Origin of the sequence: Massilia sp. NP310 (assembly GCF_019443485.1) — a bacterium.
GTDB lineage: Bacteria > Pseudomonadota > Gammaproteobacteria > Burkholderiales > Burkholderiaceae_D > Telluria > Telluria timonae.
Genome location: NZ_CP080379.1, coordinates 57,672 through 513,060 on the forward strand (window position 1 = coordinate 57,672; position 455,389 = coordinate 513,060).

The following is a 455,389-nucleotide window of genomic DNA, read 5'->3' on the forward strand; positions in this document are numbered from 1 at the left end:
AACTCGGCAAAAGCAGCAAAAAAACTGCATTGTATTGACAAGAAGGTATGCGACAATCGGCGGTATGGTTCCGCTCCCGCATACCGCTTTTTCGAGTGACAGCCAGGTGGCGGCGCGCATGCGCGGCCACGACTGGCACACTTCCAGCCTCGGCCCTCCCGAGGGCTGGCCACCGTCGCTGCGCACGGCAGTGGACATGATGCTGCATTCGTCCTTCCCGATGTTCATCGCGTGGGGGCCGCAGTTCGCTTTCCTGTTCAACGACGCCTACATCCCCATCCTGGGAGAGCGCTATCCGTGCGCGCCCGGCCTGCCGTTCGCCGAGGTGTGGCCCGAAGCCTGGCCCGAGCTGCGGCCGCTGGTCGAGCGCACGGTGGCGGGCGAGACGGTGTTCTTCGAAGACCTCGAGCTGAGCCTGCTGCGCAACGGTTATCCCGAGCGTGCCTGGTTCACGTTCTCGTATGCCCCGCTGGTCGATGCGGCCGGCCACGTCGGCGGCCTGCTCTGCACCTGCATGGAAACCACCGGCCGCGTGCTGGCCGAGCGGCGCGCCGCCTTCCAGCTCAGGGTGTCCGATGCGCTCGGCCCGATCGAGGATCCGGGCGAGGTGATCGCCACCGCCAGCGCCTTGCTGGGCGTGGAGCTCGGCGCCGCGCGCGTGCTGTACGCCGAGATCGATCCGCTCAGCGGCCGCCTGGAGGTGCCGCGCCTGTGGTCCCAGGATGGCGCCGCGCCGGCGGCCTTGCGCTCGCCGCTGCACGACTTCAGTCCGGCGGTGGTGGACGAGCTGCGCAGCGGCGCCGTGGTGCAGATCCACGATGCCGCCAACGACCCGCGCACGCAAGACCTGCGCGCCGCCTGGCGCGACGAGCGCATCGGCGCCTTGCTGGTGGTGCCGCTGGTAAAATCCGGCCGCCTGATCGCCTGCCTGGGCGTCGATGCGCCGACGCCGCGCTCCTGGACCGGCCACGACGTCCAGCTCGCGCGCGACGTGGCCGAGCGCACCTGGGCCGCGGCCGAGACCGCGCGCGCCCAGGCGCTGCTGCGCGAAGAGCGCGACCGCAGCCGCGACATCTTCGACAATATCTCCGAAGGCTTCGCCCTGTTCGACCGCAACTGGATCATGCAGCGCATGAACGCCGAGGGCCTGCGCATCTGCGCCGTCACGCGCGAGGAAGTCATCGGCCGCAACCACTGGGAAGTGTTCACCGCCATGGCCGACAGCGAGGCCGGCCGCATGTACCACCGCGTGATGGACACGCGCCGCGCCGGCGCCGCCGAGCAGTGCCACGTGTTCCCCGACGGGCGCCGCATCTGGACCGACATCCGCGCCTATCCGACCCAGGACGGCGGCATCGCCAGCTTCTTCCGCGACATCACCGACCGCAAGCTGGCCGAAGAAAAACTGATGGACGCCGACCGCCGCAAGGACGAATTCCTGGCCATGCTGGCGCACGAGCTGCGCAACCCGCTGGCGCCGATCAGCGCCGCCGCCGAGCTGCTCCGGCTGGGCAATATGGACGAGCGCCGGGTGCACCAGAGCAGCACCATTATCGGACGCCAGGTGCGCCACATGACGCGCCTGGTGGACGACCTGCTCGACGTCTCGCGCGTCACGCGCGGCCTGATCACCCTGGGCCAGGCGCGGGTGGCGGCGCGCGCCGTCGTCGAAGAGGCGGTGGAGCAGGTGCGGCCGACGATCGACGCGCGCTCGCAGCAGCTCAGCGTGCGCCTGCCGTCCGAACACGCCGCGGTGCGCGGCGACAAGGCGCGCCTGGTGCAGGTGGTGGCCAATGTGCTGGGCAACGCCGCCAAGTACACGCCCCCGGGGCGCGGCATCGACCTGCGCGCCGAGGTGCTCGGCACGCGCCTGGTGCTGAGCGTGCGCGACGAGGGCATCGGCATGGACCGCGAACTCACCGGCCGCGTGTTCGACCTGTTCACCCAGGCCGAGCGCTCGTCCGACCGCTCGCAGGGCGGGCTCGGACTGGGCCTGGCCCTGGTCAAGCACCTGGTCGAGCTGCACGGCGGCACGGTGGGCTGTTCCAGCCCGGGCCTGGGCAAGGGCAGCACCTTCGTGATCAGCCTGCCGCTGCTGCAGGAAGAAGAAACGCCGGTTCCCGCGCCGGGCGCCGCCGGTCCGGCCGGCGCCGCGCCCTTGCGCATCCTGGTGGTGGACGACAACCACGACGCCGCCGAGACGCTGGGCCTGTTGCTGTCGGCCCAGGGGCATGAGGTGGCGATCGAGCACGCCTCGCTGCCGGCGCTCGAGCGCGCGCGCGGCATGCGGCCCGACGTCTGCCTGCTCGACATCGGCCTGCCGGAGATGGATGGGCGCGAACTGGCGCGGCGGCTGAAGGCCGATCCGGCGACGGGCGGCGCGGTCCTGATCGCCGTCACCGGCTATGGCCAGCAGCAGGATCGCGATGCCGCGCTGGCCGCGGGCTTCGCGCATCATCTGGTCAAGCCGGTCAATGTCGACGTGTTGTTGCGCGTGCTCGATGGTGTACGCGGCGGTGCAGGGGAGGCGGAAGCAGGGGCAGGAGTCACCCAGGACCCGGACCAGCAAACCGTCGCACCCGCGTAGGCGGGTGCCCAAGTTCATGGAGCAGCCACAAAAATAAACCCGTTTTCACGGAGGAGACCCGATGCAGAGAAAACCACGCTTCATCGCAAGAACGCTGGCACTTGCAGTCCTCGGCGCCATCAGCCTGTCCGCTCATGCCGCCAACCCGATCGTCCCCGGCTGGTACGCCGACCCCGAAATCCGCATCTACGGCAACAAGTACTGGATCTATCCCACCTATTCGGACCACGACGGCACGCCGCGCACCTCGCGCGCCTTCACCCCCGAACAGGAGCGCATGCGCGCCAAGTCCGACCTGATCTGGGAACCCTACCTGAAGCAGACCTTCCTCGACGCCTTCTCATCGACCGACCTGGTCAACTGGACGAAGCACACCCACGTGCTCGACGTCGAGAACGTCGCGTGGGCGGCGTATGCGGTGTGGGCGCCGTCCGCGATTGAGCACAACGGCAAGTACTACCTGTTCTTCGGCGCCAACGACATCAAGGCCAACGGCCAGTTGGGCGGCATTGGCGTGGCGGTCAGCGACCGTCCCGAAGGGCCGTTCAAGGATGCGCTCGGCCGTCCGCTGATCGACAAGATCCACAACGGCGCCCAGCCGATCGACCAGATGGTGTTCAAGGACGACGACGGCCAGGTGTATATGTATTACGGCGGCTGGAAGCACGCCAACGTCGTCAAGCTGGCGCCGGACCTGCTGAGCATCGTGCCGTTCCCGGACGGGACCACCTACAAGGAAATCACGCCCGACCCGGCCTATGTGGAAGGCTCGTTCATGGCCAAGCGCAATGGCGTGTATTACTTCATGTGGTCGGAAGGAGGGTGGACGGGGCCGGATTATCGCGTTGCGTATGCCATGAGCAAGTCGCCGTTAGGGCCGTTCAAGCGCATTGGGACCATCCTGCAGCAGGATACGACCATCGCCAATGGGGCGGGGCATCACTCGGTGGCCAATATTCCTGGCACCGACGACTGGGTTATTGTGTATCACCGGCGGCCGTTGAATGACAAGGATGGGCATCATCGTGAGATGGCCATCGAGCACTTGTACTTCAATGCGGATGGCACGATCAAGCCGGTTGCGATGACCACGGAGGGCGTGGCGTCGCGGCAGATTCGTCCCGGCGGATGAAGGTGTCGAGCGGTTGGTAAGACCGCTCGACGGTTCGACTCGACATGAAGAAGCAGCCGTGCAATGGCGTCAGTTTGCCAGGAGCATGCTGGCGTTGGACGCTTTGTATGACGGGTTCCGACCCATTTCAGACGTTCTTCATATGAGGTACAGCAGGCTTTTTGCTATCCGATCAGGGACCAATTTCACCACGCAATGGGTACTTTTGCAGGATTCGTTCGTGTTCCATTTTTAGCCTTACTCCCCAAGATGGTTTCAACCCTGCCATTAATTTCTCTTGATATGGGAACCAGACGACCCTGCCATCGCCAGATGGCTTTCGATTGCGTAGCTCGTACGAGGTGGCCATGACAGAGGTGACTCCCTTAAAAAGGAGGTACAGGACCTCATCATTATCAAGCCCTGAAATTCTTTCGAGTTCTGATCCACGCTCAGTTACCACGAATTCAAACTTCCCCGAGATCAACTCAACATGGGGCGCGCCATCCTGCTGCGGGGAAGTGTGGAATGTCTTGTAGTACGGCTCTACATCCAGGTGCTCAGCCATTGAGCTAAACTCGGCGGCAAGTCCGGATAGCGACAGCTTCTCCATCGTAAGTTCCAGTTAACAGGTCTATTTCGATGATCGTGGGACGCCTGCGTGTGGCCGATAGCAGCCATTCTGGAAGGTAGTGTATGCGGTTGTTGCTTGCGGAGCAATTTGGACTTGAAGCTATGCGCACAGCACTTGATCGCCTGCACTATTTTTGGGTGATTTCGCACTCATTTCGTGCAAATGTGCTGTAATGACGCTCTCTGCGCTCAACCTTGGTGCAATGCCATCTTTTCTTCTATCCATCCTCCGGCGACCGCACCCGGTCGCCTTGCCACCGATCGGCCAGGCGCGGGCCGCGTTCGGCGCACTGTTCGGCCTGGCTCTGTCCGGCATCCTGAGCCAGGTCGTGCTGGCCTGGACCGCCCCCGGCGCCCACGTCGCCTGGCTCGTTGCCCCCATGGCAGCCTCCGCCGTATTGCTGTTCTGCGTCCCCGCCAGCCCCCTGGCCCAGCCCTGGCCCGTCATCGGCGGCAATGTGGTCTCGGCTCTGGTCGGCGCCGCCTGCGCCCAGCTGCTGCCCGATCCGATGTTCGCCGCGCCACTGGCCGGCGGATTGTCGATCGCCATGATGTTCCTGCTGCGTTGCCTGCATCCGCCGGGCGGGGCGGTGGCGATGACGGCGGTGCTGGGCGGGCCGGCGGTGCATGAAGCCGGCCTGTCGTTCGCGCTGGCGCCGGTGGGCCTGAATACCGTGCTGCTGGTGCTGGCGGCGCTGCTGTACAACCGGGTGACGGGCGCCCATCACGCGCACAAACCTGTTCCGGCGCCGACCGCCGTGGCGGCCGAGGACATCGACGCCGCGCTGGAGCATTTTGGCGAAGCGGTCGACGTCTCGCGCGAAGACCTGGCCGTCATCGTCAACGATGCCGAGCACCATGCGGCCGAGCGGCGCGTGCGTCACCTGCACGCTGGCGACGTCGTGGTGCCGCCGCTGGCGCGGCTCGCACCCGATATGCCGCTGGCGACGGCGCGCGCCATCCTGCTCGAACATGGCTTGCCTTCGCTGCCGGTGGTGGATGGGGAAGGGCGGCTGCTTGGCGTGCTGACGCTGAAATCCCTGCTGCGGGCGGCGGCCGAGGCCGAAGCGTGGAACATCAAGGCGCGGGCGCTGATCGTGCTGCGCGGCCGCAGGCAAGCCGAGCGGGTGGCCGAGCTGATGATGACCGGGATCGCGGTGCAGGCGGCGCAGCCGGCGAGCGCCGTGGCCGCGCTGGCGGGCCGCCATGGCCTGGCGCGGGTGCCGGTGGTCGATGCGGCGGGCATGCTGGTGGGGATGGCAGGGCCGGTCGAAGTGCTCGACGCCCTGCATGGGGTGACGTTGGCGACGGAGGGGTGGCGGTTGCGGCGCCGGCGCGACGATTGATGCTTGTTTCGGCGCCGATTTCGTCTGCGATGATCTCGCTGCCAACGATCACCGCGTCGGCGGCCTGACCGCCGACCCTACGGGTGAATCAGGCCGATTCCGCCCCGCAGCACTTCTTGTACTTCTTGCCGCTGCCGCAAGGGCAATCGTCGTTGCGGCCGACCTTCGGCTCCTCGCGCACCACGGTCTCGACCGCGGCCTTGCGCAGTGGCAGCCAGTAACGGTACAGGGCCGGCACATTCGCTTCGATCTCCAGCGCCAGGGCGTGGATCTTGTGCGGGTTGTCGACCAGGGCCAGTTCCTCCTCTTCGATCTCGTCGGCGCCGAGCAGGTAGATCGGGCGAATGAGTTCGGCCACGTCGGAGGTCCAGATCGGTTCCCAGGAGTCGGCGCACAGTTCGACGCCTTCCCAGAAGCCCCAGCACCAGGCTTCCGGATCGATCAGGGTCTTGCCTTCGAATTCATGTTCGACGAACAGCGGCTCGAACTCCTTCGGCGAGACTTCGAAGGTGATCAGCACTTCGTTCATGAAGCGCATGATCAGGTTGATGATCTTTTCTTCTTCGCGCTTGTTCTTCCATTTCGGGGCGGCCGCCTCGTCCTGGCCCCAGACCAGCGGCAGCCATTCGGCCGGCATGATGGTTTCCGGACCGATCGCGATCGCGGTCAGGTAGCCGTGCAGGGTGTCCATCGTCATCGCGTCGTCGGAGCAACGGTCGGACAAGAGGAACTGGTCGAGTTCGTCGAATTCTTTTTCGGAGAGGGGCTGTTCGAGATGCATGGGAGTGTCTGGTGACGGCGCCCGGGCGCCGGTTTTGCGTAAAGGCGCCAGTGTAACGCCTGCGCCGCCAGGCGGCAGCAAAAACCTCGATCAGGTATGGCAAACGGCGGGGAGATGGCGCCGCGGCGCAACGGCCGCGGCGCCGGGATGGCATCAACGCTTGGCGTTGAACGCCTTGGTCAGCTCGTCGGCCGCGAACTGCTGCGCTTCCCTGGCTTTGGGCACCACCGCGCCCATGCCGAAGAATTCATGGGTCACGCCCGTGTAGTGACGGTAGTTGACGGCCACGCCTTCCTTCTCGAGGCGGTCGGCGTAGGCCTTGCCCTCGGTCATCAGCGGGTCGATCTCGGCCGTGATCACGGTCGCCGGCGGCAGGCCCTTGAGCGAGGTCGCCTTCAGCGGCAGGGCGTACGGGCTCTTCGGATCGGCGCCGTAGTGCTTGAAGAACCAGCCCATCATCGCCTTGTTGAGCGGCTTGGCGTTGGCATTCTTCTTGTACGACGCATTGTTCATGTCGTTGTCGACCACCGGATACACCAGCAGCTGGTGCACCGGCAGCTGGGCTTTCTGGTCGCGCGCCATCATCGAGACCACGGTCGCCAGGTTGCCGCCGGCCGATTCGCCGGCCACCGCCACGCGGGTCGGGTCGCCATTGAACTGGCTGGCGTTGTCGATTGCCCATTTATAGGCGGCGAAGGCGTCCTCGGGCTGGGTCGGGAACTTGTGTTCCGGCGCCCGGCGGTAGTCGGCCGAGACGACGATGGCCTTGGCCCCCTTGGCCAGCGCGCGCACCGACGCTTCATAGACCTTGGTATCGGCGATCACGAAGCCGCCGCCGTGGTAGTAGACGATGATCGGGAACGGACCCTTGCCCTCAGGGGTGAAGATGTGGACCGGGAAGCTGCCGCCCTTGCCCTGCACCGTCTGCGTCTTCATCGTCACGCCGGGTTCCGGCGCCGTGCTCTGGCCGGCATCCGACAGCACTTTCTTGACCGCGTCGGCGGCGCTCGGCTGCTTGCGCGCTTCTTCCGGGCTCAGGTTCTCGATCGGCTTCGGTTTGAGCGACGCCATGGCGTCGAGCACTTTCTGCATATTCGGCTCGGCCTTCGGCGGCTGGGCGTTCTGGGCGATGGCGGCGCCTGCAGCCATGCCGGCGGCGAGAGCGACGAGGGTCAGGGTCATCTTCTTCATGGTGTTCCAATCAGGTTGGCGCTCCGACGCGGGCTGCGTCTGGATGCGTTTGTGACATGGAACCTTGGAACAACACCGCCGCTCAGTACGCGAACGAACCCAGCCAGCCAAAAGCGGGACGATTTCCGCTTCCTCGTGCGCCGCCGTACAATGGGCACATGGAAAAGCCGAACCTCGATACTCCCGCACACCCCTTTGCCCGCCTCGATCCCGCCATGGTGCTCGATGCGCTCGATAGCGTCGGCCTGCACGGCGATGGCCGCCTGCTGGCGCTGAACAGCTACGAGAACCGGGTCTACCAGGCAGGCCGCGAGGAGGGCGCGCCGGTGGTGGTCAAGTTCTATCGGCCGCAGCGCTGGAGCGATGCCGCCATCCTCGAAGAGCATGCTTTTGTCGCCGAGCTGGTGGAGCAGGAGATTCCGGTGGTGCCGGCCCTGGCCATCGACGGCAGGACCCTGCATGCCTTCGAGGGCTTTCGCTTCGCCGTGTTCCCGCGCCGCGGCGGGCGCGCGCCCGAGCTGGGCGACCCGGCCGTGCTGGAATGGACCGGCCGCTTCATCGGCCGCATCCACGCCCAGGGCGCGGTCAAGGCCTATGCGCAGCGGCCGGCGCTCGATCCGGTCACGTTCGGCCGCCAGCCTTATGACTGGCTGCGCAGCCATGATTTCGTCCCGCCCGAGCTGATGGCCGCGTGGTCGAGCGTGGTCGAGCAGGCCCTGGAGGGCGTCGCGCGCTGCTACGAGCGGGCCGGCGAGCTGCCGCTGCTGCGCCTGCACGGCGACTGCCACGGCGGCAACGTGCTGTGGACGCCCGACGGCCCCCATTTCGTCGACTTCGACGACAGCCGCATGGGCCCGGCGGTGCAGGACCTGTGGATGCTGCTGTCGGGCGAGCGCCACGAGATGGTGCGCCAGATGGGCGATGTGCTGGCCGGCTACGAGGATTTTTGCGAGTTCCATCCGCGCCAGCTGTACCTGGTCGAAGCCTTGCGCACCCTGCGCCTGATCCATTATGCAGCGTGGCTGGCGATGCGCTGGGACGATCCGGCCTTTCCCGCCGCCTTCCCCTGGTTCAATACCCAGCGCTACTGGCAAGACCGTATCCTGGAGCTGCGCGAGCAGGTGGCGCTGATGGACGAACCGCCCTTGTGGCCGGTGTGATGGCCGAATGGATGAGCTGAGCCAATATTGCCGCCCAGTTCCGCGTAGCGTACTGAACGGATTTACCGGATAATCGAACCGACCGCCGCTATTGAGACCTCGCATGGAACCAAACCCAGCCAAGCAAGACGACGCCGACTTCTCGATCGACCTGTCGCAGGCCGCCGGCATGGCGCCGGCCGAGGCGCCGCCCGACTCGGGGCCTGAAGCGGCTGCCGCCGCGCCTGAGGTCCCTGCGGCCGCCCCGGCGCCGGCCGCGCGCAAGCCCCTCGAGATGCGCGAAATCCAGGAAGCGATCGCGCGGGTGGAAGCCGAGGCCAAGGCGAATGTTGCTGCAGAAAGCCGCCAGACCGCCGAATCGCGCGCACGCGCGCTGGCGGACGAACGCGCCGCCATTGACGCCGCCGCCGCCGCCGCCGCGCTGGCCAATTCGCAGGCATCCGAAGACGCGATCGCGGCCAACCGCGACCGCCTCGAATCCCTGCGCGCCGCCGCCAAGGCCTCCGCCGAGCGCCTGGAAGCGATCCGGCAAGAGACCGCCGAGCTGCGCGCGCGGGTCAAGAGCGACACCGAGATCCGCCTGGCGCTGGAAGCCCGTGCGCGCTCCGAAGAAGAAGCGCGGCGCCGCGCCGCGCTCCAGATGGAAGCCGAGGCCGAACTGGCGGCCAAGGCCGCGCGCGCCGCCGACGAGCTGGTGGCGCATACCGAACAGGCCAGGCTGCAGGCCGCCGAGCGCATGGCGGCGGTGGAAGCGGCCAAGGAAGAAGTGCTGCACAACGCCAGCGCCGACGCCCGCATCGCCATTTTGGCGCGCGAGCGCGAGCGCGCCGAAAAAGCCGCGCGCCAGACCGCCGAGAAGCTGGCCGAGGCCGAAGCCGAGGCGCTCGACCTGACCCAGCAGCGCGAACGCGCCGACCAGGTAGCCCTGGCCTCGGCGTTCGCGCGCGCGGCGGCCGAGGCGCGCGCGCTGGAAGAAGCGCGCGCGCTGGCCCACATCGAACAGGAACGCGAGGCGATCGCGCTGGCCCAGGCCGAGTCCGAGCGCGTCGCGGCCCAGTCGCTGCGCCTGCGCCTGCAGACCGAAAAGGAATTGCGCGACGCCGCCACCCACCGCGAGCGGCTGGAACAGATGGCCGCCGCCAGCGCCGAGGCGCGGCGCGAGGCCGAAGCCCGCATCCTGGCCGCGACCGAGGCCCGGATCGAAACCGACCGCAAGCTGCAGCTGGTGGCCGAAGACCGCGTCCGCGCCGAGGAAGAAGCGGACGAGCAGGTGCAAGCCCGGCTCGAGGCCGAGGCCGAGGCGGCGCTGGACGCGCGCGCGCGCCGCGCGGCCGACGAGGCGGCGGTGGCGGCGGCCCAGCGCGAGGCCGAGGAGCACCAGCGCGAGCAAGCCTTGGCCGACGAAAAAGCGGCGCTGGCCCAGGCCGCGGCCGAGGTCCAGGCCAAGCGCAACGCCGACGAAGCGGAGGCGGTCGCGTTCGAGGCCGAGCTGGTCGAACTGCAGCGCCAGGCCGCGCAACTGGCTGCGCAAAAACGCGAAGAAGCCGAGCGCCTTGCCCAGCTCGAGCGCGAGCGGGTGGCGGCCGAGACCCAGGCCCTGGCGGACCTCGAGCGGAAAGTGGCGGCCGAGCAGGAGTTGATGCTGGCGGCCCAGGCGCGCAGCGAAGCCGAGGCGGCCGCGGCGGCGGCGCTGGCCGCCAGGGCGCAGGCCGAGCGCCGTCTCGAAGAAGCCCAGCGCGCGACCTTCGAAGCGCAGCAGGCCCAGGCGGACGCGGTGGCGGAAGAAGCGGCGCAAGCCGAGGCGACGCGCGACGCCCAGCAGGCGCATGCGCGCCGGGCGCAAGAGCTGGCCCAGGCCCAGCACGAACGCACCGAGGTCGAGCGCCAGCAGGTGGCGCTGACCGAGCAGGCGATCGGCGCCGAGCGCGAAGCCACGCAAGCCGCGCGCGAGTCGCTGGCCCTGGTCGAGCGCAAGCTGGCCGCCCAGCGCGCCCAGGCCGCGGCCGACGCCCGCGCCAACGAGGCGCAGGCGGCGCGGCTGGCGTCGGAACATGCCGCCGCCCAAGCCGCCGAGGCGCGCGCCGAGGCCGAGGAAACGCAAGCCCGGCTGGCGCGCGAGCGCGAGCTGGTCGAGCAGGCCGCCGTGCAGTCGGCGGTCGAGAAACGCGAAGCCCAGCGCGCCCTGCTGGAACACGCCCAGGCGCACGCCGAGATGCAGCGCAAGGCGGCGCAGGCGACCCTGCAGATGGCCGATGCGCGCAAGCACCTGGTGAACCTGGAAAGCAAGCGCCAGGACGAGCAGGCCGCCGAACTGGCGGCCACCGAGCGCGTCATCGGCGAACGCAAGGTCGAAGCCGGCCAGCGCTCGGTGTCGGCCGACCTGACGCGCGAGGTATTGGGACGGTTCAAGCAGTCGCAGGCCCGGGCCGGCGACACCTCAGCCGCGCAGGCGGCGGCGCGGTTGGCGGAAGTGATCGCGGCCCAGCGCGAACTGGACCGCGACAAGGAGTAGGGCGGACGGCCGAGCCGGCTGCGCCCAGGTGCTTATTGCGCGGGCGCCGCCGGCGCCGGCGCCCCCTGCGCCTGGCTCGGCGACACCGGATCGACCGGCCCCGTCACCGCACGCTTGACGAAATACTCGGTATCGCCAAAGCAGCTGGTCGGCACGCCCTTGTGCTGCTCGTAGCTGATCTGCACGCGGCGGCCGATATTATTATTAAGCTGCTGCACCACCGCCTCATCGCGCACGGTGAAGGCGAAGCGCTCGGGAATCGCGCCCGGCATGCTCGACAGCAGGATCTCGCCTTCCCAGGTCTTGCACAGCCAGCCTTTCTTGGAGAACGTCTGCAGATAGCCGGCGCGGTCGCCTTCGGAATAGGCCCAGGTCAGGGTGAACCAGGTGTACAGGGAACCGAGCACGGCGACGGCGGCGATGACGGACAGCAGGATGGCGGTGGCGCGGGCTTTGGGCATGGTCGGGCAGGGCGATCGAAAAAAGTTGGCACGGGTTGTCAATATGGCAGCGCAAACGCGATGCGCGCTCATTCTGCCATGCCTTGCCGTAATCGCAAACCGCAATTCTCAGCCGTTACCGATTCACCCGGTCCGCGCCGCCACCTCGGCCTCCTGGGCCGCGATCCTCCTGCGGTAGCGTATGGACGACCACAGCGACACCAGGATGAACGCCAGCCCGGACAGCCCGGTGAACCATTCCGGGATGTGATAGTGCACGCTGGCGAACATGATCAGGGCCAGGATGCCGATCGCATAGTGGGCCCCGTGCTCGAGGAAGACAAATTCTTGCAACGTGCCCTTGTAGACCAGGAACACGGTCATCGAGCGCACGAACATGGCGCCGATGGCCAGGCCCAGCATGATGATGACGACGTCGTTGGTAATGGCGAAGGCCCCGATCACGCCGTCGAAGCTGAACGAGGCGTCCAGCACTTCCAGGTAGAGAAAGCCGCCGATGCTGCCCTGCGAGATCATGGCGCCGACCGACGGGTCTTCTTCCTTTTCTTCGAGCAGGCCGCTCAGCCACTTGACGCCGATATAGATCAGCACCCCGGTCACGCCGGCGATCAGCACCGCCAGCTTGCGTTCTTCCGGCATCAGGTTCATGGCGCCGATCACGCTGAGCAGGGCCAGCAGCACGGCCAGTCCCTCGGAGCCGTACTGGCCGACTTTTTCCTCGAACCAAGTGATCCAATGCAGTTCTTTTTCCGTGTCAAAGAGGAAATTCAGGAATACCAGCAACAGGAAGGCGCCGCCGAAGGCCGCGACTTCGGCGTGGTGTTCGGTCAGGTGGCGCGAATACTCGTTGGGGTTGTCGATCGCCATGTGCCAGACGTCGAGCAGGCCGAGGCCGGTGGCGGCGGCGACGATCACCAGCGGGAACAGCAGGCGCATGCCGAACACGGCCACCAGGATGCCGACGGTCAGGAACAGCTTGCGCCAGAATTCGTTCCAGTGCTTGAGCACCGAGGCGTTGACGACGGCATTGTCGAAAGAAAGCGACACTTCCAGCACGCCGAGGATGGCCGTGATCCACAGGGCCTGCAGCAGGCCGGGCAGGCCCCGGTGCTCGTAGCCCCACCAGCCGGCCAGGGCCATCAGGACTGCCGTGACGATGAACGACCAGCGGAAGTGCCGCATACATACCCCTTGTCTGTATTGACTGCCTGGGTCAATATTACCGTTTCCCGGGTTGCTGCGTCCGTTCCAAAAGTCGCCCACCGCGCCTTGCTTCTGAGATAATTCCGCCCAGCATTTTCACCTATAAGACATCATGGAAATTATCTACCTCGTGACGCCCATACTGACCTGGATGGTGGTCGGTCCGATCAAGTTTCTCATTTCCAGCGTCCGCCTGCGGCGCTGGGCCTTCGACCTGGTCGGCAATGGCGGCTTCCCCAGCAACCATAGCGCGGTCGTGTCCAGCATGGCCACCCTGATCGCCCTGCGCGAAGGCATGGGCCATCCGGCCTTCGGCGTGGCCTGCACGCTCGCCTTCATCGTCATGATCGACGCCAACAGCCTGCGCCAGCACGTCGGCCGCCACGCGGTGTCGCTCAACCGCCTGCACGACGGCAAGGCCGACTACGTGATCCTGCGCGAACGCATGGGCCATACCAAGATCGAGATCGCCGGCGGGGTCCTGACCGGCATCGGCATGGGCTTCCTGATCAACGCCGTCCTCGGCGGTTTCTGATCGTGTCCATATGGCGGCGTCCATCCCCCGGACGTCCGCCTGTCCGTTTTACCCCGCATCTCGTCCGGGCTGGAATGCAGCTCATCGCCAAAAAACGCAGTTCATCCATCGAATTCGGCGTTATACAGGTTCGTCAATTGACGCCATCAGGGCCCTCCTGAATACTTCGCGCTGGCTGTATCTATTCTCATTTTTATAAAAAAGACCAAGTCCTTCTCTGGAGAACCACAATGCTGCGCAAAACCCTCCTCGTTCTAGCCATCGCTTCAAGCCTCGTCGCCTGCGGCAAGGATTCCGCCACGGCCCCCGGCCAGGCCAAGGACAACAAGCCGACGCAGCTGACGGTGGCGCCCGAGGATGTATTGACGATCCAGAGCGACGCCATTTCGTCCGGCCCGGTCATCACCGGCTCGATCCAGCCCGAACGCAAGGCCGACCTGCGCGCCGAAGTCTCGGCCATCGTGCTGCAGGTGCTCAAGGAGAACGGCGAACCGGTCAAGCGCGGCGACGTGCTGGTGCGCCTCGATGAAACCTCGATCCGCGACAGCCTGATGTCGGCCGAGGATGCGCAGCGCGCCGCCAGCCTGGCGCTGGAGCAGGCCAACCGCCAGCTCGAACGCCTGAAAACCCTGAGCGCCTCCGGCATGACCTCGGCCAAGGCCCTGGACGACGCCGAGATGGCGCGCAACAACGCCATGAGCGAGCTGTCGGGCGCCAGGAGCCGCGTCGCCACCGCGCGCCAGCAACTGGCCCGCACCACGGTGCGCGCGCCGTTCGACGGCATCGTCTCCGAGCGCAAGGTCTCCAATGGCGACACCGCCACCATCGGCAAGGAACTCGTGAAAGTCATCGATCCGACCAGCATGCGCTTCGAAGGCGCGGTGTCGGCCGATTCGGTCAGCACCGTCAAGGTCGGCCAGAAAGTCAATTTCCGCGTCAACGGCTATGGCGAGCAGCAGTTCGCCGGCATCGTCAGGAGGATCGATCCGGCGGCCAACCCGGTCACGCGCCAGGTCGAGGTGCTGGTGGGCTTCGCCGACAAGGCCCAGCCGCGCGTGGCCGGCCTGTACGCCGAAGGCCGCGTCGACGCTTCCGCCACCGACGCCCTGATGCTGCCCGAGTCGGCCCTGGTGCGGGTCGGCGACAACAGCCATACCTGGCGCATCAAGGATAAAACCCTGTCCAAGGTCAATCTGGTGGTCGGCGCGCGCGACCCGCGCACCGGCAACTTCGAAGTCAAGCAGGGCCTGGCCGCCGGCGACGTCGTGCTGCGCGCCCCGACCTCGAACCTGAAGGATGGCCAGAAGGTCGACATGCCGGCCGCGCGCGTCGCCAGCGCCGCCGGCTCGGCCGCCGGCGCGGCGCCGGTCCAGGGCAAGTAATACGGGAAAAATAAAAGGAAAACAACGATGTTCCTGTCCAATTTCAGTGTCAAAAAACCGGTCGCGACGGTGGTGATCATCGTCGCGATGATGGCCATCGGCCTGCTCGCGCTGTCCAAGCTGCGGGTCAACCAGAACCCCGACGTCGACATCCCCGTCATCGTGGTCGACATCCCGTATCCGGGCGCCTCGCCCGAGACCTCGGAACGCGAGATCACCAACCGCCTCGAGAAGCAGATGCAGGCGATCCAGGGCGTCACCGAAGTCAATTCCAACTCCTATGAGGGCGGCGCCACGATCTGGATGGAGTTCGACTTCGACCGCAACCTGATCGAAGCCTCGGACGACGTGCGCAACGCCATCGCCGCGGTGCGCTACAAGCTGCCGATCGAGATGCGCGAGCCGGTGCTGCGCCGCATCGATCCGGCCGCCGAGCCGGTGATGTCGCTGGCGCTGTCGTCGAGCACCCAGAGCCATGCCGAGATCTCGCGCTATGCCGAGGACGTGCTGGCCGACCAGTTCCGCGCCATCGACGGCGTCTCGACGGTGGCCGTCAACGGCGCCCTGCGGCGCGAGCTGTCGGTGCTGCTGCGCGCCGAGAAGCTGCGTGAATTCAATGTGTCGGTGACGGAGGTGACCAATGCCCTGCGCAGCGGCAATACCAATGCGCCGGTCGGCAAGCTGCGCGACGAGCTGGACGAGAAGGGTATCCGCCTGATCGGCCGCATCGAGCGTCCCGAAGACTTTTCGCAGATCGTGGTCAAGCGCAACGACGACACCATCGTGCGCCTGAACCAGGTGGCCGAGATCCAGGACGGCTTCGCCGACATCAACAGCCTGTCCATGCGCAGCGGCAAGCCGAACGTCGGCCTGCAGATTTCCCGCTCGCGTGACGCCTCGACCGTGGCGCTGGCCAAGAAGGTCCACGAAGTCGTCAAGGAAGCGAGCAAGCACCTGCCGGAAGGCACCAAGCTGGAAGTGACCCGCGACGGCGGCGAGGATGCGCAATCGAGCCTGAACAACGTGATCGAGGCGCTGGTGCTGGGCGCCGTGCTGACCGTGTTCGTGGTGTACGCCTTCCTCAATTCCTGGCGCTCGACCCTGATCACCGCGCTGGCCCTGCCGACCTCGGTGCTGGCGGCCTTCATCGCGGTCTGGCTGTGCGGCTTCACGCTGAACTTCATGACCCTGCTGGGCCTGTCGCTGGCGATCGGCGTGCTGATCGACGATGCGATCGTGGTGCGTGAAAACATCGTGCGCCATATGGAAATGGGTTCCGACCGCCGCACCGCGGCCCTCGAAGGCACCGCCGAGATCGGCATGGCCGTGGCCGCCACGACCTTCTCGATCATGGCCGTGTTCGTGCCGGTGGCCTTCATGCCGGGCGTCTCCGGCGAGTGGTTCCGCCCGTTCGCGCTCACCGTGACCTGCTCGGTGATCGTCTCGCTGTTCATCTCGTTCACGCTCGACCCGATGCTGTCGGCCTACTGGGGCGACCCGCCGGACCACCACAGCGCGCCCAAGAAGGGCATCGGCCGCGTGCTGGACCGCTTCAATCACTGGTTCGACCGCCAGGCCGACCGCTACGGCCGCGTGATCGCCTGGGCGCTGCACCACCGCCGCTGGATGGGTTTCATCGCCCTGGCGAGCTTCGTCGGCGCCATCGCCCTGCATTCGAGCTTTGGCGGCTCCAGCTTCCTGCCGAAGATGGACTCGGGCACGATCATGATCGAGGTGCGCGTGCCGGCATCGTCGAGCATCGAATACGCCCGCCGCAAGGTGGAAGCGGCGGCCGAGCTGGCGCGCACCCTGCCCGAGACCGAGGACACCAACAGCAACGCCAACCTGAACGGCGGCCGGGTCTACGTCGACATCGGCAAGCGCCGCCAGCGCGACCGCAGCGCTTCCGAGGTCGCGGTGGAACTGCGCCAGAAGATCAGCCGCCTGGTCGGCGCCGAGTACACGGTCATGGATGACCTGAGCGGCAACGGCAAGCCGGTGCAGATCGAATTCAGCGGCCCCGATTCGCGCCGCCTGATGGAACTGACCAACGCCTACATGGCCAAGCTGCGCGAAGTGCCGGGTGCGGTCGACGTCACCCTGTCGGAACAGGATCCCAAGAACGAGCTGCAGATCGTGCTCGACCGCGGCCTGGCGAATATGATGGGCATTTCGGTGGGCGACGCCGCCCAGTCGCTGCGCGTGGCCTTCGCCGGCATCGAGGTGGGCGACTGGGTCGACCCGACCAGCGAGACCCGCGACGTCGCCGTGCGCCTGCACCCGGATGACCGCGTCAATACCGAGAGCATCGAGCGCCTGCCGATCTCGGTCGGCGGCACCGGCATGATGGTGCCCCTCGAGCAGATCGCCTCGATCACCATGGGCAAGGGCCCGTCGGGCATCCGCCACAAGAACGGCGAGCGCATGATCACGGTCTCGGCCAATGCCCAGGGCCGCTCGCCGGGCGAGGTCACGGCCGACGCCATGCGCCTGGCGCGCACCTTCGACTTCCCGCCGGGCTATGGCCTGGCGCTGGGCGGCTCGGGTGAAGACCAGCAGGAGCTGTTCACCGAGATGATCATCGCGCTGCTGTCGGGCATCGCCCTGATGTACCTGATCCTGGTGATGCAGTTCGGTTCCTTCACCGCGCCGATCGGCGTGATGATGTCGCTGCCGCTGTCGCTGATCGGCGTGGTCGTGGCGCTGATCATCACGGGGCATACGCTCAACCTGATGAGCATGATCGGCATCATCATGCTGATGGGCCTGGTGGCCAAGAACGCGATCCTGCTGCTGGACGCCGCCCGCGCCCTGGAGCACGAAGGCATGGACCGCGAAGAAGCGCTGATGGCGGCCGGCCGCAAGCGCCTGCGTCCGATCCTGATGACCACCTTCGCGCTGATCGCCGGCATGCTGCCGGTGGCGCTGGCCTTCGGCGACGCGGGCGAGTTCTACCAGCCGCTGGCGATCGCCATCATCGGCGGCACGATCACCTCGACCGTGCTGACCCTGCTGGTGGTGCCGACCTTCTACGACAGCATCGAGATCGCCCGCGACCGCATGCTGGCCAAGTATGGCCGCCGCGCCGAGCGCTGGAACGCGCTGCCGGCCTTCCTGATGACCTTCGTGGAAGCGATCCTGACCCTGACCTTCGTGCGCTTGGTCTATCGCGTGATCGTCCGCATCGGCCGCCTGGTGACCGGCCGCGGCAAGGCCGTGCCGGCCTGATCCTTACCTGCGGGCGGCGCCAGCCGCCCTTGCCCCGACACGGCCAGCCATGCGCTGGCCGTGTCTTTTCGACGACCGGCCGCATGAGCTTGCCACGGAATTGCCACGCAGCCCCCACGCTTGCCATATTGCGACAGCATTTCTTCTTGTTATGGTCTAATAGCGGATGCCTTGTGGATAATTAGATACTGAACTGCTTGCGCCACAGTGGACAGTATTTCAAGAATCCCGTCTTCCATCCATCCCGCCGTTAGGTTCCGTGCCCATGTCAGCAATCCCATCATCCTCCACACCAGCCGGTTCCGACCTGAACTGGCTCGCCGGCGGCGGCGAGATGGGCGAACTGATCCGCAGCATGGACTGGTCGAAGACGCCGCTCGGGCCGCTGTCCGAATGGCCGCAGAGCCTGCGCACCTCGGTCAGCCTGTGCCTGTCGTCGACCTTCCCGATCCTGGTGTGCTGGGGGCCGGACGACATCCAGATCTATAACGACGCCTACCGCCCGATCTGCGGCGACCTGCATCCGGCGTCGATGGGGGCGCCGTTCAAGGTCATCTGGGCCTCGGCCCTGCCGGTGGTGGGGGCTGCCTTCGAACGCGCCCACCAGGGCGAGGGCGCCTATATCAAGGACCAGCAGATGTTCCTCGACCGCAGCGGCTATCTCGAGGAAGCGAACATGACCTTCTCGTTCTCGCCGATCCGCGACGAGTCGGGGGCGGTGGGCGGCGTCTTCCACCCGATCACCGAGACCACGGCCCAGGTGCTGGGCGCGCGCCGCACCCAGGGCCTGCGCGACCTGACCGCCGGCCTGGCCTCGACCCGTTCGATGGCCGAGATCGGCCAGCAGCTGACGGTCCACGTCGAGCGCATGCAGGCCGACGTGCCTTTCCTGCTGTTCTACCAGATCGACCAGGACAGCGGAAACCTGGAACTGCGCGGCGGCGGCGGCTTGCCGGCGCACTGCGCGCTGGCGCCGCAGTCGGCGCGTCTGGACGACGCCTGCTGGCCGTTCGCGCGCTGCGCCGCCACCGGCGCGGCGGCGCAGGTCGACGACGTCGCCGAACGGCTCGGCGGCGCGGCCTGCGGACCCTACGACGATCCGCCGCGCTCGGCCCTGGTGCTGCCGCTTTCCCTGCCGGGCCAGCAAGAGCTGTTCGGCTTCGTGGTCGCCGGCGTGAGCGTGCGCCGCGCGCTCGACGCCGACTATCGCAACTTCTACGAATTGCTGGGGGCGGCGGTGAACACCGCGGTCGGCAACGTCATCGCCTACGAGCAGGAACAGCGCCGGGCCGAAGAACTGGCCAAGATCGACCGCGCCAAGACCGCCTTCTTCTCGAACGTGTCGCATGAATTCCGCACCCCGCTGACCCTGATCCTGGGTCCGCTCGACGACGCCCTGGCGGACGCCGCGGACAGCATGAGCGCGGCCCAGAGGAAGCGCATCGAGGTCACCCACCGCAATGCGCTGCGCCTGCTCAAGCTGGTCAACTCGCTGCTCGACTTCTCGCGCATCGAGGCCGGCCGGGTGCAGGCCAGCTACGTGCCGGTGGACCTGGCGCACCTGACGCTCGACCTGGCCGGCGTGTTCGAGTCGGCCATGGTCAAGGGCGGCCTGGCATACCGGATCGCGTTGCAGGACCTGGGGCGGCCGGTCTACGTCGACCGCGACATGTGGGAAAAAATCGTCTTCAACCTGCTGTCGAACGCCTTCAAGTTCACCCTGCACGGCAGCGTCACGATCAGCCTGCGCGAGCACGCCGGCATGGCGCGGCTGTCGGTGCAGGACACCGGCACCGGCATCCCCGGGCACGAGCTGCCGCGCATGTTCGAACGCTTCCACCGCATCGAGGGCGCGCCGGGACGCACCTATGAAGGCACCGGCATCGGCCTGGCCCTGATCCAGGAACTGGTGCGCCTGCACGGCGGCACGATCGCCGTCTCGAGCGTGTTCGGCGAAGGCACGCGCTTCGACGTCGACCTGCCGTTTGGCCAGGCCCACCTGCCGCAAGACCGCATCCTGCACGCGCCGGACGCGATGGAAGACCGCCAGCGCATGGGCTCCGCCTTCGTCGAGGAAGCGCTGCGCTGGCTGCCGGACGCCGAAGCCGAACCCCACGAGGAGGAGCAGGCGGCGCCGGTCGACATGGCCGGCCAGGCGCGCCCGCGCATCCTGATCGCCGACGACAACAACGATATGCGGGCCTACCTCAAGGCGCTGCTCGAGCCGCACGCCGAGGTGCGCGCCTGCGCCGACGGCCAGGCCGCCTTCGAACTCGCGCTGGCCGACCCGCCCGACCTGCTGCTGAGCGACGTGATGATGCCGAAGCTCGACGGCTTCGGCCTGATCGCGCAGATCCGCGCCAGCGAGGAGCTGCGCCTGCTGCCGGTGATGCTGCTGTCGGCGCGCGCCGGCGAGGAAGCCAAGGTCGAGGGCCTGCAGGCCGGCGCCGACGACTACCTGGTCAAGCCGTTCTCGGCCAACGAGCTGCTGGCGCGGGTGCGCACCCAGGTGGCGCTGGGCCGCGAGCGCAGCCAGATGGAGCGCGATGCGCGGGCGCGCGAAGCCCATGTGCGGGCGCTGGTCGACGCCTCGCCGGCCATGCTGTGGACCACCGACAACGAGGGCCAGTGCACCTATCTCAGCCGGCGCTGGTACGACTACACCGGCCGCACGCCGGAACAGGACCTGGGCCTGGGCTGGCTCGACAATACCCACCCCGACGACCGCCAGCGCGCGGGCGAGATCTTCCTGGCCGCGAGCGCGGCGCGCGAGCCGTTCTCGATCGACTACCGCCTGCGCTGCCACGACGGCAGCTACCGTTGGTTCATCGACGCCGGCCTGCCGCGCGCGAACGCGGCGGGCGAGCCGGACGGCTACGTCGGCACGGTGATCGACGTTCATGCGCGCAAGATGCTGCAGGAGCGCTTCGAGCGGGTGTCCGAGGCGGGCGACATCGGCGTCTGGTATGCCGACGCGCCGTTCACCGAGTTCCAGCTCAATGCCGAGATGGCGGTGCACTTCGGCCTGGACGGCGCGCGCGCGGCCTCGGTCGACACGCTGCTGGCGGCGGTCGACCCGGAAGACCGCGAGCGGCTGGCCGGCAGCGTGGCGCACGCGGTGCGCGCCGGCGCGCCGCTCGACCTCGAGTTCCGCACCGTGGCGGGCGACGCGCCGCGCTGGCTGCGGGCGATCGGCTGGTGCGGCCTGGACAAGCACGGCCAGCCGGAGCGCTTCGACGGCGTGACCCTCGACATCGACAGCCAGAAGTACGCCGAGCAGGAGTTGCAGCGCCTGGCCAACGAGCTGGGACAGAAGAACCGCGCGCAGAGCGACTTCCTGTTCACGCTGGCGCACGAGCTGCGCAACCCGCTGGCCCCGATCCGTTCGGGGCTGGAACTGATGCGCATCGGCGCCGCCGGCGGCGACGTCCAGACGATCATGCGGCGCCAGGTCGACCACATGGTGCACCTGGTCGACGACCTGCTCGACATGGCGCGCCTGGCCGAGGGCAAGGTGACCCTGCGCCTGGAACGGGTGCGGCTGGACGACGTGGTGCGCGAGGCGGTCGACATGAGCATGCCGCTGGTGGAAGCCGGCAAGCACGCGTTGTCCGTGCGCCTGCCGCAGGAACCGCTGGCGCTGCACGCCGACCGCCACCGCGTGGCCCAGGTGCTGAGCAACCTGCTCAACAACGCGGCCAAGTACACGCCGCAGGGCGGGGCGATCGAGCTGGTGGTGCGCGTCGAGGCGAACGAGGTGGCGCTCACGGTGTCGGACAACGGCATCGGCATCGCCGCGCCGGCGCTGGAGACGGTATTCGACATGTATGCCCAGGCCCATCTCGGCAGCGGGATGGCGCAGGGCGGCCTGGGCGTGGGCCTTAACCTGGTCCAGCGCCTGGTCAAGCTGCACGGCGGCCGCGTGGCCGCCAGCAGCGCCGGCGCCGGCATGGGCAGCCGGTTCACGGTGTGGCTACCGTTGCCGCAGGGTGCGCTGGCTGGGCTGCCCTCCGCAGCCGCGCCCGAACCGGTGACCGCGCCGGTCTCCGCCACACCGGGCGGCATGCTGCGCATCCTCGTGGTGGACGACAATGTCGACGCGGCCGAGACCTTGCAAGCCCTGCTCGAAATGAACGACCACACCGTCAGCGTCGCCAACGACGGCGCCGCGGCATTGCGCCTCGCCGGCGAAGACCTGCCGCAGGTGGTGTTCCTGGACATCGGCCTGCCCGACATGAGCGGCCACGAGGCGGCCGAGGCGATGCGACGCATTCCGGGCATGGAAGACGCGACGCTGGTGGCGCTGACGGGATGGGGAGCGGAGCAGGACCGGCGACGTTCGAGCGAGGCGGGGTTCGATCATCACCTGACCAAGCCGGCCGATTTCACGATGGTGGAGAATCTGATCCGCGACGTCGCAGTAAAGCTGCGCACGACGGACTAGCCGACTGCGGCAGGTGCGGGCCTGAAAAAAAAACAACCCGGCCGTGAGGGGCCGGGTGCTGGTATGAGGTAGAGCGCTACCCCGAGCGCTGCCCCGAGCGCGCCCCGCGTGCAGGGCGTCGTTCGGTGCGTTGGCCAATCGATTACTGGCCGGTGGTGCCGGTCGGCGGCGTGGTGGTGGTCTGCGGATCGGTGGTGGTGGTGCCGGTGGCGCCTTCGGCGGTGCCGGTGCCGGTGGTGCCGGTCGCGCCGGTGGTGCCTGCCGCGCCGCTGGTGTCGCCGGCGGTGCCGGTCGCGCCGGTGGTGCCGCTGGTGCCCATGTCGGTGGTGCCGGTGCCGGTGGTGCCGGTGCCGGTTGCGCCGGTGCCGACGTCACCCGTGGTGCCGGTGGCGCCCGAGGTGCTGCTTGGCATGGTCGCCGAGGTGTCGGCCGGGGTGGTGGTGGTCGCTGCGTCATCCTTCTTGCAGGCGCCCAGCAGGGTGGCCAGAACCGCGGCGGTCAGCAGGATTTTTGGTGCTTTGGTCATTGCATTCATTTTTAAACTCCTCGTTTACGTCTATCTTTGTGCCGCAGCTTCCAGCTCATTGGTGAGGCGCTGGAAGAACAACGGCGCCAGTTAGTTCCACCCCTTTGCAATTCAAGGGCGGAACACTCAGGGAACCGACGCAATACGCGGCCCCGGTGCGTACTTCAATCCAACTGTGCCCATTAGACCGGATGCCCGGCTGCCGGTTCGTTAGATACCGCACTCTTGCGAAACTCCGTAACATTTTTTACAGAGTTTTCTTTCACCGGGCGTCAGGCACCCAGCTGTTCGTCTCCCGGCACGGGCCGGATGTTCCGGTCATCGGCGCTGCGCTTGATATGGTCGGTGTGAGCAAGCTGTTCCAGCAGCGCGGGAACTTCCATAGAAATTTCTCGCGCCAAATATCCCAGGGTGCCCAGCCGTTGCGCCAGGCGGTCGCCGGCGCGGGCGTGCAAGGCCACGCCCCAGCAGGCCGCCTGTTCCGGCGCGGCGCCACGCGCCAGGAGGCCGGCGATGATGCCGGCCAGTACGTCGCCCGAGCCAGAAATGGCCAGGCCAATATTGCCTGCGCCTTCGTGTTGCCATAGCGTGCCGTCCGGCGCCGCGATCACCGTGCGTGCGCCCTTGAGCGCGATCACGGCATTCCAGTCGCGCGCCGCCTGCAGCGCCGGCGCGTCCGGCGCGCCGACGAGGCATTCTTTCTCGAGGCCGGTCAGGTGGGCCATCTCGCCGCAATGCGGGGTCATGATCACGGGCCGCTCGAAGCGCATCGGCTTGCCCTCGGGCCAGTCGTGCGGCATGTGCAGCATGACGTCCATGGCGCAGGCATCGAGCACCAGGCCGACGCCGGCTGCGTCCAGGCGCGGCAGCAGCGCGTGCACCAGGCGCGCGGTGCAGGGGGCGTCGCGCATGCCGGGGCCGACCAGCACCGCGTCGACCTTGTCGGCCAGCGGATCGAGGCTGCCTAGTGCGTCCAGGTGGAAACCGTCGGTGTCGTTCTCGAGCAGGCCGATCACGCGCGCCTCGGGCATCGCCAGCGCCACCAGCTGGGCCACGCTGGCCCCGGTGGCGATGGTCAGCTTGCCGGCGCCGGCGCGCAGGGCCGCGGTGGCGGCCAGGATGATGGCGCCCGGCATCTCGCGCGAGCCGCCCAGCACCAGGACGTGGCCGCGCAATTCCTTGTCGCCCTCGGCCTGTGGTTGCGGCAGCGGCCATGCCGCCAGAAAGTCGGCATCGACGTCATGCACGGTGTGATTGGTGGAATCCATGGTGCGGCCTCAGGCCTTGGGCGAGGTGGGCAAGTCCTTGGCGACGGTGACCGGGGTGCCGGTCGCTTCCAGCGGCGCCACGAAGTTCACCAGGCGCAGCGCCAGGTCGCCGCGCTTGCCCTGGTTGGGGTCGAACTCGTAGGACGTGACCGAGCAGTTGGGCACGTCGCCGGCGCGGTCGAAATCCAGGATCTGCGCCTCGTTCAGGTGCTCGAACAGGTAGCGGAAGCAATTCACGGTGACCTGGTGCGCGACGATCAGCACGCGCTCGCCGCAAAAGTCGCGCTCGAGCGTGTCCATCACGCTGCGCAGGCGCAGGATGACGTCGCACCAGCTTTCGCCGCCCGGCGGGCGGAAATAGAACTTGCCGACGTGGTGCCGTTGTTCGTACAGATCGGGGAAGTGGTGGGCGATGCCGTGCGTGGTGAGACGGTCGAGCACACCGAATTCTTTCTCGCGCAGGCGCTCGTCGGACCGCACGCACAACAGCTCGTCGCGCTCCAGGCGCTGCATCAGGATGTTGGCGGTCTCGGTCGCGCGGACGTAGGGCGAATGCAGCACCACGTTGGGACGCTGGTGCGGCGGCAGGGCGGCGAACCAGGCGCCCAGGGCTTCGGACTGGCGCTCGCCCAGGTCGGACAGCGGCACGTCGACGTCGCGGTCGGCGATGTCGATGCGGTGCCCGGCGGCGGCTTCGGCCAGGTCACGCGCAACATTGCCCGCGCTTTGTCCATGCCTGACCAGCCAGATCTCCTGTGGCCATTTCTGCTCCATCGCCGTCCGCCGAAAAGTTAACATGGCGTCATCATGACGGATTCGGCAAGGCGTCAGCGCACGATTGCTGCCGCCCGCGGCGATGTTTACGCGTGCTTACACGGCTTGTTCCTCGCCGTCGAGGTTGACGTCGGCATCGTCCTGGAACACCCGCATATCGGTCTGGCCCAGCACCCGGCTGGTGACGCTGCCGGCCGCGATCGAACCGCTGACGTTCAGCGCCGTGCGGCCCATGTCGATCAGTGGCTCCACCGAGATCAGGAGGCCCGCCAGCGCCACCGGCAAGTCCATCGCCGACAGCACGATCAGGGCCGCGAAGGTGGCGCCGCCGCCGACGCCGGCCACGCCGATCGAGCCGAAGGCGACGATCGCCAGCAGAGGTAAAAGGAAAGCAACGGTGAACGGATCGATGCCGACCGTCGGCGCGATCATCACCGCCAGCATCGCCGGATAGATGCCGGCGCAGCCATTCTGGCCGATGGTGGCGCCGAACGAGGCGGCGAAATTGGCCGTGCCTTCCGGCGTGCCCAGGCGCGCGGTCTGGGTCGCCACGCTCATCGGGATCGAGCCGGCGCTGGTGCGCGAGGTGAAGGCGAACACCAGCACCGGGAAGATCTTCTTCAGGTAGCGCAGCGGATTGAGTCCGACGCCGGCCACCATCGCCAGGTGCACGCAGAACATCAACGCCAGCGCCGCATACGAGGCGACCACGAAGTTGAGCAGGCCCAGGATGTCCTGCAGGCTCGAACCGGCCACCATCTTGGCCATCAGCGCGAACACGCCGAACGGGGTCAGGCGCAGCACCAGGGTCACCATCCGCATCACGATCACGTGGGCCACGTGCACGAAGCCGCTGAAGGACTGGAACACTTCCGGCTTCTTGCCGGCGATGCCGACGGCCGAGATGCCGATGAAGACCGCGAACACCACCACCGCGATGGTCGAGGTCTTGCGCGCGCCCGTCATGTCGAGGAAGGGATTGGCCGGGATGAAGGACAGCAGCAGCGACGGCAGCGACAGTTGCTGCGCCGTGGCCAGGTTGCCCTGCAGGTATTCGCCGCGCGCGACTTCGGCGCTCGACGCGGTCAGGCCCACGGCCGACAGGCCGAACAGCTTGGCCATCGCGATGCCGATGCAGGCCGCGACCACGGTCGTGACGAGCAGGATGCCGATGGTGAGGGTGCTGATCTTGCCGAGCGACGCCGCGTCGCGCAGCTTGAGGATGGCCTGCACGATCGAGACCATGATCAGCGGGATGACGATCATCTGCAGCAACTTGACGTAGCCGCTGCCAATCACGTCGAGCCAGGCATTGGTGGCCACGATGTCGCTCGCGCCGGCGCCGTACACGGCCTGCAGGCCGGCGCCGAACACGACGCCCAGCCCGAGGCCGGTGAACACGCGCTTGGTGAACGAGGCGTGGCGGGCCTGCATGCCATACAGGAGTGCGCAGATGGCCAGGGCGAGGGCCAGGTTCAGGAGGACGGGGAAGGTCATAACACTCGGGTTGAAGCAAGGAATCGCGCCATTCTATCGGCAAAGTTGCCTTGACGTAGTGTTAATGTCACCTTTGCTTATGCGCTCAGAGCATATTGACGGAGGAATATCGTGCGGTCGCGCTAGATGTGTGTATCTGTTGCTGCACTGCGACGGAAGATAAGTCATAACGCAAGGAAATACTCAATGCTTCCCATAAAGGGAACAATGTTTCTATAATCCAATGGATACCACATTTTTTTATCCATGGGCTTAGGCCAGCGAATCATGTTCAAACATCTCAGCATCAAGTCGCGCCTCATCTTCGTCATCGCCTTCCTGGCCGTCGAACTGGTCGCCGGCGCGGTCATCGGCATCTACAACCTCGGCGTCGCCAACACCGAACTCAAGCAGATGTACGACCACCGCCTGGTGGGCCTGAGCCAGGTGGGCCAGGTCACCCAGCTGATCACCACCAACCAGCTCGCCGTCGCCAAGGCCGTCAACCTGGAAGACAGCGGCCAGCGCAATGCCGCGCTCGAGTCGGTCGACGCGAACATCGCGGTGATCAGCAAGATCCTCGACAGCTACCGCCAGCTGCCGATGACTGCCGGCGAGAAGGCCCTGTACGAACAGTTCACCGAGGCGCGCAAGGTATTCGCCGAGCAGGGCATCCGCCCGGCCATGGCCGCGATCCGTGCCGGCGACAACGCCGGCGCCGTGGCCCAGCTCAACGGCAAGATGACCACGCTGTACCTGCCGGTGGCCGATCTCGGCGCCAGGCTGGTCAAGGAGCAGCAGGACGCGGCGCTGAAGGAATACCAGGCCTCGCAATCGACCTTCGAGATCGTGCGCGCGGTCTGCCTGGCCGGCCTGGTGTTCGGCCTGATCATGGCCGCCTTCGTCGGATGGGTGCTGGTGCGCGCCATCGTGCGTCCGCTGGAGCAGGCGGTCGCGATCGCCGGCGCGGTGGCCCAGGGCGACCTGACCCAGACCATCGAAGTGACTTCGAAGGACGAGACCGGCCGCCTGCTGCAGGCGCTGAAGGACATGAACGATTCGCTGGTGAAGATCGTGAGCCAGGTCCGCACCGGCACCGACAACATCGCCACCGCCTCGAGCCAGATCGCGGCCGGCAACCTGGATCTGTCGTCGCGCACCGAGCAGCAGGCCGGTTCGCTGGAAGAAACCGCTTCGTCGATGGAAGAACTGACCTCGACCGTGAAGCAGAACGCCGATAACGCACGCCAGGCCAACGCGCTGGCCACCTCGGCCTCGGAAGTGGCGGGCAAGGGCGGCGCGGTGGTCGAGCAGGTGGTGCAGACCATGGGCGCGATCAATGCCTCGTCGACCCGCATCGTGGACATCATCGCCGTCATCGACGGCATCGCCTTCCAGACCAATATCCTGGCGCTGAACGCGGCCGTGGAAGCGGCGCGCGCCGGCGAGCAGGGCCGCGGCTTCGCGGTCGTGGCGGGCGAGGTGCGCAGCCTGGCGCAACGTTCCGCGGCGGCGGCCAAGGAAATCAAGCTCTTGATCGACGACTCGGTCGACAAGGTGCACCACGGCTCCGAGCTGGTCGAGCGCGCCGGCGCCACGATGCAGGAAATCGTGCAGAGCGTGAACCGCGTGACCGACATCATGTCCGAGATCACCGCCGCCAGCCAGGAACAGACCGCCGGCATCGAACAGATCAACGGCGCCGTGGCCCAGATGGACCAGGTGACCACGCAGAACGCGGCGCTGGTGGAAGAAGCGTCGGCCGCAGCGGCCTCGCTGCAGGAAGAAGCGACTGCGCTGGCGCAGACCGTGGGCGCATTCAAGCTGAATCAGGCCGGCACCAGTCGCGTCAGCGCGGCGGCGCCGCGCGTGACCACGACCTTGCCGGCGGTGGTGGCGAAGGCGCCGGTGAAGGCGCCCGCCAAGCCAGGCAAGGCCGCGGCGCCGGCCAAGCCCAAGGCGCAAGCCGCGCCGGCTGCCGCTGCGAAGCCGAAGAAAGCCGAAACCGCGGACGTCGGCGACGGTTGGGAAGAGTTCTGATTCCAGCTTGAAGCCAAACGGCACGAAGAAGCCAACCCGAGGGTTGGCTTCTGTCGTTTACACCACCTTACGTGCGCAGCTTGCGTAGTCCAATCGCGAGCAGCGCGAGCGCCACCACCCCCAGCGCCAGCAACTGGCCTGTCGGCAGGCGGCCGGGCGCCGCCACATGTTCATAGCGCGGCAGCCGCGCCAGGTCGGCCTGCGTCATCGCCCGCTCCTCGAACAGATACGGATAGAAGAAGCGCCGCAACTGCGCGTGATACGCCGCGATACGGTCCTGGTAGGCCAACTGCGCCGCCAGGTCGGTATCGGCCAGCCGGTGCAGCAGCACCTGCACGTTCACCGACGCCAGCACCAGGCCGACGCGCGCCGTCCAGCTTTCCCTTGCCTGCCTGGTGCATCGCGTAATACCACTTCCAGTGAAAGCGTCCTTCGACCGGCGGCGTGTCCTTCCACTCGGGGTGGGCGCGGAAGAATTTTTCGAAGGTCTCCGGCTTGGGGATGTCCCAGCCCGAGTGCACGGCCTGGCGCTGGGCCAGCGCCAGCTCGACGCCTTTCGACACCGGCGACAGGCGCGCGATCGCGGCGTCGGCCAGGGTCGGCAGGATCATCGTCAAGCCGACCAGGCAGGCCAGCAGGATCGCGGCGCTGCTGCTCGAGGTGCGGGCGCGCGCCGCGACCCAGCTCGCCAGCCCGAACCAGAAGGCGAGATAGAGCGTGGCCACCAGCGCGATCGCCGCGAAGTCCGCCACAGCGGCGCCGGCCACCAGCGCGCCACAGGCCAGCGGCAGCAGGGTGGCCAGCCACACCAGGCCATAGCGCAGGCCGACCCGGCGGCGCCAGGTGTCGGCGGCGGCGGCAGGTAGCGACGCCAGCAGCCGCAGGCGGCCGGCTTCGCGCTCGCTCGAGACCAGGTCGTGCATCAGCGCGATCACGAACAGCGGCGCCAGGAACACCAGCACGAAGGCGAAGTCGAAGCGGCCCGGCATGGCCAGCTCGGGGTTGATGGCCTCGGACTCGTACAGCTGCGAGTGCAGGCCGAGCAGGCGCACGCGCAGGGCCTGCGGCTGCAGGTCGCGCTGGCCGATCGCCGCGAAGGCCAGCGGCGACGGCGGGTTCAGCGTCAGGTGCGGCAGGTAGTAGCCGACCGAGCCGGCTTCGGCCACGCCACCCTTGAGCTGCCTGGCGGCGATGGCGGCATGGTCCTGCGCGTGGCTGGCGGCGATGCGCTCGAGCGCGGCGCGCTGCTGGCTCACGGTCTGCAGGCCGGTCCAGACCGACAGCGCGCACAACAGCGCCAGCAGCACGACGGCGCCGACGGCCAGTCGCGAATGCGCGACCTGGCGCAGTTCAAATGTCAGCGTTTTCATTTGGCCTTCCTTTCCAGGCGTTTCGCGATGGGATAAGCAGCGCCCAGCAGGGCCAGCAACCAGCCGCCCAGCAGGGCGAAGGCTGGCCAGGCATGGCGCGCCGCCACCTCGGCATAGGGCGCGGGCGGATAGCCGAAGCGCGGCGTGTCGTCCCAGTGGTGCTTGTCGATGCGTTCGTCGCCCGCGCCCTGCGGCGAGACCACGTTGGCGTGCAGGCCGTTGAGCGCCTGGACGAAGGCGTAGCGGTATTTTTCTCCCTCGACCAGGAAGCGCGCGTGGCTGTCGAGGTTGGTGCCGGCCAGTGCGGTCGACATGCGCCGCAGCGCGATCACGGGGCTGAACAGGCTGGCCGAATGCACGATCGCGTTCTCTTCGCGTTGGCGCGCGAAGTCGGCGCGCATGAATTCGTCGAACAGTTCGCTCGTCAGGCGTTCGCCTTCGGCCATCAACAGGCCGCCGTAGTTCACCGGCAGGTCTTCGACCCGCTGCACGCCGTATTTCTCGAGGGTGCGCGCGCGGAAGGCGTTGAAATAGGGGTCGTCGGGATTGTGGCTGTCGCCGATCGCGGCCAGCCGCTCGTGGATCGCGACTTCGGTTTCGATGCGGCTCGGCCGGCCGACGTCGCCGGCGGCGAAGTCGGGCATCACGCGCGGCAGCAGGATTGCGGTGACGATCCAGCCGGCCACCAGGGCCAGCAGCGCGTCGCGCGCGCGCGGCAGCGTCGCCGACACCAGCACCGCCGCCACCACCCACAGCAGCAGGTAGAGCGCATACCCGAGCAGCATCGTCAGCGCCTGCGGCGCCGCCGCCGGATGCAGCAGCGCGATCGCGGCAAGCGCGATGAAGGCGGGAGCACCGAGCAGCAGCGCCACGCCGGCATGCGCGGCCAGCTTGCCGAGCAATAGGGTCGCGCCGGGGATGCCCTGCACGATCTGCAGGCGCAGCTGGCCGCGCTCGCGCTCGCGCGCCACGCTGCCGAAGGCCAGGAACACGATCAGCAAGGGCGTCAGCACCTGCAGCACGAAGGCCGGGGTGAGCTGGCCGAAGCGCAGCAGCACCGAGGACTGGCCCGCATCGCTGAAGTTGGCGCTGTTCTGGCGGTGGCCTTCGAGGAACAGCGTGTTGCCGGTGAACGGATCGACGCCGAAGTCGAAGAAGGCGAGGGGACTCAGCGGACGGAACACGTAGTGCCCGTAGTGCACCACGCGGTGGGGATGACGATCCGGCTGGTTGTGCCACTGTGCGTCGGCCGTGCCTTGAAAGCGCGCGCGCTCGGCGTCGACGGCTTGCACGCGTTCGTGGCTGACCAGGATCGCGGCCAGGGTCAGCGCCAGCATCAGGATGCCGGCGGCCACCGCCACCCGGTTGCGCAGCATGGCGCGCCATTCGCTGCGGGCGATGGCGGGCAGCGCTTGCCTGATGGTGGCGCTCATGCCGGTTCCTTTGCCTGCGTCGTTCCGGCATAGCGCCGGTACAGGTCGCGCACGTCATAGCGTTCGTCCCCGCCGGCCGCGACTTCATGGCTGATGTGGCCGCGCTCCAGGAAGCCGATGCGGTCGGCCACCTCGGCCGCCCCCAGCAGGTCGTGGGTGACCATGAAGATCGCGCTGCCGCGCCCGCGCAGGCCCTGCAGCAGGGCGTTGAACTCGCTGGTGGCCTGCGGATCGAGGCCGGTGGTGGGCTCGTCCAGCAGCAGCACCGGCACCTGGCGCGCCACGGCCAGCGCGATCGCGACCTTCTGGCGCATGCCTTTCGAATAGCCGCCAAGGCGGCGTTTCCAGGCCGAGGCGTCCAGGCGCACGGCGTCCAGGGCCGCGTCGATGCCGGCCTTGCTCCAGCTGCTGCCCGCCAGGCGCAGGAAGTATTCGATGTTCTCGCGGGCGTCCAGATGCTCGTACAAGGCCACGTTCTCGGGCACATAGGCCAGTTGGCCGCGCGCGGCCAGCGGGTCGGCGGCGACGTCGATGCCGCACACGCGTACGCTGCCGGAGCGGGGCGCCGTGAAGCCGAGGAAGGTGTTCATGGTGGTCGACTTGCCGGCGCCGTTGCCGCCCAGGAGGGCATAGATCTCGCCGCGCGCAACGCGCAGGGACAGGTCGCGCAGCACGGGCGCGGACTGGTAGGCGACGGTCACGCCGTTCGCCTCCAGGGCAGGGGTATTCATGGTCATCGTGGTCCTTTGTGGTGAAGCGGGAGCGACAGGCCACACGCGCGTCGCGGCGTGAAAGCCGGCGGCGGCGCGCGCGGGATGCACGCAGTGCGCGAAAGCGCATGCGCGCCCGCAAGCCGGCGCGGGCCGGCCTGCACGGGTTCTGGAGGCGGATCAGTGGCGCGGAGGCGCCTGGCGGGAAGGAATCAGGTAGCGGCGCAGGACGACCGGCGCGGGGCGCGGCAGGCGTGCGAGGACGTAGGCGATGACGAGGAAGATCGCCAGCAGTTGTGGCGATGCCGCGGGAAGGTCGGCTGTGGAATGGGAAGCGAGCTGGCAGCTGACGCAGTCGGACAGCTGTTCGGACAGGTCATGGTCGTGGAACGAGGCGCCCACGAGTTGCAGGGCAAGGATCAGCGCGCACAGGCAGGCCAGCACCCGGCGCAGGGGTGCGCTCATCTGCTGAAAGCTGGCGGCCTGGAACTGCATGCGATCCCGATTGACGTTGATGCGGGGCAGTATAGCCCAGCGGACATCGAGCCGACAACCGGGTCGCACCAATCGAGGCTTACTCGAAAGCGATCAGCAGCGCGGTCAGGCCGATGCAGGCGGCGGCGATGACGCCGATGCGGGTGCGCAGGCGGCGGCCGTTGGAGACGATGTCCTTGGCGATGCCGCGTTTCGGCGCCTGTGGGTTGCTGCGGTCGACCGCGGTCGCGGCATGGATGGAAGAATGGTGGCGTTCGGTATGTTCGGTGTTCATGGTTGACTCCAGCGCCGTCTCGAATGAAGACTGGCAAGTAGATGATGAATGGCCGGCGTGAGCCGGGCGTAATACGAAGATGGTGTGCCGTTCAGGCGCGCGGGGCGCGCTGGGCAGGAAGAAGGGCTGTCTGGCAACTGTGGCAACTGGGCCGCACCGCCACGTCGTTGGGATAACGCGGGCTGGGGTAGGGCGGACAGTGAATGCGTGACATGCGGATGCCAGTACAAAGCGTCGAATTCGGGACCCGGGACGGGAGCAAGACCTTCAAGTCGGGCTGCGTTCGGGACGTTATTTATTTTACATGCATGCCACGTATAGACAAGGGCCGCACGATTGACAACTGGTGTTTTCTTATAGAAACAGTCCATCCTAGCATGCCGTGCCAGCGAGTTGAAGGGTGTATTTGCAGCTTCGCTGAGCGGACGCAACAGCTCGTCCAAAATGATGCGATGCGCAATCGCAGTGCGCCATTCTCGCCATCGTACGGTGCGCTGGCGGTGCAGTTTTGGGCGCGTCCCTCTGCGCGCTTCCTGGCATGAAGATTGCGTAATCAGCATCAGCGCAACGGAGCGCTGCGTGTGCCGCCAACGAAGGCAGCACCCACAAGACAATGACGTCTACCGGAACATGAATGCGTTCATGTCGGTACGCGTCTTTTTTTTTGCCTGACCACATTGGGATTGCGATGAAAAATCAGAAGCTTGAAGCGAAGAGCGTAGCGACGACGGGCGTCGGCGAAGTCGATGTCACGCGCAGGAAAGTCATTCATGGCGCAGGTCTGGTAGCGGGAGGAAGCTTGATGGGGCTGGCAACGGGCGGCGTGTGGGCGGCGGGGTCGGACAAGCCGGAAAAGACCGAGATCAGGATCGGCTTCATTCCACTGACCGATTGCGCGTCGGTGGTCATGGCGTCAGTGCTGGGCTTCGACAAGAAGTACGGCGTCAAATTCGTGCTGAGCAAGGAAGCGTCGTGGGCCGGCGTGCGCGACAAGCTGGCCAACGGCGACCTGGACGCGGCCCACGTGCTGTACGGCTTGCTGTATGGCGTCCAGATGGGCATCGGAGGGCAGCGCAAGGACATGGCGGTGCTGATGGGCCTGAACAACAACGGCCAGGCGATCACGCTCTCCAAGCAGCTGGCTAACAAGGGCGCGGTCGACGGCCAGTCGCTGGCCAGGCTAATGCGCGCCGAAAAACGCGACTTCACCTTCGCCCAGACCTTCCCGACCGGCACCCATGCGATGTGGCTGTATTACTGGCTGGCGGCCAACGGCGTCAACCCGATGAAGGAAGCCAAGGTGATCACGGTGCCGCCGCCGCAGATGGTGGCCAATATGCGGGTCGGGAACATGGACGGCTTCTGCGTGGGCGAACCCTGGGGGCACCGCGCCATCATGGACGGCATCGGCATCACCGCCATCACGACCCAGGACATCTGGCGCGACCACCCGGAAAAGGTGCTGGGCTCGACGCTGGAGTTCGCGAAGAAGCACCCGAATACCTGCCGCGCCATGATGGCCGCGATCATCGAGGCCAGCCGCTGGATCGACGCCTCGATGGCCAACAAGAACAAGATGGCCGAGGTCATCGCCGCCAAATCGTACGTCAACACCAGCAAGGACGCGATCGACCAGCGCATCCTGGGCCGCTACCAGAACGGCCTGGGCAAGACCTGGGACGACCAGAACTACATGAAGTTCTACAACGACGGCGCGGTCAACTTCCCGTATCTGTCGGACGGCATGTGGTTCATGACCCAGCATCGCCGCTGGGGCCTGCTCAAGCAGGACCCCGACTACCTGGCCGTGGCCAGCGCGGTCAACCAGATCGCGCTGTACAAGGACGCGGCGACCCTTGCCAAGGCGCCGGTGCCATCCAGCCCGATGCGCAGCTCGAAGCTGATGGACGGCAGCGTCTGGGACGGCAAGGACCCGAAAGCCTATGCCGCTTCGTTCAAGGTCAGGGTCTGATTTTCATCTTGTTTGAATGGGGGAATGCCATGAACGCTATCCTGAAATCCGAACACCATGCATCGACCGGTGGCGGCGCGACTGTCGTGACGCTGCCGCTTGCGGCGGATGTGCCTCTCGCCGCGTCTCCGGTCCGCAAGCCGGCGCCCGTTGTGCGCGGCGCGCAGCCGTTCGCCCGAGCGGTGAAGGCGGTCCTGCCGCCGCTGGTAGGCATCGCCTTCGTGGTGCTGGTGTGGCAGCTGATCGCCACCCGCAACGAGACCTTCCCGTCGCCGCTGGCGACCTTGCAGGAGGCGCTGAAGCTGTTCGCCGATCCGTTCTACCACAACAGCCCGAACGACCAGGGCATTGGCTGGAATGTGCTGGCCTCGCTCAAGCGGGTCGCGGTGGGTTTTGGACTGGCGGCGCTGGTGGGCATTCCGCTGGGTTTCATCATAGGGCGGGTGCGTTTTGTGAGCGGCATGTTCGGCCCGATCATCAGCCTGCTGAAACCCGTCTCGCCGCTGGCCTGGCTGCCGATCGGCCTGCTGGTGTTCAAGTCGGCCGACCCGGCGGCGATCTGGTCGATCTTCATCTGCTCGATCTGGCCGATGATCATCAACACGGCGGTCGGCGTGCAGCGCGTGCCGCAGGACTACATGAACGTGGCGCGCGTGCTGAACCTGTCGGAGTGGAAGATCCTGACCAAGATCCTGCTGCCGTCGGCGCTGCCCTACATCCTGACCGGCGTGCGCCTCGCCATCGGCACCGCATGGCTGGTGATCGTGGCGGCCGAGATGCTGACCGGCGGCGTGGGCATCGGCTTCTGGGTGTGGGACGAGTGGAACAACCTGAACGTGGCGAACATCATCATCGCGATCGTCGTCATCGGCGTGGTGGGGCTGCTGCTCGAGCAGGCGCTGGTGGCGCTGGCGCGGGCGCTGACGCACGAACAAGTGGCTAACTGATTAAGGAGCGCGATCATGGAAGACCTTCAAACCAGGTTCATCGACATCACCGGCGTGGAGATGGCGTTTCATACGAAGAAGGGCGTGTTCCAGGCGTTGCAGGGGATTGACCTGGCGGTGCGCAAGGGGGAGTTCATCACGCTGATCGGGCACTCGGGCTGCGGCAAGTCGACCTTGCTGAACCTGATTGCCGGCTTGTTGAAACCGACGGCGGGCGTGCTGTTGTGCGCCAATCGCGAGATCGCGGGGCCGTCGCCGGAGAGGGCGGTGGTGTTCCAGAATCATTCGCTGCTGCCGTGGTTGACGTGTTACGAGAACATTCATCTCGGGGTCGAGCGGGTGTTTGGCGCCAGTGACACCCGTGCCCAGCTGCGCGAACGGACGCTGGCTGCGCTGGCGCTGGTGGGGTTGTCGAGCGCGGAGGGCAAGCGGCCGCACGAGATCTCGGGCGGCATGAAGCAGCGGGTCGGCATCGCGCGGGCGCTGGCGATGGAGCCGAAGGTGCTTCTGATGGACGAGCCGTTCGGCGCGCTCGATGCGCTCACCCGAGCCCATTTGCAGGACGAGCTGCTCAAGATCGTGGCGGCGACCAGATCCACGGTCGTGATGGTGACGCACGATGTGGACGAGGCGGTGTTGCTGTCGGATCGGATCGTGATGCTGACCAATGGGCCGGCGGCGACCATTGGCGAGATCGTCGAGGTGGGCTTGGCGCGGCCGCGTGATCGGGTCGCGTTGGCGCAGGATGCGCGCTATACGGAGCATCGCAAGGCGGTGCTGGAGTTCTTGTATCGCAAGCAGGCGCATCCGGCGGTGGAAGCGGCGTAAGCGGCGGCCTCAGGCAGGGAATTAGGCGGGTTTTTTCTTCTGCACCTGGCGCTGCTGCTGCTTGCGCTGGGTTTGATTCCGGTTCTGCTTGGCCTCGTACAGTGCGACAGCGTCGCGCTTGGCCTGGGCGACGGTGCGCAGTTCTTCTTTGTCGTCGTGCGTGACGAAGTAGTCGTTGGCCTGTGCGTCGACCACCAGCTTGATCGCGGCTTCGTCGCTCAGGTTGTAGATTTCAGTGAGGAGGGTTGTTACTTCGTCGAGGAAGTCTTCGTAGGTCATGGCGCGGTCGTCGTTGTGCGAGTGGGGGGGATGACAGGATAAGCTGAAAGAAAAAACGCCAGCCCGAAGGCTGACGTTTCTACTGAATCCTCGGTGGGCAGTGTGCTGGGCTTGAACCAGCGCTAAGCCAAGGGGAGGGAATAGTAGCTTATCGGGAGTCACATAACAAGTGCGTCACATGGTGAGTTGGTCATGTCTGCCCATGGCCTGCAGCGATTGGCGCTACATAGAGCGGCTGGTATGGCCGTCATCTGCTTGGCAAGGTAGTCTTTGATTGACAAGCCAAGACCTCGCAAGGCCTTCAACCGACCGTTGCAGGCAGGCTGCCGATCAGCTTGCATCCGCATTCCGTCGTGCATCCTTCGACCGCAACCGGTACCCCGTCGATTGTCAGTGTGTCGTGGGCGGTAATGATCTTGTTGCCACCGTGCGGTTTGCCACCGGGGTAGGGCTGCGGGCAATTAACTTTGTCACCCAGTCGGGCGATCGCTCTTCCCCTGATGTCGTGATTGGGCGAACCGCTAACAACTGTGCCGCCATGGTCGGTTTTGTCTCCGACTGTAATGACCTTTAATGACATTTGGCTCTCCAGTGGAATCGGTCACGTGAGTAGAGCAGTGGGTATCTGGCACAAGCTCAGCTGCGTCCTGAACGCCTTGCCATAGCAGCCATATATGCTTCTTTTCTGGCCTAGCAGGTGGTAGCTGAACCGGGGCAAACTTTCCGAATTGAGGGGTCATGCGTTTGAATCAGTCTGCATGAGTGATCTGCAACACTCGAAGCAACTGCTCGTCCCTAGCCCCAGCTCTTCCCGCATCAACATCAACGGAGACATTTCTGCAGAGGCAGTACTCATTATCCGAAGGGTTCGACCGGAGAATGCTCCAGCAGTTAATACACTGGTAGAACGTCCGGTCCGAGACTGGTAACGCCGCCCCGACGACATGGTTCAAGTCTACGATGACCAAGTTGTTCGTCAACATAAATCATTTATTAGCCGTTATGTAGCATGCGCGGTCCGGCTAGTAATGCCGATGCCAGTTGTATAGAGCCTTGTCTCTTTATCCTCATGCTGCCCTTTGACTAACAAATAGATCGCATGTGCTTCTTGGTTAACCTGCTAAGTTTTTCTAGCCTTCCCCACCAATCTTTTTGTGATAAATGAGGCAAGTAAAAGTCCCCGAGCGACTTCACATGGCAACGCATTTCTATCTGCTTCAATGCATCTTTCCGAGTGTCTGCCGACAGAGTTCGGTCTAACGCTAAATCAGCCAGATGCTGCAAATCATCAGCATCTTTAAAAACCACCTTGATGTAAATCGGTAACGATGCTAGAAATTGATTCTGAAAAGGTCGTCATCGTCTGATTGCTTCTGTATATTCGCGTTCTGCCGGTATGACTTGCCATCCCCCTTCCGGATTTTAAGCATCTACTGTGCTGAGATGGACAGCTTATGGTTGACTTAATTTATTAAGATTCAGTATAAATTTTAGCACTTGACCAGCCGGTTAACACGTCGCGAAAGCACATATTGGGTCGCATTCCTAGACTGATCGACCAAGGTTCTGCTGATCCATCCCGGAACGTGTGCCAGATCTCCTACCTGTACCGCCCGCATATCTCGCTCGCACGTTCAATCCCGTTGTATTGCCGCTTGGAGATCTAACTGACAACATGATTATCGGTTTGGATTGATTTTGGAAATCGTGCCGTCAATTTCATTTATTGATAATCGAAAGTCACCTGATGATCCCGATAAGAAGAAACAAAGCTCGCCGGAGACATAATAAACATCGGAAAATGACGAGGTGGTTAATTCTCTTGGCTTATTTATTTCAAAGCGAATGCTTCCGTCCGTATTCATGACGTAAGCATGATTTTTTTGTCCCGTTTCGAATGGTCCCTCCACTATGGCAATACTGCGGAAATCGTTTAACGGCACTGCGAGAACTCCCCACGGTTTCAACAATTCATATTTTTGCCCATTGTGTTCCCATGATGCTCCAATTGGCAGTAGTTCCCTCGCTGTTAATCGCTTCGGGTTCTGTATTTTATCGTAGTACGGGTCCAGTTCGATATTTCTGAAGTTTTGTAATTTAGTCATTGCCTGTCTCTGTTATTCAATAGGCCTTGGCGCCCAACGGGAACGAGTTTGGCACGGTCCGCGTAATTCAGAATCTGTACTTGGCTGCCTCCACCGGGATAAGTTGCGCAGCCATGCGTCTGAGGCCCAACCATTCCGTGCTGGAGCTGCACTCCTTCAGGAATGTGAAATGTTTGTACATGCGACACTTCAGGTTTGAATTGTGGTGTCACAGCTAAATTTTTTCGTACATAGGCCACATTGGGGATGTGGTCTTGTGTCGCCCATCCACCTGGTAGAGTTTGTCCAGGCGCCATCGCCATTTGAACCTCCAATCCGCCTGCTGGAGCGGGAGCCGATTCCATAGGAGTATTCGGCATCCAGGGATTTGATGCTGTCGGAGCAGGAAGCGCAAGAGGCCGTTTTGGCAAGTTCGGCAGTTTACAAGAAAGCCCAAGCGGATCAGTTAGATTAACTGGGTTCCCAACGTAGCGGTACAAATTGAATCCACCCGCCAACCCAATCGGATCCAGTTCCTAAAAAGGGTCAGGTCTGACATTCGTACACGAGCTGAGCGCGAACACACGCTAACTGTCGAGGTTGTGTCTAGATATCAGACCTGGCCCCATTGGTGCTTGACCATAGAGACATTCTCGCAGAAGCAATACTCATTGTCAGAAGGGTTCGACCGGAGAATGGTCCAACAGTTAACGCACTGGTAGAACGTCCGGTCCAAGACTGGTAGCGCGGCTCTGACGATATGGTTTAAATCTACGATCGCCAACTTGTTCTTCAACATAATTTATCTCCGTGATGGTTGGCAACGATTTGGGATTTCGACTAATTCTCCCGCATCTAAGTGCGATTGAACGCTTCGCGGAAGCTGATATTGAGTGCCATTTCTGGCTGATTCAAGGGGCAGTAAAAGGGTCAGGTCTGACATTCGGGCACGAGTTCAGCCCCAACACATGCTAACTGTCGAGGTTGTATCTAAATGTCAGACCTGACCTCCGCTGTGATCAGTCCGCAATTTGGTAACTTCAGCGAGTTGCCATAAAGATGTCCACCTGAAAGGCACGTGGTTCATAGCTCACTTCAACTTGCCCCCACTTGAAATGCCACATACGCTGTCTATTTTTCTTATTATCAGGTGGACGTCCGATTTTCTGTTCTACGAAATTCGATAGTAGACGATATTCGTCCTTTACGGACTTTTCACTTACGTCATCCCACCCTTTCATGGAGCTGTCTAGCCACTGCAATCGAAGCCACTCAATCCTTGTCTCTCGTAACCTAATAAAAACGCCGAACCTCATACCATCCGTCACAGCTTCTACGTAGTAGTAAGTTCTGCCCCCGCCAGTTTCTCGCTTTTCAATTAAACCTTCTTTGGTGAGCGCATTTAAGTCTTCGTCATCAGAGGAGGCGAGAATATTTTTTGTACCGAGACTGATTTTTCCTTCGAGAAAGTTAATCATGGATTTGTTAACTCCATTATTGGGCCTTTTTCCATGCTCATACGATCTCTTGCAGTAATGTAATATTGCGTTCCGCCGCCTGCTCCATAGTCGTTATTGGCAAGGGCATAAGCTTTCCCAACACAAAGGTCTTCTTTTAGTGTAAATGCCTGGACCTTTTGCCTTGCACCGAATTTGAAGTTGTCAGAATTTCCAGAGTGTCCGACTTGTGTCGCCTCATGATATGCCCTGATTGAACCTTTTGATGCAGCAAGAGTGGACTCGTCAGCAAAGAAGCCGCCCGGCTTCGTTCCGTAAGGGTACAGTGTATACACAGTAGTTCCTTTAGGTAATGTCACGTTTGACCAGCGGTCTTTATTAGGGTACGCGCGCGAGCTCTGGAATCCTGCTGCACCACGCGCCGGATTTTTCTTGCCCCGACATGGCGTCCCCGTACATATAGGGCAAGATATTTTCGTTTTCTTTGATCGCAGACCCAAAGGGTCTATCCAGCTCGTCGGATTTGGTGCGTACTGATAAGCGTTCATCCCACCGAGCAGGCCAATAGGATCAGCCGTTATGTAACGTGCGCCTTCCGGGTCGTAGTACCGATACCGGTTGTAATGCAGTCCCGTTTCTTCATCGAAGTACTGTCCCTGAAACCGGATTGGATTCCATATTCCAGCCGTGCGCGCCGCTTCGCTGATCGCCTCCTTCGCTTGCCCCCACGCTTTGTACTGCGCCGACCACACAACCTTACCATCATGGTCGGTTAACTCCTGTGGCGTACCAAGATGATCGCATTGATAGAATGCGATCTCCTCCTTACCGAACGGCTCGGCTTCTTGCTCGAACTCGCCGTTCCATAGCGGATCGAGCGCGATGTCATACTTGCCGTCGTTGCCCGCCATCAGCGTCTTGACATCGGTCGTGGGCGCCAGTCGAAGCATTCGGTTCCGGGTAGCCTGCATCAGCGGCACGAAGCTATCGCGCTCGTACACGTAGTGCACTGTCCGTTCCCCCGCCGCATAGCCCTGGTGCACGCTGCTTTCCAACGCCAGCGTGTCGCCATCCCAGCCGTACATGGTCCGGGTCGTCTCCCGGAAAGCAGCGCCATCCATCGCCCCGCTGCGTTTGACGATGCGCCGCCCCAGTGGATCGTAGGCATAGGTGGTAACGCCATGCCAGGTCGTGGCGCGGATCATCCGATTGAACGCATCCCATTCATACCCGGACCGCAGGCCGTCCTGGGTTCGTTCCACGACGTTGCCGCGTTCGTCGTAGCGGTAGCGCACGCCGGCATATTCCTTGAGCAGGTTGTCCAGTAGTTTCGGCAGTGGGACACGGCGGCTAATGGGCTCCTGCTGCGCAGTATCGGGTGCCTGGATGTTCCCGGCCGGATCGAACGCGAAGGTTTCACGACCCAGTGCGCTGTTTGCCGCCAGCAGGCGTCCAACCGGGTCGTAGCGGTATTCGATGCGGCCGCGCCGGTTGTCTTCGAGGCTGATCAGTTGGCCGGCCGGGTCGTAGCGGTAGCGCCGCAGGATTGCGGCTTGCATGCCGACCTGGACCTCGGGACGGTAAGTGTCGGCGTAAGCGTAGCGGTCCTTCCGGCCGATCTGCGCGATGGCGCCGAGCTGCTGTTCGATCAGACGCCCGGCCGGGTCGTATTTCATCGTTTGCAGCAGGCCGTTGGCCTGCGTGCGGCCGGTTTCCTGATACAGCGTGTCGCGCTCGAATGATACAAGGTCCTGCCCATCGAGCAGCAGGCCATGCACATGGCCTGCACCGTAGGTCAGCCAATCGATGCGGTGGCCGTCGGGCCGGGTAGTGCCGATGCGCTGATTGAGTTCGTCATGGTGGTGGCGCCAGACGGCAGTGCGCTTGTCGGGATGGAACGGGCCATGGTAGTGCTGGTGTTCGCGCACCAGGTTGCCGGCGTCGTCGTAGAACCATTGCAATCTGGCGTGCTCGTTTTTCGCTTCGGCCAGCTGGCCGTTGGCGTTATAGGCGAAGGTCTCGACTTGTTCTGCCTGGCCAGGCGCGGCGGCCCGGCGTTGCACGAGTCGACCCATGGGGTCGAAGTCGAGCCGCGTGGTCACGCCGGCTTCGACGGTTTCCGCCAGTACACCACTGGCTTCATCGTAGCGGTACCCGGTGGTCTTGCCGTCGAAGCCCTGTTCCTGCAGCAGGCGCCCGACGGGATCGTATTGGAAGCGGTAGACACTGTCGTTTTCGTTTTCCAGTGCGGTCAAGCGACCGAGCGCGTCCCACCTGTATTGCAGGCTGTGTCCCAGCGCGTCGATGCGCTTGGCGATTAGACCGCCTGCGGTGTAGCGGTAGGCGGTGACGCGTTGCAGTGCGTCGATATGCGCCAGCAGCCGGCCTTCGGCGTCGTGGCGCAGTTGCTCCTGGCTGCCGTCGGGATGGATGACAGCTTCGAGCTGGCCGGGATGATTGCCTCTGTCGGCGCCTTCGCTGTGCGCTAGAGTCAGCGTTTCGCTACTTACCGGCGTGTAGCGGTAGCGGGTCACATTGCCGGCGGCGTCGACGCGCTTGACCAAGCGCTTGCGGTCGTCGTATTCCCATTGGCTGCTGTGGCCAGAACAGTCGGTGTAGCCGGCGAGCTGGCCATCCGGGGAGTAGACGAGTTTCGTGACGCCGCCTTTGGCATCGATGACTTCGACGGACCTGCCGGCCTTGTCGTACGCGTATTGGGTCTTGTTACCGCGCGGGTCGGTTTCCTCGACCAAGTGGCCTTGGGCGTTGTATTCGCGCCTCCAAATGCCGCCTTCGGCATCGCGGATGCCGGTGACGCGGTGTTGGGCGTCATACTCGAAGTGGACCTGGCTGCCATCGGCGCGGGTGTGGGTGAGCAGGTTGCCGTGGTCGTCGTAACGGTAATGCTCGCTGCTACCATCGGTGCGGATATGGCGGACGACGTTCTTGGCGTCGTCGCGGAACAGCCATTCCTCGAGTCCGTCCGGATACACAACACGGTAGGTATAGCCGGCGATGTCGTAGTAGTAGCGCGTCTCGTGGCCGAGTGCATCAAGGACATAGGTCAGGCGGATATTCTTGTCCCACTCGAGCCGGGTGTCGTCGCTGCCGTCGTCCGCCCACTCGCGGATCGCCCTGGCATGAAGCCCGCTGTCGATGCTGGTGTCGTAGGCGAGGTTCATGCCACGCCCGGTGCGGTCGGTGTAACGTGTGATGAGGTGGCGGTCGTACTGGTACTGCCAGGCGGCGCCGTTTTCGTCCTGGGCGCGGATCAGGTCGCCGTGGTTGTCGTAGTCGTACGCCGCAAGCTGGCGCACCAGCTTGCCGTCCCGGATTTCCCACAACGCGCGGATGTGGCCGGTATCAAGGTCGACCCGGGCGCCAACATGGGCGACGATGGTCTCGCCTTGCTTGCTGATGATGTCACTGAGCACCTCCTCGCCGGCATAGGGGCCATTGGCGACGACATGGTCGTAGCGCAGGCCGAGGGCGGCGCCGTCGCGGGCATGCAGCGCGATCAGCCGGAAATGCTCCTTGCCCAGGTCGGCTATCTTGGCGCGCACGGTGTCGACCAGCTCGTAGGTTTCGCGCCACGGGCTGGGTTCTCCATCGGGCAGCGGCTTGCCGAAGTCGAGCGTGAGCAGGGTGGGACTCATGCGGGTGAGCGTGATGTGCTCGACCGGGTCGTAGTGCCGCTGGCCGATGCCAAGGTACGGGTAGCGGTGGCTGCGGCCGTCGGCGGCGTGATAGAGCAGGGCGGCGGGCTTGCCTTTGCCTACAACGTCGATCCGGGTGCTGTAGGGGGTAAGCCAGCGCGCGCCGAGGTTGCCGCGGTCATAGGCGATCAGCTGGCTACGATAGGTGCGGCTCCATTCGATCGGGAGCGGCGCATCCAATACAAAGTCGGTGTGGGTGAAGGTTTCGGCGCCGGTGGCAAAGCTGATCGACTTCGCGGTGCCGCCTTTTGCGGGGCACAGCTTGCAGGCATTGGCGTCGCCCGTGGCCCGGCCTTGCTTGCTGCTGGCGCCCAGCTCGTGGTCGGGCTTGGTCTTCCTGTGGTCTGCGCCCTTGCTCGAGGGGACCAGCGCCGGGTAGCGCCGCTTGTGTTTGGTGACTGCCTCGCGCAGCCGCATCAGGATCCAGCGGATGCTCATCTTCGCGTTTTCGTCGGCCAGGGCGCCAAGCTTGCCGCGAAACGCCGGCTTGAAGTCGGTCAGGTTGTCGATGATGCCCGTCACGCCCGCTACTGCGCTCTGCGGCAGGTGGCTGGCTGCCATGGCGACAACGTAGTTCGCGCTCATCTTGTACTGCCGGCCGAGGGCGCCAAGCATGCGGCGCCAACTGCTTTGCGCCTTTGGGTCGTGCAGCTTGTTTTCCACTTCCGCCGGGGTGGCCACGTCGAACAGCGGTTCCTTGCCGATGCAGCGATTGAGTATCTTGGTCAAGTCGTCGGCGATGCCGTCGGCAGTATTGGCGCAATCGTCCAGGATACCGGGCAGCTTGCCCATCGCGCTGTCGACAAAGGTGTCGATTTCTCCGGCCAGCCTGGCGTTCAGGTGCACGACCAGCACCTCGACCAGCGCAGCGCCGAGATCCTTGGCGCCCAAGGCCAGCTTTTGCCTGACCAGGTGCAGTGCAGGCCGCAGGCTCATGCGCGCCGCGTTGCCAGCTCCCGGGGCCACGCCGATCAGGTTGATGCCAAGGCTCACCCATTGCAAGAAATCGATGTCCTTTTCCTTCTTGGCGAGGTACTTCTGGATGATCGCCACGATATCCATGATGGCGTCGATCAGCGCCATGATGTTGCCGATCACCGGCAGGCTGCCGGCCACCGTGCTCAGGCGCTCCAGCGTGACATAGTCGCCGCTGATCTTGCGCAGCCACTTGTCGAAGGCGGCAGCGCCGGCGCCGACGTCCTGCTGGCTGATGGTGTTGAGCGGGGCAACTGCGACTTCGGGCGCACGTTCGGCGGACTTGGACGGGGCCTGCGTGGTCTCGGTCATGGTGGCTTTTATAGGACGGATTGTTTCGGGATCGCGGGTGGTGCTTCGGCGCCGTAGGTATGCAGGGCCGTTGCGCTTCCCGCGAATTTGCCCACAGCATTGGCCATGCCCGCCTGTCCGACCGACGCCAGCAATGCTTGCGCGCCGCCTTTGGGCAGCGACTGCACCGCGCTTGCCGCCTGTTCCGCGGCCTGCGCAATGGCGCCGACCTTGTCGGCTGCACCTTTGAGTGCGCCTGCCGCCGCCCCGGCGCCAGCCTCGGGCAGCGCCACGGCCGGCCATTCGGTTCCCTGGCCGAAGTAGCTGCCTTCATCCCACGGGTCGCGCGGGTCCTTGCCATAGCTGACCGTGGCCATGCCCATCGGCAGGCCGGCCACGCTGGCAAAGCCGTCGCCATCGAGCGTTCCCTGGTGAACGCCCCCTTCGGCGTCGACGATGGTGTAGTCGCCTCCCTGGATGCCTTGCTTCTTGCCGCCTTCCTGATTCACATAGTGGTGATACAGGTCGAGCTGCCCCGGCGCCAGTTGCACGGTCTGCGGCAAGGTCGGCGTGCCTTCGCTCTTGCCGGGAACGAAGCTGTGTTGGGCCGCGTGCTGGCGCCAGTTACCGCTGGTGCCATGGACGATCCCCGATGCGTTCCAGCGGCTGAAGCTGGTGCCGCCGTTGATCACCACTTCTTCCTTTGCCGTGATCGTGATCCGGTTGGCGGTATGGGTGATGTTGAGCTTGGCCAGGATGTTGACGCTGTCCTTCAAGGCAGTGATGTCAATGTCGGCGCCGGCCGCCACCAGCTTCATGCCGGCCTTGTAGGCAAACATGCGCACCGCTTCCTTGACGCTCACGAGCAAGCTCTTGCCCGCGCTCACGCTGGCATGGCCGCCGCTGGTCAGGGCGGTGTGCTCCACGCTCATCAGGTGGGTGGAACCCTGCGAGCTGGTTTCGATGCCGGCAGGGCTGGCCAGAAGCAGGTGCGGAGCCTGGAACTCCGGGAATTCGCCTTGGCTAGGCGTGCCGCCCTGACCTTTGATGGCGTCGACCTGCGCCTGCAGCGCGGCGACGACCTGGTCCTGGTCGCCCGGCTGGTGCGCCTGCGCCTGTTGCGCGGTTTGCGACAAGCTGTCGTGCAATTCCTGGCCTTGCGCCATACGCGCCAGCGTCTCGGCCATGTCGGTGATGTGCGCGCGGGCGTTCGGCCGACCTTCGGTGCTGAGCAGCAGGCCGCGCTGCGCCCGCACCGCACCAATGCCGTCGGTGCGCAGCTCGAAACCCTGGCCGCGCGCATCCTTGCGTCCGGCGTTGTCGTCGATGCGGTTGATATGGCCGAGGCTGAGCTGGCTGGCCAGATGGTCGCTCTTGAGCTGCGCCTGGATTTTCCCCTGTGTATCATCCAGTACCAGATGGTTGCTGCGTCCGCCGGGTGTGTTGCCGCCCTCGGCGGTCAGTTCCCGGCTTCTGAGCCCCATCAGCGCCTGCTGTTCGGGCAGCTTCCACGGCGGCATATAGCGCTGGTTGTACATGGAGCCGGTCACGATCGGATGGTCGGGATTGCCATCAAGCCACTGCACGATCACTTCCGATCCAACCCGCGGATGACTGCTCAACCCTTTCTCGCCGCCGGCCCAGTTGCTGCTTACCCGTACCCAGCAGCTACCACTTTCGTCGCGGTCCCAGTGAAACTTGACCTGGATGCGTCCGTACTGGTCCACGTTCAGGCTGCCCTGACCCTGCGGACCGACCACGGTAGCGGTCTGCAGGGCCAGCAGCCTGGTGTCGGTACTGTTGAAGCCGCGTCCGGGACGCCAGGGCAAGGCCTTGCTCTGGCAGATCAGGCGGTTCTTGTACTCCGCCACCGCGTCCTTGCCTTGCAGGTAGTTGTTGCTGGCCTGGTGGTGCACTTCCAGGACCAGGAATTCGCTGGCCTCGCTTTCACTGAAATGGTCGAGCAGCTTGAACCATCTGCCCGCTGCGACCCGCCGATTATTCCCTTGTGCTTCGACCGTCTTGCCGCGGGCTTCGATTTCTTCCATGCGCAGCCGTGCGAGCTGGTCGGCGCCGGGCTGGTGCTTGAAGCCGTAATGACCTTCATAGCTGTGGACCTCCAACCGCGGTATATCTCCCTGTTCGTCGACGGTGACGATGTCCGCATGGACCGGACGTGGATTCTTGAAGTCGAAGCCGCTCACTGCCGCTTTCCCGGACGCCCACTGGCGCAGCGGGCTCCAATCGCCGATCGCGTCTTCTTCGGCGGAGCCGCCTGCGCGCTGGAAGCGAATGCCTGGCGATGCGCCGTCGATCGGCGCTGCGTTGCGCGTGTCGTCGCAGACCTTCAGCACATGACCTTCGTTGGCGTGCTCGTACCAATAGCTGTAGCCGGCCGCCTCCCAGTGCCGGCACAGGTAATTGTGGTCGGTCTCGTCCCACTGCGTGGACATCGTGCGCTGCGGCTGTTCGCCGGCGACCGTCCACTCCCACACAGGCAGGCTGCCGTAGCCGGCGAAGATCGTCTCGGCCTGTTGGCTCAGGCTTTGTGCATGGAATAAGCGGTTATTCCGGCGCAGGCGCGCGTATGCCAACCATGGCACCAGCACGGCTTCATAGAAAGCCAGGCCGCCATCCGTCTTGACCAGCTTGAACGAAGCGACATAACCGGTGAATGGGCGCAGGCTGCCGTCGTGCTGCACCAGCGAGATGCACAGCAGCTTGCCATGCATCGCCTCGAGTTCGATGCAGGCATCGTCGCTCAGTAGTTCAACTCTGAACTCGAAGTCGCGCGACAGGTATTCCGCGCCTTCGAACTGGTTCACCATCAGCCTGACCGGCGGCCTGTCGTTCCGCGGGAACGCCAGGCGTAACAGGCGGGTGCTTTGGTGGGATTCCAGCAGCGATTGCAGGGCAGTCATCGTAGGTGCGCATCGGTTAATCTGGTCACAGTCCGTTGACTGTAGTAATTAATCGAGAGCGACCAATGACAAAACGCAATTTATCGCAAAGTCGTGCCTTGCGGCGAAGCGGATGGGCTACCATGCGTCGCAAGTACGGCACAGTAGGTAAAAGAGGGAGGAGACGCGGAAAAAACAAAAAAGGCGTCACGATCACTCGCAACGCCTTCTTTGCTACAACATATTCTGGTAGGCCGTGCGTGGCTCGAACACGCGACCAACGGATTAAAAGTCCGCTGCTCTACCAACTGAGCTAACGACCCGAAGAAGCAAGATTATAGGGCCAGGTCATGAATCTGTCAATTGCCGAGCCCGATCAAACCGCGCTTGAAGCCCGCTGCTTACTTCAGCGACGCCAGCCGATCCCGCGCCGTCTGCGCCGCGCTCGAGTCCGGATACTTGGACACCAGCGTCTGCAGCGACTTCTTCGCGTTCTTGTTGTCCTTCAGCAGGGCGTAGCTGCTGGCGATGTTCAGCATGGCGTCCGGCACCTTGGCGCTGTCGGCGTAGGTGGTGGTCACGACCTGCTGGGCCGCGATGGCCTTCTTGTAGTCGCCCAGTGCGTAATAGGTGTTGCCCAGCCAGTACTGCGCGTTCGACGCATACGCCGATTGCGGATACTGCTTGACGAATTCCTGCAGCGCGACCGAGGCCCCCTTGTAATCGCCCGACTGGAACAGCGCGGTGGCGGCCTCGTAGGCGGTTTTCTCGGTCGGCATCACTTCGGCGGTCTGGCCGTCGATGACTTCCTGGCGCGGCTCGAAGCGTTTCATGCGCGCGTCGAGGTCGGCGTACAGCTGCTTCTGGCTTTCCTGGGCCTTCGACAATTCGTTCTGCAGCACTTCGATCTGGCCGCGCAGGCGGGCGATCTCGCGCATGGTCTGCTCGTGCTGGTTCAGCATCTCGATCTGGACCGTCTTGTCCGACTTGCCGTCGATGCGCGCGGTCAGGTCGCGCGTGATGTTGTCGACCTTGGTGCGCAGGTCCAGGATGGCCTTGCGCGCTTCGTCGTCATCGAACGGGCCGGCCGCGGCATGCAGCGGCATCCACAGGGCCAGGACGAGGCAGGCGAGGCGGGACGGAGACAGTTTGATCATAAGCGTTGCTCTTTCTAAACCGGTTGCTGAGATAAAACGGGGCGGGTAGCAGTCTGCACTGCGTCCCGCCCCCTGTCAATCAACGCTGATCGGCCCGATCAGCCGGATTGATTACTGATAAACGATGTCAGCGCGGCGGTTTTCAGCCCAGGCTTCTTCGTTGCTGCCGGTTGCTTTTGGCTTCTCTTCGCCCAGCGAGACGGCTTCCATCTGGCCTTCCGACACGCCCAGCGACGCCATCGAGCGACGGACGGCTTCGGCACGCTTCTGGCCCAGGGCCAGGTTGTACTCGGTGCCGCCGCGTTCGTCGGTGTTGCCCTGGATCAGGACTTTACGCGAGGTGTTCTTGGTCAGGTAGCCCGAGTGGTTCTGCACCACTGGCTGGCCGTCGGCGCGGACCACGAAGCTGTCGTAGTCGAAGTAGACGCTACGGTTGGCCAGGACGCCTTTTGGATCGTTCAGTGGATCGACGGTGCCGGTTTCCACTGGACGGATGTCACGGCTGTCAGCCACTGGTGCTGCTGGCTCTGGCGACTTTTCAACGACTGGAGTTTCTTCCAGTTTGGTTGGCGACGAGCAAGCGGCCAGCAGGGCGGCAGCGGAAGCGATGAAAGCGAGACTCTTGAAGTTGCGCATGGATTTTCTCCTGTTCTGGTTAAGGTTTTACTTCTTACTTCATGAAAGGACCCCAGCTGGGCTCCCGAATGTTTCCCGCTTTGGTCGTCAAGCGTTGCTTGACCCGTCCATCCACTGACACCACTGCAAGCGAGACGCGCCCGCCGCCCTTGGTTGCATACATGATGTACTTGCCGTTAGGCGAAAAACTCGGTTCGGTGGCCCCATCGGCCAGGCGAAGTTCCCGGCCGCTTGCCAGGTCCATCGCATATAAGGAGAAAGCGCCGCCGCGCTGCGAAATCCAGGCCAGCGTCTTGCCGTCCGACGAGACGCGTGGGCTGATATTGTAATTGCCATTGAAGGTCACACGGGTCGCATTGCCGCCCGAGACGCTCATCTTGTAGATCTGAGGACCGCCGCTGCGGTCGCTCGTGAAGTAAATGGTCTGGCCGTCGGCCGAGAATTGCGGCTCGGTGTCGATTGCCGGATTGTTGGTCAGGCGGCGATGGCCGCTGCCGCTCGAATTGACGGTATAGATTTCCGTATTGCCGTCCTGCGACAGGGCGACGGCCAGGGTGGAGCCGTCCGGCGACCATGCAGGCGCGGAGTTGTTGCCTTTTTGGTTCGAAACAACGTTGCGGCGACCGGTCATCAGGTCTTGCAGATAGACCACCGGCTTGCGGTTCTCCATCGAAACGTAGGCGACCTTCATGCCGTCCGGCGACCAGGCCGGCGAGATGATCGGTTCCTTGCCCTGGGTGGCGATGATCTCGTTCTCGCCGTCGGCGTCGGCCACGGCCAGCGCGAAGCGGTTGGCTGCGCGGTCTTCCTTCACATAGGCGATGCGGGTCGAGAAGATGCCGCGCACGCCGGTCAGCTTTTCATAGACGTCGTCGGCGATGCGGTGCGCCTGCAGGCGGGTGTAGCGGGGCTGGACTTCGCCGCCCAGCTGCGAGATTTCGCCGCCCTTGACGGTGTCGAGCAGCTTGTAGCGGATCGCGAAGCGGCCGTCCGGCTGGCGTGCCACGCTGCCGACCACCAGCGCGTCGGCGCCGCTGGCCTTGAAGGCGCCCAGGTTCACCTGGCCGGCGTCGGCGTCGCTGATCACCTGGCCGGCGTCGATGACCTTGAACACGCCGCTGCGCTCGAGGTCGGCGCGGATGACGGCCGAGACTTTATCCGGCGCGACGGATTCGTCCGCGAAGGCGGCGATGGCCACCGGAATCTGGTTGCTGCCGACGCCGGCGATTTCGATCTGGATCTGCGCATTGGCTGTTGTCCCGATTGCGAGGGAAACGCTGAACAGCAAAATGTGAATTTTTTTCATGGTGTCTCTAGTAAAACTGGTTCGAACCGAATCAATCGTAATCTTTCATCGAGAAATTCACGTCAAGCGTACGCTCCACGGTCCCGTCCTTCTTCTTGGGAAGCGGAGATGCTTTCTTGATACCATTTTCCACTGCCCTGTCAAATTCTGGCACACCGCTGCTTTTCACAAGGCGCACCGACATGATTTCGCCGGTTGGCAACTGCTCCACCCGGAACGTAGCGCGCGGATTGCCGGCCACGTCGGTATTGCCCGGATAGGCGGTCGCGCTCTTGATCGCCGCCGTGATCGCGGCGATATAACCGCCATCGCTGCGCGGGCCGGTCGATTTCGCGGCGGTGCCGGTGCTGCCCATGGCGCCGGCCATGCGCTGCAGTTCTTCCTTGCGCAACTTGTCGAGTCGAGCGTCTTCCGCTTTGGCGGCAGCCTCGGCCTTTTTCTTCTTCTCGGCAGCGGCAGCGTCCGCTTTTTTCTTCTCCGCGAGCTCTTTCTTCTTGCGTTCGGCTTCCTCGAGTTTCTTCTTCTCGGCTTCGTCGCGCTTCTTCTGTTCCGCTTCCTCGCGCTTCTTCTGCTCGGCTTCTTCGCGCTTGCGCTCCTCGGCTTCCTTGCGCTTCTTCTCTTCGGCGGCAGCCTTCTTCGCTTCTTCTTCCTTGCGTTTCTTTTCTTCGCGCAGCGCGATCTCGGGATCGGGCGTCGGCGCAGGGCGCTCCACCGCCGGCTCCGGTGGAGTAGGTGGCGGCGGTTCCGGCGCGGGCTCGGGTTCCGGTTCGGGTTCTGGTTCCGGCGCGGGCTCGGGCGGCAATTCGGGCGCCGCGGCGGTCTGCGCCGACATGTCCCACACCTCGGCCTCGACCGAGACCGGATTGACCTTCTGCCAGCTCACGCCGATCGCCAGGAAGGCCAGCAACGCCGCGTGCACCGCCACCGCCAGCAGGAACGATGGCAGCGGTTTCGGTTCAGGCGGCACGTGGTAGGGCGTGCCGTGGTTGGCGGACTTCGGTGCGGTCATGGCGTCGGCGTCACTGGGTGGCCAGGCCGACCCGGTTGATGCCCATCTTCTTGGCTTCCGAAATCAGCTGGATCACGTCGTCGTACTTGCTGTCGCGGTCGCCCGCGATCAGGACCGGAAAGTCCGGATTCTCGTCGTGCAATGCCTGCAGGCGCTGCAGCAGGGCGGAGCGGTCGGCCACTTCGTCCTGGGCGACTTTTACTTTTCCGTGCACGCCGATCGAGAGCTTGTTGCCCGGCTCGATGGAGATCTGGATATACGTGTCCGGCGGCAGCGCGGATTTCTCGGCGCGTGGCAAATTGACAACACTAGGCGCCTCATTCGCAGGCACCGCCATGAAAATGATGAGCAGCACCAGCATCACGTCGATATACGGCACGACGTTGATCTCGGACTTGAATTTGCGGCGACGTCCGCCGCGCATGCTGCTGGAAAATGCCATCCCGATGCTCTCCCGGTTCTCGTGGGCGGATCAGCGCGACTGGCGCTGGAGGATGTTCGAGAATTCTTCGACGAAGCTCTCGAAGCGGTTCGCCAGGCGGTCGATGTCGTGGGTGAAGTGGTTGTACGCGACCACGGCAGGGATTGCGGCGAACAGGCCGATCGCGGTCGCGATCAGCGCTTCGGCGATGCCGGGAGCGACCACCGCCAGGGTGGCTTGCTCGACGCTGGCCAGGCCGCGGAACGAGTTCATGATGCCCCACACGGTGCCCAGCAGGCCGATGTACGGCGAGACCGAACCGACCGACGCCAGGAAGTTCAGGTGGGTGTCGAGTGAATCGAGTTCGCGCTGGAACGAGGCGCGCATGGCGCGGCGGGCGCCGTCGAGCACCGAGTTCATGTCCAGGGCTTCGCGCGAAGCCTGCTTGCCCTTGATGAACTCGCCCATGCCGGCCTCGAAGATGCGGGCCAGGGGGCCGCTCTGGTCGCGCTGGCTGCTGGCGCTCTGGTGCAGGGTGTGCAGGTTGCCGCCGGCCCAGAAGCTGCGCTCGAACTGCTCGGTCTGCGCGCGCGCGGCGCGGATCGCGAACACCTTGCGGAAGATATAAGTCCAGCTCACGATCGACAGCAGCAAGAGCAAGGCCATGATCAGCTGCACCAGCACGTGGGCATTGGCGATCAGGGATACAAACGAGAGGTCGTGGGTTGCGGTCATGGCTTAACTTATATGATTTTTCAGGCGGCACGCATTTTAGCAGCCACGTCGTCGGGCAGGGAACGGGGACGCGTGGTTCGTACGTCAACGCAGCCGATCTTCACGTTGGCCGAATTGAGCAGCACCTCGCCGCACCATGCTTCCTGGAGAAACTGAACCGAGGCGCCGCCCACTTTCGTCACGCTGGTGCGGATGCTCAGTTCATCGTCGAGACGGGCGGCGAAGCGGTAATCGAGGGTCATGCTCCTGACGACGAAGGCCGTATGCTCGGCGTCGATCAGCGTTTGTTGTTCGATGCCGAGCGCGCGCAGGAACTCGGTACGGCCGCGCTCGAAGAACTTCAGGTAGTTGGCATGATAGACAATGCCTCCGGCGTCGGTATCCTCGTAATAAACCCTGACTGGCCAGTTATACACTGAAGGCATTCTTTGTTGCCGAATTAATGAAAACGGGAAATATTTTACGCGACTTTCCACTTTAATATGTACGCTGACGTACGTTGAAAGCGGAAAAGTTTTGCGGTCTGATAGCACGGGGGCGTGCTTTTGAGCAGTAGTAGACTTGAAACGTGGTTAAAAGACCAATCACTGTAACACTTTCTCACAAATGATAGGTGCGTGATTGGTCTTGCTGGGCAGGGTGGTGAATGCGTAGGGTTGGCAGCGGCGCCGCCGACCCTACCGAGATCGCGGGCCTTTTCAGCCGCGGCGCACGTTGAATGGCGAGAATCCCTGGCAGGTCGGCATCAGCTCGATGCTGTTGACGTTGACGTGCGGCGGCAGCGTCGCGATCCAGAAAGCGGTGTCGGCGATGTCCTTCGCGGTCAGCGGTTGCGTGCCCTCGTAGACTTTGGCCGCGGCCGCGTCGTCGCCCTTGAAGCGCACGTTCGAGAATTCGGTGCCGCCGCACAGGCCTGGCGCGATATTGGTGGCGCGCACACCGGTGCCGACCAGGTCGGCGCGCAGGTTCAGCGTGAACTGCTCGACGAAGGCTTTGGTTGCGCCATACACATTGCCACCCGGGTAAGGGTAGTGGCCGGCCACCGAGCCGATATTGATCACCAGGCCGCTGCCGCGCGCCACCATGTCCGGCAGCACGGCGCGGGTCATGGTCACCAGGCCCTGGCAGTTGGTGGCGATCATGGTTTCCCAGTCTTCCAGCGGCACTTGGTGGGCCGGCGCCGTGTTCAGCGCCAGGCCGGCATTGTTCACCAGCACGTCGATCGGTTTCCATTCCGGCGGCAGGCCGGACAGGGCGGCCTCGATCGAGGCGCGGCTGGTGACGTCGAGCGTCACGGCCAGGGCATTGGCGCCCAGTTCGCGCGCCAGGTCGGCGATGCGGTCGGTGCGGCGCGCGGCCAGGACGACGCGGTGGCCGTGGGAGACAAAGGTGCGCGCCATTTCGGCGCCGAAGCCGGCCGATGCGCCGGTGATGAAGACGATCATGATGGGTCCTTGGATGGCAACAGGATGACAGGCGAGAAAGGCGAGGCGCGCTGCCGAACCGTAAAATTGTAGCCGAAACGACCACGGGTCCGCTGGGCGCCGTGCATTCCCGGCCGGCACAGCGGTTTCCTTGCCCTACGATGGGGAGTTCAGTACAATTTGGAGTCCTTACGTCTCACGTAACTGGCGAAACACCGCGTGCGCGCACCATTCGGATGCGCGGCGCGGCAAAGGTGGGCACCCACCGGGGAACGTGAGACGCCATACGCCGTTCGCCTGGGCAGCCATCAACCGGTACGCGTTCGATCGCGGCTGCCTGCGCCCGTGCCTACGGCCCGCCCCGGCTCCCGCCTGTCAATGCCACCAGTTGCCTGGATTACTATCGATTGGAGTTTTACATGTTTGCCAAAGACCATACGCTCGCCAATATCGACCCGGAACTGTGGGATGCAATTCAAAAAGAAAACGCTCGCCAGCAAGACCACATCGAGCTGATCGCCTCCGAGAACTACACCTCGCCGGCCGTGATGGAAGCGCAGGGCTCGCAGCTGACCAACAAGTATGCCGAAGGCTATCCGGGCAAGCGCTACTACGGCGGTTGCGAATATGTCGACGTCGCCGAGCAGCTGGCGATCGACCGCCTCAAGGAGTTGTTCGGCGCCGAAGCCGCCAACGTCCAGCCGAACTCGGGTTCGCAGGCCAACCAGGGCGTGTTCTTCGCCATGCTCAAGCCGGGCGACACCATCATGGGCATGTCGCTGGCCGAAGGCGGCCACCTGACCCATGGCATGGCGCTGAACATGTCGGGCAAATGGTTCAACGTCGTCTCGTACGGCCTGACCCCTGAAGAAGACATCGACTACGAAGCGCTCGAGAAGCAGGCGCACGAGCACAAGCCGAAGATGATCATCGCCGGCGCGTCGGCATTCGCCCTGCGCATCGATTTCGAGCGCATCGCCAAGGTGGCCAAGGACGTCGGCGCCTACTTCATGGTCGACATGGCGCACTACGCCGGCCTGATTGCCGCCGGTGAATACCCGAACCCGGTGCCGCACGCCGACTTCGTCACCTCGACCACCCACAAATCGCTGCGCGGTCCGCGCGGCGGCATCATCCTGATGAAGGCCGAGCACGAGAAGGCCATCAACTCGGCGATCTTCCCGGGCATCCAGGGCGGTCCGCTGATGCACGTGATCGCCGGCAAGGCCGTCGCGTTCAAGGAAGCGCTGTCGCCGGAGTTCAAGGAATACCAGAAACAGGTCGTCAAGAACGCGAAAGCACTTGCTGAGACGCTTATTGCACGCGGCCTGCGCATCGTGTCGGGCCGTACCGAATCGCACGTGATGCTGGTCGACCTGCGCGCCAAGGGCCTCACCGGCAAGGAAGCGGAAGCCATCCTGGGCCAGGCTCACATGACCTGCAACAAGAACGGCATCCCGAACGACCCGCAGAAGCCGTTCGTCACCTCGGGCATCCGCCTGGGCAGCCCGGCCTTCACCACCCGCGGCTTCAAGGAAGAAGACGCGGTCACCGTGGGCAACCTGATCGCCGACGTGCTGGACAACCCGCACGACGCCGCGACCATCGAGCGCGTGAAGGGCGAAGTCAAGAAGCTGACCGACAAGTACCCGGTGTACGCCCGATAAGCCCTCGCTGACCATCGCGATGTACGGGCCGGTTCGCCGGCCCGCTCAGTATCCATGTAGTACCTGCAGCCCCGGCGCCATGAAATGTCCCTTTTGCCAGCATGAAGAAACACAAGTCCTCGATACCCGCGTATCCGAGGAAGGGGACGCCATCCGGCGCCGGCGCCGCTGCGGCAAGTGCGACAAGCGCTTCACCACCTATGAGCGCATCGAGCTGTCGATGCCGATCATCGTCAAGAAGAACGGCAGCCGCACCGAGTTCGCGTCAAACAAGCTGCGCGGCAGCCTGATGCTGGCATTGCGCAAGCGTCCGGTGGCGGCCGAGGCGATCGACCGCGCCGTCGCGTCGATCGAGGAAAAGCTGCTCACCAGCGGCCGGCGCGAAGTCGAGAGCGTGTACGTCGGCGAACTCGTGATGGAAGAGCTCAAGCGGCTCGACAAGATCGCCTATATCCGCTTCGCTTCCGTCTACAAGAATTTCGAGGACCTGGATTCCTTCCAGGCGGCGCTGGCCGAAGTCGGGCATCAGCGCAAGCTCGACAACTGACGTCGTTTCCAAGTTCCGTTTATTGCCGGACGCATGCTTGCGTCGACGCATGGGCGCTTGAACCCTGCCTGATAACGTCTCTGCTCACACATCGTTAGCGGAGGATGTCATGCAGGTGCGTCTCCCCGGTAGCCCGGGCGGTTTCACCATGATCGAAGTCCTGGTGGCCTTGTTCGTGCTCGCGGTCGGCGTGGTCGGCGCCAGCGCGGCGCAGCTGGCCGCGCAGCGCACGCGCCAGCAGGCCGCACTGACCTCCGAAGCGGCGCTGCTGGCCACGTCACTGGCCGCGCGCATGCAGGCCAACGCCCAGGTGGCGAGCCTGCCGGACGGCGCCAATCCCTATGTTCCGCTCGATTACAAGGCGCTCGGCGCCGGCCCGCCGGCGGGCGGCGCCCCGTGCTTCGGCGCGGGCGCCTGCGATCCGCTGGCGCTGGCCGCCTTCGACCTGCGCGAGACGCGCCTGGCGCTGCACCGCGGCTTTCCATCGGGCCGCATCGCGGTCTGCCGCGACGACGCGCCATGGGATGACGAGCACGGCCGCTACCGCTGGGCGTGCAGCGGGGAAGCAACTGCGCCGGTGGCGATCAAGATCGGCTGGCATGGCACGCAGGACGGGCCGGGCTACGTGCTGCTGGTGGCGCGATGACGTTCTTCAACCCGCGCCGGCGCCAGGCCGGCTTGACCATTGCCGAACTGATGGTGGCGATGGCGCTCGGCCTGGCGGTGCTGCTGGCCAGCGGCTCGCTGCTGATCACCAGCGTGCGGTCGCATGCCGCCGTCATGGAAGCGTCCGAGATGGACGACAGCGGCCGCTACGCCGTGGATGCGCTGGCGCGCGCCATCCGCCTCGCGGCGCACGTCGACTGGGCGGCGCATCCGGCCTCCGATCCGGCGGCGCCGGCACGGCTGGCCGGCCTGGATGCCAGTTCACTGGAGCGCACCGGCGCCGGCATCGATGTGACCTTGCCGGACGAAGCCAATGGCAGCGACGTGCTGGCCCTGCGCTTTCCCGGCAGCGGCGCGCCGCCCAATGGCGACGGCGCCACCCTCGATTGCGCCGGCTTTCCCGTGCACCGCGACGAAGAGGGCTGGAGCATCTTTTACGTCGCGCGCAATGCCCAGGGCGATGCCGAGCTGCGTTGCAAGTACCGGGGCGCGAGCAGCTGGTCGTCCGATGCGGTGGCGGGGCGGGTCGAAGGCTTCCAGGTGCTGTACGGCCTGGATGCCGACGGCGACCGCGTGCCGGAGCGCTACGTCAATGCGACCGAGCTGGGCGCGCTCGATGCGGCGCTGGCGCCGGTCGGGGCCACGCCCGACGAACGCGCGGCCGACTTGCGCAAGCGCACGCACTGGAAGCGGGTGGCGCTGGTCCGGGTCGCGCTGCTGCTGCACGGCGCGCGCCTCGATCCGGGCGCGGATGCCGGCATCGTCTACGACTTGTTCGGGCCAGACCATGGCGCCGCATTTTCCGCTGGCGACCAGGGCACGCGGCTGGCGGGAGCGGCGCTCGACGACGCAGGCGAGCCGCGCATGCGCAAGGTCTATGGCGCGACCATCGCGTTGCCGGTGGCGCCGGATTGAACGTCATATGCGCATCCTCCACTCAGCGCCACCCCGGCGAGAAGGCGGCGTCGCGCTCCTGACCGCCCTGGTACTGATGCTGGCGGTGCTCATGACCGGCATCGCGTCCACCCGCGGCGCCTTGCAGGGCGCGCGCGCCGCCGCGCACGAACGCGACCGCCTGCTGGCGCTGCAGATGGCCGATGCCGCGCTGCTCGATGCCGAGCGCGACATCGAAGGCGGCGCCGAACCCGGTTCGGCGCGCGCCAACGCCATCGCCGGCGGCAGCGCGGACGCCTTCGTCGCCGGCTGCGGTGGCGGGCGACCCTATAACGGCTTGTGCGCCTACACGGCCAATCCCGACCAGCTATCCGAACTGCTGGCCGAAGACGAAGGCCCGGCGATCCTGTTCGGCAGCATGACGGGGCTGCGCATGCCGGACGGCGAGGGCGCGCTGGCGCTCGCGGCGCCACGCTACCTGATCGAGCTGATGCCGGCGACGCCCGACGGCCAGCTGTATCGCATCACGGCGCGCGGCGCCGGCAGCATGCCCGGCACCCATGCCGCGCTGCAGGCCTATTACCGCAAGCCGCCCGACGGTGCGCGCGGGCGGCGCGTGGGCTGGCGTGAGCTGGGCAACTGGAGCGAGGCGTTCGCGCTGCCGGCCGCCAGCGCGGCTGGCCACCCGACTGGAAAGGACAGACGATGACGAACGGCAGCAAGGGATTCACCTTGGTCGAACTGATGGCCGTGCTGGCCATCCTCGCCATCCTCGCCGCGCTAGTCTATCCTTCGTACACGCAGCAGATGGTGAAGGCGCGCCGCCTCGAGGCCCAGCTGGCGCTGCTGGACATCATGCAGCGCCAGGAGCAATACCGCGCGCTGCATCATGCCTACCTGGCGTTCTCGCTCGACGCCGAAGACGCCGACACCGGCCGGTTCCCGACCTGGACCGGCAACAGCGCAGCCGCCAGCGCCCATGAGCTGGACGGCTACGCTTGCCCCGGCCAGGAGATCGCCCACTGCATCGAGCTGCGCGCCCGGCCCGGCACCGCCAATGTCGACGCCGGATTCGCCGACCCCGATTGCGGCGTCCTGACGCTCGACAGCAGCGGCCGGCAAACGGCCAGCGGGCCGTCGGCGCGCTGTTGGCCATGAGGCCGGCCATGAGGCTCGCCATGATGCGGGCGATGCGGCAGCGCTACTGCGCCGGCCTGTCCCTGGCCGAGCTGGTGGTGGTGCTGGGCATGGTCGCGGTGACGGCGGCGGTGGCGGCCCCCAGTCTGCACGACCTGGTGCGCAGCCAGCAGTTGCGCGCTGCGTCGGGCGACCTGCATGGGGCGATCCAGCTCACCCGTTCGCAGGCGATCGCGCGCAACGAGCGGGTCAAGCTCACGCCCAACGACGCCGCTGGCCGCGACTGGTCGCGCGGCTGGACCGTCTACGTCGACCGCGACGACGACCGCCGGCCGGGCGAGGGCGACGAGATCCTGGCCGTGCGCTCGCCTCTGCCGGACGGCATGCAGGTCAGCTATTCCTTCACCAGCCCTGCGCCGCCGCAATACATCGCCTACAATGGCGCGGGACGCAGCTGCAGCGACACGAACAGCGCCGCATCGCGCCTCGGCACGCTGTCGCTGTTCCATGGCGGCGGGGTGCGCCGTATTAAAATCAATATGCTCGGGCGTGCGCGTCTGTGCAACCCCGCCCGCGAAGACGGGTGCGACGGCGCCGCGGCGCCGCCCTGAAGGAAAAAGATGGCGACCAAGGATATGGCGACAAGCTACAGCGAACTGATCCTGAACGATACCGACGGCATGGCCCTGGCCCTGGACTGGGCGGCGCGCGGCATGTACATCACCGCGCCGAACCCGCGCATCGGCTGCGTGATCGTCAAGGACGGCGTCGTGATCGGCGCCGGCCACACCCAGCCGGCCGGCCAGGCGCACGCCGAGATCCAGGCGCTGCGCGACGCCGCGGCGCGCGGCAACGACGTGCGCGGCGCCACCGCCTACGTGACGCTGGAACCATGCAGCCACCACGGCCGCACGCCGCCCTGCTCGAACGCCCTGGTGCAGGCCGGGTTCAAGCGGGTGGTGGCGGCCATGGTCGACCCGAATCCGCTGGTGGCGGGGCGCGGCCTGGCCCAGCTCGAAGCGGCCGGCATCGAGGTCAAGGCCGGCGTGCTGGCCGAGGCGGCGCAAGAACTGAATGTCGGCTTCTTCTCGCGCATGGTGCGCGGCCTGCCGTGGGTGCGCCTGAAGGTCGCGGCGAGCCTGGATGGCGCCACCGCCCTGGCCGGCGGCGAAAGCCAGTGGATCACGGGCGAGCAGGCGCGCGCCGACGGCCATGCCTGGCGCGCACGCGCCAGCGCGATCGTCACCGGCATCGGCACCGTCAAGGCCGACAATCCCCAGCTGACCGTACGCGGCGTCGACACGCCGTTGCAGCCGCGCCGCGTGATCGTCGACAGTCGCCTCGAGATCGACCTGAACGCCCGCATCCTGCAGGGCGAGCCATGCTGGATCGTGGCCGCCGCCGGGAACACGGAAAAAGCCGCCGCCCTGGCGGCGGCCGGCCATGAGGTCTTGACGCTGCCGAATGCGCGCGGCAAGGTCGACCTGCCGGCCCTGATGCGCGAGCTGGGCCGGCGCGAGATCAACGAAGTGCACGTCGAGGCCGGTTCCAGGCTGAACGCCTCGATGGTGCGCGAAGGCTGCGTCGACGAGCTGCTGGCCTACCTGGCGCCGAGCCTGATCGGGCCGGGGCAGGGCATGTTCGACCTGCCCGCGCTCGAGCGCCTGGCGGACCGTCGCCAGATGCGCTTCCACGACGTGGCGCGCGTGGGCGACGACCTGCGCATCCTGGCCCGATTCGTCGAACCGGCCGCCTGACACTGAACTAGAACCAACACGAAGGAATCACATGTTTACTGGAATCGTCGCCGCCGTCGGCAACATCACTTCCGTCTCGCCCCTGGCGGGCGGCCTGGACGCGGGCGTGCGCCTGGTCGTCGACGCCGGCCCGCTGCCGCTGGCCGACGTCGCCCTGGGCGACTCGATCGCCATCAACGGCGCCTGCATGACCGTGGTCGAGAAGACCGACCGGGCCTTCACCGTCGACGTCTCGCGCGAGAGCCTGAACAAGACCGTGGGCCTGGAAGCAACTGGCGAAGTCAATCTCGAAAAGGCGTTGACCCTGGCCGAGCGCCTGGGCGGCCACCTGGTCTCGGGCCACGTCGATGGCCTGGGCGTGGTGCACAGCTTCGCGCCGGTCGGCGAGTCGTTCGAGCTGATCGTCGATGCGCCCCACGAGCTGGGCAAGTTTTTGGCGTACAAGGGCTCGGTCGTGGTCAACGGCGTGTCGCTGACCGTCAACCGGGTCGAAGACCTGGAAGCCGACGGCAACAAGGTCTGCCGCTTCTCGATCAATCTGATCCCGCACACGATCGAGGTCACCACCCTCAAGCACCTGAAGGCCGGTTCGCAGGTCAATCTCGAGATCGACCTGATCGCGCGCTACGTCGAGCGCATGCTGTCGGCCGCGCGCTGACGCACTAGCGGCCTGCAGTGCGCCAGGTGATGGTGAAGGCGACGGCGATCGACGCCGCCGAGATCAGCACGATCCACAACAGGCTGCCGAAGCTGGCACCGTCACGCCAGACGCACAGGCCGTAGGCCAGCAGCAGCAGGCACGGGCCGGCGCGGCGCAGCCAGCGCGGCGCCGCAGAGCCGTCGCGCCGCCATCCCATCCGTTCCCAGTGTTCCTGCATCGCCAGCGCCAGGCAGGCGAAACCGGCGTAGCTCGCCAGGCAGGCGGACAGCAGCAGCGTCGCGTTGAAGGCCATGCTCATGACCGCGCCTCCGCCCCCGGCACGCGGGCCTGGGCCTGGGCCGGCTTGCCGGCCAGCCGGCGCGCGCTCCATGCCGCCAGCAGTGCCAGCGCCAGCAACATCAGGTCCACGCCGGCCACTGACCATTTCCCGTCCGCGAGCGCCCTGGCGACATGGTCGCCTGTCGTCGCCGCGTTGAGCAGCACGCAGGCGACGGCGAGCAGGCAGGCAGTCCAGGCCTGTTCGCGCCACGCCGCCTTGCCGCGCCACCAGGCGTGGGCGAAGCTGGCCAGCCAGGCGAGATAAAACGTCCAGACCTCCAGCGCGGCGCGCTGCTGCCCATCCGGCAGCAGGCGATTCGCCGCCAGGAAGGCGAGCGTCGCGATGACGATCCCGGTCACGCTGCCGACCGTCAAACCTTCCACCGCGCGCACCCCGGCCAGCCCCTTCGCGGCATGGCGCGCGCGGCGCGCCTCGAGCCAGAACAAGAAGCCGGTGGCGATCAGCACGCAGCCGGCCAGCCCGGCCAGGAAGTACAGCCAGCGCAAGGTCCAGTGCTCGAACTGGATGAAGTGGATGCCCGAGATGAAGCGCTGGGCCGACATCACGGGCGCCGCCTGGAAGCGGTGCAGCACCTCGCCGCTGGCCGCGTCGAAGAACATCTGGTCCACGTTCATCGTGACCTCGCGCGCGTAGGAGCGGCGCAGCTCGACGTAGCTGTTGGCGTCGCCCGGGTGCCAGACCCGCACGAAATATGGCTGAGATTCTGGCTGCGCGCCGCCCCATTCGCGCCGCGCGACGTCGGCCATCGTATCGAGCGAGGCCAGGGGGCCGGGCGCGTTGGCCCTGGGCCGGCTGTACTTGCCGTAGGCATCGGCAAAGAACGCGGCCTTGGCCGCCTTGCCTTCGCCATAGGCGCCGGTGTACGCCTGGGGAAAATAAATCATCATGAAGATGACCATGCCGGACAGTGTGATGATGAAGTGGAAGGGCAGGCCCAGCACGCCGACCAGGTTGTGCAGATCGAGGCTGCTGCGCTGCAGGGATTTGCGCGGCCGGAAGGTGAAGAACTGGCTGAAGATCTTGCGATGGATGATCACCCCCGATACCAGCAACAGCAGCATGCCCATCGCCGCCACGCCGACGATCCACTTGCCGATCTCCAGCCACTGCAGGTGCAGGCCGTAGTGGAAGGGGAAAAAGAAGCCACTGCCGCCCAGCGTGCCTTGCTCAGGGAGGAAGGCGAGCCGCTGCGGGTCCAGCTGGCGCGGCGCCGGTTCCTCATCCGCCGCCTTGTAGGTGAAGCGCAGCACCGGGGTGCGCTGGGTCGGCAGGTCGACCCGCCACTGGCTGGCGCCGGCGGGAACCTCCGGCAGCACGGCGCGCGCGACGGCGTCGAGCGATATGGGCGCGGTTGCGGGCGCGAGCCGCGTGGCCGGCATCATCCAGCGGTCGATCTCGCGGTCGAACACGCTCAGGGTGCCCATCCAGAACACGGCGAACAGCACGCTGCCCAGAACGACGCCGGCCCAGGTATGCAGCCACGCCATCGATTTGCGGAAGGTGTCTTTCATATTGGCTTCCTAGCCCGCCAGGTGGATCACGGCGGCCATCATGACCGCACCCGCCGCCAGAACGGCCAGTTGCCGCGCGATGCTGCGCACGGTGAAGGCCCACACCAGCAGCGCGAGATAGAACACGAAACCCAGCATCGACGACAGCGCGACGGCTTCCGAGCGCGCCATCCCGAAGCGCGCCAGCACGGCGCCGGCCGCGATCACCGTCAGGGCGGTGAGCAGGTAGCCACCCGCCACCGCGCCGGCGATCCTGAGTCCGCGTTCAGAAGCCGAGCGCATAACCGACGGTCACGGTGCGTCCACGGCCGGCGAAGTAGCGCGACGGCTCGACCAGCGCGCTCTGCGAGTAATACGTGATGTAGTCCTTGTCGAGCAGGTTGGCGACGCCGAAGCGCAGGTCGCCCTTGGCGAGCTTGTAGCTCAGGGCCGCATCGACCAGCGTGTATCCCGAGAAGCGCTTCGCCGGCTCGTCGAAGTCCTGCGAGAACGCATGCTGGGCCTGCACCAGCGACGACAGGCGGTCGGTCCAGTTCGCGCTCCAGCTGGCCAGCACGCGGTCCGGCGCCACGTTCAGGCCATCGAGCTTCGCGTCCAGGCTGCCGTCGTTATCGCTGTCGTAGCGGCCCTTGGTGCGCGCATACGACAGGCTGGCGCGGTGGATGGCGTTGAAGCGGTGCGCGATCTTGGCCTCGACGCCTTCCAGCCGCGTCTTTTCGCGCGCCATCATGAACACGCCGCCGACCGAGACGACGCGGGCGCCGAAGTCGGAATCGGAACGATAATAACTGGCGTCGAATTCCCAGTCGCCCTTGCGCACGCGGGTGCCGGCTTCCACGCCGTCGGTCAGGATCGGCTCCAGGTTGCGCAGGCTGCCGATGCTCTGGCCCGGCGTGTTGATCGAGCGGAGCGTGCGACCGATGTCCGGCAGGCCGAAGCCTTCCGAGTAATTGGCATACAGGGTGACGTCCTTGAGCGGCTCCAGCACCAGGCCCGCATTGAGCAGCGTTTCGTTGAACTTGATCTTGCCGCCTTCGACGAAGGTGTTGTTGTAGGCGGCCAGCGTGCGGTAGCTGTCCACTTCGAGGTCGGCGTTCTCGCGCCGCGCGCCGGCGTGCAGCGTCAGGTTATCGAGCAGCTTGAATTCGCCCTGGGTGAACAGCGACAGGTTGCGGTACTTTGACTCAGGAACGAAGGTGCGCTTGGTGCCGTACATGTCCTGCTTGCCCTCGTCGACCAGGGTGTCGAAGCCGAAGGTGAGCTTCAGGCGTCCGTCCAGCAGTCCCTCTCTCGTCAGGCCGACCCTGCTACCGTACTTCGAGGCGACCGAACGCGACTGGTCGTACAGGGTGCCGCGCGGCGCGATCGTCACGTCCTGGAAGGTGGCCGAGTTGTCGGCGCCGAACAGGCCGACGAATTCCTGGCTGTAGGCCATCGCCGACAGTTCCATGCCGGCCAGGCTGGTGTGGGTGTAGCTGGCGCTGGTGGTCCAGACGTCGTTCCAGGCCGGCGTGCCCGGCGGCGTGCCTTCGATCGAAGTGGATGGAATGCTGCGCGCGCGGTCGCCCGGCACGCCGAGGTAGCTGGCCTTCGACTTGATCCGGTAGCGGTTGACCGAGAACTGCAGGCGCTGGTGTTCGTCCGGCCGGTAGCCGATCTTGGCCAGCACGTCGTAGCTGCGCGAATCCATCAGGTCGCCCTGGGTCACGTCGACGCCGATCGAACGGCCGGCGCCGTCCAGGTACAGCCCCTGGTCCTCGTAGCCGACCGAGAACAGGTATTCGAGCTTGTCCCCTCGGCCGTCGAGCCGGTAGGTGGTCTTGTAGCCGAGCAGGTCGCCGTTCACGTCAGACGTTGGCGTCGTCACCTGCACGTCGACGTGCTGGTTGAAGCTGCCCGGAGCAGGGCGGCGCGTGATGATGTTGATGGTGCCGCCGGTCGCGCCGAGGCCGTTGATGGCGTTCGGGCCCTGGACGATCTCGATGCGGTCGACCATCGCATAGTCGATGGTGTGGGCCTCGCGTCCGGTAGGTCGCACCGGATTCGATTGCGGCACGCCGTCGACCAGGATCAGTGGGGTGCGCCCGCGCAGCGTCTCGCCCGAGCCGTTCATCTTGCCGCGGCTGGGCGTGTACGAGGGCAGCAGGTTGCTGAGGACGTCGGACGTGTTGGTGGAGATGGTCAGCTGGCGCGCGATGTCTTCCTTGCGGATCAGGACCACCGTCTGCGGCGCCTTGTCGACTTCGACGTTGGAGCGGGAGGCGGCGATGACGACCACGGCGCCGTCGCCATCGGCCGGCTGGGCCTGGGCGGCGAACGCCAGCAAGGCGAGTGGAATGAACGCTGCGAGTGGATGACGCGGGAAAGGGAAGGTCTGCGAGAACTGCACGAACGGCTCCGATCTACTTGATAATGAGAATTATTATCAAGTAGATCAGAGGCCGATGTCAATCGCCACTGGCAATCGGTGGATGGGATGGCGCGTCGTCAGCTTCCCGCAGCGCGCGTTGTTCCTGCCTTGGCTACCTTGGCCGCCGCCTGCGTCTCCGGATTGAGCACCACCTGCACATAGTTCCTGGTGTCGAAATAGCGCCGCGCGGCCATCTTTATGTCGTTCGCGGTCAAGGCCTGCACCTGTTTTTCCACGGAGAGGATCGAGGCCGGATCGGTGCCCTCGGTCAACGCCGACTGCAGGTTCGCCACCCAGTAGCCGTTCTCGCGCAGCGAGCGGCGGTGATTCTGGATCCAGCCGGTCTTGACCTTGTCCAGCTCCGCCGCGTCCGGACCGTCCTGCTGCAGGCGCGCGATCTCGGCGAAGGTCGTGGCGATCACCTTGTCCACGTTTTCCGGTCCGGTCGGCAGGCTGATGCCGACCGAGTAGTTCCCGTAAGGGATCTTGCTCAAGGTGCCGCTGGCGCCGCCGCCGTAGATCATCGCCATCTTTTCGCGCAGCACCTCGATGATGCGCAGATTGGTCACTTCGATCAGCGCCGACAGGCGCAGCTGCTCGGCTTCGGAGAATTCGGCCTGGCCGGTGAAGTTGAGTGCGATGCTGCTCTTCGGCTCGGAGCCGCTGCGCACCTCGCGTTTCACGATGCCGGTGGCCGGGCGCAGGCCCACGTCGCGGTAGGCGACCGGGATGTCCGGCGTCGGCAGGGTGCCGAGATAGGTCGCCAGCAGCGGCCGGATCTGGCGCTCGTCGAAGCTGCCGACCAGGATGAAGGTCAGGTCCTTGGCGCTCGAGAAGCGCTGGCGGAAGATGTCGATGCTGCGATCCAGGTCGATCTTGGCGTATTCCTCGGCATCGAGCGTGCGCGGCGCGCGCGGGTGATTGTTGTACAGGGCCGCGACCAGCGCGTCGTTGAAGTAGCGTCCCGGCAGGCCGCTCTGGTTGCGCGCGATCTCGGCCTGCTTGTCGATATAGGCGTGGAACAGGCCTTCGTCGCGGCGCACGCCGGCGAACTTCAGCCACAAGAGCTGCAGCATGGTCTCGATGTCGGTGGCGCCCGAAGCGCCCGCGATCACGTCGGTGTAACTCCCCAGCCCCACGGTCACGCCGGCCGCCTTGCCGGCCAGGATCTTGCGCATGTCGAGCGGAGTAAAGTCCTTCACGCCCATGCTGGCCACGATCGCGTTCGAGAAGCGCGCATTGAGGATGTCGCCGTCGGGGAACAGGCTCTGGCCGCCGGGACGGGCGGCGCTCAGCATCACCTGGTCGTTGCGGAAGTCGGTCGGCTTGAGGATGACTTTCACGCCGTTGGACAGGGTCAGGCGGGTCAGGCCCAGCGCCTTGTCGTGTTCCTCGGCGGTGATCTTTCCAGGCTGCGCCGGGCGCTCCATCAGGCGCGTCGCCAGCAGTTTCTCGTCGTGCCGTTCAACCGGCGTGCGCGCGGCCTCGCTGACGGCGGCCAGCAGCTGCGCACCGGTCGGCGCGTCGGGTTGATTGTCCCCTTTGCTCACGCCCGTGTACAGCACCAGCTTGCCGGAATCCGCCGGAATGGTGCGCCGCGCGTAGTCGTTCATCTCGGCGAGCGAAATGCCGGGCACCAGCTGCTGCACGTAGCGCCACTCGGTGTCGATGCCGGGGATCGCCTCGTCCTGCAGGAAGTTGCGGATGTATTCGGCGGCGTAGGTCGCTGAGTCGCTCTTGGCGCGCTCGTTCCATGCCTGCTCGTAGGTGCGCATCAGGTTCTTCTTGGCGCGCTCCAGCTCCTGCTCGCCGAAGCCGTGCTGGCGCGCGCGCTCGTTTTCCTGGACCAGGGCGGTGATGGCCGGCAGGGCGCCGCGCGGGCCGATGGCGGCCGACGAATTATAGGAGTGATAGCGCGGCGTCAGCTTGCCGAGCGAGCTGCTCGCGCCCAGGTAGGGCGCGTCGGGCAGCTGCGCCAGTTCGGCCAGGCGCTGGTTGAGCATGGTGCCGAACAGCGATTGCACCAGTTCGTCGCGGTAGGCGCCGATGGTGCCCAGCTCGCGCACCGGCTGCACCGGGTAGCGGATCAGCACCGCGTTGCCATTGGCTTCCGGGTCGGTGACGACCAGCGCCTCGGTGTCGGCGCGCGCCGGAATCGCGGCGTAGTCGCGTGGCCGCGGATTGGCCGGGTTCTTCAGGTGCGCGAAATGCTGTTTGACGAGCTTCTCGGCGCGCGCCGGGTCGACGTCGCCGACCACCACCACCGCCATCAGGTCGGGGCGGTACCAGTCGCGGTAGAAGCGGGTCAAGGCATCGGGTTTAAAATTTCTTAATACGTCTTCGCGCCCGATCGGCAGCCGTTCGGCATATTTCGAGCCGTTGAACAGGCGCGGATAGATCTGCTTGCCCATGCGGTCCGAGGCGCCTTTGCCGAGGCGCAGCTCTTCGAGCACGATGCCGCGCTCCTTTTCGATGGCGTCGGCATCGAAGCGCACGCCATGAGCCCAGTCTTCCAGCACCTGGAACGCCTTGCTCACGTGTTCCGGCTTGTCGGTCGGGATCGGGAGGATATAGACGGTTTCGTCGAACGAGGTGTACGCGTTCAGGTCGGCGCCGAAGCCCACGCCGATCGACTGCAGATAGGACACCAGCTCGTGCTTGCGGAAATTGGTGGTGCCGTTGAAGGCCATGTGCTCGACAAAGTGGGCCAGGCCGCGCTGGTCTTCATCCTCGAGGATGGAACCGGCCTTGACCACCAGGCGCAGTTCGAGCTTGCGTTCAGGGCGCGCATTGCGCTGGATGTAGTAGGTGAGGCCATTGTCCAGCTTTCCGACCTTGACTTGCGGGCCGACCGGGATGGGCGATTCCATCTGCAGCGCAGGCGCCTGCGCTGCCTGCGGCGCCGGCGCCTGGCCTGCCTGCGGCGCGCCATGCGCCAGCGGGGACAGGCCCAGGACCGCGGCCAGCGCCATCGACGGCAGGCCGCGTACGAAGTTGTTGCTCATTCAATGGTTCCTGGGTGACTTGTTTATTGCATTCTACATGGCGCACAGGCAGGCACGGATGGGCTTAAGACTGCCCTAAACATCGTCGCCGGTTCACAGCACGACCCGTCCTTTGGCCAGCAGCTCGGCCATCTCGAAGGCCGGCACCGGCCGCCCGTACAGGTAGCCCTGCAGGACGTCACAGCCGAGGGAGCCGAGGAAATCGCGCTGGCCGACCGTTTCCACGCCTTCGGCCACCACCGCCAGCGACAGGCCCTGGGCCAGGGCGATCGTGGCCTGGGCGATGGCGGCGCTGCGCTGTTCGGTGGCGATGTTGCGCACGAAGGTCTGGTCGATCTTGAGCTTGTCGAGCGGGAAGCGCGACAGGTAGCCGAGCGACGAGTAGCCAGTGCCGAAGTCGTCCAGCGACAGCGAGACCCCCAGCGCGCGCAGCTCGGCCATCTGGGCCTCGGCCGCCGCGCTGTCGCCCAGCATCACGCTTTCGGTCAGCTCGACCTCGAGCCATTGCGCTTCGAGACCGCTGTCGTGCAGGGCGGTGCGCACCACCTGGGCTACGCTGCCGGCCTTGAACTGGCTGGCCGAGACGTTGACCGCCACCCGCACCGGCGCCAGGCCGGCGTTTTGCCAGGCCTTGTTCTGGAAACAGGCCTGGCGGATCACCCATTCGCCGATCGGGTGGATCAGGCCGGTGTCTTCGGCCAGCGGAATGAAGTCGGCCGGCGACACCGGCCCGATCTCTTCGCTGCGCCAGCGCAGCAGCGCTTCCATGCCGACCACGCGGCCATCCAGACGCGAGACCTGCGGCTGATAGTGCAGCGACAATTCGTCGCGCTCGATCGCGCGCCGCAGGCGCGTCTCCAGCGCCAGCCAGCGCAGCGCCTCGGCGTTCATCTCGCCCTTGAAGAACCGGAAGCCGTTGCGGCCCGACTCCTTCACGTGGGCCAGCGCGGCGTCGGCCGCCTTGAGCAGGTCGCCGGGGGCGTCGCCGTCGCGCGGATAGACGCTGATGCCGATGCTGCCGGTGACCACCACGTCGTGTTCGCCGACCAGCAGCGGCTGCGAAACGGCTTCCATCAGGCGCCGGGCGCAATAGATCACGTCGTCGGTGTCCTCGAAGCTGGTCAGCAGCAGCACGAATTCGTCGCCCGACAGGCGCGCTACGGTGTCGGTCGGGCCGGCCACCTCGCCGGCGCGGCGCGCCACCTCGCGCAGCACGGCGTCGCCGGCCGCGTGGCCCAGGCTATCGTTGATGCGCGACAGGCGGTCGATGTTAAACAGCAGCAGCGCCACCTGGCTCGCATCCTGGCGCGCGGCGGCCAGGGCCTGCTGCATGCGGTCGTTGAACAGCGAGCGGTTCGGGAGCAGGGTGAGCGCATCGTGGCTGGACAGGAAGTCGAGCTGGTGGTGGGCGGCCTTCAGCGCCGACAGGTCGGTCGACACCGACACGTAGGCGGTGCGCCGGCCCTGTTCGTCGTGGACCGCGCTGATGCTCATGCTGGCGGGGTAGATCTCGCCGTTCTTGCGCCGGTTCCAGATCTCGCCGCGCCACTGGCCGTCGTGTTCCAGGCAGCTCCACATGGCGGCGAAGAACGCGGCGTCGTGGCGCCCGGATTTCAACGAGCTCGGATTCTGGCCCATGACTTCCGCTTCACGGTAGCCCGTGATCTCTTCGAAGGCCGGGTTGGCGGCGACGATGTTGGCGTCGGCGTCGGTCATCAGGATTGCTTCTTGCGTGCTGTCGAACACCTGGCGCGCCAGTTCCAGCCGGTGTTCGCTGTCGCGCAGGGCGGCGTCGGCGTCGGCGCGCGCCAGCGCCTCGAGCTGCAGCTGGGCCGCGTGGCGCTGCACGACTTCGTACAGGTTCAGGTTTTCGTAGGCCACCGCCAGCTGGGCCGCCAGGGCCGTGGCCCAGCGCTCCTCTTCGTCCGAGAATGGGGCGGCGCCGACGCGGCGCGTGCAATACAGCCAGCCGAGCGGATGCTGCAGGTCGTGCACCTGCAGGCCGAGCAGGTTGCCGACTTCGGGGTGGTGCTGGGGCAGGGTGGCCAGCAGGGCGTCGTCGCCGCTAAGTCGCAGCGGGGCGCGCGCACGCAGCAGCACGCCGGGCAGGTCTTGCTCGTTCAGCGCGTAGGCTTCGAGCAGGCCGCCTTCCACGCCATGGGTGGCCAGGTGGCGCACGGTGCGTTCGGTGCTGTCCAGCAGGCACAGGGCGACGCAATCGGCGTCCAGCACGCGCCGCGCGGCGTCGACGAAGGCATCGGCCAGGGCCTCGACGCGGCGCTCGCCCACCAGCATCATGCACATGCGCTCCAGTTCGGACAGGCGCGCGCACAGGTCGAACGGCAGGTCGCGGTCGTGTTCGCGGCTTGAGGGCAGCGCCGGCGCCGGTGCGCCGTGCACCACGCCCAGCTCGGCCGCCACGGCCGCGAGGATGCGCTGCGGCTCGGACGGCTTGCCCAATACCGTGGTCACGCCGCAGCGCGCTGCCATGGCCATCGTCTCGCGCTCCGAATAGACGGCCGAGAAGAAGATGACGCGGGTCGCGCGCAAAGCGGGCTCGGCGCGCAGCTGCTGGACGAACTCGTAGCCGTCCATGGTCGGCATCAGGATGTCGGTGATGATCAGGTCGGGGCGCTCGGCGCGCGTGATGGCGAGCGCCCGGGCGCCGTCCTCGGCCTCGATGATCCGGTGTTCGGTATACCCGAGGAGGGCCGCGAGATAGCTGCGGTTGCTCGGCCGGTCGTCGACGATCAGGATCGTGGCCATCAGCGCCGCCCTTTGCACGGGGCGGCGCCTGGATGGCTGACGTGGACGGCTACCGGCATGGCAACTCCGAAAAGTGGGGCGCACCCTCTGGATGGGCACGGTAAAGATGTCTTAATAATAATCCAGTCGGGCGTAGGCACGGTACGATGTTGCGCGTGAAAATAGCGAGCTTAACAATTTAAAGCCGCAAAATCACTAGTTGTTGCTCATTGGTAACACCGGCTGGCGCGACAAGGCGGCCGTGCCGCCGATTTGGAGGCAGGCAGGGGCCGACAATGCGGTTGAAAGCCTGTAAATCCATTAAAATAGCGGATTACGCATAACACCCCCGTTTCAAGGAATCCCGTATGTCTATTTCCAGCACCGAGGACATCGTTGCCGAACTGCGCGCCGGCCGCATGGTCATCCTGGTCGACGAGGAGGATCGCGAGAACGAAGGCGACCTCGTGCTTGCCGCCGACTTCGTCACGCCCGAGGCGATCAACTTCATGATCCGTCACGCGCGCGGCCTGGTCTGCCTGACCCTGTCCGAGGAAATCTGCGACCGCCTGGCCCTGCCGATGATGACCTCGCGTAACGGCACCTCGTTCGGCACCAATTTCACCGTGTCGATCGAAGCGGCCGAAGGCGTCACCACCGGCATCTCGGCGGCCGACCGCGCGCGCACCATCCAGGTGGCGGTGAACAAGGGCACGACGCCGGACGACCTGGTGCAGCCGGGCCACATCTTCCCGCTGCGCGCCCAGAAGGGCGGCGTCCTGATGCGCGCCGGGCATACCGAAGCGGGGTGCGACCTGACGCAGATGGCGGGCCTGACCCCGGCCTCGGTGATCTGCGAGATCATCAAGGAAGACGGCACCATGGCGCGCCTGCCCGACCTGATCGAGTTCGCCAGGGAGCACAACCTCAAGATCGGCACCATCGCCGACCTGATCCACTACCGCAGCCAGAACGAATGCCTGGTCGAGCGCGTGGCCGAGCGCACGCTGTCGACCGAGGCCGGCGAATTCCAGCTGGTCGCCTTCCGTGACGCCCCGAGCGGCTCGGCCCACCTGGCCCTGGTCCACGGCGAACTGTCGCCCGAGAAAGAAGCGCTGGTGCGCGTGCACCAGCCGGTGTCGATCCTCGACCTGCTCGAGAACCGCGCCACCACCCACTCGTGGGACATGGCCTCGGCCATGAAGACGATCAAGGCCAGCGACGCCGGCGTGATCGTGCTGCTCAATTGCGGCGAAAGCGCAGATCAATTGTTCGCCCAGCTGGCGCCGCAGGACGGCAAGGCCAGCCGCGCCGGCGCCCGCGCCGCGTCGATGGACTTGCGCACCTACGGCATCGGCGCCCAGATCCTGCGCGCCCTGGGCGTGGGCAAGATGCAGCTGCTGGCCAATCCGCGCAAGATGCCGTCGATGACCGGTTTCGACCTGGAAGTCACCGGCTACGTGCCGCGCCTTGACGCCTGAACAATCAACCAATCAACAAGAAGAGGTCAGCCATGACGGTAGGAACTTTTGAAAGCAATCTGCAGGGCGAAGACCTGCGTATCGGTATCGTGCAGGCCCGTTTCAACGCCGACGTCGGCCACGGCCTGCTGTCGTCCTGCCTGGCCGAACTCAAGCGCCTGGGCGTGGCCGACGAAGACATCCTGCACGTGACCGTGCCGGGCGCGCTCGAAGTGCCGCTGGCGCTGCAGCGCATGGCCGTGACCGAACAATTCGACGCGCTGATCGCCCTGGGCGCGGTGATCCGCGGCGAAACCTACCACTTCGAGCTGGTGTCGAACGAATCGGGCGCCGGCATCACCCGCATCGGCCTCGACTACGGCATCCCGATCGCCAACGCGATCCTGACCACCGAGACCGACGAGCAGGCCGAGGTCCGCATGGCCGAGAAGGGCGGCGACGCCGCACGCGTCGCGGTCGAGATGGCCAATCTCCTGATGGCGCTGGACGAGCTGGTGCCAGAGGACGAATAACAGTAAAGGCAAGAAAACAATGACTGACAAGAGTACGCACGCCAACCCGAGCAAGAACCGCACGCCGCGCCACCGCGCGCGCGAGTTCGCGCTCCAGGGTCTGTACCAATGGCTGCTGAACAATGAATCGGCGCGGGTGGTCTCGACCAATATCCGCGGCGCCCACGGCTTCGACAAGGCCGACAGCGAGTTCTTCTCGGCGCTGCTCAATGGCGCGATCAGCACCTCGGTCGAGCTGCGCGAGTCGATCGCTCCGCTGATCGACCGCGCGATCACCGAGCTGTCGCCGATCGAGCACGCGGTGCTGCTGCTGGGCGCCTACGAGCTGAAGAACCATCCCGAGATTCCCTACCGCGTCGTGATCAACGAAGCGGTCGAGCTGACCAAGTCGTTCGGCGGCATCGATGGGCACAAGTACGTCAACGGCGTGCTGGATAAATTGGCGTCGCGCATGCGGCCGGACGAAGTGGCGGCGAACGAGCGTCGTTGATCGTTCCGCTTCCTGACGAGAAAAAGCCACCGTGCGCGAGCCGGTGGCTTTTTCGTTGGTAGGTGGTCCGCCAGCGAATTGGATTCCCGCCTGCGCGGGAATGACGTGCTTGGGTACGTGTGCAAAGCCGCGTTGGTGGTGTTCGGGCGGAGAGATTACACGTCGTTCCCGCGCAGGCGGGAACCCAATTCGTCCGAGCAGCCGAAACAACATCTATATAGAACAGACGCAAAAAAGCCACCGCCGCAGCGGTGGCATCCAAGGACTTCCCTCGTGATCTTACAGGCCGGCCAGCGGCTCGACGTTCGGCACCTGCGCGCCGGTGGTGGAGGCGGTGGTGGTTTCCTGCATCGGCTTCGCTTCCGGCTTGGCCGTATCCGATTCAGGCTGCTTGGCGGCGACGATGGTCACCGGCGCCGGCGAGATGCGCGGGGTGCGCACCGGGACGTTCTGGCCTTTCGAGACCTTCTTCAGCAGCTTGTACTCGGCCAGCACCTTGTTGCCATAGCCCGAATCGGTTTCCAGGTCGGCCGCGCCGACATAGGTCTTCAGGCCGCCTTCGATCGAGCCGGTACGCTTGACGTAATCCTTCAGGATCAGGGCGCCGACACGGATGTTGGCGACCGGGTTCAGGGCCGCTTGCGGGCCGCCCACGTTCTCGAACTTGTCGTGGTGGACCTTGGCCATGACCTGCATCAGGCCCTTGGCGCCCATCGGGCTTTCGGCGAACGGGTTCAGGCCCGATTCGATCGCCATCACCGCCAGGATCAGGAGCGGATCGAGTTTCAGCTCGTGCGCCGTCAGGTAGGCGGTCGAAACCAGCATATTGGCGGCGTCGCCGGCCACGCGATAACGCTTGGACAGCCAGTTGGTGACGTATTGCTGCTGCTTGCTGTTGCCCAGCATCGTGTGCGAATCGCGCAGGTGCGTCGTTTCGACGGCCACCGCCTCGACCACCGCCTTGGGCGTCGGCGCGACTGGCGCTACCGGTTCGGCCACGGCAACGACGACTGGCTGCGGATGCAGCATTTCAGAGACGCGTTTGGCGAAACTGTCATTGGTGTACAGCAGCGCCAGCATGGCGACTGCGGTCAGACCGAATACGGTCAGGGTAGTGCGTGCGGTTTTCAACAATCCGCTTGCCGTTTTGCTCACGGAAGACCACGTGATTGGCTGGCTGGCCATGGATTGCACGAGCCTTGCGCTCGTGATAAAACGATGAAACATCGAATTTTCCCCTTGTCGCGGCAAAAGAGATCCCGTCGTGTCGCTCTAAGCGAAACGCAGAATGTGTTTTGCCGTGCATCAGAAAATCGTTTGTCGCCGCGACGCGGCCGACTAACGCCGTCATTGCTTTGCTTCAGCTGGCTGCTAACCCGTAGGGCAGGGACCAGTGGCTCAACAACTGTCTCGGGGGTTTGGGCAGACGCCCAAGAGAAAACACTCCTTAAAATGTCATATGGGGCCCCGACCCCGTGAATGCATGAGAACGGCTAAAATTGTGGCAAAAAAAGTAAGGCCGTCTCATCAAGTAGGACGGATTGTAGGGGCGGAGCTTATATCAAGTCAACCCTAGCACGTTCGGCTCTTATAACTTTTGGTTCTGATGAGGTGGCCTTCCAAATGGAAAGACTTGACGAATCAATCACTTGGCACCACCCTCTCACTTACGTTCTGCAATCGAAGAAATGCACAAAACTTGATGAAATATACAGACTTGCGAGATTTTTTGGCCCAGCTCGAACGCATGGGCGAGCTCAAACATATTGATATTCCGGTATCGCCCAACCTCGAAATGACCGAGATCTGCGACCGCACCCTGCGCGCCGAAGGTCCGGCGCTGCTGTTCCGGCAGCCGACCGGGCACACGATCCCGGTCCTCGGCAACCTGTTCGGCACCCCGAAGCGGGTGGCGCTGGGCATGGGGGCGGAAGATTTAAGCGAGCTGCGCCAGATTGGCCACGTGCTGGCGCGCCTGAAAGAGCCCGAGCCGCCCAAGGGTTTCAAGGACATCATGGGCATGGGTTCGCTCGTCAAGGCCGTATGGGACATGGCGCCGAAAGAAGTAAAAGGCGCTCCCTGCCAGGAAATCGTGTGGGAGGGCAAGGATGTCGACCTCGGCCGCCTGCCGATCCAGCACTGCTGGCCGGGCGACGTCGCGCCCCTGATCACCTGGGGTCTGGTGATCACCAAGGGCCCGAACAAGAAGCGCCAGAACCTGGGCATCTATCGCCAGCAGGTGCTGGGGCCCAACAAGGTGATCATGCGCTGGCTGGCGCACCGCGGCGGCGCGCTCGATTTCCGCGAGCACGCGCTGGCCAATCCGGGCAAGCCGTATCCGATCGCGGTAGCGCTGGGCGCCGACCCGGCCACCATCCTGGGCGCCGTGACGCCGGTGCCGGACACGCTGTCCGAATACCAGTTCGCCGGCCTGCTGCGCGGTAGTCGCACCTCGCTGACCAAGGCGATCGGCAGCGAATTGATGGTGCCTGCCTCCGCCGAGATCGTGCTCGAAGGGCATATCTACCCGGATGAGAACCACCCGTCCGGCTTCGAGCACGCGCTCGAGGGGCCGTATGGCGACCACACCGGCTACTATAATGAACAGGACAGTTTCCCGGTGTTTACCATCGACCGCATCACGATGCGGCGCGATCCGATCTATCACTCGACCTATACCGGCAAGCCGCCGGATGAGCCGGCCGTGCTGGGCGTGGCGCTGAACGAAGTCTTCATCCCGCTGCTGCAGAAGCAATTCACCGAGATCACCGACTTCTACCTGCCGCCGGAAGGCTGCAGCTACCGCATGGCGGTGGTGCAGATGAAGAAGCAGTACGCGGGCCACGCCAAGCGGGTGATGTTCGGCGTCTGGAGTTTCCTGCGCCAGTTCATGTATACCAAGTTCATCGTCGTGGTCGACGAGGACGTCAATGTGCGCGACTGGAAAGAGGTGATCTGGGCCATCACGACCCGCGTCGATCCGACCCGCGACACGGTCATGGTCGACAACACCCCGATCGATTACCTCGACTTCGCTTCGCCGATCAGCGGCCTGGGCAGCAAGATGGGTATCGATGCCACTAATAAATGGCCGGGTGAAACCAATCGCGAGTGGGGCACGCCGATCGTGATGGCGCCTGCGGTCAAGCAGAAGGTGGACGAGATCTGGGGGCAGTTGGGGCTCTGACACGAGAAGGCCGGCGCTGCGGCGCCGGCCATATTTCCCCAATCGTTCGCGGTCAGGTATAATGGGTGCTGGCGGGCCCCTGCGCATTGTGGCATGGTTTACCTGGTCAGGTCGGGAACGAAGCAGCCAAAGCCGTTCACCGCAAGTGCCGCAGATCAGGCTCGCCTCTTATCTTCTCTCTTCCGCAGCAATTCCCTTTCTGTAATTCTCTTTCTGCAGTTCTCTTTCTGTTTGCGTGCCGCATTGGCGTTCGCTTGCCCATCGCCGCCGTTTTTCATTCCCGTTACACAAGAGCCTGCCCGCGGATTGTTCGCGACGACCGCCATCTGCGGTAAAATCGTGGCATGTCCTATCAAGTCCTCGCCCGCAAATACCGTCCCAAGAACTTCGAAACGCTGGTTGGCCAGGAGCACGTCGTCCGTGCGCTGACCCATGCCTTGCGCACGGAGCGGCTGCACCATGCCTATCTGTTCACGGGCACGCGCGGGGTCGGCAAGACCACCCTGTCGCGCATCCTGGCCAAGTCGCTCAATTGCACCGGGCCGGACGGGCAGGGCGGCATCACCGCCGAGCCGTGCGGGCAATGCGAGGCTTGCCGCGCGATCGACGCCGGCCGCTTCGTCGACTACATCGAGATGGACGCGGCGTCCAACCGCGGCGTGGACGAGATGGCCCAGCTGCTGGAACAGGCGGTCTATGCGCCGAGCAATGCGCGCTTCAAGGTCTATATGATCGACGAGGTGCACATGCTCACCAACCACGCGTTCAACGCGATGCTCAAGACGCTCGAGGAACCGCCGCCGCACGTCAAGTTCATCCTGGCGACCACCGATCCGCAAAAGATTCCGGTGACGGTGCTGTCGCGCTGCCTCCAGTTCAATCTCAAGCAAATGCCGCCAGGCCATATCGTCGGCCACCTCGAGAACATCCTGGGCCAGGAGGGCGTGAGCTTCGAGCAGCCCGCGCTGCGCCTGCTGGCGCAAGGCGCGCACGGCTCGATGCGCGACGCGCTCTCGCTCACCGACCAGGCGATCGCCTATGCGGCCGGCCAGGTCACGCTCGATGCGGTGCAGGGCATGCTCGGCGCGCTCGACCAATCCTATCTGGTGCGCCTGCTCGACGCCCTGGCGGCGCAAGATGGCGCCGACCTGATGGCGGTGGCCGACGAGATGGCCAGCCGCAGCCTGTCGTACAACGGCGCGCTGCAAGACCTGGGCACCTTGCTGCACCGGATCGCGCTGGCGCAGTCGGTGCCCGGCGCCGTGCCGCAAGACTTGCCCGAGCTGGCCGACATCATGCGCCTGGCCGGCGTCTTCGAGCCGCAGGAAGTGCAGCTGTATTACCAGATCGCCGTGCATGGCCGCAACGAGATCGGCCTGGCGCCGGACGAATATGCGGGCTTCACCATGACCCTGCTGCGCATGCTGGCCTTTCGCCCCGGACAGGGCGGAGCCGAAGCATCGGCCGCGCCGCCCGCCGCCGCTCCGTTAGGCGCGTCGCCAGCGCGCGCCGCCGCGGCGGCCGCGGCCAGCCATGCGGCGGTGACGCCGCGTTCGGCCGCACCGCCTTCCGCACCCGCGGCGCCTGCGCCTGCGCAGCCCAATGCCCCGACGGCCGCCCCCGGCGCGCCGGCGATGACGTCGGCGCGCGCCGCGATCAATGCGGCGCTGGAGGCGGCGCGCGCCGCGTCGGGCATCCGTACCCCACCCAAGCGTCCGACGGCCGAACCGGTGACGCCGGCGCCGGCGCCGGCGGCGTCGCCATCGGCGCCCGGACCGTCGGCCGCGTTGCCGCCCCATGGCGCCGGCATGCAGGCACGGGCCGCTTCCGCACCGCCGCCATGGGATGGCGCTCAGCCGCAAGCCATGGCCCAGCAGCAGCCGGCCATGCAGGCGCGCCAGCCAGCAGCGCAACTGGACGACGACGTGCCGTCCTGGGTCACCGATTTTTCCGATGACACCGCCGTCGCCGCCGAGGCGCCGACCGTGGTCGCGCCCGCGCCCCAGGTGCGGGCCCCGGCCGCGCCGCCGCACGCCTATGTCGTCACGCCCGTGCCAGAGATCGCCTGGGACGGCAACTGGCCGGCGCTGGCCGGCAGCCTGCCGCTGCGCGGCGTGGCCCAGCAGCTGGCGCTGCAGACCGAACTGGTCGCCTGCGTCGTGCACGACCGCGCGGTTACCTTCAAGCTGCGCGTGCCGGTCGATACGCTGCGCGCCAGCGGCAATAGCGAAAAGCTGGCGGCTGCGCTGCAAGAACATTTCCCCGACTTCCGCGTGAACGTGGAGTCCGAGATCGGCCCGGTGTGGTATACAGCCGGGGCCGAACAGAAAGCGGCGCGCGAAGAGCGCCAGCGCCTGGCCGAATCCATCGTCGCCGCCGATCCTTTCGTGCAGGAACTCGAGCGACGCTTCGACGCGTTCGTCGTGCCCGGCTCGGTCAAGGTCGCCTGAGCGTTTCGCTGCCGATCAATCACCCATCCGACTTTTGGAGAAACCCACCATGATGAAAAACCAGCTCGCAGGCTTGATGAAACAGGCGCAAGCCATGCAGGACAATATGAAGAAGGCGCAGGAGCAGCTGGCTCAGATCGAAGTCGAAGGCCAGTCGGGCGCCGGCCTGGTGAAGGTCGTCATGACCTGCAAGAACGACGTCAAGCGCGTCACCATCGACCCGTCGCTGCTGGGCGACGACCGCGACATGCTGGAAGACCTGGTCGCGGCCGCGTTCAACGACGCCGTGCGCAAGGCCGAGGCGACCGCCGCCGAGAAGATGAGCGGCCTGACCGCCGGCATGCCGGGCCTGCCGCCTGGCTTCAAGATGCCTTTCTGATCCACGCAATCACTCACTGATGCCAGTCCCGGCCGGCGCCTGCCGGCGGGACGCCCCACATGTCGACCTCGCTCGAATTTCTCATCGAATCGCTGCGCCGCCTGCCGGGCGTGGGCCCCAAGTCGGCCCAGCGCATGGCATTCCACCTGCTGCAGCACGACCGCGAGGGCGCCGCGCAACTGTCGCGCGCGCTCTACCAGGCGGTCGACACGGTGCACCACTGCGCCAAGTGCAATACCTTCTCCGACATCGACATTTGCGAGCTGTGCGCCGACCCGGAGCGAGACCACACCCTGCTGTGCGTGGTCGAGACCCCGGCCGACCAGATCATGATCGAGCAGACGCTCACCTGGCGCGGCCTGTACTTCGTGCTGATGGGCCGGCTGTCGCCGCTGGACGGCATCGGCCCGCGCGACCTCGCCCTGGACAAGCTCGTCAACCGCGCCACCGATGGCGTCGTCGGCGAAGTGGTGCTCGCGACTAATTTCACCAATGAAGGCGAAGCCACCGCCCACTACATCAGCGAGATGCTCAAGGCGCGCGGCCTGAAGGTCAGCCGCCTGGCGCGCGGCGTGCCGGTGGGAGGCGAACTCGAGTACGTCGACGCCGGCACGATCGCGCGCGCCATGCTCGACCGCCGCAGCGCATAATGTTCGCAATCTCGATCCGGTAGCGCGGTCCCTGGCGCGCGTGCTGCGTGCGCGCAAGCCTGCTTGGTGGGCCGCTGCTATCGTGGATTTTTCTGCGAGCCGGCCATGCACCTCGTCGACCTCACGATGTTCTATGCCGCGCAAGGCGGCGGCGTCAGCACCTACCTGAACGCCAAGTCGCGCTGGCTGCGGCGCCGTGCGCGGGCGCGGCATACCATCCTCAGCCCCAATATCGCCGCCGAGGCCTCGGCCACGCGCCAGCGCGTGCCCGGCCTGGCCTTGCCCGGCTTTCACGGCTACCGCATGCCGGTGTCGGTGGCCGCGATCGAACGCCGCCTGTGCCGGCTGCGGCCCGACCTGGTCGAAGTCGGCGACGCCGGGCACTGCGCCTGGGCCGCGCTGCGCGCGCGCGACCGGCTGGGCATCCCGGCCATCGCCTTCTATCACTCCGACCTGCCGCGCCTGGTCGAGAACCGCTTCGGCCCGCAGGCGGCCCAGCTCGTCCGGCGCTATCTTGCACGTCTTTACGGCCAGTTCGACCTGGTGCTGGCGCCGAGCCGGCTGATGGTCGGGCAACTGCGCGCGATGGGGGTGGCGGGAGCGCTGCACCAGCCGCTGGGCATCGATTGCGGCGTCTTCCATCCGGGCCTGCGCGATGGCGCCTTGCGCCGGCAACTGGGGTTGGCGCCCGGGGTGCGGCTGCTGGTCTATGCCGGGCGCTTCACGGCGGACAAGAAACTGGATGTGCTGATCGCGGCGATGCGCCGGCTCGGCCCCGGTTTCCACCTGCTGATGGTGGGGGCCGGCGAGACCGCGCTGGACGGCGCGCCGGGCGCGCGCATCAGCCGCCTGCCGTTCCAGCGCGACCAGCGCGCGCTGGCGCGCATCCTGGCCGGCTGCGACCTGCTGGTGCATCCGGGCGATTGCGAAACCTTTGGATTGATCGTGCTCGAGGCCATGGGGTGCGGACTGCCGGTGGTGGCGGCCGGCGCCGGCGGGCTTGCCGAACTGGTCGACGACGACACCGGCATGCTGGCGCGGCCCAATTGCCCCGACAGCCTGGCCGAGGCGATCAGGCAGGTGGCGAACCGCGACCTGGCGGCGCTCGGCGCCAACGCGCGGCGCAAGGTCGAATCGTCATTCGACTGGGAAGCGGTGTTCTCCCAGCTGCAGATGCATTACTGCAATTTACTACCGCAAGACGCACCGGACTGCGCGCCCTGGAGCCAGGCGCAGGGCGTGCAGTCCTATGCGCGGGCTGGATACTACCAGTAGGGACCCCAGTAACCGCCGCGATAGCGCGGACCCCAGGCGCCATAGGCGCCGACGCCCGTGCCCACGCGCTGCAGTTCTTCGCGCGTGCCCAGGTGCAGCACGCATTCGCGCCAGGGATCGGTGTTCGCGCTATAGCCGAGCTGGCTGCACGCCGGACCGTAGATACTCATGAGTTGCGCCATGTCGGCCTGCGCGCGCGCCGCTTTTTCTTGCGGCGTCGAACAGGCCGCGGCCAGCAGGGCCAGGCCGATGGCGGCGGATGTGCGCACGATGGCAGGCATCCTTGTGCCTTTGATGACGTTTTGCATGACAGTTCCTCCCGCCGCGTCGCGCGGCATGATTCCAGAATAGCATCGCCGGCACGTACCGCGTGTGATGGCAAACGCATTTGTGAGATTTCTTCACGCGCTTCAGGTTCGGATATTGGGGCGGATGTGGCCGCCTTCAACGACAGCAGCAGGTACGGCGCCGCCGACGTCCTGGATGCGCCCGTTCAGCGACCTGCGCCCGGGTATTTTTATCTCGCCAATCCGCATCGGCCGTGATTTTTCTGGCAAGATACGCCCCCAAAACAAGGAGGAGACGTATGAGCGGTTCCCTGGGCAAGTCCCGATGGAAGACCTGGACCCTGCGCACAGTCGGGGCGCTGCTGGCGCTCGTGCTGCTGGCCTTGCTGGCGGCCTGGCTGTTCCTGCGCGCCAGCCTGGCCCAGCTCGACGGCGAGCGCAGGGTGGCCGGCCTGGCGGGCCAGGTCAAGGTCGAGCGCGACGCCGCCGGGGTGCCCCTGATCAGCGGCGCCAGCCGGCTCGACGTCGCCTATGCGACCGGCTTCGTGCATGGCCAGGAGCGCTTCTTCCAGATGGACTTGCTGCGCCGCACGGCGGCCGGCGAGCTGGCCGAGCTGTTCGGCGCGGCGGCGCTGGCCACCGACCGCACGCACCGCCTGCACCGCTTCCGTGCCCGCGCGCTGGACACGCTGGCGCGCCTGCCGGCGCCGGAACGTGCGCTGCTGGAACGCTATGCGCAAGGCGTCAACGAGGGCCTCGGCGCGCTCGGCGCGCGGCCCTTCGAATACGCGCTGACCGGCGCGGCGCCGCGGCCGTGGACGGCGCCCGATTCGCTGCTGGTGGTGTGGGCCATGTACATCGACCTGCAAGGCGCCCAGCAGGCGCGCGAACTGGCGCGCGGCTGGCTGCGCGCGCACAGCGACGCGGCGCAGCTGGCCTTCCTGTTGCCCGAAGAGACGCGTTACGACGCGACCCTCGACGCCACGGACCAGGGCGCGGCAAAGGCGGCCGGCCCCTTGCCGCCGCGGGCGCCGGCCTGGTGGGGCGCGGCGCCAAAGGAACCGGGCGCGCCGGTCAGGCTGGCCGGCCTGGAGGTCACCGATTCGGTCGGCAGCAACAACTATGCGCTGGCCGGCAGCCGCAGCAGCACCGGCGCGGCGATCGTGGCCGACGACATGCACCTGGGCCTGCGGCTGCCGAACATCTGGTATCGCCTCGCGCTGCGCTTTCCCGATCCGGGCGCGCCCGGCGGCCAGCGCCGCCTGGCCGGCGTCAGCCTGCCCGGCGCGCCGCCGTCCGTCATCGTCGGCAGCAACGGCCAGGTGGCCTGGGCCTTCACCAACAGCTATGCCGATTCGCTCGACCTGGTCGAACTGCGGATCGACCCGGCGCGTCCGAACCAGGTCGGCCTGCCGGGCGGCTGGGAGACGCCGCGTGAGCACGTCGAGGCGATCGCCGTGAAAGGCGCCGCGGCCGAGCGCATGGTCGTGCGCGAGACGTCGCTCGGCCCGATCCGCGAGGTGGCGGGGCGCAGCTATGCGCTGCACTGGATCGCCCACGATCCGGCCGCGCTGAACATGAATCACCTGAAGCTCGAGACGGTGGCCAACGTCGGGGAAGCGCTGGCCGCCGCCGCCAGCAACGGCATCCCGGCCCAGAACTTCGTCGCCGGCGACGTGCACGGAAACATCGGCTGGACGGTCGCCGGCATGCTGCCGCGCCGCGCCGCCGAAGGCCAGGCGGCCGGCATTGCAGCAGGCATTGCGGCCGGCTTTCCGCTCGCCGCCGGCAGCGCGGCGCAGACCTGGAGCGAGGCGCTGCCGTACGCGGACTACCCGCGCATCGTGAACCCCGCCGATGGCCAGATCACGACCGCCAACAGCCGCCAGCTATCCGGCGCCGGCTACGCGCTGCTGGGCGACGGCGGCTACGACCTGGGCCAGCGCAACCGCCAGCTGCACGAGGGCTTGCAAGCCATGGGCGACCAGGTCGACGTGCGCCGCGCCTTCGACGGCGCCCTGGACGACCGCGCGATCCTGGTCGGCCAGTGGCGCCAGCGCGCGCTGGCCGCGCTTGACGCGCAGGCGCTCGCGGGTCACCCGCAGCGCGCCGAGTTCCGGCGCCTGCTCGAGACCAGCTGGAGCGGGCGCGCCAGCGTGGAGTCGATCGGTTATCGCCTGGCGCGCGACTTCATGTGGTCCGTGCACGACCTGCTGTACGGCGGCGTCAACGCGGCGCTGAAGGAGATCGATCCGAAGGCCAGCGCGGCCGCGGCCAGCGCGCGCTGGCCGGCGGTGGCGGCGCGCCTGCTGGACGAACGGCCGCAGGGCTGGTTGCCGGCCGGCCATGCTTCGTGGCGCGACCTGCAACTGGCGGCGGTGGACCGCGCCATCGCGGCCCTGGTCGATGCCGGCACGCCGCTGGCCGAGGCCACCTGGGGCCGGCGCAACACCGCCGACATCGCCCATCCGATCAGCATGGCCGTGCCCGCGCTGCGCCCCTGGCTCGCCGCGCCGGGCCAGCCGCTGGCGGGCGACGCCCACATGCCGCGCGTGGCCGGCCCCAAGTTCGGCCAGTCGGAGCGGCTGACCGTGTCGCCGGGGCGCGAAGAGGAGGGCTTGTACAATATGCCGGGCGGGCAGAGCGGCCATCCGCTGTCGCCGTTCTTCCTGCTGGACCACGCGGCCTGGATCGAGGGCAAGCCGGCGCCGTTGCTGCCGGGGGCGGTGAAGCACACCCTGCGCTTCGTGCCCTGAGGCCGCGCCCTACTTGGCCGGCAAGGCCTGCTGCGCATGCTGCAGCATCTCGGTGATCTTCTCGGCGCTGGAAGGGTGGCCGAGGTAGTAGCCCTGCACCATGTCGCAGCCCAGCTCCTCGAGCAGCAGCAGCTGCTCGCCGGTCTCGACGCCCTCGGCCACCACCACCATCTTGAGGCCGTGGGCCATGGCGATGATGGCGCGCGTGATGGCCGCGTTTTCCGAATCCTGGGGCAGGCCGGCGATGAAGCTGCGGTCGATCTTGAGGGCCCGCACGTCGAAGCGCTTCAGGTAGTTCATCGATGAATAGCCGGTGCCGAAGTCGTCGATCGACAGGTGCACGCCGATGCCGCGCAGCTGCTCGAGCGTGACCAGCGTGGCGCGGGCATCGTCCATCAGGGTGCCTTCGGTCAGCTCCAGTTCCAGCAGGCGCGGCTCTAACCCGGTCTCGTTCAGGGCCGACAGCACGATCTGCGACAGGTTCTCGTCCTTGAACTGCTTGGCCGACAGGTTGACCGCGATGCGCAGCAGGCGCCGCGTCAGGCGCTGCCAGGCGCGCGCCTGGCGGCAGGCGGTGCGCAGCACCCATTCGCCGATCGGGACGATCAGGCCGGTCTCTTCGGCCAGCGGGATGAATTCGGTCGGCGGCACCAGTCCGCGTTCGGGATGGCGCCAGCGCACCAGGGCCTCGACCCCGACGATCTCGGACGTGCGCACGTCGCGCTGCGGCTGGTAGACCAGGTACAGCTCGTCGTTCTGCAGCGCGCGCCGCAGGCCCACCTCGAGCTTCACGTGGCTCATGATCTGCATCGTCAGCGAAGAGCTGTACAGCTTGGCGTTGTTCTTGCCGCAGTTCTTGGCATGATACATCGCGGTGTCGGCGAACTTGAGCAGTGATCCACAATCATCGCCATCCTCGGGGAACAAAGAGATGCCGATGCTGGCGGTGACGAAGATCTCGTTGCCCTCGATGAGGAAGGGGCGCCGCATCGCTTCCTTGACGCGGGTGGCGACGTTCAGCGCATGCTCGACCCGCTCCAGGTCGGGCAACAGGATGGTGAATTCGTCGCCGCCCAGGCGCGCCAGGCTGGCGGCATCGCGCTCGACGCCTTCCCCGCGCGACACCAGGTCGCTGGGCCGGGTGGTCTCGCGCAGCCGTTCCGAGACCATCTTGAGCAGCTGGTCGCCGGCGTTGTGGCCCAGCGTGTCGTTGATGCGCTTGAAGGCGTCGAGGTCCATGAACAGCACCGCGAACTTCTTGTTGCCGATCTTGGCGCGCTGCAGCTCGCGCTCCAGCGTCTCGAGGAAGGCTTGCCGGTTGGGGATGCCGGTCAGGCCGTCGCAATAGGCCAGGCGCCGGATCTGTTCCTCGGCGCGCTTGCGTTCGCTGATGTCGCGCACCAGGCCCAGCACCTCGGACGGGCTGGTCGCCACCAGGCGCGCCTCGAAGTGCAGCACCTCGCCGCATTCGATCAGTTCGTATTCGACCGAGCGCACCTGCTGGGAGGCGAGCACGGTCCTCATCTGCTCCAGCATGCGCGCCGCGATCTCGGGCGGCAGCGTGTCGGACAGGTGCTTGCCGATGAAGCGCGCGCTGGTCGGGGGCGCGCCGGTCGGCCGTCCCGGACACGCCTGGCCTGGCCGCTCCTGGCCGGGCTCATAGTCGAGATAGAAGCCGTCCGCGTTCAGGCGAAAGAAGGTGTCGGGAATGGCTTCGAGCACGGCGCGGTTCTGGGCGTCGGCGATGCGCAGGCGGGCGATGGCGTCGCTGGCGCGCAGCACGTACAGCACGCGGTGGCCGAGGATCGGCCAGTTGATCGGCTTGGACACGAAGTCGGTGGCGCCGACCTCGTAGGCCTGGGTCACGGCCTCGACGTCGTCGCTGCCGGTGACCATGACGATCGGGACGCAGGCGCCGTCCTTCTCGGCGGCGCGGATCGCGCGGCAGGCCGTGAAGCCGTCCATGCGCGGCATGTCGACGTCCATCAGGATCAGGTCGGGCAGGCGTTCGCGCGCCAGCTCGACCGCTTCCTGGCCGTCGCCGGCCTCGATGCCTTCCATTCCGACCTGGGCCAGCATCTCGAGCATCAGGAGGCGCATGACGGGATCGTCGTCGGCGACGAGCACCGTCCCGCGCTGGGTGGAGGCAAAGGCTGGCATGTCAGGATTCCTTTTCAAGCATGGCGTGGAGCGACTGGCGCACCGAGTGGAATTCGCGCTCCATCTCGGCCAGCAGGGGCGCGGCGCCGTCGACGCTGCCGCCGCGGCCGAGCTGTTCGAGGTCGCGGCAGGCCGCGGCCAGGCGCGCCGCCCCGATGTTGGCGCTGGCCGACTTGAGGCCGTGGGCGATGCGGCGCAGGCTTTCGGCGTCGCGCGTGGTCAATGCCTGGCGCAGCGCCTGCAGGTGGCGCGGGGTGTCGCCCACGTAGGCGTTGATCACCTTCTGCACCAGGACGTCGCCGGCGTCGCGGCTCAGCGCGCGGATATTCTCGAGGGCGGCGCGGTCGACCGGGTCATTCTGCGGCGGCGGAAGGGGAGGAGGTGGAGGTGGCGCGGGCGCAAAGTCCAGCGCCAGCTCGGCTTCGTCGTCGTGGTGGCGCTCGGCCAGCACCGGCAGCGCCACCCAGCGCCCGATCACGGCCGCCAGCTGCTGCTGGGTGAAGGGCTTGGACAGGTAGTCGTCCATGCCGGCCGCGAGGCAGGCTTCGCGGTCGCCCTGCAGCGCGTTGGCGGTGATCGCGATCACGGGCAAGGCGCGCGCGCGGCCCATCTCGCGCTCGTGGCGCCGGATTTCGCCGGTCGCCGCGAAGCCGTCCATCACCGGCATCTGGCAATCCATCAGCACCGCGTCCCAGCCGCCTTCGTGCACCGCATGCAGCGCTTCCTGGCCATTGGTGGCGCAGTGGGTTTCCAGGCCCAGGCTCTCCAGCATGGCCCTGGCCACTTCGACGTTGACCGGATTGTCCTCGGCCAGCAGCACGCGCCGCGCGCGCCGCGCCGGCTGCGCGCGCGCCATCGGCGCCTGACGGGGAGCGTCGAACGGCGCCGCTGCCGCTGCTGCAGCGGCGGCGGCCGGATGATGCAGCCGCGCCGCGCGCGCCGTCAGGCAGGCATACAGGTCGGCCGCGCGCGCCGGCTTGACCAGCTGGTAGGCCACGCCGGCCTCGCGCCGCTGGACCGGATCGGCGGCCAGCTTTTCGGGGCTGAGCAAAACGATGTGGGTCGAGCGGGCCACCGGCTCGGCGCGCACCGAGGCCGCCAGCGCCAGGCCGCTGGTCTGGGTCAGCTCCATGTCGAGCACCGCCGCGTCATAGGGCCGGCCGGCGCGCGCCGCGCTCACCAGGTGCTCGAAGGCGGCTGCGGCGCTGCCCACGCCCTCGCAGGTCGCGCGCCAGGCTTCCAGCTGCTGCACCAGTTCATTGCGGCTGGCCTCCTGTTCGTCCACCACCAGCACCCGCAGGCTGTCCAGCGTGTGCTGGCGGTGGCCGGGCGCGTCGGGATCGACGCGGCGCTTGTCGAAGCCGAGCGTGAACCAGAAGATCGAGCCCTGCCGCGGCGCGTTCTCGACGCCGATCGTGCCCTTCATGAGTTCGACCAGCTGCTTCGAGATGGCCAGCCCCAGGCCGGTGCCGCCGTACTTGCGGGTGGTGGAATCGTCGGCCTGCGAGAAGGCGTTGAAGATGCGTGCGCGCGCCTCGCGCGAGATGCCGATGCCGGTGTCGTGCACCTCGAAGCGCAGCGCCACCCGCTGCGCGTCCTCGCCGGCCACCCGCACCCGCGCCATGATGCGGCCCTCGGTGGTGAACTTGATCGCATTGCCGATCAGGTTGGCCATGATCTGGCGCAGCCGGTTCGGGTCGCCGCAGATCGCCACCGGGATGTCGTTGGCGATGTCGAAGTCGCAGCCCAGGCCCTTGGCCGCCGCCTGCGGGGTGTAGACGTTGTGGATGTCGTCCAGCAGATCCCACAGGTTGAAGTTGATGTATTCGATGGTCAGCTTGCCGGCCTCGATCTTCGAGAAATCGAGGATGTCGTTGATGATCACCAGCAGGTGCTCTCCCGAGCGCTTGACCAGCTGCGTGTAGCTGCGCTGCGCCTCGGTCAGCTCGGTGGCCAGCAGCATCTCGGTCATGCCCAGCACCCCGTTCATCGGGGTGCGGATCTCGTGGCTCATGGTGGCCAGGAAACCGCTCTTGGCGCGGCTGGCCGCTTCGGCCGCGTTCTTGGCCTTTTCCAGCTGCTCGGTGCGCACGCCGACCTGGCGTTCCAGTTCGTCGCGGTGGTGCAGCAGGGCGGCGCCGCGGTCCTCGATCTGGGCCAGCATGGTGTTGAAGCTGTCGATCAGCACGCCCAGTTCGTCGTTGCGCTTGTGCTGCACGCGCAGTCCGTAGTTCTGGCTGGCCGAGACCTTTTGCGCGGCCTGGATCAGCTTGGCGATCGGCTCGGCGATGCTGCGCTTGAGCGGTCGCGCCAGTCCCAGCGAGACCAGCAGCGCGGCGCCCATCGCCAGCCCGATCACGACCAGGCTGGCCAGGATGTCGAGCCACATCGGCAGCAGGTCGGCCTCGATCATGATCGCGCCGACCGCCAGCTCGCCATGGCGCACCTCCTGCACCACGCGCATGTGGCGCGACAGCAGGAAGCGGCCGGCGCGGTTGGCGTCGTTCAGCGTGTCGAGCTCGAGGTCGTCGAGCGAGGGCAGTTCGGCGCCCAGGCGCGACGGCGCGCGGTACTCGGCCAGCGGGCGGCCGACACGGTCGTACAGCACCGCCGCCGAGATGTCCTGCTGCGCTTCCAGCGCCGCCAGGGTGGCGCCGGCCTGGCGCCGGTCGACCAGCATCAGGTCGCCGGAGGTGGCGGCGCCGATCACGCGCGCGAAGGCGGCCAGTTGCAGGCTCTCGGCCTGGCGGTGATTGATGATGGAAGTGACGGCGAAGGCGCAGAACACGAACAGCAGCGCGGTCGCCGTCGAGAGCAGCGAGAGGATGTTCAACTTCCGGTTCAGGCTCGAGCGCTCGAAATTCTGCATCGTGGTTCCCGCAAACGGCACAGCGCAGCGGATCCGGCAATGGTGCAGATCCTCCTAGCGAGCAAGAGCCCGCAGGAAAAAAATATACGGGTTAGGTGAGGGGGTAGTTTTGCGAATCCGCAAATGTGGCAAACGGAACAATTCCGTGTCGCAATTCAAATGCGCAAAATCGTCGGCGACAAAAAAAAAGGGACGCCGCGGCGTCCCTTCGTTCAAGCGCACGCGCCGCCCGTCAGCAGCACGACGCCCGGCTTCCCCCATACCGCGCATCCTGGCGCTCGCGGAAGAATTCCTCGTACGTCATCGGCGGCTGGTCCGGATGGGTACGCTCCATATGCGCCAGGTAGGTGTCGTATTCGGGCAGGCCGACCATCAACCGCAGGCTCTGCCCGAGGTAGTTGCCGGCCTGTTTCAGGGCGCCGAACATCACTGCACCTGCGCGGCCGGCATGGCGACGTACGCGGACTCCTTCGCGGTCGGCGCGTTCGATGCGCGCGCCGCCATCACGGTGCGCACGCCGTAGAACAGCACCGCCAGCACCACGAAGATGAAGAAGCCGGCCAGGCTGGCGTTGACGTAGTCGTTGAAGATGATGCGCTCCATGTCGAGGATCGACTTGGCCGGCGCCAGGATCTCGCCCGCGTCGTGCGCCGCCTGGTACTTGTTGGCGTGCGCGACGAAGCCGATGCGCGGATCGTCGTGGAAGATCTTCTGCCAGCCGGCGGTGAGGGTGCAGGCCAGCAGCCACAAGGTGGGCAGCGCGGTGACCCAGGCGTATTTGGCGCGCTTCATCTTGAACAGCACGCAGGTGCCCAGCATCAGCGCGATACCGGCCAGCATCTGGTTGGCGATGCCGAACAGCGGCCACAGGGTGTTGATCCCGCCCAGCGGATCGACCACGCCCTGGTACAGGAAGTAGCCCCAGGCGGCGACGCACAGGCCGGTGGCCAGCAGGTTGGCCGGGAGGGAATCGGTGCGCTTGAGCGACGGGGCGAAGGCGCCCAGCAGGTCTTGCAGCATGAAGCGGCCGGCGCGGGTGCCCGCGTCCACCGCGGTCAGGATGAACAGCGCCTCGAACAGGATCGCGAAGTGGTACCAGAAGGCCATCATGGCCGGGCCGCCCACGACGTTGGACAGGATGTGCGCCATGCCGACCGCCAGGGTCGGGGCGCCGCCGGCGCGCGAGATGATGGTGTGCTCGCCGACGTCCCGGGCCATCTGTTCGAGTTCGGCCGGCGTGATCACGAAGCCCATCTGCGACACGGCGTGCGCCGCCGATTGCGCGGTGGTGCCGAGCAGCGCGGCCGGGCTGTTCATGGCGAAGTAGATGCCCGGGTCGATGGTCGACGCGGCGATCAGCGCCATGATGGCGACGAAGGACTCCATCAGCATGCCGCCGTAACCGATGAAGCGGGCCTGGGTTTCGTTCTCGAGCATCTTGGGCGTGGTGCCCGACGAGATCAGCGCGTGGAAGCCCGAGACGGCGCCGCAGGCGATGGTGATGAACAGGAAGGGGAACACATTGCCCGACCACACCGGGCCGGTGCCGTCGATGAACTTGGTCACGGCCGGCATCTGCAGGTCGGGAGCGACCACGATGATGCCGATGGCCAGCGCCAGGATGGTGCCGATCTTGAGGAAGGTGGACAGGTAGTCGCGCGGCGCCAGCAGCAGCCACACGGGGATCACTGCCGCTACAAAGCCATACCCGATCAGCATCCAGGTCAGTTCGGTGCCGGTGAAGGTGAACATCGGGCCCCAGGTCGGCGAATCGTGCACCCACTGGCCGCCGATGATGGCCAGCATCAGCAGCACGAAGCCGATGGCCGAGATCTCGCCGATGCGGCCCACGCGCACGTAGCGCGAGTAGATCCCCATGAACAGCGCGATCGGGATCGTCGCCATCACGGTGAAGGTGCCCCACGGCGAACCGGTGAGGGCCTTCACGACGATCAGCGCCAGCACCGCCAGGATGATCACCATGATCATGAAGGTGCCCAGCAGCGCGATCATGCCGGGGATCTCGCCCATCTCGGACTTGATCAGGTCGCCGAGCGAGCGGCCGTCGCGGCGGGTGGACATGAACAGCACCATGAAATCCTGCACCGCGCCGGCGAACACGACGCCGGCCAGGATCCACATCATGCCGGGCAGGTAGCCCATCTGCGCCGCCAGCACGGGGCCGACCAGCGGGCCGGCGCCGGCGATCGCGGCGAAGTGGTGGCCGAACAGGACGTTCTTGTTGGTGGGGACGTAGTCGAGGCCGTCGTTGTATTTCCAGGCCGGGGTCTGGCGCGTGGGGTCGAGGCCCATCACCTTGGTGGCGATGTACAGCGAATAGAAGCGGTAGGCGATCAGGTAGACGCAGCCGGCGGCCGCGACGATCCAGATGGCGTTGATGGTTTCACCGCGCTTGAGCCCGATGTAGCCGAGCGCAAACGCGCCCACGATGGACAGGACGATCCATCCGAGCATGCTCGTGATACGTTTCATTGGGTGACTCCTCCGATGTGGATTGATGCTTGTGCGTCAGTACGTGCCGACGCCAATTATTTGCAGCATGCTAATGAGTATCTTGCACTATTGTCAGTACCGCAAGCGCAAGATTACGCAGTATCTACGTAATGCTACGTAGATCGACCCCAGCCGGCGGACGTAGAATGCAGGCCTTCGAATGAAACCATGCGGAACAAGCCTATGCGGCTAAGGCAAAAAGTGATCGTGCTGGCAGTCGTGCCACTGGTGGTGGCGCTGTGCGCGATCGCGCTCTACGTGCGCCAGCAGGGCGTGACCCTGGCGGCCGAGCAGCGCGCCACCATCCAGCACGCCTACCTGGCGAGCAAGGAGGCCGAGCTGCGCCACTACGTCGAGCTGGCGACGCGCTCGATCGCCCACCTTACACGCACCGGGGACAGCGGCCCGGCCACCCAGCGCGAAGCGATCCGCATCCTGTCGAGCCTGAGCTACGGCGAGGACGGCTACTTCTTCGTCTACGACACCCGGGGCAACAACCTGATGCACCCGCGCCAGCCGGAGCTGGTCGGCACCGATATGTGGGACTGGCGCGACTCGACCGGCGCGCCGACCATCCAGCGCCTGATCGCGCTGGCCGGCGAGGGCGGCGGCTTCCTGCGCTATACCTGGGCCAAGCCCTCGAGCAACCGGCCGGCGCCCAAGCTGGGCTACGTGGTGCCGGTCGCGCACTGGAACTGGGTGATGGGCACCGGGATCTATCTCGACGACGTCGAATCGGCGCTGGCGCTGGTCGACGCCCAGCAGTCGCGCAATATCGAAGAGACGCTGTTGTGGATGGCGGTGCTGGCCACGGTGGCGGCGGTGGGCGTGGCCGGCGGCGGTCTGGCCCTGAACATCAGCGAGGGGCGCGTGGCCGACGCCAAACTGAAGGCGCTGGCCCAGCGCGTGGTGGAGTCGCAGGAAGAAGAACGGGCGCGCCTGTCGCGCGACCTGCACGACGGGATCAGCCAGGCCCTGGTCTCGGTCAAGCTGCAGCTGGAAGCCGGCATCATCCGCATCGACGGCGACGAGGCGCGCCGCGAGCAGGGGCGCGCGGGTCTCGAGCGCACCGTCGAGCAGGTAAAAACGCTGCTGGGCGAGGTGCGCCGCATCTCGCACGACCTGCGGCCGACCCTGCTGGACGATATGGGCCTGGCGCCGGCGCTGGACCACCTGGCGAGCGAATTCGGCGAGCACGCGGGCGCGCCGGTGCGCTTTCGCGCGGCCGGCGCGGTGGACGCGCTCCCCGAGATCGTGGGTACGGTGTTGTTCAGGATCGCCCAGGAAGCGCTGACCAACGTCGAGCGCCACGCACAGGCGCGGCATATCGACATGGTGCTCGAACGCGTGGGCGACCTGGTGAGCCTGAGCATCGCCGACGATGGCGTGGGCTTCGATACCGACGGCGTGGCCGTGCATCCCAAGCGCGGCATCGGGCTAAGGAATATGATGGAGCGCATGGAGGCGATCGGCGGCCGGTTCGAGATCGTGTCGTCCTCCACCGGCACCCGGGTGGTGGCCAGCATCGATTTGAAGGAGCAAGGCAGTGACTGGTGAAGTAAACGATGAAGTAAATGAGGTGAAAATCCTGTTGGTCGACGATCACCCGCTGGTGCGCGACGGTCTGCGCGCGCGGCTCGAGTCGGCGCCGCGTCTGGCGGTGGTGGCCGAAGCCGGCTCGGGCGAGGAAGCCCTGACGCGCGCCGGCGAATTCCACCCCGACCTGGTGCTGATGGACGTGAACATGCGCGGCGGGAGCGGCATCGAGGCGACCTACCAGCTCACCGCGCGCTACCCCGGCATCGCGGTGCTCATGTTGTCGATGCACGACAAACCCGAATACGTGAGCCAGGCCATGGCGGCCGGCGCGCGCGGCTACGTGCTGAAGGACGCGCCGGGCAAGGACATCGTGCTGGCCATCGAAACCGTGATGGGCGGCGGCATCTACTACAGCGCCGCGCTGGCGCGCCAGCTGGCCAATCCGGCCACGCCGGGCGACCAGCTGACGGCGCGCGAACAGGAAGTGCTCAAGCATATCGCGGCCGGCCAGTCGAACAAGCAGATCGCGCGCGACCTCGATCTGTCCGTGCGCACGGTGGAGACCCACCGCCTGAACATCAAGCGCAAACTCGGCATCGAAGGGCAGGCGGAACTGATCCGTTTTGCGGTCCAGCGCGCCGGCAGCAACTGACCGGGTAACCGAGAGTATTTTCTCGATATCCACCGGGAAACATTACGGTTGCTTTATAGTATTCGGTGCAATAAGATTGCCTGAATAATATTGAGAAATATCATATGGCCGAGCAGGGACATTTTCCGCTGGTAGCAATCGATCCGGTCGCCAATGCCCAGAACGAATGGGTGGCGCTGAGCTTGCGGCTGGCGCCTGGGGCCGACCTGCCGCAACGGCTGCAAGCGGTATTCGCCGGCGCCGACCTGCTCACGGCGATCGCGCCGCTCGACTGCCTGCTGCACCTGGATGGCCCGGAGGCCCTGACGGTGCCGGTGCTGACGCTGCTGCCGCCCAATCGCATCGGCCTGGTGATCAAGTCCGAAGCGCTGGCGTCCGGCGGCGCCGCGCGCCAGCTGGCCGAGCTGCACGCCGGTGGCTACCGCATCTGGCTCGACGGCGATGTCCCGGAAGGCGCCAAGGCGCCGGCGGCGCTGCGCTCCGCGGCGCGCGACTGCCGCGCGCATCACGATGCCGCGCTGGCGCCGGGCTGCCTGGTCTCGTTGTTCGGACCGCACCTGGCGCACGGCGTCGACGGCGCGCGCCGCTTTTCCGACTGCGAGAACGCGGGCTTCGACTGGTTCAGCGGCGACTATTCCCTGGACCCGGATGCCGCGCCGGCGCCGGACGACGACGGCAGCTCGCGCCGCCGCATACTGACCTTGCTGGGCCTGTTGGCGCGCGACGCCGACTCGCGCGAGCTCGAAGACCAGATCCGGCAAGACCCGGCGCTCGCCTACCACCTGCTCAAGCTGGTGAACTCGGCCGCCTTCGCGGTGAGCACCCAGGTCACGAGCTTCTCCCAGGCGATCACGGTGCTCGGCCGGCGCCAGCTGCAGCGCTGGCTGCAACTGCTGCTGTACGCGCGCCAGCAGCCGGACGGCTTGCCGAACCTGCTGCTGCCGCTGGCGGCGCGCCGCGGCGCGCAACTGGAATCCTTGAGCCGCCAGGCGGGGGGCGAGCGCGACGCGCAAGACCTGGCCTTCATGACCGGCGTGTTCTCGCTGCTCGACCGCCTGCTGCACATGCCGATGGCGGCGATCGCGGACGAGCTGTACCTGCCGGAGCACGTCGCAGCCGCCCTGGTCGAACGGCGCGGCCGGCTGGGCGCCTGGCTGCGGCTGACCGAGGCGCATCCGACCGAAGCGGCGCTGGAGGCGGCGGGGGTGAGCCCCGGGGCCTGGTGGAACAGCCAGCTGCACGCCTACCACTGGGCGATCCAGGTGGGCCGGAATGTCTGACCTGCGCGAACTGGACTTCGACTTCGTCGGCGGCACGACCGCTGTCTGTGACGCCATCCTCCGCCTGCGCGGCGAGGCCCTGCACCTGGAGCTGGGACGCCTGGCGGCCCGGCTGACGGGCAGTCCGGAGGGGCGTTTCGTGCCGGGCGCCGGCCTGATCGACCCGAACGAGGCGGGCGCGCGCATCCTGCGCCACGCGGTGGCGGCCGGCATCGAGCAGTTCGGCTGGTACGAAGTGAGCGGCGGCGAGGGTTATTGTCCCGAGACCGAGCGCAAGCTGGTGGCGCTGTCGCACCTGACCGCGAGCCTGATGCAGATGCACACGCTGGCGCAGCGCTCCACCCACGCCTATGCGCAGATGGAAGCGCAGCTGGCGCACCAGTCGCAGATCCTCGACCAGATCCACGAATCGGTGCTGACGATGGACCAGATGGGCTACATCACCAGCTGGAACCGCGGCGCCGAGCAACTGTTCGGCTATACCGCGCTGGAAGCGATCGGGCGCAACATCCTGTTCCTATATGCCGACGAGGACGACGGCGGCGACGGCAACGACATGCAACCCGACTTGTTCGCGGAGCAGGGCGGACGCATGATGGAAGTGCGGCGCCGGAAAAAATCGGGCGAGGTGTTCTGGGCCAGCCTGTCGCTGTCGCCGCTGCGCGACCTGGCCGACCGGCCGACGGGCCTGATCGCCTATCTCACCGACATCACCGAGCGCAAGCAGGCCGAGGAACAGCTGCACCACCTGGCCTATTACGACGAGCTGACCGGCCTGCCCAACCGCACGCTGTTCGCGCGCCTGGTCGACCAGGCGCTGGCGGTGTCGCAGCGCAACGAGACGGCGGGCAGCGTGCTGTTCGTGGACCTGAACCGCTTCAAGCGCATCAACGACACGCTCGGGCGCCGCATCGGCGACGAGCTGCTGCGCCAGGTGGCGCAGCGCTTCAAGGACGCCCTGCGCGACGAAGACGTGGTGGCGCGCCTCTCGGGCGACGAATTCGCCGTCGGGCTGTCGGACATCCGCCAGCACTTCGAGGCGACCACGGTGGCGCAAAAGCTGCAGGCTTCGCTCGATGCGCCTTTCTTCATCGCCGGGCACGACCTGCGCGTGGGCGCCAGCATCGGCATCAGCGTGTACCCGCAGGACGGCAACGATGCCGAGACCCTGCTCGGACTGGCCGATATCGCGATGGAGCGCGCGAAGAGGGCGGAAGCGAATCCGGACCGCAGCGTGGCGTTCTACAGCCAGGACATGAACAAGGGCATGCAGGAGCGCATGCGCATCGAATCGGGCCTGCGCCATGCGCTGGGCAACGGTGAATTGATCCTGTATTACCAGCCCAAGTTCGAGATCGCCAGCGGTCGCATCGTCGGCGCCGAGGCCCTGGTGCGCTGGGTGCATCCGCAGCGCGGCATCGTGCCGCCGTCGGAATTCATTCCGCTGGCCGAGACCACGGGCCTGATCGTGCAGGTGGGCGAGTGGGTGCTGGAGCAGGCCTGCGCGCAGGCGGCGATCTGGCAGCGGTCGGGGATCGCGCCGTTCAGGCTGGCGGTGAACGTGTCGGCGCGGGAGTTTACGCCGTCCTTGCCGTCGCGGGTGGCCGATACCTTGCGGCGCTACCAGCTCGATCCGTCGTGGCTGGAGCTGGAGATCACCGAGAGCACGCTGATGCACGACTTCGAGCGCGTGACGGCCATCATGGACCGGATCACGGCGCTGGGGGTGTCGTTGTCGCTGGACGATTTCGGGACCGGGTATTCGAGCTTGTCGTATCTGAAGCGCTTCCCGATCCAGACCCTCAAGATCGACCGCTCGTTCACCACCGGGATTCCGCGGGATGCGAGCGATTGCGCGATCGCGGGGACGATTGTCAGCATGGCGCGGCAGCTGTGCCTGCGCGTGATCGCGGAAGGGGTGGAGACGCTCGATCAGCTGGAGTTCCTGCGCGAGGCGGGGTGCGATGAGGTGCAGGGGTATTTGTATGCGGCGCCGTTGCCGGCGTATGAGTTCGAGCGGTGTTTGCGGGATAACTGGTTGTTGATCGCCTGAACGTTGGTGAACAGCCTCACCGGCCCTGATGATTTATGTATAATGCCGGTTCCCTAAGGAAGCGTGGCCGAGTGGTTGAAGGCAGCAGTCTTGAAAACTGCCGACGGGTGAAACCGTTCGTGAGTTCGAATCTCACCGCTTCCGCCAAGCATACTGAACAAGAGCCCCACACGTTGGGGCTTTTTTCATCATGCATCGTGCATTCCTGCCCGAACAGCGAGGAAGCTCCACACTCCGCGCAAGTAGCAATGACTCCGAACGACAAGAAAACACATGGACCAATCCCGTCACGAGCGCAATAATCGTGTCGGACCATCCATCTTTTCTCTGCTACATGACCGACATCGACGTTACCCAGCCAGGCCCGCCGCTCAGCGCCGAGCACCGCAGCGAACTGGAGTCGCTCCTCCAGCCGATCAGGGAGGACCTGCCCACCGGACCGCCAATCCGCTTCGATCCCATCTTTGACCAATTACGCGAGGCGCGCCGGGAAGACGATCCTAGTCTGCCGATGGGCGTATGGGAGCAGCCGCTGAAGCGCGCCGATTGGGCCCGAATCGAGGTGCGCTGCAAGGTGACATTGAGCGGATACGCCAAAGATCTGCAGATCGCCGCCTGGCTCACCGAAGCCTGGACGCGCCAGCATGGCTTCGAAGGGCTCTTGCGCGGTCTGCTGCTGGTAGAGGGTCTGCTCGTGCGCTTCTGGGAGACCGTGCATCCGCAGGTGGACGAGGATGGCGACCCCGGATTGCGCGTGGCGCCGCTGGAGTGGATGAACAGCGCATTGGCGACGACGATCAGGATTCACGTTCCAGTGCTGGGCCAATCCGGCGAGCAGCCCGGCCGATTCACCCTGACGGATTGGGAACGTATGTCGGGCGACGCTTCGTCGCCGGCCGCGCAAGAGAGGGCGCGCAGGGCAGCGGACGAAAGCGGCCAGCCGCTGCAGGCGCGTGCCGACGTCATCGACCATGTCAAGGCCCGTCGGGGCGCGGATGCCGAGCGCAGCCTTCAACAGGTTCGCCATTGCGTCGGCGCCGTGCTGTCGATCGCCAGCGTGACCGAAGCGCGCCTGGGTGAGGATGCGCCGGACATGTCGAGGCTGCGCGACACGCTGCGCGCGGTCGAGCGCCTATTGCTCCAACTGGGTGCCATTGGAGAACCCGGCGCCGTCTCTCAGGATGCGGCGCAGGCGCAGCCCGGCGCGGTCGCGGGCAAGATCCTGCAGAAGGAAGCAATGCCCGGCGATGCTGCCCGGACGAGCGACGCGTCGGCAGGCGAGGCTTCGCCGCCCGATGCGGCGGAACTGCTCGGCCGGCGCATCGACGCCATCTGCAAGGCGGCGGGAATCCATGCGCCAGGCAATGCCGAGCGACTGATGGCGATGCAGATCGGACTGCTGCATGACCAGAATATGATCCTGCAAGGCGCCATGAGGGACGCGGCGCGCCAGGTGGGCGCGGATGCCGCCTGCGGTGACCTTACCGCGCTCGTTGGCGCCGTGCTGTCCGGCAGGGAGCCGACCCGGTAGACCGGCGCCGTCCGATTCGATGCGAGGAAGCTGGTGCGCTCACTGCGCGGACTGCATGGCGGTGTCCGGTTTCCAGACATAGATGCCGCCATCGGCCATCAAGCTCAAGGACAGCGTGTCGCCCTGCATCGTGTATGAGCGAACATACCCCATGTCCCTGGCGATGCGGCTGTCGAGCGATCCTGGCGGGCACATCGCCCGGGTCATTGCCACGTTGCCAAAAGTAATTGCGCCGCGGCCCGGCTCGCCTGCCCCAACGGTGTACGAGGTCGAGCCCCGGTTGCAGTCCAGCTGGAACGCGGCGCGGCCGTCCGGCGTCAGCCGCATGGTATAGACCCGGTCCGGCTGCGGGCGGGTCGTGCCCTGGGCATCGTCCATTGACTGGATTTCATGCAGGCGCCAGGTCGTGGCGGTCAAGCCGATGGCCTGGGTGTCCCGTGCGGCGGGAGCGGTCGTCGGCGTCGTGCCGGTGCTGCAGGCGGCGCACAAGACGGTCGCGAGCGCGATGGCGATGCGCGATGGTTTTAACATGGCTGGTTTCCTCATGCGTGTCCGGGGAGCGTCCCGGTTTATTTTCGGGATGTGTATTCTTATCATCATCCCATGCTAGAGTCGATCACAGGTGCACAGTTGAGTCATCCAATCAACACATGAATGTTGGACGCGTCGACCAGATGCTGGAACGCGTTCCCTGGAGCCGAGGAAGTCACCATGAAACTTGCCATCCTGATCGCCGCCTTGTTCTCCACCGCGGCATATGCCCAACAGTACGATCGCAATGCACCGCGTGGCGGTCCCGACGAGCGCAACTGGGATGAAGACATCCAGTTGGTCTGCTTCGGCCAGGCGGAACGGACGGTGGCCGAAACCCACTCCGGCTACCAATGGAATCAGGAGACGCACAAATACGAGCCGAAGTCCGAAGTAACGACCGGCAAGCAGGACTTCGACAGCGCACTCAACGTCTCCATCCATGACGACCAGGGCCGGATCCGGATCCCCAAGCAGCTGATCCCGCCCATGCATTCCGGCGGCCGCGATGGCTGGTGGGATCTCGAAGACCTGATCGTCGGTCACAACGACATCCGCGGACGTTTCCGCCTGAATGCGCTGAACCGGCCGACGGTGGCGATCGACCGCCGCAACGGCACCATCACCGTCGATGGCATGATCAAGTTCAATGGCCGGTGCGATCCCGACAGCGGGCATCGACGGTTCTGAGCGCCGCCCCGGCGCATTACTCGGCGCCGCTCAGCACGGTCAACGGCGTGCCGGTCGCGCCCTCGCTCAGCGGCGACTGCGTGACCAGCAGCGTCGCGCCCGGGGCCAGCAGGGCCGCCAGCTTGTCGTGGAAGGCTTGCGGCAGCTGCACGCGGTTGCGTGTGGCTTCGTCGACCGTGCGGCCGTCCTCGTCGGCGTGGCCGGCCACTCCCGCATAGATCCACACCGGCTTGCCGTCCGCGCCCGTGCCCAGCGTCAGGACGTGGGTCGCCTCGTCGGACGAGGTATTGACCGCCGCCGAGCGCCCGATCTCGATCCCATTGCGCAAGACCGACACCGCCTGGTCGCTGCGCGACATCACGATGGTGATCGGGCCGGCGGGCGCGCGCTCGGGCGCCCAGAATTCGCCCGTCGGCGCCGCGATGGTCGTCGGCGCCAGCACCTGGCCGCTCCCGGTCTGTATCGGATGGCTGGCGTTGCCGGCGATGACGACGGTGGTCGAGAAGTCGGTCGCCGTGAACAACGCCTTGGCGAAGGCATAAGGAAGATGCACGCAACCATGGCTTTCCGGATAGCCGGGCAGGCCGCCGGCGTGCAGGGCGATGCCATCCCAGGTCAGGCGCTGCTGGAAGGGCATGGGCGCGTTGTTGTAGGTGCTGGAACGGTGCCGGGCATCCTTTTGCAGGATGGTGAAGACGCCGGTGGGCGTTTCGTGGCCGGGCTTGCCGGTCGATACCGTACTGACGCCAATCCGCACGCCGTTGCGGTAGACCGTGGCGGTCTGGCGCGACAGGTCGACGAAGACCAGCATCGGACCGCGCGGCGCGATCTGCGGCGCCCACACCCATTGTCCCGCCTCGAGCCGGGCCGCCTCGCGCGCCAGTTCCACTGGCGACGAAGCGCTGGCTCCCTGCGCCAGGATAGCCGGCGACCACAGGCAGGCGATGAGCAGTAGCCCTGCCGATCCAAGTTGCTGTACAGAGATTGACCAGGTGTAGCGCATTGCGTGCTTCTCCTCGTTCCTTGTCTCAAGTGTATGATGAATCTGCAGTGAAGGGGGCCATCCCGGCCGTCCGCGTGATCTTTGTGTCGAAAGAAAGGTGCAGCGAATGCGTGCAACAATCATGATCGGTCTCGCGGCCGTCACGGCGCCGGCCATCGCCCAACCGGTGGCGGCGCAGGAGCAGACGAAGGAAACCGCGATCGCGCTGCCGGGGGAGGGCCGGAGCGTCTCGTTCAAGGGGACGATACGCGGCTACGGCGCCGCCGACTATGTGTTCAGGGCGCCGGCGGGGCGAGTGCTACGCGTCGAGCTCGAAACTGCCAGCAAGTCCACGTACTTCAACATCATTCAGGACGGCAAGGACGACGCGCTGTTCGTCGGCTCGCTCGGCGGCAACCGGTTCGATGCGGCGCTGCCTGAGCAGGGAACGTACCGCGTCAAGGTGTACCAAATGCGTAATGCCGCCCGCAAGGGGGCGACGGCGCACTACGAACTCAGGGTCCGCTGATGCACTGACACGGCCGGCCGCGAGCATGGCCGCCGTACTATTGTCCGGTATAGGGCCGGGAATCGACCGGGAGGCTGACGGTGAGCGTCGTTCCGCGTTGTTCCGCGCTGTCCACCACCACCGAGCCGCCATGGCTTTCGGCGACGTGCCGAACGTAGGGCAGACCCAGGCCCCATCCCTTGACCTTCACGTCTTCGATGCGATGGAGGGCCTGGAACAGGCGTTCGAGTTCGGGTTCGGGAATTGGGTTGCCCTCGTTATGCACCGCCAGCAACATCTGGGAATCGCTCTGGCTGACCCGCACAGTGATCGGTCGCGCCGGATCCCCGTATTTCCTCGCGTTCGATACCAGGTTTTCGAGAACGCGCTTGAGCGACACGCGGCACCTGATGGTCGACACGGTCGTCATTCCCGATGACAAGGTAGAGGAAGTCGACTATGCGATGCTGCTGTCGGCCATGCGGCTGATCGCACTCGCATCGACCTTGATCTGCCTGCCTCGCGGCTAGACCGTTCTCTGGCGATCGCGGTCGGGTCCTAGGCCGACCTGCGCTTCTTGCCTCCCGCGGCGAACATCTCGATCTTCTTGGTCGGCCCCGACACGATCAACAGGTCGGCCGAGCGGATCGTCGTATCCGCCAGCGCGTGCTGGAAATCCTCGTTGGCGCGCTTGACGCCCACCACGGTCACGCCGAAGCGGCTGCGCACATGGGCTTCGGCCAGCGTCCGGTTATGCGTCTCTGCAGGCGCATGGATCTTGGCGATCGCAAAGCCGTCCTCGAACTCGATGAAGTCCATCATGCGCCCCGTGATCAGGTGCGCCACGCGCGCGCCCATGTCGGCCTCGGGGTAGATCACGTGGTGGGCGCCGATGCGCTGGGCGATCTGGCCGTGCTCCGGCGTCATCGCCTTGACCCAGATGTCCTTGATCCCCAGTTCGGTCAACACCATCAGGGTCATCAGGCTGGCCGCCAGGTCCGAGCCGATGCCGACGATCGCGTGCGAAAAATCGGCCACGCCCAGCTGCAGCATCACGTTCTCGTTGGTCGAGTCGGCCTGCACGGCGTGGGTCAGGCGGTCGCCCCAGATCTGCACCAGGTCTTCGCGCGTGTCGATGCCCATGACGTCGTGGCCCAGGCGCATCAGCGACTGCGCCACCGCGCCCCCGAAGCGCCCCAAGCCGATGACGACTACGCTGTCGCCGGCGGAAAACGCGAACTGCTCTGTGAAAATTCTACCCAACAATTGGATGCTCCTCAGGATAACGGTAAGGCATGCGCCGCTCGCCCAGCACCAGCGAGGTCGCGAAGGTGATCGTGCCCACCCGGCCGACGAACATCAGCAGGGCCAGCACCAGCTGGCCCGAGGGCGGCAGGTCGTCGGTGATGCCGGTCGACAGGCCGGCGCTGCCGAAGGCCGCGATGACCTCGAAAATGACCTGGTCGGTCGGGAAGTGCGAGATGCGCAGCAGGGCCACCGTGCCGAAGGCAACGATGACGCTGCCCAGCACCAGCACCGTGATCGCCTGGCGCTGGGCGGACGTGCCGACGCGGCGCCCGAACGCCTCGGTGTCGGTGTGGCCCTTCGCCTCGGCGATCACCAGCAGCACCAGCACCGCCACGGTGCCCACCTTGACCCCGCCCGCGGTGCCCGCGCTGCCGCCGCCGATGAACATCAAAAAATAATGCAGGGCCCAGGTTTCGCGGGTCAGCGCCGCCACGTCGACGGTGTTGAAGCCCGAGGTGCGCGCCGCCGCCGACATGAACATGCCGTTCATGAGCTTGTCGAACAGGCCGAAGGCGCCCAGGGTCTGGGGATTCTTCCATTCGAACAGCAGGATGGCGACGTAGCCCAGCAACAGCAGGATCAGGGTGCCGGACAGGGTCAGCTTGGTGTGCAGCGACCAGTGGCGCGGATCGCGGAAGCGGTGGCGCAGGTCGTGCAGCACCGGAAAGCCCACGCCGCCGATGATGGCGGCCAGCATCACCGGCAGCAGGATGCCGGCGTCGCCCGCGTAGCGCACCATGCTGTCGGGGTGGATCGAGAAGCCGGCGTTGTTGAAGGCCGACACCGCGTGGAACAGGCCTACCCAGCCGGCGTCGTTCCAGGCCAGGCCGTAGTCGGCGCGCAGCCTGAGCGTCAGGATCGCCGCGATCGCCAGCTGGAACAGCACCGACACCACCAGCACCACCCGCGCAACGCTCGAGATGTCGCCCATGCCGATCGAGCGCGTTTCGGTCTGGGTCATCAGGCGCGTGCGCAGCTTGGGCGAGCGGTTCACCATCAGGCCGAGCAGCGTGGCGGCGGTCATCATGCCCAGGCCGCCCAGCAGGAACAGCACCATGATGGTCGCCTGGCCGAAGCCGGACCAGTAGGTGCCGGTGTCGACCAGCACCAGCCCGGTCACGCACACCGCCGACACCGCCGTGAAGAAGGCGACCATCAGCGGCGCGGCGCTGCCGTCGGGGCGCGCCAGCGGCAGCATCAGCATGGCGGTGCCCGCGAGGATCGCCAGCAGGAAGCCCAGCGCGACGGCGCGCGCGGGATGGATGACCTTGTTCATCGGCAGTGTCGTTTATTGCGTTTGCGCGGGCGGATCCTGGTCGAAGTCCATGGTGTCGAGGTCGGGGTCGGACGCCAGCGGCGCGCCCATGAACTTGAGCCAGATGAAGCCGATCGTGCCGGCGATCACCGACGCGGCCAGGATCGACATCTTCGAGGCGTTGATGATATCCGCATGTCCCACGAAGGCGAGGTTCGTGATGAAGATCGACATCGTGAAGCCGATCCCGCCCAGCATGCCGGCGCCCAGCACGTGGCGCCAGGCCAGGTCGAGCGGCAGGCGGCAGATGCCGATTGCCACCGCCGCAAAGCTGAACAGCAGGATGCCGACCGGCTTGCCGAGCACCAGGCCGACCAGGATGCCGAGGCTGTTGAGCGAACTCAGTTCGCCGGCCCAGTCGGCGCCGATCACGATGCCGGTATTGGCCAGCGCGAAGATCGGCAGGATCAGGAAGGCCACCGGCTTGTGCAGCACGTGTTCCAGGCGGTGCGACGGCGAAGCGGCGTCGTCCTCCTGCGCCGAATAGGGGATGGTGAAGGCCAGCAGCACCCCGGCGATGGTGGCGTGCACGCCCGACTTGAGCATCAGGAACCACATCAGCGCCCCGCCCAGCAGATACGGCCACAACGCCGGCACGCGCAGGCGGGTATTCATCAGGCGCAGCGCCACGAAGACTGCGAGCGCACCCACCAGGTAGGCGACCGATAATTGCGCGGTATAGAACACGGCGATGACGATGATGGCGCCCAGGTCGTCCATCACGGCCAGCGCGGCCAGGAACACCTTGAGCGAGGCCGGCACCCGGTTGCCCAGCAGCGCCAGCACGCCGAGCGCGAAGGCGATGTCGGTGGCCATTGGGATGCCCACGCCGGCTTGCGTCGGCGTGCCGCCGTTGAGGGCGAAGTGGATCCCGGCCGGCACGGCGATGCCGCCGGCCGCCGCCAGGATCGGCAGCATGGCATTGCGCAGGTCGGACAGCTCGCCGTTGTACAGCTCGCGCTTGAGTTCCAGGCCGACCAGCAGGAAGAAGATCGCCATCAGGGCGTCGTTGATCCACAGTTCGACCGTGAGGCCGCCGAGCGGGATGTGCCAGAAGCCCAGGTAGGAGGAACCCCAGGCCGAATTGGCGATGGCCAGGGAAACGAGGGTGCACAGGATCAGGATGGCGCCGCCGGCCTTGCCCGATGCAATGAATTCTTGAAATGTTTTGGAGAGTCGTCGTTCAATGCGCATAAATGTTTTCCAGCCGCGACGGCGTGCATGCCGTCCGGTATGTCTCATGAATTGGCGGCCCACGGGCCGGCATGGCCTGCGGTGACTGAAGGTGGAAAGCGATGCGGCCACGATATGGCCGACATGATGAGAGGATGCGTGACAGGTGACATGATGACGTGCGTAAGCGAGCCGCGTGGCGGCCCGACCAGCGCAAATCCTGTCATACCAGCAGCGGTATGATCACCCAGACAATATTATAGACGATGGCGCCGCCGCTGCGGCGCCCCGGAGGCTCTGGTATCCGCGCGGCGCAGGTTCAACGACGGGTCGCGGCCGCCGCGTCGATTTCGGCGCCCCATGGATCCTTGAGCGCCACCGGCTTGCCCGATGCCGAGAAGTCCATGATCCGATCGCTCGAACGCGCGTAGCGCGGCCATGCCGGCAAGCCCGCGCCATTCGGATCGCCGCGCCTGGCGAAGTTCACCATATATGTGCTCATCGCCTTGCCGACGGCGATGTCCTTGCCGGTCGCCTGCGCGCCGTACTTGATCGCCACGGTATCGAAGAAGAAGGGGATGTCGGTCGCATGGCCGGCGCCGGCGCCGGGCTTGGCGATCGCGTCGGCCACGTAGGAGAAGCGGTAGGCGTACACCGGCACGCCGTGGTCGGCCAGGGTCGCCGCCAGGCTGCGCGCGCCGGCGACCATATAACCGGTCTTGCCGCCGATGTCGGCGCTGGTGGCGCCGATCATCACCGGCACCTCGTGCATGCGGCCGGCGCCGAAGGCGGCGCCGGAGTCGATCGCCAGCCTGCCGTCGGCGAACGGCCCGGCATAGGTCGGCATGCCCTGCATCCTGAAGTTGGCCAGGTTCATCCCATCCACCACCTGTTCGGCCGGCAGCGCGCGCAGTTTCTCGAGCGCCTTCGGATCGTCGGCGGCGATGCCCTTGCCGGCGGCGAAGTTCACGCCCGTCTTTTCGGCGCCCGCCAGCGGCGTCCGCGCGGTGCCGCCGTCGCCGCCCGACATCACCACCGCCTTGGCGAACAGCCCCCGGCTCTGTGGCGACGTGAGCAGGAAATTGACCGACATGCCGCCGGCCGATTCGCCGCTGATGGTGACGTTGTCGGGATCGCCGCCAAAGGCCGCCACGTTGCGCTTGACCCACTGCAGCGCCGCGATCTGGTCCATGAAGCCGTAGTTGCCGAGTGCGGCCGTCTGACCGGCTTCCTGCGTCAGTTGCGGATGGGCGAAGAAGCCGAAGCGGCCGATCCGGTAATTGAAGCTGACCACCACCACGTCCTGTTTCGCCAGCTCCGCGCCGGAATACGTCGGCGGCGACGAGCCGCCGTTGACGAAGCCGCCGCCATAGATCCAGACCAGCACCGGCAGTTTGCCCTCGCTGTTACCCTTGTCCTCGGCCGGCTTCCAGACATTCAGGTACAGGCAGTCTTCGTCGGGTTTGGTGCCGAGCGGCGCGGCGTCGCTGGGGAAGGGCAGTTGCATGCAGTCCGCCGCGTAGCTGCTTGCCTGGCGCACTCCGGCCCAGGGCTGCACCGGTTGCGGCGCGCGCCAGCGCAGCTTGCCCACCGGCGGGGCGGCGAAGGGGATGCCTTTCCAGCTGGCGATGCCGGCGTCGACCTTGCCTTCCACCTTGCCGCTGTCGGTCGTCGCCACCGGACCTGCGAGGGACAATGGTGCGGTCATGGCCAGTGCGGCGGCGAGCAGGGGGTAGAAGGCGGAACGCGGCATCGGGGTCTCCTGTGAAGTAGCGCATGTATTATCTTGTCTCCATGGTAACCGAATCGCTCAGCCGAAGCCGGCGAACGCCTCTTTCAGAAAATCGACGAAGACCCGCACCCGCGGCGACAGCTGGCGGCTCTGCGGATACAGCACATACACGGGCAGGGCCGGCGGCGCGAGCTCGGGCAGCAGGACCTCGAGTTCGCCCCGGGTCAATTCGTGCTCGACGCGGTAGCGCGGCACTTGCACGATGCCAAGGCCGGCGAGCGCGCCCGCCGTGTACATATCGGCGCCGCTGACCGAGACCGGGCCGGGCAGGGTCAGTTGCCGCAGCGCGCCGTCGACCAGGAATTCGAGCGGATACGGCCGACCGGTGGCGGACGAGATGAAGTTGACGGCCTGGTGCCGGTCCAGTTCATCGAGCGTGGCGGGCCGGCCATGGCGCGCCAGGTAGGCCGGGCTGGCGCAGGTCACCTGCGCGATCTGCGTGATTTGCCGGGCCACCATCGATGAATCCTGCAGATTGCCGACGCGCAGCACGCAATCGATGCCTTCGCGCACCAGGTCGACCAGCCGGTCGCCTTCGCCGATCTGCAGTTCGATACCGGGATAACGCGCCAGGAAGGCGGGCAGGCGCGGCGCCACGACCCGGCGCGCCAGCGTCGCTTGCAGGTTCACGCGCAGCAAGCCGGTCGGGGTGGAGCGGGTGAAGACGCTTTCCATCTCGCCGAGGTCGGCCAGCAGGCGCACGCAGCGCTCGTAGTACGCCGCGCCGTCGAGCGTCGGCGCGACCACCCGTGTGGTGCGATCCAGCAGTCGGGTGGCAAGCCGCGCCTCCAGGCGCTTGATCGCATTCGTCACGGTCGCGCGCGGCAGCGACAGCTCCTGGGCCGCCAGCGTAGAGCTGCGCCGCTCCACGATGCGGGTGAAAATCTGCATCTCCTGGAAGCGGTCCATATGCGTGGTCATCGATATCGTCCTTGTGCCAGTCGATAAAGCCGAATAAGTGACATGGGAGAATGTCTTATTCTCATATTCGATTTTTCCGAAAATGCTTGTACTAGAATGGCGAAAAATGAATACAATTTTTTGCTAAAAGAAATGCTACAGCGCCTGCAGCTTGCGTTAAAGTGTTGCGTTCTGTTCAAAATCTTCGGCGATTAATAAATTTCCCTTCTGCATTCTTTCCAGTGGTGAACTCACTGGTGGTTTCAGCGCTATCATGACGGGTTGTTACGTTTCCGCAAATCTTCTATGCAAGGCCTGCTCTGCAAATTTCGCCTGTCTACCCTGATGACGCTGGCAGTGTGCGTCACCGTGGCATTGACCGTGGCGTTGCAACTGACCGTGGTGAACCATTTCGCCGTACGCCAGGCGAATGCCGAAGCCGAGTTGCGCCTGCAACAACTGTCGTGGCAGATGCGCGATGCGCTCAATCGGGTCGTGGAGCAGGCCGTCGGCGATGCCCGCCTGCTGGCCGCGTTGCCGTCGGTGCGCCAGGCGCGCAATCCCCCGGTAGCGCGCGTCACGCTCGAGAGCCTGCAGCAGACCTTCCCCGACTACGCCTGGATCGGCATGGCCGACGCCAGCGGCAGGGTGGTCGCCTCGACCATGGGGCTGCTGGAGGGGAACGACGTCAGCATGCGTCCCTGGTTCCAGGTCGGTCGCGACGGCGTGCGCGTCACCGACTACCATCCGGCGCTGCTGCTGGAAAAACTGATGCCGCAACGCCCCGACCCCTGGCGTTTCGTCGACGTGTCGACGCCCGTGTTCAGCCAGGACGGCGAGCTGTTCGCCGTGTTGGGCCTGCACCTGAGCTGGGAATGGGCGCGCAGCCAGGCGCGCATGCTGCTGACGCCAGCGCTGCGCGAGTATGGCGCCGAGATCCTGGTCGTGCGCGCCGACGGCGCCGTCATGCTCGGGCCACAGGAGTTGCTCGAGCAAAAGATCGACACCGCCAGCCTGCGTCGCGCCAGGCTGGGCGACACCGGCGCGCTGCGCGAAGCGTGGCCGGACGGGCGCACCTATCTCACCGGTTTCAGCCAGACCGGCCACGCCGCCAACCCGGCGACGCTGCAATGGTCGGTGCTGGTGCGGCAGGATGAAGAAAAAGCCCTCCAGGGCGCCAGCGAGCTGAAGCGCCGCATGCTGGCCTGGAGCACCTTGCTGGGCCTGTTGCTGGCGCTCGCGGCCGCGTTGCTGGCGCGCCGCCTGGCGCAGCCGATGGCCCAGCTGGGCCAGGCGATCGAACGGGTGACCGAGGCCACTGCCAGCGGAAAAGACTTGCCGGCGATTCCACAGATCAGCGGCTTTCATGAAGCAAATATGTTGTCGGGTACGATGCGCGACCTGGTCAGCAGCGAAGCGCAGGTGCGGCGCGCGCTGCAGCAGATGAACGAGCATCTCGAATCGAAGGTGGCCGAGCGCACCGCCGAACTCAATGCGCTGCTGCTGCGCGACGTGCTGACCGGCTTGCCGAACCGGCGCGCGCTGATGGAGAGCTTGCCCGAAGCCATGGCGCGGGCCGCGCGCAGCGCGATGCCGGCGGCGCTGCTGTTCATCGACATGGACGGATTCAAGGCGGTCAACGACACCCACGGCCACGAGGAGGGCGACGAACTGCTGCGCCAGTTCGGCGCGCGCCTGGCCGCCGGCGCGCGCCTGGCCGCCGGCGTGCGCATGACCGACCTCGTGGCGCGTCTGGCCGGCGACGAGTTCGTGGTGGTGCTCGAGATGCTGGCCAGCCCTGGCGACGCCGAGGATACCGCGCACAAGTTGCTTGCCTGCATTCGCGCGCCCTACACCTTGCGCACCACGGTCGTCACGGTGGGCGCCAGCATCGGCGTGGCGCTGTTCGCGCCCGACGACAAGCCCGACCTGGACGCCTGGCTGGCGCGCGCCGACCATGCCATGTACGCCGCCAAGCGTGGCGGCAAGAACGCCGTCAGGCTGGCCGCGGCGCCGGTCTGGCATGCCGCGGTGAGCGGCGCCGTTTCCTGATCGTTCCCCGAGTTCCCATCATGACCCAAATCAGCCAGATCATCGCCACCATCAAGCGCCAGCTGAAGCTGCAAGGCTTGACCTACCGCGACGTCGCCGTCGCGCTCGACCTGTCCGAGCCGAGCATCAAGCGCCTGTTTGCCAGCGAGCAGTTTACGCTCGAGCGCATCGTGGAAATCTGCAGCCTGCTCGGCTTCACCCTGGCCGAGATCGCGCAGGAAGCCCAGAACGGCCAGCGCCGCCTGCGCACACTGAGCGCCGAGCAGGAAAGCGAGCTGGTGCAGGACGACAAGCTGTTGCTGGTGGCGGTGTGCGCGCTGAACCACTGGCGCATGCTCGACATGCTCAATGTCTACCGGCTGAGCGAGGCCGAATGCCTGCAATACCTGCTGCGCCTGGACCGCCTGCAACTGATCACGCTGCTGCCCGGCAACCGCATCCGGGTCAACGTGGCGCGCGACTTCGACTGGCTGGCCGACGGCCCGATCCGGCGCTATTTCAATGGCCAGGGCATGCCCGAGTTCGTGGCGGGCGGTTTCGACGGCAGCGGCGAGACGCTCGACTTCGCGCACGGCATGCTCACCGACAGCGCGCGCGCCAAGCTGCAGCACGAGCTGCGCCTGATGCGCGCCCGCTTCGCCCAGCTGCACGAGGAAAGCCTGGCCGCGCCGTTGGCGCAGCGGCGCGGCAGCGGCCTGCTGCTGGCGCTGCGCGAATGGGAACCGGCGGCCTTCGCCGCCCTGCGCCGTTGACGGCGATACTTCCGGAATCGTCGTAAAGGTTGCTCCGGTTCACGGTTCGGTGTACGGTAGACAGCAATGCATGACCGTGCGCCGGATCAACAACGGCCATCGGGCCACGCGCTGGGTTATAAGCGCATCAAACGCGAACCGAAACGCGCTCCGAAACTCTCGGTTATGTGAGGTATTAGACAGATCAGGTTGCCATAACAGGCGGATAGTAGGTGTCAGGGAGAGATTGACGCCATGAGAATGTCCATCGTCGCATTGGCCGTGCTCGGAGGGAGCGCGGCGTGTGCTTCGGCGCAGAACGAACCGGTCCGTCCGTACGCGGAGGGCGCCGGCGCCGGGGCGATCCAGGAAGCCGTCTGCGGGCCAGACTGCCTGGGTGAGCTGCAACTGGCCGCGCGCGCCGAGACGGTGCCGGCCGAGTCATCCATCTTCATGCTGGAGACCGAATCTGCCATTGCGCGTTCGTCCGAGCGCGAGTGGCGCAGCAATGTGACCGCCGGGCGCCAGTACAACGTCGACTACACCGCCCTGAATGAAGTCGGCGATCCCTTCCAGGGCGGCCTGGCCGCGCAGTCGGCGCCGCGCGGGATGCGCGCCGACGACAGCGAGGGCTTCGAGGGCCGCTTCGCCGGCGTCAGCGCCGGCGCCAAGTGGCGCAAGGGCGACGTCGACGGCTCGCCGTCGGGACGCGCCTGGGGCATGACGGTCGGCGTCAACCTGGGGCCGCTGAACATCCGCGCCGCCCACCAGAACCGCAACGTGGCCAAGGTCACCCGCTACAACGAGGTCGACATCACGATGGCGGCCCGCAATTCCATTGTTGCCGCCAATATGCGCTTCGACTGGGGCACGGCCTATACCGCCTACAGCGCCAACCGCGGCTGGGGCAATTCGCCGCTGTTCAACCCCGACAATCCCTATGGCGCCAGCGTCGCCGCCACGCGCTCGACCGACAGCCGCGACGTGCTGATGGGCGTGGCGGTGCCGGTATCGCGCCAGACCACGCTGCTGGCGTCCTTCGTGCGCCGCAACGACCGCGATCCGGCCAACAACGATGCGCGCCAGCTCGCCGTCGGCGCCACCTATGCGATGTCGCGCCGCATGGACTTCTATGCCGCCTACTCGCACATCCAGCACCTCGCTGGCGTGCACCTGGGCGTCAAGCCCGGCAACGGGTCCTCGCTCAACGTGGGCATGCGGCGCGCGTTCTGAGCGCGGGCGTGCGGCCCTGCGCTGCGACACCGTACGGCGAAATTCAGTACGCTGTCTCCATGGTTCATCAACACATATGGAGGCAATATGACTGGCACCAGCACACTCGACCCGGACAACTTCCCGGAACGCCCTGACCGCAACCTGGGCAAGGGCCATGGCATCGACGCGCTCGGCCCGAGCGACATCTCGGACACCGGCAGCGACGTCGTCGGCGGCCCCGGTTTCGCCGGCAATCTCGATCCCGACCAGGTGCTCGATTTCGACGAAGGCACGACTTCCGACCTCGAAGCCAGCCACGCCGGCGACACCGCCGGACCCGACGTCGGCGACGCCGATTTCTCGGGCGACAGCGACATGGGCGGCACCGGCGAACGCGCCGCGGCCGGCCGTGATGCGGTGGCCAAGGATGGCGCCGACATCGATACCGACCGCATCGAGTCCATCCCCGACCTGCCGCTGACCGAGGAGGACACCGAGTTCTTAACGAGCCGTCCGCCGACTCAGGGCGAAGGCCGCTAACAGGGCGCCGCCGCCCAGCAGGGCGGTGGTGATCTGCTTCGAGCGCAGCTGGGCCGCAGTGTACGGGCTGCGCTCATGGGTTTGATAGATGCCCTGGCGTTCGCGCAGCTCGCGCGTGTGATCGGGCTTGTGCAGGGCGTCGCGGCGGCCCGGATCGGTCGGCGCCTCCGATTTCTGGTTCCGGAACATGGTCGCCGTCACGTACTTGTCGAAGGCGCGCGGCAGGAAGCGGGCGCCCGACGAATTCATCTTGGCCGCGCCGCCGACGAACACGTCGCGCTTCGGATGCTGGGCCGCATACAGGATGGCGTCGGCCACCAGTTCCGGCGCGTACACCGGCGACGGCAGCTTCGGTTCCTTTTCCATATAGTTCTTGGCATGCACCGCGAACATGGTGTCGATGCCCGATGGCTTGACCAGGGTGATCGACATCGGCGCGCCTTCCTTTTCGAGTTCCATGCGCAGCGAGTCGGTGAAGCCTTTCACCGCATGCTTGGACGCCGCGTACATGCCCTGCAGCGGAATGCCGTGGTCGGACAGTTCGCTGCCCAGGTTGATCAGGGCGCCGCCGCCGCGCTGCTTCATGCGCTTGACCGCTTCCAGCGAGCCGTTCACGACGCCCCAGAAATTGGTCTGGAACAGGCGGTGATGGTCTTCGGGCGAGATGTCCTCGATGCGGCCGAAGATCGAAATGCCGGCATTGTTGACCCAGGTGTCGATGCGGCCGAATTCGCGGATGGCGGCCTCGCCGATGCGCTCGACGTCCTCGATCTTGCCGACGTCGGCGGTGACCGCGATGACGTCGGTGCCGCGCGCGCGCAGTTCGTGGACGAGTTCGTCCAGCGCGTCGTCGGCGCGCGCCGCCAGTACCAGGCGGGCGCCGCGCTCGGCGGCCATGCGCGCGGTCGACAGGCCGATGCCGCTGGTGGCGCCGGTGATGACCATGACTTGCTCGTTGATCTTGCGGAGTTTGACTGACATTGCGTGATCCTTTCCGTGTTCGTGGTGTGCGGGGAAGGACCGCCGCGTTCGCGAGCGCGATGCGCGGCAGCCACGAGTTAGTGAATTGTTCACTTCGTGACCGAGTTTGCTATTTCAAGGGATTTTTTGGCGCGCGGGTGAGATCCGCGCGCGCCGGCGAGGCGCCGGACAAAAAAACGCCGCCCCACCAGCGGCGGGAACGGCGTCCAGGAGACAGGGATGGTGCGGTGTGGCGCTTACTTCTTGGTGTAGATCTGGTCGAAGATCCCGCCGTCGGCGAAGTGCGTCTTCTGGGCCACGGTCCAGCCGCCCAGCTCGCTGATCTGGAACAGCTTGATCTGCGGGAACTGCGAAGCGTACTTCCTGGCGAACTTGTCGACCGCCGGGCGATAGTAGTTCTTGGCGATGATGTCCTGGCCTTCGTCGCTGTACAGGTATTCCAGGTAGGCCTGGGCCACCTTGCGGGTGCCTTTCTTGTCGACGTTCTTGTCGACCACGGCGACCGGCGGCTCGGCCAGGATGCTCAGCGACGGCGCGACGATCTCGAATTTATCGGGACCGAGTTCGCGCAGCGCGAGCAGCGCCTCGTTTTCCCAGGCCAGCAGCACGTCGCCGATGCCGCGCTCGACGAAGGTGGTGGTCGAACCGCGCGCGCCCGAATCGAGCACCGGCACGTTCTTGTACAGGGCGCCCAGGAACTCGGCCGCCCTTTGCGGATTGCCGCCCGGCTGGCGCAGCGCGTAGCCATAGGCCGCGAGGTGGTTCCAGCGCGCGCCGCCCGACGTCTTCGGATTCGGCGTGATCACCGAGACGCCCGGCTTGACCAGGTCGTTCCAGTCCTTGATCTTCTTCGGATTGCCCTTGCGCACCAGGAACACGATGGTCGAAGTGTAGGGTGAGCTGCGGTATTGCAGCTTCTGTTCCCAGCCCGGATTGATCAGGCCCCTGTCGCGGATGGCGTCGATGTCGTAGGCCAGGGCCAGGGTGACGACGTCGGCCTGCAGGCCGTCGATCACCGAACGCGCCTGCTTGCCCGAACCGCCGTGCGATTGCTTCACGTTGACGTTGTCGCCCGTCCTGGCCTTCCAGTGCTTGGCGAAGGCCGCGTCGAACTCATGGTACAGCTCGCGGGTTGGGTCGTACGACACGTTGAGCAGGTTGACGTCGGCGGCAAAGGCCGAGGTCTGCACCAGCAGGGTCAGTGCTGCCAGCGAACGGATGAAGGTTTTGCGAAGCATTTATTATCTTTCTGGAGGGTGGGAAACCGTAGCGTACGGTCTCAACCCACAGAAAGAAAACGAATAAATTCACGCAACCATATGCATTTTTCGGGCGTAGATCCAGGATGGATCAGTGTGCCTTGGAAAGAATGAGCAGCCAGCGGCGGAACAGCAGGATCTCGACATGGCCGGCCTCGACGCCGGTATCGCACTCGATGACCGGATTGACCGCATAGAAGCGCTTGCGGAAATCGCGGGTGACGAGGATTTCGCGGCGGCCGATGCGCGCCAGGAAAGGGACGGGTGCGTGTTCCAGGCCGAAGGAGCTGTTCAGAGTGGTCATGTTCGTTTCCTTTAATCGAAGTGGTTGTGCAGTAAGGAAAGAATAACACAACTACTGTACAAATCCACAGCTACTGTTCAGATATACAGTAATTTTTCGCGTGTGTGGTTTTTTCGCCAAGTCGGTCATAATCAATGTCATGAGCAATGTCCTGCCCCGTCTTCACCGTTTCGCCGCCGCCCGCTTCTCGCCGGAAGGTGAATATGGCCTCCATCTCACCGTCGGCATCGTGTTCCTGCTGCTGGCGATGGCGGGCTTCGCCCACCTCGCGGGCGCCGTGGTCGCCGGCGCCCCGATCACCCGACTCGACCTGGTGGTGGCCGACTGGCTGCACGCCCATGCGAGCCAGGGCGGCCTGCTGCGCGATGCACTGCTGGTGCTGACCCACCTCCACAGCACGCCCGGCGTGCTCGCGATCGCCTTCGGCGTCGGCGTCTGGTTCTACCGGCGCGGGCATCGCTACTGGATCGTGGCGCTGGTCTCGAGCGTGCCGGGCGGGATGCTGCTCAATGTGGCGCTCAAGCATACCTTCGAGCGCGCGCGTCCCCATTTCGCGGAACCCATCCTCACCCTCACCACCTATAGTTTCCCGAGCGGGCACACGATGGCCGCCACCGTGCTGTACGGCCTGCTGGCCTGCTACTTCGCGCGCCATGCACGGTCATGGATCGGGCGGGTGCTGCCCTTCGTGCTGGCAGGGCTGATGATCGGCCTGGTCGCGTTCTCGCGCATGTACCTCGGCGCGCACTACCTGACCGACATCCTGGCCGCGCTGGCCGAGGGCTGCGGCTGGCTGGCGATCTGCATCGGCGGCGCCGCCACCCTCAACCGGCGCCGGGCCGCGCGCGAGCGGCGCGCGTCCGGCGGGGCGCCGCGCCAAGAGATATAAGCGTCGTAAAAAAGGAGATTCCCGCATGCGCACCCTCGTTCACCTGTCCGACCTGCATTTCGGCCGCGTCGACCAGGCGCTGCTCGGCCCCTTGCGCGAACTGGTCGAGCGCATCGCGGCCGACGTGGTCGTGATCTCGGGCGACCTGACCCAGCGCGCCAAGGTCGAGGAATTCGAAGAGGCGCGCGCCTTCCTCGATTCGCTGCCCGGCCCGCAGATCATCGTGCCCGGCAACCACGACATCTCGCTGTACAACGTGTTCCGCCGCTTCATGCGGCCGCTGGCGCGCTACAAGCGCTACATCACCGACGAGCTCGAGCCCGTGTTCATCGACGACGAGATCGCCGTGGTGGGCGTCAACACCGCGCGCTCGCTGACCATCAAGGATGGCCGCATCAGCCACGAGCAGGTGGCGGGGCTGCGCGCGCGCCTGGCGGGCCTGCCGCCGCAGGTCACGCGCATCGTCGTTACCCATCACCCCTTCGATCTGCCGGAACACTTCGAGAAGCGCGACCTCGTGGTGCGCGCGCCGATGGCGATGGAGGTGTTCGCCGAGACCAACGTCGACATCCTGATGGCCGGCCACATGCATGCCAGCCACGCCGGCAGCACGGCGGCGCGCTACCAGATCGCGGAGTACGCGGCGCTCGTGGTCCAGGCCGGCACCGCCACCTCCACCCGCGGGCGCGGCGAGGTCAATTCGTTCAACGTGGTGCGGGTCGAGCCGCAGCGGGTCGAGATCGACCGCTATGGCTGGGACTTGGTGGGGGGACGGTTCGCGCTGGTCACGACCGAGAAGTTCGTGCGCGCCGGGAGCATCTGGTCGCCGCACAGCGACGGGATGCTGGCGGCCGGTCTCTGAACCGGCCGCGGTATGTCGGATTCCGCAGCTAGATCCAGTATTCGGTCAGGCGCGACATCATCTCGCGCAGCCGATCACCCCAGGGCCGCCGCTTCCAGTCGTCGAGCTTGATCTCCTTCGAGTGGCGCAGGTCTTCCCTGAACGCCGCTTCCATGTCGCGTCCGAAGTGCGGATCGAGCACCACCACATTGACCTCGTAGTTGTGGATGAAGCTGCGGCGGTCGATATTGGCCGAGCCGATCGACGACCACATGCCGTCGATGACCGTGGTCTTGGCGTGCAATACCGCCACCTGCAGCTGGAAGATGCGCACGCCGCCCTCCAGCAGCTCGTGGTAGAACGACTCGCCCGCATACTTGATGAAGTCATGGTCCGACACGCCCGGCAGCACCAGCTGCACGTCGACCCCGCGCTTGGCCGCCGCGATCAGGCCGTCGACGATCTGCCGGTCCGGCACGAAATAGGCGGCCGTCAGGTGGATCGATTTCTTCGCTTCGCCGATCGCCAGCACCAGCGACTTGTAGATTTCCGAATCGCGGTCGGGCGAGGTCGCCAGCACCCGCACCACTTTCTCGCCCACCGGGGCGAGCTTGGGGAAGTACTCGACCTGCGGCAGCTCGCCCGCGTCCTGGTGCACCCAGTTGTCGATGAAGGCCCACTGCAGGGCGCCGACCGCCGGTCCCTCGATCTTGATGTGGGTGTCGCGCCAGCCGACGTCTTCCTCGTTGACCTTGCTGGCGCGCTTGTTCGAGCGGAACAGCGAGCTGTTGGCATAGGTGCTGCTGATGTTGATGCCGCCGGTGAAGGCGACCTTGCCGTCGACGATCATGATCTTGCGATGGTCGCGGTTGTTCAGCGCCCATTTGCCGGGCCGCTTGGTAGGATTCACCGGATTGAACACCAGCACATTGATGCCGGCCTGTTGCAGGCGCTCGAAGAATTCCTTCGGCGTGGCCAGCGTGCCGACGCCGTCGACGATGATGTTGACGGTCACGCCCTCGGCGCGCTTCTGCATCAGGATTTCGGCGAACTGGGCGCCGATCTCGTCATGGTCGAAGATATAGGTCTCGAGGTTGATCGAACTCTTCGCGTTCTTGGCCGCCTCCATCATGGCGCGCATGGTGGCCGGGCCGTCGAACAGCAGCGAGACCTGGTTGCCGGCGATGAGCGGCACCCCGGTGGCCTGCTCTTCGAGCACCGCCAGCTGCTTGAGGTCGGGCGAGGCGCGCGCCCAGCGCCGCTTGAGCAGCGCCGCTGCCTGCCCGTCCTTCAGTTCGCCGCGTTGCGTGGCGACGGTGGGCACGGCCTTGTCGGGCGCTCCGGCGATGGTGCTGCGGTCGGGCAGGGCCTTGCATGAGGCGACCACGCAGACGAAAGCAATGAAGCCGAACCAGGCGGCGAAGCGCTTCTTGTTCATTTTGTTCCCCTCGAGGACTCGGTATCGGGCGGCGGCAACTGGCGATGCCGCGGGCCCAGGAAGAATTCGACCGGCGAATAGGCGAAGCGCCGGCCCAGCGCCTGTACCAGCAGGATCCAGCGCTTGAAGACGATCTTGCGTGCGCGCAGCGCCACCCACAGCGCCAGCCCGAAGCTCACCAGCAGGTTGACGGTGCCGATCAGCAGCACGCCGGCGGTGGCGTTGGCGATCTGGGCCCAGCTCATGCCGTAGTCCAGGGCCACCAGGGCGGTCGCGAAATTGGCGGCCGAGAAGGTGATGTGGCGGATGTCGATCGGCAGGCCGAGCAGGAAGCCGATGGTGCCGGTGGTGCCGAGCAGGATGCCGAAGAAGAAGTTACCCATCAGGCCGCCGAGATTGTCCTCGACATAGCGGCCCAGGCGCGCCACGCGCTCGGCGCCCAGCAGGCGGCGCAGGCCGCGGATCTGCTGCACGCGCTGGCCCATGCGCGTGTACAGCGCCTTGTTGTCGTAGTAGCCCGAGATCAGGCCGGCCACGAACAGCCAGACGCCGGCGACGGCGGCGTAGAACAGGGCCGGGCTGTGCAGCGGGTCGATGTCGTTCAGCAGGTGCAGCGCCTTGATCGGGTCGACCAGGTGGTGGCCGGTGTGCCAGCGCACGAACTCGGCGATGCCCAGGGCCACCGGAAAGGCCACCAGCACGTTGCCGAGCACCGCCACCATCTGGGTGCGGAACACTTTGTTGACCAGTTCGGCCAGCTTGTCGACGTCGATGCCGCGCCCGCTGGCGGAGCGGTGCAGCGAGGCCGCGATGCGCTGCGCCGTCATGGCCGGCTGCTTGGTGGCCACCGTGAAGTGCAGCATGTGGATCAGCACGAAGCCGAGCGAGTAGTTCATGCTGAACAGGAAAGCCTCGACCAGCGGCGGCGTCCTCAGGTACCCCAGCAGGATCTTGAACAGCGCCATGAAGCCGACGATGAAGCCGGCGCCGGACGAGGACCACAGCATCTTGCGCAAGTCCTTGCGGTCTTCGGCGATGTAGTGCTCGCCGGTGCGGCTGGCGTTCTCGGTGACATTGCGCGCCAACAGGTGCACGTTGTCGCGCACCAGGCCGCTGACCTGGTACTTGGTGTTGTGGGCCTCGATCAACTCCTCGGCCAGCGAGATCGCGGCGCGCTGGCGCGGGCTGAGCAGCGCCGCGTCGGGGACCGCCAGCTGGCCCGGCTTGTCAGGTTGCGGCGCCACCGGCAGCAGCACCTCGCCGTCGACCACCAGTTCGTCCATCACTTCCAGCACCGGCGCCGGTGTCGAACCCTTCTCGTCGACGTCGACCAGGAACAGCAGCTTTTGCAGGCGGTCGATGCTCTGCTGCACCGCCACCAGCAGGTAGGTGAGGGCGATGCTGGTGCCGTTCGACAGCGCCAGGCGCCGGATCTTGAGCACCACGTCCTCGCACTGGTCGAGCATCACCAGCAGGTGGCGCGCGTCGTCTGGATGCTCGCGCTCGCCGGCCAGATAGCGCGCGTATTCGTCGAGGTAGCGGTTGGCCTCGATGTTCTGCATCAGGAAGGGCGAATCGAAATTCTCGATCTGGCTGTAGCTGTGCACCAGGCGCGGCTCGAGGCCGAGCGCGCAGATGCGGCAGGACAGGGTGCGGATCGCGTCCAGCAGGCCCTTGAGCGTGACCAGGCGCGCGCGGCCGGGCGCGCTGTCGTCCGGCGGCGGGGCATTGGCGATCACGTCGAACAGCTGCATCCAGTCGCTGTCGGGCACCGCACGGATCCATTCGAAGTCGTCCTCGCGGTACAGCACCTGGTCGAGCGCGTCCGATAAATACAGGTTGTCGAGCGCGGGCGGCAGGAAGCGGTAGGTGATGCGGCTCTTGAGTTCGGTGACGAAGCCGTCGTTCGACAGGATCCCGATATCGCTGTAAAGACTGGTGTGCCGCCGCTTCTCGAGCAGGGTCGTGAGGTAGCGGCGCAGCGCCCAGGCCTGGGCCGGATTGCCCTTCAGGAGTTGGGTCAGCGTGCGCACCGCCTGGGCCGGATCGTCGCCGTCCTGCCACACCCAGCGCTGGCGCGGGCGCAGGTGGCAGACCAACTCGACCAGCAGGTCGATGTCGTCGCTGTAAGGATCGATCCGTTCGAGAGTAGCAAGCATGAAAACAATTTTTACCGGAAAGCCATAGTGTACGCGACGAGGCCGGTAAATATGGTGTGGCAGCGAACAGTAGGTCGGTGGGTGAGCCATCCTCGAGGCGGTCCTGCAATAAAAGTCTTGCTCTTTCAGGAAGTTCCCTGGAGTATCTATCGTCACGCCACGCGTACTCCGGCGCCTGGCGGGGTATTGACGGGGCGGTAACGTCAATATGGAGATAGGACGGTATGACTGGACAGTTTGAGATGGCAGATGTCAGCTTCGTTGCCCGTATCGTGGTGGGCAACGATGACCCGCGGAATATGCGTACCGAAGAAGAAATTCGGCAGCAGATGGAACAGGTCAATCGATGCCTGACCGGAACACCACGCGGCCATATTATTGGCATGGAAAGGGGCGGCGTCTCACATATGCTCGGTGAGCAGCAGGTGGTGTTGCAGTATTCGGTGTATCACATAGGTTTTGCGCGCAAACCGTTGTTCATGGACGAGCAGGCGCACTCGGCGCATGCCGAAACGGCATCGACGGCGCATGTCCCCGTTGCTCAGCCTGCGGGTGTGTCTGCACCTACCGTCGAGCCGACCAGACCACCTGAGCCAGTCAGGCAGCCCCCGACGGCGAACGAAGCAGCCGTGCAGCAACCACATGACACGAGCGCAGAGGTATCGGGCAATGGCATTACGCTTGACCAGTTGAAGGCAATCCTGACTGGCAGCGACGGCGATGCACTTGCAAAAATATGGCTGGAACCGTTGAATGCGGCGATGCAGGCCTGCGACATCAACACCCCTGTGCGCCGGTCGGCCTTTCTTGCCCAGGTGCTGGCCGAGTCGGATGAGTTGCAACACGTCGAAGAGCCGTTGAACTATCGCCCCGAGCGCCTGCTTCAAGTCTGGCCACAACGTTTTCCCGACGTACAGACAGCCGCCGCATATGGTCACAACCCCCAGGCGATCGCGAATAGACTTTACGCCGATCGCATGGGTAACGGCGACGAAGCCAGTGGAGACGGCTGGCGCTACAGGGGCCGTGGCCTGATCGCGATAACCGGACGCCAGAATTATGCCGCGTTCGCTCAGAGGGCAGGTCTGGACGCTCTGGCGCAGCCGGACCTGTTGTTGGCGCCCGAAGGCGCCGCCCTGTCGGCGGCATGGTTCTGGCGTGATTGCAGGCTCAACGAGCTTGCCGATCACACTGCCAGGCCCGACGGGAGCGCGCGGTTCGATGAGATATCCCGGCGTATTAGTGGGGGAGCCAGTGGATTGGATCGACGCAGGAGCTACTGGCAGCGTACACGTGGCGCGCTCGGCGTGGGGTGAATCATCGAGATCCTTTCGGTTTGCCGGTCCATACAGCCTACTGGACGCAGGCACACCAGTGCCGATACACTGGAGTGCTCTGCACTGGAAGGAAGCCATGTACCTCACTTATTACAACGGCCAATGGGCTGAAGGTAACACCCCCCTGTATGGCGCGATGGACCACAGCCTGTGGCTCGGTTCGTCCGTGTTCGACGGCGCGCGCGCGATCCGCGGCAAGCTGCCCGACCTGCGTCCGCACCTGGAGCGCGTCATCGCGTCCGCCGAAAAACTGGGCCTGCGCTGCCCGCTGACGGTCGAAGAAATGGAAGCCCTGGTGCGCGAAGGCGTGGCCAAATTCCCGCATGATGCCGAACTCTATATTCGTCCGCTGGTGTTCGGCTCCGAGGGCTTCCTGATCCCGGTCGCCGAAAAAAGCCAGTTCGCGCTGACCCTGTTCGATGCGCCGCTGCCGCCGTTCACCGGTTTCTCGGCCTGCCTGTCGACCCTGCGCCGTCCGCAGCCGAACATGGCGCCGACCGACGCCAAGGCCTCGGCCCTGTACGCCAATTCGACCCGCGCCATGCGCGAAGCGAAAGAGCGCGGCTTCGACCAGGCCATCATGCTCGACGCCGAAGGCCACGTGGCCGAATTCGCGGCGTCGAACCTGTTCCTGGTGACGGAGGATGGCAAGGTGGTGACGCCGGCGTTGAACGGCACCTTCCTGGCGGGGATCACCCGTGCGCGCGTGATGGCGCTGCTGGCCGAGGCCGGCGTGCAGGTCGAAGAGCGCAGCGTCAAGGCCACCGAACTGAATACCGCGCGCGAGATCTTCAGCACCGGTAACTACGGCAAGGTCACGCCGTGCACCCGTTATGAGGAGCGCACGCTCGAAGCCGGCCCGGTCGCGCGCCAGGCGCGCGAGCTGTACCTGGCGTTCACCGAAGCGGCGTGATATCGCCGCATCGGGAATGAAAAAGGCCGGCATCGCCGGCCTTTGTCGTTGATGGGGGGGCGATCAGCCGCGCGCCGGTTCGGCGACGTAGATCTCGACGCGGCGGTTGCGCGCCTTGCCCGCGTTGTCGTTGTTCGAGGCGATCGGTTCGCGCGAGCCGCGGCCTTCGATGGTGATGCGGTTCGGGTTCACGCCGCGGCCGGCCAGGTAGTCGCGGGTGCGCGAGGCGCGGTCGACCGACAGCGGCTGGTTGATCGAATCGCTGCCGGTGCTGTCGGTGTGGCCGATGATGACGACGTTGGTGTTCGGGTTCTCCTGCAGGGTCTGCGCGAAGCGCTGCAGGATCGGCTGGAAGTTGCCCTTGATGTCGGAGCGGCCCGTGTCGAACGAGATGTCGCTCGGGATTTCCAGTTTCAGGCGGTTGTCCTGGGTCTGGGTCACTTGCACGCCGGTGCCTTGCGTGGCTTGTTCCATCTGCTGCTTCTGCGCTTCCATGCGCTTGGACCAGATGTTGCCGATCACGGCGCCCGCGGCCGCGCCGATGGCGGCGCCGCCGGCAACGCGGCCGCCGCCGCCGCCGCTGGTGGTGCCGCCGATCAGGCCGCCCAGGCCGGCGCCGATGCCGGCGCCGGTCGCGGTGCCGCGCTGGGTGGCGCTCATGTCGGCGCAACCGGTGGCGGTCAGGGCCACCATGGCGATGGCGGCGGTGGTTTTGATGAAGTTTTTCTGCATCGTGGAACTCCTTAAGTAAAAAATCCGTTTCGTCGTCACGCCCGAATCAGGCGCGACCGCGAAACGGATTGGGTCTTGCGACAAGCGTCACTTGTCATTTTACTGCTATATGCCGCGTCCGCTGATCAGGCGAACCAGGATCATGATGACGGCGACGACGAGCAGGATGTGGATGAAGCCGCCGATGGTGTACGAGGTCACCAGGCCGAGCAGCCACAGGATAACGAGAACGACAGCGATGGTATATAACATGGTGGATTCTCCTCTACTGTTTGCGCTGGTTGCGCTGTGATTCCAGTATGTACTTGCACACCGTTGCGTACCGTTCGATGGCGTACATTATGCGCAACTTTTTCGCTTTCGCAAGCCGGGAATCCAGCCCATCATGCCCACCAGGCCGGTGCAGCCGATCAGGCAGGTGAGCAGGCCGCCCGCGATCAGGAACACGATGTCCTGCGGCTGCAGGTGCCCGTTGCCATCGGGCGCTGGTCCGGCCGACAACAGGCCGAACAGAGTGAGTACGATTCCCCAGACGATGATGCCGATCCATGCCATGCTGTTCATGCGCTTCTCCCACGATTGATGGTGTCCCGCTTTTCATTGCAGCGTGATTCGATTGTCGGGTCAGCTCATCCATAATTCCGTGCGTTGGCGCACATTGCATTCAGGAAAAAGTTTGGCCGGGACGCTTGCGCAATCCCGGCCATGTGCTAGCCATGCAGCCTGCCTGAGATCAGGCCATCCCGCTTATGCCACCGAGCGCAGCCGTCCTTTGACGATGCGCACGCGGTCGCCGCTGCGCCATTGCGGCTGGCTGTTCTGGCGGAAGGTGCGCAGGGTGCCGTCGTCCAGGCGCACCCGGATCTCGTAGCTGGTGGTGGCCTTCATATTGCCTTCGACCTGGTTGCCGACCACGGCGCCGCCGATCGCGCCGGCCGCGGTGGCCAGGGTGCGGCCAGTGCCGCCGCCGACCTGGTTGCCCAGCAGGCCGCCGATGACGGCGCCGCCGGCCGCGCCCAGGCCGCTGCCTTCGGCGCGCTGGGTGATGGTGCGGACCGATTCCACGTTGCCGCAGTTCGAGCACCAGTCGCGCTCATTGGCGGCGACCTGGGTCGGCTTGCTTTCCTTGACCGGCGTTGCCGCGACCGGGGCGGCGGCCGGCGCAAGCTGCTGCACCGGGGCCGCGGGGACGGCCTGGGCCGGCGCCGGCGCATAGGCCTGCTGCTGCGCCTGCTGTGCCGGCGCGAGCGGCGCGCCCGGATAGGCGGCATAGCCCGGCTGCTCGGGGACATCCTGCGGCAGGGTGGACGCCAGGGCCTGGCGGTCGGCTTCGGTCAGCTGGCGGTTGGCGGTGCCGCCAACCGACGAGGGCAGCCAGCCCATGATGGCGGCGGTGCCGACCAGGCAGAACAGCACGACCGCAGCCGCCGCCAGCAGCAGCAAGGGATGGGTACGGTTCTTGACGGGATTGTGTGGGGGCGTATTCATCTTTATTCCTTTCGTATGGCGTTGACGCCTCGGTACGATGATTGTCTTCAGGAACAACCCAAGGTTCCGTGCGTCACCGTACATACTCGCTCATGGGGCGGCGGTTACGCTGACTGAAATTGTTTGCAAATGTATCTGGAACGGGGCGTATCCGGCTTGCGCTGCGTACTGATCCTTACAATTTTTTCCTGAGGAAAGAATGAACTCTGCCGTCCACCCGCCCGTCGCGGAGTGCCACAGCAATCTGCTGCTGGCGGCTTTGCCGTCGCAAGAAATCGCGCGCATGTTGCCGATGCTGGACCAGGTCAGGGTGGAGGCGGGGCAGGTGCTGTGCGAAGCCGGCGATCCGATCGAGCACATTTATTTTCCGCACGATTGCCTGGTGTCCCTGCTGGGCGTGGCCGAAGGACGCATGACGCTCGAGGTCGGCCAGGTGGGGCGCGAAGGCATGCTGGGCGTGACCAGCGCGCTGGGCCACGACACGACCCAGGTGCGCGCCGTGGTCCAGCGCGCCGGCAACGCCAGCCGCATGGAGGGCGCGCGTTTTCGCAGCGAGGTTGAGCGCAATCCGGCGCTGCAGAAGGTGCTGTACCGGTATACCGACGCGCTGCTGGCGCAGGCGATCCAGATCGCCGTCTGCAGCCGCTTCCACGTGCTCGAGGCGCGCCTGGCGCGCTCGCTGCTGGTCACGCGTGACCGCCTGCAATCCAACAAATTCCACCTGACCCATGAATTCCTTGCGCATTCGCTCGGCGTGCGCCGCGTCGGCGTCACCAAGGCCGCCAGCGCGCTGCAGCAGCAAGGCCTGATCGACTACAGCCGCGGCAATATCGAGATCCTCGATCCCGAAGGCCTAGCGGCGGCGGCCTGCAGCTGCTATGCGATCGTCAGGGAAGCCGGCGCCATGCCGGTGGCGGACGTGCCGGTCCCGGACGTGCCGGTACCGGACGGTCATGCCGGTTGAGCCGGCGGGGACGCTGCGTTCCTGTAATCAACCCTGCCCGGTTCTCCCTCGAGGACACGTTAAAACACAAACGCCCGGCAAGCCGGGCGTTTGGTGTCGGACGAGGACGTCGATCAGTTGGTGGTCTTGACCTGGTTGCCGATCACGCCGCCGACGGCCGCGCCGCCCACGGTGCCGAGCGCGCTACCGCCAGTCACGGCGCCACCCAGCACGGCGCCGGCGCCGGCGCCGATGGCGGTGTTACGGTCTTGCTTCGACATGTTCGAGCAGCCGACCATGCCGAAGGCGGCGGTTGCCAGGGTTGCGGTCACTACCAGCGATTTGATGTTTTTCATGATGATCTCCTTTGATGGGGTTACTTCAGGCGCAAGTCATTTCTGACCGATTTGACGCCCTTGACGGTTCGCGCGACCGAGGCCGCCGCTGCTACGCTGTCGGCCGAGCTCACGAAGCCGCTAAGCCGGACAATGCCTTGATACGTGTCGACATCGAGATCGGAAACCGTCAGTTCAGGATCGAGCTTGATGGCGCTGCGCACGCCGGCACTGATGGCATCGTCATCGACGGTCTCGACGCTGCCGAAACCGGGAATGCCTGAGGCACAACCTGCCAGCGGTCCGCAAGCCAGGAAGGCCAGCAGGACTGGAATGCTTGCATAACGCTTGATGCTCGATTCGTTCATTCGGGTATATCGTTTCTCGGTGACTTGGTCCAAGACTAGAGTCCGTTGCCAATTTGATCTGTTCGGCAACACACAATCGGCATGCCGTGTTGTTACAGGGTGTTTCAGCGGCGCGTGTCGCCGCCTTCATGGATGCGCTGTTCGGCCGCCGTGAAATGGGGGCGCTGTCGAAGATGCCGGGCGCCGCGCTCGGTTGAACCTCCCCAGTTATTGCGGAAGGCGTCGGTGGTATCCATCGATGTTTCATACGTGTACGCCGCCGCTTTCAGCGCCCGCGCCGTGCCAGTCACGATACTGCTCAGGCCATCGGCACACTCGGCAGTTCGGGCAACTCCACGCGAAACGATGACAGCGCCGGCATCAATGTGCGTCAACGAACTGAGTGCCGGGCATAACAGGTTTATAACGTTCTCTACAACACTTCCCCAGGAGAATATGCGATGAATAAACATCAAACGATGACCGGGCTTCGCCTCAGCTGCGCCGCTGTTGTGCTGACACTGACCGCGTGCGCGAGCCCCGACCAGGCCCCGGCGACGGCCGACGTGGCGGTCTCGCGCCACGCGGTCGAGAACGCCGTGTCGGCGGGCGCCGCCGAACTGGCGCCGGCCGAGATCAGCGCCGCGCGCGACAAGATGGGCCGCGCCAACCAGGCCCTGGCCGCGCGCGACTACAAGCTGGCGCGCGAGCTGGCGATCCAGGCCCAGGCCGACGCCAAGCTGGCCCAGAGCAAGGCCGTGTCGGCCAAGGCGACCGCCGCCTCGACCCAGCTGAACGAAGACCTGCGCGTGCTGCGCGAGGAAGTCGATCGCGCCAACAGCCAGTGAGATGAACCCTTGAGGTCCGCATTGAACGCATGAGTCCGCGCCGTCGAACGGCGCTTCAACAAGAAGAGGAACAAGAACATGAAAAACCGTAAATCCGCCGTTTCGATCCTGGCCGCCGCCGTGCTGGCCGCCGCCTGCGCCAGCGCCCCGATGACCACCGCGACCCTGGACCAGGCACGCGCCGACTTCGTCAGCGCCAACAACAATCCGCAGGTGTCGACCTATGCGCCGATGGAGTTCAAGCAGGCCAGCGAAGCGCTCGACCAGGCCAACCAGGCCGCGCATCGCCGCGAAAGCCTGGAAGACATCGACCGCCTGGCCTACGTCGCCAAGCAGCGCATCGCCACCGCGCAGGAAGTCGCCAAGGCCAAGGCCGCCGAAGCCGACATCGCCGACGCCGCGCGCCAGCGCGACCAGGTGCGCCTCGAAGCGCGCACCGCCGAAGCCGAACGCGCCAAGCGCGAGGCCGAAGCCGCCACCGCCGCGGCCCAGCAGGCGCAGGCCCAGGCCCAGGCCGCCCAGCAGCAGAACGCCGCCCTGTCCGAGCGCGCCGCCCACCTGGAAGCCTTGCTGAACGACATCCAGGCCGTCAAGACCGAGCGCGGCTATGTGGTGACGATCGGCGACGTGCTGTTCGCCACCAACCAGGCGACCCTGAATCCGAACGGAATGTCGACCCTGCGCAAGCTGGCCGACGTGATGCGCGAGAACCCGGACCGTACGGTGTTGGTCGAAGGGTTTACGGATAGTACCGGCAGCGCGAGCTACAACCAGGACCTGTCGCAGCGCCGCGCCAACGCGGTCGCCAGCGCCCTGGGCGAGATGGGCGTGCCGCGCGACCGCATTTCGATGAAGGCTTACGGCCAGGCATTCCCGGTGGCGTCGAACGACAACGCATCCGGCCGCCAGCAGAACCGCCGCGTCGAGATCGTGCTGTCCAACGATGGCGCGCAGATTCCGCCACGCGCCGCAATGCGTTGAACCACGCCGAACACTGATTGAGGGAACACCATGGAACAGACGAACAACCTGGCACACGGCTTCGACATCGCGGCGATCCGCCGCGCGGCGGCCAACCTCGATGACGGCGCCGTCACCGAGGGTTACCAGGCCGACCGCGAAGCGGTCATCGCGATGCTCAACGACGCCCTGGCCACCGAACTGCTGTGCGTGATGCGCTACAAGCGCCATTACTACACGGTGGCCGGCCCCAACACGGGTCACATCAAGGCCGAGTTCCTCGAGCACGCCCAGCAAGAGCAGGACCACGCCGACCGTATCGCCGAACGCATCGTGCAGCTCAACGGCTCGCCGAACTTCAACCCGGCCACGTTCACCGCGCGCAGCCACGCCGAGTACGACGAGTCCGACGACGTGCAGGCGATGGTGCGGGCCGACCTGATCGCCGAGCGGGTGGCGATCGAGTCCTACCGCCAGATGATCGCGGCAATCGGCGACAAGGATCCGACCACGCGCAATATGCTCATCGACATCATGGCGGTCGAAGAAGAGCATGCCGACGATTTGCGCGACTTGCTGGCCTGAGGCGTCAGGCTGGTGCGGACCCTGGCCAGGCCCGGGCCCGTGCCGGGTTGTTCGCATCCGGTTTTTTCAATGATTTTCAGTGACAGGAGTAGAACATGCTAGAAACTTCCCGCAATACCAACGGCAGCATGCACCCGATCAGCGGCAGCACCTACGCCACCCAGTCCGACATGAAGGCGCTGGTGCGCGATGCCCAGTCGATGCTGACCGCGGCCGCTTCGCTGACCGGCGAAAAGGCCGAGGAGCTGCGCGCACGCGGCATGGAGCTGCTCGACCGCGCCCTGGGTGGCGCCAGCCTGCTGCCGACCCAGGCCGTGGAAAAGGGCAAGGAACTGGCCCACACGGCCGATGTCTACGTTAAGGACAATCCGTGGCGCACGATGGCGATCGCGGCCGGCGTCGGTGTGCTGCTCGGCGTCCTGCTGAGCCGCAAGCAATAAGGCCGGGGGACTGACGTGGATAAACAAGACGCGATCGTACATAACCCTGGTGTCATCAGCGGCATTTCCAGCCTGTTCAAGAGCCTGTTCGGGCTGGCGGTCTCGCGCGTCGAACTGGCGGCGCTCGAGCTGTCCGAGATCCGCAACCACGTGATCGAGCTGCTGGCCATCTTCGCGGCGGCGGTGCTGGCGGTCTGGTTCGCCATCGCCTTCGGCGCCATGACGGTGGTGGCGCTGGCGTGGGACTCGATGGGCTGGACCATCCTGCTGATCATGTTCGCGGTCTTCGCCCTGATCACGGCGGTGCTGGTGACGAAGGGACTGGCGCTGCTCAAGCAGAACAAGCTGGCCTTCCCGGCGACGATGAAAGAACTCAAGAACGACCGCGAAATGCTGTTGTAAACGGCTGTGATGAGCGCCTGCCTCGACGGGCGATCGCAAGCGGCGAAAACAAGCGGTGTCACCAAGGGAGAAAGTATGCAGAATCAAAACGGAACGACAGGATTGGCCGGTCACCAGCACAGCCTCGATCCGGCGGTGCGCAAGGCGGAGCTATTGCGTGAAGGTGAGTTCTTCCGTGCAGGCGTGGCGCACGCCAAGGCCAGCATCCAGTACGGCATCAAGCCCGAAGTCATGCTGCACTCGGCAATGGATCACGCGACCTGGGCCTTGCGTGCCCGGGCCGATGCCTTGCTGAAGCCAACCGGAACCAATGTGTCGGTGCTGTTGCCCTATGCGCTGGGCGTGGTCAATTTCGTGCGCCAGCGCCGGCTGGGCAAGCAAGCGGCGGGCGCCGCCCTGGTGCTGGGCGCACTGGGCTGGTACGTCAATCGCAAACGGGCGCAGCAAATACCAGAATAAGGGTAAGCTGTCTTCGAAACGTTGCCGCGAGGAGTTTTGCGGCAACCGCCAGCCGGAACGCCGGTTGGAACGTGTGGTTGAAACGTGCAGTTGAAACATGAGCGATCGCGCCGCCATCAAGAACGACAGGGCGGATCGTGTTCTACAGAATATGGTGGGGCTTGAGCGGCGTCGCAATCGGGGATTGGACGCCGTCTTTTTTTGTCCTTTGCAGATCATTTCCCGCTTGTCGCACTGGGCATCGCACTGGGCATATAACGCACGCCACGGCCGGCGGTTGACGTATGGCGTGCCTCTTCTTCGACATCTTTCCCTGCGCAGGGACCTGTTCGAGGGCTGCACGACTTGCGCTCGGCGGACGCTCAGAAGCAGGCTCATACGGTATGCTGGGGTCAACACCGATCCCCGAGGCGCAGCATGCATCCGTCCAATATCGTCCTGCTCGAATTCCATCCTGAACGCGATGACCTCAGCCCCGGCAAGGAGCTGCGCAACGGCCTGTCGGTGGCCCTGCGCATGGGTGACACCTTATGGGTGGCCAACGACGAGTCGCTCACCATCGAGCGCCTGACCCTGGCGGCCGAGGACAGCCGCGGCAAGACCAGTTTTGCGCGCGCGCACCACCAGTTCGCGCTGCACGACTTCCTGCAGCTGCCCTTGCCACCGCATGACGAGGAAGGCAAGCGCATCAACGAAGCCGATATCGAGGGCCTGGCCAGCGACGGTGACTACCTGTGGCTGACCGGCTCGCACAGCCTGCGTCGCAAGCAGCCGGACGCGGGCGATGGCGTGCGGCGCACGCACAAGCGCCTGGCCAGCGTCAGCGCCGATGGCAACCGCTACTTGCTGGCGCGCATTCCCCTTGTCAGGCAGGACGGCGGCTTCACGCTGCAGAAGGAAGCCGCGCACAAGGGCAAGCGGCGCACCGCGGCGCTGCTGCGCGGCGACGAGCACGGCAACGAATTGACGGGGCTGCTGCGCCAGGACGAGCACTTTGGTCCCTTCCTGGCCATTCCCGGCAAGGACAACGGTTTCGATATCGAGGGCATCGCCCTGGCCGGCGAGCGCGTGTTGCTGGGCTTGCGTGGCCCGGTGCTGCGCGGCTGGGCCGCGATCGTCGAGGTGGCGCCGGTCGACGATGGCGAAGAAGGCTGGCTGCGGCTGGCGCCGCTCGACGACGAGGGCGCCCTGTACCGCAAGCATTTCCTCGACCTGAACGGCCTGGGCATCCGCGACCTGTGTGTGCAAGGGAAGGATCTCCTGATCCTGGCCGGGCCGACGATGGATCTCGACGGGCCCGTGGCGCTGCTGCGCTGGCCGGGCGGGGCGCGGCCGGACAAGGCCTCGGTGGTGGGTCAGGACACGCTGGAACACGTGCTGGCGCTGCCGTTCGGGCAGGGCGTCGACCACCCCGAAGGCATCTCGCTGTTTTCGAGCCAGGACGGGCGCGAAGAGGGACTGCTGGTGGTGCACGACTCGGCGTCGCCCAGCCGCCAGATCGGCGACAGCACCCTGGTGGCGGACGTGTATCCGCTGCCGCCGCGGCGCAAGAAGAAGTAGGCGAAAAAAAGCGGCCACCGGGATGGCCGCTTCGTCGATGCGCCGATTGTCCCTATTGCCGTGGCATCGGCTTGCCGAGCTGGGCGGTCTCGCGCTGCCAGGTGGCGCGCGCCTCGTCCATGCACGACTTGCGTTCGGCCGCCGGCGCCTTGCGGCAGGCGTTCTGCGCCTCCTGCAGCGCCGCGCCGAGTTCCTTGCGCAGCGTCTGCTGCTGGGGATCGTTGCGATACCAGCGCTGCGGGTCGCCTTGCGCGATCTCCCGCGCCTGCTGGCGGGCGACGGTCGGGTTGACGGTCGCGTCGGTGCCGGCCTCCAAGGTATCCTGGGCCGATGCCGCGAAGGCGACGCCGGCCAGTGCGCAGGCGCAGGCGCCACGCGCGATGCGGGTGAGAATGGTCATGGTTGCCTCCAGCTGTTCGATGGCCGGTGCGCCGGCCGGATGTGCGTGAGGAGGGCGGGAGGCATGCTCCCGTCCGCCTCGTGCCGGTGGATCAGTAGCGGTAGACGCGGCCGTCGACGATGCGCACGCGGTTGCCCACGCGCAGATCGTAGGCGCTGTCCTGGGTCACGGCGCGGTATTCGCCGTTATCCATGCGCATATTGATCTGGTACATCTCCGGACCCGCGGCATTGCGGTTCTTCTCAACGTTGTTGCCGACGACGGCGCCAGCCAGGCCGCCGGCCACCGTTGCCGCCGTACGGCCGCTGCCGCTGCCGATCTGGCTGCCGGCCAGTGCGCCGACCACGCCGCCCAGCACGCCGCCGGCGCCGCTGGTGCGGTTCTCGCCCTGGACCACCTGGATCGATTCGATCACGCCATAGCCGGCAGAGGCGGTGCTGCTGCCCGAGCCGTATCCATTGTTGTAGCCGTAAGGCTGGGAGCTGTTGCTGGCGCAGCCAGTGAGAAGCGCGCCGGTCGCGAGCAGGGCGACGATAAATTTGCGGTTAGCATTCATGTTGTTCTCCTGACAAAAGTATGAATCCAGAATAGTCAGGTGACCAGAGAGGGTCTGTGCGTTGCCGCACCCACCTTGTTCCGAGGGTAGAGCCTGCCGCTATCACTATGCTGGAGGTGGCCGATCGGCTCGCGCAATCCCGCTTCCAGCGTTTGGCTTGTTCTATGTCTACCCATCTATAGGCGTGCGCCAAGAGTCTGTTAGTTGTGTTCGGCATCGAACAGAAACCCGCTGCACGGCATGTAAAGATGTCTCCAATGTTGACAAATGGAGAACAAAAACAATGAAGACGTCGCATGCGCTCCTTCTGATCGGTGCAGCTCTCGGCTGGGCTGGCCAGGCTGCCGCCCAGCAGCCGGAAGCGAAGACCGTCTACCAACAGGCGATGGACGCCGCCGAAGCCGCTTACGACGCCGCCAAGGCGCGCTGCGACGTGATGGCCGGCGTCCCGCACGAGATCTGCGTCGCCGACGCCCGCGCCGCCCGCGTGCGCGTCGAGGAAGAAGCGGGCGCCGCCTACAAGAACACGCTGGCGGCCTATACCCAGGCGCGCATGCGCATCGCCTCGGCCTATTACGAGCGCGACAAGACGCGCTGCGGCGCCGCAGTCGGCAACGACCGCGACGTGTGCCAGCGCCAGGCCAAGGCGACCCTGGTGGCCAGCCAGGCCGACGCCCGGGCCGACCGCAAGGCGATCGAGGCGCGCCTCGAAGCGCAGGGCGCCAAGATCGACGCCGAATACCGCGTCGCACTGCAGAAGTGCGATGCCTTCGCCGGTGACGTCAAGGAAGGGTGCATCAGCACCACCCGGACGGCCTACGGCAAATGAAAGAACCTGCGGGCCGGATTGCCGGCGCCGCCCAACCCGCCCGCAAGGGTATTGCACCACCATGACTATCAATAAGGAGCCATCATGAAAATCGCCAAGAACCTCATCTCCGCCGCTTTCGTCGCCACCGTCGCCATCACCGCCGTCGGCTGCTCGTCGACCAACCAGCAAGCCAGCACCGGCGAGTACATCGACGACGCCGTGATCACCACCAAGGTCAAGGCCGCCCTGGTCAATGACCCGAACGTGAAGGCACGCGAAGTCAACGTCGAAACCTTCAAGGGCGACGTCCAGCTGTCGGGCTTCGTGGCCGATCCACGCGACGCGCAGCGCGCGGTCGAGATCGCCCGTGGCGTCAAAGGCGTGACTTCGGTCAAGAACGACATCCGTGTGAAATAATATGCGGATAACCGGGGCGGCCCGGCATCTCGTTCAGGCATACCATGCAGCTAGCACCAACCGATCCGGCCACGCCGGCAGCATCCAACCCTTCGCCTGAACCAGCCGCCCCCGACGCCGCGCGCGCGGACACGCGCGCGGCCGGCGACGACATCGCCTTGCACATCGGCGGCATGCGCGTGCCGCTGCACGTCAATGCGCGCGGATTGTCGCTCGGCATCCTCGCCACCATCGCCTTCGTGTTCGCGCTCCAGTGGGCGCAGAAATTCTTCGTGCCGCTGCTGCTCGGCATCCTGATCGCCTATACCCTGAATCCCGTCGTGCGCTGGCTCGAGCGCTGGCACGTCAAGCGCATCATCGGCGCCACCCTAGTCACGGCCGTGATCGTGGGCGCGATGGCGGGCACCCTGTACCGGCTGCAGGGCGAATTCTTCAACATCCTCGATGAATTGCCGACGCTGACCCACAAGGTCACGCGCATCCTCACCAATACCAGCGGCCAGCGCTCGACCCTGCAGCAGATGCAGGCGGCGGCGGCCGAGATCGAGCGCGCCGCGAGCAACGTCGGCGCCGACGCCAAGCGCCTGGCGCAGCAGCGGCGCCAGTATCCGCCGCCGGCCGCCGCGGCCAGTTCGCCGATCCGCGTGATGGACTGGGTGCTGGCCGGCTCGATGAGCCTGGCCGCCTTCATGTCGCAGGCGACCATGGTGGTGTTCCTGGTGTTCTTCCTGCTGCTGGCGGGCGACACCTTCAAGCGCAAGCTGGTCAAGCTCACCGGCCCGTCGCTCACACGCAAGAAAGTCACGGTCCATATCCTGGACGACATCAATACCTCGATCCAGAGCTATATGTTCATGCTCCTGGTGACCAATATCCTGCTCGCCCTCTTGATGTGGGGCGCGCTGCGCCTGATCGGGCTCGAGAACGCCGGCGCCTGGGCCGCCTTCGCCGGCGTGGCCCACCTGATGCCGTATTTCGGCCCGCTCGTCATCACGGTCGCGACCGGGCTGGCGGCTTTCCTGCAGTTCGAGACCCTGAGCATGGTAATGCTGGTGGGCGGCGCCTCGATGGCGATCGCGACCCTGGTCGGCATGGTCGTCGCCACTTGGATGACCGGCAAGATCGCGCGCATGAACCCGGCGGCGGTCTTCGTCAGCCTGCTGTTCTGGGGCTGGTTGTGGGGCGTCTGGGGTTTGCTGCTCGGTGTGCCGGTGGTGATGGTGCTGAAGGTGGTGGCCGAGCGGGTCGAGGGGATGGAAGTGGTGTCGGAGCTGCTGGGCGAATAAGCGCCGCAGCCGCCGCGCGGGCATGCCGGGCCGGCCGGCCCGGCATGGTTTTTTACGCGGTGTTGGCTTTCGGTTCCACGCCCGTCACTTCCTTCGGCTTGTTGTGCAAGCTGCCCATCTGCAGGGCATACTGGCGCGCGAACTCGGCGCCCAGGAAGAAGATCTGCGCCGAGTAATACACCCACAGCAGCAGCGCGATCAGCGAACCGGCGGCGCCGAAGCTGTCAGTGGTGCCGCTGTTGCCGATGTACAGCCCGATCCCGAATTTGCCCAGCGTGAACATCGCCGCCGTGCCGAGCGCGCCGATGGTGACGTCCTTCCACGACAGCCGCACGCGCGGCAGCAGCTTGTAGATCACGCCGAACAGGGTGGCGATGACCAGGAAGCCGATGCCCGAGGCGATCCAGCCCATGATGATGGCGGCTTCCTGCCACACACCGGTAATGAACTTCTCGGCCACCGTGGTGGCGGCGCTGACGACCAGGGACACCATCAGCAGGAAACCCAGCACCAGGACCATGCCGAACGACAGCAGACGGGTGCGGATCGTGTTCCAGATGCCGGCGTCGGCCGGCGCCGGGAGGCCCCAGATCTCGTCCAGGCTGTCCTTCAGCTCGGAAAACACGGTGGTGGCGCCGACGATCAGCAGCACGGTGGCGACGATCGTGGCGAAGCGGCCCGTCTCCTTGTTCTGGGCGCCGGCCAGGATGGCCTGGATCGTGTCCGCCCCCTGCGCCCCCAGCAGCCCGCGCAGCTCGGCCAGCAACTGGCCTTGCGCGGCTTCCTCGCCATAGAAGAAGCCGGCGACGGCGATCACCAGCACCAGGATCGGCGCCAGCGAAAACAGGGTGTAGAAGGCCAAGGCTGCGCCCTTGCTGGAGGCACGGTGGTCCAGCCATTCCGTTACCGCGCAGCGCAGGACTTTCAGAATCTGGTGCGTGTAAGGGAACCATTTCTTAACTGCCATATCCCATCCTCCAAATGAAAAGGGGGCCGAAGCCCCCTGATTCAGCGTCGCCGCGACCATCCGCTTTCCCGGCTGCCGTACGGGACGGCGCGCGGGAAGGCGAGTGCGTCGGGGCGGTGTCGCCTACCGTATTACTGCTGCACTGGCACTTCGACCGTGATCTGGTCGACTTCAACGCGGCGGTTTGGCTCCAGGCAAGCGATCAGCTGAGCGCGGTTCTTCTGGTTGCACTCGACCAGCGGGTTGGCTTCGCCCTTGCCGATGGCGCGCAGACGGTTGCCGTCGATGCCCTTGCCGATCAGGTATTCACGCACGGCGTTGGCGCGGCGCTCCGACAGCTTCTGGTTGTACGATTCCTTGCCCAGACGGTCGGTGTAGCCGGTGATTTCGACGTTGGTGACCGAGGTGTCGGCCTGCAGGGCAGCGGCGATCTCGTCCAGCTTCGGCGCCGGGGTGATCACTTCAGCCTTGTCGAAGGCGAACAGCTTGGTGGCTTCCAGGGTCACTTTCTGGAAGCGCGGTGCTGGTGGTGGTGGCGGTTCGACTGGCGCCGGTGCTGGAGGCGGAGCCTCGACCACTGGGGCTGGAGCCGGTGCCGGTGGCGCTGGCGGCGGGTTGAACGCGTAGTTCAGGCCGACGGTCAGCATCTTGTTGTTGCTGCGCTTGAAGCCGAATTCTTCGTCATCACGCAGGAAGCCGCGCACGGTGCGCAGGTCAGCCTGCAGCGACCATTGCGGGGTCAGGCTGGCCTGGAAACCGATACCGACGGTAGCGTACGGCGAGTTTTTCTCGACGTTGCGCAGTGGGTTGTTCACCTTGTCACGCTCGGCGCCCAGGCCGAACAGGACGAACGGACGGAAGCGATCGCGGCTCAGCATCAGCAGGGCGTCGACGCCCAGCAGGGTCTGACGATACTCGCTTTGGCCTTGCTCGAAGCGGGTCTGGCTGGCGCCGATCTGGATGTCCCAGTTCTGGTGCACCGCCTTACCGAACTTCAGGCCGCCACCGGTGTCGCGATCGTCCACGCCGAAGTCGGCATCCGGCTTCACGTGGTTGACGCTTGGCTGGATGTACCACGACGGGTTGATCTCTTGGGCGAGGGTGGCGCCGGATGCGCACAGCAGTGCGGCAGCCAGGGCGATCTTCTTGGTATTGTTCACAGGTAACTCCCGTAGGTTAAAGTTGATGACAACGCATACGTCAGCAGCGATGTTGGATAAAGCATAACAGTGCAAGTTCCGTCAGCTCGGTGCGGTAGCGCACCCAACGTGGAAAGGCTGTGCGATTTTACAACAGTAGTAAAAACTCCACATTTCCAAGATGAAACGAACTGTAACGACACTGTCATGTACAGAGCGTACGTGCGGCGCGCGCGCACTGTCATCCGGCTGTCATGCCGACATATTTATATTAGGGGTGTGACATGACGTCCTGACATGCCGCGACGTGCGCGCATGCATGCCAAAAGAGCGCTTGCGGTTTCCGTGCTGGTCCGCGCTGGAAGGGGGCGACAAAAAATGCTTTCAGGAATGTTGTCGAATGTTGGATGGCGCACAGACCATGGTGTCTGATGCAGGCAATCTTGAGTCCAGTTAAGCGGAACCGAGATGTTGTCAGGGTGTCATACGACACACAGCGACCCGGACCACACAGTCTCACTCTCTATATTGGAGCTCATCGATATGCATGCAACGACTCAGCACAACGCGGTCCCAGGCGAAACCGGCGCAGTGCACACTTCCAGCAATTCGGCGCTGATCGAGCGCGTCCCACCACAACCGACCGAGCGCGCCCCGATTTCGCTGGCCCCGATCGAGCGTGTGCGTTCGACCTCGGCCACCCAGCGTCGCATCGAAAACATGCAAAAGCTGATCAACGAGTTGTCGAACCACGAAATGCTGGCCGACGAGATCGCATGGTTCCTCAAATTCTCGCCATCGGGCGCCCGCAAGTACATCCGCGACCTGCGCGAAGCCGGCGTGATCGAACTGGCGCGCTATATCGAAGGCACCGCCACCTACCTGGGCAAGGCCGTGTACCAGATCTCGCCAGATCCGGAGCGCGTCAAGGCCTTCCTGGCCGCCATCTGCCAGCCGAAGCGCGAAGGCGCCGCCCCACGCAAGGAGCGTCCAGGCCTGCGCGAACAGAATATGGCAGGCAGCGGCCGCCATTTCCACATCCTGGCCGATGACACCCACTACGCGATCCGCGTAAACCGCAGCCCGGTCGCCCGCGACCCGCTGGTGGCGGCCCTGTTCGGCCCGGCGCCAGGCCAGAACGCCCCCGCCGCCAAGGAACGCGCCTGAGTGCGCGCCCGGGGCCGCTGCGGTAGAGACCCGCAACGGCTTCGGTTCGACGATCGCTGTCGTCATTTTTGCCGCGCTTCATGCGCGGCTTTGTTTTTTCTGCGCCCGCTTTTCACACGGGCTGCCGCGCAGGGCGATCCTGGTGACCAACTTATTGCAACTCCCGTGTTGAAAACCGGTCAATAATCCTCACTTGTCTGCCATGCCGCCGCTCAGCCGGCAGGATCAACCAGATAGGAGTGACGATGTTACCGAGTGCCGAATCGCTGGAAGGCAAAGCAGTCCCGAACGTGGTCTTCAAGGCCAGGCCCGACGACCAATGGCGTGACCTCAGTTCCGACGAGCTGTTCAAGGGGCGCACGGTCGTCGTGTTTTCCCTGCCGGGCGCCTTCACGCCAACCTGTTCCTCGACCCATTTGCCGCGCTATAACGAACTGGCGCCAGTGCTGCGTTCGCATGGCGTGGACGACATCCTGTGCGTCTCGGTCAACGATGCCTTCGTGATGAACCAGTGGAAGGCTGGCCAGGACGCGGCCAACATCACCGTCATCCCGGATGGCAACGGCGACTTCACCGAAGGCATGGGCATGCTGGTCGACAAGCGCGAACTGGGCTTCGGCCGCCGTTCGTGGCGTTATTCGATGCTGGTGCGCGACGGCGTGATCGACAAAATCTTCATCGAGCCGGAGCGTGACGGCGACCCGTTCGAGGTATCGGACGCCGATACGATGCTGGCCTATCTGGCGCCGGATGCCGAAGTGCCGGAACCGGTCGTCATGTTCTCGCGTCCCGGCTGCCCCCATTGCGCCCGCGCCAAGCAGGCGCTGCGCGACAACGACATCCACTACACCGATATCTCCGAAGACCAGAAGATCAACACCATCGTCCTGCGCGGCCTCACCGGCCGCATGACCTGGCCGCAAGTCTTCGTCGGCGGCGAGCTGATCGGCGGCGCCGACGAGGTGCAGGCCTGGCTGGCCGGCAAGGCTTGACCATGGAAGCCATCGCAGCCGGCGCGCTGGGCCTGGCCGTGCTGGCCGCGTGGCTGTGGCCGAAGTGGCGCCTGCGGCAGGCGCTGGCGCGGCCCTTGCCGGCCTCGCATGCGGCCATCCTGGCGCGTAATCTCGCCCAGTATGGGGCGATGGACGAGGGGCAGCGCCAGCGCCTGCAGCGCATGGTCCAGCAATTTCTCTACGAGAAGAAATTCGTCGGCTGCGCCGGCCTGGACGTCACCGACGAGATGCGGGTGACGATCGCGGGCCAGGCCTGCCTGCTGTTGCTGGGGCGGGTCGGCGATACGGGCAAGCCCGACATCTATCCCACGCTGGACCTGATCCTGGTCTATCCCGGCGCCTTCCTGGTACCGCGCAAGCAGGTCGACGTGTCCGGCGTGGTGACCGAGGAGCGCCAGGACTTGCTGGGCGAATCCTGGGGCGATGGCCGCGTGATCCTGTCCTGGGACCATGTGCGGCGCGCCGGCCATGCCGAATCGGCCGGCCACAACGTCGTGCTGCACGAATTCGCCCACCAGCTCGACAGCGAGTCGGGCAATACGAATGGCGCTCCCTACCTGGGTAGCAGCGAGCGCTACCGCAGCTGGTCCGAAGTGCTGTCGCGCGACTATGCCAACCTGCGCCAGGAGGCGATGTGGGGCACGCAGGGCGTGCTCGACCATTATGGCGCGACCAATCCGGCCGAGTTCTTCGCCGTGGCCACCGAGAGCTTCTTCGAGCAGCCGCACCAGCTGGCGGCGCAGCATCCGGCCCTGTACCAGGAATTCCTCAAGTATTACCGGATCGATCCACGTCAATGGCAGGGCGCTCCGCCGCCGCCGGCGCTGGAACCGCCGAGCTATGGGGTGGTCTATGGGCAGTGGCGCTAGCCGTGGCTGCGGGAGTGCTGTGTCGGTGGCAATGAGCAGCGTGCGATCGCGTACAGATCGGCGGGCGCGGGCCGCGTACGCTCGAGCTACTGTATTTGCCACTTGGTCGCCACTTATTGCCACTTATTGCCACTTACTTGCCACTTACTTGCCACGTTAATGGGGAGGAATCGCCGATGTCCACCATCATCGCAGGACGTTTCCAGCTTCAGGACGAGGTCGACCGTGCGCGCGACGCCCTGGTCGACGCCGGATTCGATGCCGACCGCATCAGCGGGTTCTACCTGAGCCAGCCTGGCCAGCACGATATGACGCCGATCGGCGGCGACCACATCCAGTCGCCCGGCGCCAAGGAAGCGCCCGAGGGCGTGGTAAAGGGCGTGGCCACCGGCGGCGCCGTCGGTGTGGCCGTGGGCGCCGCCACCTCACCCGTCACCGGGCCCCTAGGTCCGGTCGTCGGCGGGCTGGTGGGCGGCCACGTCGGCTCGCTGTTCAGCTTCAGCAAGATGAAAGAGCGGGGCGAACCCGAAGAGGGCGGCGAGAACGCCGTGCCGCCGCGTCCGGCGGGCATGCTGGTGGCGGTCGCCTTCGACGATGCCACGCTGCAGGCACGCGCCGTCGACTTGCTGCGCCAGCTGGGCGCCCACCACATCGAGCGCGCCCAGGGCAATATCGTCGGCGGCGATTGGGCCGATTTCGATCCCAGCAGCAGGCCCGACGTCATCGCCTGAACCTTGCGGAGCGGCGCACGGCGTTTGCCGTGCTGGTCGTTGCACAGGGGCTTTGCCCCATTCACACTTGATCCTAATCAACAACCTACTGTTGTCATATCCCTACACTCGGATGCTCGCAGTCGCGCCATCGGCGCCAACGAGAATAGGAGGACGACATGGCAGGAGACACGGTAGTACATGACACGCGGGTAGCCCTGGTGACGGGGGCGATGGGCGGGCTGGGCACGGCGCTGTGCCGGCGCCTGCATGCGGAAGGCTTCCTGGTGGCGGCGACCCATTCGCCGCAGAACGCGCGCCGCGACGCCTGGCTGGCTGGCCAGGAAGCGGACGGCATCAAGGTGCGGGCCTATGAGCTCGATGTCTCCAACGGCAATGCCTGCGAGAACGTCGTGCACCGGGTGCTGGGCGACCTCGGCCGCATCGACGTCCTGGTGAACAACGCCGGTATCACGCGCGACCGCAGCATGCGCAAGATGAGCCAGGAAGACTGGCATACGGTGATGGGCACCAATCTCGACAGCGTGTTCAATATGACCCGGCCGGTGCTCGAGGCGATGATCGCGCAGCGCTGGGGGCGCATCATCAATATCTCTTCGGTCAATGGCCAGCAAGGTGCTTTCGGCCAGGCCAATTACGCCGCGGCCAAGGCTGGCATGCATGGCTTCACCAAGTCACTGGCGCTGGAAATGGCGCGCCACGGCATCACGGTCAACACGGTCTCGCCCGGCTACCTGGACACCGCCATGGTCGAGAAAGTGCCGCAGGATGTGCTGCGCGAGCGCATCCTGCCGCAGATTCCCGTCGGCAGGCTCGGCAAGCCGGCGGAAGTGGCGGGGCTGGTGGCCTATCTGGCGTCGGACCTGGCGGGGTATCTGACCGGCGCCAATATTGCCATCAATGGCGGGCAGCATATGTATTGAAGTCAGGGTGGCCGCTCGTGGCGGCCACCTTGGCCGGCTGCCGCGGATCAGGCCGCGGCCGTCGGCGGCGTGAGCGCATCGAGGGTGGTGCTGTGCAGCTGGATTTTCTCGAGGGCCAGCACGATCGGCGTCGGCTGGCCGGCGGCGACGGCGCCGGCCAGCGACAGCAGGCCGCCGACGAGGCCGGTGACTTCGCCGATCACGCCGATGCGCCGGATCTTTTCGGCGGCCGCGGCGGTGAGGGCATTGAGCCGGCTTTGGGGCTGGTCCAGGCCCTGGATGACGAAGGCGGCGGCGTCGGCATACAAGGTGTTGGCGCGCTGGCGCAGCACCATTTCATCGTCCAATAAGCGGCGCATGGCGTCCTGCACCGGGGCGGGAACGCCGCGGTCGTCGTAGCTGCGGATTTCGCGCAGGATGCGTTCGTGCAGGCGGTCGGCGATGGTCGACAGGCCATCGGCCAGTTCGACCACCTGCTGCATGCTGGACAGGCCGCCGCCGGCACCGGGGGCAGTCTTGACGGCGGCGTCCCTGGCCTTGGCGGGTGGGGCGGCCTGGGCGCTTGCGGCCTGAGGTGGCATCGCGCCGTCCTGCGCGGCGCCCGCAGCCGACGGGCTGGTCTTGTCGTGTGATGGGTCCTGCATGACGTCCTCCTCAATCCCCGTTCAGCCCGTCGCGGATCGCGCGCAGGTCGCGCGCATAGTTGGCGAGCATGCGCCGCGTCTCGTCGCCTGTCAGCCTGTTCATGTTCTCGCGCATCTTCTGGTGGCCGAGCGCCACCTTGGTGAGTCCCTGCAGCGCCAGTTCATAGCGGCGGTCGATCAGCTTGTACTCGGTGGACTTGTTCAGGTAATGCACCTTGGCCAAGGTGACGAGCATGCGATCGGTATTGCGGTTCGAAAACGGCAGCTCTACATCGAAGATGCCGAGCACGGTCTTCTTCTCATTCTCGTTGGTCTTGTAATAGAGGCGGGTGAGCGAGATCATGGCATCGAGCAGCACCTGCACATCCGCATCGCCGTCGCGCACCATGGTCTCGACGCTGCGGTTCTGGTAACCCGAGGCGATCACGCGCGTGAGCAACCGGGTCATCCCCGTATACGCCGCCACATGCCGTTGCTGCAAGCCGGATTCGGCATTCGCCTTTAGCCCATTGCCCAGGTCATCGATCCGCTCCGACAAGTCGTAGCGCCCTTCGCCCGCGAGCAGGCTGAGCGTTTGCATGTACAAGACCAGCGTCTTCTGGATGGCGACGAAGTCGTCATAGACGGCGCGCCGCCGCACATCGTTCTCGCGCGCGATGCGTTCGGCCTGCGGCGACAGATAGGGCTGCTCGCGCTCGTAGGTATCGCGATACCGCCGCGACAATTCCGCATATCCACCCAGCTTGGCCGAGGCGTCCGCGAATTCGCGCACCTCCTGCAAGCTGACCGACCCATGCGAAGCGCAGCCACCGAGCAGCACGCCAAGCCCCAACACCAGCCCCACCGCAAGTCGACGCAGCATCGCGTATCCTCCCCGCCCGCCAGCCCGAAAACCCCATTCTTCCAAACCCGCACCTTCTCACCTTGCCAATTATCAATTCCCTCTCGTAATCCGACGGCCACCGCGCACAATGAGGGTCAGAGTCGAATTAAATGACAACTTCTAAAGTTATCAAACAATTCAACTCTCGTATATTGAAGGTGCCGCGGCGGAGCTGGTCTATGATGGCGACGAAGCGGTCGGGCGGAGTGATGCCGAACGACTCGAGTGCCGTTGAGCACGTGGGTCAGATAGGTGCCTCTGCCCGTTTCATTTTGTTAGTCCGAACGGTATCTTGGGCCATCGCACACGGCGTGGAGCCCGCATACGAGAGAGGCCAAAAATGAACACGACACGTAATGACGTGCTGGGAATCGATGTCAGCAAGAAGAAGCTAGACTTGGCCTTGCTGATCAATGGGAAGTTGAAGGCGAAGGTATTCGATAACACATCCGCAGGGCATCGTGCGCTGGTGGAGTGGTTACGTGACTCCAAAGCATCGCTGGCGACGCTGCACATCTGTATGGAGGCGACAGGTGTGTACTACGAGGCGATCGCCACGACGCTCCACGCTGAGGGATTCAAGGTCAGCGTGGTTAATCCAGCCTGTATCAAGGGCTTTGGATCGGGCGAGAACATCCGCAACAAGAATGACGAAATCGACGCTGCCTTGATCGCGCGTTATTGCGCGGCGATGAATCCGGAGCCTTGGGTTGCGCCGCCGCTTGAGCAGCGCCAGCTGCGTGCATGGACCTTGCGCGTGCAGTCCCTGAAGGACATTCGGCAGCAGGAACAGAACCGCATAGAAGCGCACATCGTGGCAGGCTTACAAGACGTTGCCGACAACGTCGCTGAGCACATCAAATGGCTTGATGCCGAGATTCGAAAGCTGCAGGATGATATCGACGATCACATTGATCGCCATCCAGGATTGAAGAACGATGCCGCACTCATCGCCAGTATCCCTGGGCTGGGGATGACGACGGTTGCCCGCATACTTGGCCATCTTGGCGACATTCGTCGCTTCAAAAACGCGAAAGCCTTCGCTGCCTTCCTGGGCGTCACACCCAAACAGCGAACCTCGGGCACGTCGCTCAAAGGCCGCACAATGCTCTGCAAAACCGGCAGCACATCGCTACGGGCAGCGCTTTTCATGCCCAGTATGGTCGCACGCCGACACAATCCAATCCTGCATCAATTCGCCGAACGCCTATTAGCGAACGGCATGGCCAAGCGAGCAGTGATCAGCGCTGTTACCCATAAGCTAGCGCATCTGATCTACGGCGTCGTTCGAACCGGCAAGCCATTTGACGCCAATTACCTTCACAAAAACCTTGCAATCCAAGACGGTATCTGACCCTAATGCCGCTAAGTTAACGATCTTTGCGGCATTTTTTCGTTGTAAACGTGGCTCAGAAATGTTAACTTTCGGCCATGCTTTCTGATGCCATCCCCCTCGTCATTGACCTACCTAATCCTCTTGAGTGGAGCCGCCTTGGCGAACATCTGCCCTACGAATGGGTGGAAGCTGCGTTAGTAGCGAACGATAAAGCGACTATCCGCTCTCGGCGGTTACCCGCGCAGCAGGTCGTCTGGCTAGTCATTGCTCTGGCGATCTATCGACACCGTTCCGTCAAGGACATTGTCGACTCGCTCGACCTGGCATTGCCCGAGTTGGCAGACCGTTGCATCACCTCCAGCGCGACAACGCAAGCTCGACAACGCTTGGGCTCCGAGCCGCTTGAATGGTTGTTTCACAAGTCGTCGCGGCAGTGGATTGCGCACGATGAAGCGCATTATCTGTTCAAGGGCTTGCATCTGCTTGCCATGGATGGCACGACATTGCGCCTGGCAGATAGCCCAGACAATCGCGAGCACTTTGGTTCTCAAATCTACCCCAACAACAAGGTTGCCAGCTATCCACAAGCACGCGGCGTGACCCTGATGATGATGGAAACCCAACTGATCCGTGATGCCCGTTTTGGACGCTACGACATCAGCGAAACGACGCATGCCCACTCTCTGCTCGAGAGCATTCCTGACGACTCGCTCACTGTGTTTGACCGAGGCTTTCTGTCAGCGCAACTACTATGCAATCTCGTCAACCATGGAACGAATCGACACTTCCTTGTTCCCGCCAAGAGCAACACCAAATGGACTCTAATCCTAGGCACGGACGACGATGGCATCGTGGAAATGATTGTCTCGCCTGCTGCACGCAAAAAAGATCCCGCTCTGCCAGAGACTTGGCGCGTGCGCGCCGTAAGAACACCGGATGACGGATCGGGAAAACAGCGGTACCTGCTTACGTCGCTGATGGATAGCAAGAAGTTCAAGGCGGTTGACTTGATTGCTTGTTATCTCCGACGCTGGCGTATCGAAACAAGTTATAGGGAACTGAAGCAGTCAATGATGGGCTCGGAGTTGACCCTGCGCAGCATGACGGTCAGCGGTACCGAGCAGGAAATCTGGGGGGCGATGATCGCTTATAACCTGATTCGCGTTGAGATCGCCAAGGCCGCGCTGGAAGCGAAATGCGAACCGACGAGCATCAGTTTTACTACTGCCCTGATGACCATCCAGAACGAGTTGATGATGACGGGCCCAGCAACAGCACAAGGGAGGATACCGGAGATGCTTAAGCGCTTACGTGGACGGTTGGTACTCGAACTGAAAGCGCAACGACCCGGACGAAAATTTGACCGCGTCGTTAAGGCAGTAGCTCAACGGTATCCAGAAAAACGGCTATCGAGAAAACCTTAACTTAGCGGCATTAAACTCTGACCCTCATTGTTGAGTAAGTTACTGATGGAATGCCTGCCCCAATACCTCTCTACCAGTAAATTTGATTAGGGCTATTGGTCAATAATTTGACTCTGACCCTCATTAATTCGAAGGCTGAAAATGATGCGGGGATAAGGTTTTAATGAAAACTGGCAGAAAAATTGGCGAGGTGAAGCGATATTCCCGAAAAGCGGGCGACTCAAGAGATTCTGGAGAACAAATTAATGAGGGTCAGAGTCGAATTAAATGACAACATTCGAAAGTTGTCACTTAATTCGACTCTGACCCTCATTATTGGGTAATAACTTGGATGAAACAAGTTGAGGGTTAAGTCGGAGAATTGGGTGGTGTGACAATCTTTCCCAATAATTCGACTCTCGTATATTGAAGGTGCCGCGGCGGAGCTGGTCTATGATGGCGACGAAGCGGTCGGGCGGAGTGATGCCGAACGACTCGAGTGCCGTTGAGCACGTGGGTCAGATAGGTGCCTCTGCCCGTTTCATTTTGTTAGTCCGAACGGTATCTTGGGCCATCGCACACGGCGTGGAGCCCGCATACGAGAGAGGCCAAAAATGAACACGACACGTAATGACGTGCTGGGAATCGATGTCAGCAAGAAGAAGCTAGACTTGGCCTTGCTGATCAATGGGAAGTTGAAGGCGAAGGTATTCGATAACACATCCGCAGGGCATCGTGCGCTGGTGGAGTGGTTACGTGACTCCAAAGCATCGCTGGCGACGCTGCACATCTGTATGGAGGCGACAGGTGTGTACTACGAGGCGATCGCCACGACGCTCCACGCTGAGGGATTCAAGGTCAGCGTGGTTAATCCAGCCTGTATCAAGGGCTTTGGATCGGGCGAGAACATCCGCAACAAGAATGACGAAATCGACGCTGCCTTGATCGCGCGTTATTGCGCGGCGATGAATCCGGAGCCTTGGGTTGCGCCGCCGCTTGAGCAGCGCCAGCTGCGTGCATGGACCTTGCGCGTGCAGTCCCTGAAGGACATTCGGCAGCAGGAACAGAACCGCATAGAAGCGCACATCGTGGCAGGCTTACAAGACGTTGCCGACAACGTCGCTGAGCACATCAAATGGCTTGATGCCGAGATTCGAAAGCTGCAGGATGATATCGACGATCACATTGATCGCCATCCAGGATTGAAGAACGATGCCGCACTCATCGCCAGTATCCCTGGGCTGGGGATGACGACGGTTGCCCGCATACTTGGCCATCTTGGCGACATTCGTCGCTTCAAAAACGCGAAAGCCTTCGCTGCCTTCCTGGGCGTCACACCCAAACAGCGAACCTCGGGCACGTCGCTCAAAGGCCGCACAATGCTCTGCAAAACCGGCAGCACATCGCTACGGGCAGCGCTTTTCATGCCCAGTATGGTCGCACGCCGACACAATCCAATCCTGCATCAATTCGCCGAACGCCTATTAGCGAACGGCATGGCCAAGCGAGCAGTGATCAGCGCTGTTACCCATAAGCTAGCGCATCTGATCTACGGCGTCGTTCGAACCGGCAAGCCATTTGACGCCAATTACCTTCACAAAAACCTTGCAATCCAAGACGGTATCTGACCCTCGGTGGGATTAGCGGTCGCGGCGGACGGCGGAGGCGGGGCGGGGGCCGCTGTGGCGCTTCGCGGCGGCGGCGGGGGCGCCGGTGCCGGGAGTGCGCGGTTTGCCGCCACCACTGCCGCCGCCACCACCACCGTGGCCACGGCCGCCGCCTGGACGGCCGCCGCGGTTCGCATGGCCCGGGGCGCCGCTGCGCAGCTGGATCGGTTGCGGCTTGGCGTTCAGGTCGGGCTCGAAGCCAGGGATCACTGCGCGCGGCAGGGTCTGCTTGATCAGCTTCTCGATGTCCTTCAGCATCTGGTGCTCGTCCACGCAGACCAGCGACACCGCCTCGCCCGTCGCGCCCGCACGGCCGGTACGGCCGATACGGTGCACATAGTCTTCCGGCACGTTCGGCAGGTCATAGTTCACCACGTGCGGCAGTTGGTCGATGTCGATGCCGCGCGCCGCGATGTCGGTGGCCACCAGCACTTGCAGGCTGCCATCCTTGAATTCCGACAGCGCCTTGGTGCGCGCCGACTGGCTCTTGTTGCCGTGGATCGCCATCGCGCCGATGCCGTCCTTGCCCAACTGTTCCACCAGCTTGTTGGCGCCATGCTTGGTGCGCGTAAATACCAGCACCTGGTGCCAGTTGTTCGACTTGATCAGGTGCGCCAGCATCGGGTGCTTCTTGTCGCGGTCCACCGGGTGGATTTTTTGCGCGATCACTTCCACGGTCGAGTTGCGGCGTGCGACCTCGATCGATTGCGGATTGTTCAGCAGGCGGTCGGCCAGCGCCTTGATGTCGTCCGAGAAGGTGGCCGAGAACAGCAGGTTCTGGCGCTTCGGCGGCAGCAGGGCCAGCACCTTGCGGATGTCGTGGATGAAGCCCATGTCCAGCATGCGGTCGGCTTCGTCCAGGATCAGGATTTCGATCTTCGACAGGTCGACCGTGCCCTGGCCCGCGTGGTCCAGCAGGCGGCCCGGGGTGGCGACCAGGATGTCGACGCCGTGCTTGAGCAGCTTGATCTGCGGATTGATGCCGACGCCGCCGAAAATCACGGCCGAATTCAGGTTCGTGTACTTGCCGTACAGGCGCACGCTTTCCTCGACCTGGGCCGCGAGTTCGCGGGTCGGGGTCAGCACCAGGGCGCGGATGGCGCGCGGCGCGGTCTTGTTGCGCTGGGCGGCGCCCACCGCGTCGTTCGACAGGCGGTGCAGGATCGGCAGGGTGAAGCCGGCGGTCTTGCCGGTGCCGGTCTGTGCGCCGGCCAGCAGGTCGCCGCCGTTCAGGACGGCGGGAATGGCCTGGCTCTGGATCGGCGTCGGGGCGGTATAACCTTGTTCGGTCACCGCGCGCACGATCGCGTCAGAGAGACCAAGTGAAGAGAATGACATAGATTTTTTCAGTAAAAAACGGCCCGTCGCCACAGTGGCGGCAAGTCCTGGAAATCGGATTGATGCGGGCGCGCAATCAAGCGCTCGCCCGGACGCTGCCGCGCGAGGCGGTCAGCAAGGATTATAGTGAAATTAGTTTCACCATAGAAAGTTTTTGCGCCATTACTATGTAATGTTTTGTAAGACGCCTGGAAAAGCAAACGGGCCACTGGCAAGCGCAGCCTGCCAGTGGCCCGACTAGTACGGCCGTTATTTTACGCGAAAGGCGAAAGCAGCGGGACCAGCGCGCCGAAAACCTTCGGGCCGGCGGCGATCACGTCGCCCTTGTTCAGGTATTCGGACTCGCCATTGAATTCGCCGACGATGCCGCCGGCTTCGGTCACCAGCAGGGCGCCGGCCGCGATATCCCAGACCTTGAGGCCTTTTTCGAAATAACCGTCGATGCGGCCGGCCGCGACGTTCGCCAGTTCCAGCGCCGCCGAACCGCCGCTGCGCACGCCGTGGCTGCGCGAGGCGACCACTTCGTACATGCGCAGGTATTCGGCCAGCGCGCGTGGGTCGGGACCGTGGCCCGCCGACAGCAGGGCGCGGCCGATGCGCTCGGTGCCGCGCACGCGGATGCGCTTGTCGTTGAGGTAGGCGCCGGCGCCCTTGGTTGCGGTGAACAGGTCGTTGCGGACCGGGTCGTAGACCAGACCGTTGGTGATCACGCCGCGCTGCTTGAGCGCGATCGAGATGCAGTAGTTGGGATAGCCGTGCAGGAAGTTGGTGGTGCCATCGATCGGGTCGATGATCCACACGAATTCACTCTCGTCGTTCAGGTTGCCGGATGCGCCGCTTTCTTCCGCCAGGATGGCGTGGGTCGGATAAGCCTTGAGCAGGGTCTCGACGATCGCTTGTTCCGCCGCCTGGTCGACGTCGGTGACGAAATCGTTGTGTTGCTTCTCAGAGACGACGATGCGATCGATATCGAAGGACGCGCGGTTGATGACGGTGGCGGCGCGGCGGGCGGCCTTGATGGCCGTGTTGAGCATTGGGTGCATGGAGGCTTTTCCGTGAAAAACGCGAACGCCCACTCACGCACCTGGGGGCGTCGTGAACGATCAGCTATTGAAGAGTGATTAAAGAGCAGGGCAGTGCCGAAACGGCTACAATCGCGGGCTTGTTCCCGTTATCACAAAAAACCGTCCGCACTGCGCGATGGTCGCTATTGTAAATGAACCCGACCCAAACCGACACTTCTCTTTTCAATCGCCTTCGCTTCGTGCTGGTCGAGACCAGCCGCGCCGGCAACGTCGGCTCGGTGGCGCGCGCCATGAAGACGATGGGGTTCAGCGACCTGGTGCTGGTCGCCCCCAGGTGCGAGAACCCGCTGACCGACCCGGAAGCGGTGGCCTTCGCCAGCGGCGCCATCGACGTCCTGGGCCAGGCCCGCATCGTCGCCGACGTCCAGCAGGCGCTGGACGGCTGCAACTTCGCCGCCGCCGTCTCGGCCCGCCTGCGTGAATTCTCGCCGCCGGTCTGGACCCCGCGCGCCTTCGCCGCGCACGCGGGCAGCCAGCCGGACCTGCGCCCGGCCATCGTGTTCGGCAACGAGCGGGTCGGCCTGCCGAACGGGATCGTCGAAGGCTGCAACGTCCTGATCAACATCCCGGCCAATCCCGATTACTCGTCGCTCAACCTGTCGCAGGCTGCCCAGGTGCTGGCCTATGAAGCGCGGCTGGCGGCGGTGGGCGACGGCGTCGAGGCGCGCGGCGTGGGCTTTCAGGGCGAGAGCGCCAGCGTCACGCAGGTGGACGGCATGTTCGCGCACCTGGAACAGGCCCTGGTGGCGATCGACTTCCTCGACGCCGACAACCCAAAGAAACTGATGCCGCGCCTGAAACGCCTGTTCGCGCGCTCCGGCCTCGAGACCGAAGAAGTCAACATCCTGCGCGGCATCGCCAGCGCGATCCTGAAGGCCAGGCCGCCTCGCTGAACCGTATCGTCCCGGTCCCTGCTTGGTGCATGTCGTACACTAGGGCCATGGCGAATCTTCCCCGCACCTCTCGCAGGACCTTCCTGGCCGTGGGTGGCCTGGCCGCGCTGGCGCTGGGCGCCGGCGGCGCCTGGTACCGCGCCACGCACACACCGGCAGCGCACCGCTTCGCCCTCGACGGCGAGGCGCGCGCCGCGCTGCACGCGATCGCGCCGGCCATCCTCGACGGCGCGCTGGCCCACGATCCCGGCCGCCGCGCGCGGCAGCTGACGAGCGCCATCGACGCCGTCGAAGCCGCCATCCGCGGCCTGCCGCAAGCCACGCAACAAGAGGTGCAGGATTTGTTCGGCCTGCTGGCCCTGCGCCCGGCGCGGCGCCTGCTCACCGGCGTGCCGACCGGCTGGGAGAGCGCCGACATCGGCCACGTCAGCGCCTTCCTGCAAGACTGGCGCGTGCACCGCTTTGGCATGATGCGCAGCGCCTACGGCGCGCTGCACGACCTGGTGCTGGGCGCCTGGTATGCCCAGCCGGCCAGCTGGGACGCCATCGGCTATCCCGGTCCGCCACGGGTGCCGGCATGACGGCCCGGATTCCCGATCCGATCGAGGCCGGCGTCAAGCGCGGCTGGCGCACGCTCGACGCCTCGACGCTCGAGCACGACCGCACGCTGGAAGCCGACGTGGTCATCGTCGGCAGCGGCGCCGGCGGCGCCATCAGCGCCGAGATCCTGGCCAGATCGGGCCTGTCGGTGATCGTGGTGGAAGAGGGGCCCCTCAAATCCTCGCGCGATTTCCGGATGCGCGAAGCCGACGCCTATCCCGACCTGTACCAGGAATCGGCCGCGCGCAAGACGGCCGACAAGGCCATCAACATCCTGCAGGGCCGCGCCGTCGGCGGCTCGACCACGGTCAACTGGACCTCGAGCTTTCGCACGCCCGAACCGACCCTGGCCTGGTGGCGCCGCCACTACGCCCTGGACCACGCCACGCCGGACGAGCTGGCGCCATGGTTCGCCATGGCCGAGCGCCGCACCGGCGTGGTCGACTGGCTGGTCGGTCCGAACGAGAACAACGACATCCTGCGCCGCGGCGCGGCAAAGCTCGGGATTGCGAGCGCCGCCATCCGCCGCAACGTGCAGGGCTGCTGGAACCTGGGCTACTGCGGCATGGGTTGTCCGACCAATGCCAAGCAGTCGATGCTGGTCACCAGCATCCCGGCGGCGCTCGACCACGGCGCCACCCTCGTCACGCGCGCCCGCGCCGAGCGCCTGCGGCTGCGCGGCGAGCAGGCCGAGGAACTGGTCTGCGCCGCGCTCGGCGCGGACGGCGTGCTGCCGAACGGGCGCCAGCTGCGCCTGCGCGCGCGCCACTTCGTGGTCGCGGGCGGCGCCATCAACACCCCGGCGCTGCTGCTGCGCTCGAAGGCGCCCGATCCCAGCGGCCAGCTGGGCAAGCGCACCTTCCTGCACCCGACCTTGATCTCGGCCGCCTTTTACGAAAAGCGGGTCGAGGGCTGGGCCGGGGCGCCGCAGAGCGTGTATTCCGACCACTTCCTGTCGCAGGGCCCGATCGACGGCCCGATGGGCTACAAGCTCGAGACACCGCCGTTGCACCCGCTGCTGGTGGCCACCATGATGAGCGGTTTCGGCGAGCAGCACGCGGCGGCGATGCGCGACTTCGCCCACCTGGGAGGCATGCTGGCGCTGCTGCGCGACGGCTTCCATGACGAGTCGCCGGGCGGCGTCGTGCGCCTGCGCGCAGACGGCAGCGGCGAGCTCGATTACGGCCTGAACGACTACCTGTGGGATGGCGCGCGCCGCGCGCTGCTGTCCATGGCCGAGATCCAGTTCGCGGCCGGCGCCCGCGCCGTGCAGCCGGCGCACGAGAAGGCCCAGCGCTACCGTTCCTGGGCCGAGGCGCGGCGCGAGATCGCGGCCCTGCCGCAGCGCGCCCACGTCACGCGCGTGGTCTCGGCCCATGCGATGGGCGGCTGCGCCATGAGCGGCGACGAGCGCCGCGGCGCGGTCGATCCCGCCGGCCGTTACCGTGGATTGGCGAACGTGTCGGTGCACGACGGCTCGCTGTTCCCGACCTCGCTCGGCGCCAATCCGCAGCTGACCATCTACGCCATCACGGCGCGCCTGGCGAGCGGCCTGGCGGCCAGCCTGACGGGCCGCCCGGCGGCGGCGCTGGCATGAGCTCGCGCACCCTGCTGCGGCTGATCCTGCTGGCGCAGGCGCTGGCGGCGTTCGCCATCGGCGCGGCCGGCATGCGTTGGCTCGGGTTGAAAGGCTGGCAGGCCGCCGCGCTGGGGCTGGGCAGCGTGGCGCTGGTGCGCCTGCTGATCAATGCCAACAACTTCCTGCTGGCGGCGCGCGCCGCCAGCCCGACGCCGCCCGCGTTCATGGTCGCGCCGGGCGCCGCCTTGCGCATGTTTTGGGAAGAGTTCAGCACCAGCATGCTGATGACCTCCTGGCACATGCCGCGCGCGCGGGCGTACACCCGCATCCATCCCGGCGGGGCGGCGCCGCCGGTGCTGCTGGTGCACGGCTACGGCTGCAACAGCGGCTACTGGGACCATCTGACGCCGCTGCTGGTTGCGGCGCGCATCAGCCACGCCACGCTCGACCTGGAGCCGCTGACCGGCGACATCGACGGCTATGCCGCGCGCATCGAAGAGGCGGCGCAGCGGCTGTGCGCGCAGGCCGGCGCGGCGCAACTGGTCGTGGTCGCGCACAGCATGGGCGGGCTGGCGGCGCGCGCCTGGATGCGCACCCATGGCGCGCAGCAGGTGGCGCGCCTGGTCACGCTCGGCACGCCGCACCACGGCACCTGCCTGGCCGCCTTTGGGCTGGGCATCAATGCGGGCCAGATGCGGCGCATGGGCGTGGCCGGGCCCGAATGCGCGTGGCTCGCCGCGCTTGCGGCTGGCGAAGCGCCCGAGGTGCGCGCGCGGATCGTCTCGATCTACAGCCACCACGACAACATCATCGCGCCGCAGACCTCGAGCGAACTGCCGGGCGCGCGCAACCTGGCGCTGGGTGGCGTGGGCCACGTGGCGCTCGGCCGCAACCCGCGCGTGCTGGCCATGGTCATGCGCGAAATCGAGGCCTTGCGTAGCGACCGTGTGGCGCCTGCCGCAACGCACCATCAGCATGGCATCCCTTAGCTGGCTCACGACTGGCTCACGGCGCCGCCGCCGCGTGGTAAAGTGGTCACAACATCGCATTCCCGGAGCGCCATCGTGGCCCGTATCCTCATCATCGAAGACAACCCAGCGAATATCGAGCTGATGTCGTTCCTGCTCGGCGCCTATGGACACACGCCGCTTTCCGCCGCCGACGGCCCGCGTGGCGTGGCCGCCGCGCGCAGCGAGCGCCCCGACCTGATCGCCTGCGATGTCAACCTGCCCGGCATGGATGGCTTCGCGGTGCTGGCCGCGCTCAAGACCGAGCCTTCGCTTGCCGGCGTGCCGATCCTGGCCGTGACCGCGCTGGCGATGGCGGGCGACCGCGAAAAGGTGCTGGCCGCCGGCTTCGACGGCTACGTCAGCAAGCCGATCGAACCGGAGAGCTTCGTCGCCGAGCTCGAAGCCTTCCTGGCTGCCGCGCCGGCCGCCGCGAGCGCGCCCGCAGTGCAGCCCGCAGTGCAGCCCGCAGTGCAGCCCGCGGCGGCGGCCCAGTCCGCGCCCGCGCCCAAGCCCGGCGCCGCGCCGGCGGAGCGCACGCTGCTGCTGGTCGACGACGACCGCTTCATGCTGGGCGTGCTGAACGACATGCTGGCCGGCCAGCCCTACCGCGTGCTGAGCGCCTGTTCGGGCGAAGAAGCGCTCGAGGTGCTCGACCACGAAGCGGTCGAGGTGATCCTGTGCGACCAGGCCATGCCCGGCATGCGCGGCACCGAAGTGCTGGCGCGCGCCGCCGAGCGTTATCCCAAGACCGTGCGCCTGATGCTGTCCGGCCAGCCCGACCTCACCGAGATCGAGGCGGCGATCGCGAGCGGCGTGGCCGACGACCACTACGTCAAGCCGCTGGGCGCGCGCACCCTGCGCGAACGGATCGACGAGGCCTTCCGCCTGCAGAGCCAGCGCGGCGCCGCCTGAACGGGGCGGGGCGATCGGGCCGATCGAAAGATTCATCGAACGACCGTTCGATGTTATCCTTGCGGGAATGCACTATTAACTTCGGCCTACATGCAACAAAAAGCCCCGCGCCGCACCCGTGAACGCATCCTCGAGCTCTCGCTCAAGCTGTTCAACGAGTTCGGCGAGCCCAATATCACGACGACCGTCATTGCCGAGGAGATGAATATCTCGCCCGGCAATCTGTATTACCATTTCCGCAACAAGGACGACATCGTCAATTCGATCTTCGTCCAGTTCGAAGCGGAGATCGAGCGCGTGCTCGCGGTGCCGGCCGGGCGTCGCTCGAACATGGAAGACGTGTGGCTGTACCTGCACCATATGTTCAAGCTGATCTGGCGCTACCGCTTCTTCTACCGCGACCTGAACGACCTGCTGTCGCGCAACCGCAAGCTCGAACTGCACTTCAAGGCCATCCACGCCCACAAGATCAAGGTCGCGCGCCAGCTGTGCGAAGACCTGCGCAGCGAAGGCTCGCTCGAGGCGTCCGACCAGCAGATCGGCGCGATGGCGACCAATATGGTGGTGGTGGCGACCTACTGGCTGTCGTTCGAGTACGTGCGCAATCCACGCAAGTACAGCGAGCAGCAGGCGATCGCCGACGCGCTCGCGCGCGGCTGCTACCAGGTGCTGTCGATGGTCGGCCCCTACCTGCGCGGCGAGACCCGGGTGCTGTTCGAAAAGCTGTCCGACGACTATCTCCAAAAACTGTCGGCCGACGCCAAGCCGGGCGCCGACTTCTTCTGAGGCTGACACGATGAAAACCCTGGCCGTGTATTGCGGCGCCGCGCATGGCGCCAACCCATTCTACGCCGACGCCGCGCGCGCCCTCGCGCGCGCCATGGTCGAGCACAATATCGCCCTGGTCTACGGTGGCGGCAAGGTCGGCCTGATGGGCGTGATCGCCGACGAAGTGCTGCGCCTCGGCGGAGAAGCCACCGGCGTGATCCCGCGCGCGCTGGTCGAGCGCGAGGTCGGCCACGCCGGCCTGACCCGCCTGTTCGTGGTCAAGGACATGCACGAGCGCAAGGCGATGATGTCGGACCTGTCGGAAGGCTTCATCGCCATGCCGGGCGGGATGGGCACCCTGGAAGAGCTGTTCGAGATGGTGACCTGGGCCCAGCTGGGCATCCATGCCAAGCCGATCGGCCTGCTGAACGTGAACGGCTTCTACGACGGCCTGCGCGCCTTCGTGCGCCACCAGGTGCAGGAAGGCTTCGTGCGGCCCGAGCACGAAGGCCTGATGGTGGCCGAGAGCGATCCCGATGAGTTGATCCGGCGCCTGCGCGCGGCGGCGCCGGCGCCGGCCGTTCAGGCCGCGGTCGAGGCCGACGCCGAGGCCAGGGGATTGCGCGGGTAAGCGCCGTAGCCGGCCAGCTCGCTCAGGAAGCCGCGCTCGAGATAGCCGGGAATCTTGTCGTACTCGGCCAGCACGCGGGCGCGGAACTCGGCGTGTTCATGCCAGCGCTCTGCCTCGATGCCGAAATGATTGACCGGGCAGCCCGACAGCGCCAGGCCCGGCCAGTGGCGCTCGAGCGTCATCAGGTAGCGCCGCATGGCGCAAGCCTTGCCGATCGCCAGCACGCTGCGCACGCTCGCCAGGTCCAGCTGCGCAGCCAGCGCGGCGCGGCCGAGCACCACGTTCTCTCCCGTATTGGTGGCCGCCGTTTCCAGCACCAGGGCCGACCGTGGCATCCCCAGTTCGACCAGGCGCGCGACACCAGCAGCACGCGGAACATGCCGCGCTCCCACAGGTCGTGGGCGGCGAGGCAGAATTCTTCCACGCCGTGGCGAGTGCCGAACAGCAGGCCGACGTCGCAGGCGCGCAGCGGCAGCTCGGGCATGACGTAGGCGGCGATGGCGGACAGGTCGGGGTGCATGCCCCGATTCTACCCCGACTTCAGCCCGTCCTTTGCGCGCAATTCAGGCCACCTCGATCCGGTCGCGTCCCGCGGCCTTGGCCCGGTACAGCGCCTTGTCGGCGCGGCTGATCGCGTCGGTGAACGGTTCGCCGGTGCGCCGTTCGGCCAGGCCCGCCGAAAAACTGATGCGGCGCTGCGGATCGAGTCCCTCGACCCGCAGCGCGTGCACGTGGTCGGCCATGCGCTCGAGCACCTGGCGCGCGTCGTGCGGCGCGGCGTCCGGCAACAGCAGCAGGAATTCCTCGCCGCCCCAGCGCGCCAGCGTGTCGTTCGCGCGCAGCGCGCCGCGCGCGGCGCCGGCGAATTCGCGCAGCACGGCGTCGCCCAGCGCGTGGCCGTGACGGTCGTTGACCTGCTTGAAGAAATCGATGTCGAGCAGGGCCACGCAGCTGCGCGCGCCGGGCGGCTGGCGCCGTTCCTCGGCGCTCAGGAGTTCGTTCATGTGGCGGCGGTTGGCCAGGGCCGTCAGTTCGTCGATCGTGGCCAGGGTGCGGATGGTCTCCAGGGCTTTTTCGAGTTCCTGCTTCTTGCGCTTCATGCGCCGGCGTAGCTTGGTCATTTCGCTTGACAGCAGGGCGGTGGACAGCAGGGCCGCCGCCATGTAGCCGAAGTTCATGGCCTCGACCTCGGGCGGGTGGCGCAGCGGGTCGGCGGCCTGCAGCCACCACATGACGGCGCCCATGCCGGCCAGCGCGACGGCCGACAGGAACATGGTCTGGCGCGGGCGCAGGGCGATGGCGCAGAAGGCGACGATCACCACCGTCATGCACAGCAGGGCGGCGCGCATCGGCCCGGCGATCGCATACGAGGCCATGCCGCAGCCGATCGCGAACAGCGACTGCAGCATCGCCAGCACCCCGGGCGCCAGGCGCAGCGCCGCGCTGAAGCGGATCAGCGCATAGAAGACCAGCGTGCCGCCGGCGGCGGCGATGGCCAGCGCCAGGGCCGGCGCCTGCGGCGTGTGGCCGGCCGCCACCTGGCAGGCCAGCAGCAGGATCCCGGCCAGGTACAGCAGGCTGGTGGCGATCCAGTAATTGAGCATGCGCCGCAGCGTGGGCTCGGCGCCGAGCAGGACGCTGGTGGTGTCGCGCACCGGCTTCATGCCGCGCTCCCGTGACTGTCGGCCAGCAGGCGCGCCAGCGCCTGGGCGGGCAGCGGGCGGCTGAACAGATAGCCCTGCATCTCGTCGCAGTCGTTGGCGCGCAGGAAGTCGCGCTGCTGCTCGGTCTCGACGCCCTCGGCGATCACGCGCAGGTTCAGTTTATGGCCGAGCGAGATCACGGCCAGCGCGATCGCCTGGTCGTCGGCGCGCTCGGCCAGGTCGGCCACGAACGACTTGTCGATCTTGAGGCGGCTGATCGGGAACGATTTCAGCGCCGACAGGCTCGAGTAGCCGGTGCCGAAATCGTCGATCGAGAGCGACACGCCCATGGCCTTCAGCTCGCGCATCTTGTCCACCGAGCGGCCCAGGTCGCGCATGATCAGGCTTTCGGTCACCTCGACCTCGAGGCCTTCGGGCGGCAGGCCGCTCGCGCGCAACGCGTCGGCGACGCGCTCGACCAGGCGCTTGTCCTCGAACTGGCGCGCCGAGACGTTGACCGACATGCTCACCGGCGGCAGGCCGGCGGCGCGCCAGGCGACGCTCTGGGCGCAGGCGGTGCGCAGCACCCATTCGCCGATCGGGACGATCAGGCCGCTCTCTTCGGCCAGGCCGATGAAGCGCTCGGGCGAGACCTGGCCCTGTTCCGGATGGCGCCAGCGGATCAGCGCCTCGACGCCGAACAGGCGCCCCGTGCGCAGGTCGACCTTGGGCTGGTACAGCAGCTCGAACTGGCAGGGGCCGGCGTGATCGGCGGCGCAGGTGTCGAGCGCGTCGCGCAAGCCTTCCAGCAGCACCAGCTTCTCGTCGATGCTGGCGTTCATCTCGCTGGCGTAGAACTGGACGTTGTCGTTGCCCAGCTCCTTGGCGCGGTACATGGCGACGTCGGCGTGCATCATGAGGGCGTTGGCGTCGACGCCGTCGCGCGGATAGAAGGTCACGCCGATGCTGCAGCTGACCTGCACTTCCTGGCCCTCGACCAGCACCGGCTCGGTGACCGCCTGGCGCACCCGTTCCAGCAGCGGCGCGATGGACGCCGGCTCGCCCGCCAGGGCCGGCAGCAGGATCACGAACTCGTCGCCGCCGAAGCGCGCCAGCGTGTCGCCCGCGCCCAGGCAGCGCGCCATGCGCGCGCCGACCACCTTCAGCAGGGCGTCGCCGGCGTTGTGGCCGAGGGCGTCGTTGACCAGCTTGAAGCCGTCGAGGTCGATGAAGGCCAGGCCCACCGCGCCGCCGTCGCTGGCGGCGGCGCCGATCGCCTGTTCCAGGCGCTCGCGCAGCAGGCTGCGGTTGGGCAGGCCGGTCAGGTCGTCATGGTGGGCCAGGTGGCGGATGCGTCCTTCGGCCAGCTTGCGTTCGGTGATGTCGCGCACGATCACCACCACGCCGCCCTCGACCGCGACCGCCTGGCGGTACAGCCAGCGCTCGCCTTGCGGGAGCGCGCGCGCCAGCCATTCGGTTTCGTGCGTGACGCCGCTCAGCGCCACCGCGGCCAGGTCGGCGAAGATGCCGGCGCTGAAGGCCCCGGGCAGCATCACCGACATGCGCTGGCCGGCGAGCTGCTCCTTGCCGAGGCCGGTGAGCTGCTCGGCGCGGCTGTTGGTGGTGACGATGGTGAAGTCGGCCACGCGTCCGCGCGGATCCATGATGCTGCGCAGGACGAAGAAGGCGTCCGGGCTGGCCTCGGACGCGGCGGCATAGGTTTCATGGGCCTGGCGCTCGCGCCGGCGCGCCTTGGCCAGCTGCCAGGACCAGGCGCTGACCAGGATCACCACGGCCACCAGCAGGGCGCTGCCGGCGCCGACGCCCAGCAGCCAGGCGCGCCGCTGCTGGCGAAAGCGCGCCATCTGTTCGCTTTCCGACAGGCCGGCCACCGCCAGCAGCGGGAAGCCGCCCAGCGGCCGGCTGGTGGTGTAGCGCGTCTCGCCATCGATGCGGCAGGCGCGCAGGCCGACCATGTCGGTGGGGCCGGGCGCGTACGACTGGCCCCACGAGACCTGTTCGCCGACGCGCAGCGCGCGCACCACGCCGTCGTTGCCGACCAGGCCGAGCAGGCCGCGTTCGCCCTGGCGCGAGCGTTCGTACGAGCTGGTGAAATAGGCCGGGTCGACCGCGACCACCGCCACGCCGGCGAAGCGGCCGGCGGCGTCGTCGATGCGGCGCGTGAAATGCAGGTGCGGCTCGGCGGCGCCGGGATGGGTGATGGCCTGGCTCACATAGGCTTGGTCGTGCCGGCTGTGGCGGTGGAACTCGAAGTAGCTGGCGCCGGCCAGGTCGCGCGGGCCGACGTCCGGATTGCTGGCCACCACGCGCCCGTGGCTGTCGGTGATCTCGACCTGGAACACCAGTCCGGGCGGCAGCAGGCCCTTGGCCGCCAGCGCCGGCAGCGCGCCGGCCGGTCCGTTCTGCTCGACCGCGTATTTCAGCACGCGCAGGGTCTGGTCGATGTTGCTCAGGCTGCGCGCCATCTGCGCCTCGTAGGTGTCGAGCAGCTCGTGGGTGGCGTCGCGCGCCGCGGCGGCGGCGGCGCGGCGCTCGGCCTCGATCACGTGCAGGGTGCCGAACCACATGGCGCCGAGCAGGCACAGGGCGAACAGCGGCAGCGAGATGTGGGTCTCGAGCGCGAGGGCGAGCCAGCGCGCGGGCGCGCCGCGCCGCGCCTGCGCGCGGGGAGCGGCAGATGCAGCCGGCGCGGCCGGCGTGGTGGAGGCGAGCGTGTTCATCGCGACCTCACGGCAGCACCAGCACGGCGCGCACCGAGGCGTCGAGCGCATCGCGCCCGATATAGCCGATCATTGCCGGATTCTCGGCCACCAGGCGGCGCACGCCGGCGTCGCCGCTGGCTTCGCGCGGCGGCTGGCCGCGGCCGGTGAACACCATCTTCGACCAGTGCGCCTTGAGCAGGGCCGGCGTCTTGCCGGTGAGTTCACGGTAGAAGCTGTCGCGCTGCGACGCGCCGAGCTGCTGGTCGACGGCGACCGCCTGGGTGCCGTCCGGGAAGCGGCTGGCATGGCCGAGGAAGATCGCGGCCACCTGGTCGGCATTGATGGCCGCCACCTGGCTGCGGCTGGAGACCACCACCACCAGTTCGGCCGACGCGTTGGCGCAGGCCAGGCCGAGGACGAGGCCGAGGGTGGCGGGCAGGCGCCGCCAGGATGGCAGGGAGCGGGAAAGCGCGCGCATCAGAACACGAAGTCCATGGCCACGCTGCCGACGTGCAGCGCACGGTCGGGACGCAGGTCGGGCTGGTTGTTGATCAGGGTGCCGCGCGAGCCTTCGCGCGGACGCACCCGCTCGAGCTGCAGCTTGAGCGCGATATTGGTCGCCGCATCCCAGCGCAGTCCCGCGCTCCAGGTGGACTGCACCGGGATCGCCGCCAGGAAGCCGTTCAGGCCGGCGTTGATCCGGCCAGCCGCCGCGGCCAGCGGCGGCGCCAAGCCTTCCAGCGGCAGTCCGGGATCGCGGGTCGGGACGTCGGCGCGCACCTGGGCGTAGCCGGCATACGGCGTCAGCGCGCCGCGGCGCAGGCCCGCGCCGACATACATCGAGGTGCCGCCGCCCAGCAGCGAATCGGTGCGGGTGCGCCCGCACTCGGCCGTCACGAACCACGCGCCCGGATCGACACTGACGCCGATGCTGACCATGGAGACGCGCTTGTTCCTGATCTCGTAGCGGTCGGCCAGCGCTTCGCCGGCCGGCCCGAAGCCCCGCAGCACCGCGAACAGGTCTTCTCCGATGGCGGTGTTCAGGCGCCCGCTGGCGGCCGACAGGCGCGCGCTGAGGGCGCCGCGTTCGATGCTGTGCGACAGGCCGACGATGTCCTCGGCCTTGATGCGCAGCCCGTTGCGCAGGTCCTGGTTGGTGCGGCCGGCGAATACCTGGGTGGCGTGCAGCACCGGGCCCGTGCTCCAGCGCCAGGTGGCGTCGAGGCCGTCGCTGCTGGAAATCGGCAGGGAACCGTAGACTTCGACCGGGGTGCGCACCCAGGGGATCGTGTAGCCGACCTTGCGCGATTCGGCGCCGAGGAAGACGGGCAGGGCGATGCGGCCGGCGCGCACTGCCAGGTCGGGCGTGAGCTGGTATTTCACATTCGCCCATTCGAGCTGGGGCGTATAGCTGCCGTCCAGCCGCTGCTCGCTGATCACCTGCAGCACGCCCGACCAGGCGCCAAGATTGACGTCGAGCTGGGCGCCGAGGCGGCTGTCGACGTCGGGACTCCAGGCCCGCGTATGGCCGGCGCCGTGGGCGCGCAGCACCGAGGCGGTGAAGTCGGCGCTGCGCGAGCTCGAATACACCGCGCCCAGCGTGCCGAAGCCGGACAGCCTCCATACGGGCGCGGCCGGCTCGCCCGGCGCGTCGGCGCCGCTGGCGTGGGAGGACAGGATGGCGAGCGCGCACGTTGCGAACGCGGCGGACAGGCGCTTGGTATGTTGCTGAACCATGTGATATGAGTGGCCGGAGGCGGAGGAAGGCCTCGGGATGCGGCAATTCCGAGTGTGATGACTGTATCGGAGCCGGTGCGTGAAGTCGAGTGACCGGCGGTTTGAAATGTGTTTGGACGAAACGTTCGTTGTTGCAGGGCAACGATGGCGGCTGGCTGCGGTCGCCATGGTCATCGGGAAGGCATGCTGTGTAAAAACAGGCTACGATGACAGGATGGCATGTCGCCACGCTTTCCTGAAAGGTTGGTATGAAGCGTCTATCGATCATCCTCGCAACCCTGGTCGTGACCGCATCCGCGGCGACACCGGCGCTGGCCGCGGACGAGGCGTTCTGCACCTCGATGTGCGCCTCCGAGCAGCGCGAATGCCGCGCCAGCGCCCAGGCGCTGCCGCTGGAGCAGCGGCTGACCGGGTCGACTGCGGAATACCGCAACCCGTTGGCGCGCACCGCTCAGGGCGCGGTGCCGGGCCAGGCGACCCGCGCGCTCGATGCCGCCGGCGACAACGGGCGCCGGATGGCGCGCCTTGGCGCCTGCGACACGGCGCTCCAGCGCTGCACGCGCAGTTGCGCCGCGCAGCCGGATGGCGCGCAGAGGTCGCCGCTGCGGCAGCCGCCGGTGTCGCCAGCGCAGTCGAGCTAGTCGCCGCTCCACAAGCGCTCGCCGGACAGGTCGAGCCAGGTCAGGTACAGGCGCACGTCGAACTCGAGCTGGTGGTAGTCCGGCTCCATCCAGCAGCACAATTTGTAGAACGCCTTGTCGTGTTCTTTTTCTTTCAGGTGCGCCAGTTCGTGCACGGCGATCATGCGCAGGAAGGGCAGCGGCGCGTCGCGGAACAGGCTGGCAATGCGGATCTCGTGCTTGGCCTTCAGGCGCGAACCCTGGACCCGCGAAATGGCGGTGTGCAGGCCCAGCGCGTGCTGGATCACCTGGATCTTGCTGTCGAAAGCGACTTTCGAGACCGGCGCGGCCTGGCGCAGGTAATCGTCCTTGAGATCTTGCACATAGTCGTACAGGGCGCGGTCGGTGCGGATGCCGTGCGGCTCGGGATAGCGCCTGCGCAAGGTGTCGCCAAGGCGGTTCTGTTCGATCAGCCCGCTGACCTGGGCTTGCAGGGTGTCCGGGTAGGCGGTCAGGTATTTCAGGGTAGGCATAAGCCCGGCAATGTACCACAGGGGCAGGCCCGTCGCTTGGGCCGCGCCGGGACCGCCCCGTAGTCGACAGCCAGCCGCGCTAGCTTTCTTCTCCCTGGCGATTGCCCTTTTGCGACGAGGCAGCCGCCGCGGCCGCGGCGGCTGCCGCGCGCTGGGCCGATTGCCGGCTTTCGCCGCCCTTGCGGCCGATGTCGGCCATATGGGCCCGGTTGCGGCTCACGGCTTCGCCGCCCTTCTGGCCGGCGCGGCGCGCTTCTTCGGAATCGAATTCGTGCGCCGTGCCTTTCTGGTGGGCCGCCTGGCCCCCCTTGCTGGCGATCTCGCGCTGCTGGTTCTGGTCCATCGCCGCGAAGCCGCGCTTGGCGGGCGGCCCGCTCTTCTGGGCACTGCCCTGACTGCTGCTGCTCTTTCCTCCGTTCTCCTTGCTGGTCGCCATGTCGATCTCCTTGTGCCCGTGGGGCTGTCAGTTGTAGAGGCCGTACGCTATGCATGAACGCACTTGGAGCCATCTCAGGCTGCGCTCGTGCGTTTAGAGAAACGTGGTGAGCGTTAGTTCCGCCCCGTCGCCATACGGCGCGCCGGCCCGCTCAGGCGGCGCGTTTCGCGGGCGCCGGGGCCAGCGCGGCCGCGTGGCCGAGGCCGGTCTGGGCCTCGGCCATCACGCCCATCAGGCCCTGCTGCCATGCGCGCACGTGTTCGCCCAGCGGCTGCCAGCCGCGCATCGCGGTGGGGGCCAGTTGCAGGGGATCGGTGCAGGCGGCGAGTTGGCGGCCGGTGTCGAGCGCGGTCTCGACGAAGTGGCGCGCCATCTGCAGGTTAAGGTCGGTCAGGCGCGCCAGCATTTCATGGCTGCGCTGCGACAGCGTGGCCAGCAGGCTTGCCTGCGCGCCCAGCTGCGCGGCCAGTTGCGTATTCAGCGGCGTGCCCGCCTGCGTGCCGAACTGGCCCTGCAGCGCCGGGTTGGCGAAGAAACTCTCGAAAGGTGACAGCATGGCGGCTCCATGGAGGAAGGGCGGGGCGCCCTGACCTGTACGACCGTGGAGCCGGCGACAAGTTCTAGGCGTCCGCCACTTTCAGCACCAGCTTGCCGAGGTTGCGGCCTTCGAACAGCATCAGGAGCGCTTGCGGGAACTGCTCGAAGCCATCGACCACGTGTTCATGGCTCTGGATCGCGTCCGCCTTGAGCCATTCGCCGAGCTGGGCCACGGCCTCGGGATAGCGCGCCGCGTAGTCGAACACGATCATGCCTTCCATGCGCGCGCGGTTGACCAGCAGCGCCAGGTAGTTGGCCGGACCCTTGACCGGCTCCGTCACGTTGTACTGCGAGATCGCGCCGCAGATCACGATGCGCGCCTTCATGTTGATGCGGGTGAGGACGGTGTCGAGGATGTCGCCGCCGACGTTGTCGAAATAGACGTCGACGCCCTGCGGGCAATGCTGCTTGAGCGCGGCGCCGACCTGGCCGGCCTTGTAGTCGATGCAGGCGTCGAAGCCGAGGCGGTCGACGACGAAGGCGCATTTGTCAAACCCGCCGGCGATGCCGACCACGCGGCAGCCCATCTGCCTGGCGACCTGGCCCACGGTCATGCCGACCGCGCCGGCCGCGCCCGACACCACCACCGTCTCGCCGGCCTTGGCCTGGCCGACTTCGCGCAGGCCGAAGTACGCCGTCATGCCGGGCATGCCCAGCAGGTTCAGCCAGGCCGTCAGGGGGGCCACGTGCGGATCGATCCTGGCCAGGTTGGCGGTCTTGTCGTCGGCCGGGCCGGACCAGTAGCGCTGCACGCCGGTGCCGCCCATCACGTAATCGCCCACTTTGAAGCGCGCCGAGCGCGATGCCACCACCACGCCGACGCCGCCGGCGCGCATGATTTCGCCGATCGCCACCGGACGGATATACGATTTGCCTTCGTTCATCCAGCCGCGCATGGCGGGGTCGAGCGACAGGTACAGGACCTTGACCACGACCTCGCCTTCGCCCGGGTCAAGCACGGCCTGTTCGTGGAACTGCCAGTCTTCGCGCCTGGGCAGCCCGACCGGGCGCGCGGCGAGCAGGAACTGCTGGTTCGGAGGGAAAGCATTGGTCATCGCGGTCTCCATGTTCGGTGAGATCGCCAGTCTATACCGGCTGGGAACCCGGCAGTCGCCGCGCATGCGACAATAGCGGGTTTTCATCCTCCAGCACACACAAGCGCACGCAACAATGGCTCTCAAAGCGACCATCTACAAGGCCGACCTGTCGATCGCCGACATGGACCGGAACTACTATCAGGAACACAGCCTGACCATCGCCCGGCATCCGTCCGAGACCGATGAACGCGTGATGATCCGCCTGCTGGCCTTCGCCGTGCACGCCGATCCGGCGCTCGCCTATGGCAAGGATTTGTTCGACGTCGAGGAGCCGGCGCTGTGGCTGAAGGACCTGACCGGCGCCATCCAGACGTGGATCGAGGTCGGCCAGCCGGACGAGAAGCGCCTGCTGAAGGCGGCCGGCCGCGCCGAGAAGGTGGTGGTGTACAGCTATAGCGCGACCAGCAGCATCTGGTTCAAGGGCCTGGCCAACAAGATCGAGCGCGCCAGGAATGTCAGCGTGATCAACATCCCCTCTTCGACGAGCGCGCAACTGGAAAAGATGGCGCAGCGCTCGATGCAGCTGCAGTGCACGATCCAGGACGGCCAGGTGTGGCTGACCGACGGCACGGACACGGTGCAGGTCGAGCGCGAAGTGCTGCGCGGCGCCCTGTAAGCGCCGCTGCCGGATCAGTTCGGGGCGTCGCCCAGTCGGCGCGACTTGCCCGAGCCGGCGACCGAGCTGCGCAGCTGCGGGTCGCCATAGTACTTGACGTCCCCCGAGCCGGCGATCGACATGCTCAGTTCGCGCCGGGCCCAGACCGTCACGTCGCCCGAACCGGCGACGCTGATGCTGGCGCTGTCGGCGGCAACCTTGCCCAGGTCGACATTGCCGGAACCCCCGATCGACACCGACACGTCGCGCGCCTTGCCGCCATTGGCGCGGAAGTCGCCGCTGCCGCCGACGCTGACCGACACTTTTTCGGCGGCGATGCTCGCGACCCGGATCTTGCCCGAGCCGCCCAGGTTCACGCGCAGGGTCTGGGCGCGCAGCGCCTCGGCATCGATGGTGCCGGAGCCGCCCAGGGACAGACGCTCGATCTGGCGCGCGTTGACGACGATCTTCATGGTGCGCGCGCGCAGGTTCATATTGCGCTTGGTCGGGCGGATGCGCAGCACGCCGTCGTCGACCTCGGTCTCGATCAGGCGCTGCAGGTTGTCGTCGGTCTCGATCGTGATGCCTTCGGTATTGCCCATGCGCAGTTCGAGCTGGGCCGGCAGCTCGAGCGCGATGCCGGTGAAGCGCTCGACCTGGCGCGCCTGGCGCGTCACGCTGCCGCTGCCTTCGACTTTTTCGCCGCCGAAGGGCCAGGCCATGACGGGCGTCGGCGCGGCGAGGCAGGCGAGGGTGGCGGCCAGCAGCAGGGTGCGCGCGGCAAAGGAGGGTGTGAAGGCTGGCATGGGTGGACTCCGTGATTCGTTGGTATTGCAGCCATCCTAGCCAGCCGGGCGCATCCGGAAGAGCCGTTTGCGACGAATTGCAGCTTGCCGGGGATGAAATGCATGAACACGCGACGGGGCGTGCCGACGCGCCGGCCCGGAATGCACTAAAATCGTGCGTTTTTTTTGCCAGGACGTACGGAGATGAACCTGATTTTATTGGCGGCGGCATTCTGCATCGGCGTCGCGATGTCGGCGCAGGCCGCGGTGAACAGCCAGTTGGCCCACTCGATCGGGACCAATTCGATCATGGCGGCGCTGATCTCATTCAGCTGCGGCACGGTGGCGCTGCTGGTGATGGCGCTGGCCAAGGGCGGCGTGGCAGGCCTGGGGACGACCTTGACCGCCTTGCCTTCCCAGCCGGCCTGGAAATTCCTGGGCGGCTTCATGGGCGCGGCCTTCGTGCTCGGCACCGTGTTCCTGGCGCCGCGCATCGGCCTCTTGACCCTGGTGGTGCTGGTGATCGCCGGTCAGCTGCTCAGTTCGATGGCGATCGACCATTTTGGCCTGATCAATATGGCCAGGCGCGAGGTGTCGCCGGTGCGCTTGACCGGGGCGCTGGTCGTGGCCCTGGGGGTGACGATCACGGTGTTTGGCGATCGCATTGTTGCGAGTTTGTCACGCTGACGATATTTTTACTCTGGTGCAACATTCCAGTTCTATAATGACTGGAAATCGTTTTTTCTCCAACACCAGATGGAATACCACCAGTCCTCGCAGATCCCGACCCTTTCGTACATCGAAAACGAAGACCACCCGGTGTTCGAGACCCTGGTGCAGCAGATCCTGCACCTGCTGAACTCGAAGCTGGTGTTTTCGGACATCATCATCCATCAAAACAGCCCGCTGATGCTGCGCCAGCCGAAAGGCCTGGTGGCGGTGACCGATTCGCCGATCACGAAGGAAGAGCTGGAAGAATTCTTCGACGTGATCGAGCCGAACTGGCCGCAACGCATCGCCTCGCGCGCCTTCGACCGCTCGATCGACCTGCATACGGCGCGCATACGCGCCAACTGCTTTCGCTTCCAGGGCGGCAAGCGCATCGGCTGCGTGATCCGGCGCTTTCCGAAGGAGCCGATCGCATTGTCCGACCTGGGCCTGTGGGACGACGAGCGCGAGTTTGCGCGGCTGACCAGCGGGCTGGTGCTGATCATCGGCGACACCTGCCAGGGCAAGTCGACCACGATTGCATCGATCCTGGACGAGATCAATCGCCAGCGTTCCGGCCACATCATCACCATCGAAGATCCGGTCGAGACCCTGATCCCTCAGCGCAAGTGCATCATCACGCAGCGCGAGGTGGGGGAGGATGGCGACGTCGAGAGCTATTACCTGGGGGCGCTCGATGCGCTGCGCGAGCGGCCGGACGTCATCGTGATCGGAGAAATTCGCGATGCGCAGACGGCGCAGGAGGCGCTGGCGCTGGCCGAGTCGGGGCCGCTGGTGCTGGCAACCCTGCATGCGCGCTCGACCGAGCTCGGGCTGCAAAAGATGTTGCGCCTGCTGGGTAATTCGGAGGCGCAGGCGCAGGCATTGGCGCATGCCTTGCGCGGCATCCTGTGCCAGGCGCTGCTGCCGTCGGTCGAAGGGAATCGCTACTATCTTGCGACCGAGTGTCTGACGCCGAGTCCGGCGGTCGTGCGCATGCTCGAGGCGGGGGACCTGGGCGGCATTCGGGCGCAGATGAACAAGGGGATCGATGCCGGGTGCCACACGATGAATGCGTCGCTCGAGGGGCTGTTGGCGGCGCACAAGGTGCGGGTCGAGGATGCGCGCAATGCGACCACCGACCGCGTGGCGTTCGCCGACATGGTCTGATCGACGAGCGGAAATGTCATTGACGACCAGAAAAGCCCGGTGACGTACTCCCGCTTCGTGTCCAGTATCCTGGCCGGTCTGGCGCTGGCGGGGACCGTGCAAGCTTCGCCTTTGGTCAGCTTTTTTCCTCGTGAGAACCTGGGGCAGTTCCTGGCCGAGAAATTCGACCTGGCCACCATTCGGAGCTCATTCGGACCGCGCCGCACTCCCGGGTTACGTACGTTCGCCGACTTTGGCATGAGGCCGAGCAAGGCGACGGACGACACGCTTGTGTTCGATACTGCGGGGGATTGGTATTACGAACTGAAAATCCTGTCTCGACGGGATGTCAACAAGGACGGGATCGAGGATCTGGAAGTGTGTTTTATCGATCGCGCCATGAATGGCGGAACCTATCAGGCATCGTCAGCACTGTTGATCACGCGTTATTCGGCAGATGGCTATGCGGTGGCCTTGAGCTATCGTGTCGGCGACGATGCCTGCCTTGATCAAGCCAGATAAGGCCTTGAGTGGCGTGCGCCATCGGATGGCTGGCGCCCACCGCATATTGTCCGGCGAGAGCGGGATTTCTGGACCGATGCTTACTGCGGCGGCTGTCCGTTGGAAGCCATCAACCCAGCATCCACCGGCAGATTCACCCCGGTGATCAGGCGCGCATCCTCGCTCGCCAGGAACGCCATCGCCGCCGCAACGCCTTCCGGATCTTCCGGCGCGCCGAGCGGCATGCGTTCCTTGAACTTGGCGACCAGCTCGGGATCGGCCAGCATATCCTCGGTCATCCTGCTCACCGTGAAGCTCGGATTGACCGCGTTCACCCGCACGCCATCCTTCGCCGCATCCATCGCCATCGCCCGCACCATATTGCTGACGGCGCCCTTCGAGGTGTTGTAGGCAAACAGATTCCAGTCGCCGCCAAGGCCGGACACGGACGAGGTCATGACGATCGACCCGTGCACCTTCACCAGCTCGGGCATCGCCGCCTTGGCCATGTGATAGTAGCCGCCGACATTGACCGCCATGACGCGCTCGAAGTCTTCCTCGCTCGTCTGCGTGATGTCGCCTTCGGTCGCCATGCCGGCGTTGTTGATGAGGATATGCAGCCCGCCGAAGCGGTCGACCGCCGCCTTGACGGCGGCGCTCGCGGTGTCCTTGTCGGCGGTATCGCCGACCTGCACGAGCACGCGGTCCTGGGGCAGGCTGGAGGCGGCCTTCTTCAGCGTGTCGCCATCGATGTCGAGCATCACGACGCGGGCGCCTTCGTCGAGGAAGCGGCGGGCAGCCGCCAGGCCGATGCCGGAGGCCGCACCGGTGACCAGCACGGTTTTTTCGTTAAAACGGTTCATCCTTGTCCTTTCGGGCCGGCTCACGGGGGCGCAATTTGCGCGCAGGCCGCCAAAGTGAGCCTGATCAGTTCACGGAAATGTGGTCAGGACGATAGCACGCCCATACGTGCACAGCCGTTCGGTTCTGGCAGGCAACGGTGGAGGACGTCGCTACACGCTTCAGTCGCCGGTAACCGCCCGATACCGGTTGACTTCGACCGCGGTCACGGGCGGCGCCGCATTGCCCCAGCTGGACCGAATCCAACTGAGCACCGCCGCCACCTGGGAATCGTCCAGTTCATGGCCGAACGGCGGCATGCCGTAGGGGCGCGGATTGCCCTCCGTCCCGGGCGGGAACCCGCCATTGACCGTCATGCGGATCGCGTTCACGGCCGGGCTCAAGGTCACGGCGCGGTTTCCCGCCAGCGGCGGATAAGCCGGCAGCTTGCCCCGTCCATCGTCGCCATGGCATTGCGCGCAACTGGCCTCGTAGATGCGGCGGCCCTCGAGCAGCACCTGCTCGTCCGCCGGGGGCGCGCGATCCGGCCGCTGCGCAGGCGTCGCCGGCAGTGATTTCAGATAGCTCGCCATCGCCCCCAGATCGTCCGGCGTCAGGTGCTGCAAGCTGCGCGCCACCACTTCGGCCATCGGCCCGGTGGCCGAGCCGCGCGGCGAGATGCCGGCGCCGAGCAGCGCCACGATGTGTTCCCTGTCCCAATCGCCCAGTCCAGCCTCGCTGCCGGACGTGAGCGACGGCGCATACCAGCCCAGCGTCGGAATCAGGCCGCCATCGAGCCCTTCCTTGTTGGCGCCAAACCGGTTGCGCGTGCTGTGGCAGGCGCTGCAATGTCCCAGGCCCTCGACCAGGTAGGCGCCACGATTCCACTCGACGCCGCGCGCCGGTCGCTCCTCATGCACGCCGGGCCGGAAGTACAGCAGGCGCCAGCCGGCCAGCAGCACCTGGCTGTCGTAGGGGAAGCCGAGTTCGTGCGGCCGGTTCGGCTGGCGCTGTGGCGCCAGGCTGCGGAAGTAGGCGAACAGGGCGTCCGAATCGGCGCGCGTGACCTTCGTGTAGTTCGTGTAGGGGAAGGCCGGGTAGAGCAGGCGGCCATCCCTGCCGATGCCGTTGTGCAGCGCGTTCCAGAAGTCGTCCGCGCTCCAGTCGCCGATGCCGGTTTCAGTGTCCGGCGTGAGGTTCGGTCCATAAAAACGGCCGAACGGCGTATCGAGCGCGCGGCCGCCGGCGTAGGCCACGCCGCCGCGCGCCGTGTGGCAGGCGATGCAGTCCCCGGCCCGCGCCAGGTAGGCGCCGCGTTCGATATTGGCTGGGTTCAAAGCATAGGCGGCCGGAGAACTCGATGGAATATGCTCGGCGCGCGGCCAGGCCAGCGCCACCGCGGCCACGACGAGAACGACGATAAGGAGGAGGGCAATCCGCAAGGTCTTCATCGCGCCTCCGGATCACTGCCGCAGGCCAGCGGCAAGGGACGCGCGATGGCGTCGGCCGGGCGCGGGTCAGGCGGCATCGGCTGCGCCGCCAGCCAGCCCGAAATGGCAGAGACATCCTCCAGCGACAGGCGGGCCGTGATGTCGGCCATGCAGTCCGGTGCGTGCGCGCGCCGCACCTTGTTGCGCCAGGCGCCGAACTGCGCGTTGACGTAGTCGCGCGGCAGGCCGAGCAGGCCCGGGATGTTCGGTTGCACGCCGGTCAGGCGCGCGCCGTGGCAGGCGACGCAGGCCGGGATCTTGCGCGCGGCGTCACCGTCGACCACGAGCCGGCGCCCGCGTTCGAGCGCAGCGGCCGACAAACCGGATGGTTGTGGGGGCAGCACGGTCGGCGGCAGGGCCGCGAAGTGCTGGGCGATCTCGCGCAGATAGGCGTCGGGCAGGTGGTCGACCAGGTAGGTCATCAAGGGATACTGGCGCCGGCCGTCGCGAAAGTTCAGCAGCTGGTGATACAGGTAGCCGGCCGGCTTGCCCTGCAAGCGCGGATAGAAGCTGTCGTTGACCGGGTTGCCGCGCCCATCGACCCGCGCATGACAGGTCGCGCAGGCCAGCAGGCGCTGGTCGAGGGTGTCGGGGACGGTGTGCGGCGCCGCCCTGGCCGTGCAGGCCAGCGCGCCGAACAGGGAGGCGAAGAAGAGGCGCAGGCTTCGTGATCTCATGGGCTCCCACCGGCATCGAAGATGGTGAGAATGATATCGCGAATTGCCGAGTCCGGACTCCCTCTTTTGGTGCGCGGCCTTCGATGAGCGTCAGGCCGGCGGATTCGCCTTCCATTGGCGGTAGATCTTCAGCGCCGCATGCGCATCGTCGGCCGCATACTGCAACTGCTTGTCCGACAGCCGGGGCAGGGCCCAGTTGGTGGTGGTGATGCGCTTGGATTTTTGCAGGCGCTGGCCGAAGAAGCGCTCGACGGCGCTCCTCGCGCCGAGCGGATTCTTTTCACCGCGCCGGCGCAGCGCCGTCGACAGGTCGAGCACATTGCGCAGCCCGATGCCGAACTTGGACTTCAGGCGCTTGACGTCGTCGCCCAGGCCGAAACCCACCTTCAGCACGCGTTCGTCCTCGAGCACGGGCTTGAGCACGGTGACCGCCAGCGCTATGCCGGCCGGGGTCGCGGTCTGGAACAGCCAGGCCGTGTCCAGGGTCGCGAGCTGCACCAGGTGCGGCCCGGTCGAGACTTCTCCCTTGGCGAAGGTCGGCTTGGATTCGGTGTCGAAGCCGATCGCGTCGCCGGCCAGCAGCTCGGCCAGCGCCTCGCGCGCGTCCTGCTCGCTGCGCACCAGGCGCACCCGGGCCAGATCGATGCCGACGTATGGCGGCAGATCGGGCGGCAGGTCGTCTTCGAGGATCCCGGGCTCCGCGCTCAATTCTTCGAGAATTTGGACGCCAGCGCCTGCAGTTTTTCCTGGCGCTTGCGGTTGTTTTCTTCTTCTTGTGCGGCTTCGCGTTCGGCCTTCTTGCGCTCGGCTTCCTTCTTGAAGCGCTGCTGCAGCTGTTCCTTGGCGTGCAGGCGGTGCGCTTCGGGCACTTCGGCGCCCGCGGTGCCGTCCAGGTCGTGGCGCACTTTCGCCTTTTCCATCGCACGCAGGTAGCGCATCGAACCGGTATGGATGCCCAGGGCGGCGCGCATCACCTTCTTGTCCAGGCCGGGCATGCGGGCCAGCAGTTGCTTGTCGATGCCGATCGACAGCGGCAGGCAGTCGCGGAAGGCTGGATACTCCTGCTGGAGTTGCTTGAGCAGCGCGCGCGCCGACAGGCCCTGCGCCGGCGCGGCGGCCGGCGCTGCGGTAGCTGGCGCTTGCGGCTGCTGCGCCTCCGGAGTGGTGGCCGGATTGGCGTTCGTGTCGACGGACTCTGCAGGGGTATTGGTATTCATTGACTTCATGGTAAGAACAGGATTGCGAAGGATAGCACGGCGCTCGGGCGCGCATTGTACTAGTTCTAATTATAAATGTTGGGAAACTTATAGCAGGGGGAAGCGCCGGCGCATGAAATCGTGTATCATCCGCCTCTTGCCTTGAGTCCGGCTTGCGCCGGCGCAGACACGCCCACCAGCTTGCACGGACGGCATGTCAGGGTGGCGCTATGTGAATTGTGTATATCCCTTATCGGATCTATCAATTATCACCAAAACTTGCATTGGGGCATAATAACCCCTTCCCCTATTCTTCTAGAAAAATAGATGCAAGCCCGTGTTAGCGGGCTTTTTTTCGTTCCGACATGCACAGCACGATTTTGAACATCGACCATCGCCTATCTGTCCGCAGCCCAGAATCGAGTTGGCGCGCGCAAAACCCGGTAAGTCGTGCTTGAAACCTGGCATGTCCGCCCCTAGGTAGGGCCACTTCCGTTCCCCCTTTCCCAGGATCCGTACGCGGGTCCCGCTGGATTATTGACTTCGCAGGCGCGCACCTCGCCTCGACTGGAGAGTTTTAAGTATGAAAAACACCGCCAAGACATTGACACTGACAGCGAAAAAAGCGCCGGCCAAGGCTTCGGCGCCGCTGGCAGTGCCGAAAACCGCGACCTCCTACTTCCTCGAAACGGAAGCGGCGGCCAAGGTGACGGTGGTCAAGACCCGTTCGCGCCTGGCCACGCTCAAGGCGCAGGCCGACGCCATCCTGGCCGCCGGCGGCCCGGTGGCGGCCGAGCCGGTCGCTGCGCCAGTCGTGGAAGAGACGCCTGCCGCGGCCCCGATCGCCGCCGCGGTAGAAGAGGTGGTGGCCGAAGCCGCCGCACCGGTGCTGGCCGAATCCGCTCCTGCCGCTGCCGCTGCCGAAGCCGACGTGGACGCCGGCATCGACCTGGCCGCCGAATACATGCAGGCGCAGGCCAAGCCGGCCGTGGCGCCGGTCATCGTGCGCAAGCGCGGCAAGCTGGCCGCGCTGAAGGCAGCCGAGCCGGAAGTCCCGGCCGCAGCTTCTGCTCCGACCGCTGCTCCGATCGTGGCGCCGGTGGCCCAGGCCGCCGAGGAAGCGCCGAAAGTCGTGCGCACCCGCGCCGTGCGCCGCGTCGAGACCAGCCCGGCAGCCCCGGTGAGCGCCGTCGGCGCCGTCAGCAAGACCACCGACGCCGCCGCGCTGGCCGCGATCGACACCTCGGGCTACCTGCTGCCGCAGGTGAAGGTCCCGGGCCGCCGCGGCCGCAAGCCGAGCGAATTCGTGCCGGAGAACGATGAAGTCGCGGCGCTGAACGCCGTCGAGCGCGCCGAACTGAAGGCCGCCTCGAAGGCGCGCGAGCGCAAGGCCAAGGGCCTCGGCATGCTGAACGAAGCCGGTTTCTCGGAAGCCGAACTCGAAAAGCGCCGCCAGCAGCTGAAGAACCTGATCAATATGGGCAAGGAGCGCGGCTACCTGACCCATGCCGAGATCAACGACCACCTGCCGGAAAACATCATCGATCCGGAAGCGATCGAAGGCATCATCGCGACCTTCAACGACATGGGCATCGCCGTCTACGAGCGCGCCCCTGAAGCCGAAATGATGCTGCTGTCGGACCAGGCCGTGACCCCGACCAGCGAAGACGAAGTCGAGGCCGCCGCCGCGACCGCGCTGTCGACCGTCGACTCCGACTTCGGCCGCACCACCGACCCGGTCCGCATGTACATGCGCGAGATGGGCGCGGTGTCGCTGCTGACGCGCGAAGGCGAGATCGAGATCGCCAAGCGCATCGAGCAGGGCTTGAAGGACATGGTGCAGGCCATCTCGGCGTGCCCGACCACGATCTCGGAAATCATCGCGCTGTCGCACAAGATCGCCAGCGACGAGCTGAAGATCGACGACGTGGTGGATGGCTTCGTCGACCTCGAAGACACCCCGGCGCCGGCCGCCTCGGTGGCCCACGCCGCCGCTGCCGCGGAAGAGGACGAAGAGGAAGAAGAAGAGGTCGAGGACGAGGAAGAAGAGGGCGAAGGCGGCAGCGCCGGCGGCGCCGCGGCCGGCTACTCGGCCGAGCAACTGGCCCAGCTGCGCAAGGGCGCGCTGGAGAAGTTCGCGCTGATCGAGCAGCAGTTCGACCTGATGGGCCACGCCTTCAAGAACGAGGGCTATGGTTCGCCGGCCTACGAAGAAGCGCAGGCCGTGATCTCGTACGAGCTGCTGGGCATCCGCTTCACCGCCAAGGTGGTCGAGAAGCTGTGCGACACGCTGCGCGGCCAGATGGACGAAGTGCGTTCGATCGAGCGCGCCGTGCTGGACATCTGCGTGAACCGCTGCGGCATGCCGCGCGCCCACTTCATCAAGGTCTTCCCGGGCAACGAGACCGACCTGCAATGGGGCGACCGCGAAGTCGACTGCGCCTATCCGTACAGCGCGGTGCTGAGCCGGAATCTGCCGGCCATTAAAGAGCTGCAGCAGCGCATGATCGACCTGCAGGCGCGCGTGGCGCTGCCGCTGGCCGACCTGCGCAAGATCAACAAGCAGATGGCGGCCGGCGAGAAGCGCGCACGCCAGGCCAAGCGTGAAATGACGGTGGCCAACCTGCGCCTGGTGATCTCGATCGCGAAGAAATACATCAATCGCGGCCTGCAATTCCTGGACCTGATCCAGGAAGGCAATATCGGCCTGCTGAAGGCGGTCGACAAGTTCGAATACCGTCGCGGTTATAAATTCTCGACCTATGCGACCTGGTGGATCCGCCAGGCGATCACGCGCTCGATCGCCGACATGGCGCGCACGATCCGCGTGCCGGTGCACATGATCGAGACGATCAACAAGATGAACCGCATCTCGCGCCAGATCATGCAGGAAACCGGCAGCGAGCCGGATCTGCCGACCCTGGCCGCCAAGATGGAGATGCCGGAGAATAAGGTTCGCGAGATCATGAAGATCGCGAAGGAACCGATTTCGATGGAAACCCCGATGGGCGAGGACGGCGATTCGCAGCTGGGCGACTTCATCGAGGACAATGCGACCCTGGCCCCGCTGGACGCCGCGCTGCACGCCTCGATGCGCAACGTGATCAAGGAAGTGCTGGACTCGCTGACCCCGCGCGAAGCAAAGGTGCTGCGCATGCGCTACGGCGTCGAGATGTCGAACGACCACACGCTGGAAGAAGTGGGCAAGCAGTTCGACGTGACCCGCGAGCGTATCCGCCAGATCGAAGCCAAGGCGATGAGCAAGCTGCGCCAGCCGTCGCGTTCGGACAAGCTCAAGACCTTCCTGCACAACCAGTAATTCATCGGTGGTGTGGATGTAAAAAAGCCGCCCGGTTTGCGCCGGGCGGCTTTTGTTTTTTCGAGCGCTACGCGCTCAACCGGTGTTGCGCAGCCCCGCCGCCACCCCGTTGATCGACAAATGAATCCCGCGATGCACGCGCGGGTCGGCATTGTCGGCCAGCTTGCGGCGGCGATGGATCAGCTCCACCTGCAAGTGGTTCAGCGGATCGAGATAGGCGAAGCGGTTCTGGATCGAGCGGGCAAGCAGCGGGTTGCCGGCCAGCCGTTCGCTGGCGCCGGTGATCGCTTCCAGGGTGCGGATCGTCTCGCCATGCTCGGCCGCGATGCGGCGGAAGATGCGCTCGCGCAGGCCGGCGTCGCTCACCAGGCCGGCGTAGCGCGAGGCGATCGCCAGGTCGGTCTTGGCCAGCACCATGTCCATGTTCGACAGCAGGGTGGCGAAGAACGGCCAGTCGCGGTACATCGCGCGCAGCTCTTCCAGTTTCGCGTCGCGATCGGCGCCGACGTTGGCATCGTCGAGCCAGCTCGTCACGCTCGACGCGAACCCGAACCAGCCCGGCAGCAGCAGGCGGCACTGGCCCCACGAGAAGCCCCAGGGAATCGCGCGCAGGTCTTCGATGCGGCGGGTCGACTTGCGCGAGGCTGGGCGCGAACCGAGGTTCAATTCCGCGATCTCGGCGATCGGCGTGCCTTCGAAGAAGTAGTCGGTGAAGCCCGGCGTTTCGTACACGAGGTTGCGGTAGGCCTTGTAGGCGCGGTTCGACAGCTCGGCCATGACCGACTCGAAACGCTGCAGGCGCCCGGCGTCGACGCCGCTGGCGCCGTCTTTCACACCGTGCGGCGTCAGGCTCGCTTCCAGCGTCGCCGCCACCAGCAGCTCCAGGTTGCGGCGCCCGATCTCGGGGTTCGAGAATTTCGAGGCGATGATCTCGCCCTGTTCGGTCAGGCGGATCTGGCCGTTGACGGTGCCGGGCGGCTGGGCGCGGATCGCGTCGTAGCTCGGGCCGCCGCCGCGGCCGACGGTGCCGCCGCGGCCGTGGAACAGGCGCAGCTTCACCTGGCGCTGCTCGAACACCTCGACCAGTTTCAACTCGGCCTGGTACAGCTCCCAGTTCGAAGTCAGGAAGCCGCCGTCCTTGTTCGAGTCGGAGTAGCCGAGCATGACTTCCTGCAGGCGGCCCTGTTTCTCGATGATGCCGGCCACTAGCGGAATCGCCATCCACTCGTCCATGATGCCGGCGGCGCGCTGCAGGTCAGGGATGGTTTCGAACAGCGGGATCACCATCACGTCGCTGAGCCCCGCGCTCACGCGCATCAGCCCCGTCTCCTTCTGCAGCAGCAGCACTTCGAGCAGGTCGGACACGGTCTCGGTGTGCGAGATGATGTAGTTGCGGATCGCGCGCGGGCCGTAGCGCAGGCGGATCTCGCGCGCGCAGCGCAAAATCGCCAGCTCGGAATTGGTCTCGTCGCCATAGCTTTCGTACGGCGAGAACAGGGGCCGCGGCTGCGCCAGCTCGCGCAGGATGAGCGCGCGCTTGTCCTCTTCTTCCATCCCCGCATAGTCGGCTTCGACGCCGGCGCGCGCGAACAGCTCGGCCAGCACGCGCTCGTGGATGTCCGAGCTCTGGCGCATGTCGAGCGAAGCGAGATGGAAGCCGAAGATGCGCGCGGCGCGCAGCAGGCCGGCCAGGCGCGGCTGGATCAGCATGGCGCCGTGGTTCTGGCGCAGCGAGTCGGCCAGCACCTCGAGGTCGGCCGCGAACAGTTCCGGGTCGAGATAGGGCGCGGCATGGCCGACTTCCTTGCGCAGGATGTGGCCCACGCCCAGCTCGCGCGCGGTGGCGGCCAGGCGCGCATAGATGCCGATCAGGGCGCGGCGGTAGGGTTCGTCGCTGCGGTGCGGCGAGGCGTCGGGCGAGGCGTCGGCCAGCTGTTCCAGCGCCGGCGACACCTTGACCAGCAGGGTGGAGGCCGACAGCTCGGCGCCCAGCGCGTGCACCTCGTCGAGGTAGAAGTCGAGGATGGTGGTCGACTGGCGCGTCAGCGCGTGGCGCATGGTGTCGGCGTTGACGTTCGGGTTGCCGTCGCGGTCGCCGCCGATCCAGCTGCCCATCTGCAGGAACGAGGCGTGGGCGGCGGCGGCCGACCCATCGCCGCCATACTGTTCGGCGAGCTCGAGTTCAATGTCGTCGTACAGGGCCGGGACTTCGCGCAGGAAGGTGATGCGGTAGTAGGACAGGGCGTTCTCGATCTCGTCGGCCACGGTCAGCTTGGAGTAGCGCAGCATGCGCGTCTGCCACAGGGTGGCGATGCGGGCGTGCAGCAGCTGCTCGTTGCGGCGGCGTTCCTTCGGCGTCTGCGGCGCGTCGCGCTCGGCCAGCAGGCGCGCGATGTCGTGCTCGGCGTCGAGGATGCTCTTGCGCTGGACTTCGGTCGGGTGCGCGGTCAGCACCGGCGAGATCAGGGCGTCGCGGAAGAACGCGTCCACGGTATCGCGCCCGATGCCCGCCTCGGCCAGCTTGCCCAGCGCGTAGCCGATGCTGCCCGAGCGCGGCGCCGAACCTTGCAACAGGTGCGCGCGGCGGCGCCGGTTGTGGTGCTGGTCTTCGGCGATATTGGCCAGGTGCGAGAAGTACGAGAAGGCGCGCACCACCGAAATCGTCTGGTCGCGGGTGAGCTTGTGCAGCAGGGTGGCCAGCTCTTCGCCGGCGTCCGGATCGTCGTCGCGGCGGAAGCGCACCGCGGTTTGGCGGATGGTTTCCACGATGTCGAACACCGCGTCGCCTTCCTGGTCGCGCAGCACGTCGCCCAGCAGGCGTCCGAGCAGGCGGATGTCTTCTTTGAGCGGCGCGTCCTTGTCGGCGCCGGCTTGTACTACGGGTGCAGCAGGATTGTCCATGTCGACCACAAGTAATAGATTGTGCGATGGCGGTGGGCCATGATCTGCAAGATGCCCCCATGATAAAATTTATGATCTTATGCAGGGAGCGGCTACTGGCATCGTCCGGGTCGGCCCAATGACAGTGAAAGAACTCGAGTGTTAAACGCTATACAGCAGGAATCCAACGTGACGCCCCAGGCGCCAGCCAAATTGATTATCGCATCCCGCGAGAGCCGCCTCGCCATGTGGCAGGCGGAGCACGTGCGCGACCGGCTCGCCGCATTATATCCAGAATGTAGCGTCGAAATTCTCGGAATGACAACACGCGGCGACCAGATCCTCGACCGCACCCTGTCCAAGGTCGGCGGCAAGGGCCTGTTCGTCAAGGAACTCGAGGTCGCGATGGCCGAAGGCCGCGCCGACCTGGCCGTGCATTCGCTCAAGGACGTGCCGATGGAGCTGCCCGAAGGCTTCGAGCTGGCTGCCGTGCTCGAGCGCGAAGACCCGCGCGACGCCTTCGTCTCGAACGACTACGCCAGCCTGGATGAGCTGCCGCCCGGCGCCGTGGTCGGCACCAGCAGCCTGCGCCGCCAGTCGCTGATCGCGGCGCGCTACCCGCACCTGGTGATCCAGCCGCTGCGTGGCAATCTCGACACCCGCCTGGGTAAACTCGACCGCGGCGACTACGCAGCCATCATCCTGGCTGCTGCCGGCCTCAAGCGCCTCGGCCTGCCGCAGCGCATCAAGGCCTTGCTCGAGCCCGAGCTGAGCCTGCCGGCGGCCGGCCAGGGCGCGATGGCGATCGAGATCCTGAGCGGCGCACGCAGCGACGGCGTCGACCTGCGCGCCGTGCTGGCCCCGCTCAACCACGTCGAGACCGCCCAGGCGGTGCTGGCCGAGCGCAAGGTGTCGCGCATCTTCGGCGGCAGCTGCCAGATCCCGCTGGCGGCCTACGCCACCGTGCAGGACGGCCAGATGCGCCTGCGCGCCATGGTCGCGACCCCGGACGGCAAGCGCAGCGCGCACGCCGAGGTGGCGGGCGCCGCCGGCCAGCCGGAATACCTGGGAGAGCAGGTGTCCGAGCTGCTGGCGCAGCAGGACGCCAGCGCGATCCTGGCCGCCTGCAGCGTCGATGCGGCCGAGGATGCCTGAACTGGACCCGGCGCCGAGCGACCGCGTGGTCGTGGTCACCCGGCCGCGCGCCCAGGCCGATGGCCTGGCGCAGGCGGTGCGGGCGCTCGGCCGCACGGCCGAGGTCTTGCCGCTGCTCGAGATCGCCCCGGTCGACGATCCGGCGCCGCTGCGCGCGGCGCTGGCCGCCCTGCATGAGTATGCGCTGGCGGTGTTCGTCTCGCCGAATGCGGTCGATGCGGCGTTTGCCCACCTGGAGGCATGGCCGCCGGCCGTGCCGCTGGCGGTCGTGGGCGAGGGCAGCCGCGCCGCGCTGGCGCGCCATGGCGTGGCGGCGCCCGCCCATACGATCCACAGTCCGCTCGACCCCGCCCACGCCGATTCGGAACACCTGCTCCAGAGCCTGGACCTGGCCCTGTTTGCCGGCCGGCGCGTGTTGATCGTGCGCGGCGACGGCGGGCGCGAGCTGCTGGCCGACGCCCTGCGCGCGGCCGGCGCCACGGTCGAGGCGGTGGCGGCCTACCGCCGCGCGACCCCTGTATTGACGGACGAGCTGGGCGCACGATTGCGCGCCTTGCTGGCGCAGCCAAACGACTGGATAATCACGAGCTCGGAAGCCTTGCGCGGCCTGGCCGGCCTGGTGGCGGCGCTGGGGCAGGCACAGTACCAGGAACGGTTCGAGCGCCAGCGCCTGGTGGTGCCCCATGCGCGGATTGCCGAGACGGCGCATGCGCTGGGCCTGCGCCAGGTGACCCTGACGGGATCCGGAGATGCCCGCATACTAGCAGCGTTACAATCACAATAATGAACGAATTGCCGAACAATCCAGATCAGCCGCAGGCCAATGTGCCCGCACCGAGTCTCCACAAGCCCGAGGGCGTCCAGAGCGGCGTGCCGGAGGGCGCGGCCGGCGGCGCCGGCATGCCCCCTCCGGGCGGCACGCCACCGGCGGGTGGCGTGCCCCCGGCCGGAGGCGTGCCCGTCCTGCCGCGCATGGGCGAGCCGGGCGGCCCGGGCCTGTTCGACCGCCTGGCGCGCCCGCTGCCGCTGGCCGTGATCGCGCTGGCCGTGCTGCTGGCGCTGCAGACGTATTCGTCGCACAACCGCATCAACGCGCTGCGCCAGGACATGGCGCGCAGCCTCCAAAAGGGCAATGCGGTCAATGCCGAGACGGCGGCGCTGGCGCGCGACGTGGCGGACCAGTCGAAGGAGCTCCAGATCAAGGTCGGCGTGCTCGAAAGCCGCCAGAGCGAGGCCCAGAGCCAGCAGGTGGCGCTCGAGCAACTCTATAAAGACCTGTCGCAGAACCGCGACGAGTGGGCGCTGACCGAGATCGAGCAGGTCCTGTCGACCGCCAGCCAGCAGCTGCAACTGGCCGGCAACGTGCAGGGCGCCCTGATCGCGCTGCAGAACGCCGACCGCGCGGTGTCGCGCTCCGATACCCCGCAGTTCCTCACCATCCGGCGCGCCATCGCGGGCGACATCGAGAAGCTCAAGGCCTTGCCGGCGGTGGACCTGGCCGGCGTCGCCGTGCGCCTCGACCACGTGATCGGGCAGGTCGATTCGCTGCCGATGCTGTCGAGCGAAAAGCCGCTGCTGCCGGTGGCGCCGGTGCGCGCCGCGCGCAAGGGCGAGGCCGCTGTCTCCGCAGCCGGCGCCGGAGCGAATGCGGCGGGCGCCGATGCGGCGCAGCCGCTGGGCGTGGGCCAGCGCATGCTCCAGACCTGGACCTTGTGGAGCCAGGAGATGTGGGACGACGTGCGCCAGCTGATCCGGGTGCGCAGCGTCGAGTCGCCCGAGGCGCTGATGCTGTCGCCGAGCGAATCGTTCTTCGTGCGCGAGAACCTCAAGCTGCGCCTGCTGAACGCGCGCCTGGCGCTGTTGTCGCGCAACGAAGCGACCTTCCGCGACGACCTGGCCACGGCCCAGGCCATGCTGCTCAAGTATTTCGACACGCGCGCGCGCGTGACGCAGTCGGCCCAGGCCGCGCTGCGCCAGGTCCAGGCCAACAACCTGACGATCGAGATGCCGACGCTGGCCGACAGCCTGAACGCCGTGCGCAACTACAAAGCGAAACAATAAGCTATGCGTTTACTTCTCTGGTTAGTCGCGCTGATGGCCGCCGCCATCGGCATCGCCGTGACGGCGCGCTTCAATCCGGGCAATGTGGTGCTGTTCTATCCGCCGCACCGGATCGACATGTCGCTCAACCTGTTCGTGGTGCTGCTGGTGGCGTCCTTCCTGGCGCTCTACGGCCTGGTGCGCGCCATCAACGCCACCCTCAGGATGCCGCAGCGCGTGGCCGCCTATCGTCAGCGCCGCGCCGAACGCGAAGGCAACAAGGGCATGCGCGACGCGCTCAAGACCCTGTTCGAAGGCCGCTTCGGCCACGCCGAGAAAGCCGCGATGCGCGCCGCCGAGCTGCCCGAGAACGCCGGCCTGGCGGCCCTGATCGGCGCGCGCGCCGCGCACCGCATGCGCGAGCCGGCGCGGCGCGACGCCTGGCTGGCCGGGATCGCCCACGACAACACCCTCAAGACCGCGCGTCTGATGACGGTCACCGAACTGCTGGTCGACGACCATCAGCCCGAAGCCGCGCTCGAAGCGGTCGCCGAACTCAATGCCAGCGGCCAGCGCCACATCCACGCGCTGCAGTGGGCGATGAAGGCCAACCAGCAGGCGCGCAACTGGCCCGAGGTGCTGCGCCTGGTGCGCATCCTCGACAAACGCCGCGCGCTGCATCCGGCCCTGTCGAGCCGCCTGCGCGAGCTGTCCTACGAGGCGCTGCTGGGCGGCGACGGGCACGACGCCGAATCGCTGCGCCGCATCTGGGCCACGGTGCCGGCGCAAGACCGCACCGTGCCTTATATCGCGGCGCGCGCGGCCAGCGCCTTCAATGCGCGCGGCCTGCACGACGAGGCGCGCGCGATCGCCGAAGAGTCGCTCAAGGCAGGCTGGGACGAGCGCGTGGTGCGCGCCTACCGCGACGCCGCCAGCCCGTTCGGATCGCCTTCGCTGCTGGCCCAGATCGAGGCCTGCGAATCCTGGCGCCGCGAGCGCCCGACGGACGCCGAGCTGGCCCTGACCCTCGGTTCGCTGTGCCTGAAGCAGAAATTGTGGGGCAAGGCCCAGCGCTACCTGGAGCAGGCGCTGTCGGACGCCCTCGATGCGTCGATGGTGCGCGAGGCGCACCTCAAGCTGGCGCAAATGCACGAGGCGCTGGGGCAGGAGCAGGAGGCGGCGAGCCATTACCGGCAGTGCGCCCTCGCCAGTATTCTGTAGCGTCCGGCCGGCGCCGCGCTTCGGCATGGCTCAGCCGGGCCAGATCATCTGCTCGGACAGCGCGTCCGACTCCGCCGGGACGAAGCCGCATGCGCGATAGAGCCGGCGCGCGCCGGGATTGTCGAGTCTTACCGTGAGCGCCAATGCGGCGCCTTCCGCCGCCGCGTGTTCTTGCAGCGCCCCGAGCACGGCGGCGCCATGACCCAGGCCGCGCGCGGCCGGCAACAGCGCGATATCGACGATGCGCCACGGCCGCGTGCCGCGGTCGACCAGCAGGCGGCCCAGCGGCGCGCCGCCAGCCTCGATGATCGTGTCGTCGGCGCCAGGAAAGCCCTGGCGGTAGCCGGCGCGCTGGGCGCGCCATTGCATGTCGAGCAGCATGTCCAGCAAGGGCGGTTCGGCCGCCAGGCGCAGGTCGTCACGGGTCGATGCGTACAGCGTCTTCAGGAAGTCTTCGTCGTCGGGCAGTGCGGGGCGCAAGCGCAGGTGGGCGAGTTCGAGGTTCAGCATGGATCGGCAAGAATGATTGAGGTTGACGGCGCCATTGAGCATAATGCAATGATGAATCCTACATCCAATCGTATGAGCGCCGGTAGCGACGATCGCGCCGGCTTGCAGGCGCTGGCGCGCGACATCGTCAGCCGGGAAAGGGAGCGCGACAGCCTGTTCGGCGAAGTGGGTGACCTGGGCCGGTTGCTGGAGCGGCTGTCTGGCGTGACGCAGGACGTGCACGCTCCCCTCGACGCCAACGAGACGGTCACCGCCGCCGGCCTGGCGATTTCCCCCGTCAAGGCGGCGCTGTGCGCGCGCGAACCGCTACGCACCATCGTCTTCATCCGCGGGCTCGCCGCCGCCATCGAACAGGCGCGGCGACCGGACCGCCCGGTACGCGTCCTGTATGCCGGCTGCGGCCCGCTTGCCACGCTGGCATTGCCCCTGATGACGCTGTTCGATCCGGAACAGGCGTCGTTCACCCTGGTCGACATTCACGCCGCCTCGCTCGGTAGCGCACGCGGGCTGGTGAGCCGCCTCGGCCTGGAAGCCCATGTCGCCGGCTACATGCTGGCCGATGCCTGCAGCCTGCGGCTCGATCCGGCCGCGCTGCCCGACGTGATCGTGTCGGAAACGATGAATGCGGCGCTGCGCAGCGAGCCGCAAGTAGCCATCATGCGGCACCTCGCCATGCAGGCGCCGCAAGCGCTGCTGGTGCCGGAGTCCGTGACAGTGGAAGCCTGTCTGCTGCGCTTGGGCAGGGAGCTGTCGCCGCCCCTGGATGATGGGGGCGCGCCGCAACCGCCGCGCCGCGAGCGTGTCGAACTGGGGCCGGTATTCCGTCTGGACGCCGCCGCGATTCGCGCCTGGAGCGGATTGGATGCCGCATTGCCTGCAGGTGTAGTGCGGGTGCCCCCGACGGTGCCCGCCGGAATGCAGCCGCGCTTGCTGACGAAGATCGTCAGCTTCGGCAGCCACCGACTGCAGGACTGGGAATCCAGCCTGAACATGCCCCAGCACTTTCCTGGCCGTCCGGCATTGCAGGGCGGGGAAACCCTGCAGTTTGCGTATCGTATCGGGGAGCAGCCCGGCCTGGTCCTGCTGTAAAGATACCAGGGCTTCGCCGGGTAGTTCATTGAGCGAGGCCGCCGGTTGCGCTGGCTGACCGCCGCCGCTGCCGGTGACGGTCGCAGAAGCGCTCACGCTTTTCGATATCGATACAGCCTTGAAAAGGCCTTGCAGCAGGCCGAAGCCGATCCCGGCCTGCTGCAGTGACGCGCGCGGCCGGTTACGGACGCGGCGGGAAGATGCCCGACCAGCAGATCGCGTAATACATCCCCAGCGCCGGAGGCACCGACGCCGGGATTTGGGCGACGACCGTCACCGGAATGGCCTCGGGGTTGTTCGAACCGGTGTTGCCGGTGCTGACGGCGGCGGCATTCAGCGTGGAAGTGCCGTCCGTGGTCGTGGAAACATAGGCACTTGGCGCCGTGCCAAAGCCAGCGACCTTGACCGCGCCGAGATAACCGCCGTCCAGCGGGGCCGCGCTGGTGCCCCCATCCTTGCTGACCGTCAGGGTCGCAGTATGGTTGTGGGCAGGCAGCTGAGTCACCTTGGTGATCTGCACCGAGCCGGCGGCGGTGATCGGGGTTGGCATGTCGCCGCCCTTGGTTCCCAGATTGAAGGTGCCAAACTCCGACTCGCCGACCTGCATCGGCACCCGCCCGCGCAGGTCGGGCAGGTTGAACGTGGTGCGACCGTCGCCGCCGTAATTGGTGCCGATCAGCGCATACAGTGCACTGTACTGGTTGATCGACAGTTGCTGCCCCACGCACGCCAGCCAGCCAGCTGGCACAAAGGTTGCAGCAAACAGACGCACTTCACCAACATAGGCTTCCGCCATGGTTTCTCCTCATTGATTGGACAGTTCATCGATCGGCCCGCGCTGTCCGAGGCGCGGGCCAAGGTACATCACAACAGGTCGATGCTCGTGTTGATGGCGCCGACGATGACGATGCTCTCTTCCGATTCCGACACGTCCAGCAGCACCTGGCCACGGTCGTAGACGCCGTTCTGCAGTTGTTCCAGCAACAGCGTCCTCTCTTCCGACGAAGGCGCGCGGTTGAGCGCCGTCGCAAACAGCTGGTCGATAAAGGCGGCGTCGCTGCCGTGGCCGGCCAGTCCCTGGGCTTCGGCCGACACGATGAACTCGTCGGCGATGGCGCCCAGCGACACGCCGTCCTCGTGGCGCTCGAGCCAGAAGTTCAGGCCGCCCTCATCCGGCGCGCGGCCGAACATGGCATGGTACATCCGCGTCAGCACCGCGACGTCGCTGTGGTTGAAGTCGACGTCGAGCGAGGAAGCCAGCTTCTCGGCCGAGTTCACGAAGCCCAGTGCGACCGTGGCCCGGTCGACGCCGTCCGCCAGCAGGTCAGTCCAGAAAGCGCTTTCCGCCGACGGCGCCGTGCGGCCCAGCACGGACTGGTACAGGCCGGCGACGAAGGCGTCGTCATCGGCCCGGCCCATCGCCTGGGCGGCTTCGGGCGAATCGATGATGGCGGCGGCGATCTGCTGCAGCGACGCGCCGCGCACATGCACGTCCTGCCACCAGGCGACTTCGGCGGCCGAGGCCTGGCGGCCCAGCACGCCTTCATACAGGCGCGCCAGCACGGCATCGTCCGCCATGCTCTGGCCGCCGGTGAAGCGCAGGACTTCCACTACCGCCACCGTGTCGACGCCATCGTTGCCCGCGCGGTCCGTCATCACCAGGAGGCCATCCTTGAGGCGCAGCGAGTAGCCGTCGACGGCGCCGGAGAAGCGCGCTGTATCGTGCCCGGCGCCGCCGTCCAGGTAGTCGTTGCCTTCTCCGCCGAAGATGAGATCGTCGCCTTCGTCGCCATGGATCATGTCGTCGCCAGCGCCGCTGCCGATGATGTCGTCACCTGCGCCGCCATGCAGCACGTCGTCGCCTTCGCCGAGGATGATGGTCTGGCTGGAGCCGTCGCCCCAGACGTGCTGGTTGCCGGCGCCGCCGGTCACGGTCGCTGCGCCGATGATCGCGGCGAAACTCACGTGCTGCAGTTCGATGGTCGCGGCGGACGACAGCGAACGCGCGTCGATCACGAGCGCCGACTGCACGGCGCCGGCTTGCTGCGGCTGGCCGATGATGCCCAGCGGGACGTCGGCGGTGCCGCCAGTGCCGCCCAGGACGATGGTCTGCACCAGCAGCTGCGTATCGGCGTCGACGATGTCGAGGAAGCCGCCGCCACCGCCGGTCAGCTGGTTCTGGTCATGCGAGCCGCTGGCGGTATGCGCCTGGATTTCGCGGATCAGGTCGGTGAGCGAGTCGCCGGCCCGCTTGGGAGCGCCGTTGCCGATCGACTGCAGGCCGGCGCCGGTCGGCACTTGCACGGCCAGCAGGCTGCTGCCGTCCGCCGCTTTCACGAGCGGGATGTCGGCCACGTCGTTGTTGCCCACCTGTTCCTGGCGCGACGGGGTCACGATCGGCACCGTGACGACCTGGGCCACGGTGCCGTCGCTGCGCACGACGGTGCCGATCTGCAGGGTCACGCCATCGACCGTGTTGCCCGTCGCTGGCGGATTGGTTGGTGGATTGGTCGGCAGCGCCGGCGTGTTGTTGACGACCGGCGTGACGCCGAAGCTGGCGGCATCGTTGCCGACCGCATCCTGGATGGCATCGGCATCGTTCGGGGTCAGGTCGTCGTAGGCCACCGTGACCGCCTGCCCATTGCGCACGGCGGTCGACAGGGTCAGGGTGACGGTCTTGGCGCTTGCGTCGACCGTCACGCCAGTCACCGTGACGGTTTCACCCGCGACCGTTACCGTGAAGTCCCCCAGGGCGGGAGGATGCGTCGCGTCCAGTGCGCCGACGTCGGCGAAACTCAGCATCATGCTGTTGCCGTCGACCGTGGCGGTGGTCAGGACCGGACCCGCGGTATCGACACGCACGGCGTCCAGCGGGGGCAGGTGCCCTGCCAGCGCCAGGTCGGCATTGTTGCCTGCGGCATCGCGAATCTCGCCGCCGTTCAGCGCCAGTCCGGTGATCTCGATGCCGTCGGTATCGTTGTCGCCGGCCTGCACGGTGTAGCTGTAGGTGATGCTGTTGGCGGACTTCGAGTCGTAGACGGCGCTGCGCGCTGCGCCGCCGATGTCGAGGCCGAGCGTGCTACCGGTGCCGGTGACGGTCACGTTCTCGCTGAACGTCACCGTGAACGTCAGCGTTTCGCCGACCGTGTACGTCTTGTCGGCGGGCGCCGCGATCGTGCCGCTCACGACAGGCACGGTGCCGTCGACCAGGATGGCGCCGGTGGGCGGCACGTGACCGGCGCGCTCGATGACCGCGTCGTTGCCGGCGGCGTCGCGGATGGCGCTGGAACCAAGGGCGATGGCGCCGACCTCGATGCCGTTGGCATCGAGGTCACCGGTCTGCACGATGTAGCGGTAGGTGATGCTGTTGCCGTTGGCCGACTGGAAGACGGCGCTGCGCGCGGTGCTGCCGACCGTCAGGCCGAGGGTGCTGTCGCTGCCGCTGACGGTGACGTTCTCGTCGAAGGTGACGGTGAAGTCGAGCTGCGCGCCGGCCACGTAGGTGGCGTTGGCCGGCACCGCGACATTGCCGGAGACGGCCGGCGCGGTGGTGTCGACCAGGACGGCAGCGGTGGAGGGCAGGTGGCCGGTCAGCGACAGCACGGCGTCGTTGCCGGCCGCGTCGCGGATCGTCATGCCGCCCAGGGCGATGCTGCCGATGTCGATGCCGTCGGTATCGTTGTCGCCGGCCTGCACGGTGTAGACGTAGGTGATGCTGTTGGCGGTCTTCGAGTCGTAGGTCGCGTTGCGCGCCACGCCGCCGATGTCCAGGCCGAGCGTGCTGTCGGCGCCGCTGACGGTGACGTTCTCGTCGAAGGTAATCGTGAAACTCAGGACCTCGCCGGCGCGGTAGCTGTCGGCTGCCGGCACGGCGATGTTGCCGGCGATGGACGGTGGGCCGCCATCGACCAGCACGCCAGCCAGCGAGGGGACGTGGCCGCCGAGCGCCAGGTTGGCGTTGTTGCCGGCGGCATCGCGAATGGTGCCGCCGTTCAGCGCCAGGCTGGTGACGGCGATGCCGTCGGCGTCGTTGTCGCCGTTCTGCACGATGTAGATGTAGGTGATGCTGTTGGCGGTTTTCGAATCATAGACCGCGCTGCGCGCTGCGCCGCCGATGTCGAGGCCGAGCGTGCTGGCGGTGCCGGTGACGGTCACGTTCTCGTCGAAGGTGACCGTGAACTCCAGCACCTGGCCGACGCTGTACATGCCGTCGCCCGGCACCGAGATCGCGCCGCTCACGACAGGCACGGTGCCGTCCACCAGGATGCCGCTGGTGGAGGGCACGTGGTTGGACAGCGAAAGGTTCGCATCGTTGCCGGCGGCGTCGCGAATGGCGCTGGAACCGAGGGCGATGGCGCCGACCTCGATGCCGTTGGCATCGAGGTCGCCGGCCTGCACGATGTAGCGGTAGGTGATGCTGTTGCCGTTGGCCGACAGGAACACGGCGCTGCGCGCGGTGCTGCCGACCGTCAGGCCGAGGGTGCTGTCGCTGCCGCTGACGGTGACGTTCTCGTCGAAGGTGACGGTGAAGTCGAGCTGCGCGCCGGCCACGTAGGTGGCGTTGGCAGGCACCGCGACATTGCCGGAGACGGCCGGCGCGGTGGTGTCGACCAGGACGGCAGCGGTCGAGGGCAGGTGGCCGGTGAGCGACAGCACGGCGTCGTTACCGGCCGCGTCGCGGACCGTGGTCGCGCCCAGGGCGATGGCGCCGACCGTAATGCCGTTGGCGTCGTTGTCGCCGGCCTGCACGGTGTAGACGTAGGTGATGCTGTTGGCGGTCTTCGAGTCGTAGATCGCGTTGCGCGCCACGCCGCCGACGTCCAGGCCGAGCGTGCTGTCGGCGCCGCTGACGGTGACGTTCTCGTCGAAGGTGATCGTGAAACTCAGGACCTCGCCGGCGCGGTAGCTGTCGGCTGCCGGCACGGCGATGTTGCCGGCGACGGACGGTGGGCCGCCATCGACCAGCACGCCAGCCAGCGAGGGCACGTGGCCGCCGAGCGCCAGGTTGGCGTTGTTGCCGGCGGCATCGCGAATGGTGCCGCCGTTCAGCGCCAGGCCGGTGATCTCGATGCCGTCGGCATCGTTGTCGCCGTTCTGCACGATGTAGATGTAGGTGATGCTGTTGGCGGTCTTCGAGTCATAGATCGCGCTGCGCGCTGCGCCGCCGATGTCGAGGCCGAGCGTGCTGGCGGTGCCGGTGACGGTCACGTTCTCGTCGAAGGTGACCGTGAACTCCAGCACCTGGCCGACGCTGTACATGCCGTCGCCCGGCACCGAGATCGCGCCGCTCACGACAGGCACGGTGCCGTCCACCAGGATGCCGCTGGTGGACGGCACGTGGTTGGACAGCGAAAGGTTCGCATCGTTGCCGGCGGCGTCGCGGATGGCGCTGGAACCGAGGGCGATGGCGCCGACCTCGATGCCGTTGGCATCGAGGTCACCAGCCTGCACGATGTAGCGGTAGGTGATGCTGTTGCCGTCGGCCGACTGGAAGACGGCGCTGCGCGCGGTGCTGCCGACCGTCAGGCCGAGGGTGCTGTCGCTGCCGCTGACGGTGACGTTCTCGTCGAAGGTGACGGTGAAGTCGAGCTGCGCGCCGGCCACGTAGGTGGCGTTGGCAGGCACCGCGACATTGCCGGAGACGGCCGGCGCGGTGGTGTCGACCAGGACGGCAGCGGTCGAGGGCAGGTGGCCGGTGAGCGACAGCACGGCGTCGTTGCCGGCCGCGTCGCGGATCGTCATGCCGCCCAGGGCGATGCTGCCGATGTCGATGCCGTCGGTATCGTTGTCGCCGGCCTGCACGGTGTAGCTGTAGGTGACCGAGTTGGCGTCGCTCGAGACATAGCTGGCGCTGCGCGCGGTGCTGCCGATGGTCAGGCCCAGCGTGCTGGGCGCGCCGCCGACCGTGACGACGATGTTCTCGTTGAACGTCACCTTGAAGGTCAGGACTTCACCCGCGCGGTAGCTGTCGCCGATCGGCGCGGTGATGTTGCCGAGAACGGCTGGCGCGACCGCATCGACTCGCACGCCTTCCAGTGACGGCAGGTGACCGGTCAGGCTCACATCGGCATTGTTGCCCGCGGCATCCCTGATGGCGTTACCGGTAGGGAGCGTCAAGCCCCTGATGGCGATGCCGTCGATGTCGAGGTTGCCTGCCTGGACGACGTGGCGATAGGTGATGCTGTTTGCGGTCTGGGAGAGATGGGTCGCGGAGACCGGTGTGGTGCCGATCGTCAGCTCGAGTGTGCTGCTGGTCCCGGTGATGGTCACGTTGTCGTCGAACGTGACCGTGAAGTCCAGGTGGCTGCCTGCCACATAGGTGCCGTTGCTTGGGGGCGTGATGGTGCCGGTGATCGCGGGAGCCACGCCGTCGACGCGGACTCCGGCAGTGGCTGCCACGTTGTTGAGCGTGAGGTCGGCGGGGTTGCCGGCGGCATCGCGGATGGTGCTGGTGCCGAGCGACAGTCCGTTGATCGTGATGCCGTTGGCATCGAGATCGCCGCTTTGCACCGTGTAGCTGTAAACGATGGTTCTGTCGGTAGGCGCTGACTGGAATGCGGCGTTGCGGGTGACGCTGCCGACGTCCAGCGTCAGACTGCTGCCCGTGCCGGAGACGATGATGTCTTCGTCGAAGGTGACCGTGAACAGCAGCGTTTCGCCGATGGCGTAGGTCTTGTTTGGCGGCACGGATACGGAAGTAATGAGTGGATCCCTCTCATCCGCCACTGCCGGGGTCACGATGATGTTGTCGATGAAGAAGTCGGCCGGGTTGCTGAAGATATATTCGATCTCGTCGATATCCGCATAGTCCGAACTGAATGTCAGCGTACCGTAGCGCCCGAGACCAGGATCGTTGGCGCTCATGGCATAAGTAATGCCGCCGCTGGAAGAGGAGTTGGCCAGATCGATGGGCACGCCAGGCAAGGCCACGCCATTCGAATACGCCACGATGGTCAGTGCCGATGCTGAATACGGGAGTTGACCGACCACGACGGACTGCAGGCTGAAATTGGTGCCATCGGTGGACTTCATCGTAAACCTCGGCGCCGCGACATTCCCGCCGAAGTTCAAGGCAACGGCACGATCACCCGTCGGATCGCCCTCGTCGTTGTTCAGGTAGGATGGCACTTCCTGACCATTCGCGATCGCCATGTCGGTTGGAAGATTTGACCTGAATGTCCAATCTCCCGCGGTCATGCTGGTTCCAAAAAGCTGGGTAGATCCCAGACCGTCGAAGTCTTCGCTGGTGATGCCGAGCAGACCGCCAAAGGTGGTCGAGCCAGAGTTCGTCAGCGCCGAATGGGCTTCGATGTCGCCGGTAGCCGCTTCCAGTTCCCAATCGCCGCCCAGCAGCGCGCTGCCGCTCGGATCGACGGACGCGGCCACGTCCGCGCCGGTCGCCGCCGACAGGGCTTGCAGGAAGCTTTCGCCCCCATCGCCTGCCGCCACGTCGCAGCCATAGAGCAGCAGGTCGGCGCCTTCCGCCAGTGCGCTGCGCAGCACGCCCAGGTCGGCTGCATGATCGGCCAGGCTGGATTCGGTCAGGCGGGTCGCGCCAAGTTGCAGCATGCCGGGTGCGCCGTGCGTAAATACATGGACCGCCTCGATTCCGCTGCGGCCGGCCAGCGCCGCGGCGATCTGCGCCACGCCGTCGTGGGCGCCGTCGATCAACACCGCCTCCACGCCCTCGCGCAAGCCCTCCAGGAGCGTCTGGTAGCCGGCGATGGACGTATCGATGAAGGCGATTTCACCGTTGCGGGTGCCAGGCAGGACGTTTGTTGTTGTAGTCATAAGACGCTCCGTTATTTTTGAGAAAGATGCGAAATCGGCAAAGCTCGTGTTTACCAAAAGTAGCTCGAGAAATTTGCCGGATTTCATAGCAAGAAACTCTCTCACGGACCGCTAGATGATGCAAAGAAATATGCTCAAAAGTAAGCTTTTTTGTAAAGGAGTGTGGTTAATTGGGATATTTCCATATCAGAAAAAGCGGAAAGCATGAGTTCGTTTCCGTAGTGCAACAATCCAAAGTGAAAGAGGGGTGGTGGGACAACATTGGGAGAGCCGCCGTGCAGGTGCACGCTCCGATCGATGACGACACGGTTGACCGCTGCCGGGCCGCACAGGCCAGATCCGATTCGCTATAATGACGGCCTATTATTGACTCTCCAGCAACCAAGGACCATCCATGAGCCTGAATAACGTCCCAGCCGGCAAAGACGTGCCGAACGATTTCAACGTCATCATCGAAATCCCGATGAACGCCGATCCGGTCAAGTACGAGGTCGACAAGGACAGCGGCGCGATCTTCGTCGACCGTTTCATGGGGACGGCCATGCACTATCCGTGCAACTACGGCTACGTGCCGCAGACCATCGCCGACGACGGCGACCCATGCGACGTGCTGGTCATTACCCCGTTCCCGCTGCCGCCGGGCGTCGTGGTGCGCTGCCGTGCGCTGGGCGTGCTGAAGATGACCGATGACGGCGGCGGCGACGCCAAGGTGATCGCGGTGCCGGTCGAAAAAGTGCTGCCGATGTACAAGAAAATCCAGTCGCTGGAAGACCTGGAAGAGCTGCGCCTGAAGCAGATCCAGCACTTCTTCGAGCACTACAAGGATCTGGAACCGGGCAAGTGGGTCAAGATCGAAGGCTGGGCCGGCATCGAGGAGGCCAAGGCCGAGCTGGTCAATGGCGTGGAAGCGTACAAGAAGGGCGCCCAGGCTTAATCGCCCAGGCTCGAATTTGTCGCTGAACGAGCCGGCGCCCGTGAGGGCGCCGGCTTTCTTTTTGCCGGCGGCGGCATGCTGCCGCCGCTCTGTGGGCTCCGCTTACCAGCCGAGGTCGCGCAGCAGCGGCAGCGTCAGGTCGAGCGGCGGCATGAGCACGTAGCGCAGGTCACTGTTGATCGACGGCTCCATCAGGAGGTTGCGCGTGGCCTCGGTCGTGAAGTGCGAGACCGAGGAGCCGGGCGCGTTCACGCCCGGCGTATACATGAGCATGCGCCGGCGGGTGTCGGTGCCGGCCAGGCGCACCGGATCGGACTGCAGCCGCGCCACCACGCCGGAGCGGGTGGCCGAGCGCTTCTGGAGGGCCAGCTTGAGCGCCCGTCCATCGGCGCGCGTGATGCGGGCCGACGGAATCGCGATGCTCGCATCGACCCCCGGCATGCCGGCCACTTCGCCCGCCGCGCTGTCGGCCACGATCATGCCGATCGCACCCGCGACCTGCACATTGCGCGCCTTGACCACGTAGTCGCAGCCGCCGCGGTCGACCAGGGCAATATTGCCGCGCACCGCCAGCGCATTGGTGGCGCTCAACGCAGAGCAGGCCAGGCCGTTGCCGTTCGACTGGTCGACCACCGGCATCAGTTGTCCCCTGACCGGCGCGTTGCGGATCCGCGGGCCGAAGCTGGCGTCGCCCACCGCGTATTCGCCCGCGGCGGCAGCGGCATTCTCGCCGCTGATCGCCAGCACCGACGCCGGGCTCAGCACGGCCGGCGTGGACCCGGTGACATGCCAGCCGTTCCAGGACAGGCCACGCCAGGTGGTGGCGCTGGCGACCCGCTCGGCGTTCGTCATCTGCACCCACAGGCGCTCCCGGCGGTTGTCGATCAGGTGGAAATCCCAGGCCGAGGGCCGGCCGAGCATGAAGGCGCCGGTCTCGTTGTCGGTAAAGGTCTGGAAACCGAGACCGTGGGCGATCTCGTGCAGCAGGGTGGCCACCAGGTCGATCTGGCTGCCGGCCTTGCGGTCGAGCCCGAGGTAGAAGGTGAGGCCGGGAACGCAATCGGGGAACAGGCCGAGCCGCGAATTGAAGCGCGCGATGATGTGCGGGTCGCCGGGCGCGGCGAAATCCATGCCGGCCAGCTTGCCGGCCAGGGCGGTCGGATACCAGGTGCCATTGATCGGGGCGGACGGGAAGTTGGCGACTACCTGGTAGGCGCCGGCCGCGCCGAGCACGGCGCCGGTGGCGTTGCAGTCGAGCGGCAGGAAGGCGGCGCCGATGCGGATCGGCACGTTGCTGACCAGGTGCGCGGCCCAGATGTCGGCGGCGTAGCGAAAGGCGTTCAGGCGCTGCTCGCCCAGGGTGGTGCCGGGGTTGTCGCCGACCGGCGCGACCGGGGTCGGATCGTTGAAACCGACGCCGGGTGCGTTCTGGTTGATGATCTCGATGGTGGCCGCGCGCGCGCCGCCGATGGCGGCAAAGCCGGCCACGGCCAGCAGGGCGATGGCGGCGAATCGGGCGAGATGGCCAAGGCGGCGTGGATGGGCGCCGGCAGCGAGGCCGGCATGGCGTTCAGCGATGGTCATGACGGGATGCTCCCTGCGCGGCCGGCGCGGATTGGTCGAGGACGCGGGTGGCGGCGTGGGCGCCGTCGACGCAGTGGTGGTCGAGCTTGCCATCGGCGCCGCGCTTGACGACGGCGTAGACGAGGCCGCGCTCGCCCAGTACGGCGCTGCTTTCGCCGCGGGTGCCGGTCACCGCCTGCGGCTGCGCCGGCGCCGCGCGCGTGGTGGTGGCGGAAGAGGCGCGCAGGGCGCGCAGTTCGGTCGCGGTCGGCGCCCGCAGTTCACCGGTCTCGGCGTCGCGTACGACGCTCAGGCCCTGGGCAGCCGGCGCCTGGGGAGCGGCGCCGGCGACGCCGCACAGCGCCATGAGCGCAGTTGGAGCGAGGAAGGAAAGTGTGGTTCGCATGGAATTCTCCGGGTTTCAATAGCGCTCGCGGCGCTGCATCAGGCCAATCACGCCCAGCCCGCTGGCCAGTACCAGCAGGCCGGCCGGCTCGGGCACGGCGGTGACGACGCGCACGGTGTCCAGACCGACATAGCCGGGCGTGGCGGGGTCGCCCAGGTAGCGGAAGGCGAAGCGTCCTTCTCCTTCGACCGTCAGGCCCGCGTTCCATTGCCGCCATTCGGCGGGAAAGGCGTCGCCGCCGATGGTGGCGAGCAAGGTGTCGAAGCCGGATGCGGCGGTGCCGCGGCCGGCGCCGAAGCGCACTTCGATCCGGTCGGCGAAGCCGTCGACCAGCTTGCGGCTGGTGAAGAACGACAGCGTGGTCAGGCCGCTGAGCGTGAGCGTGGGCGTGATCAGCCAGTCGTCGACACTGCCCATGCCGTTGGCGGCGCCGAGGGCACTGGCGGCGGCATAGGAATCGGGGGCGCCGGAGTGGGCGCGGAAGACGTCGGGATCGCCCTGGAACCAGCCGGCGCCGGGCGGGAAGCTGCGGTTGAGGCGGTCCCAGCCGGACAGGCCGGCCAGGTTGCCGAAGCCCTCATTGAGCACCTCGACCTTGGCCTGAGCGGCCAGGGACGAGGATGCGGCGGCGGTGACTGCCGCTGTCGCAATCAGGATGTTGAGTCGTTTCATGTGGTATGTGTGCTTGTGCCAGAAGGATGGGACTCCTCGCGCTGGCTGACGACGAGGCCATTTGCCTATTCATGATAAAAATGGCAACCTCGGCGTTGTTGATATGCATTCAGGGTGACGAGCGGGACGTGCCGTGTCCGTCAAACGCAGCACGGGAACTTGACGAAATCGCTTGCATTCGCGCAAGTCTATGCTGGGAGGCAAGCGCGACAGGGAAAGCAGGAGCAAGACTCCAGCCCATCCCCGGTGGCTGATGCCGTGTATGGCGGCAAGGAAGCGCGCCATCGCCTGACTTGCAGCGAGAGCGGCGCTACCGTGGCGAATGTGGCGGTGACGTCAGGCACGGCTGCCGAACTTTGCCGGCGCAAGGCAGGAAAGTCACGCCTGTCAGATACGAACACGGTCGACAGGACGGCTCGGGACAGGAAGAGGACGCTGAGCACCTGTGCTCACGTCCTCGACAGCAGGTGAAAGGCCGCTTCAGGCGGCAGGCGCGCGGCGCCGCGCCAGCCACGCCCGCACGCGCAGCTTGCCGACGATCCCGATCGGGAAGAAGTAGATCGACAGGATGAACAGCACGCCCAGCCACAGCAGCCAGCGGTCCGGATGCAATGCGGCCGCCAGAATGGGCACGCCTTCGAGCGCGGTCGCGCCGTGCGCCATCAGTTCCTTCAGGTAGTTCTGGGCCAGGATGAACAGGGTGGCGCCGATCACCGCGCCATACATGGTGCCCATGCCGCCGATGACGACGATCAGCAGGATGTCGGTCATCACTTCGAAGCCGAGCGAAGTCTTGGGCCCCACGTAGCGCAGCCACAGCGCCATCAGGGCGCCGGCCAGCGCCGCCACCAGCGCGGCCAGGCAGTTGGCCCAGATGCGGTAGACCATGGTGCGGTAGCCGAGCGCCTCGGCGCGGAACTCGTTCTCGCGGATCGCCTGCAGCACGCGGCCGAACGGCGAGTTCACCAGCCGCAGCAGGAACAGGAACAGCAGCACGCTGCCGGCGAACACCAGGTAATAGGTGATCACCTTGCCGTCGACGTAGCGGCCGAAGACCTCGTTCTCGAACAGCAGGTAGCTGGGCGACAGCAGCTCCGGCACGCTGAAGGTCACGCCATCTTCGCCCCCGGTCAGGTCGGACAGCTGCGAGGCCAGCACCGCAAACGAAGATGCAACGGCCAGCGTGATCATGGCGTAGAAGATGGCGCGCACGCGCAGCGCGAACAGGCCGACCACCAGGGCCAGGGCCAGCGCCAGCAGCAGCGCCAGCACCAGGCCCGTGACCATCACGCCCCAGGTCGGTTCGTCGACGCGGGCCAGGGCCAGGCCGATGCCATAGGCGCCGATGCCATAGAACATGGTATGGGCAAACGAGACGATGCCGGTGTACCCCAGCAGCAGGTCGTAGGACGCCACCAGCACGATGTAGACGCAGATCGTGGCCGCCGTGTTGAGCGGGCGTGCGCCGGAAAACAGGAAAGGCGCGAGCAGGAGTCCCAGCAGGATCACGAGCAGCAGCGCGGTCAGGATGCGGCTGCGCGGCAGGTCGCCGGAAAGAAGTTTGTGCAGCATAAGGTCAGCTCCGCGACGTCGAATACAGGCCGGCCGGACGCCACAGCAGGACCGAGATCATCAGGATGATGCTCGACACCAGGGCGATCTTCGGCGCCAGGAAGCCGGCGTAGTTGGCCACCAGCGCCATCAGGAGGGCGCCGATGAAGCAGCCGCCCACCGAACCCAGGCCGCCGATGATGATGACGATGAAGATCATCACCATGATCTCGCTGCCCATCGCGGCGGTGAGCGTTTCCTTGTACAGGCCCCACATCACGCCGCCCAGGCCGGCCAGGCTTGATCCGGCCGCGAACACGGCCACGAACAGGCGCCGGATGCGGTAGCCGAGGGCCTCGACCATCTCGCCGTTCTCGACCCCGGCGCGCACCAGCAGGCCGACCTTGGTGCGATTGAGCACCAGGAACATGGCGATGAACACCACCAGACCGACCACCACCGCGACCAGGCGGTATTTTTCCACTGCCGCGTCGCCCATCAGGATGGCGCCGCGCAGCGCGGTCGGCAGCGGCAAGGCGATCGTCTCGGCGCCCCAGATCACGTGGATCAGCTGTTCGGCCACGATCATGCCGCCCATCGTGATCAGGATCTGCTTGAGGTGCTGGCCATAGACCGGCTTGACGATGATGCGCTCGAAGGCCCAGCCCAACAGGCCCGTGACGACCATCGCGAGGGTCACGGCCAGGGCCAGCACGCCCAGGTTGATCAACAGCGAGTCCATCTCGAGCCAGCCGCGCATGGGCAGCAGGACCAGCGTGGCGGAGAACGCCCCGACGGCGACGAAGGCGCCGTGGCCGAAGTTCAGCACGCTCATCAGGCCGAACACGAGGGTCAGGCCGCTGGCCATGATGAAGATCATCATGCCCATCGCCAGGCCGGCGACGGTGAGGGTGAGCCAGGTGGGGAAGCTGCCGACCAGCGGCAGCATGGCCAGCATCAGCGCGGGCACCAGCAGCAGCGGCGCGATGTCGCGCCTGGCCGCCGGCAGGGGCGCATCGGCTTGCGTCTCGGTGTTGGAAACAGGGAGGATTGCACTCATGTCGGGTCCTATTGGTGGGAGTCGAGCGACAGCCCGAGGAGGCGCTGCTGCAGCGCGGCGTCGCCGGCCAGCGCCGCCATCTTGCCGGCATGGGCCACGCGCCCGTCGTCCATCACGCTGACACTGTCGCCCAGCGAGCGCACGAAGTTGAAGTTCTGCTCGACCAGCAGGATCGTGGTCTCGCGCTCCTTGAGTTCGCGAAAGGCCGCGATCAGGCTTTGCACGATGCTCGGCGCCAGGCCCTTGGTCGGTTCGTCGACCAGCAGCAGCTTCTTCGGCTCGACGATCGCGCGCGCGATCGCCACCATCTGCTTCTGGCCGCCCGACAGGTTCCCGGCCGGGTAGTGCCAGAACTTGCGCAGGGCCGGGAAGAAGCCGCAGATCCAGTCCACGCGGGCCGCGTCCAGCGGGCCGTTGCGGGCGGCCAGCACCATGTTTTCGCGCACCGTCAGTTCGGAAAATACGGCCATGTTCTCGGGCACGTAGGCGATGCCGGCGCGGGCGATGTCGGGCGTGGTCAGTTGGGTGATGTCGCGGCCGTCGAAGTGGATGCTGCCGGCGCTGGCACGCCAACAGCCCATGATGGTGCGCAGGGTGGTGGTCTTGCCGGCGCCATTGCGGCCCAGCAGCACGGCCAGTTCGCCGCGCGGCACCGCCAGGTCGACGCCCTGCAGGATGTGGTACTGGCCGATGTGGGTGTGCACGCCGGACAGCCGCAGCAGCGGAGCGTCGTGGGCCGGATCAGGCGTGAGCATGTTCGGGTTCGGGTGTTCCAAGATAGGCTTCCTGTACGATCTTCGATTCCATCACTTCGCGCGGATCGCCGTCCGCCACCAGCGTGCCGTTGTGCAGCACGACGATGCGGTCGGCCAGCTGGCGCACCACGTCCATCTTGTGCTCGACCAGCAGCACGGTCTTGTCGCGTTCCTGCTTCACCTGGCGGATCAGGTCGAGCACCACGGGCACCTCGTCCACGCTCATGCCGGCCGTGGGTTCGTCGAACATCATCACCGAGGGCTCGAGCGCCAGCAGGATCGCCACTTCGAGCTTGCGCTGGTCGCCGTGCGACAGGGCGCCGACGAACATGTCGCGCCGGGGCATGAGGGCGACGCGCTCCAGGTAGTGTTCGGCGCGCGCGATCAGCTCCTTGTGGCTCGACCAGATCGAGAAGAAGTTCAGGCCCATGCCGGCGCGGCTCTGCACCGCCAGGCGCACGTTCTCGACCACGGTCAGGTGCGGGAACAGGTTGGTCAGCTGGAACGCGCGGCCGATGCCCAAGCGGGTACGGCGCGCCGCGCCGTCGCGCGTCACGTCGCGCCCGTGCAGCGCGACCGTGCCCCCGGTCGCCGCCAGCTGGCCCGAGACCAGGTTGAAATACGTGGTCTTGCCGGCGCCGTTGGGGCCGACGATCACGGTCAGGGTGCCGGGGTAGAAGTCCGCCGTCACCGCGTTCACCGCGACGTGGCCGCCGAAGCGGACGGTCAGGTCGCGCGTCGACAGCGCCGGCCGGCGCGGGTCAGGAACAGGGGGCGCCGTCATGTCAGCGCTTGTTCTTCACCGGCAGCGGCAGTTCGCTGGCCGGGATTTCGCGCACCAGTTCCAGCAAGTCCCATTCGTTCTTCTGGTCCTTCTTGATGCAGAAGTGGTACATCGGCTGGATCGCCTGGTGGTCTTCCTTGCGGAAGGTCATCGTGCCTTTCGGGGTCTCGAAGCTCATGCCTTCCATCGCCGCCACCATCTTGTCGCCATTGCCGTCCGGGACCTTGGTCAGCGCCGCCACCACCGCGCCCGCCGCCGCCATGCCCCCGGCCGTGAACATGTCGGGCGGGGCCTTGAAGCGCTTCAGGTGTTCGGCGACGAACCAGTCGTTCATCTTGTTCTTCGGGAAGCCGTAGTAATAATAGATCGTGCCTTCGGTGCCGGCGAAGTTCTTCCAGGTCTTCATCACCGGCAGGATGTTGCCGCCGGGGGAAAGCACGATGCCATGGCGTTCCGGCTTGAGGTCGGCGATCTTGTTCATCGGATTGGGGCCGGCCCAGACGATCTGCAGGATGCGTGGCTGCGGCTTGTCCTTCAGTGCGTCGAACAGGCGCTGCGACGAGGCGGTGAAGTCGGTCGTCGCCAGCGGCGCGTATTCTTCGTGGATCACCCTGGCCTTGCTGCCGGTGGCGGCCAGCGCTTCCTTGCCGGCCTTGATCGCATCGCGCCCGAAGGCGTAGTCCTGGGTCAGGAAGCCGACGCTGCCGCCCTTGAGCGTGCTGGCGGCGGCCAATGCATCCTGCATCGAGCTGCGCGCGGTGCGGAAGATGTACTTGTTCCACTTGTCGCCGGTGATGGCGTCGGCCACCGCCGGTTCGATGATCAGGACTTTCTTGTATTCCTTGGCCACCGGCAGCATGGCCAGCGCCGAGCCGGACGAAGTGGTGCCGACGGCGATGTCGACCCGGTCGTCGCCATAGGCCTCGGCCAGCAGGGTGCGTCCGAGATCCGGTTTGCTCTGGTCGTCCTTGACGATCACCTTGATCTTGCGGCCATTGATCGTCATGGTGCCGCCGGTCAGGTATTCGAGGCCGAGCATGAAGCCGGCCTCGGTCTCGCGCGCATAGGATTCCATGATGCCGGTCTTGCCGGCGATGAGGGCGACCTTGAATTCCTTGCCTTGCGCCAGCGCGCCAGGGGCGGCGCCGGCCGCGAAGGCGAGCGCCAGGGAGAGTGCGAGGGGTTTGATCAGGTGCTGCATCGTGTGTCTCCTTGTTTTAATTAAGGGACCCGCGCCAGGAAAGCGCCGATCGCCTCGAAGGCTTCCGGTTCGGTGAGCATCGGCGCATGGCCGACGTTCGGCACTTCGGTATAGGCCAGGCTGGGGGCCGCCTTGCGCATCCAGGCCGCCTGCTCGAGCTCGACCAGGTCGGACAATTCGCCCCGGATCATCAGGGTGGGGCGATGCCGCGTCAGGCGCCGGAAGGCCATGCGCAAGGCCAGCGAGGTTGGAGGAAGTCTACCGTTTTGCAGGCTGTGGGCGATACCGGGATCGTAGCGGGCGCACAACAGGCCGTCGTCGCGCTGCTCGAAGGCGCGCTGGGCCCACTTGTTCCATTCGGTGTCCGGATTGGCGGGGAAGGCGCAGGCATTGATGTCACGGACATAGCAGGTGGCCTCGTCCCAGTTGGCGAACGTGGCCGGCTTGCCGACGTAGCCGGCGATGCGCTCCAGGCCGCGCGGGGACAGCACCGGGCCGATGTCGTTCAGCACCGCGCCGGCCACCAGGTCGAGGCGCTGCGCGGCCAGGGTCATCGTGATCAGGCCGCCCATCGAGGTGCCGATGAAGACGGCGCGCGCGATGCCCAGCGCATGCATCAGGGCCACCACGTCGGCGGCGTACACCAGCGGCGTGTAGTTGGCCGGGTTCGGGTCGCGCGCCGAGTGGCCGCGGCCGCGCACGTCGACCGCCAGCACGCGGCGTCCGAGTCCGGCCACCTGCGGGGCCAGTTCGTCGAAGTCGAGCGAGTTGCGGGTGAGGCCGTGGATGCAGATCACGGGCAGGCGGGCCGGGCCGCCTGCGCCGTGGTAATCGCGTGCGTAGAGGGCGAGGCCGTCGCTGCTGGTGTAGCGGATGGGAGAAAAGATTGACACGCTCGATGGATCCTTCAGGTGGTTCGTGGCACGGGCGTTCCCGCCCGTGCCTTTTCCTTCGTCAGAAGCGCAGCTCCAGCGTCGCCGACACCGTGCGCGGGTTGCCGTAGAAGGCGGTGACCGTGCCTTCGTTGCCCAGGGTCGGGAACAGGTAGCCGGCGGTCTTGTAGTGCTCGTCGCCCAGGTTCTTGCCATGCAGGCCGGCGCGCACCTTGCCATCTAGACGGGTCCACACGATCGATGCATCCCAGATCCGGTACGACTCCTGGTCGAGGATCGACGGCGTCTCGAACTGGGCGGTGGCGCCCTTGTACGAATAGCTGCCGATCAGCGAGATGCGGCCGTTGTGGCCCATGAGCGGCAGCGGAATGTCGTAGTTGGCGCGCAGGTTGGCCGAGTTCTTCGGCGTGTTCTGGAAGATGCGCTGGCCGGCCACGTTCACGCCCGCCACGATGTATTCCTTGTACTTGGCGTCGATGTAGCTGACCATGCCGGCGACCATGAAGTTGGGCGTGATGTTGGCGATCGCTTCCAGCTCGGCGCCCTTGATCTCGGCCTTGCCGGCATTGGTCGTCACGCCGGCGAAGCTGTCGTCGCGGCCGTCGCCGTTGGTGTCGACCGCGATCGAGCCGGGAATCTGCACGTCCTGGTAGTCGCTGTAGAACAGCGCGGCGTTGGTGGTGATGCGTCCGCCGTTGAAGGCCGACTTGAGACCCAGCTCATAGGTCTCGATGGTTTCGGGCGCATAGCCGGCGCGGGCGACGTCGAGCGGAATGCGGGTGCCGACCACGTTCAGGCGCGGATCGAAGCCGCCGCCCTTGAAGCCTTCGGAATACGAGGCGTAGACGTTGTGGTCGGGGTTCATCTTCCAGTTGACGGCCACGCGCGGGGTGAATTTCTTGTCTTCGCGCTCCAGCAGGCCATTGCGCAGGTCGGTGTCGGTGCGGAACAGGAGCGCGCCCGGGTTGCCCATCTGGGGCGAGCCGGCCAGGCCGAAGTAGATCTGGCGCAGCACGTCGGCTTCGCGCTTGTCGACCGTGTAGCGCCCGCCCAGCGACAGGCTCAGGGTGTCGGTGAGGTTGTAGCTGCCGTCGAAGTAGGCGGCCCAGGCCTTGGTGTCGATGTCGCCCATGGTATAGGTGGACGTCGGCACGGCGCCGGCCAGGATGGTGTCGAACTCGTTGAAGGCATTGGCGTCCATGTAGTAGACGCCGGCCACGCCCTGCAGGCGCGGGCCGTTGTAGGTCACCTGCAGCTCCTGGCTGAACTGGCGGTTGGTGTACAGCGCCGGCACCTCCATGTCCACAACGGGCAGGGCGTCGAAGTCGATCGGCGCCCACGACTTGTCTTCGCGCGCGGCGGTGATCGACTTCACGCTCCATTCGTCGTTGACGTGGTATTCGATGGTGGCCGAGCCGCCGTAGGCGCGCACTTCCTGGTCGCGGCCCAGCGCCTTGGTGAGGTTGGCGCGCGTGTCGAACACGTCCGGCAGGATCGGCGCCCCGCTGGTGCGGCCCACGATCAGGCGATGGCCGTTCTTGGGATTGGAGTCGTCCTGCGTGAAGTCGCCGGCCAGGCGGATGAACAGGTCCTGGCTGGGCGTGAACTCGGCCGAGACGCGGCCGGCGGTGACGTCCTTGTCGTAGTTGCCCTTGCCGGTAAACAGGTTGTCGCCGAAGCCGTCGCGCTTGAAGCGGGCGACGGTGGCGCCCAGGCGGGCGGTGTCGGTGAGCGGGGTGCTGGCGGTGACCACGGCTTCTTTCTGGCCGTACTCGCCGACGGTGGCGCGCACGCGCACGTCGCGCTGCGGCCCGAGCTTGCGGGTCACATACTTGACGGCGCCGCCGATGGTGTTGCGGCCGTACAGCGTGCCCTGCGGGCCGCGCAGCACCTCGATGCGCTCGACGTCGTAGATGTCGGCCACGGCGGCCTGCGGGCGGGCCAGGTAGATGTCGTCGATATAGATGCCGACGCCGGATTCGAAGCCGGCCAGCGGGTCGGCCTGGCCGACGCCGCGAATGAAGGCGGTGAGCGTGGTGTTGGTGGCGCGCGACGCCTTCAGGGTGGTGTTCGGCAGCGCCAGGGCCAGGGCGGTCACGTCGGGCACGGCCTGCTTGGACAGCTGGTCGGCGCTGAATGCGGTGACCGAGACCGGGACGTCCTGCAGGGTCTCCTCGCGCCGGCGCGCGGTGACCACCACTTTCGAGACGTTTTCCTCGGTTGGCGAAGCGGCCGGCGTGCCGGCCGCATCCTGGGCCTGGGCCACGCCCATCGATCCGCCGGACAGCACCAGCAGGGCGGCGGCGGACTGATTCAGCAGCTTCATCTTGTTCCTGGTCAGACGCATTCTAGTCTCCTCATTTTTGGTATGGCATGCAATCGAGCATGCGTGCGATCGAGCGCATGCCAGGCAGTGTGCCAAGGTCGGGTTTGGTTGAATAGTCAACAATCGCCCACCCCGTTGTGCATGAATGCACAGCCCGCTTGCCGGCCCGCGTTGTGAGCTTTCCTAGGGACAGATGCCGCAGCGCACCATTTCTGTGCCACTGCAGACATCGTCGGTAAATTGCTTGCAGAGGGAATGTGCACGAGCGCACAATGTGTCATCTTGATATCTGACAAGCGATCTCATGAGTACCTCGAAAAACCGTAGCGAGCGGCAGCCAGGGCGGCCGAGAAGCGCAGCCGTACGAGCAGTACGGCGAGCATCGCAGGCCGCCCTGGCAACGCGCAGTAGGTTTGTCGAGGTACTCTCATGAATACGCTTCCGGAGTGGACGGACTTACGATTCTTTCTCGAGCTGGCCCGCGCCGGCACCCTGTCGGGCGCCTCGCGCCGCCTCGACGTCGAGCACACGACCGTCGCGCGCCGCATCGACCGGCTCGAGACCCAGCTCGGCGCGACCCTGTTCGACCGCTCGCGCGAGGGTTATGAGCTGACCGAGGTCGGCCTGGCCCTGCTGCCGCACGCCGAGGCGATGGAAGGGGCGGCGCTGGCGGCGGCCGAGCAGATCGGCGGGGCCGAGGTGGCGGCCCACGGCGTGGTGCGGCTCGGAGTGCCCGAAGTATTCGGCGTGAAGGTCGTGGCACCGCTATTGGTCGGCCTGCTGGACCAGCACCCGGACCTGCAGATCGACCTGCTGGCGCTGCCGCGCTTCGCCAACCTGGCCAACCGCGAGGCCGATCTCGGCGTGATGCTCGATCCGCCCACCACCGGCCGCTACGTGGTCACGCGCCTGGCCTCGTTCCACTTCTACCTGTATGCGGCCCCGAGCTACCTGGCGCGCCATCCGGCCATCCGCACCCAGGCCGACCTGGCGCGCCACGACTTCGTCGACTACGTGCAGGACCGTCTCGCCAGCCGCGAGCTGTCGTACCTGAACGAGCTGGGTTTCACGCCGCGCCGGCGCATGTGCTGCTCGGGCATGACGGCGCAGATCGAGGCGGCCTCGCTGGGCATGGGCCTCATGATGGCGCCGCCCTATGCGGTGCCGGACGATGGCCGGCTGGTGCCGGTGCTGCCGGGTTTTTCGGCCGAGCGCTCGTTCTGGCTGGCGGCGCCGACCGACCTGTATCGCCTGCGCCGCGTGAAGGTGGTGTGGGACGTGCTGCGCGAGTACGCCGACAGCTCGCCGAGCCTGTTCGTCCAGGGCGGCATGCAGCCTGCATTGGCGCCGGATTGAAGAGCGCGGTATCCTCGCAAGGTTCACATTCAAGGTTCATCTTCATAAGGGCCCCCATGCGCAGCCAGATCAGCGACGACATCACCTTCCGCAAACTCGAGATCCTGCTGGCCTATATGGAAGGCGGCAACCTGAACGCCGCCGCGCGCATGCTCGACATCAGCGCGGTGAGCGTGCACCGCGCGCTGCACTCGCTCGAGGAGGGCATGAGCTGCCAGCTGTTCAGCCTGCAGGGCCGCAACCTGATCCCGAACGAGGCGGCCCAGGTGCTGGCCGATGTCAGCCGCGAAGTGGTCAAGCTGATGGCGGACGGGATCGCCGCCACGCGCTCGGCGGCCGGCTATTCGGCCGACCATCTCAGGATCGGCTCGCTGTATTCGTTGACGACGGGGGCGATCCCCGAGGTCATCATCGGCATCAAGCTGCGCAAGCAGGAAATCGAGACCGAACTGGTGCTGGGCTCGAACGCCGAGCTGCTGCATAAACTGAAGCAGAACGCGATCGACGCGGCGCTGATGGGGATGCCCGACCCCGATCCCGAGATCGAATCGATCCCGCTGTTCGAGGACGACGTGTTCTTCGCCGCGCCGGCCGGCTCGCCCTACGCGAAGATGAAGGAAGTCGACCTGCGCGCCTGCGCGTCCGAGAAATTCGTGTGCCTGAAGGATGGCTTCGTGACCCTCAGCGGTTTCCAGGAAGCCTTCCGCATCGCCGGCTATGCGCCGACCATCGTCACCCGCGTGGGCGACATCTTCTCGCTGATGAACCTGGTGGCGGCCGGCATCGGCTACACCCTGCTGCCGGGCCGGGTGCGCAATGCCTTCGGCGACAAGGTGCAGCTGATCCCCCTGAAAGCCGACTACCACATGCAGCAGACCATCGGCCTGAGCTTTTTGCGGGTGCGGGAACGCGACCCCAATTTGCTGGCGCTGGCGGCCGTGTGCCGCATGCTCAAGCACAGGAGCGCCTGATACCGCAGCGCAGCATCCGGGCCGGCTTACAGGTCGACAGTTTCGCTGACAGTAAACGTTTCCGACCGGGCGTAATTGATCTCGTCGCCAATCGCGGTTAACTTGGCAGCACAAATAGCTCACCACGAGCCCGACTCAAGAGCATAACTAAGAGCATGGCCCGCACGGGATCATGTATTGGAGACGTACCACCCGCGGTCACACCGGTTGGAGCCGGCGCCGCACCTCGAAGGAGCCTCGCCGTGTCCTCTCATGTCATTGCAATCTGCGTCCTGGCGCTGATGTTCATCGTCGCCACCGCCATGCCCATCAATATGGGCGTCATCGCCTTCGTCGGCGCCTTCCTGGTCGGCACCCTGATCGCCGGCATGGAAACCAAGGCCATCATGTCCGGCTATCCGGCCGAACTGTTCCTGACCCTGGTCGGCATCACCTTCCTGTTCGCCCAGGCCCAGAACAACGGCACCATCGACTGGCTGGTGCGGCTCGCGGTGCGCGCCGTCGGCGGGCGCATCGCGGCCATCCCCTGGGTCATGTTCGCGATCACCGCCTTGCTCACCTCGGTGGGCGCGGTCAGCCCGGCGGCGGTGGCGATCATCGCGCCGATCGCGCTCGGCTTCGCGGCCAAGTACAAGATCAATCCCCTCATGATGGGCCTCCTGGTGATCCACGGCGCCCAGGGCGGCGGCTTCTCGCCGATCAGCATCTACGGGGGCATCACCAACAAGGTCGTGATGGAAGCGGGGTTGCCGATCTCGCCGCTGACCACCGCCTTCACCAGCCTGGGCGTCAACCTGGCGGTGTCGGTGCTGCTGTTCTTCGCCTTCGGCGGCGCCAAGCTGATGCGCCAGCAAGTGCCGAAGGCCGAGCGCTCGGGCAAGGGCCTGCCGGTCTCGCCGTTCGGTCCGCCGGTGGCGGTGGCGGCCCAGGGCCCGCAGATCTATGGCGACGCCGAGAATGAATCGGCCAGCGAGGAACGCCTGACCAAGGAACGTTCGAGCGCGGCCGTCGGCGCCGTGGGCGCCACCGGCTCGGGCAGCGCCGCCGGCCATGCCGGCGTCGACCTGAACGAAGGCCCGACCTTCCACCAGATGTTCACCGTGGTCGGCCTGATCGCGCTGGCCGTGCTGACCCTGCTGTACAAGCTCGACATCGGTTTCGTCGCCATCACCATCGGCCTGCTCATCTCGATCCTGTCGCCGCAGGTGCAGAAACGCGCCATCGGCCAGGTGTCGTGGCCCGAGATCATGCTGATCGTCGGCGTCAGCACTTATGTCGGTGTGATGCAGAAGATGGGCACCATCACCTGGGTCGGCGACAGCGCCGCCAGCCTGGCTTCGCCGCTGACCGTGGCCTTGCTGCTGCTGTTCGTCGGCGCGATCGTCTCGGCCTTCGCTTCCTCGACCGCGGTGCTGGGCTCCCTGATTCCGCTGGCCGTGCCGTTCCTGGCCTCGGGCACCGGCGTCGATCCGATCGGCTTCATCGCCGCCATGGCGGTGGCATCGACCATCGTCGACGTCAGCCCGTTCTCGACCAACGGCGCGCTGGTCCTGGCCAGCGCCCAGCACATCGATCGCGACGTCTTTCTACGGCAGCTGATGATCTATGGCGGCATCGTCACCCTGGTGGCGCCGCTCGTGCTGTGGGTGCTGTTCGTGGTGTTCTAAAGTAGCAATTACAGGAAATCTCATGAATCAAGCTGAAGGCCGCTGGACTACCCAGCAACGCAACCGCGGCGATCGCCTGGCACGGGTCCAGGCGGCGCTCGGCGGGGCGCTGGACGGCAAGATCGTCCAGGCCGCGCACATCGTCGACCTGCTCAATGCCGTGCTGGAGCCGGGCGACCGGGTCTGCCTGGAGGGGAACAACCAGAAGCAGGCCGATTTCCTGGGCAAGGCATTGACGAAGGTCGACACCAGCCGCGTGCATGACCTGCATATGCTGCTGTCGGTGCTGTCGCTGCCGGAGCACCTCGACGTGTTCGACAAGGGAATCGCCTCGAAGCTGGACTTTTCGTTCTCCGGCCCGCAGGCCGGCCGCCTGGCCAAGCTGGCCCAAAGCGGCAAGCTCAATATCGGCGCGATCCACACCTACCTGGAGCTGTTCGCGCGCTACTTCATCGACCTTACGCCGCGCGTGGCGCTGGTGGCGGCCGAGATGGCCGACCGCGAGGGCAATCTGTACACCGGCCCGAACACCGAGGACACGCCGGCCATCGCCGAAGCGACCGCCTTCAAGAGCGGCATCGTGATCGCCCAGGTCAACCAGATCGTCGACAAGCTGCCGCGCGTCGACATCCCGGGCGACTGGGTCGGCTACGTGGTGCAGTCGCCGACTCCGTACTACATCGAGCCGCTGTTCACGCGCGATCCGGCCCTGATCTCCGAGATCCAGGTCTTGATGGCGATGATGGCGATCAAGGGCATCTATGCCGAGTACGAAATCGAGCGCCTGAACCACGGCATCGGCTTCGACACCGCCGCCATCGAGCTGCTGTTGCCGACCTATGCCGCCGATCTTGGCTTGAAGGGGAAGATCGCGCGCCACTGGGCCCTGAATCCGCACCCGGCGCTGATCCCCGCGATCGAAGCCGGCTTCGTGGAATCAGTGCACTCCTTCGGCTCCGAGCTGGGCATGGAAAAATACATCAGCGCGCGGCCGGACGTATTCTTCGTCGGGCCGGACGGCTCGATGCGCAGCAACCGCGCGTTCTCCCAGGCGGCCGGCCACTACGCCTGCGACATGTTCATCGGCTCGACCCTGCAGATCGACTTGCAGGGCAATTCGTCGACCGCGACCCTGGGCCGCATCGCCGGCTTCGGCGGCGCGCCGAACATGGGTGCCGATGCGCGCGGCCGGCGCCACCCGAGCAAGGCCTGGCTCAAGGCCGGCGAGCAGGCGCGCGCGGGCCGCAACGTGATCCCGCGCGGGCAGAAGCTGGTGGTGCAGATGGTCGAGACCTTCCGCGAGCACATGGCGCCGGCGTTCGTGGAAAAGCTCGACGCCTGGCAGCTGGCCGAGCAGGCGAACATGGCGATCCCGCCGGTGATGATCTATGGTGACGACGTCACCCACATCCTGACCGAAGAGGGCATCGCCAACCTGCTGCTGTGCCGCACCGAGGAAGAACGCGAGCAGGCGATCCGCGGCGTGGCCGGCTACACGCCGGTGGGCATGGGCCGAGACAAGCGCATGGTCGAGAACCTGCGCGACCGCGGCATCGTCCAGCGCCCCGAAGACCTCGGCATCGACAAACGGATGGCGACCCGCGACCTGCTGGCCGCCAAGAACATGAAGGGCCTGGTGCGCGCGTCCGGCGGCCTGTACGACCCGCCGAAGCGCTTCAGGAATTGGTGAGGAAACAACCATGGAAACGTTGAAATACCGTTTCGAGCAGGGCAGGCGTTCCCTGGCCGGCATGCCGCAGCTGGTGGGCGTGGTCGGCTCGGGCAATCTCGAGGTGCTGATCGAGCCGTCGCCCTTGCAGGGCGCGTGCGAGATCGAGGTGCGCACCGCGGCCGTCGGCTTCGGCGCCACCTGGCAGGCCGTGATGGCCGATTTTCACGATCGCTGGAGTCTCGCCGACGCGCGCATCAGCATCAACGACATGGGGGCCACGCCGGCCGTGGTCAGCCTGCGGCTCGACCAGGCGGTGGAGTCCCTGACCGGAGGCGCAGTATGAGCAGCTACCAGGAATTGACGGCGCGCCAGCGCATCCCGGCGGTCTTCGACCCCGGCAGCTTCGAGGAATTCCTGCCGCCGGGCGAACGGGTGGCGAGTCCGCACCTGGCCCAGCTCGATGCGCCGGTATCGTTCGACGACGGCGTCGTCGTCGGCCGCGGCAAGCTCGATGGCAAGCTGGTGTTCGGGGCCGCGCAAGAGGGCGGCTTCATGGGCGGCGCGGTGGGCGAGGTCCACGGCGCCAAGCTGGTGGGCATGCTGCGCCGCGCGATCGACGAGCATGCGCACGCGGTGCTGCTGCTGCTGGAATCGGGCGGGGTGCGCCTGCACGAGGCCAATGCCGGCCTGATCGCGGTGTCGGAAGTGATGCGCGCCATGCTGGATGTGCGCGCGGCCGGCATCCCGGTGGTGGCGGTGGTGGGCGGCGCCAACGGCTGCTTCGGCGGCATGGGCATCGCGGCGCGCTGCGCCAACACCGTCATCATGTCCGAGGAAGGGCGGCTGGCGATGTCCGGCCCCGAGGTGATCGAGACCGCCAACGGGGTCGAGGAATTCGATTCGCGCGACCGCGCGCTGGTCTGGCGCACCACGGGCGGCAAGCACCGCTACCTGCTGGGCGATTGCCAGGTGCTGGTGGCGGACGATTCAAGCGCCTTCCGCGCGGCCGCCATCGCGGCGATCGCCGAGCTGCGTGGCGGCGAAGTGCGCCTGACCCTCGAAGGCCTGCTGGCCGAGCAGGCCATGCTGGCGCGGCGCCTGCGCGACGCCGACGGGCTGAAAGAACCGATGGAAGTATGGCGGCAGCTCGGCGTGCCGGAACCCGCCAGGGTGCCGATGCTGGAAGCCGATGCCTTCCTCGACATGGCGGCGCAATACCGCGCCACAAGCGGAGATTGACGATGGATTGGCAACTACTTACAACCCAGCTTTTCCCGGGCGGTCATGAGATCGTCGAACGCGACAACTTTTTATCGGGCACGGCGCAGGTCGACGGCCAGCCGGTCGCCGTGATCGGCACCACCGGCCACACGCCGATCGGCATCGAGATCGCGCTGGCCCAGGCGCAGGCGATCCTCCAGACCGTGCGGGAGCATCCGGGACGGCCGATCCTGATCCTGGTCGATACGCAGGGGCAGCGCCTGCGCCATCGCGACGAGATGTTGGGCATTAACAGCTTCATGGCCCACCTGGGCAAGTGCGTCGACCTGGCGCGCCGCCAGGGGCATACGGTGATCGGCCTGGTGTACGACCAGGCGCTGTCGGGCGGTTTCATCACCAGCGGCCTGATCGCGAGCGCCTGCTATGCGCTGCCGCAGTCGACCATCCGCGTGATGGGTCTCCCGGCGATGGCGCGCATCACCAAGGTGCCCGAAGAACGCCTGACCGAGCTGGCTCGGGACAATCCGGTGTTCGCGCCGGGCCCCGAAAACTACCTGCGCATGGGCGGCCTGCACGGCATTTGGGAAGACGATCTTGCCGCGCAGCTGGTGCGCGCGCTGCGCGACGCCACGGATGAAGACCGGCGCATGGCGCTGGGACGCGAGCGCGGCGGGCGCCTGATGGCGCAGCCGGTGGCCGAGGCGGTCAGGAGTGGCGGCCATGTTCGCGCGGCATGACCTGGTGTGGCTGACGCACCGCGGCTGGCAGCGCGTGCGCGCCGGCGCGCCGGAGGCGGCGCTGGCCGCGCTCGAGCGCTGGCGCGACGGCGGCTGGCCGGCCGTGGTGCGGCGCGCCGAGGCCGGGATGGCGGCGAACGAGGTGGCGATCGGCTTTCCGCTGCCGCCGCGCCTTGAAGAGGGCGGCAAGCTGAAGTTCGGCTGCCGGGTCGAGCTGTCCGATATTGGCCGGCGCACGCGCGCCTTGCCGCTGGTCGCGGCCCTGGACGCGGTGCCGGAGCAGTGGCGCGACAGCCTGGCCCTGCTCGAAAGCCAGGCCGCCGACGCCGGCGTGAGCCTGGCGGTGTATGGCTCGGTGGCGCTGGCGGCGCTGACCGGCCAGTACTACCTGACGCCGCATTCCGACATCGACGTGCTGCTGCAGCCCACCAGCCGGCGCCAGCTGATGAAGGGGCTGGACCTGCTGGCCTGGCACGCGGGCATCCTGCCGCTCGATGGCGAAGTGGTGTTTCCCGACGGCCGCGCGGTGGCCTGGAAGGAGCTGCGCGCGGCGTTTGCCGGCGCCCCCGGCACGCGGGTGCTGACCAAGGGACTGCACCGGATCGCGCTGGTGCTGCCCGAAGAACTGATCGCGACGCTGGAGGAAGAGACGTGCCCGAACTGATCGCCCTGCACCCGACGCCGGCGCCGCACTTGCCGGTTGCCGCCGGCGCGCGCACCTTTGCCCAGGGCCTGGCGCGCCTGGCCGTGCGCAGCCTGTACGCCGAACTGGTCCTGTATCCGAAACCGGGCCTGGTCTCTCTCGTCGACAACGGCAGCCACGCCGACATGACGGCCGCGACCTTCATGCGCAGCATGTTCGCGCTGCGCCGCTATTTTTTGGACATCACCCGGGCCGGCGTGGATGACGCGCCGTTCCACGCGCTCAAGCGGCTCGGCATCGATGCCGAAGCGCGCATGCTGCGCGCCACCGCCGGCATCAACACCCACCGCGGCGCCATCTTCTGTCTCGGCATGCTGTGCGCCGCGATCGGGCGCTGTCGTGCGCGCGGCGTCCCGCTGACGGCGGCCGCGGTGCAGGCCATGCTGCTGCAATGCTGGGGCCGTGAGCTCGGCGCCCACAGCATCGACGCCGGCGCCGCCTCGAACGGCGCCCAGGCGCGGCTGGCCTACGCCGCCAGCGGCGCGCGCGAGGAGGGCGCGCGCGGCTTTCCCTCGGTGTTCGCGGTCGGCCTGCCGGCGCTGCGCCGCACGCTGGCCGAGGGCCGCGGCATGCGCGAGGCGCGCATCGATGCGCTGTTCGCCCTGATGGCCCACATCAGCGACACCAATGTCTATCACCGCGGCGGGATCGAAGGCGCCCTGGGCGTGCGGCGCCGCGCGCGCGCCTTTGTCGCATGCGGCGGCACCGCGAGCCCCGACTGGGAAGCGCGGGCGCTGGCCTGTCACCGCGCCTTCGTCGCCAGCCGCCTGTCGCCGGGCGGCGCGGCCGACCTGCTGGGCGCCGCCTGCCTGCTGCAGGCCGTGACGGTGAACTAGCATGGCGGGACGGCTCGCCATCCTGTGCCCGGGGCAGGGCGCCCAGCATGCCGGCATGTTCGAGCTGGCGCGCCTGGACCCTGGCGCCAGCCGCCTGCTGGACGCATGGTTCGGCGACCCGCAGCTGGCGCCGCTGCTGCGCGCTGCGGTGGAGAGCGAAGAACGGTTTACCAACCGCGTCGCGCAGCCGTCCATCGTCGCGGCGACCCTGGCGATGTGGACCGCCTTGCGCGCCCGGCTGCCGGAACCGGCGCTGGTGGCCGGCTACAGCATCGGCGAATTGTCGGCCTATGGCGTCGCCGGCGCGCTCGATCCGGTTGAGGCGGTGACGCTGGCGATCGAGCGCGCGCGCGTGATGGACGCCTGCCTGGAAGGCGGGGCGGCGCAGGCGATGGTCGCGCTGTCCGGCATGCCGGATGGGAGCGTGGCGGATCTGCTGGCCCGTTTCGGCTTTTATCCCGCGATCGTGACCGGTGACGATGCGCTGGTGGCGGGCGGCCCCGCCGCCCAGGGCGAGGCGCTGGCGGGGGCTGCCCTGGCGTCCGGCGGGCGCGCCACCTTGCTGCCGGTGGCAGTAGCCTCGCATACGCCGCTGCTGCGGGATGCCGTGGCGCCGTTCGCGGCGCTGCTGGAAAGCCAGCGCTGGGCGGCGCCCGCCTGTCCGGTCCTGTCCGGCATCTCGGCCGAACCGGTCATCGACGTGAAAAAGGCGATGCGAGAGCTGCCGCGCCAGATCGCCGAGCCGATCCGCTGGAAGGATTGCATGGATGCCTGCCAGGAAGCGGGGGTGACGGTCGCGCTCGAACTGGGGCCGGGCGCCGCGCTGGCGCGCATGTTGCAAGCGCGCCACCCTGGTATCGCCTGCCGCTCCGTGTCCGAATTCCGCTCGCTCGATGGGATCCATAGTTGGCTATGGAGGCAACTCGATTAACATTCACGAAGCTGATGTCTGATATTGCTACTCAGAATTGGAAGTTCCGCTGGGTCGCCTATATAACGCTTGCATAGCCATCGTTATCGTAGGCGCCGTCGTTGCCGGCGGTGCAATCCAGGAGTCAGAACGTGAAAAAGATCGTCAATGCCCTCGTCGCTGCCGCCGGCAGCCGCGCCAGGAGCATCATTCGCAAGCAGGCTGAGGCCGGCAAGCCGTTCCAGGAAAATTTCCGCAGCAATGCGGGAGGCTGGAACTAAATACGACTGCCGCGAGATCGTCGGCGGCATGCATGAAAAGCTGGATCCGTACCGCGGACCAGCTTTTTTTTCATCGGTATCATTTATCGCAACCCCGACGTATTTGTATAGACGAATGTGCATCGTATTGGAATACTTCGCCGTTTGATGACACAGGTAGTGCACTGCCATAGTGCGTTTTCCGCAAGAAAGCTCTGAAATGGTTTGGCATGATTGTTGCTGTTTAGCAGGTTCTTGCTAAACAGTTCTACTTTGGAGCCACCATGAAGTTTCGCACCACCTTCCTTCTGACCGCACTCGCCATCGCAGGCATGGCCCCGCTTGCCGCATCCGCACAAGCGGCCGATGCGGGCTTCCCCTTGCAACCGCTGGCCGACAAGCCCGGCCGCATCGTCCTGCCCGGCACGCAGCATGAGGTCTATTACGTGCCGTCGACCGTGGAAACGATCCAGTGGGGCTATCTGCCGAATGCGGCGACCAAGCCGGTGCTGTCGATTCCATCGGGCGCCACGATCGTGTTCGATACGCTGTCGCACGAGGGCCTGGTGGAAGACCAGGGCCGCGATCCGGTCAAGTATTTCGGCAGCAAGGGCATTCCGGCGAATATGGTGCTCAAGGACGCGGTCGCCATCACCGGCTCGAACATGGCCCATGATTTCTACAAGGACGGCCCGCACATCGTGACCGGACCGGTCGAGATCCAGGGCGCCGAACCGGGCGACGTGCTGAAGGTGGAACTGCTGTCGGCGGTGCCGCGCGTGCCGTATGGCGTCGTGTCGAACCGCCACGGCAAGGGCGCGCTGCCGGGCGAGTTCCCCGAGACGCCGAAGCCGCTGGCGAACGCCTCGGCGGCCAACCCGTCCGCCTACCACAACGTGTCGGTGTTCACCCCGATCCGCCGCGACAAGGACGGCAAATGGGAGGGCGTGATGAAGACCAAGGACGGCACCGAGGTGACGTTCCCGACCGCGCCGTTCATGGGCACGATGGGCGTGGCCGCGGCGACCACCGACAAGGTGCATTCGGTTCCGCCGGGTCTGCACGGCGGCAATATGGACATCAACGACCTGGGCGTCGGCACCACCGTCTACTTCCCGGTGCTGGTCAAGGGCGCCAACTTCTATACGGGCGACCCGCACATGGTGCAGGGCGACGGCGAAGTCGCGCTGACCGCGCTCGAGCATTCGCTGCGTCCGACCTTCCGCATCACCCTGCTCAAGAAGGGCGACGCCGACATTCCGTCGAGCTCCGGCAGCCTGACCCGTCCGATGGGCGAGACGCCGGAGCACTGGGTGACCATCGGCCTGAATCCCGACCTCGACGAAGCGATGAAGGACGCGGTGCGCGAATCGATCCGCTTCCTGACCGAGGTGCTGGGCATGGACCGCGCCACCGCCTTCGCCTACCTGAGCGCCGCCTCGGACTTCCAGGTGAGCCAGGTCGTCGACGGCACCAAGGGCGTGCACGGGATGATCCGCAAGTCGGACTTCATCAACGTCACCAACAAGCAGCGCTAAGCCGGGCTTCCCGGTCCGGCGAACGGGCTCAGTCGCGCGCCATGGCGGCGACCAGGTGCGTCTCGACGTCGACGTACAGGTCGGCGCCGACGTCGAACACGACCTTGTTGATCTTGCCGCCCGAGAATGCGAACTTGGGCCGGTAATCGTTCGACACGCCGTCGCCCGAATCGTAGCCGATGCACAGGCCCTCGCCGGTGATGGCGAAGTGGCCCGTCATCGTGCGGATCGGCGCTTCGGCCACGATCCGTTCGTCGACGTACAGGCGCGCCGGGCCATACGATTCCTTGTATTCGCCCATCCTCTCCTTGATGAACTCGACGCCGACCACGTGCTTGCCGGAGCGGGGCGCGTCGCCGACCAGGCGCTGCTCGGGAGGGATGCCGAGGAAGTTGTAGACATAGATGAGCTTACCGTTCTTGACGTACAGCGCATGCCCGCCGAAGCGTGAACCGTGGGCGAACAGGATGCCCTGGCTGTCGGCGGTGAACTCGACATCCGCCAGCACCTTGAACGAGACGCCGTGGGTATTGGCGGCGGAGTGTTCCGGCACGGTGCTGGTGCCCGGGTAATAGGCATACTGCCGGCTGGGCGGCACGGGCGGCTTGAATTCCATCTTGAGGATGCCCATGACGCCCAGGTCGGACAGCGGCAGCACATGGTATTTCTTCGCCTCGCTCATCCAGAGCGCGGCCATCTCCCCGACTTTTTCCGGGTGCTGGTCGGCCAGGTCGTGCGCTTCGGAGCGGTCTTCGTCCGTGTGGAAAAGCTGCCAGCGATCCTGGTCAAACTTGCCGATGTCGGTGAACGGGCCGTGTTCGGTGACCGCCTTCCAGCCCTGGTGCCAGATGCCGCGGGTGCCCAGCATCTCGTAATACTGGGTTTCCTTGTGTGTCGGAGCATCGACGTCATCGAATGAGTAGCGCATCGAGACGCCCGGCAGCGGCGTCTGCGGCACGCCGTCGACCGTGTCAGGCATCGTCACGCCGCAGCATTCGAGGATGGTCGGCACGATGTCGGTGCAGTGATGGTACTGGTGGCGCACCTCGCCGCGCGCGCGGATGCCCTTGGGCCAGCAGATGACGAGCGGGTCGGCGACGCCGCCCTGGTAGGAGTAGCGCTTGAACATCCGGAACGGGGTCGAGAATGCCGCCGCCCAGCCGGTCGGATAATGGTTGTAGGTCGCCGGGGTGCCCAGTTGGTCCAGCATCGCCAGGTTCTGGCCGATGTCGTCTGGGAAGCCGTTGGCGAACTTGCCCTCGTTGATCGAGCCGTTCGGCGATCCCTCGCCGGAAGCCCCGTTGTCCGCGCAATACATGACCAGGGTATTGTCGAGCTGTCCCGATTCCTCGAGGTAGTCGACGATGCGGCCGATCTGCACGTCGGTGTACTCGGACATGGCGGCGTACACTTCGGCCATGCGGCTGAACAGCGCTTGTTCGTCGGCGCTCAGCGTGTCCCACGGACGCACCGCGTCGAGCTGGCTGAACGTGTCTTCACGCATCGGGTTGAGCGGCGTGAGTGCGGTGCCCTGCGGCAGGATGCCCTTGTCGATCATGCGCGCGAGCGCCCATTCGCGATAGGCTTCGCAGCCGTCGTCGAACCGGCCCTTGTACTTGTCGATGTATTCCCTGGGCGCGTGGTGCGGCGCGTGGTTGGCGCCCGGGCAGAACCACAGGTACCAGGGCTTGTCCGGCTCGGTCTGGCGCGAGTCGCGGATGAATTCGAGCGCCTTGTCGGCCAGGTCCTTCGACAGGTGGTAGCCTTCCTCCGGCGAGTAGGGCGGCTCGACGTAGTGGTTGTCCTCGGCCAGGTCGGGATACCACTGGTTGGTTTCGCCGCCGATGAAGCCGTAGTAGCGGTCGTAGCCCATCGCCAGCGGCCAGCGCTTCTTGGACGCGCCCATGGTCCATTCGTCGACCGGCACGTTGTGGTTCTTGCCGACCCAGAAGGTGCTCCAGCCGGCCTCGCGCAGCACCGTGGCCATGGTGGCGCACTCCGGCGGCACGTGCGAGTGATAGCCGGGGAAGCCGCTGGCGGCCTCGGAAATCGTGGCGAAGCCGTTCTGGTGGTGGTTGCGTCCGGTCAGGAAGCACGAGCGCGTCGGCGAACACAGCGCCGTCGTATGCCATTGCGAGTACGTCAGACCGGCGTCGGCAAGGCGCTTGAGCGCCGGCATCTCGATGCGCCCGCCGAAGGGCTCCCATGCCGCCAGACCGGTGTCGTCGTACAGGATGACCAGCACGTTGGGCGCGCCCTGCGGCGCGCGCCGGGCCAGGAACGGTTCCCAGTCCGGCGTGGAGTCGCGCACGTCGAGTTCGATCACACCGTTGAATTCGGGGTTCATGTGGGCTCCTTTCGCGCTTCGTCCGCTGGCGAGGCATTTCCGCAGAATAGGCGCGCAGGGCGCGCGCCGCCATTGGACCTTCGCCGCACGCGGCCAGCGCGCTCGCCCGTCAGCGCGCCCGGAACGGATTGCGCTCGTTCAGCTCATCCATGTAGTCGTCGATCCCGTCCGCCTCGCGCTCCAGGAAGCGCTCGACCGCATCCGCGAACGACGGATGCGCCAGCCAGTGCGCCGACCAGGTGCGGGTGGGCAGGAAGCCGCGCGCCATCTTGTGCTCGCCCTGGGCGCCGCCCTCGAAGGTGGCGATGCCCTGCTCGATGCAGAATTCCAGCGGTTGATAGTAGGCCGTCTCGAAGTGCAGGCAAGCCACATGCTCGAGCGCGCCCCAGTAGCGTCCATACAGCGTGTCCGCGTCGTGGATCACCAGCGAGGCCGCGATCGCGCGGCCTTCCTTCTGCGCGATCACGAGCAGGATATTGTCGGGCATCGTTTCCCCGATGCGCAGGAAGAAATCCAGGTTGAGGTAGGGCGTTGAGTGGTGTTCGCGGTAGGTGTTGCGGTAACAGCGGTTGAACAGCATCCAATCCTCGCGCGTGGCGTCGACGCCGCGCACCCGGCGCAGCGTCACGCCGGCTTCGGCCACCTTGCGCCGCTCGGCGCGGATGTTCTTGCGCTTCTTCTGCTCGAGGGTGGCGAGAAAATCGTCGAAGCTGCGGTAGCCCCCGTTGAGCCAATGGAACTGCACGCCGCTGCGCAGCAGGAAGCCGGCGTCGCGCAGCTGTTGCGCCTCATCCTCGGGAGGGAACAGCACATGGGTCGACGAAACCTCGGTCGCCCGCTGGGTGGCGCACAACACGTCGACCAGGGCCGCGCGCGCATCGGCATCGCGCGCCATCAGGCGTGCGCCCGCCACCGGCGTGAACGGGATCGCGCTCAGGAGCTTGGGGTAATAGTCGAGCCCATGGCGCTGATAAGCGTCGGCCCAGGCCCAGTCGAACACGTATTCGCCATACGAGTGGCCCTTGACGTACAGGGGCAGGGCGGCGGCCAGCGCATCCTGCTCGTCGAACAGCAGCAGGAATTGCGGCTGCCAGCCGGTGTCGGGCGAGGCGCTGCCGGAGGCGTGCAGCGCATGCAGGAAGGCGTAGGAGAGAAACGGCGTCGGCGCCGCCTGGGCCTGGACCAGTGCGTCCCAGGAGGCCTGGCCTACTTCGGACAGATCGGAAACGATATGCGTGCGATAATTCAAAATTGCTTCCATTGACGAGGTGAGTGACGACAGGCACTGATGCAGCCTCGACCTGTCTCACTGCGAAGATCATTTTATGAACAGCCCATTCTTCAATCTCTATTCGCACCATTTCGCCCGCGTCGCGGTGGCCATCCCGCGCGTGCGGATCGCCGACCCGGCATACAACGCCCTGCAGACCATCCTGCTCGCGCGCCAGGCAGCAAGCCAGGGTGCGGCGCTGGTCGCCTTCCCCGAGCTCGGCCTGTCCGCCTATACCTGCGACGACCTGTTCCACCAGCGCGCGCTGCTCGATGCCTGCCTCGAGGGCCTGGCGGCCATCGTCGAGGAGTCAAGGACGCTGCCGCTGGCCATGGTCATCGGCATGCCGCTGCGGGTCAACCACATGCTGTTCAACTGCGGCGTGGTGGTCGCCAATGGCAAGGTGCAAGGCGTGGTGCCAAAGAGTTTCTTGCCTAATTATGGCGAGTTTTACGAATCCCGGCAGTTCACCCCCGCGGATTGCGCGGCGGTGGACCAGATCGACCTGTTCGGCGCGCTGGTGCCGTTCGGCCCGAACCTGCTGTTCGAGGTGGCCAACCTGCCGCTGCTGCGCTTCCACGTCGAGATCTGCGAGGACGTCTGGGTGCCGGTGCCGCCATCCTCGTTCGCGGCGATGGCCGGCGCCACGGTGCTGGTCAACCTGTCGGCCTCGAATGTCGTGGTGGGCAAGAGCGGCTACCGCCACCAGTTGGTCGGCCAGCAGTCGGCGCGCTGCATGGCGGCCTATCTGTACACCTCGGCCGGGCGCGGCGAATCGACCACCGACATGGCCTGGGACGGCCAGTCGCTGATCTACGAAAAAGGCGAGCTGCTGGCCGAGTCCGAGCGCTTCGCCGACGATTCGCACATCATCTACGCCGACGTGGACCTGGACCGCCTGTCGACCGAGCGCATGAAGGCGACCACCTTCGCCCAGTCGGTGCGGCGCCATGCCGCCGAGGTCGCGAACTTCCGCGTCATCGGCTTCGAGCTCCAGTTGCCGTTGGAGCGCACCCTGCCGTTGATGCGCACGATCGAGCGCTTCCCCTACGTGCCGGCCGACCGCGCGCGGCGCGACGAGCGCTGCACGGAGGTCTACAACATCCAGGTGCAGGCCCTGATCCAGCGCCTGTCCTCGAGCGGCATCCAGAAGGTGGTGATCGGCGTCTCGGGCGGGCTGGACTCGACCCATGCGCTGCTGGTGTGCGCGAAAGCCATGGACCGTCTCGGCCTGCCGCGCACGAACATCCTGGCCTATACGATGCCGGGCTTCGCCACCAGCGGCCGCACGCTCAGGCAGGCGCGCGACCTGATGGCGGCGGTGGGCTGCAGCGCGCAGGAGATCGACATCCGCCCGAGCTGCATCCAGATGCTGAAGGACCTCGGCCACCCTTATGTGGAGGGCAAGGCGGAGTACGACATCACGTTCGAGAACGTGCAGGCGGGCGAGCGCACCAACCACCTGTTCCGCCTGGCGAACTTCCACAATGGGATCGTGATCGGCACCGGCGACCTGTCCGAGCTGGCGCTGGGCTGGTGCACCTATGGCGTGGGCGACCATATGTCGCACTACAACGTCAACGCCAGCGTGCCCAAGACCCTGATCTCCTACCTGGTGCGCTGGGTGGCCGACACCGGCAGTGTGGTCGGCGACCGCGCGCAGGTGCTGCTCGACATCCTCGACACCGAGATCAGCCCCGAGCTGGTGCCCGGAGGAGAAAATGACGACAAGCCTGCGCAAAGCACGCAGGACCGGATCGGCCCCTACGAGCTGCAGGACTTCAACCTGTTCTACACACTGCGCTACGGCTACAAGCCGAGCAAGACGGCCTTCCTCGCGTATTCGGCCTGGCAGGACAGGGAGCTTGGGCGCTGGCCCGAGGAACTGGGCACGCGCAACCAGTATGACCTGGGCGCCATCAAGCGGAACCTGGGGATCTTCCTGTTCCGCTTCTTCAAGACCAGCCAGTTCAAGCGTTCCTGCGTGCCGAACGGGCCGAAGGTCGGCAACGGCGGCTCGCTGTCGCCGCGCGGCGACTGGCGCGCGCCGTCCGATTCCGAGGCCACCGTGTGGCTGGACGACCTGGCGAACATCCCCGATTAACCCTGGTATTTGAAAGGACCAACACCATGAAACAGATTACCTGCGTGATCAAGCCGTTCAAGCTCGACGAAGTGCGCGAAGCGCTGGCCGAGGTGAACGTGACCGGCCTGACCGTCACCGAAGTGAAGGGTTTCGGCCGCCAGAAGGGCCATACCGAGCTGTATCGCGGCGCCGAATACGTGGTCGACTTCCTGCCGAAGGTGAAGATCGAGGTGGTGGTGGACGATCCGATGGCAGAGCAGGTGGTCGACGCCATCATCAAGGCCGCGCGCACCGGCAAGATCGGCGACGGCAAAATTTTCGTGCAGAACGTGGAGCAGGTGATTCGTATTCGTACCGGCGAGACGGGCGCGGACGCGGTGTAAGCTGGCTGGTCGGCCGCGGACGGACAAGCGGTGCAGGGTGTCGCTTGTCTATCTGGTGCCGGTCGAGGGTTGGCGGGGGAGGGTAGTTGGTCCCGGCCACTTTTTACGAATGGCGTCGAAGAAGACACCGTTCCAGGCCAGGACGATCCTGTTCTTGTTCCTGATGTAGGCGTAGGCGCAACTCAGCTCCACGACGGTAACGGGATTGGGCAAGCGCAGTCTATCGTTGTTTGTACGCGCATTTTCCCGGAGCTCGATATTCGTTTCCACGCTCTCGGCAAGGAAGCTCGATTCGGAGCAAACCCGACTGCCGAGTTCGATCTTTTCCCTACTGATAATCAGGTCCTTGCCGATCAAGGACCTTGCCTGATCTTCGCCGACGGAGATAGTCGCATAATCTAGCACGGATTTTATTTCCCACTCTCCGATGATGCTGGTGTCTCTTCCTGGTTCGCGAATGTCGCTTGCCACAGCCGGAATCGTGGACAGCAGATTGATGAAGACGAGCAAGATCCGATGGAGGTGCCGTAGGGTGAAAGAGCGACTCATGATCGGTGTCGAGCCCTTGTTTGCTCGTCGCACGAGTTTCTTCCGTGCGGAACGGGGCGCGCGCTCCTCCTCATTGGCAGAGCGCGAATATAGCACTGTGGTATTGGTAGTGATTGAGCTGAATTAACTCACGTAACTACCCGGGCGGCAGTGTCGTCAACGTCCCATCCGCATATCGAACTTCCACGTCAGCAGCCTGAGCCCACTGATGAACAGGCAGCTCGACCACAGCGCGAAGTCGTGCGACATGCCGTATTTACCCATCAACAGGAACAGCCAGTTGCCGAGGAAGGCGCAGATCGCATACGGTTTGCCGTCGCGGAACACCATCGGCACTTCGTTGCAGACGATGTCGCGCAGCACGCCGCCGAAGATCCCGGTGATCACGCCCATCATCGAGGCGATGAAGATCGGCATCTCGGCCGCCAGCGCCGCCGAGGTCCCGGCGATCGAGAACAGTCCCAGTCCCACCGCGTCGGCCACCACGATCAGGCGTTCCGACACGATCTGGCGCAGCGTGCGGATCAGCGGCGAGGCCACCAGCGCCAGCACGAAGATCGCGATCGCATACTCCTGGTGGGTGACCCAGAACAGGGGACGCTTGTCGAGCAGGATGTCGCGCAGTGTGCCGCCGCCGAAAGCCGTGATGAAGGCGACCGTGAACACCCCGACCAGGTCCATGCGCTTGCGTCGCGCCTCGATGAAGCCGGAAAACGCGCCGACCAGGATCGCCATGATTTCGATGAACTTGATGAGGGTCATGCAGCAGCAGGAAGCGGGAAGTGTTGTTAGACTACCATGCGCCCGCAGAGTTACGTAAGGTAAATCTGCGCCCCTGCCAACGACGACAGAAAGACGCTTCGCGCATGCGCCTCGCCTTGATCCCGATGGCGGCCCTGGCCGCCGCCAACTGCGCCATGCCGCTGCATGCGGCCGGCCTGCCGCAACTGTCCTTCCAGCACCACGACTGGGAACTCGTCTGCGACAATACCCGCACCTGCCGCGCCGCCGGTTACCACGCGGAGGACGGCCGCCATCCTCCGCTGTCCGTCCTGCTCGAACGCAGGTCCGGCCCGGGCGCGCCATTCGTCGGCAGGTTGCGGCTCGGCGAGGCCGATGACGGCATCGACCTGCCCGCGACGCTGGCGATGCAGGTCGACGGCCGCGCGCTCGGCACGGTCGAGCTCAAAGGCGACGAGTCGATCGGCAGCCTGAGCGCCTCCCAGACCGAGGCGCTGCTGCGCGCGGTGGCTGGCAGCGGCAAGGTCGCCTGGCGCGCGGGCGGACGCACCTGGAGCTTGTCGGGCAAGGGCGCGTCGGCGGTCCTGCTCAAGATGGATGAATTCCAGGGGCGTCTGGGCACGCCGGGCGCGGCCATGCGCAAGGGCGGCAGGCCGGAACGCGATGTATTGCCGCCGCTGCCGGCGCCGGTCGTCACGGCGGCGCCGGTCCCGGCTGGCGAACTGGCGCCGCCAGGCAAGGAAGACGAACGGATCCTGCTGGCGACGTTGCGCAAGACCGCCGGCAATGAGGACTGTGGCGACCTCGAGGCAATCGCCACCGGCGTGAGCAAGTTCGCTTACGCGCCGCTCACGTCGACGACGATGCTGGTCTCGGCGCGCTGCTGGCGCGGCGCCTACAACGAAGGGCACGGCTACTGGGTCGCCAATCGCAAGCCACCGTTCTCCCCGCAACTGGTGACGCAATCGGGCACCGACTACGACAAGGGCGTCATCGGCGCGGCGCACAAGGGGCGCGGCATCGGCGACTGCTGGGGCCACGACGAATGGGTGTGGGACGGCCGGCGTTTCGTGCACACGGCGTCAAGCACGACCGGCATGTGCCGTGGCATCGCCGCTGGTGGCGGCTGGACCTTGCCGACGCTGGTCAAGGAGGTGCGGCGCTGATCAGGCGCCGGCCAGCGGCAGGCGCAGGGTAAATACCACCCGTCCGTCCTCGTGGCGGTAGGCGATCTCGCCGCTGTGCTCGCGCACGATCTGCTGCGCGATGTACAGCCCCAGGCCCATGCCGGTGCGGTTGCGCGGATTGTTCAGCGAGGCGCGCTTGAAGGGATTGAACAGCGTCGCCACCGTCTCGGGCGGGAGCGGCGCGCCCGCATTGCTCACCGCGACCGAGGCTTCGCCATCGCGCGCCCTCAGGCAGACGGTCACCGGCTTGCCCGGCTCGCCATGGTGGCGCGCATTGCTCAGCAGGTTGGACAGCACCTGCGCCAGGCGGCCGCTGTCGGCGTTCACCGTCGCGGCGTCGTCGCAGATCAGGTCGAGCGGGATCGTGGGATAGGCCAGGCGCGCCTCGTCCATCAGGTCGACCAGCAGGGCCTTGAGGTCGACCGGCTCGAGCGTCACGCCCAGGCCCATGCCGCGGTCGATGCGGCTCATGTCCAGCACCTGGCTGATCATGCGCTGCATGCGGTTGGTCGACGACTGGATGCGCTTGGCCAGCGTGGGCTGGTTGCCGCTGCCGGCGGAGCCGGTGCGTTCGAGCACCATGCCGGCCATATTGATCGAATGGAGCGGGTCGCGCAGGTCGTGGCCGAGCATGGCCAGCAGCTGCGCGCGCGTGGCCTCGGTCTGCGAGCGGTGCGCATTCACCGCGCGCACCAGTTCGGCCAGGGTCAGGCGCGCATTGGCAAGCACGTTCGTTTCCCATGGATGGGCGCAGCCGCGCACGGTCTCGTGCCAGGCGTCGAACGAGCCGCGCGGCGTCAGGCGCTCGCCCAGCGGGCCGAGCGCCACGATCTTGTCGGGGCGGCCGCCCCAGGCCACGGTGTCGATCTGTTCGACGCGCAACATGATGCACCAACCCTGGCCCAGCGGATCGAAGGGCAGGGCCAGCATGCCGGCCCATTTGCCGAGCCGCTCCCGCAGCGCCGGCGCCCAATCGGCCACCATTTCGCGCACCACCAGGTCGTGCTCGTTCTCGGGCAGCGAATCGACGATGGCCCGCGCCAGCTCCTCCGGCAGCTCGCCGTAGGCGGCGATCTTGCCGTGCTGGGTGGCGATCATCGCCTGCGATCCGGATGCCGCCATCAGCGCGCCGGCGTGCCGGCCCAGGGCGTCGAGCGGATCGTCGTCGAGCAGCAGCGATTCGACCAGGGCCGTGCGCACCCGGGCCGACTGCTCGGCCAGCGTCGCGTCCTCGCGCGCTTCGATGCTGTGGATGGTCGAGGCCATCACCTGGGCCAGCACGTCGGCCGCCATGCGCACCGCATAGGGCACCAGCTTGGGCGACATGTGATGACAGGCGATCAGGCCCCACAGGCGGCCGTTGATCACGATCGACACGCTCATCGACGCGCGCACATGCATGTTCTTGAGGTACTCGACGTGCACCGGCGACACGCTGCGCAGCACCGCGAAGCTCATGTCGAGCGGCGCGGCGCCCGGCGCGCCGTGCAGCGGCACCGCGTTGTAGTCCATGTCGGCGATCACGCGCAGGGTGTTGAGCGTGTACAGGCGGCGCGCCTGGGCGGGGATATCCCCGGCAGGGTATCGTTGGCCGAGATACGGCACCAGGTCGTCGCGCCGGCTCTCGGCCACCACGTCGCCGCTGTCGTCGGGGCGGAAACGGTAGGCCATCACGCGGTCGAAACCGGTGAATTCGCGCACCTGCTGGACGGCGGATGCGAGCAGGGCGTCGATGGTCTTCTGGCGGCGCAGGCGGTCGATCAGGCCATGCGCCTTGATGGCGAAGCGCGACACTTCCTCGCTCGACGTCTCGCGCAGCTCGAATTCGGCGAGGATGCGCCCGTGCTGCGCGTGCACAACGCAGTCGTATTCAGCCTCGCCGATGGTGAGGCCGGCGGCCAGCGGCGCGGCGTCTTCGTCGTCGCGCGCGGCGATGCAGTCGGCGATCGCTTCGACCGCCGCCTGCGGCAGCGCCAGCGCGGTATACGACGCGCCCAGCTGGGGGACGACACCGAGCAAGGCCGGAACGTTCCCGCTCCAGCCTTCGAGCTGACCATCATCCTGGAAGAACAGCAGCGCGCCGTGCGGCTGGATCGAGCCGGGAATATGGATAGGCTCGTCAGCACAGGATGACAGGTCGACCTGCCGTCCATGTTCCATTGGAACTGCTTGCGTTGCCTTCAATACACATCCCCTTTGTCGATCGGCCGGCATGTCCGGCGTCGAGGCATTCTACAATTAACGGACGAGTTCTGGACAAATTGCAACTGTGAAACGGCTGATTGTCACACGAGCCGGTCGCCAGCGTCTATCTGGCGCAACATCAATCGTGCAGGGCAGGGCGCAGCAGGGCGATCAGGGCGCCATGGCCGCCGTCGGTGCGGCCGGCGGCGCAGAAGGCGATGACTTCGTTTTTCTGCACCAGCCAGCTGTGCACGATGCTGCGCAGCACCGGCTCGCCCTTGGGCGAACCGTAGCCGATGCCGTGGATGATGCGCACGCAGCGCACCCCGCGCCGATTGGCGCGGTGCAGGAAATCGGTGAGGGCGTCGCGCGCGCCGTCGCGGGTCAGGCCGTGCAGGTCGAGTTCGTCCTGGATCGGCCAGTGGCGCTTGCGCAGCTTTTTCACGACGTCGGGGCCGACGCCGTCGCGCGCATAGCTCATGGACGGGTCTTCGTCGAGCATGCCCTCGACGTCGAACAGGTCCGACAGTTCATCCGACATCGAGGCGCGCAGCACGTCCGCCGTTTCTTCCTCGGGGGAGAGTTGCGCGCGCGCCCGAGCGGCGCTGGGCGCCACGTACACCGGGCGGTGCACGTAGCGGTCGGATTCGGGCAGCTTGTGCACTCCTTCCATCGACGTACGGAATTCGACCGCCCGCTCGCGCGCGATGCGCTCGCGCTTCTCGCGTTCGGCCTGCTCGATGGCGCGCACGCGCTCTTCTTCCTTGAGCCGGTCGCGCAAGCCTTTCAGCTCGCCGAAATCCTTCATGCCCGCCATCGCTTTGCTACCTTCTTGTTGCGTTGATTACTTAACGTCGCTTATTTGGGATCGTCCTCCAGCGCTTCCAGGTAGCGCTGGGCATCGAGCGCGGCCATGCAGCCGGTGCCCGAGCTGGTGATCGCCTGGCGATAGATGTGATCCTGCACGTCGCCGGCGGCGAACACGCCCGGCACGCTGGTCGCCGTCGCCATGCCTTCCAGGCCCGACTTGGTCACCAGGTAGCCGCCGCTGTGCATCTCGAGCTGGCCTTCGAAGATGCCGGTGTTCGGCTTGTGGCCGATCGCCACGAACAGGCCGTGCACGTTCAGTTCCTTGGTGGCGCCGTCGACCGCCGACTTCAGGCGCAGCGAGGTCACGCCGCTCTGGTCGCCCAGGACTTCGTCCAGGGTCTGGTTCAGCTCCAGCACGATCTTGCCTTCGCTGACTTTGTGCATCAGGCGGTCGACCAGGATCGGCTCGGCGCGGAACTTGTCGCGGCGGTGGATCAGGGTGACTTTCGAGGCGATGCCGGCCAGGTACAGGGCTTCCTCGACCGCGGTATTGCCGCCGCCGATGACCGCGACTTCCTGGTTGCGGTAGAAGAAACCGTCGCAGGTGGCGCAGGCCGACACGCCGCGGCCCATGAAGGCCTGTTCCGACGGCAGGCCCAGGTACTGGGCCGAGGCGCCGGTGGCGATGATCAGGGCGTCGCAGGTGAAGGTGTGGCTGTCGCCCACCAGGCGAATCGGCTTTTCGTTCAAATAGGTCGTGTGGATGTGGTCGAACACGATCTCGGTGTTGAAGCGCTCGGCATGCTGCAGCAGGCGCTGCATCAGTTCCGGACCTTGCACGCCCAGCGGATCGCCCGGCCAGTTCTCGACGTCGGTGGTGGTCATCAGCTGGCCGCCCTGTTCGACGCCGGTCACCAGCATCGGCTTCAGGTTGGCGCGGGCGGCGTACACCGCGGCGCTGTAGCCGGCCGGACCGGAACCGAGGATGAGGACTTTGGCGTGTTTGGTAGTAGTCATGGCGGCGCTCTTTGCTTCACGTGGTTGTTATATGGACACACGGCAATTGGGGGCGGCCTGACAGGAATCAAGGGCCACCAGGGTCTGCCAGAGGGTGTCCGAAGAGCGCCGATTATAGTCGATCATGCAGATGTGCATGAATCGTAGGGGCAACACGGCCGTATATCGCTTAGAATGGGCGGATCGTCGATAGTACTTACTTCCGCAGTACCTGTAATGAGCAAGAATAGCCAAGCCAGCACCTCCGGATACACCCGCACCCAGGCCAGCGCCGCCGCCCGCCGTCCGCTGCCGGGCCGCCTCGCGCGCCTGCTGTCCGAGGCGCGCTGGATCGCCGGCGCCGTCGCCTTCCTGTATTTCGTCCTGATCCTGCTCAGCTACAGCAAGCTCGATCCCGGCTGGTCGCACGCCAACGTCGTGCCGCGCATCGCCAACCTGGGCGGGCGCGCCGGCGCCTGGTTGTCCGACCTGTTGCTGTTCATATTCGGTTTCTCGGCCTGGTGGTGGGGCGTGATCTTCCTGCGCCAGGTCTGGCGCGGCTGGCGCCGGCTCACCGACAAGCTCGGCGCCAAGGTGGAGGAACCGCACCACGGCGAGATGTACGTGCGCTGGATCGGCTTCGCCCTGATGTTCGCCGGCAGCGTCGGCCTGGAATACCTGCGCATGTGGTCGTGGGACGTCGAGCTGCCGCGCGCCCCGGGCGGAGTGCTGGGCCAGCTGATCGGCCACGCCAGTCACGTCGCCTTCGGCTCGACCGGCGCGACCCTGCTCCTGCTGCTGCTGTTCTTCCTGGGCTTTTCGCTGTTCTTCCAGGTGTCGTGGCTGAACGTGGCCGAGCGCATCGGCGCCGTGTTCGATGGCACCATCGACTGGTTCCGCCTGCGCATGGAAGACATCGAGGACCGCCGCCACGGCGAAGCCGCCGCCGTCAAGCGCGACGAAGTGGTGGTCAACGAGCGCGCCAAGTTCACCGAAAAGCATGCGGACAAGCCGATCCCGGTCGTGAAGACCGAGCCGTCGCTGGAGATCACGCCGCCGGCGCCAAAGCCGGCTGCTGCTCCAGCGCCGCTGGCATCGGCCCAGGCGGTGGCGCCCACCATCAAGATCGAGCCGCAGATGGTCAGCGTGCCGAAATCCGAGCGCGCCGAGAAGGAGCGCCAGTCGCCGCTGTTCCAGGACATCAACGGCGACACCGGCCTGCCGCCGCTGGCCCTGCTGGACGATGCGCCGGCGGCGCAAGAGACGGTGGCGGTCGAGACGCTGGAATTCACCAGCCGCCTGATCGAGAAGAAGCTGTCCGACTTCGGCGTCGAAGCCAAGGTCGTGGCCGCCTATCCGGGCCCGGTCGTCACTCGCTACGAGATCGAGCCGGCCACCGGCGTCAAGGGCAGCCAGATCGTCAACCTGGCGCGCGACCTGGCGCGTTCGCTGTCGCTGACCTCGATCCGCGTGGTCGAGACCATCCCCGGCAAGAACTATATGGCCCTCGAATTGCCGAATCCGAAGCGGCAGATCGTGCGCCTGACCGAGATCCTCGGTTCCAAGGTGTATGGCGATAGCGCCTCGAGCCTGACCGTGGCCCTGGGCAAGGACATCGCCGGCAAGCCGGTGGTGGCCGACCTGGCCAAGATGCCGCACCTGCTGGTGGCGGGCACGACCGGTTCGGGTAAATCGGTTGGCATCAACGCCACCATCCTGTCGCTGCTGTATAAAGCCGATCCGGCCGATGTGCGCCTGATCCTGATCGACCCGAAGATGCTGGAGATGTCGGTCTACGAAGGTATTCCGCACCTGCTGGCGCCGGTGGTGACCGATATGCGCCAGGCCGGCCACGCGCTGAACTGGGCGGTCAACGAAATGGAACGCCGCTACAAGCTCATGAGCAAGCTGGGCGTGCGTAACCTGGCCGGCTACAACGGCAAGATCCTCGACGCCGCCAAGCGCGAGGAACACATCCCGAACCCGTTCTCGATCACGCCGGACGCGCCCGAGCCGCTGGAAAAACTGCCGACCATCGTCATCATCATCGACGAACTGGCCGACCTGATGATGGTCGTCGGCAAGAAGGTGGAAGAGCTGATCGCGCGTATTGCCCAGAAGGCGCGCGCTGCCGGCATCCACCTGATTCTCGCGACCCAGCGCCCGTCGGTCGACGTGATCACCGGCCTGATCAAGGCCAACATTCCGACCCGCATCGCGTTCCAGGTCTCGTCCAAGATCGACTCGCGCACGATTCTCGACCAGATGGGCGCCGAGACCTTGCTGGGCATGGGCGACATGCTCTATATGCCGCCCGGCACCGGCCTGCCGATCCGCGTGCACGGCGCCTTCGTGTCGGACGACGAAGTGCATCGAGTTGTAAAACATCTGCAGGAGCAGGGCGAACCCAATTATATTGAAGGCATCCTCGAAGGCGGCACCCTGGAAGAAGGGGGCGCCGACGGCGCGGTGGCGGGCGAGGGCGGCGGCGAATCCGACGCCATGTACGACCAGGCGGTGCAGGTCGTGCTCAAGAACCGCAAGGCCTCGATCTCGCTGGTGCAGCGTCACCTGCGCATCGGCTACAACCGGGCCGCCCGCCTGATCGAGCAAATGGAGCAGAACGGCATGGTGTCGCCGATGCAGTCGAACGGCAACCGCGACATCCTGGTGCCGACTGCAAGCGCCGAATAACAATAAAGGAACGCTGAATGCAATCAATGACCAAATTCACTTTTGCCGCGCTGGTGGCTGCGAGCGCCTTCGCTTTGCCGGGCCTGGCGAGCGCCGCCGCCCTCGACCAGTTCAAATCCTTCGTCGCCTCGACCCAGTCGGCCAAGGGCGAATTCACCCAGCAGCAGCTGGGCAAATCGAAGAGCGGCAAGGCCACGCCGGCCTCGAGCGGCAGCTTCGTGTTCGCCCGCCCCGGCAAGTTCATCTGGACCTACCAGAAGCCCTACGAGCAGGTGCTGCAGGCCGACGGCGAAACCCTGTACATCTACGACAAGGACCTGAACCAGGTCACCACCCGCAAGCTCGGCAATGCGCTGGGCAGCTCGCCGGCCGCGATCCTGTTCGGCAGCAACAAGCTGGAAGAGAACTTCACGCTGAGCGAAGCCGGCGCGCGCGACGGCATGGAGTGGCTGAACGCGGTGCCGAAGGCCAAGGACACTTCGTTCGAGCAGATCAGCATCGGCCTCAAGGGCGGCGTGCCGATGGCGATGGAATTGAAGGATACCTTCGGCCAGACTTCGCGCCTGACCTTCACCAATTTCCAGCGCAACCCGCAACTGGGTGCGCAGCAGTTCAAGTTCACGGCGCCGCAGGGCGCCGACGTCGTGAACCAGTAAGCCATCAACGGGGCGTGCGCGCCGCGCGGCCCCGTCGTGCATCGGATACACTACGCCCCATGCACAACCATTCGCCTATCCGCATCCATGGCCACGGATGACCTGTTCAAGACCGAGCCGGCCGCGCCGCTGGCCGAAGCCCTGCGTCCGCGCACCATCGACGAGGTGGTCGGCCAGAGCCACCTGCTGGGCCCGGGCAAGCCGCTGAACCTGGTCTTCAAGTCCGGCAAGCCGCATTCGATGATCCTGTGGGGCCCGCCGGGCGTGGGCAAGACCACGCTGGCGCGCCTGACCGCCTACGCCTTCGACTGCGAATTCATCGCGCTGTCGGCGGTCCTGTCGGGCGTCAAGGACATCCGCGCGGCGATCGAGCAGGCCGAGCAGTACCTGGCCCGCGGCAAGCACACGATCCTGTTCATCGACGAGATCCACCGCTTCAATAAATCGCAGCAGGACGCCTTGCTGCCGTTCGTGGAAAGCGGCCTGGTGACACTGATCGGTGCCACCACCGAGAACCCGTCGTTCGAAGTCAATTCGGCGCTGCTGTCGCGCTCGCAGGTCTACGTGCTCAAGGCATTGACCGACGCCGAGATGCGCCAGCTGCTGGCGCGCGCCCGCGAACAGGCCCTGCAGCACCTGGAATTCGACGAACTGGCGATCGACACCCTGGTCGGCTATGCCGACGGCGATGCGCGCCGCTTCCTGAACCTGCTCGAGCAGACCAGCACCTCGGCCAATACCGCCGGCACCAACCGCATCACCGCCGAGTTCGTCGAGAACGCGCTGACGCTCAATGCGCGCCGCTTCGACAAGGGCGGTGACAATTTCTACGACCAGATCTCGGCCCTGCACAAATCGGTGCGCGGCTCGCACCCCGATGCCGCCCTGTACTGGCTGTGCCGGATGCTCGACGGCGGCGCCGACGCCAAGTACCTGTCGCGCCGCATCGTGCGCATGGCCTGGGAAGACATCGGCATCGCCGATCCGCGCGCGATCCAGTTGGCCAACGACGCCGCCGCGACCTACGAGCGGCTCGGTTCGCCCGAAGGCGAGCTGGCGCTGGGCCAGGCCGTGGTCTACCTGGCGGTCGCATCCAAGAGCAATGCCGGCTACAACGCCTTCAATGCGGCGATGGCCTTCGTGCGCAAGGACAAGTCGCGCGAGGTGCCGGTCCACTTGCGCAATGCGCCGACCAAGCTCATGAAAGAGCTGGGCTACGGTCACGAGTACCGCTATGCGCATGACGAGCCGAACGCGTATGCGGCCGGCGAAACCTATCTGCCGGATGGAATGCCCGAGCCGGGCTGGTACCAGCCGGTGCCGCGCGGGATCGAATCGAAGATCGCCGAAAAGCTGGCATGGCTGCGCAGCCTCGACGACGAGGCGCGCGCGAACGGGGACGGTTCGTAGCCTTGTTCATGGCGCCGCTGGGTACGGCGCCTGTCCTTCTTCCTTCAACGGCGCGCAACGCGCCGGCATTGCGCGCCTGGTCCCGCATTGCTGCATTCTGCGCCGCGTTTCATGCGCTTCGTCGCAAGTCGATGGCGATTCCAGGGGCTGGTGGCTAAAGTACCACCATCGCAAAGCAATTCGCGAATCACCCAACCCCTGAAGGAGCCATCATGAACATCCGTAAAAACTTCGAAGCCCTGTTCCTCGCCGTCGCCGCCCTTGGCCTGGTCGTCAGCTTCGCCACCGCCAACGAGCGTCCGGTCGAGATCGCCGAAAGCACCGTGCCTGCCATCGACATGGCCAGCATCCAGACCGTGATCGTCAGCGCGCCGCGCCTGGCAGTCCGCTGAAACCGGCGCAAGCCGGTTTCAGGGGCGGCTTGACGAGGCCCCGGCAGCATGGTTGCCGAATCTCGCAAATAATGTTGGTCGGCTTGGTACAATTGTGTTTTCGATACACAGCCCAGTCCAACCAGACATGATTGACATCCAACTTCTCCGCAAAGACATCGACAACGTCGCCGCCCGCCTGGCGACCCGCAAGTACCAGCTCGATGTGGCCAGTTTCAATGCGCTGGAGGCCGAACGCAAGGCGATCCAGACGCGCACCGAAGAACTGCAGGGCAAGCGCAATTCGCTGTCGAAGCAGATCGGCATGCTGAAGGGCAAAGGCGAAGACACGACGGCCGTGATGGCCGAGGTCGCCGGACTGGGCGACGAGCTCAAGGCCAACGAAGTGGCGCTGGGCGAGGTCCAGGCCAAGCTGGCGAGCTTCATTGCCGCGCTGCCCAACCTGCCGCACGAGAGCACCCCGGAAGGCAAGGACGAAAGCGCCAACCTCGAAGTGCGCAAGGTCGGCACGCCGACGGCGTTCGACTTCGAGGTGCGCGACCACGTCGACATCGGCGAGCGCCTGGGCCTGGACTTCGAGACCGCGACCAAGGTCACCGGCTCGCGCTTCTCGATGATGAAGGGCGGCATGGCACGTCTGCACCGCGCGCTGGCGCAGTTCATGCTCGACACCCACACCGGCCAGCACGGCTATCTTGAATGCTACACCCCGTACATGGTCAACGCCGATTCGCTGCGCGGCACCGGCCAGCTGCCGAAGTTCGAGGCCGACCTGTTCTCGGTGAAGAAGGGCGGCGCGGAAGGCGAGGGCGAGAACTTCTACCTGATCCCGACCTCGGAAGTCTCGCTGACCAACGTCGTGCGCGACGAGATCGTGGCGCTGGACGAACTGCCGATCAAGATGACCGCGCACACCCCGTGCTTCCGTTCCGAAGCCGGCAGCTATGGCCGCGACACCCGCGGCATGATCCGCCAGCACCAGTTCGACAAGGTCGAGCTGGTCCAGGTGGTGCATCCGGAGCAGTCGTACGCGGCGCTGGAAGAGATGGTCGGCCAGGCCGAATTCATCCTGACCTCGCTCGGCCTGCCATACCGCGTGATGCAGCTGTGCACCGGCGACATGGGCTTCTCGGCCGCCAAGACCTACGACCTCGAGGTATGGCTGCCGGCGCAGAACACCTACCGCGAGATCTCGTCGCTGTCGAACTGCGAAGCCTTCCAGGCGCGCCGCATGCAGGCCCGCTTCCGCAATGCGGCCGGCAAGCCGGAACTGGTGCATACCCTGAACGGCTCGGGCCTGGCCGTGGGGCGCACCCTGGTGGCGGTGCTGGAGAACTACCAGCAGGCCGACGGCAGCGTCGTCATTCCTGAAGTGCTGCGTCCGTATATGGGCGGGCTGGAGCGCCTGGCGCCGGCTGCCTGAATGCTGGCGGAGGGGAATCGTGCTTGCATGCACATTTTCCCCTTCCATTTTTCTTGAATGCGTCTATAATGGCGGTCTCTTGCAGCCCACTGCAAGGATCGACCAAAGCCGGAGAGGTGGCAGAGTGGTCGAATGTACCTGACTCGAAATCAGGCGTACGGGTGACCGTACCGTGGGTTCGAATCCCACCCTCTCCGCCAAGTATCATGAAAACAGCCACCGCGAGGTGGCTTTTTTCATTTCCGAGGTTGATTCGCGCAAAGCCTTCTATTCTCAGGGAAGATTTCCTCACCCGCAAACTGACAACATATAATGTCGCTGGCGCTAGGGCGAATTGGTCGCAGGCGTAATCCTTAAGGGTCAGTGACCATGGCAAGTCCAGTTGACGAACATCGCGAGAAATGCCGTACAAATAATTCGGCGTTGAGCAAACTCTTTGACGAAACCCGTAAGCGTCTGGTTGAGACCGGGACACGAAATCGACTGGTGCACGTCAACCGCAAGAATTCGCGCTCAACGGTTGTCAACGTCGTCAACGAGCGTTCGGAGGATGTTTACGGCATCCTTGGAAATGGCAAGGCCATGCGTTTCCTTGCCATAGGCAAGGACCATGAAAGTGAAAGCGACGATATCAAGCTTGCAGATTCTATCGAGCTGACTTTTTCGGTCGATCGATATACGGATGCCCAGCTAGAGACGCGAATGGGGCCCGACAATCTGCAAAAGCGCCTCCTCAAGATCGCGCGTGAGGCCCAGACTGCAGAAGAAGAATCCGGCGTAAATATTCTGTATCTCGCAATGGGTTTCATGTCGTGGTTTGAAGCGAAGGCTTCTGCGGTTCAACGCGAAGCGCCGCTTATCTTGCTGCCCGTGCAGATTACGCGAAACCAGCGGACCTCTAGCTTCGAAATTCGCATGCGTGACGAAGATGTTGTTACCAATCTTCCGCTCCAGCAAAGGCTGAACGAGGATTTCGGCATAGTGTTGCCGGAGCTTGATATCGACGAGGAATGGAGTCCGGCCAGTTATTTTGAACAGGTCGAGGCCGCGGTTGCCTCGCAGGTGAATTGGCGTGTGGACCGCGATGGCATCCAGCTCGGGTTCTTCTCATTCTCGAAGCTGCTGATGTATCGCGACCTGGCGCCGGAGGCTTGGCCCGACGGCGCTATTGCCGGACACGCCCTGACCCGCGGCCTCCTGTACGAAGGGTTCCAGCCCGAGCCACCCATGATCGGGCCGAATGAACGTCTTGATGCCATTCTTCCGCCTGCAAACATCTTCCATGTGGTCGATGCCGACGCATCGCAGGCGATCGTTATCGAAGAGGTACGCAAGGGACGCAACCTCGTCGTGCAGGGGCCGCCCGGCACGGGAAAGTCGCAGACAATCACCAATATTATTGCTGCCGCAGTAAAGGAGGGGAAGACTGTCTTGTTCGTGGCGGAGAAGATGGCGGCGTTGTCGGTCGTCCATGATCGCTTGGTGAAGGTAGGGCTGCGCGACGTCTGCCTCGAACTGCATTCGCGCACCGCAAACAAGAAGGATGTCCTTGCCGAGCTGGCGCGGACGATCGCGCGGTCAATGACAGTTCCTTCCATTCCTGGCGGCCCGGCGGCACTGACCGAGGTGCGCGATAAGTTGAACGTGCTTGCCGAAATACTGCACCGGCCCATTGGGAATTCGGGAGAAACTCCGTATTCCGTGCTGGGTGCCCAGGCCCGCTTCATCGGCCTGTCGATCCCAGCACCAGTGCTGGCCGGCACCGTGTTGGCGTCGCTATCGCGCGAGCAGATGGATAAATTGCTGCGCGTGCTTGGCTGTTATGGCGCGCTGGTCGCCAGCGAAGGCTCGCCGGCATCGCATCCACTTGCCGGTATCCGTAATGTGACACTGCAGCCGGTCGAGCTTTCCCGTCTGTCCAGCCTGTTCACAAAGGCAGCCGAGTCGGCTGCAGCGCTTGCGGGCCTCGTGCAGGAGGTAGCGGCATTGCTTGCCATTGAATTACCGGCGACTCGCGCGACATCGCGTGACCTGCGGCACACGTTGGAATGCGTCGGGGAACTGCCGCAGCAGATGGAAGATGTCGCGTCCAAGATGATGTCGGCGACCGATCTCAGCAGCCTCGTCAGCGTGATGCGGCTCGGCGCTGTATGGCGTGAGGCCAGGGATGGCGCGAGAAGCCAGTTTATCGACGTGGCGTTCGATGCACCACCGCTTGCTTTGCGCGGCGCTCTGGCGGCAGGTACGCAGTCCTTCCTGGCCCGTTGGGGCCGGGCCTACCGCGAAGCATCACGCGATCTTGCCGGCAAGCTGCGTGGACCCTTGCCCAAGAAAGCGCAGGACCGTCTCGACCTCGTCGACGCCTTGATCGACATCGATGAAAAAAAGAAGGCCTGGACAGTGGGCGAGTCCTGCTGCGCGCAATCGCTTGGAGACAGCTGGCGCGGCGAGCAGACCGATTTTGCGCGACTGCTGCCGGTGGCGGCGTGGTGCGAGAAAGCGCGTCAGGCACCACTGGTATGTCCACCAGCCGCACTAGTCGCCCTGGGGCGCGATCCGGTGCGCGTCGCGGACCTCGTGCAAAAACTGGCGCGACTGGAACCCGTAGCCAAGCAGACGGTCGGTGAGGTGTTCGACGTACTTCAGTTCGCGCCTGCGGCGCTTGGGCACGAGGAATCGGAATATCATGCATTGACGCGTGTCGTCGATTGGGTTGAACAGGTCGCGTCATCGATGGACAGGTATCCGGGTTGGGTCGCCCTGATCCAGGCCCATGCCGATCTGGCGGCAGCGGGATTGCACGACATTGCGACCGGGATCCAGGCCGGTACGTTGCGCGCGGACGAGGCAGCGAACGAGTTGATGTTCGCCCGTGCCGAGCAGTTGTGGAATCTGGCGCGTGATGCCTCCCCAGAGCTGAAGGGGATTTCTAACCTCGATCGGCACGGGCTGGTCGCCGAGTTTGCGGCGCTCGAACGCTCGCGCCTGAAGGAAAACGTTGCTAGCATCGTTGCCGAGCATTTGGGGCAAGTACCGCAAGGAGCGATGGGCGAGATGAGGATCATCCGCGGCGAGATCGGCAAGAAGCGTGGCCATATTGCGTTGCGCAAACTGTTTTCCAGCGCGGGGAATGCGCTACAGCGTATTAAGCCCGTAATGTTGATGAGCCCCATTTCTGTTGCTCAGTTTGTCCCCCCAGGTGCGCTGAACTTCGACCTGCTGGTCATTGACGAGGCGTCGCAGGTAAGGCCCGAGGATGCCCTCGGTGCCATCGCGCGTGCGCATCAGATCGTTGTCGTGGGAGACCAGAAGCAGCTACCGCCGTCATCCTTCTTCGCCCGCCTGCTCAGCGACGACGAGGTAGAATTCGATGAAGACAGCGAAGACGACGAAGACGATTTGCTCGGCAATGCTGCGAAGGCCGGTGACATGGAAAGTATCCTCAGCCTGTGCGAGGCGCGTGGGCTGAATTCGCGCATGCTGCAGTGGCACTATCGTTCGCGCGACCCATCGCTGATCCAGGTATCCAACCGCGAGTTCTACGATGACAAGCTGATCTTGCCGCCATCGCCGCAGCAGAGAAGCGAGAATGCTGGATTGACGTTCACCCGCGTGCCCGGGGTCTATGCCAAGGGCGGGAAGCGTGACAACCGGATAGAAGGCGAGGCCATTGTCACTCGTGTGGCCGAGCATGCCCGTCTGTATCCGGATGTGTCGGTCGGCATCGTAACCTTTTCATCCGCACAGAAGAACCTGATCACCGAGCTGTTGGAGCTCCGTCGGCGAACTGATCCGGTCCTGAACGAGTTCCTGCGCGACGGCGATGCCGAATCGGTGTTTGTCAAGAATATCGAGAATGTGCAGGGCGATGAACGTGATGTCATTTTCGTGAGCGTTTGCTACGGCCCGACCACTGCTAACGGGAAGCTGACTAGTATGGCATTTGGTCCGGTAAACGGCGAAGGCGGCGAGCGCCGGCTGAATGTTCTGTTTACTCGCGCCAGGTTGAAATGCGAAGTATTCGCTTCATTCCACCCGGCCGATATCGATCCGAGCCGCAGCGCCCGCGAAGGCGTACGTATTCTCAAACACTATCTGGAGTTTGCCAACGGCGCAGCGCTCGGCGGAGTTGACGCGGTTGGCGGCGTTGCGGACTCGCCATTTGAAGATGATGTTGCAGGTGTGATCCGAGGTCTGGGCTATATGGCCGATCTGCAGATCGGCACTGCGGGCTTCCGCATCGATCTCGGTATCCGGCATCCAGACCGGCCCGGAGCTTACCTGCTTGCGGTCGAATGCGATGGCGCGACCTACCACAGCGCGCTCTGGGCGCGCGAGCGGGATCGGTTGCGTCAGGATGTACTGGAACACCTGGGATGGCGCTTCCATCGTATTTGGAGCACTGACTGGTTCTATAACCGCAAGACGGAAATCGAGCGCTTGAAATTGGCGCTCGATGCTGCACGCCAGGCCGCCGAGCATGCGATATCAATGGAAGGCGCTAACAGGCAGCGCTTCATCCCACCAGCGGATGATGTAGTCCTGCCGATGCTCGATCTTCCAGAAGTGGCACCGCGCCAGATGCCACACTACAAACGATCGTACTTTCCTATGGTGGGGAAGGAGTTGCTCGATACTCCGATCGGTATCCTGGCCAATCTGGTGACACGTATCGTCGAGGAAGAAGGTCCTATCCATGTCGACGAAGTTGCGCGGCGTTTGGCGTCTTGCTTCGGAAAGGAAAAGGCTGGAAGCAGGATTCTTGCTGCATCCAGAGAGGCGCTCGGCACGGCACAGTCGCGCGGGACCGCGCTTCTTACCGACGGCATCTTCTGGTTCACGCGCGCGCAGGTAGAGGATACGCCTGTGCGGGACCGCTCCAACGAGACCGGTGCGACTCTCAAAGCGGCCAGCTTGTCCATGCTGGAAATCGGAGCTGCACTGCGAATCGCACGCACGGACAACGCTGGCGGAGACGCATCCGAATTGATGCGTTCAGCAGCACGCCTGCTTGGCTTCAAGCGCGTCGGAGCCGAACTGCAGGAACGGCTAGCAGCTGGCCTTGAGGCGCTTGACAAGAGCACGGTTTGAGCCAATCCAATGCAGCGGACGCCATGCGCTGCTGTCGCTCGAGCTACTGCTGGTGGCGATCGCCATCCTCGACGATATGGATGGGGCGTGATCGTCGCCATCTTCTGTACGTCGAGCATCGATGGCGGTGCGCTGGGCGCCGGCGCCATCGCCCCGGCCCTGGTTGCGCTGACCCGGCTGCGCGAGATGTCGCTGCGGTATCACCTGATCAGTCTTGCCGTGCTGCGGTACGCGACTCTGCCACTGGCGAGCAGGATGCGAGCTGACCCTGGCTAGCCGGATGTGAGTGCAGGCTGCGGCGTCAACAGCAGCTGCCAATAGCCGACGTCCAGCCGGCGCCCGAACTTCAGGCCTACCTCGGCGAATTGGGCGACCTTGCAAAAGCCCAGGCGCTCGTGCAGCGCCACGCTGCGCTCGTTGGGCTGGGCGATGCCCGCGATGACCGTATGCAGTCCGCGGGTGCGCAGCTCGGCGAGCAGCCGTTCGTAGAGGCGCCGGCCGTGCCCGCGGCCCGCCAGCGCGGGATCCAGATAGACGCTGCTTTCCACCGCATGGCGATAGGCCGGCCTGGCGCGCCATTTGGTGGCGTATGCATAGCCGGCCACCACGCCGTCGACCTCCAGCACCAGCCACGGCAGGCCGCCCTTGGTGACGTCCGCGACGCGTTCGGCCATGTCGGAATCAAGCACCGGCGCCTCCTCGAACGAGATCGTGGTGGTGGCGACGTAGTGGTTGTAGATGGCGCAGATGCGCGCGGCGTCCAGGCTGGAAGCAGTGCGGATGTCGGTCATGGCTTCATGGTAGCAGCGTGGCGCGCCGGCTCACAAGCGCGCGATCTGGCGGTCGATCGCCTGGTTGGCGCGCTCGCTGCGTTCGCTGTAGCGGTCCGTCAGGTAATCGCTGCTGCCGCGCATCAGTAGCGTGATCTTGTAGAGCTCCTCCATGACGTCGACCACGCGCTCGTAGTAGGCGGACGGGCGCATGCGGTCGTCGTCGCCGAATTCCTTGTAGGCCATCGGCACCGACGACTGGTTCGGAATCGTGAACATGCGCATCCAGCGGCCCAGCAGGCGCAGGGTATTGACCACGTTGAAGGACTGCGAGCCGCCGCAGACCTGCATCACGGCCAGCGTCTTGCCCTGGCTGGGACGCACCGAGCCCTGTTCGAGCGGGATCCAGTCGATCTGGTTCTTGAATACCGCCGTCACCGCACCGTGGCGTTCGGGGCTGCACCACACCTGGCCCTCGGACCAGATGCATAGTTCACGCAGCTCGGCCACCTTCGGGTGGGTATCGGGCGCGCCGCCCACCATCGGCAACCCGGCCGGATCGAAGATCTTCACTTCGGCGCCGAAGTGGCGCAGGATGCGCGCCGCTTCTTCCGTCAGCAGGCGGCTGAACGAGCGCTCGCGCAGCGAGCCGTACAGCATCAGGATGCGCGGCGGATGGTCGACGCCGTCCGCGGGAGCGAGCCGCTTGGCGGCCGGCAGGTCGAGGCGCGCCGGATCGATATTGGGAAGGTCGGGTATCTTGTCCATGTTCGCTTTCAGTGTTCAGCCCAGGCGCAGCGCGAGCGCGCACAGCGTGAGCAGGAGGATCGGCAAGGTCAGCACCACGCCGACGCGCAGGTAATAGCCCCACGAGATGCGGATGCCCTTGCTCGACAGGACGTGCAGCCAGAGCAGGGTGGCAAGGCTGCCGATCGGGGTGATCTTGGGACCGAGGTCGCTGCCGATCGCGTTCGCATAGATCATCGCCTCGCGCACGGCGCCTCCCGTGGCGCTGGCGTCGATCGCCAGCGCGCCGACCAGCACCGTCGGCATATTGTTCATGATGGACGAGAGGGCCGCGGCGATGAAGCCGGTGCCCAGCGCCGCGCCCCAGACGCCGTAGGCGGCGCAGCGTTCGAACAGGACGGCCAGGCCGTCGGTCAGGCCGGCGTTGCGCAGGCCGTACACCACCAGGTACATCCCGAGCGAAAACACCACGACCTGCCACGGCGCGCCGCGCAGCACTTCGCGCGTCGGGATGCGGTGGCCGCGCGCGGCGACGGCGAGCAGGATGGCGGCGCCGCCGGCCGCGACGGCGCTGATCGGCACGCCGGCGTCGTCCAGCCAGAAGAAGCCGGCCAGCAGCAGCGCCAGCACCCACCAGCCGGCATGGAAGGTGGCGCGATCGACGATCGCGTCGCCCGGCGCGCGCAGCTGGGCGAGGTCGTAGTCGCGCGGGATGTCCTTGCGGAAGAACAGGTACAGGACCGCCAGTGTCGACGCCACCGAGACCAGGTTGACCGGGACCATGACCGCGGCGAAGCGCGCGAAGCCGATGCCGAAGTAGTCGGCCGAGACGATGTTGACCAGGTTCGACACCACCAGCGGCAGGCTGGCGGTGTCGGCGACGAAGCCGGCCGCCATCACGAAGGTCAGCGTCGCGCGCGGCGGGAAGCGCAGCGCGGCCAGCATGGCGATCACGATCGGCGTCAGGATCAGCGCCGCGCCGTCGTTGGCGAACAGCGCCGCCACCGCGGCGCCGAGCAGCACCAGCAGCACGAACAGGCGCCGGCCGTCGCCCTTGCCCCAGCGCGCCACGTGCAGCGCGGCCCACTCGAACGAACCGGCGCGGTCGAGCAGCAGGCTGATGACGATCACGGCGACGAAGGCGCCGGTGGCGTTCCAGACGATGTTCCACACCACGGGGACGTCGGACAGCCCGATGACGCCGGTGAGCAGGGCGGCGAGGCCGCCGGCGGCCGCGCTCCAGCCGATGCCCAGGCCGCGCGGCTGCCAGATCACCAGCGCCAGCGTGGCGACGAAGATGAGCGAGGCGGTCAGCATGCGCCGACGCGGTCCAGCGCTTCCTTCAGCGCTGCGCGCTCGCCGGCCAGCTCGGCCAGCGGCAAGGCGAACAGCGCCTGGACGCGGGCCAGCACGATCGCGTAGGTCGCTTCGAAGGCGGCCGCGATGTCCGCGGGCGTTCCCTGCACCTCGCTCGGGTCGGCCAGTCCCCAGTGCGTGCGCACGACGTCGCCCAGGTAGGCCGGGCAGGTCTCGCCGGCGGCATTGCCGCATACGGTCACCACCACGTCCGGCGTGAGCGGCAGGTCGTGCCACGACTTGCTGGCATGGCCGTCCATTGCAATGCCGTGGCGGCGCAGCAGCGCGATCGCGTCCGGATTGATCCGGCCGCTCGGATGGCTGCCTGCGCTGATGGCCTTGAAGCCCGGCGGCGCGAGATGGTTGAACACGGCTTCGCTCAGGATCGAACGGCAGGAGTTGCCAGTACAGAGGAACAGGAAGTTCATGGGTAAGAAGGTATCGGGTTAATCTCAACATTTCAATAGATATTGAGACGATGGGCCGACTATAATCGAGGCACTGAAATTCTTCAACTGGAACATCGAGGATGGAAACGAAACAGGTACTGGCGGCGCTCGCCGCCCTGGCCCAGGAGTCGCGGCTGGCGATCTTCCGCCTGCTGATCCAGGCTGGCCCATCGGGACTGCCGGCCGGGAAGATCGGCGAGGAACTGGGCATTGCCTCGTCGGCGCTGTCCTTCCACCTGAAGGAGCTAAGCCATGCCGGCCTGGTGACGGCGCGCCAGGAAGGGAGATTCGTCATCTACACAGCGCAGTTCGACACCATGAGCGAGCTGGTCGGCTTCCTCACCGAGAATTGCTGCGCCGGCGTTCCCTGCGGGATCGATGCGCCGGGCGGGGCGTGCCTGCCCGCGGCAGGCAATCGCTGAATACCTTCGCGGTTCCCGACCGCCATGGTCAACAATTGATGCATTGCAACATTCCTCTGCTAACATGTTAACCAGTAGTTGTTATCTGGTTACATCGTCAGAAGGAATCGTCATGCTGTCGCAATTGCAGGCCATGTTTCGTTACTTTAACCAGGCCGTGCCGTTCCGCCTGGTTCCCGCACTCGTCACCACCGCCGTCCTCCTCACGCTGCTCGCGCTGCCCCATCCCGAGGGACTGGATCCCGATTCCTGGGGCCTGGTCGCCATCTTCCTCACCACCATCATCGCCATCATCCTGAAGGTGATGCCGATCGGCGTCATGGCCCTGATGGCCATCGTCATCGTCTCGCTGTCGCAAGTGACTTCCGGTTCGTCCAAGGGCGCCATGGCCGACGCCCTGGGCAGCTTTTCGAGTCCGCTCATCTGGCTGATCGTGGTCGCCGTGCTGATCTCGCGCGGTCTCAAGAAGACGGGGCTGGGCGCCCGCATCGGCCTGCAGTTCATCGCGCTGCTGGGCAAGCGCACGGTCGGCATCGGCTACGGGCTGGCCGTGTGCGAACTGGTGCTGGCGCCGTTTACGCCCAGTAATACCGCGCGCGGCGGCGGCATCGTGCACCCGATCATGAAGTCGATCGCCAGCGCCTTCGACTCCGATCCGGCCAAGGGCACGCAGGGCAAGGTGGGCACCTACCTGGCGCTGGTCAACTACCACGCCAATCCGATTACCTCGGCGATGTTCCTGACCGCCACCGCGCCCAATCCGCTGGTGGTCGACTTCGTCGCCCGCGCCAGCGGCCAGGGCTTTCACTTGAGCTGGACCACCTGGGCCCTGTGCATGGTGCTGCCGGGCCTGGTCTGCCTGTTCCTGATGCCGCTCGTCGTCTACCTGCTGGCGCCGCCCGAGCTCAAGCGGACGCCGGATGCGGTGCAGTTCGCGCGCAGCGAGCTGGCGCGCATGGGGCCGTTGTCGGCCAGCGAAAAAGTCATGCTCGGCACCTTTGGGCTGCTGCTGGTGCTGTGGGCGAACGTGCCGGCCATGCTGTTCGGGCCGGCGTTTACGCTCGACCCCACCGTGGTCGCCTTCCTCGGCCTGTTCACCCTGATCATCACCGGCACCCTCGACTGGGATGATGTGCTGTCCGAGAAAAGCGCCTGGGATACCCTGATCTGGTTCGGTGCGCTGGTGATGCTGGCCGAGCAGCTCAATCAACTGGGCGTCATCGCCTGGGCCTCGGACGGCATGCGCGACGCGATCGTCGCCAGCGGCATGGGGTGGGAGGCGGCGGCGACCGTGCTGGTGCTGGCCTTCGTGTTCTCGCACTATCTGTTCGCCAGCACCACGGCCCATATCAGCGCCATGATGTTCGCTTTTCTTTCGGTCGGGGCCGCGCTGGTGCCGGGGGAATACCTGATGCTGTTCCTGCTCATGATGACCGCCGCCTCGGCCATCATGATGACCCTGACCCACTACGCCACCGGCACCTCGCCGATCATCTTCGGCAGCGGTTACGTGACGATGGGGGCGTGGTGGCGCATCGGCTTCATCATGTGCGTGTTCGAGCTGGCGGTGTTCGCCCTGGTGGGCGGCGCCTGGTGGAAGATCCTCGGTTACTGGTGACGAAGACATACCGGAGAACATATCTGGCCTGGATCAGCACTGGCACCTCGGGAATTCGGGAGCGCCAGCATCAGCCAGTTACGGAAGGATGTCGGAGCGCGAGTGTGGCAGCGAAGGCGCCACATATTGTCATGTGAAAAATCCTGATAACCCTGCTAGGTGCGGTCTTTCTTGCGTTCTATACACTAATCGGATTTCAGGGTAAACATCATGAGCGAGACAGGTGATTCACCGGCTATTCAGTTAGCGAAATTCTCCGAAATCGTTGGGCAGGATGATGCAGATGAACTCTTGCTGCAACTCACCGACGACATGCTTATCGACTTCGCCGCCAAGCTGGATCAGTCCGAAGCTGATTCGATTTGGGCAGCCGCAAGCGATTTTGGTATTCAGTTTTATTCCGGGCCAGACTGCCTGATCCATCGGTTGGCCCAACTGACAGCGTCACGGCACCCAGGCGCCTGGAAGAAATTTCATTCGGCGTTAATTCAGCTGTCTTCTGCACGCTACATCGAATGGTGCCTGGCCCGTATCGAATCCATCGATATTAGCCAGACCGGAAATGACGCAGTGATAGAGTTGCTGGACGAGGTGCTTCCATTGCTGGTCGCCACCGCAGCTCACGATGAAGCATGCAAGTTGGTGAACGCGGTGCTGGACCTCAAATGTATCGACACCAAGTTCAAGTTTCTGAACCTGATCGCAGGAATAACGCTGGCCGATGGCCGTACCAACCCGATCGTCGCTTTCGCACGCGATGGCGATCCCCGGCTCGCGCATGCGATTGCATATTTGTGGGAGAGCAGCTTTAACAGGACAGGAACGAAAACCTCTGGTCTGTGGACTGATAATATCGATTGGGGCTATCTGCGTGTGCTCCCGCCAGCCATCAAGCTGGTCGGTTCGCATTGTCCAGGCATGACCATGCTCGGGGCAGGCTATTCAGCAGGTATCCGCGCTTCCACGATTGGAGATGTTCAGGATGTATTGGACCGTTTGCATGGTGGAAGCCGGCATCCCGAATTCGCACCAATGGGGACACTGTGGTATTTCCTGAAACAACTGAGTGTACTGCGCGGGAGCGACAATGATACTGAACGCAGCGGTGTGCGTGCAGGGCTTTTAGCGCTGGTAAAGCGTGACCCGGAATTGTGGGTAAAAGCATTACGGTGGATATTGCTGCACGCAGAAGCGATCAAACAGGACGTGACCCTCATTAGCTGCGAACTCGCCCAGACCAACGAAGAAGTCAGGAATGGGTTACAGGTGTTGCAGGCAGATCCTGCCGTGTCAACGCTTGCCATGGGAATCCGTGCACTGGCCGAAGGCATCGTGGATCCGGCGGACAAGCATTCATTGGCATTGGCCGATTCACTGGCGCATTACTTCGACGGGACGCCGAAGTTTCCTTCGCCTTTGGCACTACGGTCTTCGACCTGGGTAGGCTCTGATCGGCTGGAAAAATATTTGCGCGACGGGGTGGCGCGGGCCTGTCACAAGTTTGCTGTCGATGTTCCCAATCAGTGGAAGAGCCAGGAAGAGGCGCTCACCGCTACTCTGATGACTTTACTTGTCGAACAATTCGGCGAGAGCCGGAAGCTGTCAACCTATGCTCGTTCTGAGGCTTTTGGCATTCCTACCTTGAGATTGTCGCAGCGTGAGATATCCAAATCCGCGGAAGAGCCGACGTATGGTTGTGATCTCGCCTTCGTGGTAAGGGCTAGAGCGCAGGGAATCTACGCGCTTGACTGGGCCGGGCTCGTACAGGTGAAAAAGACATTGGCAGGTAATGAGAATGCCGCGATCGCAGATAGCTGGAAAATCGAAATCGCCCAGTTGAAGACATTGATTGGAAAGTGCGCTAGTGCGGTGTATTTTCTCATCTGCGGACACGGTGAAGTGCTTGTCGTGCCGGCACGCCATCTACTGGGTTACGTAGCCGGAAGTTCGAAGAAAGGAGCCAAATCGCGCACGGTGGGGTACAACGAAATTCGGTCGGCAGCCATCCCGCTTGATCAATACCTGGTCGATCTGTTGATAGGGCAGTGGACCGGCAATGCGTCCGATGCGATCATGGAGTTTATTGACGGCAATTCAGGACTGCGACCGAAGCATGTGGTGCAGGTCGAGATCCATTTTTCGCCCCGCCAGTGACGTTCAGGAGCCCTTGTCCTAAACAGGCTTTGGGGGGCCTTGTTTGACCAGCGCCAGCACCTCGCGAAAGCGCGGGTGGCGGCAATCGTGCAGCCACTCGAACAGCACCATCTCGTGCGTCACGATCGTCGCGCCGGCATGCCGCAGGCGGCGCATGGCGGCGGCGTGGTCGGACGGCCGGCGCGAGCCGCTCGCGTTCTCCACCACATATACATCGCGGCCGGCGCGCAGCAGGCCGAGCGCCGTCTGCAGCAGGCAGACGTGGGCTTCGCAACCGGCGAGCACCACTTGCCGGCGCCCAGGGCCCTGCGCGTCGAGCGCCGCCAGCAGGCCATCCTCGCAGGCATCGAAATGCGTCTTCGGCACCGTCTGCACGCACAAGCGCGCCAGCGCCTCGGCGTTCGAGCCGAGACGTTCGGGGTTCTGCTCGGTCCCCAGCACCGGCACCTCCAGCAGCGCGGCCGCGCGCGCCAACAGCAGCGCCCTGGCGACGACATCGTCCGCGCCATGGATCGCCGGCATCATCCGCGCCTGATAGTCGACCAGCACCACACTGCTCGCCCGCGCATCGATTGCATTCATGCTCGTCCTCGTCGATTTTCTTAAACCAGATCAAGTCATGCTGCGCCGCAGCATAAAACTGTTGCTTTGCTATCATCCAATGCTACCATCTACCGGTCATGCAATGAGGAGGAGGCCATGGAGCCGGTGAACACCACGCATCCCTATTATGACCACCTGATCGCCGCCGCGCGCGAGCAGGGGCCAGTCACGGTGGCGGTGGCCCATGCCTGCGACCGCTACGCGATCGAGGCGGCGCTCGACGCCGCCCGCATCGGCCTGATCGCGCCGCTGCTGGTCGGACCCGTGGCGCGCATCCACGGCGCGGCCGACGCGGCCGGCCTCGATATCGGCGCGCTGGCCCTGGTCGACACGGAGCACAGCCATGCCTCGGCCGCACGCGCGGTGGAGCTGGTGCGCGAGGGCAGGGCGGCGGCCCTGATGAAAGGCAGCCTGCACACCGACGAGTTGATGGGCGCCGTGGTGTCCGGCGCCACCGGCCTGCGCACGGCGCGGCGCCTCTCCCACTGCTTCGTGATGGACGTGCCGGGCCGCAGCGAACCCCTGATCATCACCGACGCCGCCATCAACATCATTCCCGACCTGGCGGCCAAGCGCGACATCGTGCAGAACGCGATCGACCTGGCCCGGGTGCTCGGCTTCGAGGGCGTGCGGGTGGCGATCCTGGCGGCGGTGGAAACCGTGAGCGACAAGATGCCGTCGACGATCGACGCCGCGGCCCTGTGCAAGATGGCCGACCGCGGCCAGATCACGGGCGGCATCCTGGACGGCCCGCTGGCGATGGACAATGCGATCGACCTGCAGGCCGCCGCCGTCAAGGGCCTGGTGTCGCCGGTCGCGGGCCGCGCCAACGTGCTGGTGGCGCCGGACCTCGAAGCCGGCAATATGCTGGCCAAGAGCCTGAGCTTCATGGCCGGCGCGGCGGCGGCCGGCATCGTGCTCGGCGCGCGCGTGCCGCTGATCCTGACCAGCCGCGCCGACACGGTCGCGGCGCGCCTGGCCTCGTGCGCGGTGGCGGTGCTGCTGGCGCGCCACCAGTTGGCCAGCGCCCGGCTGGCGGGGCGTTGAGATGCAGCCGCACGCCACGGACTGCGTCGCCGTCATCAATGCCGGCTCGTCCAGCATCAAGTTCTCGGTGCACCGCCTGCCCGACCTGGCGCTGGCATTCAAGGGCCGGATCGAGAACCTGTACCGCGGCGCGACGCGCTTTATCGCGCAGGACGCCGACGCGGCCACGGTCGGCGAACGGAGCTGGCCCGACGCGCTCGACCACCACGCCGGCATGGCCTTCCTGATCGACTTCGCCGAGCGTGAACTCGCTGGCTACCGGGTGCGCGCGGTGGGCCACCGCATCGTGCACGGCGGCGTCGACTACAGCGGTCCGCAACGCCTGATCGAGCCCGTGCTCGAACGCCTGGAGCGGCTGGTGCCGCTCGCGCCGCTGCACCTGCCGCACAACCTGGCGCCGGTGCGCGCCCTGATGGCGCTGGCGCCCGGGCTGCCGCAGGTCGGCTGCTTCGACACCGCCTTCCATACGGCGCAGCCGGCGTTGGCCCAGGCCTTCGCGCTGCCGCCGGCGATCACCGACCTCGGCATCCGCCGCTACGGTTTCCACGGCCTGTCCTACGAATACATCGCGGCCACCTTGCCGCAGCATGAGCCGGCGCTGGCCGGCGCGCGGGTGGTCGCGGCCCACCTCGGCAACGGCGCCAGCATGTGCGCCATGCGCGGCGGGCGCAGCGTGGCCAGCACCATGGGCTTCACCGCCGTCGACGGCCTGCCGATGGGCACGCGCTGCGGCGCGCTCGATCCGGGCGTGGTGATCTACCTGATCGAGGAACTGGGCATGGAAGTGTCGAGCGTGCAGCGCCTGATGTACCAGGAGTCGGGGCTGCTGGGCGTCTCGGGCCTGTCGTCCGACATGCGCACGCTGGAGGCCAGCAGCGATCCGCGCGCGCAGCTGGCGATCGACTTGCTGGTCTACCGGATCGGCCGCGAGCTCGGTTCGCTGGCGGCCTCGCTGGGCGGCCTGGATGCGCTGGTGTTCTCGGGCGGGATCGGCGAGAACAGCGCGCGCCTGCGCGCCGCCGTCTGCCGCGACGCCGCCTGGCTCGGCGCCGAGCTCGATCCAGGCCTGAACGCCGCGCCGCCGCCCGGCGTCGCCCGCATCAGCGCGCCCGCCAGCCGGATGTCGATATGGCTGGTGCCGGCCAACGAAGAACTCATGATCGCCCGCCATACCCGCGATCTGCTGGAGGCAGCATGAACCATCATCCCATCCTGGAAGGCAAGCGCGCGCTGGTGGTCGGCGTCGCCAACGAGCACTCGATCGCCTGGGGCTGCGCCAAGGCCTTTCATGCGCTCGGCGCCGAGCTGGTGCTGACCTACCTGAACGACAAGGCGCGCCCGCACGTCGAACCGCTGGCCGCGCAACTCGGGGCGCGTTTGCTGCCGCTCGACGTGCGCGAACCGGGACAGCTGGAGGCGCTGTTCGCCGAACTGCAGCAATCCGGCCGCCTCGACATCCTGGTGCATTCGATCGCCTTCGCGCCGAAGGCCGACCTGCAGGGCGGCCTGCTCGACTGCTCGCTGGACGGCTTCCTGCAGGCGATGGACGTGTCGTGCCATTCCTTCGTGCGCATGGCGAAGCTGGCCGCGCCGCTCATGACGCAGGGCGGCAGCATGTTCGCGATGAGCTACCACGGCGCCGACAAGGTGGTGCCCAACTATAACGTGATGGGGCCGGTGAAGGCGGCGCTGGAATCGTGCTGCCGCTACCTGGCCTACGAACTCGGGCCGCGCGACATCCGCGTGCATGCCATCTCGCCCGGGCCGCTCAAGACGCGCGCCGCCTCGGGGCTGAAGGATTTCGACCTGCTGCTGAGCGATGCGGTGGCGCGCTCGCCGCTGGGGGAGCTGGTCGACATCGACGACGTCGGCCAGGTGTGCGCCTATCTCGCCTCGGACTTCGCGCGCCGCCTGACGGGCAGCACCGTCTACGTCGACGGTGGCCTGAACATCATCGCCTGAACCCTGGAGCAACCATGAAAGTCATCCTGTCCGGCCTGCACGGCGACGCCTGCGAGAGCGCCATCGTCGAGAGCTTCGCGCCGTTCTTCCACATCCGCCGCGTCGAGATGATCCGCGAAGGCTCGCCCGACAGCCCGTGGGCCGTGCTGCACATCGCCGATTCCTACGAGCGCGCCTGGGAGGCGTGCAATACGCTGCGCGGCGTCTTCCACCGCGGCAAACGCCTGCACATGTACATTCCGCTGCACCAGAGCGACATCTACCACGAGTTCGAGCCGCACCAGCGGGTCGACATCCGCTAGTTCCCCAGCTGCGCGCCTGCCTGTCGTGCCGACACTTCGAGGCCAACAAATATCCGCGCGCCGAGGTGCCGCACCATTGCGAGCTGGTCGGTGCGCCGCTGCCGATCTCCTTCCTGCGCATCGATTGCGCGGAGCATGAGCCGACCGACCCTGTCACGCAGCAGCGCAACTGGGCCATCTTCGCCTGAACGGCGCCCATATGGAGCCATTCCAGGCGCGCCCGGTCGAGGCGCTGGCGCACGACCTCCGAGCGACGCTTGGCGAGCGGGCAGATCGAGAACTGATGCCTGCGGCTGAACGGTCCGCCGGCATGAAAATTTACCTGGCGCGCATGCCTTGCAACTTTCGCCAGGCGTCCGCTATAATGCGGCCTCGCTTACGCGACCACGCAGCACCGATTCAGGAGAGGTGGCAGAGTGGTCGAATGTACCTGACTCGAAATCAGGCGTACGGGTGACCGTACCGTGGGTTCGAATCCCACCCTCTCCGCCAAGTAGCATGAAAACAGCCACCGCAAGGTGGCTTTTTTCATTCCGGGGCGTCACAGAGGAGTAGGGCGCCTGCGCGCCCTACGGGTGTCCCCAAGGGGGGAGATTCGAAGGGCATCGCGTACTCGCGATGCCGCGGCCTGCAGGATGTAGGCGAATCCCACCCTCTCCGCCAAGTAGCATGAAAAAAGCCACCGCAAGGTGGCTTTTTTCATTCCGGAACGTCACAGAGGAGTAGGGCGCCTGCGCGCCCTACGTGTGTCCCCAAGGGGGGAGATTCGAAGGGCATCGCGTATTCGCGATGCCGCGGCCTGCAGGATGTAGGCGAATCCCACCCTCTCCGCCAAGTAGCATGAAAACAGCCACCGCAAGGTGGCTTTTCCTTTTCTGGCCCGCGCATGCGTCGCGCATCGATGGTGTCGAACCACGGGAAGTTATAGACAATCTAATCTAGATCATTTAGTCTACGTCGGAAAGATAAGCGAGGTATCTGTAATGAGATGTCGGAGCGCCGTTTTTTTCCTGGGTATTCTGTCGGCGTTTGAAGCACATGCGGGACAAGGCGATTCGCCGACCAGTCAGGTGGCAACGGTTGCGGTTCGTGGCAGTGCCGATTCGGAGCGTCGCAACGAAACGACGACGCGCATCGTCGTGGACCGCGATGACCTGCTCAAATATGGGGATCGCACCGTGCTCGATGTGTTGAAGCGCCAGCCTGGCGTGACGGTCGTGAACAACGAGATACGGATGCGTGGACTGGGCAGCGGCTATACCCAGGTGCTGATCAACGGCGATCGGCCTCCCACCGGATTTTCATTGGACAGCCTGGCGCCGGGGTCGATTGCCAGGATCGAGATCATGCGCGCGGCAACGGCGGAATTCAGCACGCAGGCCATCGCGAGGACGATCAACGTGATCCTCAGGAGGGATGCCTCGAAAGCCAGCCGCGAGCTCATCGCCGGTTTCGGCGGCGCGGCCAGTGCCCGGTATCCCGGCTTGACCCTGAATGCGTCCGACAAGCTGGAAGAGTATGCGTACAGCGTCGGGGCCGGCATCAACCACAGCGATGTAGGCCAGGGCATGCATGAACGGGTCCGCGAGCGTCACCACGGCGCGGACGCCGACCAGGTGCGCGCCACGGTTAGCCGCAACGATAACCGCTTTACCGGCCTGAACGCGAATGCACGCATCCAGTGGGACTCCGAGCGCGGCGACAAGTTGGCATGGCAAACGTTCGTCAACGCTTCGCGCTCCGCCGGCACGAGCCACCAGACGACGGTCGTCGAATCGGGTCCGCTTTATCCCTATCCTTTATTGCTGCTGGACTATGATGGAAAGAATGCCAGTATCCGGTCCGACCTGAACTGGGCCAGGGATCTGGGCGAGCGGGGCAAGCTCGACAGCAAGCTGGGGCTGTATCGCTCCCGTACGGAGCGCGGGATGTTCCGGCTGGGGCTGACCGACAGCGCGCTGAGCGCGCTGGACCGGCGTTACGATACCGACGTCGCGGACCAGGGCGGCACATGGACGGGAAAGGTGTCGGCGGACTGGGCTGACAAGCACGCGATCGCCTTCGGCTGGGACGCGGGGTACAGCCGGTACCAGGAACACGAAGTCCAGCGCGAAGCCCTCGCGTCGACCGCGTCTTCCCCGGTCAATTTTGACAATACCTATCACGCCAGGATTTCCCGGCTGGCCTTGTACGTGCAGGACGAGTGGGATGTCGCTCCCGGTTGGTCGATTTACCTGGGCATGCGCTGGGAAGCGCTGGAAACCCGGACCGGTGGCGACGCCGAAGGCGTCGAGCGCCGTTCCAGCGTGTTCAGTCCATTGGTCCAGACCGTATGGAAGATCCCGGGCAGTCACAACGATCAGATCCGGCTTGCGCTGACGCGGACCTATAAGGCCCCGGAACTGCGGCAGCTGATCCCACGCCATTTTTATACCTCGTACAATTCCGCCGTGTCGCCGGACCAGACCGGCAATCCGCAGCTGGAACCGGAACTCGCCACCGGCGTCGATGCGGCCTTCGAGCATTACTGGACGAACAAGGCGATGGCATCGGTGAGCGCCGGCCTGCGCAAGGTAACAGGCTTGATCAGGAATGCGATCAGGTATGACGGCGAGCGCTGGCTCGCATATCCGGAGAATTCCGGCGAGGCCACGGTGCGCACGCTGGAGCTCGAAGCCAAAGTGCCGCTCACCGCGCTGTTCGCCGCGGCGCCGCCAATCGACCTGCGCGCCAATATCGCACGCAACTGGTCACGGGTCGATGCCGTGCCAGGGCCGGACAACCGCCTCGACCGCCAACCGAGATGGTCCGCCAATCTCGGCGCCGACTACAAACGCGACGCCATCACCGTCGGCGCAAGCTTGTCGATGGTCGCGGGCGGCTGGACCCGGCTGTCGCACGAAGAATCCAGCTTCGTCTCGCAACGACGCGATCTGCAAGCGTATGCCTTGTACCAGCTCGACGCCGGACGCCAGGTGCGATTCTCGCTCTTCAATGTTCTCAGGAACGATAGCGAGCGCGCCGACGCCTATGCCGACCCTGGACGCGCGCTCGAAAGCCGGATCTTCGTCGAAGGCTATCTCGGCTGGCGTGTGCAGTATGAGCAGAAATTCTGAACCAGATTCCTCCCGATACCTGAATCATCGGTCCAGCATCCCGCGCCGCTCAGCGCTTGACCGCGTGCAGCCACACCGCCGCGATCCGTTCCACGTCCTCGTAGCCCGGTTCGCCCAGCTGGCCGCCGAAGATGTCCGGATCGAGTTCCTCGTAGGTCCAGGTGTCGCATTGCGCTTCCAGGGTCGGGCGCAGGCTTTCCAGGAAGTGGTCGCGCTGGCCGCACAGGGCCACGCCGGTGTAGAGCATCAGGCTGCCGCCGCGGCGCAGGCGTCCGAGGCCCTGTTCGGCGATGCGGCGCGACAGTTCGGCGCCGAGTTCGCCGCCGCCATGGCGGTAGCGGCGCGCATCCGGATCGACCACGAAGGGCGGGTTCGACACCACCAGGTCGAAGTCGCCCTGCAGGCCGTCGAACAGGTCGCACTGGGCCAGCGCCAGGTTGGACGCTCCGTTCAGGCGGGCGTTGACCATCGCCAGCTCGAGCGCCTTCGGGTTGATGTCGGCGCCGATCACTTCGGCGTGCGGGAATGTGCGGGCGATGGTGAGCGCGCCGGCGCCGCCGCCGCAGCCGATGTCCACTGCGCGCTCCGGCCCGGCGCCGACGAAGGCGAAGCCGCGCCGCATGGCGTTCACGAAGCGGTAGGTGTCGGGGCCGAAGAACACGGCGTCGTCGTCGCGCGTCGGCCACGCCGAGTGGAACAGCAGCATGTCGTCCAGGGTCGACGCCCGGACCAGCGAACGCAACCCATCCCCTGTTTCTTCCAGCACGCCGGCATCCACCATCAACTGCAGCACGCTGGCCGGCAGCAGCTCACGGCCGAACGGCCGGCTCCAGCCGAACACGCCGCGCAGGTCGTGCGCGCGTTCGTTGCCGGGCCGGTTGTTGATGCGGCGATGGGTCGAGGGCGTGACCGTCATGAAGCGGTAACCGGCCTGGCGCAGGGCCGTGCCGAGGGCGAGGAGGGCGTTGGCGTTGGATGGGTTCATTGCGCCAGCGTGGCACAGGCGGGGCGGCCGCTCCGTGCGCGCACGCACGTAGCATGTGTTCGTGCGCGGGCCGGATTTGGTGCATTATGTGATCAACCGGGGCAGCCAAAAAAATCGACCGGAAAATCGAGAGCGAGAGAGAAATCATGACGCGCATGGAACTGGACGAAGTGCCGCGCAGCCGCATGGCGCGCGAGATCGCACGCGAGCGCCGCGAGCGCGCGCTGCACGACGAATTGCGCGCCGGCCTGGGCGCGCTGGACGACCTGCGCGGCAAGGACGCGCGCGAACGCGCCGACACCTGCAATCTCAGGCGCGGCGGTAACTGAAAACGAAAACTGAACACAAGGAGAACAGATGCGTTGGGAAGGCGACCGTGAAAGCGACAATGTAGAAGACCGGCGTGGCGATGGCGGCGGCGGGGGTGGCGGTTTCGGCTTCGGAGGCCGCTCGATCGGCATCGGCACCATCGTCGTCGCCGTGGTCGCCTCCTATTTCCTGGGTGTCTCGCCGGCCACCATCCTTGGACTGCTGTCGGGCGGTGCGCCGCCGCAGCAGCAGGCGCAGGTGGAGCAGCCGCGCGCCGAGCGTGCCGACGATCGCGAGACACGCTTCGTGCGCACCACGCTGGCCTATACCGAGGATGCCTGGGCCCAGCTGTTCAGCGAACAGGGCGCGCAGTACACGCCGGCCCGACTGGTGCTGTTCGAAGGCCGCACCAGCACCGCCTGCGGCACCGGCGAAAGCGCGACCGGCCCATTCTATTGCCCGGCCGATGGCAGGGTGTATATCGACCTGGGCTTCTTCCGCACCATGCAGCAACGCTTCAACGTCGAGGGCGAATTCGCCCAGGCTTATGTGATCGCGCACGAAGTCGGCCACCACGTGCAGAACCTGCTGGGCATTTCCAATAAGGTGCATGCGGCCCAGCAGCGGGCCAGCGAAACCCAGGGCAATGCCCTGTCGGTGCGCCTGGAATTGCAGGCCGACTGCTTCGCCGGCGTGTGGGCCAACCGCACCAACCAGCGCGAGAAAATCCTGGAGCAGGGCGACGTCGAGACGGCCCTGAACGCGGCCAGCGCCATCGGCGACGACGCCTTGCAGAAGCAGGCGCGTGGCGTCGTGGTGCCCGATTCGTTTACCCACGGCAGCTCGGCCCAGCGGGTGCGCTGGTTCCAGCGTGGCCTGGAAAGCGGGCAGGTGGCGTCCTGCAATACATTTGATGCCAAAAGTCTATAATTGGCATCGATTTGTTGCCAATTTTAAATAATTCACTGATTTTATTCGATAAAATTACGTAAAATTTGCGTTCGTTTCCGTGCGCCTATCGCAATTCGTGACGTTTTGACATAAGTTTGTGTCACATCAACTCGTATCCATACGAGCCGCGACCAACCGAATTGTGAAGGAGTACTCATGCTGGCAATGAACTACCGCGGGCCATACCGGGTCCGCGCCGATCACAAGCCCGATCCCGTCATCGAGCATCCCGGCGACGCCATCGTGCGCGTCACCCGGGCCTGCATCTGCGGCTCGGACCTGCACCTGTACCACGGCCTGGTGCCCGACACCCGCGTCGGCCACACCTTCGGCCATGAGTTCATCGGCGTGGTCGAAGAGGTCGGGTCGAGCGTGCAGCACCTGAAGGTCGGCGACAAGGTCCTGGTGCCGTTCAACCTGTTTTGTGGCTCCTGCTTCTTTTGCCAGCACGAGTTGTTCGGCAATTGCCACAACACGAATGCGCAAGCCACGGCGGTGGGCGGCATCTATGGCTACTCGCACACGGCGGGCGGCTACGACGGCGGCCAGGCCGAATACGTGCGGGTGCCGATGGCCGACGTCGGCCCGATGGTGATTCCCGACGATATCCATGACGACGACGCCGTCCTCATGACCGACGCGCTGCCCACCGGCTACCAGGCGGCCGAGATGGGCGACATCAAGGAGGGCGACACCGTGGTCGTGTTCGGCGCCGGACCGGTCGGCATCTTCGCCGCCAAGTCGGCCTGGCTGATGGGGGCGGGACGGGTGATCGTGGTCGACCACGTGGAGTACCGTCTCGAATTCGTCAAGCGCTACGCCCAGTGCGAGGTCGTGAACTTCAGGGAAGTGAAGGACATGGCGCTGCACATCAAGAAGATGACCGACTGGATGGGCGCCGACGTCTGCATCGACGCGGTCGGCTGCGAAGCGGCCGGCAACACCATGCAGACCATCACCGGCGTCTACACGATGATGCAGGCCGGCGCCGCCACCGTGCTGCACTGGTGCATCAACTCGGTGCGCAAGGGCGGCAACGTCTCGATCGTCGGCGTGTATGGCCCGACCTTCAACGCGGTCCCGATCGGCAATGCGCTGAACAAGGGCTTGACCCTGCGCATGAACCAGGCCAGCGTGCGGCGCCACCTGCCGCGCCTGATCGAGCACATCCGCGCCGGCCGCATCGATCCGAAACAGATCATCACCCACCGGATTCCGCTGGAAGAAGTATCGGATGCCTATCACATCTTCTCGAGCAAGCTGGACGAGTGCATCAAGACTGTCCTGATCCCGCCGCGCGCCAACGAAGTGCGCGCCGTCAAGGCCAGCGCCGGCCATTGAGCGCGGCAATCGATCATAGGAGAAACCATGGAAACACGACACGATATCGTTGCCGCCAACGACCAGCACGACGGCCACCACGCCCCGGGCGAACATGACGGCGAAGGCCATGTGGGCCACGTGCACGGCGCCATCGCGCCGCGCCGTCCCACCCGCGAGCAACTGCAGCACATCCAGGGCTGGGGCGCCGACCTCGACCGCAAGAACCGGCCCGCCGTGCCGATGGAGCGCACCCCGCCGCGCTTCATCCACATCCCCGACGGCGATCCGGTGCCGCAGGAGCAGCATGTGGAGGTGCTGGTCTCGACCGAGCGTCCCGGCCGTACGCCGCTGTTCGGCTCGGCGCAACCGCCATCCGGCCTGTCGGGCGCGATCCGGCGCCTGGCCTTCAAGAGCACCGAGAACGACCTGCGCCACTGGCTGTTGCTGCTGCTGGCCGACCGCGTCAACGTGGTCGAGGGCATCGGCGACGACCTGGCCAAGGGCAAGGTGCCGAACATCCTGGCCGAGATGGGCATCAAGTCCGAGCTCAAGCACAATCCGGCCGGGCTGGTGAAGAAAGTGGCGATCGGCGCGGCCGTGATCGGCGCCGCCTGCTACCTGATGAAACGGCGCGACGGTCGCTATCGCTGACCCGGCCTGTCTGGCCGCACGCCATGACCGCGTTGTCAACATTGACAACGCGGTCATTGTTTTTGAGCAAACCAACCTTTACGAGCTCGTCCATCATGGTCGATGACCGGCGCCCCCCGGCCCGGCATACCGGATGGAGACGAGATGATCCCGCAACCGCTTCTCAAGGCAGCCCTGCTGGCGGCTGCCGTCCTGTTCGCGCCCGCGTTTGTGCCCGCGTTCGTGCCCGCTGCCCTGGCCGCGCCGATGATGGGGCCGCCGCTCAAGCTGGACAGCAAGGCCCAGGCCCAGGTCGTCAACCAGCTGGCGGCGCGCCGCCCGGCGGTCGGCCTCGACGCCGACCACGGCTACAAGGTGATGGCCCAGCACCCGGGCGTGCAGGGCACCCATGTGGTGCGCGCCGCCCACCTGTACAAGGGTCTCAGGATTTTCGGCTCGGAATCCGTGGTGGTGCTCGACGCGCGCCGCCAGATCGTGTCCGAGAGCGCCTCGCCACGGCGCCTGCACCTTGGCCGCGGCGCCGCCAACCGCATGCAGGGCGCCACCGGCGGCTTCAATATCAAGCCCACCATCAACCGCAAGGCCGCGATCGCCGTCGCGCTGCGCGACATGCCGGACGGCGTCGTCAACGTGGTGGCGCCGACCGCCGAACTGCTGATCTATCCGATGATGCGCGACGAACGCGCGCCCGGCGCCGAGGGCAAGCTCGAGTCCGAGCTGAACGCGGTCGACCTGGTCGAGACGGTCGATCGCTACGAGCTGGCCTGGCTGGTGCGGCTGCGCATGCGCAGCGGTGAACAACCCTTGTACTACGACGTGGTCGTGAACGCCCGCGACGGCGAGATCATCGACCGCTGGAACATGCTGCAGACCGTCGAGGGCATCGGCAACAGCCAGTACAACGGCCAGGTCCCGCTCAGCACCACCTTCGCCAACAACGTCTACCAGATGCTCGACCCCGAACGCGGCAAGGGCGGGTCGTTCGGCGCGATGGCGATCACCAACGCCAACCACGGCACCTCGAGCGGCCGGGTGTATACCAACACCGTCAACACCTGGGGCGACGGCAAGCAGTTCGTCGAGGGCGGCAGCACCACGGGACCGAACGGCCAGACCGCCGCCGTCAACGCCATGTGGGGCCTGAAGAACACCTATGACATGCACAAGAACGTGCTGGGCTGGCTGGCGCTGGACGGCCAGGACACGGCCACCCACATCGCGGTGCACGTCAACCGCGGCTACGACAACGCCTATTACAGCGATACCTGCCGCTGCATGTTCATCGGCGACGGCACGTTCTTCACGAACCTGGGGTCGATCGACGTGGTCGGCCATGAGATGGGCCACGGCATCACGGCCGCCACCTCGAACCTGGTGTACTCGGGCGAGCCGGGTGGCCTGAACGAATCGAGTTCGGACATCGCGGGCGAGGTGGTCGAAGCCTATGCGCGCGGCGGCGGCGCCGGCGACGTGATCCCCGACACCGGCAATGACTGGATGCTGGGCAGCGAGATCAGCCGCACCGGCACGCCACTGCGCTGGATGATCAAGCCGAGCAAGGACGGCAATAGTCACGACGCCTGGAGCACGGGCCTGCGCCGGCTGGACGTCCATTACAGCAGCGGCCCGAACAACCGCATGTTCTATTTCCTGGCGAAGGGTTCGAGCGCGGACAACGCTAACGATGCCTGGAGCCGCTTCCTGGTCAAGCAGCCGCTGGCGATGACGGGCATCGGCATCGACAAGGCCTTCCGTATCTGGTTCCGCGCCAACACGACCAAGTTCACGTCCAGCACCAACTACGCCGACGCGCGCGTCAAGATGATCGAGGCGGCCGGCGAGCTGTATGGCGCAGGCGGACGCGAGGCGATCGCGGTGCAGCGCGCCTACGCCGCGATCAATGTGGGGGCGGACGTCGACGAGCCGGTGCCCGAGCCGTCGAGAGCCCCGGCTACTGGTCGGACATTAGTGGAAACGGATTGAGCGGCGTGCCTTTCCACCACTGCTTCTCGGGCGTCAGCGCGACGACGGCGAAGTGCAGGTGCGGCGCGGCTGGATCGGCATTGCCGGTCGCGCCGACATAGCCCACGATGTCGCCGCGCTTGACGTCCATGCCTTCCTTGATATTGTCGGCGTAGCGGTCGAGGTGGGCATAGTAATAGGCATACTGCTCGCTCGGATCGAACTGGTAGACCGTCAGGCCGCCCGGTTTGCTCTGGAACAGCTTGACCACCTTGCCGTCGGCCGCCGCGCGCACCGGCGTGCCGGTCGGCGCCATGATGTCGAGCGCTTCGTGCTGGCGCTGCTCGCCACGCGGCTGGTAATACGTGTCGGTCAGCTGGTTCGACGCGATGCCCTGGACCGGCACCAGCAGCTTGCCGGGAACGGTGGCCGGGGCCATGGGCGCGGCGCCGTCGGCGTGTTCCGGACGCAGCGGCAGGTCGGCGTCAAGCAGGTTCGGTTCGACCACCGGCGCGGGCGGCAGCTGGCCCTCGATCTGCGCCGCGGGCACGCCGCCCGGGTTCGAGCTCGGGGGCGCGGTGGCGACGACCTCCGGCGCCGGCGAGCCCGAATCGTCGCTCAGCAGCACGAACAACACCCCGGCGCCCAACAGCGCGCCAACGATCAGGGTCATCAGCCATTTCATCGCGTTCTCCGTCCGGCGCCTCCCGCGCCGCTGGTTTGTTGATATGAAGATTATTTGACGAGCTCGACGTCGGTGTCTTCGCCGACGACGGCGCCCACTTCCGCGGCGCTCCAGTTGGTCAGGCGGATGCAGCCATGCGACTCGGTCTTGCCCACGTGGCCGGGCACCGGGGTGCCGTGGATGCCGTAGTGCGGCTTGGACAGGTCGATCCACATCACGCCGACCGGGTTGTTCGGGCCAGGCTTGATCTGGGTCTTGCTGTCGCCGGGCTTGGCGTCCCAGAACAGTTTCGGGTTGTAGTTGTAGACCGGATTGGCATGCACGCCATTGATCTTCCAATTGCCGATCGGCAGTGGATCGCGCTTGCTGCCGGTCGACACCGGATACTGGGCCAGCAACTGGCCGCCGGCGTCATACAACTGCAGGGTCTTGGTCGAATCGCGCACCACGACCTTCGCTGCCGGCGCCAGCGGCTGCTTGCCGCTCACATGCGGCACCATGATGCGTTCGCCTGCCTGCGCCAGGGACTTGCCCGGGTTCAGGCGCTGCAGCAGGGCCGGGCTCGCATGGAATTTTTCTCCCAGCCCTTCGAGCGCCGTGGCGTAGCCGAGCGCCGGCAGCTTGGCCTTGCCCATCATGGTGTCCGGGATCGGCTGGAAGGGGCCGGCGACGTCTTCCGCGGCGATCGTGTATTCGGCCAGGGTCGGGCTGGCGTCGGCGTTCAGTGCGTTCCAGGTGGCTTCGTCGAGCTTGCCCGTGACCGGGAGATTGCGCTGGGCCTGGAAGGTGTTCAGGGCCTGGCGCATGTTCGAGCCATAGGCGCCGTCGATCTCGCCCGGCGACAGGTACTGGCGCTCGAGCAGCACCTGGGCCCGCAGCAGGCGTTCGAACTCGGCCTGTTCGGCGATGGCGGGATCCTGGACCGCGCCGGCCGGCGCAGGCGCGGCCTGCATGGGCGTGCCCGGTGCGGCTTGCTGCTGCAGCGGCTGCTGGACAGGAGCTGGCTGGCCAACCGGCTGCTGCGCGAAGGCATGAGGGAAGACGCCTCCAAGGGCGGCGATCAGGGTCAGTGCGGTGGCTTTCTTCATACGGTCTCCTGCAATATGCTTCTGGAAACCTTAGCGTAATGACATGAATCAAGCGGGTCTGTGCGTGAACGAACTCTTCAATCTTGTCCAGTTTGTTCCACCAGGCGCTACAATCCATGCACCATGCCGACCCGTCATACCGTCATCCTCGAACCCCTCGGCGCCGGCTTTTCCGCGCAGGAAGACACGACCCTGCTGCAGGCGCTCGAGGCGGCCGGCTTCGACGCCCCCAGTTCTTGCCGCAACGGCACCTGCCGCACCTGCATCTGCCGCCTGCGGCAAGGCACGGTGGCCTACACCATCGAGTGGCCCGGCCTGTCGTTCGACGAGAAGCGGGAAGGCTATATTTTGCCTTGTGTGGCGCTGGCGCGCAGCGATTTGGTGGTCGATCTGCCGCTGGCGCGGCGGGTTCGGTTCGACTGACGCGCCAGGCGGCGCTCATGCGGCGCTGTCGAGTCCGGTCGTTGCAAAGCGTTCGCGGTACAGCTTCGGGGTAATGCCCAGCTTCTTCATGAACACCCGCCGCATATGCGCCTCGTCGCTGAAGCAGGCGCGCGCCGCCACCGTCTTCAGGGGCAGCGCAATGTCGGCCAGCAGGTGGGTGGCCCGTTCGAAGCGGCTGGCCTCGATGAATTCCTGGGCGCTCAGGCCCACCTCTTGCTGGAACACGCGGGCGAAGTGGCGCTCGCTCATCATCGCCCTGGCGGCCAGCTGCGCCGTCGTGAAGCGTTCGTGCAGATTGTCCAGGATCCAGTTCTGCAATTCGCGGATGTTCGGGCGCGCGGTGCGTTCGCTCTTGAGGTAGGAGCTGAATTGCGACTGGCCGCCGGGACGCTTCAGGTAGACCACCATTTCGGTGGCCACCTCGAGCGCCAGGTCGCGCCCGAAATCTTCCTCGACCAGGGCCAGCGCCAGGTCCATGCCGGCGGTGACGCCGGCCGAGGTCCACAGCTTGCCGTCGCGGATGAAGATCGCGTCGGCCTCGACCGCGATGGCGGGGTGAAACGCCTGCAGGCGCTCGGCCACGCTCCAGTGGGTGGTGGCGCGCTTGCCGTCGAGTACTCCGGCGGCGGCGAGAAAGAAGGCGCCCGAACAGAGCGACGCCAGGCGTTCGATGCGGGGGCAGGCCGCCGCCACCCAGTCGACGATCGCGGCGCCGTCCGCCAGGGCCGCCTCGATGTGGCGGGCGCCGACCACGATCGCGCTGTGGGGCAGGGACAGCGTGTTCAATACCTTGGTCGCCTCGAGCGACATCAGGGTGTCCGACGGCACCGGGCCGAGACGGTATGAGGCAATGCGCACGTCGTAGCCGGGCGGCCGCTGACGGCGTGCGAGATGCAGGTTGGCGTACTCGAACACCGACATCGGCCCGATCGCCTCCATTGCCTTGAAGCCGGGGTAGACCACGATGTCGACGGTCCGGGTGCGCTCCGCGATGGCGTCGGTGGCGGGTGGGGGCGTGCTGGTCATGCGCCATTGTCGCCGCAGCCAGCGGCAAAATCCAGTCTTCATGCGGCAAAATCCTGCCATTCTCGCGTCCTGCGGTCCAGGGCGCGGGTCCGGGCGCGCATACTGTCGGCCAATCAAATCAAACGAGGATCACCATGAAAACCAAAGCAGCCGTCGCATGGCAGGCGGGCCAGCCGCTGACGATCGAGGAAGTGGACCTGCAAGGCCCGCGCGCAGGCGAGGTGCTGGTCGAGCTGAAGGCCACCGGCATCTGCCACACCGATTACTACACGCTGTCGGGCGCCGATCCGGAAGGCCTGTTCCCGGCGATCCTGGGCCACGAGGGCGCCGGCGTCGTGGTCGACGTCGGCCCGGGCGTGACCACCCTCAGGAAGGACGACCACGTCATCCCGCTGTACACGCCGGAGTGCCGCCAGTGCAAATTCTGCCTGTCGCGCAAGACCAATCTGTGCCAGGCGATCCGATCGACCCAGGGGCGCGGCCTGATGCCCGACGCCACCTCGCGCTTCTCGCTGGACGGCAAGCCGCTGTTCCACTACATGGGCACGTCGACCTTTTCGAACTACATCGTGGTGCCCGAGATCGCGCTGGCGAAGATCCGCAGCGATGCGCCGTTCGACAAGGTCTGCTACATCGGCTGCGGCGTCACCACCGGCGTCGGCGCGGTGCTGTTCTCGGCCAAGGTGGAGGCCGGGGCCAATGTGGTCGTGTTCGGGCTCGGCGGCATCGGCCTGAACGTGATCCAGGCCGCGAAGATGGTCGGCGCCGACAAGATCATCGGCGTCGACATCAATCCGGCGCGCGAAGCCATGGCCCGCAAGTTCGGCATGACCGATTTCATCAATCCGAACGAGGTCGCGAACGTGGTCGACCACATCGTGCAGCTGACCGACGGCGGCGCCGACTACAGCTTCGAGTGCGTCGGCAACACCACGCTGATGCGCCAGGCGCTCGAATGCACCCATAAAGGCTGGGGCCAGTCCTTCATCATCGGCGTGGCCGCCGCCGGCCAGGAAATCGCGACCCGGCCGTTCCAGCTGGTGACCGGGCGCGAGTGGAAGGGCTCGGCCTTCGGCGGCGCCCGCGGCCGCACCGACGTGCCGAAGATCGTCGACTGGTACATGGAAGGCAAGCTCAATATCGACGACCTGATCACCCACCGCCTGCCGCTCGAACGCATCAACGAAGGCTTCGACCTGATGAAAAGCGGCGAATCGATCCGCTCGGTGGTGCTCTACTGACGAATGGTCGCGTAGCGCCCCGGCTTACCTGGCCGGCAGCGCGAGCGCTTCGTGCGCGGCGCTGGCGGCGACCCCGACCTTCTCGCCGCCGCCCATCAGGTAGACGCGGTTGCCGACCACCGCCGCGCCATGTCCATGGCGCGGCGTCGGCATGGCCGGCAGCGCCGACCAGCGGTCCAGTGCCGGGTCGTACACCCAGGATTCGGCGAACACCCTGGCTTGCGGGACGAACTGCTCGCCGCCGAACACGTACAGTTTTCCATCATGGGCGGCCGCCGCCAGGCCGCCCTGGGCCAGCGGCATCGGCGCGCGGGTCTCCCAGCGATCGCCGGCTGGGTCATATACCTCCAGCGTCGCCACGTTGACCGGACGCGACCTGCCGTCGGCCTGCTTGACCATCTGCCGTCCGCCCACGACGTAGATCTTGTCGCCGATCGCGGCGCCGGCCGCGCTGTTGCGCGCGCTGGGGGCGTCCGCGATGCGCGACCAGCGGCCCGAGCGTGGGTCCAGGACCTCGGCGCGGTTGGTGTCGGCGTGTTCGCTGACGTGCTTCGCATCGGGGTTGGTCGGCATGCGTCCGCCGATGAAGTAGATCTTGCCGCCGCTCGTTGCCACTACGCCTTCGGCCCGGGGCTGCGGCAGGGCGGGGCCGTTCGACCAGCGGTCGGCCTTCGGGTCGTAGATGAAGACCGAGGCGTGGGCGCGCCAGTCGGGAATCGCGCCGGAGAAGCCGCCGATGCCGTAGATCTTGCCGCCGGCCGCGGCCAGGGCGATGTGGTGGCGGCCTTCGGGCAGCGGCGCCAGCCTGGTCCAGCGATCCGCTCCCGCGTCATAGGCTTCGAACAGGTCTGTGAAGCCCGGCGCCGCGCTCAGGATGCCGCCGGCGACGTAGACCTTGTCGTCCAGCACGGTCGGATAGATTTCCTGGCGCGCCAGCGAGGCGTCGGCCACGCGCGACCAGGATTGCGCCAGCGCGGCAGCCGAAGTGGCGAGCAAGCTCATCGCCAGCAGTGCCGGCGCGATCGGTTTCAAGATGGAGACTCCTTCGTGTTTCATTGAATGTCCAGCGCCTGTTCGATCACCCGCAGCACGTGCGGCCAGGCGGGCGAGGTCGCGGCCACTTCGTCGTAGTGGCTGGCGTCCGGCAGGATCACGACCTCGGCCGCGTCGCCGGCGGCCTTCGCCCGCATCGCGTAGTCGTGGGCCACCTGTGGCGGCGAAATCGTGTCGAGCGCCCCGGTCACGAGCCAGGTGCGGCTGCCGTTGGGCATCAGGTCGGCGGCGTTGGTGTCGACCAGCACGTCCGGCCGTTCGGGGCTCGGCGTGCCGGCCAGTTGCGCGATGTCGCGATCGCAGCTGGACTTGATCAGCGCCGCTTCATGGCGCAGGTCGGCCAGGCCGCCCAGGCTGACGATGCGGTCGACCTTCAGGCCATCGGAGTGGTAGAGGGGGCTGCCGGCCGGGATGCGCGCCCGGCCCGCGATCCACTGCACCAGCTGGCCACCGGCCGAATGGCCCACCGCGACGATGCGTTCCAGGTCGAGCTTGTGCGCCGCCGCATTGGCTGCGAGCAGGTCGAGCGCCGCATGCATGTCGAGGTACATGCCGGGATAGCCGCCGCCTTCCTCGTCCACGCGCCGGTATTCGACGTTCCAGACGGCGATGCCGCGCGCGGCCAGGGCGCCGGCCATGTTGCGAAACTGGCGGATGCCGCCGAATTTGCTGGTCCAGCAGCCGCCATGCACCAGCACCGCCACCGGGAACGGCCCCGCGCCCTGCGGCACGAACAGTTCGGCATATTGCGAGGGGGCGGGGCCATAGGCGAGCCTGGCGGTGGGGGCGGGGCCGGTCAGGGCCAGGTATTCATCGAGTTTCATGGGACTGGGATGCGTTGGCGCGGCGTGGGCGTTCAGGAGCGCGCCGAACAGGAGGGCTGGAAGCAGGCTGGACAGGCGCATGGGCAGGATGACAATGACAGGACAGCCGCCACTATAGCCGAGTTGCAGCGCGTGGAACATGGCGGCAAGGGCCGCCCAATCGAAAATCCCGGCGCCGGGATACGTGCTAGGCTGGTGTCGACTTCATCCACTGATCGGGAGGGGAAACATGAGCAACTCCAAGTCGAGCGGCGCCCAGAACAAGCAGTCGGGCGCACCGGGCAACCTGTCCGAGGAAGACCAGGCCAAACAGCGCGCCGGCAAGTCGGACAAGAGCAGCCACAATGCCAAGTCGCGCATCAAGGCCGGCACCGGCGAAGGCGCCGGCGGCGGCGCCAAGCAGAAGGCCAGGCGCTGAGAGAAGTGATGAGTGGTTTTGCCGGTGGTGCGCCACCGGCGCGGCGGGTGCCTGCCCGCCGCGGTAACAGGCAACAGCAGGCAACAACGTTGCCTTCCATGTCCTCGCGCGCCAGCATCCAGGCAAGTCCGGCGCGCGTCCAACCTGAGAGGCCCATATGAGCGAACTGCAATCGTTTGAATCCTGGCGCGAGCGCGTCAGCCAGCACTTCCATTCCACGCCCGACCCGGAATTTCCCGGCGAACCGCCGGCGCCGCCCGCGCCGCCGCCGGTGCCGGACGACGTTCCCGACCCGGTCAATGCCCCGGTCGAGGAACCGCGCCTGCCCGAACCGCCGATCCGGGCACACTAGTCGGCCTGGAGCTCAGACTCCGGGCGTTCCCTGGCGGTTGCCTTCCGGCGCACCGCCGCCTTCTTTGTCTTCTTTGCCGCCGTGCGGCGCGCCTTCGTCGGCCTGCCGGTTCGATGGCAATGGAGGAATTCCGCGAATCATTTCATCGGTTTCGTGCTGTCCCGGAGAACGTTCGCCGCTACCGATGTCCGCTTCGTCGTACATCGCGCGGCCCTTGTTTTTAGGATCGATACTGGGCGTCGGGTCGTTCATGCTGTGCTCCGCTAAAGTTGTCAATGTCGTACGATCCTAACAGGCCGCCCGCAGTCCCGGCGCGCGGCAGGACGGCGCATGCGGTGTTGCTTTTTCGTCGTCCGTGACGCGGGTGTGCTCGCTGTCACATAGCGGCAACAATGCGGTTTCTATAATGAGCTTGTAACAATAAAAAGCAGGAGGAGATGATGGGTTCGACCTTGTACAACAAGATTTACCTGGGCCGCCGCCCGCTGCTGGATTCCACCCACGCCCGGCTGGCGCTGCTGCTCGGGGTGATTGCCGGCGCCGGGATCGGCTGGTACGCGCTGCGTTCGCTGCGCTGAAGGTTGCCGCCATGGGCCGAGGCGCGTACCATGCGCCCTTTGCTTAATTGAATGCGGTAATGAAAAACGAAAAGCTGACGACGGACGAATACGATGCGCTGGAACTGGTGCGCCGTGGTGGCAAGCAGAACCTGGCGACGGCCTGCGTCGGGCGCAACACCAAGCGCCTGTGCGGCATCAAGCTGATGTCCTTCGGCCGCGACAAGCGGCTGGCGCTCACCGACAAAGGCGAAGAAGTGCTGTTCCTGCGCCGCTGCGTGCTGGGCCTGCGCGCGCTCGCCGCCGACCCGATGGCGGCGGTCGACGAAGACGTGCTGCGCTTCCTGGGCCGCAAATCGCACATCCTGCCGCTCGAGGCGGGCGGCCATGCGCTCAGCGAGCGCGGCCGCGAATCGCTGGCCGACATCGACCAGCAGGAAGAACGCCGCTGATACCCAGCGGTGGCGCCGGCGGCTAGCTGGCGCGGCGCAGCTTCGGATAGACCAGCGCCCGCACCGCCACCTCGGCCGGCACGTTCATCGTGGCCAGGAATTCCGCTGCGCGCGCCAGGCCGAGCGTCGGGATCGACGCCACCGCCTGGTTCACCAGGTCGCGCGTTCGGTCGTCCACGCGCTGTCTGCGGCCCGCCTGCACGCCGGACGCGCTTGCCGCGTCAGGCGTTTCGTTGATCATCATGGTCGTACTCCGTCAATGCAATATAAGCACGGTGATTGTACGTCTACCGATCATCAAATGGCTATGGAAATGTTTTCGAGAAGACAATTCTCATGCTTGCCGGATAGGGGCGTTGCGGCGCCGCCTCAGCGTCGATTTAAACGGGCAATGATGCTTCCTGCTCGAGCTGCGGCGCCGGCAGCGCGCGGCGCTGGCGCAGCAACTGCTCGAAGTCATCGGCTGGCAGCGGCTTGCTGAAGTAATAGCCCTGCATTTCGTCGCAGCCGTGGCTGCGCAGGTAGTCGAGCTGTTCCGCCGTTTCCACGCCCTCGGCGATCACCGCCAGCTTCAGGTTGTGGGCCAGGGCGATGATCGAGGTCACGATCGCGGCGTCGTTGGCATCATGCGTGATGTCGGCCACGAAGGAGCGGTCGATCTTGAGCACGTCGATCGGGAAGCGCGACAGGTAGGAGAAGCTCGAGTAGCCGGTGCCGAAGTCGTCGATGGACAGGTTCACCCCGAGCGCCTTCATCCGGTGCAGCAGCTCCACCGCCGGCGTGACGTCGCTCATGAACAGGCTTTCGGTCAGCTCGATCTCGAGGCAGGCCGGGTCCAGCCCGGTGTCGTACAGGGCCGACTCCAGGCTTTCCAGCAGGTCGGGGGCGCCGAACTGGCGCGCCGACAGGTTCACCGCCACCCGCAGGCGCGGCAAGCCCGCATCCTGCCAGGCCTTGTTCTGGGCGCAGGCAGTGCGCATCACCCAGGCCCCGATCTGGACGATCAGGCCGGTCTCCTCGGCCACGCCGACGAAGCGGCCCGGCGGCACCATGCCCAGCTCCGGATGGTTCCAGCGGATCAGCGCTTCCATGCCCACGATCTGGCCGCTCTTGAGGTCGACCTGCGGCTGGTAGTGCAGCACGAACTCGTTGCGCTCGAGGGCATTCCTCAGCGCGCTTTCGATGCGCACCCGCTCCAGCGATTCCTCGTTCATGGCCGGGGTATAGAACTGGAAATTGTTGCGGCCCAGCTTCTTGGCGCGGTACATGGCGATATCGGCATGTTCGATCAGGTTCTCGCTCGACGTGCCTTCGCTCGGATACACGGCCACGCCGATCGAGCAGGTGACGAAGAATTCCTTGTTGCCGAGCATGACCGGCTGCGCCACCGCATCCATCACCCGCTGCACGATGGCCGGATTGAGCGGCTCGTCGGCATGTTCGCCCAGGATGGCCACGAATTCGTCGCCCGACAGGCGCGCCACGGTGTCGGCATCGCGCAGCGACGAGCGCAGGCGCGCCGCCACCGTCACCAGCAGCACGTCGCCGGCCTTGTGGCCCATGCTGTCGTTGACGAACTTGAAGCGGTCCAGGTCGATCAGCATCACCCATACCGGCCGGCCGCTGTGGTTGGCGTAGGCGAGCGCCTGGCCCAGGCGGTCCTGCAGCAGCGAGCGGTTGGGCAGGCCGGTCAGCACGTCGTGCTGGGCCACGTGGTGCACGCGCTGCTCGGTGAGCTTGCGTTCGGTGATGTCGCTGCCGGTGCCGCGGTAGCCCTGCAGCGCGCCCTGGTCGTCGAAGATCGGCTGGCCGTTGACCAGGAACCAGCGCGTGTCGCCGCGGTCGTCGACGATCTGGTATTCGAGATTCGTGAATGCCTCGTGGGCCTGCATCCTGGCCAGGTGCTCGCGCCCGCCCTCGCTGTCGAGCAGGCCCGGCACGTATTCCCAGCGCGTCTTGCCGAGCAGGCCCTCGACCGCAACGCCCGATTTCTCGGTGAAGCCGCCGGTGATCATCGTGAAGCGGAAATCCTTGTCCTGCTCCCAGTACCAGTCAGACGACATCGCGACCAGCTGGCGGAAGCGCTGCTCGCTTTGCAGCAGCGCCTTTTCGGCGCGCTCGCGCGCGGCCATGTCCTCGATCAGGCGGCGGTTGCTGCGGCGCAGGTCCGAGGTGCGCTGGCGTACCAGCTGCTGGACCTTGCGCGCGCGCATCCCCGCCGACTGGACGAAGGCGGTGCCGAGCAGGGTCACCAGGATGCCGCCCACCAGCAGCGCCACCGAGGCCATGTGGTCGGCCAGGAAGGGGCGCGGCGCGGCAGCGACCTCGACCCGCCATGGGCGCCCGCCGGCCTGCAGCACGGTGGCGCGGATGCCATGGTCCGGCCGCAGCCAGCCGGCCAGCGCCGGGCGCGCGCGGGGCGCGGTGGGTCCGGTCGACAGCAGCAGCGCCGCTGGATCGGCCTGTTCGCCGGCATACACCGATACGAAGATGTCGTCGCGGTCCAGCAGGCCGGCCCCGAGCAGTGACTCGTGCACCAGCTGCTTGCCCCGGACGACGGCCGCGGTATTGCCGAGCAGCTCGCCGCGCTTGCCGAACACCGGCATGACCAGGTCGAAGGCGACGGTCCCGGTCCGCACCAGCGTGAACAGGCTGGTCGCGGTGGGCTGGCCGCTGCTCTTCGCCCCGTCGAGCGCGGTCATGAGGGATGCGTCGCGGCCCAGGTCCAGGCCGAAGGCGCCTTCGTTGCCCTGCATCGGCTCGACGTACTCGATCACGTGGTAGCGGCCGCGCGGCGCCGCCGGCGCCAGGCCGCCCGGTGTCTTTTCGGTCAGGACGGCGCCCGGCCGCACGTGCTGCAGCTCGGCCTCGACCGCCGCGCGCTCGTCGGCCCGCACCACCCGGTGGTAATGGAAGGCCTGGATGAACTGGTGCCGCTCCAGCAGGCGCGCGGTGAAGTCGGCGAAGCGTTCGCGGCTGACCGGCTCGCCGTTCGAGAACAGCTGGTTGGTCACCGCCAGCACTTCGATCGCCCCATTCATCCCCTGGCGCACCGCCGCCACCCGCTCGTCGGCGCGCTGGGCGAAGGCGAGCGCCATATTGTCGTATTCGAGGTGGCTGACGCCCACGAACAGGCCGAGGGAAGCCGCCAGGCCGCCCCCCAGGGTGAGGGCCGCCGCGAGTGTCAGTGAACGGATCGGTCGGCGCGGCATCGGGTCGTGTTCCTGGACTATGGTCTGACGATGTAGGTGGATTGAAGGAAAACTGCTTGCTGGTAGGCATTAATCCGCGCAAGTGTGTCATAAACGCGGTGGGCTCGCAAACGAATCCTATCGTGCGAGACAATTCGTCCACATGCTCACGCCCGGCGCCGCGCCAGCCAGGCCACCAGCATGCGCGCCAGCAGGCGGTTGCTCCAGCCCAGGCCGCGGCCTTCCTTGCGCGCCATCCAGGCCAGCAGGCGCTCGCCGCGGCCCGGCCGCGCGCCCGGATGGCCGGGGCGCGCCGCGAACAGGATCCGGTTATTGCCGGCGATGCGCGCGAACCAGGCCAGGCGGCCGTCGAAGGCGGCGCGCAGCCGCTGCAGCGCGCTCGCATACTGGGGATCGTAGGTAAAGATGTTCGCCACCAGCACGCCGCCCGGATGCAGGGCGCGCCGGCAGGCGCCATAGAAGGCGCTGCTTGCCAGGTCGGACGGCAGGCCCTGGGTGTCGAAGCCGTCGACCAGCAGCACGTCGCAGCAGCCCGGCATGCGCGCCAGGTAATCGGCCGCGTCGCAGTGCAGGATGCGCAGGCGGGCGTCGTCGGGCGGCAGGCAGAACTGGTCGCGCAGGGCGATCACGTCATCCCGGATCTCGAGCACGGTGATGCGGGCGCGCGGAAAATGGCGGTGGCAAAACTTGGCCAGCGAGCCGCCGCCCAGGCCGACCATCACGATGTGGCGCGGGTCGGGCACGAACAGCGCGAAGCACATCATGGCGCGCGTGTATTCCAGCACCAGCGCGTCGGGCTGCGAGACCAGCATTTCGCTCTGGACGTCGCCGGGCGTGAATTCGAGGGTGCGGCGGTCGCCGTCGGTGCGCACCAGGGGCGGGCGGGTGGCGTCAGTGGCGGGGCGGGGGAGCGGAGCGGGCATGGAAGCAGTATATGCGAGCAATGCGCCTCGCCGGCGCAGTGTGAGATGTCAGCTGCGCGCGTAGGTTTCCCAACTCCCCGGAAGCAACGCAGCCCCAATCAGCGACGATCCTGCGGTAATCAGGAAGAACGCGATTGCGGCCAGCACCCCGACCTCCGATCCCAGGCCGAGCAGGCGCAGCCCATAAACAAACGTCAGCTCGCGCATGCCCAGGCCGCCAATGGTGACGGGCAGGACTGCGGCGATCGAAGATGCAAGGAACACAGCCAGATACTGCGGATACTGGCCGAGCGGCACGCCTAATCCGGCAATGATGGCCGCCATGCAGGCAAGTTGGAGAGTCTGGACCACGAGAGCGCCGCAGCAGGCGCAGAAAATCGCGGGCCACCGCATCTTCAACCAGCAACGGTGGGCCAGGACCAGGGCCACGACGATCATCAGGCCGCCCGCCACCCAGGCGTGCACCGTGTGACTCAGCCAGCCGAGACCAAGGAATGGCACGAAAGCACAGCCAAGGAGCAGAAGGGCCAGCAGGCCGCTGAAACGGTCGAACAAGGTGATCCCGACCAGCACTTTTCCCGATGCCGCGCCGTGACGGCGCAATACCAGTATCTTGTATCCGTCGCCGCCGATGCCGCCAGGCAGCGCAAGATTAAGGTACATGCCGGCGTAATACAGCTTCAGGTTATCGATTTCGCCGATGCGCAGTCCAACGTGGCGCTGGTAGATGTTGAGCCGCAAAGCGCCGGCAATCTTCGACAGGTTGAACAACAGGACGCCAAGCAGCAGTCCGGCCAGGACAGGCCCTGTCAGCGACAGATGCCGGTACTGGGTCATGTCAAGCTGCCGCAATACTAATCCTCCCAGGATCGCAGTGATCATGAACTGCAGTGCGAGCTTTTTGCGGCCGCTAAACACAAATTTCTTTCTTGATCGTATAGGGCTTTTTCTTCTGCGACTCGTAATAAGTCCGCATCACCAGGTCGGCAACGAAGCCGGTCGTGATCAATTGGATGCCGGCCACCGTGAGCAGCACGCCCAATATCAGCAGTGGCCGGCCGCCGATGGATTCCCCCATCAGCTTTTGCAGCAGCAGCCAGAGGTTGACCAGGCAGCCCGCCAACAACAGGAACAGGCCGGCGCCGCCGAAAAAATGCATCGGGCGCTGGCCATACTTCTTGAGGAACAGCATCAGCAGCAGATCGCTGGCGACTTTGAGGGTACGACCAAGTCCATATTTCGACACACCCGCGTGTCGCGCGTGGTGGCGCACCTCCATCTCGGTCATGCGGGCGCCGTACATGCTCGCCAGTACCGGCATGTAGCGATGCAGCTCACCGTACAGGCTCAGGCCCTTGGCGACGTCCGCCTTCAACAGCTTCAGCGTGCAGCCATAGTCGCGGATGAACACACCTGTCGAGTTGCGGATGAGCCAATTCGCAATCTTGCTCGGGACCTTGCGAAGCAAAAGACCATCCTTGCGCCTGGCGCGGATACCGGCAACCACGTCCCAGTTCTCCAGCGCCAATTTTTCCATCATCAGCGGTATGTCGCAGGGATCATTCTGCAGATCGCCGTCGAGCATGACGATCAATTCGCCGCGCGCTGCATCGATGCCGGCAGCCATCGCTGTCGTCTGCCCGTAATTGCGGTTGAAAACCAGGATCCGGGTGTTGGGCCGCGCGTACCGCTCGATTTCACCGATTGTGTCGTCGTGCGAGCCATCGTCGACGAAAATCACCTCATGCTCGATGCCGGACAGGGCGGCGGCAATGCACTCTACCAGCGGCGCGATGTTACCCTGTTCGTTCATTACCGGAACCACGACTGACAGCAGCATTTTTGTCCTCCACGTTGAGATGGACATAGTCGAAGGTCATGCTTCCCTTGCCCCCGAAACGGTAGCCGAGACGGATCCGGCCTTGCTCCGTGACTTTGGCTTGCGGGTAGGCCGAGCGGAAGCGGTCAAGCCAGCCAATTGTTGCGTCCTCGTCCATGACCAGCAGAACCTGCCCGGCAAGTCGCTCCTCGCTACGGATGGCATGCTCCAGCAGCAGGGTCCGCAGGCGGGGTTGTTCAAAATGAAGATTCCCGGCGATGAGCGTTCCTTCGGTCACCACCGTGGTCGTCGCCGGAAAACGGCGCACGAGTTCCGAGGCCAGCTCCGGATAGGGGTGATGCGGTGGGGCGACCTTGCCAAGCGCCGGTCCGAACCAGGTGCGCATCGGCAGCAGTATCAGAACGAGCAAGCCGACCGCGACGACGACCGGGCGAAGGCGTTCGAACGCGGCCTGGCGCGACAACCTGGGCGCGACGGCAAACAATGCCAGCGGCAGCGAGAACAGCAGCGGCATCATCCACCGATCCTTGATCTTCCCCACCTCGCCTGTGAAGACAATCGCGACCAGCAGCGCGAGAAAGCTGGCGTACAGGCAGAGGAAAAAGCGACTTTCCGGCGCGCGGACATCGAATGCGATCTGCTTGCGCAGGCGGCGCAAGGCAAGCAGGTAGACGAGCACCGGCAGCACCGCGAATGCCAGGATTGCCGACAACAGGCTTGCCAGCCCGGCGCCAACGTTGTTCAGGTAGCCGGCTTTTCCAGTGCCTTCCGCCAGCTTGCGCACCGTGCCGGCGGCCGCGGCGTCCAGGTTCTGCATCAACCACGCGCCATGTGGCAGGAACACCAGGAACGCCGCCCCCGCCGCGATCACGACTTTGCGGTTCCAGAGGACGTCCCGATGCTCGCGCACGAGGAGGCTGGCACAGACAAGTCCGGCCAAGAAAATGCCGAAGTTGTATTTCGTCTGCAGGCCGAGTCCGACCAGCAGGCCGAACAAGGCGTAGCGTCCTGCACCAGGTTTACGCAGCACGGCGAAATAACACCACAGCGTGGCGCAGGCGATGCTGGTCAGGAGCACGGAGTGGGTCAGGTCGCGCAGCGATTCCCAGCCTATTTGCGGGAAAAGCACGAGCGAGGCGGCGGCGGCCAGCGCGCCATGGACGCCGATCAGCGGCCGCGCCGCCCGGTACATGCCGAGGTGCAGGGCAAGGAGGATCAGCACCTTGAGCAGTGCCAGTGCAAAGAGGTTCAGACCGAACATCGAGAATGCCAGCCACTGCAACCATGCGTACAGCGGCGGCTGGGTTCCGTAACCAAGCTGCAGTCGCTGCGTAAGGTACACGATCTCGGCCTCGTCCCGCTCCAGCGAGCCAGTGACCGTCATCTGGATCAATAGGTGCGCAGCAAAGTAGGCTAACAGTACAGCAAGGAGATGGCCTTGTTCGCCGCGAATCGTTGGCGCCGCGTCACGGGCATCAATCCGGATTCCTTCTGTCATGGTCGTCCTCGACGCTGATATGCTCAGTATTGCGTGTTCCAAGCGATTGCAGCAGCGAACGCCGAGGCGAGGGACGCGAACGATCAAACATCGACCGGATTGAAGGCGTTTGAGAAGATCGAGGATGCACAAGCCGTCGCCTGCCCGGGCACATTAGCCATCGCATCCTTCTCGGAAAATGACCTCAGGCTCCTGATCCCATCAGTGGCACCACGCCGAAGATGACGGCGGCGACCAGCATCACCAGCGAGGCCGAGATCGACCAGATCAGGGTATAGCGTTGATGGTCGCCGAATTCGACCTTGCACATCCCGACCAGCAGGTAGGTGGAGGCGACCAGGGGGCTGAGCAGGTGCACCGGCTGGCCGATGACCGAGGCGCGGCCGATCTCCGCCGCCGTGATGCCATACACCTCGGCGGCCTTGGCCAGCACCGGCACCACGCCGAAATAGAAGGCGTCGTTCGAGATGAAGAAGGTGAATGGAATGCTCAGGATGCCGGTGACGATCGCAAGATACGGCCCCATCCACTCCGGCACCGCCGCGATCACGCTCAGGGCGATGGCGTCGACCATCTTGGTGCCCTGCAGGATGCCGACGAAGATGCCGGCCGCGAAGATCAGCGACACCACCGGCAGCACGTTCGCCGCATGCGCCTCGATGCGCGCCTTTTGCGCTTCCAGGCTCGGATAGTTTACGGTGATGGCGATCGCGAAGAAAATCATGAACAGCACCGGCAGCGGCAGGGCGCCCAGCACCAGCAGCACCAGCAGCGCCACGGTCAGCAGGAAGTTCACCCAGATCAGCCTGGGGCGCGCGGTGTCGGGCGAGGACACGCCGACCGGCGGTTCGTCGCCACCGCCCGAGCCGCCCGATCCGGCCGGGCTTTGCAGCCCGCCGCCATCGGCTTCGATGCGGCCGGCGGCAAAGGCGTGCACATTGCCCCCGAGCGATGCGGCGCCTGGCGCGGCGCTCCACTCGCCGGTGGTGCCGTTCATGGCGCCGGCCACCGCGAGTTCCGGGAAGGCCGGTTGCAGCTTGGCCACCGGCGCCGGCTTCTTGATATTTGCCTGGCCCGGCAGGCTCACGGTGCCCAGGCGCTTGCGTTCGCGCATGCCCAGCACCCAGGCCACGAACATCACCCACACGGCGGTGACCGCCATCGGCAGGATCATCGGCACGAAGATGTCGCTCACGTCCACGCCCAGCGCGGTGGCGGCGCGCGCCGTCGGGCCGCCCCAGGGCAGGATGTTCATCACGCCGCCGGCCAGCATGATGACGCAGGCCATCGTCAGGCGGCTCATCCCCAGGCGCATGTACAGCGGCAGCATGGCCGACACCGTGATCATATAGGTGGTGGCGCCGTCGCCGTCGAGCGAGATGAACATCGCCAGCGCCGCGGTGCCGACCACGATCTTCATCGGGTCGCCCTGCACGAGCTTGAGGATGATGCGCACGATCGGGTCGAACAGGCCGGCGTCGATCATCACGCCGAAATACAGGATGGCGAACATCAGCATGACGCCGGTGGGGGCCAGCGAGCGGATCCCTTCCAGCATCATCGGGCCGAGGCCGGCGCCGAAGCCGCCGATCAGGCCGAAGGCGATCGGCACGACGATCAGCGCGACCAGCGCCGGCAGGCGCTTGGTCATGATCAGGAACATGAAGACGACGACCATCGAATAGGCGAGGATGGTCAGCATGTCATGCTCCGCGGAGGATAAGGGATGGCGTGGCCAGGACGGCGCGCGCGAAAGCCGGCTGCTTCATGATGTCTCCGATCGTTGTCGTGAATGGGGTAGTGCCCCGTTTTCGCCAACTATAGGCCGCGCAAGCTTTCAATCAGCTTTCAGCGCGCGGCGCACCGAAGATCACCTCGACTTTCAAGCCGCCGGCGTCCGCGCGCCCGAGCGCCAGGGTGGCGCCATGCAGGCTGGCGACGTCGCGCACGATCGCCAGGCCCAGCCCGGTGCCGCCGGGATTGGCTTCCAGCGTGGACTGGGCGCGGTAGAACGGCATCAGGACGTTGTCGTATTCGGCGTCAGGAATGCCGGGACCACTGTCGCTCACCGCCAGCACGACACGTTCGTCGCGCCGTCCCACCCACAGCAGCACGCTGCCGCCGGCGGGCGTGTAGCGGATCGCGTTGTCGACCAGGTTCGCCACCAGTTCGTGCAGCAGCAATTCCCGGCCGACGACCGTGGTGTCGGCGTTGGCTTCGACGTCGAGCGCCAGGTCGATGTCCTTCTGCACCGCCGGCAGGGCCAGCTCCAGTCCCACCTGGCGCGCCACGAGCGCCAGCGTCACCGGCTGCGCCTGTTCTCCGCCGCCGCCATGCTCGATGCGCGCCAGCACCAGGAGGCGGTTGGCCAGGTGGATCGCCGAGTCGGTGGTGCCGGCGATCGAAGCGACGATGGCGCGCATCGCGGCCGGATCGTTCTCGCGCAGGGCCAGCGCGGCCTGGGTCTTGAGCACCGCGAGCGGGGTGCGCAGCTGGTGCGAGGCGTCGGCGATGAAGCGGCGCTGGCTGGCGATCAGGTCCTGCATGCGCGCCATGGTGCCGTTCATGGCCGCCACCAGCGGCCGCACCTCCTTGTGCACCAGGGCCTGGTCGATGGTCGACAGGTCGGACAGCGGGCGCGTCTCGACCTCGTTCTTGAGCCGCATCAGGGGCCGCAGCACCAGCCGCACTGCGAACCACACCAGCGCCGCCACCGCCAGCACCAGCACGGCCTGGCGCAGCAGGGTATTGAGGAGGATGTCGCGCGACAGGGCGTTGCGCGCGTCGAGGGTTTCGCCGACCTGGATCAGGGCGATGCCGCGCATCGAATCGTCGTAGACCGGCTGCAGCAGGGCCGCGATGCGCACCGGTTCGCCGTTGTAGCTGGCGTGGTAGAAGCGCACCAGGGCCGGATACAGGTCGCTGCGCGGCACGCCCGCCGGCACCGGCGGCAGGTCGTCGTAGCCGCTGACCGTCTCGCCATCCAGGCCGGTGACCTTGTAGTAGATGCGGCCCAGGGTGTCGGTCTCGAAGCTGTCCAGCGCCACATAGGGAACGTTGGCCACCACCTTGCCATCCTTGACCGTCACGCGCTCGGCCAGCGCGCGCGTGGAAGACAGCAGCGAGCGGTCGTAGGCCACGTCGGCCGCTTCCAGCGCGTCGCGGTACAGCGACACCGCATTGAGCGCGACCAGCGCCACCAGCGGCAGGATCAGCCAGCGCAGCAGCTGCTGGCGCAGGCTGCCGAGCGGCCGGGCCGCGGCCCGTTGCAGCAGGGAGATGCGCTGGGCCATGGCCTCAGGCGGGTTTTTCTTGCATCAGGTAGCCGATGCCGCGCAGGGTCACGATGGCGGCGTCGCCCCCGGGCCGCTCGAGCTTCTTGCGGATGCGGTGGATGTACAGCTCGATGGCGTCGAGATTGGCGTCGTCGCTCAGTGCGAACACTTCCTGGAACAGTTTTTCCTTCGATAGCGCGCGGCCCGGCCTGGCGATCAGCGCTTCGAGCACCGCGTGCTCGCGCGGCGTCAGCGCCAGCGGCTCGCCGCAGTAGGAAAACATGCGCGAAACGGTGTCGAAGGCGAGCTGGCCGCAGCGGTGCACCAGCGCCTCGTTGCCGCTGCGCCGGCGCAGCAGCGCCTTCACGCGCGCTTCGAGTTCGGCCAGCTCGAACGGTTTGGCCAGGTAGTCGTCGGCGCCCAGGTTCAGCCCCTGCACCTTGTCTTCCAGGCCGCCGCGCGCGGTCAGGATCAGCACCGGCGTGTTTGCGCGCGCGCCGCCGCGGGCGCGCAGGCGGCGCAGCACGTCCAGGCCGTCCATGCGCGGCAGGGTCAGGTCCAGGATCACCAGCGCATAGTCCTGGGTGTGCAGCAGGGCGTCGGCATCGGCGCCGGTGCTGGCGCATTCGACGGTGAGGTGGGCGTCGCGCAGCGCCTTCGACACCCAGTGCGACAGCTCGACGTGATCTTCAACTAGCAGGATTCTCATCGCGCCAGTGTAAGCGCAAAGGCCCGGCGGCGGTAGGGGGGACGGGGACGCCGAGTCGGCTCCGCCGTCCACGCGGTGATGGTTGGCAGCTGGTTCATCCGGTACGAAAGCGGAGCCGGGACTGAAAGCGAACTGAAAGGTAGCCGCGCATATAGTCGGTCGAATAAAGCAATACAAACATATAAGATTCGGAGACACCATGAAGCAGTCGGCCCTCGCGCTCGCCGTCCTGGCAGCGCTTTCCCTGAACCATTCCGTCCACGCCCAGAGCAACGTCGAGGTCTACGGCCTGATCGACGCCGGCGTCGAATACGTCAACCATGCCGCCGAGGATGGCGGAAACATGGTGCGCGTGATCTCGGGAGGCAAGAACACCTCGCGCTGGGGCTTTCGCGGCAGCGAAGACCTCGGCGGCGGCCTGAAAGCGATCTGGCAGCTCGAAGGCGGCCTCCTGATGGATACCGGCGAAAGCGATGGCGCCGTGTTCAAGCGCCAGGCCTGGGTCGGCCTGGACGGCTCGCTCGGCCGCCTCGTCATCGGCCGCTCGTTCACTACCACCTATGAACTGGTGATCAAGTTCGATCCGCTGGGCTTCGCCCCCAATTATTCCTGGGCCACCGGCGCCAGCGCCACCGGGCCGTCGAAATACGGCATGACGACCCAGTTCGACAACCTGGTCAAGTACACCGGCAAGAGCGGCGGCTTCACCTATGGCGCCACGGTCGGCCTGGGCGAGCGCTCGGGCAGCCTGGCCGAAGGCCGCAAGCTGGCGCTGGGCGGGTCGTGGTTCGGCGAAGGCGGCCTTGGCTTGATGGCCGCCTATGAGCAGATCAACGGCAACGCGGTCGCCGGCGTGCCCGCGCGCGACGAGACCACCGCCTACCACCTGGCGGCGGATTACCAGACGGGCAAATGGCGCTACACGGCCGGCATGCGCGGTTTCGAGTTCGACGCGGGAAGGGCGGGCGCCGACCTGCGCGCCGACACCTATTGGGGCGGGATCTCGCGCACGATCGATAACGTGACCCTGACCGGCGCCGTCTACCACGTCAACACGAAGGACGTGCCGGCCATCGAGGACGCCGACCCGACGATGTTCGTCGTGCGCGGCATGCTGGCGCTGTCCAAGCGCACCACGCTCTACCTGTCGGCCGCGCATGCGAAAGCCGACCACGGCCAACTGGTCGGCCTGTCGCGCGACGACCCCGGTTTCGGCTCGACCCAGACCGGCATCACGGCCGGCATGCAGCACCGTTTCTGAGCCGGTCCGCCACTGCCGCCGGCATGGCGCTATCATGCGTCCCATGAGATTCGTGCACACTTTCCTCGCCATCCTGGGCCTGGCGCTCGCCGCGCCCGGCGGCGCCCAGCCGCGCAAGGCCGAATGCCTGATCCCGTCCAAGCCCGGGGGCGGGATGGACCTGACCTGCAAGCTGGCCCAGAAGGCTTTGCACGGCCAGGGCGGCGCGCCCGAGCTGCAGCTGAGCTACTTGCCGGGCGGCGTCGGCGCCGTGGCCTGGCACACGATGGTGTCGCAGCGCCGCGCCGAAGCGAACACCCTGGTCACCTTTTCCGGCGGTTCGGTGCTCAACCTCGCGCTGGGCAAGTTCGGCGACGCCGACGTCGACGACGTGCGCTGGGTGGCGGCCTTCGGCGCCGACTACGGCATGATCGCGGTGCGCGCCGATTCGCCCTGGCAGTCGCTCGACGACCTGTTGCACGCGCTGAAGCGCGATCCTAAAAAAGTCTTGATCGGCATGTCCGGCACGGTCGGGAGCCAGGACTGGATCAAGATGGCGCTGCTGGCGCAGATGGCCGGCATCGATCCGCGCAAGATGCGCTTCGTCGCGCTCGAGGGCGGCGGCGAGCAGTTCATCGCGATGCAGGAAAACCACGTGCAGGCGGTGTCGGGCGACACCTCCGAGGCCTTGCTCTATACCGGCGACGGCCGTGTGAGGGTGCTGGCGGTGCTGTCCGAGCGGCGCCTGCCGGGCGCGCTGTCCGGCGTGAAGACCGCGCGCGAGCAGGGTTATGACGTGGTCTGGCCCGTGATCCGCGGCGTGTGGATGGGGCCGGACGTGCGCGAGGCCGACTACCGGCGCTGGGTGAAGGCGTTCGACAATATGGAGGCCAGCCCGGAGTTCGCCGAAAAACGGGCGCGCGCCGGCCTGTATCCGTTCTCGCTCACCGGCGACGCGCTGACGCGGTACATCAAGCAGTCGGTCGCCGGCCATCACCGCCAGGCGCGGCAGTTCAAGCTCTTGCGCGAGCGTTAGCCGCCTGGGTCGGGCCCGGCTATACTGTCGCACCGACGCGCTGGCCCGGCCCAGGCGTCGTTCCGCACAACCCAAGATTTCAGGACGACATGAACACAATGTATAGTGAACCGGTTTCCCAGCGCCTGCGCTCCCTGGTGCGCGACATGCCGCGCACCGGCATCACGCTCAGCGAATTGATCCACCGCGTCGGCAACGACGGCTTGCTGATCCTGGTAACCCTGCTGACCCTGGTGTTCCTGATCCCGATCTCGATTCCCGGCGTGAGCACCGTGTTCGGCGCCGCCATCCTGCTCATCAGCGTCAGCCGCCTGTTCGGGCGCGACCTGTGGATCCCGTCGACACTGTCGCACCGCGTGATCGGCACCCGCAAGCTGCGCCCGCTGCTGCGCAAGGCGCTGTCCTGGCTCAAGAAGCTCGAGCGCGTCAGCCGTCCAAACCGCATCCAGTGGCTGGTGGCGGCCGGCCCGGTCGCCTTCTTCAATAATGCGGCCCTGATCCTGGGCGCCGTGCTGCTGATGATGCCGTTCGGTCTGATTCCTTTCAGCAATACCTTCCCGGCGGTGGCCATCCTGTTCCTCGCCATCGGCCTGCTGCAGCGCGACGGCCTGTGCATCCTGCTGGGCCACGTCAGCAATGTCCTGACGATCCTGTATTTCGCCGTCCTGATCGGCGGCGGCGGCCTGGCCATCCGCGAGGTATTCAGCCGCTTCGCCGGCTGACGCCGGCAAACGCATTGATGTCCAGGAGCAACGTCGAGGCAGAAGAGTTGGCTTGTTGCAAAGCATCTTCTTCTGATAAGCTGGCCGCTTCGATGGAGAGCCCATGTTCCTGGACCATCCCACCATGACCGCGACCAATGCCGTGGCCGAGCCGGACCGGCTCGAACGGCTGCAGCGCGTGTATGGCTACGCGACGGCGCTGGCCGAGGGATCGGGCAATGGCGGCTTCGTCGATAAAGTCACGCAGCTGCACGATCACAAGGGCACCCTGATCGTGTTCTGGCACGAACCGCCCCTGGAAGCGGAGCGGGACTATTTCACCCGCGCCTGGGCCAGCAAGGTCGGCGACGGCACCCTGAACGTCGAACATGAGTACTGACACAATGATGCTGGACGCGTCGACCATGGTCCTGGTACTGGCATTGGGCAACCTGACCCTGTGCGCGCTGCTGACCTTCTTCAATCACGGACCGAACCGCTCGCCAGCGCTGGTGCTGTGGAGCCTGTCGAAACAGATCCAGGGCGGCGCCTGGCTGCTGCTGGCCCTGGGCGACGCCGGCGTGGTGCCGGCTGCGATCGCGGTGCCGGGCGGCTACGCCTTGCTGTTCGCCGGCGTGGCGGTCGAGGGCGGCGCCTCGTGGGAGGCGGCGCGGCGGCGTGCCTGGCGCACCCCGACCATGATCGCCGGCGGCCTCGCGATCCTGGCTTTCTTCCTGTGCTACCTGATCGACGAGGAAGCCTTGCGCGCCGTGGCGGCCTCGCTGCTGCTGGGCGGCTTCTATTTCTCGGGCGCGCTGGCATTGAGCTGGCGCTGGCGCGACGTCAGCCTGCTGCAGCGCTTCCTGGCGCTGGCCAGCATGGCGCTGGCCCTGGTGGTGGCCGCGCGCGGCCTGTCGGTGCTGCTGCTGCCGGGCGGCTGGGGCTGGCTGACGAGCGAGCTGCTGGGTCAGTTGTCCAGCGGCGCCCTGTACCTGCTCATGCTCGGCAATGCCTTCGGCGTGCTGCTGCTGACGCGTGAGCGCCTGCAGGACGCGCTCGAGCGCGCCGAGGTGATCGATCCGCTGACCGATGCGCCGAACCGGCGCGGCTTCTTCCAGCTGCTGGCGCCGTGGATGGCGCTGGCGCGCCGTCCGGGCCTGCCGACCGCGCTGGTGGTGTTCGATCCGGACGGTTTCAAGCGCGTCAACGACAGCTACGGCCACCCGGCCGGCGACGTCGTGCTGCGCCAGATGGTCGAGCTGTGCCGGCGCCAGCTGCGCGACAGCGACCAGCTGGGGCGCGTGGTCGGCGTCGAGTTCGCGCTCCTGCTGCCGCGCACCAACCTGTCGGAGGCCGCGCTGGTGGCCGAGCGCATCCGCGCCGCGATCGAGTCGACCCCGTTCAAGGGCGAGCGCGCGATGATCAAGCTGACCGCCAGCTTCGGCGTCACCACCATCCGCCCCGAGGACAGCACCACGACCCTGTTCCAGCGCGCCGACGAGGCCTTGCAGCAGGCTAGGGCAGCGGGACGCAACCGGGTGGAGCTGGCCAGCGAGACGCTGGCCGAGGTGTGAGTCGCCTCGCGTAAGTGCGCGCGCGCCGCGATGCGGCGCGCCGTCACGCGCATGTCACGCACGAGGCTTATGCTGCGGCCTGTTCAAAGGACGCGCCATGCAAGCCTCAACGATCGAATCACCCATCTACGCCGCCGTCGAGCTGGGCTCGGACAGCTTCCGCCTGCATGTCGGGCATGTCGAGGACGGCGTGCTGCGCCTGGTCGCCAGCATGGCGGAGCCGGTCCGGCTGGCCGCGACGCTCGACGAGGACGGCATGCTCTGCACGTCCGCGATGCGCCGCGCACTGGCATGCCTGGAGGGGTTCCGCGGTGTGCTCGACGCCTGGCATCCGCAGGCGGTGCGCGTGGTGGCGACCTCGGCCCTGCGCATGGCGCGCAATGCGGCCTTGTTCCTGCCGGCGGCCGGCAAGGCGCTGGGCCGGCCGGTCGAGCTGATCGCCGGCGACGAGGTCGGCCGCCTGGTGTACCTGGGCGTGGCGACCACCCTCGGGGAGCAGGACGTTGCGCGCCTGGTGGTGGATGTCGGCAGCGGCGCCACCGAGCTGGTGCTGGGCCAGGGCGCCGCCATCCGGCGCATCGAAACCTTCGCCATTGGCGCCGTGCGCCAGAGCCTGACCTTTTTTGCCGACGGCCGGCTCGACAGCGCCGCCTTCGACGCCGCGGTGCGCTCCAGCCGGAGCCGCTTCGCCGAGGCCAGGCTGGGCGCCCAGCGTTGGGAGCGGGCCTACGGCGCCTGCGGCACCGTGCGCGCGCTGGCCGAGATCGCCCAACTGAGGGGCGAGCCGGAAGGCGTATTGTCCCGGTCCGGCCTCGAGCGCCTGCGCGCGGACTTCATCGAACTCGGCCAGGTGGCGCGGGTGCGCCTGGCCTATGCGCCGGCGGAACGCGTGTCGCACTTGCCGGGAGGGCTGGCGATCCTGATCGGATTGATGGAAGAACTCGACATCGCCGAGCTGGTCGCGGTGCAGGCCGGCCTGCGCGTGGGCGCGCTGTGGGACCTGCACCTGCGCGCCGCGGCGATGAATTCGCTAACCCACCCGCTCGGCGTCGCCTGACCCGGCTGCCGCCGGGGGCGCGGGTGGCGCCACCAGGTGCGCCGTGCCCGGCGGCTCGTCGCGCAGCCAGCCGAACAGGATCGCCATCATCAGCGGGCCGACGAACAGGCCGATCACGCCCAAGGTCGAGACGCCGCCCAGGAGGCCGAACAGCACCGCCAGGAAGGGCAGGTTGACGCGCTGCCCGATCAGTTTCGGGCGGATGAATTTATCGACCAGGAACAGCTCGACCGCGCCCCAGGTGAACAGGCCCAGCGCCTCGGCCGAATGGCCCTGGCCGAACAGCAGCAGCGAGACCATCGTGAACGACAGCGGCGCGCCGCCCGGGATCAGGGCCAGGTAGCCGGTGATCACGCCCAGCAGCACCGGGGCCGGGGCGCCCGCCACCCAGTAGGCCACGCCCAGCACGATGCCTTCCAGGATCGCAATCGAACCCAGTCCCAGCGCGGTGCCGCGCACCGACAGCGGCAGCACGCGCCGCAGCTTGGTGTACTGGTCGGGCAGCAGGCGCGCGCCGGCGCGGTCGATGTAGTGCATGACGCTTGAACCGTGCACGTACAGCACGAACAGCGTGAGCAGGGTGAGGAACAGGTACAGGGCGTTGGCCAGGATCGTGGAGCCCCAGACGCGCGCGGTATCGGTCAGGTGCGGCATGAAGTCGCCCACCGTGGTGCGCACCAGGGCGTTCAGCCCGCCCGGTACGGCGAGGTGCTCGAGCCACCACTTGACGGCGGGTTCGGCCACCAGCGGCAGATTGGCCAGCCAGCCTGGCACCGGCACCCCGGTCTGGTTGAAGCTGATGAGCATGCGCTGCAGGCTGGCCAGCTCGTAAGTGAGGGTGTGGAACAGCAGCACCGACGGCCCGACGAAGCTGACCACCAGGAGCAGCAGCATGAAGCTGGCGCTGGCCAGCGGCGCCCAGCCGCGCCGCAGCAGGCGCTGGTGCAACGGCCAGGTGATCACCGCCAGCAGGCCGGCCCAGGCGATCGAGCCGAGAAAATGTTGCAACAAGAAGGCCAGGGCGATGGCGAACAGCACCGGCAGGATCAAATGAGCTTTGTTGCGCATACTGGCCCGGGTTGAATCACGTTTTCCTCAAAAAATTTCTACGTCGCGCGGAGTTTACAGCAGAGTTGTCCGCTCGAAAGAATAATACAGGATGCATTCCCATAAAAGCGGAGTTTGCAGAATGAATACTTCTAAAAAACAGAAGGCCGCTCCTGTGGAGGCCGTATTGTGACACCGATCGGCGCCGGCGGCAGCAAGCGCGCGGTATGTACGGCATCCTGCGGGAAGCGGCTAAATCGTTTATACTATTTGCCCTTTCAACGATGGAGCAGCACCCATGCCACGCAAGCCGGCGGCCGCGCCCGAACCAGCGGCAGCGCGCGCGCAGCGCCCCAGGGCGAAGAGCGCCAGTCCAACAACGGCGGCCAAGACCATCGCAAAGACCGCGGCCAAGACCGTGGTCAAGTCCGCAGCCAAGGCCGCAACGGCAAAGGGCGGGCTCAGGACGGCGGTCAAGTCGGCCGCCAGGGCGCTCGCGCACCCGCCGGCCAGGAAGCCGGCCGCCAAGGCGCCCAGGCCGGCGCCCAGGTCGGCGCTGCGCGCGCCGGTCCAGGATGCGCGTCCGGTGCTGGTGCGCGACAGCTTCACCATGCCCGAGCGCGAATACGCGGTGCTGCTCGAAGTCAAGCAGGCCTGCTTGCGGGCCGGCATCGACGTCAAGAAGAGCGAACTGCTGCGCATTGGTGTGGCCCTGCTGGGCCAGCTCGACGTGGCCACCCTGCAGAGCGTGCTGGGCGCGCTGCCACAGCTCAAGACCGGGCGTCCGCCGGCCCAGGACTGAGCGCTAGTGGATCGCCGACGCGCTCGTCAATTCCTTGAGTTCGCGGATCGGGATGTTCGACTTCTCGTGCATGCGCAGCAGGATGGTTGCGCCGACGTTGAGTTTGCGGTGGCGGATCTTGCTGATGATCGGCGGCTGCACTTCGAGCACGCGGCACAGCTCCGCGTCGTTCTTCAGCTGCAGGCGCTCGATTAGCGTGTCGAGCAATTTGTTGGGCACGAAACTCGAGGGCTCGAGTGCCCGCGCTCGATGCATGGCCTCGAGCATTTCCTGTTTTTTCTGTCGTACGCTCATGTCGATTCTCCAATATGAAAACATGATTCAAGACAGATCGACCGTTCTGGAAAAGTAGCCCCGCCTGTTGTATTCGCTTTATCGCGGCGGGTCGTTGTGATATTACTACGATTATGTTGCGCACGATTCGCGAAATTTAACTAAAAATGGCGCAATTGTGCGTTTCTTCCAGGAACTTATGCTAATTTCAGGCCGGAATGGGTGAGCAACAGCACCTTGTCGGCCATGGCGGCCGCGGCGTGGGAGTGGGTGACCATGATGGCGCCGGCGCCGTGGGCGCGCGTTTCATGGCGCAAGAGCTGGAGGATCACGTCGGCCGTTTCCGGGTCAAGATTGCCGGTCGGCTCGTCCGCCAGCAGCAGGGCCGGGCGGTGCACCAGGGCGCGCGCGATCGCCACCCGCTGCAGTTCGCCGCCCGACAGCTGGCGCGGGAAATCGCCGCCCCGTCCTCCTAGCCCGACGGCTTCCAGCATCGCGGTGACGCGTTCCTCCGCGCGCGCGCCGGACTCCTTGTTGAGCAGGAGCGGCAGCGCCACGTTCTGGCGCAGGGTCAGGTGCGGCAGCACGTGGAAGGCCTGGAAGATGAAGCCCATGCGGGTGCGCCGCAGGCGGGTGGCGGCGTCGTCGTCGAGGCTGGACATCGGCGCGCCGTCCACGATCACCTGGCCGGCATCCGGCATGTCGAGCCCCGCGATGAGGTTGAGCAGGGTCGATTTGCCGACGCCCGATTCGCCCATGATCGCCACGAACTCGCCGGCCTGGAACACATGCGACAGCTGGGCGAGCACCGCGCGGCCGCCGTAGGATTTGGTGAGCTGGTCGAGTTCGAGCATGCAGGCGATATGGATCTAGCGAGGGTCTAGCGGGTGAGGGCACGCCGCAGCAGGTAGCTGGCCGCATCGACCAGGGCCACCAGCACCAGCATCGCGATCACCACGGTGGCCGCGCTGGGCATCTGGAACAGCGACAGGTGGTACTTCAGCATCTGGCCCAGGCCGCCTGCCCCGACCACGCCCAGCACCGCCGCCGCGCGAATATTGTTCTCCCAGCGGTACAGCGTATACGACAGCATCTGCGGCAGCGCCTGGGGCAGCGTAGCGTACAGGAAGGCCGCCAGCGGCCGCGCGCCGTTGGTGCGCAGGCTCTGCTCGGCATGCGGCTCGACGTTTTCCAGGGCGTCGGCGAATAGGCGTCCCAGCACCCCGGCCGTGTGCGCGGCCAGCGCCAGGGTGCCGGCCATCGGCCCCAGGCCGGCCAGCACCAGCAGCACCGCGGCCCACACCAGTTCGGGAATCGAGCGCAGCACATTGAGCACCAGGCGCGTCACGAGCCGCGCCGCGCGGCCCAGGCGTCCGGCGCCGGCCAGCGCCAGCGGCAGGCCGACGGCGGCGGCGAGCAGGGTGCCGATGGCCGACATGGCCAGCGTCTCCCACAACGCGCCCAGGGTCTTGAGCAGGAAGGGCGTGCCGGTCTCGGGCGGCGCGAAGCCGGCCAGGAATTCGCGGGCTGAATCGATCGCCTCGGCGGTGAAGAAGGCGCTCCACTGCAGCGGCAGCGAGGCGAAGCTGGCCACGACCAGGGCCAGCAGGCCAAGCAGGATCAGCCAGGTCCTGAGGTCGCGTGGAGGCGCTGGAGGCAAGGTCGATGGCTTCATCCCAGCCTCCGGCGCAGCATCTTCGACACCAGGTCGGCCGCCGCCACCAGCAGCACGAACACGATCAGCATGGTGGCGACTTCGGCGCCGGCCATCATCTTGGTCGATTCGTCCAGGCGCTGGCCCAGGCCGCCGGCGCCGACGAAGCCCATCACCGCCGAGCCGCGGATCGCGCACTCCCAGCGGTACACGGTGTACGACACCAGTTCGGCGCTCGAATCGGGCAGGGCGCCGTACAGCAGCGCCGGCAGGCGGCCGGCGCCGTTGGCGAGCAGGACGTCGGTGGCATGGGCGTCGCTCGACTCGAGGATCTCGGCATACACCTTGGCCAGCATGCCGCTGTACGACAGGGCGATCGCCAGCACGCCGGCGGTCGGCCCCAGGCCGACGATGCGCACGAACAGCAGCGCCCATACGAGTTCGGGCACCGAGCGCAAGACCATCAGGATCCAGCGCAGGCCCTGGCGCACGAGCGCCGCGAACGGATGCACGCGGCCGGTGCCCAGGCGCGAGATCGACAGGCGCTCGGTGATGACGAAGGTGGCGGGAATCGCCACCAGCAAGGCCAGCGTGAGGCCGGCGGTGGCGATCGCCACCGTCTGCCAGGTCTCGCGCAGCACCATCGCCAGGAAGTCGGGTTCGACGGCGGGGACGAGGAAATCGGACAGGAACATCCCGGCCGCGCGCAGGCTTTGCGCGTCGAACAGCAGCCAGGGCTTGAATTCGGCGCCGGCCAGCAGCGGGTACAGCAGGACGACGAAGATCGCGGCCCAGGTGACGCGCGTGCGCCACGCGGGATCGCGGTGAAGAACTGCAGCGGCGCTCATCAGAAGCAGGCGCCGACGGCGATCTGGCCGGGTGTCTCGTGCAGGGTGGCGGGCGCCGGCTCGACCGTTTCATTGGCGTACAGCTCGGCGATCATGGCGTCGCTGACGTCTTCGCGCGGCGCATCGAACACGATGCGGCCGTCGCGCAGTCCGACCAGGCGCGGGAACTGTTCGCGCGCCAGTTCGACCTGGTGCAGGCTGCACACCAGGGTCGCGTTGCGCCCCTGCGCTTCCTGGCGCAGCGTGGCCAGGGTGTGGCGCGCGAGCGCCGGGTCGAGCGCCGAGATCGGCTCGTCGACCAGCAGCGCTTCGGCGTTCGAGAGCAGCAGGCGCGCCAGGCCGCAGCGCTGGCGTTCGCCGCCGGACAGGCGGTCGACCCGCGCATACAGCTTGTCGCCCAGCGAAAAACGCGCCAGCGCGGCATGCGCGGCGTCGGGATCCTGCGGGCGCACCAGCGAGGCCAGGGCCTGCCACAGCGACCAGTGCGGCAGGCGGGCGGCCAGCACCGCCGTCACCACGCGCTGGCGCGGCGGCAGGGGCGGCGCCTGCGGCGCCAGGAACAGGCGCGAGCGCAGGTGGTGGCGCTCGGCCCCGTTCAGCCGCCACGGGTCCTGGCCGAAGATCTCCAGGGCGCCCTCGGCCGGCCGGTGGGCGCAGGCGAGGGTGGACAGCAGGGTGGTCTTGCCGGCCCCGGAAGGGCCGATCAGGGCGACCTGCTCGCCGGCGCGGATCGTGAGGTCGAGCGCGTGCAGGGCCGGCGCGCGGCTGCCGGCCAGGTGGCGCACGGTCAGGCCGCGCAGGCGGTAGGTCGCCATGGTGAATCGCTTTCCCGGATTACTTCAGCAGGCCCGCATTGCGTGCGGCGGCTTCGATCGCGCCATAGTTGGCGGTTCTGGTCGGCACGAATTTCGTCGCGCGCTGCAGGTCGAGGATCTGCTTGCCTTCGGCGGTCGAGCCGTCCAGCGCCAGGAAGGCGTCGGTGATCTTCTTCTTGACCGCCGGATCCATGTCGGTGCGCACGGTCCAGTTGTAGTCGAAATAGCCCGGGGTGGTGTAGAACACGCGCACCTGCTTCGGATCGACCTTCTTGCTCTCGACCAGCTTTTCCCAGACCGAGATGTTCAGCGCGCCGGCATCGACCTTGCCGCCGGCCACGGCCGCCACGGTCGCGTCATGCGCGCCCGAGAAGGCGATGCGCTTCAGGTCGGTGTCCGGGTTGATCTTGGCTTGCAACAGGAAGGAGCGCGGCATCAGGTGGCCCGAGGTCGACGATTCCGAACCGAAGGCCAGGGTCTTGCCCTTCAGGTCTTCCAGCTTGGTGATGCCAGGCACGGTGGTGATGAAGACCGAGCGGAATTTCTCGTCTTCCTCGCGCTGCACCAGCGGGGTCACCTGGCCCTTGCTGCGCACGTTGGCTTGCACGAAGGTGAAGCCGCCGAACCAGACCATGTCGATCTTGCGGTTGATCAGACCTTCGACCGAGGCGGCGTAGTCGGTCACCGGGGTGAACTCGACCTTCAGGCCGGTGGCCTTGGCCAGGTATTCGCCCAGCGGCTTGAACTTGCGCTGCAGTTCGGTCGGCGATTCGTCGGGGATGGCCGAGACGCGCAGCACGCCATTGCTCTGGGCGCTCGCGGCGCCTGCGATCAGCATTGTGCCGGCAACAGCTGCGCACAGGGTTTTCAGGACGTGACGGCGAAGGGACATGGTCATGGTGTTCTTCATTGATGGTTAATCGGGACGGAATACGAATTATAAAGGCCGATCATTCCACCCGGCAAAAACAATAGACGAATTGCTGTGTCGTGCCGAACGGCGTCCGGTGCAGTTCGGTGCGGCTTTCGACCAGGCGGAAGGCCGGGCCGAACTCGTCGTGCAAGCCTTCGGCGTCATAGCGCACGATGTCCAGGCCGCTGCATTTGGTGGGTCCTTCGGGGCCGAAGGTGGCGACGATCACGCTGCCGCCCGGGCGCATGGCGCGCGCCACCTGGCGCACGTAGGCCGCCCTGTGCGCGGGTTCGAGCAGGAAGTGGAACACGGCGCGGTCGTGCCAGACGTCGTAGCGCCGTTCCGGCAGCTCGGCCTTCGTGATGTCTCCCACCAGCCACTGGGCCCGCCCGGCCCGGGCGCCCAGGCGCGCGCGGGCGACGCGGATCGCCTCGGCCGAGATGTCCAGCACGGACACGTCGGTGTAGCCGCGCGCCAGCAGGTCGTCGACCAGCGTGGCTTCGCCGCCGCCGACGTCGATGATGGCGGCCGAGGGCGCGCCGGCGCTGCGCCCGATCAGGGCGAGCGAGGTGTCCAGGTGCGGGGCGTACCAGCTCACCGCATCCGGCGCCTTGGTGCGGTACACGGTCTCCCAATGAAGTCGCTGATCCATATTTCAACTTAGAAATGTCGCAGGGCAAACCCTGCACGCTTGAATTGTCGCGCGCACAGCGAATCGGGGGAATCCGCTATGATGGTAAAAACAGCAACGATAGAAGACATCCTCATATGCCATCTCGCATGGTGCGGCGTGGCGGCACGAATGATAAACCTTATGCTGACAACCTGCACATCCGACGAGCGCCAGGCCGCCGTTGCCAACGCCCACGACGCGCAAGAGCTGCACGCCGGCCTGGGCGCCGATGATGCCTGCATCTCGCCCAAATTCCTGTACGACGCGCTCGGCTCCAAGCTGTTCGAGGCCATCTGCGAACTGCCCGAATATTACCCGACCCGCACCGAGGCCGCGATCTTCGAACGCCATGGCGCCGAGATCGCGCGCGTGGCCGGCCTTGGGACCACCCTGATCGACCTCGGCGCCGGCAACTGCGCCAAGGCGGCCAAGCTGTTTCCGCTCCTGCAGCCGGCGCAATACGTGGCGGTCGACATCTCCAGCGAATTCACCCATGACGCCCTGGCGCGCCTGCGCCAGCGCTTCCCGCAGATCGCGATGGAAGCGCTGGGCATGGATTTCTCGAACCGTTTCGAATTGCCCGACCAGGTGCGCGCCGAGCGCCGCCTGTTCTTCTATCCCGGCTCCTCGATCGGCAATTTCACGCCCGAGGATGCGCAGGCCTTCCTGAAGCGCCTGCGCGCGCAGTGCGGGCCGGATGGCGGCATCCTGATCGGCATCGACCTGGCCAAGGATAAAGCCACGCTCGACGCCGCCTATGACGACGCGCTGGGCGTGACCGCCGCCTTCAACCTGAACATCCTGCGCCACGTGAACCGGCTGGTCGACGCCGATTTCGACATCCGCCAGTGGCGCCACCACGGCTTCTACAACCCCGCGCGCGGACGCATCGAGATGCACCTCGAGGCGCGCACGCCGCAAGAGGTGCACTGGCGCGGCGGCGCGCGCCGCTTCGAGGCGGGCGACTGCATCCACACCGAGAACAGCTATAAATACCAGCAGGCCGACGCCATCGGGCTGCTGGAGCGTTCTGGCTTCGAGGCGACCCGCGTCTGGACCGATCCCCAGCGCTGGTTCGCGGTGATCCACGCACAGGCCATCTCCCCATGAACATGCTGCGCGACGAGGGCCTGCCGCGCACCTTCGCCCGGGTGCGCGGCCGTTCGCTGCACCTTGCCGAGGCGTTGTCCGACGAGGATTGCTGCGCGCAGTCGATGCCCGACGCGAGCCCGATCAAGTGGCACCTGGCGCACACCACCTGGTTCTTCGAGACTTTCATCCTCGAGCCGCGCGAGCCGGGCTTCGCGCCGTTCCACCCGGCGTTCCGGGTCATCTTCAACTCCTATTACAACGGCGTCGGCGACAAGCATCCGCGCCCGCAGCGCGGCCTGCTCACGCGGCCGTCGCTGGGCGAAGTGAAAGCCTACCGCCACGACGTCGACCGCCGCATGGACGCCTTGCTGGCGCGCGGCATCGACGACGCGCTGGCGGCGTTGGTGGAACTAGGCCTGCAGCACGAGCAGCAGCACCAGGAGCTGATGCTCACCGACGTCAAGCACCTGCTGGCGGGCAATCCCCTGTATCCGGCCTATGCGGCCGATCCGCTGGCGGCATCCGAGCCGGCGCCGCAGCTCGAGTGGCTGCCGTTCGAAGGCGGACTGGCCGAGATCGGCCACAAGGGCATGGGCTTTTGCTTCGACAACGAGCTGCCGCGCCACCGCACCTATGTGGCGCCGTTCGCGCTGGCCTCACGCCTCGTCACCAACGGAGAGTACCGGGCCTTCATCGAGGCCGGCGGCTACCGCGACCCGAGCCTGTGGCTGGCCGAGGGCTGGGACCGCGTCTGCTCGGGCGAGATCACCCGGCCGCTGTACTGGATCGAACAGGACGACGGCTGGCACGAGTTCACCCTGCACGGCGTGCAGCCGCTCGACCCTGAGCGTCCCGTCACCCACGTCTCGTTGTACGAGGCCGACGCTTACGCGCGCTGGCGCGGCGCACGCTTGCCTACCGAGGCGGAATGGGAATTTGCCGCGCGCCAGTCGAGCCTGGGCGGAGTGCCTGTGCATCATCCGGCGGCGGCCAGCGGCGCCGGCCTGCAGCAGATGTTCGGCGCCTGCTGGCAGTGGACGGGCAGCAGCTACGCGCCATATCCCGGCTATTCTCCGGCGCCGGGCGCCATCGGCGAATACAACGGCAAGTTCATGGTCAACCAGTACGTGCTGCGCGGCTCGTCCTGCGCCACGCCCGAGGGCCATGCGCGCGCCAGCTACCGCAACTTCTTCCCGTCCGGCGCACGCTGGCAGTTCACCGGCATCCGGCTGGCGAGATGAGCCGCCGGCGTGACTGGCGCGCGCGCCTGAAGGACCAGCGCGCCAATATCTATATCCTGTCGCATCCCCTCAGGTTCACCCTGCAGGTGCTGCGCGGCTTTCGCGCCAACCAGGGCCTGCTGCTGGCCGGCGCCGTCGCCTATTACGCGCTGCTGTCGATCGTGCCGTTCCTGATGCTGGTGGTGGTGGCGCTGTCGCATTTCATCGATCCGGTAGAGCTGCTCGACACCTTGCGCCGCTATCTCGAGCTGCTGGTGCCGGGCCAGTCGCGCCCGATCGTGACCGAGGTCGCCAACTTCCTGCAGGACCGCCAGCTGCTGACCTGGGTGCTGGCGCTGACCATGCTGTTTTTCAGCTCGCTCGCGTTTACCGTGCTGGAAAATGCGATGAGCGTGATCTTCGTGCACCGGGTCGCGGTGCGGCGGCGCCATTTTCTGGTCTCGGCCGTGCTGCCTTATTGCTATATCCTGGCGTTGGGCATCGGCATCATGGTGGTAACGCTGGTCGCCGGCGCGCTGCAGGTGATGGGGTCCGAGAGCGTCTGGCTGTTCAACTACAAGTGGTCGCTGGGCGGGGTGTCGGGAATACTGCTGTACCTGCTGGGACTGGCGGGCGAGATCCTGGTGCTGACCTCGATCTACCTGGTGATGCCGGTGGGACGGCTGTCGATCTGGCATGCCTTCATCGGCGGCGCGACGGCGGCGCTGCTGTGGGAAATCGCGCGCCACGTGCTGGTCTGGTATTTCTCGACGCTGTCGCAGGTGAACCTGGTGTATGGCTCGATGACGACCGCGATCGTGGTGATGTTCTCGCTGGAGATCGCCGCCACCTTGCTGCTGCTGGGAGCCCAGGTGATCGCCGAATACGAGCGGGTGGGGCAGGCCGGCGGCGGGGAGCCGCCGGCGCAGCCGGCCTGCGATATTCCGCCGCTGGCGCGTGGCTGACATCGTCGACCTCGCGCCAGCGGCGTTCTTTGCTTCTTACTTTGCTTCTTACTTCGCTTCGCCCTTCGGCTTGATCATCAGGCTGGCGATGCAGCTGCCAGCGATCAGCACGGCGACGACGGTCAGCGAAGCCTGCACCGGCACGTGATACCACGGCATGATCAGCATCTTGACGCCGATGAAGGTCAGGACCATCGCCAGGCCATACTTGAGCAGGTGGAAGCGGTCAGCCACGTCGACCAGCAGGAAGTACAGCGCACGCAGGCCCAGGATCGCGAACATGTTCGACGTAAACACGATGAACGGGTCGGTCGTGATCGCGAAGATTGCCGGGATCGAGTCCACCGCGAAGATCAGGTCGGTCACCTCGATCAGGATCAGCACCAGGAACAGCGGCGTCACGTAACGCAGGCCGTCCTTGCGCACGAAGAACTTCTCGCCATGGTCGCCCTCGGCCACCCGCAGGTGCTTGCGCGCCAGCTTCAGGATCGGGTTGTTGGCCACGTCCGGTTCTTCGTCGACCGCCACCAGCATGCGGATACCGGTGAACAGCAGGAAGGCGCCGAACAGGTACAGGACCCAGCTGAATTCGCTCACGACCCAGGCGCCGGCGCTGATCATGATGGCGCGCATGATGATCGCACCGAGCACGCCATAGATCAGGACGCGGCGCTGGTATTGCTGCGGCACCTGGAAGGCGGTGAAGATCAGCAGGAACACGAACACGTTGTCGACCGACAGCGCTTTCTCGATCAGGTAGCCCGAGAAGAATTCGAGTGATTTCTGGCTCGCGATTTCAGGGCCGGCGGTGTCCTTCAGGTAGAAGTACAGGGCGGCATTGAAGATCAGCGCCAGGCTGACCCACACCAGCGACCAGATGCCGGCTTCCTTGACGCTGACCTTGTGCGCCTTGTTGCCGCCGAAGACGAACAGGTCGAGCGCCAGCATGACGAGCACGAAGCCGACGAAGCCGGCCCACATCATGGGGCTTGCGATGGTTTCCAATCCGTTCATCGGCTACTCCTTGTACTTGCAGTGAGACGAGGGGGCATGACAGTCCTCCGGTTGATAATAAAACCCCACTATAGAGCGCACCAATACATCGCACAAATCGAATCTTATTTGATGTAACATCGGATTTTTCGATGTTTACGAGAGCGTGCCATGTCGACACTCAATTACAAGCACCTGCGCTACTTCTGGATGGTGGCGAAGACCGGCAGCATTGCCAGGGCGGCCGAGCAACTGCACCTGACCCCGCACTCGATCTCGGGCCAGCTGTCCGAATTCGCCGACAGCCTGGGCGTCGAGCTGTTTCGCCGGGTCGGGCGCAAGCTCGAACTGACCGACACCGGGCGCCGCATCGTGAGCTATGCCGAAGAGATTTTCAATACCGGCGACGAGCTGCTCGAGCTGGTGCGCGACCACGCCTTCGCCACCACCACCTACCGCGTCGGCTGCGCCGACTCGGTCTCCAAGCTGATCGCCTTCGACCTGGTGGAGCCGGCGCTCAAGCTGAAAGAGCCCGTCAAGCTGATCTGCCGCGAAGGGCGCCTCGACAGCCTGATCGCCGACCTGGCGGTGCACCGGCTCGACCTGGTCATCGCCGACCGCCCGATCCCGGGCCACTTCAGCGTGCGCGCCTATAACCACTTGCTGGGCGAGAGCCCGATGACGGCCTTTTGCACCGAGGTCCTGGCGGCCAGCTTCGACCAGCCGTTCCCGGCCTGCCTGCACAATGCGCCGCTGCTGTTGCCGGGCGAGGATTTCGCGATCCACCAGCGCCTGTTGCGCTGGCTCGAGCGCTGCGACGTGCATCCGCGCGTGGTGGGGGAGTTCGACGACAGCGCGATGATCCAGGCCTTCGGCCGCTCGGGCGCCGGCGTGTTCTTCGCGCCGAGCGTGATCGCGGCCCAGGTCGCCAGCCAGTATGGACTGGTCGCGCTGGGCCAGGTCGAGTCGGTGGTCGAGCAGGTGTATGCGATCACGACCGAGCGCCGCATGAGCCATCCGGCCACGGTGGCGATCAGCAGGCTGGCGCGCGACAAGCTGTTTGCGCGTGGCGACGGTCGCAGCGATGGCGGAAGCTGAGCATGCCGTTGCGCTCAGTCAATCCGAGGTCACGCCCCGAATGGCACAGTAAGTTCTTGCCCAAAACCAATCGGACGCAAAAACTGTTCGGGAGATGCACCATGGGACTGCTGCGCGGCTGCGATTCGCCGTTTACCATTGCGGCCCACGCCGCGTCGCTGCGCCGGCGCGGCATCGACTTCGTCATGCGGCGCTACAGCCGCGATCCATCGACCAACCTCGACGCCGGCGAGGCGCAGCGGCTGTGCGGCGCCGGTCTGCGCATCGGCGCGCTATGGGAGGGATGCGGGGCGCGCGACCGGCTCACGCGCCAGCAGGGCTTGCGCGATGGCGCCGAGGCCCTGCACCTGGCCCGCGCGGCCGGACAGCCGCCCGGCAGCGCGATCTATTTCGCCCTGGGCGAGGACACGACGCCGGCCGACATCGATGGCGTGCTGAAGCACTATCTGGCCGGGGTGCGCAGCGCGCTGGGCGGCGCCGCGGGCTACCGCGTCGGGGTACACGGCAGCCATGCCTGGTGCGCCGGACTGGTCGACCGCGGGCTGGGCGCGTTGAGCTGGCTGGTCTCGATGCCGGCCGGTGGGGTGGCGCCGCGCCACAACCTGCTGCAATGGCCGTCCGCGCGCCTGGTGCTCGACGGCGCCGAGCTGCGCCTGTCGCCCGTGCTGGGGCAGCCGGGGAGGGACCCCGGCCTGTTCCAGCTGGCCGGGCCTGGCGCGGCCCTCAGCGCTGCGTTCAGGCGCGAACGCTGACGCCGGCGGCGCCGGCGTCGATGCGGCCGACCACCGCCGCGTCCGCGAACCCTTCGCGCGCGAACAGGGCCAGCACGTCGTCGACCGCGGCCGGATCGCAGGCCACCAGCAGCCCGCCCGAGGTTTGCGGATCGGTCAGCAGCGCGCGCTGGGCCGAGGTGAGGGAATCATCCAGCTGGACGTCCTTGCCATAGGCCTCCCAGTTGCGGCTCGAAGCGCCGGTGAAGAAGCCGTCGTGCGCCAGTTGCAGCACGCCGGGCAGCAGCGGAATCGCCGGCATGTCGAGCTGCGCGTGCAGTTGGGCGCCGCGCGCGATTTCGAGCAGGTGGCCCAAGAGGCCGAAGCCGGTGACGTCGGTCATGGCGTGCACGCCCGGCATGTCGGCCAGCAGGCGGCCCGGCTTGTTCAACTTGGTGGTGTTGGCGATCATGGCCGCATAGCCTTCCTCGCCCAGCACGCCCTTCTTGAGCGCGGCCGACAGCACGCCCACGCCCAGGGGCTTGCCCAGCACCAGCACGTCGCCGGCGCGGGCGGCGCTGTTCTTCTTGACCTTCGAAGGGTGCACCAGGCCCATCACCACCAGGCCATAGATCGGCTCGACGGAATCGATCGTGTGGCCGCCGGCGATCGGGATGCCGGCTTCGCGGCAGATCGACGCGCCGCCTTCCAGGATCCGGCCGATGGTCTCGAGCGGCAGCTTGTTGATCGGCATGCCGACCAGCGCCAGCGCCATGATCGGGGTGCCGCCCATCGCGTACACGTCCGAGATCGCATTGGTGGCGGCGATGCGGCCGAAGTCGAACGGGTCGTCGACGATCGGCATGAAGAAATCGGTGGTGGCGACCAGCGCCTGCTCGTCGTTGAGCTGGTAGACCGCGGCGTCGTCCGAGGTCTCGATCCCGACCATCAGCTCCTTCGGCAGCGGGAAGCCGCCGGACGACTTGAGGATCTCGGCCAGCACGCCGGGCGCGATCTTGCAGCCGCAGCCGCCGCCGTGCGAGAACGAGGTGAGTTTGATGGGTTGGTCGGTGGTGCTCATGGGATGTCCGGTTGTCGTTGATCGTGGAATTATCGCGCAAGTCGGGCGTCGATGCTTGGCCCCCGGCCGGCGCCAAAAAAAACGGCTGCCGAAGCAGCCGTTTTTCACTGACGCCAAGTCAGGATCCCCGCCTGCGCGGGGACATGCTTATTCGCCGAACGAACGGCGTGCGCCGTCCATCGAGCGCGGGTGGGCGCCCTTGTAGCCGCCTTCGCGGCGCTGGCCCTGGCCTTCGCGCGGGCCGCCGAAGCGGTTGCCGTCGCGTGGCGCACGGTCGGCGGCCGGACGGTCGCCTTGTGGGCGCGGGGCGTAACCCTCGCGCGGGCCACGATCGGCGTAACGGCTCTCGCCGGCTGGGCGGTCGCCGTGCGGACGCGCCGCATAGCCTTCGCGTGGCGCGCGATCGGCGTAGCCGCGCTCGTAGCCACCCTCACGCGGACCCGACGGCTTGCCGAAACCGCGCTGGGCCGGCTTGCCGTTGCGGCCGTCGCCCGGCTTCCAGCCCGGACGCGCGGCCGAACGCGGCGCCGCCGCGCGCTTCGGTTCGAAGCCTTCGATCACGTTGACCGGGATCGGCTGGCGGGTGAAGCGCTCGATGCGGCGGATGTTCATGTTCTCGGCGTGGTTGACCAGCGAGATCGCGGTGCCGTTGCGGCCGGCACGGCCGGTGCGGCCGATGCGGTGCACGTAGTCCTCGGGGAACTTCGGCAGGTCGTAGTTCACCACGTGGGTGATGTTCGGCACGTCGATGCCGCGCGCGGCGACGTCGGTTGCGACCAGCACCTTGACGCTGCCGCGGCGCAGGCTGTCCAGCGTGCGGTTGCGGGCGCCCTGGTGCATGTCGCCATGCAGCGCGGCGGCGGCGAAGCCGGCGATGTTCAGGCGGTCGGCGATCATGTCGGCGTCGCGCTTGGTGGCGGTGAACACCACGGCCTGGTCCAGCGTCTCGTCGCGCAGCAGGTGGTCGAGCAGGCGGTTCTTGTGCGACAGGTCGTCGACAAAGTGCACGCGCTGCACGATGTTCTCGTGGCGGTTGGTGGCGCTGGCGATCTGGATCGTCAGCGGGTCGCTGGTGATGCGGCGCGCCATATTGCCCACGACGCCGTCCAGGGTTGCCGAGAACAGCATGGTCTGGCGGGTCGACGGCGTGGCGGCGACGATCTTCTCGATGTCGTCGATGAAGCCCATGTCGAGCATGCGGTCGGCTTCGTCCAGCACCAGGATCTCGAGCTGCGAGAAGTCGATCTTGCCCGATTCCATGTGGTCGATCAGGCGGCCCGGCGTCGCCACCAGGATCTCGGGATTCTTGGCCAGCAGTTGCATCTGCTTCGGGTAGGGCATGCCGCCCAGGATCGAGACGCAACGCACGCGGCGCATATGGGCCGTGTACTTGTCGGTGTTGCTGGTCACTTGCAGGGCCAGCTCGCGGGTCGGGGTCAGGACCAGCATCTTCGGCTGGGCCGGCTTGAAACGGACGCGTTCGCCGCGTGCGCGGGCAGCCTGCGCTTCTTGCGCAGGAGTCTTGCCGGCAGGAGCAGGCTCGGCGTTCGCCAGGTGGTGCAGGGCCGGCAGCATGAAGGCCGCGGTCTTGCCCGAACCGGTTTGCGACGAGACCAGCAGGTCGCGGCGCGCGATGGCCGCGGGGATGGCTTGCGCCTGGACCGGGGTCGGATTGGTATAGCCGGTGTCGGCCACTGCCTGGACGATGGACGCGTGCAGGCCTAGTGCTTCAAAACTCATGTGTTCTTTACTTTCGGAATAAATCATGCACGTTCGCACATGTGGCGCGAACGTAAAAATGCAACGCGAACCGACAAACGAAATGACTCAGTAATGAAAGAAATTTCGGCACAAAAGCTTTGCGCCGGGACGGTGTCTGGAAACGACACGCAAGGCGGGAGGCTTTGGAAAGGCGCTCTGATCGAGCTGCCTGGGGTTTGCGTAGCTGCTTGTTGTACTGCTGACGCTGCTATCACCGGCTCATGAAGTTCATGATGCGGGCGCGATGTCGCAGCGCACAAACGGAACTATACAGGTTTTTCCGGTTCTTTGCACGACAGCGCATTAAACCGTGCAGTTAATGCTGCACGGCAATATATCAGCGCTGCTTGCGCGCGGACGAGGTATTGCGGGCGATGCGCTTGCCGCTCTTGCTGGCGCCCGCCTTGGCCTTGAAGCGCGAGGCATTGCGCTTGGCCTTGCTGCGGTCGCTCTCGAAGGCCAGCACGGCGTTCTCGATGATGTTCTCGGCGATGTCGCCCTGGTTCGAGGCCGAGGTCTTCGGCACCAGGATCGTCGAGCCGGCCTTCAGGCGCATCTGCGGCGGGATGTTGTTGGCCTGGCGGATGACTTCGGGCGTGGTGCCGAATTTCGAGGCCAGTTGGGAAATCGTCACGCGGGCGCTGGTGATCTTGTGCGTGGTCCAGGTGGACAGGGCATGGCCCCATTGCGCCAGGTTGATGTGGAATTTCTCGGCGTTTTCTTTCGGCAGCAGGATCTTGGTGCGCTCGCCGCCGATGATGACCGGCTTCTTGAACTGCGGATTGAGCGCCTTGAATTCGTCGAGCGACATTTCGGCCAGCTGGGCCGCGATGGCCAGGTCGATGTCGCTGGTCTTGTCGACCGTGGTGAAATAAGGCTGGTTGTCGATTGCCGGCAGGGTGACGCCATACTGGGAAGGATTGGCCACCACGTTCTTGACCGCCTGCAGCTTCGGCACGTAGTTGCGGGTTTCGGCCGGCATCAGCTCGGCCAGGCTGTCGAAGTCGGTCGGCTTGCCCAGTTCCTGGTTTTTCTTGATGGCGCGCTGAACATTGCCTTCGCCCCAGTTATATGCCGCCAGGGCCAGCGGCCAGTCGCCGAACATCGTGTACAGGCGTTGCAAGTAGGACAGGGCGGCGTCGGTCGAGGCGATCACGCCGCGCCGCTCGTCCTTGAACATGTTCTGGCGCAGGTCGAAGTCCTTGCCGGTGCCCGGCACGAACTGCCACAGGCCGGCGGCGTTGGCGCTCGACATGGCTTGCGGATTGAAGGCCGATTCGATCACCGGCAGCAGCGCCAGCTCGGTCGGCATGCCGCGCTTTTCGAGTTCCGACACCACGTGATACAGATAGGGCGAGGCGCGCCCGGAAATGCGGGACAGGTTGCCCGGGTGGGCCGCGTAGGCCTGGGTGTGGCGGGTCACCAGGGCATTGTTCAGGTCGGGAATCGCATAGCCGCTGCGGATGCGGCCCCAGACATCGGTCTCACGGTAGTCGTCGGCGTCCAGCTTCATCGGCGACAGCGCCGGACGTTCGATGCTCGACGCGGCGTAGGCGCCTGAAGCCGGAGCTGCGTCCATCGCCTGACTCAGCGGCGCCGCTGCCAGGAGGGCCAGCGCGGCCAGGGTGAAGATGGAGCGTTTCGTGTCGTGCATGGGCTTCATGAGGCGTTTCCAGTGTTGCGTCCAGGAACGAACGGACAGGACAAGAGGGCAGTGTACGTATCAATTGTCGAGTCAGTCAAGAATTAAGTCGCTGTCGTTACAATTCAGGCCGAAGGAAAAATGTCATCCGTTGGCATCATGAAAACGGAAGATGCCGTACATATCACGGATATTGACGAGCAGGACGCTTTTTGCCCGACCCACCTCGAATAACGGTCGCGTCTGGCAAACCTTAACGCCATGGATGGGTCCAACTATGAGTCGGCGCAAAGAGTGCGTACAATCCAGGCTTTGCAGTTCGCCTTTCGAAAGCTTCACCATGAGCACCCCCAATCTGAACGCCGACGATGACGCCATCGTCGCCGCCACCCGCAAGTGGCTGGAGCGGGCCGTCATCGGCCTCAATCTCTGTCCCTTCGCCAAGTCGGTCTATGTCAAGGAGCAGGTACGCTACGTCGTCTCGAACGCCACCACGCCCGAGCAATTGCTTGAAACCTTGATGGACGAGTTGCAGCACCTGTCCGACACCAGCCCGGAGCAGGTCGACACGACCTTGCTGATCCATCCCTTCGTGCTGAACGATTTCGAGGACTACAACGAATTCCTGGACGTGGCCGATGTCGCGGTCGAGGACATGCAGCTCGACGGCGAGCTGCAGGTGGCGTCCTTCCATCCGGACTACCAGTTCGCGGACACCGACGCCAACGATATCTCGAACTACACCAACCGTGCCCCGTATCCGATCCTGCACCTGCTGCGCGAGGACAGCATCGCGCGCGCGGTCGACGCCTTCCCGGAAGCGGAAGCGATCTTCGAGAAGAACATCGCCACCATGGAAAAGCTCGGCCATGAAGGCTGGGACAAGCTCGATGTCGGCCCGGCCTGAAGACGGCGCCACCACGGCGCCCTTGCCCGAACGTCCCGACACCCCGTGCGTGGCGGTGTGCTCCACCACCTTCGACGAGGTATGCCGCGGCTGCGGCCGCACGGTCGCCGAAGTCGCCAACTGGGTGTCGATGGACGCCGCCGCGAAGGAAGTCGTGTGGCAGCGCATCCTGGCGCAGGGTTATCCGCGCCGGAATAGTTAAGCGCGGGGCTCAATAGCCCCCGATGAAATCCTTCTTGCCGATCGGGACGCCGTTGTGGCGCAGGATCGCGTACGCCGTCGTCACGTGGAAAAAGAACTGCGGCAGCGCGAAGTGCGTCAGGTAGCGCGCGCCGTCGTCGAAATGGCGCGCCCGCTCGCCGCTGCCATGGGTGACGGGACGGGTGGCGCCGGCTTCCACATCCGCCGCTTTCAAGCTGTCGATGAAGTCCAGCGTCTTGCTGATGCGCTGTTGCAGCTCGGCAAAGGTGTGCTCGCCATCCTCGTAGCGCGGCGGCTCGACCCCGGCCAGGCGCGCGCTCGCGCCCTTGGCGAAGTCGGTGGCGATCTGGACCTGCCTGGCCAGCGGGAACATGTCGGGGTAGAGGCGCGCCTGCAGCAGGGCGTCCGGCTCGATGCGGCGTTCCTGGGCGTGGGCCTCGGCTTTATCAAGCACTGCGGCGAGACTGCCCAGCAGCTGGCGGAACACCGGCACCGAGGCGGCGTACAGGGAATGGCTCATTTGGTTCTCCTATTCTGGTTAGTCCAATAGCATCGCGATCATAACAAGTCTTGTCGCGCGCCGTTGACGCATTCGACCGCATAATTAGTGACTCCCGGCAAGCAACTGTGCATAATCTGGCCATCCTTTATGCATCGGGCTTAGCAGGCCCAGTCCCGCATCCATGTCGAGTCCCGCCGCCCGCACCCCGTCCCGCCTGCGTTCGCTGTATGGCCGTTCGTTGTACGGTGCGCTGCTGCTGGTGGTGTTCGCCGGCCTGCTGGCTCCCGCCGTGGTTGGCAGCTACCTGCTGGTCGGCCTGCAGCAGCGCGCGGGCGCCAGCCCGAACGACACGCTGCAGGGCAATTACGCGCTGGTGCTGGCGCTGCAGCTGGCGGTGTCGCTGCTGCTGATCGCGCTGCTGCTGCGGCGACGCCTGCTGTCGCCGCTGCGCAAGCTGATGCGCTTTTCGGACCGCCTGGCGCGCGGCGACTTCGAGACGCCGCTGGCGCTGTCGGCCCACGACGAGCTGGGGCAGCTGGGCGAGCAGATGGAGCGCATGCGCCTGGCGATCCGCGACCTGTTCGCCGACGTCGCGCGTCGCGAGGAACAGTTCCGCACCATCGTGACCCAGGTCCCGGGCGCCGTCTACCGCGTGCGCGCGGGCGGGGCGATCGAATTCGTCAGCGACGAGATCGAGAAGATCACCGGCTACCCGTCGGCGCGCTTCATGTGCGCCACCACATCGGACTGGGCCGCCATCGTCCATCCGGAAGACCGGCGCCTCTACTACCGCACCGTCCGCGACGCGGCCCTGTCGGGAAACGCGTACGAGATGGAATACCGGATCATCGACGCCTGCGGCATCGAGCGCTGGGTGCAGGAGCGCGGCCAGCCGCAGGCCGCCTGGGATCCGGCGCTGCATGGGCCGGACGGCGTGCGGGTGGACGGCATCATCTCGGACATCAGCGAGCGCCGCCACGACGAGATGCGCATCGAGGCCTTGCTGGCCGAGCAGGGCGCGATCCTGGACAACGTCATGTTCGGCGTGCTGTTCGTGCGCCAGCGCCGCATCGTTTCCAGCAACCGCCGCTGCGAAGAGCTGTTCGGCTACGGCGAAGGCGACATGGTGGGGCAGTCGACCGCGATCCTGTATCCGAACCACGACGACTACGAACGCATCGGCGTCGAACAGTATCCGCTGCTCGAGAAAGGCATGGACCTGGGCGAGGAGCGCCAGCTGCGCCACCGCGACGGCAGCCTGTTCTGGTGCCTGATGAGCGGCTGTGCGCTGGAGCCGAACCGCGCCGACGAGGGCAGCATCTGGGTGTTCGCCGACATCACCGAACGCAAGCTGGCCGAGGAAAAGCTGCGCCTGTCGGCCAACGTCCTGGAACACATCGCCGACGGCGTGATGGTGCTCGACGTGCATGGCCGGATCGTGGCCACGAATCCCGCCTTCACCCGCATCACCGGTTATGCCGAGCACGAGGCATTGGGGCGTTCATCGAGCCTGTCGTCCCACGACGCGGCGGGCAGTCGCAACGATCCCGCCCTGTACCAGGAACTGTGGCGCGAGCTCGACGCGTCAGGCTTCTGGCGCGGCGAGATCTGGGACACGCGCAAGGGCGGTGAAGCCTACCTGGAGGCGCTCACGGTGTCGGCGGTGCGCGACGACGACGGCGCCACCACCCACTATGTGTGCGTGTTCAGCGACATCACGCGCGCGCGCGAATCGCAGATCCAGCTCGATCACCTGGCCCACCACGATGCGCTGACCGCGCTGCCCAACCGCCTGCTGTACCACGACCGCCTGCGCCACGCGATGGCGCGCGCCGAACGCGACGGCGAGCAATTGGCGGTGCTGTTCATCGACCTCGACCGCTTCAAGAACGTCAACGACACGCTCGGCCACCACGTGGGCGACGATTTGCTCAAGCAGGCGGCGCAGTCGCTGTCGCGCTGCCTGCGCGAAGGCGACACCCTGGCGCGCCTGGGCGGCGACGAATTCATCCTGCTGCTGGAAGACGTCGACGGCGTGCGTGGCGCCACGCGGGTGGCCGACAAGCTGATGGCGATGTTCGAGCAGCCTTTCGAGGTCTCGGGCCACGAGCTGTTCGTCACCGGCAGCGTCGGCATCAGCCTGTATCCGCGGGACGGGAACGACATGCACATCCTGATCCGCAATGCCGACGTGGCGATGTACCAGGCCAAGGCGCGCGGCCGCAACTGCTACCGGTTCTACGCCCCGGCGATGAGCGGCGACGGCGCGCTGCGCCTGCGCATGGAAGCGCTGCTGCGGCGCGCGATCGAGAAGCACGAGATTTATCTGGCCTACCAGCCACAGGTCGAGATCGACAGCGGCCGCCTGGTCGGCGTCGAGGCCCTGCTGCGCTGGAACAGTCCCGAACTGGGGCAGGTGGCGCCAAGCCGCTTCATCCCGCTGGCCGAGGACACCGGCTTCATCGGCCAGTTGGGTCAGTGGGTGCTGCAGGAAGCCTGTCGCCAGATGGTGGCGTGGGAAGCGCGCGGCCTGGCGGTGCCGAAGATCGCCGTCAACCTGTCGGTGCGCCAGTTCGAGCGCGGCGGCATGGCCACCGCCGTGGCCGCGGTGCTGCAGGACACCGGCCTGGCGCCGCAGCGCCTGCAGCTCGAGGTGACGGAATCGGCGATCATGAACACGGGCGACGCGCTGCAGTACGTGAACGACCTGCATGCGATCGGCGTCTGCCTCGCGATCGACGACTTCGGCACCGGCTACTCGTCGCTGGCCTACCTGAAGCAGTTGCCGGTGCAGACCCTCAAGATCGACCGCAGCTTCATCAAGGACATCCCGCAGGATCCGGACGACGAGGCGATCGCGATCGCCATCATCCAGCTCGGCAAAAGCATGAACCTGTCGGTGATCGCGGAAGGCGTCGAGCGCGAGGACCAGGCGGCTTTCCTGCTGCGCCACGGCTGCAAGCTCGCCCAGGGCTATTTGTATGGCAAGCCGCTCGCACACGACGAGATCCTGGCGCGCTGGGGAGTGACGCAGGATGCGTAAGCCCACTCGCCGCAGCTTCCTGCTGGCCGGCCTGGCCGCCGGCGGCGCGCTGCTGATCGGCTGGGGCGCGCAGCCGCCGCGCCAGCGCCTGCATCCTTCTCGGCCGCTGGCGCTCGGCGGCGACGAGGTCGCGCTCAATGGCTGGGTCGCGCTCGCGCCCGATGGGGCGGTGTCGGTGGTGGTGCCGCGCAGCGAGATGGGGCAGGGCGTGCACACGGCACGGCCGATGCTGGTGGCCGAGGAGCTCGACGTCGGCCTGGACGCGGTGCGCGTCATCGCGCCGCCGATCGACAAGATCTACGCCAACGTCACGGTGCTGCGCGAGAACTTGCCGTTCCACCCGGACGACGCCGGCCGCACGGCCCAGGGCGCCCAGTGGCTGATGGCCAAGATCGGCCGCGAGCTGGGCATCATGTTCACCGGCGGCTCGAGCAGCGTGCGCGACGCCTGGCTGCCGATGCGCGAAGCGGGCGCGGTGGCGCGCGCGATGCTGGTGAAGGCGGCTGCGCAGGAGTGGGACGCGCGTGTGGAGGATTGCCGCACCGAAGATGGCTTCGTGATCCACGTCGACGGCCGCAGCGCCGGCTATGGCGCGCTGGCTTCTCTGGCGGCGCAGGCCGGCGCCGGCCTCACCGCGCAGGACGTGCGCCTCAAGCCGCCGTCGGCGTTTCGCCTGATCGGCCGGCCGCAGCCGCGCCTGGACAGCCGCGCCAAGGCCGACGGCAGCGCGCGCTTCGGCATCGATGCGCGGCCGGCCGGGATGGTGTATGCGGCCCTGGCGATGGCGCCGACGATCGGCGCCACGGTCGCCACCTTCGACGCCGACGCCGTGCGCCGGATGCCGGGCGTGCTGGCCGTGGTCGACGTCTCGTCCGCGCTCGCGGGGCGCGCCGGCGCCGGGGCCGGCGTGGCGGTGGTGGCGTCGACCTGGTGGCAGGCGCGCCAGGCGGCCCAGGCCTTGCCGGTCACCTGGCAGCCAGGCGAAGGTGCGGCGCTGTCGAGCGCAGGGATCCTGGCCGGCCTGGCGCGCGCGCTCGATGAGGAGCGTGGCTACGTGTACCACGAGACCGGGGCGCAAGAGGTCGAGGGCGCCGTGCGCACGCTGCGCGCTGAATACCGCGCGCCGTTCCTGGCGCATGCGGCGCTGGAACCGCTCAACTGCACCGCCCAGGTCACGCGCGGCAAGGTGCGGCTGTGGGCCTCGACCCAGGTGCCGAGCATCGCGGTCGACTGCGCCGCGCGCGTGGCCGGGGTGGCGCGCGAGGACGTGGCGATCGAGGTCATGTTGCTGGGCGGCGGCTTCGGACGCCGGCTCGAAGTCGACATGGTGGCGCAGGCGGTGGCCATCGCCAAGGCGCTCGATGGCCAGCCGGTGCAGCTGATCTGGAGCCGCGAGCAGGACACCATGCACGACGTCTACCGGCCGGCGGCGCTGGCGCGCTTCACGGCGCAGCTGGACGAAGGCGGGAACATCCTGGCCTGGGACAACAAGTCGGCGAGCGGCGCCATCGGCCACCAGTACTTTGAACGCAGCCTGGGCCTGCCGGGCGTGGGGCCGGACAAGACCACCGCCGAGGGCGAGTACGACCATCAATATGCGATCCCGAACCAGCGCGTGGCGCACGTGACGGTCGACAGCGCCGTGCCGATCGGCTACTGGCGTTCGGTCGGGCACTCGCACAATGCCTTCTTCAAGGAGTCGTTCCTGGACGAGGTGGCGCACGCCGGCGGCCAGGATCCGGTGGCCTTGCGGCGCAAGCTCCTGGCGCGCCATCCGCGCGCGCTGGCGGTGCTGGACGCGGCAGTGGCCGCCGCCGGCCAGCCGCCGCCACGGCGGGCCCATGGCGTGGCGCTGCACCGCTCGTTCGGCAGCATGGTGGCCCAGGTGGCCGAGGTCTCGGTCGACGGTAGAGAGATCCGCGTGCACCGCGTGGTGTGCGCGATCGATTGCGGCCTGGTGGTCAATCCCACTATCGTGGCCCAGCAGGTCGAATCCAGCGTGGTGTTCGGCCTGTCGGCGGCGCTGGCCGGCGAGATCACGATCGAACAAGGCAAGGTGCGGCAGTCGAACTTCGGCGACTATCCGCTGCTGCGCATCGGCCAGGCGCCGCAGGTGGAGACCATCGTCATGGCAAGCCGCGCGCACCCCGAAGGCGTGGGCGAGCCGGCCGTGCCGCCGGTGGCGCCGGCGGTGGCGGCGGCGGTGTTCAAGCTGACCGGGCAGCGCCTGCGCAGCCTGCCATTGACACTGAATTGAGCGCCTGGCAGTCGCCGGCGATGCAGGCCGCCAGTTCGTCCGGATCCGGATCGACCCGGATCGCCAGGTCATAGCCTTCCTCGACCATGTCGACGCTGCGGTCTTCGGCCGTGATCTCGAGCTTGACGGTGGGATGGCGCAGGACGAAGCCGGCGGCCAGCCTGCCCATCGCAGCTGCGAGAACAGCAGCGGCGCGCTGATGCGCAGGCGGCCGCGCGGGCGGTCGGCGCCCGAGGCGATCGCCTCGGCCGTCTCGTCGATCTCGGCCAGCAAGACGCGGGTGCGCTCGTGCAGCGCCAGCCCTTCCTGGGTCAGTTTCAGCGTGCGACCCGGAACACAAGGTGACCTTCTTCCAGGCCTCGGGCCCGCGCGACAAGGCGCCGGGCGGTGCGGAAGAACAGGCCGAGCAGGCCTGGATGGATGGCGAGAACGGCTACCGCAGCGCCTTGCTGTCGACGCTGGGGCGCACGCGTGATCTGCTGGCGCAGGGACAGCTTGACGGTTGAAAGGCTTGGAGCTGGATCAGTCCGGCGCGCCGAGCAGCACGCGCAGATTGCATTCCTCTTGCCAGTCGCGGCGCTCTGCGCTCGACTGCGCCAGGCGCGCCAGTTCGTCGTCGCCCTGCTCGGCCTGGGCCTGGATCAGCCGGTCGGCCACGCCGCCGTCCGGCACCATGGTGCCGAAGAAGGCGACGGTGTCGCCGCGCTGCAGCAGCAGGGTCGGAAAATTGTCGACGTCGAGGTCGCCCACCAGGTCGGCCTGGTCTTCGATGTCGATCCAGACGAACTGCTTGTCGGGATGGCGCAGCGCCAGCTCGTCGAAGGTGGCGCGGTAGGTCGCGCAGGTGCCGCACCAGGCGGCGCACAGGCAGGCGACGGTCCAGCCGTCGCCATGGACGGCGGCGGCGACGGCGTCGCGGGTGGTGGAGTCGAGGGTCAGGCTCTGCATGTGCGGCATTGTACAGCGAGTTGCGGACGATGTTGCAGCGCGGTGGCGCATTGCGGCGGCGATCTGCCGTCGCGCCATGGAAGCCCTCGGGCCGAGAAGGTAAAATAGCGGAATGCCTAACATCCTTGCTATCGAAACCTCGGCCGAGCTGGCGTCCTGCGCGCTTCTGGTCGGGGAAAAAGTCATTGAACGTTCGACGCCCGGCGTGCGCAGCCACTCGCAATCGGTCCTGCCCATGGTGCAGGAACTCTTGAGCGAGGCCGGCATCGCCCTGGCCGACTGCGACGCCATCGCCTTCGGCGCCGGCCCCGGTTCCTTCACCGGCGTGCGCACCGCCTGCGGCGTGGCCCAGGGCCTGGCCTATGGCGCCAGATTGCCGGTGCTGCCGCTGGTGACCCTGGAAGCGATGGCCGAGGCCTGCCGCGCCGCCACCGGCGCCGATGAGGTGCTGGCCGTGCTCGACGCGCGCATGGGCGAGGTGTACTGGGCCCAGTACCGCTTCGACGGCGGCAAGTGGCTCGAGGTCGTGGCGCCGGCGCTGTCGGCGCCGCAGGATGTGACGCCGCTCGCGGCGGAAGGCCTGAGGGCCTGCGGCAACGGCTTCGCCGAGTATGCCGACGCCTTCGCCGGCCAGCCGTTCGTGCAAGACGCGCTGGCCGACATCATGCCGCACGCGCGCGAGCTGGCGCTGCTGGCGCGCGGCGCGCTGGCGGCCGGGCAGGGCGTGCCCGCGGCCCAGGCCCAGCCGCTTTACCTGCGCAACAAGGTCGCCTACACCAGCGCCGAGCGCCAGGCGATCAACCAGGCCAAGGCCGGCGCATGACGCAGTTGCAGGATACCGGCTTGAGCCTGGCCCCGATGACGGCGGCCGACGTGGACGAGGTGTGGGCGCTGGAATGCAGTGTCTTTCCCTATCCCTGGAGCCGCGGTAACTTCGTCGACGCCGTGGCCAGCGGTTACGATTGCTGGACCGTGCGCGACGCTGACGGCGAGCTGGCCGGGTATTATCTGTTGATGTACGCGCTCGACGAGGCGCACCTGCTCGACGTCGCGGTGGCCGGCAAGCGCCAGCGCCAGGGCCTGGGCCGGCGCCTGCTCTACCAGATCGCGGCGCGCGCGCTCGGTCACGGCATGGCATCGATCCTGCTCGAGGTGCGGCCGTCGAACGAACGGGCGCTGGAAGTGTATCGGCGGCATGGCTATGTCGAGATCGGCCGCCGCAAGGGCTATTATCCGGCCGGCGCGGCGGGCCGCGAGGACGCGATCGTGATGAGGCTGGAATTATGAAGAACGTGAGCCAGCGCGACGCGCTGTTCCTGGCCGAGATGGGCATCGGCCCGCTGTGGCAGCCGCGCAATGCGCCGGCGGGCGGGGCGGATCCGGTGGCCGAGGCGGCCGTCGTCGAGGCGGCGCCGGAAGCCGCGGAGCCCGCGCCGGCGCCCGTATCTGCCTCAGTTCCTGCTCCCGCAGCGGCACCAGCGCCGGCCGCGCGCGAGCATACGCCGCTGTCCGCGCCGCCTTACCGCAATCCGCCGCCGGTGCAAGATGAATCGGCCTGGGACGACAGCGCCGCGCCCGAGCCGGCGGCGCCCGACGTCGCCACGATGGACTGGGCCGGGCTGCGCCAGGCGATCGCCGCCTGCAGGGATTGCGCCTGCGGCGCAGGCCGCAAGCCGGTGCACGGCGCCGGTCCGCGCCAGGCGCGCTGGCTGATCGCCGCCGGCACCCCGAGCGCGCTCGACGAAGAGGCCGGCCAGCCGCTCACGGGCGAGCCCGGCAAGCTGCTCGACAATATGCTGCACGCGGTCGGGCTGTCGCGCGAGCGCGATGCCTACGTCACGCCGCTGGTCAAGTGCCGGCCGCTGAACGCGAAGGGCGGCGACCGCGCGCCGACTCCCGGCGAGATTGCCGCCTGCCGTCCCTTCGTCGAACGCGAACTGGCGCTCACCGGGGCCACGACCGTGCTGACCCTGGGCCAGGTCGCGACCAACGGCCTGCTGGGCCGCGCGCTGCAGGAGCCGCTGGCCGGCGCCCGTGGCGAGGTCCATCGCCTGGGCGAGGCGCCGCTGGTGGCGACCCTGCATCCGGGCGAACTGCTGCTGCGCGGCGAAAACAAGGCGCTGGCCTGGGCCGACCTGTGCCGGGCACGCTCCCTTGGACCACGCGACTAGCACCTACCAGGCGACCTTCCACCGCCGCTGGGGCCACCTGCGGCGGGCTCCGGTGCGCGCGCTGGCCTGGCTGCTCGATTCACCCGACCTGCTGGACGTCGCTGCGCCCGAGTGGCTTGGCCGCATCGCCACGCTCGGTCCGGTGACACCTGGCGTGGCCGACTGGCTGGCGCAACTCGACCGGGATCCGTCCGGGCTGGAGGCGGCGCTGGGCGGCAAGACCTACACCCGCCTCGGGCTGTACGCCGAAAAGCTGATGGCCTTCTATTTCGCCGAGCAGGGCCGCCTGGTGCGCCACGGCCTGCAGGTGCGCGCCGCCCGCAACGACACGGTGGGCGAGTTCGACTTCCTGCTCGAGCGCGGGCCGGATGCGCTGACGCATATCGAGTTCGCCACCAAGTTCTACCTGCTCGATGGCGGCGCTTCTAATGAATTCGACGCCCTCGTGGGCCCCAACCTGGCCGACAGCCTGGGCCTCAAGATGCGCAAGGTATTCGAGCGCCAGCTCGCACTGGGCGATCACCCGGCGGCGCAGGCGCTGCTGCCGCTTCCCGTGACCCAGGCGCAAGCCCTGATCAAGGGCTGGCTGTTCTACCCGTCCGGCAGCTGGCCGGCAATGCAGGGCATCACGGCCGGCCACTGCCGCGGCTTCTGGTGCGCCCTCGACGAACTGGACGCCATCCCCGGCGAGGAGTTCCTGATCCTGCCCAAGCTGGAATGGCTGGCGCCATATCTGGCGCAAGCACCTGCGCAGTCGTCCGACCGGCTCCTGACCCGCCCCCAACTCGGCGCCACGCTGGCGCAAGCCTTCGACACATCCAGCACGCCGGTACTGGTAGCGATCGTGCGCCGCCAGGGCGATCTCATCGAAGAAGCCGAACGCGGCTTCATCGTCCCCACCGACTGGCGCACCCGCGCCGCCCAAGTGCGCCTGCTGAAATCGCTCCACCCCTCTCCATGAGGGTCAGTGTCGAATTGTTTGACAACTTTCCAGAATCCCCAGTAATTCGCCCCCGAGTCGCGCCTTTTCAGGTGTCAAACTCGACAGTAAACAATGAGGGTCGGAGTCGAATTGTTTGGCAACTTTGAGGAATTGCCCAATAAATCGACTCTGACCCTAATGCCGCTAAGTTAAGGTTTTCTCGATAGCCGTTTTTCTGGATACCGTTGAGCTACTGCCTTAACGACGCGGTCAAATTTTCGTCCGGGTCGTTGCGCTTTCAGTTCGAGTACCAACCGTCCACGTAAGCGCTTAAGCATCTCCGGTATCCTCCCTTGTGCTGTTGCTGGGCCGGTCATCATCAACTCGTTCTGGATGGTCATCAGGGCAGTAGTAAAACTGATGCTCGTCGGTTCGCATTTGGCTTCCAGCGCGGCCTTGGCGATCTCAACGCGAATCAGGTTATAAGCGATCATCGCCCCCCAGATTTCCTGCTCGGTACCGCTGACCGTCATGCTGCGCAGAGTCAACTCCGAGCCCATCATTGACTGCTTCAGTTCCCTATAACTTGTTTCGATACGCCAGCGTCGGAGATAACAAGCAATCAAGTCAACCGCCTTGAACTTCTTGCTATCCATCAGCGACGTAAGCAGGTACCGCTGTTTTCCCGATCCGTCATCCGGTGTTCTTACGGCGCGCACGCGCCAAGTCTCTGGCAGAGCGGGATCTTTTTTGCGTGCAGCAGGCGAGACAATCATTTCCACGATGCCATCGTCGTCCGTGCCTAGGATTAGAGTCCATTTGGTGTTGCTCTTGGCGGGAACAAGGAAGTGTCGATTCGTTCCATGGTTGACGAGATTGCATAGTAGTTGCGCTGACAGAAAGCCTCGGTCAAACACAGTGAGCGAGTCGTCAGGAATGCTCTCGAGCAGAGAGTGGGCATGCGTCGTTTCGCTGATGTCGTAGCGTCCAAAACGGGCATCACGGATCAGTTGGGTTTCCATCATCATCAGGGTCACGCCGCGTGCTTGTGGATAGCTGGCAACCTTGTTGTTGGGGTAGATTTGAGAACCAAAGTGCTCGCGATTGTCTGGGCTATCTGCCAGGCGCAATGTCGTGCCATCCATGGCAAGCAGATGCAAGCCCTTGAACAGATAATGCGCTTCATCGTGCGCAATCCACTGCCGCGACGACTTGTGAAACAACCATTCAAGCGGCTCGGAGCCCAAGCGTTGTCGAGCTTGCGTTGTCGCGCTGGAGGTGATGCAACGGTCTGCCAACTCGGGCAATGCCAGGTCGAGCGAGTCGACAATGTCCTTGACGGAACGGTGTCGATAGATCGCCAGAGCAATGACTAGCCAGACGACCTGCTGCGCGGGTAACCGCCGAGAGCGGATAGTCGCTTTATCGTTCGCTACTAACGCAGCTTCCACCCATTCGTAGGGCAGATGCTCGCCAAGGCGGCTCCACTCAAGAGGATTAGGTAGGTCAATGACGAGGGGGATGGCATCAGAAAGCATGGCCGAAAGTTAACATTTCTGAGCCACGTTTACAACGAAAAAATGCCGCAAAGATCTTTAACTTAGCGGCATTAGGGTCAGAGTCGATTTATTGAGCAATTCCCCACGCCAGCGAGCAATCCGGGACAGAGTGCGCTGCCCGAGCAAGTGCGTATGGTAATCAGCCGCCTTGTTCGCGCGCCGAGCAATAGCTGGCGCGAAACGTTGTCAAACAATTCGACACTGACCCTGATTTCCCTGATTTGAGCCGGAGGTCAGTGCTTGCCTTCGCCGATCAGTCCGAGCGAATCGTGTTCGCGCTGGTTCAGGGTGTGGCGGCGCTGGATCAGGAGCATGATGCCGGCGACCGACAGGCCGAAGATGACGATGATGATGTTCAGGTCCAGGTTCAGCGTGATCATGATCGCGTAGGCGGCCAGCATTACCAGGATCGACAGGTTTTCGTTGAAGTTCTGCACCGCGATCGAGTGGCCCGCGCTCATCAGGACGTGTCCGCGGTGCTGCAGCAGCGCGTTCATCGGCACCACGAAGAAGCCCGACAGGAAGCCGATCAGGGCCAGCAGCGGGTAGGCCACCGTCACCGAGGTCACGAACACCATGCTGGTCACCACCAGGCCCATGATGATGCCCATCGGGATCACGGTCAGCGACTTGCGCAGCGGGATCATGCGCGCCGCCATCGCCGCGCCCAGCGCCACGCCGATCGCGACCACGCCGATCAGGTTCGTCGCCTTGTCCAGTGGCATGCCGAGCGAGCGCTCGGCCCATTTCAGCACGATGAATTGCAGGGTCGCGCCGGCGCCCCAGAACAAGGTCGTCACCGCCAGCGAAATCTGGCCCAGCTTGTCGCGCCACAAGGTGGCCGAGCAGTTGGCGAAATCGGCGATCAGCTTGGCCGGATTGCGCTCCTGGTGCTCGTAGCGGGCGCCGGTGTCCGGAATGCGCAGGTTGAACAGGGCGGCCAGGATATAGATGCCGACCACCACCGCCATCGCCGCTTCGGCGCCGCTCGTGATGCCCAGGCCGGCGAAGGCGTCGAACGACAGCAGGAAGGCCGTGCCGCGCTCGCTCACCAGCGTGCCGCCGAGGACGGTGCCGAGGATGATCGACATTACCGTCAGTCCCTCGATCCAGCCATTGGCGGGCACGAGTTTTTCGGGCGGCAGCAGCTCGGTCAGGATGCCGTACTTGGCGGGCGAATACACGGCCGCGCCGAAGCCGACCACGGCATAGGCGAGCAGGGGATGGACGGTGAAGAACATCAGGGCGCAGCCGACGACCTTGATGATGTTCGCGATGAACATCACGCGCCCCTTGGGCAGCGAATCGGCGAAGGCGCCCACGAAAGCGGCGAGCAGGACGTAGAACAGCACGAATGACAGCTTCAGCAACGGAGTCAGCGATGCCGGGGCGTCCATTGCGACGAGCAGGCTGATCGCGACAAACAGGAGCGCGTTATCCGCCAGCGACGAGAAGAACTGCGCCGCCATGATGGTATAGAAACCACGGTTCATTCGAGAATTCACAAATCTGGTCCGGGTTGCTTTATACCATGAATGCATAGACCGGCGAAACCGGAAACGCGGCCACGGCGGCGGCGCGCGGCCCGCTCCGGTAAAATAGGCACTTGACGTTTTATACCGGATTCCCTCCGTTTTTCTTAAAAGATTGCCATGCCGCGTCCGCTCTTCGCCACCATCCACCTCGATTCCATGCAACACAATCTGGCCCGGGCGCGCAGCTGCGCGCCGCTGGCCAAGATCTGGGCCGTCGTCAAGGCCGATGCCTACGGCCACGGCCTGGAACGCGCGCTGCGCGGCTTCGCCACCGCCGACGGCCTGGCGCTGGTCGAGCTGGAAAGCGCGATCCGCCTGCGCGAACTCGGCTGGATCAAGCCGATTCTTTTATTAGAGGGATTCTTCGAAGCGGCCGACGTGCCCATGCTGGCCGAGCACAATATCGCCACCGCCGTGCACAGCATCGAGCAGGTCAAGCTGCTCGAGTACACCCAGCTGTACCGCCCGATCGACGTCTACCTCAAGATGAACACCGGCATGAACCGGCTGGGCTTTCCGCCCGCCGAGTACGCCGCCGCCTGGCAGCGCCTGCGCGCGATCCGCGACGTGCGCTCGATCACCCACATGACCCATTTCGCCAATGCCGACGAACTGGAACATCCGCGCCTGACGATCGCCGAGCAGGTGCGGCGGTTCCAGCTGGGGGCCGCCGACCTGGCCGGCGAGCGCAGCCTGTCGAACTCGGGCGGCGTGCTGCACCAGGCCGAACTGGCCGACCAGTTGTCGAACGACTGGGTCCGGCCCGGCATCATGCTGTACGGCGGCACGCCGGGCGGCCGCAGCGCCCAGGATTTCGGCCTGCGTCCCACCATGACCCTGCGCTCGGAAGTGATCGGCATCCAGCACATCGGGCCGGGCGACACGGTCGGCTACGGCAGCCGCTTCGAGGCCGATGGGCCGATGACGATCGGCGTGGTGGCCTGCGGCTATGCCGACGGCTATCCGCGCAGCGCGCCGCACGGCACGCCGGTGATCGTCGACGGCGTGCGCACGACCCTGGTCGGCCGGGTCTCGATGGACATGATGACCGTCGATCTCACACCTGTCCCCAACGCCCGCATCGGCAGCAAGGTCACCTTGTGGGGCGACGGGTTGCCGATCGACGACGTGGCGCAGGCCGCCGGCACCATCGGCTACGAGCTGATGTGCGCGCTGGCGCCGCGCGTGCGCGTGACCGAAGGCCGTCTCGGCACCGACGGTTGAACAGCGGCCCGACCAACCCCATATCAAGACGATGGCAAAAGCAAAAACCAATTACACCTGCAGCGAGTGCGGCGCGATCGCCAGCCGCTGGACCGGCCAGTGCGCCGACTGCAAGGCCTGGAACACGATGGTCGAGACCGTCGTCGACACGCCCGGCGTCAACCGCATGTCGCAGACCCCGCACCGCAGCCTGGCGCAGACCGCGCCGGTGCTGTCGCTGGCCGACATCGAGGCGATCGACGTGCCGCGCTTCGGCACCGGAATCGAGGAATTCGACCGCGTGCTGGGCGGCGGCCTGGTGGCCGGCGGCGTGGTCCTGATCGGCGGCGATCCCGGCATCGGCAAGTCGACCCTGCTGCTGCAGGCGCTGTCGAGCCTGTCGCTGGTCCGCAGCACGCTCTACGTCAGCGGCGAGGAATCCGGCGCCCAGATCGCGCTGCGCGCGCGCCGCCTGGCGGTGGACGCCAAGGAACTCAAGCTGCAGGCCGAGATCCAGCTCGAGAAAATCCTCGGCACCATCGCCGACCTCAAACCCGACGTGGTGGTGATCGACTCGATCCAGACCATGTATTCGGATGCGCTCACCTCGGCCCCCGGCTCGGTGGCCCAGGTGCGCGAATGCGCGGCCCAGCTCACGCGGGTGGCCAAGCAGACCGGCGTGACCATGATCCTGGTCGGCCACGTCACCAAGGAAGGCGCGCTGGCCGGCCCGCGCGTGCTGGAACACATCGTCGACACCGTGCTGTACTTCGAAGGCGACACCCAATCGAGCTACCGCCTGGTGCGGGCGATCAAGAACCGCTTCGGCGCGGTGAACGAGCTGGGCGTGTTCGCGATGACCGAAAAGGGCTTGAAGGGCGTCTCGAATCCTTCCGCGCTGTTCCTGTCGCAGCACGACAGCCAGGTGCCGGGCTCCTGCGTGATGGTGACGCAGGAGGGCACGAGACCACTGCTGGTAGAGATTCAGGCGCTGGTCGACACCAGCCACCTGCCCAACGCGCGCCGGCTGTCGGTCGGCCTGGAGCAGAACCGCCTGGCGATGCTGCTGGCGGTCCTGCACCGCCACGCCGGCATCGCCGCCTTCGACCAGGACGTGTTCATCAATGCGGTCGGCGGCGTCAAGATCACCGAACCGGCGGCCGACCTGGCCGTGCTGCTGGCGATCAACTCGTCGATGCGCAACAAGCCGCTGCCGCGCGGGCTGGTGGTGTTCGGCGAGGTCGGCCTGGCCGGCGAGATCCGGCCGGCGCCGCGCGGCCAGGAGCGCTTGCGCGAAGCGGCCAAGCTGGGCTTCTCGCTGGCGCTGATCCCGAAAGCGAATGCGCCGAAGGCCAAGATCGAGGGCATGAACATCATCGCCGTCGAGCGCATCGAGGAGGCGTTCAGCAAGTTGCGCGAGATCGACTGACGGCCAGATCCTGGCGGACTGGGCCGTTGGCTGTCGGATTTCCTGGAAGATTCTATAATTGTGTCTTGTTCACTGTATTCGGGTAAACACGTGTATCAAGACCAAAGGAAATCTCCACGCAAGGTGTACCGCACCAAGGCCATGCTCGCCATGGACGGCCAGCCGCCCATCGGCGGCAAGACCACCGACGTCGGCGCCAGCGGCGTGAGCATCAGTGTCGCCGATCCGCTGGCGGTCGGGCAGGCCGGCCAGCTGGCCTTCGACCTGCTGGTCGAGGGCAGCTTCGTCACCATCAATGCCCGGGCCAAGGTATCGTACTGCATCTTCAGCAACGGCGAGTTCAAGGTCGGTTTCCAGTTCGTGCAGCCCGACCTGGCCGCGGTGACGGCGCTGGCGCGCTTCATGCGGTAACGGTGGCGGCAACGCCAGGCCGATAGCAGCGCCTTGTATACGACAAGCGGCGAGCGCCATCGGCCTCGCCGCCTGCTGTATTGGCCCACTGAGCGGGCCATTCGCTATTCGTGATAGCGGTCGTGCAAATCGCTGGAACTGCCGCGGATCTCCTGGTAGATCTCGAACGCCACGAGGGCGGCCAATCCGCTCAGAATCCCCATCACCATCAGATCTAACATTGAAAACCAAACGCCTCTCGGCATCCCCTCCATGTCATGACTACCCTTTCAGGATAGCAGGCAATGGTGTATTTACAAGCTCCATGGTGCGGAACATGACATTATTCGGCTGACGCCGACGTCCATCCGCGCGCCGCGCTGTGCCCAGGGATGACATCCTTGCGCGCGTGTCATGTTCATGTCACATTCGCCAAATATGTCATGAACCTGTCATATTCGCCCGTTAGACTGCGCAGCATCGTCAGCGGGATCGTCCCGTGGTGTCACTTCCAAAGGATCCGATATGCGCATGAAGCACTTCTTCGTCTCGATCGCCCTGGCCGCAACGGCATTCTCCGCCAGCGCCCAGAACGCCAACATCACCGGCGCCGGCGCGACCTTCCCATACCCGATCTATGCCAAGTGGGCCGAGCTGTACAAGGCGGCTTCCGGCGTCGGTCTGAACTACCAGTCGGTTGGTTCGGGCGCCGGCATCAAGCAGATCAAGGCCAAGACCGTCGACTTCGGCGCATCCGACATGCCGCTGGCGGCGAACGAGCTGAACGCCGCGGGCCTGTTCCAGTTCCCGGCCGTGATGGGCGGCGTGGTGCCGATCGTGAACCTGGACGGCATCGCCCCGGGCCAGCTGAAGCTGAGCGGCGCCGTCATCGCCGACATCTACATGGGCAAGATCACCAAGTGGAACGCGCCGCAGATCGCCGCGCTGAACCCGGGCGTCAAGCTGCCCGCCAACGACATCACCGTGGTGCGCCGCGCCGACAGCTCGGGCACCTCGTTCCTGTGGACCGACTACCTGAGCAAGGTCAGCCCGGCCTGGAAATCGACCATCGGCGCCGGCACCACCGTCAAGTGGGCGGTTGGTGTGGGCGGCAAGGGCAACGAGGGCGTGGCCGCCAACGTGCAGCGCATCAAGGGCGGCATCGGCTACGTCGAGTGGGCCTACGCCAAGAAGAACAAGATGGCGCACACCCAGCTGCAGGGCGCGGACGGCGCCTGGCTGCAACCGTCGGACGACGCCTTCAAGGCCGCCGCCGCCGGCGCCAACTGGAAAGGCACCCCGGGCTTCGCCGTGATCCTGACCAACCAGGCCGGCAAGGGCGCCTGGCCGGTCACTGGCGCCTCGTACATCCTGGTGCACAAGAACCAGCCGGCCGCCAAGGGCCAGCAAGTGTTGAAGTTCTTCGACTGGGCCTACAAGAACGGCGCCCCGTCGGCCGCCGAACTGGACTACGTGCCGATGCCGGCCGAAGTCACCAAGCTGGTGCAGGACGCCTGGCGCGCCAACCTGAAGGACACCACCGGCAAGGCGCTCTGGTAATCCGCATTGCTTGAAACAAGGTGGGCTGGCGCGTTCCAGCCCTTCCGTTTGCCAGCAATATTGACAAAAAAGCTATTAACGACGATATGAGCGCCCACCCATCCGCGACCATGAACGAGCTGCCCGAGAAAGCAGCGGCCGAAGCCGACGCCCTCCAGCATGCTGCGCTGCGCAGCACCATGCGCAACCAGCGCATGCAGGACTTCTTCTTCCACAAGATCACCTGGCTGTTCGCCGCTTCGGTACTGGCGGTACTGATCGGCATCATCATCTCGCTGGCCATCGGCGCGGCGCCGGCCTTCAAGGAATTCGGCCTCGGCTTCATCACCCGGGTGGAGTGGGATCCGGTCAACGACCAGTACGGCGCCATGATCGCGATCTGGGGCACGCTGGCCACCTCGATCATCGCGCTGGCGGTGGCATTCCCGATCAGCTTCGGCATCGCCCTGTTCCTGACCGAGATCTGCCCGGCCTGGCTGCGCCGCCCGCTGGGCACGGCGGTCGAACTGCTGGCCGGCGTGCCGTCGATCATCTACGGCATGTGGGGCCTGTTCGTGTTCGCGCCGCTGTTCGCCGAGTACGTCCAGCCTGCCCTCAAGGAAACCATCGGCCAGCTGCCGGTGATCGGCGTGATCTTCCAGGGCCCGACGATGGGCATCGGCATCATGACCGCCGGCCTGATCCTGGCGATCATGATCATCCCGTTCATCGCCTCGGTGATGCGCGACGTGTTCGAGATCGTGCCGACCGTGCTGAAGGAATCGGCATACGGCCTGGGCTGCACCAAGTGGGAAGTGGTGCGCAAGGTGGTGCTGCCTTATACCCGCACCGGCGTGGTGGGCGGCGTGATGCTGGGCCTGGGCCGCGCCCTGGGCGAGACGATGGCCGTCACCTTCGTGATCGGCAATGCGCACTCGCTGTCGGCATCGCTGTTCTCGCCCGGTAACTCGATTTCGTCGACCCTGGCGAATGAATTCGCCGAAGCGGCCACGGCGCTGCACTCGTCGTCGCTGTTTGCCCTGGCCCTGATCCTGTTCGGCATCACCTTCGTCGTGCTGTCGGCGGCAAAACTGATGTTGCTCGGTATGTCCCGTAGCGAAGGCACCAAATAATATGAATACCGCGATCAAGAACCCCGTCTACCGCAAGCGCCTGCTGGCGCACCGCATCGGCATCACGCTGTCGGTGTGCGCCATGGGCATCGGCCTGGCCTTCCTGGCCTGGATCCTGTTCACCCTGCTGTACAACGGCTTCGGCGGCCTGAGCGCCACCCTGTTCACGGCCGATACCCCGGCCCCGGGCACCCCCGGCGGCGGCTTGCGCAACGCCATCGTCGGCAGCGTGATGATGGTCGGCCTGTCGGCCCTGGTGAGCACCCCGATCGGCATCCTGGCCGGTATCTACCTGGCAGAGTACGGCGAGAACAACAAGTTCGCGCAGATCACCCGCTTCGTGACCGACATCATGCTGTCGGCCCCGTCGATCGTGATCGGCCTGTTCGTCTACGCCCTGTACGTCGCCAATGTGCAGCACTTCTCGGGCTACGCCGGCTCGATCGCGCTGTCGCTGATCGCGATTCCGGTGGTCGTGCGCACCACCGACAATATGCTGCGCCTGGTGCCGGCCAGCCTGCTGGAAGCCGCCTACGCCCTCGGCGCGCCGCACTGGAAGGTGGCGATCACGGTGCGTCTGCGCGCCGTGAAGGCCGGCGTCGTGACCGGCGTGCTGCTGGCGATTGCCCGCGTCACCGGCGAAACCGCGCCGCTGCTGTTCACCGCCCTGAACAACCAGTTCTTCAGCGCCGACATGAACGCGCCGCTGGCCAACCTGCCGGTCGTGATCTACACCTATGCCATGAGCCCGTATGACGACTGGCGCTCGCTGGCCTGGGCCGGCGCACTGCTGGTGACTGCTACCGTGCTGTTGCTGAACATCCTGTCGCGGACCCTGTTCAGCCAAAAAACTCCGCGTTAATCGACCTGATAAAAGACAAAGTGATGAACCAAGCCATGCTCAATACGACTCCGACCCCGGCCGCTGCAAAAGCCAAGACGATCGAAATCGAAGGCCTGAACTTTTTTTACGGTAAGACGCAGAGCCTCAAGGATGTCTCGCTCGACATCCACGCCAAGCAGGTAACGGCCTTCATCGGCCCGTCGGGCTGCGGCAAGTCGACCCTGCTGCGCACCCTGAACCGCATGTACGACCTGTATCCCGGCCAGCGCGCCGAGGGCTCGATCATGTACCGCGGCCGCAATATCCTGGAGCCAGGTGTCGACGTCAACATGCTGCGCGCCAAGGTCGGCATGGTGTTCCAGAAGCCGACCCCGTTCCCGATGTCGATCTACGACAACATCGCCTTCGGCGTGCGCCTGTACGAAAACCTGTCGAAGGGCGAGATGGACGAGCGCGTGGAGTGGGCCCTGAAAAAGGCGGCGCTGTGGGAAGAAGCCAAGGACAAATTGAACAAGAGCGGCCTGTCGCTGTCGGGCGGCCAGCAGCAGCGCCTGTGCATCGCGCGCGGCGTGGCGGTCAAGCCGGACGTGTTGCTGCTCGACGAACCGACCTCGGCGCTGGACCCGATCTCGACCGCCAAGATCGAGGAACTGATCAGCGAGCTGAAGCAGGATTACACGATCACCATCGTGACCCATAATATGCAACAAGCCGCGCGTTGCTCGGATTACACTGCCTACATGTATCTTGGCGAGCTGGTCGAATTCGGCGAGACCGACCAGATCTTCATGAATCCGGCGCGTAAGGAAACGCAAGACTATATTACCGGCCGCTTCGGCTGATCCTACCCGGTTGTTCATTTTGCCGGCCAGGGCCGGCTTCACAAGAATATTTGACGGAGAAGTTATGACAGGCGAGCATTCATCCAAGCAGTACGACCAGGAACTCGAGGGCATCCGTTCCCAGGTCTTGCTGATGGGCGGCATGGTGGAAACCCAGTTCGAGGACGCGCTCGAGTGCTTCCGCATCGGCGACATCCCGCGCGCCGAGCGCGTGATGGCCGAAGACCAGGCCGTCAACCAGCTCGAAGTCTCGCTCGACGACGCCTGCAGCCACCTGATCGTCAAGCGCCAGCCGACCGCCAACGACCTGCGCACCGTGATGGCCACCATCAAGGTCATCACCGACCTGGAGCGCATCGGCGACGAGGCGACCAAGATCGCGCGCACCGCCAAGAGCCTGCACGAGCGCGGCACGGCCGGCTTCGCCCACTACGACATGATCCGCACCATCGCCAAGGCGACCTCGGAACTGCTGCACGATTCGCTGGACGCGTTCGCGCGCCTGGACGGCAAGCAGGCCTTGCGGATCATCGCCGGCGACGAGGTGGTCGACCACGAGTTCCGCACCATCCTGCGCACCATGGTCACCTACATGATGGAAGACCCGCGCACGATCTCGTCGGCGCTGGACACGCTGTGGGTGGCGAAGGCGATCGAGCGCATCGGCGACCACGCCAAGAACATCGCGGAATACGTGATCTACGTGGTCGAAGGCCGCGACATCCGCCACAGCAAGGTGATCCTCGACGACCAGCCGGCGGCTTGAGCATGGCGGACAATACCTCCGTCCTGGTGGTCGAAGACGAGCCGGCGATCGTCGAACTGGTGACCTATTCGCTGCGCGAGGCGGGCTGGGACATCCGCACCGCCGACACCACCGCCGGCGCCTGGGAAAGCATCAGCCGGGGCAAGCCCGACCTGCTGCTGCTGGACTGGATGCTGCCCGACCAGAGCGGCCTGCGTTTGCTCTCGCGCTTGCGCGCCGACCGCGACTTCCAGGACCTGCCGGTGATCATGTTGACGGCAAAAAGCATGGAAGAGGACAAGCTGGCGGGCCTGAACAACGGCGCCGACGACTACATCACCAAGCCGTTCTCGCCGCGCGAACTGCTGGCGCGTTCGCGCGCGCTGCTGCGCCGCAAAAGCCCGCACCTGGCCGAGGCGCCGCTGCGCGCCGGCGCGGTGACGCTCGATCCGAACAGCTGCACGGTGACGGTCGAGGGCCAGCAGATCGACATCGGCAACGCGGAGTACAAGCTCCTGAAGTACCTGATGGCGCATCGGGAACGCGTGTTCTCGCGCGCCCAGCTGCTCGACAAGGTGTGGGGCGACCACGCCGTGATCGAGGAGCGCACGGTCGACGTGCACGTGCTGCGCCTGAGGAAGGCATTGAAAAGCGCCGATGGCTTGATCCGCACCGTGCGCAGCGTCGGCTACATGCTGTCCGAGAAATAACGCGGTGTCGAAGGACGCGATGAATCCCAAGCTGCTGTTCTGGGTGCCGGCGCTGCTGCGCACGGGCCTGTTGTTCGCCGTGGCCGGCCTGGTGTGGTGGTGGTTCGGCCCCATAGCCGGGCTGTCGCTGGCGCTGGCCGGCATGGCGGTCGCCGTGTTCACGCAACTGTCTTACCTGTACAAGCTGGGCGAGTGGCTCGACGAGCCGCACAGCACGCGCCTGCCGGATGGCTGGGGCGCCTGGACCGATGCCTTCGCCCGCCTGTATCGCCTGCGGCGCGACGACGAGCGCCATCAGGCCGAACTGACCGAGTGGCTGGCGCGCTTTCGCCAGGCGATGCACCTGCTGCCGGAAGGCGTGGCCATCATGGACGACGTGCTGTTCCTGGAGTGGTGCAACCCGGCGGTCGAGAAGCACCTGGGCCTGACGATGGAGCGCGACAAGGGGCTGCGCGTGACCAACCTGGTGCGCCATCCGGACTTCATCGACTATATCGTGCTGGGCCGCTATGAGCAGCCGCTGACGCTGTCGTTCCGTGGCCGCAAGCTGGAATGCCGCATCATCCCGTTCGAGAACCGGCGCCAGATCCTGGTGACGCACGACGCCACCGACACCGAGCGCATCGAGGCGATGCGGCGCGACTTCATCGCCAACGCCTCGCACGAGCTGCGCACGCCGCTGACGGTGATCGTGGGCTTCCTCGAGATCGCGCTGTCCGATCCGGGCATCGACGTCGCCACGCGGATGGCGCACCTGAACCTGATGACGGAGCAGGCGCACCGCATGCAGCGCCTGATCCAGGACATGCTGACCTTGTCGCGGCTGGAATCGGACGAGTATCCGATGAAGCGCGAGCGGGTGGACGTGCGCACGATGATCGACTCGATCGCCCTGGAGGCGCGCGCGCTGTCGGGCGGTCGGCACCAGATCGAGGTGTCGGTCGACGGCCCGGACGTGATGGGCAGCATGGAAGAACTGCGCAGCGCCTTCGCCAACCTGGCCTCGAACGCGGTGCGCTACTCGCCAAACGGCGGCACGATCCGCCTGGCCTGGACCCGCGGCGCCGACGCTTTATCGTTTGCGGTAACCGACTGCGGCATCGGCATCGACCCCGAACACATCCCGCGCCTGACCGAGCGTTTCTACCGCGTCGACAAGAGCCGTTCGCGCGAGACGCAGGGCACTGGCCTCGGTCTGGCGATCGTCAAGCACGTCCTGCTGCGCCATGGCGGCAAGCTGACGATCACCTCGCAACCGGGCAAGGGCAGCACTTTCTCCGCCTCGCTCCCCAACACCTCGCTGCCCGCCTGACCCTAATTGCGCAGGAGGAGTGCGGCGGCCAGCAGGGCGGCGGGAATGCCGATCCAGGCGCCCTGCATTACCCGGCGCGGGTGGTATTGCAGGAGCAGGGTGACGGTCCAGGCGGCGAGCGACAGGATGCCGCACCACAGCACCGGGCCGATGTGCCAGCCGCTGGCGCCGATGCAGGCCATGAACGACAGCAGCAGGCCGATCCAGCCCAGGGTGCGCAGGCGCAGGCGGGTGGCGCGAGAGGCTTCCTTGCCGCGGCCGTGGATGTCGGCGTAGTGGCGGTCCATCGTGATGCTGGTCGCGGCGAAGCCGCTGAAGGCGAGGGCGGCGCCGCTCAGGATCAATGCGTTCATGCGATCTCCAGTGGCGTCGGTTGCGCCGGGTTGGCCGGCTGCCGGGCAGCAGCCTGCTTCTTCGTCTTGCGGCCCAGCCACCAGGCGGCCCAGCCGAGCAGCAGGCCAAGCAGCAGCACCACGATGTCGAACCCGGCCACCGCGCGCAGGGCCGGACCGCCGAACAGGGTCACCCCCAGGTGGGTATCGGTCGTGAGCGCATTCAGCACCGGGATCCCGGCCAGCAGCACGGCGCCCAGCGTCAGCTGGAAGCGCCACATGGCGCGCGTCGGACGGATCTGCGCCAGCAGCGCGGCCAGGCCCCAGGCGATGAAGAAGCAGTTGGCCTCGAGGTTCGTGCGCTGCGCGATCTCGACCGGCAGCAGGCGGTTGGCCCAGAAGTAGACGGCGAAGGCGATCGGCAGGCCGGCGATGGCGCCGATGTTCAGGGCGTCGACCAGGCGCACCCCGAAGCCGACCCGGCCGCCCTTGGCCAGCACCTTGGCGTACTTCTGGCGCTCCTTCACGCCCCACAGCAAGGCGCCGGTGGCGACCATCGCGGTGCCGGCCAGCCCGCACACGAAGAACAGCGCGCGCAGCAGCGGGTCGGCGAAGTGGGCCACGTGCAGGCCATAGATCGCGGCGCGCGTGTCCAGCGTGGTGCTCATCGGCGCGGTCTCGGTCAGCAGCGCGCCGCTCACGCCGTCGAAGGTCATGGTCGGTTCGATGTTCGACAACTGCTGGCCCGAAGGGCGATGCAGCGCGACCCGGGCGTTGGCGTCGTTCGGATTGCTCACCACGATCCGCGTCGGCGCCTGGCCCCAGGCGCGCTCGGCCTGCAGCAGCATCGGCGCGATGTCGGCCAGCGGCGCGAACTCCTTCGCCGGCTTCACCCGTTCGGCGTTCGGGAACACGTCCGCGAACATGGCGCTCTGCTCGGCGCCGTACAGCGCCTTGGTGGGCGAGGGCATGTACATGAACATCAGCGTGACCAGGCCGGTGTACGTGATCATCAGGTGGAACGGCAGCGCCAGCACCGCGGTGGCGTTGTGCGCGTCCAGCCACGAGCGCTGGCCTTTCTTGGGACGGAAGGTGAAGAAGTCCTTGAAGATGCGTTTATGGGTGATCACGCCGCTGACGATCGCCACCAGCATGAACATGGCGGCGACGCCGACGATCCAGCGGCCCCAGATGGCGGACATGTAGTACAGGTCGAAGTGCAGGCGGTACAGGAACTCGCCGCCGCGGGTGTCGCGCGGCGCCGCGGTGTTCTCGCCGGTCATCGGATCGAGCGTGAAGTTCTGGGTGCGGAAGGCCGCGCGCCGCTCCTCGCGCGTCATGCCTTTTTTGGGCGGGTTGGTCCAGCTGGCATAGATCAGCGGATTGCGCTCGTGCGGCAGGTCGAGGAACCAGGCATTCGCCTTCGGCGCGCGCTGCTGCAGCTCGCGCACCGCGAGCGTGGCCGATTCGGCCGGCGTCACCCGCGAGGGCGCATCGGCCGCCTTGTGCAGCTCGGGCTTCATCCAGAACGTGATCTCGTGCTTGTAATAGGCCGCGGTGCCGCCCATGAACACCAGCAGCAGCAGCCAGCACACCAGGAGGCCCGACCAGGTGTGCACCCAGGCCATCGATTGGCGCAAGCCTTCTTTCATGACGCCCTCCCGGCAATCCACAACACAGCGCCCAATACGCTGCTGGTCGCGACCACCCCGACCCAGGCGCGCAGCGCGCTGCCGGTGGCGAACACCCACAGGATCACGCAGGTATAGACCACGAAGGAGAGCAGGGTGGCGAGGGTGACGGCGTCGGCGCGCGGCAGCGGCAGCGCGATGGCGATCAGGGCGCTGGCGATCGCGGTCAGCACATAGCCGCCGGCGATCGCCGCGACCGCGCGCGCGGCCACGCCGCCGCGGTAGCGCCAGGTGAGGGTAGTCATTTGGCTCAGGCCTTTCTATGCTATTTAAAGCGAACGGCGCGACGGCGATCAGTGTTCCGCGCCCGGCGCCAATGCAGGGCCCGCGGGCAGGGGCGCGATGCCTTGCGGCTGCATGACGGTCAGCGACGAGGTATGGCTGGCGCTGGCGTACTGCACGCCGGCGCGCTCACCGCCACTCTTGTCGGTATGGGCCGTCTCCAGCACATACATGCCTTTCCACGGCAGCGCGAACTTCACCGCGCCGTTGGCGTCGGCCAGCGCTTCCTTCGACCAGCCGCTGGGCACGGTGATCGCCACCTTCGCCTTCGGCAGCGGCTGGCCCTGGTAGAACACCCTGAATTCGCCGGGCGTGCCGGTCGGGACGATGTCCAGCGCCAGCTTCGGCTGCTGCGCGGCGAAGCTGATCGCCAGGCGCGCGGCCGGGATCCAGATGTGCTGGCTGGTCTTGCTGTCGGTGGTCGTTTCCCAGCCCGGATAGGCATCGTCCTCCGCCACGATGGCGTCTCCCGCCGCCAGCGTGGCGCCTCCGACCACGTAGCCCCTGGCGGTCTTCTCGAGCCTGAGCCCGGTCTCGCCGGAAGCCTTGAGCAGCGTCGCGCGCGGCGCGACGAATTTATCGAGCAGGCCGGGCGTGGTCTCGCGCTGGTTCAGGCCGAACTCGCCGAACTGCAGCTTCACCGTCTGGCCGTCCTGCTCCAGCCAGACGTGGTGCGCCTGGGCGCCAGGTGCGATGGCGGCGAGGGCGAGGAGCGAGGAGAGCAGCAGTTTCTTCATGGTCGTCATTCTCTTTATAGGTTTATTTAATTCGATTGCGCCGTGCACTCTCCGAATAAAGCATGCCTCTTTTGGTGGAGCCGTCGAATATGTGCATTGCGTCAATTATTGAACACGAATTATAATGCGAATCATTCTCATTATCAAAACACTTTCAAGGAGTGATCATGTTGCGCCCAGTGCCATCCGTTGTATCCCATCCAACGCCCGTCGCCCGCCTGGTGCGCCAGGCCACTGCACTGTGCGCAACCGCAGCCCTGCTGTCACCGCTGGCCGCGCTGGCGGCGGCCCTGGAGGCGCCGGACGAGATCGCGGCGGACGCCATCCCCACCGTCAACGTCACCGGCAAGCACGACGCGACCACCGAGAAGAGCAAGTCCTTCACCACCCGTTCCTCGACCCTGTTCAAGGGCGAGCAGGACATCCGCGACACGCCGCAGCCGGTCACCGTCATCACTCGCCAGCTGATGGAAGAGCGCAACCTGCTCGACCTGACCGAGGTGCTGACCAATACCGCGGGCATCACGGTCGACTACACCGACAGCGAGCGCCTCGGCTACAACTCGCGCGGCTTCGGCATCGATGCGATGCAGATCGATGGCCTGAGCTACAAGCAGTCCGGCTCGGCCTTCATCCAGCCCGACACGGCCATCCTGGACCGGGTCGAACTGCTGCGCGGCGCGTCGGGCATGCTGCGCGGTTCGGGTAACCCGTCGGCCACCGTCAATATGGTGCGCAAGCTGCCGACGTCCGGGTTCCAGGCCGCGGCCGGACTGACGGTCGGCTCGTGGGATCGCCGCCGTGTCGAGGTGGACGTGTCGACCCCGCTCAACGACAGCGGCTCGGTGCGCGGCCGGGTGGTGGCGGTCAAGGACAAGAAGGACTTCTTCCAGAAAGCGCGCGAAGAAGACCGCGAAGTGCTGTATGGCGTGGTCCAGGCCGACCTGACGCCGCGCACCACGGTCACCGCCTGGTTGCAGCACACCGACCTCGACGCCACGGGCGCCTGGGGCGGCATCCCGGGCAACTTCGACGGATCGTCGTTGAACATGCCGGACGACACCTTCCTGAGCGCCGGCTGGAGCCGCTGGAACCGCTACAACGACCAGGCCCAGGTCGGCATCGAGCACCGCTTCGACAATGGCTGGAGCGTGCGTGCGAATGCCGGCTATCTCGGCCTGCGCATCAAGCCCAATGGCTTCAAGCAGTCGTACATCGCGCGCACCAGCACCACCAATCCGTATCTGATGGACATCACGACGTCGCAGTACACCGGCGACGACAGCCGCCAGCAGGCGCTGAGCATCGTCGCCGACGGCCCGTTCACGCTGTTCGGCCGCAAGCATGCGCTGGTGCTGGGCGCCGAGCGCGTGTACGACCGGACGATCGCGACCTATGGCGTGGGCAGCCTGTTCAAGCAGACGGTCGACATCCGCACCTTCGATCCGTACTCGAGCTATCCGGAGCGCGAGGTGACGACGATGCCGGCCGGCGGCAATCCGCCGACGGTGACGACCAATGACGGCGCCTTCGCCACCGCGCGCTTCTCGCTGGCCGACCCGCTGACCCTTTCGCTGGGCGCGCGCCTGAGCTGGTGGGAAACCGAGAACCGCGCCAACGGCAGCGGCTACAAGGTGACGCGCGAAGCCACGCCGTATGTCGGCCTGGTCTATGACTTGTCGAACGAGATCAGCGCCTACACCAGCTATACCGAAATCTTCACGCCGCAGAACGTGCGCGGCGCCGACGGCAACCTGCTCGAGCCGATCACCGGCGAGGACATCGAGCTCGGCCTGAAAGGCGCGTTCTTCGGTGGTCGCCTGAATGCCTCGCTGGGCCTGTTCCAGATCGAGAACGTCGGCCGCGCGATCGAGGACACCTCGTCGATCGATCCCTGCCTGCCGTACTTCACCACGGGCTATTGCCGCATCGCCGGCGGCAAGCAACGCAGCGAAGGCCTGGAGGCCGAAGTGTCGGGCGAACTCTTGCCTGGCTGGCAGGTGATGGCGGGCTATACCAACACCCGTACCAAATACCTGCGGGATACCGCCGCCAATACCGGCCAGCCGCTGCGCAGCATCGATCCGAAACACCAGCTGCGCCTGTTCACCAGCTATAGCCCGAACCGCTCCGGCCCGGGCTGGACCGTCGGCGGCGGCGTGAACATGCAGAGCGATTCGTATGTGCGCGGCAGCGGCCTGACCGCGACCCAGGGCGGCTACGCCATCGCCAATGCGATGGTGGCCTGGCGCTTCACCGATACGCTGTCGGTGCAGGCCAACGTGAACAATCTGCTCGACAAGGTCTACTACAAGAAATTCGGTCCGACCGGGCTGGCCTGGTACTACGGCGATCCACGCAATGTGTCGGTGAGCCTGCGCGGCAGCCTGTAAGACGCGTCGCCCACCCGCGCCGGGTGGGTTGGCTGTGCTGGGGAGAACGAGCCGAGGTACAATCGTCGCCTCGTTCTTTCTCCCACATTCCATGGTTTCTCGTCGTTCTTCCCTCGTGGCCTGCGCCGCGCTGCTGCTGGCGGCCTGCGGCAGCACCCCGACCCCGGCTCCCGTCGCCACGCCCGCGGTCGCGCCCCAGGCGGCGCCGCTTCCGCCCAAGAAAATCCGCATCGGCCTGGCCCTCGGCGGCGGCGCCGCGCGCGGCTTCGCCCATATCGGCGTGATCAAGGCCCTCGAGGCCCAGGGCATCTATCCGGAGATCGTGGTCGGCACCAGCGCCGGTTCGGTGGTCGGCTCGCTGTATGCATCGGGCCTGAACGGCTTCGCCCTGCAAAAGACGGCGCTGACGATGGACGAGGCGACCATCTCGGACTGGGCAATGCCGTGGCTGAGTAAATCCAGCGGCCTGCTCAAGGGCGAGGCGCTGCAGAATTATGTGAACAAGGCGATCGGCAATGTGCCGATGGAAAAGCTGAAATTGCGCTTCGGCGCCGTCGCCACGGATTTGAAAACCGGCCAGCCGATCCTGTTCAACCGCGGCAATACCGGCATGGCGGTGCGCGCGTCGTCCGCCGTGCCGAGCGTGTTCCAGCCGGTGAAGATCGGCAACAAGGAATACGTCGACGGCGGCCTGGTGGCGCCGGTGCCGGTGCGTTTCGTGCGTGAGATGGGCGCCGATTTCATTATCGCCGTCAATATCTCGAGCGCGACCGAAGGCGCGGCCACGGCCAGCTCGCTCGACGTCCTGATGCAGACCTTCAGCATCATGGGCCAGCGCCTGAACCATTTCGAATTGAAGGACGCCGACATCGTGATCACGCCGGCGCTCGGCAATATGGGATCGAGCGATTTCGGCGGACGCAACCTGGCCATCCTGGCCGGCGAGCAGGCCGCCGCCGCGGTCATGCCGCAAATTAAGGCCAAGCTGAAGCTTAAACAACAAGTACCGCAACCTGCACCACAAGGAAAACCATGAACACCAAACCCTACCTGACCCTGGCCGACGTAAAGAAGATCGGCGCCGCCGCCGAAGCCGAGGCTGTGCAAAACGGCTGGGCCGTGTCGATCGCGATCGTCGACGACGGCGGCCACCTGCTGTGGCAGCAGCGCCTGGACGGCGCGCCGCCCGTGTCGTCGTATATCGCCCCGGCCAAGGCCAATACCGCCGCCCTGGGCCGGCGTGAATCGAAGATCTATGAAGACGTGGTCAACAACGGCCGCATGTCCTTCCTGAGCGCGCCGAAGCTGGAAGGCATGCTCGAAGGCGGCGTGCCGGTAATCGTCGACGGCCACGTGATCGGCGCGGTCGGCGTGTCGGGCGTCAAGTCGGAGCAGGACGTGCAGATCGCCCGGGCCGGTATTGCTGCGCTGAACGCGGCCTGATGGCTCCTTAAGCCCGAGTTGCGGGCGCGATATTGCACCCGCAACAAAAGTTTCAGCAGGGCAGGGAAGATGGCACGACGTGTCATCTTTCGATAATTTGGTGGCAGTTATGTGGCAGCGCCGCATTGCCGAACATCAGAGTTCGCGCTATAATTCGGAAGTTTATCTAATTCAAACTTAGCCGTAGCGCATACCCACCATCCCTCATTCAACATGACCTCCAACACCGGGCGGCCTCACCGCGCCCAGGACAGTTGGATGTCGGTCTGACGTGGCGAAGCTACGGCAACTTTTTCGGGAGTTGCCCTTGCCGCCATTTTTTTCTGGCCCCTCCGTTCCAGCCATCCTGGCACTTGCTGACGGGACCATCTTCAAAGGATATTCCATTGGTGCCGTCGGTCATACGACCGGCGAAGTGGTGTTCAACACCGCGATCACCGGCTACCAGGAAATCCTGACCGACCCGAGCTATTCGCGCCAGATCGTCACCCTGACCTATCCGCACATCGGCAACTACGGCGTGAACAGCGCCGACGTCGAAGCGGGCAAGGTGCACGCCGCCGGCCTGATCATCCGCGACCTGCCGCTGCTGGCCTCGAACTTCCGTTCGACCCAGTCGCTGGGCGACTACCTCAAGCAAGAGAACGTGGTTGCCATCGCCGGCATCGATACCCGCAAGCTCACCCGCATCCTGCGCGAAAAAGGCGCCCAGGCCGGCGCGATCCTGACCGCCGCCCAAGGCGTCGAGCCGTCGCCAGCCCAGGCGCTGGAACTGGCGCGCTCGTTCCCGGGCCTGGCCGGCATGGACCTGGCCAAGGTGGTTTCCGTGACCGAGCCCTACGAGTTCACCGAGACCGAATGGAAGCTGGGTGAAGGCTTCGGCAAGCAAACCGATCCGCAATACCACGTGGTCGCCTTCGACTACGGCGTCAAGCGCAACATCCTGCGCATGCTGGCCGAACGCGGCTGCAAGGTCACCGTGCTGCCGGCGCAATCGACCGCCGCCGACGCCCTGGCCCTGAATCCGGACGGCATCTTCCTGGCCAACGGCCCGGGCGACCCGGAACCGTGCGACTACGCGATCAACGCATCGCGCGAGCTGATCGAGAAGGGCATCCCGACCTTCGGCATCTGCCTCGGCCACCAGATCATGGCGCTGGCATCCGGCGCCAAGACCATGAAGATGAAGTTCGGCCACCATGGCGCCAACCACCCGGTGCAGGACCTGGACAGCAAGAAGGTCTTGATCACCTCGCAGAACCATGGCTTCGCGGTCGACCCGGAAACCTTGCCGGATAACTGCCGCGTGACCCACGTCTCGCTGTTCGACGGCTCGCTGCAGGGCTTCGCCCGCACGGACAAGCCGGCCTTCTGCTTCCAGGGCCACCCGGAAGCCTCGCCCGGCCCGACCGACGTCGCCTACCTGTTTGACCGCTTCATCGGCCTGATGCAAGCAGCGGAGAAAAAATAATATGCCAAAACGTAGTGATATCAAAAGCATCCTGATCATCGGCGCCGGCCCGATCGTCATCGGCCAGGCAGTCGAATTCGACTACTCCGGCGCCCAGGCCTGCAAGGCCTTGCGCGAAGAAGGCTACAAGGTCATCCTGGTCAACTCGAACCCGGCGACCATCATGACCGACCCGGAAACGGCGGACGTGACCTATATCGAGCCGATCACCTGGAAGGTCGTCGAGCGCATCATCGAGAAAGAGCGTCCCGACGCGATCCTGCCGACCATGGGCGGCCAGACCGCGCTGAACTGCGCGCTCGACCTGCACCGCCACGGCGTGCTCGACAAATACAAGGTCGAGCTGATCGGCGCGACCCCGGAAGCCATCGACAAGGCCGAAGACCGTTCGAAGTTCAAGGACGCGATGACCAAGATCGGCCTGGGCTCGGCGCGTTCGGGCGTGGCCCACTCGATGGAAGAAGCGTGGAGCGTGCAGCGCGAGCTGGGCTTCCCGACCATCATCCGTCCGTCGTTCACCATGGGCGGCAGCGGCGGCGGCATCGCCTACAACGAAGAAGAATTCGAACAGATCTGCAAGCGCGGCCTGGAAGCCTCGCCGACCAACGAGCTCTTGATCGAAGAGTCGCTGCTGGGCTGGAAAGAGTACGAGATGGAAGTTGTTCGCGACAAGAACGACAACTGCATCATCATCTGCTCGATCGAGAACCTGGATCCGATGGGCGTGCACACCGGTGACTCGATCACCGTGGCGCCGGCGCAGACCCTGACCGACAAGGAATACCAGATCATGCGCAACGCGTCGATCGACGTGCTGCGCGAGATCGGCGTCGACACCGGCGGCTCGAACGTGCAGTTCTCGATCAACCCGAAAGACGGCCGCATGATCGTCATCGAGATGAATCCGCGCGTGTCGCGTTCGTCGGCGCTGGCCTCGAAGGCCACCGGCTTCCCGATCGCGAAAGTGGCGGCCAAGCTGGCGGTCGGCTTCACGCTCGATGAACTGCGCAACGAGATCACCGGCGGCGCGACCCCGGCCAGTTTCGAGCCGTCGATCGACTACGTCGTCACCAAGATCCCGCGCTTCACGTTCGAGAAATTCCCGACCGCCGACAAGCACCTGACCACCCAGATGAAATCGGTCGGCGAAGTCATGGCGATGGGCCGCACCTTCCAGGAATCGTTCCAGAAAGCCCTGCGCGGCCTGGAAGTCGGCGTCGACGGCCTGAACGAAAAGACCCGCGACCGCGAAAAGATCGAGGAAGAGCTGGGCGAGCCGGGTCCGGAGCGCATCTGGTACGTGGGCGACGCCTTCGCCCAGGGCTTCACCCTGGAAGAAGTGCACAATCTCACCAAGATCGATCCGTGGTTCCTGGTGCAGATCAAGGAGATCGTGGACATCGAGCTGTGGCTCGAGACCCAGACCCTGGAATCGCTCGACAAGAACGTCCTGTACAAACTGAAGCAGAAGGGCTTCTCGGACCGCCGCATGGCCTTCCTGCTGAAGGTCGAGCCGAGCGCCGTACGCGCCCGCCGCCATGCGCTGAACATCCGTCCGGTGTACAAGCGCGTCGACACCTGCGCCGCCGAGTTCGCGACCAACACCGCCTATATGTACTCGACGTACGACGAAGAGTGCGAATCGAACCCGACCGACAAGAAGAAGATCATGGTGCTGGGCGGTGGCCCGAACCGCATCGGCCAGGGCATCGAGTTCGACTACTGCTGCGTGCACGCGGCCCTCGCCATGCGCGAAGACGGCTACGAGACCATCATGGTCAACTGCAATCCCGAGACCGTGTCGACCGACTACGATACCTCGGACCGCCTGTACTTCGAATCGCTGACGCTGGAAGACGTGCTCGAGATCGTCGAACTGGAAAAGCCGGTCGGCGTGATCGTCCAGTACGGCGGCCAGACCCCGCTGAAGCTGGCGCTGGACCTGGAAGCCAATGGCGTGCCGATCATCGGCACCTCGCCGGACATGATCGACGCCGCCGAAGACCGCGAGCGTTTCCAGCAACTGCTGCAAAAGCTGGACCTGCGCCAGCCGCCGAACCGCACCGCGCGCACCGAAGCCGACGCCCTGGCGCTGGCCGAAGAGATCGGCTACCCGCTGGTCGTGCGTCCATCGTACGTGCTGGGCGGCCGCGCGATGGAGATCGTGCACGAGCAGCGCGACCTGGAGCGCTATATGCGCGAAGCGGTCAAGGTCTCGCACGATTCGCCGGTGCTGCTCGACCGCTTCCTGAACGACGCGATCGAAGTCGACGTCGACTGCATCTCGGACGGCGAAGCCACCTTCATCGGCGGCGTGATGGAACACATCGAACAGGCCGGCGTGCACTCGGGCGACTCGGCCTGCTCGCTGCCGCCGTACTCGCTGTCGCAAGCGACCATCGATGAACTCAAGCGCCAGACCTCGCTGATGGCCAAGGCCCTGAACGTGGTCGGCCTGATGAACGTGCAGTTCGCGATCCAGCAGTCGGAACAGGACGGCCAGACGGTCGACACCGTCTACGTTCTGGAAGTGAACCCGCGCGCTTCGCGTACCGTGCCGTTCGTCTCGAAGGCGACCGGCCTGCAGCTGGCCAAGATCGCGGCGCGCTGCATGGTCGGCCAGACCCTCGAGCAGCAGGGCATCACCCAAGAGGTCGTGCCGCCGTTCTACAGCGTCAAGGAAGTCGTGTTCCCGTTCGTGAAGTTCCCGGGCGTCGACACCATCCTCGGACCAGAGATGAAATCGACCGGCGAAGTGATGGGCGTGGGCACCACCTTCGGCGAAGCCTTCGTGAAATCGCAGCTCGCGGCCGGCATCAAGCTGCCGAAATCGGGCACCGTGTTCCTGTCGGTGAAGTCGTCGGACAAGCCGCGCGCGGTCGGCGTGGCGCGCGAGCTGGTCAAGCTGGGCTTCGACCTGGTGGCGACCAAGGGCACCGCCGCCGTGATCTCGGCGGCCGGCATCCCGGTGCGTTCGGTGAACAAGGTGCTGGAAGGCCGTCCGCACGTGGTCGACATGATCAAGAACCACGAGATCGTCATGGTCGTGAACACGGTCGAGGAAAAGCGCAGCGCGATCACCGACTCGCGCACGATCCGTACCTCGGCACTGGCGGCGCACGTGGTGACCTACACCACGATCGCCGGCGCCGAAGCGGCGATCGAGGGCATGCCCCACATCGACGAACTGCGCGTGTACGATTTACAAGGCCTGCATAAAACCTTACACTAAGCACACGCAGTACCCGTAGGACAGCTTAGTACACAAGTGAACCACAGAGCTCGCGCGGCCTTGGCGCCGCGTGCCTCTGTGGTTTTCGCTTTGAGACGCTACGGGTGTCCCGTACAACACCAACAGCAGAGAACCATGAACACACCACTGACCAAATTCGGCGCAGAACTCCTGAAAGAAGAGCTGCATCAGCTCAAGACCAAGGAGCGCCGCATCGTGATCGACGCGATCGCCGAGGCGCGTTCGCATGGCGACCTGTCCGAAAACGCCGAGTACGACGCCGCCAAGGAGCGCCAGGCCTTCGTCGAAGGCCGCATCGCCGAGCTGGAGGGCAAGCTCTCGACCGCCCAGATCATCGATCCATCGACGCTCGACGCCGACGGGCGCGTGGTGTTCGGCGCCACCGTCGACCTCGAAGACCTGGAATCGGGCCAGAAGGTCACCTACCAGATCGTCGGCATCGACGAAGCCGACCTGAAGCTGAACAAGGTCTCGGTGACCTCGCCGATCGCGCGCGCGCTGATCGGCAAGTTTGCCGAAGACGTGGTCGAAGTGCAGGCCCCGTCGGGCCCGCGCGAATACGAAATCCTCGAAGTCCGCTACGTCTGATGGAAGGGGCGGCCAGCGGCATGAAGGCAGGGCGCTTGCCGGCGGCGCGCCTGCTGGTGGCCGCGCTGTGGGCCGGCACGCTGTGGGCGCTCGGCTATGTGGCGGCGCCGGCGGCGTTCGCCGTCCTCGACAGCGGCCAGGCCGGCGACCTGGTCGCGCTGCTGCTCACGCGCCAGGCGTGGTTGTCGATCGCCTGCGCCGTCGTGCTGCTGGTCTTGCTGCGGGTGTCGCTTGATCTGGCGCCGCCGCGCCGGCGTTTTCTCAACTTGCTGGTGCTGGCGATGCTGGCGTGTGCGCTGGTGATCTTCGTCGGCCTGCAGCCGGCCATGGCGAACCTGCGCGAGCTGGCCGGGCCGGGTGGGGTGCGGGCGTCGCCGTACTGGACCCAGTTCGCGGTGATGCATGGGGTGTCGCAGCTGTTCCACATCGCGCAGAGCTTGCTGGGAGCGTGGTTGATCGTTCGGCTGCGTTGAGCGTGCTCCGGGTGATCGGGACGTAAAAAAACCGGGTTGCCCCGGTTTTTTTGTTCACTTGTTCAGCGAATTTTTCTTGGAACTGGTCTGGCGCGGCTTGGCGCGCTTGATGTTGCCGCCGGCGGTGACGCGTTCGTTCCCCTTCAGCATGACCTTGGTGACGCTCGGCTTCTTGGTGCCGCTGGCGCTGGCCTTGACGATGGTGACTTCGCGCATGCCCGGGCCCGATTTGCCGCTGCGTTCCTTGACCGCCTCTTTCTTGGGGCGGTAGAGGACGAGCAGCTTGCCGATGTGCTGGACCGGCGCCGCGTCGAGGTCGGCGCAGATCTGCTCGTACATGGCGACGCGCGCTTCGCGGTCGTCGCCGAACACGCGCACCTTGATCAGGCCGTGTGCATCGAGGCTGGCCGAGATTTCCTTGACGACGGATTCGGTAAGGCCGGCTTCGCCGATCATGACGACTGGATTGAGCCCGTGTGCTTCTGCGCGCAGGGCGCTGCGCTCGGCCGGTGTAAGTTTGATCATAACAATTCTTTTTTGATGTACCTATAAAAGCAGTATTCTACGCGAATGGCCAAGAACAAATTAAACAAAAACTGGTTGCACGACCATATTAACGACCCGTACGTCAAACTGGCCCAGAAAGAAGGCTTCCGCGCCCGCGCCGCCTACAAGCTCAAGGAAATCGACGAGCAGGAAAAGCTGATCAAGCCGGGCCAGGTGGTCGTCGACCTCGGTTGCACTCCGGGCAGCTGGGCGCAGTACACGCGGCGCAAGCTGGCCGGCGCCGACGGCGGCGGCATCAATGGCACCATCATCGGCCTCGACATCCTGCCGATGGAGCCGATCGCGGACGTGCAATATATTCAAGGCGACTTCCGTGAGGAAGAAGTGCTGACGCAGCTCGATGAAGTCCTGTCCGGCCGCAAGGCCGACCTTGTGCTATCCGATATGGCGCCCAATTTGTCGGGTATTAGCCACGCCGATGCGGCGCGCATGGAACATTTGATCGACCTCGCGATCGAATTTTCGCAGCTGCATTTGAAGCCGGGCGGCGGGCTGGTTGTTAAATGTTTTAAAGACATGGGTTTTACACAAATCCTGGAGAAATTCCGGACTGAGTTCAAGACCGTGAAACAGATCAAGCCGAAGGCCAGCCGTGATAAATCGTCCGAGATCTTCCTGCTCGGCCGTGGCCTCAAGAACCCGGCGGCCTGAGGGCAGTGATCCATTGATTAGAGGGTAGAATTTCCCCTTGAAATCTCCACGCGTGCCCATACATCAGCCGCGTGATCCCTCCGGCCCGGCGCCGCGGTTTGTATGCAATGTGCCGGCGGGATGTAAAAAGATAGTATTTCGGCACTATTGCCGGCGCCGCGTGGCGGTGTCGGCTTATTGCGAGTAAAATCGGAATACTGAAATCGGTAGAGATGCAATTGCATCGGAGGAGTGCTCGTGAATAATATGTTTTCCAAATCCGCCATCTGGGTGGTCGTCGCGCTGCTGTTGTTCATGCTGTTCAAGCAGTTCGACACCCATAGCGTCGCCGGCGGCAGCAAGACCATCGCTTATTCCGAGCTGCTCGATGAGATCAAACAACGTCGCATCAAGGATGTGACGATCGAAGGCTCGAATATCACCGCCACGCGCAGCGACGATTCCAAGGTGCGCGCGACCGCGACCATCCTGGACCGCGGCCTGATCGGCGACCTGCGCGAAAACGGCGTGCGCTTCGACGTGAAGCCGCCCGAGGAGCCATCGTTCCTGCAGCAGGTATTCATTTCGTGGTTCCCCATGCTGCTCCTGATCGGCGTATGGGTGTTCTTCATGCGCCAGATGCAGGGCGGCGGCAAGGGCGGCGCTTTCTCCTTCGGTAAATCGAAGGCGCGCATGCTCGATGAAACCAATAACACCGTCACTTTCGCCGACGTCGCCGGTTGCGACGAAGCGAAAGAAGAAGTCTCGGAAATCGTCGACTTCCTCAAGGATCCGACCAAGTTCCAGAAACTGGGCGGCCGCATTCCACGCGGCGTGCTGATGGTCGGTCCTCCGGGTACCGGTAAAACCCTGCTGGCGCGCGCCATCGCCGGCGAAGCCAAGGTGCCGTTCTTCTCGATCTCGGGTTCCGACTTCGTCGAGATGTTCGTCGGCGTCGGTGCGTCGCGTGTTCGCGACATGTTCGAGAACGCCAAGAAGCATTCGCCTTGCATCATCTTCATCGACGAGATCGACGCGGTCGGTCGTCACCGTGGCGCCGGCATGGGCGGCGGCAACGACGAGCGCGAACAGACGCTGAACCAGCTGCTGGTCGAGATGGACGGCTTCGAAGCCCAGTCGGGCGTGATCGTGATCGCCGCCACCAACCGCGCCGACGTGCTCGATAAGGCGCTGCTGCGTCCGGGCCGTTTCGACCGCCAGGTGATGGTGGGCCTGCCGGACATCCGCGGCCGCGAACAGATCCTCAACGTGCACATGCGTAAAGTGCCGATCGGCACCGACGTCAAGGCCGACATCCTGGCGCGCGGCACCCCGGGCTTCTCGGGCGCCGACCTGGCCAACCTGGTCAACGAAGCCGCGCTGTTCGCCGCACGCCGCAGCAAGCGCCTGGTCGAGATGATCGACTTCGAAGACGCCAAGGACAAGATCTATATGGGTCCGGAGCGCAAGTCGATGGTCATGCGCGAAGAAGAGCGCCGCAACACGGCTTACCACGAGTCGGGCCACGCGGTGGTCGCCAAGCTGCTGCCGAAGGCCGATCCGGTGCACAAGGTCACGATCATGCCGCGCGGCTATGCGCTGGGCCTGACCTGGCAGCTGCCGGAACACGACAGCCTGTCCGGTTACAAGGACAAGATGCTCGAGGAAATCTCGATCCTGTTCGGCGGCCGTATTGCTGAAGAGATCTTTGTCGGCCAAATGTCGACCGGCGCCTCGAACGACTTCGCCCGCGCGACCAAGCTGGCGCGTTCGATGGTCACCCGCTTCGGCATGTCCGACAGCATGGGCGTGATGGTCTACGAAGACAGCGAGAACGACGGCTTCTTCGGCGGCGCCACCAAGACCATTTCGGAAGCGACGCAGCAAAAGGTCGACGCCGAGATCCGCGCCATCCTCGACACGCAGTACGCGCTGGCACGGCGTCTGCTGGAAGAGAACCGCGAAAAGGTCGAGATGATGACCAAGGCGCTGCTCGACTGGGAAACCATCGATTCCGAGCAGATCAACGACATCATGGCCGGCCGCGAGCCGCGCCAGCCGAAGACCGTGCTGACCAAGCGCACGCCGCCGGGCGACAGCGGCTCGGGCGGTGTGGCGCCGAATGCCACCGCACCGGCCTGACGCTGTCTCTCCCATCAAAGGCACCCGTCAGGGTGCCTTTTTTGTTTTGCAAAAAGCTGGGGTCAGGTCTGACATTCGGACACGAGCTCAACCTTTAAATACATTTATTGTCGAGGCCGTGTCTGATTGTCAGACCTGACCCCGATGTGCTTTCATGACCAAGAAACTGCAATGTGGCCACTTCAGCTTCGCGCTGGAGGGGGCTGAATCTGCCTATCCAGTGGTGATGGGCATCCTGAACATTACCCCCGATTCCTTTTCCGACGGCGGCCGCTACCAGGGCCTCGAATTCGCGCTGACCCATGCCGAGACCATGATCCGGGACGGCGCCGCGATGATCGACATCGGCGGCGAATCGACCCGCCCCGGCTCGCCCAGCGTACCGCTCGACGAAGAACTGCGGCGCGTGATGCCGACCCTGTACGCGCTGCGCACGCTCGACGTCGCGCTGTCGGTCGACACCTGCAAGCCCGACGTCATGCGCGAGGCGCTGATCGCCGGCGCCGACATGATCAACGACATCAACGCGTTCCGTGCGCCGGGCGCCATCGAGGCGGTGCAGGACAGCGATTGCGGCCTGTGCATCATGCACATGCAGGCCACGCCAGAAACCATGCAGCAGGCGCCGCAGTACGACGACGTGGTGGGGGAGGTGATCGCTTTTCTGCGCGAGCGCGTCGACGCATTGAGCGCGGCCGGCATCGAGCGCGAGCGCATCTGCGTCGACCCCGGCTTCGGCTTCGGCAAGACGGTCGAACACAACTACGCCTTGCTGCACGGATTGCAGCGCATGCGCGACGAGCTCGGCCTGCCGGTGCTGGCCGGCATGTCGCGCAAGTCCATGATCGGCGCCGTCACCGGACGTCCGGTCGAGCAGCGGGTGGCCGGCAGCATCGGCGCGGCATTGGCTGCGGTAGCGCATGGCGCTAGAATCGTGCGTGTGCATGATGTGGCAGAGACTGTCGATGCCCTGAAGGTGTGGCATGCGGCGATGCATCCACCCTCGGTCCTGTAAAAACGTTTCAATAAGAGAAAAGAGAACTAGATGGCACGGAAATATTTCGGCACCGATGGCGTGCGCGGCACGGTGGGCGTGGCGCCAATTACTCCTGAATTCGTGATGCGTCTCGGCTACGCCGCCGGCACCGTCCTGGCCAAGGGCCGCAAGTCGAGCAGCGGCCGTCCGGTCGTCCTGATCGGCAAGGACACCCGCATCTCGGGCTATATGCTCGAAGCGGCGCTGGAAGCCGGCCTGTCCGCCGCCGGCGTCGATTCGATGCTGGCCGGCCCGATGCCGACCCCGGCCATCGCCTACCTGACCCGCGCGCTGCGCCTGCAGGCCGGCGTCGTGATCTCGGCCTCGCACAATCCCTTCCAGGACAACGGCATCAAGTTCTTCTCGGAACACGGCACCAAGCTGCCGGACGCCGTCGAGCTCGAGATCGAAGAAGCGATCGACCAGCCGATGGGCTGCGTCGCTTCCGACAAGCTCGGCCGCGCGACCCGCCTGCGCGACGCCCAGGGCCGCTACATCGAATTCTGCAAGAGCACCTTCCCGAACGAACTCGACCTGCGCGGCCTGAAGATCGTGGTCGACAGCGCCCACGGCGCCGCCTACAACATCGCGCCGCACGTGTTCCACGAACTCGGCGCCGAAGTCATCTCGATCGGCGCCCAGCCGGACGGCTTCAATATCAATGCAGGCTTCGGCGCCACCGCGCCGAAGGCGCTGTCCGAAGCCGTGGTGGCCAACAAGGCCGACCTCGGCATCGCGCTGGACGGCGACGCCGACCGCCTGATCATGGTCGACGCCAATGGACGCGTCTACAACGGCGACGAGCTGCTGTACGTGATGGTGCGCGACCGCATGAGCACCGGTCCGGTGGCGGGCGCGGTCGGCACCCTGATGACGAATATGGCGCTCGAAGTCGCCTTCAAGCAGATGGGCATCGGCTTCGCGCGCGCCAAGGTCGGCGACCGCTACGTGCTCGAGGTCATGAAAGAGCGCGGCTGGCTGTTCGGCGGCGAAGGCTCGGGCCACCTGCTGGCGCTTGACAAGCACAGCACCGGCGACGGCATCGTGTCGGCGCTACAAGTGCTGTCGGCCCTGGTGCGCGGCAATAAATCGCTGGCGGAATGCTGCAGCGAGCTGCAACTGTTCCCGCAAACGCTGATCAACAAGAAGGTCACGCCGGGCTTCGACTGGACCAGCGACCAGGCCCTGGTGGCCGAGAAGGAGGCGGTCGAGCGCGAACTGGGCGACAACGGCCGCGTGCTGATCCGGGCGTCCGGCACCGAACCGCTGATCCGCGTGATGGTGGAAGCGAAAGAGGCGGCCGTGGCCGAAAGCATGGCGCGCCGCATCGCGGACAAGCTGGCGGCCTGATCGAAGTGCCAGTCCGGCAAGATGCAGGCCGGACTGGCGCTCGGCACCGTCATCGCGTATAATGTTTCTCACGGCGGAGTGTAGCGCAGCCCGGTAGCGCACCTGGTTTGGGACCAGGGGGTCCAAGGTTCGAATCCTTGTACTCCGACCAAAAGATTCATCAAGACAGGCTGTCCTAGGACGGCCTGTTTTGTTTTTAGCGCTGCTATGGTTTGCTACGGCAACGAGCCTGGCCTTATTGCAAGCAGGATGCTTGCGGTTTATAGTAGCGCTCTTCCAAGATCCGCCCTTAGCTCAGTTGGATAGAGCAACGGCCTTCTAAGGTTTTGGACCTCAGTTGGGCTTCCCTCAAAGCCGTTCGAAATCGATTTAAAATCAATCGCTTATCTAAAAATCCTCTGCCTGCTTGTGCCCAGATTTGCCCCAGTTTTTTTAAGTCATTTGGGCAGGATTTGGGCAAGGCCGAGTGTCAGGGGCTAGAAATGAACATTTTCCCAAGATGAGCGAAACACTGTAAAATATCCGCGCATTCTCCCGGTGGCGCAGTTGGATAGCGCAATTCACTTCTAATGAATGGGTCGGGGGTTCGAATCCCTCCCGGGAGGCCATTAAGACACGACAGCGGGGCGCGCATGCCGATGACTTCCAAGGACGTTCTTGACGATTTGCGGGCGCAAGGTTTCGCTGCCAGCGTGCTATACGCGGACGACATCGCCAAGATTCTTGGCAAGACACGCGGCGCCGTCTACTCGCTTAAAGCCGACGAGGGCTTGCCGTTTCCCGTCATCGAAGTCGGCGGCCGCCCGGCCGTTAGCATCTACGCCGCCGCCGCCGTTTTGGCTGGCGAGCAGCCCCCAGCATCCAAGCTTTCTCCACCCAATCCAGCAGCGCCGGCGCCCATGCCTGCGCCTAAGCGCAAGCGCGCTGACCTTGGCGCGCTGCGCCGCTCTGCCGCCCTCGCGTTCGACTTCTACGCTCAGCTTGATGCCGAGCTTGAACGCATTGAACTTGGCAATACGGCGTTGATTGCCGAGCGAACAACCCTTGATATTGGCCGCGACGGCTCATTGTAGGAGATGACATGGATGAGCATATTTGGGACGTTGATACGAGTCTTTATCTTGTCTCGCGCAAGATTGATGACCGAAAAACGAAGAAGCAGCAGGCCTACGCAAACGCCGCGCGCGAAAGCCTTAAATCGGTAGCGGCTCGTCTAAACCATGCGAGTTATCACTTCCACGAAGTGAATTCGGCATGGCAGAGCTTTTGTGAAAGAGCCGCGACCAAAAAGTCTCCGTTCGCCAAGCTTGGATTTCCTATCATCGGAGAGCAGGACAACACTCATCAATGGTTAAATGAGGCCGGTGCCTTGGTTCGATCCGCTCACCTAGTGGCATGCGTCCAAGCGTTGCATTCGATCCCGGATACACTAGCTTACGCAATTTCCTTCTGCTTTGAGCTCGAAATTCCAGAACGCGGTGAGCGCGACATCAATGTTGGATACGTAAAGGGTAAGCTCGAGTTCAAGTCATGTGCAAAGTTTGCAGTTGAAGCTCTTTCGGACTTGAAGAAAGAAGGTAACTACAAAAAGATCAATGCTTTGTCCAATTATGCCAAACATCGCTCGATCATTGACGAATCGATATCGACTGATCCAGATGCAGGCGCCGAAGCGCCAATCTTCCTTCGCTTCAAAACTTTTACATTCGATGACGAGCCGTATGAAGCCGCAGAGGCGTTACCACTCTTAGACAGCGAACTGAAAAGAATGCAATCAGTTGTCAACGGGTTTGGGGCCGCGTTAAATGCTTACTTTAACGAGCTACCCAATCGATCTTAGATCGTTTTTGATGTTCAGCACTGCCGCCATCAATGTTTCAGGTCGTATTCGGACGCTGCGTCCCACCCCCATATGCCGAACCACGGAACTTAAATATCCGCTAAAAGCCTAGGTCAAAGGCAGCGACTTGACCACCGCTTGGGGCGCCCATGGTCCGCTCATGGACCGGCACCCCAAGCCGTGGACAAGTCGCCAAACCCAAGTTCGCGGGACCGCCGAGCGAGTGATACGCGCCGCCGATCAAAACACATAACCATTGCCGACCTTCTGACCGCTGGGCGCATGATGCGCGCCCGCGCGTTGCGCTGCAAGGCCACGCTTGCGAAGCTGTTGAGCACACCCACAGCCCTAGGAGCGCCGCCATGAACCTCGCCGATAAATTCCATCTATTGCACGTCGCCGAGCGCACACCGGACGGCGGCGCGGCGCGCCTGTTCGTGCGCGTCCCTTTCGAGGCGCGCGACAGCTTCAAAGCGGTGTTTCCGGGGGTCTATGAATGGCACAAGACCGAGCGGCTGTGGAGCTTGCCGCTGTCGCAGCGGGAGCGCCTCGGCGAGTGGATCGCGCTTGCATACCCCATCCGCGAGCCATCGGCCATCGCCACGGCCACGCATCTCACCGAGCGCGAGACCAAGCAGACGCGCGAAGAAATCGAAGAGCAGCGCGCGAAGCTGGGCGACATCGAGACCATGCGCGAGGAGCTTAGAGCGCAAATTGCGACGCTTGAAGAGACGCGCAAAATCTTGCAAGAAGATCGCGACAAGCTCGAAATTGCGTCGATTGAGTTGGCGCACGAAGCACGGCAAGAGGAGGAAGAGCGCGCAGCAATCGAGGCCGCCTTGGCGCACTTGATCGAGCTGCCCAAGCTGCGCGCCGCCGCCGCTCAACTGACGCTCTTGGAAGCCGACAAAAGCAAGCAAGCGCGAGACCGCTGGATGGTCGTGCAGCTCGAATTTGTCAAAGCTAAGATCACGCTTGAAGACGCCGGCTTGGCGCTCGAAGCTGTCGATTTTTTAGCAGCGGCGAAGCAGGGCGCGCGGGCCATGCCGCCGGGCGCGTGGCACCGCTTGACGCGGCGATGACGCTGGCAGCGTTCAACCCCAACGCCCCGGCCGGGGCGTTCTTTTTTGGCTCCACTTGCGCGACGCTTCGCGCAAAGGCCGACATGGCCAAAAGCAGCGGCGCGCCCGTAAAAAAGAACGCCCCAAGCTCTTTGCAGAGAGCGTGAGGCGCGACGCGATACGGTTCCCGTCGTCAAATGAAGTGGCGTTAGCAACGCTCCATTACGATGCTGGGATTGGGCCGCGAAGTCAATCGCCCCTTGTCTTTCAAGTTGGGGTAAGCGCGCCGTCAAGGCCGTCCAGCGGGGGCGAGAAAGCCGGAGTCGTCATTGCCGACGGAGATCGTGCGCTATGCACTCCGGCCGGTTATGCGCCACGCTTCCGCGCGTCGTGTCGAAGTTCCGGCGAAAAACTAGACGCAAAATAGACACCTTGTTTTTAGCTGATTCGGATGCCGCCCTCCTATGGCCGGTTGATGAATCTGTTGGCGTTACCGTGAAATACCACCCCCCCCCCTCGTCGCTCGCAATTTCTTTTTATGTAATCTGCCACGCCGCTGCGCCGCTCATCGGCCGATAGAAACCAAATCGGTTTAACGATAGTCCGTGAATTGAGGATAGACGGCATTGCGGTTTGTCTATCGCTTTGAGAAGGTAAAGACATCAGGAAGGAAACAACAACCCAAACCAAGGAGCGAGAAAATGAAAAACCAAGACTACGCAGCCCTCGCAGCGACCGGCCTCCCGATCCGCTTCGCTTGCGGCTCGAACAACTGGCTTCGCGTCTATGTCGGAGCCATCTTTGAAGAATTCCGCGACAATCGCCGCCCGAAAGAGTGGGCGGTTGCAATGGCCCCCGAAGCTCGTCAGGGGACGCACCTTGGCCGCGCACTTGCAGACCTCGCAGCACGCATCCCAGAGGCCCACGAAGCTCACGCAAAAATCCTCGCAAAGCAGGAGGCCAGCGAGTTTGCCGCCATGATTCCTGCCCGCTCGAAAGTCCATGTCGCCCGCATCTAACAAGACACCCGAGGCGCCGCCAAGGCGCCTACCACTTTACTAGGAGGCATCATGGCAACGAAGAAAAAAGCAAAAGCCAGCTCGGTCAGCGATCACCCACTTGAATATATTCTGGCGCTGTCGCAGTCGCAAGAGGCGGCCCGCAATCACGCTGGCGCGGCGAACTTCGCAAGCAGCATTGAGCGCTATCAGTGGGAAAGCGACAAGACCGTCCCACCAGGAACGCCTCTTTTCGATGTGCTGCAATCGTTCAAGCGCCACACGGACTTGCCGCTTGACCTCTCGATGCATAGCTTGTTTTTCTATCTCTCGACTTGGCTCTTGCAAAGCAAGACGGTCATCGAGTGCGCGGGACAGACGATTACTCCCGAGCTGTGGACGATCATCCTCGCGGCTTCGGGGTGCGGCAAAACCTACTCGCTCGACCGCCTCAAAAAATTCGCACCGGTTCAGGCCAACATCATGGGCATTAAATCCGAGGCTGCGTTCTTCGATGCGATGAAAACCAACGAGGAAATGGGCCGCGCCAACGCCATGCTCGTTGACGAAGTAGGGCAGATGATTCAGCAAATCGAGCAGATCGGCAGCCCGCTTGCGACGCTCAAAGAGTCGCTTTTGAACGCCTACGGCGGCAGCCCCATCACCCGCGCAACGGTCAAAACCGGGGAGCGCACCATCAATGATTCGACCATGACTTTTTTGGGCTTGAATGTCGATGAGACGATGATGAACATTCTGACGCCTACCAGCTTCCTCGACGGTTTTTGCCAGCGCTTCACTTTCGTTCTCGCCAAGCGCGACCCTGAGCGTCATTTCAAGCATTTCCCGCGCTACGACAATGCGCAGATCGAGGCAGTTACCGAGGCCGCGTGGGCCAAGCTCACCGCTATCGCACCAGCCGAGCGCTACGTCTATACCCCGGAAGCGCTTGCTGCATACGATGCCGCATTCTTCGAGTATGCGGAGCTGATCGAGCGCGATGGAGTTGTTAACGTCTCGTTCTTCCGGCGCACTCTGCAACGCGCCCACCGCCTCGCGCTGCTGTATCACATCATTCTCGGCAAGGCTGCAACGGCCGAAATCGACGTTGAAGATGTGCAGTGGGCCATGCGGTTGACCGAGGTGCATTTGGTTGATGCTGCGCGCATCATCCTCGCCAAATCTGGCGGCGCTGGGCAAGTTCTTCACGCGACCGCGAACGTTGCAAGCAAGCTCGCGGAGCGGGGGCAAAAGCTGACGCGCACCACGCTTGCTCAGAACGTCAGAGCGGTCAAAAACGGGGACATTCCGGCGGATGCCCTGCTTGCCGCTTACAGCAATGCCCGAGGTCAAGGGGCGTAACTCGGAACGATAGACGGCCTTGCGGTTTGTCTATCCTTTTGAGAAGTTGAAGACATCAGGAACGAGGTAACATCAAAACACAGACGGAGGCCGCATGGAAAACAACGACGAAAAAATCCTGAAATTTCAACGCGCTCGCAGGAGCTACGCCGAGATGGTTTCGGAGGCAACAGGCGTGCTAAGCCCAGACGCGTGGGAGGCTCTTGAAATGCTTTGCGCGCCCGGTCCCGAGGCGGCGGCAATGCTTGATGAGGTAGTTTTGGCAGAGCTGCACGCGCACGGACTCGCGGGCTGCGTGAGCGATACCGATGAGCGCGTGGTCGCCACCAACGCCGGCCGGGCCGTTCGATGCCTCGGGTTGGACGTGATGAAGGCATGCCAGCTCAAATAATGAGCCGCGCCAAGAGCGCCGGCAGGGCGCTCTTTCTGATGACAAACCAGAGGAGACAGGGAGATGAACAACTATTGCTTGATGAAATCGGCGGGATTTTCCATCTATATCACTGCCGTCGATCGTGCCTTCGTTGCCCGCGCACGTTGCGACGACAACGGCCTAGCGACCCTCTGGGCATTTTCTTGGGTCGCACCAATCGCGCCAAGCCTCTTTACGCAATTGCCTGAGCAGTCGCGCAAGGAGGTGGCGCACCACGCCACGCGATGCAAAGATCCCGGTGACTTGTGGTTGAGAAGTTCAACGTTTGATCGTATGGATGACGAGATCAAAAACACTCCCGAAGGCTCGCCACTCGATCTTGCGCTAACTGCCATCGTTGAGGAGGCTGCCAAGGATTTTGCGCTTGTTGCTGCCGCGCTCACAGCACGCACGGAAGCCGCCGAGCTGGCCGCCATCACCCCGCAATCCGGCGCCGCGCACACTCGCAAAGCCGGCCGGCTTTGAGACGAAAAAAAGACGCCCGCGGGCGTCTTCCTGTTGATGCGCGCCGCGATTAGGCGGCTTTGGCGGCGTGTGGTTTCGGCGACGCTGCGACAGCGGCAGGGGCTTGTTTTGGCGCGTCCGTCGAGGCTTTCGCCTTGGACGCGGCCAAGCCATTTTCTTTGATGAACTTGCGGAGCGCTTGTTCGCTGACCTCGACAAAGTCATTGAGCTGCACCGCGATTTGGGAGCTGGTATAGCCACGCCCGATTAATTGCGAGATTTCATCGGAATGCACTTTCAAGTGATCGGAAAGCGTAGCAGGGCGATAATCTTGGGGTGAATCCATCATTTTTTTGAATCGTTCCGAAATTCCCGCATGATCCACGGCGGCGGGCTTGGTTTGTTGTTGTGCTGGTTTGCGTGCCATTTCTTTCCCCTTCGTTTGGTTGCGTTGTCAAAAAAATACAGGCACAGAATAGCGCGCTATCCATGCCCGCATCAAGAAAAGAATCACTCTTTCACGCAGAGAATGTTAGCAGGGTGCGCAATGGAAGTTCCGCGATAACCCACGTTGCATTTCGTGCTAACCACGTTGCCGCTGCAATCTCCACCGCCCGAGCCGCCGGGGCCGGGGCCGGTGCCATTTGAGAAAGTGAAGTTGTCATCGATCGGCGAAGACATGATCTTTTGAAGCGTAGTCGTCGTGCAAACCGACGTGTTGTCGAGCAGCGCGAAGCCGCCGGCGCCGGCTTCTTTCGTAGCGAAGTTAATCGTGGAGGCGCTCGACAGCGCGCCCGCCATTGACTTCGCGGCGGCGCTCTTCGCTTGCTCGCTCGTCTTCCCAAACTGAGGCATAGCAACCGCCGCAAGAATTCCGAGAATGACGATGACCATGACCAGCTCAATGAGCGTGAAGCCGCCGCTATTGCGACGATATTTCAACGATGCTTGCATGCGATTTGAGATCATTTTTGTTCGCTCCTGTGCGAGGTGGGTGACTGCTGAAAGCTTCGCGCAACGCCAAGCGCCCAGCAATTGGCCGACACCGCCGCTCGGCAGAATCCAAAATATTTTTCTCCGCAGGCGCTCGGCGGCCGGCGTCGTGACGCCACCATGACACTAGGCCTTGGCACCCTGCCGAGGCGTCAACGATCAAGGAGAATCAAAAATGGATAAGGTCATCCAGCGAGAAGCATGCAAGCCACGCGGCGCCACCGTGCGAGTGGTGCGGCTTGTGCAGCATGTGAGCGGCATAGGCGGAGACTACGGCGGGCGCGTGGTGCTTGCCGAGCGGTGCGAGCATGAGGCGCGAGGCTGTCCACACCTGGAACAATGCCCGCTGCGCGAAGACGAGTAAGGCCCCCCTCCGCCCCGAAGGGGAACGCGTCGCCCGCAGTCGTCAGGGGCCGGGGAGGTGAAGCCACCCCAGCCCCAGCCGTGAGCGTAGGCGCGACATGAAGGCGTCAAGGACTTTCGCGGCATATGCTCAGCCCTTCGGGCCTGCGCTATTCCACGCTCCCTTGACCCCCTCAAATCGCTCGAAGCGCAAAAGCGGAGTTGCGCGAGAACGATGCAAAAAGCGCGGCAAGATCAGCAGCAAGGCCGGCAGCCAAAGCCGTCAAGAGCGCGGCCCGCGCTTCGCGCGGGAGAGCAAGGGCTAAGGTCAAAAGCTAAGTCGGACACATGGCCCACCTAGCGGTGTTACAAAAGCACTGCTAAACGGCCTCAAACCCGCATGCCTGCTACGTTTCACGCCACTACACCAAACGGCTACAAGACACCCCACTGTTTACACCATATCGCCCGTAGATACGGGCGAAACATGGTCGCTACATCCAAAAGCGGCTACATGTAGCAGCCGTGTATCCGATTTGTAGTCGGCGGCTATTGCCATGCAAGCCGCTAATCTGAGATAAAAAAACAGGTCCAAGAGCGACTACAAATCAGATACGGACCGGGTCAAGGCTTTATTAAGGTAACGAAGGAGGGGAGACGCATGAGCAGCGACAACACGATTCCGTTTAGCTTTCGCATCAGCAGAGGAATGGGCCGCAGTGTGGAAGCACATGCGAAGCGACTTGGAAAAACCAAGGCCAGCATCATGCGCGAAGCGTTCGAGTTCTACGAAAGCGAGCAGCGCATCGAAGCAGCCATCGAGAAGCGGATGGCGAAGTTTCGAGATCAGATTATTGAAGAGAACGAGCAGGCGCTTGGCCCAGTCAAGCAGGCACTTGTTGAAATTTGGGATGAATTAACCAGACTCAGGGAGCAAAAAAAATGAACAAGCATCTCTTTGAAAACCACCTCACCGAAGCCGAGATCACGTTGGAGAACTTCGAAGAAATGGAGAGGGAGCGCAACTACTACTCCGGCAAAGTTGACCATGCCATGGTCCGTCTGGAACAGCTCGTGCTGGGTTTGTATGCTGACGTTCCGCTTCAAGACGCCGCTTTGCAGATCATGTATGAGCTGGACGAAGCGCGGGCGAATGCGTTCTTTAACGCGCACCGAGGCGATCTTTAAGAAGAGGCTAGGATGGAAGACCGGAGGCCGGTGTGGATATGGTCGAACGCGAGGCAGATCGCCCCGCACCAACTCCGCGTCTATCCGCTTACCGCCATCGGCGCGTCGGCCATCGGCGGCGCGTTTGTCTTTCTAGCAGCGTTCGCAATTCTCGCCGCGATTCCGCCGGCATCACTCAAAGCAAGCCCGCCTCACATTGCCCTCGCTTCGCTTAAAACGCTCGCATGGGCTTGCACCAAAGGCCATCTCTTTCCAGTCCAAGCTCCTCAGCTACTCGCCGCCATGAGCGGCTGGGCAGTGATCCTCAAAGCGCTCTTAGCTCTCTCCCTCGCGACCATGGCATCGCTGAAAATTTGGAAGACGGCGATTGCTCCACGCGACGGACACGAGCACATCCGAGGGACAAAAGTCTACCACGGCGACGACGCCAAACGAGTCCTGATGCGAGAGCTGAAGCAAGGAAAAAAATGACGACATCACTTCTGCCAATCGCCAACGCAGCGTCGCAGCTCTTTACAAAAGCTGGACGCGGAGCGCCGTGCGAATCGATCTTCATCCATCCCGACTTCACAACCGTGGCACGCGCTCAGCTCGGCAACGGCTATTTGGTGCTTGGATCACCAGGAAGCGGGAAAACATCGATCATTCTGCCCTACGTGCAAACTCTGCTGCGGGTAAATCAGAAACTCATGACGCTCGACGTTAAGAACGAACAAATCCAAAAGCTTGGCCATGTCCACTTCTTAGCGCCTTGGCTTCGCGGCTCGCTTATCCTCGACATTGGCAAGGACGTTACGACAAAGGCAGACGCCAAGGCGCTGGCAAGCGTGCTGATCCGCGTCCCTGAGTCTGGAAAAGATAAAATTTGGGCGGCAGCCGCAAACGCGGTTTGTTTTGCCCTCATCCTCAACCTTGTAGAAACCAAGGCCCAGAATTGGGATTGGAGAGACCTCGCCGAGCAGCTCGATAGAAGCGTGGAAGAGTGGGGTGCGCTCATGGCGAAACACACGCCACAGAACGCGAAGATTCTGGAAGGGGCGGCGGAGACCTCGGCAAGCGTCGCCTTAAATGTCATCACCGAGTTGCAAAACCTTCGCACCGTCGCTGACATGTTCGCCGAGGCCGAGCGCTTCGGTGGGCGCCGTTTCAGCTTGCGGCGATGGATCGCGGAGAAAGACTACGATATCCGGCAAATAGTCCTCTGTTCATCGGACGAATACGGATCAGTCGTTGGCTTCATCGTCCCATTCATCATCAACTACATCGCCACCAAAATTGGCAGGATGCCCGATGGCGGCGGCGACCCAAAAAACATCATTCTTGACGAGTTCGCGCAATTGCCACTGATTGCTTATGTCGCCAAGCTCTACGAGATCGGGCGAAGCAAGGGGCTAAATACGCTGCTGGCGGTCCAGGACTGGGAGCAGGTCATACAGACCTACGGCGACCACTTCGCCAACATCATCTTCTCAAACGCGTCGATTAAAGTGATCGCGCGAACATCAGCGAGCCACGGACAAGAGGCGCTAGCGAAACGTATGGGCCATCGTGAAATCGCAATCAGAAGCGAGAGCCACAGCAGCGGGAGCGGCGCGAGCGCTCCGAGCATCTCGCAGACTTATCAAACGAAGTTGCTCGAACACGTCTTGCCCGGCGAGCTTGAAAGCGAGCTGGGGCCGCACTCTTTCGTGCCAAATCCCGACCCCAAGGGAGAGAAAATACCGACGCAGATTCGGGCGATCTTGCGGCCCATGAGCGGCAATCTTTTCTTCCTCGATTGGCCCGTGGTTCGCTTCCGCGAGCTTCGCAAAGCGCCAAGCCTACTCCCAAGCCACCATCCCGACGCGGAACTTGCTCGGTCGTTCTTGCGCGACCAAAGCATCGTCATCGGCGACCGGGCATTGGCGGCGCTCAAATACTCCGGCATGACCGCGCGCGAGCTGGCCGAGCTGATGTTCTCCGACCGAATTCTCAGCGTAGCGCAGTGGAAGAGGGCGCAGGAGAACGCCAAGGCATTGCTTGAAAGCTTGCCACGCTCGACCAATGCAGCGCTCGCAGACGATGCGGAAAGCCCGAGAAAACATGAGGAGCACCCGATGGCCTCAGCCACCACCCAAACCAAATCGCCAAGCATTGATGAACTCATCACCGGCCACCGCGACGAGAGCGGGGCCAAAGTTTTCGAGGGGCTTGAAGGCCAAGAGCAGCCCCGGCCGGCGCCTGAGGCCGATGCGCTAAGCGACCTTGCGGCAGTTGCAGCCCTCGGCAAGATGGGCGCGCCAGCGCATGCGGTTGAGCTGGGCAAAGTCGCGGTCGAAGTGCTCGAAGCGCTCGAAGAGAAGCAGGCGCCCATCGCCACCGAAACCCGAATCGGCAACGCGCCAAGCGACGGCGAAGCAGCCAAACGCGAAGCGCTTCGCGCCAAGCTTCTGGCGCCTCGCGCCATCAAGCGATAACGCTGAGCAGGCACCAACAATAAGAAGAGGGGGGCATGATGAAGCGCAGAACATTCAATCTGAAACGGTCGGCGGGATTCTCGCTCATTGAGTTGATGCTGGCCGGGGCAGGCGTCTCGGTCATCGCCGTTGCAGCGTATCTGATTTACCCAGCGGCGGCGCGCCATTCTGATGTTGCGAAGGCTGCCGACATCACTCAGCGAGTGGCTGCGGGCGTCGAAGCGCGCTATGCCATGTTCGCTGGATACGCGACCATCGCAGGCCTTGCGCCGGACTACATCGAAGGCGTTGAGATCGACGGCGGCGCCGTGCGCAGCCCGTGGGGCGCTGTCGTGCTCGCCTCCGAGTCGGGCCAGCGGCCGGGCGACGGTTGGAGCATGACGCTCGACCGGATTCCCCGCACCGCCTGCGCCGAGTTCGTCGCGCGCGTGTCAGGGCAGTTTGCGGGAACGTTCATCAACGGCGAGGCGGCGAGTGTGAGCGGCTGGCCCGTGGCGCCTGAGATCGCGGCCGACTTGTGCGCGCATACATCGAACAGCGTCAAGCTGATCGCCCGGAACATGCGCACGAGCGCGGCGCTTGTAGCGCCGGCATGGGGGCCAGCCCCGGCCCCCACGTTGCCCGCGTGGGCGCCGCCGCCAGCGGCGACAGCAAGCCCAGGAAGTCTTGCGGACTCGACCACGCAGCGCCCAGCACCGATTGGCACTCCGACGCCAACACCAACACCCACGCCAGCACCGACCCCCACCCCGACGCCGACGCCAACCCCAGCACCGACTCCGGCGCCAACCCCAGCACCGACTCCGGCGCCAACCCCAGCACCGACTCCGGCGCCAACCCCAGCACCGACTCCGGCGCCCACGCCAGCCCCAACGCCGTGGCCGACACCCACGCCAACACCAACCCCAGCACCGACTCCGGCGCCTACTCCAACTCCCGCGCCGCCTGCGACCGGTTGCGAAACTGTCCTCCAACAGTCCGTCCCCATCGGAACCATCGTCCCCGTTTGCAACGTGCCGGGGTGGGGCGGGCAGCCACGCCCGCGCGGCATGACGATGATTTGCTCAGCAGATGGATGGCTGACCAAGAACGAAGGAAATGCGGCGGTGATGGTCGTTTGTGCATGACCGTCCGGCGCGTGAATCGCCGCCGCGCCCAGCGGCCTAGCCGGCCGCGTGCTGGCTTGGGAAGCTGACATCAAGAACAACCGCCGGAGCGCGCCGACATGATGAGCAGACCCTACACCATCACCGCCGGGGGGCGGACGGTGGACTACTTGAAAGCGACTGAATACTACGTCAACGCGAGCGACGAAGCGCGCGATGCGACCCATTGGCAAGGCGCAGGCGCGGAGGCGCTGGGCCTCGCGGGCAGGCCGGTGGATGCGAGCGCGTTCGAGAAATTGCTGGACGGGCGTGGCCCCAATGGTCAGCGGCTCACAGCCAACGCCGGCAGCCAGAAGCGCGAGAAACTCGGCTTCGATTGCGTCAACAGCGTGCCCAAGTCTGTCTCGCTTGCGATGGCCTTCGCACAGCCCGAACTTCGCGACCAGATTGTGGCGGCGACCGAAGAGGCCAACGCCGCGTCGATGCGGTTTCTTGAAGCGAATTTGACCATCCGAACAGGCAGGGGCGGCGCCGAGCTTCAACCCGTGGCGGGCCTTGCGATTGCAAGCTTTCGACACGTAACATCGCGGAGCCTCGACCCCCAGGAGCACATCCACAACGCGATCTGCTCCGCCGCGATGCGGCAAGATGGCACTTGGGGCAACATCGACCGCGCGGAGTTGATGGCGCTGCACCAAACGGCTGGGGCCATCTTCCAAGCCGAGCTTGCGCACCGCATGAACGCCTTAGGCTTCGGCATCGAAGCAGACAAGTCGAACAACTTCGCGTTTTCGGTCAAAGGCTTCGAGCAGTCGCAGCTTGATGCCTTTTCGCAGCGCCGAGGCGAGGTGCTTAAATGGCTTAAAGACCGCAACCTGAGCCCGAACGACCGCGACGCGGCCGAGCGCGCGGCGCGGGCGACGCGCACCGAAAAAAGCGAGCCAGCGTTCCGAGACCTCTTGAAAGTCTGGGAAGCGCGCGGCGAGCCGCTGGGCCTTGGCCCCGACTTCATCGAGAGCATCGCCAACGCCCCCCAGCAAGTCGCGGCCGAGGCCATCGACGCCGAGGAAATCTTGGCGCAGCTTACGGAGCAGCAATCTGTCTTTGAGCACAAAGACTTGTTCAAAGCTGTTGCCATCGCCGCCGGCCGGGCTGGCGGCATGACGCGCGAGGAGATCGAGAAGACGACCGACCGAATCTTGAATGGACAGGCCTTCGAGCTTGGGCATCACGTTCGCAAGTCCGACCGCATCACGAGCGAACTGCGACAGAACGAGCCGATTAAGCTCGGGTCCGTCCAGCCGTTGCAGAAGAACCGAGGCCGGCCCGCGCAGCAACTCAAAACCCGCCACTTGTTCACTACGCCGCAGGCGTTGCGCGAAGAGATGGCCCTGCGCGACGACTTCAAGACGGCGAGCGAAGACCATCGACACGACCGGAGCGCCGGCGCGATAGCGGCGGCGCGCGGCGCGTATGAGGCCGAGATGTCGGAGAAGATCGGCAAGCCCGTGAAGATGAAAGGCGAGCAGGTTACGGCGTTGGAGCACGTCGCCACGGCTGGGCGTCAAGTTCTCATCAACGGCTTGTCTGGCACCGGCAAGAGCTTCACCATGGGCGCCGTGCGCGCTATGGAAGAAGCGGCCGGGCAGCGCGTCATCGGCACCGCCTTGGCCGGGCAAGCGGCGGCAGGACTCAAAGACGGCGCGGCGATCACCGATGGCGGGACGCTTGCTAGCATCTTGCAGCAAGCGCGCGCGGGCAAGCTGACGCTTGACGCCAAGACTACCATCATCCTTGACGAAGCGGCCATGGTCGGGGCGCGCCAGTTTCGGGAGCTTCAACGCCTCGCCCCAGAGTCGAAAATCGTCATTCTCGGCGACCGATTGCAGTTTCAGAACATCGAGCGCGGCGCGTGGATGGGCGGGCTGCAGGACTTGGGCTTTCAAGCCGCAAAGCTCAATGACATCGAGCGGCAGCGGATCGATTGGCACCGCGAAGCCGTGCTTAATCTGAAAGACGGACGCGGCGCCGTGGCCCTCGAAGCCTTTCAAAAAAACGGGCAGGTCGTCATCGGCGAGACGGCCGAGGCGGCATTGAAGCAAATGGCGCGCGACTACACCGACGACCCCACGCCGGCCCAAGATAAGATCGCGATGACTTCGACCCACGCCCATGCGCACCAGGTCAATGACGAAATTCGGCGCCTGAAAATTGAGCGCGGCGAACTGGGCGAGGAGGGCTTCTGGGCTGAGTTCAAGACCAAAGACGGAGCGGCGACGTTTGAGCGCGAGCTGCGCGAAGGCGACCGCCTGCGCTTCACGAATAACGACAAGGTGCTAGGCGTCTTCAACGGAGAACTTGCGACGGTCTCGAAGATTGACCGACTTCGCGGCGGCGATGCTGAGCTGACGCTTGCTCACGACAACGGCAAAACGGTCAAATTCAGGCTCAGCGAATACGCGACCATGGAGCACGGCTATTGCGGGACCGCGATGGGAAACCAAGGCGCGAGCAAGCATCACGCTTACGCGTTCTTGGACGCCGACAGCATGAACAAGCAAGCGGGCTATGTGCTGCTGTCGCGCTCGAAGCAAGAGACCAAAGCTTACATGACCAGCGCGGACAGCGAAGACGCCGCAGACGCATTAGCGATGATGGGGCGAGCGCTTAGCCGCGACGGCTCGAAAGATTGGACGCTCGACTACGCGACGCCCGAACAGCTCGAACGCATCAAGAAGGCCATGGAGAAATCGCCGGAGATGCAACCCGCGAGTATTTCCGAGAGCGCGAAAAAAGTGGACGTTTTGCGGCAGCGTATCGAGGTGCGAGCGATGGCGATGCGCTGACGCTTGGCGATTGCCGAGCGCCGCAGAATGTGAGAAGAAATACGAGAACGACCACAACCAAACCGGAGGAAGCATGAACATCGCAGCGCCAAGATATGAAATCTACAACAGCGGCTTGGCCTTGGAACTTTGCGCCTTGACCTTCGGCCTCGCCGCGCTATTCGTCTTGATGCGCAAGCTCGTCATGCACAGCGACAAAAGTGACGGAACGTTTGGCACCGCGTGGGGCTGCGTGTCTATCGGCGTCGCCGGCCCAATCGCGCTAAATCATGGCATGCAATGGGGGCTGTTGACGGCCATGCTCTGCTTGACCATCGGAGCCGCCTACGCCGGAACCATGCTTGTTTTCTATGCGCGCCATCGTGAGGACGAAGACGAGCGGAGGGAGCGCGAGCAGGGAAAGCGAGCGATTGCGCGTTTCAACACCGAGCGCGTGAAAGCCAACAACGCAAAGCGCGCGGCGAGCAAGGCGAAGCGCGAGGCGGCGGCAAAAATCGCTGGGGAGCAATGATGCGCAGCGCGCTCGACGGAATCGCCATCTTCCGGGCATACCCGTTAGAGGGCCAATGGTATGTCGCGCTCGATGAGACGCCTAGCGAGAAGCACCGGGCGAGCGTGAGGCTCGTGCACAGCGATGGGCGATTTATCGTCCTGAAATCGTTGCCTCGCGAGTGGCCGGAGCGCGTCTTTGAGGCGTGGGCATCGAGGCATATGCGCTTGGCCTCGGCTTGCTGCTTGCGCCTCAATGTCGCGGAAATGAAGCGGTTGCAGGACCGCCAGCGCTTCCGTTTAGACTGAACCCGCACCGCCCGGCGCGCAGCAGTGGCATCTCGTTGCCCCCTCTGATTCGTCTTGATAAAACAAGAGAGACGAAACCAAAAGAGGGGGCAATATCATGCAGCAAGCGCTACAAAAAGCCGTCAAGAGCATGCAAGCGCCGGTCCGAGTTTGGACTGAAAGCGCGTTGCTTTCGTTCATTTCAAGCTCGCTTTTCTACGCCGCCGCAGGAGCTGCGCTGGGTCCGATTGAATCGGTCATCCCTGTCGTCGTGTCGGCGATCATGGGAACCGCCGCGCTCATCTCGATCTACAAGGGCGCGCCGCGCGACTGGTCCCTGCTCGTCCACTTCTTCAAGCATTGGCATCGCGCGAACGGCTGCCGCATGCGCCGCCGCGAGCGCGAAAGCGAAGAGCGCCGCCGGCTCGAAAAGCTCGAAGAAGAGCGGGAGCAGGCGCGGCGCGTGCGGCTCTATAAGCTGACCCGTCGCCACCACCAGGAACAAGAAGAGGGAGACGAGTGATGCGCGCCCATCTCCTTGCCGCCGCTCTTGGGATGCTTGCAAGCGCCGGGGTGCAAGCCGCCCCCGATCTCTTCGAGGTGTCATGCTCTGATCGTTCGATGAGCAACTACCTCGTCCCGCTCTTCGGCTCGCTGTTCGAGCAGTGCGGTGGCACCAAGGGCGCGCTCGAAACCGCGCTTGGCGTGGTCAATGCGGGCGTTCTGACTATCGCCGGCATCATGCTTGCCTATGTGCTTATCGTCGGCGTGATGCAGACCGCGCAAGACGGCGAAATGTTGGGCAAGCGTTGGAGCAGCATGTGGCTGCCCATCCGCACCGTGCTTGGCATCGGGCTTGTCGTGCCACTGGCTGGCGGATACTGCGTGGCCCAGCTCATTGTCGGTTTTCTGATCGGGCAAGGCGTGGGCCTCGCTAACCAAACGTGGAGCGCTTGGCTTGGCGACTTCGCCAAGCCCGAGGGCATGGCGCCGCGCTCGCGGCTGCCAAACGTCGCAGAACTCGCGCAGAGCGTGCTCGTCTCGCAAGTGTGTGTCGCCGCGTTCAACGACATCAGAGCGCAGGCCGGAGCGGGCATTTACCCGACGCCCATGGCCGCCGCCACCCCCTCGCCGGGCGTGCGCGCCTACGGTCTGAACGGCGGCAGCGAGTGCGGGGCGGTGCGCTACGCCACCGGCTCCAAGTCCCAGGAAATCGCCGGATGGGTCGGCATCACGTTCGACGCGGCGCCGCTGGGCAACGTCGAGAAGGCGCACATGGCAGCGCTTGCGGAGCTGGAAACCAAGCTCACACAGACCGCGCAGCGCTTGGCCGAATCGATCCAAGGCGGCGAACAGATCGACGTTTCGGCGGACATGTCGCAGGCCATCGGCGCATACCAGGAGCGCGTCGCGGAGAGCGCGGAAGGCGTGTTCAGCAACCAAGTGGCGCTTGATTCGTTCATCGAAAACGCGGCCAAGGACGGTTGGATGTTCGCCGGCGCTTACTACTCGAAAGCGGCGCAGATGCAAGACGCATTGTCCAACGCGATTGCGCGCACCCCGACCGCTACGCGCCCCGACGCCCGCAGGCTTCCGAAAGACCTCACGCCTTACTTTGCGCGGCTCGACACGCTGCTAGACGACGGGGCCGCTCCGTTGGCTGAGGCCGCGTCAAGCGACATTGGCAACAGCGGCAGCCCGCTCGCTCGCGGCGCTCAGAAAGTCATGAACGCGATTTTTGGCGGAGAGTGGATCGCGGCAAAAATCCAAGCGGATCAAAATCGCAGCGCGCTCATGAGCGTGAAAGACTTCGGCGACCACTTGATGACGGGGGCCGAGGCCGGCATCGCTGTTGGCGTGCTCATGACTGGCGGCGCATCGGCGACGAAGGCGGCAAATGAAAGCTGGCTTGGCGAAGCGGCCGGTGTCGTTACGCTGGGCGCGAGCAAGGCGCTCGCGGGCGGGGCTTCCGGCGCCATGCACGTCGTCGGCATCCTCATCATCTTCGTTTCAAGCGCGCTCTTCGCGTTCGCTGCCGGCATCGCTGTCTATCTGCCCTTCGCGCCGTTCCTGCTGTTTTTCGGAGCGTTCGCGGGGTGGATTTTGCTCTGCTGCGAGGCCGTCATCGCCGCGCCGCTTCTCGCGCTCATGCACTTGACCCCGGACGGCGACGGCATCGCAGGCGGGGCGCGCCAAGGCTATATGATGCTGCTCGGCGTGCTGCTGCGCCCAACCCTGCTAATCCTCGGCTTCATTTGCTCGCTGACCGCGCTGGATTTGCTCGTCCATGGCTTCAACTCGATCTTTTTCCCGGCGTTCAAGATGGCGATGGCCGGAAGCGTCATCGGGCTTGGGACGAGTCTTGTGATGGTCGTGATCTACTTCGGCGCGATGCTGTTCCTCTTTCACTTCGTGTTCGGCTTCGTCTCGGCCATCCCTGACAAGCTGTTGCGTTGGATCGGCGGCGGGCGCGAGCAGCTTGGCGAATCGGCGCAAGCGATGTCGCGCACGGGCGAAGCCGGCGCGCAGAGCGCCGGGCGCAGCGTGAGCAGCGTAACCGGCCAAGCGATGAGCGCCATGGCCGCTAAGGCGGCGCTTGACGCGCGTAAGGCGGGGCGTGGAGACGGCAAGCCGGGGCCGCAAGGCGCGGCCGAAGGTAGGGGGGCGACAATGGAGGAAAAGCCCAGAAAGCCGGGCAAGTAAGGGGGGAGGGAAGGCGCGGGCAACCGCGCCTTTTCTCCTGATGCGTGGCGTCAGCCGGCCGTGGCGTGGCGCGCGAATCCGGCGTCAATCTTGTCGGCCAGCAGGTTGGGCCGCAGCTTCATGTAGCCAAGCAGGGTGCTGATGTTCGTGTGGCCAGTGATGCTCATGATCTCGGCATCGGTCAGCGCCGTGCGCTCGAAGAGAAGGCAGATGGCCTCGTGGCGCAAATCGTGAAAATGGAAGTCTTTGACTCCGGCCCGAACGCAGAGCCGGCGCCATCCCTTCGACAGCGTTGAGGTGTCTTTCCAAAAATGGAAAGGGCGCGGGTCAGCAGCCGCCTCGACTTCGCTGCGCGTGTCTCGCTCCCGCAGTTCGCGCAGCACCTCGGCCGCGTCGCGGGGCAGTGGCACCTGCCGAAAAGTCGAGGTCTTGACGTTCTCGGGCGGAATGTCCCACGTTCGCCGCTCGATGCTGATGTCGCTCCACTTCGCTTTAATCATCTCCTGCGCCCTCGCTCCCGTAGCGAGCGCGAAGCGCATCAACAGCAGCCACTCCGCGCCGAGCTTGCGACTCGTTCGCGCCGCGTTCTCAATCGCGTCGCGTTCGCCGTGCTCAAAGCGCCGCTCACGCTTGCCGGCCCACGCGCTGGGAATGTGCAGCCCTTTAAACAAGTCGGGGTCGAGCGAGTATTTTTCGCGCCGGCTGTGCCACTCCAAAACTTTCTTGATTTGGAAGAAGTGGTGGCGAACGGTGCTTGGCGCGTAGAATCTCTCGCGCCCGCCGTCGTAGTAAATGCTGCGCTTTTTGATCGGTCCCGGCGCCTCGCTGATGCGCGCTTTAAGCATGGCATCAATGAATTTTTGCAGCGTGTCGCGGGTGATGCCGGCGATGGTTTTGTCGTGTTTGAGATCATCACCGCACAGAAACGCCCGCACGCCCGCGAGGAGCTGGGTTTCTCGCTTGCTTAGCTCGCCTTCGGCCGCTGCGCCCTTGGGGCGGTAATGCGCAGCGAATTCATCGCACGCCCGCGAAAACATGAACTGCTCGGCTTTGGTGCTGACGCGCTCGCCCCGGTCCAGCTTCGCTTCTGTAACGCGCGCCCACGCCAGAGCCTCGGCGTGTTTCTTAAAAGTCTTCGTCAGCTTGATCGGATCATTCCCGTTTTGACGAAAAATCCGAACTTCGTAACTTTCTCCGCGCCTGCGAATGGCGGCCATGTCTACCTCATTTGGGCAAAATTTGGGCAAATGGGCGAGCCGTTTGCCAGAAGCCCTTATTTTAGCGCGCTTTTCACGAATGGGGCGAAGCCTTCTAAGCCGTGGGTCGGGGGTTCGATTCCCTCAGGGCGGGCCAATCACATCGCGCATACGAACGCCGTCAATCGGCGTAGGCCCCCGCCTTCTTGTAGATCGGCCCCCACTTGTCGATCTCCGCTTTCAGATGCGTGCGCAAGCCTTCCGGCGTGGCCTTCTCGGCCGGGACCGGTTCCGTTCCGAGCTCGGCGAACCGGGCCTTCACGTTGGGATCCTTCAGCGCCTCGCGCAGGGCCGTCCCGAGCCGGTCGACCACGGCCTTCGGCGTTCCCTTGGGCGCATACATGCCGTGCCACACATACATTTCGAAGCCGGCGATGCCTTGCTCGGCCAGGGTCGGCAGCTGCGGCAGCGAGGCGATGCGCGCCTTGGTGGTCGCGCCATACACCTTGACCTTGCCGGTCTTGATGTAGGACGTGGTCGAGGTGGTCTGGTCGCACAGCAGGTCGATCTGGCCGCCCAGCAGGTCGTTCATCGCCGGGGCCGTGCCCTTGTAGGGCACCGTGGTGAGCGGCGTGCCGATGGCGCTCAGGAACAGCATGCCGCACTGGTGCGAGACCGCGCCGAGCCCGGCATTACCCATGGTCAGCTTGTCCTTGTTGGCCTTGATATAGGTGAGCAGTTCGGGCAGGGTGTTCGGCGCCAGGTTCTTGCGCGCCAGCAGCACCATCGGGACGTCGGCCACCTGGCCCACGTATTCGAAATCCGTCATCGGATTGAAGGCCAGCTTGCGGTACAGCGCCGGACTGGTGCTCATGCCATTATGGTGCAGCAAGATGGTATAGCCATCGGGCGCGGCCCGCGCCACCTTGCCTGCGGCGATCGTGCCGCCGGCGCCGGTGGCATTCTCGACCACGACCGACTGGCCGAGCGACTTCGCCATGGTCTGGCCGAGGATGCGGCCGATGACGTCGGTCGGCCCGCCGGCCGAGAAGGGAATGATCATCGTGATTGCCCGGGCTGGGTAATCGGCCGCGTGGGCGCCGGCGGCGGCCAGCGTCAGGCCGGCAAACATCAGTTTTTTCAGCATCGTCGTCTCCTGTGCTCGTTGTGACGGGTGGTCCCGTTGTTTTGAACCATCCTAAGAGCTTATGGGAGGGCGCACGAAATACCTTTTTGTGATGCCAGCATCAGGGAACGGCATAGCTCGTTTCAGCGTCCGATCCAGGCCGCGCCCGGCCAGGCCTGCTGGTCGACCATCTCCTTCATCAGCGCGGTCAGGATGGGGGCCGCGGCGGCGCTGGCCGGGGAGGGCCGGCGCGCGGCGGCGCGCGCCAGCACGATGCGGCGCGACAGGTCCGGCGTGCCGACCGGGGCGCCGGAGAGCGTTCCTGCCTGCAGTTCTTCCAGCACGGCCGAGGTGGGCAGGATCGTGTAGCCGAAGCCCTTGGCCACGAGCGACTTCTGCAGGTCCAGCGCATTGGTCTCGGCGACGACGTCGACGCTGATGCCGGCCACCGCCAGCGCGTGCTCGATGATGCTGCGCAGCCCGTGCGACGCGTTCGGCATCACCATCGGCCGGTCCTTGAGCCCTTTCAGGGGAAACGGTTCGTTTCCCGTGAATTCACCCGGCGGGCCGAGCACGTACAGGCGCTCGTCGACCAGCGCCTCGGCCTGCAGGCCGTTGGACGAGCGCGTGTCGTACAGCAGGGCCAGTTCGATGTCGCCCGCTTCCAGCCACTGGAGCACATTGCCGGCATAGCCGACGGTGATGCTGACCGTCACCGCCGGGTAGCGGGCACGCACCCGCGCCACCAGCTCGCCGGCCAGCAGCCGGCTGGTGCTGGCCAGCAGGCCGATCGTCAAGCGCCCGGAGACGCTCGTGGTCGCCGGCCCGATCTCGGCGCGCGCCTTGTCCAGCTCGCGCAGCGCGCGGCGCCCATACTCGACCAGGGTGCGGCCGGCGTCGGTCAGCACCATGCCGTGACGCTCGCGCTCGAACAGCGGCACGCCGCATTCTTCTTCCAGCAGCCGGATGTGGCGCGAGACGGCCGGCTGGACCAGGTGGAGCAGTTCGCCTGCGCGGGTGGCGCTGCCGGTCTCGGCGATCGCGATCAGGGTGCGGATCTGCTTGATGTCCATGAACGTTCCGGTAATGGATGAGCCATCAACATATGCTCTTTCACGCGGCTTGGCAATCGCGATTCATGATGGCCACAGCTATCGCGGCGCGTGATGGAGGAATCACGTTTTTCTATTTCTACGGGCAATCCATTCAAATCTATGATGAGTCATCCGATTCCTTTCACGGCGAACGATGACTACCAACGAATTCGATGCAAGCCTGCTCCAGCAGTGGACAGGCAAGACCGAAGTGCTGCACGATGTGCTGCGGCCCGACGCGGTGGCGGCCCTGGCCGCCACGCTGGACTATCCGGACGCGCCCGCCCAGGGCGAGGCGCTGCCGCCCCTGTGGCACTGGATTTACTTCCACGCGATCGCCCAGCAGTCGCAGCTGGGCGACGACGGTCACCCGAAACGGGGCGGCTTCCTGCCGCCGGTGCCGCTGCCGCGGCGCATGTGGGCGGGCGGCCGTTTCGAGTTCCATGCGCCGGCGCGGATCGGCGAGCTCGTGACGCGCACCTCGACCATCCGCAGCGTGCAGGCCAAGGAAGGCGCCAGCGGCAGCCTGGTGTTCGTCACCGTGCGGCATGACATCCGCCAGGGCGGGGCGCCGGTCATCACCGAGGAACACGACATCGTCTACCGCGACCTGCCCGCGCCCGGCGCGGCAGCGCCGGCGCCCCGGCCGGCCCCGGCCGACGCGCGCTGGTCGCGCACCATCCACCCCGATCCGGTGCTGCTGTTTCGCTATTCGGCCCTGACCTTCAACGGCCATCGCATCCACTACGACCGCAGCTACGTCACCGGGGTGGAAGGCTATCCCGGCCTGATCGTGCACGGCCCGCTCATCGCCACGCTGCTGGTCGACCTGGTGCGGCGCGAGCTGCCGGGCGCGGACATCGCGCGCTTCAGCTTCCGCGCCGTCAGTCCGCTGTTCGATACCGCGCCGTTCGCGGTCTGCGGCAAGCCGGGACCGGACGGCAAGACCATTTCCTTATGGGCGCAGAACGACCGGGGCGAACTCGCCATGCAGGCCGAGGCGACCCTGCGCTGAGCGCATCATCCCTACACTATCCAGGAGACCCACATGATCCACTTGGAACTGCCGCACCAGGATATCCGCGATGCGGTCCGCTCGCTGTGCGAAGAATTCCCGCCGGAGTACTTTCGCAAGATCGACGAAGAGCGCGGCTATCCCGCGCAGTTCGTCGACGCGCTGACGCAGGCCGGCTGGATGGCCGCCCTGATCCCGCAGGAATACGGCGGCTCCGGCCTCGGCCTGACCGAAGCCTCCGTCATCATGGAAGAGATCAACCGCGCCGGCGGCAACTCCGGCGCCTGCCATGGCCAGATGTACAATATGGGCACCTTGCTGCGCCACGGTTCGGCAGCCCAGAAGGAATGCTACCTGCCGCAGATCGCCAGCGGCGCGCTGCGCCTGCAGTCGATGGCGGTCACCGAGCCGACCGCCGGCACCGACACCACCAAGATCAAGACCACGGCCGTGCGCAAGGGCGACCGCTATGTCGTCAATGGCCAGAAGGTCTGGATCTCGCGGGTGCAGCACTCCGACCTGATGATCCTGCTGGCGCGCACCACGCCGCTGGCCGAGGTGACCAAAAAATCCGAGGGCATGTCGATCTTCATCGTCGACCTGCGCGAAGCGATCGGCAAGGGCCTGGCGGTGCAGCCGATCCTCAATATGGTCAACCACGAGACCAACGAGCTGTTCTTCGAGAACCTCGAGATCCCGGTCGAGAACCTGATCGGCGAAGAGGGCAAGGGGTTCAAGTACATCCTCGACGGCCTGAACGCGGAGCGCACCCTGATCGCCGCCGAATGCATCGGCGACGGCTACTGGTTCATCGACAAGGTCACCAACTATGTGAACGAGCGCGTCGTGTTCGGACGCCCGATCGGCCAGAACCAGGGCGTGCAGTTCCCGATCGCCAAGGCCTTCGTCAACATCGAGGCGGCCAACCTGATGCGCTACCAGGCCTGCGCGCTGTTCGACGCCAATCAGCCCTGCGGCGCCCAGGCGAACATGGCCAAGATGCTGGCCGCCGACGCCTCGTGGGAAGCGGCCAACGCCTGCCTGCAGTTCCACGGCGGCTTCGGCTTCGCCGCCGAATACGACGTCGAGCGCAAGTTCCGCGAGACCCGGCTGTACCAGGTCGCGCCGATCTCGACCAACATGATCCTGTCGTACGTGGCCGAACACGTGCTCGGCCTGCCGCGTTCCTACTAGGAGACTGATCATGCGACCTCTGGATGGCATCACCGTCGTCACCCTGGAACACGCGATCGCCGCGCCGTTCTGCACCCGCCAGCTGGCCGACCTGGGCGCCCGCGTGATCAAGGTCGAGCGGCCCGGCGTGGGCGACTTCGCGCGCGCCTACGACACGCGCGCGCGCGGCATGGCCTCGCATTTCGTCTGGACCAACCGCTCCAAGGAGAGCCTGACGCTGGACGTCAAGCACCGCCAGGCCGCGCCGATCCTCGAGGGGCTGCTGGCCGGGGCCGACGTCCTGGTGCAGAACCTGGCGCCGGGCGCGGCGGCGCGCCTGGGCCTGTCGTGGGAAGCCTTGAAGGAGCGCTTTCCGCGCCTGATCGTGTGCGACATCTCGGGCTATGGCGCCGACGGCCCCTACCGCGACAAGAAGGCCTACGACCTGCTGATCCAGAGCGAATCGGGCTTCCTGTCGATCACCGGTTCGCCCGACGAGCCGGCCAAGGCCGGCTGCTCGATCGCCGACATCGCGGCCGGCATGTACGCCTACACGAACATCCTGGCCGCCCTGATCCAGCGCGGGCGCACGGGCGAGGGCGCCCACATCGACGTTTCCATGCTCGAGAGCATGGCCGAGTGGATGAATTATCCGCTGTACTACGCGATCGACGGCGCCGCGCCGCCGCCACGCGCCGGCGCCGCCCACGCCACCATCTATCCGTATGGGCCGTTCCCGGTCGGCGACGGCAAGACCGTCATGCTGGGGCTGCAGAACGAACGCGAGTGGGAACAGTTCTGCGCCAAAGTGTTGCGCCAGCCCGAACTGGCCGCGGATGCGCGCTTCGCCTCGAACGCGGCGCGCACCGGGGCGCGCCAGGAACTGCGCGCCATCATCGTCGACGTGTTCGCGCAGCTCACGGCCGAGCAGGTGGTCGCGCGCCTCGACGAGGCGCAGATCGCGAACGCCCACATGAACGATATGCACGACCTCTGGCGGCACCCGCAACTGGCGGCGCGCGGACGCTGGGTCGACGTCGGCATCCCGGACGGCGCGATCCCGGCGCTGCTGCCGCCGGCGGTCCCGAACACCTGGCAGGCGCGCATGGACCCGGTGCCGGCGCTGGGCGAACATACCGAGGCGATCCTGTCCGGGCTCGGCTACGCCAGCGCCGACATCGCCGCCCTGCGCGCCGAGCGCGCCATCTGAATGACAGCAATAAAAAGGAAGAACATGAGCGACCACCCACGCCAGGCGCTTGCCGCCTTTGCCGCCCAGCTGCGCTACGAAGACATCCCGCCGGCCGTCATGGCGCGCGCCGAAGACCTGATGCTCGACTGGTTCGGATCGGCGCTGGCTGGCAGGAACGGCCGGCCGGTCCAGTGCATCGAATCGTTCGCGCGCACGATGGGGGCCGGCCCCGGCGGCGGCGCCGAAGTGCTGATCTCGCGCCGCACCACGACGCCGCTGTTCGCCGCAATGGTCAATGCCGCGTCCTCGCACTACGCCGAGCAGGACGACGTGCACAACGGTTCGGTGTTCCACCCGGCCACCGTGGTGTTCCCGGCCGTGCTGGCCGTGGCCCAGGCGAACGGCGCCAGCGGACGCGAGCTGATGACGGCGGCGGTGGCCGGCTACGAAGTCGGCATCCGCGTCGGCGAGTTCCTCGGCCGCTCGCACTACCGGACCTTCCATACCACCGGCACCGCCGGCACCGTCGCCGCGGCGGCCGCCGTCGGCCGCCTGCTGGGCCTGACGCCCGAGCGCATGCTGGATGCCTTCGGTTCGGCCGGCACGCAAGCGGCCGGACTGTGGGAATTCCTGCGCGACGCCGCCGATTCGAAGCAGCTGCACACCGCCAAGGCCGCGAGCGACGGCCTGATGGCCGCGTATCTGGCGGCCGAGGGCTTCACCGGCGCGCGCCGGATCCTGGAGGGCAAGCAGGGCATGGCGGCCGGCATGTCGCATGACGCCGATCCGGCGCGGCTCACCAATGGCCTGGGCACGCGCTGGGCGACGGCCGAAACTTCGTTCAAGTTCCACGCCTCGTGCCGCCACACGCATCCGGCGGCCGACGCGCTGCTGCAGGTGATCGTCGCCGAAGACCTGCGCCCCGAGCAGATCGCCGCCGTGACGGCCCACGTGCACCAGGGCGCGCTCGACGTGCTCGGCCCGGTGGTCGATCCGCGCACGGTCCACCAGGCGAAATTCTCGATGGGGACGGTGCTGGGCCTGATCGCGCAGTTCCGCAGCGCCGGCCTGAACGAATTCGACGAGGCCTACGCCGACCCGCGCATCGTGGCCTTGCGCGACAAGGTGACGATGGCGCTGGACGACGAGGTGGACGGCGCCTACCCGGCGCGCTGGATCGGCAAGGTGACGGTGACGACCACCGACGGCCGGGTGCTGAAGGCGCGGGTCGACGAACCGAAGGGCGACCCGGGCAATACCCTGAGCCGGCGCGAGCTGGAAGACAAGGCGCTGCGGCTGGCGCGTTTCAGCGCCGCCGCGACTGACGACGAGATGCGCGCCGTGTTCGAGCGCATCTGGCACATCGGCCGCACGCCGGTCGTCGGCCACTTCCTCGCGCCCGGAGAGACGCGATGAACCCGCCAGCCCCATTGCCCCGGTCTTACCTGTTCGTGCCCGGCAACCGCCCGGAGCGCTTCGACAAGGCGTACGCGGCCGGCGCCGACGCCGTGATCGTCGACCTCGAGGACGCGGTGCCGTTCGCCGACAAGGCGGCCGCGCGCGAGGCCGTCGCCGCCTGGTTGTCGGCGCAGAAGCCGGTGCTGGTGCGCATCAACGGCGCCGACACCGACTGGTTCGCCGACGACCTGGCCCTGTGCCGCATGCCCGGCGTGGCCGGCGTGGTGCTGCCGAAGGCCGAGCAGGCCGGCGACATCGCGCGCCTGCGCGCGGCCGGGGCCACGGCGGTGCTGCCGCTGATCGAAAGCGCGGCCGGGATCGACCATCTGCGCGCGATCGCCGCGGCGCGCGGCGTGCAGCGCCTGATGTTCGGCTCGATCGATTTCCAGCTCGACCTGGGCATCCCGGGCGAACGCGAAGAGCTGCTGTTCTTCCGTTCGCAACTGGTGCTGGCTTCGCGTCTGGCCGGGCTCGCGGCGCCGGTCGATGGCGTCAGCACGGCGCTCGACGACGCCGAGCGGCTGGCCGACGATGCCCGGCATGCGCGCCAGATGGGATTCGGCGCCAAGCTGTGCATCCATCCGAAGCAGGTCGACGCCGTGAACCGCTGCTTCACGCCCGGCGCGCACGAGCTGGCGTGGGCCGGGCGGGTGCTGGAGGCGGCGGCGCACGCCGACGGCGCCGCGGTGGCCCTGGACGGCAAGATGATCGACCGGCCCGTGATCCTGCGCGCGCAAGCCATCGTCGACGCCCATGCGCTGCGCGCGGGGCTGGCGGAGCCCGTCAGCTCACGATGAATTCGTAACCGGCCTGCAGCGAACCGATGACCTTGACCTGGTTTTCCGGGCTTTCGCTGAAGCCCACCAGCATGTCGGCCACGGTGATCGTCTTGCTGTCCAGCGCCTGCTTCCAGTAGGCGAATCCTGCGGCGTCGGGCGCACGGTCGAGCACGTTCGCATAGAGCAGGGTGACGATGTCGGCATTGGTCGCCGCCGCGCCGGCCAGCTTGCCGAACTCGGCCGAGTGGACGAAAGCGTCCGCCACCGCGTGCAGGCTCGTGCCGTCACCCATCCGGCCGATCCAGTAGCCGAGTCCACCCTTGTCCGGCGTGCGGTCGAAGGCCGCCTGGTACAGGCGATAGGCCTCGGCCGGAAAGCCCGTGGTCTCGTAGGAAATGTAGTCGCCGCCCTCGAACGACAGCCGCTCGACGTTGCGCAGCGTGTCGATCCCATCGAGGCCCAGCAGGTCGGTGACCGTGATGGCGCCATTCTTCACGCTCACCGTGTATTCCTCGCGATAGCCTTCCAGCACGAAGGTGTCGATGCCGGCGCCGCCGTCGACGACGTCGTCCGAGCGCGTGCCGTACAGCATGTCGTGGCCGGCGCCGCCGACGATGGTATTGGTGATCGGATAGACCGGCGCCCGGTCTTCGTAGACGTTCACGCTGGCGTAGGTGTCGTAGTAGTCCTGGCTCCAGGCGGCGTCGATGTAGTACCAGCCGGTATAGGGGGCGACGAACGAGGCGTAGTCATAGCCGTAGGCGCCGCTGCCGTCGTCGCTGGCGATTTCCTTGCCCAGGTCGTCGAACACGCGCAGGACGACCGGGTCGAAGTAACTGCCGCTCTGCACCGTGTAAGCCATGCCCCTGGTGCCGTGGAAGACGAAGATATCGTCCTGGCCGGCATACGGGTCATGGGTGCCGAAGTGGGCGGTGCGCCCATAGTGCTGGCCGAGCTGCGGGTCGTGCACCGGCCGCAGCTCGAGGCGCCAGGCCCAGTCCATCTCGGACGGCGTCAGGGTGTACCGGTGATCCTGGGAATAGTTCGACATGACGGACCTCGCGCGATATGAGGTCTTCATTGTATGGCTGGGCTATTGCGGTAATGTGTGCAAATAGTGTCGCTTTGTAACGGCGGCGCCTCAATTGCAAGCATGTCTTTCAACGTATGCATGCGAAGGCGCCGCCCCTGTCGTTACACCGTGCTGCCGGCCTCGACGCCCGCCTCGGCCCAGGCATGCATCGCGCGGCGCAGCAGCCGGCGCTCGCGGTGGTCGATCACGCTGTCGGCGCGCACGATCTCGAGCATGCCTTTCAGGACCGTGGCGCGCAGCAGCTCGTCCTGCACTTCGTCGAGCAGGCGGTCGATCGTCGCGGGTTCGATCTCGACCATGCCGCCCTCGCGGTCGGCGCTGGTCGCCAGCAGGTCCTGGGTCAGCTCGCCCGCCGTGTCGCCGAAGGTGTCTTCGCTCACCCGCAACGCCCCGAGCACGCCGCTGCGGTGCAGGCTCTTGAGCTCCTGCGGCGCGATGCGGCCGTCGACGATCATGGCCAGCGCCAGCAGGCGGCACATGGCTTTCGGGCTGTTGGTGGGGTAACTTCTCATTGTATTCCTCGCTTCAAAAGAACTGGGAGTCATCAATATACGGTGCTGCAAAACGAAAGTAAAATCGAATAATCTTTCGAAATCATTCCGTTTTTTGGTGGTATTAAATGATCAATTACAAGCATCTGCAATATTTTCATGCCGTCGCGACGGTGGGCAGCGTCGCGCGCGCCGCGGAGCAATTGCACGTGTCCCCACAGGCGATCAGCACCCAGTTGCAGGTGCTGGAAGACCAGCTTGGCGAGGAATTGCTGCGCAAGAAGGGACGTGGGCTGGCGCTGACCGAGGCCGGCAAGACGGTGCTGCGCTATGCCGACCAGATCTTCAGCCTCGGCAACGAGCTGGAACAGGCGGTGCGGCGCGGTGTGTTCACGGAGACCGAAACCCTGCGCGTCGGCCTGTGCGACGTGATCGCCAAGACGATGGCCTTTCGCCTGCTGCAGCCGGCGCGCGATGCCGGCCTGGCCATGCACCTGGTGTGCAGGGAAGGGCGCTTCGCCGACCTGATGGAAGACCTGAGCGCGCACCGGCTCGACCTGCTGATCTCGGACCAGGGCCTGCCGCCTGGCGGCGCGGTGCGCGGCCACAGCCACCTGCTGGGATCGAGCACGGTGACGGTGGTGGCGCATCCCGAGGTCTGCCGGCGCTGGGCCGGGCCATTCCCGCAACGCCTGAAGGATGCGCCGTTCCTGATGCCGGGCGAGGATGCGGCCCTGCACAGCCAGCTCAGGGCCTGGCTCGAGGCGCATGGATTGCGGCCGATCGTGGTGGGCGAGTTCGACGACGGCGCCTTGCTCGGTTCCTTCGCCGGCGCGGGCGCCGGCTTCATGGTGGCGCCGACCGTGCTGGCGGACGCGCTGTGCGCGCAGTATGGACTGGAGCAGGTGGGCGTGATCGATTCGATCGTCGAGCAGATCTATGCGGTGACGGTCGAGCGGCGCGTGCACCATCCGGCGTTGCGGCGGATACTGGAGCGGGCCGCGAGCGCCTTTGGCGACCGAGCCGCCTAGAACGGCGGCGCGGCGTCGTCAGGCGGCGCGAGGTCAAGGTCGATCGTTTGTTCGACCATGCCGGCCAGGTCGAGTTCGGCCAGCAGCTGATGCGTATCGAATGCCGCATACGCCCGCGACGGTCTTGCGCGCGGCGCCGCCAGCATGATCGGCAGGCGCGGGAACCAGGGCCCGAGCCGCGCCAGCAGCGCGTCCCCGACGCCGGGCCGCAGGCAGTCGGGGTCGGCGAAGACGAGCGCGATGCGGACGCCGCGCACGGTGACGATGCCGCCTGTGAGTCTCAAATGCGGTCGCTTTCCTTGCGCACCACGCGCCCGATGACGATGCATTCGCCGCCCTGGCACAGCTTGCGGTGGTACTTGCGCCCGTCGACGTTGTCGGAGGTGAGCCACCACTGGCCGGCATCGCGCGCCAGGCGCTTGACCACGGCTTCGCCCTCGTAGTTGAAGGCGTACACGGCGCCGTCGACCAGCTTGGTGTCGAGCGTGTTGATGACCACGATGTCGCCCGCGTACAGCGAGGGCTCCATGCTCTCGCCCTTGACGTAGATGGCGATCAGGTGCGACGGGTTGTACTGGTTGCGCTCGATCCAGGTGCGGCGCATGCCGAGCGTGCCGCCGTCGCGCCGTTCGGGCTCGGTCTGGTAGCCGGTGATGCCGGCCGACAGCCGCAGCTTGACCATCGGGATCTGTACGAAGCCGTCGTCGTCGCCTTCGGCCGCCACGACCCGCAGGGCATTGCTCACCCCTCCGTGGGGCGGCGCGTCGGTCGCGGGCGCGCCCGACATGGGCGCCAGGATTTCCGGCGGCAGGCTGCGGCCGGTGACCCGCGAAATGGCGAGCAGCTGCTTCAGGTTCGGGCTGTGCTTTTCGTTTTCCCAGTGCGAGATATTGGCCTTGGTGTTGCCGCGCTCGGTGCCGAGTTCGAGCGCCAGCCGCGCGCCGAGCGCCGTGCCGGACAGGCCGGCGGCGGTGCGCGCTTCTCTCACCCAGCCTGCAATCATCGTTTGGAGATCCATATCGCCATGGTATAGGAAAACTATACGCAAGAGTATAGTTTTTATTTACTGATGTGGTATAGTTTTCCTAAACTTTCATTCACCGCGTTGACGTGGCTCAGGGACCATCACGGTTCCCCATGCGCCGCTTCAGGGCGAAGCACGGGGGACACGATGATCATTGATACTTACCTGCGCCTTCTCGGCGCCGCCCAGGCCACGCCGCTGACGCTGTCTGACCTGGGCATCCTGGTCGGCATCCTGACCGGCTTGCTGGGGGCGCTCGTCAACCTGGTGTACACCTGGCGCAAGGACCGCCGCGAGCAGCGCGAAAGCGACGCCGCGTGGGCCCGGCGCCGCCAGGAAAAGTGACGGCGCGACACCCGCCGCCCGGGCAGGGTCGCTGTAGAATAGCGGGCCGCACTGACATTGATTCCGGAGCACGTTCGTACATGGTTTTCCTTACCGTCCCCTATGCCGAAAAGGACGCCGCCAAGGCGCTCGGCGCCCGTTGGAACCCGACCCGCAAACGCTGGTACGTGCCGGACGGCGTGGCCACCGAGCCGTTCGCCAAGTGGCTCGACGGCGCGCCCGGCGGGGACGCCCCGTCCGCGAAGCCGGGCCGGGTCGACAGCTACCAGGGCAAGACCGTGGTCGGCCTGCACTACATCGAACTGGCGCACGACTGCAATCCGATGCAGGCTTGCCCCAGCTGCATGGAGCAGCTGGCCGGCACGCCCTGGGCCCAGGCGCAAGCCGGGCTGCGGGCGCTGGTCGGCGCGCTGCCGGGCACATCGAGCAAGTGAGCGGCGCCGCCCGGGCCTTCGTGTTAACGTGAAGGCAGGCGGACCGGCTGGTTCGCAGCCACCCGGAGATCCTTCATGCGCTTGCCCCGCCTGCTGTTCACCACCATCTTCCTGACCGCACTGTGCGGCCTCGCCGCCGGCGCCCAGGCCCAGGCGCCGGACACCCGACAGCAAGGGCAGGTGTCGACGCTGCAGCTTCCGGCAGGCGAGGGCGCGCTCGACGCGGCGCAGGGCAGCGTGCAGTTCATCGGCACGGCGACCGTGCTGATCCGCTACCAGGGCTTCACCATCCTGACCGATCCCAATTTTTTGCACAAGGGCGACCACGTGCACCTGGGCTATGGCTTGACTTCCGAACGGAAGACGAATCCGGCGATCGCTTTCGACGATCTCCCACCCATTGACCTGGTGGTGCTGTCGCATTTTCACGGCGACCACTTCGACCAGCTGGTGCAGAAACGCCTGAATCGTGCGGTGCCCATCGTCAGCACCCGCCAGGCCGCGGCCAGTCTCGAGAAACTGGGATTCACCCGCGTGACCGGACTGAGTCCGTGGGACCGGCTGGACGTCTCGAAAGGCGAGGCGCGCCTGCGGGTGACGGCCACGCCCGGCCGCCACGGACCGGCCGGCGTGGCCGCGCTGCTGCCCAAGGTGATGGGTTCGGTGCTCGACTTCGGGGCGGATCCGGCGGCGCCGGACTACCGCATGTACATCAGTGGCGATACGCTGGTGATCGACGACATCAAGACCGTGCCGGAACGCTTTCCCGGCATCGACCTGGCCTTGCTGCACCTGGGCGGCACGCGTATCCTGGGCGTCGTCAAGGTCACCATGGACGGCAAGGACGGCGTGCGCATGATGCAGGTGGTGCGCCCCAAAAAGACCATCCCGATCCACTATAACGACTATGACGTCTTCAAGTCGCCGCTCGAGGACTTCGCGCGCGAGGTGAAGGCCGCGGGACTCGAACAGGAAGTGGTGTACCTGGCACACGGCGAAACGTATACGTTCACCAGGGCGAAGCGCTGAGCACGAGCTTTTTCGCCACAGGGCGGATTTGAATCGTGCGCGTCTCGCGTTACTGCTGAGTAAACGCTAAGATGCCAGCTTGACAATATTGCTCAAGCGATGACATGACCAAAGCGACCGCTGGCAGGCGCGGATACGACCAGGCACGCAGTGACCGGCGCCTGGGCGTGGGCATTGTCATGTCGGTCGTGCTGCACGGCCTGTTGCTGTCGCTGCAGTTCGGTGTTCCCGGCCTCGACTTTGGCGGCGGGGGACCGATCAACGTCACCCTGGCGCCTTCCCCGGCAGCGCCGCCGGCGACCGCGTCGATTCCCCCATTGCCTGAAACGCCGGCGCCGCTTGCGCCACCCACGACGCCTGCGCCACCGCCGGCCCCGGCGCCGGCGCGCGGCCTGCGCCTGGTTGACTCACCGCCCCCGCCACCGCCGCCGCCGCCGATCGTCCAGGCCGAGGCGCGTCCACCGGCCCAGGCACGGCGGCCGAAGCGTTCCAAGCCGCCCGCGCCGAAGCGCAGGCTGCGCGAGGTGCCGCCCCCGGTGATCGTGGCCGCCCCGGATCCGGAATCGGAATTCACCGTTCCCGTGCCCTTGCCGGACGTCGTCCCTGAACCGGCGCTCGATGCGCCGGCGCTGGCCGACGCGGTCGCACAAGAAGCGCCGGCGGAGCCGGCCGAGTTGCCCGACCCGGGTCCGGATCTCGTTGCGCAGGCGGCCGAGGAAGAACGCCAGCGCCTGTCGGCAGAGCAGCAGGAGCTGGAACGGCTGGCCCAGGCCGAGCGTGACGCCGCCGAGCGCCTGGCGCAGGAAAGGGTCGAACAGGAGCGGCTGGAACAGGAGCGGCGCGAGCAGGAGCGCCGTGTGGCCGACGACGAGGCCCGGATCGCGCAACTGCGCGAGGCCGAGCGTTTGCAGGCCAAGGAACAGGCCGCGCGCGAGCAGGCCGAGCAGCGGCTGGCGCAGCAGGCCGCCGAGCAGGCGCTGCAAGAGCGGATGCAAGAACAGGCGCTGGCGCGCCAGCGCGCCGAAGAAGAAGCGCTGCGCCAGGCGCAGATACAGGAACAGGAGCAGGAGCGCGCACGCCAGTTGGCGCAACAGCAGGCGGAGCAGCAAGCGCAACAGCAAGCGCAACAGCAAGCGGAACAGCGGGCGCGCGCCGAGGCCGAACGCCTGGCCCGCCAGCAGGCGGAAGACGCGGCGCGCCAGGCGGCGGCGCAGCGGATGCAGGCACAGGCGCCCGGCCCCGACGCGGGCGCGGCGGCCATGGAATCGATGCCCGTCGGGCCGGGGCAGGGCGCGGGGCGTGGCGCCGGCAGCGGCGGCGGCAGCCAGCCCGGCGCCGGATCGCTGGCCGGCTTGCCCGGCAATCGCGCGCGTGAGCTGCTGCGCGGCGTGACCATCCCCAACGTGAATGCGCCCGCCGCGCCGGCCGAGCGCGCCATGGGCGGGCGCCGGGTGCTGGCCGACGGCGGCGAGCGTGACGCGCCTCTGCGCCTCTATGTCGACAGCGTGCGCCAGAAGCTGGAGCGCAACGCGGTGCTGGGAGGCGCGCGCCTGTCGCTGCACGACGTGCGCATCGATCCCCTGGTCAGCGTGTCGCTGCGCAGCGACGGCAGCATCGACGACGTCACCATCATCCGCTCGAGCGGGCGGGCCGACATGGACGACGCGGTGCGCCGCTTCGTGCGCCTGAATGCCCGCTATTCCGCGTTTCCGCCGAATGTCGCCGCACGATTCGACATCATCGAGATCCGCCGCATCTGGCGCTTCGCCGATGGGCTCAAGCTGATCGAAGAGATGCGCTGAGCCCTGTGCGAAGCCCGCCACGCAGTTGCCCATCGCACCCGACCTGACGCCGCCGTTCGCCATTTGATGCGCTGCAAAGCCAAGCCCGATGGACGCCGTACTCTGAACTGAATCGTTCACCTACTGCGACTATTTTTGATAGGCAACAATCATGGCTTGGCTTCGTTCAGTTGCAATAAGGGATTTGTTGCGGGTTCTACGGTGTGGACCGCAGTCGCCTCGCGCGCCAGTGTCTGCGTTCACCATCGCCCTGCTGCTTGCGCTATGTCTCGCCCTGTCGGCCTGTGCGACCGGCATCGGGTTCGGCGACGCAGCGCGCTCCGGCGGTCCCGGCAATGCGTCGGCGCCCACCGCCGAGCTGATCACCGAAACCCTGATCGAGCAAGAGCGCGCGGCGCAGGCCAGCGTCGCCCGGCAAGACCTCACACCGCTGTTCGTGTCCCGGCCGCCGCCTTACACCATCGGGCGCGGCGACATCCTGTCGATCGTGGTCTGGGACCATCCCGAGCTGGCTGCCGGCGGCATGACCATGGCCACCTCGGCGGCCGACAGCGGCGTCGTCCAGCCGAACGCGACGCCGCCCGGCTTCGTCGTCGACCACCAGGGGCGCATCCAGTTTCCCCTGATCGGCCTGCTCAGCATCGACGGCAAGACCGAGGAAGAAGCGCGCGCCCTGCTCACCGGCAAGCTCGCGCGCTATATCGCCAATCCGAACGTCACCCTGCGCGTGCAGGCCTACCGCAGCCGCCGCGTGTACGTCGACGGCGAGGTGCGCACGCCCGGCCTGCAGGCGATCGACGACATCCCGATGACGCTGGTCGAGGCGCTGAACCGCGCCGGCGGCATGCAGCCGGCGGCCGACCAGAGCCGCATCGTGATCGAGCGTGGCGACGACCGCTACCACGTCAACATGCGCGAACTGGTGCAGAAGGGCGTCAATCCGGGCGCCATCCTGCTGGCCCATGGCGACGTCGTGCGCGTGCATTCGCGCGAGGAGAGCAAGGTGTTCGTGTCGGGCGAGGTGATCTCGCCCAAGGCGCTCACCATGCACGACGGCCGGCTCACGCTCAACGAAGCGCTGGGCGAGACCGGCGGCATCAGCCCCCTGAGCGGCGATGCGCGCCAGGTGTACGTGGTGCGCAAGGCGCAAGACCGCACCCGCGTGTTCCGGCTCGACGCGCGCGACTCCGGCGCGCTGGCGATGGCCGAGACCTTCGAGCTGCGGCCCAAGGACGTCGTCTACGTCGCCGCCTCGCCGCTGGCGAACTGGAACCGCCACCTGAGCCTGCTGTTCCCCGGCGCGTTGACGAATGCCGTCGGCGTCACGAATCGTCCCTGAGCAGCTGCCACCGCTGTCCCGAGGAGTCTCGCCATGACCAGCCCGCACGAGGCGCATTCGCTGAAACAGGTCTCGCACAGCCCGCCGGTGCTGTCGGTGCCGTTCGACCCACGCCCGCCCGAACCGTTGCCAGAAGAATCCACGGTCGACCTGAAAGGCTATCTCAATACCCTGTACGACAGCCGCTGGCTGATCGGCAGCATCACGGCGATCATCACGATCGTCGCCGTGCTGTATGCGCTGGTGGCCAACCCGGTCTACGAAGCGAACCTGATGATCCACGTCGAGGAAGAAAGTCCGAACGCCTCGAAGAACATCCTGAGCGAGGCGTCGTCGCTGTTCGAGACCAAGAAGGCGGCGATCGCCGAAATGGAGTTGCTGCGCTCGCGCATGGTGGTTTCGCGCGCGGTCGACAACCTGCAGCTGTACGTGGAGGTGCAGCCGAAGTACTTCCCGGTGCTGGGCTCGTGGTTCGCGAACCAGAACGGCGGCGCGCTGTCCAAGCCCGGGCTGTTCGGCTATGGCGGCTTCGTCTGGGGTGGCGAGCGCGCCGCGGTATCGGTCTTCGAAGTCCCCGACAATTGGCTCAACCGCGAGTTCGTGATCACCGCGCGCGCCAACAACCGCTATCGCTTTTCCGGAGGCGGCCAGCGCATCGCCTTCGACGCCAGCGTCGGCCAGCGCTACCGGGTGCAGACGCCGGACGGGCTGGTCGAGATCAAGGTCGACCGGCTGGTAGCCAATCCCGGCGCGCGCTTCAAGATCAAGCGGAAGTCGCGCCTGGGCACGATCCAGGGCATCCAGCGCTCCATGGTCATCACCGAGCAGGGCAAGCAGTCGGGCGTGATCGAGGTCAAGATGCAGGGCCAGGACGCCGACCGCATCAACAGCCTGCTGAGCGAGATCGGCCGTGAATACATGCGCCAGAACCTGGCGCGCAAGACCGAGGAAGCCGAGAAGTCGCTGGCTTTCCTGAACCAGCAACTGCCGATCCTGAAGCGCCAGCTGGAGCAATCCGAAGACCGCTATAACCAGTTCCGCAATGCCCACGGCACGGTCGACCTGCGCGAAGAAGCGCGCATGAGCCTGGCGCAGGCGGCGGCCGCGCGTGCGCGCCGCATGGAACTGATGCAGAAAAAGACCGAATTGCTGGCCCGCTTCACCGAAGACCATCCGGTGGTCGCCGCCGTCAATCGCCAGCGGCGCGAGGTCGATGCCGAGATCGAGGCGATCGCGGCCCGCATCCGCACCTTGCCGGTAATGGAGCAGGACGAGGCGCGCCTGACCCGTGACATCAAGGTCAACACCGACCTCTACACGGCCCTGTCGAACACGGCCCAGCAGCTGCGCCTGATCTCGGTTGGCCGGGTCAGCAACGTGCGCCTGGTCGATGCGCCGATCGAGCCCGAGCGGCCGATCAAGCCGAACCGGCCGCTGATCGTGGCGCTGGCGGTGGTCACCGGCCTGTTCCTCGGCACCCTGATCGCCTTCACCCGCAAGGCCATGCGCGGCGGGATCGACGACCCGGCCAAGATCGAGCGGCTGCTGCGGGCGCGGGTCGTGTATGCCTCCATTCCGCACAGCGGCAACGAGGACAAGCTCATGCGCAAGGTCAAGCCGGACGGCGGCCTGCCGCTGCTGGCCCAGGTCTTGCCCGAGGACCCCGCCGTCGAGAGCCTGCGCAGCTTCCGCGCCGCCTTGCGCTTTTCCATGCCGCACTTCAAGAACAACGTGGTCATGATCGCCGGCCCCACGCGCGGGCTGGGCAAATCCTTCGTGACCGCCAATTTCGCGGCGGTGATGGCGGCCAGCGGCATGCGCGTACTGCTGATCGACGCCGACCTGCGCAACGGGCACCTGCACCGCTACTTCGGCGTCGATCGCTCGCGCGGCCTGTCGCGGGCAATCGTGGGCGCCATGCCGGTCGACGAGGTCATCCACCGGAGCGTGCTCGATAACCTGGACTTCATTCCGACCGGAGAGTTGCCGACCAACCGTTCTGAGTTCCTGCTGCAACTGAACCTTGGTAATCTGCTCGAGCTGGTCAGTGAGCGCTACGACCTGGTGTTGCTCGACCCGCCGCCATTGCTGGCGGTGGCCGATGCGCTCATCATCGGCACCCATGCCGGCGCCGTGTTCATCGTGGCCCGCTCGGGTGTGACGACCGAGAACCACATCAACGAGTCGATCAAGCGCCTCAACCATGCCGGCATCTCGCCGCGCGGGGTGCTGTTCAACGACATGGCGCTGCGTCTGGGCGAATATCGCTCGCAGTACGGGACGGCGCAATTGGGGTACGCGGCCTGAGGGCGAGGGCGAGGGCTAGGGCAAGGGCAAGGGCAAGGGGGAGAGCGAGGGCGGCCGGCGTCCGGTTGCCATGATGTGCCTGCGGGGCCGTTTATGCTCGTGTTTGCCGGCTGCCACGCCGCAGGGGCTGGTGGGGCGAGATCGTTTCCTGAGAGGTGTGGTGCGTCCATTCCTGGTGACGAAGGCGCCGCATCCGGGCTGTCATGTCCCGTGTCGCATCGACAGGCATCGCGGAGCGAACTCTAGCCCTATCCCGGTGTCTGATGACGCGTACTCTTGCAAGAGGCACGCCATCATATGACTCATCTTTGCCGCGAAAACCATGCGACAGAGATCGAAGACGTTGGATGTGCATGGCATGCGGTCAGTAACGAGGTGGCATATGAACCACGGCACGCCACCATCACTCCTGCAGCGAGAACGGCGCTACCCGTGGCGAGTCTGGCCGTGACGTCAGATACTGCGGCCGAACCTTGTCGGCGGGAGGCGGGAAAGTCACGCCCGTCAGATACCAACGCGGTCAACTGGACGGCTCGGGCAGGAAGAGGACGCTGAGCACATTTGCCCACATCTTCGATAGCAGCTTGCATTGACCATGCCGCATCGGGTGCGCCGCAGTGGGCAAAGCGCAAGAGGCCCGGCGGACCTGACATACCTGGCGCATCGCGGCGCAAGTACGGCATCTTTTTCATCAGGCGGCGTACCGGCCAGCGAGCGTTCCAGCTCGCGATTGCGCCGGCCAGCGACTACTGCGGCTTGCAAATACACGGGCCAGCGAGTGCACCGGTCAGCGCACTCACTGGCCAGCGCACGCACCGACCAGCGCAGGCACCGGCGGGCGCACTCACTGGCCGACACCGGCCCACTCAATCCGGCGACAGGACCGTGACGGAGGGACGGTTGGTGCGTGGAGCGAGCAGCCAGTCCTTCATCGCCCGGCGGATGCGGAAGGTATTGCGCTCGAACGCCAGGTAGAACACATAGGCGAAGCCGACCAGGCCAAGCAGGAGCGCGCCGTACCAGAGGTAATCCAGCGTCACGAAGGGATCGAGCTGTTCGCGTCCGAACGTCTTGCCGCCGATGTGGATCGCCAGGAAGATCAGCGGCAGGTGGGTGACGTACAAGGTGAACGAGAACTCCGAGAAGAAGTTGGCGATGTGATTGATGCGCAGGAAGCGCGGCGCGGAAGGATCGACCCGCTGGTGCAGCGAGGACAGCAACAGCAGCAGGGGGACGCTGCAGATCATGTCTTGCACGAAGGATTCCGGCACCAGTTCGTTATTGCTGCCGGTCAGGCGGTAATAGCTGAACAAGCCCACCGTCAGCAAGCCCAGCACCACGCGCAAGCCGTTCCCGCAATGTAGCTCGATACGCGAGAATGCCGCGCCCAGCAGCCACAGCATGAAGTACATCGAGATCATCTTCGGCAGCACGATCACCAGCGCCACGAAGGCGGCCGCGCAGGCGAGGCGCTTCAAGCGGCCATGGCCGAACAGCACCAGGGCCAGCAGCGGGAACTGCACGTAGTACCAGGTCTCGTAGGTCAGGCTCCACAAGGCGTAGTTGCCGCCAAAATTAGGGACGAGGAAAGTCTGCAGGCCGAGCAGGTTGCCGACGAAGCTCGAGGCCGAGTAGTTATTCGACGGCGACAGATCGATCGCCCCGGGCTGCGCCACGCCGATGGCCAGGCCGATCAGCAGGATCAGCACCAGGGTCGGCAGCAGGACGGTCCACAGCCGGGTGACGCGGTCGATCGTGTAGTTGGCGAGGGCGCGCGGCTGGTGCAGGCGGTTCATCAGGCTGCCGCCGACGAGCCAGCCGCTGATCAGGAAGAACACGACCACCGCTTGATGGGCGAAACCGGTCACGAAGGCGAATACCTGGTAAGCGAAGGTCGGGTCTTGCAGCGAGCGCAGGCCCGGATAGATTTCGGAGCGCAGGTGGCCGGCGGCGACCTCGAGCGCGGCGACGCCGCGCAGCAGCGAGAGCGCCAGCGATTGCAGCGGATGGTCGTGCAGGTTGGACTGGGCCCGACAGCGGATCGTGGGAAGCGAGAGGGACGGCATGGTGAAACTCCTTTCTGCAGTGTTAGCAGGCATCCCAGGGATAGGGATGGCTGTTGCCCGACAGCGCCAGGGCCACCAGGATCATCCAGTAGCCGACGTGCGCGAATTCCATCAGCCAGGCGCCGACCGCGAAGACCGGCAGCGACCACCAGATCGCCGGCATTAGCCGGGCCCGCTCCAGGTCGCCGGACCAGGCTGCGCCGAGCAGGCTGACGCCGGCGCCCAGCAGCCAGCCACTGAGCGCCTCGGCGGTCGTATGCTCGCCCGTCGCCACCAGCAGCGCCGCGACGGCCAGGCCCAGCAGCAGGCCGAGTGCCAGGCCCACCCGCGCCGCGACCTGGCCCTGGCGTACCAGCAACACCCAGGCCGCGAACGGATAGAGCGCGCCGACCAGCGTCGCGTGGCCGCTGATCGCCTTGAACTCGAGCATGGAGAAATCGGTGCCCCAGCCCAGGTGCGCGATCTTGCTGCCGCCGACCAGCACCACCGCCGCGCCGAAACACGCGCCCCAGCGCAGCGCCGTGCGCCATGCCCCGGCGGCCAGCAACCATACCGCCAGCGCCGCTCCCAGCGGCAGCGCGACTTCGAGGTCGCCCAGGTGCAGCACGCGCAGCATCGCTTGATCGTCCAGTGACATGTTCAGCGAACGATCGCGGCCAGCGTGCGCAGGATGATCTTCATGTCGATCCAGAACGTCCGTTCGCGCACGTAGCGCACGTAGTAGTGCAGCTTGGCCGGCAGCACGGTGTCGATATAGGCGCGTTCCGGGTCGCCGGCGCGCGCCAGCACCGCGTTCTCGTCCTTGTAGAGGATCGAGGCCCAGTCGGTGATGCCGGGTGCGACCGACAGCACGATGCGGCGCAGCGGCTCCGGATAGTGGGCCACGTAGCGCGGCACTTCGGGCCGCGGCCCGACCAGGCTCATGCTTCCATTGACGACGTTGAACAGCTGCGGCAGCTCGTCCAGCTTGTAGCGGCGCAGCACGGCGCCGGCATGGGTGATGCGCGGGTCGGCGCCGATCGTGAGTTCGGGACCGCCGTCCAGTCGCTGGTGCATGGTGCGGAATTTATAGATCGTAAACAAGCTCGCGCCGCGCCCGACGCGCTGCTGGCGATACAACACCGGGCCCGGCGAATCCCATTTGATCCACAAGGCGATCGCGAGCAGCAAGGGCGACAGCAGCAGCAATCCCGCCAGCGACGCCGCCAGGTCGAACAGGCGCTTGCTCATGACAGCAGATCGTGCAGCGCCGCGATCACCCGCTGCTGGTCGGCATCGCCCATGCGGGTGTACAGCGGCAGGGACAGCATCGCCCCGAAGGCGGCCTCGGCGACCGGGAAGTCGGCCGCGCGCAGGCCGCAACTGTCGCGCCAGTAGGGCTGGCGGTGCAGCGGGATGAAGTGCACGCTGGTGCCGATGCCGCGTTCGGCCAGGTTGGCGATCAGCGCGTCGCGTTCACGCTGCGCCGTGCTCGCGCTGTCCGCGCCATCCGCCGCCGCGCGGTCCAGGCGCACCACGTACAGGTGCCAGGCGTGGGTCGAGCCGGAACCCGGCGCCGGGCGCGCCGGCAGGGTCAAGGGCAGCCCGGCCAGCGCCGCGTCGTAGCGCTCGGCCAGTGCGGTGCGGCGCTGCTGGAAGCGGTCGATCTTGCGCAGCTGCTCGATGCCGATCGCGGACGCGATATCGGTCAGGTTGTACTTGAAGCCGGCGGCGACCACCTCGTAGTACCACGATGGTGTGCGCGCGGTGTAGCGGTCGAAGGCGTCGCGGCTGATGCCATGCAGGCGCATGCAGCGGATCCGTTCGGCCAGGCGCGGGTCGCGCGTGACGACCATTCCGCCCTCGCCGGTGGTCATGGTCTTGTTGGCATAGAAGCTGAACACCGCCACGTCGCTGTCGAGCGTGCCCACCAGCCGGCCGCGGTGGCGCGTGGGGAAGGCATGGGCGGCATCTTCGATCACGCGCAGGCCGTGGCGGCGCGCGAGACGGCCGATGGCGTCCATGTCGGCCGCCATCCCGGCGAAGTGCACGGCGACGATGGCGCGCGTGCGCGGCGTGATCGCGGCGGCCACCGCGGCCGGGTCCAGGTTGAGGGTGTGCGGGTCGGCATCGACGAACACCGGCCGGGCGCCGAGGTAGCGCACGACCTCGGCGCTGGCGGTGAAGGTCAGGGTCGGCACGATGACTTCGTCGTCCGGCCCGACGCCGGCCGCTTCCAGCGCCAGGTGCAGGCCGGCGGTGGCGGAATTGACGGCGATCGCCTCGACCTCGCCGCCGAGGTAGTCGCGAAAGGCCGTTTCGAAGCGCCGCGTGACGGGCCCGGTGGTGACCCAGCCTGAGCGCAGGCAGGCTTCGACCGCGCGGATCTCTTCTTCGCCGATGTCGGGCAGGGCGAAGGGCAGGAAAGTGTCGGCAGCGGAAGCGGATGCGGTGTGGTCAGGCATGGTGGGTCTCCTGTGCGAGTACGGCAAGGAAGCGTCGGGCCAGGACTGGATAGCTCAGCTGGTCCAGAACATGGCGCCGGCCGCGCTCGCCCAGCGCGCGGCGCGTGCGTGGATCGAGCGCCATCAGGCGCGCCAGTCCCTCGGCCAGGGCGGACGGATCGTCGGGCGCCACGCTGACGCCGCAGCCGGTTTCCGCCACCGGATCGTTGCCGGCCTCGACCGCATGCAGGACCGGGCAGCCCGCCATCATGTAATCCAGGAGCTTGTTGGGGGCGATGCCGAAGCGGTACAGCGGCTGGCGCCGCCACCCGAGGAAGGCGATGTCGAAGCGCGCCAGCAGGGCCGGGATGGCGCGCTTCGGGACCGGATCGACGAAGTGGACGTGGTCGAGCCCCAGCGAGCGCGCCTGGCGCCGCAGCCGCTCCTTCTCGGGCCCGGCGCCGACCAGGACGAAGGACAGCGGCCGCTGGCGCAGCAGGTGGGCGGCGTCGAGCAGGGTGTCGAGCGCATTGGCCAGGCCGTGGCTGCCGGCATAGCCGATGATCAATCGTCCCTCGGCATGCAGCCTGCCGAGCAGGGCAAGGATGGGGACGGCGGCGGGCGGCAATGGATCGGGCCAGCGGGATGGCGCATCCGCATGTGGCGGCGTGCCGGCGGCCGGCCATTCGTCCGGATCGACGCCGTTCGGGATCAGGTGCAGCTTGTGCGGCGCCATGCCGCGCGCCTCCAGGTGTTCGCGTACCCGGGGCAGGATCGAGACGATGGCGTCGGCGTGGCGGCAGGCGTGGTTCTCGGCCGCCTGGAGCAGCATGATGAACGGGTGGTGGCGCGAATGGCCGCCCAGTTCCATCGGCGACAGCGGCCACAGGTCGTGCACTTCGTGCAGCAGGCGCGCTCCCGCCAGGCGGGCGATCCGGTGCGCGGGCCAGATATCGAGCGGATAGGTGCTGGAGGCGATCACGGCTTGCGGCGCGAAGGTCTGCGCCAGGCGCGGCGCCTCGCGCCACAGGCGCGTCACGAAGGCCAGCATATTGCGCACGCGGCCGGCGCCGTTGCCGGCGTAGGCAGGGGTGCGCAGCCAGGTGTAGTGGATGCCGTCGATGTCCTCGCTCAGACGGGCGCGGCCGGCCATGGCGGGACCCTGGCGGCGCAGGTGCGAATGCGAGGCGGCCACGATGTGCACCCGGTGCCCGGCGCGTACCCATTCGCGCGCCAGGTAATAGGGGCGGTACTCCATGCCGTGGTGGACCGAGCCGGCGTAGTGGTTGATGAGCAGAATATTCATATGCAGATGCGTCATGCTCGTCATATGCGCCACGCCATTTCTTCGACCAGCCGGCGCCAGTTGCAGCGGGTGTTCTCGATCCAGTTGGTCTCCCATTGCACCGGGTGGGTGAGCATGCAGATGCGTTCGTAGTGGCCGAGGGCGGCGAAGGGCGACATCGGCGTGTAGTAGACGGGATGCTTGCGGTCGCTGATGTACAGGTCGAAGCCGCGCAGCAATTCGGCGTCGTAGGATTCGCATTCGATGCCGCAGCGGGTGCGCAGCGCGCGATCGCGCAGCAGCTCGTGGTTGATCACGTTCAGGCGGCGGTTGGCGAAGTCGCCGTGGCTGGCCACGGTGGCCAGCGGCGCGCCCAGGCGCGAGGCGATCTGGCCGATATTGCGCGCGAACAGCTCGCGGATCTCGGGAAAGCGCAGGCGCAGCTCGTCACCCTTGCGGATGCGGTGGCGCTTGGCGAAATCGGCGACCTCTTCGTAGTGGTAGCTGGCTTCGCTGCCGGCCGCTTCGATCTCGCGCATGAAGCCGTAGTCGAGGGTGCACAGGCGGAAGTAATAGCTGGCCCGTACCCCGTGGCGCGCCTCGAGCGCGAACATCTTCTTGGCCGTGCGCAGGTCGCTGTCGATGTCATGGCGGTGCACCAGCGTCTTGCGCGGCGCCTCCTGGCGGTTCAGGTTGCGGAAGAAGCTGCGTACCGATACCTGTGCGTAACCGGCGTCGTTCGCCGCCTGCAGCAGCGCCGCGTACTCGCCGAGGCGGCTGGGCATCAGGTAGTCGGCATACACCCGGTTGATGAACGTCTTCATTGCAGCGAATACTGCGCACGGTAGGGCTGGAAGCCCAGGATGGTCTTGAATGTCTTGAGGCCGGGCTGGGCGCCGAAGAAAGTGTCGTACATGACGTAGCGCACTTGCTGTTCGTCGATCAGGCGGCTGATGGTTTCCACCAGCAGCAGGTGCATGATGCCGTGGTTATTGCGATAGCCCAGCATTTGCGAAAAGGCGGCGAAATTGCCATAGATGCCCAGGCTCGCATATGCGACCAGTTTTCCCTGTGGATCGAGAATGCCGTGATGGCGGAAATGCGGCAGCGTGTCGAATGCCTCGCATTTCTCGGTATATTTATGGTCCATTGGCCGGCCTTGCCGCGTATCGAGCGAAGTATTGATGGCGTGGATGTCGTCGATATAATCGTTGCGGTCGATGTCGACGAAACGGTAGCCGCGGTTGCGTGCCCGTTTCGCGTGATAGCCGCCGTGGTTCTTGGCCTTGATTTGCTCCTGGTAGGCATGGCGGTCGGCAAAGCGCGACAGGTCGATCAGCGCCGCGCCGACGGTCTTGGCGCGAATGATGCGAAAGCGCGGATGCGGCCGGGTAAATGCGCGGTAGGTGGTGCGGATATCCGCCGGATCGATATGCTCGTGAAAGCAGAGTTTTGCTACCGGCAAACTAATCGCTTGAATAAATGTATTGTAGTGTTGCAAGAACATATTCTCACCTATAAGTCTGCAATACACGATAAGGTGGATTGCCGTGCAATTCCTTGAAACCGATTAAATGATGGGCACCGGCGCAGCATGAATTCATTTATGCCATCTCATGTATTTTTGGAAGTTCAGTGCTGATTGCTAGGTCAGCTCCAGGCGGTGTGCCAATGGATGCCGGGTCAGGTCGGCATAAAATCGCACCAGCTTCTGCGCCTCGTTTTTCCAGTTATAGGTCTGCTCGACGGCACGTCGGCCATTCGCGCCCAGGCGCCGCGCCAGAGCCGGGTCCTGCGCCAGGCGGTCGATGGCGGCGGCGATCGCGGCCGGATCGCGCGGATCGACGCACAGGCCGCAATCGCTGGCCTCGACGATGGCGCGCCAGCGCGGGAAGTCCGACGCGATCACGGGGATGCCGGCCGCCATGTATTCGAACATCTTGACCGGCAGCGCATCGCGGTAGCTCGCGGTCGGCAGCAGGGTGACCAGGCCGGCGAACGCGTTTTCCATGACCCGGCCCACGCCGGCGCGGTCGAGGTGGCCGAGCGCGCGGACGCGGGCCCAGCCCGGCAGCAGCGCCACGTCGCGCGCAAGCGCCGGGTCGGCGAAGCCGCCGGCCAGGGCCAGCCGGACCGGGGTGCGCAGCACGGCGCAGGCCTGCACCATCTCGCGGATCCCGCGGATCGCCGAGATGCTGCCGACGTAGCAGATATCGGTGCGCGCCTCCCAGCTGCGCTCGGGAGAGAATTCCTCGGGCAGCGGATAGTTGGCGACGTCGATCGTTTGCGCATTGCAGTGCGCCAGCCGCTCGCGGATAGGGGGCGTGGCGGCCAGCAGGCCGTCGAGGCGGCTGCAGGCGTAGCGTTCATAGCGCGCGTACAGGCCCGCGATCGCGCGGGCGACGCTATGTGCCAGGTAGGGTTTGTCGAGCAACTGGGTCGGCACGTCCTCGTGGGCATCGAACACGACGCGCATGCCGGCGCGCCGCAGGCGCAGGCCGGCCGGCAGCAGTTCCGGGTCGTGCAACTGGTAGGCATCGGCATCGAACGCCAGCGCGCGCGCCGCGACCCGGCGCGTGGTCCACAGCATGCGGTCCAAGCGCCCCACGAGGGCGCCTGGACGGCGTCCGGATGGCCCGCCGGCGCGTTTTCCGGCGTCGACGATCCGAACCCCGTCGCGCAGCTCGTCGCCCAGGCCGTCGGCCACCACCAGGATCACCTCATGACCGTGGCTGGCCAGCGTTCGGCATTGCTTGACGAAGATCCTGGTGTCGTAGCGCGGGTGCGCCGAGGTCAGGTGGACGATGCGCGGCATGTTTCCTCTCGTAGGCATAGCGGCTGCAGGCGCCGAGGGTGGCGCTGAGCAGCATATCGGTGAAGTAATGGGACGACAGCAGTAACAGCACGGTCACGCAGGCGAAAGCGAAGGCCAGCAGGAATAGCGGGCGCCGGCGCGCGGCGAAATACTCGTGGAAGAACATCGGCGTGATCGGGACGATGGCGAGCGCGGCCACGTAGAGCATGCCGAACAGGCCCAGGTCGACCCAGGCCGACAGCACGTTGTGCGAGTAGTGGCCGGGCTTGTAGCTGCCATAGTCGCCCAGGATGGGATGGGCGGCGATCGATTGCACCGCATGCACGGTCAGTTGCTGTCGCTTGTTGGCCGAGGTCGAGTGCGACAGGTCGAACAGTTCGAGGATGCGGTTCGAGGGCAGGGAGGCCAGGATCTGGTCGAGGTAGAGGCCGATGGCGGCGGCGATGCACACGCCGGCCAGCACGAAGTACAGCTTGTGGCGCGAATAATAGAATTCGATCAGGGGAATCGCGAACAGCAGGGCCACGAACTCGCTGCGCGCGGTGTTGACGAACAGGGTGGCCGCGCCCACGGCATGCAGGACCAGGCGCAGCGGCAGATTGCGCGTGAAGGTGACCACCGCGAGGTAAGTAAACAGGTAGGAGCGCGAGAAACCCTGGTAGGTGGCGAGCGAATTGGCATCCTTGGCGATGCCGAGCGCCCCGAGGTAGAACACGCCGTCGACCGAGTACGAGAACACGATGGTCGACATCCCCGCCAGGCTGAGCAGGCCAACGACGCGGAAGCGGCGGCTGTCGAAGTCGATGAAGCAGAACTGCAGGTAGACCAGCACCATAAACAGGATGGCCAGCATGTGGTAAGCCACGATGGCGCGGTTAGCGCCGGCCGCCGCATTGACCACCACCACGCCGACGAAGTACGCGAAGAAGACGCCGTAATGGACGTCGACCAGGGTCAGGCGCTTGGCATCTCGCCGCATGCGGGCAAGGTAGACCAGGCACATCGGGCCGGCGAAGGCCAGCGCCACCGGGGCGAAGTAACCGCCCAGGAAGGCGCCGGTGGTGCCGGTGCCGAGCAGGGTATGGTAGAAGAAGAAGCCCGGGAACAGCATGAAGAAGCAGGCGATCATCAGCCATTGCTCGCGCCGGGCGCGCGCCGCGCCGCGCTGCCGGGCGGGGTCGCGCAGTAGCGCTTGTTGCCAGGTATCGGGCGAGCCGCCGGCATGCAGGGCCGAAGGAGGCGCGGAAGGCGGCGCGAGAGGCGGAGCAAGATGCGGCGTGGACGAGGGATTCATGCGGCGGCCAGCCCGTTGCGCGAGCAGTTCCAGGACATGTGCAAATAGACCAGGTAGAGGCACGAGTAGCCGATCACGTACCACAGCACGTTCTCGTGCACGCTGCCCGGCAGCAGGAAGGCGCCGAGGGTGGTGGCGAACAGCGTCACCTGCCACAGCAGGTCGGCCTTCTGGCGGCCGGCCACGAAGAACACATAGCTCAGCGGACTGGCGACGAAGTTCAGCAGGAACAGCGGCGCCATCAGCTGCGCCAGCTCGCCCGCCTCACGCCAGGAGGGGCCGAACACGGTGGCGAACAGGGTCGGGGCGAAGGCCATCAGCAGCAGCGCCGGGCCGATGCCCATCACCAGCAGCGCCTTGAAGGTATGGCGGTAGGTGCGGCTACAATTGCCGTGCTCGCGGAATTCGAGCACCGATTCGCGCTTGAAGACTTCGAGCACCGAGGCCGCCAGCAGCGACACCGGCGCCGACAGCACGCGCTGGGTGAGCGCGTAGAGGCCGGCGGCCAGCGCGCCGTGGCGCATCCCGATCAGGAACAGCGGCAACTGGCTGACGGCGCCGTTGAGCAGGTTGGACGGCAGCGAGTAGCGCCAGAAGGCCTGGTGGCGCCGCAGGTAGGCGCGCTGGTCGGGGTCGGGCAGGCAGGCGATGGGCGCGCGCGGCGGACGCAGCAGGCGGCGCGCGTACAGGTAGCCGGCCAGCAGGCCGCACAGGTGGCCGGCGATCAGGCCGGACCCGCCGAGGCCGACGTACAGCAGCGTGAGCTGGGTGAGGACGATGACGGCGGCCGCCACCACCTTGGCGCGCGCCGCCTTGCCGAAAGCGTTGTGCGAGGTGGCGTAGGCGAGCGTGGTCTGCATGCAGGCGATCAGCCAGGCGCCGGCGCCGATGGTGAGCAGGGCCGCCCATGGCAGGTGCAGGGCCGGTTCGAAGCCGGCCAGCCGCGCCGCGGTGGCGACCAGGGTCAGCAGCAATGCGGCGATGGTGGCGCTGTAGAACACGACCCGGAAGCAGGTGCGCTGGTGCTGTTCTTCGTGGTCGAGGATCATCGCCGCCTCCATGCGCAGGGTGGCGCCGATCGCCGACAGCGCGATCACGCCGAGCCAGACGCTGTAGGCGCCCAGCTCTTGCGGCGTGCACATGCGCGTCAGCAGCGGCGCCGCCAGCAGCGGCAGGGCCTGGGCGCCGAGGGCGCCACCGAGGACGGTGGCGACGTGACGCCAGAATGGCGGCAGTTGCCTCATGAAGTCGCGGCCGGCGTAACGGTCGTTGCGCAGGTCGAGGCAGTGGCTGAGGCGGCGGCGACAGCGGCGACAGCGGCGGCAGCCGGCGCGGGCGCCACCGCGTCCGTCGTGACGGCCGGCAGCGCGCCGCCAGTCTGGCGACAGGCTTGGAGCAGGGCCATGGCCACCCGCTGCACGCCGGCGTTGTCGAGGAACGGCCCCATCGGCAGGCTCAGGACGCGCCGGGCCAGTCCTTCCGCCACCGGATAGGCGTCCGGCGCCAGGTGGGCATAGGCGGCCTGGCGGTGGATCGGCACCGGATAGTGGACGGCGGTCGGGATGCCGGCGGCGGCAAGCTCGCCGCGCACCCGTTCGCGGTCGTCGACCAGCACCGTGTACTGGGCGTGGACGCTGCTGCGGTCGTTGCGCACGGCGAGGACGGGAATATGGTGGCGCAGCAGGGCGTCGTAGGTGGCCGCGGCGCGCTGGCGCTGCCCGACTTCCCATTCGAAGCGTTCGAGCTTGGCCAGCACCACGGCGCACTGCAGGGTGTCCATGCGTCCGCCCACGCCCAGCCGGGCGTGCACGTAGCGGTGCGACTGGCCGTGGACACGGATTTCGCGCATGGCCTGGGCGAGGGTGTCGTCGTCGGTGAACAGGGCGCCGCCGTCGCCATAGCAGCCCAGTGGCTTGCTGGGGAAGAAGCTGGTGCAGCCGATCGTGGACAGGTGGCAGCTCTGGCGCCCGCGGTAGGTCGCGCCGAAGCTCTGGGCGGCGTCCTCGATGACGGCGATGCCGTAGGGTTCGGCGATGGCGTTGATGGCGTCCATGTCGGCCGGCTGGCCGTACAGCGAGACCGGGAGGATGGCGCGCGTGCGCGGCGTGATGCGCTCGGCGACCAGGCGCGCGTCGATGTTGCCGGTGGCGGCTTCGACGTCGGCGAACACCGGGGTGGCGCCCACCAGCATCACCGCTTCGGCCGCGGCGATGAAGGAGAACGGGGTGGTGATCACCTCGTCGCCGGCCTTGATGCCGAGCGCCATCAAGGCGATGATGAGGGCCTCGGTGCCGGACGACACGGTGATGCAGTGGCGCGCGCCGGTGCGGGCCGCCAGGCGCGCCTCGAGCTCGGCGACTTCGGGGCCGAGGATGTACTGCCCGTGGTCGAGGACGGCCTGGATGCGGCTGTTGATCAGCTCGCGCGAGGCGAGATACTGGGATTTCAGGTCGATGAATTCCATGGATTATCCTCGTGCGGCGTTTTGGCTCGGGCTTGGATTCGGGTCGCTGGCCGTCAGGTCGCGCGCGCCTGACGGGCTGCCAGCCGGGCCGTCGGCCGAGCTGCAGGCGCCGTCTTGCAGAATGTAGGATTCGCCGGAAAGCGGGCAGCGGGCTGCGCCGTTGCCGCGCAAAGGCAGGGCCAGGCGGTCGCCGGAACGGCTGACCCAGCCGATCTGGCGCGCCGGCACGCCCGCCACCAGCGCATGCGGCGCGACGTCGCGGTTGACCACGGCGCCGGCGGCAACGAAGGCGTACTGGCCGATCGTCACCCCGCACACGACGGTGGCGTTGGCGCCGATGGTGGCCCCGCGCCGCACCAGGGTGCGCCGGTATTCGTGCTTGCGCGGCACCGCGGCGCGCGGGTTGTAGACGTTGGTGAACACCATGCTGGGACCGCAGAAGACATCGTCTTCGAGCGTCACGGCGTCGTAGATCGACACGTTGTTCTGGATCTTGACCCCGTTGCCGATGCTCACGTCGTTGCCGACGAAGACGTTCTGGCCCAGCGAGCAGGCGGCGCCGATGCGCGCGCCGGCGCAGACGTGGGCGAAATGCCAGACGTGGGTGTCATCACCGAGCTGGGCGCCGCGGTCGACGATGGCGCTGGAATGGATGATGATGGCCATGGTCAGTACTCCAGCGGCAGGGCGACGCGGCGGCCGTCGCGCGCCGAGCGGTAGGCGGCGACCAGCACCTCGAGCGACTTCAGGCCCTCGCGGCCGTCGGTCTCGGGCTCGGCCTCGCCGCGCAGCACGCGGATCACGTTGTCGTAGTAGAGCGGATGGCCGAAGCCATAGACCGAGGTGGTCTGGTAGCTGGCATCAGCCACCAGGGCGTCGTCGGGATCGCCTTGCGCGAATTCCCATTGCTGGACTTCGTTGACGGCGACGCCGCCGATGCGCGCGCTGCCATGCTCGCCGAGGATGGTGATCGAGCCTTCGAGGTTGCGCGGCCAGGTCAGCATGGTGACGTTCATCGAGCCCAGCGCGCCATTGCGCCAGCGCAGGCTCATCACCCCGGTGTCCTCGACCTCGATGTCGCGCGCCAGGGTGGCGGTATAGGCTTGCAGGCTTTCGATCGGGCCGACGATCCATTCGAGCAGGTCGACGTAGTGGCTGGCCTGGTTCATGAAGGCGCCGCCGTCGAATTCCCAGGTGCCGCGCCAGCCGGCGCTGCGGTAGTACTCGTCGGGGCGGGTCCAGAACACATTGAGGTTGACCATGTAGATGCGGCCGAAGCGCTTCTTGTCGACCGCGCGCTTGAGCAGCTGCAGGGTGGCGTTGCGGCGGTTCTGCTTGACCACGAACAGCCGCACCCCGGCCTCGTCGGCGGCGGCGACCATGCGCTTGCCGTCTTCCCAGCGCGTGGCCATCGGCTTCTCGGTGATCACGTGGCGGCCGGCCGCGGCGATGCGGATCGCCTGGCCCGGGTGCAGCCCGGACGGGGTGGCGAGCACGAAGGCGTCGGCGTCGAGCTCGGCCAGCATGCGGTCGAGGCTGGCATACGGGCGGGCGCCGGTGATGCCGGCCGCTTCTTCGCGCGCGCGCGGGTCGATGTCGCAGACGCCGGCCAGCTCGCAGCGGTCGGCGTGCTCGCGCATGGCGTTCATGTGGTTGCGGGCGATGCGGCCGCAGCCGACCAGGGCGAAGCGGATCTTGCGGTCGAGGATGGGGGGAGGGTAGTGGCGCATGCGGGCTCCGGGCGTGGCGGTGGGATCGATGATGTGGGACATGGACGATCGGCCGGCCGCTCAGGCCTGCACCACGTTCGGCAGCCGGTTCGGGTAGACGCCTCGGGTGTCCACGATCAGGTTGGCGTACTGGCGCACCAGGTCGTAGTCGAAGGCGCTATGGCTGGTGGCCAGCAGCACGACGTCGTAGGACGCGAGCGAGGAAGGGTTCAAGGGCACGCTCGACAGTTCGAAGCGGTGCTCGCGCATGCGCGGGAAGACCGGGACGTGCGGATCGGAATAGTCGACCGCGGCGCCGCGCGCGCGCAGCAGCTCCATCAGCGCCACCGAGGGCGATTCGCGCATGTCTTCGACGTCCTTCTTGTAGGAGATGCCCAGCACCAGGATGCGGCTGCCCATCACCGCGCGGCCGCGTTCGTTGAGGGCGTCGGCCACCTTGCCGACCACCCAGCCCGGCATGTCGCTATTGATCTCGCCGGCCAGTTCGATGAAGCGGGTGTGCAGGCCATACTGGCGCGCCTTCCAGGTGAGATAGAAGGGATCGATCGGGATGCAATGCCCGCCCAGGCCGGGGCCGGGGTAATACGGGGTGAAACCGAACGGCTTGGTGGCGGCGGCGCGGATCACTTCATGGATGTCGATGCCCATGCGGTCGGCGATGATCTTCATTTCGTTGACCAGGCCGATGTTGACGGCGCGGTGGATGTTCTCGAGCAGCTTGGTCAGCTCGGCCGCGCGGGTCGAGCTGACCGGCACCACCGTGTCGATGGCGGCGCGGTACAGGGCCAGCCCGGCTTCGAGGCAGGCGCTGGTGGAGCCGCCGCATACCTTGGGGATGGTGCGGGTATGGAAATCGGGATTGCCCGGGTCTTCGCGCTCGGGCGAGAACACGAGGAACACGTCCTGGCCGACGCGCAGGCCGCGCGACTCCAGGCGCGGGCGCAGCTCTTCCTCGGTGGTGCCCGGATAGGTAGTGCTCTCGAGCGACAGCAGCTGGCCGGGACGCATGTGCGGCAGCAGCGATTCGACGGTGCCGATCACGAACGACAGGTCGGGTTCGCGGTAGGCGGTGAGTGGGGTCGGAACGCAGATGATCAGGGCGTCGGCCTCGCCCGTGCGCGCAAAGTCGGTGCTGGCCATGAAGCCGGCGGCGCGCGCCGCCTCGATGGCGGGGGCGCCGATGTGGGCGATATAGCTGCCGCCGCGGTTGAGCCGCGCGACCTTCTCGGCGTCGACGTCGATCCCGAGGACGCGGAAGCCCTCGGCGGCATAGCGCAGCGCCAGCGGCAGGCCGACGTAGCCGAGGCCGATGATGCCGATCACGGCATGGCGGTCGCGCAGCCGGGCCAGCAGCTGCTCCAGGTGAACTGATTGGTTCTCGTCTCGCATGGGTTTCCTCGACAGTGACGGTATGACGGCAGGTATGACAGCAACGATATGAAGGTGACGACGTTGGACGGCGGCGCTGACAGGCCCTAGATCCGGAACGGCACGAACCTGCGGATCAGGCCGGCAGGCGCGGGTTCCTCGGCGGGCGCCTGCGGCAACGGCGCCGGCGTCGATGGCAGGTATTCGGACACGATCGCCTTGACCATCGACTCGATGGGGCCGCGCTCGTGGGTCTCGCAGGCCATCATGAGACAGGTGATGCAGGTCTCGAGCACATTGGGCCGCAGCGCGCTTTCCTTCATGCGCATGATGCGCGGGTGCTCGCTCGGGAAGACGGTGCCGTCGGTGAGCAGTTCTTCGTGCAGTTTTTCGCCCGGGAACAGGCCGATGAACTGGATCTCGATGTCGCCGCGCGGCTGCTGGGGCGTGCGCTCGGTGAGGCCGTGCATGGCGATCATGGTGCGCGCCAGGTCGAGGATGCGCACCGGTTCGCCCATGTCGAGCACGAACACGTCGCCGCCCTTGGCCATGGCGCCGGCCTGGATCACCAGCTGGGCCGCCTCGGGAATGAGCATGAAGTAGCGCGACACCTCGGGATGGGTGATCGTCACCGGCCCGCCGCGCGTGATCTGGCGCTGGAACAGGGGAATCACCGACCCCGAGGAGCCCAGCACATTGCCGAAGCGGACCATGCAGAAGGTCGTGCCCGTCCGGTTGCCTGTCCCATGGGCCGGGCCATTGGCGGCGCCATTGCCGGCCCCAGTGCCGGCGCCGTCGCCAGGTGCGCAGCCACCGGCGGCGCGGGCGGCGGCGGCCTGGAAGATCAGCTCGGCGATGCGCTTGCTGGCGCCCATGATATTGGTCGGCCGCACCGCCTTGTCGCTGGAGATCAGCACGCAGGTCTGGACGCCGTGGTGCGCCGCGCCGGCGGCGATGATCTGGGCCCCCAGCACATTGTTGCGCAGGCCCTCCACGATATTGGTTTCGACCAGTGGCACGTGCTTGTAGGCGGCGGCATGGTAGATGGTGTCGATGCCGCCGGCGGCCAGCACGCGCTCGACCAGGTCGGCATTGCAGACCGAGCCCAGGTGGGCGTGGATGGGCAGGTCGGGAAAGCGCGCCGCCAGCTCTTGCCGGATGGTGTACAGCGCGTATTCGGAATGGTCGATCAGGTGCAGGCGCGCCGGGCTCAGGGTGACGATCTGGCGACACAGCTCGCTGCCGATGGAACCACCGGCGCCCGTCACCAGCACCCCCTTGCCGCGCACGCAGCGCGCGAACAGGTCGAGCCGCGGCGGCACCGGCGGCCGGCCGAGCAGGTCTTCGAACTTGATTTCGCGGATGGCGTCGCGCAGGACCGACTTGTCGCTGGCCTTGTCGTCGGCCAGATCGACCAGCCGGGTAAGGATCTTGGTGGGCACGCCGGCCTGGCCCAGGCGCTGCATCAGTTCGCGCAGGCGCTCGGGCGCGGCGGCGGGCAGGGCGATGACGATGGTGCGGATGCCGAGCGCGGCGCCGAGCTCGACCAGGCGCGAGGTGTGGAACACGCGCAGGCCGGCCACGGTGCGCTCGTTCAGCGCGTGCTTGTCGTCGAAGAAGCACAGCGGACGGTATTCGTCGCCGTCGCGCATGGTCTGGGCCAGCCGGGCGCCGGCCTCGCCGGCGCCGTAGATGGCGACCGCCAGCGCCTTGCCGGCGCAGGGGCCGCGCTTGCTGCGCAGCAGCTTGCGCACACCGATACGCGACATGACGACATAAGAAAAAGCGATGAACCAATATATTGCCAGCGCGCTGCGCGGAAATCGCGCCTCATTGAGGAATACCAAAGTGAGATAGGCGCATAATACGGCAATGCCCAATGCCAGCCCGGTGAGGGTGAGCAGGCGATGGTCGATAAAGCGGATGACGGCCCGGTATAAATCGGATAGCCAGAAAGCCGCTATCGTCAGCACCGCCACCAGTAAATAAGAGTCGGGGCTAAATTGTTTTGCAAGCTGTAAATCGCCACCGCGCAATATCATTGCGATTAAAAAACACATGGGAAGCGCGACCAGGTCGACCGCGATGGCCAGGGCGGCCTTCGCAGTACGATGCATGGAGACGATTCTTGCGCAAAACTGGTGAGACAGGGTGTGGCGTTGAATTGACATGGCAATCGGCTTCTCGCTGAAAGAGAACGACATGCTGCTGCAATCAAAATAGTGGTTTACTGCACGACCAGTCGTTTTGAATAACGTGCTGTGTTGAATGGGGCTGAGCCGATTGGTTTTGTGTGTATAAGCTTATTATCTGTCTGCGATTGAATGGCAGGCTTGAGGTCACTCAACAGCGGTCAGGGATATAATGCGTGAATAGAGAAGTTGAAGTGAAGAAGTGAATATAAGAAATGGCCTTGAATAACAATTTCCAGCTACTATTTATTTAATCTGGCGTATTCAGGCAAAGGCGGGATCGGCGAATGCCGACGGGAATGGCGGAAACAACAAGGCGTCCCGACCCGGCAGGCCGGAACGCTGGCGACGCTGTCAGGCCGGGGCCGGGCCTCAGGCCGCGGGACGCCCCGGACGCGGCTGCGGCGCCATCGGCGGCACCGTGATCGGTTCGTTCAGGCGCAGGAACTTGAAGCCGGCCAGCGCCTGGCCGCGCTTGCCCGCGCGCGCATTGCGTTCCTGGCGTTCGAGCGTGCGCCCGATATACGATTCGAACGTTTCCTCGCGCACCTGCGGTTCGGACGAATGCAGGAAGTGGCGCTCGCCGTTCGGTCCCAGCACCACCAGGCCCACGTGCGAGGCCCAGTACTCGCCGTCGCGGGTCGAGATCACGTTCACGAAATCGCCTTCCTGCAACTGGCTGGCGATGGCCGCCACCTGTTCCTTCGGCACATAGGCCTGGCGGCTGGTCTCGACCGGGATGTCGCGCACCGTGTTGTGGCGGGTGGCCAGGAAGCGCGCGCGGTCGACCTTCATGTCGTACCACGGGCCGCCCGCTCCGGCCAGCTCGCCGCTGACGTCGGTCACCAGCCACCCGTTGGCCACGTTCCAGTCCATCTCGGTGTAGTGGTTGCGCGTGGCCACGCCGATCACGCCGTCGCGGTAGCGGATCCGCTGCAGCATCCAGAAGAACTCCTCCCACGAGCCGGACAAGGCCATCGCATAGGTGTGCTCGGCGAACACCACGCAGTCGCTTTGCGCCAGGCTATACAAAGGCAGGCTGTCGTGGATCTCGTAGGGGAATTCCCCCAGCAGGTGCAGCGAGTAGGGCTGGCCGATGTTCTGGCGGCCGATCGCGGCGATACGCTTGCGCAGGTCCGGCTCGGCGCCCTGCATGTGGGCGATGTACTGGCCGGCCTCGAACGGCGTCATCTGGTAGACCTGCTTTTGCAGCAGCGCCGCCAGGGGCGTGGGCGGCGGCGGCGCGCCCGGGATGGGTTTGGTGGCGGGCGCGGTCGCGCACCCGGTCAGGACGGCGCTGGCAAGCAGCAGGCAGGCAAGGCGCATGGCGTTCATCAATGTGGGGTAAAAACGTCAAGCTAATCTGGTGCGCCCGGCTTGGGTAATGAAATTTCTTCGCCCAGCCATAACCGCGGGAAGGGCGCCATTTATGTACATTCCTTCAAGTTATATAGAAGCGAACACAAGTGATTATTCACCGGTGAAATGAACATGAATACTCCGAGCATGGCAGCCTTCAGCCTGCCTTAAGCAATAACGATAGCACTATTCCCAGGAGAGAGAGCATGTTCAAGCAGAAGCCGCTCGCAGCGGCCGTATCGATGGCAGTCTGGAGCCTCGCAGCCCTGCCGGCCATGGCCCAGGAAGCCGCAGCGCCGGTGCCGATGCAGACCGTGGAAGTGACGGGCATCCGTGCCTCGCTGGCCAAGTCCCTGTCGGTCAAGCGGGACGCCTCGGCCAACGTCGAGGTGATCACGGCCGAAGACGTGGGCAAGATGCCGGACAAGAACCTGGCGGACTCCCTGCAGCGCCTGGCGGGCGTGGCGGTGCGCACCGACTACGACGAAGCGGAAAAGGTGTCGATGCGCGGCACCAATCCGGACATGTCGCTGATCATCTTCAATGGCCATGCGGTCAGCAGCGCCGACTGGTACGTCGCCGACCAGGCCTCGAGCTCGCGTTCGACCAGCCTGTCGCTGATGCCGTCGCACGTGCTGCAGCAGGCGGTCGTGTACAAGACCTCGCAGGCGAACATCGTCGACGGCGGCCTGGCCGGCACCATCAACGTCAGCACCCGCAAGCCGCTGGCGCAGAAAGAGCGCTTCTCGGGCGTGGTCAGCGTCGGCGCCAGCTACGCCGACCTGCCGGGCCGCTATGCGCCGGACATGAACGGTTCGGTCACCTGGAAGAACGAGGCGGGCACCTTCGGCGTGCTGGCCGCGCTGTTCGCGGAAAAACGCCATGTGCGGCGCGACTCGGTGTCGCGCTTCGCCTACGGCACCAACAGCGGCTGGGACGTGATCAACACCAGCACCATGAAGGGCATCACCGACGAATCGCTGGCCGGCACCGGCTATACCGCGGCGGACCTGAACGGCGTGCGCCTCCCGGGTTCGATGAGCTCGGAATTCGTGGAAGGCGTGCGTGACCGCAAGGGCGGCATGCTGTCGCTGCAGTTCAAGCCGAACCGCGACCTCGACGTCACCATGACCGGTTTCCACTCCGCGATGGAGGCCAACAACCACGGCCGCCTGACGTCGAGCGCCATCTACTCCATGCTGCTCGGTAAGAACGCGCCGCTGGGCGGCACCACCGCCGCCGCCGTCAACACCAGTCACAACGGCCAGCAGGTGTTCGCCCAGATCCGCAACCCGGTCATCGTCGACGAAACCACTGTCTACGGCCACCCGCTGAAGGTGCTGAAGGCCGCCGACATCGTCTTCGCCGACGGCACCAGCCCCCAGTACGTGGGCAATTCGGAAGGCTTCTACCGCGACGGCGCCAAGGCCGAGAGCTCCTTCCTCGACCTCGATGCGAAGTACCGCGTCAACGACGACCTCACCGTCAAGACCCTGCTGTCGACCACGCGCGGCGTCGGCCAGACCCGGCTCGACCAGGGCCTGACCCTGGCGCGCTACGGCACCGGCATCTCGTACGCGCTGGGCGACCTGCACGACGCGCCGTTCGTGCAGTACCATAACGCCGGCAGCAACCAGCCCGGCCTGAACCCGGACGGCAGCGGCTATACCATCGTCGACCGCGCCGCGTCGGGCGTCAAGACCGTCGACAAGGAGTGGAGCGCGCAGTTCGATGCCGAATACCGCGTCGACCGCGGTTTCCTGCAGTCGCTGGCAAGCGGCGTGCGCTTCGCCGATCACAAGCGCACCAGCGGCCGCCGCGGCCCCGCCTTCCGCAACGGCATCACGCTCGATGCGGTCACCGGCCGCGTGATCTCCAACACGCCGACGCCGCTCACCGGCTGGCAGGCATTCCCGGGCGACTTCGGCAAGGACCTCGACGGCCCGGCCGGCTGGGACAACACCGGCTTCACCTACACCCCGGAAGGCATCAAGGACTACATCGCCAGCAATACCAAGGTCACCAGCGACGCCTGGGAACGCCGCGTGAACTCCGAGATCGACATGCAGGAGCGCCAGAGCGCGGCCTACGTGATGGCCAACCTGGAAGGCGAGCGCTGGTCGGGCGACGTCGGCGTGCGCTTCACCCGCACCGAGGTCAAGGCGAACATCGCCACCCCGATCCCGTCCGGCGCCTGCCAGCGCGTGGAGCCGGGCCAGCCGGCGATCACCTGCGCCGCCTATCCGGGCGCGATCACCGATGCCGGCGACGCCACCGCCTACTTCGACGGCGCGCCGTTCAATCCGAATGCCGGCATCCTGTACTACAAGACGCCGACCAAGCGCACCTTCGACAACTGGCTGCCGAGCATGAACCTGCGCTACGACATGGGCAACGACATGCTGGCGCGCTTCGGCGTCAGCCGCACCATCGGCCGCCAGAACTACAACCTGCTGGGCAGCGGCTTCGGCACGCCGGGCTGCGACGCCAACGGCTGCCGCGTGACCGGTCCGAACCCGGACATGGAACCGCAAACCTCGGACAACGTCGACCTGTCGTGGTCGTGGTATTTCGCGCCGCGTTCGATCGTGGCGGTGAGCGTGTTCCACTCGTCGATCGACGGCTATCCGAAGACCGGCGCGGTCGGCAGCGCCACCGTCGACCTGCTCGATCCGCGCGACCAGACCGTGAAGACCTTCTTCATCAACACGGCCTCGCAGCAGGGCGCCAGGATCAACGGCATCGAGCTGCAGTACGAGCAGCCGTTCGGCAAGACCAATTTCGGCTTCACCTCCAACGTCAGCCGCGCCAAGACAAAGGTCGACGACGGCCGTCCGATGGTGGGCGCATCCGAATGGACCGGCAACGTCGGCCTGTACTACGAAGACGACAAGCTGTCGACGCGCCTGGTGGCGAACTACCGTGGCGAGTACGTGAACAGCACCACCGCGCCGTCGCCGACCGCCAACAGCCAGGGCCTCTCGGTGATCAACGGCATCGCGATGCCGACCGCGCCGACCTATGCCGACGCGGTGACCACGCTGGCGTTCTCCGCCAACTACTACTTCACCAAGAACCTGGAACTCGCGTTCAGCGCGACCAACCTGACCAATGCCAAGCGCGCCCAGTATCGCTACAGCGAAGAAGAGCAGCAGAAGCTGGATGTCAGCGGTCGCCAGTACTACCTGAACCTGCGCTACAAGTTCTGATCGGGCAGGGCACGGTAAAAGGGAAGCTTCGGCTTCCCTTTTTTTTTCGTGCGTGACGGTCCCGCCGCGCGCATGACATGGCCTGCTCGGCCGTATTGACGCGCACAGTGTGCGTCACCTAACGGTGCAATGGCTGCGGTTTCGATAAGATGCACCTGTCTGAGTGAGGAACGCGCGATTCGATTCGCTGCCATCCGAAACCTCAACAGGTTAGCCGGTCGCCTCGAGGATCGGCACCAATTTCAGGGCCGCGCCGCCGCTGGTGCAGGCGCGGCCCGTAACGGAAGCGGAGGTTGCCATGTACGATGTCAAGCATCCACCCAAGCACCTGGTGCGCGCCTATCTCGAACGTCGCTCGCGCGACCCGAAACCGCCGCCGACCCCGGAAGAAATCCGGCGCCAGCTTGGCTGGGGCATGCTGATGCCGGCCGACCTCAAGTTGGGCACCAACCGCTCCTGAATGTCACTTTTTCCGCGCCGACGTCCCGCGAGGACGCGGCGCCCAGCCCCACCACAGGAGACATCCATGACCAGCAAGATCGGCAGCAAACACATCGCCCAGCACCGTGGCAAGAAGGAACGCCTCGAGATCAAGCGCGCCAACGTGGCGCGCGAAGCGGTACGCCAGGCTGAAGCCCGCGCCAAGTACCGCAACCAGCCGAAAGGCCAGGCCCAGCGCGAGCAGGCGCAGACGGCCGCCTGATCCACCCCGTACGCCTTATTTGGCCCGCCTGCGGCCCGCCCGCGAGGCGGGCCTTTTTACGTCCATCCTCCCCGATCTTCTTCATTCGCCGCCGCGCGCCGCGCGCGCTCGCCATTCGCCGCCTTCCACCCGCCATTCGCCGAATAGCGCTTTCGCGATTGCCTTCCCGCTTGTTATCGTGTATCCAGTTCGATAACGAGAGGAGTGACGCAATGGATGCTGAAGACGCCTATCGCTGGCGCAAGCAGGTGCTGTGGGGCCTGCTCCTGATCGTGGTGGGCGCGGTGGTGCTGCTCGACCGCCTGCACTATATCGATGCCCAGGACTACTGGCATTACGCCCCCTTGCTGCTGGTCGTGGTCGGCATCGGCCAGACCATCGGCTACCCGAGCCCGAAGGAGTTCAGCAGCGGCTTGTGGACCGTGTTCACCGGCCTGTGGCTGTTCGCGGTGCTGGAGAACGCCTTCGGCCTGACCTTTCGCAACAGCTGGCCGCTGTTCATCCTGATGTGGGGCGTCAAGCTGGTGCTGGATCCATTCATCGCGCGCCGCTTCGCCAACTACCAAAGGAACCGCCATGAAAAATGATCCGCATGCCAAAGGCGTGACGAGCCAGGTCGTGCTCGGCCTGCTCGTGATCGGGATGGGGTTGCTGTTCCTGCTCGATAACCTGGGCTTCGTCGACATGCACCGCGCGTTTTCGTTCTGGCCGATGGTGTTCGTCATCGTCGGCGCCGTCAAGCTGTGCGACACCCGCACCCAGGGCGGCACGCTGCTCGGGGCCGGGCTGGTCGGCGTCGGCATCCTCCTGATGCTGGACCGGATGGACATCATCGACTTCAGCTGGCGCACCATCTGGCCGCTGGTCCTGATCGGCTTCGGCGCCTTGCTGGTGGCAAAGGCGGTGCGCGGCAAGCGCGCGCTGGAACACGGGATAGCGATGACCGACGGGGCGCCCGCGGGCGCCGGCGAGGTGCTGGACATCACCGCCATCCTGGGCGGCTACGAGCGCCGCGTCACGACCCGGAACTTCCGGGGCGGCGAGATCACGGCAGTGATGGGCGGCTGCGAACTCGATATGCGCGGCGCGTCGATCCAGGGCGAGGCGGTGATCAACGTATTCGCGTTCTGGGGCGGCGTGACCATCAAGTGCCCGCCCGACTGGGCCATCGTATTGCACGGCACGCCGATCCTGGGCGGCTTCGAGGAAAAGACCATCGCGCCGCCGGACGACGCCAAGCGGCTGGTCATCCGCGGCTACGCGATCATGGGTGGCGTGGAAATCCGCAACTGATGGGCGGCGGATTCTGGGCGCGGCGCGGCGCCGCGCTGTACCTGGCGGCCTGGCTGATGCTGGGGCTGATGCTGGCCGGGCTGCTGTCCACCACCGGCGGCGCCGGCCTGGCGCCCAGTCTCCTGTTCGCGCTGCCGCTGGTGCTGGTCTACGCCGCCGTGTGCGGCTTCTCGGCGTATTACCTGTGCCGCGCCTATCCGCTGGCGCGCAAGTCGACGCCGGCGGTGCTGGGCGTGTTCTTCCTCACCGCCGTGTGCGCGGCCCTGCTGTGGTGCGCCGCAGCGTCCGGCTGGGCCGCCTGGTGGCAGTGGCTGGCGCCGGCCGACGACGGCGTGACGATGTCGCGGCCCTTGACGGCGGTGATGTTCGGCGTCGGCGTGCTGCTGTACGGGATGACCGCCTGCGCCCACTACCTGGCGCTGGAGTTCGAGCGCGCGCGCGGCCTCGAGCGGCGCGAGCTCGAACTCAGGCTCCTGGCCCAGGACGCCGAACTGCGCATGCTGCGCACCCAGGTCGATCCGCATTTCCTGTTCAACAGCCTCAATTCGATCAGCGCGCTGACCGCGATCGACGCCGGCGCGGCGCGCGACATGAGCTTGCAGCTGGCGGAGTTTTTCCGCCATACGCTGGGACTGGAGGCGCACCGCAAGGTGACCGTGGCCCAGGAGGTGGCGCTGGTCGGGCGTTTCGTGGCGATCGAGCAGGTGCGCTTCGGACCGCGCCTGGGCGTCGAGCGCCACGTGGACCGGGAGGCCGAGGCTTGCCTGCTGCCGCCCATGATCCTGCAGCCGCTGGTCGAGAACGCGGTCAAGCACGGCATCGGCCAGCTGCTCGATGGGGGTGTGGTGCGGGTGCACGTCGAACGCGCCGGTTCGCGGCTCAGGCTGCGGGTGGAGAACGACGTCGACCCGGATGGCGCCGCTGCGGCCAATGCAGTCAATGCGGCCAATGCGGCCGCGGGCGGCGGCGTCGGCCTGGCCAATGTGCGTGCGCGCCTGCTGGCGGAGTACGGGGTCGAGGCGAGCGTGCATGCGGCGCGCGTCGACAATATTTTCAGGGTGGAGCTGGTGCTGCCCGCCGACACAGGAGAATGAGGGATGCGAACCCTGATCGTGGACGATGAACACCTGGCGCGCGCGCTGCTGCGCGAGTACCTGGCGGCCCATCCCGACGTCGAGATCGTGGGCGAATGCGCCAATGGGTTCGAGGCGGTCAAGGCGATCGCCGAGCACGATCCCGACCTGGTCTTCCTGGACATCCAGATGCCCAGGCTGGACGGTTTCGAGGTGGTGGAGCTGGCCGGCGCCAGGCCGCACTATATCTTCGCCACCGCCTACGACCAGTTTGCATTGCGCGCCTTCGAGGTGCACGCGCTCGACTACCTGCTCAAGCCGTTCTCGCGCGAGCGCCTGGCCGAGGCGCTGGCGCAGGCGCGCCTGCGCGCGCCGCAGCCGGCCCGGGACGGCATTGCCGCGGCGGTGAAGGATGCGCAGGCGCGCCAGCAGCCGCTCGAACGGATCCTGATCCGCGACGGCGCCCGCGTGCACGTGGTCGCCGCCGGCAGCGTCGACTACATCGAGGCCCAGGACGACTACGTGCGGATCATGGCGGGCGGGAAGGGCTACCTGAAGCTCCAGCGCCTGTCCGAGCTCGAGGCGCAGCTCGACGGCGCCGTGTTCGTGCGCATCCACCGCTCGTTCATCGTCAATGTCTGCGCGGTCGAACGCATCGAGCCGGTCAGCAAGGACAACCATTGCGCGGTGCTCAAGGGCGGCGTCAAGTTGCCGATCAGCCGCAGCGGCTACCAGAAGATACGCGAGCGGCTGGCGTGAGGTTCACCGGGACCCGAGCTCCCACCAGGCCGGCATCAGGTTCCGGATGCCCGGCTGGGCGAAGCGGTCGTCGATCAGCCACACCACGCCGCGATCCTGCTCGGTGCGGATCACGCGCCCGGCCGCCTGCACCACCTTCTGGATGCCGGGATACAGATAGGTGTAATCGTAGCCGGCGCCGAACAGCGCCTGCATCCGTTCGCGCAGCTGCTCGTTGACGGGATTGACCTGGGGCAGGCCGAGGGTGGCGACGAAGGCGCCGATCAGGCGCTCGCCCGGCAGGTCCACGCCTTCGCCGAAGGCGCCGCCCAGCACCGCGAAGCCGACCCCCGCGCCTTTGACGTCGAAGCGGTCGATGAAGCCCTGGCGTTCGTGCTCGCTCATGCGGCGTTCCTGGCGCCAGGCCGGGATGGCCGGATCCAGCCGCTCCAGCGCGTTCGCCACCTTGTCGAGATAGTCGAAGCTGCTGAAGAAGGCCAGGTAGTTGCCGGGACGTTCGCGGTACTGGCGCGCGATCAGTTCGGCGATGGGCTGGACCGAGGCGGCGCGCACCTGGTAGCGGGTCGAGATACCGCGCGCGACGTGGACCTCGAGCTGGCTCGCCTTGAACGGCGAGTCGACCTCGACCCAGGCCGTGTCTTCGGGCATGCCGAGGGTGTCGAGGCAGTAGTGCCAGGGCCCGAGCGTGGCCGAGAACAGCGTGCTCGAATGGGTGGCGGCGAAGCGCGGCCCGAGGAAGGGCGCCGGCACCACGTTGCGGATGCAGATCGTCGAATCGCGTACGGTGGGACGGTCGGCGTGCCGGCTCAGGTCGCACAGCGAGTGTGGCCCGAACGATTCGGCCAGCCGCACGAACCCCATGGCGTCGAAGTAAAAGCGCTGCAGGTCGGGGTCGAGCGGGCCGGGAAAGGCCGCCAGGTGTTCGTTGATGGCGCTGCCCGCTTCCTGCAGCGCGTCGACCAGCTTCGCTGGAATCTTCTCGAGCAGCTGGTAGGGCGCCGGCGCCGTCTTGTCGACCGCGGTCCAGGCGCGGCCCACGCGCTCCAGCACCTTCTTGACGGCTGGCGGCGAGCCGGCGCGGGCCAGGCGCAGCAGCTCGCGATCGAGCTCGGTGCTGTACATCGAGCGCGCGCGGCCGACCAGGTTGTGGGCCTCGTCGACCAGCAGGCTGGTTTTCCAGCCGTTGGCGAGCGCCAGCGCGTACAGCATGGCGCTGCCGTCGAAATAATAGTTATAGTCGCCGACGATCATGTCGGACCAGCGCGCCATCTCGCTGCCCAGGTAATAGGGGCAGACTTCGTGCGCCAGCGCGACCTCGCGCAGCGCCTCGCGGTCCAGCACGGGCACGGCCGTCGCGGCCGCGCGGGCGGCCGGCAGGCGATCGTAGAAGCCGCGCGCCAGCGGACAGGATTCGCCATGACACTCCTTGTCGGGATGCTCGCAGGCCTTGTCGCGCGCGGTGAGTTCGAGCACGCGCAACGGGGCTTTGCTGCCGGCGCACAGGGTCGCGGCGCCGTCCAGCGCCAGGCGCCGGCCGGGGGTCTTCGCGGCCAGGAAGAAGACCTTGTCCAGCTTCTCGCGCGGCATGGCCTTGAGCACCGGGAACAGGCTGCCCACGGTCTTGCCGATGCCGGTCGGGGCCTGCGCCAGCAGGCAGCGCCCACTGGCGTTGGCGCGGTAGAGGCTTTCGGCGAGCTGGCGCTGGCCGGGGCGGAAGTCGGCATGCGGGAACGACAGCGACTGCAATGCGGCGTCGCGCGCCGCGCGGTGCGCCGCTTCGCTGGCGGCCCAGCCCGAGAAGCGCTGGCACAGCTCTTCGAAGTGCGCGCGCAGCCAGGCGCTGTCGCGCGTCTCGCGCAGCACGGTTTCGACGCCGCTGACGATGTCGTAGTAGACCAGGGCCAGGTTGACCGACTCCATGCCCTGTTCCTGGCACAGCAGGTGGCCATAGACGCGCAGCTGGGCCCAGTGCAGGTGGCGGTGGTTGTCGGGAATGGCGTCCACCCGGCCGCGATGGGTCTTGACCTCTTCGATCAGATTTTCATTGGCGTCGTAGCCGTCGGCCCGGCCGCGCACGTGCAATTCGTTCCATTGGCCGGACAGCGCGACCTCGCTGCGGTAGCCGTCGCCGCGGCGGCCGGCCACGACGGCATGGCCGGCAATGCCTTCCTGGGCGCTGGGGGAGGGGGTGAAGCGCAGGTCGAGGTCACCCTGCTTGGCGGTGAACTCGCACAGGGCGCGTACGGCGATGGTGTAGCTCACGTAATCTCAGGCCGCCATCTCGGTAGGCTCGATCCACTGCAGGTAGCACACGGCGACCGGCATGTCATGCGCCGCGCAGTAGTCGATCCAGCGCAGCTGGTTGTCCTGCAGGCGGTCGCCCGGGCCTTTCACTTCGATCATCAGGTAACGGCCTTCGCTTGGCCAGAACTGGATCAGGTCGGGAAAGCCCGTGCGGTTTTCCTTGACGTCGGCCAGGATGCGTTCGCACCACTTGCGCAGGTGGGCGGCCGGGATGCAGGCCAGGGCCAGCTCGATGAGGTCCAGCGTGACGCCGTCCCAGTGCACGAACGGCGATTGCAGGCCGGCTTTCTCGCGGTACGTGCGCAGGATCGTGTCGCGGTAGCTGCCGCTGTCCAGCTCCGCCAGGCAGGCGGCGAATTCGGCCTGCCGGCGCTGGTGGAAGTCGGCGCTGTGCAGGTCGGCCGGGCCGCGGTGGAAAGGGTGGAAGAAGGCGCCGGGAATGGCGGCGAACACGGCGCGCCAGCACAGCAGGCCGAACAGGGTGTTGGCGAGCGCGTTCTCGACGTAGAACACGGGCGCATCGCTCCCGTGCAGGTGGCCGCGCACGGCGCCCTCGACCCAGCGTTCGCCGTTCGGCGGCGCCAGCGACAGCTCGATGCGCTCTACCTGCGTCTTGGCGCGCGGCGCCAGGCGCGCGTGGCCAAGGCGGCGCGCCAGGCGCGGCGCGATGCGGGACAGGTGCTGGCGCTCGGCTTCGTTCTCGGGCGCGCACTGAGCTGCAAGCAACAGGGCATGGGCCTGCTCGAAGCGCTCGTGTTTTTCGAGCACGCGGATCGCGCGCGCCCGCGCGCCGGGAAAGCGGCAGCGCGCGTAGGCGGCGTAGGCGCCGTCCCAGTCCTTCAGCTTTTCGTAGTGCTGGCCGATCTGGAACGTCAGTTTTTCGCGCCGGCTCTCGAGCCAGTCGTTGTCGAAGGCGTGCACGGGCAGGTCGCGCACCACCTCGTCGACGTCTTCGCCGGCGGCGAAGCGCTCGCGGCAGGCATGCAGCTGCAGGTAGTGGTCGACGTCGGCACGGCGGCGAAAACCGCGCGAGGCGGGCGAGATGTCCACGCTCTCGTAGCGGAACAGGCCGAGGTCGGACAGCACGAAGTCGGTCCAGCCCTGGTGCAGGTTGCCGAAAAAGACCAGGCGCAGGCGGTCGCACAGCGGCTTGACCAGGATGCGCCAGGCGACGTCGGGACAGGCCGGATGCCAGCCGGAGAAGCGGCGCGCCTCGGGGAATGCGGGGCGCAGGGCGTCCAGCTGTTCGTCCTTGCGCGCTGTCTTGCGCGGCAACTGCGCGCCGAAGGCGTCGAGGATCTCGGGCTTGGACAGCAGGTCGAACAATTCGTCGAGCGTGAGTTCGGGGTCGGGTTCGATCCAGCCGGTGCCGAGCAGGTGGGAGGCAGCCTCGACCGGACAACCGATCTCGGCATAGCTCAGTTTGCTGGCGCGGAACAGGTTACCTTTGCGCATGACCATGCGCACGAACAGGGCGCGCGCATTGTGCGGCAAGGTCGGGAACCGGGCCAGGAAGGCCTGTTCGCCGTCGTCGAGCAAATCGCCATAGCGTTCGCCGATCCAATCGAGAACCCGCTGGAAGTTATCCAGATAATAAAACTCGTTTTCCAACACCCTGATCATCACCGAACGCCCACCTGTACTTATATACAGTATAGCGTTTTCTGGCGGCGGCCGCCCGCCAGGTGCGGCCTATTTGCCACGCCTAGCGTGCAGGAGGGGCAGGGGTTTCATCTTCCGCCGGCGCGGCATGACCGTTGGCATGGTAGATCACGGCCGAGATCAGGGCGACGTCGCTGTCGTCCTGGGCCTCGCCGGCGCGTGCGGGATTCACCGTCCGGGCCTGACGCGCGGCCTGGCGTGGCGACTGGACCCGAGAACGGGCTGGGGCGGCGGCGCGCGCTTCCGGACGGCGCGCCGGGGCCGTCTTGACGGACGCCGGCGCGGCCTTGGCTGGGGCCGTCGTAGGCGCGGCGGCCGGTTCGAGCAGGCGCAGCGGCGGAACGGGCGCAGGCGCCGCCGCCAGCACCGGGTCTGGCTCCGGTTGGGGCGCCGTGTCGACGATCAAGGCCGTCTCGACCGGCGCCGGGTCCATGCTCGCGATCGGGGCGGGCGCCGCATCGTGCCGCGCCACTTCCATCGGCGCGGGACCGGCGCCGGCCGCCAGCCAGGCCAGGGTCGCCGTCAAACCGACGGCGACCGCCACCGCCGCGCCATACCAGGCCAGGCGCGCGCCGTGACCGGCGCCCGCGCGCCGCGCCGGCTCGCGCTCGAGCTTGGCGAGGATGCTGTCTTCGCGGCCGCCGCGGCGCGCCGACGACATCAGGTTGGGACGCATATGGGCATGCATGCGGTTGTCTTGATTTTCGTCTGATGGACGCACGACATTACTCCTAAGATTGGCTTCTCCTGTTCTGATTAGAAACAATCCTGGGGAGTCCGATGCTGATCTTGATCGCCCTTCTGTACGTTTGTCTCGCTTCAGGCCTGGCTTGGCTTGTTCTTTTTCCAAGTGGACGGGCCTGGATGGCGCGCGGGATGCATGCCATGCGTGGCCTGGCCGGCCGCGCCGGTGCCTGGAGCCATGCCGGCACGCGCGCCGCCGGCGCCATGCGCGACAGCGTCACCCTGTCGCTGCGCGAGCGGGTGGTGCAGGGAGTGCGCCGCCACCAGGTGCTGCTGGCCATCGGCGCGCCGGCGGTGTTGATTCCTTCGCTGCTGGCGCTGGCGCTGAGCAATCCGGCCATGCTGCCGGTGTACGAGGGCAGCAGCGCCTTGCCCGACGAACAGGTGGCGGCGCTGCTGGCCGGCGAGCAGCTGGTGCCGCCGGTGGCGCTGCCGCCCAGCGTGTTCACCACGGCCGAGGTCGAGCTGGTGCGGCCGATGCTGGTCGGCGCCAGCCGTAACTGGGGCTTGCTGCATCCCGACTTCAGCCAGCGCCTGCTGCTGGCGTTCAAGATCATGAAGGAACAGCATGGCTACGAGATGGCGCTGCTCGAGGGCTACCGCAGTCCGGCGCGCCAGGATGAGCTGGCCGCGACCGGCGGCCACGTCACCAATGCGCGCGCCTTCCAGAGCTGGCACCAGTATGGCCTGGCGGCCGATTGCGCCTTCCTGCGCGACGGCAAGCTGGTGATCTCGGAAAAGGATCCGTGGGCCATGCGCGGCTACCAGCTGTATGGCCAGGTGGCCGAATCGCTGGGCCTGACCTGGGGCGGGCGCTGGAAAATGATGGATTTCGGCCACATCGAGTTGCGCATGCGCGGGGTGATGGGGCGCTGAGGCGTCGTCGTCGGTGGGTTGTTGCGCGGTTTTTCGGATTTTGGCCGCATTGCGCAGAGTCAAGCAGCGTGCCGTATGCCCGTGCGACCATTTCCTGTGAGATCTTTCTACAAGAGACCCCGCCATGGCACGACTCTGGAAGTTCCTGACCGACAGCCGCGTGCTGGCCGCGATCGGTCTCACCGCGCTGGCGGCCATCCTGGTAATCGGCGCCGGCCTGCTCGGCGTCGGCCTCGTGTGGGCCGCGATCGGCGCCCTGGCGCTGCTGGCCTGCTGGGGCATCTGGTGGATGCTGCGCCGCGCCTGGCGCGCACGCCAGGCGCGCAAGCTGGCGGGCGCCATCGCCGGGGCAGGCGCCGGCGAGGACGGCGGCAAGGACGAAGTCGCGGTGCTGCGCAAGAACCTGCTGGAGGCGGTCGGCACCATCAAGACCTCGAAGCTGGGCCTGACGCGCGGCGCCGCGGCCCTGTACGAGCTGCCCTGGTACATGATCATCGGGAACCCGGCGGCCGGCAAGAGCAGCGCCATCGTGCACTCGGGGCTGAGCTTCCCGATCCCCGGCAACAAGGCGCTGCAGGGCGTGGGCGGCACCCGCAACTGCGACTGGTTCTTCACCACCGACGGCATCCTGCTCGACACCGCGGGGCGCTACTCGGTGCAGGACGACGACCGCGCCGAGTGGTTCGGCTTCCTCGACCTGCTCAAGCGATACCGCCAGCGCGCGCCGATCAACGGCATCCTGATCGCGGTCAGCGTGGCCGAGCTGATGGCCGGCCCGGCTACCGCCTCGCACGAACTGGCCAAGAACCTGCGCACCCGGGTGCAGGAACTGACCGAGCGCCTGGGCGTGCACGCGCCGGTGTACGTGGTGTTCACCAAGGCCGACCTGGTCGCCGGCTTCCTCGACTTCTTCCACGGCAGCGAACAGGCCGAGCGCGAGCGCATCTGGGGCGCGACCCTGCGCTACAACCGGCGCGCCGCGCCGCAGGACGTGCTGGCCTTCTTCGACGAGCACTTCGACGAACTGGTCGACGGCCTGAAGGAAATGAGCCTGGCCGGCATGGGCGCCAACCGCAGCACGACGCTGCGTTCCGGCGTGTTCACCTTCCCGCTGGAATTCGCCGCGCTGCGCACGCCGCTGCGCGCCTTCCTGGCCACGCTGTTCGAAGAGAATACCTATCAGTTCAAGCCGGTGTTCCGCGGCTTTTATTTCACCAGCGCGCTGCAGGAAGGCAGCGTGCAAGACCTGTCGAGCCGGCGCGTGGCCAGCCGTTTCGACCTGGCGCTGCAGGAGAGAAAGGGGGGCGAGGGTGCCGGGGAGCCGGCAGGTTCGCAGGCGGGGGCGCAATCCGGTTATTTCTTGCTCGAGCTGTTCCGCAAGGTGGTCTTCGCCGACCGCGAACTGGTCAAGCGCTACACGAATCCGGCCGCGGCGCGCTGGAAGCTGGGCGCCTTCTTCGCCGCCACCATCCTGCTGGGCTGCGCGATGGGCGGCTGGTCGTGGTCGTACATGGGCAACCGCCAGCTGGTCGCCAACGTGCAGTCGGATCTCGACAAGGTGATGAAGCTGCAGGCGGGCCGCATCGACCTGCAGTCGCGCCTGGAGGCCCTCGACATCCTGCAGGACCGCATCGAGCAACTGGAGCGCTATGCCGACGACAAGCCGTGGGCGCTGGGCTTCGGCCTGTACCAGGGCGATATTCTGGCGCGCAAGCTGCGCGACGAATACTTCGCCGGGGTGCGCGCGGTGATGGTCGAACCGGTCGCCGGCGCGCTCGAGACCATGCTCACGGAGGTCAACAACAATGCAGCCGCCCTCGATCCGGGGCGCCAGGTGGCCGCGCCCGCGTCCGTGTCCGCCAGCGCGCCCAGGCTTGGCCAGCCTTACCAGGACGCGTCGCCCACGGATGTCGGCGACGCCTACAACGCGCTCAAGACCTATCTGATGCTGGGCACTAAATCGTATGCCGAGCCGGGCCACCTGAACGATCAGCTCACGCGCTACTGGCGCGGCTGGCTGGAGGCGAACCGCGGCAGCATGCCGCGCGAGCAGATGATCCGCAGCGCCGAGCGCCTGATGACCTTCCACCTGGCCCACATCGACGACCCGGCCTGGCCGCAGATTTCGCCCAAACTGAGCCTGCTCGACACCACGCGCGAGCACCTGCGCCGCGTGGTGCGCGGCACGCCGGCGCGCGAGCGCGTGTACGCCGACATCAAGACCCGCACCGCCACCCGCTTCCCGGCGGTGACGGTGGCGCGCATCGTCGGCGAGCAGGATGCGGCGCTGGTGGCCGGCAGCCACGCCGTCAGCGGCGCCTTCACCCGCGCGGCCTGGGACAAGTTCGTGCTCGGCGCCATCCGGGATGCCTCGAACAAGGAACTGAACACGGTCGACTGGGTGCTCAAGACCACCGCGCGCGACGACCTGACCCTGGAGGGCAGCCCCGAACAGATCCAGAAGGCGCTGATCGACCTGTACAAGGCCGACTATGCGCGCGAATGGTCGAAGTTCGTGCAGGGCGTGGCGATCGCCGACCTGCGCGGCTTCGACGCCAGCGTGCAGGCCATGAACCGCCTGGGCGACCCGCAATCCTCGCCGATCGCCAAGCTGCTGCGCACCATCTATGAAGAGACGGCCTGGGACAATCCGGGCGGCCTGCGCGCGCCCATCGGCAAGACCGAGCGCGGCGTGATCGAGTGGTTCAAGCAGGTGGTCTTGCGGCGGGCGCCGTCCGACGCGCGCACGCTGGCCGACAGCGTCGACCCGTCCCAGCTGCTGGCCCAGCAACAACAGGGGGTCGGCCCGATCGGACGCGAGTTCGCCGGCGTGGCGCGCCTGGTCGGCGCCAGGGAAAAGGAAGCGTCGCTGATGACCGGCTATCTCGACGCGCTGTCGCGGCTGCGCACGCGGCTCAACGCATTGAAGAACCAGGGCGATCCGGGTCCCGGCGCCAAGCAGTTCATGCAGCAGACGCTGGAGGGCAGCGGCTCGGAGCTGGCCGACGCGCTGCGCTACGTCGACGAACAGATGCTGACCGGGATGAGCGACAGCCAGAAACAGGCGCTGCGCCCGCTGCTGGTGCGCCCGCTCACCCAGACCTTCGCCATGATCGTGCTGCCGTCCGAGGCCGAGATCAACAAGACCTGGCAGGCGCAGGTGGTCGAGCCGTTTACCCGCACGCTCGCCGCCAAGTACCCGTTCGCCCAGGATTCCAGCGTCGAGGCGACGCCCGGCGAGATCGGCCAGGTGTTCGGCCCCGAAGGCGCAGTGGCCAAGTTCGTGGGCACGGCGATGGGGCCGCTGGTGGTGCGGCGCGGCGACGTACTGGCGGCGCGCACCTGGGCCGACATCGGCATCTCGCTGGCGCCGCAGGCGGTGGCCGCCTTCCCCGGCTGGGTGGCGCCGCTGTCGAACAACGGCGTGGCGGCCAGCGGGGCGGCCCAGACCGTGTTCCAGGTGCTGCCCCTGAGCGCGCCCGGCACGCTCGAGTACACGCTCGAGATCGACGGCCAGCAGCTGCGCTACCGGAACACGCCGCCCAGCTGGAACAATATGGTCCATCCGGGCCCGCAGGGCGTCTCGGGCGCGCGGGTCTCGGCGGTCACCTTCGATGGCCGCACGGTGGAGCTGTTCAACCAGCCGGGCCAGTTCGGCCTGCAGCGCCTGTTCGAGGCGGCCCAGCGCAAGCGCAAGGACGGCGGGGTGTTCGAGCTGCGCTGGAGCGCGCAGAACGTCTCGGTGGCGGTCGACCTGAAGATCGTCAGCAGCCCGCAGTCCACCGGGGGCGGCCAGAGCCAGGCCCAGGGTTTCCGCGGCCTGCGCCTGCCGCCGGCGATCGTCGGCCGCCATGAAGCCCAGGACGCGGCGCCGGCGCTGGCCAGCGCGGGAGGCCAATGATGCGCGCCGACCGCATCGGCTACTTCGGCAAGGTCCCGGCGCGCGCCGACTTCGTCAAGCTGGCCCACGACCCGGCCGCGATCGGCATGCTCGACGCCTGGCTGGCGCAGGTGATGACCCTGCTGCCGTCGGACGCGCGCTGGCGCTTTCACTACGATGCGATGGCGCCGGTGAGCTTCGCCCTGGTCGGCCCGGCGCGGCACCACGCGGTGGCCGGCCACCTGCTGGCCAGCCACGACCAGTCGGGGCGGCGCTTTCCCTTTCTCGCCACCCGCACGCTGGCGGTGAGCGATCCCGCCGCCTTCGTCGCGCGTTGTCCGCTGGCGTTCGCGCCGCTCTGGGTGTTCCTGGAAGAGATCTGCCCCAAGGTGCTGGGCGAGGGCGACCCCGCCGCCTACCTGCAGGCGATCGCCGACAGCGCGATCGGGTTGGGAGACGAGGCGGCGCTGGCGCGCTGGATGGAGCACGGCACGATCGCCTCGCTCGACGGCCTGCTGGGCCGCGCAGTGTCGAGCGCCAGCGCGAATGCCAGCGCGGCGCGCCTGGTGCTGGCGCTGGGATTGCTGCTGCAGCCGGTCATGCACAGCCAGCCGGCCGAGCTGCATAAGAGCCTGGTGCTGCCGCTGCCGCACAACGCGTCGGCGCGCTATCCGGTGGCCGCCTTCTGGCTCGAGCTGATCACGCCTTTCCTGCGCCGCGCGCAATTCGACCTGGCGCTGTTCATCACGCGCCAGGAAGAACGGCCGGTGCTGGTGGTGGGCTTTTGCGCGGCGCTGGCCGAAACCCTGCGCGCCGTGATCGATCCCCTGGTCGGCGCCGAGCTGCAGGTGCGCCTGCTGGACACGGACTGGATCGACGAGCAGCTGCAGTTCGACGCCGACGTGCGCCAGCTCTCCAGCCACCTGGCCCAGCCCGACCTGCCGCTGTCGCTGGCGCGCGACCTGTTCATGAAGACCTTCATCGGAGCCTGACGTGAAACTTCGCACCCTGACCCTGTTGCTTGGATTGGCCGCCGGATTGGCCGCCGGATTGCCGCTGGCCGCGCAGACGGCGCCAGGCGCGGCCGAGGCCCCGGTCGTGGTCAGCGGCATGGTGGCCGACGAAGCCGCCAAGGCCGCGCTGCTCGAGCGCCTGCGCGCCGTGTACGGTGCGCAGCGCGTGGTCGACCAGCTGTCGGTCGGCACCGTCTCGACGCCTGCCAACTGGAACAATTACGTGGGCAGCCTGATCGGGCCGAACCTGCGCCTGGTGAAGGGCGGCCAGCTGAAAGTCGAGGGCAACAGCGTCAGCCTGCGCGGTGACGTGGCGAGCGAAGCCCAGCGCCAGCAGATCGCCGGCGAGATCGCGGCCCGGCTCAATCCGACCTATACGGTCAACAACGGCCTGCGGGTGACCGTCTCGCAGCAGAGCGTGCTGGATGCGGCGCTGGCCGACCGCATCATCGAATTCGAGTCGGGCAAGGCGACCCTGACCCCGGCCGGCACCGAGGTGCTGGATGGGATGACGGCGGCCCTGAAGAAGCTCAATGGCGTGAAGGTCGAGGTGATCGGCCACACCGACAACGCCGGTTCGCGCGCCGGCAACCTGTCGCTGAGCCAGGCGCGCGCCGAGGCGGTCAAGGCTTACGTGGTGAGCCAGGGGATCGCGGAAGCGTCGATCGCGGTGTCGGGCGAAGGTCCGGACCGGCCGGTGGCCGACAACCGCACGCCGGAAGGCAAGGCGCGCAACCGGCGCATCGAGTTCAAGGTCATCCAATAAGACCTGGGTAGCAGGACCGGCGGCCCCGGGAACCACGATCCCGGGGCTGTTCTGCTTTCAGGGCAGGGTGATGGTCACGTGCGCGGCTTTCGGCGGCAGCTTGACCAGGTCGTTGTAGTGCGCCAGCGCCAGCTCGGACTCGTTGCCCAGCACGGTGCGAAAGCCCAGGTAGGCTCCCAGCCCGGCCAGCGTGAACACCGCCGCCAGCACCCACAGCGAGAGGTCGCTGCGCAGGCGGTTGACCACCTGGTCCGGCCGCTCGGCGTGCGGCGCGAAGCCGCGCGTGCGGCCGCGCATGCGCGCGATCTCGTCGCCCAGGCGCGCCACCAGGTAGTCCAGCTTGTCCTTGCCGTCCAGCGCATAGCGGCCCTGGAAGCCCAGCAGCAGGCACATATGGAAGACCTCCAGCGCCTCGACCTGCTGCGCTCCCTTGGCGCGCAGGTCTTCCAGCCGGTGGAAGAAGTGCTCGCCGGCGAGCTGGTCGCCGAACACGCGCAGCTGCAGCGGACGGGTTTCCCAGGCCTCGCGCACCTCGTAGCTCGAGCGCAGGATGATCTCGTCCACCGCCGAGCAGTAGGCGTACTTGGCCGCCGTCACGTCTTCGGCCGCGATGCCGAGCGCCTTGGCGCTGCGGTCGACGTCGGCCAGGAAGGCGGTCATATTGTCGGCGAAGGCGCCCTTGTCCTGCGGCCCGCAGCCGTTTTTCAGCAGGAACAGGGCGTGGAAGCCTTCGTACATGATGTCGACCAGGCGCTGGCGGCGGCTGCCGGGTTTTCCATCCTCGCCTCGTTGCGCGGCGCGGCGCTCGACGAAGGCGCTCATGCCGACACCGCGATCAGTTCGAGCCGCAGCTCGCGCACGCCGTTCGGCACGTAGACCGAGATCGCCTGGGTCTTGAGCATCGCCTCGTACAGCGCGCCGCGGCCTTCGAGCACGAAGTAATAGGTGTCGGGCCGCACCGGAATCGCGCTCGGCACCTGGGGCGCATGCACCAGCTTCACGCCGGGCAGCGCCGACAGCACGAACTTGTCGACGTCTTCCGGCGCGCCGACCTTGAACTGCAGCGGCACCGCCTCGACCAGGCGCAGCGCCGGCATGTCGGCCGCCACCGCCAGGTACAGGGTGGTCTGGGCATTGATGCGGCCCGAATCGAGCGCGCCCAGGTAGTAGGACGGGCGGTCCTTGTGCAGGGCGATGGTGAAGTAGCGGGACGAGATCACGGTATCCAACAGGTCGCGGATGATGCCGTCCAGGCGCGCGAACTGCGGGCCGGGATCGGCGTGGACGTAGGAAGGCAGGTCTTCGAGCCGGTAGCTGCGCGAATAGGTCATCAGGCCGCCGGCCAGCTCGAGCATGGCGCCGTACAGGCGCTCGGGATGCAGCTCGCGGTGGTGCAGGTAGTGGGCCAGCGCCGCATAGCCGGCGCTGGCCGTGTGCAGCAGCCAGAACGAGGACACGTCGCCGCCGCGGATCTCGACCACGTTGCGGCTCGGCTCGCGCAGATCGCCGTACAGCGCATTGACCTTGGCCAGCAGCTTTTCCATCAGCCGCGCCAGGCCGACGTAAAGGCCGGCGCCGGGCATCGTCACGGCGTCGATCGACAGGCTGGGTGGAATGAAACCGGGGTCGATCTCGAAGCCGCCGGTGGCCACGCGCCGCAGGCGCAGCAGCGCGAAGCTTTCATAGGCTTCCAGCGGCTCGCTGTCGGCCACCAGGCGCAGCGCCTTGCGCAGATAGGTCACGGGGGCGTCGGCGGCCTGGGTATACAAGTCCTGGGTCTCGCGGTCGATGCGCCCGAAGCGCACGTCGATGGTCTCCGGTCCGTCCGGGCCATTGGCGCAGTTGTCGCCGTGCGTGCGCAGCGCCGGCAGGGCGGCGTGATAGGTGACCGTTTGCTGCGCCGGCGGCAGGTCGCCAAGTCGCACCTGCGGCGGCAGCACGTCGTCGCCCGGCGCACGCACCACTTCGCCGTCCGGGAACAGCAGCGCGAGTTCGTCGATGCGCAGGATGTCGCTGCGCAGCGCGTCGAGATCGACCGCCAGCCTGCGCACGCCCCAGCAATACGGGTGCAGTGCGCAGGCGGTCTGGTTCAGGCGCGCTTCGTGGTAGCGGTCCTGCTGCTGGAAATGCTGGGGCCGCAGGAACAGTCCCTCGCCCCATAAGACCTTGGATGGCATGCTCACGATCGCCTCCTCGCCGTTCAGAAAGGACTAGCTTGCAGGAAAGTTGCAAACGATTATTGACAGCGCACAGAGCCCAGTGCCGAAGCGCCGTCTTTGGCGGCGGCGGAGCCCACGCTCATCGCACAGGCGTGCAGGCCGACGTTCAGGCCGTCGCGCTCGGCATCCAGGCTGCTGACCGCGGTGCGCCAGCGGCCGGCGGCCGGGGTGTGGAACAGGGCCACGATGCCGACGTGGCCGGCTTCGCGCGCGACTTTTTCGGTCACTTCGTAGCGTTGGCCCGGCACCAGCATGATCTCGCGCACCTCGACCAGGTCGGCGCCCAGGCTTTCGCGCTCCAGGCGCGGATCGAGGAAGGTGGCGTAGGGCGCGCCCTCGAAGGCATCCTTCTGGCGCAGCTTGTACAGGCGCACCGCCAGCGCCAGCGGCTGGCCGCGCGCGTCCACGTTCAGGCGCGTGGCGGCGTGCAGCTTGAGTGGCACATTGCGCGGCGGCTTTTGCGACTCGGGCAGTTCGGCCGGCTTGCGCAAGCCGGCCGCCTCCAGGGCCACGCTGGCCAGCGGCGCCAGCGCGGCGCCGCCGCAGCCGGCGAGCGCCGTTGTCAGCACGATCGCCGGCACGATGACCACGACCGGCAGCTTGAACGGGTTGGGCGTCCCCATCAACGATCTCCTCGCAATTGTCCTAAGGCACCAGGCTTGGATTGAACCCGATCCCCGCCAGTGCACACTGACACCGCGCAAACGCAAGCGACATCCAACACCCCTTGCTTGAACTCGCTTTTCATTGACAGTGCACAACTTCTTGGCAAGCACGATGCGAATAATGGGGGCTTGTTCACCCACTGGAGAGACGAACATGATCCGCAAACGCCTGTTACCCCTGCTGGTCGGGGTCGCCGCCCTGGCCGGGTGCGCCACCGACGGCACGGGCACGACCGCCAAGCGCGCCGCCGTGTCCGAAAACATCTATGCCGAAGCCGATGCCGCCCTCGCGGCCGGGCAGAGCGACAAGGCCGTGAGCCTGCTCAAGGACGCGAGCAGGGCGCATCCGGTCGACAAGAAGCCCTGGGTGCGCATGGCCCAGATCCGCTTCGACGCCACCCAGTACGGCGACGCCATCAGCAGCGCGCAGGAAGCGCTGGCGCGCGACCCCGACGACACGCTGGCCTACAGCATCCTGGCCGTCAGCGGCCTGCGCGTGGCCAGCAAGGCGCTGGCCGACCTGACGCGCAAGAACAATCTGCAGGGTTCGGTGCGCAGCGAAGCGCAAGACCTGGCCAAGCTGCTGCGCACCAGCCTGGGCGAAGAGGTGCTGGTCACGACCCGCCCGGCCGCGCGCCCGGCGTCGAGCCGCAGGACCCCGAGCCAGCCGGCGGTGGCGGCGCCGCCGCGTCCGGCGGCCAGCAGCGGCAGTCCGTTCGACGTGCTGCAATAAATCCATCTTCCCCCACTGGAGTCGACATGGCCAAGAGCGAAAGCGTACAAAAACGCTTGCAGAAGGTGCGCGCGCCGCGCGTGCAGATGACCTATGACGTCGAGATCGGCGACGCGATCGAGAACAAGGAGCTGCCCTTCGTGGTCGGCGTGGTCGGCGACTTCGGCCTGGATCCCAAGGCCGAGAAGAAGCGCCTCAAGGACCGCAAGTTCGTCAATGTCGACGCCGGCAACTTCGACGAGGTGCTGGGCGCCGTCGCGCCCGTGGCCACCTTCAAGGTCGACAACCACCTGTCGCCGGACGGCGGCCAGTTCGGGGTGCAGCTGCAGTTTCGCGAGATGAACGACTTCCGGCCCGAGTCGGTGGTGCGCTAGGTGGCGCCGCTGGCCGGGCTGCTCGATGCGCGCACCAAGCTGGCCGACCTGCGCAACAAGCTGGCCGGGAACGACAAGCTCGAAGACATCCTGACCGAGGTGCTGGGCAACACCGAAAAACTCGACAGCCTGCGCAAATCGGGCAAGGGAGAGTGAGATGGCGGCGGTATTCGAATCCACCCAAGCTGCGGCGGCGGCGCCGGAACTGGACGCTTCGCTGCTCGACCAGATCGTCGAAGAAAGCCGCGTGGCGGCGTCGAGCAGCGAGCACGAACGCGCGCGCGACCTGATCTCGGAACTGGTGACCCAGGTGATGCAGGGGACGATGGTGATCTCGTCCAACCTGTCGGCCACCATCGATGCGCGCCTGGCGGAACTGGACCGCATGATCTCCGATCAGCTCTCGGCGATCATGCATGCGCCCGAATTCCAGAAGCTCGAGCGCAGCTGGACTGGCCTCAACTACCTGGTCAGGAACAGCACCACGAGCGCCAACCTGCAGATCCGCATGCTCAATGCCAGCAAGCGCGAGCTGGTCAAGGACTTCCAGTCGGCGATGGAGTTCGACCAGAGCACGATGTTCAAGAAGATCTACGAGGAAGAATTCGGCACCTTCGGCGGCGCGCCGTACGGCACCCTGATCGGCGACTTCGAGATCTCGCGCCAGCCCGAGGACATCTACTTCCTCGAGCAGATGTCGCATGTGGCCGCGGCCAGCCACGCGCCCTTCATCACCTCGAGCAGTCCCGAATTGTTCGGCGTCGAGAGTTTCGGCGACCTGGGCAAGCCGCGCGACCTGGCCAAGGTGTTCGACACCGTCGAATACGCCAAGTGGAAGGCGTTCAGGGAATCCGAGGATTCGCGCTACGTCGGCCTGTGCCTGCCGCGCTTCCTGGGGCGCCTGCCATACCACCCGGCCGACGGCATGACGACCGAAGGTTTCAACTACGTCGAGGACGTGGACGGCAGCGACCACTCCAAATACCTGTGGTGCAACGCGGCCTATGCCTTCGGCGCGCGCCTGACGCGCGCCTTCGAGGACTATGGCTGGTGCGCCGCGATCCGCGGCGTCGAGGGCGGCGGCCTGGTCGAGAACCTGCCGACCCACACGTTCAAGACCGACGAGGGAGAAGTGGCGCTGAAATGCCCGACCGAGGTCGCGATCACCGACCGCCGCGAGAAGGAGCTGTCCGATCTCGGTTTCATCTCGCTGGTGCATTGCAAGAACACCTCGTATGCGGCCTTCTTCGGCGCCCAGTCGGCCCAGAAGGCGCGCAAGTACAACAACGAGGCGGCCAATGCCAATGCCGTGCTGTCGTCGCAGCTGCAGTACATCTTCGCCGTGTCGCGCATCGCCCACTACATGAAGTCCATGATGCGCGACAAGATCGGCAGCTTCGCCGCCGCCTCCAACGTCGAAGATTACCTGAACCGCTGGCTGACCCAGTACGTCCTGCTCGACGATAACGCGAGCCAGGACCAGAAGGCGCAATTCCCGCTGCGCGAAGCCAGCGTGCAGGTGTCCGAGGTGCCGGGCCGCCCCGGCGTGTATCGCGCCGTGTCGTTCCTGCGGCCGCACTTCCAGCTCGATGAGCTTTCCGTTTCGCTCCGTTTGGTCGCGGAGCTGCCGCAGTCGACCAAAAGCTAGCACTTATTCTTAACTTACTTGGAGTAGAACATGGCAATTGACGTGTACCTGCAGATCGACGGGATCAAGGGCGAATCGATGGACGACAAGCACAAGGACTGGATCGAGTGCACCTCGGTGGCGTGGGGCGTGAGCCAGCCGCGTTCGGCCACCGCATCGACCGGCGGCGGCCACACGGCCGAGCGCTGCGAGCACCAGGAGATCGCGCTGACCAAGCTGGCCGACCTGTCGTCGCCGATCCTGCTACAGACCTGCTCGGCCGGCAAGACGATCCCGAAAGCCAAGCTGGAATTCATGCGCGCCGACGGCCAGGGCGAGCGCATCAAGTATTTCGAGATCGAGCTCGAGAACGTCCTGATCGGCGGCATCAGCCCCAGCGTATCCGAAGGCAGCATCATCCAGGAGCAGGTCGGCCTGAAGTTCTCGAAGATCAAGTGGAAGTACACCCAGCAGAAGGTCACCGGCGGCGCCGGCGGCAACACCTCCGGCGGCTGGGACCTGGCGGCCAATAAGGTTGTCTGAGCGGCGTCGCCGTTCCCGTTCGCGCGGCGGCTGCACGTCTTGCATTGCAGCGCGCCGCGCATCCGACATCCCCGGGAGGCACCATGAAAGGCTTCACGCCGGGCCTGCTCGACCGCCTGATGGTCGACGAGGGCGCGGCCGGCGCCGCGCTGGGCGTCGAGCAGCTCAAGGACAGCGTCGCGCGCGACCTGGAAGCTCTGCTCAATACCCGCATCGCGCTGGACGTCGCCCACCTCGAAGGCTATCCGGCGGCGCGCACCTCGATCCTGCACTACGGCCTGATCGACTTCGCCGGTTTCTGCCTGACCAGCAGCATCGACCGCGCCGCCGTCTGCGCCAGCATCGAAGATGCGATCGCCACCCACGAGCCGCGCTTGCTCGACGCGCGCGCCGTGCTCGAGCCGGAGGCGGGCGACGTCAACCGCCTGCATTTCGCGATCCATGCCCGGCTGGCGGTCGACGGCCTGCTCGAGCCGGTCAACTTCAATGCGGTGCTGCAGCCGTCGTCGCTGCACTACGAAATCAACCGCGCCGCCCGGCCGCCCCGGGGCTGAAGACGCGGCGCCACCACGCCACCATGACAAGGGAGCCACGATGGACATCAACCTCAAGACGCTCATCTCCAAGCTGAACGACACCACCCGCGCCGCCGCCAGCCGCGCCGCCAGCATCTGCATGGGGCTGGGCCAGTACGAGGTCGACGTCGAGCACCTGTTCCTGGGCCTGATCGAACAGCCGGGCAGCGACCTGACCGCGATCGCGCGCCAGTGCGACATCAGCCTGACCGGCCTGGAAGCCGACCTGCGGCGCGAAGTGGGGCGTTTCGCCACCGGCAGCGCGCGCACGCCCGTGTTCTCGCGCCACCTGCCGCTGCTGTTCGAACATGCCTGGCTGATCGCATCATTGGGCTCGGGCCAGCCGAACCGGATCCGCAGCGCCCATCTGCTGCTGGCGTTGCTGACCGAGCCGTCGCTGGCCCAGCTGGCGCAGCGCGCATCGCCGCTGTTCGGACGCTTCCCGCTCGACCGCCTGAAACACGACCTGGAGCGCCTGACGCGCGGCTCGGTCGAGGCGCCCGAGCTCAAGGCCGAGGAAGCGGTCGGCGCCGGACCGGACCCCGCCTCGGAACTGAGCCAGGCCGCCACCCGCGCCACGCCGGCCCTCGACCAGTACACCTCCTGCCTGACCGGGCGCGCGCGCGACGGCAAGGTCGACCCGGTGATCGGCCGCGACATGGAGATCCGCCAGGCGATCGACATCCTGATGCGGCGGCGCCAGAACAACCCGATCCTCACCGGCGAGGCCGGCGTCGGCAAGACCGCCGTGGTCGAGGGCCTGGCGCTGCGCATCGCCCAGGGCGACGTGCCGGACGTGCTGAAGGGCGTCGAGATCCATACGCTCGACATGGGCCTGCTGCAGGCCGGGGCCAGCGTGAAGGGCGAGTTCGAGAACCGCCTCAAGAACGTCATCGACGAAGTCAAGAAGAGCCCACACGCGATCATCCTGTTCATCGACGAGGCCCACACGATGATCGGCGCCGGCGGCACGGCCGGCCAGAACGACGCCGCCAACCTGCTCAAGCCCGCGCTGGCGCGCGGCGAGCTGCGCACGATCGCGGCCACGACCTGGGGCGAGTACAAGAAGTATTTCGAGAAGGACGCCGCGCTGGCGCGCCGCTTCCAGGTGATCAAGGTCGAGGAGCCGGACGAAGACACGGCGGCGGCCATGCTGCGCGCCATGGCGCCGCTGATGGAACAGCACTTCGGCGTGCGCGTCTACGACGACGCCATCACCGAGGCGGTGCGCCTGTCGCACCGCTACATCAGCGGCCGCCAGCTGCCGGACAAGGCGATCAGCGTGCTGGACACCGCCTGCGCCAAGGTGGCGCTGGGTCAAAGCGCCACGCCGGCGCTGCTGGAAGACTGCGTGCGCCGCATCGAACGGCTCGACGCCCGGATCAGCGCCCTGAACCGCGACGGCAGCGCAAAGAGTGACGCAAATTCGAACCATGCCGAGGTGCTGGCGGCGCTGGGCCAGCAGCGCGCCAGCGCCGCGGCCGAGCAGGAGATGCTGCAGCGCAGGTGGGAAGAAGAGCAGGCGCTGGCCGGCCAGATCGGCAAGCTGCGCGCCGAACTGGAAGCCTCCGGCAGCCGCGACGAGAACAGCGGCGCGAAGGATCTGCGCGCGCTGAACGAAGCCCTGCGCGCGCTGCAGGGCGAGGCGCCGCTGGTGCCGGTGCAGGTAGATGGCCATACGGTGGCCGAGATCGTCGCCGCCTGGACCGGCATCCCGCTGGGCCGCATGGTCAAGGACGAGATCCGCACCGTGGTCAACCTGAAATCGATGCTGGACGAGCGCATCCTGGGCCAGGGCCACGCCAGCCATGTGGTGGCCCAGCGCGTGCGCACCGCGCGCGCCAACCTCGATGATCCGAACAAGCCCAAGGGCGTGTTCCTGTTCGTCGGCACCTCGGGCGTGGGCAAGACCGAGACCGCGCTGGCGCTGGCCGACATCCTGTACGGCGGCGAACGCAAGCTCATCACCATCAATATGAGCGAATACCAGGAAGCGCACAGCGTCTCCGGCCTGAAAGGCTCGCCGCCGGGCTACGTCGGCTATGGCGAGGGCGGGGTGCTGACCGAGGCGGTACGGCGCAATCCCTACAGCGTCGTGCTGCTCGACGAGGCCGAGAAGGCGCATCCCGACGTGCTCGAGATGTTCTTCCAGGTGTTCGACAAGGGCGTGATGGACGATGCCGAAGGACGCCAGATCGACTTTCGCAACACGATCATCATCCTGACCTCGAACGCCGGCTCGAGCCAGCTGATGGCGGCTTGCCTGAACAAGGCGGCGAGCGAGCTGCCCACGCCCGAGCAACTGGCCGAACTGCTGCGGCCGGCGTTGATGAAGCACTTCAAGCCGGCCTTCCTGGGCCGCCTGGCGGTGGTGCCGTTCTACCCGATCGGCGACGAGGTGCTGGCCAACATCATCCGTCTCAAGCTGGCGCGCATCGGCGCGCGCGTGCTGGACAACCACAAGGCCAGCTTCGAATACGACGACGCGCTGGTGGAGGCCGTGCTGCGGCGCTGCACCGAAGTCGATTCCGGCGCGCGCAACGTCGACAATGTCTTGAACGGCACCTTGCTGCCGGAGATCGCCGACAACGTGCTGGCGCGCATGGCCGACGGCGGCGGCATCGCCCGCGTGAAAGTCGGCGCCACCAAGGCCGGCAAGTTCAAGTACGCGATCGAACCGAGAGAAGCCTGAGGAGGGCGCCATGCTGGACACCGATGCTTTGCTGGCGCCGATCGCGCCCGACAATCCCTGCGGCGACGACCTGGCTTTCTCGCCCGAGGTCGACGAGATCGCACGCGCGCGCCTGGCCGACGACCCGTCGCTGGAGCAGGGTGCCTGGGTCACGGCGCTCAAGGAAGCCGACTGGAAGCTGGTCGGCAAGCGCTGCGCCGGCTTGCTGCAAACCCGCAGCAAGGACTTGCAACTGGCCGTGTGGCTGGCCGAGGCGAACGCGAAGACCGGCGGCATGCGCGGCCTGGCCGAGGGCCTGGGACTGGTGGCGGCGCTGTGCGAGCGCTACTGGGAAGGCCTGCACCCGCAGGCCGACGAGGATGGCTTCGAGCGCCGCATCGGGGTCCTGGCCTGGCTGGCGGGCCGGATCGCGCCGCTGGTCAAGACCATGCCGCTGGCGGAGAACGGCGTGCTGACCCTGCAGGCATGGGAAGTCGCGCGCGCCAGGGGACCGGAAGCGGTGGCCGAACTGGAGACCGCGCGCGCGCGGATCAAGGGCGATGTCGTGCAGGCGCTGCTGGCCGATTGCGAAGCCTGCCAGGCCGCCTTGCAAGAGCTGGAACGGGTGGTCGACGCCCAGCTCGGCGCCGATGGGCCGGGATTCAGCGTCGGGCGCGCCGCGCTGCGCGACGTGGACGACCTGATCAAGCCGGTGGCGATGGCGGGAGCGGCGCCGACCGAGGCGGCGGCGGCCGGCGGCGCGGGTATGGCGTCGACGGCGGCGCTGCCGGCGCGGGTCGACGGACAGGTGGCGCACCGTGACCAGGCGCTGGCCCAGCTGCGCCAGGTCGCCGAATTTTTCCGCCGCACCGAGCCGCATAGCCCGGTGGCTTACCTGGCCGAGAAAGCCGCGCGCTGGGGCGAGCAGCCGCTGCACGCCTGGCTGCGTTCGGTGATCAAGGATGACGCCTCGCTGGCGCGGCTGGAAGACTTGCTGGGGATCGAACATCCGGCGCCGTGACGCCGGACGTCCATGGGGCCGGTTACTCGGCTTTTTCGGTCCTGGCGGCGCCCGGCGTCACCATCGCGCTGGCGCGCTCGAACTGGGCTTCGACGGTCTGCACCGCCTGGCGGGTGGCCTGGGTCACCTGCTCGTAGCCCTTGAAGGCATTCTCGATCGCGGCCTTGATGATCTCGACCGCGTTTTCCGAGCCCGGCTTGACGTTCTGGGTGACGTCGTAGATCAGCGCCGACAGCGTGTTTTTCGCTTCCGCCACGTGGGCATCGGCGGCGCCGCGGAATTCGTCGTGCATCTCGTCGATGATGGCCTTGAGCTGGGCCGCGTATTCGGTGGCATTGGTGACGCCGGCGGCCGGCTGCATGCGCGCGGCCAGGGTGTCGAACGCCGCTTTCGGATTGCCGGCCTGGGTGGCTTCGGCCATGCTGCGGCCGGCCGCCATCGTGCTGTCGACCGAGGTCTTGGCGGCGTTCAGGTTGAGGGCGACGACCTGCTCGACGCCCTTGACGGTCTTGCCGGCCAGGGCGTTGAAGGTCTGCATCTGCAGGTCGAACAGGGTTTTCGTGGCGTTTGCGAACTGCTCCGGGTTGGTGAACATGGTCGTCTCCTCAGTGGCTGCTCTGTTATGGTATGAGATCGAACGGCGATGTTTGTCAACACGCCGCGCCTTCCACTTTCATTATTTAACAACAATGAGTTTTTCGCAACGCATGTCCCGATAGGGGCCGTTTGATTTTTCCCAGCCTTCGCCCAGCGGGGTCTGGGAACAGGCCAGCTCGCCGGTGAGCTTGCTGCGCCATTGGTAATAAGGCGCCGGTCCGGCCAGGGCGGAGGAGAGGATGAGGACGAGTGCCAGCCCGAGGGCCGCGGGTCGGAGAATCTGCATGGCTCCATGCTCGGACGTTCTCGACCGCAAGTCAAGCGTCGCTTGAGCTTCCCACGGTGGGAAGGTGTATGCTTGCTCGGGAAAAAGGTCGGAAAACAACGGGAGAAATGCCATGCAGTCCACACCCAAGCTGAACATCGGCGACGCCGCGCGCGCGTCCGGCGTGACGGCGAAGATGATTCGCCATTATGAATCGATCGGCCTGGTGAAAGCGCCGCACCGCACCGAGGCCGGTTATCGCCTGTACGGCGAACAGGACGTGCGGGTGCTGCAATTCATCCATCGCGGTCGCGCGCTCGGGTTTTCGCTGGACCAGATCAGGGATTTGCTGGCGCTATGGGAAGATAAACGCCGGGCCAGCGCCGACGTGCGCGCGATGGCGCTGGCGCATATCGCCGAGCTGGATCGCAAGATCGCGGAAATGGCAGCGATGCGCAGGACGCTGGAAAGCCTCGCCGCTTCCTGCCATGGCGACGATCGTTCGGATTGTCCGATCCTGGACGACCTGGCGACGCATTGAAAGCAGGGCGCAAGAAGGGAGAAAAACGCAAAACGCCGTAGTCCTCATGAGAAGGCTACGGCGTTTTGCGGGACGATGCGTCCGAAAAACAAGGTAGATTTTGGTGCCCACGGAGGGACTCGAACCCCCACACCTCGCGGCACATGGACCTGAACCATGCGCGTCTACCAATTCCGCCACGTGGGCACTGATTACTGCAAACACTACGCTTACTTCCGCGTGGACGGAAATCCGTCCACCCTACAACGATCAGGTAGATTTTGGTGCCCACGGAGGGACTCGAACCCCCACACCTCGCGGCACATGGACCTGAACCATGCGCGTCTACCAATTCCGCCACGTGGGCACTGAAACAACCGCACAACCATACAACCAGAAAACGTTGGTGCCCACGGAGGGACTCGAACCCCCACACCTCGCGGCACATGGACCTGAACCATGCGCGTCTACCAATTCCGCCACGTGGGCGTTTTCTGTACAACAAACAACCAGTCAATCTGTTGGTGCCCACGGAGGGACTCGAACCCCCACACCTCGCGGCACATGGACCTGAACCATGCGCGTCTACCAATTCCGCCACGTGGGCACTGCAAACCAACTCTGCTACAATAGCAGGCTTTGTCATTTTCCGCTAGATCAACATTTCCAGATCGTCACGCCAACTACACCGCTTGCCACTGCTGCTTTCTTCGCTTCGTCGTTGCCGCCGTTGCTGAAGAGAGCGAGATTATAGCGGATGATTTTCAATAGTCAAAGACCCACGATGAAGTTCCGATCGGGGCAATGAATAAACTTCGCGCGATGTCCCGCAGCACGCCACGTTAGGCGAATCGGATGGACCTCCGTTACACTACGCCTGTCAAGGTGTCAATCAAGCATGACGCCGCCTATTATTCATGAGCGGCGCAATTACTGGCCAAAAGAAAAAAGAACCGATTTGAAGCAACCTACTCATACCATTCCAAGCCGCGAGGAAATCCTCGCAGTCTTCCGCGAAGCTTCAGGAGCGCTCGATGCGGCCGGCCTGGCGCGTGCCCTCAAGGTCAAGCCCGCCGCCCAGGAAGTCCTGGGCCGCCGCCTGAACGCCATGGAGCGCGACGGCCAGATCCGTTCCGACCGCAGCGGCACCTATATGCTGGCCGACCACTCCGGCTTCATCGCCGGCCGCGTCAGCGCGCATCGCGACGGCTTTGGATTCGTGATCCCGGACGAGCCAGGCCCAGACCTGTTCCTGTCCGACCGCGAGATGCAGAAAGTGCTGCACGGCGACCGCGTGATGGCGCGCGTGACCGGCCAGGACCGCCGCGGCCGCCAGGAAGGCTCGATCGTCGAAGTCGTCGAGCGCGCCAACACCCACATCATCGGCCGCCTCCTGAACGAAGGCGGGGTCTGGATCGTCTCGCCCGAAGACCAGCGCATCAGCCAGGACATCCTGGTCTCTGGTTCGCCGGGCAAGGCGCGCGCCGGGCAGGTGGTCAGCGTCGAGCTGCTCGAGCAGCCGGGCCGCTTCCAGAAGCCGACCGGCCGCATCACTGAAGTGCTCGGCGAACTGGACGACCCGGGCATGGAAATCGAGATCGCGGTGCGCAAGTTCGGCGTGCCGCACGTGTTCTCGGCGCCGGCACTGAAACAGGCCGCGCGCCTGCCGAACGAAGTCGTGAACGCCGACCTGGCGGACCGCGTCGACCTGCGCGACGTGCCGCTGGTGACCATCGACGGCGAGGACGCGCGCGACTTCGACGATGCGGTCTACTGCGAGCCGGTCAAGATCGGCGCTGCCCGCGGCTTCCGCCTGCTGGTCGCGATCGCCGACGTCAGCCACTACGTGAAGCCGAACGACGCGCTCGACGCGGACGCGATCGAGCGCAGCACCTCGGTCTATTTCCCGCGCCGCGTGATCCCGATGCTGCCCGAGAAGCTGTCCAACGGCCTGTGCTCGCTGAACCCGGCGGTCGACCGTTGCACGCTGGTGTGCGACATGGTCGTCACCGAGGACGGCGAAGTCACCGCCTACCAGTTCTACCCGGCCGTGATGCACTCGGCGGCGCGCCTGACCTATAACCAGGTGGCCGACATCCTGGCCAGTACCGACGGCGAGGAAGCGCAGAAGCGTCCGGCCATCGTCCCGCACCTGCTGAACCTGAACCAGGTGTTCCGCGCGCTGCTCAAGGCGCGCCAGGAACGCGGCGCGATCGATTTCGAAACGACCGAAACCTATATCGTCTGCAACGCGCTGGGCAAGATCGAGAAGATCATCCCGCGCACCCGCAACGACGCGCACCGCCTGATCGAGGAGTGCATGCTGGCCGCCAACGTGTGCGCCGCCGACTTCCTGCTGCGCCACAAGCATCCGGGCACCTTCCGCGTGCACGCGGTGCCGACCGAGGAAAAGCTGAACCAGCTGCGCACCTTCCTCAAGCAGGTGGGCCTGAACCTGGGCGGCGGCAGCAAGCCGACCGCGCGCGACTACGCCGCTGTGATGCAGGAAATCCGCGAGCGTCCCGACGCGGCCCTGTTGCAGACCATGCTGCTGCGCTCGATGCAGCAGGCGGTCTACAGCCCCGACAACGTCGGCCACTTCGGCCTGGCCTACGAGGCCTATGCCCACTTCACCAGCCCGATCCGCCGCTATCCCGACCTGCTGACCCATCGCGCGATCAAGGCGATCCTGCTGGGCAAGCGCTACGAGCCGAAGGGCATCGAGCTGGGCAAGCTGAACACGACCCAGTCGAACGCCGCGCGCAAGCAGGCCGCCAAGGACAAGGCCGAAGGAAAGCCGCAGAAGAGCGAGAAGGACCTGACCGTCTGGGACGCGCTCGGCGTGCACTGCTCGGCCAACGAGCGCCGCGCCGACGAAGCCTCGCGCGACGTCGAGAACTGGCTCAAGTGCTTCTTCATGCAAGACAAGATCGGCGAAGAGTTCACCGGCACCGTGGCCGGCGTGACCACCTTCGGCATCTTCGTGCAGCTCGACGAGCTGTTCGTCGAGGGCCTGGTGCACATCACCGAGCTGGGCGCCGACTACTTCCAGTACGACGAGGCGCGCCATGAACTGCGCGGCGAGCGCACCGGCCAGCGTTACCAATTGACCGACCGCGTGACCGTCAAGGTGGCCCGCGTCGACCTGGAGTCGCGCAAGATCGACCTGACCCTGGCGGCGCCGGGCGCCCAGGCCCAGGCCGAGCGGGCGCCGCAGGCGAAGGCGCCATCCGCGCCGGCGGCCCTGCCGTCGCCGCTCGAGCGCGCGCTGCAGGCCGCGCACGAGGCCACCGAAACGAAGCCGCCGAAGTCGCGCAAGGCGCGCGCCAAGGCCGTGGCCGAGGGCCTCTTGAGCGCGGCGGCGCCCGCTGCGGCTCCAGTCCCCGCTCCGGCTCCGGCGATCGAGGACGAGGCCGAGGAAGACGTGGTCTTCGTGCCGCCGCCACGCAAGCCGCGCGCGGCCAAGACCGCCGCCACCGGCGTCGCCAAGGTCCCGGCCAAGGCGGCGAAGAAGGCAGTGGCCGCGGCCCCTGTCGCCGAGGCCCCGGCGCAGGCGCCAGTGAAGGCGCCAGCGAAGGCGCCAGCCAAGCCGGCGGCGAAGAAGGCCGCAGCGAAACCGGTAGCGAAAACCGCCGCCAGGAGCACGACAAAAGAAGCCGCACCCAAGGCGGCCAAGACCGCATCCAAAACCAGCAAGACGAAGTAAGAGAAAGTAAGAGAAGAAGTAAAGAATGAAAAATAAAATGATTTTCGGCTTCCACGCCGTGACCTCGCGCCTGCGTCACGAGGCCCAGTCGGTGGAAGAGATCTTCGTCGACGCCGAGCGCAACGACGGCCGCATGAAGGACCTGATCGCCAATGCGAAGGCGGCCGGCGTGCGTGTGATGCCGGTCGACGCCTCGCGCCTCGACAAGATCACCGGCACCCGCCGCCACCAGGGCGTGATTGCCTTCGCCAGCCAGCTGGCGCTGGCGCGCAACCTGGACGAGCTGCTCGACGCCATCGAGGGTCCGCCGCTGCTCCTGATCCTGGACGGCATCACCGATCCGCACAACCTGGGCGCCTGCCTGCGCGTGGCCGACGGCGTCGGCGCGCACGCGGTGATCGTGCCGAAGGACCGCGCGGTCGGCCTGAACGCCACCGCCGCCAAGGTCGCCAGCGGCGCGGCCGAGACCGTGCCCTACATCACCGTCACCAACCTGGCGCGCACCATGCGCGAGCTGAAGGAGCGCGACATCCTCCTGATCGGCACCTCGGACGACGCCGAACGCGGCCTGTACGAAGCCGATTTCACCGGCCCGGCCGCCCTGGTCATGGGTTCGGAAGGCGAGGGCATGCGCCGCCTGACGCGCGAGACCTGCGACGTGCTGGTCAATATCCCGATGTTCGGCTCGGTCGAGAGCCTGAACGTGTCGGTCGCCTCGGGCGTCTGCCTGTACGAGGCGCGCCGCCAGCGCATCGCGCGCGAAGGCTGATGTTCTCGCCCGAGTAGTATGGCTGCAACGGCCTGGCATCGCGTCCAGGCCGCTTCCCTTCGCAGCAACATCCCCACGAGCATTCCATTCCCGGATCGGCTACCATGAAAGCCGTTCCATCCTGAGCGTCACCATGTTTTTCTCACGACTGCGCGAAGACATTCGCAACATCATCGAGCGCGATCCCGCCGCCCGCAACGGCTGGGAAGTGCTGACCTGCTATCCGGGCCTGCACGCCATCGTCGCCCACCGCTGGGCCCACGCCTGCTGGCGCATGGGCCTGAAATGGCTCGGCCGCTTCATCGCGCACCTGGCCCGCATCGTCACCGGCATCGAGATCCACCCCGGCGCCGCGATCGGCCGCCGGGTCTTCATCGACCACGGCTTCGGCGTGGTGATCGGCGAGACCGCCGTGATCGGCGACGACTGCACCATCTACCAGGGCGTCACGCTGGGCGGCACCACGCTGGTGGCCGGCACCAAGCGCCATCCGACGCTCGAGCGCGGCGTGATCGTCGGCGCCGGCGCCCAGGTGCTGGGCGCCTTCACGGTCGGCGAATACGCCAAGATCGGCTCCAACGCGGTGGTGGTCAAGCCGGTGCCGGCCGGCGCCACAGCGGTCGGCAATCCGGCCCACCTGATCCAGAAACAAGACCAGTCGCGCAGCGCGCGCATGTTCGCCGCCTATGGCGTTACGCCCAACGGCGACGACCCGCTGTCGAAAGCCCTGCGCGGCCTGATCGACCATGCCGCGCGCCAGGACGAGCAGATCGAGCGCCTCACCGAGACGGTGCGCGCGGCCGGCCTGTGCTGCCCGCGCGTGCAGGAGGGTGATAAACTCGACTCGGAACAACTGAACCGGTTGGTCGATTAAGTAGATTAAGTAGATGAAGGAATCGCATGACGAACGAAGCGACTGGCGGCGCCGACGCCGCAGCCGTGCTTGACCCGGTAGAGCTGCGCGTGCTGGCCGTGCTGGCCGAAAAAGAAGCGCTGACCCCCGATAACTATCCGATGTCGCTGAACGCGATCGTGAACGGTTGCAACCAGCTGTCGAGCCGCGATCCGGTGATGCAGCTGTCGGACGACATCGTGCTCGACACCCTGCAGCGCCTCACCGAACGCAAGCTGGTGGGTGCCATCTCGCAGGCCGGCGCCCGCGTGGTGAAGTACGAGCACCGGATGCGCATCAAGTGGACGCTGGAGCAGGACAAGCTGGCCGTGCTCACGGTCCTGATGCTGCGCGGCCTGCAGACCGCCGGCGAAATCCGCACCCGCAGCGGGCGCCTGCACGAGTTCAAGAGCGTGCAGGATGTCGAGACGGCGCTGCAGTTCCTGATCGACAAATACCCGCCGCTGGTGGTCAAGCTCGACCGCGCGCCGGGCACCAAGGAATCGCGCTACGGCCACCTGCTGGGCGGCGAGATCACCATCGTCGCCGGCAGCGAGCAGACGTCCAGCAGCGCGAGCGGCCTGACCCAGGGCGGCCGCATCGCCCAGCTCGAAGAAGAAGTGGCGTCGCTGCGCGGCCAGATGGGTGAGCTCAAGGCCCAGTTCGAGGCGTTTCGCCAGCAGTTCCAGTAGGCGTTTCTTATTCCAGTTCGACCAGCGCCTCGTCGCTCCACGACATGTCATGGAGCGGCGCCATGAAGCTGCGCCGGCGGGATTCGAGCAACGCGCTGCGGTTTCCCTCGTGCAGTATGGCGCGCACGAGCCGTTCCCGCACGTGGAAGGCATAGCCTGCCTTCCCCTTGTCGAGAAAGGTGCACCAGTCGCGGGTGCGCAGCAGACCGTTGATGGTCAGCGTCCACATCAGGCCGATCTCGTTCTTCGAGATCGCCACCCACACCTTGCACTCGAGCCGCAGGTCGCCCAGCCGGCGCACGTTTTCCGGCAGGCCCGGGGTGCGCACATGCGGCTGGATGCGATAGCGGCTGCTCTTCTGGTTCAGCACCAGCTCACTGTTCGCGGCCTTCGCTTCTTCGCTGCGCGGCACCACGTACTCGCCGCGCGCATCCGGCGCGATCGGCAAGACGAAACCGCCATCGCCCTCGAGCCGCACACGGACGGTGGCGTCGGACGCGGGATCGCGCGGTGGCTGGACCCGAAAGCGCAGGGCGTCGACGCCAGGCGCGAGGTGATGGTGATGGTCGAAGGCGTCGAGTCCGGCCAGGATCGACGTGTAGCGCCGGACTTCCGGATCGCGCACCGCATTGACGTTGATCGTATCCGGATTGTCCGGCGCGCTGCGATCGGCAGCGCTGGCCAGGCTGGCGCCGAACAGCGCGCCAGCCAGCAGCGCAGGCAGGACGCGCATCGCGCTCAGCCTTCGTCGCGCCAGCGGCGCAGGCGGATCGCCCCGTAGATCATCGCGCAGCCGGCGACGGCGGCGATCCACACCGCGGGCGAGGCCAGCGTGCCGTAGGACAGGCCGAGCAGCATCGGCGCGTCGAAGCCGGCATTCTGTTCGGCCAGCGCCCTGCCATTGACCTCGCCGAACCAGATGCCCGGCATCAGGCCGCCGAGGATGCGCGCCACCACTTCTTCGCCGAACCACTTGACGTTCAGGCTCAGCCCCGAGAAGCGGCCGACCAGGAAGTCGAACCAGGCCAGCAGGGCCAGCGCCACCAGGGGCACGCCCACCGCCCACAGGAACACCTTCGAGCGGGCCCAGCTCGACACCAGCAGCAGCCAGCCGACCGTCGGCAGCGCCCACAGGATGTACAGCGGCACGAAGGCCAGCAGGTAGAGCGGGGACAGGTAGAAGTTCGCGTTGGCCAGCACCGGGGCGATCAGGTTGACGCCCTTGACCGCGCTGGCCAGCAGGCCAAGCACCAGCAGCACGAGGGACGTGGCGATGCCGATCGCCACCGTCAGCAACGGCGCCACCACCAGCGCGACCGCGGCCTTCGAGAGCACGGTCTGCCCGTCCGACATCGGCAGCGACTTCCAGAACAGGATGCTGCGGTCGCGCCGTTCGTCGTGCAGGGCGGCCAGGCAGTAGAAGAACACCACCACCGGCAGCACCAGGAACAGCGGCGCCGTGATCGCCAGGTAGCTCGAGGCCGCCATCGCCGCCGCCTTGGCGACCATCTCCGGCGGGACGCCCTCGATCGTGATCATCTGCTGTCCATTGTGCTGGATATGGAAGGCGGAGGAGGACAACGCGTACAGGAAGCCGCCGCCGAGCAGCAGCACCAGGGCCGCCGCCACCGCCAGCGGCGCATAGACGAACGCGCCCTTGTGTTCCCACAGTTCGCGCCGGATCAGCCATTTCATCGTGCTCATGTGCGTGTTCATGCGTAGCTTCCTTTCATGGTGGCGACGAACAGGTCGGCCACGCTCGGGTGGCGCACTTCGCCGAGGGCTTCGAGCTGGCTGCGCGACAGGCCGCCCGCGCGCTCGGTATCGAACAGCATCACCGACTTGCCGAACATGGCGCGCTGGTCGAGCGGCTGCAGGGCGCGCGCCGCGGCGGCCTTTTCGTTCGGCACCATCACCTCGACGTAGCGCCGGCCGATCTCTTCCATCGAGGCCGCCAGCGCGATCTTGCCGTCGCGGATGAACAGCAGGTCGGTCAGGATGTGCTCGACTTCTTCCACCTGGTGGGTGGTGATGACGATGGTTTTTTGTTCGTCAAAGTAGTCTTCGAGCAGGTGCTGGTAGAACTGCTTGCGATACAGGATGTCGAGTCCGAGCGTCGGCTCGTCCAGCACCAGCAGCCGGGCGTCGATCGCCATCACCAGCGCCAGGTGCAACTGCACGACCATGCCCTTCGACATTTCCTTGACCTTCATGCCTGGCCTCAGCCTGGTGTTGGCGATGTAGCGTTCGGCCTTGCTGCGGTCGAAGCGCGGATGCACGCCCTCCACGAAGTCCACCGCGTCCTTGACCCGCAGCCAGCGCGGCAGGATGGCGACGTCGGCGATGAAGCACACGTCCTTCATCAGGTCGTCGCGCCGGGTGCGCGGATCGAGGCCCAGCACGGACAGCTCGCCCTCGAACGGGATCAGGCCCAGGGCCGCCTTGAGCGTGGTGGTCTTGCCCGAACCATTGGGGCCGATCAGGCCGACGATGCGCCCGGCCGGAATCTCGAAGTCGATGCCGTCGACCGCCACCTGCTTGCCGTAGCGCTTGGTCAAGCCGCGTGCGGACAGGACGGCGCCGGAGGCCGGGCTCGCAGACGTGTCATGGACCGCGTCTTGAACGGTGTTCATGCCGCACCTCCCTGTGGATTGCCGCTGTCGCGCAGCAGCTGTTCGACATCCAGCCCCAGGCGGCGGATGCGCTCGACCATGGCCGGCCACTCTTCGCGGACGAAACGTTCGCGTTCGCTTGCCAGCAGTTTTTCGCTTGCTCCCTCGGTGACGTACATGCCTATTCCCCTTCGTTTTTCCACCAGGCGCTCGTCGACGAGTTCCTGGTATGCCTTCGACACTGTTATCGGGTTCAGTTGGTACTCGGCGGCGATCGATCGCACCGAGGGCAGGGCGTCGCCGGCTTTCAACACGCCGTCGAGCATCATGCCGACCACCCGCTCCTTGAGCTGGCGGTAGATCGGGGTGCTATCGTTCCAGTCGGCGCTCATCGGTGGCCTCCCTCACGGCGCCTTGCAGTGTAATGCTCATGCATGCCTCCTTGGTGATGTATTGCGGTGGTGTTGTAGTGAACTATAACACCATAGGCGTAAATGTAAAGATGCAGACGTCGGGTTTCATCCCGACATCGCCGTTCCTACTGCGTCAGTTCGGTAAAGTCGTGGCGCACGATACTGCCGTCGGCGTGCAGCGCGAACCAGCCGCCGCGCATCGGCTCGGCGTCGAGTTCCCAATCGGGCAGCACGTAGCGCAGCTTCTTTCCATGCTCGTGCACGGCGGGGCGGTGGGTATGGCCATGGATGATGACGTCGGCCCCGGTCTCGAGGAACACGGCGTCGATCGCATCGGGCGTGACGTCCACGGTCTCGTACGCTTTCCCGGTGTGGGCGTCGCGCGAACCCTGGCGCAGGCCGGCGATGATCGCCTTGCGCTGGGCCAGCGGCATGCCGAGGAAGTTGGCTTGCCAGGCGGGTTGGCGCACCTGGGCGCGAAACGCCATGTATTGCGTGTCGAGCGTGCACTGGGCATCGCCGTGCAGCAGGGCCACGCGGCGCGCGCCGGCCTCGATCACGTGCGGGTCTGCCAGCTGCTGCAGGCCGGCGGCCTGGGCGAAGGCGTCGCCGACCAGGAAATCGCGGTTGCCGGCCATCCAGTAGACGGCGGTGCCGGCGTCGGCCACCGTGCGGATCGCGGCGACCACCTGCGCGTTGAACGGGTCGGCGAGGTCGTCGTCGCCGGCCCAGTATTCGAAGATGTCGCCGAGCAGGTAGAGCCGCTCGGCCTGCACCGCGCGCTCCTTCATGAAGGCCAGGAAGGCCTCCAGCGTGCGCGGGTGCGAGACCTGCAGGTGCAGGTCGGAGATGAACAGCGCGAACGGGCGCCCAGTACACGTCATCGGATTGACCGGTGCCAGTGCGCGCCGCGCATTACAGCACTTCGATCTTTTCGATGATGACCGCGTCGACCGGCACGTCCGAGTGCATGCCGCTGCGGGTGGTCTTGACGCCGTTGATCGCGTCGACCACGTCCTGGCCTTCGGTCACCTTGCCGAACACGGCGTAGCCCCAGCCGTCCTGGCCCGGGTAGTCGAGGAAGGCGTTGTTCTTGGTGTTGATGAAGAACTGGGCCGATGCCGAGTGCGGCGCCGAGGTGCGGGCCATGGCCAGCGTGTACTTGTCGTTCTTCAGGCCGTTCTTGGCTTCGTTCTCGACGGTCGCTTCGGTGGCTTTTTGCTTCATGCCTGGCTCGAAGCCGCCGCCCTGGATCATGAAGTCCTTGATCACGCGGTGGAAGATGGTGTTGGTGAAGTGGCCCTTGCCCACGTAGTCGAGGAAGTTGGCAACGGTCTTCGGTGCTTTTTCGGCGTCCAGCTCGGCGGTGATATTGCCCTGGTTGGTGGTGATGAGAATGGTCGTCATGGCTTGTCCTGTTCTATGGGTTGTTGTTTGCCCGGTATTGCAACTGCGGCAAAACCGTTATTTTACTAGCTTGTCGCCCTTCAGCAGGGTGACGTTCGTAATCTTGATCGGCACCACTGGCACGTTCTGCATGCCGCGCACGTCGTCGACGACCACGCCCTTGATCTTGTCGACCACCTCCTGGCCCTTCACGACCTTGCCGAACACGGTATAGCCCGAGCCCTTGACGAAGGGATGGTCGATGCCGGAATTGTCGGCCACGTTGATGAACCATTGCGAGGTCGCGCTGTCGGGGTTGTCCTCGCGCGCCATGGCGATGGTATAGGGCTGGTTCGACAGGCCGTTATCCGACTCGTTCTTCACCGGCTTGAGGGTTTTGCGGCCCTCGAATTTCTCGTTCATGCCGCCGGCCTGGATCATGAAGCCGTCGATCACGCGGTGGAAGATCGTGCCCTTGTAAAAACCCGACTTGGCGTAGGCGGCGAAGTTGGCGACGGTTTTGGGGGCTTTTTCCTGGTCGAGCTGGACGACGATCTCGCCCATGGTGGTCTTGATCGCATACTGCGGGCCGACCATGGCCGGGGCCGAGCTGGCCTCGGGCGCTGCCGCCGGATCAAAGGCTTCCTGGGCCGGCGCGGCGCCTGCGAACAGCAGGCCGCAGGCGAGCAGGGCGGTGGCGCCCGTCATGCGGGCGAGCAGGGATCGGCGGGTGATCGATGACGACATCTGGCTTCCTCTGATGGACCTCGCGCAAGGCGCTGTCAAGGGTTTTCCCGAAAAATAAAGCTGGACCGTAGGCGGCCAGCCGGGATTTTATCAATGCTATACTTTACGAAAGGCGTTCGTAGTCAAGCGCCCCATTCTATCAAATAAGAACAACACCGAGGAGCCAGGCGAACCCGACGCCGCACCCGCCCGATGCGCGCCCACTGCTGCGCCGGGTGGCTATTGCGGCTTGCGCTGCGCCCGGCGCTCCTCTTCCGAAACGGAACTCAATGAGCCAACTCAAGATTTACAACACGCTCGCGCGTGACAAGCAGGTATTCGTTCCCAAGGTCGCAGGCAAGGTCGGCATGTATGTATGCGGCATGACCGTCTACGATTACTGCCATGTCGGCCACGCGCGAATGATGATGGCTTTCGATGTCGTGTACCGCTGGCTGATGGCATCCGGCTACGAAGTCAACTACGTGCGCAACATCACCGATATCGACGACAAGATCATCCGGCGCGCGGTCGAGAATGGCGAGACCATCGGCGCGCTGACCAAGCGCTTCGAGAAATACATGGACGAAGACACGGACGCGCTCGGCATCCTGCCCCCGACCGTGGTGCCGCGCGCCACCGAATACGTGCCGCACATGCTGTCGATCATCGAGAAGCTCGAGCAAAAAGGGCTGGCCTATCAAACCGAGGATGGCGACGTCAACTACGCCGTGCGCGGTTTCGACGGCTACGGCAAGCTGTCCGGCAAGTCGCTGGACGACCTGCGCGCCGGCGAGCGCGTCGACGTCAAGACGGCCAAGCGCGATCCGCTCGACTTCGTGCTGTGGAAGGCCGCCAAGGAATCCGAACCGCTCGAGGCCAAATGGGATTCGCAGTGGGGCCGCGGCCGTCCGGGCTGGCACATCGAGTGCTCGGCCATGTCGTGCGCCACGCTCGGCGAGCACTTCGACATCCACGGCGGCGGCGCCGACCTGCAGTTCCCGCACCACGAGAACGAGATCGCGCAATCCGAAGGCGCCTTCGGCGGCCCGATGGTCAACTACTGGATCCACAACGGCTTCGTGCGCGTGGATAACGAAAAGATGTCCAAGTCGCTGGGCAACTTCTTCACCATCCGTGAAGTCCTCGCGAAGTACGACGCCGAAGTGGTGCGCTTCTTCATCCTGCGCGCCCACTATCGCAGCCCGCTGAATTACTCGGACGTGCACATCGACGACGCCAGGGGCGCGCTGACGCGCCTGTACACCGCGCTCGCCGACGTCGACCTGGGCGATGGCGAACTGGCCGTCGACTGGGACGAAGCGCACGCGAAGCGCTTCCGCGACGCGATGGACGACGATTTCAACACCCCGCTGGCGGTGGCCGAACTGTTCGACCTGGCGAGCGAAGTCAATCGCGGCAAGTCGGTCGAGACTGCACGCCAGTTGAAGGCGCTGGCCGCCGTGCTGGGCCTGCTCGAGCGCGCGCCGCAAGCCTTCCTGCAGGCGGGCACGCCGGGCAGTGGCGGGCTCGATGAAGCGGCGATCCTCGATGCGATCGCGCGCCGCGCGGCCGCCAAGGCCGCACGCGACTTCGCCCAGGCCGACGCGATCCGCAAGGAACTCACGGCAGCCGGCATCGTCCTGGAAGACAAGGCCGACGGAACGACCTGGCGCCGCGCATAATGGCAGCCAACAAGGACAAGGCCGGCGGCGCCGCCGCAGGCGCCAGCGTGGAGTCGCCTGCGCTGCCGGCGCAGGATGCGCTGGCGGTGCCGATCTATTGGGCCGAGGCCAAGCGCGAACTGATGCAGCGCGACCGCATCATGAACAAGCTGATCCCCCAGTTCGGCGACCTGCACCTGCGCGGCCAGCCCGACCCGTTCATCACGCTGGCGCGGTCGATCGTCGGCCAGCAGGTGACGCCGAAAGCGGCCGACCTGGCCTGGGGCAAATTGCTTGCCGTCTGCCCGAAACTGGCGCCGAGCCAGGTGCTCAAGCTGGGGGCGGCGCAGCTGTCGGGCTGCGGCCTGTCCAAGCGCAAGACCGAATACATCCTCGACCTGGCCGACCATTTCAAGGCCAAGCGGGTACATGCCGACCTGTGGTCGGAAATGGATGACGAAGCCGTCATCGCCGAGCTGGTCCAGATCCGCGGCATCACGCGCTGGACAGCCGAGATGTTTTTGATATTTAATCTGCTGCGGCCGAACGTCCTGCCACTGGACGACCCCGGCCTGATCCAGGGCATCAGCCAAAACTATTTCTCGGGCGAGCCGGTCTCGCGCAGCGATGCGCGCGAGGTCTCCGCCAACTGGGAACCCTGGCGCACGGTTGCTACATGGTATTTGTGGCGCAGCCTGGACCCGGTTGCATCCACCGTATCGCCCGCCAACTGAGCAATTCAGGCGTTCGATATGCTGTCGGCTTACGGTAGAATAGCGCCCTGATCCGCCGCGCATAACGGAGCGCGGCCAAGACATTACCCCGGAGGTACAATGACTAAAACAACTTTCCTCAATTTTGAGCAGCCGATTGCCGAGCTCGATTCCAAGATTGAAGAGCTGCGTTTCGTACAAGACGATTCCGCTGTCGACATCTCCGAAGAGATCGATCGCCTGGACAAGAAGAGCCAGCAGCTCACCAAGGACATCTATGCCAAGCTGACTCCGTGGCAAGTGTCGCAGATCGCGCGCCACCCGCAGCGTCCTTACACGATGGACTACGTGAACGCGATCTTCACCGATTTCCATGAGCTGCATGGCGACCGCACCTTCGCCGACGACCAGTCGATCATCGGCGGCCTGGCCCGCTTCAACGGCCAGCCATGCATGGTGATCGGCCACCAGAAGGGCCGCGACACCAAAGAGCGCGCGATGCGCAACTTCGGCATGCCGAAGCCCGAAGGCTACCGCAAGGCGATGCGCCTGATGAAGCTGGCGGAAAAATTCGGCCTGCCGATCTTCACGTTTGTCGACACGCCCGGCGCATTCCCCGGCATCGACGCCGAGGAGCGCGGCCAGTCCGAAGCGATCGGTCACAACCTGTACGTCATGGCCGAACTGAAGGTGCCGTTGATCGCCACCATCATCGGCGAAGGCGGTTCGGGCGGCGCGCTGGCGATCGCCGTCGGCGATGCGGTGCTGATGCTGCAATACTCCACCTACTCGGTGATCTCGCCGGAAGGCTGCGCCTCGATCCTGTGGAAGACCTCGGAACGCGCGGCCGACGCCGCCGAAGCCCTGGGCCTGACCGCGCACCGCCTGAAGGCGATGGGCCTGGTCGACAAGATCGTCACCGAACCGCTCGGCGGCGCCCACCGCGATCCGGCGCAGATGGCGCAAATGCTCAAGCGCGCGCTGGCCGATTCGCTGCGCCAGTTCCAGGGCATGAAAACCAAGGACTTGCTGGAAGCCCGTCACGCGAAGCTGATGAGCTATGGCAAGTTCAAGGAAACGCTGCCGCGCGAGGAGTAATCCTCTGAGCCGTTCCAACAGCGGGGCCAACCCGGCCGGGCTGGTCCCGGCATCGTTCGCGCAAGCCATGTCCGGCTTGCGCGCCAAATACTCCCCCCAATCCATCGCAGTTGCGTGTAGCGGCGGCCTCGATTCGATGGTCTTGCTGCGGCTGGCGCACGACTGGTGCGCGCAGCATGGCGTGCGGCTGCATGCCTTCCACGTTCATCACGGACTGAGCCCGCATGCCGACGACTGGCGCGCGCATTGCGAGCGCAGTGCGGCGGCGCTCGGCATCGGTTTCGACCAGCGCCGGGTGACGATCGGGCATGACGGTTCCGGCGTCGAGGCCGCGGCGCGCAAGCTGCGCTACGCCGCGCTGGGCGAGATGTGCCGCGCGCATGGCGCCAATCTGCTCCTGACCGCCCACCATCTCGACGACCAGGCCGAGACCGTGCTGCTGCAATTGCTGCGCGGTTCGGGGCCGGCCGGCCTGTCGGGCATGGATGCCGACAATCTCGCGCCAGGATTGCTGGGTGTCGCCGGCCTGCCGATGGCGCGGCCCTTGCTGTCGCAGCCGCGCGCCGCCCTGGAAGCGTATGCGGCCGAGCATGGATTGCAGTGGGTCGAGGACGAGTCGAACCAGGACCCGCGCTATACGCGCAACGCGCTGCGCCACCAGGTGATGCCGGCGCTGGCGGCGAACTTCCCCGGCTTCCAGGCGCGACTGGCGCGCGGCGCGGCCCACGTGGCCTCGGCCCAGCGCCTGCTCGACGAGCTGGCGGCCCAGGACCTGGCGGCCTGCCAGGATGGCGACGCCATCGACCTGGCCTGTCTTGGCAGCTTGAGCGCCGACCGCATCGACAACTTCATGCGCCACCTGTTCATGGTGCGCGGCCTGGCGATGCCGTCGACCGCCTGGCTGAACGAGATGGTGGCGCAGCTGTTCTCGGCGCGCGAGGATGCGCAATTGAAGGTCACGCATCCGGGCTGCCATATCCGCCGCCACCGCGGCAAGCTGTATCTCACGCCGCACTTGCCGGACTTGGCCGGCATGCGCGATCCCGACGATATCGGCGTGCTCGACAGGGAAGGGCAAGCGTTCCGCTGGCAGGGTGAGGCGTCGATCGCCTTCCCGGACTACGGCGGCGTGCTGCACTTCGAGACGGCGCAGCAGGGCTTCGATGCGGCCTGGCTGCGCGCGCAAACCCTGACCATCGATTTCCGCAAGGGCGGCGAGCGCCTGAAACCCGCGGCCAACCGGCCGTCGCGCAGCCTGAAGGCGCATTACCAGGCGCTGGGCGTGCCGGCGTGGGAACGCGAGCGGCTGCCGACGGTCAGCCGCGACCTCGACCTGCTGTTCGCCGCGGGCATCGGCATGGATTGCCGGCACTGGTCGGCGGTCGGGCAGGAGCTGATCGCGCTGCGCTGGGAAGTGAACTGAAGCTAGATTGTATAAGCAAGTGTATTCCGAAAACGCATTAGGTTATTTTCTTTCCATATAGCTTTTTCGATCTCCAAGCCTTGTGATGCCGCGTTGCAGCATGCTACATTAATAGTCTTCTTTTCTCTTTACACAAGCTGGAACCCTTCCTGATATGGCTTTAATTGTCCACAAATATGGCGGGACGTCGATGGGCTCGACGGACCGTATCAAGAATGTCGCGGCCCGGGTGGCCAAGTGGCATGACGCAGGTCACCAAATCGTCGTTGTGCCGTCCGCGATGTCGGGCGAGACCAACCGCCTGATTGGTCTGGCCAAGGAAATCATGCCGCAACCCGACCCGCGCGAACTGGACATGATCGCCTCGACCGGCGAGCAGGTGTCGGTTGGCCTCCTGGCCATGGCACTGCTGGCCATCGGCAAGGATGCGGTGTCGTACACCGGCTGGCAGGCGGGCATCCGCACCGACTCCTCGTTCACCAAGGCGCGCATCCAGTCGATCGACGACAGCCGCGTGCTGCGCGACGTCGCGGCCGGCAAGATCGTCATCATCACCGGCTTCCAGGGCGTGGATGAAGAAGGCAATATCTCGACCCTGGGTCGCGGCGGCTCGGATACCTCGGCAGTGGCGATTGCGGCCGCGCTGAAGGCCGAGGAATGCCTGATCTACACTGACGTCGACGGCGTCTACACGACCGATCCACGCGTGGTGGACGAGGCGCGCCGCCTGTCGAAGATCACGTTCGAGGAAATGCTCGAACTGGCCTCGCTGGGCTCGAAGGTGCTGCAGACTCGCTCGGTCGAGTTCGCCGGTAACTACCAGGTGCCGACGCGCGTGCTGTCGTCGCTGACCGATCCCCTGATGCCGCTGGAAGAAGAAGCCCAGTCCGGCACCCTGATTTCGTTTGAGGAAGAAAGCAATATGGAACAAGCCGTCATCTCCGGCATCGCGTTCAATCGCGACGAAGCAAAGATCACCGTCCTGGGCGTGCCGGACAAGCCGGGCGTGGCCTACCACATCCTGGGCCCGATCGCCGACGCGAACATCGAAGTCGACATGATCATCCAGAACCAGTCGGTGGACGGCAAGACCGATTTCACCTTCACCGTGCCGCGCAATGACTACGTGCGCGCGATGGGCGTTCTGGAGAGCCAGCAGCAGGCGCTGGGCGCCACCAAGGTGCTGGGCGACGCCAAGGTGTCGAAGGTGTCGGCGGTGGGCGTGGGCATGCGCAGCCACGTCGGCGTGGCGTCGCAGATGTTCCGCACCTTGTCGGAAGAGGGCATCAACATCCAGATGATCTCGACCTCCGAAATCAAGATTTCGGTGCTGATCGACGAGAAGTATATGGAGCTCGCAGTGCGCGCGCTGCACAAGGCATTTGGCCTGGAGCAAGGTTAACAAATTTCAAAATTTTTGGGCGTGCGTCCTTGACGCAATGAGGTCCAGCCCTTAAGATGCCTGCACTCAGCGCTGACGTGCAAACGCCGGTTCTGATGGGAGACGTGGCCGAGTGGCCGAAGGCACTTCCCTGCTAAGGAAGCATACGGCTTATACCCGTATCGTGGGTTCGAATCCCACCGTCTCCGCCAAGTT

General features: G+C 66.0%; 412 protein-coding genes, 11 tRNA genes, 1 other RNA gene, 3 pseudogenes and 1 riboswitch (1 of these 428 running past the window's edge). Of the genes and pseudogenes, 233 read left to right on the forward strand and 194 right to left on the reverse strand.

The features are described from left to right. The 3 genes from orn to KY496_RS00310 all read left to right on the forward strand — a co-directional run. Positions 1–2: a 2-nt sliver of an oligoribonuclease gene (gene orn, locus KY496_RS00300; protein WP_005669391.1), read on the forward strand. Its footprint begins 583 nt before the window's first position; a 2-nt sliver of its 585-nt coding sequence is all that appears in the window; its start codon lies off the left edge, out of view; its stop codon straddles the left edge of the window (only 2 of its three bases are visible, at positions 1–2). Positions 3–64: 62 nt separating this feature from the next. Continuing rightward, complete coding sequence (locus KY496_RS00305) at positions 65–2,587, forward strand: ATP-binding protein (protein WP_229520382.1); 2,523 nt, start codon at positions 65–67, stop codon at positions 2,585–2,587. 61 nt (positions 2,588–2,648) lie between these two features. Further along, a complete protein-coding gene (locus tag KY496_RS00310) occupies positions 2,649–3,719 on the forward strand; it encodes a glycoside hydrolase family 43 protein (protein WP_219863340.1) in 1,071 nt (356 codons plus the stop codon). Between the two features lie 172 nt (positions 3,720–3,891). On the opposite strand, the gene KY496_RS00315 is transcribed toward KY496_RS00310, so the two are convergent. Further along, entirely contained in the window at positions 3,892–4,311 is a 420-nt protein-coding gene (locus KY496_RS00315) for an Imm63 family immunity protein (RefSeq protein WP_219863341.1), read from the reverse strand. A gap of 271 nt (positions 4,312–4,582) precedes the next feature. Here KY496_RS00315 and KY496_RS00320 point away from each other — a divergent pair, with 271 nt between their 5' ends. Next, positions 4,583–5,677, forward strand: a complete 1,095-nt coding sequence (locus KY496_RS00320) for an HPP family protein (RefSeq protein ID WP_229520383.1) — start codon at positions 4,583–4,585, stop codon at positions 5,675–5,677. Positions 5,678–5,765: 88 nt separating this feature from the next. Here the strand turns inward: KY496_RS00320 and KY496_RS00325 are convergent, their stop codons facing one another. Both KY496_RS00325 and KY496_RS00330 read right to left on the reverse strand, forming a co-directional pair. Next, complete coding sequence (locus tag KY496_RS00325) at positions 5,766–6,458, reverse strand: UPF0149 family protein (RefSeq protein ID WP_219863345.1); 693 nt, start codon at positions 6,456–6,458, stop codon at positions 5,766–5,768. Positions 6,459–6,611: 153 nt separating this feature from the next. After that, positions 6,612–7,649: an alpha/beta hydrolase gene (locus KY496_RS00330; RefSeq protein WP_219863346.1), complete on the reverse strand. Its 1,038-nt coding sequence runs from the start codon at positions 7,647–7,649 to the stop codon at positions 6,612–6,614. Between the two features lie 158 nt (positions 7,650–7,807). On the opposite strand from KY496_RS00330, the gene KY496_RS00335 reads away from it, so the two are divergent. Together KY496_RS00335 and KY496_RS00340 are read left to right on the forward strand one after the other, a co-directional pair. Beyond that, positions 7,808–8,809: a serine/threonine protein kinase gene (locus KY496_RS00335; RefSeq protein ID WP_219863348.1), complete on the forward strand. Its 1,002-nt coding sequence runs from the start codon at positions 7,808–7,810 to the stop codon at positions 8,807–8,809. A gap of 103 nt (positions 8,810–8,912) precedes the next feature. Then, complete coding sequence (locus tag KY496_RS00340; RefSeq protein WP_219863350.1) at positions 8,913–11,321, forward strand: hypothetical protein; 2,409 nt, start codon at positions 8,913–8,915, stop codon at positions 11,319–11,321. Positions 11,322–11,353: 32 nt separating this feature from the next. On the opposite strand, the gene KY496_RS00345 is transcribed toward KY496_RS00340, so the two are convergent. Beyond that, the gene (locus tag KY496_RS00345; protein ID WP_005669411.1) at positions 11,354–11,782 is read right to left on the reverse strand and encodes a hypothetical protein; all 429 of its coding nucleotides are present in this window, start codon (positions 11,780–11,782) and stop codon (positions 11,354–11,356) included. A 123-nt stretch (positions 11,783–11,905) separates the two neighbouring features. Then, a complete protein-coding gene (locus KY496_RS00350) occupies positions 11,906–12,964 on the reverse strand; it encodes a DUF475 domain-containing protein (protein WP_005669413.1) in 1,059 nt (352 codons plus the stop codon). A 133-nt stretch (positions 12,965–13,097) separates the two neighbouring features. On the opposite strand from KY496_RS00350, the gene KY496_RS00355 reads away from it, so the two are divergent. From KY496_RS00355 to KY496_RS00370, 4 genes are all read left to right on the forward strand, one after another. After that, positions 13,098–13,520, forward strand: coding sequence for a divergent PAP2 family protein (locus KY496_RS00355; protein WP_005669415.1), 423 nt, complete (start codon positions 13,098–13,100; stop codon positions 13,518–13,520). A 230-nt stretch (positions 13,521–13,750) separates the two neighbouring features. Beyond that, positions 13,751–14,902 carry an efflux RND transporter periplasmic adaptor subunit gene (locus KY496_RS00360; RefSeq protein WP_071363448.1) on the forward strand — a complete coding sequence of 384 codons (1,152 nt, stop codon included), beginning with the start codon at positions 13,751–13,753 and terminating at the stop codon, positions 14,900–14,902. Between the two features lie 27 nt (positions 14,903–14,929). Continuing rightward, entirely contained in the window at positions 14,930–18,130 is a 3,201-nt protein-coding gene (locus KY496_RS00365) for an efflux RND transporter permease subunit (RefSeq protein ID WP_219863352.1), read from the forward strand. 265 nt (positions 18,131–18,395) lie between these two features. Beyond that, positions 18,396–22,574: an ATP-binding protein gene (locus tag KY496_RS00370; protein WP_229520384.1), complete on the forward strand. Its 4,179-nt coding sequence runs from the start codon at positions 18,396–18,398 to the stop codon at positions 22,572–22,574. A gap of 142 nt (positions 22,575–22,716) precedes the next feature. Here the strand turns inward: KY496_RS00370 and KY496_RS00375 are convergent, their stop codons facing one another. The 4 genes from KY496_RS00375 to KY496_RS00390 all read right to left on the reverse strand — a co-directional run bounded on the left by KY496_RS00375 (position 22,717) and on the right by KY496_RS00390 (position 26,639). Further along, positions 22,717–23,109, reverse strand: a complete 393-nt coding sequence (locus KY496_RS00375) for a hypothetical protein (protein ID WP_005669430.1) — start codon at positions 23,107–23,109, stop codon at positions 22,717–22,719. Between the two features lie 263 nt (positions 23,110–23,372). Continuing rightward, positions 23,373–24,368: an NAD(P)H-hydrate dehydratase gene (locus tag KY496_RS00380; RefSeq protein WP_219863354.1), complete on the reverse strand. Its 996-nt coding sequence runs from the start codon at positions 24,366–24,368 to the stop codon at positions 23,373–23,375. A gap of 9 nt (positions 24,369–24,377) precedes the next feature. Next, a complete protein-coding gene (locus KY496_RS00385; protein WP_005669434.1) occupies positions 24,378–25,142 on the reverse strand; it encodes a histidine phosphatase family protein in 765 nt (254 codons plus the stop codon). A gap of 96 nt (positions 25,143–25,238) precedes the next feature. Continuing rightward, a complete protein-coding gene (locus tag KY496_RS00390; RefSeq protein WP_219863356.1) occupies positions 25,239–26,639 on the reverse strand; it encodes an L-cystine transporter in 1,401 nt (466 codons plus the stop codon). A 267-nt stretch (positions 26,640–26,906) separates the two neighbouring features. Here KY496_RS00390 and KY496_RS00395 point away from each other — a divergent pair, with 267 nt between their 5' ends. Further along, positions 26,907–28,658, forward strand: coding sequence for a methyl-accepting chemotaxis protein (locus KY496_RS00395; protein ID WP_219863358.1), 1,752 nt, complete (start codon positions 26,907–26,909; stop codon positions 28,656–28,658). A gap of 67 nt (positions 28,659–28,725) precedes the next feature. Here the strand turns inward: KY496_RS00395 and KY496_RS26965 are convergent, their stop codons facing one another. The 6 genes and pseudogenes from KY496_RS26965 to KY496_RS00420 form a co-directional block, all read right to left on the reverse strand. After that, positions 28,726–28,866 (reverse strand): hypothetical protein, encoded by a 141-nt coding sequence (locus tag KY496_RS26965; protein ID WP_229520557.1) that lies wholly within the window; start codon positions 28,864–28,866, stop codon positions 28,726–28,728. Between the two features lie 18 nt (positions 28,867–28,884). Beyond that, positions 28,885–30,028: pseudogene (locus KY496_RS27405) on the reverse strand (DUF3526 domain-containing protein); the annotation flags it as partial. Continuing rightward, positions 30,025–31,461: a DUF3526 domain-containing protein gene (locus tag KY496_RS00405; protein ID WP_219863359.1), complete on the reverse strand. Its 1,437-nt coding sequence runs from the start codon at positions 31,459–31,461 to the stop codon at positions 30,025–30,027. The pseudogene KY496_RS27405 and the gene KY496_RS00405, both read right to left, overlap by 4 nt. Beyond that, on the reverse strand, positions 31,458–32,192 hold the full coding sequence (locus KY496_RS00410; protein WP_307718387.1) for an ABC transporter ATP-binding protein: 735 nt from the start codon (positions 32,190–32,192) through the stop codon (positions 31,458–31,460). Before KY496_RS00410 ends, KY496_RS00405 begins: the two co-directional genes overlap by 4 nt. Before the next feature lie 159 nt (positions 32,193–32,351). Beyond that, complete coding sequence (locus KY496_RS00415) at positions 32,352–32,666, reverse strand: hypothetical protein (protein WP_071363439.1); 315 nt, start codon at positions 32,664–32,666, stop codon at positions 32,352–32,354. Between the two features lie 79 nt (positions 32,667–32,745). Next, positions 32,746–32,940, reverse strand: a complete 195-nt coding sequence (locus KY496_RS00420) for a hypothetical protein (protein WP_005669451.1) — start codon at positions 32,938–32,940, stop codon at positions 32,746–32,748. Positions 32,941–33,742: 802 nt separating this feature from the next. Here KY496_RS00420 and KY496_RS00425 point away from each other — a divergent pair. The 3 genes from KY496_RS00425 to KY496_RS00435 are packed head-to-tail and all read left to right on the forward strand — an operon-like array spanning position 33,743 to position 36,687. Beyond that, positions 33,743–34,912 carry a CmpA/NrtA family ABC transporter substrate-binding protein gene (locus tag KY496_RS00425; RefSeq protein ID WP_219863363.1) on the forward strand — a complete coding sequence of 390 codons (1,170 nt, stop codon included), beginning with the start codon at positions 33,743–33,745 and terminating at the stop codon, positions 34,910–34,912. Positions 34,913–34,941: 29 nt separating this feature from the next. Next, entirely contained in the window at positions 34,942–35,859 is a 918-nt protein-coding gene (gene ntrB, locus KY496_RS00430) for a nitrate ABC transporter permease (RefSeq protein WP_219863364.1), read from the forward strand. 15 nt (positions 35,860–35,874) lie between these two features. Continuing rightward, entirely contained in the window at positions 35,875–36,687 is an 813-nt protein-coding gene (locus KY496_RS00435) for an ABC transporter ATP-binding protein (protein ID WP_219863366.1), read from the forward strand. Positions 36,688–36,708: 21 nt separating this feature from the next. On the opposite strand, the gene KY496_RS00440 is transcribed toward KY496_RS00435, so the two are convergent. From KY496_RS00440 to KY496_RS00510, 15 genes are all read right to left on the reverse strand, one after another. Next, a complete protein-coding gene (locus KY496_RS00440; RefSeq protein ID WP_219863367.1) occupies positions 36,709–36,966 on the reverse strand; it encodes a hypothetical protein in 258 nt (85 codons plus the stop codon). A 301-nt stretch (positions 36,967–37,267) separates the two neighbouring features. Next, positions 37,268–37,546: a PAAR domain-containing protein gene (locus tag KY496_RS00445; protein WP_219863369.1), complete on the reverse strand. Its 279-nt coding sequence runs from the start codon at positions 37,544–37,546 to the stop codon at positions 37,268–37,270. Between the two features lie 1,099 nt (positions 37,547–38,645). Next, entirely contained in the window at positions 38,646–39,071 is a 426-nt protein-coding gene (locus tag KY496_RS00450) for a hypothetical protein (RefSeq protein WP_219863371.1), read from the reverse strand. 1,019 nt (positions 39,072–40,090) lie between these two features. Next, positions 40,091–40,528, reverse strand: a complete 438-nt coding sequence (locus KY496_RS00455) for a hypothetical protein (RefSeq protein WP_219863373.1) — start codon at positions 40,526–40,528, stop codon at positions 40,091–40,093. Then, positions 40,525–45,510: an RHS repeat-associated core domain-containing protein gene (locus tag KY496_RS00460; protein WP_219863375.1), complete on the reverse strand. Its 4,986-nt coding sequence runs from the start codon at positions 45,508–45,510 to the stop codon at positions 40,525–40,527. The genes KY496_RS00455 and KY496_RS00460 overlap by 4 nt, the downstream gene beginning before the upstream one ends. Before the next feature lie 8 nt (positions 45,511–45,518). After that, positions 45,519–48,410 carry a type VI secretion system Vgr family protein gene (locus tag KY496_RS00465; RefSeq protein ID WP_229520386.1) on the reverse strand — a complete coding sequence of 964 codons (2,892 nt, stop codon included), beginning with the start codon at positions 48,408–48,410 and terminating at the stop codon, positions 45,519–45,521. A 226-nt stretch (positions 48,411–48,636) separates the two neighbouring features. Then, a tRNA-Lys gene (locus tag KY496_RS00470) sits at positions 48,637–48,712 on the reverse strand. 78 nt (positions 48,713–48,790) lie between these two features. Further along, positions 48,791–49,546 (reverse strand): tol-pal system protein YbgF, encoded by a 756-nt coding sequence (gene ybgF / locus KY496_RS00475; protein WP_071363434.1) that lies wholly within the window; start codon positions 49,544–49,546, stop codon positions 48,791–48,793. Between the two features lie 111 nt (positions 49,547–49,657). After that, positions 49,658–50,182 (reverse strand): peptidoglycan-associated lipoprotein Pal, encoded by a 525-nt coding sequence (gene pal, locus KY496_RS00480; RefSeq protein ID WP_005671244.1) that lies wholly within the window; start codon positions 50,180–50,182, stop codon positions 49,658–49,660. A 34-nt stretch (positions 50,183–50,216) separates the two neighbouring features. Continuing rightward, a complete protein-coding gene (tolB, locus tag KY496_RS00485) occupies positions 50,217–51,488 on the reverse strand; it encodes a Tol-Pal system beta propeller repeat protein TolB (RefSeq protein WP_219863377.1) in 1,272 nt (423 codons plus the stop codon). Between the two features lie 31 nt (positions 51,489–51,519). Further along, on the reverse strand, positions 51,520–52,497 hold the full coding sequence (gene tolA / locus KY496_RS00490; protein WP_219863379.1) for a cell envelope integrity protein TolA: 978 nt from the start codon (positions 52,495–52,497) through the stop codon (positions 51,520–51,522). Between the two features lie 10 nt (positions 52,498–52,507). Next, positions 52,508–52,939, reverse strand: coding sequence for a biopolymer transporter ExbD (locus KY496_RS00495; protein WP_005671249.1), 432 nt, complete (start codon positions 52,937–52,939; stop codon positions 52,508–52,510). Positions 52,940–52,969: 30 nt separating this feature from the next. Then, the gene (gene tolQ / locus KY496_RS00500; RefSeq protein WP_219863381.1) at positions 52,970–53,653 is read right to left on the reverse strand and encodes a protein TolQ; all 684 of its coding nucleotides are present in this window, start codon (positions 53,651–53,653) and stop codon (positions 52,970–52,972) included. 20 nt (positions 53,654–53,673) lie between these two features. Further along, positions 53,674–54,078: a tol-pal system-associated acyl-CoA thioesterase gene (ybgC, locus tag KY496_RS00505; protein WP_071363432.1), complete on the reverse strand. Its 405-nt coding sequence runs from the start codon at positions 54,076–54,078 to the stop codon at positions 53,674–53,676. A gap of 273 nt (positions 54,079–54,351) precedes the next feature. Further along, the gene (locus KY496_RS00510; protein ID WP_219863383.1) at positions 54,352–55,098 is read right to left on the reverse strand and encodes an SDR family oxidoreductase; all 747 of its coding nucleotides are present in this window, start codon (positions 55,096–55,098) and stop codon (positions 54,352–54,354) included. A 169-nt stretch (positions 55,099–55,267) separates the two neighbouring features. Then, a riboswitch (ZMP/ZTP riboswitch) is annotated at positions 55,268–55,387 on the forward strand. Between the two features lie 109 nt (positions 55,388–55,496). On the opposite strand from KY496_RS00510, the gene glyA reads away from it, so the two are divergent. The 9 genes from glyA (at position 55,497) to KY496_RS00555 (ending at position 62,403) form a co-directional block, all read left to right on the forward strand. Then, complete coding sequence (gene glyA, locus KY496_RS00515; RefSeq protein ID WP_219863385.1) at positions 55,497–56,744, forward strand: serine hydroxymethyltransferase; 1,248 nt, start codon at positions 55,497–55,499, stop codon at positions 56,742–56,744. Positions 56,745–56,823: 79 nt separating this feature from the next. Then, on the forward strand, positions 56,824–57,291 hold the full coding sequence (gene nrdR / locus KY496_RS00520; RefSeq protein WP_005671257.1) for a transcriptional regulator NrdR: 468 nt from the start codon (positions 56,824–56,826) through the stop codon (positions 57,289–57,291). Between the two features lie 109 nt (positions 57,292–57,400). Continuing rightward, positions 57,401–57,937 (forward strand): type IV pilus modification protein PilV, encoded by a 537-nt coding sequence (gene pilV, locus KY496_RS00525; protein ID WP_005671259.1) that lies wholly within the window; start codon positions 57,401–57,403, stop codon positions 57,935–57,937. Further along, positions 57,934–58,872, forward strand: coding sequence for a PilW family protein (locus tag KY496_RS00530; RefSeq protein WP_219863387.1), 939 nt, complete (start codon positions 57,934–57,936; stop codon positions 58,870–58,872). Before pilV ends, KY496_RS00530 begins: the two co-directional genes overlap by 4 nt. A 7-nt stretch (positions 58,873–58,879) precedes the next feature. Then, entirely contained in the window at positions 58,880–59,560 is a 681-nt protein-coding gene (locus tag KY496_RS00535; RefSeq protein ID WP_229520387.1) for a hypothetical protein, read from the forward strand. Next, positions 59,557–60,009 (forward strand): type IV pilin protein, encoded by a 453-nt coding sequence (locus KY496_RS00540; RefSeq protein ID WP_005671262.1) that lies wholly within the window; start codon positions 59,557–59,559, stop codon positions 60,007–60,009. Before KY496_RS00535 ends, KY496_RS00540 begins: the two co-directional genes overlap by 4 nt. Before the next feature lie 8 nt (positions 60,010–60,017). Further along, complete coding sequence (locus KY496_RS00545; protein ID WP_005671263.1) at positions 60,018–60,599, forward strand: GspH/FimT family pseudopilin; 582 nt, start codon at positions 60,018–60,020, stop codon at positions 60,597–60,599. 9 nt (positions 60,600–60,608) lie between these two features. Beyond that, positions 60,609–61,745 (forward strand): bifunctional diaminohydroxyphosphoribosylaminopyrimidine deaminase/5-amino-6-(5-phosphoribosylamino)uracil reductase RibD, encoded by a 1,137-nt coding sequence (ribD, locus tag KY496_RS00550; RefSeq protein ID WP_229520388.1) that lies wholly within the window; start codon positions 60,609–60,611, stop codon positions 61,743–61,745. Positions 61,746–61,776: 31 nt separating this feature from the next. Then, complete coding sequence (locus KY496_RS00555; RefSeq protein WP_005671265.1) at positions 61,777–62,403, forward strand: riboflavin synthase; 627 nt, start codon at positions 61,777–61,779, stop codon at positions 62,401–62,403. A 4-nt stretch (positions 62,404–62,407) separates the two neighbouring features. On the opposite strand, the gene KY496_RS00560 is transcribed toward KY496_RS00555, so the two are convergent. The 6 genes from KY496_RS00560 to KY496_RS00585 all read right to left on the reverse strand — a co-directional run bounded on the left by KY496_RS00560 (position 62,408) and on the right by KY496_RS00585 (position 72,438). After that, positions 62,408–62,704: a DUF3325 domain-containing protein gene (locus tag KY496_RS00560; RefSeq protein WP_005671266.1), complete on the reverse strand. Its 297-nt coding sequence runs from the start codon at positions 62,702–62,704 to the stop codon at positions 62,408–62,410. Then, positions 62,701–64,257, reverse strand: a complete 1,557-nt coding sequence (locus KY496_RS00565) for a PepSY domain-containing protein (protein ID WP_219863389.1) — start codon at positions 64,255–64,257, stop codon at positions 62,701–62,703. The genes KY496_RS00560 and KY496_RS00565 overlap by 4 nt, the downstream gene beginning before the upstream one ends. Before the next feature lie 9 nt (positions 64,258–64,266). Continuing rightward, positions 64,267–64,539, reverse strand: a complete 273-nt coding sequence (locus KY496_RS00570) for a hypothetical protein (RefSeq protein ID WP_005671268.1) — start codon at positions 64,537–64,539, stop codon at positions 64,267–64,269. After that, positions 64,523–66,646, reverse strand: a complete 2,124-nt coding sequence (locus KY496_RS00575) for a TonB-dependent receptor (protein WP_219863390.1) — start codon at positions 66,644–66,646, stop codon at positions 64,523–64,525. The genes KY496_RS00570 and KY496_RS00575 overlap by 17 nt, the downstream gene beginning before the upstream one ends. Positions 66,647–66,744: 98 nt before the next feature. Then, positions 66,745–69,672: a pitrilysin family protein gene (locus KY496_RS00580; RefSeq protein WP_219863393.1), complete on the reverse strand. Its 2,928-nt coding sequence runs from the start codon at positions 69,670–69,672 to the stop codon at positions 66,745–66,747. A 93-nt stretch (positions 69,673–69,765) separates the two neighbouring features. Next, positions 69,766–72,438, reverse strand: a complete 2,673-nt coding sequence (locus KY496_RS00585; protein WP_219863395.1) for an EAL domain-containing protein — start codon at positions 72,436–72,438, stop codon at positions 69,766–69,768. 347 nt (positions 72,439–72,785) lie between these two features. Here KY496_RS00585 and ribBA point away from each other — a divergent pair, with 347 nt between their 5' ends. The 3 genes from ribBA to nusB are packed head-to-tail and all read left to right on the forward strand — an operon-like array spanning position 72,786 to position 74,900. Continuing rightward, a complete protein-coding gene (gene ribBA / locus KY496_RS00590) occupies positions 72,786–73,898 on the forward strand; it encodes a bifunctional 3,4-dihydroxy-2-butanone-4-phosphate synthase/GTP cyclohydrolase II (RefSeq protein ID WP_005671272.1) in 1,113 nt (370 codons plus the stop codon). A gap of 32 nt (positions 73,899–73,930) precedes the next feature. After that, positions 73,931–74,410 carry a 6,7-dimethyl-8-ribityllumazine synthase gene (gene ribH, locus KY496_RS00595; RefSeq protein WP_005671273.1) on the forward strand — a complete coding sequence of 160 codons (480 nt, stop codon included), beginning with the start codon at positions 73,931–73,933 and terminating at the stop codon, positions 74,408–74,410. Between the two features lie 19 nt (positions 74,411–74,429). Next, positions 74,430–74,900, forward strand: a complete 471-nt coding sequence (gene nusB / locus KY496_RS00600; protein ID WP_005671275.1) for a transcription antitermination factor NusB — start codon at positions 74,430–74,432, stop codon at positions 74,898–74,900. A 279-nt stretch (positions 74,901–75,179) separates the two neighbouring features. Here nusB and KY496_RS00605 read toward each other — a convergent pair whose 3' ends face one another. Both KY496_RS00605 and KY496_RS26975 read right to left on the reverse strand, forming a co-directional pair. Then, positions 75,180–75,980 carry a transglycosylase SLT domain-containing protein gene (locus KY496_RS00605; RefSeq protein ID WP_229520389.1) on the reverse strand — a complete coding sequence of 267 codons (801 nt, stop codon included), beginning with the start codon at positions 75,978–75,980 and terminating at the stop codon, positions 75,180–75,182. Then, positions 75,955–76,251, reverse strand: coding sequence for a hypothetical protein (locus KY496_RS26975; protein WP_229520390.1), 297 nt, complete (start codon positions 76,249–76,251; stop codon positions 75,955–75,957). The genes KY496_RS00605 and KY496_RS26975 overlap by 26 nt, the downstream gene beginning before the upstream one ends. A 351-nt stretch (positions 76,252–76,602) precedes the next feature. Here KY496_RS26975 and ubiD point away from each other — a divergent pair, with 351 nt between their 5' ends. From ubiD to KY496_RS00635, 6 genes are all read left to right on the forward strand, one after another. Further along, positions 76,603–78,087, forward strand: a complete 1,485-nt coding sequence (ubiD, locus tag KY496_RS00610) for a 4-hydroxy-3-polyprenylbenzoate decarboxylase (protein ID WP_219863399.1) — start codon at positions 76,603–76,605, stop codon at positions 78,085–78,087. A 70-nt stretch (positions 78,088–78,157) separates the two neighbouring features. Then, positions 78,158–78,256, forward strand: an RNA gene (gene ffs, locus KY496_RS00615) — signal recognition particle sRNA small type. A gap of 175 nt (positions 78,257–78,431) precedes the next feature. Next, complete coding sequence (locus KY496_RS00620; RefSeq protein WP_184239931.1) at positions 78,432–80,537, forward strand: DNA polymerase III subunit gamma/tau; 2,106 nt, start codon at positions 78,432–78,434, stop codon at positions 80,535–80,537. A 49-nt stretch (positions 80,538–80,586) separates the two neighbouring features. Further along, on the forward strand, positions 80,587–80,916 hold the full coding sequence (locus KY496_RS00625; RefSeq protein ID WP_005671283.1) for a YbaB/EbfC family nucleoid-associated protein: 330 nt from the start codon (positions 80,587–80,589) through the stop codon (positions 80,914–80,916). Between the two features lie 59 nt (positions 80,917–80,975). Next, complete coding sequence (gene recR / locus KY496_RS00630; protein WP_071363418.1) at positions 80,976–81,566, forward strand: recombination mediator RecR; 591 nt, start codon at positions 80,976–80,978, stop codon at positions 81,564–81,566. Between the two features lie 105 nt (positions 81,567–81,671). Next, positions 81,672–82,841 carry a glycosyltransferase gene (locus KY496_RS00635; RefSeq protein WP_184239933.1) on the forward strand — a complete coding sequence of 390 codons (1,170 nt, stop codon included), beginning with the start codon at positions 81,672–81,674 and terminating at the stop codon, positions 82,839–82,841. On the opposite strand, the gene KY496_RS00640 is transcribed toward KY496_RS00635, so the two are convergent. Further along, the gene (locus tag KY496_RS00640) at positions 82,832–83,149 is read right to left on the reverse strand and encodes a hypothetical protein (protein WP_071363416.1); all 318 of its coding nucleotides are present in this window, start codon (positions 83,147–83,149) and stop codon (positions 82,832–82,834) included. The genes KY496_RS00635 and KY496_RS00640 overlap by 10 nt on opposite strands. 278 nt (positions 83,150–83,427) lie before the next feature. Between KY496_RS00640 and KY496_RS00645 the strand changes: the two genes are divergently transcribed. Continuing rightward, positions 83,428–85,884: a penicillin acylase family protein gene (locus tag KY496_RS00645; protein ID WP_219863401.1), complete on the forward strand. Its 2,457-nt coding sequence runs from the start codon at positions 83,428–83,430 to the stop codon at positions 85,882–85,884. A gap of 9 nt (positions 85,885–85,893) precedes the next feature. Here the strand turns inward: KY496_RS00645 and KY496_RS00650 are convergent, their stop codons facing one another. From KY496_RS00650 to KY496_RS00665, 4 genes are all read right to left on the reverse strand, one after another. After that, positions 85,894–88,044 (reverse strand): bifunctional diguanylate cyclase/phosphodiesterase, encoded by a 2,151-nt coding sequence (locus KY496_RS00650; protein WP_219863403.1) that lies wholly within the window; start codon positions 88,042–88,044, stop codon positions 85,894–85,896. A gap of 1 nt (position 88,045) precedes the next feature. Then, positions 88,046–90,913 carry a response regulator gene (locus KY496_RS00655; protein WP_219863405.1) on the reverse strand — a complete coding sequence of 956 codons (2,868 nt, stop codon included), beginning with the start codon at positions 90,911–90,913 and terminating at the stop codon, positions 88,046–88,048. 232 nt (positions 90,914–91,145) lie between these two features. Then, entirely contained in the window at positions 91,146–91,340 is a 195-nt protein-coding gene (locus tag KY496_RS00660) for a YbdD/YjiX family protein (RefSeq protein ID WP_005671296.1), read from the reverse strand. Then, entirely contained in the window at positions 91,340–93,406 is a 2,067-nt protein-coding gene (locus tag KY496_RS00665; protein WP_219863407.1) for a carbon starvation CstA family protein, read from the reverse strand. Before KY496_RS00665 ends, KY496_RS00660 begins: the two co-directional genes overlap by 1 nt. A 204-nt stretch (positions 93,407–93,610) precedes the next feature. On the opposite strand from KY496_RS00665, the gene KY496_RS00670 reads away from it, so the two are divergent. The 6 genes from KY496_RS00670 to tssA (KY496_RS00695) all read left to right on the forward strand — a co-directional run bounded on the left by KY496_RS00670 (position 93,611) and on the right by tssA (KY496_RS00695) (position 100,482). Continuing rightward, complete coding sequence (locus tag KY496_RS00670) at positions 93,611–94,984, forward strand: cache domain-containing protein (protein WP_005671301.1); 1,374 nt, start codon at positions 93,611–93,613, stop codon at positions 94,982–94,984. Between the two features lie 22 nt (positions 94,985–95,006). Then, on the forward strand, positions 95,007–95,618 hold the full coding sequence (locus KY496_RS00675) for a response regulator transcription factor (protein WP_229520391.1): 612 nt from the start codon (positions 95,007–95,009) through the stop codon (positions 95,616–95,618). A 104-nt stretch (positions 95,619–95,722) separates the two neighbouring features. Next, entirely contained in the window at positions 95,723–96,898 is a 1,176-nt protein-coding gene (locus KY496_RS00680; protein WP_219863411.1) for an HDOD domain-containing protein, read from the forward strand. Next, complete coding sequence (locus KY496_RS00685; RefSeq protein WP_219863413.1) at positions 96,891–98,951, forward strand: bifunctional diguanylate cyclase/phosphodiesterase; 2,061 nt, start codon at positions 96,891–96,893, stop codon at positions 98,949–98,951. The genes KY496_RS00680 and KY496_RS00685 overlap by 8 nt, the downstream gene beginning before the upstream one ends. 57 nt (positions 98,952–99,008) lie before the next feature. Continuing rightward, positions 99,009–99,098 (forward strand) — tRNA-Ser (locus KY496_RS00690). A 187-nt stretch (positions 99,099–99,285) separates the two neighbouring features. After that, a complete protein-coding gene (gene tssA / locus KY496_RS00695) occupies positions 99,286–100,482 on the forward strand; it encodes a type VI secretion system protein TssA (protein ID WP_219863414.1) in 1,197 nt (398 codons plus the stop codon). A gap of 39 nt (positions 100,483–100,521) precedes the next feature. Here the strand turns inward: tssA (KY496_RS00695) and KY496_RS00700 are convergent, their stop codons facing one another. Continuing rightward, positions 100,522–101,013: an META domain-containing protein gene (locus KY496_RS00700; RefSeq protein ID WP_071363407.1), complete on the reverse strand. Its 492-nt coding sequence runs from the start codon at positions 101,011–101,013 to the stop codon at positions 100,522–100,524. Between the two features lie 180 nt (positions 101,014–101,193). Between KY496_RS00700 and KY496_RS00705 the strand changes: the two genes are divergently transcribed. Then, positions 101,194–101,703: a hypothetical protein gene (locus KY496_RS00705; protein ID WP_219863416.1), complete on the forward strand. Its 510-nt coding sequence runs from the start codon at positions 101,194–101,196 to the stop codon at positions 101,701–101,703. Positions 101,704–101,719: 16 nt separating this feature from the next. On the opposite strand, the gene KY496_RS00710 is transcribed toward KY496_RS00705, so the two are convergent. Beyond that, entirely contained in the window at positions 101,720–102,706 is a 987-nt protein-coding gene (locus tag KY496_RS00710; RefSeq protein WP_219863418.1) for a L,D-transpeptidase, read from the reverse strand. A 106-nt stretch (positions 102,707–102,812) separates the two neighbouring features. On the opposite strand from KY496_RS00710, the gene KY496_RS00715 reads away from it, so the two are divergent. After that, entirely contained in the window at positions 102,813–103,214 is a 402-nt protein-coding gene (locus KY496_RS00715) for a hypothetical protein (protein WP_184239952.1), read from the forward strand. Positions 103,215–103,251: 37 nt separating this feature from the next. Here KY496_RS00715 and KY496_RS00720 read toward each other — a convergent pair whose 3' ends face one another. After that, entirely contained in the window at positions 103,252–103,593 is a 342-nt protein-coding gene (locus tag KY496_RS00720; RefSeq protein WP_219863420.1) for a sensor histidine kinase KdpD, read from the reverse strand. Between KY496_RS00720 and KY496_RS00725 the strand changes: the two genes are divergently transcribed. Then, positions 103,583–103,723 carry a hypothetical protein gene (locus tag KY496_RS00725; RefSeq protein ID WP_219863422.1) on the forward strand — a complete coding sequence of 47 codons (141 nt, stop codon included), beginning with the start codon at positions 103,583–103,585 and terminating at the stop codon, positions 103,721–103,723. The two genes, KY496_RS00720 and KY496_RS00725, sit on opposite strands and share 11 nt — an antisense overlap. Positions 103,724–103,751: 28 nt before the next feature. Here the strand turns inward: KY496_RS00725 and KY496_RS00730 are convergent, their stop codons facing one another. From KY496_RS00730 to KY496_RS00750, 5 genes are all read right to left on the reverse strand, one after another. Then, positions 103,752–104,456, reverse strand: coding sequence for a TrkA family potassium uptake protein (locus KY496_RS00730; protein ID WP_184239957.1), 705 nt, complete (start codon positions 104,454–104,456; stop codon positions 103,752–103,754). Further along, positions 104,449–105,777 (reverse strand): TrkH family potassium uptake protein, encoded by a 1,329-nt coding sequence (locus KY496_RS00735; RefSeq protein ID WP_219863423.1) that lies wholly within the window; start codon positions 105,775–105,777, stop codon positions 104,449–104,451. Before KY496_RS00735 ends, KY496_RS00730 begins: the two co-directional genes overlap by 8 nt. A gap of 12 nt (positions 105,778–105,789) precedes the next feature. Further along, positions 105,790–107,010 carry a Na+/H+ antiporter NhaA gene (nhaA, locus tag KY496_RS00740; protein WP_219863425.1) on the reverse strand — a complete coding sequence of 407 codons (1,221 nt, stop codon included), beginning with the start codon at positions 107,008–107,010 and terminating at the stop codon, positions 105,790–105,792. Positions 107,011–107,308: 298 nt separating this feature from the next. Next, the gene (locus KY496_RS00745) at positions 107,309–108,742 is read right to left on the reverse strand and encodes a carboxylesterase/lipase family protein (protein WP_219863427.1); all 1,434 of its coding nucleotides are present in this window, start codon (positions 108,740–108,742) and stop codon (positions 107,309–107,311) included. Between the two features lie 57 nt (positions 108,743–108,799). Then, positions 108,800–109,690 carry a LysR family transcriptional regulator gene (locus tag KY496_RS00750; RefSeq protein ID WP_219865030.1) on the reverse strand — a complete coding sequence of 297 codons (891 nt, stop codon included), beginning with the start codon at positions 109,688–109,690 and terminating at the stop codon, positions 108,800–108,802. Positions 109,691–109,987: 297 nt separating this feature from the next. Between KY496_RS00750 and KY496_RS00755 the strand changes: the two genes are divergently transcribed. From KY496_RS00755 to KY496_RS00770, 4 genes are all read left to right on the forward strand, one after another. After that, entirely contained in the window at positions 109,988–111,733 is a 1,746-nt protein-coding gene (locus KY496_RS00755) for a sensor domain-containing diguanylate cyclase (RefSeq protein ID WP_219863429.1), read from the forward strand. 20 nt (positions 111,734–111,753) lie between these two features. Continuing rightward, positions 111,754–112,485: a helix-turn-helix transcriptional regulator gene (locus tag KY496_RS00760; RefSeq protein ID WP_005671391.1), complete on the forward strand. Its 732-nt coding sequence runs from the start codon at positions 111,754–111,756 to the stop codon at positions 112,483–112,485. A 234-nt stretch (positions 112,486–112,719) separates the two neighbouring features. Beyond that, entirely contained in the window at positions 112,720–113,697 is a 978-nt protein-coding gene (locus KY496_RS00765; protein ID WP_005671389.1) for a porin, read from the forward strand. 87 nt (positions 113,698–113,784) lie between these two features. After that, positions 113,785–114,219, forward strand: a complete 435-nt coding sequence (locus KY496_RS00770; protein ID WP_005671387.1) for a hypothetical protein — start codon at positions 113,785–113,787, stop codon at positions 114,217–114,219. Here KY496_RS00770 and KY496_RS00775 read toward each other — a convergent pair. From KY496_RS00775 to KY496_RS00785, 3 genes are all read right to left on the reverse strand, one after another. Continuing rightward, the gene (locus KY496_RS00775; protein WP_219863431.1) at positions 114,181–115,200 is read right to left on the reverse strand and encodes an SDR family oxidoreductase; all 1,020 of its coding nucleotides are present in this window, start codon (positions 115,198–115,200) and stop codon (positions 114,181–114,183) included. The two genes, KY496_RS00770 and KY496_RS00775, sit on opposite strands and share 39 nt — an antisense overlap. 236 nt (positions 115,201–115,436) lie before the next feature. Next, a complete protein-coding gene (locus KY496_RS00780; RefSeq protein WP_219863433.1) occupies positions 115,437–116,438 on the reverse strand; it encodes a sulfate ABC transporter substrate-binding protein in 1,002 nt (333 codons plus the stop codon). 112 nt (positions 116,439–116,550) lie between these two features. Next, the gene (locus KY496_RS00785; protein WP_005671379.1) at positions 116,551–116,763 is read right to left on the reverse strand and encodes a hypothetical protein; all 213 of its coding nucleotides are present in this window, start codon (positions 116,761–116,763) and stop codon (positions 116,551–116,553) included. Positions 116,764–116,902: 139 nt separating this feature from the next. Here KY496_RS00785 and KY496_RS00790 point away from each other — a divergent pair, with 139 nt between their 5' ends. Both KY496_RS00790 and KY496_RS00795 read left to right on the forward strand, forming a co-directional pair. Next, positions 116,903–117,652: a phosphatase PAP2 family protein gene (locus KY496_RS00790; RefSeq protein WP_005671376.1), complete on the forward strand. Its 750-nt coding sequence runs from the start codon at positions 116,903–116,905 to the stop codon at positions 117,650–117,652. A 25-nt stretch (positions 117,653–117,677) separates the two neighbouring features. Further along, positions 117,678–118,514, forward strand: coding sequence for a metallophosphoesterase (locus KY496_RS00795; protein WP_219863434.1), 837 nt, complete (start codon positions 117,678–117,680; stop codon positions 118,512–118,514). Between the two features lie 28 nt (positions 118,515–118,542). Here the strand turns inward: KY496_RS00795 and cls are convergent, their stop codons facing one another. Together cls and KY496_RS00805 are read right to left on the reverse strand one after the other, a co-directional pair. Next, entirely contained in the window at positions 118,543–119,931 is a 1,389-nt protein-coding gene (cls, locus tag KY496_RS00800) for a cardiolipin synthase (protein WP_219863436.1), read from the reverse strand. Continuing rightward, entirely contained in the window at positions 119,928–122,090 is a 2,163-nt protein-coding gene (locus KY496_RS00805) for a site-specific recombinase (RefSeq protein WP_005671370.1), read from the reverse strand. Before KY496_RS00805 ends, cls begins: the two co-directional genes overlap by 4 nt. A 242-nt stretch (positions 122,091–122,332) precedes the next feature. On the opposite strand from KY496_RS00805, the gene KY496_RS26980 reads away from it, so the two are divergent. Together KY496_RS26980 and KY496_RS00815 are read left to right on the forward strand one after the other, a co-directional pair. Next, complete coding sequence (locus KY496_RS26980) at positions 122,333–123,406, forward strand: hypothetical protein (protein ID WP_229409939.1); 1,074 nt, start codon at positions 122,333–122,335, stop codon at positions 123,404–123,406. Between the two features lie 97 nt (positions 123,407–123,503). Further along, positions 123,504–124,340 carry a branched-chain amino acid aminotransferase gene (locus KY496_RS00815; RefSeq protein ID WP_005671366.1) on the forward strand — a complete coding sequence of 279 codons (837 nt, stop codon included), beginning with the start codon at positions 123,504–123,506 and terminating at the stop codon, positions 124,338–124,340. Between the two features lie 63 nt (positions 124,341–124,403). Here KY496_RS00815 and KY496_RS00820 read toward each other — a convergent pair whose 3' ends face one another. From KY496_RS00820 to KY496_RS00835, 4 genes are all read right to left on the reverse strand, one after another. Next, positions 124,404–125,072 carry an OmpA family protein gene (locus KY496_RS00820; protein ID WP_005671364.1) on the reverse strand — a complete coding sequence of 223 codons (669 nt, stop codon included), beginning with the start codon at positions 125,070–125,072 and terminating at the stop codon, positions 124,404–124,406. 105 nt (positions 125,073–125,177) lie between these two features. After that, positions 125,178–125,324 carry a lmo0937 family membrane protein gene (locus tag KY496_RS00825; protein WP_005671362.1) on the reverse strand — a complete coding sequence of 49 codons (147 nt, stop codon included), beginning with the start codon at positions 125,322–125,324 and terminating at the stop codon, positions 125,178–125,180. An 87-nt stretch (positions 125,325–125,411) separates the two neighbouring features. Further along, positions 125,412–125,636: a hypothetical protein gene (locus tag KY496_RS00830; RefSeq protein ID WP_005671360.1), complete on the reverse strand. Its 225-nt coding sequence runs from the start codon at positions 125,634–125,636 to the stop codon at positions 125,412–125,414. 183 nt (positions 125,637–125,819) lie between these two features. Beyond that, on the reverse strand, positions 125,820–126,560 hold the full coding sequence (locus KY496_RS00835) for a glycine zipper 2TM domain-containing protein (protein WP_005671358.1): 741 nt from the start codon (positions 126,558–126,560) through the stop codon (positions 125,820–125,822). A 199-nt stretch (positions 126,561–126,759) separates the two neighbouring features. Here KY496_RS00835 and KY496_RS00840 point away from each other — a divergent pair, with 199 nt between their 5' ends. Next, entirely contained in the window at positions 126,760–127,524 is a 765-nt protein-coding gene (locus tag KY496_RS00840) for a Crp/Fnr family transcriptional regulator (RefSeq protein ID WP_005671357.1), read from the forward strand. A 113-nt stretch (positions 127,525–127,637) separates the two neighbouring features. Here KY496_RS00840 and KY496_RS00845 read toward each other — a convergent pair whose 3' ends face one another. From KY496_RS00845 to KY496_RS27260, 3 genes are all read right to left on the reverse strand, one after another. After that, a complete protein-coding gene (locus tag KY496_RS00845; protein ID WP_005671353.1) occupies positions 127,638–127,859 on the reverse strand; it encodes a glycine zipper 2TM domain-containing protein in 222 nt (73 codons plus the stop codon). A gap of 20 nt (positions 127,860–127,879) precedes the next feature. Beyond that, positions 127,880–128,206 (reverse strand): BON domain-containing protein, encoded by a 327-nt coding sequence (locus KY496_RS00850; RefSeq protein ID WP_005671351.1) that lies wholly within the window; start codon positions 128,204–128,206, stop codon positions 127,880–127,882. Between the two features lie 104 nt (positions 128,207–128,310). Further along, entirely contained in the window at positions 128,311–128,442 is a 132-nt protein-coding gene (locus KY496_RS27260) for a hypothetical protein (protein WP_267877514.1), read from the reverse strand. 204 nt (positions 128,443–128,646) lie between these two features. On the opposite strand from KY496_RS27260, the gene KY496_RS00855 reads away from it, so the two are divergent. The 7 genes from KY496_RS00855 (at position 128,647) to KY496_RS00885 (ending at position 133,439) form a co-directional block, all read left to right on the forward strand. Further along, positions 128,647–129,033: a DUF4398 domain-containing protein gene (locus KY496_RS00855; RefSeq protein ID WP_005671349.1), complete on the forward strand. Its 387-nt coding sequence runs from the start codon at positions 128,647–128,649 to the stop codon at positions 129,031–129,033. A gap of 78 nt (positions 129,034–129,111) precedes the next feature. Beyond that, complete coding sequence (locus tag KY496_RS00860) at positions 129,112–130,014, forward strand: OmpA family protein (RefSeq protein WP_005671347.1); 903 nt, start codon at positions 129,112–129,114, stop codon at positions 130,012–130,014. Between the two features lie 30 nt (positions 130,015–130,044). Further along, positions 130,045–130,578, forward strand: coding sequence for a bacterioferritin (locus KY496_RS00865; RefSeq protein ID WP_005671345.1), 534 nt, complete (start codon positions 130,045–130,047; stop codon positions 130,576–130,578). A gap of 95 nt (positions 130,579–130,673) precedes the next feature. Further along, the gene (locus KY496_RS00870; RefSeq protein WP_005671343.1) at positions 130,674–131,018 is read left to right on the forward strand and encodes a YqjD family protein; all 345 of its coding nucleotides are present in this window, start codon (positions 130,674–130,676) and stop codon (positions 131,016–131,018) included. A gap of 15 nt (positions 131,019–131,033) precedes the next feature. Continuing rightward, entirely contained in the window at positions 131,034–131,420 is a 387-nt protein-coding gene (locus tag KY496_RS00875) for a phage holin family protein (RefSeq protein ID WP_005671341.1), read from the forward strand. Between the two features lie 75 nt (positions 131,421–131,495). Beyond that, positions 131,496–131,879, forward strand: coding sequence for a hypothetical protein (locus KY496_RS00880; RefSeq protein WP_005671339.1), 384 nt, complete (start codon positions 131,496–131,498; stop codon positions 131,877–131,879). 417 nt (positions 131,880–132,296) lie between these two features. Further along, a complete protein-coding gene (locus tag KY496_RS00885) occupies positions 132,297–133,439 on the forward strand; it encodes a DUF3616 domain-containing protein (protein ID WP_083415542.1) in 1,143 nt (380 codons plus the stop codon). A 52-nt stretch (positions 133,440–133,491) separates the two neighbouring features. On the opposite strand, the gene KY496_RS00890 is transcribed toward KY496_RS00885, so the two are convergent. Together KY496_RS00890 and KY496_RS00895 are read right to left on the reverse strand one after the other, a co-directional pair. Beyond that, the gene (locus KY496_RS00890) at positions 133,492–133,839 is read right to left on the reverse strand and encodes a hypothetical protein (RefSeq protein WP_219863438.1); all 348 of its coding nucleotides are present in this window, start codon (positions 133,837–133,839) and stop codon (positions 133,492–133,494) included. Between the two features lie 91 nt (positions 133,840–133,930). After that, on the reverse strand, positions 133,931–134,395 hold the full coding sequence (locus KY496_RS00895) for a glycine zipper 2TM domain-containing protein (RefSeq protein ID WP_005671333.1): 465 nt from the start codon (positions 134,393–134,395) through the stop codon (positions 133,931–133,933). Between the two features lie 283 nt (positions 134,396–134,678). Between KY496_RS00895 and KY496_RS00900 the strand changes: the two genes are divergently transcribed. From KY496_RS00900 to KY496_RS00910, 3 genes are all read left to right on the forward strand, one after another. After that, positions 134,679–135,224, forward strand: coding sequence for a hypothetical protein (locus tag KY496_RS00900; RefSeq protein WP_219863440.1), 546 nt, complete (start codon positions 134,679–134,681; stop codon positions 135,222–135,224). 84 nt (positions 135,225–135,308) lie between these two features. Next, positions 135,309–135,623 (forward strand): BON domain-containing protein, encoded by a 315-nt coding sequence (locus tag KY496_RS00905; RefSeq protein WP_005671329.1) that lies wholly within the window; start codon positions 135,309–135,311, stop codon positions 135,621–135,623. 44 nt (positions 135,624–135,667) lie between these two features. Then, positions 135,668–136,909 carry an AI-2E family transporter gene (locus KY496_RS00910; RefSeq protein WP_005671328.1) on the forward strand — a complete coding sequence of 414 codons (1,242 nt, stop codon included), beginning with the start codon at positions 135,668–135,670 and terminating at the stop codon, positions 136,907–136,909. 52 nt (positions 136,910–136,961) lie between these two features. Here KY496_RS00910 and KY496_RS00915 read toward each other — a convergent pair whose 3' ends face one another. Next, the gene (locus KY496_RS00915) at positions 136,962–137,876 is read right to left on the reverse strand and encodes a YihY/virulence factor BrkB family protein (protein WP_005671326.1); all 915 of its coding nucleotides are present in this window, start codon (positions 137,874–137,876) and stop codon (positions 136,962–136,964) included. A 131-nt stretch (positions 137,877–138,007) separates the two neighbouring features. After that, a complete protein-coding gene (locus KY496_RS00920) occupies positions 138,008–139,036 on the reverse strand; it encodes an OmpA family protein (RefSeq protein ID WP_219863442.1) in 1,029 nt (342 codons plus the stop codon). Positions 139,037–139,558: 522 nt separating this feature from the next. Between KY496_RS00920 and KY496_RS00925 the strand changes: the two genes are divergently transcribed. The 5 genes from KY496_RS00925 to phbB all read left to right on the forward strand — a co-directional run bounded on the left by KY496_RS00925 (position 139,559) and on the right by phbB (position 143,718). Continuing rightward, positions 139,559–140,182, forward strand: coding sequence for a winged helix-turn-helix domain-containing protein (locus KY496_RS00925; protein WP_005671321.1), 624 nt, complete (start codon positions 139,559–139,561; stop codon positions 140,180–140,182). 245 nt (positions 140,183–140,427) lie between these two features. Then, on the forward strand, positions 140,428–141,174 hold the full coding sequence (locus KY496_RS00930; RefSeq protein ID WP_219863444.1) for a glutathione peroxidase: 747 nt from the start codon (positions 140,428–140,430) through the stop codon (positions 141,172–141,174). A 2-nt stretch (positions 141,175–141,176) separates the two neighbouring features. Continuing rightward, on the forward strand, positions 141,177–142,064 hold the full coding sequence (locus KY496_RS00935) for a zinc-dependent peptidase (protein WP_219863446.1): 888 nt from the start codon (positions 141,177–141,179) through the stop codon (positions 142,062–142,064). 176 nt (positions 142,065–142,240) lie between these two features. Continuing rightward, on the forward strand, positions 142,241–142,795 hold the full coding sequence (locus KY496_RS00940; RefSeq protein WP_219863449.1) for a hypothetical protein: 555 nt from the start codon (positions 142,241–142,243) through the stop codon (positions 142,793–142,795). Positions 142,796–142,953: 158 nt separating this feature from the next. Further along, positions 142,954–143,718 (forward strand): acetoacetyl-CoA reductase, encoded by a 765-nt coding sequence (phbB, locus tag KY496_RS00945; protein ID WP_219863450.1) that lies wholly within the window; start codon positions 142,954–142,956, stop codon positions 143,716–143,718. Positions 143,719–143,765: 47 nt separating this feature from the next. Here phbB and KY496_RS00950 read toward each other — a convergent pair whose 3' ends face one another. Continuing rightward, on the reverse strand, positions 143,766–144,362 hold the full coding sequence (locus tag KY496_RS00950; protein ID WP_219863452.1) for a hypothetical protein: 597 nt from the start codon (positions 144,360–144,362) through the stop codon (positions 143,766–143,768). 10 nt (positions 144,363–144,372) lie between these two features. Further along, positions 144,373–145,224 (reverse strand): hypothetical protein, encoded by an 852-nt coding sequence (locus KY496_RS00955; RefSeq protein WP_005671312.1) that lies wholly within the window; start codon positions 145,222–145,224, stop codon positions 144,373–144,375. 361 nt (positions 145,225–145,585) lie between these two features. Here KY496_RS00955 and KY496_RS00960 point away from each other — a divergent pair, with 361 nt between their 5' ends. The 3 genes from KY496_RS00960 (at position 145,586) to KY496_RS00970 (ending at position 149,612) form a co-directional block, all read left to right on the forward strand. After that, on the forward strand, positions 145,586–146,599 hold the full coding sequence (locus KY496_RS00960; protein WP_005664362.1) for an IS110 family transposase: 1,014 nt from the start codon (positions 145,586–145,588) through the stop codon (positions 146,597–146,599). A 77-nt stretch (positions 146,600–146,676) separates the two neighbouring features. Next, positions 146,677–148,005 carry an IS4 family transposase gene (locus tag KY496_RS00965; RefSeq protein WP_005667704.1) on the forward strand — a complete coding sequence of 443 codons (1,329 nt, stop codon included), beginning with the start codon at positions 146,677–146,679 and terminating at the stop codon, positions 148,003–148,005. Between the two features lie 593 nt (positions 148,006–148,598). Next, positions 148,599–149,612, forward strand: a complete 1,014-nt coding sequence (locus tag KY496_RS00970) for an IS110 family transposase (protein ID WP_005664362.1) — start codon at positions 148,599–148,601, stop codon at positions 149,610–149,612. A 12-nt stretch (positions 149,613–149,624) separates the two neighbouring features. Here KY496_RS00970 and KY496_RS00975 read toward each other — a convergent pair whose 3' ends face one another. Continuing rightward, entirely contained in the window at positions 149,625–150,989 is a 1,365-nt protein-coding gene (locus KY496_RS00975) for a DEAD/DEAH box helicase (RefSeq protein ID WP_071363375.1), read from the reverse strand. Between the two features lie 254 nt (positions 150,990–151,243). After that, entirely contained in the window at positions 151,244–152,023 is a 780-nt protein-coding gene (locus KY496_RS00980) for an inositol monophosphatase family protein (RefSeq protein WP_040777633.1), read from the reverse strand. Between the two features lie 182 nt (positions 152,024–152,205). Between KY496_RS00980 and KY496_RS00985 the strand changes: the two genes are divergently transcribed. From KY496_RS00985 to KY496_RS01015, 7 genes are all read left to right on the forward strand, one after another. Then, complete coding sequence (locus KY496_RS00985) at positions 152,206–152,967, forward strand: RNA methyltransferase (RefSeq protein WP_219863453.1); 762 nt, start codon at positions 152,206–152,208, stop codon at positions 152,965–152,967. A gap of 47 nt (positions 152,968–153,014) precedes the next feature. Next, positions 153,015–153,548, forward strand: a complete 534-nt coding sequence (locus KY496_RS00990; protein WP_219863455.1) for a hypothetical protein — start codon at positions 153,015–153,017, stop codon at positions 153,546–153,548. After that, the gene (locus KY496_RS00995; protein WP_219863456.1) at positions 153,545–155,164 is read left to right on the forward strand and encodes a GMC family oxidoreductase; all 1,620 of its coding nucleotides are present in this window, start codon (positions 153,545–153,547) and stop codon (positions 155,162–155,164) included. Before KY496_RS00990 ends, KY496_RS00995 begins: the two co-directional genes overlap by 4 nt. Beyond that, the gene (locus KY496_RS01000; protein ID WP_219863458.1) at positions 155,161–156,135 is read left to right on the forward strand and encodes a triacylglycerol lipase; all 975 of its coding nucleotides are present in this window, start codon (positions 155,161–155,163) and stop codon (positions 156,133–156,135) included. Before KY496_RS00995 ends, KY496_RS01000 begins: the two co-directional genes overlap by 4 nt. Before the next feature lie 75 nt (positions 156,136–156,210). Further along, a complete protein-coding gene (locus KY496_RS01005) occupies positions 156,211–157,068 on the forward strand; it encodes a response regulator (protein WP_005669489.1) in 858 nt (285 codons plus the stop codon). A gap of 90 nt (positions 157,069–157,158) precedes the next feature. Further along, positions 157,159–157,854, forward strand: a complete 696-nt coding sequence (locus tag KY496_RS01010) for a TetR/AcrR family transcriptional regulator (RefSeq protein WP_005669491.1) — start codon at positions 157,159–157,161, stop codon at positions 157,852–157,854. A gap of 10 nt (positions 157,855–157,864) precedes the next feature. After that, entirely contained in the window at positions 157,865–158,467 is a 603-nt protein-coding gene (locus KY496_RS01015) for a TIGR00730 family Rossman fold protein (protein ID WP_219863460.1), read from the forward strand. Here the strand turns inward: KY496_RS01015 and KY496_RS01020 are convergent. The 5 genes from KY496_RS01020 to KY496_RS01040 form a co-directional block, all read right to left on the reverse strand. Then, positions 158,419–158,802: a hypothetical protein gene (locus KY496_RS01020; protein WP_005669493.1), complete on the reverse strand. Its 384-nt coding sequence runs from the start codon at positions 158,800–158,802 to the stop codon at positions 158,419–158,421. The genes KY496_RS01015 and KY496_RS01020 overlap by 49 nt on opposite strands. A gap of 228 nt (positions 158,803–159,030) precedes the next feature. Next, positions 159,031–160,131, reverse strand: a complete 1,101-nt coding sequence (locus tag KY496_RS01025; protein WP_005669495.1) for a diguanylate cyclase — start codon at positions 160,129–160,131, stop codon at positions 159,031–159,033. Further along, positions 160,128–162,851: an EAL domain-containing protein gene (locus KY496_RS01030; protein ID WP_219863461.1), complete on the reverse strand. Its 2,724-nt coding sequence runs from the start codon at positions 162,849–162,851 to the stop codon at positions 160,128–160,130. The genes KY496_RS01025 and KY496_RS01030 overlap by 4 nt, the downstream gene beginning before the upstream one ends. A gap of 7 nt (positions 162,852–162,858) precedes the next feature. Continuing rightward, positions 162,859–163,311, reverse strand: a complete 453-nt coding sequence (locus KY496_RS01035; protein ID WP_005669498.1) for a hypothetical protein — start codon at positions 163,309–163,311, stop codon at positions 162,859–162,861. Continuing rightward, positions 163,311–164,570: a hypothetical protein gene (locus KY496_RS01040; RefSeq protein WP_005669499.1), complete on the reverse strand. Its 1,260-nt coding sequence runs from the start codon at positions 164,568–164,570 to the stop codon at positions 163,311–163,313. The genes KY496_RS01035 and KY496_RS01040 overlap by 1 nt, the downstream gene beginning before the upstream one ends. Before the next feature lie 248 nt (positions 164,571–164,818). Between KY496_RS01040 and KY496_RS01045 the strand changes: the two genes are divergently transcribed. After that, entirely contained in the window at positions 164,819–165,211 is a 393-nt protein-coding gene (locus KY496_RS01045) for a hypothetical protein (protein ID WP_219863463.1), read from the forward strand. Here the strand turns inward: KY496_RS01045 and KY496_RS01050 are convergent. From KY496_RS01050 to KY496_RS01065, 4 genes are all read right to left on the reverse strand, one after another. Next, positions 165,208–165,723, reverse strand: a complete 516-nt coding sequence (locus KY496_RS01050) for a M48 family metallopeptidase (protein WP_005669502.1) — start codon at positions 165,721–165,723, stop codon at positions 165,208–165,210. The two genes, KY496_RS01045 and KY496_RS01050, sit on opposite strands and share 4 nt — an antisense overlap. Positions 165,724–165,802: 79 nt before the next feature. Beyond that, positions 165,803–166,159 carry a KGG domain-containing protein gene (locus KY496_RS01055; protein WP_005669504.1) on the reverse strand — a complete coding sequence of 119 codons (357 nt, stop codon included), beginning with the start codon at positions 166,157–166,159 and terminating at the stop codon, positions 165,803–165,805. Positions 166,160–166,310: 151 nt separating this feature from the next. Then, the gene (locus KY496_RS01060; protein ID WP_219863464.1) at positions 166,311–166,715 is read right to left on the reverse strand and encodes a phasin family protein; all 405 of its coding nucleotides are present in this window, start codon (positions 166,713–166,715) and stop codon (positions 166,311–166,313) included. A 64-nt stretch (positions 166,716–166,779) separates the two neighbouring features. Next, entirely contained in the window at positions 166,780–167,811 is a 1,032-nt protein-coding gene (locus KY496_RS01065) for an NADP-dependent oxidoreductase (protein ID WP_219863466.1), read from the reverse strand. Positions 167,812–167,926: 115 nt separating this feature from the next. Between KY496_RS01065 and KY496_RS01070 the strand changes: the two genes are divergently transcribed. Then, complete coding sequence (locus KY496_RS01070) at positions 167,927–168,469, forward strand: YaeQ family protein (protein WP_184239587.1); 543 nt, start codon at positions 167,927–167,929, stop codon at positions 168,467–168,469. A 14-nt stretch (positions 168,470–168,483) separates the two neighbouring features. Here KY496_RS01070 and KY496_RS01075 read toward each other — a convergent pair whose 3' ends face one another. Beyond that, positions 168,484–169,254 carry a head GIN domain-containing protein gene (locus tag KY496_RS01075; protein WP_219863468.1) on the reverse strand — a complete coding sequence of 257 codons (771 nt, stop codon included), beginning with the start codon at positions 169,252–169,254 and terminating at the stop codon, positions 168,484–168,486. Positions 169,255–169,437: 183 nt separating this feature from the next. Between KY496_RS01075 and KY496_RS01080 the strand changes: the two genes are divergently transcribed. The 3 genes from KY496_RS01080 to KY496_RS01090 all read left to right on the forward strand — a co-directional run bounded on the left by KY496_RS01080 (position 169,438) and on the right by KY496_RS01090 (position 171,612). Continuing rightward, a complete protein-coding gene (locus KY496_RS01080; RefSeq protein WP_005669514.1) occupies positions 169,438–169,920 on the forward strand; it encodes a DMT family transporter in 483 nt (160 codons plus the stop codon). Between the two features lie 69 nt (positions 169,921–169,989). Next, positions 169,990–171,111 carry a type IV pilus twitching motility protein PilT gene (locus tag KY496_RS01085; protein WP_005669515.1) on the forward strand — a complete coding sequence of 374 codons (1,122 nt, stop codon included), beginning with the start codon at positions 169,990–169,992 and terminating at the stop codon, positions 171,109–171,111. Between the two features lie 39 nt (positions 171,112–171,150). Next, positions 171,151–171,612, forward strand: a complete 462-nt coding sequence (locus KY496_RS01090) for a hypothetical protein (RefSeq protein WP_219863470.1) — start codon at positions 171,151–171,153, stop codon at positions 171,610–171,612. Between the two features lie 80 nt (positions 171,613–171,692). On the opposite strand, the gene KY496_RS01095 is transcribed toward KY496_RS01090, so the two are convergent. The 5 genes from KY496_RS01095 to KY496_RS01115 all read right to left on the reverse strand — a co-directional run bounded on the left by KY496_RS01095 (position 171,693) and on the right by KY496_RS01115 (position 175,815). Beyond that, a complete protein-coding gene (locus KY496_RS01095) occupies positions 171,693–172,454 on the reverse strand; it encodes an SDR family NAD(P)-dependent oxidoreductase (protein WP_184239582.1) in 762 nt (253 codons plus the stop codon). Between the two features lie 159 nt (positions 172,455–172,613). Next, complete coding sequence (locus KY496_RS01100; RefSeq protein WP_219863472.1) at positions 172,614–173,882, reverse strand: cytochrome c; 1,269 nt, start codon at positions 173,880–173,882, stop codon at positions 172,614–172,616. After that, positions 173,879–174,598, reverse strand: a complete 720-nt coding sequence (locus KY496_RS01105; protein ID WP_219863474.1) for a cytochrome c4 — start codon at positions 174,596–174,598, stop codon at positions 173,879–173,881. The genes KY496_RS01100 and KY496_RS01105 overlap by 4 nt, the downstream gene beginning before the upstream one ends. Positions 174,599–174,688: 90 nt before the next feature. Then, positions 174,689–175,306, reverse strand: coding sequence for a 3'-5' exonuclease (locus KY496_RS01110; RefSeq protein WP_219863476.1), 618 nt, complete (start codon positions 175,304–175,306; stop codon positions 174,689–174,691). Beyond that, positions 175,303–175,815, reverse strand: a complete 513-nt coding sequence (locus tag KY496_RS01115; protein WP_005669521.1) for a ProQ/FINO family protein — start codon at positions 175,813–175,815, stop codon at positions 175,303–175,305. Before KY496_RS01115 ends, KY496_RS01110 begins: the two co-directional genes overlap by 4 nt. Positions 175,816–176,377: 562 nt before the next feature. Between KY496_RS01115 and rpoD the strand changes: the two genes are divergently transcribed. Further along, the gene (gene rpoD, locus KY496_RS01120) at positions 176,378–179,113 is read left to right on the forward strand and encodes an RNA polymerase sigma factor RpoD (RefSeq protein WP_184239579.1); all 2,736 of its coding nucleotides are present in this window, start codon (positions 176,378–176,380) and stop codon (positions 179,111–179,113) included. A gap of 75 nt (positions 179,114–179,188) precedes the next feature. Here the strand turns inward: rpoD and ppc are convergent, their stop codons facing one another. Next, positions 179,189–182,014 carry a phosphoenolpyruvate carboxylase gene (gene ppc / locus KY496_RS01125; RefSeq protein ID WP_005669523.1) on the reverse strand — a complete coding sequence of 942 codons (2,826 nt, stop codon included), beginning with the start codon at positions 182,012–182,014 and terminating at the stop codon, positions 179,189–179,191. A gap of 168 nt (positions 182,015–182,182) precedes the next feature. Here ppc and hemC point away from each other — a divergent pair, with 168 nt between their 5' ends. Genes hemC through KY496_RS01145 form a run of 4 tightly spaced genes read left to right on the forward strand, consistent with a single transcriptional unit; the run spans position 182,183 to position 186,409 of the window. Then, on the forward strand, positions 182,183–183,148 hold the full coding sequence (hemC, locus tag KY496_RS01130) for a hydroxymethylbilane synthase (protein ID WP_219865031.1): 966 nt from the start codon (positions 182,183–182,185) through the stop codon (positions 183,146–183,148). After that, positions 183,141–183,932 (forward strand): uroporphyrinogen-III synthase, encoded by a 792-nt coding sequence (locus KY496_RS01135; protein WP_219863478.1) that lies wholly within the window; start codon positions 183,141–183,143, stop codon positions 183,930–183,932. The genes hemC and KY496_RS01135 overlap by 8 nt, the downstream gene beginning before the upstream one ends. Beyond that, entirely contained in the window at positions 183,932–185,209 is a 1,278-nt protein-coding gene (locus KY496_RS01140; RefSeq protein WP_005669526.1) for a uroporphyrinogen-III C-methyltransferase, read from the forward strand. Before KY496_RS01135 ends, KY496_RS01140 begins: the two co-directional genes overlap by 1 nt. Positions 185,210–185,212: 3 nt before the next feature. After that, a complete protein-coding gene (locus tag KY496_RS01145) occupies positions 185,213–186,409 on the forward strand; it encodes a heme biosynthesis protein HemY (RefSeq protein ID WP_219863480.1) in 1,197 nt (398 codons plus the stop codon). A 30-nt stretch (positions 186,410–186,439) separates the two neighbouring features. Here the strand turns inward: KY496_RS01145 and KY496_RS01150 are convergent, their stop codons facing one another. Further along, entirely contained in the window at positions 186,440–186,919 is a 480-nt protein-coding gene (locus tag KY496_RS01150; protein ID WP_219863481.1) for a GNAT family N-acetyltransferase, read from the reverse strand. A gap of 48 nt (positions 186,920–186,967) precedes the next feature. Between KY496_RS01150 and KY496_RS01155 the strand changes: the two genes are divergently transcribed. After that, positions 186,968–188,008: a hypothetical protein gene (locus tag KY496_RS01155; protein ID WP_219863483.1), complete on the forward strand. Its 1,041-nt coding sequence runs from the start codon at positions 186,968–186,970 to the stop codon at positions 188,006–188,008. A 181-nt stretch (positions 188,009–188,189) separates the two neighbouring features. Here the strand turns inward: KY496_RS01155 and KY496_RS01160 are convergent, their stop codons facing one another. After that, on the reverse strand, positions 188,190–188,804 hold the full coding sequence (locus tag KY496_RS01160) for a phage tail protein (RefSeq protein ID WP_219863485.1): 615 nt from the start codon (positions 188,802–188,804) through the stop codon (positions 188,190–188,192). Positions 188,805–188,872: 68 nt separating this feature from the next. Further along, on the reverse strand, positions 188,873–195,799 hold the full coding sequence (locus KY496_RS01165; RefSeq protein ID WP_219863487.1) for a DUF4347 domain-containing protein: 6,927 nt from the start codon (positions 195,797–195,799) through the stop codon (positions 188,873–188,875). A 394-nt stretch (positions 195,800–196,193) separates the two neighbouring features. Between KY496_RS01165 and ppa the strand changes: the two genes are divergently transcribed. Continuing rightward, the gene (ppa, locus tag KY496_RS01170; protein WP_071363340.1) at positions 196,194–196,733 is read left to right on the forward strand and encodes an inorganic diphosphatase; all 540 of its coding nucleotides are present in this window, start codon (positions 196,194–196,196) and stop codon (positions 196,731–196,733) included. Between the two features lie 102 nt (positions 196,734–196,835). Here the strand turns inward: ppa and KY496_RS01175 are convergent, their stop codons facing one another. The 10 genes from KY496_RS01175 to KY496_RS01220 all read right to left on the reverse strand — a co-directional run bounded on the left by KY496_RS01175 (position 196,836) and on the right by KY496_RS01220 (position 207,965). Continuing rightward, positions 196,836–198,317: a PA domain-containing protein gene (locus KY496_RS01175; protein WP_219863489.1), complete on the reverse strand. Its 1,482-nt coding sequence runs from the start codon at positions 198,315–198,317 to the stop codon at positions 196,836–196,838. Further along, positions 198,304–198,702, reverse strand: a complete 399-nt coding sequence (locus tag KY496_RS01180; RefSeq protein ID WP_219863491.1) for a post-PEP-CTERM-1 domain-containing protein — start codon at positions 198,700–198,702, stop codon at positions 198,304–198,306. The genes KY496_RS01175 and KY496_RS01180 overlap by 14 nt, the downstream gene beginning before the upstream one ends. Positions 198,703–198,717: 15 nt before the next feature. Beyond that, entirely contained in the window at positions 198,718–199,374 is a 657-nt protein-coding gene (locus KY496_RS01185; protein ID WP_219863493.1) for a choice-of-anchor J family PEP-CTERM protein, read from the reverse strand. A 480-nt stretch (positions 199,375–199,854) separates the two neighbouring features. Next, the gene (locus tag KY496_RS01190; RefSeq protein WP_219863495.1) at positions 199,855–200,946 is read right to left on the reverse strand and encodes a branched-chain amino acid ABC transporter permease; all 1,092 of its coding nucleotides are present in this window, start codon (positions 200,944–200,946) and stop codon (positions 199,855–199,857) included. A 4-nt stretch (positions 200,947–200,950) separates the two neighbouring features. Continuing rightward, positions 200,951–201,985: a branched-chain amino acid ABC transporter permease gene (locus KY496_RS01195; RefSeq protein ID WP_219863496.1), complete on the reverse strand. Its 1,035-nt coding sequence runs from the start codon at positions 201,983–201,985 to the stop codon at positions 200,951–200,953. Positions 201,986–201,993: 8 nt separating this feature from the next. After that, entirely contained in the window at positions 201,994–202,740 is a 747-nt protein-coding gene (locus KY496_RS01200) for an ABC transporter ATP-binding protein (protein ID WP_219865032.1), read from the reverse strand. Continuing rightward, entirely contained in the window at positions 202,727–203,524 is a 798-nt protein-coding gene (locus KY496_RS01205; protein WP_005669542.1) for an ABC transporter ATP-binding protein, read from the reverse strand. The genes KY496_RS01200 and KY496_RS01205 overlap by 14 nt, the downstream gene beginning before the upstream one ends. A gap of 1 nt (position 203,525) precedes the next feature. Continuing rightward, on the reverse strand, positions 203,526–204,725 hold the full coding sequence (locus KY496_RS01210) for a substrate-binding domain-containing protein (RefSeq protein ID WP_219863498.1): 1,200 nt from the start codon (positions 204,723–204,725) through the stop codon (positions 203,526–203,528). 20 nt (positions 204,726–204,745) lie between these two features. After that, the gene (locus tag KY496_RS01215; protein ID WP_184239561.1) at positions 204,746–205,618 is read right to left on the reverse strand and encodes an alpha/beta fold hydrolase; all 873 of its coding nucleotides are present in this window, start codon (positions 205,616–205,618) and stop codon (positions 204,746–204,748) included. 61 nt (positions 205,619–205,679) lie between these two features. Beyond that, entirely contained in the window at positions 205,680–207,965 is a 2,286-nt protein-coding gene (locus KY496_RS01220; protein WP_219863499.1) for a TonB-dependent receptor, read from the reverse strand. A gap of 408 nt (positions 207,966–208,373) precedes the next feature. Here KY496_RS01220 and KY496_RS01225 point away from each other — a divergent pair, with 408 nt between their 5' ends. The 12 genes from KY496_RS01225 (at position 208,374) to KY496_RS01275 (ending at position 219,815) form a co-directional block, all read left to right on the forward strand. Beyond that, positions 208,374–209,300: a LysR family transcriptional regulator gene (locus KY496_RS01225; RefSeq protein WP_005669546.1), complete on the forward strand. Its 927-nt coding sequence runs from the start codon at positions 208,374–208,376 to the stop codon at positions 209,298–209,300. A 56-nt stretch (positions 209,301–209,356) separates the two neighbouring features. Continuing rightward, a complete protein-coding gene (locus KY496_RS01230) occupies positions 209,357–210,271 on the forward strand; it encodes a LysR family transcriptional regulator (RefSeq protein WP_219863501.1) in 915 nt (304 codons plus the stop codon). Between the two features lie 242 nt (positions 210,272–210,513). Beyond that, positions 210,514–211,938 carry an SLC13 family permease gene (locus KY496_RS01235; RefSeq protein WP_071363330.1) on the forward strand — a complete coding sequence of 475 codons (1,425 nt, stop codon included), beginning with the start codon at positions 210,514–210,516 and terminating at the stop codon, positions 211,936–211,938. 22 nt (positions 211,939–211,960) lie between these two features. Next, positions 211,961–213,628, forward strand: coding sequence for a malonate decarboxylase subunit alpha (gene mdcA / locus KY496_RS01240; protein ID WP_219863503.1), 1,668 nt, complete (start codon positions 211,961–211,963; stop codon positions 213,626–213,628). Positions 213,629–213,638: 10 nt separating this feature from the next. Continuing rightward, a complete protein-coding gene (gene mdcC, locus KY496_RS01245) occupies positions 213,639–213,953 on the forward strand; it encodes a malonate decarboxylase acyl carrier protein (RefSeq protein WP_005669552.1) in 315 nt (104 codons plus the stop codon). Next, positions 213,950–214,849 (forward strand): biotin-independent malonate decarboxylase subunit beta, encoded by a 900-nt coding sequence (locus KY496_RS01250; protein ID WP_219863505.1) that lies wholly within the window; start codon positions 213,950–213,952, stop codon positions 214,847–214,849. The genes mdcC and KY496_RS01250 overlap by 4 nt, the downstream gene beginning before the upstream one ends. Positions 214,850–214,851: 2 nt before the next feature. Beyond that, a complete protein-coding gene (gene mdcE / locus KY496_RS01255) occupies positions 214,852–215,568 on the forward strand; it encodes a biotin-independent malonate decarboxylase subunit gamma (RefSeq protein ID WP_005669555.1) in 717 nt (238 codons plus the stop codon). Next, a complete protein-coding gene (mdcG, locus tag KY496_RS01260) occupies positions 215,552–216,232 on the forward strand; it encodes a malonate decarboxylase holo-[acyl-carrier-protein] synthase (protein WP_219863507.1) in 681 nt (226 codons plus the stop codon). The genes mdcE and mdcG overlap by 17 nt, the downstream gene beginning before the upstream one ends. Next, the gene (gene mdcB, locus KY496_RS01265) at positions 216,220–217,107 is read left to right on the forward strand and encodes a triphosphoribosyl-dephospho-CoA synthase MdcB (RefSeq protein WP_219863509.1); all 888 of its coding nucleotides are present in this window, start codon (positions 216,220–216,222) and stop codon (positions 217,105–217,107) included. Before mdcG ends, mdcB begins: the two co-directional genes overlap by 13 nt. A gap of 1 nt (position 217,108) precedes the next feature. Then, complete coding sequence (locus KY496_RS01270; RefSeq protein WP_219863511.1) at positions 217,109–218,038, forward strand: ACP S-malonyltransferase; 930 nt, start codon at positions 217,109–217,111, stop codon at positions 218,036–218,038. Between the two features lie 131 nt (positions 218,039–218,169). After that, positions 218,170–218,298 (forward strand): hypothetical protein, encoded by a 129-nt coding sequence (locus tag KY496_RS27270; protein WP_267877515.1) that lies wholly within the window; start codon positions 218,170–218,172, stop codon positions 218,296–218,298. A 263-nt stretch (positions 218,299–218,561) separates the two neighbouring features. Then, positions 218,562–219,815, forward strand: a complete 1,254-nt coding sequence (locus tag KY496_RS01275) for an acetamidase/formamidase family protein (protein WP_005669561.1) — start codon at positions 218,562–218,564, stop codon at positions 219,813–219,815. 28 nt (positions 219,816–219,843) lie between these two features. Here KY496_RS01275 and KY496_RS01280 read toward each other — a convergent pair whose 3' ends face one another. Together KY496_RS01280 and KY496_RS01285 are read right to left on the reverse strand one after the other, a co-directional pair. Next, complete coding sequence (locus KY496_RS01280; protein ID WP_219863513.1) at positions 219,844–222,162, reverse strand: arylsulfatase; 2,319 nt, start codon at positions 222,160–222,162, stop codon at positions 219,844–219,846. A gap of 109 nt (positions 222,163–222,271) precedes the next feature. Beyond that, entirely contained in the window at positions 222,272–223,423 is a 1,152-nt protein-coding gene (locus KY496_RS01285) for a GNAT family N-acetyltransferase (protein ID WP_219863515.1), read from the reverse strand. 64 nt (positions 223,424–223,487) lie between these two features. On the opposite strand from KY496_RS01285, the gene KY496_RS01290 reads away from it, so the two are divergent. Next, positions 223,488–225,536 (forward strand): NAD(+) synthase, encoded by a 2,049-nt coding sequence (locus KY496_RS01290; protein WP_219863516.1) that lies wholly within the window; start codon positions 223,488–223,490, stop codon positions 225,534–225,536. A gap of 26 nt (positions 225,537–225,562) precedes the next feature. After that, positions 225,563–225,901, forward strand: a complete 339-nt coding sequence (locus tag KY496_RS01295) for a P-II family nitrogen regulator (RefSeq protein ID WP_005669566.1) — start codon at positions 225,563–225,565, stop codon at positions 225,899–225,901. Between the two features lie 48 nt (positions 225,902–225,949). Here the strand turns inward: KY496_RS01295 and KY496_RS01300 are convergent, their stop codons facing one another. Both KY496_RS01300 and KY496_RS01305 read right to left on the reverse strand, forming a co-directional pair. Then, positions 225,950–226,411, reverse strand: coding sequence for a hypothetical protein (locus KY496_RS01300; protein WP_143054610.1), 462 nt, complete (start codon positions 226,409–226,411; stop codon positions 225,950–225,952). A gap of 195 nt (positions 226,412–226,606) precedes the next feature. Further along, on the reverse strand, positions 226,607–227,212 hold the full coding sequence (locus KY496_RS01305; protein WP_219863518.1) for a trimeric intracellular cation channel family protein: 606 nt from the start codon (positions 227,210–227,212) through the stop codon (positions 226,607–226,609). A gap of 104 nt (positions 227,213–227,316) precedes the next feature. On the opposite strand from KY496_RS01305, the gene KY496_RS01310 reads away from it, so the two are divergent. After that, entirely contained in the window at positions 227,317–228,357 is a 1,041-nt protein-coding gene (locus KY496_RS01310; RefSeq protein ID WP_071363317.1) for a DUF1176 domain-containing protein, read from the forward strand. Here the strand turns inward: KY496_RS01310 and KY496_RS01315 are convergent, their stop codons facing one another. The 3 genes from KY496_RS01315 to trxB all read right to left on the reverse strand — a co-directional run bounded on the left by KY496_RS01315 (position 228,358) and on the right by trxB (position 232,389). After that, positions 228,358–230,538: an ATP-binding protein gene (locus tag KY496_RS01315; RefSeq protein ID WP_219863520.1), complete on the reverse strand. Its 2,181-nt coding sequence runs from the start codon at positions 230,536–230,538 to the stop codon at positions 228,358–228,360. Between the two features lie 163 nt (positions 230,539–230,701). Next, positions 230,702–231,379: a Smr/MutS family protein gene (locus tag KY496_RS01320; protein ID WP_005669573.1), complete on the reverse strand. Its 678-nt coding sequence runs from the start codon at positions 231,377–231,379 to the stop codon at positions 230,702–230,704. Between the two features lie 41 nt (positions 231,380–231,420). After that, complete coding sequence (gene trxB / locus KY496_RS01325) at positions 231,421–232,389, reverse strand: thioredoxin-disulfide reductase (protein WP_005669574.1); 969 nt, start codon at positions 232,387–232,389, stop codon at positions 231,421–231,423. Positions 232,390–232,605: 216 nt separating this feature from the next. Between trxB and KY496_RS27340 the strand changes: the two genes are divergently transcribed. The 8 genes from KY496_RS27340 to KY496_RS01365 all read left to right on the forward strand — a co-directional run bounded on the left by KY496_RS27340 (position 232,606) and on the right by KY496_RS01365 (position 244,310). Further along, complete coding sequence (locus KY496_RS27340) at positions 232,606–235,062, forward strand: DNA translocase FtsK (RefSeq protein ID WP_219863521.1); 2,457 nt, start codon at positions 232,606–232,608, stop codon at positions 235,060–235,062. A gap of 17 nt (positions 235,063–235,079) precedes the next feature. Continuing rightward, positions 235,080–235,718, forward strand: coding sequence for an outer membrane lipoprotein chaperone LolA (gene lolA / locus KY496_RS01335; RefSeq protein ID WP_005669578.1), 639 nt, complete (start codon positions 235,080–235,082; stop codon positions 235,716–235,718). Between the two features lie 87 nt (positions 235,719–235,805). Next, a complete protein-coding gene (locus KY496_RS01340; protein WP_005669579.1) occupies positions 235,806–237,128 on the forward strand; it encodes a replication-associated recombination protein A in 1,323 nt (440 codons plus the stop codon). 212 nt (positions 237,129–237,340) lie between these two features. Next, a complete protein-coding gene (locus tag KY496_RS01345) occupies positions 237,341–237,520 on the forward strand; it encodes a hypothetical protein (protein ID WP_071363313.1) in 180 nt (59 codons plus the stop codon). Positions 237,521–237,647: 127 nt separating this feature from the next. Continuing rightward, complete coding sequence (gene serS / locus KY496_RS01350) at positions 237,648–238,943, forward strand: serine--tRNA ligase (RefSeq protein WP_219863523.1); 1,296 nt, start codon at positions 237,648–237,650, stop codon at positions 238,941–238,943. Between the two features lie 110 nt (positions 238,944–239,053). Next, a tRNA-Ser gene (locus KY496_RS01355) sits at positions 239,054–239,143 on the forward strand. 169 nt (positions 239,144–239,312) lie between these two features. Then, the gene (locus KY496_RS01360; protein WP_219863525.1) at positions 239,313–244,034 is read left to right on the forward strand and encodes a DUF3320 domain-containing protein; all 4,722 of its coding nucleotides are present in this window, start codon (positions 239,313–239,315) and stop codon (positions 244,032–244,034) included. Positions 244,035–244,121: 87 nt separating this feature from the next. Further along, entirely contained in the window at positions 244,122–244,310 is a 189-nt protein-coding gene (locus KY496_RS01365) for a hypothetical protein (RefSeq protein WP_219863527.1), read from the forward strand. Here KY496_RS01365 and KY496_RS01370 read toward each other — a convergent pair. From KY496_RS01370 to KY496_RS01385, 4 genes are read right to left on the reverse strand one after another with little or no spacing between them, the layout of a single operon-like run. Continuing rightward, positions 244,307–244,825, reverse strand: a complete 519-nt coding sequence (locus KY496_RS01370; protein WP_219863528.1) for an arsinothricin resistance N-acetyltransferase ArsN1 family B — start codon at positions 244,823–244,825, stop codon at positions 244,307–244,309. The two genes, KY496_RS01365 and KY496_RS01370, sit on opposite strands and share 4 nt — an antisense overlap. Before the next feature lie 30 nt (positions 244,826–244,855). Further along, positions 244,856–245,572: an arsenical resistance protein ArsH gene (arsH, locus tag KY496_RS01375; protein WP_005669584.1), complete on the reverse strand. Its 717-nt coding sequence runs from the start codon at positions 245,570–245,572 to the stop codon at positions 244,856–244,858. A gap of 15 nt (positions 245,573–245,587) precedes the next feature. Beyond that, entirely contained in the window at positions 245,588–246,868 is a 1,281-nt protein-coding gene (locus tag KY496_RS01380; RefSeq protein ID WP_219863530.1) for an arsenic transporter, read from the reverse strand. Then, positions 246,862–247,335 carry an arsenate reductase ArsC gene (locus tag KY496_RS01385; RefSeq protein WP_219863532.1) on the reverse strand — a complete coding sequence of 158 codons (474 nt, stop codon included), beginning with the start codon at positions 247,333–247,335 and terminating at the stop codon, positions 246,862–246,864. Before KY496_RS01385 ends, KY496_RS01380 begins: the two co-directional genes overlap by 7 nt. A gap of 101 nt (positions 247,336–247,436) precedes the next feature. Between KY496_RS01385 and KY496_RS01390 the strand changes: the two genes are divergently transcribed. The 3 genes from KY496_RS01390 to KY496_RS01400 all read left to right on the forward strand — a co-directional run bounded on the left by KY496_RS01390 (position 247,437) and on the right by KY496_RS01400 (position 251,550). Continuing rightward, on the forward strand, positions 247,437–247,778 hold the full coding sequence (locus KY496_RS01390) for a helix-turn-helix transcriptional regulator (protein ID WP_005669588.1): 342 nt from the start codon (positions 247,437–247,439) through the stop codon (positions 247,776–247,778). A 112-nt stretch (positions 247,779–247,890) separates the two neighbouring features. Beyond that, positions 247,891–249,396 carry a DASS family sodium-coupled anion symporter gene (locus KY496_RS01395; protein ID WP_219863534.1) on the forward strand — a complete coding sequence of 502 codons (1,506 nt, stop codon included), beginning with the start codon at positions 247,891–247,893 and terminating at the stop codon, positions 249,394–249,396. Between the two features lie 210 nt (positions 249,397–249,606). Next, complete coding sequence (locus KY496_RS01400) at positions 249,607–251,550, forward strand: hypothetical protein (protein WP_219863536.1); 1,944 nt, start codon at positions 249,607–249,609, stop codon at positions 251,548–251,550. A gap of 18 nt (positions 251,551–251,568) precedes the next feature. Here the strand turns inward: KY496_RS01400 and KY496_RS01405 are convergent, their stop codons facing one another. Then, positions 251,569–252,132: an isochorismatase family protein gene (locus tag KY496_RS01405; protein ID WP_184239548.1), complete on the reverse strand. Its 564-nt coding sequence runs from the start codon at positions 252,130–252,132 to the stop codon at positions 251,569–251,571. 117 nt (positions 252,133–252,249) lie between these two features. On the opposite strand from KY496_RS01405, the gene KY496_RS01410 reads away from it, so the two are divergent. From KY496_RS01410 to KY496_RS01440, 7 genes are all read left to right on the forward strand, one after another. After that, on the forward strand, positions 252,250–253,200 hold the full coding sequence (locus KY496_RS01410) for a phosphate acetyltransferase (RefSeq protein WP_219863538.1): 951 nt from the start codon (positions 252,250–252,252) through the stop codon (positions 253,198–253,200). 1 nt (position 253,201) lies between these two features. Further along, entirely contained in the window at positions 253,202–254,398 is a 1,197-nt protein-coding gene (locus KY496_RS01415) for an acetate/propionate family kinase (protein WP_219863539.1), read from the forward strand. Next, positions 254,395–255,162 (forward strand): enoyl-ACP reductase FabI, encoded by a 768-nt coding sequence (fabI, locus tag KY496_RS01420; RefSeq protein WP_184239545.1) that lies wholly within the window; start codon positions 254,395–254,397, stop codon positions 255,160–255,162. The genes KY496_RS01415 and fabI overlap by 4 nt, the downstream gene beginning before the upstream one ends. 14 nt (positions 255,163–255,176) lie before the next feature. Beyond that, complete coding sequence (locus KY496_RS01425) at positions 255,177–255,464, forward strand: RNA-binding protein (protein ID WP_005669597.1); 288 nt, start codon at positions 255,177–255,179, stop codon at positions 255,462–255,464. Positions 255,465–255,529: 65 nt separating this feature from the next. Then, entirely contained in the window at positions 255,530–255,652 is a 123-nt protein-coding gene (locus KY496_RS27275; RefSeq protein WP_267873247.1) for a hypothetical protein, read from the forward strand. Between the two features lie 214 nt (positions 255,653–255,866). Continuing rightward, positions 255,867–255,956: transfer RNA gene (locus tag KY496_RS01435), tRNA-Ser, on the forward strand. Positions 255,957–256,447: 491 nt separating this feature from the next. Further along, positions 256,448–258,580 (forward strand): TonB-dependent siderophore receptor, encoded by a 2,133-nt coding sequence (locus KY496_RS01440; protein WP_219863541.1) that lies wholly within the window; start codon positions 256,448–256,450, stop codon positions 258,578–258,580. Positions 258,581–258,629: 49 nt separating this feature from the next. Here KY496_RS01440 and KY496_RS01445 read toward each other — a convergent pair whose 3' ends face one another. Further along, entirely contained in the window at positions 258,630–259,565 is a 936-nt protein-coding gene (locus tag KY496_RS01445; RefSeq protein ID WP_219863543.1) for a class I SAM-dependent methyltransferase, read from the reverse strand. A 146-nt stretch (positions 259,566–259,711) separates the two neighbouring features. Here KY496_RS01445 and KY496_RS01450 point away from each other — a divergent pair, with 146 nt between their 5' ends. The 5 genes from KY496_RS01450 to KY496_RS01470 all read left to right on the forward strand — a co-directional run bounded on the left by KY496_RS01450 (position 259,712) and on the right by KY496_RS01470 (position 264,782). Beyond that, entirely contained in the window at positions 259,712–259,894 is a 183-nt protein-coding gene (locus tag KY496_RS01450) for a hypothetical protein (protein WP_005669603.1), read from the forward strand. 28 nt (positions 259,895–259,922) lie between these two features. Next, complete coding sequence (locus KY496_RS01455) at positions 259,923–260,804, forward strand: neutral zinc metallopeptidase (protein WP_005669605.1); 882 nt, start codon at positions 259,923–259,925, stop codon at positions 260,802–260,804. A 177-nt stretch (positions 260,805–260,981) separates the two neighbouring features. After that, a complete protein-coding gene (locus tag KY496_RS01460) occupies positions 260,982–262,166 on the forward strand; it encodes a zinc-dependent alcohol dehydrogenase (RefSeq protein WP_005669607.1) in 1,185 nt (394 codons plus the stop codon). 27 nt (positions 262,167–262,193) lie between these two features. Next, positions 262,194–262,799 (forward strand): hypothetical protein, encoded by a 606-nt coding sequence (locus tag KY496_RS01465; RefSeq protein WP_219863545.1) that lies wholly within the window; start codon positions 262,194–262,196, stop codon positions 262,797–262,799. Positions 262,800–262,943: 144 nt separating this feature from the next. Beyond that, positions 262,944–264,782, forward strand: coding sequence for a M4 family metallopeptidase (locus tag KY496_RS01470; protein WP_219863547.1), 1,839 nt, complete (start codon positions 262,944–262,946; stop codon positions 264,780–264,782). Here the strand turns inward: KY496_RS01470 and KY496_RS01475 are convergent. Together KY496_RS01475 and KY496_RS01480 are read right to left on the reverse strand one after the other, a co-directional pair. Then, positions 264,751–265,446 (reverse strand): M23 family metallopeptidase, encoded by a 696-nt coding sequence (locus KY496_RS01475; protein ID WP_219863548.1) that lies wholly within the window; start codon positions 265,444–265,446, stop codon positions 264,751–264,753. The two genes, KY496_RS01470 and KY496_RS01475, sit on opposite strands and share 32 nt — an antisense overlap. Before the next feature lie 50 nt (positions 265,447–265,496). Continuing rightward, positions 265,497–266,534, reverse strand: a complete 1,038-nt coding sequence (locus tag KY496_RS01480; protein ID WP_219863550.1) for a L,D-transpeptidase — start codon at positions 266,532–266,534, stop codon at positions 265,497–265,499. Between the two features lie 123 nt (positions 266,535–266,657). On the opposite strand from KY496_RS01480, the gene KY496_RS01485 reads away from it, so the two are divergent. Then, positions 266,658–266,957, forward strand: a complete 300-nt coding sequence (locus KY496_RS01485) for a 2Fe-2S iron-sulfur cluster binding domain-containing protein (protein WP_005669614.1) — start codon at positions 266,658–266,660, stop codon at positions 266,955–266,957. A gap of 15 nt (positions 266,958–266,972) precedes the next feature. On the opposite strand, the gene KY496_RS01490 is transcribed toward KY496_RS01485, so the two are convergent. Then, on the reverse strand, positions 266,973–268,004 hold the full coding sequence (locus tag KY496_RS01490) for a GlxA family transcriptional regulator (protein ID WP_184239602.1): 1,032 nt from the start codon (positions 268,002–268,004) through the stop codon (positions 266,973–266,975). A gap of 134 nt (positions 268,005–268,138) precedes the next feature. Here KY496_RS01490 and KY496_RS01495 point away from each other — a divergent pair, with 134 nt between their 5' ends. Then, positions 268,139–269,245 (forward strand): S-(hydroxymethyl)glutathione dehydrogenase/class III alcohol dehydrogenase, encoded by a 1,107-nt coding sequence (locus KY496_RS01495; protein WP_005669617.1) that lies wholly within the window; start codon positions 268,139–268,141, stop codon positions 269,243–269,245. 24 nt (positions 269,246–269,269) lie between these two features. Here KY496_RS01495 and KY496_RS01500 read toward each other — a convergent pair whose 3' ends face one another. Both KY496_RS01500 and KY496_RS01505 read right to left on the reverse strand, forming a co-directional pair. After that, a complete protein-coding gene (locus KY496_RS01500; protein ID WP_219863552.1) occupies positions 269,270–270,277 on the reverse strand; it encodes a kelch repeat-containing protein in 1,008 nt (335 codons plus the stop codon). Positions 270,278–270,297: 20 nt separating this feature from the next. After that, positions 270,298–271,263 carry an alpha/beta hydrolase gene (locus KY496_RS01505; protein ID WP_219863553.1) on the reverse strand — a complete coding sequence of 322 codons (966 nt, stop codon included), beginning with the start codon at positions 271,261–271,263 and terminating at the stop codon, positions 270,298–270,300. Positions 271,264–271,351: 88 nt separating this feature from the next. Here KY496_RS01505 and KY496_RS01510 point away from each other — a divergent pair, with 88 nt between their 5' ends. Then, a complete protein-coding gene (locus KY496_RS01510) occupies positions 271,352–271,540 on the forward strand; it encodes a hypothetical protein (protein ID WP_071363290.1) in 189 nt (62 codons plus the stop codon). Between the two features lie 157 nt (positions 271,541–271,697). Next, on the forward strand, positions 271,698–271,892 hold the full coding sequence (locus KY496_RS01515; RefSeq protein ID WP_005669623.1) for a hypothetical protein: 195 nt from the start codon (positions 271,698–271,700) through the stop codon (positions 271,890–271,892). 12 nt (positions 271,893–271,904) lie between these two features. Here the strand turns inward: KY496_RS01515 and KY496_RS01520 are convergent, their stop codons facing one another. After that, positions 271,905–272,144 carry a hypothetical protein gene (locus KY496_RS01520; protein WP_219863555.1) on the reverse strand — a complete coding sequence of 80 codons (240 nt, stop codon included), beginning with the start codon at positions 272,142–272,144 and terminating at the stop codon, positions 271,905–271,907. Positions 272,145–272,329: 185 nt separating this feature from the next. On the opposite strand from KY496_RS01520, the gene KY496_RS01525 reads away from it, so the two are divergent. Next, positions 272,330–272,470, forward strand: a complete 141-nt coding sequence (locus KY496_RS01525) for a hypothetical protein (protein ID WP_218146021.1) — start codon at positions 272,330–272,332, stop codon at positions 272,468–272,470. 59 nt (positions 272,471–272,529) lie between these two features. Then, positions 272,530–272,901, forward strand: coding sequence for a hypothetical protein (locus KY496_RS01530; protein ID WP_005669628.1), 372 nt, complete (start codon positions 272,530–272,532; stop codon positions 272,899–272,901). 22 nt (positions 272,902–272,923) lie between these two features. Here KY496_RS01530 and KY496_RS01535 read toward each other — a convergent pair whose 3' ends face one another. From KY496_RS01535 to KY496_RS01575, 9 genes are all read right to left on the reverse strand, one after another. Beyond that, positions 272,924–273,145 carry a hypothetical protein gene (locus tag KY496_RS01535; protein ID WP_005669630.1) on the reverse strand — a complete coding sequence of 74 codons (222 nt, stop codon included), beginning with the start codon at positions 273,143–273,145 and terminating at the stop codon, positions 272,924–272,926. Between the two features lie 136 nt (positions 273,146–273,281). Then, positions 273,282–276,113, reverse strand: a complete 2,832-nt coding sequence (locus KY496_RS01540; RefSeq protein WP_219863557.1) for an EAL domain-containing protein — start codon at positions 276,111–276,113, stop codon at positions 273,282–273,284. Positions 276,114–276,259: 146 nt separating this feature from the next. Next, the gene (locus KY496_RS01545) at positions 276,260–277,036 is read right to left on the reverse strand and encodes a fused MFS/spermidine synthase (protein WP_184239541.1); all 777 of its coding nucleotides are present in this window, start codon (positions 277,034–277,036) and stop codon (positions 276,260–276,262) included. A gap of 48 nt (positions 277,037–277,084) precedes the next feature. After that, positions 277,085–277,918 carry a lysylphosphatidylglycerol synthase transmembrane domain-containing protein gene (locus KY496_RS01550; protein WP_219863559.1) on the reverse strand — a complete coding sequence of 278 codons (834 nt, stop codon included), beginning with the start codon at positions 277,916–277,918 and terminating at the stop codon, positions 277,085–277,087. A 28-nt stretch (positions 277,919–277,946) separates the two neighbouring features. Continuing rightward, the gene (locus tag KY496_RS01555) at positions 277,947–278,876 is read right to left on the reverse strand and encodes a glycosyltransferase family 2 protein (RefSeq protein ID WP_184239537.1); all 930 of its coding nucleotides are present in this window, start codon (positions 278,874–278,876) and stop codon (positions 277,947–277,949) included. After that, the gene (locus tag KY496_RS01560) at positions 278,833–280,374 is read right to left on the reverse strand and encodes a glycosyltransferase family 39 protein (protein ID WP_219863561.1); all 1,542 of its coding nucleotides are present in this window, start codon (positions 280,372–280,374) and stop codon (positions 278,833–278,835) included. Before KY496_RS01560 ends, KY496_RS01555 begins: the two co-directional genes overlap by 44 nt. Positions 280,375–280,558: 184 nt before the next feature. Continuing rightward, positions 280,559–282,076, reverse strand: a complete 1,518-nt coding sequence (locus KY496_RS01565) for a CitMHS family transporter (RefSeq protein WP_219863563.1) — start codon at positions 282,074–282,076, stop codon at positions 280,559–280,561. Between the two features lie 139 nt (positions 282,077–282,215). Beyond that, complete coding sequence (locus tag KY496_RS01570) at positions 282,216–283,667, reverse strand: sensor histidine kinase (RefSeq protein WP_219863564.1); 1,452 nt, start codon at positions 283,665–283,667, stop codon at positions 282,216–282,218. A gap of 4 nt (positions 283,668–283,671) precedes the next feature. Continuing rightward, complete coding sequence (locus KY496_RS01575; RefSeq protein WP_071363282.1) at positions 283,672–284,358, reverse strand: response regulator; 687 nt, start codon at positions 284,356–284,358, stop codon at positions 283,672–283,674. Positions 284,359–284,557: 199 nt separating this feature from the next. Here KY496_RS01575 and KY496_RS01580 point away from each other — a divergent pair, with 199 nt between their 5' ends. From KY496_RS01580 to KY496_RS01605, 6 genes are all read left to right on the forward strand, one after another. After that, positions 284,558–285,619 (forward strand): porin, encoded by a 1,062-nt coding sequence (locus KY496_RS01580; RefSeq protein ID WP_219863566.1) that lies wholly within the window; start codon positions 284,558–284,560, stop codon positions 285,617–285,619. A gap of 43 nt (positions 285,620–285,662) precedes the next feature. After that, the gene (locus KY496_RS01585) at positions 285,663–286,634 is read left to right on the forward strand and encodes a tripartite tricarboxylate transporter substrate binding protein (protein ID WP_229520517.1); all 972 of its coding nucleotides are present in this window, start codon (positions 285,663–285,665) and stop codon (positions 286,632–286,634) included. An 89-nt stretch (positions 286,635–286,723) separates the two neighbouring features. Further along, on the forward strand, positions 286,724–287,356 hold the full coding sequence (locus tag KY496_RS01590) for an exopolysaccharide biosynthesis protein (protein ID WP_005669651.1): 633 nt from the start codon (positions 286,724–286,726) through the stop codon (positions 287,354–287,356). A 103-nt stretch (positions 287,357–287,459) separates the two neighbouring features. Beyond that, on the forward strand, positions 287,460–287,735 hold the full coding sequence (locus KY496_RS01595; RefSeq protein ID WP_005669652.1) for a hypothetical protein: 276 nt from the start codon (positions 287,460–287,462) through the stop codon (positions 287,733–287,735). After that, complete coding sequence (locus KY496_RS01600; RefSeq protein ID WP_229520393.1) at positions 287,725–288,909, forward strand: GGDEF domain-containing protein; 1,185 nt, start codon at positions 287,725–287,727, stop codon at positions 288,907–288,909. The genes KY496_RS01595 and KY496_RS01600 overlap by 11 nt, the downstream gene beginning before the upstream one ends. 97 nt (positions 288,910–289,006) lie before the next feature. Then, the gene (locus KY496_RS01605) at positions 289,007–289,966 is read left to right on the forward strand and encodes a hypothetical protein (RefSeq protein WP_219863570.1); all 960 of its coding nucleotides are present in this window, start codon (positions 289,007–289,009) and stop codon (positions 289,964–289,966) included. Here the strand turns inward: KY496_RS01605 and KY496_RS01610 are convergent. After that, positions 289,940–291,034, reverse strand: a complete 1,095-nt coding sequence (locus tag KY496_RS01610; RefSeq protein WP_219863571.1) for an AI-2E family transporter — start codon at positions 291,032–291,034, stop codon at positions 289,940–289,942. The genes KY496_RS01605 and KY496_RS01610 overlap by 27 nt on opposite strands. Positions 291,035–291,311: 277 nt before the next feature. On the opposite strand from KY496_RS01610, the gene KY496_RS01615 reads away from it, so the two are divergent. Further along, complete coding sequence (locus tag KY496_RS01615) at positions 291,312–291,815, forward strand: hypothetical protein (protein WP_219863573.1); 504 nt, start codon at positions 291,312–291,314, stop codon at positions 291,813–291,815. A 3-nt stretch (positions 291,816–291,818) separates the two neighbouring features. On the opposite strand, the gene KY496_RS01620 is transcribed toward KY496_RS01615, so the two are convergent. The 7 genes from KY496_RS01620 to KY496_RS01650 all read right to left on the reverse strand — a co-directional run bounded on the left by KY496_RS01620 (position 291,819) and on the right by KY496_RS01650 (position 296,970). Next, a complete protein-coding gene (locus KY496_RS01620; protein ID WP_005669661.1) occupies positions 291,819–292,109 on the reverse strand; it encodes a hypothetical protein in 291 nt (96 codons plus the stop codon). A 176-nt stretch (positions 292,110–292,285) separates the two neighbouring features. Further along, positions 292,286–292,942: an ABC transporter ATP-binding protein gene (locus tag KY496_RS01625; protein WP_219863575.1), complete on the reverse strand. Its 657-nt coding sequence runs from the start codon at positions 292,940–292,942 to the stop codon at positions 292,286–292,288. Between the two features lie 26 nt (positions 292,943–292,968). Next, positions 292,969–293,763 (reverse strand): phosphonate ABC transporter, permease protein PhnE, encoded by a 795-nt coding sequence (gene phnE, locus KY496_RS01630; protein WP_219863577.1) that lies wholly within the window; start codon positions 293,761–293,763, stop codon positions 292,969–292,971. Continuing rightward, on the reverse strand, positions 293,760–294,590 hold the full coding sequence (locus tag KY496_RS01635; protein WP_219863579.1) for an ABC transporter permease: 831 nt from the start codon (positions 294,588–294,590) through the stop codon (positions 293,760–293,762). Before KY496_RS01635 ends, phnE begins: the two co-directional genes overlap by 4 nt. Next, positions 294,590–295,405: a phosphonate ABC transporter ATP-binding protein gene (locus KY496_RS01640; RefSeq protein ID WP_219863581.1), complete on the reverse strand. Its 816-nt coding sequence runs from the start codon at positions 295,403–295,405 to the stop codon at positions 294,590–294,592. Before KY496_RS01640 ends, KY496_RS01635 begins: the two co-directional genes overlap by 1 nt. Before the next feature lie 19 nt (positions 295,406–295,424). After that, complete coding sequence (locus KY496_RS01645) at positions 295,425–296,303, reverse strand: putative selenate ABC transporter substrate-binding protein (protein ID WP_219863583.1); 879 nt, start codon at positions 296,301–296,303, stop codon at positions 295,425–295,427. Between the two features lie 52 nt (positions 296,304–296,355). Beyond that, positions 296,356–296,970: a class I SAM-dependent methyltransferase gene (locus KY496_RS01650; protein ID WP_184239518.1), complete on the reverse strand. Its 615-nt coding sequence runs from the start codon at positions 296,968–296,970 to the stop codon at positions 296,356–296,358. A gap of 162 nt (positions 296,971–297,132) precedes the next feature. Here KY496_RS01650 and egtD point away from each other — a divergent pair, with 162 nt between their 5' ends. From egtD to KY496_RS01665, 3 genes are read left to right on the forward strand one after another with little or no spacing between them, the layout of a single operon-like run. Next, on the forward strand, positions 297,133–298,101 hold the full coding sequence (gene egtD / locus KY496_RS01655) for an L-histidine N(alpha)-methyltransferase (RefSeq protein ID WP_157225686.1): 969 nt from the start codon (positions 297,133–297,135) through the stop codon (positions 298,099–298,101). Beyond that, positions 298,098–299,324 (forward strand): ergothioneine biosynthesis protein EgtB, encoded by a 1,227-nt coding sequence (gene egtB, locus KY496_RS01660; protein ID WP_219863584.1) that lies wholly within the window; start codon positions 298,098–298,100, stop codon positions 299,322–299,324. Before egtD ends, egtB begins: the two co-directional genes overlap by 4 nt. Beyond that, positions 299,321–300,268 (forward strand): YihY/virulence factor BrkB family protein, encoded by a 948-nt coding sequence (locus KY496_RS01665; RefSeq protein WP_005669677.1) that lies wholly within the window; start codon positions 299,321–299,323, stop codon positions 300,266–300,268. The genes egtB and KY496_RS01665 overlap by 4 nt, the downstream gene beginning before the upstream one ends. A 48-nt stretch (positions 300,269–300,316) precedes the next feature. Here KY496_RS01665 and KY496_RS01670 read toward each other — a convergent pair whose 3' ends face one another. After that, a complete protein-coding gene (locus KY496_RS01670) occupies positions 300,317–301,282 on the reverse strand; it encodes a TerC family protein (RefSeq protein WP_005669679.1) in 966 nt (321 codons plus the stop codon). 150 nt (positions 301,283–301,432) lie between these two features. Between KY496_RS01670 and nhaR the strand changes: the two genes are divergently transcribed. Both nhaR and KY496_RS01680 read left to right on the forward strand, forming a co-directional pair. Then, on the forward strand, positions 301,433–302,359 hold the full coding sequence (nhaR, locus tag KY496_RS01675; protein WP_184239510.1) for a transcriptional activator NhaR: 927 nt from the start codon (positions 301,433–301,435) through the stop codon (positions 302,357–302,359). 101 nt (positions 302,360–302,460) lie between these two features. Beyond that, entirely contained in the window at positions 302,461–303,111 is a 651-nt protein-coding gene (locus KY496_RS01680) for a glycoside hydrolase domain-containing protein (RefSeq protein ID WP_005669683.1), read from the forward strand. Here the strand turns inward: KY496_RS01680 and selD are convergent. The 3 genes from selD to KY496_RS01695 all read right to left on the reverse strand — a co-directional run bounded on the left by selD (position 303,095) and on the right by KY496_RS01695 (position 307,574). Further along, positions 303,095–304,150, reverse strand: coding sequence for a selenide, water dikinase SelD (selD, locus tag KY496_RS01685; RefSeq protein ID WP_219863586.1), 1,056 nt, complete (start codon positions 304,148–304,150; stop codon positions 303,095–303,097). The genes KY496_RS01680 and selD overlap by 17 nt on opposite strands. A gap of 147 nt (positions 304,151–304,297) precedes the next feature. Beyond that, positions 304,298–305,890 (reverse strand): DEAD/DEAH box helicase, encoded by a 1,593-nt coding sequence (locus tag KY496_RS01690; RefSeq protein ID WP_040777672.1) that lies wholly within the window; start codon positions 305,888–305,890, stop codon positions 304,298–304,300. Positions 305,891–306,248: 358 nt separating this feature from the next. Further along, a complete protein-coding gene (locus KY496_RS01695) occupies positions 306,249–307,574 on the reverse strand; it encodes a transglycosylase SLT domain-containing protein (RefSeq protein WP_219863588.1) in 1,326 nt (441 codons plus the stop codon). 319 nt (positions 307,575–307,893) lie between these two features. Here KY496_RS01695 and KY496_RS01700 point away from each other — a divergent pair, with 319 nt between their 5' ends. Next, positions 307,894–308,460: a DUF1415 domain-containing protein gene (locus KY496_RS01700; RefSeq protein WP_219863590.1), complete on the forward strand. Its 567-nt coding sequence runs from the start codon at positions 307,894–307,896 to the stop codon at positions 308,458–308,460. After that, the gene (locus tag KY496_RS01705) at positions 308,444–308,662 is read left to right on the forward strand and encodes a DUF1289 domain-containing protein (RefSeq protein WP_219863592.1); all 219 of its coding nucleotides are present in this window, start codon (positions 308,444–308,446) and stop codon (positions 308,660–308,662) included. Before KY496_RS01700 ends, KY496_RS01705 begins: the two co-directional genes overlap by 17 nt. Positions 308,663–308,671: 9 nt before the next feature. Here the strand turns inward: KY496_RS01705 and KY496_RS01710 are convergent, their stop codons facing one another. Continuing rightward, complete coding sequence (locus KY496_RS01710) at positions 308,672–309,181, reverse strand: DUF1993 family protein (RefSeq protein WP_219863594.1); 510 nt, start codon at positions 309,179–309,181, stop codon at positions 308,672–308,674. Positions 309,182–309,344: 163 nt separating this feature from the next. Here KY496_RS01710 and KY496_RS01715 point away from each other — a divergent pair, with 163 nt between their 5' ends. Beyond that, positions 309,345–312,206 carry an EAL domain-containing protein gene (locus tag KY496_RS01715; RefSeq protein WP_184239499.1) on the forward strand — a complete coding sequence of 954 codons (2,862 nt, stop codon included), beginning with the start codon at positions 309,345–309,347 and terminating at the stop codon, positions 312,204–312,206. After that, on the forward strand, positions 312,199–314,463 hold the full coding sequence (locus KY496_RS01720) for a molybdopterin cofactor-binding domain-containing protein (protein WP_219863596.1): 2,265 nt from the start codon (positions 312,199–312,201) through the stop codon (positions 314,461–314,463). The genes KY496_RS01715 and KY496_RS01720 overlap by 8 nt, the downstream gene beginning before the upstream one ends. Before the next feature lie 34 nt (positions 314,464–314,497). On the opposite strand, the pseudogene KY496_RS01725 reads toward KY496_RS01720, so the two are convergent. Continuing rightward, positions 314,498–314,790 (reverse strand): annotated as a pseudogene (locus KY496_RS01725) (LysR substrate-binding domain-containing protein); the annotation flags it as partial. A gap of 14 nt (positions 314,791–314,804) precedes the next feature. Between KY496_RS01725 and KY496_RS01730 the strand changes: the two are divergent. After that, the gene (locus KY496_RS01730; RefSeq protein WP_219863597.1) at positions 314,805–314,969 is read left to right on the forward strand and encodes a hypothetical protein; all 165 of its coding nucleotides are present in this window, start codon (positions 314,805–314,807) and stop codon (positions 314,967–314,969) included. A 16-nt stretch (positions 314,970–314,985) separates the two neighbouring features. On the opposite strand, the gene KY496_RS01735 is transcribed toward KY496_RS01730, so the two are convergent. After that, a complete protein-coding gene (locus tag KY496_RS01735; RefSeq protein WP_040777825.1) occupies positions 314,986–315,411 on the reverse strand; it encodes a thioredoxin family protein in 426 nt (141 codons plus the stop codon). 112 nt (positions 315,412–315,523) lie between these two features. Between KY496_RS01735 and tsaB the strand changes: the two genes are divergently transcribed. From tsaB to KY496_RS01755, 4 genes are read left to right on the forward strand one after another with little or no spacing between them, the layout of a single operon-like run. After that, a complete protein-coding gene (gene tsaB, locus KY496_RS01740; protein WP_219863599.1) occupies positions 315,524–316,234 on the forward strand; it encodes a tRNA (adenosine(37)-N6)-threonylcarbamoyltransferase complex dimerization subunit type 1 TsaB in 711 nt (236 codons plus the stop codon). Continuing rightward, entirely contained in the window at positions 316,231–316,698 is a 468-nt protein-coding gene (rimI, locus tag KY496_RS01745; protein WP_005669706.1) for a ribosomal protein S18-alanine N-acetyltransferase, read from the forward strand. The genes tsaB and rimI overlap by 4 nt, the downstream gene beginning before the upstream one ends. Beyond that, positions 316,695–317,582, forward strand: coding sequence for a uracil-DNA glycosylase family protein (locus KY496_RS01750; protein ID WP_219863601.1), 888 nt, complete (start codon positions 316,695–316,697; stop codon positions 317,580–317,582). The genes rimI and KY496_RS01750 overlap by 4 nt, the downstream gene beginning before the upstream one ends. Further along, complete coding sequence (locus KY496_RS01755) at positions 317,566–318,543, forward strand: DUF1853 family protein (protein ID WP_219863603.1); 978 nt, start codon at positions 317,566–317,568, stop codon at positions 318,541–318,543. The genes KY496_RS01750 and KY496_RS01755 overlap by 17 nt, the downstream gene beginning before the upstream one ends. Before the next feature lie 170 nt (positions 318,544–318,713). Here KY496_RS01755 and KY496_RS01760 read toward each other — a convergent pair whose 3' ends face one another. Continuing rightward, positions 318,714–320,042, reverse strand: coding sequence for an IS4 family transposase (locus KY496_RS01760; protein WP_005667704.1), 1,329 nt, complete (start codon positions 320,040–320,042; stop codon positions 318,714–318,716). Between the two features lie 254 nt (positions 320,043–320,296). Next, positions 320,297–321,556 (reverse strand): lysophospholipid transporter LplT, encoded by a 1,260-nt coding sequence (lplT, locus tag KY496_RS01765; RefSeq protein WP_071363251.1) that lies wholly within the window; start codon positions 321,554–321,556, stop codon positions 320,297–320,299. A gap of 159 nt (positions 321,557–321,715) precedes the next feature. Between lplT and alr the strand changes: the two genes are divergently transcribed. From alr to phoR, 10 genes are all read left to right on the forward strand, one after another. After that, positions 321,716–322,822, forward strand: coding sequence for an alanine racemase (gene alr / locus KY496_RS01770; protein ID WP_005669714.1), 1,107 nt, complete (start codon positions 321,716–321,718; stop codon positions 322,820–322,822). Between the two features lie 31 nt (positions 322,823–322,853). After that, a complete protein-coding gene (radA, locus tag KY496_RS01775) occupies positions 322,854–324,230 on the forward strand; it encodes a DNA repair protein RadA (RefSeq protein WP_005669717.1) in 1,377 nt (458 codons plus the stop codon). A gap of 90 nt (positions 324,231–324,320) precedes the next feature. Continuing rightward, a complete protein-coding gene (locus KY496_RS01780) occupies positions 324,321–324,641 on the forward strand; it encodes a PilZ domain-containing protein (protein WP_219863604.1) in 321 nt (106 codons plus the stop codon). Between the two features lie 504 nt (positions 324,642–325,145). Continuing rightward, entirely contained in the window at positions 325,146–326,180 is a 1,035-nt protein-coding gene (gene pstS / locus KY496_RS01785) for a phosphate ABC transporter substrate-binding protein PstS (RefSeq protein WP_005669722.1), read from the forward strand. 110 nt (positions 326,181–326,290) lie between these two features. After that, positions 326,291–327,292, forward strand: a complete 1,002-nt coding sequence (gene pstC, locus KY496_RS01790) for a phosphate ABC transporter permease subunit PstC (RefSeq protein WP_040777679.1) — start codon at positions 326,291–326,293, stop codon at positions 327,290–327,292. 1 nt (position 327,293) lies between these two features. Continuing rightward, on the forward strand, positions 327,294–328,154 hold the full coding sequence (gene pstA, locus KY496_RS01795; protein WP_005669726.1) for a phosphate ABC transporter permease PstA: 861 nt from the start codon (positions 327,294–327,296) through the stop codon (positions 328,152–328,154). A gap of 35 nt (positions 328,155–328,189) precedes the next feature. Beyond that, positions 328,190–328,978 (forward strand): phosphate ABC transporter ATP-binding protein PstB, encoded by a 789-nt coding sequence (gene pstB, locus KY496_RS01800; protein WP_174348361.1) that lies wholly within the window; start codon positions 328,190–328,192, stop codon positions 328,976–328,978. A gap of 64 nt (positions 328,979–329,042) precedes the next feature. Next, complete coding sequence (gene phoU / locus KY496_RS01805) at positions 329,043–329,744, forward strand: phosphate signaling complex protein PhoU (RefSeq protein ID WP_219863606.1); 702 nt, start codon at positions 329,043–329,045, stop codon at positions 329,742–329,744. A gap of 2 nt (positions 329,745–329,746) precedes the next feature. Next, on the forward strand, positions 329,747–330,433 hold the full coding sequence (locus tag KY496_RS01810) for a response regulator (RefSeq protein ID WP_005669733.1): 687 nt from the start codon (positions 329,747–329,749) through the stop codon (positions 330,431–330,433). A 19-nt stretch (positions 330,434–330,452) separates the two neighbouring features. Further along, positions 330,453–331,745 (forward strand): phosphate regulon sensor histidine kinase PhoR, encoded by a 1,293-nt coding sequence (phoR, locus tag KY496_RS01815; protein WP_005669735.1) that lies wholly within the window; start codon positions 330,453–330,455, stop codon positions 331,743–331,745. Between the two features lie 2 nt (positions 331,746–331,747). Here the strand turns inward: phoR and KY496_RS01820 are convergent, their stop codons facing one another. From KY496_RS01820 to KY496_RS01835, 4 genes are read right to left on the reverse strand one after another with little or no spacing between them, the layout of a single operon-like run. Continuing rightward, on the reverse strand, positions 331,748–332,098 hold the full coding sequence (locus tag KY496_RS01820) for a DUF3325 domain-containing protein (RefSeq protein ID WP_005669737.1): 351 nt from the start codon (positions 332,096–332,098) through the stop codon (positions 331,748–331,750). Further along, positions 332,095–333,729: a PepSY domain-containing protein gene (locus KY496_RS01825; protein WP_005669739.1), complete on the reverse strand. Its 1,635-nt coding sequence runs from the start codon at positions 333,727–333,729 to the stop codon at positions 332,095–332,097. The genes KY496_RS01820 and KY496_RS01825 overlap by 4 nt, the downstream gene beginning before the upstream one ends. Continuing rightward, positions 333,726–334,013 (reverse strand): hypothetical protein, encoded by a 288-nt coding sequence (locus tag KY496_RS01830; protein WP_005669741.1) that lies wholly within the window; start codon positions 334,011–334,013, stop codon positions 333,726–333,728. Before KY496_RS01830 ends, KY496_RS01825 begins: the two co-directional genes overlap by 4 nt. A 48-nt stretch (positions 334,014–334,061) precedes the next feature. Further along, positions 334,062–334,787, reverse strand: coding sequence for a DUF4198 domain-containing protein (locus tag KY496_RS01835; RefSeq protein WP_219863608.1), 726 nt, complete (start codon positions 334,785–334,787; stop codon positions 334,062–334,064). Positions 334,788–334,954: 167 nt separating this feature from the next. On the opposite strand from KY496_RS01835, the gene KY496_RS01840 reads away from it, so the two are divergent. From KY496_RS01840 to KY496_RS01870, 7 genes are all read left to right on the forward strand, one after another. Further along, positions 334,955–337,180 carry a TonB-dependent siderophore receptor gene (locus KY496_RS01840; protein ID WP_219863610.1) on the forward strand — a complete coding sequence of 742 codons (2,226 nt, stop codon included), beginning with the start codon at positions 334,955–334,957 and terminating at the stop codon, positions 337,178–337,180. Between the two features lie 91 nt (positions 337,181–337,271). Beyond that, positions 337,272–338,216 carry a patatin-like phospholipase family protein gene (locus KY496_RS01845; protein WP_071363246.1) on the forward strand — a complete coding sequence of 315 codons (945 nt, stop codon included), beginning with the start codon at positions 337,272–337,274 and terminating at the stop codon, positions 338,214–338,216. After that, entirely contained in the window at positions 338,213–338,623 is a 411-nt protein-coding gene (locus tag KY496_RS01850) for a heme-binding protein (RefSeq protein WP_184237879.1), read from the forward strand. The genes KY496_RS01845 and KY496_RS01850 overlap by 4 nt, the downstream gene beginning before the upstream one ends. A 307-nt stretch (positions 338,624–338,930) precedes the next feature. Beyond that, positions 338,931–340,094 carry a glutamine-hydrolyzing carbamoyl-phosphate synthase small subunit gene (gene carA, locus KY496_RS01855; RefSeq protein WP_005669751.1) on the forward strand — a complete coding sequence of 388 codons (1,164 nt, stop codon included), beginning with the start codon at positions 338,931–338,933 and terminating at the stop codon, positions 340,092–340,094. A 1-nt stretch (position 340,095) separates the two neighbouring features. Then, on the forward strand, positions 340,096–343,326 hold the full coding sequence (carB, locus tag KY496_RS01860; protein WP_219863611.1) for a carbamoyl-phosphate synthase large subunit: 3,231 nt from the start codon (positions 340,096–340,098) through the stop codon (positions 343,324–343,326). 135 nt (positions 343,327–343,461) lie between these two features. After that, positions 343,462–343,935, forward strand: coding sequence for a transcription elongation factor GreA (gene greA, locus KY496_RS01865; RefSeq protein WP_005669756.1), 474 nt, complete (start codon positions 343,462–343,464; stop codon positions 343,933–343,935). A gap of 20 nt (positions 343,936–343,955) precedes the next feature. Then, the gene (locus tag KY496_RS01870) at positions 343,956–344,408 is read left to right on the forward strand and encodes a DUF4149 domain-containing protein (protein ID WP_229520395.1); all 453 of its coding nucleotides are present in this window, start codon (positions 343,956–343,958) and stop codon (positions 344,406–344,408) included. 54 nt (positions 344,409–344,462) lie between these two features. Here KY496_RS01870 and yhbY read toward each other — a convergent pair whose 3' ends face one another. Then, positions 344,463–344,933 carry a ribosome assembly RNA-binding protein YhbY gene (gene yhbY / locus KY496_RS01875; RefSeq protein ID WP_071363244.1) on the reverse strand — a complete coding sequence of 157 codons (471 nt, stop codon included), beginning with the start codon at positions 344,931–344,933 and terminating at the stop codon, positions 344,463–344,465. 45 nt (positions 344,934–344,978) lie between these two features. Here yhbY and KY496_RS01880 point away from each other — a divergent pair, with 45 nt between their 5' ends. The 13 genes from KY496_RS01880 to KY496_RS01940 all read left to right on the forward strand — a co-directional run bounded on the left by KY496_RS01880 (position 344,979) and on the right by KY496_RS01940 (position 356,292). Further along, positions 344,979–345,626, forward strand: a complete 648-nt coding sequence (locus KY496_RS01880; RefSeq protein ID WP_005669762.1) for an RlmE family RNA methyltransferase — start codon at positions 344,979–344,981, stop codon at positions 345,624–345,626. Positions 345,627–345,863: 237 nt separating this feature from the next. Beyond that, the gene (gene ftsH, locus KY496_RS01885; protein WP_005669764.1) at positions 345,864–347,747 is read left to right on the forward strand and encodes an ATP-dependent zinc metalloprotease FtsH; all 1,884 of its coding nucleotides are present in this window, start codon (positions 345,864–345,866) and stop codon (positions 347,745–347,747) included. 154 nt (positions 347,748–347,901) lie between these two features. Further along, positions 347,902–348,762 carry a dihydropteroate synthase gene (gene folP / locus KY496_RS01890; protein WP_005669766.1) on the forward strand — a complete coding sequence of 287 codons (861 nt, stop codon included), beginning with the start codon at positions 347,902–347,904 and terminating at the stop codon, positions 348,760–348,762. Between the two features lie 30 nt (positions 348,763–348,792). After that, on the forward strand, positions 348,793–350,133 hold the full coding sequence (gene glmM, locus KY496_RS01895; RefSeq protein WP_005669768.1) for a phosphoglucosamine mutase: 1,341 nt from the start codon (positions 348,793–348,795) through the stop codon (positions 350,131–350,133). A gap of 74 nt (positions 350,134–350,207) precedes the next feature. Continuing rightward, positions 350,208–350,284, forward strand: a tRNA-Pro gene (locus tag KY496_RS01900). Positions 350,285–350,664: 380 nt separating this feature from the next. Then, positions 350,665–350,741 (forward strand) — tRNA-Arg (locus KY496_RS01905). A 24-nt stretch (positions 350,742–350,765) separates the two neighbouring features. Continuing rightward, positions 350,766–351,206: a hypothetical protein gene (locus KY496_RS01910; protein WP_219863615.1), complete on the forward strand. Its 441-nt coding sequence runs from the start codon at positions 350,766–350,768 to the stop codon at positions 351,204–351,206. Between the two features lie 8 nt (positions 351,207–351,214). Continuing rightward, positions 351,215–351,973, forward strand: coding sequence for a hypothetical protein (locus KY496_RS01915; protein ID WP_219863617.1), 759 nt, complete (start codon positions 351,215–351,217; stop codon positions 351,971–351,973). Positions 351,974–352,335: 362 nt separating this feature from the next. Further along, positions 352,336–353,055 (forward strand): hypothetical protein, encoded by a 720-nt coding sequence (locus tag KY496_RS01920; RefSeq protein ID WP_219863619.1) that lies wholly within the window; start codon positions 352,336–352,338, stop codon positions 353,053–353,055. Positions 353,056–353,735: 680 nt separating this feature from the next. After that, entirely contained in the window at positions 353,736–354,053 is a 318-nt protein-coding gene (locus KY496_RS01925; protein WP_219863621.1) for a hypothetical protein, read from the forward strand. A 51-nt stretch (positions 354,054–354,104) separates the two neighbouring features. Then, the gene (locus KY496_RS01930; protein ID WP_219863622.1) at positions 354,105–355,394 is read left to right on the forward strand and encodes a DUF3987 domain-containing protein; all 1,290 of its coding nucleotides are present in this window, start codon (positions 354,105–354,107) and stop codon (positions 355,392–355,394) included. Positions 355,395–355,488: 94 nt separating this feature from the next. Then, on the forward strand, positions 355,489–355,785 hold the full coding sequence (locus KY496_RS01935) for a hypothetical protein (protein ID WP_219863624.1): 297 nt from the start codon (positions 355,489–355,491) through the stop codon (positions 355,783–355,785). Positions 355,786–355,848: 63 nt separating this feature from the next. Then, entirely contained in the window at positions 355,849–356,292 is a 444-nt protein-coding gene (locus tag KY496_RS01940) for a hypothetical protein (RefSeq protein ID WP_219863626.1), read from the forward strand. 49 nt (positions 356,293–356,341) lie between these two features. Here the strand turns inward: KY496_RS01940 and KY496_RS01945 are convergent, their stop codons facing one another. Together KY496_RS01945 and KY496_RS27280 are read right to left on the reverse strand one after the other, a co-directional pair. Next, entirely contained in the window at positions 356,342–356,698 is a 357-nt protein-coding gene (locus KY496_RS01945) for a hypothetical protein (RefSeq protein ID WP_219863627.1), read from the reverse strand. Positions 356,699–356,781: 83 nt separating this feature from the next. Then, a complete protein-coding gene (locus tag KY496_RS27280) occupies positions 356,782–357,240 on the reverse strand; it encodes a type II secretion system protein (protein WP_267877516.1) in 459 nt (152 codons plus the stop codon). Positions 357,241–357,439: 199 nt separating this feature from the next. On the opposite strand from KY496_RS27280, the gene KY496_RS01955 reads away from it, so the two are divergent. The 9 genes from KY496_RS01955 to KY496_RS01995 all read left to right on the forward strand — a co-directional run bounded on the left by KY496_RS01955 (position 357,440) and on the right by KY496_RS01995 (position 368,682). Beyond that, positions 357,440–357,628, forward strand: a complete 189-nt coding sequence (locus KY496_RS01955) for a hypothetical protein (RefSeq protein ID WP_219863629.1) — start codon at positions 357,440–357,442, stop codon at positions 357,626–357,628. Positions 357,629–358,267: 639 nt separating this feature from the next. Continuing rightward, positions 358,268–358,552, forward strand: coding sequence for a hypothetical protein (locus tag KY496_RS01960; protein ID WP_219863630.1), 285 nt, complete (start codon positions 358,268–358,270; stop codon positions 358,550–358,552). Continuing rightward, on the forward strand, positions 358,549–358,794 hold the full coding sequence (locus tag KY496_RS01965) for a hypothetical protein (protein WP_219863632.1): 246 nt from the start codon (positions 358,549–358,551) through the stop codon (positions 358,792–358,794). Before KY496_RS01960 ends, KY496_RS01965 begins: the two co-directional genes overlap by 4 nt. Before the next feature lie 12 nt (positions 358,795–358,806). Next, positions 358,807–359,265, forward strand: coding sequence for a hypothetical protein (locus KY496_RS01970; RefSeq protein ID WP_219863634.1), 459 nt, complete (start codon positions 358,807–358,809; stop codon positions 359,263–359,265). Then, positions 359,262–361,250 (forward strand): type IV secretory system conjugative DNA transfer family protein, encoded by a 1,989-nt coding sequence (locus KY496_RS01975; RefSeq protein WP_219863636.1) that lies wholly within the window; start codon positions 359,262–359,264, stop codon positions 361,248–361,250. The genes KY496_RS01970 and KY496_RS01975 overlap by 4 nt, the downstream gene beginning before the upstream one ends. Before the next feature lie 1,225 nt (positions 361,251–362,475). Next, positions 362,476–365,202 carry a MobF family relaxase gene (mobF, locus tag KY496_RS01980; RefSeq protein WP_219863638.1) on the forward strand — a complete coding sequence of 909 codons (2,727 nt, stop codon included), beginning with the start codon at positions 362,476–362,478 and terminating at the stop codon, positions 365,200–365,202. A 73-nt stretch (positions 365,203–365,275) separates the two neighbouring features. Further along, complete coding sequence (locus tag KY496_RS01985) at positions 365,276–365,713, forward strand: hypothetical protein (protein WP_219863640.1); 438 nt, start codon at positions 365,276–365,278, stop codon at positions 365,711–365,713. A 384-nt stretch (positions 365,714–366,097) separates the two neighbouring features. Further along, complete coding sequence (locus tag KY496_RS01990) at positions 366,098–366,502, forward strand: hypothetical protein (RefSeq protein ID WP_219863641.1); 405 nt, start codon at positions 366,098–366,100, stop codon at positions 366,500–366,502. Further along, a complete protein-coding gene (locus KY496_RS01995) occupies positions 366,502–368,682 on the forward strand; it encodes a DotA/TraY family protein (protein WP_219863643.1) in 2,181 nt (726 codons plus the stop codon). The genes KY496_RS01990 and KY496_RS01995 overlap by 1 nt, the downstream gene beginning before the upstream one ends. A 50-nt stretch (positions 368,683–368,732) precedes the next feature. On the opposite strand, the gene KY496_RS02000 is transcribed toward KY496_RS01995, so the two are convergent. The 3 genes from KY496_RS02000 to KY496_RS02010 all read right to left on the reverse strand — a co-directional run bounded on the left by KY496_RS02000 (position 368,733) and on the right by KY496_RS02010 (position 372,077). After that, a complete protein-coding gene (locus KY496_RS02000) occupies positions 368,733–369,899 on the reverse strand; it encodes a site-specific integrase (protein WP_219863645.1) in 1,167 nt (388 codons plus the stop codon). 160 nt (positions 369,900–370,059) lie between these two features. Further along, positions 370,060–371,025 (reverse strand): tripartite tricarboxylate transporter substrate binding protein BugD, encoded by a 966-nt coding sequence (locus KY496_RS02005; RefSeq protein ID WP_071363240.1) that lies wholly within the window; start codon positions 371,023–371,025, stop codon positions 370,060–370,062. 122 nt (positions 371,026–371,147) lie between these two features. Then, on the reverse strand, positions 371,148–372,077 hold the full coding sequence (locus KY496_RS02010; RefSeq protein ID WP_071363239.1) for a LysR family transcriptional regulator: 930 nt from the start codon (positions 372,075–372,077) through the stop codon (positions 371,148–371,150). Between the two features lie 175 nt (positions 372,078–372,252). Here KY496_RS02010 and KY496_RS02015 point away from each other — a divergent pair, with 175 nt between their 5' ends. From KY496_RS02015 to KY496_RS02035, 5 genes are read left to right on the forward strand one after another with little or no spacing between them, the layout of a single operon-like run. Next, positions 372,253–373,113 (forward strand): MaoC family dehydratase N-terminal domain-containing protein, encoded by an 861-nt coding sequence (locus KY496_RS02015; RefSeq protein ID WP_005669773.1) that lies wholly within the window; start codon positions 372,253–372,255, stop codon positions 373,111–373,113. A gap of 33 nt (positions 373,114–373,146) precedes the next feature. Beyond that, a complete protein-coding gene (locus KY496_RS02020) occupies positions 373,147–374,307 on the forward strand; it encodes an acyl-CoA dehydrogenase family protein (protein WP_219863647.1) in 1,161 nt (386 codons plus the stop codon). A 10-nt stretch (positions 374,308–374,317) separates the two neighbouring features. After that, positions 374,318–375,496, forward strand: a complete 1,179-nt coding sequence (locus tag KY496_RS02025) for a CaiB/BaiF CoA-transferase family protein (RefSeq protein WP_071363238.1) — start codon at positions 374,318–374,320, stop codon at positions 375,494–375,496. A 24-nt stretch (positions 375,497–375,520) separates the two neighbouring features. After that, positions 375,521–376,894 carry an MmgE/PrpD family protein gene (locus tag KY496_RS02030; RefSeq protein WP_219863649.1) on the forward strand — a complete coding sequence of 458 codons (1,374 nt, stop codon included), beginning with the start codon at positions 375,521–375,523 and terminating at the stop codon, positions 376,892–376,894. Then, positions 376,891–377,733, forward strand: a complete 843-nt coding sequence (locus KY496_RS02035) for a CoA ester lyase (RefSeq protein WP_005669781.1) — start codon at positions 376,891–376,893, stop codon at positions 377,731–377,733. The genes KY496_RS02030 and KY496_RS02035 overlap by 4 nt, the downstream gene beginning before the upstream one ends. On the opposite strand, the gene KY496_RS02040 is transcribed toward KY496_RS02035, so the two are convergent. After that, positions 377,720–378,766, reverse strand: coding sequence for a DUF4214 domain-containing protein (locus KY496_RS02040; RefSeq protein ID WP_219863651.1), 1,047 nt, complete (start codon positions 378,764–378,766; stop codon positions 377,720–377,722). The two genes, KY496_RS02035 and KY496_RS02040, sit on opposite strands and share 14 nt — an antisense overlap. A gap of 143 nt (positions 378,767–378,909) precedes the next feature. Further along, positions 378,910–379,320, reverse strand: coding sequence for a TerB family tellurite resistance protein (locus tag KY496_RS02045; RefSeq protein ID WP_219863652.1), 411 nt, complete (start codon positions 379,318–379,320; stop codon positions 378,910–378,912). Between the two features lie 107 nt (positions 379,321–379,427). Between KY496_RS02045 and KY496_RS02050 the strand changes: the two genes are divergently transcribed. After that, positions 379,428–380,330 carry a LysR family transcriptional regulator gene (locus tag KY496_RS02050; protein WP_005669787.1) on the forward strand — a complete coding sequence of 301 codons (903 nt, stop codon included), beginning with the start codon at positions 379,428–379,430 and terminating at the stop codon, positions 380,328–380,330. Here KY496_RS02050 and KY496_RS02055 read toward each other — a convergent pair. Both KY496_RS02055 and KY496_RS02060 read right to left on the reverse strand, forming a co-directional pair. Continuing rightward, entirely contained in the window at positions 380,327–380,614 is a 288-nt protein-coding gene (locus tag KY496_RS02055) for a hypothetical protein (RefSeq protein ID WP_005669789.1), read from the reverse strand. The genes KY496_RS02050 and KY496_RS02055 overlap by 4 nt on opposite strands. Then, positions 380,611–381,348 carry an XRE family transcriptional regulator gene (locus KY496_RS02060; protein ID WP_229520396.1) on the reverse strand — a complete coding sequence of 246 codons (738 nt, stop codon included), beginning with the start codon at positions 381,346–381,348 and terminating at the stop codon, positions 380,611–380,613. The genes KY496_RS02055 and KY496_RS02060 overlap by 4 nt, the downstream gene beginning before the upstream one ends. Before the next feature lie 153 nt (positions 381,349–381,501). Between KY496_RS02060 and KY496_RS02065 the strand changes: the two genes are divergently transcribed. The 6 genes from KY496_RS02065 to KY496_RS02090 all read left to right on the forward strand — a co-directional run bounded on the left by KY496_RS02065 (position 381,502) and on the right by KY496_RS02090 (position 388,610). Continuing rightward, complete coding sequence (locus KY496_RS02065; RefSeq protein WP_221434649.1) at positions 381,502–381,699, forward strand: hypothetical protein; 198 nt, start codon at positions 381,502–381,504, stop codon at positions 381,697–381,699. Positions 381,700–381,779: 80 nt separating this feature from the next. Then, complete coding sequence (locus tag KY496_RS02070) at positions 381,780–382,133, forward strand: DUF5710 domain-containing protein (protein WP_005669795.1); 354 nt, start codon at positions 381,780–381,782, stop codon at positions 382,131–382,133. A gap of 75 nt (positions 382,134–382,208) precedes the next feature. Further along, positions 382,209–383,162 carry an MBL fold metallo-hydrolase gene (locus KY496_RS02075; RefSeq protein WP_005669797.1) on the forward strand — a complete coding sequence of 318 codons (954 nt, stop codon included), beginning with the start codon at positions 382,209–382,211 and terminating at the stop codon, positions 383,160–383,162. Positions 383,163–383,266: 104 nt separating this feature from the next. Continuing rightward, positions 383,267–384,964 carry a cell envelope integrity protein TolA gene (gene tolA, locus KY496_RS02080; RefSeq protein ID WP_219863654.1) on the forward strand — a complete coding sequence of 566 codons (1,698 nt, stop codon included), beginning with the start codon at positions 383,267–383,269 and terminating at the stop codon, positions 384,962–384,964. A 229-nt stretch (positions 384,965–385,193) separates the two neighbouring features. Continuing rightward, positions 385,194–386,303 (forward strand): polysaccharide biosynthesis/export family protein, encoded by a 1,110-nt coding sequence (locus KY496_RS02085; protein ID WP_229520397.1) that lies wholly within the window; start codon positions 385,194–385,196, stop codon positions 386,301–386,303. Between the two features lie 33 nt (positions 386,304–386,336). Further along, complete coding sequence (locus tag KY496_RS02090; RefSeq protein WP_005669805.1) at positions 386,337–388,610, forward strand: polysaccharide biosynthesis tyrosine autokinase; 2,274 nt, start codon at positions 386,337–386,339, stop codon at positions 388,608–388,610. Positions 388,611–389,476: 866 nt separating this feature from the next. Here KY496_RS02090 and KY496_RS02095 read toward each other — a convergent pair. From KY496_RS02095 to KY496_RS02170, 16 genes are all read right to left on the reverse strand, one after another. Next, positions 389,477–390,676, reverse strand: a complete 1,200-nt coding sequence (locus KY496_RS02095) for an acyltransferase (RefSeq protein ID WP_219863658.1) — start codon at positions 390,674–390,676, stop codon at positions 389,477–389,479. 22 nt (positions 390,677–390,698) lie between these two features. Continuing rightward, positions 390,699–391,313: a hypothetical protein gene (locus KY496_RS02100; RefSeq protein ID WP_051205155.1), complete on the reverse strand. Its 615-nt coding sequence runs from the start codon at positions 391,311–391,313 to the stop codon at positions 390,699–390,701. Between the two features lie 2 nt (positions 391,314–391,315). Continuing rightward, complete coding sequence (locus KY496_RS02105; RefSeq protein WP_184237852.1) at positions 391,316–391,906, reverse strand: sugar transferase; 591 nt, start codon at positions 391,904–391,906, stop codon at positions 391,316–391,318. Continuing rightward, positions 391,903–393,120: a DegT/DnrJ/EryC1/StrS aminotransferase family protein gene (locus KY496_RS02110; protein ID WP_219863660.1), complete on the reverse strand. Its 1,218-nt coding sequence runs from the start codon at positions 393,118–393,120 to the stop codon at positions 391,903–391,905. The genes KY496_RS02105 and KY496_RS02110 overlap by 4 nt, the downstream gene beginning before the upstream one ends. Then, positions 393,113–394,405, reverse strand: coding sequence for a glycosyltransferase family 4 protein (locus KY496_RS02115; protein ID WP_040777862.1), 1,293 nt, complete (start codon positions 394,403–394,405; stop codon positions 393,113–393,115). The genes KY496_RS02110 and KY496_RS02115 overlap by 8 nt, the downstream gene beginning before the upstream one ends. Before the next feature lie 20 nt (positions 394,406–394,425). After that, the gene (locus KY496_RS02120) at positions 394,426–395,208 is read right to left on the reverse strand and encodes a hypothetical protein (RefSeq protein WP_184237849.1); all 783 of its coding nucleotides are present in this window, start codon (positions 395,206–395,208) and stop codon (positions 394,426–394,428) included. Beyond that, positions 395,205–395,849 carry a hypothetical protein gene (locus KY496_RS02125; protein WP_229520398.1) on the reverse strand — a complete coding sequence of 215 codons (645 nt, stop codon included), beginning with the start codon at positions 395,847–395,849 and terminating at the stop codon, positions 395,205–395,207. The genes KY496_RS02120 and KY496_RS02125 overlap by 4 nt, the downstream gene beginning before the upstream one ends. Before the next feature lie 180 nt (positions 395,850–396,029). Continuing rightward, positions 396,030–397,199, reverse strand: coding sequence for a glycosyltransferase (locus KY496_RS02130; protein ID WP_219863664.1), 1,170 nt, complete (start codon positions 397,197–397,199; stop codon positions 396,030–396,032). Beyond that, positions 397,105–398,493 carry a hypothetical protein gene (locus tag KY496_RS02135; RefSeq protein ID WP_219863665.1) on the reverse strand — a complete coding sequence of 463 codons (1,389 nt, stop codon included), beginning with the start codon at positions 398,491–398,493 and terminating at the stop codon, positions 397,105–397,107. Before KY496_RS02135 ends, KY496_RS02130 begins: the two co-directional genes overlap by 95 nt. Further along, positions 398,490–399,737 carry a lipopolysaccharide biosynthesis protein gene (locus KY496_RS02140; protein WP_005669822.1) on the reverse strand — a complete coding sequence of 416 codons (1,248 nt, stop codon included), beginning with the start codon at positions 399,735–399,737 and terminating at the stop codon, positions 398,490–398,492. The genes KY496_RS02135 and KY496_RS02140 overlap by 4 nt, the downstream gene beginning before the upstream one ends. After that, positions 399,734–400,957 (reverse strand): DegT/DnrJ/EryC1/StrS aminotransferase family protein, encoded by a 1,224-nt coding sequence (locus KY496_RS02145; protein WP_005669824.1) that lies wholly within the window; start codon positions 400,955–400,957, stop codon positions 399,734–399,736. Before KY496_RS02145 ends, KY496_RS02140 begins: the two co-directional genes overlap by 4 nt. A 3-nt stretch (positions 400,958–400,960) precedes the next feature. Next, positions 400,961–401,623 (reverse strand): acyltransferase, encoded by a 663-nt coding sequence (locus tag KY496_RS02150; RefSeq protein ID WP_005669826.1) that lies wholly within the window; start codon positions 401,621–401,623, stop codon positions 400,961–400,963. A 2-nt stretch (positions 401,624–401,625) separates the two neighbouring features. Beyond that, positions 401,626–402,687, reverse strand: a complete 1,062-nt coding sequence (locus tag KY496_RS02155; protein WP_005669828.1) for a Gfo/Idh/MocA family protein — start codon at positions 402,685–402,687, stop codon at positions 401,626–401,628. A gap of 60 nt (positions 402,688–402,747) precedes the next feature. Next, the gene (locus tag KY496_RS02160) at positions 402,748–404,076 is read right to left on the reverse strand and encodes a nucleotide sugar dehydrogenase (protein ID WP_219863667.1); all 1,329 of its coding nucleotides are present in this window, start codon (positions 404,074–404,076) and stop codon (positions 402,748–402,750) included. Positions 404,077–404,162: 86 nt separating this feature from the next. Then, entirely contained in the window at positions 404,163–406,226 is a 2,064-nt protein-coding gene (locus KY496_RS02165) for a nucleoside-diphosphate sugar epimerase/dehydratase (RefSeq protein ID WP_219863669.1), read from the reverse strand. Positions 406,227–406,619: 393 nt separating this feature from the next. Beyond that, a complete protein-coding gene (locus tag KY496_RS02170) occupies positions 406,620–407,582 on the reverse strand; it encodes an N-acetylmuramoyl-L-alanine amidase-like domain-containing protein (protein ID WP_184237839.1) in 963 nt (320 codons plus the stop codon). Between the two features lie 230 nt (positions 407,583–407,812). Here KY496_RS02170 and KY496_RS02175 point away from each other — a divergent pair, with 230 nt between their 5' ends. The 7 genes from KY496_RS02175 to KY496_RS02205 all read left to right on the forward strand — a co-directional run bounded on the left by KY496_RS02175 (position 407,813) and on the right by KY496_RS02205 (position 414,643). Continuing rightward, positions 407,813–410,815 (forward strand): TonB-dependent receptor, encoded by a 3,003-nt coding sequence (locus KY496_RS02175; protein ID WP_219863671.1) that lies wholly within the window; start codon positions 407,813–407,815, stop codon positions 410,813–410,815. Positions 410,816–411,113: 298 nt separating this feature from the next. Then, the gene (locus KY496_RS02180; RefSeq protein ID WP_005669836.1) at positions 411,114–411,275 is read left to right on the forward strand and encodes a hypothetical protein; all 162 of its coding nucleotides are present in this window, start codon (positions 411,114–411,116) and stop codon (positions 411,273–411,275) included. Positions 411,276–411,341: 66 nt separating this feature from the next. After that, positions 411,342–411,518 (forward strand): hypothetical protein, encoded by a 177-nt coding sequence (locus tag KY496_RS02185; protein WP_177185564.1) that lies wholly within the window; start codon positions 411,342–411,344, stop codon positions 411,516–411,518. Positions 411,519–411,730: 212 nt separating this feature from the next. After that, positions 411,731–412,105: a LiaI-LiaF-like domain-containing protein gene (locus KY496_RS02190; protein ID WP_219863673.1), complete on the forward strand. Its 375-nt coding sequence runs from the start codon at positions 411,731–411,733 to the stop codon at positions 412,103–412,105. Continuing rightward, positions 412,095–412,811, forward strand: coding sequence for a LiaI-LiaF-like domain-containing protein (locus KY496_RS02195; protein WP_219863674.1), 717 nt, complete (start codon positions 412,095–412,097; stop codon positions 412,809–412,811). The genes KY496_RS02190 and KY496_RS02195 overlap by 11 nt, the downstream gene beginning before the upstream one ends. Next, on the forward strand, positions 412,811–413,905 hold the full coding sequence (locus tag KY496_RS02200) for a sensor histidine kinase (protein ID WP_219863676.1): 1,095 nt from the start codon (positions 412,811–412,813) through the stop codon (positions 413,903–413,905). The genes KY496_RS02195 and KY496_RS02200 overlap by 1 nt, the downstream gene beginning before the upstream one ends. A 3-nt stretch (positions 413,906–413,908) precedes the next feature. Then, a complete protein-coding gene (locus KY496_RS02205) occupies positions 413,909–414,643 on the forward strand; it encodes a LytTR family DNA-binding domain-containing protein (protein ID WP_219863678.1) in 735 nt (244 codons plus the stop codon). Positions 414,644–414,646: 3 nt separating this feature from the next. On the opposite strand, the gene KY496_RS02210 is transcribed toward KY496_RS02205, so the two are convergent. The 3 genes from KY496_RS02210 to KY496_RS02220 form a co-directional block, all read right to left on the reverse strand. Next, complete coding sequence (locus tag KY496_RS02210; protein WP_219863680.1) at positions 414,647–416,905, reverse strand: ATP-dependent DNA helicase; 2,259 nt, start codon at positions 416,903–416,905, stop codon at positions 414,647–414,649. A 6-nt stretch (positions 416,906–416,911) separates the two neighbouring features. Continuing rightward, positions 416,912–418,570 carry a VRR-NUC domain-containing protein gene (locus tag KY496_RS02215; protein WP_219863682.1) on the reverse strand — a complete coding sequence of 553 codons (1,659 nt, stop codon included), beginning with the start codon at positions 418,568–418,570 and terminating at the stop codon, positions 416,912–416,914. Positions 418,571–418,652: 82 nt separating this feature from the next. Beyond that, a complete protein-coding gene (locus KY496_RS02220; protein ID WP_219863683.1) occupies positions 418,653–419,297 on the reverse strand; it encodes a hypothetical protein in 645 nt (214 codons plus the stop codon). Positions 419,298–419,389: 92 nt separating this feature from the next. Between KY496_RS02220 and KY496_RS02225 the strand changes: the two genes are divergently transcribed. The 4 genes from KY496_RS02225 to KY496_RS02240 all read left to right on the forward strand — a co-directional run bounded on the left by KY496_RS02225 (position 419,390) and on the right by KY496_RS02240 (position 425,888). Beyond that, positions 419,390–420,229, forward strand: a complete 840-nt coding sequence (locus tag KY496_RS02225) for a M15 family metallopeptidase (protein ID WP_040777695.1) — start codon at positions 419,390–419,392, stop codon at positions 420,227–420,229. A gap of 124 nt (positions 420,230–420,353) precedes the next feature. Next, positions 420,354–424,130 (forward strand): type VI secretion system membrane subunit TssM, encoded by a 3,777-nt coding sequence (tssM, locus tag KY496_RS02230; RefSeq protein ID WP_219863685.1) that lies wholly within the window; start codon positions 420,354–420,356, stop codon positions 424,128–424,130. Beyond that, positions 424,127–425,101, forward strand: a complete 975-nt coding sequence (tagF, locus tag KY496_RS02235; protein ID WP_040777698.1) for a type VI secretion system-associated protein TagF — start codon at positions 424,127–424,129, stop codon at positions 425,099–425,101. Before tssM ends, tagF begins: the two co-directional genes overlap by 4 nt. 1 nt (position 425,102) lies before the next feature. Continuing rightward, complete coding sequence (locus KY496_RS02240; protein ID WP_219863687.1) at positions 425,103–425,888, forward strand: OmpA family protein; 786 nt, start codon at positions 425,103–425,105, stop codon at positions 425,886–425,888. A 57-nt stretch (positions 425,889–425,945) separates the two neighbouring features. Here the strand turns inward: KY496_RS02240 and icmH are convergent, their stop codons facing one another. Genes icmH through tssJ form a run of 3 tightly spaced genes read right to left on the reverse strand, consistent with a single transcriptional unit; the run spans position 425,946 to position 428,730 of the window. Further along, the gene (gene icmH, locus KY496_RS02245) at positions 425,946–426,710 is read right to left on the reverse strand and encodes a type IVB secretion system protein IcmH/DotU (protein WP_071363217.1); all 765 of its coding nucleotides are present in this window, start codon (positions 426,708–426,710) and stop codon (positions 425,946–425,948) included. Then, a complete protein-coding gene (gene tssK, locus KY496_RS02250) occupies positions 426,707–428,065 on the reverse strand; it encodes a type VI secretion system baseplate subunit TssK (RefSeq protein ID WP_219865034.1) in 1,359 nt (452 codons plus the stop codon). Before tssK ends, icmH begins: the two co-directional genes overlap by 4 nt. Before the next feature lie 59 nt (positions 428,066–428,124). Next, entirely contained in the window at positions 428,125–428,730 is a 606-nt protein-coding gene (tssJ, locus tag KY496_RS02255) for a type VI secretion system lipoprotein TssJ (RefSeq protein ID WP_219863689.1), read from the reverse strand. A 196-nt stretch (positions 428,731–428,926) separates the two neighbouring features. On the opposite strand from tssJ, the gene KY496_RS02260 reads away from it, so the two are divergent. The 7 genes and pseudogenes from KY496_RS02260 to tssA (KY496_RS02290) all read left to right on the forward strand — a co-directional run bounded on the left by KY496_RS02260 (position 428,927) and on the right by tssA (KY496_RS02290) (position 436,316). Then, the gene (locus KY496_RS02260) at positions 428,927–429,505 is read left to right on the forward strand and encodes a M48 family metallopeptidase (RefSeq protein WP_219863691.1); all 579 of its coding nucleotides are present in this window, start codon (positions 428,927–428,929) and stop codon (positions 429,503–429,505) included. A gap of 26 nt (positions 429,506–429,531) precedes the next feature. Beyond that, positions 429,532–430,035 (forward strand): annotated as a pseudogene (gene tssB / locus KY496_RS02265) (type VI secretion system contractile sheath small subunit). A gap of 1 nt (position 430,036) precedes the next feature. Next, complete coding sequence (tssC, locus tag KY496_RS02270) at positions 430,037–431,527, forward strand: type VI secretion system contractile sheath large subunit (protein WP_005669861.1); 1,491 nt, start codon at positions 430,037–430,039, stop codon at positions 431,525–431,527. A gap of 30 nt (positions 431,528–431,557) precedes the next feature. After that, entirely contained in the window at positions 431,558–432,049 is a 492-nt protein-coding gene (locus KY496_RS02275) for a type VI secretion system tube protein Hcp (protein WP_005669863.1), read from the forward strand. A gap of 83 nt (positions 432,050–432,132) precedes the next feature. Beyond that, positions 432,133–432,603: a type VI secretion system baseplate subunit TssE gene (gene tssE, locus KY496_RS02280; RefSeq protein WP_005669865.1), complete on the forward strand. Its 471-nt coding sequence runs from the start codon at positions 432,133–432,135 to the stop codon at positions 432,601–432,603. Between the two features lie 40 nt (positions 432,604–432,643). Then, complete coding sequence (gene tssH / locus KY496_RS02285) at positions 432,644–435,316, forward strand: type VI secretion system ATPase TssH (RefSeq protein ID WP_219863693.1); 2,673 nt, start codon at positions 432,644–432,646, stop codon at positions 435,314–435,316. A gap of 10 nt (positions 435,317–435,326) precedes the next feature. Then, the gene (gene tssA, locus KY496_RS02290) at positions 435,327–436,316 is read left to right on the forward strand and encodes a type VI secretion system protein TssA (RefSeq protein WP_005669869.1); all 990 of its coding nucleotides are present in this window, start codon (positions 435,327–435,329) and stop codon (positions 436,314–436,316) included. 22 nt (positions 436,317–436,338) lie between these two features. Here the strand turns inward: tssA (KY496_RS02290) and phaP are convergent, their stop codons facing one another. Together phaP and KY496_RS27005 are read right to left on the reverse strand one after the other, a co-directional pair. Next, the gene (phaP, locus tag KY496_RS02295) at positions 436,339–436,911 is read right to left on the reverse strand and encodes a TIGR01841 family phasin (protein WP_005669871.1); all 573 of its coding nucleotides are present in this window, start codon (positions 436,909–436,911) and stop codon (positions 436,339–436,341) included. A gap of 81 nt (positions 436,912–436,992) precedes the next feature. Beyond that, on the reverse strand, positions 436,993–437,313 hold the full coding sequence (locus KY496_RS27005) for a hypothetical protein (RefSeq protein ID WP_229409906.1): 321 nt from the start codon (positions 437,311–437,313) through the stop codon (positions 436,993–436,995). Between the two features lie 16 nt (positions 437,314–437,329). On the opposite strand from KY496_RS27005, the gene cueR reads away from it, so the two are divergent. Beyond that, positions 437,330–437,719 (forward strand): Cu(I)-responsive transcriptional regulator, encoded by a 390-nt coding sequence (gene cueR, locus KY496_RS02305; RefSeq protein ID WP_273029310.1) that lies wholly within the window; start codon positions 437,330–437,332, stop codon positions 437,717–437,719. A gap of 101 nt (positions 437,720–437,820) precedes the next feature. Here cueR and KY496_RS02310 read toward each other — a convergent pair. From KY496_RS02310 to KY496_RS02325, 4 genes are all read right to left on the reverse strand, one after another. Beyond that, positions 437,821–437,905: transfer RNA gene (locus KY496_RS02310), tRNA-Leu, on the reverse strand. A gap of 75 nt (positions 437,906–437,980) precedes the next feature. Next, positions 437,981–438,065, reverse strand: a tRNA-Leu gene (locus KY496_RS02315). Positions 438,066–438,102: 37 nt separating this feature from the next. Next, a tRNA-Leu gene (locus KY496_RS02320) sits at positions 438,103–438,187 on the reverse strand. Positions 438,188–438,220: 33 nt separating this feature from the next. Then, positions 438,221–438,305: transfer RNA gene (locus KY496_RS02325), tRNA-Leu, on the reverse strand. Between the two features lie 351 nt (positions 438,306–438,656). Between KY496_RS02325 and rnr the strand changes: the two genes are divergently transcribed. The 4 genes from rnr (at position 438,657) to KY496_RS02345 (ending at position 443,757) form a co-directional block, all read left to right on the forward strand. Next, positions 438,657–441,404 (forward strand): ribonuclease R, encoded by a 2,748-nt coding sequence (rnr, locus tag KY496_RS02330; protein WP_081589981.1) that lies wholly within the window; start codon positions 438,657–438,659, stop codon positions 441,402–441,404. Between the two features lie 25 nt (positions 441,405–441,429). After that, positions 441,430–442,173 (forward strand): 23S rRNA (guanosine(2251)-2'-O)-methyltransferase RlmB, encoded by a 744-nt coding sequence (gene rlmB / locus KY496_RS02335; protein ID WP_005669879.1) that lies wholly within the window; start codon positions 441,430–441,432, stop codon positions 442,171–442,173. 133 nt (positions 442,174–442,306) lie between these two features. Next, complete coding sequence (gene cysE, locus KY496_RS02340; RefSeq protein WP_005669881.1) at positions 442,307–443,047, forward strand: serine O-acetyltransferase; 741 nt, start codon at positions 442,307–442,309, stop codon at positions 443,045–443,047. Positions 443,048–443,073: 26 nt separating this feature from the next. Next, a complete protein-coding gene (locus KY496_RS02345) occupies positions 443,074–443,757 on the forward strand; it encodes a YceH family protein (RefSeq protein ID WP_219863697.1) in 684 nt (227 codons plus the stop codon). Positions 443,758–443,764: 7 nt separating this feature from the next. Here the strand turns inward: KY496_RS02345 and KY496_RS02350 are convergent, their stop codons facing one another. The 7 genes from KY496_RS02350 to KY496_RS02380 all read right to left on the reverse strand — a co-directional run bounded on the left by KY496_RS02350 (position 443,765) and on the right by KY496_RS02380 (position 448,915). After that, positions 443,765–444,490, reverse strand: a complete 726-nt coding sequence (locus KY496_RS02350; protein ID WP_219863699.1) for a hypothetical protein — start codon at positions 444,488–444,490, stop codon at positions 443,765–443,767. Between the two features lie 5 nt (positions 444,491–444,495). Further along, the gene (locus KY496_RS02355) at positions 444,496–445,473 is read right to left on the reverse strand and encodes a hypothetical protein (protein WP_005669887.1); all 978 of its coding nucleotides are present in this window, start codon (positions 445,471–445,473) and stop codon (positions 444,496–444,498) included. Beyond that, complete coding sequence (locus KY496_RS02360; RefSeq protein WP_184237814.1) at positions 445,470–446,390, reverse strand: ABC transporter ATP-binding protein; 921 nt, start codon at positions 446,388–446,390, stop codon at positions 445,470–445,472. The genes KY496_RS02355 and KY496_RS02360 overlap by 4 nt, the downstream gene beginning before the upstream one ends. Beyond that, a complete protein-coding gene (locus KY496_RS02365) occupies positions 446,387–446,761 on the reverse strand; it encodes a GntR family transcriptional regulator (protein ID WP_005669890.1) in 375 nt (124 codons plus the stop codon). The genes KY496_RS02360 and KY496_RS02365 overlap by 4 nt, the downstream gene beginning before the upstream one ends. A gap of 146 nt (positions 446,762–446,907) precedes the next feature. Beyond that, positions 446,908–447,666, reverse strand: coding sequence for a UDP-2,3-diacylglucosamine diphosphatase (locus KY496_RS02370; RefSeq protein ID WP_219863700.1), 759 nt, complete (start codon positions 447,664–447,666; stop codon positions 446,908–446,910). Between the two features lie 31 nt (positions 447,667–447,697). Then, on the reverse strand, positions 447,698–448,189 hold the full coding sequence (locus KY496_RS02375; RefSeq protein WP_005669893.1) for a peptidylprolyl isomerase: 492 nt from the start codon (positions 448,187–448,189) through the stop codon (positions 447,698–447,700). Between the two features lie 57 nt (positions 448,190–448,246). Beyond that, entirely contained in the window at positions 448,247–448,915 is a 669-nt protein-coding gene (locus KY496_RS02380; protein WP_005669895.1) for a peptidylprolyl isomerase, read from the reverse strand. A gap of 269 nt (positions 448,916–449,184) precedes the next feature. On the opposite strand from KY496_RS02380, the gene cysS reads away from it, so the two are divergent. The 6 genes from cysS to KY496_RS02410 all read left to right on the forward strand — a co-directional run bounded on the left by cysS (position 449,185) and on the right by KY496_RS02410 (position 455,385). Beyond that, positions 449,185–450,579 (forward strand): cysteine--tRNA ligase, encoded by a 1,395-nt coding sequence (cysS, locus tag KY496_RS02385; RefSeq protein WP_005669896.1) that lies wholly within the window; start codon positions 449,185–449,187, stop codon positions 450,577–450,579. Continuing rightward, entirely contained in the window at positions 450,579–451,292 is a 714-nt protein-coding gene (locus KY496_RS02390) for a DNA-3-methyladenine glycosylase (protein WP_005669898.1), read from the forward strand. The genes cysS and KY496_RS02390 overlap by 1 nt, the downstream gene beginning before the upstream one ends. 99 nt (positions 451,293–451,391) lie before the next feature. After that, complete coding sequence (locus KY496_RS02395; protein ID WP_005669899.1) at positions 451,392–452,369, forward strand: acetyl-CoA carboxylase carboxyltransferase subunit alpha; 978 nt, start codon at positions 451,392–451,394, stop codon at positions 452,367–452,369. 67 nt (positions 452,370–452,436) lie between these two features. Continuing rightward, entirely contained in the window at positions 452,437–453,792 is a 1,356-nt protein-coding gene (gene tilS / locus KY496_RS02400; protein WP_219863701.1) for a tRNA lysidine(34) synthetase TilS, read from the forward strand. A 154-nt stretch (positions 453,793–453,946) separates the two neighbouring features. Then, on the forward strand, positions 453,947–455,194 hold the full coding sequence (locus KY496_RS02405) for an aspartate kinase (RefSeq protein ID WP_040777701.1): 1,248 nt from the start codon (positions 453,947–453,949) through the stop codon (positions 455,192–455,194). 98 nt (positions 455,195–455,292) lie between these two features. Continuing rightward, positions 455,293–455,385: transfer RNA gene (locus KY496_RS02410), tRNA-Ser, on the forward strand. The last annotated feature ends 4 nt before the right edge of the window (positions 455,386–455,389 follow it).

Excerpts from the sequence above, each read along its gene's own strand:
- KY496_RS01295 (WP_005669566.1), top strand. The coding sequence starts at position 225,563 with ATGAAACAGATTACCTGCGTGATCAAGCCGTTCAAGCTCGACGAAGTG.
- KY496_RS01680 (WP_005669683.1), top strand. The coding sequence starts at position 302,461 with ATGGGACTGCTGCGCGGCTGCGATTCGCCGTTTACCATTGCGGCCCAC.
- KY496_RS02060 (WP_229520396.1), bottom strand. The coding sequence starts at position 381,348 with ATGGATCTCCAAACGATGATTGCAGGCTGGGTGAGAGAAGCGCGCACC.
- KY496_RS02135 (WP_219863665.1), bottom strand. The coding sequence starts at position 398,493 with ATGAATCCCTCGTCCACGCCGCATCTTGCTCCGCCTCTCGCGCCGCCT.
- KY496_RS00770 (WP_005671387.1), top strand. The coding sequence starts at position 113,785 with ATGACTGGCACCAGCACACTCGACCCGGACAACTTCCCGGAACGCCCT.
- KY496_RS01645 (WP_219863583.1), bottom strand. The coding sequence starts at position 296,303 with ATGACCATGTCCCTTCGCCGTCACGTCCTGAAAACCCTGTGCGCAGCT.
- KY496_RS02370 (WP_219863700.1), bottom strand. The coding sequence starts at position 447,666 with ATGACGTGTACTGGGCGCCCGTTCGCGCTGTTCATCTCCGACCTGCAC.
- KY496_RS02015 (WP_005669773.1), top strand. The coding sequence starts at position 372,253 with ATGACTACCAACGAATTCGATGCAAGCCTGCTCCAGCAGTGGACAGGC.
- KY496_RS01455 (WP_005669605.1), top strand. The coding sequence starts at position 259,923 with ATGCGTTGGGAAGGCGACCGTGAAAGCGACAATGTAGAAGACCGGCGT.
- KY496_RS00870 (WP_005671343.1), top strand. The coding sequence starts at position 130,674 with ATGCTAGAAACTTCCCGCAATACCAACGGCAGCATGCACCCGATCAGC.
- KY496_RS01480 (WP_219863550.1), bottom strand. The coding sequence starts at position 266,534 with ATGAAGAAAGCCACCGCACTGACCCTGATCGCCGCCCTTGGAGGCGTC.
- KY496_RS01010 (WP_005669491.1), top strand. The coding sequence starts at position 157,159 with ATGCAACAAAAAGCCCCGCGCCGCACCCGTGAACGCATCCTCGAGCTC.
- KY496_RS00310 (WP_219863340.1), top strand. The coding sequence starts at position 2,649 with ATGCAGAGAAAACCACGCTTCATCGCAAGAACGCTGGCACTTGCAGTC.
- KY496_RS00865 (WP_005671345.1), top strand. The coding sequence starts at position 130,045 with ATGGAACAGACGAACAACCTGGCACACGGCTTCGACATCGCGGCGATC.
- KY496_RS00435 (WP_219863366.1), top strand. The coding sequence starts at position 35,875 with ATGGAAGACCTTCAAACCAGGTTCATCGACATCACCGGCGTGGAGATG.
- KY496_RS02145 (WP_005669824.1), bottom strand. The coding sequence starts at position 400,957 with ATGGAATTCATCGACCTGAAATCCCAGTATCTCGCCTCGCGCGAGCTG.
- KY496_RS01665 (WP_005669677.1), top strand. The coding sequence starts at position 299,321 with ATGAGCCGCCGGCGTGACTGGCGCGCGCGCCTGAAGGACCAGCGCGCC.
- KY496_RS00640 (WP_071363416.1), bottom strand. The coding sequence starts at position 83,149 with ATGCAAAACGTCATCAAAGGCACAAGGATGCCTGCCATCGTGCGCACA.
- KY496_RS01760 (WP_005667704.1), bottom strand. The coding sequence starts at position 320,042 with ATGCTTTCTGATGCCATCCCCCTCGTCATTGACCTACCTAATCCTCTT.
- KY496_RS01145 (WP_219863480.1), top strand. The coding sequence starts at position 185,213 with ATGCGTTTACTTCTCTGGTTAGTCGCGCTGATGGCCGCCGCCATCGGC.
- trxB (WP_005669574.1), bottom strand. The coding sequence starts at position 232,389 with ATGACTACTACCAAACACGCCAAAGTCCTCATCCTCGGTTCCGGTCCG.
- KY496_RS01015 (WP_219863460.1), top strand. The coding sequence starts at position 157,865 with ATGAAAACCCTGGCCGTGTATTGCGGCGCCGCGCATGGCGCCAACCCA.
- KY496_RS00980 (WP_040777633.1), bottom strand. The coding sequence starts at position 152,023 with ATGCTCAACACGGCCATCAAGGCCGCCCGCCGCGCCGCCACCGTCATC.
- KY496_RS02200 (WP_219863676.1), top strand. The coding sequence starts at position 412,811 with ATGGGCGGCGGATTCTGGGCGCGGCGCGGCGCCGCGCTGTACCTGGCG.
- KY496_RS00765 (WP_005671389.1), top strand. The coding sequence starts at position 112,720 with ATGAGAATGTCCATCGTCGCATTGGCCGTGCTCGGAGGGAGCGCGGCG.
- KY496_RS01515 (WP_005669623.1), top strand. The coding sequence starts at position 271,698 with ATGAGCGAACTGCAATCGTTTGAATCCTGGCGCGAGCGCGTCAGCCAG.
- KY496_RS01150 (WP_219863481.1), bottom strand. The coding sequence starts at position 186,919 with ATGCTGAACCTCGAACTCGCCCACCTGCGCTTGCGCCCCGCACTGCCC.
- KY496_RS01105 (WP_219863474.1), bottom strand. The coding sequence starts at position 174,598 with ATGAGATCACGAAGCCTGCGCCTCTTCTTCGCCTCCCTGTTCGGCGCG.
- KY496_RS02170 (WP_184237839.1), bottom strand. The coding sequence starts at position 407,582 with ATGAACGCCATGCGCCTTGCCTGCCTGCTGCTTGCCAGCGCCGTCCTG.
- KY496_RS01185 (WP_219863493.1), bottom strand. The coding sequence starts at position 199,374 with ATGAAACGACTCAACATCCTGATTGCGACAGCGGCAGTCACCGCCGCC.
- KY496_RS00990 (WP_219863455.1), top strand. The coding sequence starts at position 153,015 with ATGGCGAATCTTCCCCGCACCTCTCGCAGGACCTTCCTGGCCGTGGGT.
- rpoD (WP_184239579.1), top strand. The coding sequence starts at position 176,378 with ATGAAAAACACCGCCAAGACATTGACACTGACAGCGAAAAAAGCGCCG.
- KY496_RS01940 (WP_219863626.1), top strand. The coding sequence starts at position 355,849 with ATGAACAACTATTGCTTGATGAAATCGGCGGGATTTTCCATCTATATC.
- KY496_RS00925 (WP_005671321.1), top strand. The coding sequence starts at position 139,559 with ATGCATGCAACGACTCAGCACAACGCGGTCCCAGGCGAAACCGGCGCA.
- KY496_RS00940 (WP_219863449.1), top strand. The coding sequence starts at position 142,241 with ATGTCCACCATCATCGCAGGACGTTTCCAGCTTCAGGACGAGGTCGAC.
- KY496_RS01540 (WP_219863557.1), bottom strand. The coding sequence starts at position 276,113 with ATGCCGCGCCGACCGATCCGTTCACTGACACTCGCGGCGGCCCTCACC.
- KY496_RS00635 (WP_184239933.1), top strand. The coding sequence starts at position 81,672 with ATGCACCTCGTCGACCTCACGATGTTCTATGCCGCGCAAGGCGGCGGC.
- KY496_RS00900 (WP_219863440.1), top strand. The coding sequence starts at position 134,679 with ATGAAGACGTCGCATGCGCTCCTTCTGATCGGTGCAGCTCTCGGCTGG.
- greA (WP_005669756.1), top strand. The coding sequence starts at position 343,462 with ATGAACACACCACTGACCAAATTCGGCGCAGAACTCCTGAAAGAAGAG.
- KY496_RS02180 (WP_005669836.1), top strand. The coding sequence starts at position 411,114 with ATGTACGATGTCAAGCATCCACCCAAGCACCTGGTGCGCGCCTATCTC.
- KY496_RS02395 (WP_005669899.1), top strand. The coding sequence starts at position 451,392 with ATGACTAAAACAACTTTCCTCAATTTTGAGCAGCCGATTGCCGAGCTC.
- KY496_RS01230 (WP_219863501.1), top strand. The coding sequence starts at position 209,357 with ATGCGCAGCCAGATCAGCGACGACATCACCTTCCGCAAACTCGAGATC.
- KY496_RS01970 (WP_219863634.1), top strand. The coding sequence starts at position 358,807 with ATGGAAGACCGGAGGCCGGTGTGGATATGGTCGAACGCGAGGCAGATC.
- KY496_RS00775 (WP_219863431.1), bottom strand. The coding sequence starts at position 115,200 with ATGTCAGTCAAACTCCGCAAGATCAACGAGCAAGTCATGGTCATCACC.
- carB (WP_219863611.1), top strand. The coding sequence starts at position 340,096 with ATGCCAAAACGTAGTGATATCAAAAGCATCCTGATCATCGGCGCCGGC.
- KY496_RS01280 (WP_219863513.1), bottom strand. The coding sequence starts at position 222,162 with ATGAACCCCGAATTCAACGGTGTGATCGAACTCGACGTGCGCGACTCC.
- KY496_RS00950 (WP_219863452.1), bottom strand. The coding sequence starts at position 144,362 with ATGCAGGACCCATCACACGACAAGACCAGCCCGTCGGCTGCGGGCGCC.
- tssJ (WP_219863689.1), bottom strand. The coding sequence starts at position 428,730 with ATGGGGACGCCCAACCCGTTCAAGCTGCCGGTCGTGGTCATCGTGCCG.
- cysS (WP_005669896.1), top strand. The coding sequence starts at position 449,185 with ATGAGCCAACTCAAGATTTACAACACGCTCGCGCGTGACAAGCAGGTA.
- KY496_RS01225 (WP_005669546.1), top strand. The coding sequence starts at position 208,374 with ATGAATACGCTTCCGGAGTGGACGGACTTACGATTCTTTCTCGAGCTG.
- KY496_RS27260 (WP_267877514.1), bottom strand. The coding sequence starts at position 128,442 with ATGGATACCACCGACGCCTTCCGCAATAACTGGGGAGGTTCAACCGAG.
- KY496_RS01635 (WP_219863579.1), bottom strand. The coding sequence starts at position 294,590 with ATGAGCGCCGCTGCAGTTCTTCACCGCGATCCCGCGTGGCGCACGCGC.
- KY496_RS00325 (WP_219863345.1), bottom strand. The coding sequence starts at position 6,458 with ATGCATCTCGAACAGCCCCTCTCCGAAAAAGAATTCGACGAACTCGAC.
- KY496_RS00340 (WP_219863350.1), top strand. The coding sequence starts at position 8,913 with ATGGAACCAAACCCAGCCAAGCAAGACGACGCCGACTTCTCGATCGAC.
- KY496_RS01030 (WP_219863461.1), bottom strand. The coding sequence starts at position 162,851 with ATGAACACGCTCGCCTCCACCACGCCGGCCGCGCCGGCTGCATCTGCC.
- mdcE (WP_005669555.1), top strand. The coding sequence starts at position 214,852 with ATGGATTGGCAACTACTTACAACCCAGCTTTTCCCGGGCGGTCATGAG.
- KY496_RS01080 (WP_005669514.1), top strand. The coding sequence starts at position 169,438 with ATGAACCTGATTTTATTGGCGGCGGCATTCTGCATCGGCGTCGCGATG.
- KY496_RS00785 (WP_005671379.1), bottom strand. The coding sequence starts at position 116,763 with ATGACCACTCTGAACAGCTCCTTCGGCCTGGAACACGCACCCGTCCCT.
- KY496_RS00915 (WP_005671326.1), bottom strand. The coding sequence starts at position 137,876 with ATGGCAGTTAAGAAATGGTTCCCTTACACGCACCAGATTCTGAAAGTC.
- KY496_RS00975 (WP_071363375.1), bottom strand. The coding sequence starts at position 150,989 with ATGTCATTCTCTTCACTTGGTCTCTCTGACGCGATCGTGCGCGCGGTG.
- KY496_RS02405 (WP_040777701.1), top strand. The coding sequence starts at position 453,947 with ATGGCTTTAATTGTCCACAAATATGGCGGGACGTCGATGGGCTCGACG.
- KY496_RS01095 (WP_184239582.1), bottom strand. The coding sequence starts at position 172,454 with ATGAACCGTTTTAACGAAAAAACCGTGCTGGTCACCGGTGCGGCCTCC.
- KY496_RS01695 (WP_219863588.1), bottom strand. The coding sequence starts at position 307,574 with ATGAAGCCCATGCACGACACGAAACGCTCCATCTTCACCCTGGCCGCG.
- mdcG (WP_219863507.1), top strand. The coding sequence starts at position 215,552 with ATGTTCGCGCGGCATGACCTGGTGTGGCTGACGCACCGCGGCTGGCAG.
- KY496_RS00845 (WP_005671353.1), bottom strand. The coding sequence starts at position 127,859 with ATGAAAAACATCAAATCGCTGGTAGTGACCGCAACCCTGGCAACCGCC.
- KY496_RS02035 (WP_005669781.1), top strand. The coding sequence starts at position 376,891 with ATGAACCCGCCAGCCCCATTGCCCCGGTCTTACCTGTTCGTGCCCGGC.
- KY496_RS00545 (WP_005671263.1), top strand. The coding sequence starts at position 60,018 with ATGAGGCTCGCCATGATGCGGGCGATGCGGCAGCGCTACTGCGCCGGC.
- KY496_RS01065 (WP_219863466.1), bottom strand. The coding sequence starts at position 167,811 with ATGACCAATGCTTTCCCTCCGAACCAGCAGTTCCTGCTCGCCGCGCGC.
- KY496_RS01045 (WP_219863463.1), top strand. The coding sequence starts at position 164,819 with ATGAAGCGTCTATCGATCATCCTCGCAACCCTGGTCGTGACCGCATCC.
- KY496_RS02220 (WP_219863683.1), bottom strand. The coding sequence starts at position 419,297 with ATGCATGCCCATATGCGTCCCAACCTGATGTCGTCGGCGCGCCGCGGC.
- KY496_RS26965 (WP_229520557.1), bottom strand. The coding sequence starts at position 28,866 with ATGACGCAGGCCGACCTGGCGCGGCTGCCGCGCTATGAACATGTGGCG.
- ribBA (WP_005671272.1), top strand. The coding sequence starts at position 72,786 with ATGTCTATTTCCAGCACCGAGGACATCGTTGCCGAACTGCGCGCCGGC.
- ribD (WP_229520388.1), top strand. The coding sequence starts at position 60,609 with ATGGCGACCAAGGATATGGCGACAAGCTACAGCGAACTGATCCTGAAC.
- phoU (WP_219863606.1), top strand. The coding sequence starts at position 329,043 with ATGACAGGCGAGCATTCATCCAAGCAGTACGACCAGGAACTCGAGGGC.
- KY496_RS01935 (WP_219863624.1), top strand. The coding sequence starts at position 355,489 with ATGGAAAACAACGACGAAAAAATCCTGAAATTTCAACGCGCTCGCAGG.
- KY496_RS01440 (WP_219863541.1), top strand. The coding sequence starts at position 256,448 with ATGAGATGTCGGAGCGCCGTTTTTTTCCTGGGTATTCTGTCGGCGTTT.
- KY496_RS01985 (WP_219863640.1), top strand. The coding sequence starts at position 365,276 with ATGAACATCGCAGCGCCAAGATATGAAATCTACAACAGCGGCTTGGCC.
- KY496_RS00715 (WP_184239952.1), top strand. The coding sequence starts at position 102,813 with ATGCGTGCAACAATCATGATCGGTCTCGCGGCCGTCACGGCGCCGGCC.
- KY496_RS01820 (WP_005669737.1), bottom strand. The coding sequence starts at position 332,098 with ATGAACGCATTGATCCTGAGCGGCGCCGCCCTCGCCTTCAGCGGCTTC.
- KY496_RS00380 (WP_219863354.1), bottom strand. The coding sequence starts at position 24,368 with ATGGATTCCACCAATCACACCGTGCATGACGTCGATGCCGACTTTCTG.
- KY496_RS01705 (WP_219863592.1), top strand. The coding sequence starts at position 308,444 with ATGTCGGCCCGGCCTGAAGACGGCGCCACCACGGCGCCCTTGCCCGAA.
- KY496_RS01380 (WP_219863530.1), bottom strand. The coding sequence starts at position 246,868 with ATGCTGACCGCCTCGCTCATCTTCGTCGCCACGCTGGCGCTGGTGATC.
- KY496_RS02190 (WP_219863673.1), top strand. The coding sequence starts at position 411,731 with ATGGATGCTGAAGACGCCTATCGCTGGCGCAAGCAGGTGCTGTGGGGC.
- KY496_RS00390 (WP_219863356.1), bottom strand. The coding sequence starts at position 26,639 with ATGACCTTCCCCGTCCTCCTGAACCTGGCCCTCGCCCTGGCCATCTGC.
- KY496_RS00790 (WP_005671376.1), top strand. The coding sequence starts at position 116,903 with ATGAGCAATGTCCTGCCCCGTCTTCACCGTTTCGCCGCCGCCCGCTTC.
- pstB (WP_174348361.1), top strand. The coding sequence starts at position 328,190 with ATGCTCAATACGACTCCGACCCCGGCCGCTGCAAAAGCCAAGACGATC.
- KY496_RS02185 (WP_177185564.1), top strand. The coding sequence starts at position 411,342 with ATGACCAGCAAGATCGGCAGCAAACACATCGCCCAGCACCGTGGCAAG.
- KY496_RS00935 (WP_219863446.1), top strand. The coding sequence starts at position 141,177 with ATGGAAGCCATCGCAGCCGGCGCGCTGGGCCTGGCCGTGCTGGCCGCG.
- KY496_RS00910 (WP_005671328.1), top strand. The coding sequence starts at position 135,668 with ATGCAGCTAGCACCAACCGATCCGGCCACGCCGGCAGCATCCAACCCT.
- KY496_RS01195 (WP_219863496.1), bottom strand. The coding sequence starts at position 201,985 with ATGAGTGCAATCCTCCCTGTTTCCAACACCGAGACGCAAGCCGATGCG.
- KY496_RS02095 (WP_219863658.1), bottom strand. The coding sequence starts at position 390,676 with ATGCCGTCCCTCTCGCTTCCCACGATCCGCTGTCGGGCCCAGTCCAAC.
- KY496_RS00755 (WP_219863429.1), top strand. The coding sequence starts at position 109,988 with ATGCAAGGCCTGCTCTGCAAATTTCGCCTGTCTACCCTGATGACGCTG.
- KY496_RS00970 (WP_005664362.1), top strand. The coding sequence starts at position 148,599 with ATGAACACGACACGTAATGACGTGCTGGGAATCGATGTCAGCAAGAAG.
- KY496_RS02100 (WP_051205155.1), bottom strand. The coding sequence starts at position 391,313 with ATGTCACTGGACGATCAAGCGATGCTGCGCGTGCTGCACCTGGGCGAC.
- yhbY (WP_071363244.1), bottom strand. The coding sequence starts at position 344,933 with ATGATCAAACTTACACCGGCCGAGCGCAGCGCCCTGCGCGCAGAAGCA.
- tsaB (WP_219863599.1), top strand. The coding sequence starts at position 315,524 with ATGCCTAACATCCTTGCTATCGAAACCTCGGCCGAGCTGGCGTCCTGC.
- KY496_RS01615 (WP_219863573.1), top strand. The coding sequence starts at position 291,312 with ATGCCACGCAAGCCGGCGGCCGCGCCCGAACCAGCGGCAGCGCGCGCG.
- serS (WP_219863523.1), top strand. The coding sequence starts at position 237,648 with ATGATTGACATCCAACTTCTCCGCAAAGACATCGACAACGTCGCCGCC.
- KY496_RS26975 (WP_229520390.1), bottom strand. The coding sequence starts at position 76,251 with ATGACGGCGTTAGTCGGCCGCGTCGCGGCGACAAACGATTTTCTGATG.
- KY496_RS01545 (WP_184239541.1), bottom strand. The coding sequence starts at position 277,036 with ATGCCCGCTCCGCTCCCCCGCCCCGCCACTGACGCCACCCGCCCGCCC.
- KY496_RS00360 (WP_071363448.1), top strand. The coding sequence starts at position 13,751 with ATGCTGCGCAAAACCCTCCTCGTTCTAGCCATCGCTTCAAGCCTCGTC.
- KY496_RS00685 (WP_219863413.1), top strand. The coding sequence starts at position 96,891 with ATGTCTGACCTGCGCGAACTGGACTTCGACTTCGTCGGCGGCACGACC.
- KY496_RS00510 (WP_219863383.1), bottom strand. The coding sequence starts at position 55,098 with ATGATCGTCTTCATCACCGGCGCATCGGCCGGCTTCGGCGCCGAAATG.
- KY496_RS01050 (WP_005669502.1), bottom strand. The coding sequence starts at position 165,723 with ATGCCTACCCTGAAATACCTGACCGCCTACCCGGACACCCTGCAAGCC.
- KY496_RS00495 (WP_005671249.1), bottom strand. The coding sequence starts at position 52,939 with ATGGCATTTTCCAGCAGCATGCGCGGCGGACGTCGCCGCAAATTCAAG.
- KY496_RS01495 (WP_005669617.1), top strand. The coding sequence starts at position 268,139 with ATGAAAACCAAAGCAGCCGTCGCATGGCAGGCGGGCCAGCCGCTGACG.
- KY496_RS00855 (WP_005671349.1), top strand. The coding sequence starts at position 128,647 with ATGAATAAACATCAAACGATGACCGGGCTTCGCCTCAGCTGCGCCGCT.
- KY496_RS00830 (WP_005671360.1), bottom strand. The coding sequence starts at position 125,636 with ATGAACAGCATGGCATGGATCGGCATCATCGTCTGGGGAATCGTACTC.
- KY496_RS01995 (WP_219863643.1), top strand. The coding sequence starts at position 366,502 with ATGCGCGCCCATCTCCTTGCCGCCGCTCTTGGGATGCTTGCAAGCGCC.
- KY496_RS01275 (WP_005669561.1), top strand. The coding sequence starts at position 218,562 with ATGAAGTTTCGCACCACCTTCCTTCTGACCGCACTCGCCATCGCAGGC.
- alr (WP_005669714.1), top strand. The coding sequence starts at position 321,716 with ATGCCGCGTCCGCTCTTCGCCACCATCCACCTCGATTCCATGCAACAC.
- nrdR (WP_005671257.1), top strand. The coding sequence starts at position 56,824 with ATGAAATGTCCCTTTTGCCAGCATGAAGAAACACAAGTCCTCGATACC.
- KY496_RS01810 (WP_005669733.1), top strand. The coding sequence starts at position 329,747 with ATGGCGGACAATACCTCCGTCCTGGTGGTCGAAGACGAGCCGGCGATC.
- KY496_RS00670 (WP_005671301.1), top strand. The coding sequence starts at position 93,611 with ATGCGGCTAAGGCAAAAAGTGATCGTGCTGGCAGTCGTGCCACTGGTG.
- KY496_RS01825 (WP_005669739.1), bottom strand. The coding sequence starts at position 333,729 with ATGAAAGAAGGCTTGCGCCAATCGATGGCCTGGGTGCACACCTGGTCG.
- KY496_RS00825 (WP_005671362.1), bottom strand. The coding sequence starts at position 125,324 with ATGTTATATACCATCGCTGTCGTTCTCGTTATCCTGTGGCTGCTCGGC.
- KY496_RS00820 (WP_005671364.1), bottom strand. The coding sequence starts at position 125,072 with ATGCAGAAAAACTTCATCAAAACCACCGCCGCCATCGCCATGGTGGCC.
- KY496_RS01310 (WP_071363317.1), top strand. The coding sequence starts at position 227,317 with ATGCGCCTCGCCTTGATCCCGATGGCGGCCCTGGCCGCCGCCAACTGC.
- KY496_RS01320 (WP_005669573.1), bottom strand. The coding sequence starts at position 231,379 with ATGGCGGGCATGAAGGATTTCGGCGAGCTGAAAGGCTTGCGCGACCGG.
- tssA (WP_005669869.1), top strand. The coding sequence starts at position 435,327 with ATGCTGGACACCGATGCTTTGCTGGCGCCGATCGCGCCCGACAATCCC.
- pal (WP_005671244.1), bottom strand. The coding sequence starts at position 50,182 with ATGCGCAACTTCAAGAGTCTCGCTTTCATCGCTTCCGCTGCCGCCCTG.
- KY496_RS00350 (WP_005669413.1), bottom strand. The coding sequence starts at position 12,964 with ATGCGGCACTTCCGCTGGTCGTTCATCGTCACGGCAGTCCTGATGGCC.
- KY496_RS01555 (WP_184239537.1), bottom strand. The coding sequence starts at position 278,876 with ATGCTGCTGTCAGTCGTGGTTCCGGTAATGAACGAACAGGGTAACATC.
- KY496_RS00905 (WP_005671329.1), top strand. The coding sequence starts at position 135,309 with ATGAAAATCGCCAAGAACCTCATCTCCGCCGCTTTCGTCGCCACCGTC.
- KY496_RS01395 (WP_219863534.1), top strand. The coding sequence starts at position 247,891 with ATGCTGTCGCAATTGCAGGCCATGTTTCGTTACTTTAACCAGGCCGTG.
- KY496_RS00565 (WP_219863389.1), bottom strand. The coding sequence starts at position 64,257 with ATGAAAGACACCTTCCGCAAATCGATGGCGTGGCTGCATACCTGGGCC.
- KY496_RS00650 (WP_219863403.1), bottom strand. The coding sequence starts at position 88,044 with ATGCCAGCCTTTGCCTCCACCCAGCGCGGGACGGTGCTCGTCGCCGAC.
- KY496_RS01165 (WP_219863487.1), bottom strand. The coding sequence starts at position 195,799 with ATGACTACAACAACAAACGTCCTGCCTGGCACCCGCAACGGTGAAATC.
- KY496_RS00445 (WP_219863369.1), bottom strand. The coding sequence starts at position 37,546 with ATGTCATTAAAGGTCATTACAGTCGGAGACAAAACCGACCATGGCGGC.
- KY496_RS01625 (WP_219863575.1), bottom strand. The coding sequence starts at position 292,942 with ATGCTCGAACTCGACCAGCTCACCAAATCCTACGGCGGCCGCGCGGTG.
- recR (WP_071363418.1), top strand. The coding sequence starts at position 80,976 with ATGTCGACCTCGCTCGAATTTCTCATCGAATCGCTGCGCCGCCTGCCG.
- KY496_RS01945 (WP_219863627.1), bottom strand. The coding sequence starts at position 356,698 with ATGGCACGCAAACCAGCACAACAACAAACCAAGCCCGCCGCCGTGGAT.
- ntrB (WP_219863364.1), top strand. The coding sequence starts at position 34,942 with ATGAACGCTATCCTGAAATCCGAACACCATGCATCGACCGGTGGCGGC.
- tssA (WP_219863414.1), top strand. The coding sequence starts at position 99,286 with ATGACCGACATCGACGTTACCCAGCCAGGCCCGCCGCTCAGCGCCGAG.
- KY496_RS01470 (WP_219863547.1), top strand. The coding sequence starts at position 262,944 with ATGATCCCGCAACCGCTTCTCAAGGCAGCCCTGCTGGCGGCTGCCGTC.
- KY496_RS01205 (WP_005669542.1), bottom strand. The coding sequence starts at position 203,524 with ATGACGGCGCCCCCTGTTCCTGACCCGCGCCGGCCGGCGCTGTCGACG.
- nhaR (WP_184239510.1), top strand. The coding sequence starts at position 301,433 with ATGTCGACACTCAATTACAAGCACCTGCGCTACTTCTGGATGGTGGCG.
- rimI (WP_005669706.1), top strand. The coding sequence starts at position 316,231 with ATGACGCAGTTGCAGGATACCGGCTTGAGCCTGGCCCCGATGACGGCG.
- KY496_RS00535 (WP_229520387.1), top strand. The coding sequence starts at position 58,880 with ATGCGCATCCTCCACTCAGCGCCACCCCGGCGAGAAGGCGGCGTCGCG.
- KY496_RS00890 (WP_219863438.1), bottom strand. The coding sequence starts at position 133,839 with ATGACCATTCTCACCCGCATCGCGCGTGGCGCCTGCGCCTGCGCACTG.
- KY496_RS02110 (WP_219863660.1), bottom strand. The coding sequence starts at position 393,120 with ATGCCTGACCACACCGCATCCGCTTCCGCTGCCGACACTTTCCTGCCC.
- KY496_RS00795 (WP_219863434.1), top strand. The coding sequence starts at position 117,678 with ATGCGCACCCTCGTTCACCTGTCCGACCTGCATTTCGGCCGCGTCGAC.
- KY496_RS01700 (WP_219863590.1), top strand. The coding sequence starts at position 307,894 with ATGAGCACCCCCAATCTGAACGCCGACGATGACGCCATCGTCGCCGCC.
- KY496_RS02375 (WP_005669893.1), bottom strand. The coding sequence starts at position 448,189 with ATGACGACCATTCTCATCACCACCAACCAGGGCAATATCACCGCCGAG.
- glmM (WP_005669768.1), top strand. The coding sequence starts at position 348,793 with ATGGCACGGAAATATTTCGGCACCGATGGCGTGCGCGGCACGGTGGGC.
- KY496_RS01180 (WP_219863491.1), bottom strand. The coding sequence starts at position 198,702 with ATGCGAACCACACTTTCCTTCCTCGCTCCAACTGCGCTCATGGCGCTG.
- KY496_RS02075 (WP_005669797.1), top strand. The coding sequence starts at position 382,209 with ATGCGCTTGCCCCGCCTGCTGTTCACCACCATCTTCCTGACCGCACTG.
- ribH (WP_005671273.1), top strand. The coding sequence starts at position 73,931 with ATGACGGTAGGAACTTTTGAAAGCAATCTGCAGGGCGAAGACCTGCGT.
- nusB (WP_005671275.1), top strand. The coding sequence starts at position 74,430 with ATGACTGACAAGAGTACGCACGCCAACCCGAGCAAGAACCGCACGCCG.
- KY496_RS01410 (WP_219863538.1), top strand. The coding sequence starts at position 252,250 with ATGGAGCCGGTGAACACCACGCATCCCTATTATGACCACCTGATCGCC.
- KY496_RS01460 (WP_005669607.1), top strand. The coding sequence starts at position 260,982 with ATGCTGGCAATGAACTACCGCGGGCCATACCGGGTCCGCGCCGATCAC.
- KY496_RS01990 (WP_219863641.1), top strand. The coding sequence starts at position 366,098 with ATGCAGCAAGCGCTACAAAAAGCCGTCAAGAGCATGCAAGCGCCGGTC.
- mdcA (WP_219863503.1), top strand. The coding sequence starts at position 211,961 with ATGAATCAAGCTGAAGGCCGCTGGACTACCCAGCAACGCAACCGCGGC.
- tssC (WP_005669861.1), top strand. The coding sequence starts at position 430,037 with ATGGCGGCGGTATTCGAATCCACCCAAGCTGCGGCGGCGGCGCCGGAA.
- radA (WP_005669717.1), top strand. The coding sequence starts at position 322,854 with ATGGCAAAAGCAAAAACCAATTACACCTGCAGCGAGTGCGGCGCGATC.
- KY496_RS01135 (WP_219863478.1), top strand. The coding sequence starts at position 183,141 with ATGCCTGAACTGGACCCGGCGCCGAGCGACCGCGTGGTCGTGGTCACC.
- ppc (WP_005669523.1), bottom strand. The coding sequence starts at position 182,014 with ATGGACAATCCTGCTGCACCCGTAGTACAAGCCGGCGCCGACAAGGAC.
- KY496_RS00700 (WP_071363407.1), bottom strand. The coding sequence starts at position 101,013 with ATGTTAAAACCATCGCGCATCGCCATCGCGCTCGCGACCGTCTTGTGC.
- KY496_RS01845 (WP_071363246.1), top strand. The coding sequence starts at position 337,272 with ATGGTTTCTCGTCGTTCTTCCCTCGTGGCCTGCGCCGCGCTGCTGCTG.
- phbB (WP_219863450.1), top strand. The coding sequence starts at position 142,954 with ATGGCAGGAGACACGGTAGTACATGACACGCGGGTAGCCCTGGTGACG.
- KY496_RS01505 (WP_219863553.1), bottom strand. The coding sequence starts at position 271,263 with ATGTTCCACGCGCTGCAACTCGGCTATAGTGGCGGCTGTCCTGTCATT.
- KY496_RS01060 (WP_219863464.1), bottom strand. The coding sequence starts at position 166,715 with ATGCTGTCACCTTTCGAGAGTTTCTTCGCCAACCCGGCGCTGCAGGGC.
- KY496_RS01290 (WP_219863516.1), top strand. The coding sequence starts at position 223,488 with ATGAACAGCCCATTCTTCAATCTCTATTCGCACCATTTCGCCCGCGTC.
- tolA (WP_219863379.1), bottom strand. The coding sequence starts at position 52,497 with ATGACCGCACCGAAGTCCGCCAACCACGGCACGCCCTACCACGTGCCG.
- KY496_RS01115 (WP_005669521.1), bottom strand. The coding sequence starts at position 175,815 with ATGAATACCAATACCCCTGCAGAGTCCGTCGACACGAACGCCAATCCG.
- KY496_RS02010 (WP_071363239.1), bottom strand. The coding sequence starts at position 372,077 with ATGGACATCAAGCAGATCCGCACCCTGATCGCGATCGCCGAGACCGGC.
- KY496_RS00585 (WP_219863395.1), bottom strand. The coding sequence starts at position 72,438 with ATGGCCACGATCCTGATCGTCGACGACCGGCCGAGCAACCGCAGCTAT.
- KY496_RS01520 (WP_219863555.1), bottom strand. The coding sequence starts at position 272,144 with ATGAACGACCCGACGCCCAGTATCGATCCTAAAAACAAGGGCCGCGCG.
- tssH (WP_219863693.1), top strand. The coding sequence starts at position 432,644 with ATGGACATCAACCTCAAGACGCTCATCTCCAAGCTGAACGACACCACC.
- KY496_RS01100 (WP_219863472.1), bottom strand. The coding sequence starts at position 173,882 with ATGAAGACCTTGCGGATTGCCCTCCTCCTTATCGTCGTTCTCGTCGTG.
- KY496_RS01250 (WP_219863505.1), top strand. The coding sequence starts at position 213,950 with ATGAGCAGCTACCAGGAATTGACGGCGCGCCAGCGCATCCCGGCGGTC.
- KY496_RS00815 (WP_005671366.1), top strand. The coding sequence starts at position 123,504 with ATGTACCTCACTTATTACAACGGCCAATGGGCTGAAGGTAACACCCCC.
- KY496_RS01650 (WP_184239518.1), bottom strand. The coding sequence starts at position 296,970 with ATGGATCAGCGACTTCATTGGGAGACCGTGTACCGCACCAAGGCGCCG.
- KY496_RS00665 (WP_219863407.1), bottom strand. The coding sequence starts at position 93,406 with ATGAAACGTATCACGAGCATGCTCGGATGGATCGTCCTGTCCATCGTG.
- KY496_RS00440 (WP_219863367.1), bottom strand. The coding sequence starts at position 36,966 with ATGACCTACGAAGACTTCCTCGACGAAGTAACAACCCTCCTCACTGAA.
- KY496_RS01580 (WP_219863566.1), top strand. The coding sequence starts at position 284,558 with ATGAAGCAGTCGGCCCTCGCGCTCGCCGTCCTGGCAGCGCTTTCCCTG.
- KY496_RS01055 (WP_005669504.1), bottom strand. The coding sequence starts at position 166,159 with ATGGCGACCAGCAAGGAGAACGGAGGAAAGAGCAGCAGCAGTCAGGGC.
- arsH (WP_005669584.1), bottom strand. The coding sequence starts at position 245,572 with ATGGACAAGATACCCGACCTTCCCAATATCGATCCGGCGCGCCTCGAC.
- KY496_RS00745 (WP_219863427.1), bottom strand. The coding sequence starts at position 108,742 with ATGCCGCGTTCCGCCTTCTACCCCCTGCTCGCCGCCGCACTGGCCATG.
- ybgF (WP_071363434.1), bottom strand. The coding sequence starts at position 49,546 with ATGATCAAACTGTCTCCGTCCCGCCTCGCCTGCCTCGTCCTGGCCCTG.
- cysE (WP_005669881.1), top strand. The coding sequence starts at position 442,307 with ATGTTTTTCTCACGACTGCGCGAAGACATTCGCAACATCATCGAGCGC.
- KY496_RS00625 (WP_005671283.1), top strand. The coding sequence starts at position 80,587 with ATGATGAAAAACCAGCTCGCAGGCTTGATGAAACAGGCGCAAGCCATG.
- KY496_RS01670 (WP_005669679.1), bottom strand. The coding sequence starts at position 301,282 with ATGAACGGATTGGAAACCATCGCAAGCCCCATGATGTGGGCCGGCTTC.
- KY496_RS00885 (WP_083415542.1), top strand. The coding sequence starts at position 132,297 with ATGCATCCGTCCAATATCGTCCTGCTCGAATTCCATCCTGAACGCGAT.
- KY496_RS01040 (WP_005669499.1), bottom strand. The coding sequence starts at position 164,570 with ATGGTTCAGCAACATACCAAGCGCCTGTCCGCCGCGTTCGCAACGTGC.
- KY496_RS00860 (WP_005671347.1), top strand. The coding sequence starts at position 129,112 with ATGAAAAACCGTAAATCCGCCGTTTCGATCCTGGCCGCCGCCGTGCTG.
- tolQ (WP_219863381.1), bottom strand. The coding sequence starts at position 53,653 with ATGACCGCAACCCACGACCTCTCGTTTGTATCCCTGATCGCCAATGCC.
- nhaA (WP_219863425.1), bottom strand. The coding sequence starts at position 107,010 with ATGCGCATTGAACGACGACTCTCCAAAACATTTCAAGAATTCATTGCA.
- phnE (WP_219863577.1), bottom strand. The coding sequence starts at position 293,763 with ATGAAGCCATCGACCTTGCCTCCAGCGCCTCCACGCGACCTCAGGACC.
- KY496_RS00895 (WP_005671333.1), bottom strand. The coding sequence starts at position 134,395 with ATGAATGCTAACCGCAAATTTATCGTCGCCCTGCTCGCGACCGGCGCG.
- KY496_RS01075 (WP_219863468.1), bottom strand. The coding sequence starts at position 169,254 with ATGCCAGCCTTCACACCCTCCTTTGCCGCGCGCACCCTGCTGCTGGCC.
- ppa (WP_071363340.1), top strand. The coding sequence starts at position 196,194 with ATGAGCCTGAATAACGTCCCAGCCGGCAAAGACGTGCCGAACGATTTC.
- KY496_RS00960 (WP_005664362.1), top strand. The coding sequence starts at position 145,586 with ATGAACACGACACGTAATGACGTGCTGGGAATCGATGTCAGCAAGAAG.
- KY496_RS02195 (WP_219863674.1), top strand. The coding sequence starts at position 412,095 with ATGAAAAATGATCCGCATGCCAAAGGCGTGACGAGCCAGGTCGTGCTC.
- KY496_RS00750 (WP_219865030.1), bottom strand. The coding sequence starts at position 109,690 with ATGGACCGCTTCCAGGAGATGCAGATTTTCACCCGCATCGTGGAGCGG.
- KY496_RS00410 (WP_307718387.1), bottom strand. The coding sequence starts at position 32,192 with ATGAATACCCCTGCCCTGGAGGCGAACGGCGTGACCGTCGCCTACCAG.
- KY496_RS01975 (WP_219863636.1), top strand. The coding sequence starts at position 359,262 with ATGACGACATCACTTCTGCCAATCGCCAACGCAGCGTCGCAGCTCTTT.
- KY496_RS01190 (WP_219863495.1), bottom strand. The coding sequence starts at position 200,946 with ATGCTGCACAAACTTCTTTCCGGCGACCTGCCGCGCAGCCGCATCCTG.
- KY496_RS00305 (WP_229520382.1), top strand. The coding sequence starts at position 65 with ATGGTTCCGCTCCCGCATACCGCTTTTTCGAGTGACAGCCAGGTGGCG.
- phaP (WP_005669871.1), bottom strand. The coding sequence starts at position 436,911 with ATGTTCACCAACCCGGAGCAGTTCGCAAACGCCACGAAAACCCTGTTC.
- egtB (WP_219863584.1), top strand. The coding sequence starts at position 298,098 with ATGAACATGCTGCGCGACGAGGGCCTGCCGCGCACCTTCGCCCGGGTG.
- tssE (WP_005669865.1), top strand. The coding sequence starts at position 432,133 with ATGAAAGGCTTCACGCCGGGCCTGCTCGACCGCCTGATGGTCGACGAG.
- KY496_RS02045 (WP_219863652.1), bottom strand. The coding sequence starts at position 379,320 with ATGAGAAGTTACCCCACCAACAGCCCGAAAGCCATGTGCCGCCTGCTG.
- KY496_RS00680 (WP_219863411.1), top strand. The coding sequence starts at position 95,723 with ATGGCCGAGCAGGGACATTTTCCGCTGGTAGCAATCGATCCGGTCGCC.
- KY496_RS02205 (WP_219863678.1), top strand. The coding sequence starts at position 413,909 with ATGCGAACCCTGATCGTGGACGATGAACACCTGGCGCGCGCGCTGCTG.
- KY496_RS00465 (WP_229520386.1), bottom strand. The coding sequence starts at position 48,410 with ATGACTGCCCTGCAATCGCTGCTGGAATCCCACCAAAGCACCCGCCTG.
- KY496_RS00405 (WP_219863359.1), bottom strand. The coding sequence starts at position 31,461 with ATGAGCGCCACCATCAGGCAAGCGCTGCCCGCCATCGCCCGCAGCGAA.
- KY496_RS00455 (WP_219863373.1), bottom strand. The coding sequence starts at position 40,528 with ATGATTAACTTTCTCGAAGGAAAAATCAGTCTCGGTACAAAAAATATT.
- KY496_RS01475 (WP_219863548.1), bottom strand. The coding sequence starts at position 265,446 with ATGAAATGGCTGATGACCCTGATCGTTGGCGCGCTGTTGGGCGCCGGG.
- KY496_RS01175 (WP_219863489.1), bottom strand. The coding sequence starts at position 198,317 with ATGACCATCGCTGAACGCCATGCCGGCCTCGCTGCCGGCGCCCATCCA.
- KY496_RS01610 (WP_219863571.1), bottom strand. The coding sequence starts at position 291,034 with ATGCGCAACAAAGCTCATTTGATCCTGCCGGTGCTGTTCGCCATCGCC.
- ybgC (WP_071363432.1), bottom strand. The coding sequence starts at position 54,078 with ATGCCTTCAGTGTATAACTGGCCAGTCAGGGTTTATTACGAGGATACC.
- KY496_RS00460 (WP_219863375.1), bottom strand. The coding sequence starts at position 45,510 with ATGACCGAGACCACGCAGGCCCCGTCCAAGTCCGCCGAACGTGCGCCC.
- KY496_RS01575 (WP_071363282.1), bottom strand. The coding sequence starts at position 284,358 with ATGAGAATCCTGCTAGTTGAAGATCACGTCGAGCTGTCGCACTGGGTG.
- KY496_RS01405 (WP_184239548.1), bottom strand. The coding sequence starts at position 252,132 with ATGAATGCAATCGATGCGCGGGCGAGCAGTGTGGTGCTGGTCGACTAT.
- KY496_RS00840 (WP_005671357.1), top strand. The coding sequence starts at position 126,760 with ATGAACTCTGCCGTCCACCCGCCCGTCGCGGAGTGCCACAGCAATCTG.
- KY496_RS02130 (WP_219863664.1), bottom strand. The coding sequence starts at position 397,199 with ATGCCGCGCATCGTCCACCTGACCTCGGCGCACCCGCGCTACGACACC.
- KY496_RS00425 (WP_219863363.1), top strand. The coding sequence starts at position 33,743 with ATGGGGCTGGCAACGGGCGGCGTGTGGGCGGCGGGGTCGGACAAGCCG.
- KY496_RS01920 (WP_219863619.1), top strand. The coding sequence starts at position 352,336 with ATGAACCTCGCCGATAAATTCCATCTATTGCACGTCGCCGAGCGCACA.
- KY496_RS01400 (WP_219863536.1), top strand. The coding sequence starts at position 249,607 with ATGAGCGAGACAGGTGATTCACCGGCTATTCAGTTAGCGAAATTCTCC.
- KY496_RS01620 (WP_005669661.1), bottom strand. The coding sequence starts at position 292,109 with ATGAGCGTACGACAGAAAAAACAGGAAATGCTCGAGGCCATGCATCGA.
- KY496_RS01910 (WP_219863615.1), top strand. The coding sequence starts at position 350,766 with ATGCCGATGACTTCCAAGGACGTTCTTGACGATTTGCGGGCGCAAGGT.
- KY496_RS01160 (WP_219863485.1), bottom strand. The coding sequence starts at position 188,804 with ATGGCGGAAGCCTATGTTGGTGAAGTGCGTCTGTTTGCTGCAACCTTT.
- KY496_RS01840 (WP_219863610.1), top strand. The coding sequence starts at position 334,955 with ATGTTGCGCCCAGTGCCATCCGTTGTATCCCATCCAACGCCCGTCGCC.
- KY496_RS01285 (WP_219863515.1), bottom strand. The coding sequence starts at position 223,423 with ATGGAAGCAATTTTGAATTATCGCACGCATATCGTTTCCGATCTGTCC.
- KY496_RS01490 (WP_184239602.1), bottom strand. The coding sequence starts at position 268,004 with ATGACCAGCACGCCCCCACCCGCCACCGACGCCATCGCGGAGCGCACC.
- KY496_RS02090 (WP_005669805.1), top strand. The coding sequence starts at position 386,337 with ATGACCAGCCCGCACGAGGCGCATTCGCTGAAACAGGTCTCGCACAGC.
- KY496_RS00760 (WP_005671391.1), top strand. The coding sequence starts at position 111,754 with ATGACCCAAATCAGCCAGATCATCGCCACCATCAAGCGCCAGCTGAAG.
- KY496_RS01360 (WP_219863525.1), top strand. The coding sequence starts at position 239,313 with ATGGCAAGTCCAGTTGACGAACATCGCGAGAAATGCCGTACAAATAAT.
- KY496_RS26980 (WP_229409939.1), top strand. The coding sequence starts at position 122,333 with ATGGCAGATGTCAGCTTCGTTGCCCGTATCGTGGTGGGCAACGATGAC.
- folP (WP_005669766.1), top strand. The coding sequence starts at position 347,902 with ATGACCAAGAAACTGCAATGTGGCCACTTCAGCTTCGCGCTGGAGGGG.
- KY496_RS00835 (WP_005671358.1), bottom strand. The coding sequence starts at position 126,560 with ATGAATACGCCCCCACACAATCCCGTCAAGAACCGTACCCATCCCTTG.
- KY496_RS02275 (WP_005669863.1), top strand. The coding sequence starts at position 431,558 with ATGGCAATTGACGTGTACCTGCAGATCGACGGGATCAAGGGCGAATCG.
- KY496_RS00335 (WP_219863348.1), top strand. The coding sequence starts at position 7,808 with ATGGAAAAGCCGAACCTCGATACTCCCGCACACCCCTTTGCCCGCCTC.
- KY496_RS00540 (WP_005671262.1), top strand. The coding sequence starts at position 59,557 with ATGACGAACGGCAGCAAGGGATTCACCTTGGTCGAACTGATGGCCGTG.
- KY496_RS00415 (WP_071363439.1), bottom strand. The coding sequence starts at position 32,666 with ATGCAGTTCCAGGCCGCCAGCTTTCAGCAGATGAGCGCACCCCTGCGC.
- KY496_RS02105 (WP_184237852.1), bottom strand. The coding sequence starts at position 391,906 with ATGAGCAAGCGCCTGTTCGACCTGGCGGCGTCGCTGGCGGGATTGCTG.
- KY496_RS02020 (WP_219863647.1), top strand. The coding sequence starts at position 373,147 with ATGATCCACTTGGAACTGCCGCACCAGGATATCCGCGATGCGGTCCGC.
- KY496_RS02005 (WP_071363240.1), bottom strand. The coding sequence starts at position 371,025 with ATGCTGAAAAAACTGATGTTTGCCGGCCTGACGCTGGCCGCCGCCGGC.
- KY496_RS01025 (WP_005669495.1), bottom strand. The coding sequence starts at position 160,131 with ATGAAGCCGGTGCGCGACACCACCAGCGTCCTGCTCGGCGCCGAGCCC.
- KY496_RS02390 (WP_005669898.1), top strand. The coding sequence starts at position 450,579 with ATGGCAGCCAACAAGGACAAGGCCGGCGGCGCCGCCGCAGGCGCCAGC.
- KY496_RS01140 (WP_005669526.1), top strand. The coding sequence starts at position 183,932 with ATGAACGAATTGCCGAACAATCCAGATCAGCCGCAGGCCAATGTGCCC.
- KY496_RS01305 (WP_219863518.1), bottom strand. The coding sequence starts at position 227,212 with ATGACCCTCATCAAGTTCATCGAAATCATGGCGATCCTGGTCGGCGCG.
- KY496_RS01070 (WP_184239587.1), top strand. The coding sequence starts at position 167,927 with ATGGCTCTCAAAGCGACCATCTACAAGGCCGACCTGTCGATCGCCGAC.
- ubiD (WP_219863399.1), top strand. The coding sequence starts at position 76,603 with ATGAAATATACAGACTTGCGAGATTTTTTGGCCCAGCTCGAACGCATG.
- lolA (WP_005669578.1), top strand. The coding sequence starts at position 235,080 with ATGCAATCAATGACCAAATTCACTTTTGCCGCGCTGGTGGCTGCGAGC.
- lplT (WP_071363251.1), bottom strand. The coding sequence starts at position 321,556 with ATGAACCGTGGTTTCTATACCATCATGGCGGCGCAGTTCTTCTCGTCG.
- KY496_RS02000 (WP_219863645.1), bottom strand. The coding sequence starts at position 369,899 with ATGGCCGCCATTCGCAGGCGCGGAGAAAGTTACGAAGTTCGGATTTTT.
- KY496_RS01915 (WP_219863617.1), top strand. The coding sequence starts at position 351,215 with ATGGATGAGCATATTTGGGACGTTGATACGAGTCTTTATCTTGTCTCG.
- KY496_RS01345 (WP_071363313.1), top strand. The coding sequence starts at position 237,341 with ATGAACATCCGTAAAAACTTCGAAGCCCTGTTCCTCGCCGTCGCCGCC.
- KY496_RS27005 (WP_229409906.1), bottom strand. The coding sequence starts at position 437,313 with ATGGCATTTCTCCCGTTGTTTTCCGACCTTTTTCCCGAGCAAGCATAC.
- mdcC (WP_005669552.1), top strand. The coding sequence starts at position 213,639 with ATGGAAACGTTGAAATACCGTTTCGAGCAGGGCAGGCGTTCCCTGGCC.
- pstA (WP_005669726.1), top strand. The coding sequence starts at position 327,294 with ATGAATACCGCGATCAAGAACCCCGTCTACCGCAAGCGCCTGCTGGCG.
- KY496_RS02120 (WP_184237849.1), bottom strand. The coding sequence starts at position 395,208 with ATGAAGACGTTCATCAACCGGGTGTATGCCGACTACCTGATGCCCAGC.
- KY496_RS01585 (WP_229520517.1), top strand. The coding sequence starts at position 285,663 with ATGAGATTCGTGCACACTTTCCTCGCCATCCTGGGCCTGGCGCTCGCC.
- KY496_RS00555 (WP_005671265.1), top strand. The coding sequence starts at position 61,777 with ATGTTTACTGGAATCGTCGCCGCCGTCGGCAACATCACTTCCGTCTCG.
- KY496_RS00880 (WP_005671339.1), top strand. The coding sequence starts at position 131,496 with ATGCAGAATCAAAACGGAACGACAGGATTGGCCGGTCACCAGCACAGC.
- KY496_RS01020 (WP_005669493.1), bottom strand. The coding sequence starts at position 158,802 with ATGCCACGGTCGGCCCTGGTGCTGGAAACGGCGGCCACCAATACGGGA.
- KY496_RS01390 (WP_005669588.1), top strand. The coding sequence starts at position 247,437 with ATGGAAACGAAACAGGTACTGGCGGCGCTCGCCGCCCTGGCCCAGGAG.
- KY496_RS01200 (WP_219865032.1), bottom strand. The coding sequence starts at position 202,740 with ATGCTCACGCCTGATCCGGCCCACGACGCTCCGCTGCTGCGGCTGTCC.
- KY496_RS00365 (WP_219863352.1), top strand. The coding sequence starts at position 14,930 with ATGTTCCTGTCCAATTTCAGTGTCAAAAAACCGGTCGCGACGGTGGTG.
- KY496_RS01550 (WP_219863559.1), bottom strand. The coding sequence starts at position 277,918 with ATGATCACTGCGATCCTGGGAGGATTAGTATTGCGGCAGCTTGACATG.
- KY496_RS01450 (WP_005669603.1), top strand. The coding sequence starts at position 259,712 with ATGACGCGCATGGAACTGGACGAAGTGCCGCGCAGCCGCATGGCGCGC.
- KY496_RS01530 (WP_005669628.1), top strand. The coding sequence starts at position 272,530 with ATGAAAAACGAAAAGCTGACGACGGACGAATACGATGCGCTGGAACTG.
- KY496_RS01560 (WP_219863561.1), bottom strand. The coding sequence starts at position 280,374 with ATGACAGAAGGAATCCGGATTGATGCCCGTGACGCGGCGCCAACGATT.
- KY496_RS01925 (WP_219863621.1), top strand. The coding sequence starts at position 353,736 with ATGAAAAACCAAGACTACGCAGCCCTCGCAGCGACCGGCCTCCCGATC.
- KY496_RS01565 (WP_219863563.1), bottom strand. The coding sequence starts at position 282,076 with ATGCTGACCATCCTCGCCTATTCGATGGTCGTCGTCTTCATGTTCCTG.
- KY496_RS00705 (WP_219863416.1), top strand. The coding sequence starts at position 101,194 with ATGAAACTTGCCATCCTGATCGCCGCCTTGTTCTCCACCGCGGCATAT.
- KY496_RS01735 (WP_040777825.1), bottom strand. The coding sequence starts at position 315,411 with ATGCAGAGCCTGACCCTCGACTCCACCACCCGCGACGCCGTCGCCGCC.
- KY496_RS01595 (WP_005669652.1), top strand. The coding sequence starts at position 287,460 with ATGTTCCTGGACCATCCCACCATGACCGCGACCAATGCCGTGGCCGAG.
- KY496_RS01535 (WP_005669630.1), bottom strand. The coding sequence starts at position 273,145 with ATGATGATCAACGAAACGCCTGACGCGGCAAGCGCGTCCGGCGTGCAG.
- KY496_RS01880 (WP_005669762.1), top strand. The coding sequence starts at position 344,979 with ATGGCCAAGAACAAATTAAACAAAAACTGGTTGCACGACCATATTAAC.
- KY496_RS02030 (WP_219863649.1), top strand. The coding sequence starts at position 375,521 with ATGAGCGACCACCCACGCCAGGCGCTTGCCGCCTTTGCCGCCCAGCTG.
- pilV (WP_005671259.1), top strand. The coding sequence starts at position 57,401 with ATGCAGGTGCGTCTCCCCGGTAGCCCGGGCGGTTTCACCATGATCGAA.
- KY496_RS00355 (WP_005669415.1), top strand. The coding sequence starts at position 13,098 with ATGGAAATTATCTACCTCGTGACGCCCATACTGACCTGGATGGTGGTC.
- rlmB (WP_005669879.1), top strand. The coding sequence starts at position 441,430 with ATGAAAAATAAAATGATTTTCGGCTTCCACGCCGTGACCTCGCGCCTG.
- KY496_RS00985 (WP_219863453.1), top strand. The coding sequence starts at position 152,206 with ATGAACCCGACCCAAACCGACACTTCTCTTTTCAATCGCCTTCGCTTC.
- KY496_RS00620 (WP_184239931.1), top strand. The coding sequence starts at position 78,432 with ATGTCCTATCAAGTCCTCGCCCGCAAATACCGTCCCAAGAACTTCGAA.
- KY496_RS01570 (WP_219863564.1), bottom strand. The coding sequence starts at position 283,667 with ATGGCCCAGCGCATCTCCCTGCTGCAACGGGCCGCGGCCCGGCCGCTC.
- KY496_RS01750 (WP_219863601.1), top strand. The coding sequence starts at position 316,695 with ATGAAGAACGTGAGCCAGCGCGACGCGCTGTTCCTGGCCGAGATGGGC.
- KY496_RS00560 (WP_005671266.1), bottom strand. The coding sequence starts at position 62,704 with ATGAGCATGGCCTTCAACGCGACGCTGCTGCTGTCCGCCTGCCTGGCG.
- KY496_RS02140 (WP_005669822.1), bottom strand. The coding sequence starts at position 399,737 with ATGAGGCAACTGCCGCCATTCTGGCGTCACGTCGCCACCGTCCTCGGT.
- KY496_RS01385 (WP_219863532.1), bottom strand. The coding sequence starts at position 247,335 with ATGAACTTCCTGTTCCTCTGTACTGGCAACTCCTGCCGTTCGATCCTG.
- KY496_RS01525 (WP_218146021.1), top strand. The coding sequence starts at position 272,330 with ATGATGGGTTCGACCTTGTACAACAAGATTTACCTGGGCCGCCGCCCG.
- KY496_RS00805 (WP_005671370.1), bottom strand. The coding sequence starts at position 122,090 with ATGCTTGCTACTCTCGAACGGATCGATCCTTACAGCGACGACATCGAC.
- KY496_RS01590 (WP_005669651.1), top strand. The coding sequence starts at position 286,724 with ATGAACACAATGTATAGTGAACCGGTTTCCCAGCGCCTGCGCTCCCTG.
- tolA (WP_219863654.1), top strand. The coding sequence starts at position 383,267 with ATGACCAAAGCGACCGCTGGCAGGCGCGGATACGACCAGGCACGCAGT.
- KY496_RS00995 (WP_219863456.1), top strand. The coding sequence starts at position 153,545 with ATGACGGCCCGGATTCCCGATCCGATCGAGGCCGGCGTCAAGCGCGGC.
- KY496_RS00315 (WP_219863341.1), bottom strand. The coding sequence starts at position 4,311 with ATGGAGAAGCTGTCGCTATCCGGACTTGCCGCCGAGTTTAGCTCAATG.
- KY496_RS02215 (WP_219863682.1), bottom strand. The coding sequence starts at position 418,570 with ATGATCAGGGTGTTGGAAAACGAGTTTTATTATCTGGATAACTTCCAG.
- KY496_RS00780 (WP_219863433.1), bottom strand. The coding sequence starts at position 116,438 with ATGCTTCGCAAAACCTTCATCCGTTCGCTGGCAGCACTGACCCTGCTG.
- KY496_RS01510 (WP_071363290.1), top strand. The coding sequence starts at position 271,352 with ATGAGCAACTCCAAGTCGAGCGGCGCCCAGAACAAGCAGTCGGGCGCA.
- KY496_RS00330 (WP_219863346.1), bottom strand. The coding sequence starts at position 7,649 with ATGAAGAAGATGACCCTGACCCTCGTCGCTCTCGCCGCCGGCATGGCT.
- KY496_RS00735 (WP_219863423.1), bottom strand. The coding sequence starts at position 105,777 with ATGAACAAGGTCATCCATCCCGCGCGCGCCGTCGCGCTGGGCTTCCTG.
- KY496_RS01930 (WP_219863622.1), top strand. The coding sequence starts at position 354,105 with ATGGCAACGAAGAAAAAAGCAAAAGCCAGCTCGGTCAGCGATCACCCA.
- KY496_RS27340 (WP_219863521.1), top strand. The coding sequence starts at position 232,606 with ATGAGCAAGAATAGCCAAGCCAGCACCTCCGGATACACCCGCACCCAG.
- KY496_RS02260 (WP_219863691.1), top strand. The coding sequence starts at position 428,927 with ATGATCCGCAAACGCCTGTTACCCCTGCTGGTCGGGGTCGCCGCCCTG.
- KY496_RS00645 (WP_219863401.1), top strand. The coding sequence starts at position 83,428 with ATGAGCGGTTCCCTGGGCAAGTCCCGATGGAAGACCTGGACCCTGCGC.
- egtD (WP_157225686.1), top strand. The coding sequence starts at position 297,133 with ATGCTGACAACCTGCACATCCGACGAGCGCCAGGCCGCCGTTGCCAAC.
- KY496_RS02050 (WP_005669787.1), top strand. The coding sequence starts at position 379,428 with ATGATCAATTACAAGCATCTGCAATATTTTCATGCCGTCGCGACGGTG.
- KY496_RS01425 (WP_005669597.1), top strand. The coding sequence starts at position 255,177 with ATGAAAGTCATCCTGTCCGGCCTGCACGGCGACGCCTGCGAGAGCGCC.
- KY496_RS27280 (WP_267877516.1), bottom strand. The coding sequence starts at position 357,240 with ATGATCTCAAATCGCATGCAAGCATCGTTGAAATATCGTCGCAATAGC.
- KY496_RS01640 (WP_219863581.1), bottom strand. The coding sequence starts at position 295,405 with ATGGCGACCTACCGCCTGCGCGGCCTGACCGTGCGCCACCTGGCCGGC.
- KY496_RS01830 (WP_005669741.1), bottom strand. The coding sequence starts at position 334,013 with ATGACTACCCTCACCTGGCGCTACCGCGGCGGCGTGGCCGCGCGCGCG.
- tssK (WP_219865034.1), bottom strand. The coding sequence starts at position 428,065 with ATGCCATCCAAGGTCTTATGGGGCGAGGGACTGTTCCTGCGGCCCCAG.
- KY496_RS00530 (WP_219863387.1), top strand. The coding sequence starts at position 57,934 with ATGACGTTCTTCAACCCGCGCCGGCGCCAGGCCGGCTTGACCATTGCC.
- KY496_RS02360 (WP_184237814.1), bottom strand. The coding sequence starts at position 446,390 with ATGAACACCGTTCAAGACGCGGTCCATGACACGTCTGCGAGCCCGGCC.
- KY496_RS00375 (WP_005669430.1), bottom strand. The coding sequence starts at position 23,109 with ATGAATGCAATGACCAAAGCACCAAAAATCCTGCTGACCGCCGCGGTT.
- tagF (WP_040777698.1), top strand. The coding sequence starts at position 424,127 with ATGATGCGCGCCGACCGCATCGGCTACTTCGGCAAGGTCCCGGCGCGC.
- KY496_RS00965 (WP_005667704.1), top strand. The coding sequence starts at position 146,677 with ATGCTTTCTGATGCCATCCCCCTCGTCATTGACCTACCTAATCCTCTT.
- KY496_RS02355 (WP_005669887.1), bottom strand. The coding sequence starts at position 445,473 with ATGAACACGCACATGAGCACGATGAAATGGCTGATCCGGCGCGAACTG.
- KY496_RS02160 (WP_219863667.1), bottom strand. The coding sequence starts at position 404,076 with ATGCGAGACGAGAACCAATCAGTTCACCTGGAGCAGCTGCTGGCCCGG.
- cls (WP_219863436.1), bottom strand. The coding sequence starts at position 119,931 with ATGAACAAGAAGCGCTTCGCCGCCTGGTTCGGCTTCATTGCTTTCGTC.
- KY496_RS02345 (WP_219863697.1), top strand. The coding sequence starts at position 443,074 with ATGACGAACGAAGCGACTGGCGGCGCCGACGCCGCAGCCGTGCTTGAC.
- KY496_RS01465 (WP_219863545.1), top strand. The coding sequence starts at position 262,194 with ATGGAAACACGACACGATATCGTTGCCGCCAACGACCAGCACGACGGC.
- KY496_RS01085 (WP_005669515.1), top strand. The coding sequence starts at position 169,990 with ATGGAATACCACCAGTCCTCGCAGATCCCGACCCTTTCGTACATCGAA.
- pstS (WP_005669722.1), top strand. The coding sequence starts at position 325,146 with ATGCGCATGAAGCACTTCTTCGTCTCGATCGCCCTGGCCGCAACGGCA.
- KY496_RS01710 (WP_219863594.1), bottom strand. The coding sequence starts at position 309,181 with ATGAGCCATTCCCTGTACGCCGCCTCGGTGCCGGTGTTCCGCCAGCTG.
- KY496_RS01220 (WP_219863499.1), bottom strand. The coding sequence starts at position 207,965 with ATGCGTCTGACCAGGAACAAGATGAAGCTGCTGAATCAGTCCGCCGCC.
- KY496_RS00850 (WP_005671351.1), bottom strand. The coding sequence starts at position 128,206 with ATGAACGAATCGAGCATCAAGCGTTATGCAAGCATTCCAGTCCTGCTG.
- KY496_RS02025 (WP_071363238.1), top strand. The coding sequence starts at position 374,318 with ATGCGACCTCTGGATGGCATCACCGTCGTCACCCTGGAACACGCGATC.
- KY496_RS00395 (WP_219863358.1), top strand. The coding sequence starts at position 26,907 with ATGTTCAAACATCTCAGCATCAAGTCGCGCCTCATCTTCGTCATCGCC.
- KY496_RS00385 (WP_005669434.1), bottom strand. The coding sequence starts at position 25,142 with ATGGAGCAGAAATGGCCACAGGAGATCTGGCTGGTCAGGCATGGACAA.
- tssM (WP_219863685.1), top strand. The coding sequence starts at position 420,354 with ATGGCACGACTCTGGAAGTTCCTGACCGACAGCCGCGTGCTGGCCGCG.
- KY496_RS01035 (WP_005669498.1), bottom strand. The coding sequence starts at position 163,311 with ATGCGCGCGCTTTCCCGCTCCCTGCCATCCTGGCGGCGCCTGCCCGCC.
- KY496_RS01270 (WP_219863511.1), top strand. The coding sequence starts at position 217,109 with ATGGCGGGACGGCTCGCCATCCTGTGCCCGGGGCAGGGCGCCCAGCAT.
- KY496_RS01690 (WP_040777672.1), bottom strand. The coding sequence starts at position 305,890 with ATGAGTTTTGAAGCACTAGGCCTGCACGCGTCCATCGTCCAGGCAGTG.
- KY496_RS01340 (WP_005669579.1), top strand. The coding sequence starts at position 235,806 with ATGGCCACGGATGACCTGTTCAAGACCGAGCCGGCCGCGCCGCTGGCC.
- KY496_RS01835 (WP_219863608.1), bottom strand. The coding sequence starts at position 334,787 with ATGAAGAAACTGCTGCTCTCCTCGCTCCTCGCCCTCGCCGCCATCGCA.
- KY496_RS02155 (WP_005669828.1), bottom strand. The coding sequence starts at position 402,687 with ATGCGCCACTACCCTCCCCCCATCCTCGACCGCAAGATCCGCTTCGCC.
- fabI (WP_184239545.1), top strand. The coding sequence starts at position 254,395 with ATGAACCATCATCCCATCCTGGAAGGCAAGCGCGCGCTGGTGGTCGGC.
- KY496_RS01715 (WP_184239499.1), top strand. The coding sequence starts at position 309,345 with ATGTCGAGTCCCGCCGCCCGCACCCCGTCCCGCCTGCGTTCGCTGTAT.
- KY496_RS00660 (WP_005671296.1), bottom strand. The coding sequence starts at position 91,340 with ATGTTCGGCGCCCTGAAACAGGCCGGCAACTACCTCGGGCAGAGCCTG.
- KY496_RS01000 (WP_219863458.1), top strand. The coding sequence starts at position 155,161 with ATGAGCTCGCGCACCCTGCTGCGGCTGATCCTGCTGGCGCAGGCGCTG.
- phoR (WP_005669735.1), top strand. The coding sequence starts at position 330,453 with ATGAATCCCAAGCTGCTGTTCTGGGTGCCGGCGCTGCTGCGCACGGGC.
- KY496_RS02380 (WP_005669895.1), bottom strand. The coding sequence starts at position 448,915 with ATGTCGTCATCGATCACCCGCCGATCCCTGCTCGCCCGCATGACGGGC.
- KY496_RS02115 (WP_040777862.1), bottom strand. The coding sequence starts at position 394,405 with ATGAATATTCTGCTCATCAACCACTACGCCGGCTCGGTCCACCACGGC.
- KY496_RS02175 (WP_219863671.1), top strand. The coding sequence starts at position 407,813 with ATGTTCAAGCAGAAGCCGCTCGCAGCGGCCGTATCGATGGCAGTCTGG.
- KY496_RS01415 (WP_219863539.1), top strand. The coding sequence starts at position 253,202 with ATGCAGCCGCACGCCACGGACTGCGTCGCCGTCATCAATGCCGGCTCG.
- KY496_RS00955 (WP_005671312.1), bottom strand. The coding sequence starts at position 145,224 with ATGCTGCGTCGACTTGCGGTGGGGCTGGTGTTGGGGCTTGGCGTGCTG.
- KY496_RS01870 (WP_229520395.1), top strand. The coding sequence starts at position 343,956 with ATGAAGGCAGGGCGCTTGCCGGCGGCGCGCCTGCTGGTGGCCGCGCTG.
- KY496_RS01155 (WP_219863483.1), top strand. The coding sequence starts at position 186,968 with ATGATGAATCCTACATCCAATCGTATGAGCGCCGGTAGCGACGATCGC.
- KY496_RS01850 (WP_184237879.1), top strand. The coding sequence starts at position 338,213 with ATGAACACCAAACCCTACCTGACCCTGGCCGACGTAAAGAAGATCGGC.
- KY496_RS01315 (WP_219863520.1), bottom strand. The coding sequence starts at position 230,538 with ATGGAACATGGACGGCAGGTCGACCTGTCATCCTGTGCTGACGAGCCT.
- KY496_RS00580 (WP_219863393.1), bottom strand. The coding sequence starts at position 69,672 with ATGAGCAACAACTTCGTACGCGGCCTGCCGTCGATGGCGCTGGCCGCG.
- KY496_RS00370 (WP_229520384.1), top strand. The coding sequence starts at position 18,396 with ATGTCAGCAATCCCATCATCCTCCACACCAGCCGGTTCCGACCTGAAC.
- mobF (WP_219863638.1), top strand. The coding sequence starts at position 362,476 with ATGATGAGCAGACCCTACACCATCACCGCCGGGGGGCGGACGGTGGAC.
- KY496_RS01965 (WP_219863632.1), top strand. The coding sequence starts at position 358,549 with ATGAACAAGCATCTCTTTGAAAACCACCTCACCGAAGCCGAGATCACG.
- KY496_RS00930 (WP_219863444.1), top strand. The coding sequence starts at position 140,428 with ATGTTACCGAGTGCCGAATCGCTGGAAGGCAAAGCAGTCCCGAACGTG.
- KY496_RS00655 (WP_219863405.1), bottom strand. The coding sequence starts at position 90,913 with ATGCAGAATTTCGAGCGCTCGAGCCTGAACCGGAAGTTGAACATCCTC.
- KY496_RS01605 (WP_219863570.1), top strand. The coding sequence starts at position 289,007 with ATGCAAGCCTCAACGATCGAATCACCCATCTACGCCGCCGTCGAGCTG.
- KY496_RS02040 (WP_219863651.1), bottom strand. The coding sequence starts at position 378,766 with ATGTCGAACTATTCCCAGGATCACCGGTACACCCTGACGCCGTCCGAG.
- KY496_RS02225 (WP_040777695.1), top strand. The coding sequence starts at position 419,390 with ATGCTGATCTTGATCGCCCTTCTGTACGTTTGTCTCGCTTCAGGCCTG.
- KY496_RS02070 (WP_005669795.1), top strand. The coding sequence starts at position 381,780 with ATGGTTTTCCTTACCGTCCCCTATGCCGAAAAGGACGCCGCCAAGGCG.
- KY496_RS02065 (WP_221434649.1), top strand. The coding sequence starts at position 381,502 with ATGATCATTGATACTTACCTGCGCCTTCTCGGCGCCGCCCAGGCCACG.
- KY496_RS01600 (WP_229520393.1), top strand. The coding sequence starts at position 287,725 with ATGAGTACTGACACAATGATGCTGGACGCGTCGACCATGGTCCTGGTA.
- tolB (WP_219863377.1), bottom strand. The coding sequence starts at position 51,488 with ATGAAAAAAATTCACATTTTGCTGTTCAGCGTTTCCCTCGCAATCGGG.
- KY496_RS00710 (WP_219863418.1), bottom strand. The coding sequence starts at position 102,706 with ATGCGCTACACCTGGTCAATCTCTGTACAGCAACTTGGATCGGCAGGG.
- KY496_RS00605 (WP_229520389.1), bottom strand. The coding sequence starts at position 75,980 with ATGCTGGCGCTGCTGTACACCAATGACAGTTTCGCCAAACGCGTCTCT.
- KY496_RS02365 (WP_005669890.1), bottom strand. The coding sequence starts at position 446,761 with ATGAGCGCCGACTGGAACGATAGCACCCCGATCTACCGCCAGCTCAAG.
- KY496_RS01720 (WP_219863596.1), top strand. The coding sequence starts at position 312,199 with ATGCGTAAGCCCACTCGCCGCAGCTTCCTGCTGGCCGGCCTGGCCGCC.
- KY496_RS00450 (WP_219863371.1), bottom strand. The coding sequence starts at position 39,071 with ATGACTAAATTACAAAACTTCAGAAATATCGAACTGGACCCGTACTAC.
- KY496_RS01955 (WP_219863629.1), top strand. The coding sequence starts at position 357,440 with ATGGATAAGGTCATCCAGCGAGAAGCATGCAAGCCACGCGGCGCCACC.
- tilS (WP_219863701.1), top strand. The coding sequence starts at position 452,437 with ATGTCCGGCTTGCGCGCCAAATACTCCCCCCAATCCATCGCAGTTGCG.
- KY496_RS02165 (WP_219863669.1), bottom strand. The coding sequence starts at position 406,226 with ATGTCAATTCAACGCCACACCCTGTCTCACCAGTTTTGCGCAAGAATC.
- KY496_RS01445 (WP_219863543.1), bottom strand. The coding sequence starts at position 259,565 with ATGAACCCATCCAACGCCAACGCCCTCCTCGCCCTCGGCACGGCCCTG.
- KY496_RS01370 (WP_219863528.1), bottom strand. The coding sequence starts at position 244,825 with ATGACCGACATCCGCACTGCTTCCAGCCTGGACGCCGCGCGCATCTGC.
- icmH (WP_071363217.1), bottom strand. The coding sequence starts at position 426,710 with ATGAGCGCCTTCGTCGAGCGCCGCGCCGCGCAACGAGGCGAGGATGGA.
- KY496_RS00420 (WP_005669451.1), bottom strand. The coding sequence starts at position 32,940 with ATGAACACCGAACATACCGAACGCCACCATTCTTCCATCCATGCCGCG.
- KY496_RS00570 (WP_005671268.1), bottom strand. The coding sequence starts at position 64,539 with ATGCGCTCGGCTTCTGAACGCGGACTCAGGATCGCCGGCGCGGTGGCG.
- KY496_RS02350 (WP_219863699.1), bottom strand. The coding sequence starts at position 444,490 with ATGCGCGTCCTGCCTGCGCTGCTGGCTGGCGCGCTGTTCGGCGCCAGC.
- pstC (WP_040777679.1), top strand. The coding sequence starts at position 326,291 with ATGAACGAGCTGCCCGAGAAAGCAGCGGCCGAAGCCGACGCCCTCCAG.
- selD (WP_219863586.1), bottom strand. The coding sequence starts at position 304,150 with ATGAGCACCACCGACCAACCCATCAAACTCACCTCGTTCTCGCACGGC.
- KY496_RS00345 (WP_005669411.1), bottom strand. The coding sequence starts at position 11,782 with ATGCCCAAAGCCCGCGCCACCGCCATCCTGCTGTCCGTCATCGCCGCC.
- KY496_RS01210 (WP_219863498.1), bottom strand. The coding sequence starts at position 204,725 with ATGCAGCACCTGATCAAACCCCTCGCACTCTCCCTGGCGCTCGCCTTC.
- KY496_RS01485 (WP_005669614.1), top strand. The coding sequence starts at position 266,658 with ATGCCGACCCGTCATACCGTCATCCTCGAACCCCTCGGCGCCGGCTTT.
- KY496_RS02150 (WP_005669826.1), bottom strand. The coding sequence starts at position 401,623 with ATGGCCATCATCATCCATTCCAGCGCCATCGTCGACCGCGGCGCCCAG.
- glyA (WP_219863385.1), top strand. The coding sequence starts at position 55,497 with ATGTTTGCCAAAGACCATACGCTCGCCAATATCGACCCGGAACTGTGG.
- KY496_RS01960 (WP_219863630.1), top strand. The coding sequence starts at position 358,268 with ATGAGCAGCGACAACACGATTCCGTTTAGCTTTCGCATCAGCAGAGGA.